Origin of the sequence: uncultured Streptomyces sp. (assembly GCF_947488945.1) — a bacterium.
Lineage (GTDB): Bacteria > Actinomycetota > Actinomycetes > Streptomycetales > Streptomycetaceae > Streptomyces.
In genome coordinates this window covers 57,672-382,259 of record NZ_CANLBS010000007.1, presented here as the reverse complement: position 1 = coordinate 382,259, position 324,588 = coordinate 57,672, and the positions used below count along the sequence as shown (strand labels likewise).

General features: G+C 71.6%; 287 protein-coding genes, 5 tRNA genes, 5 pseudogenes and 2 riboswitches (1 of these 299 cut by a window edge). Of the genes and pseudogenes, 191 read left to right on the top strand and 106 right to left on the bottom strand.

Annotated elements, in window-relative coordinates:
* On the top strand, positions 1 to 3,993 hold a 3,993-nt coding region (locus Q0994_RS14550; protein ID WP_299534118.1), incomplete at its 5' end, for a thioester reductase domain-containing protein.
* Positions 3,994 to 4,347: 354 nt separating this feature from the next.
* On the opposite strand, the gene Q0994_RS14545 is transcribed toward Q0994_RS14550, so the two are convergent.
* Positions 4,348 to 4,785, bottom strand: a complete 438-nt coding sequence (locus Q0994_RS14545; RefSeq protein ID WP_299534115.1) for a helix-turn-helix domain-containing protein — start codon at positions 4,783 to 4,785, stop codon at positions 4,348 to 4,350.
* Positions 4,786 to 4,964: 179 nt separating this feature from the next.
* On the opposite strand from Q0994_RS14545, the gene Q0994_RS14540 reads away from it, so the two are divergent.
* The 4 genes from Q0994_RS14540 (at position 4,965) to Q0994_RS14525 (ending at position 9,471) form a co-directional block, all read left to right on the top strand.
* Complete coding sequence (locus tag Q0994_RS14540; RefSeq protein WP_299534113.1) at positions 4,965 to 6,386, top strand: MFS transporter; 1,422 nt, start codon at positions 4,965 to 4,967, stop codon at positions 6,384 to 6,386.
* A 272-nt stretch (positions 6,387 to 6,658) separates the two neighbouring features.
* On the top strand, positions 6,659 to 7,837 hold the full coding sequence (locus tag Q0994_RS14535) for an acyl-CoA dehydrogenase family protein (protein ID WP_299534111.1): 1,179 nt from the start codon (positions 6,659 to 6,661) through the stop codon (positions 7,835 to 7,837).
* A gap of 155 nt (positions 7,838 to 7,992) precedes the next feature.
* Entirely contained in the window at positions 7,993 to 8,835 is an 843-nt protein-coding gene (locus tag Q0994_RS14530; RefSeq protein ID WP_299534109.1) for an NAD(P)H-binding protein, read from the top strand.
* 144 nt (positions 8,836 to 8,979) lie between these two features.
* Complete coding sequence (locus tag Q0994_RS14525) at positions 8,980 to 9,471, top strand: pyridoxamine 5'-phosphate oxidase family protein (RefSeq protein ID WP_299534107.1); 492 nt, start codon at positions 8,980 to 8,982, stop codon at positions 9,469 to 9,471.
* A gap of 126 nt (positions 9,472 to 9,597) precedes the next feature.
* Here the strand turns inward: Q0994_RS14525 and Q0994_RS14520 are convergent, their stop codons facing one another.
* The gene (locus Q0994_RS14520) at positions 9,598 to 12,960 is read right to left on the bottom strand and encodes a BTAD domain-containing putative transcriptional regulator (RefSeq protein WP_299534106.1); all 3,363 of its coding nucleotides are present in this window, start codon (positions 12,958 to 12,960) and stop codon (positions 9,598 to 9,600) included.
* 571 nt (positions 12,961 to 13,531) lie between these two features.
* On the opposite strand from Q0994_RS14520, the gene Q0994_RS14515 reads away from it, so the two are divergent.
* Positions 13,532 to 13,963, top strand: a complete 432-nt coding sequence (locus Q0994_RS14515) for a hypothetical protein (RefSeq protein ID WP_299534104.1) — start codon at positions 13,532 to 13,534, stop codon at positions 13,961 to 13,963.
* Positions 13,964 to 13,981: 18 nt separating this feature from the next.
* Here Q0994_RS14515 and Q0994_RS14510 read toward each other — a convergent pair whose 3' ends face one another.
* Together Q0994_RS14510 and Q0994_RS14505 are read right to left on the bottom strand one after the other, a co-directional pair.
* Entirely contained in the window at positions 13,982 to 15,418 is a 1,437-nt protein-coding gene (locus tag Q0994_RS14510; RefSeq protein WP_299534102.1) for a tyrosine-type recombinase/integrase, read from the bottom strand.
* Positions 15,419 to 15,538: 120 nt separating this feature from the next.
* Complete coding sequence (locus tag Q0994_RS14505) at positions 15,539 to 15,805, bottom strand: AlpA family transcriptional regulator (protein ID WP_299534100.1); 267 nt, start codon at positions 15,803 to 15,805, stop codon at positions 15,539 to 15,541.
* Positions 15,806 to 16,078: 273 nt separating this feature from the next.
* On the opposite strand from Q0994_RS14505, the gene Q0994_RS14500 reads away from it, so the two are divergent.
* The 4 genes from Q0994_RS14500 (at position 16,079) to cutA (ending at position 18,299) form a co-directional block, all read left to right on the top strand.
* Positions 16,079 to 16,759 (top strand): hypothetical protein, encoded by a 681-nt coding sequence (locus Q0994_RS14500; protein WP_299534098.1) that lies wholly within the window; start codon positions 16,079 to 16,081, stop codon positions 16,757 to 16,759.
* 263 nt (positions 16,760 to 17,022) lie between these two features.
* Positions 17,023 to 17,514 (top strand): GIY-YIG nuclease family protein, encoded by a 492-nt coding sequence (locus Q0994_RS14495; RefSeq protein WP_299534096.1) that lies wholly within the window; start codon positions 17,023 to 17,025, stop codon positions 17,512 to 17,514.
* 21 nt (positions 17,515 to 17,535) lie between these two features.
* Complete coding sequence (locus Q0994_RS14490) at positions 17,536 to 17,709, top strand: hypothetical protein (RefSeq protein ID WP_363325552.1); 174 nt, start codon at positions 17,536 to 17,538, stop codon at positions 17,707 to 17,709.
* Between the two features lie 263 nt (positions 17,710 to 17,972).
* Complete coding sequence (gene cutA, locus Q0994_RS14485; protein ID WP_129826109.1) at positions 17,973 to 18,299, top strand: divalent-cation tolerance protein CutA; 327 nt, start codon at positions 17,973 to 17,975, stop codon at positions 18,297 to 18,299.
* A 51-nt stretch (positions 18,300 to 18,350) separates the two neighbouring features.
* On the opposite strand, the gene Q0994_RS14480 is transcribed toward cutA, so the two are convergent.
* Positions 18,351 to 19,598 carry a helix-turn-helix domain-containing protein gene (locus Q0994_RS14480; protein ID WP_299534087.1) on the bottom strand — a complete coding sequence of 416 codons (1,248 nt, stop codon included), beginning with the start codon at positions 19,596 to 19,598 and terminating at the stop codon, positions 18,351 to 18,353.
* A gap of 131 nt (positions 19,599 to 19,729) precedes the next feature.
* On the opposite strand from Q0994_RS14480, the gene Q0994_RS14475 reads away from it, so the two are divergent.
* The 17 genes from Q0994_RS14475 (at position 19,730) to Q0994_RS14395 (ending at position 34,920) form a co-directional block, all read left to right on the top strand.
* A complete protein-coding gene (locus tag Q0994_RS14475; RefSeq protein ID WP_363325551.1) occupies positions 19,730 to 20,248 on the top strand; it encodes an ATP-binding protein in 519 nt (172 codons plus the stop codon).
* Positions 20,206 to 20,814, top strand: a complete 609-nt coding sequence (locus Q0994_RS14470; RefSeq protein WP_299534084.1) for a hypothetical protein — start codon at positions 20,206 to 20,208, stop codon at positions 20,812 to 20,814. Before Q0994_RS14475 ends, Q0994_RS14470 begins: the two co-directional genes overlap by 43 nt.
* A gap of 130 nt (positions 20,815 to 20,944) precedes the next feature.
* The gene (locus Q0994_RS14465; protein ID WP_299534080.1) at positions 20,945 to 21,199 is read left to right on the top strand and encodes a hypothetical protein; all 255 of its coding nucleotides are present in this window, start codon (positions 20,945 to 20,947) and stop codon (positions 21,197 to 21,199) included.
* A gap of 84 nt (positions 21,200 to 21,283) precedes the next feature.
* Complete coding sequence (locus Q0994_RS14460) at positions 21,284 to 21,973, top strand: HAD family hydrolase (protein WP_299534078.1); 690 nt, start codon at positions 21,284 to 21,286, stop codon at positions 21,971 to 21,973.
* Entirely contained in the window at positions 21,970 to 23,817 is a 1,848-nt protein-coding gene (locus tag Q0994_RS14455) for a hypothetical protein (protein ID WP_299534075.1), read from the top strand. Before Q0994_RS14460 ends, Q0994_RS14455 begins: the two co-directional genes overlap by 4 nt.
* Positions 23,814 to 24,764 carry a thymidylate synthase gene (locus Q0994_RS14450; RefSeq protein WP_299534073.1) on the top strand — a complete coding sequence of 317 codons (951 nt, stop codon included), beginning with the start codon at positions 23,814 to 23,816 and terminating at the stop codon, positions 24,762 to 24,764. Before Q0994_RS14455 ends, Q0994_RS14450 begins: the two co-directional genes overlap by 4 nt.
* Positions 24,765 to 24,772: 8 nt before the next feature.
* Positions 24,773 to 26,491 carry a carbamoyltransferase C-terminal domain-containing protein gene (locus Q0994_RS14445; RefSeq protein ID WP_299534071.1) on the top strand — a complete coding sequence of 573 codons (1,719 nt, stop codon included), beginning with the start codon at positions 24,773 to 24,775 and terminating at the stop codon, positions 26,489 to 26,491.
* Positions 26,488 to 27,540: a hypothetical protein gene (locus tag Q0994_RS14440; protein ID WP_299534069.1), complete on the top strand. Its 1,053-nt coding sequence runs from the start codon at positions 26,488 to 26,490 to the stop codon at positions 27,538 to 27,540. The genes Q0994_RS14445 and Q0994_RS14440 overlap by 4 nt, the downstream gene beginning before the upstream one ends.
* Positions 27,541 to 27,636: 96 nt before the next feature.
* Positions 27,637 to 28,146, top strand: a complete 510-nt coding sequence (locus Q0994_RS14435) for a topology modulation protein (RefSeq protein WP_299534067.1) — start codon at positions 27,637 to 27,639, stop codon at positions 28,144 to 28,146.
* A 31-nt stretch (positions 28,147 to 28,177) separates the two neighbouring features.
* A complete protein-coding gene (locus Q0994_RS14430) occupies positions 28,178 to 29,029 on the top strand; it encodes a class I SAM-dependent methyltransferase (RefSeq protein WP_299534066.1) in 852 nt (283 codons plus the stop codon).
* Positions 29,026 to 29,787: a phosphotransferase gene (locus tag Q0994_RS14425; protein WP_299534065.1), complete on the top strand. Its 762-nt coding sequence runs from the start codon at positions 29,026 to 29,028 to the stop codon at positions 29,785 to 29,787. The genes Q0994_RS14430 and Q0994_RS14425 overlap by 4 nt, the downstream gene beginning before the upstream one ends.
* Positions 29,784 to 30,440, top strand: coding sequence for a histidine phosphatase family protein (locus tag Q0994_RS14420; protein ID WP_299534064.1), 657 nt, complete (start codon positions 29,784 to 29,786; stop codon positions 30,438 to 30,440). The genes Q0994_RS14425 and Q0994_RS14420 overlap by 4 nt, the downstream gene beginning before the upstream one ends.
* Positions 30,437 to 31,273 (top strand): aminoglycoside phosphotransferase, encoded by an 837-nt coding sequence (locus Q0994_RS14415; RefSeq protein WP_299534063.1) that lies wholly within the window; start codon positions 30,437 to 30,439, stop codon positions 31,271 to 31,273. The genes Q0994_RS14420 and Q0994_RS14415 overlap by 4 nt, the downstream gene beginning before the upstream one ends.
* Positions 31,274 to 31,308: 35 nt before the next feature.
* Positions 31,309 to 32,307, top strand: coding sequence for an NAD(P)-dependent oxidoreductase (locus Q0994_RS14410; RefSeq protein WP_299534062.1), 999 nt, complete (start codon positions 31,309 to 31,311; stop codon positions 32,305 to 32,307).
* 31 nt (positions 32,308 to 32,338) lie between these two features.
* Positions 32,339 to 33,460, top strand: coding sequence for an adenosylhomocysteinase (locus Q0994_RS14405; RefSeq protein WP_299534060.1), 1,122 nt, complete (start codon positions 32,339 to 32,341; stop codon positions 33,458 to 33,460).
* Positions 33,461 to 33,466: 6 nt separating this feature from the next.
* Positions 33,467 to 34,018 (top strand): NUDIX hydrolase, encoded by a 552-nt coding sequence (locus tag Q0994_RS14400; RefSeq protein WP_299534059.1) that lies wholly within the window; start codon positions 33,467 to 33,469, stop codon positions 34,016 to 34,018.
* On the top strand, positions 33,955 to 34,920 hold the full coding sequence (locus Q0994_RS14395) for a 3-deoxy-manno-octulosonate cytidylyltransferase (protein WP_299534058.1): 966 nt from the start codon (positions 33,955 to 33,957) through the stop codon (positions 34,918 to 34,920). The genes Q0994_RS14400 and Q0994_RS14395 overlap by 64 nt, the downstream gene beginning before the upstream one ends.
* A gap of 66 nt (positions 34,921 to 34,986) precedes the next feature.
* Here Q0994_RS14395 and Q0994_RS14390 read toward each other — a convergent pair whose 3' ends face one another.
* Genes Q0994_RS14390 through Q0994_RS14380 form a run of 3 tightly spaced genes read right to left on the bottom strand, consistent with a single transcriptional unit; the run spans position 34,987 to position 37,890 of the window.
* Positions 34,987 to 36,165 carry a cytochrome P450 gene (locus Q0994_RS14390; RefSeq protein ID WP_299534056.1) on the bottom strand — a complete coding sequence of 393 codons (1,179 nt, stop codon included), beginning with the start codon at positions 36,163 to 36,165 and terminating at the stop codon, positions 34,987 to 34,989.
* 4 nt (positions 36,166 to 36,169) lie between these two features.
* Positions 36,170 to 37,351 carry an MAB_1171c family putative transporter gene (locus Q0994_RS14385; protein ID WP_299534055.1) on the bottom strand — a complete coding sequence of 394 codons (1,182 nt, stop codon included), beginning with the start codon at positions 37,349 to 37,351 and terminating at the stop codon, positions 36,170 to 36,172.
* Positions 37,348 to 37,890, bottom strand: coding sequence for a regulator component (locus Q0994_RS14380; RefSeq protein WP_299534054.1), 543 nt, complete (start codon positions 37,888 to 37,890; stop codon positions 37,348 to 37,350). The genes Q0994_RS14385 and Q0994_RS14380 overlap by 4 nt, the downstream gene beginning before the upstream one ends.
* 345 nt (positions 37,891 to 38,235) lie before the next feature.
* Here Q0994_RS14380 and Q0994_RS14375 point away from each other — a divergent pair, with 345 nt between their 5' ends.
* Positions 38,236 to 39,078, top strand: coding sequence for a helix-turn-helix domain-containing protein (locus Q0994_RS14375; RefSeq protein ID WP_299534053.1), 843 nt, complete (start codon positions 38,236 to 38,238; stop codon positions 39,076 to 39,078).
* 42 nt (positions 39,079 to 39,120) lie between these two features.
* On the opposite strand, the gene Q0994_RS14370 is transcribed toward Q0994_RS14375, so the two are convergent.
* The gene (locus Q0994_RS14370; protein WP_299534052.1) at positions 39,121 to 39,567 is read right to left on the bottom strand and encodes a Secondary metabolite protein; all 447 of its coding nucleotides are present in this window, start codon (positions 39,565 to 39,567) and stop codon (positions 39,121 to 39,123) included.
* A gap of 440 nt (positions 39,568 to 40,007) precedes the next feature.
* Between Q0994_RS14370 and Q0994_RS14365 the strand changes: the two genes are divergently transcribed.
* The 9 genes from Q0994_RS14365 (at position 40,008) to Q0994_RS14325 (ending at position 47,071) form a co-directional block, all read left to right on the top strand.
* On the top strand, positions 40,008 to 40,334 hold the full coding sequence (locus Q0994_RS14365; protein ID WP_299534051.1) for a transcriptional regulator: 327 nt from the start codon (positions 40,008 to 40,010) through the stop codon (positions 40,332 to 40,334).
* 1 nt (position 40,335) lies between these two features.
* Complete coding sequence (locus tag Q0994_RS14360) at positions 40,336 to 41,355, top strand: hypothetical protein (protein WP_299534050.1); 1,020 nt, start codon at positions 40,336 to 40,338, stop codon at positions 41,353 to 41,355.
* Complete coding sequence (locus tag Q0994_RS14355; protein WP_299534049.1) at positions 41,355 to 42,059, top strand: ATP-binding protein; 705 nt, start codon at positions 41,355 to 41,357, stop codon at positions 42,057 to 42,059. The genes Q0994_RS14360 and Q0994_RS14355 overlap by 1 nt, the downstream gene beginning before the upstream one ends.
* Before the next feature lie 118 nt (positions 42,060 to 42,177).
* Positions 42,178 to 42,744, top strand: coding sequence for a WhiB family transcriptional regulator (locus Q0994_RS14350; RefSeq protein WP_109180474.1), 567 nt, complete (start codon positions 42,178 to 42,180; stop codon positions 42,742 to 42,744).
* Complete coding sequence (locus Q0994_RS14345; RefSeq protein WP_299534048.1) at positions 42,741 to 43,808, top strand: DUF2637 domain-containing protein; 1,068 nt, start codon at positions 42,741 to 42,743, stop codon at positions 43,806 to 43,808. The genes Q0994_RS14350 and Q0994_RS14345 overlap by 4 nt, the downstream gene beginning before the upstream one ends.
* Positions 43,809 to 43,910: 102 nt before the next feature.
* The gene (locus tag Q0994_RS14340; RefSeq protein WP_003972986.1) at positions 43,911 to 44,135 is read left to right on the top strand and encodes a hypothetical protein; all 225 of its coding nucleotides are present in this window, start codon (positions 43,911 to 43,913) and stop codon (positions 44,133 to 44,135) included.
* A complete protein-coding gene (locus Q0994_RS14335) occupies positions 44,132 to 44,797 on the top strand; it encodes a MobC family plasmid mobilization relaxosome protein (protein WP_299534042.1) in 666 nt (221 codons plus the stop codon). Before Q0994_RS14340 ends, Q0994_RS14335 begins: the two co-directional genes overlap by 4 nt.
* A complete protein-coding gene (locus tag Q0994_RS14330; protein ID WP_299534041.1) occupies positions 44,797 to 46,557 on the top strand; it encodes a relaxase/mobilization nuclease domain-containing protein in 1,761 nt (586 codons plus the stop codon). The genes Q0994_RS14335 and Q0994_RS14330 overlap by 1 nt, the downstream gene beginning before the upstream one ends.
* A 109-nt stretch (positions 46,558 to 46,666) precedes the next feature.
* Positions 46,667 to 47,071, top strand: a complete 405-nt coding sequence (locus Q0994_RS14325; protein WP_299534040.1) for a hypothetical protein — start codon at positions 46,667 to 46,669, stop codon at positions 47,069 to 47,071.
* A 113-nt stretch (positions 47,072 to 47,184) separates the two neighbouring features.
* Here the strand turns inward: Q0994_RS14325 and Q0994_RS14320 are convergent, their stop codons facing one another.
* Positions 47,185 to 47,694 carry a hypothetical protein gene (locus Q0994_RS14320; RefSeq protein WP_299534039.1) on the bottom strand — a complete coding sequence of 170 codons (510 nt, stop codon included), beginning with the start codon at positions 47,692 to 47,694 and terminating at the stop codon, positions 47,185 to 47,187.
* Positions 47,695 to 47,785: 91 nt separating this feature from the next.
* Positions 47,786 to 48,049 carry a hypothetical protein gene (locus Q0994_RS14315; protein WP_190874921.1) on the bottom strand — a complete coding sequence of 88 codons (264 nt, stop codon included), beginning with the start codon at positions 48,047 to 48,049 and terminating at the stop codon, positions 47,786 to 47,788.
* A gap of 137 nt (positions 48,050 to 48,186) precedes the next feature.
* Here Q0994_RS14315 and Q0994_RS14310 point away from each other — a divergent pair.
* Positions 48,187 to 48,433, top strand: a pseudogene (locus tag Q0994_RS14310) (YnfA family protein); the annotation flags it as partial.
* Between the two features lie 123 nt (positions 48,434 to 48,556).
* Here the strand turns inward: Q0994_RS14310 and Q0994_RS14305 are convergent.
* The 3 genes from Q0994_RS14305 to Q0994_RS14295 all read right to left on the bottom strand — a co-directional run bounded on the left by Q0994_RS14305 (position 48,557) and on the right by Q0994_RS14295 (position 49,625).
* Positions 48,557 to 48,886 carry an esterase gene (locus Q0994_RS14305; protein ID WP_299534183.1) on the bottom strand — a complete coding sequence of 110 codons (330 nt, stop codon included), beginning with the start codon at positions 48,884 to 48,886 and terminating at the stop codon, positions 48,557 to 48,559.
* Between the two features lie 88 nt (positions 48,887 to 48,974).
* Positions 48,975 to 49,187, bottom strand: coding sequence for a hypothetical protein (locus Q0994_RS14300; protein WP_299534037.1), 213 nt, complete (start codon positions 49,185 to 49,187; stop codon positions 48,975 to 48,977).
* Positions 49,188 to 49,277: 90 nt separating this feature from the next.
* Positions 49,278 to 49,625, bottom strand: coding sequence for a DUF317 domain-containing protein (locus Q0994_RS14295; protein ID WP_299534035.1), 348 nt, complete (start codon positions 49,623 to 49,625; stop codon positions 49,278 to 49,280).
* A 219-nt stretch (positions 49,626 to 49,844) separates the two neighbouring features.
* Between Q0994_RS14295 and Q0994_RS14290 the strand changes: the two genes are divergently transcribed.
* Positions 49,845 to 50,108, top strand: coding sequence for a hypothetical protein (locus Q0994_RS14290; RefSeq protein ID WP_299534032.1), 264 nt, complete (start codon positions 49,845 to 49,847; stop codon positions 50,106 to 50,108).
* A gap of 4 nt (positions 50,109 to 50,112) precedes the next feature.
* On the opposite strand, the gene Q0994_RS14285 is transcribed toward Q0994_RS14290, so the two are convergent.
* The 26 genes and pseudogenes from Q0994_RS14285 to Q0994_RS14155 form a co-directional block, all read right to left on the bottom strand.
* A complete protein-coding gene (locus Q0994_RS14285) occupies positions 50,113 to 50,598 on the bottom strand; it encodes a hypothetical protein (protein ID WP_299534030.1) in 486 nt (161 codons plus the stop codon).
* Positions 50,599 to 50,655: 57 nt separating this feature from the next.
* Positions 50,656 to 51,606, bottom strand: a complete 951-nt coding sequence (locus Q0994_RS14280; protein ID WP_299534027.1) for a DUF317 domain-containing protein — start codon at positions 51,604 to 51,606, stop codon at positions 50,656 to 50,658.
* Positions 51,607 to 51,721: 115 nt separating this feature from the next.
* Positions 51,722 to 52,534: a helix-turn-helix domain-containing protein gene (locus tag Q0994_RS14275; protein ID WP_299534025.1), complete on the bottom strand. Its 813-nt coding sequence runs from the start codon at positions 52,532 to 52,534 to the stop codon at positions 51,722 to 51,724.
* A 24-nt stretch (positions 52,535 to 52,558) separates the two neighbouring features.
* Positions 52,559 to 53,311: a large ATP-binding protein gene (locus tag Q0994_RS14270; RefSeq protein ID WP_299534022.1), complete on the bottom strand. Its 753-nt coding sequence runs from the start codon at positions 53,309 to 53,311 to the stop codon at positions 52,559 to 52,561.
* 71 nt (positions 53,312 to 53,382) lie between these two features.
* Positions 53,383 to 54,048, bottom strand: coding sequence for a hypothetical protein (locus Q0994_RS14265; RefSeq protein ID WP_030804568.1), 666 nt, complete (start codon positions 54,046 to 54,048; stop codon positions 53,383 to 53,385).
* The gene (locus tag Q0994_RS14260; protein WP_299534017.1) at positions 54,045 to 54,521 is read right to left on the bottom strand and encodes a hypothetical protein; all 477 of its coding nucleotides are present in this window, start codon (positions 54,519 to 54,521) and stop codon (positions 54,045 to 54,047) included. The genes Q0994_RS14265 and Q0994_RS14260 overlap by 4 nt, the downstream gene beginning before the upstream one ends.
* On the bottom strand, positions 54,518 to 55,297 hold the full coding sequence (locus Q0994_RS14255; RefSeq protein ID WP_299534014.1) for a glycosyl hydrolase: 780 nt from the start codon (positions 55,295 to 55,297) through the stop codon (positions 54,518 to 54,520). The genes Q0994_RS14260 and Q0994_RS14255 overlap by 4 nt, the downstream gene beginning before the upstream one ends.
* Entirely contained in the window at positions 55,294 to 55,893 is a 600-nt protein-coding gene (locus Q0994_RS14250) for a DUF4913 domain-containing protein (RefSeq protein ID WP_299534012.1), read from the bottom strand. Before Q0994_RS14250 ends, Q0994_RS14255 begins: the two co-directional genes overlap by 4 nt.
* Before the next feature lie 93 nt (positions 55,894 to 55,986).
* A pseudogene (locus tag Q0994_RS14245) lies at positions 55,987 to 56,892 on the bottom strand (DNA cytosine methyltransferase); the annotation flags it as partial.
* A gap of 72 nt (positions 56,893 to 56,964) precedes the next feature.
* On the bottom strand, positions 56,965 to 57,225 hold the full coding sequence (locus Q0994_RS14240) for a DNA cytosine methyltransferase (protein ID WP_299534010.1): 261 nt from the start codon (positions 57,223 to 57,225) through the stop codon (positions 56,965 to 56,967).
* A 41-nt stretch (positions 57,226 to 57,266) separates the two neighbouring features.
* Positions 57,267 to 58,439, bottom strand: coding sequence for a DnaB-like helicase N-terminal domain-containing protein (locus Q0994_RS14235; RefSeq protein WP_299534008.1), 1,173 nt, complete (start codon positions 58,437 to 58,439; stop codon positions 57,267 to 57,269).
* The gene (locus Q0994_RS14230) at positions 58,436 to 58,666 is read right to left on the bottom strand and encodes a hypothetical protein (protein ID WP_030624221.1); all 231 of its coding nucleotides are present in this window, start codon (positions 58,664 to 58,666) and stop codon (positions 58,436 to 58,438) included. The genes Q0994_RS14235 and Q0994_RS14230 overlap by 4 nt, the downstream gene beginning before the upstream one ends.
* Positions 58,663 to 60,451 (bottom strand): annotated as a pseudogene (locus Q0994_RS14225) (TraM recognition domain-containing protein). The gene Q0994_RS14230 and the pseudogene Q0994_RS14225 overlap by 4 nt, the downstream one beginning before the upstream one ends.
* A gap of 93 nt (positions 60,452 to 60,544) precedes the next feature.
* Positions 60,545 to 61,210, bottom strand: coding sequence for a hypothetical protein (locus tag Q0994_RS14215; protein ID WP_299533993.1), 666 nt, complete (start codon positions 61,208 to 61,210; stop codon positions 60,545 to 60,547).
* 91 nt (positions 61,211 to 61,301) lie between these two features.
* On the bottom strand, positions 61,302 to 62,027 hold the full coding sequence (locus Q0994_RS14210; protein WP_299533990.1) for a hypothetical protein: 726 nt from the start codon (positions 62,025 to 62,027) through the stop codon (positions 61,302 to 61,304).
* 159 nt (positions 62,028 to 62,186) lie between these two features.
* Complete coding sequence (locus Q0994_RS14205; protein ID WP_299533988.1) at positions 62,187 to 62,684, bottom strand: hypothetical protein; 498 nt, start codon at positions 62,682 to 62,684, stop codon at positions 62,187 to 62,189.
* A 25-nt stretch (positions 62,685 to 62,709) separates the two neighbouring features.
* Positions 62,710 to 63,471, bottom strand: a complete 762-nt coding sequence (locus tag Q0994_RS14200) for a hypothetical protein (protein WP_299533985.1) — start codon at positions 63,469 to 63,471, stop codon at positions 62,710 to 62,712.
* 97 nt (positions 63,472 to 63,568) lie between these two features.
* Positions 63,569 to 64,132: a hypothetical protein gene (locus tag Q0994_RS14195; RefSeq protein WP_299533982.1), complete on the bottom strand. Its 564-nt coding sequence runs from the start codon at positions 64,130 to 64,132 to the stop codon at positions 63,569 to 63,571.
* A 129-nt stretch (positions 64,133 to 64,261) separates the two neighbouring features.
* Positions 64,262 to 64,957 carry a hypothetical protein gene (locus tag Q0994_RS14190; protein WP_299533980.1) on the bottom strand — a complete coding sequence of 232 codons (696 nt, stop codon included), beginning with the start codon at positions 64,955 to 64,957 and terminating at the stop codon, positions 64,262 to 64,264.
* A gap of 32 nt (positions 64,958 to 64,989) precedes the next feature.
* Positions 64,990 to 66,495 carry an ATP-binding protein gene (locus Q0994_RS14185; RefSeq protein ID WP_299533978.1) on the bottom strand — a complete coding sequence of 502 codons (1,506 nt, stop codon included), beginning with the start codon at positions 66,493 to 66,495 and terminating at the stop codon, positions 64,990 to 64,992.
* Positions 66,496 to 66,521: 26 nt separating this feature from the next.
* Positions 66,522 to 66,974 carry a DUF6238 family protein gene (locus Q0994_RS14180; RefSeq protein WP_299533975.1) on the bottom strand — a complete coding sequence of 151 codons (453 nt, stop codon included), beginning with the start codon at positions 66,972 to 66,974 and terminating at the stop codon, positions 66,522 to 66,524.
* 25 nt (positions 66,975 to 66,999) lie between these two features.
* On the bottom strand, positions 67,000 to 68,466 hold the full coding sequence (locus Q0994_RS14175; protein WP_299533973.1) for an SCO6880 family protein: 1,467 nt from the start codon (positions 68,464 to 68,466) through the stop codon (positions 67,000 to 67,002).
* A 131-nt stretch (positions 68,467 to 68,597) separates the two neighbouring features.
* Positions 68,598 to 70,007, bottom strand: a complete 1,410-nt coding sequence (locus tag Q0994_RS14170; protein WP_299533971.1) for an ATP-binding protein — start codon at positions 70,005 to 70,007, stop codon at positions 68,598 to 68,600.
* A gap of 28 nt (positions 70,008 to 70,035) precedes the next feature.
* Positions 70,036 to 70,716 carry a hypothetical protein gene (locus tag Q0994_RS14165; protein WP_299533967.1) on the bottom strand — a complete coding sequence of 227 codons (681 nt, stop codon included), beginning with the start codon at positions 70,714 to 70,716 and terminating at the stop codon, positions 70,036 to 70,038.
* On the bottom strand, positions 70,716 to 71,024 hold the full coding sequence (locus Q0994_RS14160) for a DUF6112 family protein (protein WP_023421641.1): 309 nt from the start codon (positions 71,022 to 71,024) through the stop codon (positions 70,716 to 70,718). Before Q0994_RS14160 ends, Q0994_RS14165 begins: the two co-directional genes overlap by 1 nt.
* Before the next feature lie 86 nt (positions 71,025 to 71,110).
* The gene (locus Q0994_RS14155; RefSeq protein WP_299533951.1) at positions 71,111 to 72,256 is read right to left on the bottom strand and encodes a C40 family peptidase; all 1,146 of its coding nucleotides are present in this window, start codon (positions 72,254 to 72,256) and stop codon (positions 71,111 to 71,113) included.
* Between the two features lie 576 nt (positions 72,257 to 72,832).
* On the opposite strand from Q0994_RS14155, the gene Q0994_RS14150 reads away from it, so the two are divergent.
* Positions 72,833 to 73,579, top strand: coding sequence for a site-specific DNA-methyltransferase (locus Q0994_RS14150; RefSeq protein ID WP_047471334.1), 747 nt, complete (start codon positions 72,833 to 72,835; stop codon positions 73,577 to 73,579).
* A gap of 100 nt (positions 73,580 to 73,679) precedes the next feature.
* On the opposite strand, the gene Q0994_RS14145 is transcribed toward Q0994_RS14150, so the two are convergent.
* Entirely contained in the window at positions 73,680 to 74,615 is a 936-nt protein-coding gene (locus Q0994_RS14145) for a DUF5655 domain-containing protein (RefSeq protein ID WP_299533940.1), read from the bottom strand.
* Positions 74,616 to 75,023: 408 nt separating this feature from the next.
* On the opposite strand from Q0994_RS14145, the gene dcm reads away from it, so the two are divergent.
* Complete coding sequence (gene dcm / locus Q0994_RS14140; protein ID WP_299533938.1) at positions 75,024 to 77,009, top strand: DNA (cytosine-5-)-methyltransferase; 1,986 nt, start codon at positions 75,024 to 75,026, stop codon at positions 77,007 to 77,009.
* On the opposite strand, the gene Q0994_RS14135 is transcribed toward dcm, so the two are convergent.
* Entirely contained in the window at positions 76,924 to 77,418 is a 495-nt protein-coding gene (locus tag Q0994_RS14135; protein WP_299533935.1) for a very short patch repair endonuclease, read from the bottom strand. The two genes, dcm and Q0994_RS14135, sit on opposite strands and share 86 nt — an antisense overlap.
* 56 nt (positions 77,419 to 77,474) lie before the next feature.
* Between Q0994_RS14135 and Q0994_RS14130 the strand changes: the two genes are divergently transcribed.
* The gene (locus Q0994_RS14130; RefSeq protein ID WP_299533932.1) at positions 77,475 to 77,663 is read left to right on the top strand and encodes a hypothetical protein; all 189 of its coding nucleotides are present in this window, start codon (positions 77,475 to 77,477) and stop codon (positions 77,661 to 77,663) included.
* 19 nt (positions 77,664 to 77,682) lie between these two features.
* On the opposite strand, the gene Q0994_RS14125 is transcribed toward Q0994_RS14130, so the two are convergent.
* The 7 genes from Q0994_RS14125 to Q0994_RS14095 all read right to left on the bottom strand — a co-directional run bounded on the left by Q0994_RS14125 (position 77,683) and on the right by Q0994_RS14095 (position 92,164).
* Positions 77,683 to 79,692, bottom strand: a complete 2,010-nt coding sequence (locus Q0994_RS14125) for an AIPR family protein (RefSeq protein ID WP_299533929.1) — start codon at positions 79,690 to 79,692, stop codon at positions 77,683 to 77,685.
* The gene (locus tag Q0994_RS14120) at positions 79,685 to 80,695 is read right to left on the bottom strand and encodes a PD-(D/E)XK motif protein (RefSeq protein ID WP_150517390.1); all 1,011 of its coding nucleotides are present in this window, start codon (positions 80,693 to 80,695) and stop codon (positions 79,685 to 79,687) included. Before Q0994_RS14120 ends, Q0994_RS14125 begins: the two co-directional genes overlap by 8 nt.
* The gene (locus Q0994_RS14115) at positions 80,692 to 83,472 is read right to left on the bottom strand and encodes a Z1 domain-containing protein (RefSeq protein WP_299533919.1); all 2,781 of its coding nucleotides are present in this window, start codon (positions 83,470 to 83,472) and stop codon (positions 80,692 to 80,694) included. Before Q0994_RS14115 ends, Q0994_RS14120 begins: the two co-directional genes overlap by 4 nt.
* Before the next feature lie 63 nt (positions 83,473 to 83,535).
* A complete protein-coding gene (locus Q0994_RS14110; protein WP_299533916.1) occupies positions 83,536 to 85,011 on the bottom strand; it encodes an ATP-binding protein in 1,476 nt (491 codons plus the stop codon).
* Between the two features lie 181 nt (positions 85,012 to 85,192).
* Positions 85,193 to 86,737, bottom strand: coding sequence for a hypothetical protein (locus Q0994_RS14105; protein ID WP_299533914.1), 1,545 nt, complete (start codon positions 86,735 to 86,737; stop codon positions 85,193 to 85,195).
* 76 nt (positions 86,738 to 86,813) lie between these two features.
* Complete coding sequence (locus Q0994_RS14100; protein WP_299533912.1) at positions 86,814 to 88,712, bottom strand: hypothetical protein; 1,899 nt, start codon at positions 88,710 to 88,712, stop codon at positions 86,814 to 86,816.
* Positions 88,712 to 92,164, bottom strand: coding sequence for a helicase-related protein (locus Q0994_RS14095; protein WP_299533910.1), 3,453 nt, complete (start codon positions 92,162 to 92,164; stop codon positions 88,712 to 88,714). Before Q0994_RS14095 ends, Q0994_RS14100 begins: the two co-directional genes overlap by 1 nt.
* Before the next feature lie 483 nt (positions 92,165 to 92,647).
* Between Q0994_RS14095 and Q0994_RS14090 the strand changes: the two genes are divergently transcribed.
* Positions 92,648 to 94,789, top strand: coding sequence for an ATP-binding protein (locus Q0994_RS14090; RefSeq protein WP_299533907.1), 2,142 nt, complete (start codon positions 92,648 to 92,650; stop codon positions 94,787 to 94,789).
* Positions 94,786 to 96,138: a response regulator gene (locus Q0994_RS14085; RefSeq protein WP_299533905.1), complete on the top strand. Its 1,353-nt coding sequence runs from the start codon at positions 94,786 to 94,788 to the stop codon at positions 96,136 to 96,138. Before Q0994_RS14090 ends, Q0994_RS14085 begins: the two co-directional genes overlap by 4 nt.
* A 494-nt stretch (positions 96,139 to 96,632) precedes the next feature.
* On the opposite strand, the gene Q0994_RS14080 is transcribed toward Q0994_RS14085, so the two are convergent.
* The 4 genes from Q0994_RS14080 to gcvT form a co-directional block, all read right to left on the bottom strand.
* Positions 96,633 to 98,018, bottom strand: a complete 1,386-nt coding sequence (locus tag Q0994_RS14080) for an L-serine ammonia-lyase (RefSeq protein ID WP_299533903.1) — start codon at positions 98,016 to 98,018, stop codon at positions 96,633 to 96,635.
* A gap of 324 nt (positions 98,019 to 98,342) precedes the next feature.
* Entirely contained in the window at positions 98,343 to 99,602 is a 1,260-nt protein-coding gene (glyA, locus tag Q0994_RS14075; RefSeq protein WP_299533901.1) for a serine hydroxymethyltransferase, read from the bottom strand.
* Between the two features lie 18 nt (positions 99,603 to 99,620).
* Entirely contained in the window at positions 99,621 to 99,998 is a 378-nt protein-coding gene (gene gcvH, locus Q0994_RS14070; RefSeq protein ID WP_299533898.1) for a glycine cleavage system protein GcvH, read from the bottom strand.
* Between the two features lie 100 nt (positions 99,999 to 100,098).
* Positions 100,099 to 101,220 (bottom strand): glycine cleavage system aminomethyltransferase GcvT, encoded by a 1,122-nt coding sequence (gene gcvT, locus Q0994_RS14065; RefSeq protein ID WP_299533896.1) that lies wholly within the window; start codon positions 101,218 to 101,220, stop codon positions 100,099 to 100,101.
* Positions 101,221 to 101,378: 158 nt separating this feature from the next.
* Positions 101,379 to 101,477, bottom strand: a riboswitch (glycine riboswitch).
* A 205-nt stretch (positions 101,478 to 101,682) separates the two neighbouring features.
* Here gcvT and Q0994_RS14060 point away from each other — a divergent pair.
* From Q0994_RS14060 to Q0994_RS14010, 11 genes are all read left to right on the top strand, one after another.
* Positions 101,683 to 102,546: an AAA family ATPase gene (locus Q0994_RS14060; RefSeq protein ID WP_299533893.1), complete on the top strand. Its 864-nt coding sequence runs from the start codon at positions 101,683 to 101,685 to the stop codon at positions 102,544 to 102,546.
* A 247-nt stretch (positions 102,547 to 102,793) separates the two neighbouring features.
* Entirely contained in the window at positions 102,794 to 103,504 is a 711-nt protein-coding gene (locus Q0994_RS14055; RefSeq protein ID WP_299534181.1) for an enhanced serine sensitivity protein SseB, read from the top strand.
* A 174-nt stretch (positions 103,505 to 103,678) separates the two neighbouring features.
* A complete protein-coding gene (locus Q0994_RS14050) occupies positions 103,679 to 104,464 on the top strand; it encodes an enhanced serine sensitivity protein SseB C-terminal domain-containing protein (protein ID WP_299533891.1) in 786 nt (261 codons plus the stop codon).
* Between the two features lie 522 nt (positions 104,465 to 104,986).
* Complete coding sequence (locus Q0994_RS14045) at positions 104,987 to 105,988, top strand: ABC transporter permease (protein WP_299533889.1); 1,002 nt, start codon at positions 104,987 to 104,989, stop codon at positions 105,986 to 105,988.
* A 57-nt stretch (positions 105,989 to 106,045) separates the two neighbouring features.
* Entirely contained in the window at positions 106,046 to 107,833 is a 1,788-nt protein-coding gene (locus tag Q0994_RS14040) for an ABC transporter substrate-binding protein (RefSeq protein ID WP_299534178.1), read from the top strand.
* A gap of 120 nt (positions 107,834 to 107,953) precedes the next feature.
* The gene (locus tag Q0994_RS14035) at positions 107,954 to 108,952 is read left to right on the top strand and encodes an ABC transporter permease (protein WP_299533887.1); all 999 of its coding nucleotides are present in this window, start codon (positions 107,954 to 107,956) and stop codon (positions 108,950 to 108,952) included.
* Positions 108,949 to 110,052, top strand: a complete 1,104-nt coding sequence (locus Q0994_RS14030) for an ABC transporter ATP-binding protein (protein ID WP_299533885.1) — start codon at positions 108,949 to 108,951, stop codon at positions 110,050 to 110,052. The genes Q0994_RS14035 and Q0994_RS14030 overlap by 4 nt, the downstream gene beginning before the upstream one ends.
* A 71-nt stretch (positions 110,053 to 110,123) precedes the next feature.
* Positions 110,124 to 111,362: an ABC transporter ATP-binding protein gene (locus Q0994_RS14025; RefSeq protein ID WP_299534176.1), complete on the top strand. Its 1,239-nt coding sequence runs from the start codon at positions 110,124 to 110,126 to the stop codon at positions 111,360 to 111,362.
* Between the two features lie 18 nt (positions 111,363 to 111,380).
* Positions 111,381 to 112,052 carry a trimeric intracellular cation channel family protein gene (locus tag Q0994_RS14020; protein WP_299533883.1) on the top strand — a complete coding sequence of 224 codons (672 nt, stop codon included), beginning with the start codon at positions 111,381 to 111,383 and terminating at the stop codon, positions 112,050 to 112,052.
* A 74-nt stretch (positions 112,053 to 112,126) separates the two neighbouring features.
* Positions 112,127 to 112,993, top strand: coding sequence for a thioesterase family protein (locus Q0994_RS14015; protein ID WP_299533881.1), 867 nt, complete (start codon positions 112,127 to 112,129; stop codon positions 112,991 to 112,993).
* Between the two features lie 146 nt (positions 112,994 to 113,139).
* Entirely contained in the window at positions 113,140 to 114,681 is a 1,542-nt protein-coding gene (locus Q0994_RS14010) for an MFS transporter (protein WP_299533879.1), read from the top strand.
* 61 nt (positions 114,682 to 114,742) lie between these two features.
* Here the strand turns inward: Q0994_RS14010 and Q0994_RS14005 are convergent, their stop codons facing one another.
* The gene (locus Q0994_RS14005; RefSeq protein ID WP_299533877.1) at positions 114,743 to 115,372 is read right to left on the bottom strand and encodes a TetR family transcriptional regulator; all 630 of its coding nucleotides are present in this window, start codon (positions 115,370 to 115,372) and stop codon (positions 114,743 to 114,745) included.
* Positions 115,373 to 115,501: 129 nt separating this feature from the next.
* Here Q0994_RS14005 and Q0994_RS14000 point away from each other — a divergent pair, with 129 nt between their 5' ends.
* From Q0994_RS14000 to Q0994_RS13990, 3 genes are all read left to right on the top strand, one after another.
* On the top strand, positions 115,502 to 115,657 hold the full coding sequence (locus Q0994_RS14000; protein ID WP_299533876.1) for a hypothetical protein: 156 nt from the start codon (positions 115,502 to 115,504) through the stop codon (positions 115,655 to 115,657).
* A 139-nt stretch (positions 115,658 to 115,796) separates the two neighbouring features.
* Positions 115,797 to 116,192 (top strand): hypothetical protein, encoded by a 396-nt coding sequence (locus Q0994_RS13995; RefSeq protein ID WP_299533874.1) that lies wholly within the window; start codon positions 115,797 to 115,799, stop codon positions 116,190 to 116,192.
* Between the two features lie 97 nt (positions 116,193 to 116,289).
* A complete protein-coding gene (locus Q0994_RS13990; protein WP_299533871.1) occupies positions 116,290 to 117,459 on the top strand; it encodes a cysteine desulfurase family protein in 1,170 nt (389 codons plus the stop codon).
* A gap of 31 nt (positions 117,460 to 117,490) precedes the next feature.
* Here the strand turns inward: Q0994_RS13990 and Q0994_RS13985 are convergent, their stop codons facing one another.
* Complete coding sequence (locus Q0994_RS13985; protein WP_299533868.1) at positions 117,491 to 118,171, bottom strand: N-acetylmuramoyl-L-alanine amidase; 681 nt, start codon at positions 118,169 to 118,171, stop codon at positions 117,491 to 117,493.
* A gap of 61 nt (positions 118,172 to 118,232) precedes the next feature.
* Here Q0994_RS13985 and mnmA point away from each other — a divergent pair, with 61 nt between their 5' ends.
* Positions 118,233 to 119,360: a tRNA 2-thiouridine(34) synthase MnmA gene (gene mnmA / locus Q0994_RS13980; protein WP_299533865.1), complete on the top strand. Its 1,128-nt coding sequence runs from the start codon at positions 118,233 to 118,235 to the stop codon at positions 119,358 to 119,360.
* A gap of 84 nt (positions 119,361 to 119,444) precedes the next feature.
* Here the strand turns inward: mnmA and Q0994_RS13975 are convergent, their stop codons facing one another.
* A complete protein-coding gene (locus Q0994_RS13975) occupies positions 119,445 to 120,248 on the bottom strand; it encodes an alpha/beta fold hydrolase (RefSeq protein ID WP_299533863.1) in 804 nt (267 codons plus the stop codon).
* Between the two features lie 95 nt (positions 120,249 to 120,343).
* On the bottom strand, positions 120,344 to 120,679 hold the full coding sequence (locus tag Q0994_RS13970) for a DUF427 domain-containing protein (protein ID WP_299533861.1): 336 nt from the start codon (positions 120,677 to 120,679) through the stop codon (positions 120,344 to 120,346).
* A gap of 132 nt (positions 120,680 to 120,811) precedes the next feature.
* On the opposite strand from Q0994_RS13970, the gene Q0994_RS13965 reads away from it, so the two are divergent.
* The 11 genes from Q0994_RS13965 (at position 120,812) to Q0994_RS13915 (ending at position 135,609) form a co-directional block, all read left to right on the top strand.
* Complete coding sequence (locus tag Q0994_RS13965) at positions 120,812 to 121,351, top strand: TIGR00730 family Rossman fold protein (RefSeq protein ID WP_299533859.1); 540 nt, start codon at positions 120,812 to 120,814, stop codon at positions 121,349 to 121,351.
* 85 nt (positions 121,352 to 121,436) lie between these two features.
* The gene (locus tag Q0994_RS13960) at positions 121,437 to 122,126 is read left to right on the top strand and encodes an SDR family oxidoreductase (protein ID WP_299533857.1); all 690 of its coding nucleotides are present in this window, start codon (positions 121,437 to 121,439) and stop codon (positions 122,124 to 122,126) included.
* 95 nt (positions 122,127 to 122,221) lie between these two features.
* Entirely contained in the window at positions 122,222 to 123,247 is a 1,026-nt protein-coding gene (locus Q0994_RS13955) for a methionine synthase (protein ID WP_299533854.1), read from the top strand.
* A gap of 63 nt (positions 123,248 to 123,310) precedes the next feature.
* On the top strand, positions 123,311 to 125,599 hold the full coding sequence (ligA, locus tag Q0994_RS13950; protein ID WP_299533852.1) for an NAD-dependent DNA ligase LigA: 2,289 nt from the start codon (positions 123,311 to 123,313) through the stop codon (positions 125,597 to 125,599).
* A 411-nt stretch (positions 125,600 to 126,010) separates the two neighbouring features.
* Complete coding sequence (locus Q0994_RS13945; RefSeq protein ID WP_299533850.1) at positions 126,011 to 128,152, top strand: bifunctional diguanylate cyclase/phosphodiesterase; 2,142 nt, start codon at positions 126,011 to 126,013, stop codon at positions 128,150 to 128,152.
* Between the two features lie 160 nt (positions 128,153 to 128,312).
* Positions 128,313 to 128,609: an Asp-tRNA(Asn)/Glu-tRNA(Gln) amidotransferase subunit GatC gene (gene gatC, locus Q0994_RS13940; RefSeq protein WP_015036350.1), complete on the top strand. Its 297-nt coding sequence runs from the start codon at positions 128,313 to 128,315 to the stop codon at positions 128,607 to 128,609.
* A 5-nt stretch (positions 128,610 to 128,614) separates the two neighbouring features.
* Positions 128,615 to 130,117, top strand: coding sequence for an Asp-tRNA(Asn)/Glu-tRNA(Gln) amidotransferase subunit GatA (gene gatA, locus Q0994_RS13935; RefSeq protein ID WP_299533817.1), 1,503 nt, complete (start codon positions 128,615 to 128,617; stop codon positions 130,115 to 130,117).
* A gap of 5 nt (positions 130,118 to 130,122) precedes the next feature.
* Positions 130,123 to 130,356: a hypothetical protein gene (locus Q0994_RS13930; protein WP_299534173.1), complete on the top strand. Its 234-nt coding sequence runs from the start codon at positions 130,123 to 130,125 to the stop codon at positions 130,354 to 130,356.
* Positions 130,357 to 130,372: 16 nt separating this feature from the next.
* Positions 130,373 to 131,881, top strand: a complete 1,509-nt coding sequence (gatB, locus tag Q0994_RS13925) for an Asp-tRNA(Asn)/Glu-tRNA(Gln) amidotransferase subunit GatB (protein ID WP_299533815.1) — start codon at positions 130,373 to 130,375, stop codon at positions 131,879 to 131,881.
* A gap of 242 nt (positions 131,882 to 132,123) precedes the next feature.
* Positions 132,124 to 133,362, top strand: a complete 1,239-nt coding sequence (locus Q0994_RS13920) for an SLC13 family permease (RefSeq protein ID WP_363325553.1) — start codon at positions 132,124 to 132,126, stop codon at positions 133,360 to 133,362.
* A gap of 144 nt (positions 133,363 to 133,506) precedes the next feature.
* Positions 133,507 to 135,609, top strand: coding sequence for a phosphocholine-specific phospholipase C (locus tag Q0994_RS13915; RefSeq protein WP_299533813.1), 2,103 nt, complete (start codon positions 133,507 to 133,509; stop codon positions 135,607 to 135,609).
* Positions 135,610 to 135,626: 17 nt separating this feature from the next.
* Here the strand turns inward: Q0994_RS13915 and Q0994_RS13910 are convergent, their stop codons facing one another.
* Positions 135,627 to 136,559, bottom strand: a complete 933-nt coding sequence (locus Q0994_RS13910) for an alpha/beta fold hydrolase (protein ID WP_299533810.1) — start codon at positions 136,557 to 136,559, stop codon at positions 135,627 to 135,629.
* Between the two features lie 287 nt (positions 136,560 to 136,846).
* Here Q0994_RS13910 and Q0994_RS13905 point away from each other — a divergent pair, with 287 nt between their 5' ends.
* Complete coding sequence (locus tag Q0994_RS13905) at positions 136,847 to 137,458, top strand: hypothetical protein (RefSeq protein ID WP_299533808.1); 612 nt, start codon at positions 136,847 to 136,849, stop codon at positions 137,456 to 137,458.
* 46 nt (positions 137,459 to 137,504) lie between these two features.
* Here the strand turns inward: Q0994_RS13905 and Q0994_RS13900 are convergent, their stop codons facing one another.
* The gene (locus Q0994_RS13900; RefSeq protein WP_299533805.1) at positions 137,505 to 138,707 is read right to left on the bottom strand and encodes a sorbosone dehydrogenase family protein; all 1,203 of its coding nucleotides are present in this window, start codon (positions 138,705 to 138,707) and stop codon (positions 137,505 to 137,507) included.
* 126 nt (positions 138,708 to 138,833) lie between these two features.
* A complete protein-coding gene (locus Q0994_RS13895; RefSeq protein ID WP_299534169.1) occupies positions 138,834 to 139,790 on the bottom strand; it encodes an aldo/keto reductase in 957 nt (318 codons plus the stop codon).
* A 164-nt stretch (positions 139,791 to 139,954) separates the two neighbouring features.
* On the opposite strand from Q0994_RS13895, the gene Q0994_RS13890 reads away from it, so the two are divergent.
* The 9 genes from Q0994_RS13890 to Q0994_RS13850 all read left to right on the top strand — a co-directional run bounded on the left by Q0994_RS13890 (position 139,955) and on the right by Q0994_RS13850 (position 154,130).
* Positions 139,955 to 140,905 carry a 2-hydroxyacid dehydrogenase gene (locus Q0994_RS13890; RefSeq protein WP_299533803.1) on the top strand — a complete coding sequence of 317 codons (951 nt, stop codon included), beginning with the start codon at positions 139,955 to 139,957 and terminating at the stop codon, positions 140,903 to 140,905.
* A 343-nt stretch (positions 140,906 to 141,248) separates the two neighbouring features.
* Complete coding sequence (locus Q0994_RS13885; protein WP_299533801.1) at positions 141,249 to 144,101, top strand: bifunctional diguanylate cyclase/phosphodiesterase; 2,853 nt, start codon at positions 141,249 to 141,251, stop codon at positions 144,099 to 144,101.
* Positions 144,102 to 144,306: 205 nt separating this feature from the next.
* Positions 144,307 to 146,163, top strand: a complete 1,857-nt coding sequence (locus Q0994_RS13880) for an acetolactate synthase large subunit (protein WP_299533799.1) — start codon at positions 144,307 to 144,309, stop codon at positions 146,161 to 146,163.
* A 22-nt stretch (positions 146,164 to 146,185) separates the two neighbouring features.
* Complete coding sequence (gene ilvN, locus Q0994_RS13875; RefSeq protein ID WP_299533797.1) at positions 146,186 to 146,713, top strand: acetolactate synthase small subunit; 528 nt, start codon at positions 146,186 to 146,188, stop codon at positions 146,711 to 146,713.
* A gap of 136 nt (positions 146,714 to 146,849) precedes the next feature.
* The gene (gene ilvC / locus Q0994_RS13870) at positions 146,850 to 147,851 is read left to right on the top strand and encodes a ketol-acid reductoisomerase (protein ID WP_299533795.1); all 1,002 of its coding nucleotides are present in this window, start codon (positions 146,850 to 146,852) and stop codon (positions 147,849 to 147,851) included.
* 378 nt (positions 147,852 to 148,229) lie between these two features.
* On the top strand, positions 148,230 to 149,822 hold the full coding sequence (serA, locus tag Q0994_RS13865; RefSeq protein ID WP_299533793.1) for a phosphoglycerate dehydrogenase: 1,593 nt from the start codon (positions 148,230 to 148,232) through the stop codon (positions 149,820 to 149,822).
* 264 nt (positions 149,823 to 150,086) lie between these two features.
* Positions 150,087 to 152,651: a Tox-REase-5 domain-containing protein gene (locus Q0994_RS13860; protein WP_299533791.1), complete on the top strand. Its 2,565-nt coding sequence runs from the start codon at positions 150,087 to 150,089 to the stop codon at positions 152,649 to 152,651.
* Between the two features lie 233 nt (positions 152,652 to 152,884).
* Complete coding sequence (locus Q0994_RS13855; protein WP_299533789.1) at positions 152,885 to 153,592, top strand: hypothetical protein; 708 nt, start codon at positions 152,885 to 152,887, stop codon at positions 153,590 to 153,592.
* Between the two features lie 16 nt (positions 153,593 to 153,608).
* Positions 153,609 to 154,130, top strand: a complete 522-nt coding sequence (locus Q0994_RS13850; protein WP_299533787.1) for a hypothetical protein — start codon at positions 153,609 to 153,611, stop codon at positions 154,128 to 154,130.
* A 49-nt stretch (positions 154,131 to 154,179) separates the two neighbouring features.
* Here the strand turns inward: Q0994_RS13850 and Q0994_RS13845 are convergent, their stop codons facing one another.
* Positions 154,180 to 154,383, bottom strand: a complete 204-nt coding sequence (locus Q0994_RS13845) for a hypothetical protein (protein WP_299533785.1) — start codon at positions 154,381 to 154,383, stop codon at positions 154,180 to 154,182.
* 17 nt (positions 154,384 to 154,400) lie between these two features.
* On the bottom strand, positions 154,401 to 155,375 hold the full coding sequence (locus tag Q0994_RS13840; protein WP_299533783.1) for a chlorophyllase: 975 nt from the start codon (positions 155,373 to 155,375) through the stop codon (positions 154,401 to 154,403).
* 185 nt (positions 155,376 to 155,560) lie between these two features.
* On the opposite strand from Q0994_RS13840, the gene Q0994_RS13835 reads away from it, so the two are divergent.
* A complete protein-coding gene (locus tag Q0994_RS13835; RefSeq protein ID WP_299533780.1) occupies positions 155,561 to 156,148 on the top strand; it encodes a TetR/AcrR family transcriptional regulator in 588 nt (195 codons plus the stop codon).
* 165 nt (positions 156,149 to 156,313) lie between these two features.
* Here the strand turns inward: Q0994_RS13835 and Q0994_RS13830 are convergent, their stop codons facing one another.
* The gene (locus tag Q0994_RS13830) at positions 156,314 to 156,964 is read right to left on the bottom strand and encodes an HAD family hydrolase (protein ID WP_299533777.1); all 651 of its coding nucleotides are present in this window, start codon (positions 156,962 to 156,964) and stop codon (positions 156,314 to 156,316) included.
* 184 nt (positions 156,965 to 157,148) lie between these two features.
* On the opposite strand from Q0994_RS13830, the gene Q0994_RS13825 reads away from it, so the two are divergent.
* Complete coding sequence (locus tag Q0994_RS13825; RefSeq protein ID WP_299533774.1) at positions 157,149 to 158,204, top strand: NAD(P)/FAD-dependent oxidoreductase; 1,056 nt, start codon at positions 157,149 to 157,151, stop codon at positions 158,202 to 158,204.
* Between the two features lie 30 nt (positions 158,205 to 158,234).
* Here Q0994_RS13825 and Q0994_RS13820 read toward each other — a convergent pair whose 3' ends face one another.
* Positions 158,235 to 159,386, bottom strand: coding sequence for a CdaR family transcriptional regulator (locus Q0994_RS13820; RefSeq protein ID WP_299533771.1), 1,152 nt, complete (start codon positions 159,384 to 159,386; stop codon positions 158,235 to 158,237).
* 184 nt (positions 159,387 to 159,570) lie between these two features.
* Between Q0994_RS13820 and Q0994_RS13815 the strand changes: the two genes are divergently transcribed.
* Both Q0994_RS13815 and pruA read left to right on the top strand, forming a co-directional pair.
* Positions 159,571 to 160,497 (top strand): proline dehydrogenase family protein, encoded by a 927-nt coding sequence (locus Q0994_RS13815; protein ID WP_299533768.1) that lies wholly within the window; start codon positions 159,571 to 159,573, stop codon positions 160,495 to 160,497.
* A gap of 50 nt (positions 160,498 to 160,547) precedes the next feature.
* Positions 160,548 to 162,179, top strand: coding sequence for an L-glutamate gamma-semialdehyde dehydrogenase (pruA, locus tag Q0994_RS13810; RefSeq protein ID WP_299533766.1), 1,632 nt, complete (start codon positions 160,548 to 160,550; stop codon positions 162,177 to 162,179).
* Between the two features lie 117 nt (positions 162,180 to 162,296).
* On the opposite strand, the gene Q0994_RS13805 is transcribed toward pruA, so the two are convergent.
* The 5 genes from Q0994_RS13805 to Q0994_RS13785 form a co-directional block, all read right to left on the bottom strand.
* Entirely contained in the window at positions 162,297 to 162,797 is a 501-nt protein-coding gene (locus Q0994_RS13805) for a DUF4396 domain-containing protein (protein ID WP_299533764.1), read from the bottom strand.
* Positions 162,798 to 162,895: 98 nt separating this feature from the next.
* Positions 162,896 to 163,282, bottom strand: a complete 387-nt coding sequence (locus tag Q0994_RS13800; RefSeq protein WP_299533762.1) for a VOC family protein — start codon at positions 163,280 to 163,282, stop codon at positions 162,896 to 162,898.
* Between the two features lie 239 nt (positions 163,283 to 163,521).
* Positions 163,522 to 164,736, bottom strand: coding sequence for a lysophospholipid acyltransferase family protein (locus Q0994_RS13795; protein ID WP_299533760.1), 1,215 nt, complete (start codon positions 164,734 to 164,736; stop codon positions 163,522 to 163,524).
* Positions 164,733 to 165,599 (bottom strand): phosphatidate cytidylyltransferase, encoded by an 867-nt coding sequence (locus Q0994_RS13790; protein ID WP_299533758.1) that lies wholly within the window; start codon positions 165,597 to 165,599, stop codon positions 164,733 to 164,735. The genes Q0994_RS13795 and Q0994_RS13790 overlap by 4 nt, the downstream gene beginning before the upstream one ends.
* Entirely contained in the window at positions 165,596 to 166,168 is a 573-nt protein-coding gene (locus tag Q0994_RS13785; RefSeq protein ID WP_299533756.1) for a CDP-alcohol phosphatidyltransferase family protein, read from the bottom strand. The genes Q0994_RS13790 and Q0994_RS13785 overlap by 4 nt, the downstream gene beginning before the upstream one ends.
* Before the next feature lie 220 nt (positions 166,169 to 166,388).
* Between Q0994_RS13785 and Q0994_RS13780 the strand changes: the two genes are divergently transcribed.
* Positions 166,389 to 166,937 (top strand): GNAT family N-acetyltransferase, encoded by a 549-nt coding sequence (locus Q0994_RS13780; protein ID WP_299533754.1) that lies wholly within the window; start codon positions 166,389 to 166,391, stop codon positions 166,935 to 166,937.
* A 51-nt stretch (positions 166,938 to 166,988) separates the two neighbouring features.
* Here the strand turns inward: Q0994_RS13780 and Q0994_RS13775 are convergent, their stop codons facing one another.
* Entirely contained in the window at positions 166,989 to 167,528 is a 540-nt protein-coding gene (locus tag Q0994_RS13775; RefSeq protein WP_299534167.1) for an MSMEG_1061 family FMN-dependent PPOX-type flavoprotein, read from the bottom strand.
* Positions 167,529 to 168,081: 553 nt separating this feature from the next.
* On the opposite strand from Q0994_RS13775, the gene Q0994_RS13770 reads away from it, so the two are divergent.
* The 5 genes from Q0994_RS13770 to Q0994_RS13750 all read left to right on the top strand — a co-directional run bounded on the left by Q0994_RS13770 (position 168,082) and on the right by Q0994_RS13750 (position 172,905).
* On the top strand, positions 168,082 to 169,071 hold the full coding sequence (locus tag Q0994_RS13770) for an iron ABC transporter permease (RefSeq protein WP_299534165.1): 990 nt from the start codon (positions 168,082 to 168,084) through the stop codon (positions 169,069 to 169,071).
* A gap of 128 nt (positions 169,072 to 169,199) precedes the next feature.
* On the top strand, positions 169,200 to 170,177 hold the full coding sequence (locus Q0994_RS13765; RefSeq protein ID WP_299534163.1) for an iron chelate uptake ABC transporter family permease subunit: 978 nt from the start codon (positions 169,200 to 169,202) through the stop codon (positions 170,175 to 170,177).
* Positions 170,178 to 170,337: 160 nt separating this feature from the next.
* A complete protein-coding gene (locus tag Q0994_RS13760; protein WP_299533752.1) occupies positions 170,338 to 171,144 on the top strand; it encodes an ABC transporter ATP-binding protein in 807 nt (268 codons plus the stop codon).
* 89 nt (positions 171,145 to 171,233) lie between these two features.
* Positions 171,234 to 172,277, top strand: a complete 1,044-nt coding sequence (locus Q0994_RS13755; RefSeq protein ID WP_299534161.1) for an iron-siderophore ABC transporter substrate-binding protein — start codon at positions 171,234 to 171,236, stop codon at positions 172,275 to 172,277.
* Positions 172,278 to 172,773: 496 nt separating this feature from the next.
* Positions 172,774 to 172,905, top strand: a complete 132-nt coding sequence (locus Q0994_RS13750; protein ID WP_299533750.1) for a hypothetical protein — start codon at positions 172,774 to 172,776, stop codon at positions 172,903 to 172,905.
* 65 nt (positions 172,906 to 172,970) lie between these two features.
* Here Q0994_RS13750 and Q0994_RS13745 read toward each other — a convergent pair whose 3' ends face one another.
* Positions 172,971 to 174,542 carry a metallophosphoesterase family protein gene (locus Q0994_RS13745; protein WP_299533748.1) on the bottom strand — a complete coding sequence of 524 codons (1,572 nt, stop codon included), beginning with the start codon at positions 174,540 to 174,542 and terminating at the stop codon, positions 172,971 to 172,973.
* A 129-nt stretch (positions 174,543 to 174,671) separates the two neighbouring features.
* On the opposite strand from Q0994_RS13745, the gene Q0994_RS13740 reads away from it, so the two are divergent.
* From Q0994_RS13740 to Q0994_RS13675, 14 genes are all read left to right on the top strand, one after another.
* Positions 174,672 to 175,712 carry a 3-isopropylmalate dehydrogenase gene (locus Q0994_RS13740; protein WP_299533746.1) on the top strand — a complete coding sequence of 347 codons (1,041 nt, stop codon included), beginning with the start codon at positions 174,672 to 174,674 and terminating at the stop codon, positions 175,710 to 175,712.
* 250 nt (positions 175,713 to 175,962) lie between these two features.
* Positions 175,963 to 177,054 carry a branched-chain amino acid aminotransferase gene (locus Q0994_RS13735; RefSeq protein ID WP_299533744.1) on the top strand — a complete coding sequence of 364 codons (1,092 nt, stop codon included), beginning with the start codon at positions 175,963 to 175,965 and terminating at the stop codon, positions 177,052 to 177,054.
* 147 nt (positions 177,055 to 177,201) lie between these two features.
* Entirely contained in the window at positions 177,202 to 177,618 is a 417-nt protein-coding gene (locus Q0994_RS13730; protein WP_299533742.1) for a helix-turn-helix transcriptional regulator, read from the top strand.
* A 269-nt stretch (positions 177,619 to 177,887) separates the two neighbouring features.
* Entirely contained in the window at positions 177,888 to 178,571 is a 684-nt protein-coding gene (gene ureA / locus Q0994_RS13725) for an urease subunit gamma (RefSeq protein WP_299533740.1), read from the top strand.
* Positions 178,571 to 180,253: an urease subunit alpha gene (locus Q0994_RS13720; protein ID WP_299534159.1), complete on the top strand. Its 1,683-nt coding sequence runs from the start codon at positions 178,571 to 178,573 to the stop codon at positions 180,251 to 180,253. Before ureA ends, Q0994_RS13720 begins: the two co-directional genes overlap by 1 nt.
* Before the next feature lie 7 nt (positions 180,254 to 180,260).
* Entirely contained in the window at positions 180,261 to 181,322 is a 1,062-nt protein-coding gene (locus Q0994_RS13715; RefSeq protein ID WP_299533738.1) for an agmatine/peptidylarginine deiminase, read from the top strand.
* Positions 181,323 to 181,614: 292 nt separating this feature from the next.
* Entirely contained in the window at positions 181,615 to 181,815 is a 201-nt protein-coding gene (locus tag Q0994_RS13710; protein ID WP_299533736.1) for a CsbD family protein, read from the top strand.
* Between the two features lie 215 nt (positions 181,816 to 182,030).
* Positions 182,031 to 182,660, top strand: a complete 630-nt coding sequence (locus Q0994_RS13705) for a TetR/AcrR family transcriptional regulator (RefSeq protein ID WP_299533734.1) — start codon at positions 182,031 to 182,033, stop codon at positions 182,658 to 182,660.
* 125 nt (positions 182,661 to 182,785) lie between these two features.
* Entirely contained in the window at positions 182,786 to 184,120 is a 1,335-nt protein-coding gene (locus tag Q0994_RS13700; protein ID WP_299533732.1) for an MFS transporter, read from the top strand.
* 275 nt (positions 184,121 to 184,395) lie between these two features.
* Positions 184,396 to 186,003, top strand: coding sequence for a citramalate synthase (cimA, locus tag Q0994_RS13695; protein WP_299533730.1), 1,608 nt, complete (start codon positions 184,396 to 184,398; stop codon positions 186,001 to 186,003).
* A 371-nt stretch (positions 186,004 to 186,374) separates the two neighbouring features.
* On the top strand, positions 186,375 to 189,452 hold the full coding sequence (locus tag Q0994_RS13690) for a glycoside hydrolase family 3 N-terminal domain-containing protein (protein ID WP_299533727.1): 3,078 nt from the start codon (positions 186,375 to 186,377) through the stop codon (positions 189,450 to 189,452).
* A gap of 90 nt (positions 189,453 to 189,542) precedes the next feature.
* Positions 189,543 to 190,934, top strand: coding sequence for a hypothetical protein (locus tag Q0994_RS13685; protein WP_299533725.1), 1,392 nt, complete (start codon positions 189,543 to 189,545; stop codon positions 190,932 to 190,934).
* A gap of 132 nt (positions 190,935 to 191,066) precedes the next feature.
* Positions 191,067 to 192,005 carry a polyphosphate kinase 2 gene (gene ppk2, locus Q0994_RS13680; RefSeq protein ID WP_299533722.1) on the top strand — a complete coding sequence of 313 codons (939 nt, stop codon included), beginning with the start codon at positions 191,067 to 191,069 and terminating at the stop codon, positions 192,003 to 192,005.
* Between the two features lie 445 nt (positions 192,006 to 192,450).
* Complete coding sequence (locus tag Q0994_RS13675; RefSeq protein ID WP_299533719.1) at positions 192,451 to 192,756, top strand: hypothetical protein; 306 nt, start codon at positions 192,451 to 192,453, stop codon at positions 192,754 to 192,756.
* 234 nt (positions 192,757 to 192,990) lie between these two features.
* Here the strand turns inward: Q0994_RS13675 and Q0994_RS13670 are convergent, their stop codons facing one another.
* The 3 genes from Q0994_RS13670 to Q0994_RS13660 are packed head-to-tail and all read right to left on the bottom strand — an operon-like array spanning position 192,991 to position 194,337.
* A complete protein-coding gene (locus Q0994_RS13670) occupies positions 192,991 to 193,245 on the bottom strand; it encodes a DUF397 domain-containing protein (protein WP_299533717.1) in 255 nt (84 codons plus the stop codon).
* Positions 193,246 to 193,267: 22 nt separating this feature from the next.
* Positions 193,268 to 193,519: a DUF397 domain-containing protein gene (locus tag Q0994_RS13665; RefSeq protein ID WP_299533714.1), complete on the bottom strand. Its 252-nt coding sequence runs from the start codon at positions 193,517 to 193,519 to the stop codon at positions 193,268 to 193,270.
* Positions 193,516 to 194,337, bottom strand: coding sequence for a helix-turn-helix transcriptional regulator (locus Q0994_RS13660; protein WP_299533712.1), 822 nt, complete (start codon positions 194,335 to 194,337; stop codon positions 193,516 to 193,518). The genes Q0994_RS13665 and Q0994_RS13660 overlap by 4 nt, the downstream gene beginning before the upstream one ends.
* Before the next feature lie 112 nt (positions 194,338 to 194,449).
* On the opposite strand from Q0994_RS13660, the gene Q0994_RS13655 reads away from it, so the two are divergent.
* The 3 genes from Q0994_RS13655 to Q0994_RS13645 all read left to right on the top strand — a co-directional run bounded on the left by Q0994_RS13655 (position 194,450) and on the right by Q0994_RS13645 (position 196,817).
* Positions 194,450 to 194,914, top strand: a complete 465-nt coding sequence (locus tag Q0994_RS13655) for an ATP-binding protein (RefSeq protein ID WP_299533710.1) — start codon at positions 194,450 to 194,452, stop codon at positions 194,912 to 194,914.
* Positions 194,915 to 194,928: 14 nt separating this feature from the next.
* Complete coding sequence (locus Q0994_RS13650; RefSeq protein ID WP_299533708.1) at positions 194,929 to 196,020, top strand: NAD(P)/FAD-dependent oxidoreductase; 1,092 nt, start codon at positions 194,929 to 194,931, stop codon at positions 196,018 to 196,020.
* Between the two features lie 143 nt (positions 196,021 to 196,163).
* Positions 196,164 to 196,817 (top strand): cyclopropane-fatty-acyl-phospholipid synthase family protein, encoded by a 654-nt coding sequence (locus Q0994_RS13645; protein ID WP_299534157.1) that lies wholly within the window; start codon positions 196,164 to 196,166, stop codon positions 196,815 to 196,817.
* 394 nt (positions 196,818 to 197,211) lie between these two features.
* On the opposite strand, the gene Q0994_RS13640 is transcribed toward Q0994_RS13645, so the two are convergent.
* Positions 197,212 to 197,823 carry a YceI family protein gene (locus tag Q0994_RS13640; protein ID WP_299533706.1) on the bottom strand — a complete coding sequence of 204 codons (612 nt, stop codon included), beginning with the start codon at positions 197,821 to 197,823 and terminating at the stop codon, positions 197,212 to 197,214.
* A 367-nt stretch (positions 197,824 to 198,190) separates the two neighbouring features.
* Here Q0994_RS13640 and Q0994_RS13635 point away from each other — a divergent pair, with 367 nt between their 5' ends.
* A complete protein-coding gene (locus tag Q0994_RS13635; RefSeq protein ID WP_299533704.1) occupies positions 198,191 to 198,790 on the top strand; it encodes a hypothetical protein in 600 nt (199 codons plus the stop codon).
* Between the two features lie 81 nt (positions 198,791 to 198,871).
* Here Q0994_RS13635 and Q0994_RS13630 read toward each other — a convergent pair whose 3' ends face one another.
* Together Q0994_RS13630 and Q0994_RS13625 are read right to left on the bottom strand one after the other, a co-directional pair.
* Positions 198,872 to 200,656, bottom strand: a complete 1,785-nt coding sequence (locus tag Q0994_RS13630; RefSeq protein WP_299533701.1) for an amidohydrolase — start codon at positions 200,654 to 200,656, stop codon at positions 198,872 to 198,874.
* Between the two features lie 169 nt (positions 200,657 to 200,825).
* Entirely contained in the window at positions 200,826 to 202,052 is a 1,227-nt protein-coding gene (locus Q0994_RS13625; protein WP_299533699.1) for a glycoside hydrolase family 64 protein, read from the bottom strand.
* An 815-nt stretch (positions 202,053 to 202,867) separates the two neighbouring features.
* Between Q0994_RS13625 and Q0994_RS13620 the strand changes: the two genes are divergently transcribed.
* Together Q0994_RS13620 and Q0994_RS13615 are read left to right on the top strand one after the other, a co-directional pair.
* Positions 202,868 to 204,451: an acyl-CoA carboxylase subunit beta gene (locus Q0994_RS13620; RefSeq protein ID WP_299533697.1), complete on the top strand. Its 1,584-nt coding sequence runs from the start codon at positions 202,868 to 202,870 to the stop codon at positions 204,449 to 204,451.
* Between the two features lie 66 nt (positions 204,452 to 204,517).
* Positions 204,518 to 204,724 (top strand): acyl-CoA carboxylase subunit epsilon, encoded by a 207-nt coding sequence (locus Q0994_RS13615; protein WP_299533695.1) that lies wholly within the window; start codon positions 204,518 to 204,520, stop codon positions 204,722 to 204,724.
* Between the two features lie 384 nt (positions 204,725 to 205,108).
* Here Q0994_RS13615 and Q0994_RS13610 read toward each other — a convergent pair whose 3' ends face one another.
* From Q0994_RS13610 to Q0994_RS13575, 8 genes are all read right to left on the bottom strand, one after another.
* Entirely contained in the window at positions 205,109 to 205,690 is a 582-nt protein-coding gene (locus Q0994_RS13610) for an ATP/GTP-binding protein (RefSeq protein ID WP_014048542.1), read from the bottom strand.
* Positions 205,671 to 206,471 (bottom strand): DUF742 domain-containing protein, encoded by an 801-nt coding sequence (locus tag Q0994_RS13605; protein WP_299533678.1) that lies wholly within the window; start codon positions 206,469 to 206,471, stop codon positions 205,671 to 205,673. Before Q0994_RS13605 ends, Q0994_RS13610 begins: the two co-directional genes overlap by 20 nt.
* Positions 206,472 to 206,562: 91 nt before the next feature.
* Positions 206,563 to 206,976, bottom strand: coding sequence for a roadblock/LC7 domain-containing protein (locus tag Q0994_RS13600; protein ID WP_069993489.1), 414 nt, complete (start codon positions 206,974 to 206,976; stop codon positions 206,563 to 206,565).
* A 10-nt stretch (positions 206,977 to 206,986) separates the two neighbouring features.
* The gene (locus Q0994_RS13595) at positions 206,987 to 210,310 is read right to left on the bottom strand and encodes a nitrate- and nitrite sensing domain-containing protein (RefSeq protein WP_299533675.1); all 3,324 of its coding nucleotides are present in this window, start codon (positions 210,308 to 210,310) and stop codon (positions 206,987 to 206,989) included.
* A 354-nt stretch (positions 210,311 to 210,664) separates the two neighbouring features.
* Positions 210,665 to 211,246: an ATP/GTP-binding protein gene (locus Q0994_RS13590; RefSeq protein WP_084991933.1), complete on the bottom strand. Its 582-nt coding sequence runs from the start codon at positions 211,244 to 211,246 to the stop codon at positions 210,665 to 210,667.
* The gene (locus Q0994_RS13585) at positions 211,227 to 211,634 is read right to left on the bottom strand and encodes a DUF742 domain-containing protein (protein ID WP_266709549.1); all 408 of its coding nucleotides are present in this window, start codon (positions 211,632 to 211,634) and stop codon (positions 211,227 to 211,229) included. Before Q0994_RS13585 ends, Q0994_RS13590 begins: the two co-directional genes overlap by 20 nt.
* A 132-nt stretch (positions 211,635 to 211,766) precedes the next feature.
* Positions 211,767 to 212,180: a roadblock/LC7 domain-containing protein gene (locus Q0994_RS13580; RefSeq protein WP_168713747.1), complete on the bottom strand. Its 414-nt coding sequence runs from the start codon at positions 212,178 to 212,180 to the stop codon at positions 211,767 to 211,769.
* 9 nt (positions 212,181 to 212,189) lie between these two features.
* Positions 212,190 to 215,816, bottom strand: coding sequence for a sensor histidine kinase (locus Q0994_RS13575; protein ID WP_299533668.1), 3,627 nt, complete (start codon positions 215,814 to 215,816; stop codon positions 212,190 to 212,192).
* Positions 215,817 to 216,763: 947 nt separating this feature from the next.
* Between Q0994_RS13575 and Q0994_RS13570 the strand changes: the two genes are divergently transcribed.
* From Q0994_RS13570 to Q0994_RS13535, 8 genes and pseudogenes are all read left to right on the top strand, one after another.
* Positions 216,764 to 217,549, top strand: coding sequence for a fumarylacetoacetate hydrolase family protein (locus Q0994_RS13570; protein WP_299533666.1), 786 nt, complete (start codon positions 216,764 to 216,766; stop codon positions 217,547 to 217,549).
* A 52-nt stretch (positions 217,550 to 217,601) separates the two neighbouring features.
* On the top strand, positions 217,602 to 219,053 hold the full coding sequence (gltX, locus tag Q0994_RS13565) for a glutamate--tRNA ligase (protein ID WP_299533664.1): 1,452 nt from the start codon (positions 217,602 to 217,604) through the stop codon (positions 219,051 to 219,053).
* Positions 219,054 to 219,149: 96 nt separating this feature from the next.
* Positions 219,150 to 219,871: pseudogene (locus Q0994_RS13560) on the top strand (HAD family hydrolase).
* A gap of 85 nt (positions 219,872 to 219,956) precedes the next feature.
* Positions 219,957 to 220,028 (top strand) — tRNA-Gln (locus Q0994_RS13555).
* An 18-nt stretch (positions 220,029 to 220,046) separates the two neighbouring features.
* A tRNA-Glu gene (locus tag Q0994_RS13550) sits at positions 220,047 to 220,119 on the top strand.
* Between the two features lie 85 nt (positions 220,120 to 220,204).
* Positions 220,205 to 220,277, top strand: a tRNA-Glu gene (locus Q0994_RS13545).
* A 12-nt stretch (positions 220,278 to 220,289) separates the two neighbouring features.
* A tRNA-Gln gene (locus Q0994_RS13540) sits at positions 220,290 to 220,361 on the top strand.
* A 19-nt stretch (positions 220,362 to 220,380) separates the two neighbouring features.
* Positions 220,381 to 220,453 (top strand) — tRNA-Glu (locus Q0994_RS13535).
* A gap of 272 nt (positions 220,454 to 220,725) precedes the next feature.
* Here the strand turns inward: Q0994_RS13535 and ndgR are convergent.
* Entirely contained in the window at positions 220,726 to 221,439 is a 714-nt protein-coding gene (gene ndgR, locus Q0994_RS13530) for an IclR family transcriptional regulator NdgR (RefSeq protein ID WP_299533661.1), read from the bottom strand.
* Between the two features lie 173 nt (positions 221,440 to 221,612).
* On the opposite strand from ndgR, the gene leuC reads away from it, so the two are divergent.
* The 4 genes from leuC (at position 221,613) to Q0994_RS13510 (ending at position 224,759) form a co-directional block, all read left to right on the top strand.
* Entirely contained in the window at positions 221,613 to 223,040 is a 1,428-nt protein-coding gene (leuC, locus tag Q0994_RS13525) for a 3-isopropylmalate dehydratase large subunit (RefSeq protein ID WP_299533659.1), read from the top strand.
* Between the two features lie 2 nt (positions 223,041 to 223,042).
* Positions 223,043 to 223,636 carry a 3-isopropylmalate dehydratase small subunit gene (gene leuD, locus Q0994_RS13520; protein ID WP_299533656.1) on the top strand — a complete coding sequence of 198 codons (594 nt, stop codon included), beginning with the start codon at positions 223,043 to 223,045 and terminating at the stop codon, positions 223,634 to 223,636.
* 104 nt (positions 223,637 to 223,740) lie between these two features.
* Positions 223,741 to 223,968, top strand: coding sequence for a hypothetical protein (locus Q0994_RS13515; protein ID WP_299533654.1), 228 nt, complete (start codon positions 223,741 to 223,743; stop codon positions 223,966 to 223,968).
* Between the two features lie 143 nt (positions 223,969 to 224,111).
* Entirely contained in the window at positions 224,112 to 224,759 is a 648-nt protein-coding gene (locus Q0994_RS13510) for an HU family DNA-binding protein (RefSeq protein WP_299533651.1), read from the top strand.
* Positions 224,760 to 224,860: 101 nt separating this feature from the next.
* Here the strand turns inward: Q0994_RS13510 and Q0994_RS13505 are convergent, their stop codons facing one another.
* Both Q0994_RS13505 and cofC read right to left on the bottom strand, forming a co-directional pair.
* Complete coding sequence (locus Q0994_RS13505; RefSeq protein ID WP_299533649.1) at positions 224,861 to 225,064, bottom strand: hypothetical protein; 204 nt, start codon at positions 225,062 to 225,064, stop codon at positions 224,861 to 224,863.
* Positions 225,065 to 225,074: 10 nt separating this feature from the next.
* The gene (gene cofC, locus Q0994_RS13500) at positions 225,075 to 225,770 is read right to left on the bottom strand and encodes a 2-phospho-L-lactate guanylyltransferase (RefSeq protein ID WP_299533647.1); all 696 of its coding nucleotides are present in this window, start codon (positions 225,768 to 225,770) and stop codon (positions 225,075 to 225,077) included.
* A gap of 157 nt (positions 225,771 to 225,927) precedes the next feature.
* Between cofC and Q0994_RS13495 the strand changes: the two genes are divergently transcribed.
* Genes Q0994_RS13495 through Q0994_RS13485 form a run of 3 tightly spaced genes read left to right on the top strand, consistent with a single transcriptional unit; the run spans position 225,928 to position 228,897 of the window.
* Complete coding sequence (locus Q0994_RS13495) at positions 225,928 to 226,680, top strand: 1-acyl-sn-glycerol-3-phosphate acyltransferase (RefSeq protein ID WP_299533645.1); 753 nt, start codon at positions 225,928 to 225,930, stop codon at positions 226,678 to 226,680.
* Entirely contained in the window at positions 226,677 to 227,687 is a 1,011-nt protein-coding gene (locus tag Q0994_RS13490; RefSeq protein ID WP_299533643.1) for an NAD(P)H-dependent glycerol-3-phosphate dehydrogenase, read from the top strand. Before Q0994_RS13495 ends, Q0994_RS13490 begins: the two co-directional genes overlap by 4 nt.
* A gap of 34 nt (positions 227,688 to 227,721) precedes the next feature.
* On the top strand, positions 227,722 to 228,897 hold the full coding sequence (locus tag Q0994_RS13485; protein WP_299533640.1) for a D-alanine--D-alanine ligase family protein: 1,176 nt from the start codon (positions 227,722 to 227,724) through the stop codon (positions 228,895 to 228,897).
* A gap of 46 nt (positions 228,898 to 228,943) precedes the next feature.
* Here the strand turns inward: Q0994_RS13485 and Q0994_RS13480 are convergent, their stop codons facing one another.
* On the bottom strand, positions 228,944 to 229,432 hold the full coding sequence (locus Q0994_RS13480) for a DUF3515 domain-containing protein (RefSeq protein ID WP_299533637.1): 489 nt from the start codon (positions 229,430 to 229,432) through the stop codon (positions 228,944 to 228,946).
* A gap of 20 nt (positions 229,433 to 229,452) precedes the next feature.
* A complete protein-coding gene (locus Q0994_RS13475; protein WP_299533635.1) occupies positions 229,453 to 229,686 on the bottom strand; it encodes an Lrp/AsnC family transcriptional regulator in 234 nt (77 codons plus the stop codon).
* A gap of 266 nt (positions 229,687 to 229,952) precedes the next feature.
* Here Q0994_RS13475 and Q0994_RS13470 point away from each other — a divergent pair, with 266 nt between their 5' ends.
* Both Q0994_RS13470 and thiD read left to right on the top strand, forming a co-directional pair.
* A complete protein-coding gene (locus Q0994_RS13470) occupies positions 229,953 to 230,918 on the top strand; it encodes a thiamine-phosphate kinase (protein ID WP_299533633.1) in 966 nt (321 codons plus the stop codon).
* A gap of 69 nt (positions 230,919 to 230,987) precedes the next feature.
* Positions 230,988 to 231,794 carry a bifunctional hydroxymethylpyrimidine kinase/phosphomethylpyrimidine kinase gene (gene thiD / locus Q0994_RS13465; RefSeq protein WP_299533631.1) on the top strand — a complete coding sequence of 269 codons (807 nt, stop codon included), beginning with the start codon at positions 230,988 to 230,990 and terminating at the stop codon, positions 231,792 to 231,794.
* Positions 231,795 to 231,892: 98 nt separating this feature from the next.
* Here the strand turns inward: thiD and rpmB are convergent, their stop codons facing one another.
* Complete coding sequence (gene rpmB, locus Q0994_RS13460; protein ID WP_030928661.1) at positions 231,893 to 232,078, bottom strand: 50S ribosomal protein L28; 186 nt, start codon at positions 232,076 to 232,078, stop codon at positions 231,893 to 231,895.
* Between the two features lie 250 nt (positions 232,079 to 232,328).
* Here rpmB and Q0994_RS13455 point away from each other — a divergent pair, with 250 nt between their 5' ends.
* The 10 genes from Q0994_RS13455 to Q0994_RS13410 all read left to right on the top strand — a co-directional run bounded on the left by Q0994_RS13455 (position 232,329) and on the right by Q0994_RS13410 (position 242,150).
* On the top strand, positions 232,329 to 233,972 hold the full coding sequence (locus tag Q0994_RS13455; protein WP_299533625.1) for a DAK2 domain-containing protein: 1,644 nt from the start codon (positions 232,329 to 232,331) through the stop codon (positions 233,970 to 233,972).
* A 59-nt stretch (positions 233,973 to 234,031) separates the two neighbouring features.
* The gene (recG, locus tag Q0994_RS13450) at positions 234,032 to 236,254 is read left to right on the top strand and encodes an ATP-dependent DNA helicase RecG (protein ID WP_299533622.1); all 2,223 of its coding nucleotides are present in this window, start codon (positions 234,032 to 234,034) and stop codon (positions 236,252 to 236,254) included.
* 120 nt (positions 236,255 to 236,374) lie between these two features.
* Entirely contained in the window at positions 236,375 to 236,959 is a 585-nt protein-coding gene (rsmD, locus tag Q0994_RS13445) for a 16S rRNA (guanine(966)-N(2))-methyltransferase RsmD (RefSeq protein WP_299533620.1), read from the top strand.
* Between the two features lie 26 nt (positions 236,960 to 236,985).
* Positions 236,986 to 237,465, top strand: coding sequence for a pantetheine-phosphate adenylyltransferase (gene coaD / locus Q0994_RS13440; RefSeq protein ID WP_299534149.1), 480 nt, complete (start codon positions 236,986 to 236,988; stop codon positions 237,463 to 237,465).
* 97 nt (positions 237,466 to 237,562) lie between these two features.
* The gene (locus tag Q0994_RS13435; protein WP_299533618.1) at positions 237,563 to 238,627 is read left to right on the top strand and encodes a cell division initiation protein; all 1,065 of its coding nucleotides are present in this window, start codon (positions 237,563 to 237,565) and stop codon (positions 238,625 to 238,627) included.
* 220 nt (positions 238,628 to 238,847) lie between these two features.
* A complete protein-coding gene (locus Q0994_RS13430) occupies positions 238,848 to 239,462 on the top strand; it encodes a DUF177 domain-containing protein (protein ID WP_299534146.1) in 615 nt (204 codons plus the stop codon).
* Positions 239,463 to 239,464: 2 nt separating this feature from the next.
* A complete protein-coding gene (gene rpmF, locus Q0994_RS13425) occupies positions 239,465 to 239,638 on the top strand; it encodes a 50S ribosomal protein L32 (protein WP_003965982.1) in 174 nt (57 codons plus the stop codon).
* Between the two features lie 19 nt (positions 239,639 to 239,657).
* On the top strand, positions 239,658 to 240,482 hold the full coding sequence (gene rnc, locus Q0994_RS13420) for a ribonuclease III (RefSeq protein ID WP_299533555.1): 825 nt from the start codon (positions 239,658 to 239,660) through the stop codon (positions 240,480 to 240,482).
* A gap of 78 nt (positions 240,483 to 240,560) precedes the next feature.
* Positions 240,561 to 241,415: a bifunctional DNA-formamidopyrimidine glycosylase/DNA-(apurinic or apyrimidinic site) lyase gene (gene mutM / locus Q0994_RS13415; RefSeq protein WP_299533552.1), complete on the top strand. Its 855-nt coding sequence runs from the start codon at positions 240,561 to 240,563 to the stop codon at positions 241,413 to 241,415.
* 240 nt (positions 241,416 to 241,655) lie between these two features.
* Positions 241,656 to 242,150, top strand: coding sequence for an NAD(P)H-dependent oxidoreductase (locus Q0994_RS13410; protein WP_299533550.1), 495 nt, complete (start codon positions 241,656 to 241,658; stop codon positions 242,148 to 242,150).
* A 121-nt stretch (positions 242,151 to 242,271) separates the two neighbouring features.
* Here Q0994_RS13410 and Q0994_RS13405 read toward each other — a convergent pair whose 3' ends face one another.
* Positions 242,272 to 243,207 carry a CAP domain-containing protein gene (locus Q0994_RS13405; RefSeq protein WP_299533547.1) on the bottom strand — a complete coding sequence of 312 codons (936 nt, stop codon included), beginning with the start codon at positions 243,205 to 243,207 and terminating at the stop codon, positions 242,272 to 242,274.
* 153 nt (positions 243,208 to 243,360) lie between these two features.
* On the opposite strand from Q0994_RS13405, the gene Q0994_RS13400 reads away from it, so the two are divergent.
* The 5 genes from Q0994_RS13400 (at position 243,361) to ftsY (ending at position 251,568) form a co-directional block, all read left to right on the top strand.
* On the top strand, positions 243,361 to 243,642 hold the full coding sequence (locus tag Q0994_RS13400) for an acylphosphatase (protein ID WP_299533545.1): 282 nt from the start codon (positions 243,361 to 243,363) through the stop codon (positions 243,640 to 243,642).
* Positions 243,643 to 244,079: 437 nt separating this feature from the next.
* Positions 244,080 to 244,292: a hypothetical protein gene (locus Q0994_RS13395; protein ID WP_299533543.1), complete on the top strand. Its 213-nt coding sequence runs from the start codon at positions 244,080 to 244,082 to the stop codon at positions 244,290 to 244,292.
* 402 nt (positions 244,293 to 244,694) lie between these two features.
* Positions 244,695 to 248,435, top strand: a complete 3,741-nt coding sequence (locus tag Q0994_RS13390) for an AAA family ATPase (protein ID WP_299533541.1) — start codon at positions 244,695 to 244,697, stop codon at positions 248,433 to 248,435.
* Between the two features lie 230 nt (positions 248,436 to 248,665).
* The gene (locus Q0994_RS13385) at positions 248,666 to 250,084 is read left to right on the top strand and encodes a sugar porter family MFS transporter (RefSeq protein ID WP_299533539.1); all 1,419 of its coding nucleotides are present in this window, start codon (positions 248,666 to 248,668) and stop codon (positions 250,082 to 250,084) included.
* 281 nt (positions 250,085 to 250,365) lie between these two features.
* The gene (ftsY, locus tag Q0994_RS13380) at positions 250,366 to 251,568 is read left to right on the top strand and encodes a signal recognition particle-docking protein FtsY (protein ID WP_299533537.1); all 1,203 of its coding nucleotides are present in this window, start codon (positions 250,366 to 250,368) and stop codon (positions 251,566 to 251,568) included.
* Positions 251,569 to 251,659: 91 nt separating this feature from the next.
* On the opposite strand, the gene Q0994_RS13375 is transcribed toward ftsY, so the two are convergent.
* Entirely contained in the window at positions 251,660 to 252,307 is a 648-nt protein-coding gene (locus Q0994_RS13375; protein ID WP_299533535.1) for a bifunctional DNA primase/polymerase, read from the bottom strand.
* Between the two features lie 444 nt (positions 252,308 to 252,751).
* Here Q0994_RS13375 and Q0994_RS13370 point away from each other — a divergent pair, with 444 nt between their 5' ends.
* From Q0994_RS13370 to ftsH, 6 genes are all read left to right on the top strand, one after another.
* Positions 252,752 to 254,224 carry a hypothetical protein gene (locus Q0994_RS13370; RefSeq protein ID WP_299533533.1) on the top strand — a complete coding sequence of 491 codons (1,473 nt, stop codon included), beginning with the start codon at positions 252,752 to 252,754 and terminating at the stop codon, positions 254,222 to 254,224.
* A 367-nt stretch (positions 254,225 to 254,591) separates the two neighbouring features.
* Positions 254,592 to 255,941: an ammonium transporter gene (locus tag Q0994_RS13365; protein WP_299533531.1), complete on the top strand. Its 1,350-nt coding sequence runs from the start codon at positions 254,592 to 254,594 to the stop codon at positions 255,939 to 255,941.
* Positions 255,938 to 256,276 carry a P-II family nitrogen regulator gene (locus Q0994_RS13360; RefSeq protein ID WP_299533529.1) on the top strand — a complete coding sequence of 113 codons (339 nt, stop codon included), beginning with the start codon at positions 255,938 to 255,940 and terminating at the stop codon, positions 256,274 to 256,276. The genes Q0994_RS13365 and Q0994_RS13360 overlap by 4 nt, the downstream gene beginning before the upstream one ends.
* A gap of 30 nt (positions 256,277 to 256,306) precedes the next feature.
* Positions 256,307 to 258,760, top strand: coding sequence for a [protein-PII] uridylyltransferase (locus Q0994_RS13355; protein ID WP_299533527.1), 2,454 nt, complete (start codon positions 256,307 to 256,309; stop codon positions 258,758 to 258,760).
* A 182-nt stretch (positions 258,761 to 258,942) separates the two neighbouring features.
* Positions 258,943 to 260,502 (top strand): signal recognition particle protein, encoded by a 1,560-nt coding sequence (ffh, locus tag Q0994_RS13350; protein ID WP_299533524.1) that lies wholly within the window; start codon positions 258,943 to 258,945, stop codon positions 260,500 to 260,502.
* A 198-nt stretch (positions 260,503 to 260,700) separates the two neighbouring features.
* On the top strand, positions 260,701 to 262,644 hold the full coding sequence (ftsH, locus tag Q0994_RS13345; RefSeq protein WP_299533521.1) for an ATP-dependent zinc metalloprotease FtsH: 1,944 nt from the start codon (positions 260,701 to 260,703) through the stop codon (positions 262,642 to 262,644).
* A gap of 122 nt (positions 262,645 to 262,766) precedes the next feature.
* Here the strand turns inward: ftsH and Q0994_RS13340 are convergent, their stop codons facing one another.
* Entirely contained in the window at positions 262,767 to 263,609 is an 843-nt protein-coding gene (locus Q0994_RS13340) for a class I SAM-dependent methyltransferase (protein WP_299533519.1), read from the bottom strand.
* Between the two features lie 547 nt (positions 263,610 to 264,156).
* On the opposite strand from Q0994_RS13340, the gene Q0994_RS13335 reads away from it, so the two are divergent.
* From Q0994_RS13335 to Q0994_RS13255, 17 genes are all read left to right on the top strand, one after another.
* Positions 264,157 to 264,750, top strand: coding sequence for a hypothetical protein (locus tag Q0994_RS13335; protein WP_299533516.1), 594 nt, complete (start codon positions 264,157 to 264,159; stop codon positions 264,748 to 264,750).
* Positions 264,751 to 264,907: 157 nt separating this feature from the next.
* Positions 264,908 to 265,348 carry a 30S ribosomal protein S16 gene (gene rpsP / locus Q0994_RS13330; protein WP_299533514.1) on the top strand — a complete coding sequence of 147 codons (441 nt, stop codon included), beginning with the start codon at positions 264,908 to 264,910 and terminating at the stop codon, positions 265,346 to 265,348.
* Between the two features lie 2 nt (positions 265,349 to 265,350).
* Entirely contained in the window at positions 265,351 to 265,590 is a 240-nt protein-coding gene (locus tag Q0994_RS13325; RefSeq protein WP_299533511.1) for an RNA-binding protein, read from the top strand.
* Between the two features lie 118 nt (positions 265,591 to 265,708).
* Positions 265,709 to 266,329, top strand: coding sequence for a ribosome maturation factor RimM (rimM, locus tag Q0994_RS13320; protein ID WP_299533508.1), 621 nt, complete (start codon positions 265,709 to 265,711; stop codon positions 266,327 to 266,329).
* Positions 266,329 to 267,150, top strand: coding sequence for a tRNA (guanosine(37)-N1)-methyltransferase TrmD (gene trmD, locus Q0994_RS13315; protein ID WP_299534144.1), 822 nt, complete (start codon positions 266,329 to 266,331; stop codon positions 267,148 to 267,150). The genes rimM and trmD overlap by 1 nt, the downstream gene beginning before the upstream one ends.
* 128 nt (positions 267,151 to 267,278) lie before the next feature.
* The gene (gene rplS / locus Q0994_RS13310) at positions 267,279 to 267,629 is read left to right on the top strand and encodes a 50S ribosomal protein L19 (protein WP_299533506.1); all 351 of its coding nucleotides are present in this window, start codon (positions 267,279 to 267,281) and stop codon (positions 267,627 to 267,629) included.
* Positions 267,630 to 267,674: 45 nt separating this feature from the next.
* Entirely contained in the window at positions 267,675 to 268,505 is an 831-nt protein-coding gene (lepB, locus tag Q0994_RS13305; RefSeq protein ID WP_299533503.1) for a signal peptidase I, read from the top strand.
* 100 nt (positions 268,506 to 268,605) lie between these two features.
* Complete coding sequence (gene lepB / locus Q0994_RS13300; RefSeq protein WP_299534142.1) at positions 268,606 to 269,547, top strand: signal peptidase I; 942 nt, start codon at positions 268,606 to 268,608, stop codon at positions 269,545 to 269,547.
* On the top strand, positions 269,456 to 270,406 hold the full coding sequence (lepB, locus tag Q0994_RS13295; protein ID WP_299534139.1) for a signal peptidase I: 951 nt from the start codon (positions 269,456 to 269,458) through the stop codon (positions 270,404 to 270,406). The genes lepB (Q0994_RS13300) and lepB (Q0994_RS13295) overlap by 92 nt, the downstream gene beginning before the upstream one ends.
* Before the next feature lie 48 nt (positions 270,407 to 270,454).
* On the top strand, positions 270,455 to 271,222 hold the full coding sequence (lepB, locus tag Q0994_RS13290; RefSeq protein WP_299533501.1) for a signal peptidase I: 768 nt from the start codon (positions 270,455 to 270,457) through the stop codon (positions 271,220 to 271,222).
* Positions 271,223 to 271,260: 38 nt separating this feature from the next.
* Complete coding sequence (locus tag Q0994_RS13285; protein WP_299533499.1) at positions 271,261 to 271,764, top strand: NUDIX hydrolase; 504 nt, start codon at positions 271,261 to 271,263, stop codon at positions 271,762 to 271,764.
* A gap of 63 nt (positions 271,765 to 271,827) precedes the next feature.
* Entirely contained in the window at positions 271,828 to 272,136 is a 309-nt protein-coding gene (locus Q0994_RS13280; RefSeq protein ID WP_003965949.1) for a DUF2469 domain-containing protein, read from the top strand.
* Positions 272,137 to 272,344: 208 nt separating this feature from the next.
* Entirely contained in the window at positions 272,345 to 272,704 is a 360-nt protein-coding gene (locus tag Q0994_RS13275; RefSeq protein ID WP_299533313.1) for a YraN family protein, read from the top strand.
* Positions 272,704 to 274,326, top strand: a complete 1,623-nt coding sequence (locus Q0994_RS13270; RefSeq protein WP_299533310.1) for a YifB family Mg chelatase-like AAA ATPase — start codon at positions 272,704 to 272,706, stop codon at positions 274,324 to 274,326. Before Q0994_RS13275 ends, Q0994_RS13270 begins: the two co-directional genes overlap by 1 nt.
* Positions 274,327 to 274,544: 218 nt before the next feature.
* A complete protein-coding gene (dprA, locus tag Q0994_RS13265) occupies positions 274,545 to 275,828 on the top strand; it encodes a DNA-processing protein DprA (RefSeq protein ID WP_299534137.1) in 1,284 nt (427 codons plus the stop codon).
* A gap of 254 nt (positions 275,829 to 276,082) precedes the next feature.
* Complete coding sequence (gene whiG, locus Q0994_RS13260; protein WP_299533308.1) at positions 276,083 to 276,919, top strand: RNA polymerase sigma factor WhiG; 837 nt, start codon at positions 276,083 to 276,085, stop codon at positions 276,917 to 276,919.
* Between the two features lie 339 nt (positions 276,920 to 277,258).
* Complete coding sequence (locus Q0994_RS13255) at positions 277,259 to 277,816, top strand: TetR/AcrR family transcriptional regulator (protein WP_299534135.1); 558 nt, start codon at positions 277,259 to 277,261, stop codon at positions 277,814 to 277,816.
* Positions 277,817 to 278,079: 263 nt separating this feature from the next.
* Here Q0994_RS13255 and Q0994_RS13250 read toward each other — a convergent pair.
* Positions 278,080 to 278,550: pseudogene (locus Q0994_RS13250) on the bottom strand (M23 family metallopeptidase); the annotation flags it as partial.
* Between the two features lie 704 nt (positions 278,551 to 279,254).
* Between Q0994_RS13250 and rpsB the strand changes: the two are divergent.
* The 9 genes from rpsB to Q0994_RS13205 all read left to right on the top strand — a co-directional run bounded on the left by rpsB (position 279,255) and on the right by Q0994_RS13205 (position 289,225).
* On the top strand, positions 279,255 to 280,199 hold the full coding sequence (gene rpsB, locus Q0994_RS13245; protein ID WP_299533306.1) for a 30S ribosomal protein S2: 945 nt from the start codon (positions 279,255 to 279,257) through the stop codon (positions 280,197 to 280,199).
* A 108-nt stretch (positions 280,200 to 280,307) separates the two neighbouring features.
* Positions 280,308 to 281,144, top strand: coding sequence for a translation elongation factor Ts (gene tsf / locus Q0994_RS13240; protein ID WP_299533304.1), 837 nt, complete (start codon positions 280,308 to 280,310; stop codon positions 281,142 to 281,144).
* 163 nt (positions 281,145 to 281,307) lie between these two features.
* Positions 281,308 to 282,081, top strand: a complete 774-nt coding sequence (gene pyrH / locus Q0994_RS13235; RefSeq protein ID WP_299533302.1) for a UMP kinase — start codon at positions 281,308 to 281,310, stop codon at positions 282,079 to 282,081.
* A gap of 121 nt (positions 282,082 to 282,202) precedes the next feature.
* A complete protein-coding gene (frr, locus tag Q0994_RS13230) occupies positions 282,203 to 282,760 on the top strand; it encodes a ribosome recycling factor (protein WP_014153794.1) in 558 nt (185 codons plus the stop codon).
* Positions 282,760 to 283,851 carry a phosphatidate cytidylyltransferase gene (locus Q0994_RS13225; RefSeq protein WP_299533299.1) on the top strand — a complete coding sequence of 364 codons (1,092 nt, stop codon included), beginning with the start codon at positions 282,760 to 282,762 and terminating at the stop codon, positions 283,849 to 283,851. Before frr ends, Q0994_RS13225 begins: the two co-directional genes overlap by 1 nt.
* A gap of 94 nt (positions 283,852 to 283,945) precedes the next feature.
* A complete protein-coding gene (gene rlmN, locus Q0994_RS13220) occupies positions 283,946 to 285,052 on the top strand; it encodes a 23S rRNA (adenine(2503)-C(2))-methyltransferase RlmN (RefSeq protein ID WP_299533296.1) in 1,107 nt (368 codons plus the stop codon).
* Between the two features lie 118 nt (positions 285,053 to 285,170).
* Positions 285,171 to 285,287: riboswitch (TPP riboswitch) on the top strand.
* An 82-nt stretch (positions 285,288 to 285,369) separates the two neighbouring features.
* Positions 285,370 to 286,455, top strand: a complete 1,086-nt coding sequence (locus Q0994_RS13215) for a thiamine ABC transporter substrate binding subunit (RefSeq protein WP_299533294.1) — start codon at positions 285,370 to 285,372, stop codon at positions 286,453 to 286,455.
* Positions 286,456 to 286,583: 128 nt separating this feature from the next.
* On the top strand, positions 286,584 to 288,197 hold the full coding sequence (locus Q0994_RS13210; protein WP_299533292.1) for an iron ABC transporter permease: 1,614 nt from the start codon (positions 286,584 to 286,586) through the stop codon (positions 288,195 to 288,197).
* Between the two features lie 2 nt (positions 288,198 to 288,199).
* Positions 288,200 to 289,225, top strand: a complete 1,026-nt coding sequence (locus Q0994_RS13205) for an ABC transporter ATP-binding protein (RefSeq protein ID WP_299533289.1) — start codon at positions 288,200 to 288,202, stop codon at positions 289,223 to 289,225.
* A gap of 223 nt (positions 289,226 to 289,448) precedes the next feature.
* Here the strand turns inward: Q0994_RS13205 and Q0994_RS13200 are convergent, their stop codons facing one another.
* The 4 genes from Q0994_RS13200 to Q0994_RS13185 all read right to left on the bottom strand — a co-directional run bounded on the left by Q0994_RS13200 (position 289,449) and on the right by Q0994_RS13185 (position 293,441).
* A complete protein-coding gene (locus Q0994_RS13200; RefSeq protein WP_299533287.1) occupies positions 289,449 to 290,630 on the bottom strand; it encodes a hypothetical protein in 1,182 nt (393 codons plus the stop codon).
* Positions 290,612 to 291,349, bottom strand: coding sequence for an ABC transporter ATP-binding protein (locus Q0994_RS13195; protein ID WP_299533285.1), 738 nt, complete (start codon positions 291,347 to 291,349; stop codon positions 290,612 to 290,614). The genes Q0994_RS13200 and Q0994_RS13195 overlap by 19 nt, the downstream gene beginning before the upstream one ends.
* A gap of 221 nt (positions 291,350 to 291,570) precedes the next feature.
* A complete protein-coding gene (locus Q0994_RS13190) occupies positions 291,571 to 292,950 on the bottom strand; it encodes an aspartate aminotransferase family protein (RefSeq protein ID WP_299533283.1) in 1,380 nt (459 codons plus the stop codon).
* Entirely contained in the window at positions 292,935 to 293,441 is a 507-nt protein-coding gene (locus Q0994_RS13185; protein ID WP_299534129.1) for an Lrp/AsnC family transcriptional regulator, read from the bottom strand. Before Q0994_RS13185 ends, Q0994_RS13190 begins: the two co-directional genes overlap by 16 nt.
* 162 nt (positions 293,442 to 293,603) lie before the next feature.
* Here Q0994_RS13185 and Q0994_RS13180 point away from each other — a divergent pair, with 162 nt between their 5' ends.
* Both Q0994_RS13180 and Q0994_RS13175 read left to right on the top strand, forming a co-directional pair.
* A complete protein-coding gene (locus tag Q0994_RS13180; protein WP_299533281.1) occupies positions 293,604 to 295,043 on the top strand; it encodes a gamma-aminobutyraldehyde dehydrogenase in 1,440 nt (479 codons plus the stop codon).
* A 124-nt stretch (positions 295,044 to 295,167) separates the two neighbouring features.
* Positions 295,168 to 295,713 (top strand): hypothetical protein, encoded by a 546-nt coding sequence (locus tag Q0994_RS13175; RefSeq protein ID WP_299533279.1) that lies wholly within the window; start codon positions 295,168 to 295,170, stop codon positions 295,711 to 295,713.
* 83 nt (positions 295,714 to 295,796) lie between these two features.
* On the opposite strand, the gene Q0994_RS13170 is transcribed toward Q0994_RS13175, so the two are convergent.
* The 3 genes from Q0994_RS13170 to Q0994_RS13160 form a co-directional block, all read right to left on the bottom strand.
* A complete protein-coding gene (locus Q0994_RS13170; protein WP_299533277.1) occupies positions 295,797 to 296,612 on the bottom strand; it encodes an SAM-dependent methyltransferase in 816 nt (271 codons plus the stop codon).
* Positions 296,613 to 296,741: 129 nt separating this feature from the next.
* A complete protein-coding gene (locus Q0994_RS13165) occupies positions 296,742 to 297,434 on the bottom strand; it encodes a glycerophosphodiester phosphodiesterase (RefSeq protein WP_299533275.1) in 693 nt (230 codons plus the stop codon).
* Between the two features lie 22 nt (positions 297,435 to 297,456).
* Positions 297,457 to 298,491: an adenosine deaminase gene (locus Q0994_RS13160; protein WP_299533272.1), complete on the bottom strand. Its 1,035-nt coding sequence runs from the start codon at positions 298,489 to 298,491 to the stop codon at positions 297,457 to 297,459.
* Positions 298,492 to 298,716: 225 nt separating this feature from the next.
* On the opposite strand from Q0994_RS13160, the gene Q0994_RS13155 reads away from it, so the two are divergent.
* Positions 298,717 to 299,427: a DUF4190 domain-containing protein gene (locus tag Q0994_RS13155; RefSeq protein ID WP_299533269.1), complete on the top strand. Its 711-nt coding sequence runs from the start codon at positions 298,717 to 298,719 to the stop codon at positions 299,425 to 299,427.
* 113 nt (positions 299,428 to 299,540) lie between these two features.
* Here Q0994_RS13155 and Q0994_RS13150 read toward each other — a convergent pair whose 3' ends face one another.
* Complete coding sequence (locus Q0994_RS13150) at positions 299,541 to 300,098, bottom strand: NADAR family protein (RefSeq protein WP_299533266.1); 558 nt, start codon at positions 300,096 to 300,098, stop codon at positions 299,541 to 299,543.
* 228 nt (positions 300,099 to 300,326) lie between these two features.
* On the opposite strand from Q0994_RS13150, the gene Q0994_RS13145 reads away from it, so the two are divergent.
* From Q0994_RS13145 to Q0994_RS13110, 8 genes are all read left to right on the top strand, one after another.
* Positions 300,327 to 301,844 (top strand): gamma-aminobutyraldehyde dehydrogenase, encoded by a 1,518-nt coding sequence (locus tag Q0994_RS13145; RefSeq protein WP_299533264.1) that lies wholly within the window; start codon positions 300,327 to 300,329, stop codon positions 301,842 to 301,844.
* A gap of 47 nt (positions 301,845 to 301,891) precedes the next feature.
* Positions 301,892 to 303,142 (top strand): PotD/PotF family extracellular solute-binding protein, encoded by a 1,251-nt coding sequence (locus tag Q0994_RS13140; protein WP_299533262.1) that lies wholly within the window; start codon positions 301,892 to 301,894, stop codon positions 303,140 to 303,142.
* A gap of 73 nt (positions 303,143 to 303,215) precedes the next feature.
* Positions 303,216 to 304,412, top strand: coding sequence for an ABC transporter ATP-binding protein (locus Q0994_RS13135; RefSeq protein WP_299533260.1), 1,197 nt, complete (start codon positions 303,216 to 303,218; stop codon positions 304,410 to 304,412).
* On the top strand, positions 304,409 to 305,353 hold the full coding sequence (locus tag Q0994_RS13130; protein WP_299533259.1) for an ABC transporter permease: 945 nt from the start codon (positions 304,409 to 304,411) through the stop codon (positions 305,351 to 305,353). The genes Q0994_RS13135 and Q0994_RS13130 overlap by 4 nt, the downstream gene beginning before the upstream one ends.
* The gene (locus Q0994_RS13125) at positions 305,353 to 306,156 is read left to right on the top strand and encodes an ABC transporter permease (RefSeq protein ID WP_299533256.1); all 804 of its coding nucleotides are present in this window, start codon (positions 305,353 to 305,355) and stop codon (positions 306,154 to 306,156) included. The genes Q0994_RS13130 and Q0994_RS13125 overlap by 1 nt, the downstream gene beginning before the upstream one ends.
* Before the next feature lie 23 nt (positions 306,157 to 306,179).
* Complete coding sequence (locus Q0994_RS13120) at positions 306,180 to 307,595, top strand: FAD-binding oxidoreductase (RefSeq protein ID WP_299533253.1); 1,416 nt, start codon at positions 306,180 to 306,182, stop codon at positions 307,593 to 307,595.
* Between the two features lie 149 nt (positions 307,596 to 307,744).
* On the top strand, positions 307,745 to 308,236 hold the full coding sequence (locus Q0994_RS13115) for a hypothetical protein (RefSeq protein ID WP_299534126.1): 492 nt from the start codon (positions 307,745 to 307,747) through the stop codon (positions 308,234 to 308,236).
* Between the two features lie 149 nt (positions 308,237 to 308,385).
* Complete coding sequence (locus Q0994_RS13110; RefSeq protein ID WP_299533251.1) at positions 308,386 to 310,215, top strand: chitinase; 1,830 nt, start codon at positions 308,386 to 308,388, stop codon at positions 310,213 to 310,215.
* Here Q0994_RS13110 and Q0994_RS13105 read toward each other — a convergent pair.
* Together Q0994_RS13105 and gabT are read right to left on the bottom strand one after the other, a co-directional pair.
* Positions 310,166 to 310,993 (bottom strand): phosphatase PAP2 family protein, encoded by an 828-nt coding sequence (locus Q0994_RS13105; RefSeq protein ID WP_299533248.1) that lies wholly within the window; start codon positions 310,991 to 310,993, stop codon positions 310,166 to 310,168. The two genes, Q0994_RS13110 and Q0994_RS13105, sit on opposite strands and share 50 nt — an antisense overlap.
* A gap of 148 nt (positions 310,994 to 311,141) precedes the next feature.
* Positions 311,142 to 312,482 carry a 4-aminobutyrate--2-oxoglutarate transaminase gene (gabT, locus tag Q0994_RS13100; protein WP_299533245.1) on the bottom strand — a complete coding sequence of 447 codons (1,341 nt, stop codon included), beginning with the start codon at positions 312,480 to 312,482 and terminating at the stop codon, positions 311,142 to 311,144.
* 256 nt (positions 312,483 to 312,738) lie between these two features.
* Between gabT and Q0994_RS13095 the strand changes: the two genes are divergently transcribed.
* Positions 312,739 to 315,141, top strand: coding sequence for an ATP/GTP-binding protein (locus Q0994_RS13095; RefSeq protein WP_299533242.1), 2,403 nt, complete (start codon positions 312,739 to 312,741; stop codon positions 315,139 to 315,141).
* Positions 315,142 to 315,155: 14 nt separating this feature from the next.
* Here the strand turns inward: Q0994_RS13095 and Q0994_RS13090 are convergent, their stop codons facing one another.
* Complete coding sequence (locus tag Q0994_RS13090; RefSeq protein ID WP_299533239.1) at positions 315,156 to 316,019, bottom strand: DUF1963 domain-containing protein; 864 nt, start codon at positions 316,017 to 316,019, stop codon at positions 315,156 to 315,158.
* 342 nt (positions 316,020 to 316,361) lie between these two features.
* Here Q0994_RS13090 and Q0994_RS13085 point away from each other — a divergent pair, with 342 nt between their 5' ends.
* The 5 genes from Q0994_RS13085 to dxr all read left to right on the top strand — a co-directional run.
* Complete coding sequence (locus Q0994_RS13085; RefSeq protein WP_299533236.1) at positions 316,362 to 317,936, top strand: PucR family transcriptional regulator; 1,575 nt, start codon at positions 316,362 to 316,364, stop codon at positions 317,934 to 317,936.
* Positions 317,937 to 318,205: 269 nt separating this feature from the next.
* Entirely contained in the window at positions 318,206 to 319,651 is a 1,446-nt protein-coding gene (locus tag Q0994_RS13080) for an aldehyde dehydrogenase family protein (protein ID WP_299533233.1), read from the top strand.
* Between the two features lie 367 nt (positions 319,652 to 320,018).
* Complete coding sequence (locus Q0994_RS13075) at positions 320,019 to 322,082, top strand: acyl-CoA dehydrogenase family protein (protein ID WP_299533230.1); 2,064 nt, start codon at positions 320,019 to 320,021, stop codon at positions 322,080 to 322,082.
* Positions 322,083 to 322,474: 392 nt separating this feature from the next.
* Positions 322,475 to 323,938: a glycosyltransferase gene (locus tag Q0994_RS13070; protein WP_299533228.1), complete on the top strand. Its 1,464-nt coding sequence runs from the start codon at positions 322,475 to 322,477 to the stop codon at positions 323,936 to 323,938.
* Between the two features lie 156 nt (positions 323,939 to 324,094).
* Positions 324,095 to 324,588, top strand: the start of a protein-coding gene (gene dxr / locus Q0994_RS13065; protein ID WP_299533226.1) for a 1-deoxy-D-xylulose-5-phosphate reductoisomerase. The gene runs 760 nt beyond the window's last position; only the first 494 of its 1,254 coding nucleotides appear in the window; its start codon is at positions 324,095 to 324,097; the stop codon falls past the right edge of the window.

The following is a 324,588-nucleotide window of genomic DNA, read 5'->3' as shown; positions in this document are numbered from 1 at the left end:
CGTGAGGCCGTCCGGTACGGCGACGCGGTGGTCTCGATGCACGAGCAGGGCGTCCGCACCTTCCTCGAAATCGGGCCCGACAGTCCCCTGACCGCTCTGAACCGGGGCGTCCTCGAGGACCGCGCCGGAACCCGTGCCCTCGCCCTCCAGCGACGCGGCCGCCCCGAACCGCACTCCCTGGTCCAGGGCCTCGCCGAACTGCACCTGGCCGGCGGGTCCGTGGACTGGGAGGCGTTCTACTCCCCGTCCGGCGCCCGGCTCCTGCCGCTGCCGACCTATGCCTTCCAGCACCGGCGCTACTGGGTGGAGGCATCCACCGCCCCTGCCGACGCCGCGGGCCTCGGCCTCGACCCCGCCGGGCACCCGCTGTTGGGCGCCGCTCTGGAGCTCGACGACAGTGGCGAGACGCTTTTCACCGGCAGCCTCTCGGAGCGCGCCCACCCCTGGCTCGCGGTCCGCACGGCGGCCGGGGAACCTCTCGTGCCCGCCGCCGTGCTCGCGGAACTGGCGATCCGTGCCGGTGACCGGACCGGCTGCACCGTCGTCGAGGACCTCGTCCTCGACGAGCCCCTCGTCCTGCCCGCCGGGGACGGCGCACTCCGCCTGCTGATCCGGGTGGGCGCCGCGGACCAGGACGGCCGACGCGCGCTGACCGTGTCCACCCGACCCGACGACGCCGGCGCCTCCTGGATCCGCCACGCGCACGGCACCCTCGGGCAGGACCCGCTCGTCGCGCCCCCGGCGGTCCTCGGCACGGAGCCGTGGCCGCCGGTCGGAGCCACCGTGCCCGTACCGGAGGACCGGGGGCCGGACGGCGTCCGGCAGCGGGACGGCGAGCTCTTCACCGAGGTGCGGCTGCCGGACGAACTCGCCGGACAGGCGGACGCGTTCGGGGTCCATCCGCTGCTCCTCGAAGCCGCTCTGAGGCCCGTCCTGGGCGGCGGGCTGGGCGAGGCGGTGCGCTGGCGGGGAATACGCCTGTACGCGACCGGGGCACGGACGCTGCGCGTCCGCCTCACCCCGCTCCCCGACGGAGCGCCCGGCTACGCCCTGCACCTTTCGGACCCGTCCGGTACACCGGTCGCCGAAGTCGCCGCCGTCACTCCGGGATCCCACGCACCGGCTGCCGTCGCCGCCGCCCGGACCCGTGACCACGACGCGTTGTTCCATGTCGCCTGGACTCCGCGCAGGCTCCCGGCCGCGACGCTGCGCTGGGCGGAACTCGCCGACGACGGGGACCTGTCCGACGTGCCGGCCCTCTCCGCCGCCCTCGCCGGCGGCACGGCGATCGAAGCGGTCCGCGTCCGCCTCGCCGCGCCGCCGGGCACCACGCCTCCGGACGCCGTGCACACCACCGTCGGGCGGGCCCTGGAACTGGCCCGGCGGTGGCTGGCCGAGGACGCCCTGCACGAGGTACCGCTGGTCGTGCTCACCACGGGCGCCGTCGCGGCCGCCGACGGCGAGGACGTCCGGGACCCCGCCGCTGCCGCCGCCTGGGGGCTGCTGCGCTCGGCCCAGTCGGAGGCCCCGGGCCGGATCGTCCTGGCCGACGTCGCGGACCCGGACGCGCCGGGTCTGGACGCCGTGCTGTCCGCGCTGGTCGCGTCGGGCGAACCGCAGGCTGCCGTGCGGGACGCGGAGCGGCCCGGCCCTCCCGCGGTGCTCGTCCCCCGTCTGACCCGGGCGGCCCGCCCGGCCGCCGCCGGGGCCCCGGTCTGGGACCCCGCCGGCACCGTCCTCATCACCGGCGGCACCGGTTCCCTCGGTGGCCTCTTCGCCCGGCACCTGGTCGTCGAGCACGGGGTACGCCACCTGCTGCTGGTCAGCCGGCGCGGTACCGACGCCCCGGGGGCGAACGCCCTGCGGGGCGAACTGACCGCCCTCGGCGCCACGGTGACCGTCGCCGCCTGCGACGTGTCCGACCGCGACGCGCTCTCCCGGGTGCTGGACACGATCCCCTCGCAGCACCCGCTGCGCGGAGTCGTCCACACCGCGGGGGTGCTGGACGACGGGGTGCTGGCCGCCCAGACCCCCGGACGGCTCGCCGGCGTCCTCGGGCCCAAGGCGGACGCCGCCTGGCACCTGCACGACCTGACCCGTGACCTCCCGCTGACGGCCTTCGTGCTGTTCTCCTCGGTTGCCGCGGTGGTCGGAGGGCCCGGCCAGTCCACGTACGCCGCGGCCAACGGCTTCCTCGACGCGCTGGCCGTGCACCGCGCGGCACGGGGCCTGCCCGCCACGTCGATCTCATGGGGCCTGTGGGCCCAGGCGTCCGAACTGACCGGCGACCTCACCGAGACCGACCTGCGGCGCATCGCCCGCAGCGGCTTCCGCCCGGTCGGGACCGCGCAGGGCGTCACCCTGTTCGATCTCGCTCTGCGGCTCGGACGTCCCGACGTGGTCGCCACCGGGCTGGACGTGGCCGCGCTCGGTGAGCAGCCGCGCGTCCCGGCCGTCCTCGGCTCGCTGGTCCGCGTTCCCCGCCGCGGCAGCGCCCACGGCCCGGCCGGTTCCGGGCCCGCGCTGACCGAACGGCTGGCCGCCCTGGACGACGGGACGGCACGCCTGGCCGCCCTGCTGGACGTGCTGCTCGACGTGACCGCCCAGGTGCTGGGCCGTACCGACCCCGAAGGCATCGCACCGGACCGCTCCTTCCCGCAGCTCGGCTTCGACTCGCTCACCTCCGTCGAACTGCGCAACCGCGTCGCGGCGCTCACCGGACTGACCCTGCCCGCCACGGTCGTCTTCGACCACCCGGCTCCGCAGGACCTGGCCGCCCATCTGCTGACGCGGCTCGTGCCGGACCCGGCGGCCGTCGCCGACGAGGTCGACCACACGGCGGACATCCACCTGCCCGACGACATCCGCCCGGCCCCGGAGGTGGTCCGCACCGTCGACGACCCGCGGGAGATCCTGCTCACCGGCGCCAGCGGCTTCCTCGGCGCGTTCCTGCTGCGCGACCTCATGCGCACGACCCGGGCCCGCATCCACTGCCTGGTCCGCGGCACCGGGGAACAGGAGACGTACGACCGCCTGCGGGAAAGCCTGGAGTGGTACCGCGTGTGGGACGCCGTCGACCAGGACCGGCTGGACGTCGTGGTGGGCGACCTCGCCGAGGAGCGGCTCGGACTGACCGAGGAACGGTTCGACGCGCTCGCCCGCACGGTCGACGTGGTCTACCACGCGGGCGCCTCGGTCCACTGGCTCAAACCGTACGAGGCGCTGCGCGACGCCAACGTGTACGGGACCCGTGAGGTGCTGCGGCTCGCCGCCCGGCACCGCACGGTCCCCGTCCACCACGTCTCCACGGTCGGTGTGTTCGAAGGCCCGGTCACCCCGGGGACCCCGTTGCGGGTCACCGATCCGACCGGCCCGTACGAGGCGTTGCCGAGCGGCTACCTGCGCAGCAAGTGGGTCGCCGAACAGGTCATCGGCCTCGCCCGGGAGCGGGGCCTGCCGGTCACGGTGCACCGGGTCGACGTGATCTCCGGCGACCGGGACAACGGGGCCTGCCAGACCCGTGACTTCGTCTGGCTCAGCTTGAAGGGCCTTCTGCAGGCAGGGCTCGTCCCCTCCGGTGCCGAAGGGCGGTTCCACCTGCTGCCGGTCGACTACGTGAGCGCCGCGATCCTGGCGGTCTCCACCCGGCCGGAGGGCGCCGGAGGCACCTACCACCTGTTCAACCGCAGTTCGCTCGGGCTCGCCGACTGCGTCCGGTACCTGCGCCGGCTCGGCTACCGGCTCGAGGAGGCGGAGCCGCAGGAGTGGCGCGCGGCAGTGCGGGCCGACCGGGACAACGCACTGCTGCCCCTGCTGCACGCCTTCGAGATGATGACCTCCGACACCGACGCCTTCTACCCGGCCCTCGACACGGGTGAGACGGAGGAGGCGTTGGCAGGGACGGGCATCGTCTGCCCGCCCCTCACCGAAGAGCTGTTCGGCCGGTACGTCGCGTTCTTCGTCCAGCAGGGCCACTTCCCCCCGGCCGGCTGAGCGGTGCGTGCGGACGGGCCGCCGGCCGCCTCGTGAGGAAGAGGCGGCCGGCGGCCGGCGGGCACGGCCCCCGCCCGGAGAATTCCGCTGCCGCGGGCCGGGACCGGGCGACGGAAATCGAGCATCCGAACGGAAAGCGGGCGGCCTGACGCGTCATGGGTCATCGCGCGGTCACCGGCAGGTCATTCAACCCGTTCCGCAATGCCGCTCTTCCTGGTAATCAGCGAGTAATCGGCGGGTAATCGGCCAAGAACACATGCTGGTCACCCGGGGCGTGAAAAAGGTCCGGCGTGCCGAATGCGCGTTGCATTCCGGCACGCCGGACCTCGGGGGGAGGGGTGGTCCGGCGGCGGTTCAGGATGCCCGGGCCGGCGCCGACGCCCGCTGGTCGTACTCGCTGCGGGCATCCGCGATCTCGCTCTGGTGCGCCTCCGTCCACGTCACCAGAGTGCGGATGGTGTTGTGCAGGGTCGCTCCCAGCGGCGTCAACTCGTAGTCCACGCGCGGCGGAACCACCGGGTGAACAGTGCGTTTGATCAGGCCGTCCCGCTCGAGCTGGCGCAGCGTCACGGTCAGCATGCGCTGGCTGATGCCCTCGATCCGCCGGCGCAGCTCACTGAAGCGCAGGGTGCGGCGCTCCAGGTGCGCTATCACCAGCAGCGACCACTTGTCGGCCACCCGGTCGAGGATCTGGCGCACCTCGCATCCCTGCCGGGCGTCCCACTGCATCACCTCGTAATCGTCATCGGTATCCGTGCAGTGACTCGGTGACTTCAAAGTGCCTTCTTCCATAGTCAATCAGACTGCCCGATGATGTCGGTGGTTACAAGTGGGAACCGCCCCCCGGCGCTTACTCGCGTTCCGAGTCGGTTTCCCGACCGGTCGGTCAGATTCGGTCCCCCTTTCCTCTCCAGCAAGGAGTAATTCCCGTGTCCGCACTGCAATCCTCTCCGGACAGCGGCACTGATCGCATGACGGGACGCGCTTGGGGCGTGCTGTTCGTGCTGTGTGGCGCGATCTTCCTCGAGGGCGTCGACGTCGCCATGCTCAACGTGGCGCTGCCGTCGATCCGGGCCGACCTCGGCCTGTCCACCGGCACGCTCCAGTGGGTGATGAGTGCCTACGTCCTGGGGTACGGCGGCTTCATGCTGCTCGGCGGCCGTGCCGCCGACCTCTTCGGGCGCCGGCAGATGTTCCTGTTCTGGCTGACGGTGTTCCTGCTCTTCTCCGGCCTCGGCGGGTTCGCCACCGAGGGCTGGATGCTGCTCCTGGCCCGGTTCGTCACCGGTGTGGCGGCTGCCTTCATGACCCCGGCCGGCCTGTCGATCATCACCACCAGTTTCGAGGAGGGCCCGAAGCGCAACAAGGCCCTGCTGGTCTACTCCGGCACCGCGGCCGGCGGCTTCTCCGTCGGCCTGGTGGTCGGCGGCCTGCTGGCTTCGGTCGACTGGCGCTGGGTCTTCTTCGCCCCCGTCATCCTCTCCTTCATCATCCTGGTCACCGGCGCGGCCCTCATCCCCAAGTCCCCCAAGCCCGACCGTGCAGGACAGCGCATGGACGTGGGCGGGGCGATCACCGTGACGGCGGGCATCCTGCTGCTGGTCTTCTCGGTGGAGCGCGCCAGCCACGAGTCGGTCGGCGTGACCGCACTGACCATCGCCGCGAGCCTGGCGCTGTTCCTGGTGTTCGTACTGATCGAGCGCAAGACGGCCTCCCCGCTGGTCCGGCTCGGCCTCTTCCGCTCCGGCAGCCTGGTCCGGGCCAACCTCGCGGGGCTGCTCTTCGCGGCCGGGTTCTTCGGGTTCCAGTTCATCATCGTGCTGTACCTGCAGGAGCTGCGCGGCTGGTCCACCCTGGAGACGAGCTTCGCCATGATCGTGATCGGCATCGACGCGATCCTGTCGCCGACGCTCACCCCGAAGCTGGTGGAGAAGTTCGGCAACGGCCGGGTCATCTTCGGCGGTCTGCTGCTCGCCGTGCTCTCGTACGCCCTGATGCTGCCCATCGGGCTGGACTGGACGTACCTGATGATGTTCCCGAGCCTGATCATCCTGGGGCTCTCCTTCTCGCTCGCCTACGGCCCGCTGACCATCGCCGCCACCGAGGACATCGAGGAGGAGGAGCAGGGCGTCGCCGGCGGTCTGCTGTACACGTCCTTCCAGTTCGGCGCCGCGCTCGGTCTGGCCTCCGCCACCGCCGCGATCACCGCGGCGACGGACGGCACCGGTCCTCAGGCGATGCTCGACGGGCACCGCGCGGCGCTGCTGGTCCCGCTGGTCGCCGCTGCCGTCGCCGTCGTGATCAGCCTGTTCGGGCTGCGCGGCAAGAGCGGCGCGGCCGAGCCGGCCGCCGAGGACGGCCCGGTCCTGGAGCCCGTGGAGACCACGCGCTGACCCCCGCCCGCTGTGCGGGCCCCTCACGTTCGCCCCAGGCCGTTCCCCGCGCCTGGGGCGAACTCGTTTTCCCTTTCCCTTCCGGTGCTTACCGGCCGCTGACCGTACGCACACTGCGCCCGCAGCGTTGAGACCTCGCGGTTACCGGCCCAAGAGTCCTCCTCGTCAGACTGAATTCCGTTCACGCCTACCGCGTGAATCCGTTTCCGACACCGGCCCCGAAGCGGCGGCGGTGGAAGACACGGAAAGTGGACAGGAACCGAGGAGGCAGAATGACCACGACCGAGGGTGGGACCGCTACGGTGTTCGACGAAGTGGCCGGTCTGGCGGGTCAATTCAGGGAATCCGGGGCATCCGCGGAGGAGCGTCGCTGGATTCCGGAAGAGAACATCGATCTCCTCGAAAAGGCCGGTGTATTCCGCCTCAACGTCCCGGCCCGTTTCGGGGGCATCGAGGCCCCGGTCGCCGACCAGGTGCGCATCCTCAGCGAGATCTCCCGCGCCGACACCGCCACCGGCTGGGTGGCGATGATCTACGTGTCCAGCTCCTGGGTCCCGAGCCTGTTCCCGGACGAGGCGCAGAAAGAGGTCTACGCCGACGGCTCGGCACGCGTGTCGACGGGCTTCACCCCGACCGGCACGCTCACCGCGGAGGACGGCGGATACTCCCTCAGCGGAAGTTGGAAGTGGATCTCCGGTGCCCGCGGCGCCGGCTGGGGCCTGCTCGCAGCGCTGCTGACCGGGCCCGACGGCACTCCCGTGCCGCACGCCGCCCTGGTGCCGTTCTCCGAGCTGACGATCGCCGACGACTGGCACACCTCCGCCGCGGCGGGCACGGGCAGCTCCACGGTGAGCGCCGACGGGGTCAAGGTCCCGGCCCACCGGGTGATCAGCCTGCTCGACGTGCTCGCGGGCACCACCGGGGACCGTTCCAACACCGGTGCCACCGGCCGCAACTACGCCTTCATCCCGTTCTTCATGGCGCAGGGCAGCGCCGCTTACCTGGGCATCGCGCGGGGCGCGTACGAGCTGTTCCTGGAGCGGCTGCCCGGTCGCGGCATCACCTACACGTCGTGGACCGACCAGAGCCAGTCCCCGCTGACCCAGATCCAGGTCGCCACCGCTGCCAACCGCATCGCCGCGGCCGAGGCGCTGCAGGAGACCTGGCTGCGGGACCTCCAGCGCCACGCCGACGCCGGCACCCTGCCGTCCGTCGCGGAGCGCGCCGAGGCGCGCGGCAAGGCCGCGTTCGCGATCCAGCTGGCCAAGGAAGCGGTCGAAGGCCTCTTCGAGGCCGCCGGTGCGTCCGTGATCATGCGGGACGTGCCGCTGCAGCGCTTCCACCGGGACATACAGGGGCTCGCCCTGCACGCGCTGTTCGCCTTCAACACCAACCAGGAGGTGCACGGCCGTTCCCTCCTCGGCCTGGCGCCGGACACGCCGTTCCTCTGAGCCGACGCGCCCGGTCGCACCGGGCTGCATCCCGCGGGGCTGCCGGGCCGTCGCCGGCCGGCAGCCCCGCGCCCGAGGCCCCCGCGGCACGAAGCACTCCGTCCGCGGGCACGGCCGGACATCAGCACGTCCCATCCAGCACGGGAGAGCGAGCCATGACACAGACAGACATCCTGGTCCTGGGCAGCACCGGAAAGACCGGACGCCGGGTCGTCGAGAACCTGCGGGCGCGAGGTGCGTCGGTGCGCGCCGCCGGCCGGTCCGCGAAGGTCCGGTTCGACTGGGACGACGAGGCCACCTGGGAACCCGCCCTCACCGGCGCGGGCGCCGCTTATCTCGTCGACCGACAGGACCAGCCCGGCCCGTGGGACGCCGAAGCCGCGATCGGCGCACTGGCCAAGCTCGCCGTGGAGTGCGGCGTACGCCGGCTCGTCCTGCTCCAGGCCCGTACCACCGGCCTCGTGGGCGGCAAGGACCTCGGCGCGGGGGAGCGCGGGGTGCGCGACTCCGGTGCCGAGTGGACCGTGCTGCGGCCCAACTGGTTCTTCCAGAACTTCGACGAGGGGGTGCTGCTGGACTCCGTACGCGCGGGTGAGATCCGGCTGCCCAGCGGCGACGGCCGGGAACCGTTCGTGGACACGGGCGACGTCGCCGAGGTGGCCGCGGCGGCGCTCGTGGAGGACGGGCACGACGGGCAGGTCTACGACCTCAGCGGGCCCCGCGCCCTCACCCTGACCGAGGCCGCCGGCGAGATCTCCAGGGCCGTCGGGCGCGAGATCTCCTACGTCCCCGTCTCCCACGACGACTACGTCGGCGAACTGCTCTCCTACGACGTGCCCGCCGACTACGCGGCCTTCGTGGCGGACCTCGCCGGACAGATCCGCCAGAACCTGAACTCCACGCCCACCGACACCGTGGAACGCGTTCTGGGCCGCGCGCCGCGGGATTTCACGGATTTCGCGCGGGAAGCGGCGGCACGCGGCTCGTGGGCCGCTTGAGATCCGGCGACGCGGGTTCTCCCGGAGTGAGTCGGTGACTTCAAAGTGCCTTCTTCTCCCGGAGCGGAGTATGCGGCACGCTGAGTTCTGAATGGGGGCACTCGCCCGCATTCCGCTTTTCGACGACTTTTCGAGGTGCCGCACATGGGTGCTGTGAAGGTTAATTCGTTCTCGGAGATCGAGAGCGCCTTCGTGCAATACATCCAGGACATCGTGTACTGCACGATGATCACGGTCGACAAGAAGGGAAGGCCCCGGGCGCGCATTCTCCTGCCCATCTGGGAGACGGTGGACGGCAAGCCGGTCGGCTGGCTGGCCGCCTACAAGACCCCGGTCAAGGTGGCCCACCTGGCGAACAATCCCCACACCACGTACTCGTACTGGAATCCCCGGCAGAACGCGGTCTTCGCCGACAGCGTCTCCCACTGGGTCGACGACCTGGAGACCAAGACGTACGCCTGGGACCTGTACGCCAAGGGCAGCCCGCAGGGCGTCGGCTACAACCCCGGCAACTTCTGGAGCATGGGCCCGGCCGACCCGAAGTACGGCCTGATCCGGATCGATCCCTGGCGTGTCCAGGTCCTGCGCGGCTCGGACCTGAGCAGCCGCATCTGGACGGAGGAGTCCCACCGCTGACCGTCTTCACGGCGACGGGACACGTCATCCACCGCACCCCCCACCTCCCACCCCCCACCTCCCACCCCGCACCGGCCGCGACCGGGCGGGGTGTGTGCCGTCGGGGCGTCCGCCCGGGGGAGGTGGTCAGGCCGAGAGCTCCCGGCCCGGACCGGCCTCCTCGTCCTCGCCGCAGCGGCTGGTGGACGAGACCGGACTCAGCGCCATGGGCGGCCGGGTTCCCCGGCGCTGCCGGCCCCGTGCCGGCACCGGCACGGGACGGACGACCGTGGACCCGGCGGTGGGAGTTCCTTGCGCTCCACGGGCCCCGGCGGTCCCGTGCTCCCCGGCCGTCCGCAGTTCCTCCGCCGCCACGCCGCGGTGGTCCAGGAGCAGGCCCGCCGCGAACTCGACCGCGTAGGCGTCCACCCCCGACGTCGCACGCAGCCGGGCGGAGATGCGGTCCACATCGGCGCGCTCGGCGGGCGGCAGAGGCGCCCCGGAGCGCTTCCGGGTCGCCTCCGCGACGCCGAGCAGGCGTGCCGCCCTGGCGGGTCGGCCGGCCAGACGATGGCCTCCGGCCAGCCCCTCCAGGGAGAGGGCGACCGCCCGCGGGTCCTCGGACGCGAGCGCGGAAGCCAGCCCGTCCAGATGCAGGGCCAGGCACGTCTCGGCGTCCCCGCGCAACTCCGCGCAGAAGCCCAGCTCGGCGAGGATCAGGGCGAGGCCGTTGCTCGCCCCCCGGCTGCGGTTCCACTCCAGCCACGGCAGCAGATGGGCCTCGGCGGACTCGAGGTTGCCCTGGCGCCGGGCGCCGAGGGCGAGTCCGAGTTCGGCCATCTGCTCCGCCGGCTGGTTGCCCTGCTCGGCGGCCAGCCTCAGCGACCGCAGATGGAGCTCCTCGGCCTGGGCGTACTGCCCGGACAGCAGGGCGATCCGGCCCAGCCCGGACAACTGGCGCGACACCTCCGACCACATCTCCAACGACTCGGCGATGCGCAGGCCCTCGCGGTGCAGCTGCGCCGCCTTGTCGTAGGCCGCGGTGATCTCCGCGTGCACGGCCAGTTCCTGCGCCGCCTTCAGCTGACCCCAGGCGTCGCCCAGCTCGGTGAACTGCGCCCGTGCCTCCAACGCGTCGTCGTGCAGCGCGTCCAGGTCGCCCGTGGCCATCGCCAGCGCGGCCCGGCTGCTGAGAGCCGCGGCCACTCCCCATGCGTCGCGCAGCGCACGGAAGTCGTTCAGGGCCGCGTTGACCCGGCGCTCGGCCGCGGCCAGCGCTCCCACTTCCCACAGGGCGTGCCCGACGAACCAGGTGGCGCGTGCGAGGCCCGCGGAGGGCAGCTCCCCCCGCGCCTGGTCCCGGCGTGGAGCCGGGCACTGCTGCTCCGGCTCGATCTCGCCCAGCAGCAGCCCGATCCCCTCGCACCAGGCCGCAGCCTCGACGGCGTGCGCCGACTGGGCGGGCGCGGCGGCCAGGGCCGTGGACAACGCGTGCCGTGCCTCGGCGAGCCGGCCCATCAGGAGCCAGAACCAGACGAGCGCGTTGACCAGCCGCAGCGCCAGGGTCGCCTCTCCGCTCGCCTGCCCCTCCACGACGCGCCGGAAGTTGGCGGACTCCGCCGAGAGCCGTTGCAGCCAGCGGTGCTGCTCGGGGCCGTGCAGCCGGGGCTGCGCGCGCTCGGCCAGCTCGGTGTAGTGGAAGGCGTGCCGCAGCGCCACCTCCTCGGCCTCACCGGACTCCTGGAGCCGGGTCTCCACGTAGGCGCACACCGATTCCAGCATCCGGTAGCGGGGGGCGGCCGGGCTGCCGGAACGCGTCACCAGCGACCGCTCCACCAGCCGGGAAAGGATGTCCATGACCTGGTCCGTGGCCACGTCGCCGCCGCCGCACACCTCCTCCGCGGCGGCCAGCGTGCACCCGCCGGAGTGCACGGACAGCCGGCGCAGCACGGTCTGCTCCTGCGGGGTGAGGAGGCTCCAGCTCCATTCGATGGTGGCCTGCAGGGTCTGCTGGCGGCGCGGAGCCCCGCGGTAGCCGGAGTTCAGGACCCGGAACCGGTCGTCCAGCCGGTCGAGCAGCTCGTGCACGCCCAGGGCCCGCACCCGGGTCGCCGCGAGCTCCAGCGCCAGCGGGATGCCGTCCAGGCGACGGCAGATGGCCGCGACCGCGGGGGCCGCCTCGGCGTCGAGCGCGAACGACGGGTCGGCGGACCGGGCCCGCTCGACGAAGAGGCGTACGGCGCTGGACTTCTCCAGCTCGGCGGGGTCCGCCGACTCCGGCAGCCGCAGCGGACGCAGGGGCAGCACCGTCTCACCAGGCACCCGCAACGGCTCCCTGCTGGTGGCCAGCACCTTCACGCCCGGCGCCCGCTCCAGCAACCGCTGCACCAACTCCGCCACGTCGTCCAGCACGTGCTCGCAGTTGTCGAGAACGAGGAGCATCCGGCGGCCGGCCGCGTAGTCCGCCAGCTGGCGCCGCGCCCGCGCCTCGTCCGTGCTCGGCGCGTCGCTGGGGTCGGCCGATTCCTGGATGCCGAGCGTCGCCAGCACGTGCGGGGCGAGGTGCCAGCGCCCGGCGGCCTGTTCGGGCGCGACCAGACCTCCGCACTCCACCAGCCACACACCGTCCGGGAAGGCGCCGGACAGGCTGTCCGCCGTGGCGAGGGCCAGCCGGGTCTTGCCGACCCCTCCGGGGCCGGTGATCGTCACCAGTCGGCCGACCGTCACCAACCGCACCCCCTGGGCCAGCGCTTCGTCCCGCCCGAGGAGCGCGTTGGGCGCGTCCGGAAGATTGCGCGACCGTCCCGGGGCCGGCTCCGCCACCACCGGCGGGTCGGGTTCGCGCAGCGGGGGGTCCCGCCGCAGGATGGCTTGTTGTAGTGCGTCGATGGCCTGGCTCGGTTCGAGGCCGAGCTCCTCGCCCAGGTGGCGGCGCAGATCCGTGTAGCTCTCCAGCGCCTCCGACGACCGCCCGGCCTGGTAGAGCGCCCGCATGTGCGCCATCCGCAGCCGCTCCCGTAGTGGATGCGCCGTGGTCAGCGCCGTCAACTCACCGATCAACAAGCTGTGTTCGCCGAGTTCGAGCCGCGCCTCGAAGTGCTCCTCGACCGTCGTCAGCCGCTCCTCCTCCAACCGGGCGATCACCGCCCGCACGAAGGGCTCGTCGGAGAAGTCGGTGAAGGCGGGCCCCCGCCACAGCGCCAGCGCGTCCGCCAGAGCCTTCGCCCTCGCCCGTGGCTCGGCCAACGTGCGGGCGTGCGCCGCCAGGACCCGGAAGCGCTGTGCGTCGAGGGCTTCCTTCTCGGCCCGGAGCGTGTAGCCCGGAGGCCGGTGCATCACCAGGTCGCGGGACCCCTCCTCGGCGTCTTCGAGGGCGCGCCGCAACTGGGAGACCTTGGCCTGAAGCGACGCCATGGGATTGGCGGGCGGCGCGCCGCCCCACAGTGCCTCGATGAGGCGGGTGGTGGGGACCGTCTGCCCGTGGTGGGCCAGCAGGCTTGCGAGCAGCATGCGGACCTTGACTTCGGGGACCCGAACCAGGCGTCCCGTCACGGTCCGTACCTCAAGTGGGCCGAGCACCCCGAATCGCATGTCAGCCAGCCTAGTCATAGGAAATGCCTACCGGCCGACAAGAGTCGCGCACGTCACTCCGTGGCGGTGTGAACGCGGTCCGCGACCGTATGGAAATCGGCCACCTGCCGTGAGGGCCTCCGCATATGCCCGGATCCTCGAATTACCGGGGCATGGGCCGACGGGGGAGCGGCACGCATACGGTCCGTTCGGGAGCGGCCGAACACCTGTGGCACTGGGGTGAGTTCGGCCGTACGGAGATGCCCGGCCGGCCCGCGTACCACCGCCGAACGCGACCGAACGCGACTGAGGAGACAGGATGAAGAGGACCGCCGCACCGAGGACGACACGGTCAACGGCACCGCGGACGTCCCGTGAGCCCGCGCCGGAACCGGTACGGAACGCGGCGTCGCAGCCGACCGGGACCGGCGTGCACCGGGCGGCGGACCGCCCTCCGCGGGCCGCCCCCCAGACCGCCCCTCCCACGGCGTTCGAGGGTGCCGCGGAACTCGTGGGCCGCACCTTCGCCGCGGCGCTCCAGGAAGGACTCGGCCGCGTGTCACCGCCGTGGGCGACCACCTCCTCCGGCGGGACGCTCCGCCGCGGGCTGCCCCAGGCCCCGAGTGCCGTGCTGCTGCGCGACCACCGCGAGGAGATCCTCACCCGCCTGGCGGCAGCGCTGCCGACCGCGATGCGCGCGGCCGGGCACGTGGACGGGGACCACGTGATCCCGGCTCTGCTCGCCTGGAGCCGTGCCCGCATGCTCGCGGCCACGGCGGCCGGCCTGTCGCGACCCGACCCCAGAGACGTCGTGCCGCTTCCCTTCCCCCTTCTGAAACTGACGGTCGCCACCCTGCTGCTGGAGTCCGCCGCGGGCGTCCTCCCCGACCTCCCGGCCCGCGACCTCGCTCTGCGAGCCCTGGGGCACGCGGTGCGGGAGTAGTCTCCCCGAGAGCTGTCCTCAGCACTCGATGATGTTCACCGCGAGCCCGCCCCGGGCGGTCTCCTTGTACTTGACGGACATGTCGGCGCCCTGTCGTACTATGCCTTTGACCTGCATGTTCGGGGGTAGATGAGCTGCCCTGCATGCCAGCAGGGACTTCTCAGGGACTTTCGGCCGGGAGGGGTCCCGCAGCCAGGCGTCCATCGCGGCGATCCCTCGCTGCCCCGCACCGGGCATGAAGTGAGCGTAGTGGTCGAGGGTGACCTTCGGTGTCGAGTGCCCGAGCCACTTGGACAGGCTGACGACCGACTCGCCGGCCTCCAGCTGCACGCTCGCGTAGGTGTGGCGGAGGACGTGGAACATGTCCTCGCGTGGGGCGGCGTAGAGCAGGACCCGGCGAACCCGGTTGCCGTCGTGCCGTACCTTCTCGCCCACGGGCTTGATCAGCCCGGCGGCGGCGAGCGCACGCTTCCAGCTGCGGTCGTTCCAGGTGCGGTAGTAGATGCGATTGCCGTGCGACGAGGTGAGGATCAGTTCGACCGTGATCGGCTTCCGCTGGCGCTCCTCGAGCGCGGTGGTCGGGGCCTCCGGGTTCCGCCAGGGCAACGTGCAGGAAGTCGACGGGAACCGGCGGAAGTGAGCTCGGGCCCGGAGGGCGAGGTTGGCCGGCAGGGGGACCTCGCGGGTCTTGCGCCCCTTGGGGAGCGAGAAGTAGGGGCGGCCTTTGATGTCCCACCTGAGCTGGCGGCGGATGTGGACGACTCCAGCCGCGAAGTCGAAGTCCTCTTCGGCGAGACCGAACGCTTCGCCTTGGCGCAGCCCGAGGCCGATGCCGAGATCGACCGCGATCTGGTAGCGGTCCTGCAACTCCGCGCGGACGGCGTCGACGACCTCACGTGACCACGCCTTGGCCTTGCTGTCGATTGCTCGTGGGGGCTTGACGCTGTTCTTCGCCTTCATCGGGTTGCGCAGCAGACGCTGGTCGTCGACGGCGCTGCCGAGGATCGAGGACAGGTGTCCCCAGATCACCTCTGCCGTCGACTCTTCGACCCTCGTGAGCAGTGCTGCCTTGAAGGTCCGTAGAGCGGACGCGTCGATCTCACGCAGGGCGTAGTCGCCCACCAACGGGATGATGTGGTTCCAGATGCGGCTGCGCATCGGGTCCGCCGTCGAGGGTTCGTCGGAGCGGCCCGCCCACCAGTACTCGGCGATGTAGTCGGCGACAAGTATCTCGCCCTTGCGGGGATCGACGAACTCACCACGGCTGGAGTCCGTCTTGGCGCTGGCGAGCCACTGCTTCGCGTCCTCGCTGGTGTGGAACGACCGGTCCTGGATGCCGGGAATCCCCTTCACTCGGTAGCGCTTCCCGGTGCCGTAGATCGCGGTCCGCTCCCGCTTCCCGGTCAGCTTGTCGGGGCGCTTCTTCAGCCATCGGTCTTCTATGTAACCCGCCATGACGGGGCCCTCCAGTGGTGCGTGATCATGAGCTGGTCGGTGTTAACGCGATCTGCGGCACGATCCAATCCCCGTGCGGAGAACTTCTTCTCGGGGAGGCCGGACACGTAAGCCACCGCGCTACTGCATGGCCTGCGAGCGCCGTTGCGGCTTCCGGCTCAGCGGGTCGAGGGCGCGGTTGGAGCGGGAGTCCGCTCGCTCCTGATCGCGGACCCACTCGTCGAGCGCCGTGATCCGGTACATCACGCGCCGTCCCATGCGGAAGCTGGGAGGCCCCTGTCGGCGGTGTCGCCAGACGTACAACGTGTTGGGTGAGATACCGAGGTACTCGGCAGCACTGGGGAGGGTCAAGAAAGCGGTCTGGGATGCTCCGCGCGGTTCCGGCATGGGTCGACTCCTGTCGTGTGGGGCGATGACAGGACGAGATTCCAGGGAAAGGCCGAGTTGGACGAACCGGGTTCTTGCGATAAAGAGGGCGTTGCTGAAATGGATCTTGTGATGCCGAAGCAGCTAACGGTGGTTGTCCGCTGCGCTAAGGCCGAGGCATGGGTCTGCAAACGAGAGCGGGACTGGCCACCCGTCGGGCAGCCCGGTTCATGAAGCGCGAGGTTAGCGGTCAAACTGTGGGTTGGCGCATAACTGACCTGGAACGGAGACGCCGTGACGGACCTCCCCACAGACGGCCAGCCCATCGAAGCCGTACCGACGGAGTACAGCGGCACCACTTTCCGTTCTCGGCTCGAAGCCGACTGGGCCTGCACCCTCGACACCCACAGCATCCTCTGGCAGTACGAGCCTGAGCGAATCACCCTGCCGTCAGGGGCGCATTACCTGCCGGACTTCTGGCTGCCCGAGATCGGGACATGGCTTGAGGTCAAGGGACCATCCACGCCCCGTAAGGAAAAGGCCGTCGAGCTGGGCAAGGCGCGCGCCTGCCACTGCGACGGCCCCTGCGCCTGTGCGTGGCCCGGTGGCGAGATGGTTCTTCTTGGCTGGGTCGCGGAACGCACCCATGGCGACATCAACGTGGCTCGCAGCCGTTCGGGCTATGCCAGTTGGGCCGCCGCTTACGGGCCCAGCGCGTACTTCGTGTTGTGCCCCTGGTGCGGGCTCAGACAGTGGATCACTCTGCGCCGTCCGTGGAAGTGTCGTGCCTGTTGCCGCAGTCTGGAAAGCGAGGAGCTCTACCAGCCCCACGACCGTGTGCTGCCCTTCGGGAGCGGCTCGGTGTGGTCGCCTGCGGACACGGCGGCCATCCGCAGGGAGATCGCCGCACAGATAGCCGAGGCAGAGGCCGCCGACTTGGAGGACTCTCGCTCGGAGGCCCCGTACGAAGAGTGAGGGCGCGGGCGCGTAATGCTCGCCCACTCGCGAGTGAAGGTCCACCCTCGGCCGGGCACCGAATGGGCGCCGTGCGGTCGCCACAAGGCGGCGGTACTTCGACGGCTCTCCAGGGGCGGTCGGCCGAGGGCGCTGAACCCCACAGGTCTGGGAACAGATCCGCGCGCCCGGCGTTTTCACAACATGGCGGCCCGAACACTGCGGGCCGCCTCCGCCGAAGGAGGCTTATCATCCGCGTCTACCGCCGACATCCCTACGCCGTCTTGGTCGACGCCGTCACCCTTCTCAACCAGGACCTGAGCCCCACCGCCCGCCTTACATATGCCGTCCTCACCGCAGACCAACAGGTCGACGAGGGCAGCGACACCTTCGACCTGGACCACATTGCCCGCGTTGTGGGCCTAGCCGACTCGGACGCGCTGCTACCAGTCCTTGCTGAACTCACCGCGGTCGGTGTAGTCGACAAGCGTGAGCACCACGGCCTGGGTCTTGTCCTCTCCGTGAACCTCGAGGCGATACCTCCAGCCGACCAGCAACCGTGCGTGCCCTGCGACGACTGCGGCCAGTGCTCGTGCGGTGGCCTGAGAGGGGTTTGCCAGCCCTGCTCAGAGGTCCGGGCATCACGTGTCCCCGAGGCGGAGAGCGCCAATGAGATGGACTCCCGGTGGGTCTATGCCGTGTCCACCGAAGCCGACCCGAAGTCCATAAAGATCGGTGTTGCCGGGAACATCCAGAAGCGCCTTAAGCAGCTTTAGATTGGGTCGGCGTCTCCCATAGTGCTGCGCTGGCAGTCGCCGGGCGGATTTTCGTTGGAGAGCCACCTCCACGAGAAGTTCACCCGGCTGCGGATCGTAGGGGAGTGGTTCAACTTCCAGCGCACCGCAGACCCAGTGAAGGCCATCAACAAGGCGGCGCAGACCTTCCTTCAGCAGTACGACGCCACCTATTGAGGCTGAGCTCGTGGGATCGTGGCCGGTCAGGCGGTTCTGATGTCCAGACCGGTCTCGGAGGCTGCGCCCCGGCAACGCATCACCTGGGTCGCTGTCGACCAGCTGCGCCTTCACAGTGACGTCGAAGAAGCGCTCCTTTCGCGGGATCACAGGTGCTTCAGAAGCAATCAGTGCGTTTGCGCGGTCTCCCGCCGGCTAGCACTCGCTGGCCTACGTCGAACACATGGATAGGGTCGCGGTACCCGAGCTGGAGAGGTAGCCGCATGGACCACGAGATCGTGATCGCGCAGACGACCAGTGACGACGAGGAGCAGGCGAAGACCCTCGCCAGAGGCGCTGTTGAGAGCAAGCTGGCGGCGGGCGTTCACATCGATGCGCCCATCACCGCCTTCTACTGGTGGCAGGGGAAGGTCGAAACGGCTCAGGAGTGGCGGATCTCCTACATGACGTCGTCGGATCGCCTCCCCGCGCTGGAGGCATGGCTGCACGAGAAGCACCCGTACGACGTCCCCCAGTGGGTCACGCTGCCCGTGACTGGAGGGTCGGAGGCGTACTTGTCCTGGGTCGTCGACGAGACGCGCCCGCAGTAGAGGTCACCACTGCGGCGCCTCGCTCTCACCGAGCCTGTGCGTTTGGACGCTTCATAGCGTCGCTAACGTCAGCAGGTGGCTGGCCAGATCATGCTCGGTGTCGGGGAGGCCGGCAGCGATGGCCTGCGCCCGCTGACGGCCCATGGTGTTGGGCTTTGACTCCGCCGCTGCTGCGAACTGGTGCGCGACGTAGGCCCCGCGGTCTACGTCGCCGCCGCGCAGAAGTGCCGACGCCAGGTCACCCAGGACGACCACTCCGGACTCGGGTAGTTCACCGCCAAGGCGCTCGACTGCGGAGTCGGCGGTGGCCGACAGCTCCTGACGCTTGAGTTCGCCGTAAACCGAGAGGGTCAAGGAGTCAATCCGGTAAGGCGTCACGAAGCGGACCCACGCCTGCTCGCTCGTATGGTCGGCGAAGTCATAGGCGAACTTGGCCTGGTCGAGGGCACGAAGGGCGCCAGCGTCATCGCCTGACTGAGCGGCCTCCTCCGCGTACCGGCCCAGGGCCCACGCTGCGGCGGTTGCATTGCCACGTCCGCGTACGTCTTGAGCTGCCTGCGAAAGCATCTCCAGGGCCTTCGCGGGGCTGGGGGCACCGTAGCTCGCGTAGCCCAGAGCGAGAGCGCGCAGCGGGGGGTGTCCAGCCTTCTTCGCGCACTCCGAGGTCACCCCGTAATAGGAAGTGGCCTTGTCGTGCTCGCCGAGGTCCCAGGCGACCCACCCAGCAAGAGCGGCAGTCTCCCCGGCCGCGATGGTCAGGGCTCGCTCGTGGGCTCCGGCGCGGGGAAGGGCTGCGGTGATCGCGTCCAAGTGCGCCTCGACACGGGACTGCAGGCTGAGCGCGCTCTCGTTCAGCTCGTCCACGTGCAACCGGGCCGCATGATCAATAAGCACCCCCGCGGACTCAGGGTCGATCTTGGAACCCTTGCTGAGTGCGTAGGCCAGCCGGCCCCACGGCTCGGCAGCCGCAGCCGCACCGACGACTGCGCCTCCCAGCAGCGTTCGGCGTTTCATGTCGTCCAGGTCCTCCGCCTCGGCCTTGTTCTTCTCTCGCCGCCTGGCGCGGGCGGCTTTCGCTTCGCGCAGCAGCGGCTCCAGCGGGACGCCACAGGCCAAAGCGATGTTCCCCAGGGTGTGGTCCGTCGGAACGTTCGCACCGTTCTCGTACCGGTTCACCTCTCGGCGGGTCACCGTTGCCCGGCCGGAAGCGGCGTTGATCGCACCAGCCTGCTCGTCCTGCGTCCGATTCGCGTTACGCCGCAGGTGACGGAGTAGCTCGGCAAACGGATCCACTGCCATGAGTCTGACTCCTATCCGTGGGAGAAAGCCAATACTCCCCTCAACTCCCCCCTGATTTTCCCCCCTTGACAAAGATTTCCCCCCTCCGGTTTCCCCTGTCCCGGATCGCGCAGCCACGGTGCGATGTGCTCATGACCACGCACCGGACAGCAACGCCGCCCCGGCCTCGGGGCGACGACGGTGGCGCCCACGTCGTCGGCGCCGCGACCGCTCGGTGTCCGCTGGCCTCTCACGTCTTCGAGATGGCCATGGAGCCGATGGATGCGCACGTCGCTCAAGCACGACGAACCACGGCCATCGTCCTGAAGCAGTGGTCGTTGCCGGAGACGCCGGCAGAGGACGCCCGGCTCGTCGTCTCGGAGTTGGTATCCAACGCGATCATCCACGGTTCCGGGGATGTCCGACTGCGACTGCGACGCGACGACCACGAGCTTCGAATCCGGGTCACCGACGACAGCACCGCACCGGCGAGGCGACGACGTGCAAGTGCCGCCGGCCTTGGTGGCCGAGGGCTGCACCTCGTCGCCTGCCTGTCGCTTCGGTGGGGCGTCGCGGACGGCGGCCGAACTACGTACGCGGTCATCCCCACACTCACGGAGGCACCCCCATGCCGCCGCACGACGCGGTCAAGCGCGGACCCGACGTGTTGAGCCTCGTTGCCCTCGACCGGGGGCGTGGGAAGCACACGGACGGTGGGTCGTCGACTGCTGGCAATGACCACCCGAGAGGGCCCCGCACCTCTCCCCGGGTGAAGCGCCAGTCCCGAGCTAGCCAACTCCGAGGCATCCGACAGCACTTCTACCGACAGGTCGTTGACACACAGGACGATCAGCCGCTCCGCGTGCTGGCGTACAGCTTGGTACCGAGTCCGAGGGCCCGACCTGACGAGGACTGGGGGACGCTGCAGGCTGAGGCCGACCAGCTCGGTTACGCGATCGCCGCCCGGCTCCACGATGTGGCGGTCCCGGTGACCACGACGTACTTCCCGGCATCCAGCGCGAGCCAGGGCGTCTACACGCCGCCTTGGGATCGACCTGGTTGGCGGGAAGCCGAGCGGCAGCTCCGAGCGGGCTTGGCCGACGGCGTGCTCGTCCTCGACCGGCACAACATCAGCTCCGATGACGACGAGTACCACGCCGTGATCAAACACCTGGGCGAGTACTGCCGGGCGTTTCTCCACCTCGTGATCTCCGAGGAGCCCGTCGCGCCGACTTGAAGGCGTCCACTGCGCTGGATGGACAGGAAGGGCTGGGGCTGGCGGCAGATCAGCGCCCAGATCGCCCTGATCGCCACCGTCAGCGTCGTGCTCGCCTTCACCTTCAAATACACCTGACCGAGGGCTGACCATGACTTTCGAGGGACACATCGATCGTGCACCGCGCCTCCTGCCGCACCGCGAGCAGGGCGAAGCGCTCCTCGCCATCAGGGAGGCCGCCCCGTCGGCACCCAGCGAAGAGGGCATCGACCTCTTCGCCGTGCCCGCCGGTGAGGTTCAGGGGCGTGGCTTCAACCTCTCGCGCTTTCACCGGCTCTCGCGCCTGCCGGCCGCGCCGAACAGATCGGTCTCGCCTTCGGCTGACGGGCCGCCGGACGCGGCCTGACTGGCCCCGGCCCAGTACCCCGAGTTGGAACTCGAACCGGCCTCGGCCCTCTGAGGCGCGACGACCCCTAACGAAAGGATGATCATGACCATTCCCGCTCACGAATCGCCACCGGCTCCGGCCGCGCCGAACGAGAGCTCGCGCGCTCTTCTCCTCGACCTCGACGGGGTCCTGCTCGACACGCGTCCGGTGATGCGGAAGGCGTGGCAGAGAGTCCAGGAGATCCATGGCGTCGCGCTCCCCTTCCGTGACTACGAGCGCCACCTGGGCAGGGAGTTCGGCGACATCATGCAGCGGCTGGGTGTGACCGATGCCGAGGCGGTCCGCCGGACGTACGAGGCGGAGTCCGTGGCCACCGCGCACCTCGCGGAGGAGTTCGCCGGAATCGACGAGACGCTCCACGCCTTCGTGGCCGCCGACTGGCGGCTGGGCGTCGTGACGTCCAAGCACGTCGATCGGGCGGCCCCGCTCCTCGCGCGCCTCGGGTGTCCCTTCGCGACCGTCCGCACGCCCGCCGGAGCGGGCCGGACGAAGCCGGCCCCGGACCCGCTCCTCCTGGCGCTGGTCGACCTGGGAGTCGACCCTGCCTCCGCCGTCTACGTGGGTGACATGGCGGTCGACCAGGAGTCGGCCGCACGCGCCGGCGTCCCCTATGTACACGCTGGATGGGGCTACGGGCAGCCGACGGCTCCCGACCCCGAGACGGCCTCGTCCCCCAGGGAACTGCTGAGCCTCCTCCCCGCCAAGCAGCTCGTCGAGGGGAGCACGGTGTGAGCCCCCGCACGACTGGTGGCCTCGGCCTGGTCCGCTCCTCCAACGCCGGGAAGCCGACGTGGACTCTCGTCGGAACCGGCGCCCTGGCGCACGCGCGGACCGTTCACATCCACACCACGGACCTGGAAGCTGCGACCGTCGACAAGCAGTTACTGCGCTCCGGCGTCGAAGACGTCATGGAGGCCCTCGACCGTTACGGCGCCACGCTGGCTGCCACCCCGGGCGGAGCCGGCTGGCTCCACGTCCAGCACGTCCCCGTGCGACGCTTCGTCGCCGAGATCGTGCGCAAGCTCCTGGCCCTGAACTCCTGGGCACCGTTCGCCTCCGCCCCAGGGCCCCTGACCCTGGCACCGTACGAAGGACTCGTGGGACTGCGTCCGAGCAGCTCGCGTGAGTACCTGGCCTACACCGTGACGTGGTCCGGCGTCGCGTACGTGCTCGGTGCTGCGGCACCGCACAACCCGACCCGCTCCGCCCAGCTCCGCAACCGCGCCCGGACGACTACGGCGAACACGGAGCCGAGTCCGCTCCCCTCGGATCTCGGACGGCAGGACGTTCTGGCGCTGTCGTGGACCTCCCGCCACGGGGCCACGCTGACCCCGGTTCTCGCCGACCTGGCGCGCGGCGGGCAGAGGAGTCTCCTGCTCGATCTCGCCACTGATGCCGCCGAGCGGTGCAGCGCGGGATTGGTCACGGGTATCGAGCTGCGCACGGCCCCGAGCGACCTCTTCACCCTCTCCGGCACCGCCGAGGGCTTCCACCGTCCCGACGACGAGCACGTCATCCAGGTGGAAGGCCACGGTGTCCAACTTGCCCGGCTCATAAGGCTTTTGTCGGTGCTCTTGGAGACCAGCGGGGGCTGCACCCAGCCGTCGTGGCGGACGGTCGTGCGGGCGGAAAGCTGGCTCGACGACATCCTGTCGACCACCCGGCCGCACACCGTTCTGCTGAGCAACGACACCAGCCCCCTGGGCGTGCTGGCCGCGCACGCCGCCGAGCGGCACGAGGCGAACTCGGTGAACGTCCAGCACGGGGCGTGGACGGCGGAATCGGTCGCCTGGCCGGCCCTGCACAGCCGCGACATCATCGTCATGGGCGAGAGGGACCTCGCCCTGGGCCGAGAGTGGGCGCGCCACCCCCAGGCCGAGGTGCACGTCCTCGGGCAGCCCCGCTTCGACGTCCTCGTCAGCCTGAGCCGCCAGGCACAGCGCCGATACCTGGAGAAGCTGCTTGCTCCAGGGGGCCGCCGCGCGCCCGCCCGGATCGCGGTGTGGGCCTGCCAGCCCTTCAACCCCGATCACCTCAACTCCTACACGGACCTCCTCCTGGACGGGCTCGCTGAGGCGGACGGTGACTGGGGGCTCGTCATCGCTCCACACCCGGCGCAGGGGGCCGACGCCTTCACCGCTCTGGTGAAGCGGGACGCCGGGCCGCCCATCGCGGTGGCCGATCCCCGAGTCGGAGCCCGAGGCTGCCTTGCCGGCGCTGACGTCCTGGCGAGCGCGTACTCGACGTGCGGGATCGAAGCCGCGCTGCTCGGCATCCCGGTCCTCGAAATCGGCCCGTCGGGCGAACGCACCCTGGACCTGGCCGGTCACGGACTGGCGACCCGATGCGAGGCCACCGAGGACATCGCCGAAGCGCTCTCCGGCGTGCGCGGGGGCCCCGCGCCGATCCCGCGGGCGGCCCTGGACGCGGTCTGCCGGTGGCGCGGCGACAGCGCCGCTCGGATCGCCCGGCTCATCACCGACCGCGCCACCTCCGGCCCGAGGGCCGACGACTCCACCCACCACCACCCGGGCGCCGCTGCGTCGCCCCAGGACGAAGGAGCATCCGTCCGATGACATCTCTCACGGCCGACAGCATCGCCGAGCTGTTCTCCGGCGCCGTCACGCTGGCCAAATCCGGCGAGAAGATCAGCCCCCGGGGCATGGCCACCCACGAAGTCCGCGACGTGCACCTGCTGCTCACTCAGCCGCGTGCCCGCCTGCTCTACGCCCCGCCCGCCCGCATTGTGAATCCGGCCTTCGCCGTCGCCGAGACGGTCTGGCACCTGTCCGGATCCGACGCACCGTGGATCTTCGACTACAACAACCGGCTGCGGCAGTTCGCCGACGAAGGCGTCCTCCTGGGGGCGTACGGCCCCAGGATGCGGAACTGGGCCGGCAAGGTCGACCAGCTCGCCCGCGTCGTCGAGATCCTCCAAGCCGACCCCGACTCCCGGCGAGCCCTGATCCAGCTCTACGACCCGGCCCAGGACGCCGCCGGGCACAAGGACGTGCCCTGCACCCTCGGATTCCGGTTCCACCTGCGCGCCGGCCGCCTGCACATGGCGACCACGATGCGCGGCCAGGACGTATGGATCGGTATGCCGTACGACGTGTTCTTCTACACCGTGCTGCACGAGCTGGTCGCCGGATGGCTCGACGCGGAACTCGGCGAGTTCCACCTGCACATCGGCTCGCTGCACATCTACGACGAACACATCGAGCAGGCCGACACGCTCACCTCGCTCCCGGCGAGTGAGGTCATGCCCGACCTGCGAACACCCTGGAACGGCTTCGACGGCCTGCTCGACCAGGTCGAGGCCCGTGACGTGACCGGCCACCCCGGCTGGGACGCGATGGCCGAGACCCTGCGCAGCTACCGGCTGTGGAAGGACGGCAAGCGCGAGCAGGCGTGGCGGGCGGCCGACACGGTCGACGGGCCCCTCGGGCAGGCCCTCACTGCCTGGTACGGAGAGCTGGAGCGACGCTCGACCAATCGCGCCGCGACGGCCGGGGCACGGTGACCGCCGCCATGAAGCGCACCCCCTCCGTCGTCTTCGGCCTGTGCTCGTACACCCACGACTCGGCGGCCGCCCTTCTCGTGGACGGTGAACTCGTCGGCTTCGTCGAGGAGGAACGCCTCTCCGCGCAGAAGCACACCAAGCTCTACCCGGCCCGCGCCGTGGGGTGGCTCCTCGACCAGGCCAAGCTGAGTGCCAGCGACGTGGACGCCGTCGCCTACAACTTCCAGCCCCTCCGCTACCTCGCCGAGTCGCCCGCTGCCCTGCGCATGGCGCTGTCGCCGATGACCCGCGACCGCAGCCTGGCCCGCGCTCACGGGTTTGCCAAGGTCGCCCTGCGGACTCGGCGGCGGCTGCGCGTCCTTGGCAGCCAGTTCCCCTCGGCCCGCGTCACACCGGTCCTGCACCACCGAGCCCACCAGCTCACGGCCTTCGCCGCCTCCGGCTGGGAGGAAGCCGCCGTACTCGTGGTCGACAGCCTCGGCGAGCGGCAGACCACCACCATCGCCCACGGCCACGGCATCCAGCGCCCCCGCCTCCAGCCCTTGGAAGCGATCTACGACCCGGCCTCCCTCGGGTACGTGTACGGCGCCGTCACCGAGCACCTGGGCTGGAGGCGTGGCGACGAGGAAGGGACCGTCATGGCGCTGGCCGCCCTTGGCGACCCCGCACGCTTCCGGCACCTGTTCACCACGGCCGTCCGCACGACGGCCACGGGCTTCCGCATCCACCCCGGCTACTTCCCGACGCGCACCCTCACCTCGGGATACCCGAGGACATCCCGGCGGTTCGTCGCCGAGACCTGCCCCGAGCGGCACCCGAACGAGCCGCCCACCGACGTCCACCGAGACCTGGCGGCTGCCCTCCAAGAGCGGACCGAGCAGGTGATGGTTCACCTCGCCCGCCGAGCCCGTGTGCTCACCGGCTCCCGACGCCTGTGCGTGGGCGGCGGCGTCGCCACGAACTGCGTCAGCATCGGGAAGATCATCGAGGCTGACATCTTCGACGAGGTGTTCGTCCCGCCGGCACCCGGAGACGCCGGAACCGCCATCGGAGCCGCCCTCGCCGTACACGTCGATGGGCGCAGCCCTCGCCCGGTCGCCGGCATCGCCCGCCGCTGTTACCTCGGCCCCTCCTACGAGGACCAGCCCCTCGACCTGACCCCTTGGCCCGGCCTCCGCCAGAAGACCCTCGGCATCGAGACCGCCGAGTTCCTCGCCGACCAGCTCGCCGACGGCATGATCGCCGGACTCTTCCAGGGAGGGGTCGAAGCCGGACCGCGCGCCCTGGGCAACCGCTCGATCCTCGCCTCCCCGCTGGAGCCCGGCGTCGTCGAGCGGCTCAACGCCACCGTGAAGTTCCGCGAGCCGTTCCGGCCCTTCGCCCCCATGGTCCCGGCCGAGCGCGCCGCCGAATTCTTCACCCTCGGCCAGCCGGCCCCGTACATGTCCATGGCCTCCGGAGTGACAGACCTGACGCGCGACCGAGTGCCGGCCATCGTGCACGCCAACGGCACCTCCCGCCTGCAGACCGTCACCCGGTCGCAGAACCCGTTCATGCACGCGGTGCTGACCGCCTTCGGCCGCCGGACCGGCATTCCCGTGCTGATCAACACCTCCCTCAACGTCAAGGGCAAGCCGATCTGCGGGACACCCGAGATGGCCCTGGACTGCCTGGCCAACTCCGGCCTCGACGCCCTGCTCCTCGAAGGGCGGTGGATCACCAAATGAAGATCGGATACAGCTTCTGGGGCTTCCTCGGCAACGGCGTCACCGACACCCCCGACGGAGGCCGCAGCCACCGCCGCCCCTTCATCGACGCCCTCCTTGCCCGCGGTCACGAGATCGTCTTCCTCCAGCCCGACCGCGACCGCCTCGAAGCCGGTGACGACCTCGGCGGCGCGTACGCCTTCGACGACGGCCTGCCCAGCATCGACGCCCTGTTCCTGGAGTGGCGCTGGGCGATCCCCGGCCGCAACACCACCGTGTGCGGCAGCGAGGGGCACACCTGCGACCTCCACCGGCAGGCCCAGCTCATCAACCACTACACGGCCCGGCACCGGACGCCCACCGTGATCTGGGACAAGGACCGCACCCTGCGCGCCGAGAGCGTGTGGCGCCGCACGGCCCACACCCGCGTCTGCGAGGCCGCGCTCGCCCCGACCCTCGGCGCGCACTCGCTGCTCTTCCCCGTCGCAGAGGACCTCCTCGCCCAGGCCGATCCCCTCACCCTCGCGGCGCGGCCTCGCGATCTCGCGCTCGGCTACGTGGGCAACCAGTACGACCGCGACGAGCCCTTCGACCGCTTCTTCGCCCCGGCAGCCGCCCGCGTCGAGCACCTGGTCGCGGGCAAGTGGACGAAGACCGGCCGCTGGCCGCACGTCCGCTTCGCGGGCCGGATCCCGTTCGAGGGCGCCGCCGCCGTCTACGGGCGGTCCCTGGCCACGGTGCTCATGCTGCCCGAGCGGTACGCCGCCGTCGGGCAGATGACCCAGCGCATCTTCGAGGCCGTACTCGCCGGCTGCCTGCCGCTGGCCCCGGCAGACATCCGCTTCGCCGACCGGTTCGTCCCGAAGGAGCTGGTCGTGCGCTCCGGCAGCGACGTTCTCGAACGCCTCTCCTACCTGCGCGAGATCGCCGGCACCGAGCAGCACGCCGCCCTGATCGCCGCGTGTGTAGATCGCCTGCGCCTGTTCGGCCTGTGCAGGCAGGTGAACACGCTGGAGTCCGTTCTGCGCGGCCTCCTCCAGACCGCCGCGGCCGAGCGGGGAGCTGCCTGATGCAGACCGCTCGATCGACCATGGCGCACGGATCCTCCGGGCGCGTCCCGGAGGATGGATCCGCCGGACACCCGAACCTCTCTACGCTGGAGCACCATGAAGAAGGTCGCCATCGTCGGCTGCGGAGGCAGCGGCAAATCCCACGTGGCCCGCGAACTGGGCAGGATCCTCGATGCCCCGGTGACGCACCTGGACGCCGCGTTCTACGACGACGAGTGGAACGCGCTGCCCATGGACAAGTTCACCGACGTCCAGCGCGAGCTGGTCGCGCAGCCGCGGTGGGTGATCGACGGCAACTACAACTCGACGCTGCAGGTACGGCTCGAAGCCTGCGACACCGTGGTCCTGATGGACGTGTCGACCGTGGCGGCGCTGTACGGGATCTTCTCCCGGCAGATCCGGCACGGCGCGGGGCACAAGGGCAACGGGGTGCACAACCGCATCCACTGGGGCGTGATCAAGTACGTCGCCACGTACCGGCGCAAGATGCGGCCCCGCGTGATGGCGAAGATCGAGGAGTTCGGTTCCGGCGCCGATGTGGTGCTGCTGGCCAACCGGCGTCAGACGCGCCGCTGGCTGCGGAAGGTCGTCGCCGAGCACTCCTGACCGGCCCGCGCCCCCGGTCAGGGGGTGCGGCATGAACGAGCCCAACCCGTTCCTGGACCCCGTCCGGCAGCCGGAGCTGTACGGACACGCCTCGCGGCTGGCCGGGCGGACCAGCGCCCTGATGCGCGCCAAGACCGCCGGACACCCGGTGCCCGAGACCATCGTCAGCCTGGTGCAGACCCATCACGCCCGGCCGGACCGGCTCGGCGCGGTGCTCGACATCGGATGCGGTCGCGGCACGAGCAGCCTCATCCTCGACGAGCAGCTCCAGCCCGAGCGCGTCGTGGGCCTGGACGCCGCCCCCGCGCTGCTCGCACAGGCGCGCGAGCGCGCCAAGAACCTGCCCGACAGCACGGTGGAGTTCGTCGAAGGCGACTTCCACGACCTCCCTCTGCCCGACAGGTCGAGCGATGTCGTCGTCGCCGCGTTCTGCCTCTACCACTCGCCGCGCCCCCAGGACGTCGTCGGACAGATCGCCAGGGTCCTCGCCCCAGGTGGTGTGGCCGTGCTCGTCACCAAGGGCCTCGACAGCTACCGGGAGATGGACCAGCTGGTCGCCTGCGCCGGTCTCGATCCGCGTGCCGCCCAGCACGAGAGCCTGTACACCGCAGCCCACAGCGACAGCTTGGCCGACATTGCCGCCTCCTCGCTCGACGTGATCGCCGTCCTGGACGAGGAGCACGTCTTCACCTTCGACGGCCACGACCACTCGGCGCAGTACCTGGCCACCAACCCCAAGTACGACCTGGCGCCCGGCTTGTACGGCAACCCCGGTGCCTTGGCGGCGGCCCTGCACGAGTTCCTTCCCGACCAGCCGCTGACCACCCGGTCCCGGATCACCTTCGTCGTCGCCCAGCCGAAGGATGAAGGAGAGCCGGCATGAGCCCCGCCCCGTTCACCAAGCACTACGCGGAACCCGAGCGCGCGGCGGGGGCGGTGCGCCACTACTGGTGGCTCACCGCGCACGCCAAGCCGCTGCGGCAGCCGGCTCTCCACACTGCCGGGCCGCAGTCCCTGACGTTCGAACGGATCGAGGGCCGCCCCGTGCGCCCCGAGGACCTTCCGCGCGTGGCGGAACTGCTGGGCCATGCCCACGGTGCCGCCTGGGCCAGCGAGCTGCACTCCGCGTCGCTGGACACCCCGCACCACTTCAAGGACGGCACGCAGTTCGACGACTACCTCGGTCCCCGGAGGGTCGCTCTGCGGCGACGCCATGAGCAGGGCTACCTGCCGAGCAAGACGGCACTGCGCGCGATGCTCGGCCTGCTGGAAGCGACCGCCGAGGGACCTTGCGCCTTCTACAAGGACAGCAACCCGCGGAACTTCATCATCACCAGCACGCAGGACATCGTCGCCGTCGACACCGACGACCTGTCCCTCGCCCCGATGGGCTACGACCTCGCAAAGCTCGTCGCGACGCTCCACCTAACCTACGGGCCGCTCACGGACCAAGCCGTCACCACCGCCCTGCTCGCCTACAACGCGGCAACCCGACGCCACGACGCCCGGCTGGGCACGACGGACCGGGGCCAGCTCGACAGCTTCCTCGGCCTGCACGCCGTGCTCACCGCCCCATACGTCGGCCGCAACGGCTACCACTACAGCCTGCCCCTCCGTTTCACCCACCGAGGAGCCTCATGATCATCACCGAACTCGTCTTCGTCCGGCACGGCCAAGCCCAGTGCAACGCCGACGGCCTCGTCGGGGGCCCGCGCACCTGCACCGGCCTGACCAACCTCGGGTACGCCCAAGCCGAACAGGCCGCACGCCGCCTGGCTACCGAGCACCTGAAGAAGCCCTTCGACGTCATCTACACCGGCCCGCGGATCCGCCTCGTCCAGACCGGCGAGATCATCGCCCAGACGCTCCAGATTCCCGTGCACCACGACGACCGACTCGATGGCCCGGCCCACGGCGACGCCGACGGCCGGCCATGGGACGCGGTGAAGACGGCCGCCGACGGCGGGCCGCACGCCCACCCCGACACGCCCTGGGCCAACGGCTCCGACACCTGGAATGGGTTCCTGGAGCGCTCCGGCAGGAACCTGAGCCAGCTCATCGAGGAGAACCACGGCAAGCGCGTCGTCTTCGCCGCCCACGGGGAGACGGTGATCACCGCCCACACTCTGCTGCTCGGCATCCCGATCGGCTCGCCGGCCGGATTCACCCACAACCACGCCTCCATCACCCGCTGGCAGCACCACCGCAATCGCCTGGGTCAGACCCGCTGGATGCTCGACCGGCACAACGACACCGAGCACCTCAGTCTCCTCACGCCGGAGCCGACCCCGTGATCGCGACCTCGCGCGACCCCCGGATACAACTGGCGCGCCTCCTCCTCGGCGCAGTCGACATCGCAGCGGACCCCGCGCTCCCGCCCCGCGTTGTACGCCTGGTAGCCGGCGACGGGCGTCAGTTCATCGCGAAGCAGCACGCGGAGCGAGACCGCTACGTCGGAGAACTCCGCGCCTATGGGGCGTGGGCCACCCATCTGACCGGCCAGGCACCGGAGTTGGTCGGCCGGAATGACGCCACCCGCACCCTGCTGCTCACCGCACTCGCAGGCGACCGGGCAGACACCTTCGCTCCGGGCTCGCCCGAGGAGGAGCTTGCCCACCACGAGGCCGGGAACGTGCTGGGCAAGCTGCACCGGGCCACGGCCATGCCCCAGGGCGGTGCCGTCGGCGCCTCGCTCGCCGAGCGGTTCCAGGGGTGGATCGACCGGGCCGTCCACGCCGACCTGCTCGACGCGGCCGAGGAGAACCTGCTGAAGCACCACTCGGTGATCCTGGGCGCCAGCCACATGGACAGCGCGATCTGCCACCTCGACTACCAGCCGCGCAACTGGCTGCTCGGTGACACATTCGGCGTCTACGACTTCGAGCACATGCGACGCGACGCCCGGGTCCGCGACTTCGCCCGGCTCGAATTCCGACGCTGGCAGGCCGCACCCCACCTCCGCACCGCCTTCTTCGACGGCTACGGGCGCCCGCCGAACGACACCGAACGACGCCTCCTGGAGTCTTTCGGCGCCATCGAGGCGGCCACAGCCCTGGTCAAGGGCCACCAAGAGAACGACGCCGCCCTCAGCGCGCACGGCAGAACCGTCCTGTCCCGGCTCACCTGACCTACCCCTTCGACGACACCTCTCTGGAGATCCCCGTGCCACAGCACGAGCAGACCCCGACCAACGCTGTCCTCCGACGAACCGTGGTGACCGGCTCCGCCGGATTCATCGGCTCCCATCTCGCCCACGCCCTCGTCCAAGCCGGCACCACCGTGATCGGCGTGGACCGCCGAGACCCGTCCACCGACCCGACGGCCGCCGCCAACCTCGCCGCGCTACGAGGACGCCCGGGATACCACCACGTCACGGCCGACCTCCTCCACTGCGCCATCGATCCCCTTCTGATCGACGCTGACGCGGTCTTCCACCTCGCCGGCATCCCCGGCGTGCGGCCCTCCTGGGGACCGCAGTTCGGCGACTACCTCGCGTCCAACGTGCTGGCCACCCACCGCGTCCTCGAAGCCTCCACCCGGATCGGCGTCCCCCGACTGGTCGTCGCCTCCTCTTCCAGCGTCTACGGTCCGACCGACGGCGACGCTAGCCTCGAGACCGACCGCCCCAATCCCGCCTCCCCGTACGCCGTGACCAAACTGGCCGAGGAGCAGCTCTGCCTCGCCTACGCCGAGCGCCCCGGCGGCCCCAGCGTCGTCGCCCTGCGGTACTTCACCGTTTACGGCCCCCGGCAGCGCGCCGACATGTTCACCCACCGCGCCCTGTACGCCGCCCTGACCGGACAGCCCCTGCGCCTGTACGGAGACGGCCACCAGCGCCGCGACTTCACCTACATCGACGACGTGGTCGCCGCCACGATTGCCGCCGGCGTCGTCCCGAACGCTCACGGCCCCATCAATGTCGGCGGCGGCTCGAACGCATCGCTGCTGGACGTGGTCAACATCGCCAACAGCCTCACCGGCCGCGAGATCCAGCTCCACCAGGACCACGTGCGCAACGGGGACGTTCTCGTCACGCGTGCCGACCCCAGCCGTGCGGGAGAGGTCCTCGGCTGGCAGCCGCGCGTCGACCTCCACAGCGGACTGCGCGCGCACATGCAGGCTCTGGCCGCCCCGGTGCCGGACTACAGCCGGGCCGCGTAGCCCTACGCCTCGGAACCCGAGAGGAGTGCCCATGGAAACCCCCGAGCGAGCACGGCTGGATGCCTTCTTCCGGAGGATCACCGTGCAGTTCCCCGCCGAGCAAGCGATCACGACGCTGGTCATCACCCACCTGCTCCCGGAACGACCGGCGTTCTTGCACGCCATGACCGCGGTGTCCACGATCGGCGCCGTCCTCCCCAAGCCCCGGTCGATCCACCAGCCGACCCTCGACACCGTCCGCCGCACCCTGCCCGTCCACGACCTGAGCCGGGAGCGGTTCACCGACGAGACCCAGGCCCTGCACTACCTGGAGGACACGGCCGGCGGCCAGGACGTCGTCTTGGCCGACGTCGGCGGGTACTTCGCGGCCAGCCTCGACACCCTCGTGAACAAGTTCTCCGGCCGCATCCTCGGCGTCGTCGAGGACACCGAGAACGGACACCAGCGGTACGCCGCTCTCGGCTCGCTGCCGTGCCCGGTCGTGTCCGTGGCCCGCTCACCGCTCAAGGACTGCGAGGACCACCTCGTCGGCCGGTCCATCGTGTTCTCCACCGACGCCCTCGTCCGCGCCCGCGGGGACATCCTCACGAGCCGCAGCGCCTGTGTCATCGGCTTCGGCAAGATCGGCCGCTCGATTGCGCAGACCCTGCGCGCCCAGGACCTGCGCGTCACCGTGTACGACAACGACGCGGTCAAGCGGGTACAGGCGCACGCCCTCGGCTTCCGCACCAGCTCGTCTACCACCGAGGCCGTCCACGACGCGGAACTCGTCCTTTGCGCCACTGGCAATCTCGCCCTCCGGCACGAGGATTTCGCCGCCCTGCGCAACGGCGCGTACCTCGGATCGGTGACCTCTTCCGAGGACGAACTCGAACTCAGCAGCCTTGATGACCTCTACGAACGCCAGCCCGTGGGACCGCAGTTGACTCGATACGAGGTCACTGGCCACTACTTCTACGTCCTCGCCGACGGGGGCGCCGTCAACTTCGTGCACGGCGCCGCCGTCGGCACCTACATCCACCTCGTCCAGGCCGAGATACTCGCCGCCACCGCCGCACTCAGCCACGCGCGACTCCAGCCCGGACTGCACGAGATGCCGGCGGCCGACCGCGACACCATCGCCAGAACCTGGCTCCGCCACTTCGAAAGGTGATCTCGTTTGCCACCCTCCACCGAACACATTCGCGCCGTCACCGAGGCGTACCTCGCCCGCCACCCGGACGAGCGCACCTCCCTGACGATGCTGTTCGCCGCGCTCGCCGGCGCGGACGATCCCACCAGCCGCAAGACCTTCCCCGCTCACGTGACCTGCAGCGCCATCCTCATCAACGATGAACGGCACGTGCTCCACATCTTGCACAAGGCATCAAGGGAACTGCTGGCGCCCGGCGGGCACAACGAACCGTCCGACCAGCACCTGCGCGACGCCGCCCTGCGCGAACTGCACGAGGAGGCCGGCATCCCGCCCAGCGCCGTCGTCCCCCTCGCCGACCACGAGGACATCCCCCTCGACATCGACGTGCACGCGATCGACGCGAACCCGTCGAAGCACGAGCCGGCCCACCACCACGTGGACTTCCGCTGGGCCTTCCACCTCGGGGCCGATCATGCGGTGACGCTGCAGGAGGAGGAGGTCGACGGCTACCAATGGCGGCCGTTCGCGACCACCGCCTCACCCACCATCCGCGCCAAGCTCGCCCAGCTCACCTGAAGCCCCCCGAACCCGACCACCAGGAGGACGCCGTGGCCGCCACCACAGCCCGACCGACCACCGCCGAACGGCGTCGGCACATCGCCGTCATACCCTGCCGCTGGGGTGCCTCCCGCTTCCCCGGCAAACCACTGGCCCTCCTCGGCGGCATGCCGCTGCTCTGGCACGTCCACCAGCGCTGCCTGGAGGCCAAACGCCTCGACGGAGCCATCGTCGCGACGGACGACGAACGCATCGAAGCAGCGTGCCGCGAACTCGGCATCGACAGCATCCGTACCGGGGAGCACCTCACCGGCACCGACCGCGTCGCAGAGGTCGCCGAACGCCTGCCAGCCGACGGATACATCAACGTCCAGGGCGACGAGCCGTTCATCTCGCCGACCGCCATCAACGACATCTCCGAGGCCCTGGAATTCACTCCGCCCGGCACCTGCGCCGTGAACGCCTACACTGAGCTGGTCGACGTCGGCGCCGTCCTGGACCACAACGTCGTCAAGGTCGTCGTCACGGCCCGCAGCGAGGCCCTCATGTTCTCGCGCCAGCCCATCCCATACCCCAGGGGCGACCGGCCGAAGTACCTGCGCCAACTGGGCCTCTACGGCTTCACAGGCGAGGCTCTCCAGCACTTCTGTCGGCTCCAGCAAGGACCCCTGGAGCGTGCCGAAGGAGTAGAGATGCTGCGTTTCGTCGAACACGGCCACGCCGTACAGATGGTCTCTGTCCTGGACGACGGTGTAGCGGTAGACACCCCTGAGGATCTGACGCGAGCCGAGCGCTTCCTCGATCAGCTCGACGGAGCGGTTCATAGGCGTGGGACCGTACGGCCTTCTGCACGGTGGGACGGAATCACCTCATCCGCGACTCGTGTCCGATCTTCGGAAAGCCCCCGCTCTCACTCCTAGCGAACAGCAGCTCCGGGGCCTGACTACTCGCCCCCAGAGCGGCTCACTCGCTAAGCGACCCTCGGGCTAATTAAGGACGGGAAGCGAGGTCAGACAGCGTACAAGACGGGCGTGCCGCCACTGAAGCTGGTCGGGCGGTACGGCGAGCCGGAGGCCCGGGAACCGTGTCAGTACCGCGCGCAGCGCGATTTCGGCCTCGGCCTTGGCCAGGGGAGCGCCGACGCAGCGGTGGATACCGTGCCCGAAGGCGAGGTGGCCGGCAGCGTCCCGGTTCGCATCGAGCAGGTCCGGTGACGGGAACCGTTCCGGGTCGCGGTTGGCGGCTCCGAGGGCGACCAGCACCGGTGCGCCTGCCGGGATGCCGGTGTCGCCGAGCGTGATGGCCTCCGTGGTGTACCGGAAGGTGGCCGTGCTGACGGGGGAGTCGAATCGAAGTAGTTCGTCCAGCACCGCAGGGATGTCGTTTGGGTTCTGGCGGAGGCGGTCGAGTTCGGCCGGGTGCTGGAGCAGGGAGAGGGTCGCGTTGCCGAGGAAGTTGGTGGTGGTCTCGTGACCGGCCACGAGTAGGAGCACCGCGAGGGAGACCAGTTCCTCCTCACTGAGCCGGTCGTGGCCGTCGCGGGCCGAGATGAGGCGGTCGAGGAGCGAGTTGCCGGGGTGTCGGCGCTTGGCGGCGATGAGGTCTGTCATGTAGTCGGCCAGGGAGTGCGAGGCCGCGTCGATGACCTCTGGCTGTCCGGCCGCGAACAGTTCGCCGGACCAGCGCTGGATGTCGGGCCGGTCTTCGTCCGGTACTCCGAGGAGTTCGCAGATCACGATGACGGGTAGCGGGACGGCCAAGCCTGTCACGAAGTCGAAGGGCTCACCGACAGGCCACTGGTCCAGCAGGTCGTCGGTGACCCTGGCGATGAACGGGCGCAGTTCCGCGACCGCCCCGGTCGTGAACGCCTTGGTGACCAGCTTGCGCAGCCGGGTGTGCTCGGGCGGGTCGCTCGACAGCATGTTGTGCGCCACCGCGGGGTGGAGGCGCCGCTTTGATTCCTTGTCCGCAAAGAACGCGGAGGTGTCCTTCGAGAGCCGGGCGTCGGCGAGCGCTTCCCTGGCTTCGGCGTATCCGGTGACCAGGTAGCTGAGGCGCCCGCCGGACCCGCTGGGTACGGCCTGTACTGGGCATGCCGAGCGCATGGCCGCGTAAGTGGGGTAGGGGTCTTGGAGAAAGCGGGGGTCCTGAGTCGGGTCGGTCATGTCTTCAGGTTCCAATCGTTCGTGGCCGGCCGTCGACGCCGACACGCCCGACGTGGGCGTAGGCGTCGGCCACCAGGAGAAGCCACTGTGTGTCGGCCCGAAGATCCTCGCGGGCGGCGGCGTCTACCGACGGAGGTGCGACTTCGTCCGCGTACCGGCCAGCCTTCGAGTCTGCCAGTGCAGCTCGAACCACAGCCGCCTCCACAGCGGCGGCGCCCTGCTCGGTAGCGGTGTGGAAGTTCGACGCCGCGCTCTCCTGCACCCTGCGCGACCGGTACGGCCGGAGGGCGAGGATGCCGTCGCTGATCTCGATGACGCGCCGCTGCAGTCGGAAGTCGGAGTCGTCGGAGATGCCCTCGATGTCCTCGGCCGGCGACAGGACGATCTGCGGCATCGCGGTTGACAGGTCCTGCCAGAGGGGGCGGAGCGTCTCGAAGGACCGGGTTTCCCAGCGACGTCGGCGGGCTTGGTTGATCGGGTAGAGGACAGCAGGCCACGTAAGGCCGAGGCAGATCAGTAGGACGGCGATTGCCGGGGAGGTGACGCTGAAGGCGCACGTCGAGGTCACGAGCGATGAGCACTGCGCGTGCGTTTCGTCGCCCAGTCCCAGACCGAGGCCTACGATGCGCGTCAGCTTGTAGACGACGTAGACGAGAGCGAACACGCAGCCTGCCGCCGCCACCCGCAACCCGCCCCGGATGCTGTCGCGCCGAGTTGCTTTCGACTGGCGTACGGCCTGCCTCAGGAAGTCGACCACGGAGAACCCGAGGAAGGAGGTATAGGGGAGTAGGTAGAGCGCGTAGACCTGCGGAGAACGAGCTGTCAGCTGCTCGTAGGCGAACAGCACGGTCATGGTGACGACCGACGCGGTGAGCAGAGCGAGACGGACCCGGATGCGTTGCCGCGCCTCGTAGGGTTCGAGGTTGAGCTGGAAGGAAACGGCCAGGACCGCTGTGGCGGCACCCAGAGAAGCGCAGTTACTCAGCAGTCGGCCGACGTGCGGCACGATCGACTCCGCGACGTTCCTGAGCAGCGGCGCATAGGAGGCGAAGGCCATGGCGAAGGAGCCGAGAAGCGCGCCCATGGCCGACGTACCGGTCGGCCGGGGCGTTCCGCGTCCGAGCACCCAGTAGCCGGCTATGGACGCGAGCAGCAACGCCATCCCGAGGAAGACAGCATTCGTCATGCGCGGAGGCGACCTCTCCTGACGGGCTGGGCGAAGAGAGCTTCCCAGCTATCCGGGCCCCTCTCGGGGCGGTGTGGAGGGGCCTCGCGTTCGCGGTAGATGCGTTGGCGGACGACCGTCGCCATCATCTCCGCCTCGCGCTCATCAGCAGTCGAGTAACTCGTCCGCCCGGACATACGCATCACCAGCGTCGGGTTGACCCCCAGGGAGCGGGCCGTGTCCGCGTTGACCTCCAGGCTTCCCGGATGGTCGCAGTACACGTGGCACAGCTCGTGCGTGAGGATGTGCCGCTGGTGGTGGACGGACGTGCCCTCCTCGTAGAAGAGGAGATCGGCGTCCGGGGTCTCGATTCTCATTCCGCACGGCGCTTCGACCGCGCCGAGCGTGCTCAGCGGCTGCAGGACGATGGGCTTCCCGCGAAGCTCGGCTATGGCCTCGCTCAACTGGCGGGTGGTGAATCGGTGCGGCAGACGTAGGAGGTCGATCTGCTCTTCGCACGATGCGCGCAGTCGACGCGTGTCGACTTCTGGCAAGGACACGGTGCTCCCCTTCGGCCTCGGCGGTGCGTCAACTTGTGGGTGGACGGAAGCCCCGAGGATGCCAAGAGAAGGCAGGAACTCACTCTTCCTGGAAGTGGCAGTTCCGATTACGCATGGTGATTGACGGAGGGGGGGTGAGCCTTCCCGGTCGCACCTCCTCACCGTTGGCCGGAAACGCAGGGGGCCGGTGATTCGGGTGTGAGGCGGTTCGCACTCTGAGTAGTTGATTACTTGATTATCCGTTATGTCTGACTACGCTGAATGACTGAACCATGATCGACTGGATGGGAGGTTGGACGCCCTATGGTGCATGTCACCCGGTGAGCGCATCCTAGGCTCGCCCTTATGGACGTGCGGGGCGGGCGGGTCGCGGGTGGCGAAGGTGGCGGCGAGTCGCTGCCTGAGCTGCTGCGATCGTGGCGGCGGCGGGTGAATCCCGATGAGATCCCCGGGTTGGCCTCTCCGGGCCGTAGGGCGAAGGGTCTGACGCAGCGTGACGTGGCTCGGCTGACCGGGGTGAGTGAACGCTGGTACGGGGCGCTGGAGCGGGGCATGGAAGCCAAGTACTCCGCTGACTTTCTCGATCGACTCTCGTCGGTGCTGGGGCTGAGTCGCGCTGAGCGCGATGCCCTGTACCTGATGGCGGTGGGCCATCCGCCGGTGGTCGCCGCGGTTCCGGAGGCCGGTGCGGCGGCGGAGATGGACGAGCTGCTGCAGCGGTTTCTGGACGGCCAGGCCCCCGATCCCGCCTTCGTGACGGACCTCGCCTGGAACGTGATCGGCTACAACGAGCCGCTGCTGGAGTGGTTTCCGTGGGCGGCTCACCAGGCGAATCAGATGCGGTGGGCGTTTCTAAGTCCGGAGGCCCGCGAGCAGCTCGTGAACTGGGAGCAGGACTGGGCTCGCTCCTACCTCGGCCAGATTCGCTACGAGCGCGCCCGCCATCCGGACCACGAAGCGCTGCAACAGCTGGAGCGCGACATCCTCACGAGTTCCCCGGCCGCACGGCGGATGTGGGACCGCCGCGAGGTGGTCGAACACGCCGACGGAGACCTGCGTAGGCTTCGACTTCCCCACCATCGGGGCCGAGAAGTCGGCGTACGGATCCTGGCCCTGCGGCCCATGCGCAGCGACCGTCTCCGGGTGATCGTGCTGATGGAAGCAGACTCTGAACCTGCCGAGAGGTGAGCGAAGGGAGCGGTGCGCGCTGCTCGGTGTGCGGCCAAGTCCTTACTTGTCGTCGAGCAGTCCCGACGCTTCCGCCTCGTCGGGCATTCCTTCCAGTCGTCGGGCCTGGTCGATCACGGTGTTCACCATGTTCAGGCTCGAAGCGCTGAGACCGTTCGCGCGCAGGGCGACCCGGCGCACCCCCTGGTCGCGCATGGCGGCGACCAACTGGATCTCGGCACGCTGGCGCTCCGCCTCCTCCTCGTCGAAGAAATAGCCCGGGTTCACGCCGAAGAAACCGGCCAGCGCACGGATGGTCTGCATCTTCGGGTTCGAGTTGGTGCCGGTTCGGAGCTGCTGGATGGCGCTCGCGGAGATGGTGACGCCAGAGGTGTCACGGATGCCCTGTGAGACCTCCGCGTAGGTGTACGGGCCGCGGCCCTTCGGGTGCACCTCTCGGAACAGGTAGTCGAGCAACTCCGAGAAGGTGCGCTCGCGCGATTCGGTCATCTCCAGATCTCCGTCATGGCGGCCATCATATCCACCTCAGTGGTGATCAGGGTCGGCCAGGTCCAGCGTCTCGCCATTGCAGTTGACGAGATGGCGTAACTGCAATGTACGTTGTCCATCGAAAGCATCCATTGCAGTGTTCCGCTGCTGGTGGGGGCAGGTCTATGGAAGCTGGACTTGGGCCGAGGGGCGCCATATGGTCTTGGTGCCTACAGGCGGAGATCACTGGCTGACGGAAGAGGCGGGAAGGGAAGGAGACGAGCACGCGCGGGTCATGACGACCGCAGGGTGCACAGGGGTGGATGAGACCGGCGCCCGGGAGCTACCAACTCCCGAGCACCGGGCCGACACCCCGAGGGGTACCGATCCACATCTCGCGGGCGGCGGGGCTTTTGCACGAGAACCGCCGCACCGCGTTCCTACGAACAACGGAGTATCACATGCTCGCCACGCCGAGCGTCAACCCGGCCTGCCCGGATACCCGACGACAGCACCGTCTCGCTGCTCAGCTCGCAGAGATGATCCCGGGCGCGGCCACGATCCGAGTCAGCCTCACCGACCCGAGCCGGGCGTGGCCCCACCCGCGTGCCGCTTTCCGGGACGAGGGCGGGAAGGCCCTGGAGGTGAGCCGGACGACGGCGACGGTCGCCGCCCGCTGGATCCTGCGGGTCTGGCCGGAGGCGGACTGGACCCGGCCGCACACCTTCGACATCCAGCGCGCCGCCCTCACTTGCAGCGACCTGATCGCCGCCGGTCGGAGCCGCTGACATGGCCCGGATACGCACCATCAAGCCGGAGGCGTTCTTCTCCGAGTCGCTCGCCGAAGTGAGCGTCGAGGCCGAGCGGACCTTCTTCGGCCTCCTCACGCAGGCCGACGACCACGGACGGCACCGCGACAACGCCGCGATCATCGCTGGGCTCCTGTGGCCCCTGCGCGCCGAGCACACCTCGGTCCACGTCGAGGACGATCTCCACCAGCTCGCGAGCGCCGGCCTGATCTGCCGGTACACCGGCTGCGACGGCCGCCGCTACCTCCACATCGTGACCTGGTCCGAGCACCAGAAGATCGACAAACCGAGCCAGTCTCGCCTGCCATCGTGCCCGCAGCACCAGGCTGCCGGCCGGTGCGGCCCCTGCAAGGGCAACTGCACCAAGCAGACCGAGGGCTCGCCCACCACTCCCGGAGGACTCGCCGAGACCTCGCCGAACGCTCCCCGACCCCTCGATCTGCCCGCCCAGGCAACCTCGACGTCTCCCGGGCACGCCATCGTGTCCCCGGCCGACCGGCAGGCAGCCACCGACCACCTGGTCGACGTCCCTGGCCGCTCCGGATCGGAAACACCAGGTCAGGAGGCATTCCCTGAGGATTCCTCGAACCCTCCCCGAAGCCTGCCCGAAGGCTCGGCGCCTGGATCTAGGATCTTGGATCCTGGATCTCTTGTCCCTACGGGGCGCACAGCGCCCGCAGCCGGCATCTCCGCCAAGGACCTCGTCGGGGAGTACGTCGCCGGGTGCGACCAGCGTCCCCCGAGCGACGTGATCGGGCACCTCGGCCGGATCATCAAGAAGCTCTTGGACGAGGGCATCGCACCGGCGCACATCCGAGCCGGGCTGGCGAACTTCACGGCCAACCCCAAGCACCCGAGCGTGCTGACCAGCATGGTCAACGAGGCGATGAACGCTCGCCCCGGCGGTTTGGCGCGGCCGGGAATCCGGCCTAACGTGCCCGCCCACCAGGCGTGGACCAACCCGGCCAACGCTTCTGCTGCCTACGCCGAGGAGCTGTGATGCACACCCGTCACCGCGAACCCCAGCTCCTCGGCAACGAAGCCACGCTGGAGCGCATGGTCCGGATCCTGGCCGCCCGCAACATCGACCCGGCAGACGCCGCGCTGCCGGACGACGCCGAGCCCTTCTCACCGCTGGACGCTCTGCTCGCCGGGATGCCCCCGCGCTATCAAGCGGCTGTCGCCGACCACCCCACGGTCCTGGAGTGGGTCCGGAAGGTCACCGACGCGGCCGTCGCCCCCAGCCGAGGAGCCCGACGACAGGTCACCACCGGCCCTAGCTTGCTGATGGCCGGGGTCGTCGGCGCGGGCAAGACGCACCAGGCGTACGGCGCGGTCCGAGCGCTGGTGCAGAGCGGGGTCGGCGCGCGCTGGCGGGCGACCACCGCCGCCGACCTCTACGCCGATCTCCGCCCCCGGCCCGGGGTCGACAGCGAGCGGGAGCTGGCGGCCGTCAGCCGGTGCCCGCTGCTGATCATCGACGACCTCGGCGCGGCCAAGGCGAGCGAGTGGGTCGAGGAGATCACGTACCGGCTGATCAACCGGCGGTACAACTACGAACTCCCCACGCTGGTCACGACCAACCTGGCGATCAAGGACCTGCGTTCCTACCTCGGGGACCGAGTCGCCAGCAGGCTCGCGCAGATGACCACCCGAGTCGAGTTCGAGGCCGTCGACCGCAGACGCCACAGCGCCGCCGCCTGACCCTCCACAGGCCACCCCGCCAGACCGCGCCCTCGCACCGCCGTCCCCCCGGGCACCTACCGCCAGCGCACCTCTCCGCCGACGCCTCTGCGCGCGGAGAGCGATCGGAGCACCCCGCATGACCAGCACGATGAACGGCCCCGCCCAGCACCGTCAGCTCGGCGACCAGACCTGGCAGGCCGACGCCGTCTGCCAGAGCACCGAGTACAACCCGGTGGACCCCGAAGTCTTCTTCCCCGAACCCGACGAGACCGCCAAGATCGCCACGGCCAAGGCCCTGTGCGGCCAGTGCCCGGTCCGGCGCACCTGCCTGGACGCCGCTCTCGAAGGGGGTGACACCGACGGGATCCGTGGCGGCCTGACGGAAGAGGAGCGCGGGCCGCTGCACGACAAGCTCGCCAGCCGCCTCGACTACAGCCGCGTCAATGCCACCATCGCCGGACGCGACGTGCACCTCACCCATACGGAGCGCCGCGCGGTCGAGTACGCGGCCTACCGCCATGGGGTGAGCGAGCAGCGCCTGGCCTGGCTTCTGAAGGTCACCGAGGAGCACGCCAAGAAGCGGTACCGCGAGATCCGCCGGGCCGAGCGCAACCGAACCCTGAACCAGCCCACCACGAACACCACACCCCCCGAGACCAGCGGCGAGCGCCTGATCCGCGACGACTTCGGGACGGCGGCATGAACATCGCAAGCGCGTCGAAGACGGCGCACATATCCGGGTGGGACCGCGCGGCTGTCGTGGCGCTCGGGGGCGCGGGGTGCGCGCTGTCGTACGACGCCCTGCAGCAGATGGCCGTGGCCATCCACATCCGAGGCTTCCTTACCTACCTGTTCCCCCTGGTGATCGACGGGTTCATCGCCTACGGCATCCGAGCCCTCCTGGTCCTGCGCAACGCACCACTGCGCGCCCGGCTCTACGTCTGGACGCTCTTCGGCACGGCCACCGCCGCCAGCATCTGGGCCAACGCACTCCACGCGGTGCGCATCAACCAGGACACGGTCGCCGGCACCGGCCTCCAACTCGGTGACGCGGTGGTCGCGGTGCTCTCCACCATCGCCCCGCTCGCACTGGCCGGAGCGGTCCACCTCTACATCCTCATTGCCCGGGGCCCGGTCGAGGACTCTGGCCGGCAGAACCTCGGTCAGCCCGGTCACCTCGATGAGACCGACCGCAGCGACGCCATCGAGGTCACCCGGACCGACCGAGCCGGTCAGCAGCGGTCAGCGGCCGGTCAGGTCAAGTCCGGTCAGTCGGTCACCGCTCTGACCGACCGGCTGCCGCTGTCCCCGACCGACGAGGACACCGCCGCCCGGTCAGTGACCGGAGACTCGACCCCGGCGACCAGCGGCCAGTCGGTCACCGACCACCACAACCGCAGCCACGGTGCCCCTGACCTGCCGGGACAGGCGGACAAGGGCCGGAGGGTCACTGACAGCCCCAGCAGTACGGCCCCGGTCGGTGATGACCAGGACAGCCCGGCGGCGGTCAGTGCCCCGCCGGTCACCTCACCGCCGGTCACTGACCGGGCCGCTCGGTCGACTGGTGACCGGCGTCCTGACCCGGACACCGAGGAGCTGCTGGCGATCGCCCGGTCGGCGGTCAGGGCCGAGGACAAACTGACCCGCAAGGTGGTCGCCCAGGCGATCCGAGGTCAGCAGATCCCGCTGTCCAGCGACACCCTGACCGCGCTGATGGCTCAGCTGCGCGAGCAGCACCGCCAGCCGGTCACTTCCTCCCGGCCCTGACCGAACCTCCACGGAGTGGGTGACCGAACCGGTCACCCCGGCCGGTCACCCACTCCGCATGTCACCGACACACCCCGCCACAGCAGAAGCGGAGAGCACCCGATGCGCACTCACCCGGCCACGCCCGCCGAAGTCGACTCCTGGCTGACCGTCCTGCACCAGCACGGACACCTCCACCGCGCCCAGTCCGGCCCCGACACCACCTGGATCGTGCAACGCGAGCAGCATGACCGGCCCTGGACCCTGCACCACCCCGTCCTGGCCATGGACTGGATCGAGGAACTCGTCCGCGAAATCCAGCAGCAGGACCCGGAGACGAGCCGGTGAACACCAACGACCCGGTGGCCACCTCCGCTGGACAGCAGCGTGACCCCACCACGGCTCCTGGCGGAGCAAGCTATCGCGTACGACGGTCCTACGGCCCGACGTACGCACTTGCCCCCGCCCAGGAGGGCGGGGGAAGCCCGGCTGGTCCCCGAGCGAGGGCGCACGGGGACCAGCCGGGCAACCGGCACCAGGCGGCGCCGGTCACCGGGGGAGAAGCCGACCGCGACGACCACCGCGAGCAGCCACGCCCGAGCACGGCCGCCTACCCCGACCGCAAACCGCGCCGCCGCACCCGCAACCCCATCGAGCGCACCCGCAAGACGACCACCCGCCTCTCCGACACCGAGAAGACCGAGATCGCCGAGGCCGCCACCAAGCGCGGCGTCACCGTCGCCCGCTTCCTCGCCGTCTCCGGCCTGAGCGCCGCCCGCGGATGCGCCGCCGTGCACAGCAACGACCAGCTCGACACCGCCATCGACGAACTCGCCGCTCTGCGCACCGCGCTGGCCCGCATCGGCAACAACATCAACCAGATCGCCTTCGTCCTCAACAGCGGTGGCCAGCCGCGCGCCGGTGAACTCGAACACGCGCTGGGCGCACTGACCGGACTTCTCGCCCGCGTCGATGACGCGGCGAACGACCTGGTGACCCGGCGGCTGTGATGGTTCCCGACATCGGACGCGGCTCCCGCACCCACGGCCTCCTCGTCTACCTGTACGGCCCCGGACGGCGCGAGGAGCACACCGACGCACACCTCGTCGGCTCCTGGGACGGCTTCGCCCCCGACCCCGGCCTCGACCCCGACCCGAAGGTCACCCTCGCCCGGCTCACCGCCTCCCTGGACCTGCGGGTCAAGCAGGCCGGCGACCGCGCACCCGCCAAGCACGTCTGGCACTGCTCGGTCCGCACCGCCCCCGGGGACCGGCGGCTGGACGACGAGGAGTGGAACGCCGTCGCCCAGCGCATCGCCCACGCCACCGGCATCGCCCCGGCTGGAGACCCCGACGGCTGCCGGTGGATCGCCGTCCGCCACGCGGAAGACCACATCCACATCGTCGCCACCCTCGTACGCGGCGACCTGCGCAACCCGCGCCTGAACTATGACTTCAACAAGGCCCAGGCCGAATGCCGCCGCATCGAGAAGGAGATGGGCCTGCGGCGCCTGAACGCGGGCGACGGAACCGCAGCGAAGAATCCCAGCAGCGCCGAGAAGTTCAAGGCCGAGCGCACCGGCCGCCCGGAGACCTCGCGCGAGACGCTCCGCGAGGCCGTTCGTCGAGCCGTGGCGGGAGCGGATTCGGAAGAGGAGTTCTTCACGCGGCTCCGAGAAGCGGGGGTACGGGTGAAGCTGCGACACGCACCGTCCGGTGACGCGCTCGGCTACAACGTGGCCCTGCCCGGCGACCGCAACCGCGACGGAGACCCGGTCTGGTACCCCGGCTCCAAACTGGCCCCCGACCTCTCCCTTCCGAAGATCCGCCTACGCCTCACCGACGGCGCCGCCGAGCCGAGCGCGCCCGCGGTCGGCGCTGAACGGACGAACTGGTCACCGCCCGCCCGTCAACGACGCAACGCCACCGTCATCGCAGAGCGCTCAGCCACGCTCCTGGAACGCGACGAGGACGGCGAGGCCGCCCCCCAGCTCGTCGGCGTCGGAGAACTCCTCGACGCAGTGGCCCAGACCTCACCGGCCACCACCCGCACCGAGCTGGCCGCCGCAGCTCGCGCCTTCGAACGGGCAACCCGCAGTCATGTCCGCGCCGAACGCACCGACACCCGAGCCCTCCGCTCAGCCGCCCGAGGCATTGTCCAGGCCGGCGGGGCGCTCGGCCGAGGCGAGGACGGCGGCACCACCGCCATGCTCGTCTCCACCCTCGTCCTCGTCACCCTCGCCGCCGCCCGCTGGCACTCCGCCCGCGGACACGCCCAGCAGGCCCAGGCCTCCCGACAAGCCGCCGCGCACCTACGCACCGCCTACCGCCAGGCCGCCGCCACCCCGATGCGCATGTTGCACGACCAAGGCCGCGCCCTTCCTGACGCCCAGCGACTCATGCACGAGGCCACCCTTCGCGCCGTCCTGCCCGAGAAGGTCGTACGGGCAGGAGGCACGGAAGCGAGGACCGACGCCTTGGTCGCCACCCTCGCCCAGGCCGAGCGGGCAGGCCATGACTCCGAAGCCCTCCTGCGCCAGGCCATCGACATGCGCGAACTCGACAGCGCCGACGACGTGAACGACGTCCTGGTCTGGCGCCTGCGACGCATCGCCCAGCTCCCGGCACACCCGGGTGACGGTGCCCGTCTTCCGCAGGCCGCCACCCGCCAGGCCACCACGCCGAGCAGCCGCACCATTGAACGAAACGCGACGGCTGCCGTACCGCTCGGGACTGCTCAAGACCCCAACCGCCGCTCGCCACGTCGCTGACCACGTCGAACCGGACGTAGACCACCACCGTACGAGCGGACGCCGCGAAATGTATGGACAGCCGGTTCCACCGGCTGTTACGGATGAAGACACGACCGACAACCGGGAGATGACGCTCGTGCTCAGAACCACCGCCCGCACCACGGAGCCGGCACCCGTCCTGCCCGTCGTCCCCACTGGCACCGACCCCCTGCTGCAGCTCCAGGCCGGGATGCGTTCGGCCGACGGCCCCGGGGCAATTCGCTGCGTCGGCCACTCACGCGAACTCGCTCTCGGCGGCGTCCCCGTGATGTGCTCCACCTGCCGTGCCCGACGCGACTGGCTGCTCATCAACCACGGGCGCAACGTCTGGGTCCGGTGCCGGTGCGGCAACCAGTGGCTCGAGCCCGAGATCAGTCGCGCCGACTTCGATGCCCTGGTCGGCGGCCCGCACGGGACGACCTACCCGAGTGTCGAGGCGGGCTTGACCGCGCTCGGGTTCGACGGCGTATTCGCCGGCATCTACCTGGAGTAGGCGAGCACCAGACGGAACGCCGAGGGCGTCACCGGTGATGGGGGCTCTTTGCAATCGGGCCTAGCCGCCTTTGCGAGTGTGGCGCCCTGACTTCAGCGGTCCACAGACCTTGACTATTGCTCCGACCGCCCACATAGCGCACAGGACACGGCAGTCTCCACGCAGGTCTTCCCGGCGCGGAAGTCACTGCCAACGAACATCTCCGGAGAGCCCGGCACGCAGTCATAGAACGTGCTCATGAACGCGTGCGCCTGCTGCTCGGCGCTCTTGGCCGTGGCCTTGTCGGGCAGAGCGTCGGAGAAATGGGCCTGGATCAGCGTGTGTTGCCAGCGATTGGCATCCCCGATGTGCCGGGTGAGGCGTTCCCACGGAGCGCTGCTGTACCCGATCTTGATGCGGGGTGTGTGTCCTGCGATCTCCAGGACGTAGAGCCGATGTTCACGGTACCTGTGCTCGCGAAGGAAGTCCTTGGCGGTGGCGCGGGCGCGGTCCTGGATGCGCAGGGCGAGAACGGGTAGCGGCCCGCTACCGACCTCCTGCATGAGCCGTCGGGCCAGGCTGCGGGGCCTCTTGATGATGACGCTCCGCTGCGACGGTGGGGGAGGAGGGATCGGTGCCAGCATGCAGGGATTTTCGCCCAACAACCTTGCGCGGTGGGCGGGTTTGCTGGAACTGCATGCAAATGAACCCACTCGTCACCTGTAGACGCCCGCCTTAGTCGTCGTTCGGCAGGTACCACCCGTGCTCGCGATGCCTTGGCTCTGGTGGGTTCGGGTTCTCGCGGGCATAGGCCTCGTTTGCACGGCGAGTCATCTCTGCGTCGTAGCGGTGCAGCTCGTCGTACAGTCTATCCGCTTCGTTGATATCGCCAGCGGATACGTAACGCTCTCGCAGGGCCTCGCGCTCGTCTGCGAGTTCCGCATCGGACAGCGGGCGGAGGCTACCGAGGCCACGCGCGATGGAGTTGAAGATGCCCATGCGTTGATGTTGTCACGCTGGGGCTACCGCTGCGCTGTTGTCCGCCAACACCGCCTCGAAGGTGCGCGAAAACGCCCGGCTAGCCAGCTGCTGAGATCACCCCGTTGCAAGGTCCCATCCGCAGCGCTTGACTGTTTCTCCGCGAGCACGAGGGCTGGATCTGGATCGGCGATGGCGTAACCGCGCTGGGCTCGTATGGGGTGGTGGCCACTTTCCAGTCCGACGACAACTTTGGGCGCATCCTCGCCGTGTACGGCGGGATCTGTGTGGCCGGGTCGATCGCCTGGGTGGCATGGTCGCCGAGGGCTACCGGCCTGACGCGGGGACGTGATCGGCGCCCAGGTGTGCCTCGCGGGGATGGCCGTGATCATGTACGCGACGCGTAGCCTCTGGTGGTCGGCCACGGTGTTCTCCCTTCGGCAGGTCGAGCGGATGCAACGAACGGGTGGACGCACGACGAGGCCGCCCTACCCTGAGCGGCGTGGGGCGGCCTTCGGCGGTCCTCGGTCAGACTCCGGAGAGCCGGTTGGAGAGGTCGAGGGCGTCGGTCGCGAAAGAGAGGGCGGCACACAGGCCGGTCACCTCGTACAGGGTCGGACGGACCAGGCGCGGCCAGTCGTCCGGGGCGGCGGGCCAGGAACCGAGGAGCACCTCGGCCGTGGTCAGCCCCAGGTACGCCGTGACGTCCCAGCCGCTGCGCGAGGCGGGATCCCAGCGCAGCCGGATCCGCCCGAGGGGAAGTTGAGAGGGCTCGGTAGCGAGCCAGGTGATGCCGAGGGGGCCGTCGGCGCGGGCGGAGATGCGCTGGAGAAGCGCGCTGTGCACGCCGTGCGGCATTGGGCGCACGGCGACATCGTGCAGCGCGAGACGAGGCGCGGGGCGCGAGAGGGACGAGATGGAAGCCTCCGTGGTGGTAGGGAAGCGATCAAGCCCAGGTGAGGGCATCGCGCGCCCCCACCGGGAGGTAGTCCTCCTGACCGTCGTCGGCGATGTACGCCTTGCCGTCGCGGACGACGACTTCGGCTCCGACGAAGTGGGCGAAGGGGAAGTCGGGGTTGATGGCGAGACGGACAGGCAGGTTGGGGTCGAGTTCCTGGAGCTGGCGGAGCAGTTGGCCGACGGTCAGATATCGAGGCAAGGGAAACTCCGAGAGCAGTGGGGGCGGGACCGGAACCAGCGCGGTGCACGGGGGGCGGGCCGTAGTCGGCCCGCCCCCGTAGTCCGGCGGTCAGCGCGAGGAGTGGGTGACGAGGGCGGCGAGGAATCCGGCGACGGTCTCGGACGGGGTGTGGACGCCGAACTCCTGGACCCATACCTCGCCGTCGGCGGGCAGCACCTGGACGCGCCAGACGATCTCGCGCGCCCAGGCGGAGGGGTCTTCGGGAAGCCAGCCGACGTAGACGCCGCCTTCCGGGCTGGTCACGTGAATGTTGGCCTCCGGGGTCTCGGCGATCGTCCAGCCGAGAGCGTCCAAGAGGTCGAGCACCGGAGCGGCGCAGTGGTCGGAGGAGAGCCAGTGGCGGTCTTCCACGGCGGGGCGGACGACGCCGGGCAGGAGGGTGGCAGAGGCGTTCACAGTTGGACGATCCCTTCGTTGACCTGCGGTTTTCCCTATACCCGTACGTTGGCATGCGGCATGCCGAAGTGCGTAGTCGTTTCCCCGGGGGATGCCGTCTGCCGTGGGCGAACTGGAGACCACCAGCGAGCGGTCGGCGGGACGGGAATGGATCTGCGACCGCGGTTGTCGTACCTGGGTTGCGGTGAGGGACCGCACGTCGGTGAAGGGGAGCAGGGGATGGCCGAGGCGAGCAGACACTGGGACGGTGCCGGACTGGAACGCAAGATCCGCGCCGCCGGAGGGCCCTGGACCGTGGGCGACATCGCGATGGTCGCTGACGGCCAGTGGGGAGTCGGCACACAGCCCGACCGGTGGCCGGACGAGGAGACGGTGGAGCGCCGGGTCGCCGAAGGCCGGCGCGTGGAGCTGACGGTGGAGGAGCTGGCTCGCGCGGTGGGCCCCCGGGCCGAAGAGGGACACCGCGACGAGAATCGGAGCTAAGCCTTCAACGTCGGGGCCCCGTTGTGGGCGCTGACGGCCCTACGACAGCCGCCGGAGAGGACGGTTCGGGCGCGGCCCCCGGGACGTGCCGCGTCTTCCCGGAGCGGGCGACAGCGGCCTGAGCCAGCCGAACCGCCGGTGCCTCAACCTCGGGTGCGGCGGCCTCCCGAGCCTCCACCACGCGCCGGATCGCCTGGAGGTACGCACGGCTCTCCGCGTGGGCGACGCGGAGCTTGACCGCCGTTTCGGTGATCCGGTCGAGTTCGTAGAAGTCCGGTACGTACCCATGCCGGGACAGGGCGTGCAGACGGTCTTGGTGGACGGTTACCGCCTTGTCCGTCATGGCCAGAGCCGTTCGGGTCTGGATGGCGCAGCTCAGGAGAGGGTCCTCGTTGGGGCAGCGATCCGCTAGGCCCTCAAGAACTTTGAGCGGCTGACCCCAAGCGTTCTCGATCATGGACGTGGCCTGGTCGAGCGTGGTGGTGGGCATGGTGGAACTCCTGTTGGGCAGGGACGGTCGAGGGTGGAGTGCGGCCTGGGGCGGGAGTCAGCGTCCGCGCCGGGGCGCCGGCGAGCTGGTCGGCAGCCGGGCAGAGGTCGCGGGGGCGGGGTGACCCGTCCGTTTCTGCGCCGCACCCGTGGAGCGGCTCTGCGCGGCCATCACCCGTAGGTCGGCTGCTGTGCGTGGTGCCCGCGCGGCACGGTGTACGGCCTGGGTGACCGCGGTGCGGCGTACGTCCAGCGGAGTCGGAGCGCGCGAAACCTGAGCCTCGGCGATCGGCGTGGCCGAAGCGACAGGGGTCATCGTGACCAGGTGCTGCATACGCCGGTCGACTTGGTGGCGTTCACGGACCACCGGGGTCGACTTCGCCATCACAGCGGCGGTTGCGGCGATCAAGTGGGACGGGGTGCGGGCCGTGAACGTCGCTTCGGCACGAGTGCCCCAGCCCGGCGGGCCAGCCCACAGCTCGACGGTCGTGCGGTCGGAGCCGTAGCCCCGCCGATCGATAAGGATGCCCACTTGGTCGTCAGGAGCGATGATCTCGACGGTGCCGAGTTCAGTACCTCCGTCAAGGGCCCAGCCGGCATCGGTCAGCGGCCGGACGGTGTCCCTCCAGGGGACGGTTGGCCCTGTCAAGAAGCGGCCGGGGGTGTCGGAGGCGATGGCTTCGTCGTAGTCCTGGAGCAGTGCGGCGGTGAGGCCGGCGACCATCTCGGCCGGGGTGACGTGGTTGAACGTCGCCGTCCAGCGAGGCGCCGCGAAGGCGTCCTCGGATGCGCTGATCTTCCACAGTTCGAAGTCGTCGCCGAACCAGCCGATCCGAATCCGTTGGTCGGGAGAGGTCACGAGGAGCTGGCAGGGGCCCTCATCGAGGTACTGATGGGGCCAGTGGGCGACGGGCGCGAAGCCAGCCTCGCCGGTCCCGTTGGAACCAGCCAGATACATGGGGCGGACCAGTACCTCTTGGTACCGGGTCGGGTCATCAGGGGCGTACATGGCCGAGTCTCCGGAAGCGAAGGAGGAGAACGGATCCGCGCACGCAGCGGCGGGAGCCGCCGGAGCGCACGCGGATGCCGTAGTGGCGGCGAGTGGCCTCTAGTACTCACCCCCGTCACCGGCCCCGGCCCGGTGCCGACTGAGCTGTCACGGCCGCCGGCACCCGCGGTTCCGGTTGAGGCGCGTGGCTGAACATGACGTTCGACGCGGCGGCGCTCCGTCGTAGAGCCGCTGCGGTCCGGGCGCTGTCGGCTCCCGCCCCCAGCGGAATGCCGACGTGGGTGCGCGTGGCTGCCGCTGTCGGACGCGGTGCCGCTGTTCCATCTCGCAGCGCGAAGGGCTGACTCCAGTGCTCGACACTCGCGTAGACGGCCCCCAACGCCTGGCCGGCATCGGTGAGCACGTACGGGTCTCCGTGCCGGGAGCCCGTCCGCGTGACCAGGCCATCGGCCTGGAGCCGGACAAGTCGCTGCCGTGCGAGGCCGTAGTCCAGACCGGCCGACTCGGCGATGTGAATCACGGCAGTTGAGTGCCGAAGATGCAGGCGGCGCAGCGCGTCCTCGACACGCTCGGCTTCGGCCATCGGTACTTGTGACAGGTGGGTGCGGGACCAGTCCGAGACCGTGCGGAGGACGGGGGCCAGAGACGTGCCGAGCGCGCTGAGCCGGTACGGCGCACCCTGCCGGTCGTCATCCCGGATCACCAGTCCGTCAGCGTGCATCGTGGCCAGCCGTTTGCCGACGAACTGCTCACTGACGAAGGGGAGCTGCGCAGCAACGTCGCGGACGCGCACGGGGCCCTTCACCTGGGCCAGGGTCATCGCGGCCCAGGTGGTCCACTTGGGCCCGATCCGGGCGAGAGCCTCATCGACGCGCTGGGCGTCGATGGAAGCGATGGAGAAGGTGGGAGGCAGGCCGGGCGTAGCCATGGTGGGGTCCTTATCGGGATGAGGTCAGCGTGAGCGGGGGGTTGCGAGGGAGGTCCTGGCGACGGGCACGGCGGCCGGGCCGGAGAGCGCGCCTGACGTGGTCCGCGTGGTGGTGCGGCCGAGGGCGGCGGACACCCGGGAGGCCGTCGCACGACCATCACGCAGGGCGGCTTCCCCCTGCGCAGTGAGCGAGAGGAGCTGGCCGGGCCGGTACACGTTCTCGGTGATGTCCTGATGCAGTAGCCCGTCGGCGACCAGCCGCTGCACGGTCTGTGGGAAGACAGCCGGGTCCTGCCACTGGGCCTTCTCCCGCGAGATGTACGGGTCCTCGCCGATCGCGTTGCGGCGAAAGCGAACACCTCCGGCCGCAACCGCTTCGAGGGCTACCAGCCCGCGCTCCCCGGCGACGGCCCAGTCGTCGTCCCGGTGGGGCCTCGTCTTCTGGCCCGGCCCGTGGCTCTTGTTGCTCGCGTGTTGAGCAGGCTCGGGCGAGGAAAGAAGCTGGCGGTAGGCGGACAGGGACTCGACGAGCTGGCTGTATGCCCGGTCCTGCTGGGCCAGGCCGTCTCCGAGATCCGGGAGAGCTGTCCGCAGCAGCGCGTACGAGACCTGGGCTTGGCCGACTTCACCGCGACCAGTGCCTTCGAGTAGGCGCTGAGCGCGCTGGACCGCGTTGAGTACGCTCTCGTGTCGTTCGTCCAGCGCCGCTGCGGCTTCGATGACGCGTGCAGCGGCCTGGTGCAGCGGCCCCTCCGGACCATGTGCGAGGGCGTGCACGCTGACATCCCCGACACCGAGCACTTCGACGACGAGATAAGGCCCAGGGTGTGTGTCTGCGTCGTACGGGTTCACTCCGTCGTCTCCATCCGGGCGAGCAGGGAGCGGACCAGAGCGGGCAGGCTCCCGGGATCGTTGTCGAGCCGAGGGCGGTCGCTCACTTCGCTGAGGAGATCGGCGTCATCGAGCAGGCCAGTGGAGATCTCCAAGCAGGCGTCGGTGATCCGGGCGGCGGCGAGCAGCGACTGGGAGAGAACCTCGACGTAGTCGTCCGGCGCGAGGCCGGCGGCCTCGGCTGCGTTGCGGACCGCCTCCAACTCAAGCGCGTTGAAGGCGAAGTCGAACTCGTCGTCCCGCTCAGTACCACCGGGCGCGGCGACGATCGGGGCGCGTGGCTCCGTGGGGATGCCCACGCGGGTACAGATCTCGTCGACCGAGGAGGTCAGCTCGGCGAACGACTCGGTGAGCCACCCCAGCGCAGAGGCGTAGGAGGCCAGAGCGAACAGGCCCGCCGAACCAGCAGGGCGGGGCTCGCTGGCCACGAAGCCCTCGAACCGGTCGTTCAGCTCGGTGATCACGCGGGGCCCAGCGGCCAGCGGACCCAAGACGGGATGCAGGTAGGAGCGGGCGGCGGCCGTCGGGTACTCGGCGGCAGGGATGCCGCCGACGTTCTGAGCGGCCTCGGTGAGGAGATCCGCCAGCTCTGAACGGGTGAGCGCAGTACGGTCGTTGGTCATCGCTGGGCGACCTTTCGAGAAGCAGTGGCCGAGGGCGGCGCTGGTGACGGGGCAGCCGCGCGGCCCGTTGCCGGCCGTTCGGTGGTGAGCGTCGAGCGAGACCGGGCGGCCTGCACGCGGGCCTCCGTGGCGGAGTCCGGGCCGATCCCTTGCTGGGGCTCGGTCCGTAGGTGGGCCGCGCGGTAGACCGCGTAGTCCTTCCGGCTGCCAGCCGCCACGAGGTAGATCTCGCGCTTGTGGGTCGAGGTCGGTGGCGCTTGGCGGAACTGGATGACCAGCCGGTAAGAGACCTCCGGGTCGACGTACACCTTGTGGAAGCCGGCGAGGTGGCCCTTCAACGGCAAGCAGTCGTCGCTTCCGTGCACCAGGTTCTGCAGCTCCAGCAAGGCCAAATCGCGTATCTCAGAGGGGAGTTCCCGCAGGTCGGCGATGGCGTCAGGGTGCGCGGCGAAGGCGAAGCGGGCGCGGCTCACAGCAGCCTCCCCTGGACCGCGCGCTGGACCGGTACCGCCGCTGACGCGCGGGGCGCGTCGAGCCCGGTCTGCGGTGTCGGAGAGGTGCCGGCGGACCGGGAAAGGGCGATGCGGGCGATGCGGGCCCGGACGACAGCACCGTTGTGGTCGCTGTACTCCGGAGGCTCGGGCAGCGGTTCGCTGCGCTCGTCCAGCCAGGTCTGGGCGACGCCGACGTCGGGGAAGGCGCCTTCGCGCATCGTGTACGTGCCGGCACCGTGGTTCCACTCCTCGTAGAAGAGGCGAACCGGTGCCTGGGTGGCCTGGGAGTCGTTGACGAGTGTCCACGCCTCGCTGGGGTTGTCGTCAGAGGTGTAGGTGTCGAGGACCTCGTAGCGGGTGCCCGACTTCTGGATCTGCTGTTCCACCTGGAGGGTGAGGTCGTCGGCGGGCTTGGTGTAGTCGCCACCGTGCAGTGCGATCCGTTCGAGCGGGCAGCCGCGTTCTGCCAGCCAGTTCTGTGCGAAGGACGCCGTGGCGTGGTGACTCGTCTCGAACGTGAACGTGGACTGCCGCAGATCCCGAGCGACGGCGATCGCAACGAGCTGTGGCTCGCCGGGTATCCCCCAGGTGACCGATCGGTCGTGGGCGAGGACGAAGCTGTGCGAACCGTTGGGCGTGGTGTGGTGCTGGGACAGCACCGTCAGGTCGCCAGTCCAGAGGGCCTCCATCGCTTCCTCGGAGTCGTCGTCGACCGGCGAGAGATCGTCGAGGCCGAAGTCGAGAATGTCGTTCACGCCGCCACCCCCGCCTGCTCGGGCGCCGGGGTGGCCAGCACCCGGTGATTGGGGCGAGTTGCGCTGGTCGTGCAGGCCGCGAACGGTCCGTCGGGCGCACGCAGGTGCGCCAGGGTCTGGTCCAAGTGGTCGCGGTGCCAGGTCGAGGGGCCGGACAGACCAGCCTCCGTGTCAGTGAACTGCTGCCAGGCGAGCCAGAGTGCGTGGAGCCGGGCGACGGCCTCGGGGTGTTCGTGCCAGTGCGCGCACCAGGGACGGCTCGTGCTGATCTCCCGGCCGTACACCGGGAGGAAGAGGTAGTTCACCCAGTCGCTGAGGGCAGCGAGTTCGACGGCGTACTCCTTGCCGCCCAGGGCGAGGATGAACACCGAGGCGGGGCCGTCGGGCTTCTTCCCGTCAGCCGCCTCGGCTTCCGGAGCGCCGTCCGGCGGCTGGATGGCGCCGGGGTCGGGCTCGGAGCCGAGGCGGTCGAGGATGACGCCGTGCTGCCTGACCTCGGCCATGGTCTTGGCGAGGGTGCTGGCAAGGTCGTCGAGATCCCCGTCGGGGATGCGGAACGGCTCGGGGCCGGGGGTGGTCGGGCTGGTGTCGGACATCGGGGCGTGCTCCATCTGTGAGACGGCGACATGCCCGAGAGGATCCGGAGAATCCGCAGTTTGGCGCGGCCGGAAAGGTCCGGTAGTAGGGGGCTATCCGCCCGCGCAGCGAGGACAGCGAGGGAAGGGCGGTGCCATCAACTGCATTGCCCGAGTCGCTTGTTGAGGGACGACGCCGTTGCCGAGCGCGGTGAGCTGCGCCGGTCGTCCGAGTCCCGGCGTGGCGGTGACCCAGCCGTCGTCGAGGCCCTGCATCCATTCCACGAAGTCGGCACGGAGCCGACCGGCCGCATCGGTGGGCTCGGGGACGGGACGGGTGAGCCTCTCCCATCGGGTGATCGCTGCTGCGTACGGCCCCCATCGCCGGTCCGCTCCGCGGACTCCGTCGACTCCTCCGTCCAGAGCGGCAGGACCACCGCCGACAAGGGAGGACGCCACCCCTTCCCCGGGCGGCGGCCCGGAGTCCCCGTGTCGCTGGCCCTCGGCGTGGGCAGCAGCGACGCCGCCGCACTGGGCAGGGTCATGTCCCCGTTGCCGTGCCGCTGGTTCGGCGAGCCCTTGATCCCGTCCGACGCCTTCGGGGTCGGCAGCAGCAGCCACTCGACCTCGTCGGCCAGGTTCGGACCGTGCCCCCCGCTCTTCCTCTTCGACGGGTGCTGCGAGCCGCCGTTCTTCCCGATGTTGCTGGTCGGCGTCTTCAGCAGGGTCTCCGGTGGGCCAGGCGGCGAGGAAGGTCCGCTCGCGGCGGTGTGGGGCCCCGACGTCGGAGGCACGAAGCACGAGCCACTTCGCGTCGTACCCGAGGTCGGCCAGGGATCCGAGTACGGCACCGAGTGCCCGCAGAGCAGGCTGACCTGCGGTGTCTCCCAGACACCACGGGCAGGGTTCCACGTCGCCAGGGGAACCGGCGGGGGAGGTGAGGAGGCCGCGCACATTCTCGATCACAACCAGGCAGGGTCGGAGGGCTGCGACCGCACGGGCGACGTGCAGCCAGAGCCCGGAGCGGGTCTGGGCGTTGAGTCCGGCCCGGCGGCCGGCGACCGAGACGTCTTTGACAGGGGAAGCCGGCCGTCAGGACGCACACCCGGGGGACGGTGGCCAGTCGACGGCGGTGATATCGCCCAGGTTCGGGACGCCGGGCCAGTGGCGGGCCAGGATGCGTGAGGCGTTCGGGTCTACCTCGGCGTGCCAGGCGAGCGTGCCGCCGAGCGCGGACTGCACGCCCAGGTCGAGGCCGCCGTACCCCGAGCAGAGAGACCCGATCAACGGGGTGGCGAGGCTCGGGGCCGTGACGCGTAGGTCCGGCGCGGCTGCGGAGATGGGGTAGATCAAGGCGAGTTCCAGGGGCAGAAGAGGCTGGTGGGGAGGGGGCCTCACGGGTGGCCGCGCGAGGGTGGTCGGGCTGCTGACAGCGTGGGGAGACTGCTGGCCGGGGCTGGGGGTGACGCGCCTGGGCGGGGTGTGCTGCGGGCGCGGGCGGCCTTCACTCGGTCGGGCGGCGGCTCGGCCGCCGACGGAGCGGATGCCGTGGTCTTCGGAGCCGGACTGCTGTTCGCGGTGGCCCAGCGGGCACGTACCTCGTCGAGCGGACCGAGTTCGTGCAGAGCGTGGTTGATCAGCCGGCCGGGCCCCAGGACCTCGTCCTGGGCCAGGGTCCGGATGGCTCGCGCGGAGGCGGCGGCGGTGCGCGTGACGGAGGAGCGCATCACCCGCTGTCCGAACCAGTCAGCGCTGCCGGGGACCATGCCTTCGCAGACGGCGGTCAGCTGCTCGCTCGACACAGTGCCGTCGGCCAGCAGACCGCGTCGCTGAGCCTCCCAGAGCAGGGTGATCCGGTCGATGGGTTCGCCCCGGTGGTGCAGCGCGCCCAGGCACCGGTAGAGCTGCCCGTGGGTCGGGTCGGCGAAGTCTCCCGGCCGCAGCCAGGCCACCACCTCGCCCATGGCCCCCGGCTGTTCGGCGAGGACCGCCAGGAGGAACCGCTCGTCCTCGGCGGCCTGGCCGCTCTGCGCCGGAGGCGGGATGTGCGTGGCGGCAGAGGGCCCGGCGGTGGGTGGGACCGGTCGAGGGTCGGTTCCCCAGCGTCGCGCAAGGTCGGTGAGTACGCCGGTCAGGACGTCCGCCGTGCGCAACGCTCCCTCGACCTCGCCCTGGACGGCGTCGGCCCGAGCCGCCTGGTGGAGACGGATCGCGTGCTGGGCGACGGTGCGGTGAATCGCCCCCTCCAGCACCATGCGGCCGTACACCGGGGCGTGCTCGGTTCGGGGACACGCCTGGATCAGGGTGTGGGCGTACGCCGCGGTCAGCCCGCGCACGTGCTGTCCGGCCTCCTCGACCGCGTCGGTCACCCACGACAGCGGCAACGGACCAGCGGCCGAGAGCGCAGGATGCCCGTCGTTGCGCAGCTTGCGGAGCGCGGCGAACAGCGCCTGGTGGACGGGCCGATAGAAGTGGTCCGCAGCGAGCCACTCCAGGTGCGTGAGCTGCTCGGGGTCGAGGAGTGCGGCACCGAGTACTGCCTGCTCGGCACTCATCAGCGGGTTCACCACCGGCCTCCGGGATCAGCGCAGGACGCCTTGTCCTGCCGGATGCGGAGGTTGGCGACTGCCTGGTCGGCAGCGGCCATCGACAGCGCGAAGTCGTCCAAGACGGCAGTGAAGGCGGGATCGGAGGCGGGGACCGAGCCTGCCTCGCCGTCAAGCCACCACCGGCCACCGCGCAGGACGACCGGAGCGTGGGCCAACCGCCCCTGCTGTGGTGTGGGCGCGCTCATGCCGACAGTCCAAGATCGTCCTGGCCGATGCTCTTCGCGAGGGCACGCTCGGTGATGGCCTTCGTGGCGCGAGCGGAAGCCGGGCCGACCACCTTGGCGGAGGGCTCCTTGTACCAGGGCTTGAGGTTGAGCATGGCGACCCGGATGCCGGTGGCCAGCAGCAGAACCTTGCCCTTGGGCAGGGCGCGGATGGCGTCCGGCGGAAGGATCCGTTCCGTGCGCATGCTCACCGAGGTGGACTTCCCGCCCTCGCTGGTCGACACCGAGGTGGTCTGGACGTCGTGATCGCCGACCTGACGGCTGAGCCGGTCGGCGAAGTCCGCGTCGTCGATGCCAGATCCGATGATCTTGATGGTGGCGGCGGAGTACAGGGCATCCATACCGGCCTCGCCCCAGCACCGCTGGCCCTGACGGTAGGACTGCAGGATCGTCATCGGGATGACGCCTCGGCTGCCCAGGTGGCTGTAGAGATCAGGGAGGTCCGAGATGCGGCAGACGTTCGCTGCCTCGTCGAGGACGCACAGGGCGGGCGGGTCGAGTCGCCCGCCGGAGCGCTCGGCCACGATCACGGCCGCGCGCATCACGGCGTCGGCCGCTGCAGCGATGATCGCGGACGCGCTGCCGCCGCCGTCCTTGCTCAGCAGGTACAAGGTGTCGCGGGACGTGGCGAAGGCGAACGGCTGGAACTCGGGAAGGTCGTCGTTGGGAGTGACCCAGGCGGCGACGTCCGGGTCGAGCAGGCAGCTCGCGTACTGCCTCGCGGTCTCATAGATGCCGTCGCGCGTTTCGGTCGCGCCGGAGACGGTGCCCTGGAGCTGGGCGGCGACCGCATGGTGGCCGGCGTCGGTGAGCAGGTCCACCGGGGTGCGGTCGGCCGGCATCGCGAGCCAGGCCAGGACGTCGGTGATCGGCCGCCGGTGGGACGCGGCGGCGAGGAAGAGGGCACCGAGGGTGTTACTCGCGGCGGTGGACCAGAAGTCGGAGCCGCTCGACTCGTCCACGCTCGCGGTCACGAAGTGCCCCGCCAACCTCTTAGCCCCGGCGAGATCGCGGGCGTCAGCGAGGATGTCCCACCACATCTCGCGCGGGTGATGGGCGATCTGCTGCGGATCGAGGGTCCAGATCGTGCCGACCTCGGCACGGGCGTCCACCGTGGTGGTGAAGGCATCGTTCGCGGCTTTGTTGCTGGTGAGCAGGACCGGGCCCGGTGCCGAGAGGATCGCGGGGATCGCCAGCCCGGACGTCTTGCCGGAACGCGGGGCCATGATCGCGACGATCACGTCCTCCCAGGACGCGCGGACCTCCGCACGACCGGGATCGAGGGTGCCGAGCAGGATGCCGCGGTCAGCGGGCAGGACCTCTTTTACTCTCCCGGCCGCCCAGGCTCGGGCGCAGGCTCTTCGCCTTGGCGACGATCTCCTTGTCCAGCAGCGGCGCCAGGTCCGCCTTGCGGGCGAGGCCGGACTTGGACCCGGCACGCCAGCGCATCCACAGCACGGCAGCGGTGACGACCAGGGCAACGGTGAACAAGCCGGGGACGACGCGGGCGCCGACCATCAGCATGCTGGTGCTCAAGGTCGGCCACAGCACCTCCGGGTGCAGCAGTGCGTCCGTGACGCGGAAGGGGGCCCATGTCCCGCTCCCGACGAAGGTATTGGTGAGATTTCCGGTCAGCCAGGCCAGGGAGCCGAAGGCCATGGCGGCGCCGAGGATGCCGAACAGGAGGTAGAGGAGCGCGTCCGACCCGGTGGTGGTCGAGGGCGCGCTGGTGCGCGGGGAAGGCACGGCGGTTCCTTGGGTGTGCGAGCGGGCAGGGGCGGGGCGCGCTCGGCTCGTGCAGATTATGGGGGTACTCCTGGACGTCTGAGGCGGAACGTTTCAGCGGGGTCGGCCGGCAGAACGAGGCGCGGGCGGAGGTGCTGCGGTGGCCGGCGGACTGCCAGTCGACGGCGATGTTCCGGCGCGCGGCGAGGAGGCGCGGGCCGCCCGCTGCCGGTCTGAATCGACGTTCCGGGCAGCGGACGGCACAGGAGCAGCCTCGGCACCGAGGACGTCGTCGAGCAACTCCCGGCTGCGCAGGACGTTGACCATCTGGTGGTGCCGGGGGTCTGTGCGCTCTGCGGGACAGGCCGCTAGACCGTCCTCGGCGACTTCCAACTGCTCACGGACGTCCTGGAGCATCCCGTACGCGGCTGCCAGTCGTGTCCACGTCTCGAACGTCGGATTGTGCTGCGGGTCGTCGAAGTCGAGACGGGCGCGAGTCCAGTCGGCGGCAGAGGCGACGAGTTCGGTCAGCTCGGGCAGAGCCCCGACCAGTGCGCCGTTGACCTCCTCGATGATGCCCGCCACCTCATCGGGCGAGGCGTCCTCGTGGAGGCGAGAAATCATCCCGCGAACCGAGTACGGATCGGCGGAAGCGCTGGGCAGGTGCCTGACCTGCAGCGGCTTGTCGGAGCCCGGTGCCACGCTGCGGTGGGCGAGCCGGATGTTGTGCTGCATGGCCGCACCGACGGCCTCGCCGATGCTGGAGTAGTACTCGGGCACGTTTGCCTCTTCGGGTGAGTGGTCCTTGACGGGTGAGTCGAGCGGGGGAGCGCGACGTACTGGAGGCCGACGGCGGAGAGGGCGGCCGGGGTCACCGTCGGGGGGTTGAGGCGCGCGGTGGGTGACCCGTCGCAGAGCAAGGCGCCGGCGGGGAACTGGACGCCGAGGAGACCTTGGCCTGGTTCGCCGCAGGAGAAGTGGCGAGAGCGGCACCACGGTGATCACGGACGGTCCGTGCTGGGGAGTAGCTCGTCGAAGCGGCGCCGACGCGGCGTAGCTCGGCCTCGGAGTCGACGAGTTCGGACTGGGCCGAGCTGACGAACTCCGAGGCGAAGCCGAACCGGTCGGCGAGCGCATACGCGTCGTCGTCCAGGTCGTTGACCTGTTCTCCCGCTGCTTCCAGCGCCTCCCGGACACGCTCCAGCGCACCGTGCTCGGGGTGAAGGAGGTGGTCGACTGCCCGCTGAAGGCTGGCTCCGTCTTCGGCCGCACGGATCTGGTCCGTGATGCTGAGGAGTTCAGCTCCGGCGGCGTAGGGCCCCAGCGCATGCACCGGAGGGCTCATCCGGGCCGTGTCGAGGGACGGCGGAAGGGTGACGTCATAGCGAGCGGCTCGAAGCATCTCGGCCGCATGGCTGGCGATGGCGACCTGGTCGGCGAGCGGAGTGGTGGTGGGCAGGCGATGGCGTCGGCCGTGCCAGTCGTCGATCTGCTTGAAACCGGCGTGACGGAGGAGCTGCGCGGAGAGGTCATCAGTAGCGCCCTTGGCAACGACGCTGCCGCTGAACTCGGACGTGATGGTGATCGAGGTAGGCACGGAAGTCTCCGGGGCAGAGGGAGCGAAGGACCCGTTGGAGGTGGGCCAGTGGGCAGAGCGTCCGGCAAATCCGGGGTTTGGTCCGGCCGAGAATCGCTGGTAGAGGCCGCACAGTGGCGGTCAGCCGGGTGCCCCGCCGCAGCAGGGCACCCCGGTCGGTCAGAAGAAGGGATTCTCTGTCGGCCGGTCGGCCTCGGTGGCGGCTCGGAGCAGTTCGGTGAGGTCTTCGGGCTCGGACGACCTCTGGTCTATCCACCACCCGGCACGGGTCACCGTACGAGCGTTCTCCTCGATCTCCGCCCACTCCGCTTCGCTGGTTGTGCCTTCGGTGACCAGTGCGGTGTAGGCATTGGCCAGGATCTGGTGACGACAGCGCACGCCCCAGGGAACGGCCCGCTCGGTTCCCTCCAGGGGAGGCATCCGGTACTGCTCGGACCAGGCTTCGGACGCCGTCTGCTCCTCGGCGCGCTTCGCCTTGAGCCAGGCAGCCTTGTCCTGCTCGTCGCCCTCGTTCGAGGCGCGCCAGCAGTCCGTGCACTCCTGCCTGGCGAGCCACTCGGCGAAGCCGGCGCGTCGGTCAGCCGGTCGGTCGGACAAGTCGCGGTCGGCATGGTGACCGCAGGTGTGGTCGATAGGCCAGATCGTCTTCACGGCCATGGAAGGGCCTCCTTGAGGAGTTGGATCAACGGTCGCGGGAGTACGCGACGCGGGGGTCAACCGGCCGGACCGCCGGTGTGGAGACGGCGGCGGGGACCGGCGCCCTGCCCGGGATTCCGGCACGGGCCGGGCTGGCGGCGAGTGCGGCGGCGCTCAACGGAGACGCGCGGGCGGGACCACGACCGCGCTCACGGCCGGTGGTCGGCGTGGCAGCAGGGCGGGGCCGAGCCGTCACCTCCTGAGCGAGGCGGGGCTGCACTGCGACCTGGAGCCCCGAACGGTGCAGGGCCACCGTGGCGGCGGCGACTTTCCCCAGCGCCTCGACGCGATCGGTGGTCGCGGGGAGCGTGTAGATGTCCAGGCTCGAGTTGTGCCGCCAGCCGTCCTCCACCAGCGCCAGCCCGCTGAGGCCGGAGACACGGTCGTCGAAGGCTGCGACGATGCCGAGCTGCGGGTGATCGGCGAAGGCGACGTCTGGTTCACCGAGCGGACCGCGGTCGCGTACCTGTGCCGTTTCGGGCGCCAGCGCAGGGTCAAGGGCGACGTCCACATCGACCTGGTAGCCGGCCTTGCGCAGCAGCTCGATGGCCCGGCTCGTACGGCCGTGTCCGTCACGGTTCTGGTCGGCTAGCGCGTACAACGTCGGCTGGTCGGGGACGGGATGGAAGTCGAATCCCCTGAGCATCCAGGTGCTGGCCGCGAGGTTCTTCGGGTTCGCGGCGACGATGCCGTGGACGGGGTGGTGGCCGAAGGCCAGGTCGGGCAGCACGTCGTAGTGGCTGGGCATGGCAGATCCATCCGAGGCGGGTGCGGTTACAGGTGCGGGCGACGGGCGGATCAGTTCTGAGGGTGCGGTGCACGGAGGACTCCTGGATCGCGGTCGGTCAGAGCCGGGGAGCGGATGAGGAACTGGCCGGCGGCGGCGCGGCCCGCGCTGAAGACTCCGGCGGCGGACCGGTCGGGAGCACGCGCTGGCCGACCGACGGCGAAGAGGCGAGAGCGACCCTCGCCCGGGATGGAGCGGAATCGGGCGGGAGCACGGTGGCGGCGCGCGCCTCGCCGGAACGTTCCTGCTCCTGGCGTGGTGGCACGCCAAGCTGGTCCAGGCGGGCGTCGACAGCGGAGAGGAGATCCGGCACGCTGCCGCCGTGACGCGCATGCGGACCGTCCGGCTCGGAGTCGTAGATCACCTCGTAGACGGCGGGCTCGGCGGACCGGTGCCGGGTGACCATCCAGCTTTCCGGGGTCTCGGGGTGCTCGGAGGGTGGCTCCTGCGGGGGCGAGATGATCAGCGAACTGCCGTCGGGAAGCTCGGCGTGGACGATGTAGTCGCTGAGGCCGTACTCGACGGTGCCCTCCAGGCCGCGCTGCCCGAGCGCGGAACAGAGGGCAGCCTGAATGCGACGCGGATCGGACACGGCGGTCGGGGGCGAGGTTTCGAGGTGCATGGAGTTCTCCGTTGCGAACGTCCCGCCGCACGGCGGGAGCCGACGGGGCGTGGAGCTTGAAGGAGCGCGGTGGACCACGAGGATCTGGTGATCGGGCAGTTTGGCGCTGCCGTGACTGCGTGCTAGGGATCACCGCGAGCGACCGGGAGCCGGCGGTTGCGATGCCGGCGGGAGCTGGGGCGAAGCAGGTGATCCGGCAGGGGCGTTGTGCGTCGAGCGGGTCAGGGCGACGCGAGCCCGCTCGGTCTGCGCCGGCCGTTCGGTGTCCGCTCGGTGAGCGAGGTATTCGCCGACGCGCACCAACGCCGGTCCCTTGGAGCCGAGTTCGTGTGAGTAGTGCCAGCCTTCGGTGTTGCGGTGCTCCTCGGCACGCTCCTTGTAGAGGTGGAGCACGCTCGGCTGCGAACCGTCCATAAGCGCCATGACGTCGGCCCATTCGTGCCGCAGTTCCTCCGCCCGGAGCAGGATGGTGTCGATCCCGCGTATCCGACGGAGGTCGTCACTGATCGGCCCCTCGACGTAGTCGGGGCCGTCGGCGGCGGCGCGGACCCCGGCCAGCACCTCGGGTCCGTGGTCGAGGAACACTTCGGCGTGCTTCCACGCTTCGGCGTCCCGCTTGACCTTCCCGTCCCCGTAGACCTTGTCGTCCAGCGGCCAGCCGTCCGCGTCGCAGAGGGAGTCCGAAACCGCGTCCCAGGCGTCGCACGCCTCGTTGATCCCGGCGGCGGCCGAGGCCAGTGCCGGGAGGTGCCGTCGCCACGCCAAAGGATCGGTGGCCTGCGACGGCTGGTTGTCACCGGAGGAAGGAGTGGAAGAAGCAGACATGATCGATTCCCGTTGCTGTGCTGGTCGTTGGGCTAGGCGGCCATGCGGGCGTCTGTGTCGAACAGCTCCCGCTCGGCCGGGTGGAGGATGTGCTGGGTGATGAACGAGCGGCCTGCGACCTTCCACAGACCTCGGCCCTTGGTCAGGGCGGACACCGCCTGGGTCTCGACGCCGGTCAGGCCGAGCAGAGAGGCAGCGGCGGCGAGCTGGTCGGGCTCCTGGCGGTAGATGATGCGCGTGCTGCAGTCCGCGAGGAGCCCCTCGGCCAGGACTCGGCCGCGTGAACCGGCGTCGCCCGCCGAGAGCAAGTCGCTGAGCCGGTGGATCACCATGAGGTTCGCGATGCCCAGCCCTCGGGAGAGCTTCCACTGGCTCTGCATCCGCTCCAGCAGCCCGACGTGCCGCATCAGCCGCCACGCCTCGTCGTAGATCACCCAGCGTCGACCGCCATCGGGATCACTGAGGGCTGACTCCATCCACGCGCTCGCGCACGTCATCGCGAGCACCAGTGCCGTGTCGTCACCGGAGCCGCCGAGACGGGAGAGATCGATGGACAGCATCGGTGTGGTCGGGTCGAACGACACGGTGCTCGGCGCGTCGAACATGCCGCTCAAGTCGCCGTGCACGAGACGTCGCAGGGCGTGGGCGAGGTCCTGGGCGGCTGAACCGAGGTGCCCCGCCTGGTGGCCGAGGGCGTGGTCGAGGCGTTCGGGGGAGCCGAGTACGTGCGCGATCTCGCCGAGCAGCGGCACCGTGCCCCGGGCGACGGCGTCGGCGACGACCAGATCCAGGGCCAGGTCGAGGGCGGTGTGCTCCATCGGCAGCAGGTCGCGCTTCAGCACGGTGCGGGCGAGGCTGGCCAGCAGCAGCAGACGGCGCTTGCGAACCTCCGTGAACCAGTCCTCCTCGCTCACGGAGGCGGGACGGGCCGGAGCGTCCAGCGGGTTCAACCGGCCGGGGAGCCCCGGGCCCAGGGCGATGCTGTAGCCGCCGAGGGCCTGCGAAACGCCGGTCCACTCCCCCTTGGGATCGCAGGGGATGTAGATCCGGTAGCCGTGGGCGATCGACCGGGTGGCGATCGACTTCGCCAGCGCCGACTTGCCCATGCCGATGATCCCGGCCAGGACCGCGTTGGGGTTGGTGAAGCCCTCCACCCTGCCGCTGTTGTAGAGCGAGAACGGGTCGAAGCAGAAGGCCGCCTCCGCGTGCACATCGCGGCCGATGAACACCCCTTCGGCGCCCAGGCCGCCCTCGGCCACGAACGGGTACGCGCCGCTGGCTGTGGCGGTGGTCATCCGATGGGCGGGCAGGGCGAGCTTGCCGCCGCGGGCGGAGGCCGGACCGGGGCGACCGGCGGGCGGGTAGGTGGGCCGCAGATCCGGGTCGAGGGTCTGCTCGGCGCGGTGCTTGGGCGGGTTTCCGGCGAGGCGTGCCTGGCGGCGGGCTTCGGTGAAACCGGCTCGGGCGGCTCGCTGTTCGGCGCGTGTCGTCTTACGGGGCACGAACAGAGGGGAGGCGCTGGCGCGGGTACGGGGCATGAGCGTTTCTCCAGATGAGGGGTGGGTCAGCGGCGGACGAGGCCGGTGAACGGTGCGTGCAGGTCGGCCGGGGTGGTGCGCCGCCGCACGAGATGAGCGGTGCGCTGGTGGCGCTGGCAGATGGTCAGTCCCGGTGCTCCCTCCGGAAGGCCGGCCTGGCACGCCTCCGGTGCGGGGATCTCGCCGGAGTCCGGCCGGGGCGCCGCGTGGTAGGCGGCGTGGAGGTGTTCGGCGGCCTGCCAGATGCGGGTGCGGGCGGTACGGAGCTGGTCGCCCTCGACCGTGACGAGCTGCCCGGTGCGACCGGTGTGGGCGTCGAGCAGCCCGTACAGCGAGACGAGGTGGGCGTGCAGGGCGTCCAGCTCGGCCCGGGTGGTGACCAGCGGGCCGCCCGGGATGTTGAGCGCCTGGTGGAAGTCGAGCGCGGCGGTGGCGAAGGGCACGAAGTCCTGCGCGGTCGGGCTGGCGGTGCGGGACATGAGGGTGCTCTTTCGAAGGGAAGGGTCAGGCAGCGAGCGCGAGCGGCAGGGCGGCGGCGGTGAACGCCTCGGCCTGCTGCCAGGTCAGCGGCCTCAGATCGAGTTGGGCGCCGACAGCGGCGGTCTCCACGACGGCGCAGGCGGTGCGCAGCTCGTCCTCGGTGTCGGCCGAGACGGTCAGCAGACCGGTCAGGGCGACGTCGGCGTGCCCGGCGATGAGCTGGCGTTCGCGGGACTTGATGTCCTGGTACTCGATCGAGTCCGCCTCGGAGTCGACCTGGCCGCGCCGGGCCCGTTCGGCGGCGTCGGCGATCACGCTGGACTTCTTGCGCTGCACGTCGCGCAGGGCGGCGTCGAGGTTCTTCGGCTCGTAGGAGAGCGACAGCGTGCGACGGACGCCGCCGGTGAACAGGAGCTGGTGCAGGAAGCCGGCGCTGGTCTCGGTGCGCGGCCAGTTCTCCACCCAGTAGGTGGCGTGCACGGCGGAGTCGGTGGCGATGTGGTCCGCCTTCTCGACGACCACGACGGGGCCGGCGGCGGCGGGCTCGGCCTCGGGGTGACCGGCCGTGGACCAGCGGTCGAGTGTCGCCAGCGCCTTCGGGTCGTAGGAGGTACGCACCACGGCGGCGATCTCGCGGGCGGTGAGCCAGCCCGTCGGGGTGAGACCGGCGGTCCGCGCCGCCTGGTCGAACGTGGAGGTGAGCTGGGCGAGGACGCTGAAGGCACCGGTGAGACCGCCGCCAGCCTGGTTGATCAGCCGACGGGCCGCCTTGGTGTCCAGGGACACCGCGACGTACGCTTCGTGCGGGGCGGCTGCGGGACCGGCGCTCTGGATCAGCTCGTTGTAGATCGCGCCGGCCATCGGGGTGTCGGGGCGGCCGTGCTCTTCCCAGTAGCGGCGCAGCGCGTCGCCGGAGTCGGGGATGGTGCGCTCGATCACCTGGATGCGGGCGATCTGCCCGGTACGGGCGAGAGCTGCCAGCGCGCGTCCCCAGCCGCCGACGTTGGCCTGCTGGGTGCCGGGGTCGAGCAGGGCGTAGGCGCGGGAGGAGACCTTGACCACCGCGGTCAGCGTCCCGGTGTGCGGGTTGTGGACGGCGCCGTACTTGCTGTCGGGAGCAGTGGTCACGCGCAGGCTGGCAGCGGTGCCGGGAAGGTGGAGCAGTCCCTCGCGGGTCGGCCGACGAGAGGGCCGGGTGAGCCAGACGAGCTGGCCTCGCATCCGGCGCAGCGCGTACCGGACGACGATCGGGGCCCAGTCCGCCAGAGCACGGCCTCGGTGGCGGACGAAGACGAGCAGAGCGATCACGGCCCACAGCGGGATGAGCTGGAGGGCGCCGACCACACCGCGGGCGAGGATCACGGCGAGAAGGAGAAGGCCGGTGAGCCCGGCGACGACCAACTGCGGGACGGACAGGCCGAGCAGGACGCCGCGCCTGCTGCGGTGCGGGAACTTCACGGTGGGCGTGGAGGACTGGTGCTTGCCGGACATGGTGGTTCCAGACGGTGAGAGCGGGCGGAGGACGGGGCGCGCGGCGCTCTTCTGGACGTCATGGCGAAACCTTCCTGCTGGTGGGAGGCGGGGGCGGGCCGTGGAGTGCGGCCCGCCCCCGGGGATGTGGGTCAGGAACCCGACGGCGGCTGGGTGGGATACACCCAGTTCGTCGGCGTCGCGGAGCCGGTGGCCGACGGACCGGACCCGGACGCCGGAGTGCCCGAGGCCGAAGGTCCGGGGTCGGCCGGCGGCATGGAGGTCATGTCGCTGCCCGGAGCCGATGCGGCTGCGAGGTGACCGGAGCCGCCCGCAACGCCTTGGGCAGCCGATTCGGACCCTTCCGGTTCGTCCTCACCAGGACGTGTGATCAGCGGCGGGATCCCGGGGCGCTGGATCAGAGCCCGGCCCTTGTCGCCGCTCGCGTCCGGGTCTTCGCCGTACCGGAAGCGGGTCTGCTGCTTGGGCGGCCCGGCGTCGATGCCCTCCTTGCTGAGGTTGCCGCCGGAGGGGTTGATGCCGGAGGCGACGCCATCGGTGCCCGCGCCGGGGACCTGGTTCGGACCCTGCGGAGCGGGGGCGCCGGTACCGGCCCGCAGCGCGAGGCTGCCTGCGGTCTTCGCGGCTCCTGCAGCGACCGCCATGCCGGCGACACCGGTGCGGTGCATGTCGTCGTGGCCGCCGCCGTCGCTGGCCCAGTGGACGAACTTGTACGTCGCGTAGGGGCAGAGCAACACCAGGACCATCACGACGATGCCGGCCATCGCGTCGGACAGGGCCGCCATTCCGTCGCTGGCGTCGGTCTTGCCCATGGCGGAGACACCGATCAGGAAGACGACGGTCATCAGGAGCTTGGAGACGATGAGGGTGCCGGTGGCCTCGATCCAGCCGCGCCGCCACCGCTTCGCGACCTCCCAGCCGCCGCCGGCCCCCGCGAACACCGCGAGCGCGACCATGATCAGGACACCGACCTTGCGGGCCACCATCACGCCCCAGTAGAGGAAGGCACCGATCGCGCACCCGAAGGCGACCAACGCGGGCACACCCCAGCCGAGGCCGTACATGGCCCCCATCTGATCGACCTTGATCACACGGCGGATCGCGTCGTCGATCGAGGTATTGGCGGCTTTGAAGAGGCCGTCGGACAGCGCGTCGACCACGGTGATGGCGACGGTGGTGAAGGCGATGGCGGAGAAGCTGAACAGGACTCCGGTCATGGTGCCGAACGCCGCCTTGGCGAGTGCGCGTTCGTCTCGGCGCCAGGCCGCGGTCATGAGCTGGATGCAGAAGATGCCGACGGTCAGAGCGAGGCCGATGGGCAGCAGCAGCTCGTAGTTGTCGCGGAACCATCCGGCGTTGAGGTCGATGGCTGTCGTCTTGTTGACGGCCTTGGCGGCCAGGTCGGCCGCGCTGGACGCCAGCTCGCCCGCCGACTTCGCAATCCACGCGCCGAGGCCGTCGGTGACGGTGCCGGCGGGGTTGGTGGCGAAGTCGACAGCGCCGCACACCTTGTCCATCAGCGGGAAGTCGCAGACTCCCATGGGTCGTACCTCCGTTCTGGGGCGAGGGTCAGGGCGCGACGGACGGCATGACGCCGACCAGGGCGCAGGGGTGGTTGGGCCGGCACTGGACCGCGAGGGTGGTGGACCGGCTCTCCGCGCCGCCGGCGGCCGAGCCCTTCCAGCGAATCGACTGCTTGCCGGAGACCGTGACGGCGTAGACGTACGCCTGGGTGATCGCCCCGGGGTCGTCCTGGAGGGCCTGGGTGAAGGCGTGGGGGAAGTGCCCCTCGTTGATCTTGGTGGTGGCGACCTGCTTGTTGGCGGCCATCTCCCTCCACAGCGTGGCTGAGGGGACCACCTGGTCGACGGAGGCCGGATCGGCGTACTTCGCCTCCGTGGTCAGCCAGCCGCGCAGCGCCTTGCGCAGCTCGGGCTGCGAGTACGCGCGGGTGTCGTACGACCACAGCGCTGCTGCGGCGGCCTTCCCGTACGTGATCGGGTCGTGGGTTTTCGGCGGAACGGGGAGAGCGCGGGGCCGGGTGTGTGGCCCGGAGGGTGCCGCGGATGACGAGGACGCCGTGGGCGAACTCGGCGGTGGCGCCGCAGTGTCGGAGGGGCTTCGGCCCTCGCGGGTGAGGTATGCGGCCAGGCCGGCGAGGGTGACGAGCACCGCCAGGACGGCAGTGCCGAGCAACGCCCGGCGGCGCACGCGAGATGCGCCGCCGGGGTGGGTGGAGTGCTGAGCCATCAGTGGACCTGCGTCCCGAGCGTCGAGAAGAACGCCACTACACCGTTGGCCGCACCGAGAAGAAGGGCCGCGCCCGCGCTGACCAGCACGCCCTTCTTCCCGTTCGCCTCGGCCTGGTGACCGCCCGAGTGGTGACCCCAGGCCCACACGCCCGCGCTGACGGCGAGGGCTCCGACCACGGCAATGAGCCCGAAGAGGTTGATCGAGCCCATCACCTGCTTGAGAACGTTGAGGCCAGGGAGCCCGCCCTCGTTCGGCTTGATCCCGGGGTCGTAGGCGAGCTGTATGACCTGGTCAGCGAGATACATGGGAACTCCAGTTTGAATAAGCGCACGCCAAAGCCCGGCGGGGCGAACCAGCGGTGCGAGGGGGAGGTGAGGGGGAGGAGCGCCGGTCAGACGACTCGGCGGGCCGCGAGAATCCGCGATTTCCAGGACGCGACGGTGGTGATCCGTACGACGTCACCGGTGTGCGGGGCGTGGACGATCAGGCCCTGGCCGATCGCCATCCCGACGTGTTCCGGTACGGCGGCCGTCCCCTCGGTGAAGAGGAGGTCGCCCGGCTTGAGGGCATCGACCGAGACGCCCTTGCCGTCCTTGACCTGCGTGTACGTGGTCCGCGTCAGGGTGACCCCGGCGGCCTTGTACGCGCCCTGCATCAGGGAGGAGCAGTCGCAGCGGCCCATCGGGGACTTGCCGTGGGAGTCGGTGCACGTGCCGCCCCACTGATACGGCGTGCCGAGCTGGCCGAGCGCCCACCGGATCGCCGTCTGCACCTTCGGCGGCGCGGAGGCGGGGATCTTGTACTCGTCCGGCACTGCGCCCGCCGGGATGGTGCCGAAGTCCGTCCCGTCACTGTCCGCCGAACAACCTCCCGCGGAATCGGGAGAGGGGCTGCCGGTGTCGGCAGAGCCGGACGGCGACGGGCTCGGCGATGCACCGCCAGCCTCCTGCAGCAAGGGCGCGATGGCCTTCTGCAGCGCGGTGGCCAGCGGCTCCCACTTGGCGTACGCCTCGGGGAAGCCCGACTTCTGCACCGCCTGGGCGGCCTGGGTGACAGAGAGGGACTGCCACCCGGAGACCTTCTTGAGCCCCTCGTAGAACTTCGTCGAGGCGTGCACCGGGTCAAGGATCTGGCTGGCCGTACCCCAGCCCATCGACGGCCGCTGCTGGAAGAGCCCCAGCGAATCGCGGTCGCCGTAGGTCAGGTTTCGCAGGCCGCTCTCCTGCAGAGCGGTCGCCAGGGCGACGACCTGCCCTCGGGCGGGGATGTTCATCGCGACGCCCGTGGCCTGGATCGTCTTGGCGTTGGGCACCTGGTCGGCAGGCGCGTCCAGGCCCGGCACGGAGACCGAGCCCTTGTCGCCGCCGTCCAGGATGGCCTTCACCTGCTTGGCGACGGCGGAGGTGTCCACACCCTGTGCACCGTCGGTCGAGCACGAGGCCGAGGCGGTCCCTGCACCGATGCCGAGGATCGGCAGTGCCAGCAGGAGTGGTCCGGTGGCGCACAGACCGACGAGGGCTCCCGTCGTCTTCTTCACGGCCGCCGCCGTTCAGCACGACGGCGGTGCGAACCAGATGACAGAGGTGGGTCGGGGCGCGGGTGTGTCAGGGCATGCTGCATCGCAGCGGCTCCTCGGTGTTCGTAGGAGGCGCGGTGCCGACTTCTCGTGCAAAGCCGTCGGCACCGCGCCGATGTGCATCCGCCTCTCGGCGGGCCCGGGTCAGAGGAGTTGGTAGCTCCCGGACGCCGGTTTCAGGTCATGCGCGGCAGCCAGCCGCGCTCGTAATCTCAGGCGATGCACGTGGGACTCCTCATGGCGCTCGCGGGGAGATGGGCAACATGCCTCCGACGCTGCTCGATTGGACGAGACAGCACGAATAAGCACAGCTCAACGAGGGTGGTGCAAGGCTCCTTCCCGGTGGCACGGCGAGACAGTAGACCGGGATTCCGGCCGCGCCAAACGACTGCCATCCGGGGGCTCGAAGCAGGGAGTCACCTCGTTAGGTGCGGCCGGAATTCGCCGTTAACCTCCGCTGCAACCTCGCACCGGATGCACGCCGTTGAGCGCTGCCCGGAGCAGGTCCAGACTCCGCCGCGCCCGAAGAGAGGCCCCATGAGCTACACGCTGCACCGAGGCGATGCTTTGACCGTCCTGAAGTCCCTCCCGGACGAGAGCGTCCAGGCGGTGATCACCGACCCCCCGTACAACTCCGGAGGCCGCACCAGCTCCGATCGAACCGGCCGCACCGCTCGCGCCAAGTACGTCACGAGCAACTCGGCGCACGACCTCGCCAACTTCCCGGGAGAGAACCGCGACCAGCGCTCCTACCGCTCCTGGCTCACCGAACTGCTCACCGAGGCGTACCGGGCCTCGACCGAGCACGCGGTCGCGATGGTCTTCACCGACTGGCGACAGGAGCCGACCACCTCCGACGCCCTCCAGATGGCGGGATGGACCTGGAGCGGCACGATTCCGTGGATCAAGCCGTCCAGCCGGCCCCGCAAGGGCGGGCCGAAGCAGGACTCGGAGTTCATCATCTGGGGCGTCAAGGGCTCCCTCGACAACACCCGCGATCTCTACCTGCCGGGCCACTACATCGCCTCCCAGCCCCGCAAGGGCCGGGTTCACATCACCCAGAAGCCGGTCGAGGTCATGCAGCAGCTCGTCCAGGTGTGTCCCGAGGGCGGCACCGTCCTCGACCCGTTCACCGGCAGCGGCTCCACCGGGGTCGCGGCCCTGCGCGAGGGACGCCGCTTCGTGGGCGTCGAGCTGTCCGCGCACTACGCCGACGTCGCCGAGGAGCGGCTCCGAGCGGAACTGACGAAGGACGACTTCGAGCTGGCCGGACCGGAGGCATGAGCGTGAGAGCGAAAAGAGGCCAGGGCCGGCCGGCCCACAGACGCCAAAGGGGCGGCCGGAGCATCGACTAACCGATGCACCAGCCGCCCCTCCTGTTACGTCAGGCTGCCTCGAACGCCCGCCGGATCAGCGGCGCCGCCTTCTCCAAGTCGGCTGCCGAGACGACACGCACCTCTAGGTCACCGGTCCCGAGGTGCCCGATACCGCGCATGTCCCGGGTGAAGCCCTCCTCCAGCCCGACCGCGTCCGGGTCGAGTCTGAGGTACACCAGGATCGCCTCGTGCTTCGGACGGAAGATCACCGACGCCACGTTCACCAACCGCCGGTAGGCGATGTAGTGCCGCAGCGACGCCACCTCCACCTCGCCCCACGCTGTGAGCGCCTCGTCCAACTCCGCATACAGGTCCCGCAGGCACTCCGGCACCGTTCCTCCACCCGCAGGCGGAGAGACCGCCGAAGCCGTCGGCACGCTGTCCGCCACGGGTGCCCGCTCCCGGCCCCGGCGAGACGAGGCAGCGCTCGGGAAGCCGGTCGCGGAGTCCACGAGCAGCAGCCCCAGCAGGCCACCGTCGAAGATCCGGTAGCGCACCAGGTCGATCCGCTCGGGCAACCTCTGCACCGCCACCCGGTCGTGGTGCGAGAAGCCCGCCGCGATGCAGATCATCCGCGGACGACGCCAGTCGACGGACTCGGCGGCCCCCGCCCCCAGCACCTTCCGCACGAGCGCCTCGAACTCGTGGTGCGCCGACTCCAGCCAGGACAGGTAGGAGACAGCCTGGGACATCACCCCGCTGTCCGAGCCCTTCTTGAACTCGATCACTACCGGGCTGCCGTTCTCATCGAGTCCCAGGGTGTCGATCCGCCCCCGGTGCCAAGGCCCGGTCGGATACTCCGAGGCCAGGAAACGGACGCCCAGCATTTGCTCCAGGCCGGCCTCGACCCGCCGCTGCAGCTCCACCTCCAGCGCCACCGTTGAACTGGACAGCTCGACATCCCGACCGTCCGCGTCCCGTCGGAACATCATCAGCTCGGCCACCCCGGCGCCCCCTCCCGTGTTCGCTATAGGGGTGCAAGTAAGGGGACGCTGCGGGTATTCCGCGTCGGGCAGCGGGAAGGGCAGGCAGCTCGACCATGGGATTGGCCGAGTGCAGGACGCCGACATCGCCTCGGGGCGAGAGCCGAGCCCGCGGGAGAGGCGATGACATGAATCTCGACTGGCGAGAGCTCTGATGGTCTTGTCGGTGTTTGTCCGTATGGTTGACCCTCTCCGGTGTTACTGGGGGGTTGCTTTCCCATACAGGGATGGGCGCCGCGTAATATTCTCGGGGCGCTTGTGGCGTCCTCATCGATCCAGTCATCCGAGGTGGACGTCGGATTCTTGATCTTGCCAGAGGTTGTGTGATCTCCTGGTGCTCGTTCTTCTCGTCCGATGGAGGTTGGCGCAGTGCGCAGGCAGCACTATGGGGTGCCTCTGGAGCGGAGCGACTGTCTGGAGCTCAGGCGCCACAGGAACAGTTGCAAGCCCGAGAACTTCGGCAAGTGGCTCGGTGGCTTCGGTGCTGACAAGCGTCTGGCCGTCGACCTCTTCTCTGGAGCGGGTGGACTGAGTCTCGGGCTGGAGCGAGCCGGGTGGACGGTCGCAGCTGCGGTCGACTTCAACGAGCGGGCGCTCCAGACGCACGCTGCGAACTTCCCGGGCATGAGTCTCCACATGGATCTGGGTAATCCTGACGAGCGTGACAAGCTCGTCGAGATGCTGGCGCCCGCCAAGATCGACTTGGTGGCCGGAGGCCCGCCATGCCAGCCGTTCAGCAGGGCTGGCCGGAGCAAGATCCGCAGTCTCGTGGAGCATCACGGCCGCGATCCCCATGATCGCCGCAAGGAGCTGTGGAGCGCCTACCTCGACGTCGTGAAACGCCTCCGGCCACGTGCGGTCCTCATGGAGAACGTGCCGGACATGGGTCTCGGCGACGACTTCTTCGTGGTGCGCACCATCGAGGAGCAGCTGGAGGACCTCGGATACGCGACGCAGGTCCGTCTCGTCGATGCGTGGAAGTACGGCGTTCCGCAACACAGGAAGCGGCTGATCCTGCTCGCGAGGAACGACGTGGAGTGCTTCTCGTGGCGGCAGGAGCTGGAGCACGATCAGCGGACCACGCTGCGTGACGCTATCGGTGACCTGCCGGTGCTGCCTGTCGTGCCCACCGAGCGTGTCGGGGAGCGCGAACTCCCGTACGAGGAACCGTCCGAGCTTTCCAAGTTCGCTCAGGACATGCGTAAGTGGGCGCGCAAGGACCGGGTGTGGGACCACATGACCCGACGGGTCCGGGCGGACGACGCCGAGATCTTCTCCAGCATGGACTCCACCACCCTGTACTCGCAGATCTCGCCGGAACTGCAGCGTTACAAGGCCGACCACTTTACGGACAAGTACAAGAAGCTCGACTGGTCGGATCTCAGCAGGTCGATCACCGCCCACATCGCCAAGGACGGCTACTGGTACATCCACCCCGACCAGGAGCAGCCACGCACCCTCACCGTGCGGGAGTCGGCACGGGTGCAGACCTTCCCGGACAAGTTCCGCTTCGCGGGCACGCGCAGTGACGCCTTCCGTCAGATCGGTAACGCGGTGCCGCCTCTCCTGGGTGAGGCGGCGGCCGAGGCGCTGCTGCCGGTAGGCGACGGGCAGTCGGCTGAGGGTGGACTCCGACCCCACTGGCGGACGGTGCGAGAGGACCTGACCGCTTGGGCCCGCGGACAACGTGACGCGGAGAACTGGTACCAGCTGCCGGGCAGGCACATGTCAGGCTTGCAAGCCGCCGTGGTGGCCATACTGTCCGGGACCAGGATGCAGCCCGCTCAGTTGTCGGCGATGGTCGAGGTCGTACGAGGGCTGACGTCACTGAACACGGCCTCACTGGAGGCGCTCACTACGGCTGCGCCGACCGAGGCTGCCAAGGCCCGGGTCGCCCGGCTCTCGGTGATGGTCGGCGAGTCCAGCGCCTGGGAGGACGAGAAGAAGGTCCGCGAGTCCCTAATGCTGAAGCCGGCGGAGGCGACGGTCTACCGGCTGCTGATCGCGGAGGACCTTCTGTGGGTCGGGCAGGGTGCACTCCGCGTCGCCGCTCGTCTCCACGGCAGCGCTTCGGACCGTACGAACAGGCTCAGCGACGGTCGAGTGGACCTGGTGAAGCTCGTCGGGGCAGGCGAGGACGCGCCCCTGCGCATGGCAGCGCTCCGCCTCATCGGGACCAGTATCTGCAGGGCCAAGGAGCCTGTCTGTGATGCCTGTCCTCTCAGCCAGTACTGCGCTGACAAGGAAAGTCTCTCGGGCGATCACCTGTTCACGGAGGTGCCGAACGAGACAAACGATCGGGAGACGGTGCCCGCCCAGTCGCGTCAGGCTGGTCGCACCGTCGGGCGACGCTGAGCGCAGCGCCCTCGGCATCCGTCCGGATCTCGCACTCCCAGACACGGACGACGGTCCACCCGGCAGCTGCGGCCGCAGCGGTGTTCCGACGGTCCCGTTCCTTGTTGGTCTTGATCTTCGCGGTCCACAGGGAGGCGTTCGGACCGCGGAACGTCTTCGGGCCGTGGACGGGGCACCCGTGCCAGTAGCACCCGTCGACGAACACCGCGACGCCGTGCCTGGGCAGGACGAAGTCCGCCGTGCAGCGGGCGGCCACCTTGCGCTGTAGCCGGAACCTGAGGCCGAGCCGGTGCACGGCCCGCCGCAGAGCGACTTCGGGTTTCGTGTCCCGGGAGCGCCGACCGCGCAGGTGGCCGCTCTGCTCGGTGCGGACCCATCCCTTGAGGGCAGCTTCCTCATCTGGTGCCATGGTTTGTCCCCAGGCCGACGTCGCTCCTATAAGGGCGAGAGTGCCACACTCGTCCCATGCTTCGTGAACCAGCAGAACTCCGTGTCGACGACCGCGGCCGGGTCGAGCTTCCCCTCGGCCTGCTCGCAGAGCCCGGCATCGCCCCTGGGTCGGGTCTTCTGGCCTTCAGCGACGGAGACGGACGGATCGTGCTCCGTCGCGCCGAGGACGCCATGAGGGATCTCCTCGAACGCGGGAAGCTCTGAGGCCGACGAGCTGCCAGGTTCAGGCTTCCGAGACGAACCCGAGGGACAGAGCCCTGTTGCGTGCGTGTAGCGCCTGAACCGCTTGCGGCTCCGGGATCCCCTGACCGAGTTCGAGTCGTCTGCCGACGTACTGTGCCAGCTGCCGCTGGGCGGGCACGAGATTGCGTGTCTCCTTCGCCCACCGCTCGACGGCGTACCACTCGTCCGCCGGGATCGACGCCACCTCGTCGCAGGCGCCCTGGCTACCTCCTGAGCCCCCTGAGAGAGTCTTCTCGTCCAACGGATGCTCGAGGAGCTCCGCCTTCAGGTCGGCGGGCACGGACCATGGCACGCGGGAGACCGCGTCCCAGCACACGACCTTTTTCGCCCACTCGCCCACGTGGTTTCCCTCACGCGGCCTGGTCACCACGCGCATCACCCTGGGGCAGAGGTCGTCGATCGCCGCCTTGACCGCGGGGGAGACCTGCTGCTCCCGCCAGATCCTGTCCAGGTCGATGCGCTGGTTCGTCGCGAGCGACAGACGGGCCACGGTGTACGCCGTGATCATGCTCTTGTAGCTCCCGGCCTCGTGGCTCGCCGCGATGCGGTCGACCGCTTTGAAGAGGACGGCCATGGCGATCACACGTTGGCAGTACTGGACGTCGACATGCGGGGTCGCCTCGTCGATGCGGTCCATGAACGCGACGAAGTTCTTCTGTGCGCCACGGCTGACCTGGAACGGAAGGTGGTTCCAGGAGTTGCAGTACTTCGCCAGGTCCGCCTTCGTGAACTTCCGGTTGGTCGGATTGAGGTTCCTGAAGGCGCGCTGCCTCGCCGGAGTCCGGGCCTTGGCCAACTCGTCGGTGTACTGGCCGCGCGCCCGCTCGTAGAACCAGTGGACCTCTTGGCCGCTGCCGTCCGTGGCCGGCGCCCACAGGGAGCGGGTGATCCGCTGCACGGCCACGTGATACTCGTGGTTCGAGCTGAAGTCGACCATCGTCACCCGGTTCTGGGTGTTGGAGTACTCGGAGATCATCGGGACGATCTCCGACAGACGCTCGGGGGAAACTTCCGTCAGCTTCATCTGAACGGACACGTGTGACAGGTCCGCCTTGTCACGGCTTCTCGCGTAGTGCAGGGAGGCTGTCGTCTGACCGCCGTTCACGACCTGCAGTCCGTGCACGCGGCGGACACCGGTCGGTCTGCCTTCGGCGTCGTGAACGAAGTCGACCTGCGAAGCGGTGGCCGTGATGCCGTTGTTGTACGCCAGGAACCTTCCGGGGGAGTTCAGAAGTGTCTCCCGGATGCCGCGGTTGACGGTCCCACGGGCCTGTAGGAAGGAGCGGACGTTCAGTTCGAGGAGCCTGGTCCCGTGTTCCCCGTACAGCTCGGCGAGCCTCTGGCCGGGAATCACGGTCATGGTCACCGAGTGGTCGGGTTCGCTGCTGGGTGCTGCGACGCATGGCAGCGGCGGGACGAACTCGACGACGATGGGTTCGCTGATGCTGCCGGAGGTCTCGTGACGGTGCAGGCGCGCGAGGTCCCACACCTCGTGGGTCACCGGGAGGCCGTCGAAGTCGGTGGGTGGCACCGCGGTGCCGGTGCTGACACGGTTGCTCAGCAGGAAGAGCCGAACTCGCTGTACCTCGGTGAGGGACTTCTCCACCGCCGCGCACATGTCGTAGACGTCGAAGGACTCGTCGATGTGCTGGCGCAGTCCGTCCCGGCAGCGACGGACGAACGTGAGGAGCCGTCTGAAGTAGGACTCGACCAAGCCCTTCGTGAGCTTGGAAGCCAACGGCTCCATGTCGAAGTCCGTGACGAACAGGTCGAGACACTCACCCGTGTCCCCGATGCCGTAGCCGTGGACCAGGTGACCGTGCGAGCCGTGGAAGGCGCTGAACGTGTTGGAGGCGATTCCGCCCTTCTCCAGGTCCTCGAACACGCGTCGCGTGAAGACTTCGGGAGTGGTCGTCCCCTCGGCCTCGGCCGTGGCCTGGACGTCGACGACGACGTCGTGGGCGTACTGGTACAGGTCGAGTTCAGGCATGGGTCCCCCCGATGAGTGCGGTCACCTCGTCGGCCGTGGCACGGTACCGATCCAAGGCCGAGATGCTCAGGCTGTACGTGCAGTCGCCCACTCCCTCGGGCAGGTCGGCTTCGACGAGCCTCGGAAAGGCGTCCCGTACGTGCCAGGAACGCAGGTCTCGGAGGGTGTACCGAGGCTCTTCGTACAGGTCCCGGTGGCTCGGGAGATAGCCGGCCCTCACGAGCCGGCCGTCGAAGTCGGCGCGTACGGCCGTGCTCGTCAGCTGCTCACGTACGCGGTCCACCAGGCGGTTCAGACTCTCGCCGGAGCCACCACGACGTTCGTCGAGCATGACCAAGGACAACAGGAGCGAGGGCGTCCCCGTGCCGTCCAGCTGGCGTTCGCTCGCGATACGGATGTTGCGGGGGCGCTTGGCCGTGCTGGCCTTCGTCTCGATGGCCACGGCGGACAGGTGGAAGTCCTGGTTGGCCCCGCTCGGTCCGGCCCAGGAGCCGACGGCTTCGGACGCCCCGACGACTGGCAGGACGCGGTCGCGCAGCAACAGGAGCTCGCCGACGAGCCCGCGACGGGCCTCGGGACCGAGACCGTCCTTGCCCACGGAGCGAAGAAGGTCCTGCCAACGCTCGAACCGCTCCACAGCCGCGGTCAGGGCTGCCGCGGCTCCTGGAGCTCCCCTGACGGTGTCGGCGACGTCGGTGACGAGGGGGTTGAACACCTCGCGGTGCTCGTCCGCGGTGAGGACCACCTGCAGCTCATACTCGAGCCGCGACACGGCACTCAGGTTCATCTCCAGGCCCGCCGCGCTGGGCAGGCGGGTCACGGAGCGCACGATGTGGTCCGCGGAGCGTGCGTCTGTCCTGAGTACGAGCATCCGTCGGTGCGCCGGGTGGGAGACGGACAGGAAGACGTCCAACGGGGCGTCGGGGTACAGGCGGATGCTGGATCGCCCCTGGGCGGTCTGAGGCGCCTCGAGGTCGCGCCACTCGGCCTCCGTGATGGTCACTCCCCGTCCCCCTCGTCGTCCAGGGCGTCGAGGCCCTCCTGCTGCCAGATGCTGTTGACGACGTACTCGGTGTCGGACTGGTGCTTCGAGAGCGGAAAGCTCACCTTGAAGCCAACGAGCGGCGACTGAGGGAAGGCGTTCTCGGACGCCGGCCGTTCGACGAGGTAGACGAGCAGCAAGGCCTGGTCGGGTCGTCGCTGCCATCGGAGATGATCACCTGAAGGGGTCTGGGGCACCTTCTCACGCTTCTTGATGGCCGCCGCCTTCTGTGTCGCCTGGAGGGCGTCCAGAACCTGGTCCTTCTCGAGGTCGAGGTGCTCGTCGGGAGGGCTGAGCAGACGACGGATCGTGTGCCGGCCGTCCCTCTCGGTGTCGTTCAGCGCCGTGCGCTCCACGGGTCCCACCTCGTGACCGGCGACGTTCTGGTAGTTCGTGGACGCCCTCTTCCCGACGAGCACCACCGTCCACTCCGGAAGCTCTCCGACGGCCGTGCACTGTTCGATGTACTTCGCGATGAAGCGGGGGCGGACTCTCTGCGCCATGCGGTCCGTCTCGTAACGGCTGAGAAAGTCGACGACGGTGTCGGAGGTCACCTGTGACCATGTCACGTTGGCACCCGTCGTCTCCTGCCGCCCTGTGGAGTGGGCTTCGAGTCTCCGGACGAACTCCTCGAGGACCTTGAGGTTGTGCTCTGGGACCCCGTCGGAGAGCTTGAAGATCACCGTCTCCGGCCCCTCCCCGGAGTAGCTGAGCATGACCTTCGTGCCCTGGCGCATCTTGTTGGCGGCCGTGACGGCGAGCCCGAGTGACGAGGCACGGACCTTCAGTCCGAAGTTCCTCGGGCTGAGGTCCAGCGCCGCCATCTCCTCGACCTCGCGACGCAGTTCGTCGGTCGCAGCGGTCACCTCGATGTACTTCGCCTGCAGGTCGGGCGTGGTGTACAGACGGCAGAGATCCTCGTGCCCCGGTCGGTAACCGAACCAGCGTCCCATCTGGAGCAGGGTGTCGTACGTGGTGGAGGTACGCAGGTAGTAGCTGACGGTCAGCCCTTCCAGAGTGAGGCCCCGGGAGAGCTTCTGGCCCCCGATCGCGATGACCGAGAGACCGGTCCGGCGGTGCTCGTAGTAGTCCAGGGCGTCGCGAGAGGCGCCGTTCACTGTCTTTACCACGATCTTCCGCAGCGCGGGCATCAGCTGGTTCGACACGTCGTCCCAGGTGACGCGCCGGGCCTCGTCCGCAGGGAAGTGGTCTGTCGTGGGTGCGAAGTCGCCCTCCCACAGGGCCCGGAGCCCGGCCGTGCGTTGTGCTGCCTGCCCGTATCGGTCACGGAGAGAGTCCACGAGGAGGCGCAGGTAGTCGTCCACCTGGTCGCGGACGATCCCCTGGACCGCCGTGAAGCGGGTGACGTGCACAAGCATGGAGTTGTGCACCTTCGTCTGTCCCCGTACCCGCCGGGCGGCGCTGGCGACGACGAACGAGTCGATCGCGTCGCGGAGGGACTGCGGAAGGTCGTCGGAGGGGACGAACGAGGACTTGTGCTTGCTCGGGATCCAGCTCTCCGAGTCGGCTACGGGTCGCACGAGGGGCAGAGGAGGAACGTCCTCCTCGTCGTCGTTGTCGGTCCGGAGCCCGAACACGCGTTCCGGACCAAGATAGTTGGTCGGCGAGGGCAACGTGCGGATGAAGCTGTCGGGGAAGAGGTCTGCTCCGAGTTCGACGTGGTTGACGTCGGGGTCGATGTAGATGTTGGCGAAGGGAGTGGCGGTGTACCCGACGTACGCCGACTTCTCGAAGCTCTTCATGAGCTCGCGGATCGCGCCGTTCGTCTTGGTCGGGTCCGCGTCGGGGTCGCGCTCGGTGTTGATGGAGGCGTTGTCCGCCTCGTCGTCGATGACGAACAGGGGAATATCGCGTACGACCTTGTTCCCCGTCTCGTCCTCGGTGCCTTGGACCTCGGTCACCCACGTTCGCAGGTACTCCAGAATCCTCCAGTGCTTCTTGACGACGAGGACCACCGGGAAGCGGCCGAGCGGGAAGTTGACGGCGTTGGCGGCCTGGCGGCCGAAGTCACCCTTCTCCGAGCTGTTGGTGGGGGACGCGATGTCGAGCTTCTTGACCCCCGGCATCCGTCCGGCACCCATGAGGCGGGACTTCCCGTTCTGGTTGGACCGCTGCTGGTGCTGGGTGTCGAACCCGAGCAGCCCCTCGTCGACACGGAGCTGGGTCTGGCTCCGGAGGTCGTTGTGAATGCCGGCGAGGATCACTACGAACTGGTATCCCGCGTCCACCGCCTTCGCGGCCAGACCGATGTACTGGCCGGTCTTTCCTGACTGCACCTGACCGATGACCAGACCCGTCCGACGCCAGGAGCCGACTCGGCGAGGGTCCTCGAGCTGACTCAGGACCTCGTCTGTGCTCTGGTCCAGCCGACGAACGACCAGCGGGGGGAGGCTGCGTACGTCCTCCAGGTAGCGCCGGTAGCGCTCCCAGAAGTCCCATGCCCGGTCGTTCTTCGCCTCCGGCAGCCACGGTTCGTGTCCGCTGTCGCTGTCCAGGCCGGAAGAGCCTTCCTGGAACACGGCTGTCAGGACCTCGATCTCCTTGGCCAGTTGGTCACGGTCGAGAACCTCGCCTTGGCCGGCGAGCATCCCGAAGATGACGGTCACCGCGTTCTGCACTTCCTCCGGCGACGGCTGACGGTCCTGCGACAGCAGTGCCAGCACCAGACGACGGGCCTTGGCAAGGGACTCCGACGAGTTGTCGGGGGTGGAACTCACGGCAGACCTCCGGCTGAGCGGGAACGGCATGGGGCAGATTACGCGCGGACACTGACAACGGCCTCACCCGTTCCAGAAGCCCTGCATCTGGTCGAAGGGGGGCATGGTCCGCAGGCGTTCGCGGGCGGCAGCAGGGGAACGGCCGTCCGAGACCAACGCCTCGTAGATCCGCTGTGCGACCTCCATGGCCCCTGCGTCGGCGGGACCGGGGCCGCCGAAGGGCTCGGGGTCGTCGCTGGTGTCCGTCTCGTGCATCACACGGAGGGCGGTGACCGGCACGGTCTCCTCGAGCAGGCGGATCAGGGCACGAACGTCGTCCGGGCTCGCACCGCCGGCACGCAGCGCCGCCTTCACGAGGGGATGACCACGGTTGACCCGGCAGGTGACCCGGTCCTCGGACCGACGCACGTTCCACGCGTACAGCAGCGGGTCCCCGTGCGTGCGCGCCGCGATCTGCCCGCGGTACCGCAGCACGTCGGCGGCTCGTCTCCTTGCCTGTAGGGCGATGCGTCGTAGGTGGGAACGAAGGGCGACGGGTGGCACGACGCTGGACTTCCGCACGTCGACCATCCACTCGACGTCGGTCTCGGCTGGGATGTCCACGGCGATCCGGGCCAGGTTGTACTTCTCCTCGCGGCGTAGCCCGCGTTGTCCGAGCCAGTCACCCGCCAGGATCAGACGGTCCCGGCGGTAGACGTAGAACCCCTGCTGGTCCAGCCATCCACGCGGGCCTCCGGCCTTCTCGTACTCGTCCGGGGTGAGCCTCTGAGCGCTCGGGAGGACGAACGCCTCCACCCGTACGGAACCCGATCCCAGCGGCAGGCGCTCGACGGGAAGCGGTTGTACGGACGGGTGGCGGGCAAGGAAAGGGTCCCAGGCCACGACGGGGGTACCGGACACCCGGAGGTTGAGGCGGCGGCCTCCGGTGAGGAACCGCGCGAAGACCATTCCCAGATGGGACTCGGTGCGGGCGGACTCCGCGTAGAACTGCTTCTGGGTCCGTTCGTCCTCTACCGTCACCGCGCCGACGTGGTAACCGTTCAGGCGCCGCCACAGCACGACCGTCCCGTGGTCCGCCGTCCCCCGGATCCGCTCCAGCAGCTCGCTCGTCGCCTCGTCCGCGCCGCGGAGCAGCCGCCACTGACCGGAGGTCTCGACGACGTCGAGGTCCCAGGTGCGCACGTGCCATTCGCCGGACCTCGCGGTGGCGACGCTGAGTTGCCGGGCCTGGGAGAAGGACGCGGACTTGAGACCCACGCCGAAACGCCCGAGATCGGTGGCACTGCGTGTTGCCGCGGGGCCGCGCGCGGCGACTGTCATGGCGGTCACGAGGTCCTCGGCCGTCATCCCGGCACCGTCGTCTGCGACGGCGATCCACGAGTCCTTTCCGGCCCAGGTGAACTCGACGTCGACCGTTGACGCCCCGGCGGAGATGCTGTTGTCCACGAGGTCCGCGATGGCGGCAGGAAGCGAGTACCCGAGCGAACTGAGAGAGGCGACCAGGCCCGCCGGCTCCGGAGCCGCGATGTCGTACGTCACGCCGATGTTCCAGCCTACTTCCGAGTTCTGGTGATGGAGTAATTATCCACCTGCATCGCCACCTGCAGGGGATGTATCGCCGTCCCGAGAGGACGCACAAGCACCGTGCTCCCGGTGGTTCGGCTGGTTGACCGGACGAGTTCACATGACGCGTCAGAGAGCCGATGTTCAGGTTGATTCGCTACCCGAAGCGGGGGCGCCAAGAGCTCGTGCGTATCCCGAGCGCGTCGACGTGTACTCGGTGTCGGCCCACGGAGATCGACCGTTTCCGCACGTCGAAGTGCACCCCTCTGGCTGGAAGATCCGGGCTCCTCAGGGCGGCCACCAGGGAACCGAGGTCGGGCGGCGTCCCCAGCGCCTGCACGTAACGGAGAGAGGTGGCGTGCATGTCCGGAACGGGAAGAGGGCGCGTGGTGAGCTGCTGCGGCGTGCCGACGCACCAGGTCCAGCTGATCGAGTCGAACGAGGGCCAGCTTCGCGGCAGACGAGCACTCGCGGCACCCGATCGGAGCTCGCCTCTGAGACGGTCCAACTGCCCTGCTGCAGAGGTGATCCAGCTCTCGACCTTCATGCCCTCGTGCAGGGACAGGGCTTCGATCGGCCATTTGATCTCGAGGCAGAGGCCGAGCCGACGGACCGGGTCCACGACGACCACGTCCAGATCGCCGGCAGACCCGCCGTCGGTCCTGGCAGCCGGGACGCGCTCGGCTACTAGGGCGCCCGGGGTGGCGCGCAGCCACTCCGCCCAGGCCGTTGCACGTGCACCCTGCTCCCTTCCGATGCGGCCGAACCCACCAGGCGCATGAGTGGCCGAGCGAAGCATGATCGCGTCCACGGTCCTCGGCGTCAGGAGGGGTGGACAGATGATCACGACGTCGTCGTGGCTAATCAGAGGGGAGGTCCTACAGGACCTGCCGGGTCGGTAGGTGAGTCTCTCCACCACCAGAGCCTGGTGCGCCTCGGACACGTTCGGGCACATCTCCGCGATGACGGCGAGCAGCTGGGAGGTCGGCATGTGCGCGAGCGTCGCCTCCAGACGGGAGAGCCTGTGCGCGGTGTGCTCGCTCAGAGAGGCGATTCCCATGATCACCGCCAGGATGCTGGTCATGTCACCGGCGGTCATCCCCTCTCCGAGTTGGAAGGAGTCGGGAACCTGGCCCTCGGGTACCGACTGCCGGTACACCTCTATCGTCGCAGCGGCCCGCTGGACAGCTGCCTTGAGGACCTCCGGCGGTGGACCGCTACGAGAGTCGACACCTCGGGACGAGATCCACTTCCGCTCCACGTCGGAGAGCAGGGGTACGCCCCTGGGACGCGCGTCCTGCTCGAGGATCATGTCGGCCACTTCGGCGGAGGCGTCCCAGCGGTGACGCACGCGGAAGTCACCTCTCGTCATGCGTACGACGTAGGCACCGCTCCGGATGCTGGCCTCCAAGGGGTCGAACCGCTGGGCTGCCACCGCAGCGAGGACGATCTCGTCGGCGTCCCCGTCCGAGCACGCACCAGTGCCGACGGGTTGGTCGTGATGCCACGCGACGAGTTGCGCGAGAACGCTTTCCCACGGAACGTCCGTCGTGACTCTTGAGCTGATCTCCATCGCGCGGACTCTGGTCGCGGTCCGGAGGAGGTCGTAGATCCGCTCCGGTCCGGCGTCCCATCCGCGCAGCGTTAGGGCCCGGTCCCGGGCCTCGGCAAGGATGCCCAGCAGGTCCTGTTCTGGTCTCACGCAGAGCTCCACTCGTGCACTTCGGTGGTCGGGAGCCCTGCGTGTCGACAGGGCGGGTCGGGGACGGCCGTCGGGCTCAGAGACTCGGGTCCCAGTACCCGACTCTCGAACCGTCCGGGGAACCGAAGAGATGCCAGCGGGAGAGGTTACGGTTCCAGGACTGACAGGCTGTCTCGGGCAGCTGCAGGCAGCCGTGGTCGGCACCCTCGTTCGTGATCATGCAGTTGGGGTCGTACAGGCAGGAGTCGTTGTCGACGGCGCGACTCACGACCGCGTCGAGGTTCTGCTCCAGGACGGTCCTCATCGCACCCAGGCTGAAATCGCTGCCCCCGTTGGGGTAGACGGCGAAGGCCAGGTCGTACGGGAACAGGTACTCGGACAGGCTCGTCTCGCTGTACCCGCTGTCGACCGCCAGCGCCCGCAGGATCTGGTGCGACAAGGAGTGCAGCAGACCGAACAGCTCGTGGACCGGGAGGTCGGGGTGTCCCGGAGCAGGTCGTACCTCGTGGGAGAGAGCCTGGCCGTTACTCGGACCGAGCTGATGAACGAGCCACTGGGCGACGCCCCCGGCGTCATCAAGAGTGCGTTGGCTTACGAGATCATTGCGGACCATCCACCGGCTCACCCGGTCCCGGTCCACCGGGAAGAGCAGCGCTTCCGCCTGGGTGGGGTGCGCGTAGAGAAGGGTCTTCTCGGGAGCACTCCGTGAAACGCGACCCCGGTAGGGCACCAGGTCCGCCTCCTCGGGGCTGAAGCCGGTCCGGCTGTAGCCGATCGCGAGGTACGTGATCGGGAGATCGCTTACCAGGCAGGTGTCACGGCTGAGACCGGCAGCTGCCAGGACGCCGGGGTAGCGTTCGTAGAGGGCACGCCGTTCCGGGTTGCGCGCTTCCCGCTGCAGTCGGGGGACCCCGAGGCGTTTCAGGTTGAGAACGCGACGGTAGGTGTGCAGCTCGGCTGCGAGCCCGCGGGCGTCGTCACTTCCCGTGTCGAGCCCGAGGGCCTTACCCACCCGGTCCCGCAGATGGTCCACTTCGACCGGCATGAAGCGTGCCCGCAGGGCACGCGCCTGGTCGTGCAGACCGGCATCCTCCATCACCCGGATGCTTTCGACGACTTCGTCGGGGACGTCCACCGTGTGCCCGTCCGTGAGCCGGCGGAACTCGTCCTCGGTGATCTCTCCGAGCCACCAGCCGAGCACGGCCGCGGTGTAGAGAGGGTTGCTCTGCCGGGTCGCCTCCTCCGTCGTCGTCACGTTGACGAGGGTCAGGCCATGGCCTACGTGCGCCGTCCCCGCGGAGTGAAGGAGGGGGTTCATGAACTTGTCCGGGTAGCTGCACGAGGAGTTGCTGCAACTCCACTGCACGCCCAGCGGGAAGCCACAGGTCATGCACTCCCACCGGAAGTCCCGGAATCGGCTGGCGCGGTCGTCGAGCCTGAACCGGGTGTGCCCCCTGGGACACTTGCTCGGGGGGTACATGGGTGACGTCTCCCCGCACTTGTGCGCGAAGACGAACTGGAGCTGCCGATTGCCGACGACGCCGCCGCAGGCCGGGCAGGCTGGCGGCCAGTCGTCGGTTCCGGGCCGTGGGTCGCTGGCCGTCCAGACGTGCCCGCATCCTGCTCTGGAGCAGCGCACCACCCGGGGCCAGATACGGCAGAAGACCTTGCCCGGGACAACGACCTCGTAGTGGCGATCGGCGAGTCTGTCCTGGTCCCCGGGGAACTCGGGGGCCCGGTCGGATCCGGCGACGAACGCGCGTCCGGCGGCCCGCCATCTGCGAACAAATCGCATCGCCTCCTGAATGAGGTGGTCGCGATCCAGCGAGGGGCCGTCGAACTCCTCGTCACGCCCGAGCTGGATCACCTGCGCGGTGTAGCCGCCGCGGTGGTCGAAGGTCTGGCCGGGCCGGAACCGGAAGAGGACCTGGCCGCGGTCGCGCGACATCTCGTCGTTCCTGGGGTTGAACGCCATCACGACCTCCGGCTGTCGGACACGACGTGGAACGGGATGCCCTCGGAGACGTCGCGGAGACTCGTCATGGGGCGGCACTCGAGTCCCAGGTAGTCGCCCGTCGCGCGGTACCCCCGGTTGTTCCCGCCAGCGAGGGCGGCAGAGGCGCCTGCAGAGCGGAGGCTGGCGATCGCGTCCTTCACCATCTGCTCTAGGTCGCCCCGGAGTTCTTGTCCTTCCGGCCGATGGGACTGGAAGACCGCATGGAGCGCCTCGAGCAGCTCGGTGAGCTGGACGCCCTCCAAGCCGCCACGGGAGGGATCGCGGAGAGCGGCCTGCATCTTGGAGAGGTCGTGCAGATGCCCCGGGGCGTTGCCCGCCTGCCACCAGTCGCGGTTGGCGATCTGGAGCAGGTGACCCATGAGAATTCCGGGAAGGGTCCTGCGCACCGCGAACCGGCTCCAGCGATTGATCGCCACCGGTTCGACCATGCGGTCCAGGTACTCGTGGAACTTGCCGTGGTACCGGTAGTGCGAGCGGTCCCGCTCTCGTACCGGGTTGAAGAGCATGAACACGAGTCCGTGGTGTGCGCGGCCTACTCGCGAGGACGCCTGGATGTACTCCGCCATCGACCTGGGCATGCCGTTGAACAGCATGAAGTTCAGTCGGTCCACGTCCACCCCATGGCTCACCATGCTCGTGGCCACGACCATGCCTGTCTCGCCGTTGGTGCTGCTCAGGTCGTCCAGGACGCCACGCACCTCGTCCAGGCGCGTCTCGCTCTTCAGCTCGGCCACTCGGAGGTCCGGATAACCCTCCCTGCGGAGCGCTTCGTTGACCTGCGTGTCCAGCGAGCGGCGGATACGGCCGAAGTCGACGAGCGTGGTGGCGTACGTGAGGCTCGTGCGGTACAGGTCGACGACCGCACGAAGCTCCTCCTCCGGCCATGCCTCGAAGGCCGGCGGCAGCTTACGGCGCTGCTCGAGTTTCCACAGGGCTCGGTGTGCGGAGGTCAGGATCCTGACCAGCGTCATCTCCGCAGTTCCCCGGGTCGGCATGACCCCGACGAAACGACGGAGGGGGAGCCCTCGGTCCAGACGCCAGTAGAAGCTCTCGTCGAGGTTCGGTCCCGGGAGAGGCACGACGACGGACCTGAGGCCGAAGAGATGCTCGCTCTGGCGGTCCTCGCCCCGGATGGTGGCGGTCGTCGCCACCACCTTCATGCGGACTGCTCGTCCGTCGGCCCGGTGCCTCGACGTCAGGGTGCGCTGCACTTCTGCCAGGAGCCCCTCGTAGTGCCCCGAGAAGGCCCCGAGCTCCTCGTTGACCATGTGCAGTTCGTCGATGATTTCCAGGGAGGGGGAGGGGTCGTAGAGAGGTGCCTTCAGTGGCCCGGGAGCCGTCTTCGGATGACCGGGCGCGTGGCGCTCATGGCACTTCCCGCCCCGACCGAACCCGTGCGGCGTGCACCAGCAGTCGACGTCCCCCAGGAGCGCGCCGAACTTGTCCGACAGCCCGACGTTAGCCAGCTTGTCCAAGGTGCCGACCACGACCGTGGGCAGGTAGCGGTAGATCTCGGTGTCCACCACGACGATGGGCAGGACCTTCCCGCACCGCTCGTTGCCGCAGACGTGCTTGAGCCTGAGCTCCTGGGGATCGGGGGGCGGGATGTGTACCGACCGTTCACCGCAGTAGGGGCAGTCGTGTACGAGTCGGTACGCATGCCGCTCTGCCTCGCTCGACCGAAGGCGGTCGAGCGTGCGATCGGACGTGAGCGAGTTGGGGGTGTTGCCTCCGCCGGCGTAGAAACCGATGAAGAAGGGCCACCCGGGATTGCCGCCGACCTCCTTGATGCGGTCGGCGTTGCGGCCTCGGACGATGTCAGCGGCAGCAATGACGTCGAGTTGCCGCTGTGTCTGCTGGAGGGTGAGGAGCCGGAGTGGGAAGCGACACCAGGCCGAGACCCCGACCTCCTTTCCTCTGGTGCGGTCGTAGAACATGCACACGAGGACCAAGCCGAGATAGGCTTCCGTCTTGCCGCCCCCGGTCGGGTACCAGACGACGGTCGCCGCTTCGGTGGGATCCACGTCTTGGTCGTCACCCCAGAGTCCCGGCGTGAAGAGCTCTTGGGGGTGCTCCCGCCAGGCCAGAGCGCCGAGCTGGCTCACGATGGCCACGAGCTGGAAGAGACGCCACCCCCGGTTCGGCCGCTTTCTCCGCGTGTTGAGCTCCGTCATGGACTCGTTCGCGAGCTGGAACGCGGTCAGCAGACGGTCATCCCGCCGCAGCCACGCGATGCCGTCGCGGAAGCGGGCGACCTCCAACGCGGCGGCCTGGCGGTCGGACTCCTTTCGGCGAGCCAGCTCCGGCCTGTCCTGGAGGTCCTCCGTGCTCCACGCGGGGGCGTCGAGATACGCCTCCATCTCGTCGGCGAGCTCCTCCAGAACCGGCAGCGGGTCCGCAGCGAGCGCCGAGTAGCCCCAGCGTTCGTCAGCACGGGCCACCGCGCGATGGGTGTCGTGCTGCGGCACGGGCACGCTGCGGACGGAGACGAGCCGGCCGTCGTGCCACCGCGGCTCGACACCGCAGTTGTTCGCGTACGCCCCCAGGTCCCCCGAGTAGCGGTAGGCGTCGGCACCGAGATCCATCACGATGGGCAGGAGACGGTCACCGTCGATCTCCAGCCCCGCGCGGAACAGGGCGTTGTCCCTCGCCTCGTCGCGGCGGCTGCGGCCCGCGTTCCTGCCCTTTCCCTGGACGGTCACGACCGGGTCCGCGGCGAGGTTCTGCAGGGTCGCGGTCACCCGGAGCCGTCCCGGGGCCACCGGCCTCGACGTGATGAGGACGTGTGCGGCGGGGGCCGGCACCACAGGATCCCCGGCCACCTCTCGGGCCAGCCACTGCTCGAATGACTTGTCGTCCTCCATCGCTGCGGGAGGCACCAGACGCTCCCGCCGGTCATTGCCCACGCGACGGTCGATACGCGGATCACGGAGCGCCAGCTCGACGGCCCCCGCGAAGGCGTGCCGGAACTCACCCTCCAGAGTCCGACGGAGTCCGGCCTGACCGAGGACGATCTCCACCGGGCCGACCGCCACGTCAAGTCGCCTGAACAACGGCGCCAGCCGGTACGGCTCCTCGCGGTCGCCGGCCCACTCCAGCTGCTCTGCTCGGGTCGGCAGGGCCGAGTAGTAGAAGGACGCCTTCGCCCTGACCATGACGGAGCTGGCGTTCTCGGCCTCGAACTCGAACCCGAGGCTGTCCGGAGTCATCCGACCGTACCTGGGGGCAGCGCCACCCGGCTCGACGGCGTGGGGGCCGAGGCTCTCCATGAAGTAGCGCGCGCTGGGAGGTTCGCCGAGGCAGACGTCGCCCTGTGCCTCGCCTGTCGCGTCGGTGACCACCGCGCTCACGAGGTGCTCGACGAGGGCCGTTTGCTGGGCGACGCTCGGCTTGAACGGGGGCGTGGTCACAGCGTCTCCTCTCCGGCGTAGGTCGCCGACAGGGAGGAGGCGCTGCAGGAGGGCCTGAGCATCAGACAGGCGCCGTCGCTCACGAACGAGCGACGGGGGAGCCGAAGCGGCTCCGAGGTACGTGCCGGCGGCGACGAGCATGCACAACCGGCCCGCAGGACAGGGGTGTCCACGGGGATCTCCAGGGTCCGCGAGTCAGAAGCCGCCATGGCACGACGCCATGGCCGGACATCTTCTGCTTCTCCGAACCCCAGCAGCATCCGGTGCTACCTGCTGAAGTTACAAGCACAAGACCGGAATTGACAGAATCTGTCTTGATCCAACGCCTCTGCACCGCGGCCGCCCCTCAGATGTACCGACTCCCCCTGCGTGTCGGTACATGCCGTAGGAACATCGAGCGCACCAACAGTTAAAAGGGGGCATCGGAGCCGCGGCGGACGTGGGGATGCCCGGTGATCTACCATCTGCTCCCAGGAGGTCACCATGCCAACGCTCCGTCCTCGTGCGAGGCTGCTTCACACCATCGGTACGGAACTCATCAGTAGCGAGACTGTGGCAGTTGTAGAGCTGGTCAAGAACGCTTACGACGCTGATGCGAGCTGCGTTGTCCTGTGTTTCACCGGCGAGCTTCGAGAAGGCCATGGAGGGCTGGCGGTATTGGATGACGGATCCGGAATGACTGCCGAAACCGTCACGGACATCTGGTTGGAGATCGCAACTCCGCATCGGATGCGTGGGAGAACCACTCCGCGTGGTCGCCGCGTCTTGGGGGAGAAGGGCGTTGGGCGGTTCGCAGCTGCTCGACTGGCTGACTCCATGACTTTGATCAGTCGGCATTGGGGCGAGTCGAGCGAGGTCGAAGTCGGAGTTGACTGGCGTCAGTTCAGGGATCCAGACGTTTATCTGGACCAAGTTGAGCTCGATGTGACCGAACGAGCGGCAGTGGACTTCCACGACGGCGGGCGTGCGGCCGCGCTTTGGGAACAAGTCGATCTGCCGAGCCGCTCAGGTGGCACGCTGCTGCTGTTGGAAGGCCTGACGCGTAGCTGGGAAGAGTCAGATCTTCTTGCTCTCCGTCGTGATCTCTCCCGCCTCATCGCGCCCCCGGGTGCGGATGGTAACCGGGACTTCGAGATCGTGCTCGATCTGCCTCGAGAGTTCGAAGCGTTGGCCGGACCGATCGAACCTCCGACCGAACTGATGAACCCCCCGTATCGGCTGTCCGGATCCGTGTCGGCCGACGGGACGGCGGACCTTGAGATCACGATCCCCGGCAGGGCTCCGTACCTGCACCAAGTGGCGCTTGACCGCAACGCGCAGCACCGAGGTACTGACGGGATGCTTACTAGCGGCCCCTTCTCCATCGACCTCCGGGTTTATGACCGGGACCGAGATGCAATCTCACAGTTGACTGCCGACGGTGGACTCAATCTGTCAACTAAGCAGTTCCGTGATCTGCTCGATCAGCGGGCTGGAGTGAGCGTTTACCGCGATGGGTTCCGGGTTCTGCCATTCGGGGAACGTGGTGACGATTGGCTCACGCTCGATGCCCGACGCGTAAACAACCCCCGGATGCGTCTGAGTAACTCACAGATAATCGGAACTGTCAGTATCTCGGCAGATGAAAACCCCGATCTACGCGACCAGACAAACCGTGAGGGGCTGCTCCAGGGCCCCGCCTATGACGGCTTGCGGGATGCGGTCACGGAGATCATCGCGGAACTCGAAAGCGCTCGGCTCAAGCAGCGGAAACGGACTCGCGAGACTGAGGAGCCCCGGGGGCGCGGCCTATTTGACGAAATTGATATCACCGATGTCGCAGAAGCCGTTCGCAAATCGCACCCCAACGACCGCGCGCTGGCAGCTGTAGTCGCCAACGCAGAGCGCAGGATCAACGCGGGCGTGGAGCACGTTCGCGAGGTGCTTGCCCGCTATCAGAGGCTCGCTACGCTCGGCAGACTCGTTGACGAGGTTGTGCATGATGGACAGTCATCTGTCGGGCGGATTCGCCGGGTTACCCGGGATGCGGGGCGGTTGCTGGCCGACGCTGACGCTTGCGAGCTTCGTGACGAGGCCGTCGGCCTCGTTAGTACGGCCGATAAACAAGCGGATTACTTGGCCCAGCTGTTCAAGCGCATTGCGCCCTTTGGAGGGCGTCGCCGGGGTCGGCCCAAGAAAGTCAGCATGCTGGAGACAGTCAATTCGGCCGTCGACGTTCTTGCAAGCCGTGCCGCAAAGGTCGGTGCTGATGTCACAGTAACTGGTGTCGATGAGATCGTCACCCTTGATCCCGCCGAGCTGCAAGAAGTCGTTATTAACTTGCTCGACAACTCTCTCTATTGGATTCAGCAGGTCCCGAGGGGTTCGCGGTATGTGGAGCTTAAAGTGGAGAGACTGGAAGACGGGGCCTTGGCATTGGTGATCGATGACAGTGGACCCGGGGTGCCGGCCGAGATTCGTGACCTCATCTTCGAGCCCTATTATTCCAGCAAACCGAATGGTGGAGGCCTCGGGCTGGCAATCGTGGGTGAGCGTGTCGCTGACGCCTACGGTGGGGTGCTTGATCTTGTGGACAGTCGGCTTGGCGGAGCAGCTTTCCAGGTGACCTTTAGGAGACGAGTGTGAGTGCAATCGCAGATGGTGTAGCCGGGGAGGGCGTAACCGAAGTTGATTACGCCGTGGACGGCGGGAACGACGATGACGTGGAGCCGGACATTCCGGATCTGACTATCGCGTTCCCTGAGCCCAGTCCTGAGTGGACTGTTGTCATCGTGGAGGATAACGAGGACTTCCGAAAGGATGTAGAGGATCAGCTTCGTCGGTCGGATGTTGCATATGGCCGCGCACCGCGAGTGATCCCGGTCGCTGAATTCTCCCAAGCGGAGGAGGTGTTGAGTGCGCAGACTGTCGATGTCGTAATTCTGGATGTGCGTGACGACGAGGGAAGGGACGACGCTGGCGAGCTGATTCTGGACAACTTGAAGTCCACGCGGTTTGTGCCAGTCGTCTTTTACACCGCATACACGGAGCGGGTCGAGCCGCTGGCCCAGCCGCCCGTCGTCCAGGTCGTGGGCAAAGAGGAGCACACCGACGTTTTGATCAATGCTGTGAAGGCGGCGTTCGACAGCGGATTGCCTATTGCCGTCAGGGGCCTTGCAGACCATGTTCGCGAGGTGACCCGAGAGTATCTCTGGGATATCTCAAAGCAGTGGGCCTCGCTGGGAAACTACGATGCTGAGGAGAAGATCACATTCCTAACCGCTCGTCTGACGCGGTCACTGGAATTGACCCTGTCTCTCGATGGAGAGGATCGCCTGCGCGGCCCTGTGGGGCGTGCGCTGGAATTGCCTAGTAATTGGCATCCGTCTCGGATTTACGTGATCCCCCCCATTGGGGATAATTTTGACACGGGTGACCTTCTGTTGCATGCGGATACGCAGCGTTATTGGGTGCAGCTCACGCCTGGATGTGACCTTGCCAATGGAAAGGCGGACAGGCATCTTTTGGTGGCCGCATCTCCTCTTCTTGAGGTTGACCCGTTTCGCGCCTGGAGCGTGATTGAGCCGGAATGGAGGAGTATCGAAAAGGATATACCTCCGCGGGGCGGATGGAATCCGGAAGAGAAGGGGCGTCGTATGAAGCTGAAAAAGAATTCCAGTGACTTGCGCGCAGAAAGCAGGCGAATTATTCTCGGGCGTCACGATCGGTACTTCCACCTGCCGCAGTTCTTCACAGTTCCGGACCTTTTGATTGATCTCCAGCATGTCAAGACTCCGACAGAGTCCGAGATGGGTGAATATGCAAGGATCAGTGGACTTGCCTCGCCGTGGCCGCAAGTTCTGGTCAATAGGTATAACCGTCAAACCGGGCGGATGGGGTTCGATGACCCTGATGCCGACGCGGTCCTTGAGAGAATTTCGCGCGACATGATCAAGCGTCGAGGCGAGGTGAGCAAGGGAAGAGTTTCCGAATAGCTTCGGTGAAACGCTCGGATGAGCCGTAATTTGGCCGCCCAGTCCTTCCGGGCCTTGCTACGATCGTGCGGCAGAGGCTTGGCCGCCTAAAGCACCCTGCCCCCGGATCACCGCCAATCCGATCGTGAGAGCGCCAGCATTCTGGAGCTGCCGGTCTCGCGGAAAGGGGCATGAGGAAGCGTTCGGCTGGCGCCAGCCGTCGAGAAATCGCATGGCGGAGGTTGATCGTCCTGCCTGGTGATGGTGGAACTGGCGCAGCCGGATGAAGAGGTGACGGCCAGTGGTAGACCCTACCTCAGGACCTACGCAAGCGGTTCCGTCGTGTCCGATCAGCCGGAGGGCCGGCGGGATCGTCACAGAGTGGGGACATCCCAGGGACTTTTCAGGGACTTTCATGTCTGTCCCAGGGAGATTCCAGGGACTTTTCGCCGGGTAAGCAGGGAAGGCCCTGACAGCGCTGAAAGATGCGAACGCGCTGGTCAGGGCCCATCTGCCTAGCACTCGATGATGTTCACCGCGAGCCCGCCCCGGGCCGTCTCCTTGTACTTGACGGACATGTCGGCGCCCGTCTCCTTCATGGTCTTGATGACCTTGTCGAGGGAGACCATGTGGGAGCCGTCGCCGCGCAGGGCCATCTTGGCGGCGGTGACGGCCTTCACGGCGGCCATGCCGTTGCGTTCGATGCAGGGGATCTGGACCAGGCCGCCGACCGGGTCGCAGGTGAGGCCGAGGTTGTGCTCCATGCCGATCTCGGCGGCGTTCTCGACCTGCTCGGGCGTACCGCCGAGGACCTCGGCGAGGGCGCCTGCGGCCATGGAGCAGGCGGAGCCGACCTCGCCCTGGCAGCCGACCTCGGCGCCCGAGATGGACGCGTTCTCCTTGAAGAGCATGCCGATCGCGCCCGCCGCCAGCAGGAACCGGACCACGCTGTCGTCCTTCTCGGCCGGGGTGGCGCCCCCCGCGGCGAAGTTCATGTAGTAGTGCAGGACCGCCGGGATGATGCCCGCCGCGCCGTTGGTGGGGGCGGTGACGACCCGGCCGCCGGCCGCGTTCTCCTCGTTGACCGCCATCGCGTAGAGGGTGATCCACTCCATCGCGAGCACCTGCGGGTCGCCCTCCGCCCGCAGTTGGCGGGCCGACTTGGCGGCCCGGCGGCGTACCTTCAGGCCGCCCGGCAGGATGCCCTCGCGGGACATGCCGCGCTGCACGCACGCCTGCATGACGTGCCAGATCTCCAGCAGACCGGCCCGGATCTCCTCCTCCGTGCGCCACTCCTTCTCGTTCTCCAGCATCAGGGAAGAGATGGAGAGACCGGTCTCGCGGGTCAGCCGCAGGAGTTCGTCGCCGGTGCGGAACGGATGGGCGAGGACGGTGTCGTCCGGGATGATCCGCTCCTCCTCGTTCACCGCGTCCTCGTCCACCACGAAGCCGCCGCCGACGGAGTAGTACGTCTTCTCCAGCAGGACCGCGCCCCCGTCGTCGTACGCCCCGACCGTCATGCCGTTGGCGTGGTACGGGAGCGCCTTGCGGCGGTGCAGGACCAAGTGCTCGTCGGCGTCGAAGGCGATCTCGTGCGCGCCGAGGAGGTTGAGCCGTCCCGAGGTGCGGACGGCCTCGACCCGGGCGTCGGCCGACTCCACGTCCACCGTGCGGGGCGACTCCCCTTCGAGGCCGAGGAGGACCGCCTTCGGGGTGCCGTGGCCGTGGCCGGTCGCGCCCAGCGAGCCGAACAGCTCGGCGCGCACCGAGGCGGTGTGGGCCAGCAGCCCCTGGTTCTTCAGGCGGCGGGCGAACATCCGCGCGGCGCGCATGGGCCCCACCGTGTGGGAGCTGGACGGGCCGATGCCGACCGAGAAGAGGTCGAAGACGGAGAGGGCCACGGGAGACTCCTAGGGGTTGGCGGACGGCGCTGTCCGTCGGCGTTGCGGGTGGCCGTCGTCCGGGGGTGGTGGACGCGCGGCCCGGGTGCGGGGGCCCGGTGGGGCCGGTGCGGGGCGGGGCGTGAAGTACGGGCGGAGCGGGCGCTTCGGGCCGAGCGGGAGGAGCGGGCCGAACAGGTGGTACGGGCCGCGGCGGGCGGCCGGGGCGGCGCGGGCCGAGGGGATCGGCGGTGCGGGGAAGCAGCGCGGGCGGGACCCTTTCGGACCCCGCCCGCTGCGCCGGACGCGGGGGCCGGCCCCGCAGGACCGACGCGTCCGCGGTGGCTACTTCACGTTCGGGTACAGCGGGAACTTGCCGGCCAAGGCGGAGACCCGGGCCTTCAGCGCCTCGGCGTCGTACTCCGGCTTGAGGGCGGCGGCGATGATCTCCGCGACCTCGGTGAAGTCCTCGGCCTGGAAGCCGCGGGTGGCCAGGGCCGGGGTGCCGATGCGCAGACCGGAGGTGGTCATCGGCGGGCGCGGGTCGTTGGGGATGGCGTTCCGGTTGACCGTGATGCCCAGCTCGTGCAGCCGGTCCTCGGCCTGGCGGCCGTCCAGCTCCGAGTTGCGCAGGTCCACCAGGACCAGGTGCACGTCCGTGCCGCCCGACAGGACGGAGACGCCGACCTCGGTGACGTCCGGCTGCACCAGACGCTCGGCGAGGATGCGGGCGCCGTCCAGGGTGCGCTGCTGGCGCTCCTTGAACTCCTCGGACGCCGCGACCTTGAAGGAGACCGCCTTGGCCGCGATCACGTGCTCCAGCGGACCGCCCTGCTGGCCCGGGAAGACCGCCGAGTTGATCTTCTTGGCGAGTTCCTGGGTGGACAGGATCACGCCGCCGCGCGGACCGCCGAGGGTCTTGTGCGTGGTGGTGGTCACGACGTGGGCGTGCGGCACCGGGTTCGGGTGCAGACCCGCGGCGACCAGGCCCGCGAAGTGCGCCATGTCGACCATCAGGTACGCGCCGACCTCGTCCGCGATGCGGCGGAAGGCGGCGAAGTCGAGCTGGCGCGGGTAGGCGGACCAGCCGGCGACGATCAGCTTCGGCTGGGACTCCTTGGCGAGCCGCTCGACCTCGTCCATGTCCACGACGCCGGTCTCGTCGACGTGGTACGGGACCACGTTGTAGAGCTTGCCGGAGAAATTGATCTTCATGCCGTGGGTCAGGTGACCGCCGTGGGCCAGGTTCAGGCCCATGATCGTGTCGCCCGGCTGGAGCAGCGCGAACATCGCGGCGGCGTTGGCCTGCGCGCCCGAGTGCGGCTGCACGTTCGCGGCCTCGGCGCCGAACAGCGCCTTGACGCGGTCGATCGCGATCTGCTCGACCACGTCGACGTGCTCGCAGCCGCCGTAGTAGCGGCGACCCGGGTAGCCCTCGGCGTACTTGTTGGTGAGGACGGAGCCTTGGGCCTCCATGACGGCGACCGGAGCGAAGTTCTCCGACGCGATCATTTCGAGGGTGGACTGCTGGCGGTGGAGCTCGGCGTCGACGGCGGCGGCGACGTCCGGGTCCAGCTCGTGGAGGGAGGAGTTCAGAAGCGACATCGGGGGGTCCCTAAGGTCTCAGTTGCCGGAGAACGCGGTGTACGCGTCGGCGGAGAGCAGGCCCTGCGGCTCCTCCGCGACACGCACCTTGAACAGCCAGCCGCCCTCGAAAGGAGCGGAGTTCACCAGCGAGGGGTCGTCCACGACGTCCTGGTTGGCCGCGGTGACCTCACCGGTGACCGGCGAATACAGGTCGCTGACCGACTTGGTCGACTCCAGCTCGCCGCAGGTCTCGCCCGCGGTCACGGTGGCACCGACCTCCGGGAGCTGGGCGTAGACGACGTCACCGAGCGCGTTGGCCGCGTACTCCGTGATGCCGACCGTGGCCACGCCGTCCTCGACGGCCGACAGCCACTCGTGCTCCTCGCTGTACCGCAGCTGCTGGGGGTTGCTCATGGTCTGAATTCTCCTGTACGCGGGGGAGTGCTGGTGAACGGGGGTCTTACGGGGTGAGACGCGAATGCGTCACGTTCATCCGTGCGGGATGTCCCGGATGTCACTTCTGACGCTTGTAGAAGGGCAGGGCCACGACCTCGTACGGTTCGTGGCTGCCCCGGATGTCCACGCCGACGCCGGCCGTGCCGGGCGCGGCGAAGGCCGCGTCCACGTAGGCTATGGCGATCGGCTTGCCGAGGGTGGGCGAAGGGGCGCCGGAGGTGACCTCGCCGATCACCTTGCCGTCGGCGACGACGGAGAACCCGGCGCGCGGCACCCGGCGGCCCTCGGCGACCAGGCCGACCAGCTTGCGCGGCGGGGCGGTCTCGGCGCGCTCGGCGGCGGCGGCCAGCGCCTCCCGGCCGACGAAGTCACCGTCCTTCTCGAACTTCACCACCCGGCCGAGCCCGGCGTCGAACGGGGTCAGCTCCCGGGTCAGCTCGTGGCCGTACAGCGGCATGCCGGCCTCCAGGCGCAGCGTGTCGCGGCAGGAGAGCCCGCAGGGGATCAGCCCGTGCGGCGCGCCGGCCTCGGTCAGCGCCTGCCACAGCCGCTCGGCGTGCTCGGGGGCGACGAACAGTTCGAAGCCGTCCTCGCCGGTGTACCCGGTGCGCGCGATCAGCGCCGGGACGCCGGCGACGGTGCCCGGCAGGCCCGCGTAGTACTTCAGGCCGTCCAGATCGGCGTCGGTGACCGCCGCGAGGACGGCGGGGGACTCCGGGCCCTGGACGGCGATCAGGGCGTACGCGTCGCGGTCGTCGCGTACCTCCACGCCGTCCCCGAAGCCGGCGGCCCGCTCGGTGAGGGTGTCCAGCACGGTCTGCGCGTTGCCCGCGTTGGCGACGACCAGGTACCCGGTCTCTTCGAGGCGGTAGACGATCAGGTCGTCGAGGATGCCGCCGTCCTCGCGGACGATCATCGTGTACCGGGCCCGGCCGACGCCGACCGTGGCGATGTTGCCGACCAGCGCGTGGTTCAGGAAGTCGACGGCCCGCGGGCCCGAGACGGTGATCTCGCCCATGTGCGAGAGATCGAACAGCCCGGCGCGGGTGCGCACCGCCTGGTGCTCCTCGCGCTCACTGGCGTACCGCAGCGGCATGTCCCAGCCCGCGAAGTCGGTCATGGTGGCGCCCAGCGATCGATGCAGCGCATCGAGGGCGGTCGTGCGGGGGACAGTACTCATGAAGGGTGACTCCCAGGGCGCAGGGCATGACGACGAGGACGATCCCTCCCCATCTGTCATCGAACCTGAGAGGTTCGCCGAAGACTCCCCGCACGGAGACGGGGCCGGCTTGCACCTTGGGTGGAGCCGGACGGAACCGGCCCGCTTTTCAGATCTGCCTCATCCACGCGGTACGGGGCCTGAGAGATTCAAGGGAGGATCTTGCTCCTTCGGCGCCCGGCACACACGGGGGGCCGGAACTCTCCCGCGTGGATTCAAACGGCCTGTATGCAGTTGGCGCGGCCATCATCGCACGCATGGCGGCCGGGTGCGGCGGCAGGTGGGTTCCGGCACGGGGGAGGGGCGCGAAGGGGGAGGGTGGGCCGCGGTCGCGACACGCGGCCGTCCGCCGGACCGGTTGCTCCGCATTACCATTTCTTTACACTTCATGAGAGGTGTCGGGTGACCGAAAGGGGACGGGCGATGGCGTCGCAACATGACGCGTCGGGCGCGGGGACCGTGTACGGGGTGCTGCCCGCACGGCCGGGCGCACCGGCCCGGGAGCGGCCGGGCCGGTGCGGGCCGCGCGTCCGCGACCTGCGCGGACGCGGCGGCCGGACGCCCGGTGCGCTGCGCTTCGGCGCGGCCGACCTGGTGGTGGTCTCCGGGCTGCCGGGCAGCGGGAAGTCGACGCTGATCCGGGGCGCGGTGACCGACCGGGCGATCGACTCGCAGGACACCCGGGACCGGTGGGCGGCCATGACGCCGGGCTTACTGCCCTACGCCGTCTACCGGCCGCTCGTCCGGGCGGCGCACTATCTGGGGCTGCGGCGCGCCGTGCGTTCCGGCGCCCCGGTGGTGGTGCACGACTGCGGGACCCAGACCTGGGTGCGGCGGTGGCTGGCCCGCGCCGCGGTGCGCCGGGGCGGCGCGCTGCACCTGGTGCTGCTGGACGTGACGCCCGAGGTGGCGCGCGCCGGGCAGCGCGAACGCGGCCGCGGAGTCTCCGGGTACGCCTTCGCCCGGCACCGGCGCGCGGTGGCCCGGCTGCTCGCCGGGATCGCCGGCGGCGGGCTGCCGGACGGGTGCGCCTCGGTGGTGCTGCTGGACCGCGACGCCGCGGGTGCGCTGGAGGCGATCGTGTTCGGGGAGGCGGCCGCGACCGGCGGGACGCCCGGGGTCGTGGCGCCCCGCGCCGACGTGCCCGCCCCGGCCCCCGTCCCCGCCCCGGCGCCCGTCCCCGCCCCGGCGCCCGTCCCCGCCCCGGCCGTGCCGGCCCCGGCGTCGGCGGCGGAGGGGACGGCCGTCTCCCCGCAGACGGGTATGCCCGGCCCGGCCGCCGGTTAGGGTTTCCGCGCAGAAGACGGTCGAGAAGAGGACGCAGGCAGTGGACATTCCGGCACCGGCCCAGAGCCACGAGCAGACCGGTCGGCCCCAGGAGTGGGCCGGGCAGGGGTACGAGCAGGCCGGGCAGGGGTACGAGCAGGCCGGTCACCCCCACGAGCCGGTCAGTCACCCGCACGAGCAGGCCGGCCACCCCCACGAACAGGCCGGTCACGCGCAGTCCGGGTGGCCGGCGAACGAGCTCGAAGAGGTGCTCGGCCTCTCCGTCGGGCTGCCCGAGGCGGGCGGCCGGATCGTCGAGGTGCTCGGGCGCAGCCACGTCTGGGTGCCGCTGCCCCGGGGCGGCGGCAACGACAGCACCGACCTCGACCTGCCGACGATGGAGATCGACGGCGGCGTCTACGTCCCCGTCTTCAGCTCCGAGGCCCAGTTCCTCGCGTGCGTCGGCGGCCACTACCCCTTCGCGGTGGCGCCCGCCCAGGAGTTCGCCCGCGGCCTGCATCCGCACCTCGGCATCGCGGTGAACCCCGGTGGCGCGGTCGGCGTGCCGCTGCCGCCGCCCGCCGTCGCGGAGCTGTGCCGGGCGGGACGCGGCCCGCTCGACGGGCCGGCCGGCGGGGGACGGGTCCGGTTGTTCGAGCCGGACTGGAAGGAGGACCCCGTCGACTTCCTCGCCGTCGTCGGCGAGGAGTTCGCCGGGACCGGGATCGTCGCCACCGCCCGCCGGATACTGGCCTCCATCGAGGGCGGCGACCCGGTGCTCTTCGTGGGCGTCCAGTTCGCCACCTGGGAAGGGGCCGGTCAGAGCGTTCCCATGGACGCCCTCGGCCGCGCCCTCGGCCGGGTCCAGGTGCCCTGGCCGGTCAACCTGGTCCTGCTCGACGTCGCCCAGGACCCGGTCGGCGACTGGATGCTGGAGAAGGTCAGGCCCTTCTGGGTCCGCGAGGGGCACGTGCGGTGACACCCGCGCCGGGGGCCCGGCGGGACGGCCGCGGACGTGCCGGCGTCCGCATGCCGGGTCGTGGCGTCAAGTCGCTGTCAGTGCGGGCGCATAAGCTGGTTTGATGGCGAAGCCGCTCCCGTGTGCCCGGAGCGGCCACCGCGAGACAGTGGATCGACGAGGGGCGGGACCAGGGTGAGTGCGTCAGGCGCCGCGGCGGCCGGGCAGGTCGAGCAGATGCTGCGCCAGGTCGAACCCGGCCGTTTCGACGCGTACGAGTCCCTGCTGCGGGCCGTCGCCGGGGGCCAGGTCTGGATGCTGCTCTGGAACGGCACGGCCGGATCGCCCGACGCCCAGTACGGCAACATGGACGTCGAGGGGCTCGGATACGCCCCCTGCGTCACCTCCGCCCGCGAGCTGGCAGCCAGTGGCTGGAACCGCGCCCACGAGGTCGTCACCGGCCGGGACATCGCCCGCGCCCTCTTCCCCGACCACTGGGGGATCTGGCTCAACCCGCACGCCCCCGGCGGCGGCGTCGGCATCCCCTGGCTGGACCTGCGCCGGATCGCCACCGGCCTGGACCGGCTGCCCGCCGGCCCGCTCACCCTCTCCGAACCGGCCATCGAGATCCCGCAGTTCTACGCGCTGCTCACGCAGAACGCCCACCGGACCCCGGCGATCCGGTCACTGCGCCGCGTCTGGGTGCAGCCCTCGCTCGGGGTGCCGTACCTCGCCATCGGCCTCGACCTCTACGACACCAACCGGGCCGCCGTCGAGTCGGTCCGCGCGATGATGGCGCAGACCGTCGTCGCCGTGCCGGACGGCCTGCCGGTATCCACCGTCGCCATGTCCGACGAGTACGACCCGGTGGCGATGTGGCTGCGCGCCCACACCCGCCCGTTCTACGACCGTGAGGCGCACGCCCCGGCCGGCCCCTCGCCCGCCGGCGCCCCCGGCTACGGCTACCCCCAGGCGTACTGAGCGGGACCGGCGTACTGAGCGGGACCGGCGTACGCGGCCGGGCCTGCGAACTGAACCGGGCCTGCGAACTGAACCGGGCCTGCGAACTGAACCCCACCGGCGTACTCCGCCGGGCCGGGGCGCCGGGTGCGGCCCGATCGAAACGCCCGGTCAAGAGCCGCCGCGGGGCCTTCGGGCGCAAAGCACCCGACCGCGCCCATTGATAGGCCCATGACCGCGATGGGGTGGATGTCCTGTGTGGGACGTCCTGTCACCTCGACGTCGCATTGATGTCGATGCGTGATCAATTCATGGTCAACTACCCTGCGTCCGGCGGTCGTTCATGCGCGTCCGGATAACGGAACGACCGCGTCGCATCACGGTTGGGCATCCATTCCCCGTCAGGTCTGGCAACGGATCATGGCGCGCATGAAGACTCCCGGTCCAAGGGATGTTCCGTCCCTTGACACGAACACTCTGATCGGGCCGCCACCGCGGCAAGTGTGCGCCGGCCACCGCCGGTTGAGAGGGGTCCCTGCCACGATGACGGCACCACTGCACGAGCCGACGGCGGACGTGGCCCCCGCGGCGGGCACCGAGGCCGGTGTCGCTCCCGAAAAGGCCGTGCAAGGCCGTTCGTTGGGCCGGATCGCCTGGGAGCGGCTGAAGCGGGACCGGCTCGCGCTCGGCGGCGGCGTCGTCGTGCTGCTGCTGGTGATCGTGGCCCTGCTGGCCCCGGTCATCACGCACCTGGTCGGGCAGTCGCCGTACGAGCACCACGAGGAACTGATCGATCCGCTGTTCTCCACGCCGACCGGTTCGTTCGGGGCGATGAGCGGCGAGCACTGGTTCGGCGTGGAGCCGGTCAACGGGCGCGACATCTTCGCCCGCATCGTCTACGGAGCCCGGGTCTCGCTGCTGGTCGGCTTCCTCTCCGCCGTCGTCGCCATCGTGCTCGGCACCGTGCTCGGTGTGCTGGCGGGCTTCTTCGGCGGCTGGCTCGACGCGCTGGTGAGCCGTGTGATGGACATGCTGCTGTCCTTCCCGCAGCTCCTGTTCATCATCGCGCTGGTCTCGGTGATGCCGAACAAGCTGCTCGGGCTGGAGGGCTCGGGCGTCCGGCTGTTCGTGATGATCCTGGTCATCGGCTTCTTCGGCTGGCCCTATGTCGGCCGCGTGGTGCGCGGCCAGACCCTCTCGCTCCGCGAGCGGGAGTACGTGGACGCGGCGCGCAGCCTCGGCGCCGGGCGGATCTACATCCTGTTCAAGGAGTTGCTGCCCAACCTGGTGGCGCCGATCATCGTCTACGCGACGATGATGATCCCGACCAACATCCTGACCGAGGCGGCCCTGAGCTTCCTGGGCGTCGGCGTGAAGCCGCCCTCCGCCTCCTGGGGGCAGATGCTGTCGTCCGCGCTGAGTTACTACGAGTCCGACCCGATGTACATGATCATCCCGGGTGTGGCGATCTTCATCACCGTCCTCTCCTTCAACCTCTTCGGCGACGGCGTGCGTGACGCGCTCGACCCGAAGGGTTCCCGCTGACTGCCGTACCACGGAGCCCGTGCGCCGCACGGGCCGATCTACACACGGAGGATCCGAATCGTGTCTACTCGACGGAACGCCCGGCGCAAGCAGGCCGTGGCCGCTGCTGCCGTGGTGGCGGCGCTGCTCTCCACGGCGGCCTGCGGCGGTGGCGGCGGCGACGGCAAGGACGGCGGCTCCGCCTCCGCGGCCGGTTTCGACGCGGCGAACAACAAGGTCGCCAACGCCTCGGCGAAGAAGGGCGGCACGCTGAAGTTCGCCGGCGCCCAGGACGCCGACTCGTGGGACACCACGCGCGCCTACTACGGCTTCGTGTGGAACTTCATGCGCTACTACAGCCGTCAGCTCGTCACCAGCAAGACCGAGCCCGGTGCGGGCGGCACCGAACTGACGCCGGACCTCGCCACCGAGCGCGCCAAGATCTCGGACGACGGCAAGACCTACACGTACACCCTGCGCGACGGGGTGACGTGGGAGGACGGCAAGCCGATCACCTCGCAGGACGTCAAGTACGGCATCGAGCGGCAGTGGGCGCAGGACGTGCTCGCCGGTGGTCCGGTCTACCTCCGCGACATCCTCGACCCGAAGGGCGAGTACAAGGGTCCCTACAAGGACACCTCGCCGGACAAGCTGGGCCTGAAGGCGATCGAGACGCCGGACGCGAAGACGATCGTCTTCCACCTGCCGACCGCCAACAGCGACTTCGAGGAGATCCTCGCGCTGACCTCGTCCTCGCCGGTCCGGCAGGACAAGGACACCAAGTCGAAGTACGGTCTGAAGCCGTTCTCCTCGGGCCCGTACAAGTTCGAGTCGTACACGCCCAACAAGTCGGTCGTGCTGGTCCGCAACGAGAACTGGAAGCAGGCGTCCGACCCGGTCCGCAAGGCGCTGCCGGACAAGATCACGCTGACCCTGTTCTCCAACGCGGACGACATGGACAACAAGCTCCTCAGCGGTGAGTACGACCTCGACGCCAACCAGACGGGTCTCTCCCCGCAGGGCCGCGCCAAGGCCCTCAAGGAGTACAAGGACAACCTCGACAACCCGGTCTCCGGCTACATCCGTTACGCCACCTTCCCGCAGAACGTGGCGCCGTTCGACAACATCCACTGCCGCAAGGCCGTGCTCTACGGGGCCGACCACAAGTCGCTCCAGACCGCGCGCGGCGGCCCGGTGGCCGGCGGCGACATCGGCACCAACATGCTGCCCCCGTCGGTGCCCGGCTCCGAGGGCCAGAAGTACGACCCGTACGAGTTCACCGCCAACGACGGTGCGGCGAACGCCGCCAAGGCCAAGGAAGAGCTCGCCGCCTGCGGCAAGCCGAACGGCTTCGCCACCACCATCGCGGTCCGCAACAACAAGCCCGTCGAGGTGGCCACCGCCGAGTCGCTCCAGGCCTCGCTCGCCAAGATCGGCATCAAGGTCGAGATCGACCAGTACGACGGTGCGCAGTACTCCGGCATCATCGGCAACCCGACCGTGGTGAAGGACAAGGGCTACGGGATCATCATCATGGGCTGGGGCCCCGACTTCCCCTCGGTCCAGGGCTACGGCCAGCCCCTCTGGGACAGCTCGTACATCCTGGAGAGCGGCAACAACAACTTCGCCATGATCAACGACAAGGCGATCGACGCGAACTTCGACAAGTACTCCGTCGAGCTCGACGCCGAGAAGAAGAAGACGATCGCCACCGAGATCAACCACCAGGTGATGGAGGGCGCGTACTACCTGCCCTTCGTCTTCGAGAAGTTCATCAACTTCCGCTCCTCGCGCCTGACGAACGTCTACACCACCGATGCCTACAGCGGCATGTACGACTTCACCAGCCTCGGCGTCACGAAGTAACCCCCACCACCGGCACACCCGCCGTACTGCGCGAAAGGCAGGTGAAGGCCGGAGCGGTGTGACCGCGGGCCACCGGGACACACGTCCCGGTGGCCCGCGGGACCCGCCGGGCCGAGAGCAGTGCTCACATACCTCATCAGGCGGCTGCTGGCCGCCGCAGTGATGCTGATCGTCATCATCGTGGTGGTCTTCAGCATCTTCTTCCTCATCCCCAAGTGGACGGGCGTCGACCCGGCCACGATGTACGTGGGCAAGACGTCGGACGCCGCGGCCGTCGAAGGCATTCGGCAGAAGCTCCATCTGGCCGAGCCGATCTACATCCAGGTCTGGGAGTTCTTCAAGGGCATCTTCGTCGGGCGCACCTACTCGGGCGGCGGCGACGTCACCGAGTGTGCCGCGCCCTGCTTCGGCTACTCCTTCCGCAACGAGCAGGCCATCTGGCCGGTCATCACCGACCGGCTGCCGGTGACCCTGTCGCTCGCCGTCGGCGCCGCGGTGCTGTGGCTGCTCGCCGGCGTCTCGGCGGGCGTGCTCTCGGCGCTCAAGCGCGGTTCCTTCTGGGACCGTTCGGCCATGGTGATCGCCCTCTCGGGCGTCTCGCTGCCGATCTTCTTCACCGCCATGCTCTCGCTCGGCATCTTCGACTACGGCCTGGGCTGGATCGACTCCGGCTTCGTGCCGCTGGAGGAGAGCGTCGGCGGCTGGTTCCAGGGCCTGCTGCTGCCCTGGGTCACCCTCGCCTTCCTCTACGCCGCGATGTACGCCCGCATCACCCGGGCCACCATGCTCGAAGTGATGGGCGAGGACTACATCCGCACCGCCCGCGCCAAGGGGCTCAGCGAGCCCGTGGTCATCGGCAAGCACGCCATGCGCTCCACCATGACCCCGATCCTCACCATGCTCGGCATGGACCTCGGCGCCCTTGTCGGCGGCGCGATCCTCACCGAGACCGCCTTCAGCCTGCCCGGCCTCGGCCAGGCCGTCCTGAAGGCGATCAACGAGCGGGACCTTCCGGTGATCCTCGGCGTCACGCTGATCACCTCCCTCGCGGTGATCGTCGCCAACCTCCTGGTCGACGTCCTCTACGCCGTGATCGACCCCCGAGTGAGGCTGTCATGACCGAGCTGAGCAAGAACGGGACGGCAGTGGACGGCACGACCGCCGCCCCCGCCCCGCCCGCCACCAAGGCGTTCCTCGACGTGCGCGACCTCAAGGTGCACTTCCCGACCGACGACGGTCTGGTCAAGTCCGTCGACGGGCTGAGCTTCACGCTGGAGAAGGGCAAGACCCTCGGCATCGTCGGCGAGTCCGGCTCCGGCAAGTCCGTGACCTCGCTCGGCATCATGGGCCTGCACACCGCCGGCCAGTACGGCAAGCGCAAGGCCCAGCTGTCCGGCGAGATCTGGCTGAACGGCACCGAGCTGCTCTCCAGCGACCCGGACAAGGTGCGCAAGCTGCGCGGCCGCGACATGGCCATGATCTTCCAGGACCCGCTGTCGTCCCTGCACCCGTACTACACGATCGGCAAGCAGATCGTGGAGGCGTACCGGGTCCACCACGACGTGGACCGGAAGAAGGCCCGCGCCCGCGCGATCGAGATGCTCGACCGCGTCGGCATCCCGCAGCCCGACAAGCGGATCGACAGCTACCCGCACGAGTTCTCCGGCGGCATGCGGCAGCGCGCGATGATCGCGATGTCCCTGGTCAACAACCCGGAACTGCTCATCGCGGACGAGCCGACCACCGCCCTGGACGTCACCGTGCAGGCGCAGATCCTCGACCTGATCCGGGACCTCCAGAAGGAGTTCGGCTCCGCGGTCATCGTGATCACCCACGACCTCGGAGTCGTCGCGGAACTCGCCGACGACATCCTCGTCATGTACGGCGGACGCTGTGTGGAGCGCGGACCCGCCGAGAAGGTGTTCTACGAGCCCCGCCACCCCTACACCTGGGGGCTGCTCGGCTCCATGCCGCGCCTCGACCGCGAGCAGACCGAACGGCTCGTCCCGGTCAAGGGTTCCCCGCCGTCGCTGATCAACATCCCGTCCGGCTGCGCCTTCAACCCCCGCTGCCCGTACGCGGATCTGCCCAAGGACAACCTCACCCGGACCGTGCGGCCGGACCTCCTGGAGGTCGGCAGCCGGCACTGGGCGGCCTGCCACCTCTCACCGGAACAGCGTGAGCGGATCTGGACCGAAGAGATTGCGCCCAAGCTGTGAGCGCGGACAAGAGCGAGGACGAAGCGGTGACCAGCCAGGACGAGGGCGGCCGGGCCACGGCGACGGCCGCCGTGCCCGCCCCGCGCGGCGGAAAGGGCGGCACCCCCGAGGTGCTGCTCCGGGTGAAGGGGCTCCAGAAGCACTTCCCCATCAAGAAGGGCCTGCTCCAGCGCACCGCCGGAGCGGTGCGCGCGGTGGACGGCATCGACTTCGAGGTGCGCGCCGGGGAGACCCTCGGCGTCGTCGGAGAGTCGGGCTGCGGCAAGTCGACGATGGGCCGGCTGATCACCCGGCTGCTCGAACCCACCGCGGGGACGGTCGAGTTCGAGGGGACCGACATCACGCACCTCGGCGTGGGCGGCATGCGGCCGTTCCGCCGGGACATGCAGATGATCTTCCAGGACCCGTACTCCTCGCTGAACCCGCGCCACACCATCGGCACCATCGTCGGCGCGCCCTTCCGGCTCCAGAAGGTCGAGCCCGAGGGCGGGGTCCGCAAGGAGGTCCAGCGCCTGCTGGAGGTGGTCGGGCTCAACCCCGAGCACTACAACCGCTACCCGCACGAGTTCTCCGGCGGCCAGCGCCAGCGCATCGGCATCGCCCGCGCCCTCGCGCTCAACCCCAAGCTGGTCGTGGCCGACGAGCCGGTCTCCGCGCTGGACGTGTCCATCCAGGCGCAGGTGGTCAACCTGCTGGACGACCTCCAGGACGAGCTGGGTCTCACCTATGTGATCATCGCGCACGACCTGTCGGTGGTCCGGCACGTGTCCGACCGGATCGCGGTGATGTATCTCGGCAAGATCGTGGAGCTGGCCGACCGGGACTCGCTGTACCGGGCGCCGATGCACCCGTACACCAAGGCGCTGCTCTCCGCGGTGCCGATCCCGGACCCGCGCCGCAGGGGCGCCAAGAGCGAGCGGATCCTGCTGAAGGGCGACGTCCCCTCGCCGATCTCGCCGCCGACCGGCTGCCGTTTCCACACCCGCTGCTGGAAGGCCACGGACGTCTGCGCCACGCAGGAGCCGCCGCTGGTCGCCCTGCGCACCGGGCACCAGGTGGCCTGCCACCACCCGGAGAACGCGCAGGACCAGGTGGAGGGCGAGTCCCTGCTGGCGATCGCGCGGGACGCGGTGGACGTGGTGGAGCTGACCGCGAAGTCGGTGGAGAACGCGGCCCCCGAGGCGGCGGAGCCCGTCGCCGCAGCGGCCGCCGAGCCGGCCGTCCGGCCCGTCGACGAGCCCCCGGCCGCGGGGCCCTCCGGGGACGCGACGGACGGCGCGGCGGACGCGGGGGAGGGGCCCAAGGGGTAGGACCGGCACAATTGGCCGGTGCTCACCGAACTGTTCACACCCTCCGTCCAGCATGCGCTCGACCTCGTCGGGATCTTCGTCTTCGCGATCTCCGGCGCTCTGCTCGCCGTGCGCAAGAACTTCGACGTCTTCGGCATCGCCGTGCTCGCCGAGGTGACCGCGCTGGGCGGAGGGATCTTCCGTGACGTGATCATCGGCGCGGTGCCGCCCGCCGCGTTCACCGATCTCGGCTACTTCCTCACCCCGCTCATCGCCGCCTGCCTGGTCTTCTTCCTCCACCCGCACGTGGAGCGCATCCAGGTCGGCGTCAACGTCTTCGACGCCGCCGGGCTCGGCCTCTTCTGCGTGGCCGGCACGGTCAAGGCGTACGACTACGGCCTCGGGCTCACCGCCTCGGCCGCGCTGGGCCTCGCCACGGCCGTCGGCGGCGGGGTGCTGCGCGACGTGCTGGCCAACGAGGTGCCCTCGCTGCTGCGCTGGGACCGGGACCTCTACGCGGTGCCGGCCATCGTCGGCGCGGCGATGGTCGTGCTCTGCATCCAGTTCGACACCCTCAACGCGTACACCAGCGGTACGGCCGTGCTCACCGCCTTCCTGCTGCGCCTGCTCGCGATGCGCTTCCACTGGCGCGCACCGCGCGCGTACAACCGCAGCTCGGCGCGGGCCGAGCGGGACGCGCCGGCGGCCTGACGGCCTCGGGGACGGACAGCGTCACCGCGGCAAAAGCTACCGCTCAGTAACGCTGTCGGTGTACGGTGCACGACATGGCAGAGGCAGCAGCGCACGCGGTGCGCACCGGGCGGGCGACCATCGGCGACAGCGAGTTCGACCGCGACACCGCGGTCACCCGCCGCTCGGAGGGCGTCTACGACACCGAACTCTCGGCGGGCTGGACGATCTTCTCGGCCGTCAACGGCGGCTACCTGCTGGCCATGCTCGGCCGCACCCTCGGCGACGCGCTCCCGCACCCCGACCCCTTCTCGGTCTCCGCGCACTACCTCTCCGCGTCCGTCCCCGGCCCCGCCGTGATCCGCACCCAGACCGTGCGCGGCGGCCGTACCCTCTCCACCGGCCAGGCCTCGCTCTTCCAGTTCCGGGAAGACGGCACCGAGGTCGAGCGCATCCGCGTCCTCGCCACCTACGGCGACCTCGACGCCCTCGCGGACGAGGTCCGCACCTCGGCCGTGGCCCCCGCCATGCCCCCGATCGAGCAGTGCCTCGGCACCGCGGACGGGAACGCGCCGATCCCGGCCGGGTCCGCGATCACCGAGCGGCTCGACATCAAGCTCGACCCGGCGACGGTCGGCTGGGCCCTCGGACAGCCGTCCGGCAAGGGCGAGATGCGCGGCTGGTTCCAGCTCTCCGACGGGCGCGACCCCGACCCGTTCTCGCTGCTGCTCGCGGTGGACGCGCTGCCGCCCACCGCGTTCGAGATCGGCCTCAAGGGGTGGACGCCCACCATCGAGCTCACCACCCACATCCGCTGCCGCCCCGCACCCGGCCCCCTGCTGGTCTCCCTGGTCACCCGCAATCTCGCGGGCGGCTACATGGAGGAGGACGGCGAGGTCTGGGACAGCGCGGGCCGGCTGGTCGCCCAGTCCCGCCAGCTCGCCCGCACCCCGCGCGGCTGACGGGCCCTCCGACGCCCGGCCCCGTTGGGGCAACCGGGCGCCCCGGCGGTCGGCGCAGCGCCCGGTTTACGGAAAAGACCTCTCGGGTACCCGGTCTCCGCCCGAGCGGCGGGACCGGATCGCCGCACTTCAGGAGGGGGCTGCCGATGAGCAGTGACCACGCAGCGACGACCGGGACGATCACCACGAAGGTGCCCGCGAGACTCGACCGCCTCCCCTGGTCCCGATGGCACTGGATGATCGTCATCGGGCTCGGCACGGTCTGGATCCTGGACGGACTCGAAGTCACCGTCGTCGGCAACATCGCCAGCCGGCTCTCCGAGGACGGCAGCGGGCTGCCCATCACCGACGCCCAGGTCACGGGTATGGCCGCCGCCCTGTACGTGGCGGGAGGCTGCTGCGGCGCCCTCTTCTTCGGGTGGCTCACCGACCGGTACGGCCGCAAGAAGCTCTTCCTCGTCACCCTGGCGGTCTATCTCGCGGCGACGGCCCTGACCGCCGTCTCCTTCTCCGTCTGGTGGTTCTTCCTCTTCCGCTTCCTGACCGGCTTCGGCATCGGAGGCGAGTACGCGGCCATCAACTCCGCGATCGACGAGCTGATCCCGAGCAAGTACCGCGGCCGGGTCGACCTGATCATCAACGGCAGCTACTGGCTGGGAGCGATGGGCGGCGCGCTGCTGTCCGTCGTCGCCCTCAACACCGACCTCTTCCCCAAGGACCTCGGCTGGCGGCTCACCTTCGCCCTCGGCGTGGTCCTCGGACTGGTGATCCTGCTGGTCCGGCGGCACGTGCCGGAGAGCCCGCGGTGGATGTTCATCCACGGCCGGGCCGAGGGGGCGGAGGAACTCGTCGACGACGTCGAGCGGCAGGTGGAGGAGGAGAAGGGCGTCCGGCTGCCGCCTGCCGGGACCGAGATCACCATCGAACAGCGGCGCAGCGTCGGCTTCCTGGAGATCGGCCGCACCGTCTTCCGGAAGTACCCGAAGCGCGCCACCCTCGGCTTCGCCCTCTTCATCGGGCAGGCGTTCCTCTACAACGCCATCACGTTCGGCTTCGGCTCCATCCTGGTCAAGTTCTTCGACGTGCCCAGCGGGAACACGGGGTACTTCTTCGCCGTCATCGCCTTCGGCAACTTCCTCGGCCCGCTGCTGCTCGGCAAGCTGTTCGACACCTGGGGCCGCCGCCCGATGATCGCGGGGACGTACATCCTCTCCGGCGTCCTGCTCTTCGTGACCGCCTGGCTGTTCGGGGCCGGGCTGCTGACCGCCACGACCATGACCGCGTGCTGGTGCGTGGTGCTTTTCTTCGCCTCCGCGGGCGCGAGTTCGGCCTATCTGACGGTCAGTGAGGTCTTCCCGATGGAGACCCGGGCGATGTCCATCGCCTTCTTCTACGCCATCGGCACGGCGGCCGGCGGCATCTCCGGCCCGCTGATCTTCGCGGACCTGACGGAGAGCGGTGTGGTCGGTGACGCGGTGATCGCCTTCTGCGTGGGCGCGTCGCTGATGGTGCTCGCCGGGCTGGTCGCGGTCTTCTTCGCGGTGCCGGCCGAGCAGCGCTCGCTGGAGGACATTGCCACCCCGCTGTCCGCGCGCACGGCGGCCCCGGGGAGTGCCGGAGACGGTACGGGCGGGAACGCCGCGGGCGGAGCCGGTGCGGGCGGCGGCGGGATCGGGTCCACGGGCTGACCGCTCACCGGCCGGGGACGGCGGCGCAAGGCCGCGCGCACACGGTCGGCGGACGGCCGGGCTACCGCGCCGGCCCGTCCAGCCAGTGCTGCCGTCCCAGGGTGACCAGCCGGAGCCGGCGGCGGGCCACCCGCACCACCTCGGCCTCCCCGGCCGGCCCCGCCTCCAGCAGGGCGGACGCGGTCAGCACCATGTGATCGACGTAGAGCCCGCCCAGCATCAGCAGGTCCTGCCGGCTCCACCCCGCCCCCGCCGGCTCCGCGCCGAGCACGGCGGCCACCTCCTCGGCGAACAGGGCGAGCTGGTCCGCGATGGCGGCGCGCACCGGCGCGACCCCGCCGTGCTGCTCCCGTGCGATGAAACGGAAGTGGCCGGGCTGCGCGGCCACATGGGCCGCTATCACCGACACGCTGCGCTCCAGCCGCTCCTCGCTGTCGCCGGTCGCCGCCAGGATCGCCGCGATCAGCCCGTGCAGGCTGCCCAGCGTCTCCTCCACCAACGCCACGCCCAGCGCCGCCGTGTCGTCGAAATGGCGGTAGAACGCGGTCGGCGCCACACCCACCGCCCGGGTCACCTCCCGCAGGCCGAGGCTGCCCAGGCTCCGGTGCTCCAGCAGCGCGAGGGCGGCGTCGAGGAGCGCCTGACGCGTCTTCAGCTTCTGGGCCTGGCGGACCCCCACGGTGTGACTCATGCCATTCAGTAAACAACCGTTCTCCGAGTCGGGGAAGCGGCAGGAGGTTTAGACTCCCAAGTCAGTGAACAGTCGTACTCTGAAAGTCCTTCGGGTCCGACCGCCCGCGACTCACCGGAAGGGGTCACCATGCTCGTCCTCGTAGCCGCCCTGCTGCTCTTCGGGATCGTGCTCGGCACGGTCGCGCATCTCCCCGTCCCGCTGTCGCTGATCGCCGCCGCGGTGATCGGCTGCTGGCTGCTCGTCTTCGCGGTCCGCGAGCGCCGGTCGCACCGACCGCACTGACCGCTCGCACCGATCTGCCGGACCGGCCGGCGCTCGCACCGACGCCGGCCTCCCCGGCGAGCCGATCGGCCGACCGCCCGCGCGGTACCGCCGCGCCGTACGTGCACGAGATCCCGATCCGTCCCAAGGAGCTCGCACCATGACACTCACCGACCTGGTCCGTCACCCCGCGCGCACCGATGACCGCGCCACCGGCCCGGTGGCCGGGTCCGCCCCCGACGCCCCCGCGGGGAAGGCAGGGGACGCCCGCCGCCCGGCCGGGGAGGGGCGCGCGCCCCGCCGCCGGTACGCCCGGTACGTCCGGGACGCCGACGCGCTCGCCGTCACCTCGTTCGTGCTCGGCCTGCTGGGGCTGCTGGTGCTGAACGTGGTGCTGGGGCCGACCGCCATCGTGATGGCCCTGATCGCCCTCGCCCGCTCCACCGCGCGGCGCGGCCGCGCCCTGCTCGGACTCGCGCTCGGCGTCGCCGACCTCGTGGTGCTCGGCCTGCTGGTCACCGGCGACGGCACCGTCGTCAGCGGCCTGGGCGGCTGACCGGCCGGGCCGCAGCGGCCGGCCGGCCGGCATCCGCGGCCCCGGCCCGTACCGCAGCGGCATGGGCGTCTCCGGGGGCTCGTAGAATCGACCCATCATGGCTTACCTCGACCACGCCGCGACCACGCCGATGCTTCCGGAGGCGATTGCGGCGATGACCGCGCAGCTCGCCGTCACCGGGAACGCGTCCTCCTTGCACGCAGCCGGGCGCCGGGCCCGCCGAACCGTCGAGGAGTCGCGGGAGACCCTCGCCGAGTCCCTCGGCGCCCGCCCCAGCGAGGTGGTCTTCACCTCCGGCGGCACCGAGGCCGACAACCTCGCCGTGAAGGGCCTCTACTGGGCCCGCCGCGACGCCGACCCCCGGCGCACCCGGGTGCTCGCCGGTCCCGTCGAGCACCACGCGGTGCTGGACGCCGTCGACTGGCTGGCCGAGCACGAGGGCGCGAACGTCGAGTACCTCCCCGTCGACCGGTACGGCAGGGTGCACCCGCAGGCACTGCGCGAGGCGATCGCCACCGACCCCGACGACGTCGCGATGATCACCGTGATGTGGGCCAACAACGAGATCGGCACCATCATGCCGGTCCGTGAACTGGCCGAGGTGGCGGCCGAGTACGGCATCCCGATGCACGCCGACGCGGTCCAGGCGTACGGACAGCTCGACGTGGACTTCGCCGCCTCCGGACTCGCCGCGATGACCGTCAGCGGGCACAAGATCGGCGGACCGTTCGGGATCGGCGCCCTGCTGCTGGGGCGGGCCCACACCCCGGTGCCGGTGCTGCACGGCGGCGGCCAGGAGCGGCACGTGCGCTCCGGCACCCTCGACGTGCCCGCCGTCGCGTCCTTCGCGGTCGCCGGGAAGCTGGCGGCCGAGGGGCACGCCGCGTTCGCCCGGCGGATCGGCGGCCTGCGGGACGAACTGGTCGACGCGGTCCGCGCGGCCGTCCCCGACGCCCTGCTGGGCGGCGACCCGGCCCCCGGCGGACGCCTGCCGGCCAACGCGCACTTCAGCTTCCCCGGCTGCGAGGGCGACTCGCTGCTGCTGCTCCTGGACGCCCAGGGCATCGAGTGCTCCACCGGTTCCGCCTGCACGGCCGGCATCGCCCAGCCCAGCCACGTGCTGCTGGCCACCGGCTCCGACCCCGACCTGGCCCGCGGCACCCTGCGCTTCTCGCTCGGCCACACCTCCACCCCGCAGGACGTCGCCGACGTCGCCGGGGCCATCGGCCCGGCCGTCGAGCGCGCCCGCGGCGCGGGCCTGAGCTGACCCGCGCCTCCGGCCCGGCCCGGCGGACCGCTCAGGCCGCCCGCGCCGCACGCACCAGCGTGAGGTAGCGGTCCCAGTCCCAGTGCGGGCCGGGATCGGTGTGGTCCGTGCCGGGCACCTCCACGTGCCCGATCAGGTGCTCGCGGTCGACGGGTATGCCGTACCGCGCGCAGACCGTCGCCGCCAGCCGCGCCGACGAGGCGTACATCGCGTCCGTGAGGTCCTGCGGCCGGTCCACGAACCCCTCGTGCTCGATGCCGACGCTGCGCTCGTTGTAGGAGCGGTTGCCCGCGTGGTACGCCACGTCCAGCTCGCGGATCATCTGCACGACCCGGCCGTCCTGGCCCACGATGTAGTGCGCGGCGGCCTGGTGCGCCGGGTCCTGGAAGACCCGCACCGCGCTGTTCAGACTGCCCTGGGTGACATGGACGATCACCCGGTCCACCGCGTAGTCGTCCGGGCGGTCGGCCCACCGCCAGTTCGCCTCGGACGCCGCGATCCACCGGGCGCCCGCGTAGTCGAGCACTCCGGGCGTGCGGGGCTTGTGCACCCCGGGCAGCTGGTACCAGGCGCTGCGCAGCTCGTCGCGGCCCAGCACCGCGAGCCCCGCGCCCGCCGCCACCGCGCCGCCGCCGATCAGCAGTGCGCGCCGGCTGACCCCGTGCGGCCCCGGGCCGCCACCCGGCGTCGCGCCGGTCCCCGTCGTTCCCATGACAGGGACAACGCATATCCGAGAGAGATCGGTTCCCCGCGCCCCGTACTCTGGAGGAGCTATGACTGAGACTCCCCAGCGCCCCCTGCGTGTCCTCGCCGCGATGTCCGGCGGGGTCGACTCCGCCGTCGCCGCCGCGCGTGCCGTCGAGGCGGGCCACGACGTGACCGGTGTGCACCTCGCCCTCTCCGCGAACCCGCAGTCGTTCCGGACCGGAGCGCGCGGCTGCTGCACGATCGAGGACTCCCGCGACGCCCGCCGCGCCGCGGACGTCATCGGTATCCCCTTCTACGTCTGGGACCTCGCGGAACGTTTCCGTGAGGACGTCGTGGACGACTTCGTCGCGGAGTACGAGGCCGGCCGCACCCCCAACCCGTGCCTGCGCTGCAACGAGAAGATCAAGTTCGCCGCGCTGCTCGACAAGGCGCTGGCGCTGGGCTTCGACGCGGTCTGCACCGGCCACTACGCCACCGTCGTGGTGAAGGAGGACGGCAGCCGGGAGCTGCACCGCGCCTCGGACATGGCCAAGGACCAGAGCTACGTCCTCGGGGTGCTGGACGAGAGGCAGCTCGCCCACGCGATGTTCCCGCTCGGCGACACCCTGACCACCAAGGAGGAGATCCGGGCCGAGGCCGAGCGCCGGGACCTGGCCGTGGCCAAGAAGCCCGACAGCCACGACATCTGCTTCATCGCCGACGGCGACACCCGGGGCTTCCTCGCCGACCGGCTCGGCGGCCCGGCCGAGGGCGCCATCCTCGACGAGGCGGGCACGAAGGTGGGCACCCACGAGGGCGCCTTCGGCTTCACGATCGGCCAGCGCAAGGGCCTGCGGATCGGCCACCCGGCCGCCGACGGCAAGCCGCGCTACGTCCTGGACATCTCCCCGGTGGACAACACCGTCACCGTCGGCCCCGCCGAGGCCCTCGACGTCACCGCCCTCACCGCGATCCGCCCCCGCTGGTGCGGCACCGCACCGGCCGCCCCCGGCACGTACACCGCGCAGCTGCGCGCCCACGGCGGGGAGACCGAGGTGACCGCCGCACTGGTCGACGGCGTCCTGCACGTCACCTTCACCGAACCGGTCCGCGGCGTCGCCCCCGGCCAGGCGGTCGTCCTCTACGACGGCACCCGCGTGGTCGGTTCCGCCACCATCGCCACCACGGTCCGCCGCGAGCACACCCCGGCCTGACCACCCCCGCCCCACGACCGAGCGGCCCGTCCCCCCGAAGAAGCGCGGGGGCGGGCCGCTCGGTCGTGTGGCGGCGGCCCGGCCCTACGCCGCCCGTCCCGCCCACGCCTCGCGGGCGAAGAACTCGGTCAGGACCGGGGCGATGACGTGCGGGGCGAGTTCGCGGGTCTGGCCGGTCAGGGTCCGGTGGCGGGCGCGGGGGATCGCGGCGGCCAGGGCGAGGGTGGCGGAGCGGGTCACCGCGGGGCTGAGGCCGCCGCAGACCACCAGGGTGCGGCCGGTGGTCCCGCCGAAGCGCGCGGCCGGCACCGCGCCGTCACCGAGCAGCGCGTCGTCGTACGCCAGGGTGTGGGCGAGGGACTCCAGGCCGCGCCAGAGCGGGGCCCGCCGCATCCGCGCGACCGTCTCCGGGGGCACGCCGGTCCTGGTCAGGAAGAGCTCCACCGCCCCGCCGCGGTCGCCCGCCCCCAGCCGGGCGTGCAGCCCCGCCGTGCAGCGCGCCTTGTACCGCAGGCCCTGCTCGCCCGGGGTGTAGGGCGGCTCGAACACGGACAGCCGGTCCATCCGGACGCCCGCCGCGCGCGCCTCCAGGGCCAGCGCCCCGCCGGAGGACATGCCGAACACGGAGGCCGGCCCGCCCGCCGCGTGCAGCACCGCCGCGAGATCCTCCGTCTCGCGCCGCACCGAGTACCGGCCGACGCCGTCGCCGCTGGCCCCGCGGCCCCGGCGGTCGTAGGTCAGGACGGTGAAGTGCGGTGCCAGCAGCCGCGCCAGCGGCTCCTCGGTGGCGGAGGTGCTGAGGGCCCCGCCGACCAGCACCGCCGGCGGGCCCTCACCCTGCCGGCGGTAGGCGATCGACGTGCCGTCCAGCGAGAGAATCGTGTCCATGCGGGTATGGACCGGCGGCCGGGCGGAAACTCATCGGCCTCCGCGAAGAATCCCGGACGGATGTCGATGCGGCCGGCGGGGAGGGGTGCTGACGGTCAGTCCGGGACGACCTCGGTGTCGTAGAAGCAGAAGTGGTCCTTGATCGACGCCACGTCGGTCTTCGGTTCCGGGTAGGCCCACACCAGGTCGTCGGCGCCCGGCACCGACCAGTAGGAGGCGTCGCCTTTGAACGGACAGTGGGTCCGGGTGTCCGACGCCGTCAGCGCCTCGGTGCGGACGTCCTCGGGCGGCAGGTAGTAGCGCGGCGGGCAGCCCGTCTCGCGCAGCACGAGCGGGCGCCGGCTGTCCGCCAGCACCTGCCCGTCGCGTACGACGCGGACGTGCTCGGCGCCCTGCTCGACGGTGATGCGGTGTCCTGTGATTCCAGTCATACGGGGTGCAGCGGGCCGGAGGCCGTTTTTCTTCCCGTGGGCCGCCGTTCCGGGGCGCTCCCGCGGGGCCGTACGGACCGCGCGCGCCGGTCCCGGAGCCGTCGGCCGGCGAGGGATCCTAGGGTGGAGACCATGAACATCTGCGTCTTCCTCTCCGCCGCCGACCTCGCCGACCGCTACACCGTCCCCGCCCGGGAGTTCGGCGAACTGCTCGGGCGCGGCGGCCACACCCTCGTGTGGGGCGGCTCGGAGAGCGGGCTGATGAAGGTGGTCGCCGACTCCGTGCAGGAGGCGGGCGGCAGGCTCGTCGGGGTGTCGGTGGACTTCCTCGCCGCGAAGGCGCGTACGAACGCGGACGAGATGGTGATCGCCCGCGACCTCGCCGAGCGCAAGGCGCTGCTGCTGGAGAAGTCGGACGCGATCGTGATCATGGTCGGCGGCACCGGGACGCTCGACGAGGCCACCGAGATCCTGGAGCTGAAGAAGCACGCCAAGCACACCAAACCGGTCGTCCTGCTCAACACCGCGGGGTTCTACGACGGTCTGCACACCCAGTTCCGCCGCATGGAGGACGAGGGCTTCCTGCCGGTGCCGCTGACGGAACTGGTGTTCTTCGCCGAGGACGCGGTGGGCGCGCTCGCGTACCTGGAGGAGTCCGCGGGCCTCGTCTGAGCCCAGGGGCGCGGCCGGACGGGGCGGACCGGCGGGACGGGGCGCGGCCGGCGGGACGGGGCGCGACCGGTGGGATCATGGGCGCATGGCTACTCACCTCATCACCGGCGCCGGGTCCGGCATCGGAGCGTCCGTCGCCCGCCGCCTGCTGGAGCGCGGCGACGACCTCCTGCTGCTGGCCCGCGACGCGGGCCGCGCCAAGGAGCTGGCCGCCCTCCACCCCGGCGCCCGCACCCTCGTCGGCGACCTCGGCAACCCCGACCGGCTGTCCTGGGCCTTCGGCCAGCAGACGATGCCCGACCGGCTCGACTCGCTGCTGCACGTCGCCGGGGTGGTGGAACTCGGCCCGATCGGCGAACTCACGCCCAAGGCCTGGCACTTCCAGCTCAACACCAACCTGGTCGCCCCCGCCGAGCTGACCCGGCTGCTGCTGCCGCAGCTCCGCGCCGCCCGGGGCCACGTCCTGTTCGTGAACTCCGGAGCCGGACTGGCCGCCCACGCCGAGTGGGGCGCGTACGCGGCCAGCAAGCACGGCCTCAAGGCGCTCGCGGACTCGCTCCGCCACGAGGAGCGCGCCCACGGCGTCCGCGTCACCTCCGTCTACCCCGGCCGCACCGCCAGCCCCATGCAGGAGAAGGTCCACCGGCAGGAGGGCAAGGAGTACGACGCCGCCCGGTGGATCGACCCCGAGTCGGTGGCGACCACTCTCCTGATGGCGCTCGACCTGCCGCGCGACGCCGAGGTCAACGACCTCACGGTCCGCCCGGGGCGCTGACACTCCGCCCGCCGCCCGTCCCTGCGTCCCCGGCCCATCGGCGCCCCCGGGCACCGATGGGCCGGAGTGCCGCGCGGGGTGCGTAGGCTTCCCGCGTGAGCGAGAAGAGCAGGTTCAGCGGGACGGCGGCCACCGGAATCGGGTCGATGCCGGGTGGAGACGCGCGGGAGGCGGCCAAGACCGTCAGCGGGTCCTTCGCGGACGGACAGGGCATGCCCCACCTGGCGGAACTCCCGGCCCGGGGTCCCGGCGCGGACATGATCGGGCGGACCGTCGGGCTGCTCGTCGAGATGTACGGACACGTCGAGCCCAGCGGCTGGCGGCTCGGTGACCGGCCCGGCCGCGACACCCGCAGGGCCCGCTCCTGGCTGGGCGAGGACCTCGATGCTCTGGAGGAGTTCACCCAGGGCTACACGGGCCCGCTGAAGGTGCAGGCGGTCGGCCCCTGGACCCTCGCCGCCGCCCTCGAACTCCCGCGCGGCGAGGCGGTCCTCGGCGACCCCGGCGCCTGCCGCGACCTGGCCGGATCACTCGCCGAGGGGCTGCGCGGCCACCTCGCGGAGGTCCGCCGCCGGGTGCCGGGCGCCGACGTGGTGCTCCAGCTCGACGAGCCCTCGCTGACCGCCGTCCTGCTCGGCCGGATCAGGACCGCCAGCGGCTACCGCACCTACCGGGCCGTGGACCGCCAGATCGTCGAGGACGCCCTGCGCGACCTGCTCGCCGCCAACGGCGAAGGACCGACCGTCGTGCACTCCTGCGCCCCCGAGGTGCCGTTCGCCCTGTTGCGGCGCGCCGGGGCGGGCGCGATCTCCTTCGACTTTTCGCTGCTCACCGAGCGTGAGGAGGAGGCGATCGGGGAGGCCGTCGAAGCCGGCACCGGCCTCTTCCTCGGCGTGGTGCCCGGCACCGACGCGGCCTCGGGCGCATTGTCGGACCCGGGCGGTAGCGTCATGGGTGTCAGGACGCTGTGGAGCAGGCTGGGGCTGGATCCGGGGACTCTCGCCGAGTCCGTCGTCATCACCCCGTCGTGCGGCCTCGCGGGCGCCTCGCCCGCGTACGCCCGTGCGGCACTGGCCCACTGCGCCCGGGCCGCGAGGTCGCTCGCGGACAACCCTGAGTGACGGGGTGGCCGCCGCGGCGGCGTGGCGCGACGGGGACGACGGGACCGACGGGAGGACGGGACGATGGCCGGGGAAGAGTTGATTCCACAGGAGACGACGGTGCCGGCGGAGGCGCGCGAGCGGCACGCGCTGCTCGCCGAGCAGATCGAGGACCACCGCTTCCGGTATTACGTCCACGACCAGCCGGTCGTCAGTGACGCCGAGTTCGACCGGCTGCTGCGCACCCTCCAGGAACTGGAGGACGAGCACCCCTCGTTGCGCACCCCGGACTCGCCGACCCAGAAGGTCGCCGGTCCGTACATCACGGAGTTCAGCTCCGTGGCGCACCGCGAACGGATGCTCTCCCTGGACAACGCCTTCGACGACGAGGAGCTGGCCGCCTGGGCCGAGCGGATCGCCCGGGACGTCGGCTCGCCGGGGTACCACTTCCTGTGCGAACTCAAGATCGACGGACTCGCCGTCAACCTGACGTACGAGCACGGCCGGCTGACCCGGGCCGCGACCCGCGGCGACGGCCGCACCGGCGAGGACATCACGCCCAACGTCCGGACCATCGCCGAGATCCCGCACCGGCTGAAGGGCGACCGGATCCCGGCGCTGGTGGAGATCCGCGGCGAGGTCTTCTTCCCGATGGAGGACTTCGAAGGGCTGAACGCCCGGCTGGTGGAGGCCGGTGACAAGCCCTTCGCCAATCCGCGCAACGCGGCGGCCGGTTCACTGCGCCAGAAGGACCCCAAGGTCACCGCGACGCGCCCGCTGCACATGGTGGTGCACGGCATCGGCGCCCGCGAGGGGTTCGAGATCGACCGCCTCTCGCACGCCTACGACCTGCTGCGGGAATGGGGCCTGCCCACCGCGCGGCACAACAAGGTCGTGGACTCCCTCGACGGCGTGCGCGAGTTCATCCGGTACTTCGGCGAGCACCGGCACTCCGTGGAGCACGAGATCGACGGGGCCGTGGTCAAGCTCGACGAGATCCCGCTCCAGGGCCGGCTCGGCTCCACCGCGCGCGCCCCGCGCTGGGCCATCGCCTGGAAGTACGCCCCGGAGGAGGTCAACACCAAGCTGGTCAACATCCGGGTCGGCGTCGGCCGCACCGGCCGGGTCACCCCGTACGCCCAGGTCGAGCCGGTGACGGTGGCGGGCTCCGAGGTCGAGTTCGCGACCCTGCACAACCAGGACGTGGTGAAGGCGAAGGGCGTCCTCATCGGGGACACCGTGGTCATCCGCAAGGCCGGCGACGTGATCCCGGAGATCCTGGGGCCGGTCGTGGACCTCCGCGACGGCACCGAGACACCGTTCGTGATGCCCGAGCGGTGCCCCGAGTGCGGGACGGAGCTGAAGCCCGCCAAGGAGGGCGACATCGACCTGCGCTGTCCCAACGCGCGGTCCTGCCCGGCGCAGTTGCGGGAGCGGATCTCCTACCTGGCCGGCCGCAAGTGCCTCGACATCGACCACTTCGGTTACGTCGCCGCCGCCGCGCTCACCCAGCCGCTGGAGCCCGCCGACCCTCCGCTGCTGGACGAGGGGGACCTGTTCGGGCTGACGGCGGAGCAACTGCTGCCCATCCGCGCCTACGTCCTCGACCAGGACAGCGGGCTGCCCAAGCGCGACCCGAAGACCGGCGAGGAGAAGATCGTCACGGTCTTCGCCAACCAGCAGGGCGAGTTGAAGAAGAACGCCGCCGCGATGCTCCAGGGCATCGAGGCCGCCAAGCAGGCGCCGCTGGCCCGCCTGCTGACCGGACTCTCCATCCGGCACGTGGGGCCGGTGGCCGCCCAGGAACTGGCCCGCCAGTTCCGCTCCGTCGACCGGATCGACGCGGCCACCGAGGAGGAGCTGGCGGCGGCCGACGGGGTCGGTTCGATCATCGCCGCCTCCGTGAAGCAGTGGTTCGCGGTCGACTGGCACCGGGAGATCCTGCGCAAGTGGCGGGAGGCCGGGGTCCGGATGGAGGACGAGGGGGCCGGCGAGGAAGAGGGGGAACGCCCGCTCGACGGACTCGTCGTGGTCGTCACCGGCACCCTCGTCCGGCACACCAGGGACGGGGCGAAGGAGGCCCTGCAGAGCCGGGGCGCGAAGGTGACCGGATCGGTGTCGAAGAAGACCGCCTTCGTGGTGGTCGGCGACAACCCCGGATCGAAGTACGACAAGGCCATGCAGCTGAAGGTGCCGGTGCTGGACGAGGACGGCTTCGCGGTCCTGCTCGACGCGGGCCCGGACGCGGCGCGCGCCGTGGCGCAGACCGCCGAGGAGCCGGCCGAGGGGACCACCACCGAGGAGACCGCCACCGAGGAGCCGACCGAGGAGCCGGCCGAGGAGCCGGCCGAGAAGACCGCCGCCGAGGGGTGAGCGGCGGGGGAACGGCGGGGGGAGCGGGCGGGAGCCGGGAATCGGCGCCGGGCGGAGCAGGGCGGGGCGGGGCAGGTCGGCGGGACACGCGGAGGGCCGGAGGATCCGAGACCCCATCGAGACCCGGCCCGGGAATGGCGCGTTCCGCCGTGGGGAAGAACCCGTCGAACAGGAGGTCGGACCGCCCGTCCGGCCGATCGGAAGCACCCGTCCGGCGCACGGCCGAACCTGACGGGCAGTCGGTCCGCATTCGGGCAAGACCTGCGGAGCGCTGCCCCTGGAGGCCGTTGGCGGCCTAGGGTGGTGGGGTGCGCCTGCCGTGCACGGCTGCGTGGTGGGAGTTGGGTCGCGGTGGCATGGGAGCGGGGGCCGCCGTGTGACATCGGCACCGCAGGCTGTGAGAGGGACGGAATGAAACCGACCGAGAGCACCGCCCCGGTGTCGCGGCTGCAGGGTTTCGTCGGCCGCACGTCGCCCGTGGCCGCGCTCGTGGTGCTGTTCGCCGTCGGGCAACTCGTGGTGGGCTTCTGCACCGCTCTGGCCGGCGGCCGCGCCCTCTTCCCCGACGGCACCTCCGGCTGGTCCCTCGCCCTGCTCACCGGCATCGTCGTCGGCCACCTGGTCGCGCTCGGCCGCGACCGCTGGTGGGGTGGCACCGGCTCCGGGGCCGCCCTCACCCTCGCCGTGCTCCTGCTGCACGGCTGGGTGCCCGCCGGACTGGTCAGCATGATCGTCGTGGTGCTGGTCGGCGTCGCCCGCCGGCACCGCTGGTGGCAGGGGGTGCTGCACGGCGCCGTGGACATCCTCGGCCTCGGCGCGGCGGCCCTGGTGCTGGCCGGGTTCGGCGTGGTGCCGACCGTCGAGACCCCCTGGCAGCCGCTGCACTGGGGCGTCGGCGCGCTGCCGCCCGTCCTGCTCTCGGGCGCCACCTACCTCCTCGTCACCCGTGTGCTGCTCTGGTACGCCCGCGCCCCCCAGGGCGGCGGGCTGCCGACCATCGCCCGCACCGCGCTGCTGCGCCAGGGCCTGGTGGCGGTCGCCCTGCTCGGCATCGCCCCGCTGATCTGCGTGGTGGCCATGGCCATGCCGATACTGCTGCCGCTGTTCGCCATCCCGCTCATCGCCCTGGACTCCACCCTGTGGATCGCCCGCGCCCGCGCCGAGGAGCAGCTCCGGGACCCGTTGACCGGGCTGCCCAACCGGCAGTGGCTGCTGGAGCGCACCTGGGCCACCCTGGAGGAGGCGGAGCCGCTCGGGGCGCGTACCGCCCTGGTCCTGATCGACCTCGACCGCTTCCGGGCCGTCAACGACACGCTCGGACACCTGGCGGGCGACCGGCTGCTGCTCCAGATAGCGGACCGGCTCAGACTCGCCCTGCCCCGGGGAGCGGAGGCGGCGCGGCTCGGCGGCGACGAGTTCGCCGTCCTGCTGCCCCACACCGACTCCATCACCAGCGCCAAGCGGGTGGCCCGGCAGCTCGTCGCCGAGCTGTCCTCGCCGCTCGACCTGGACGGCCTGACCCTGGTGCTGGAGGCCAGCGCCGGCGTCGCGGTCCACCCCGAGCACGCGGTGGACGCCGAAGGGCTGCTGCGCCGCGCGGACGTGGCGATGTACCAGGCGAAGCGGGACCGCAGCGGCGTCGAGGTGTACGAGTCGAAGCGCGACAGCAACACCCCGGACCGGCTCGGCCTGCTCGGCGACCTGCGCCGGGCCCTGGACGCCGGCGAGGTCGAGCTGCACTACCAGCCGAAGGTCCGCTTCGACGGCCAGGTGGCCGGCCTGGAGGCCCTGGTGCGCTGGGTGCACCCGGAGCGCGGCCGGGTCCCCCCGGACGAGTTCATCGCCATCGCCGAGTCCTCGGGCCTGATGCCGCACCTCACCGAGTACGTCCTGGAGACCGCGCTGGCGCAGGTCGCCCGGTGGCGGGCGCAGGGCCTGTTCGTGCCCGTCGCGGTGAACGTCTCGCCGCGGGACGTGCACACCCCCGGCTTCGCGGGCGGCGTCGCCGCCCGGCTGGCCCGGCACGGTGTGCCGCCCGGCTCGCTCCAGCTGGAGATAACGGAGCACGTGCTGCTGGAGGACCCGCAGCGCGCCGCCGACACCCTGGCCGGGCTGACCGGGCACGGCGTGAAGATGTCCCTGGACGACTTCGGCACCGGCTACTCCTCCCTGGTCCACCTGCGCCGGCTGCCGGTGAGCGAGCTGAAGATCGACCGCTCGTTCGTGGCCCGGCTGGCGGTCGACCACGAGGACGCCGAGATCGTGCGCTGCACCATCGACCTGGCGCACTCGCTCGGGCTGCTGGTCGTCGCCGAGGGCGTGGAGGACGACGAGACCTGGGAGCGGCTGCGCGACCTGCGCTGCGACGCGGTCCAGGGCTGGCTGGTCGCCGCCGCGATGCCGCCGCAGGAGACCACCGCCTGGCTGCTGGCGCGCGGCGAGCACGGCTGGCGGCGGCCCGCCGAACTCGAGGCCGCCGCGGCGGCGGGGGCGGCCGAGCTGGAGCAGCGGCCCTCCGGCCGCACGGTCAACTCGGGTCCGCCGACGGGCTGAATCCGCCCCGGCCGCCGGCCGGCCGCCCAGGGGGCCGCGCGCAGCCCCCGCGGCCCCGCGCGCGGTCCGGGAGGGGCGAAAGGCCGGGTGGCGGTGGCGGTGGCGGCGGACCCCATAGGATTGGGGCCAAAACCACACACCAACCCCTGAGGATCGCTGCATGCCTGGCATCACGCGCGAGGAGGTCGCCCACCTCGCCCGGCTGGCGCGTCTGGAGCTGAAGGGCGAAGAGCTCGATCACTTCGCCGGTCAGCTCGACGACATCATCGGCGCGGTCGCCCGCGTCTCCGAGGTCGCCGACCAAGACGTCCCGCCGACCTCCCACCCGCTGCCGCTGACCAACGTCATGCGCGCGGACGAGGTCCGTCCGTCGCTCACCCCCGAGCAGGCGCTCTCCGGCGCCCCTGCCCAGGAGCAGCAGCGTTTCAAGGTGCCGCAGATCCTGGGGGAGGACTAACAGCCATGACGGACCACAGCACCATCATCAGGCTCACCGCCGCCGAGACGGCCGCGAAGATCGCCTCCGGCGAGCTCACCGCCGTCCAGGTCACCGAGGCCCACCTGGCCCGGATCGACGCCGTCGACGAGAAGGTCCACGCCTTCCTGCACGTCGACCGCGAGGGCGCTCTCGCCCAGGCCCGCGCCGTCGACGCCAAGCGGGAGGCCGGCGAGAAGCTCGGCCCGCTGGCCGGCGTACCGCTGGCGCTGAAGGACATCTTCACCACCAAGGACATGCCGACCACCGTCGGTTCGAAGATGCTCGAGGGCTGGGTGCCGCCGTACGACGCGACGCTCACCCGCAGGCTGCGCGACGCCGACGTCGTCATCCTCGGCAAGACCAACATGGACGAGTTCGCCATGGGGTCCTCCACCGAGAACAGCGCCTACGGCCCGACCGGCAACCCGTGGGACCTCACCCGCATCCCCGGCGGCTCCGGCGGCGGCTCCTCGGCCGCGCTCGCCTCGTACCAGGCGCCGCTCGCCATCGGCACGGACACCGGCGGCTCCATCCGCCAGCCCGCCGCCGTCACCGGCACCGTCGGCGTCAAGCCGACCTACGGCGGCGTCTCCCGCTACGGCATGGTGGCCTTCTCGTCCTCCCTCGACCAGGGCGGCCCCTGTGCCCGCACGGTCCTGGACGCGGCGCTGCTGCACGAGGCCATCGCCGGTCACGACGTGATGGACTCCACCTCGATCGACGCCCCGGTCCCGCCGGTCGTCGAGGCGGCACGCAACGGCTCCGTCGAGGGCATGCGGGTCGGTGTCGTGAAGCAGTTCTCCGGCGAGGGCTACCAGGCCGGCGTCGTCCAGCGCTTCAACGAGTCGGTCGAGCTGCTGAAGTCGCTCGGCGCCACGATCGTCGAGCTGGACTGCCCGTCCTTCGACCTCGCCCTTTCGGCGTACTACCTGATCGCGCCGTCCGAGTGCTCCTCCAACCTGGCCCGCTTCGACGCCATGCGCTACGGCCTGCGGGTCGGCGACGACGGCACGAAGTCAGCCGAGGACGTCACCGCGCTCACCCGCGAGGCCGGCTTCGGCGACGAGGTCAAGCGCCGCATCATCCTCGGCACGTACGCCCTGAGCTCCGGCTACTACGACGCGTACTACGGCTCGGCCCAGAAGGTCCGCACCCTGATCACGCAGGACTTCGAGAAGGCGTTCGAGCAGGTGGACGTCATCGTCTCGCCGACCACGCCGACCACCGCCTTCCCGATCGGCGAGCGCGCCGACGACCCGATGGCGATGTACCTCGCGGACCTGTGCACCATCCCGACCAACCTCGCGGGCAACTCCGCCATGTCGCTCCCCTGCGGCCTGGCCCCGGAGGACGGCCTGCCGGTCGGGCTGCAGATCATCGCCCCCGCCATGAAGGACGACCGGCTCTACAAGGTCGGTGCCGCCGTCGAGGCCGCGTTCGTGGAACAGTGGGGGCACCCGCTGCTCGAGGAGGCTCCGTCGCTGTGAGTGCCATGGCCAAGAAGGCTCAGAACTTCAAGAAGTCCAAGACCGGGCTGTACGTGTCGCTGGGCAGCACCGCCTTCGGTGCCCTCAGCGTCGCCAAGCAGGCGAAGCTCGCGCGCAACGACAACGACGTGCTCCGGCTCGTCGACGCCGCCGTGTCCGCCGCCGCCATCGTCACCGGCCTCGCGATCCTGTACCGCGAACTGAAGCGTCTCGGCGACGACGACGTCCTGCTGGGCTGAGAGGGAAAGTTTCACCGTGACTGTCATTGACCTGGTGTCGTACGAGGACGCTCTCGCGGCGTACGACCCCGTCATGGGCCTCGAAGTCCATGTCGAGCTCGGCACCAAGACGAAGATGTTCTGCGGCTGCTCCACGGAGCTGAAGCAGGACGCCAACTCGCAGACCTGCCCGGTCTGCCTGGGGCTGCCGGGCGCGCTGCCGGTGGTCAACGAGATCGGCGTCGAGTCCGCCATCAAGATCGGTCTCGCGCTGAACTGCGAGATCGCCGAGTGGTGCCGCTTCGCCCGGAAGAACTACTTCTATCCGGACATGCCGAAGAACTTCCAGACCTCCCAGTACGACGAGCCGATCGCCTTCAACGGCTACCTGGACGTCCAGCTGGAGGACGGCGAGGTCTTCCGCGTGCAGATCGAGCGCGCCCACATGGAGGAGGACACCGGCAAGTCGACGCACGTCGGCGGTGCCACCGGCCGCATCCACGGCGCGTCCCACTCGCTGCTGGACTACAACCGGGCCGGCATCCCGCTCATCGAGATCGTCACCAAGCCGATCGAGGGAGCGGGCGCCCGCGCCCCGGAGGTCGCCAAGGCGTACGTCGCCGAGCTGCGCGAGCTGATCAAGGCGCTCGGCGTCTCCGAGGCCCGGATGGAGATGGGCCAGATGCGCTGCGACGTCAACCTGTCGCTGCGCCCCAACGGCACCGAGCCGCTCGGCACGCGTTCGGAGACGAAGAACGTCAACTCCCTGCGGTCCGTCGAGCGGGCCGCCCGCTTCGAGATCCAGCGGCACGCCGCGGTGCTCTCCTCCGGCGGAACGATCGTGCAGGAGACCCGGCACTTCCACGAGGAAGACGGCTCCACCACGTCCGGCCGGATCAAGGACAACGCCGAGGACTACCGCTACTTCCCGGAGCCGGACCTCGTCCCGGTCGCCCCGTCCCGCGCGTGGGTCGAGGAGCTCCGTGAGGGGCTGCCCGAGCTGCCCCGGGTGCGCCGCAACCGGCTCCGCGAGGAGTGGGGCGTCTCCGAGTTCGACATGCAGTCGATCCTCAACGCGGGCGCGGTCGACCTGATCGTCGCCACCACCGAGGCGGGCGCCCCGTCCGACCAGGCCCGCAAGTGGTGGATGGGCGAGCTGGCCCGCAACGCCAACGAAACGGGCCGCGGCCTCGACGAACTGCCCATCACTCCGGCGCAGGTCGCCCGGGTGACGGAGCTCGTCGCGTCCGGCGACCTCAACGACAAGCTGGCCCGCCAGGTCATCGAGGGCGTCCTCGCGGGCGAGGGCGACCCGGACACCGTCGTGGAGAAGCGCGGCCTGAAGGTCGTCTCGGACGAGGGCGCGCTGTCCACGGCCGTGGACGAGGCCATCGCCGCCAACGCGGCCGTCGCGGACAAGATCCGCGGCGGCAAGGTGGCGGCGGCCGGCGCGCTCGTCGGCGCGGTCATGAAGGCCACCCGCGGACAGGCGGACGCGGCCCGGGTGCGCGAGCTGATCCTGGAGAAGCTCGGCGTCGAGGGCTGATCCGGCCCGCGCCCGGCCGGCCGTGCGCACGACTTCGCACGCGCGGCGTCGCATGCCGGGCGCACGCACGGCCGGTCCGGCCGTACACGGACGAGGGGCGGCACTCCCACCGGGGGTGCCGCCCCTTCGTCGGCCCGTCGCCCGGCCGCGTCCCCCTTCCCGTCCCCCTTCCGTCTCCTCTCCGGCCGTCCCCGAGGCGGCCCGCCGCTCCGGAGCCCCCGCTGAACACCGTCCTGCCCGCGATCCTCTCCGTGGCGCTGCTCCTCGCGGTCCTGGCCTTCGCCGTGGTACGCCCCCGCGGTCTGCCCGAGGCGGTGCTCGCGGTGCCCGCCGCGGCCCTCGTCGTCCTCGTCGGGGCGGTGCCGCCGACCGAGGCGTGGGAACAGATCCGCAGCCTGCTGCCGGTGGTCGGCTTCCTCGCCGCCATCCTCGCGCTGGCCCAGCTCTGCGCCGACGACGGCCTGTTCGCCGCCGCCGGCGACCTGGTGGGCCGGCTCTGCGGCGGGCGGACCCAGCCGCTGCTCGGCGGGGTCTTCGTCGTCGCCGCACTGATCACCGCGGTCCTCTCGCTGGACGCCACGGTGGTGCTGCTGACCCCGGTGGTCTTCGCCACCGCCGCCCGCGTCGGCGCGCGCCCCCGCCCGTACCTCTACGCCTGCGCGCACCTGGCCAACTCCGCGTCGCTGCTGCTGCCCGTCTCCAACCTGACCAACCTGCTGGCGTTCACCGCCAGCGGCCTGTCGTTCACCCGGTTCGCCGCGCTGATGACGCTGCCCTGGCTGGCCGCGATCCTGGTGGAGTACGTCGTCTTCCGCCGCGTCTTCGCCGACGACCTCGCGGCCGGGGCGCGCGCCCCGGAGGAGACCGACGAGCGGCCGGCGGTCCCGGTCTTCACCCTGGTGGTGCTGGCGCTGACCCTGGCCGGATTCGTCGTCACCTCGTTCGCCGGCGCCGAACCCCTCTGGGCGGCGCTCGCCGGAGCGGCGGTCCTCGCCGTACGCGCGCTGCGGCGTCGGGAGACCACCCCGGCGGGCCTGGTGCGCTCGGCCAACCTGCCGTTCTGCCTCTTCGTGCTGGCGCTGGGCGTGGTGGTGCAGGCGGTGGTGGACCACGGGCTGGGCACCGGCATCGGCGAGGTGCTGCCCGACGGTTCCTCGCTGCCGGCGCTGCTCGCCGTCGCCGGAGTGGCGGCGCTGCTCGCCAACCTCATCAACAACCTGCCGGCGATCCTGGCCCTGCTCCCGGTCGTCGCGGCGGCAGGCCCCGGACCTCTGCTCGCCGCGCTGATCGGCGTGAACCTCGGCCCCAACCTCACCTACGTCGGCTCCCTGGCGACCCTCCTGTGGCGCCGCATCCTGCACGCCCACGACGTCACCCCCGACCTCGGCCACTTCACCCGCCTCGGCATCCTCACCGTGCCCGCCACCCTCGCCGTCTCCACGGTGGCGCTCTGGGGGTCGCTGCACCTGATCGGGGTGTGACCCGGGGCCGCCGTCGGCGCGGGCGCGCCGCGCGGGACGCGCCCCCGCGCGTCCGACGTTCACCGGCGGGCCGCGCCGCGGTCTTTCCTCGGCCATCCGTACTGCGTAGCTTCCCCGGCGTACGCACGGAACCGGGAGGCTCACTTGACCACGAACATGTCACGCCGGCGGCTCTTCGCACTCGGGGGCGGGGCGCTCGGCGCCGCGGCCGCCGGGTCGTTCCTCCCACCGTCGCTGCACGCCGCGATGGCCGCGACGCCGGTGCGGCCCGGGGGCGGGCTGCACGACATCCGGCACGTGGTCGTCCTGATGCAGGAGAACCGTTCGTTCGACCACTACTTCGGTGCCCTGCGCGGGGTGCGCGGGTTCGGCGACCGCAACGCCGTCGAACTCCCCTCCGGCCGGAGCGTGTTCGAGCAGCCCGGACCCGCCGGCACCACCGTGCTGCCGTTCGGGGTGCGTGGGGCGGCCGAGGCGCAGGCGAAGCAGCTTCAGTACATCGGCGCCCTCGACCACTCCTGGAACGGCGGGGCGACCGCCTGGGCCGACGGCTGGATGAACGGCTGGGTCACCGCGAAGACCGCCGCGACGATGGCCCACTACGACCGCCAGGACCTGCCGCTGCACTACGAGCTGGCGGACACCTTCACCGTCTGCGACGCCTACCACTCCTCCGTGCACACCTCCACCAGCCCCAACCGCAACCACCTGTGGAGCGGGAAGACCGGGTTCGAGACGGACGGCGACCGGGCCGTCGGCAACGACGCGTACGACGAGGCGAGCCACCCGGGCTACGGCTGGGGGACGTACGCGGAGCGGCTGGAGAAGGCCGGCCGGAGCTGGCGCACGTACACCGAGTGGGAGAACTTCACCGACAACCAGATCGAGTTCTTCACCACCTTCAAGGAGATCGCCCGCAAGGCGCTGGTGCGGACCGGCGGCCACACCTACATGGAGTCGTTCTACGCGGCGGTCCGCGACACCGCCGACGCGGCGGAGCGGGAGCGGCTGCTCGGCCTGCTGGAGCAGGGCGTCACGACGCTCACCACCGCCGAGCGCAGCCTGTTCGAGCGGGGGCTGCGCCGGGTGGAGACCGGAGGGCTCGCCGCGGAGTTCGCGAAGGACGTGGCTGCGGGCACCCTGCCGGAGGTGTCCTACCTGGTGCCGTCGGCGGTGGACTCGGAACATCCGAGCGTCTCCTCGCCCGTGCACAGCGCCACGATCGTCTACCAGGTGCTCGACGCCCTCGGCCGCCACCCGGACGTCTGGCGGCACACCGCGGTCCTCATCAACTACGACGAGAACGACGGGTTCTTCGACCACGTGCCGCCGCCCGTCGCACCGCCGGAGGTGACCGAGGAGCGCTGGCAGGGCCGGCCCACCGGGCTCGGGATCCGGGTGCCGATGCTGGTGGTGTCGCCCTGGACCGTCGGCGGGCACGTCTGCTCCGAGGTCTTCGACCACACCTCCGTGGTGCGCTTCCTGGAGCGCTGGACCGGCGTCCGCGAGCCGAACATCGGCGCCTGGCGGCGGCAGGTGGCCGGCGACCTCACCTCGGCGTTCGACTTCGGCCGGGGCCACGGGCAGCCGGCCCTCGAAGCGCCGGGCGCGATCCCGCCGTTCACCGGCCGCTGGCAGCCGAAGCCCCCGGCGGTGCAGCGGATGCCCGAGCAGGAGCCCGGCGTCCGCCCGGCCCGGCCGCTGCCGTACCAGCCCGACGCGCAGGCCCGCACGACCGCCGCAGGGCTGCGGGTGGAGCTGTCCAACACCGGTGCGTCCTCGGCGCACTTCGCCCTGTACCCGTACGCCTCCGAGTTCTCCGCCCCGCTCCACCGCGACGTGCGGCGCAGCTCCGCGTGGACGGTGCCGGTGCCCGACGACCGCTACCGGCTCACCCTCACCGGCCCGAACGGGTTCCGGCGGGAGTTCGAGGGCCCGGCGGGCGGTGGGGCCGAGGTCACCTCGCGCATCGACGCCCACGAGCGCGACCTGCACCTGACCCTGCGCAACGGAGGCCGCCGCACCCTGACCTTCACCGTCCGCCCGCTGCACTACGTGGACGAGGCCGACCTGCGGGACTGGACGCGGACGGTCACCGTCAAGCCGGGCCGCAGCCGCAGCGTGGTGCACTCGGCGGCGGACGCGCACGGCTGGTACGACCTGGAGGTGCGGGCCGAGGGCGAGGACGGCTTCCGGCGGCGGCTGATGGGGCACATCGAGAACGGGCGGCCCAGCGTCTCGGGGTGAACCGGGCGGGGCAGCGGTCAGTGCCGCGCGGCGACCATGTCCTCGATCTCCCGCACGACCAGCGCGGGCCGGTCCTTCGGGACGTCGTGGGAGCTGCCCCGTGCGGTGACCAGCGTCCGGTCCGGCCCGTCCTGGACGAACGCTGCCGCGGCCTCCCGCCAGCGCCGCACGTCCTCGGGGGACCCGTCGAACGGGGTCTTCTCCGAGACGATGACGGTGGCGGGCACCGAGTCCGGCCAGGCCGCCGCGTGGAACGCCTTGCTCGTCTCGACGAAGCTCTCCGCGGTGGCCAGGAGCTGGCGGTCGGCCGGGGTGTCCGGGGCCTTCCGCGCCGCTTCCACGTCGGGCTCGCTGAACGCGACGAGGCGGGCGATCTGCGCGTTTGTGAAGAGCGGGGGCAGGTTGGCGTCGACCAGGACGGCGCCGGAGAGCGTCTTCGGGTGCTGCTCGGCGAAGTAGGTGGCGATCTGGCCGGCCTGGGAATGGGACACCAGGGTCACCTTCCCGGTGACGCCGAGCTGCCGGAGGCCGGCCGCGAGGTCGCCGACGGCGTCCTGGACCTTCCACGGTCCGGGCACCGGGTCGCTGTCGCCGAGTCCGGCCCGGTCGTAGGTGATGACGGTGGCGCCGGTGGCCGCGCCGATCCTCGGCACGAGCGCGTTCCAGTAGGAGGAGTCCTCGCCGCCGCCCGCGTCCAGCACGACGGTGGCGGAGCTCGTGCCCGGTGCGACGTGGAAGGCGAGCCGGTGGCCGCCGTTGTCGACCATGTGCAGTCCGGCGGCGGCCGGCGTGCCGTTGGCCGGGGCGGCGGACGCCGAGGCGGTCCGGGTGGTGGCGGGGCCGCCGTCGTCGGTGCCGCAGGCGGTGGCGGCCCCCGCGACGAGGGCCAGCAGGGCCAGAGCCGACAGGGGCCGCGTCGTGGGGCGTCGGCCGGGCGTGGTGCGGGGCATGTCTGATCCTTCGTGCTGCGGGTGCCGGTGGGGCTGTTCCTCCATCGTTCGGCGTTCCGGGCCCGGCCGGAACCGGCCTGGCAGGTGGATGCGCGGTGGTCCTGGCGCACGGTGCGGGGTGGGGCTGCCACCCCGCACCGGGGGGCCGAACGGCCTGGTGCGGGCCCGCGCCGGAGCCGGTGACGGGGGCGCCGCCGCCCGGCCGCGACCTCCGGGGGCACGGCCGTGACCAGGGAAGGAGGACCCCGTTAAGAACCCTCTCATCCGGGACGCCTAGCGTGCGTCACATGGAAACCACAGGCGCCAAGACCCCCACGACCCCCGCCGCCGAGGACGAGCAGGAGAAGAAGCAGACCTCTTCCACCGGCGTCACGACGCTCGACAAGGACGCCAGGACCGAAGGGTCCGCCGACGCGGCCGGCCCGCACGACACCGAGGACGAGGCGTTCTCCGACGAGGACGCCTCCCTCGACGACGAGCCCGACGCTTTCGAGGAGGCCGCCCGCAACGTCGGGTCGGGCGCCGGAGCGGTCATCGCCGCCGGTGTCGCGGTCGTCTCGCTGGTGGGCGGCTGGACCGGCAAGGTCGCCGCCGAGCGGGAGACGCTCATCGGCCAGATCAAGACCTCCGGCGGCGGCTCGGCCGCCCAGCAGGTCTCCGAGATCTACGGCGACGCCTGGCACACCACCGCGCTCGTCAACGGCGTCTTCGCCGTCATCGCGCTGCTGGTCGGCGTGTTCGTCCTCGTCCGCCCGGCCTTCGGCGCGCCCTCGGACCGCCCGCAGCCGACCTGGATCCGTTCCGTCGCGCTCGGCGGCGTGGTGCTGGCGGCGTTCAGCATCCTCATCTCGGTGGCCATGTACTTCGACCTGATCGTCGGACTGCCGGCCGCCGGCTGACCCGACCGGGGTGCGGCGCGCAGGCCGCGCCGCACCCCGGAGCCGGTCAGTCCACCTCGACCAGCAGGATCCGGTCGTCGCCCGACTCCGGTGTGCCGCGGCCGTCCGTGTTGCTCGTCACCAGCCACAGCCGGTCGCCGCCGGCCGCCACCACCGTCCGCAGCCGCCCGTAACGCCCCTCCAGGAACGCCTGCGGTTCGGCCGACGGCTCCTCGGCCGTGCCCGACAGCGGAACGCGCCAGAGCCGTTCGCCCCGCAGGCCCGCCACCCAGACCGAGCCGGCCGCGTACGCGATGCCGCTCGGCGACGCCTTCGACGTCGGCCACTGGGCGACCGGTTCGGTGAACCCCGGGCGCCCCTTCTCGCCCTCGGTCTCGGGCCAGCCGTAGTTCTTGCCCGGCTCGATCAGATTCAGCTCGTCCCAGGTGTCCTGGCCGAACTCCGAGGCCCACAACCGCTTCTGCCCGTCCCAGGCGAGGCCCTGCACATTGCGGTGGCCCGAGGAGTACACCACCGAGTCCGCCTCCGGATTGCCGTGCACCGGCTCCCCGTCCGGGGTCATCCGCAGGATCTTCCCCGCCAACGAGTCCGGATCCTGCGCCACCTGGTCGTCCCCGGTCTCCCCGGTGCCCGCGTACAGCATCCGGTCCGGCCCGAAGGCGATCCGGCCGCCGTTGTGGACGAAACCCTTCGGGAGGGAACGCAGGACGGTGTCCGGGGCGCCCAACTGCTGCCCGGCGGGCCGCTTCGGGTCGTACGTCATGCGGGCGATCCGGTTGTCGGACTCCGTCGTGAAGTACGCGTACACCTGGCGGTCCGCGCCGAACGTCGCCGGGACCGCGAGGCCCAGCAGACCGCCCTCACCGGCGGGGGAGACGCCCGGCACCGAGCCCAGCAGCGTCTTCTTCCCGGTCTTCGCGTCGATCCGGGTCACCGTCGCCTCGTCGCGGGAGCCCACCAGCAGGTCGCCGCCCGGCAGCGCCGCCAGCCCCCAGGGCGAGTCGAGGCCCTCGGCGAGCGTGGAGCGCACCGTCACCGACCCCTCGGCGGGCGGCGCGGTGTAACCGGGCGAGGCCGACGCGGACGCGCTCGGCGGGGCGGACGGCGCCGACTCCCGGCCGGCCGCGCCCCCCGCCTGCCCGCCGGACGAACAGCCGGCCGTCAGCAGCAGCGAGGCCGCGGCGAGGGCGGCCACCGCCCCCCGGCGCACCACGGGGACACGTACAGATCCGAACACCGCACCGCGCACAGAACCGGTCCTTTCGACGGCCGAGCGACGCGGGGTCGCCCGGCCTCGGTCGTCTGTTCTCGTCGTAGGCCGCACCGCGTCCCGTGGACCGGGTACCCGGTGTCCGGAGATTGTCCCGCGCCCGCCTCAGTCCCACGACCCGCGGGCCGCGGGCAGCGCCGCGATCTCCGCGAGGTCCGCCCCGTCCAGCACCAGCCGGGCGGCGGCCGCGTTCTCGACCGCCCACGCCTCCCGCTTGGCGCCCGGCACGGGCACCACGTGCGGGCCCTGCCGCAGCACCCAGGCCAGTGCCACCTGCGCCGGTGTCGCGCCGTGACGCCGTGCGACCCGGCGCAGCCCGGCCACCACCGGCTGGTTGGCGGCCATCATCTCCGCCGTGAACCGCGGATGCCGGGCCCGCAGATCGTCCGGTTCGAACCCCTGCCCCGGCGTCAGGGTCCCGGTCAGATAGCCGCTGCCCAGCGGCATCGCGGCCAGCAGCCCCACCCCGCGCGCGGTGCACCACGGCAGCAGCGACTCCACCGCCTCCGGCGACCACACCGACAGTTCCGCCTCGACCGCGCTGACCGGGAAGACCTGCTGCACCCGCTCCAGCTGCCGGATCGTTCCGTCGTGCAGCCCCCCGCCGCCCCGCCGCGCGACCCGGGCGCCCGTCGCGCACAGCCCGAGCGCGCGCACCTTGCCCGCCGTCACCAGCTCCGCCATCGCGCCCCAGGTCTCCTCCACCGGCACTTCGGGGTCGGCCCGGTGCAGTTGGTAGAGGTCGATCACCTCGGTCTGGAGCCTGCGCAGGGACGCGTCGCACGCCCTGCGCACGTAGCCGGGGCGGCCATTGGCGACGATGTGCTGGTCGCCCACCAGCAACCCGCCCTTGGTGGAGAGGAAAGCCTGCGACCTGCGCCCCTTGAGCGCCCGCCCGACCAGCAGTTCATTGGTGAACGGGCCGTACATGTCCGCGGTGTCGAGCAGGGTCGTGCCGGCGTCCAGTGCCGCGTGCACCGTGTTCACCGAGCGGTCCCCGCGCTGCTGCGAGGAGCTGTAGCCCCAACTCATCGGCATGCAGCCCAGCCCGACCGCTCCCACCGCGAGAGCCGCCCCGCCGAGCGTCCTGAACTCCACCTGCCCGTACCCTCCCTCGGTCCCGCCCCCGGGGCCGGGCCCCCGCGTCCGGAACCGCGACCGGGACCAAACTAACCTCTGCCGCACCCCCCTTCGCCTCCCGGAGGCGTTCGCATAGCCTCCTGACCATGACTTCCACGACACCCCCCGACGTGTGGCTGCCCTTCCCCGCCGACAGCGTGCCCGGCCTCCCGGACGGAATCCGCCCCCTGTTCTGGGACGGCGGCGAGCAGTTCCCCGCCGATCCGGCGGACTGCGCCTTCTACGTCGTCCCGTACATGAAGGGCCCGGAGATCTCCGTGCGCCCGCTGGCCGGGATGCGGTCCGTGCGGGTCGTGCAGACGCTGTCCGCCGGGATCGACCACGTCGAGCCGGCGCTCGGGCTGCTGCCCGACGGGGTGCGGCTGTGCAACGCCAAGGGGGTGCACGAGGCGTCCACCGCCGAGCTCACCCTGGCCCTGATCCTCGCCTCGCTGCGCGACATCCCCGGCTTCGTGCGCGGGCAGGAAGCCGAGGAGTGGCGGTCGGGCTTCTATCCCGCGCTGGCCGACAAGTCCGTGCTGATCGTCGGGTACGGCTCCATCGGCTCCGCCGTCGAGGACCGGCTCACGGCGTTCGAGTGCGCGCGGATCGCACGCGTCGCGCGCTCCCCGCGCACCACCGCGCGCGGCCCCGTACAGACCCTCGACGACCTTCCGGAACTGCTGCCGCAGGCCGACGTGGTCATCCTCTGCACCCCGCTGAACCGTTCCACGCGGGGGCTCGTGGACGCGAAGTTCCTCGCCGCCATGCACGACGGGGCCCTGCTGGTGAACGTCGCCCGGGGGCAGGTGGTGGACACCGGGGCGCTCCTCGCCGAACTGGAGTCCGGCCGGCTGCGGGCGGCGCTCGACGTCACCGACCCCGAACCGCTGCCCCGGGGCCATCCGCTCTGGCATGCTCCCCACGTCCTCGTCACCCCGCACGTGGGCGGCAGCACCTCCGCGTTCGAGCCGCGCGCCAAGCGGCTGATCGCCGGTCAGCTCACCCGGTTCGTCGCCGGCGAGCCGGTCGAGAACGTGGTGCGCACCACCGGCTGACACCCGCCCCCGGCTCCCCGGTGGGGCGGTTCCGGGGGGCCCGCGCGGGACAACGCCCCAGGTCGTCACGGAGCGTAGAGAGGGTATGGCCCTGCGTGACCGTTCTGGTGTATCGTCCAGAGGCGGGGGCTGCGCCGTGGAAGGGGCGGCGGCGGGGGTGGTAGCGGGACGCGAGGGGGCAATGGGCGATGTGCGGCCAAAGGCGAGACGATCCGACGCGGCGGGACCGGCGACAGCGATCATGGACACCACCCCTGCACAAGAACCACGTACCGGCGATCGTGATCCTGAGTGCGCTGAGAGCGCTGGGCGTGCTCTGCCTCCCCGCCCCGGAGACGATCCGGTGAGCGCCTTCGGCGCCCTGCTCGCCACCCGCCGCCCGATGACCAGGGCTTCGTCCGCCCGGCTCCGGCTGCTGCCCCAGATCCTGCTCGCCCTCGTCTGCGGGGGATACGCCGTCGGCGCGGGGCTCGGCTGGGGCTCGCCCCGGCTCGCCCTGATCATGGGGGACTTCGGGCTCAGCGCGGCCGGCCTGGCCGCCGCCGTCTCCTGTTTCCTCTACGCCCACCGCGGCGGACGCCCCTCCCGTCCCGCCTGGCTGCTGTTCTCGCTGTCGTCGCTGATGGCCGCGGGCGGCAACGCCGTCTGGGGCTGGTACGAAGTCGTGCGCGGCACCGAGGTGCCGAGCCCCTCGCCCGCCGACGCCTTCTACCTCTGCTTCGCGCCGCCCGCCATCATCGGCCTGCTGGTCCTCGCCAAACGCCCGGCCAACCGGGCCGGCTGGGTCTGCCTGGTGCTGGACGCCTGGCTGATCGGCGGCTCGCTCCTCACGCTCTCCTGGAGCCTGGCCCTCGCGCACACCGCCGACCTGGTGCACGCCGACGGCGAGAGCGTCGCCCGTGCCGCACTGTCGCTGGCCTACCCGCTGCTGGACATCGTGCTCGTCTCGATGGTGCTGGCGCTCCACTTCCGCCGGGCCAACGCCAACCGGTCGGCGGTCAACACCGCCATCGCCGGCCTCGCCCTCACCGTGCTCAGCGACGCCCTGTTCACCTCGCCGCTGCTGCGCTCCAGCTACCACTCCGGTCAACTCCTCGACGCCGGCTGGTTCGCCGGCTCGGTGCTGCTCGCCTACGCCCCCTGGGGCGCCGCCCGCGCCGGCCGGCCCGCCGAGCGGTCCGCGCGGCCAAAGCGGCCCGCCGAGCCGGTTCGCCCGGTCAGCCGCCCCATCGCCGGATCGCTCGCCGCCCTCACCCCGTACCTCGCGGCGGCCGTCTGCACCCTGGGCATCCTGTACAACGTCCTCGACGGCCGCCGGGTCGACGGGGTGGTGATCGGCATCGGCTGCGCCGTCGTCCTCGCGCTCGTGGTGCGCCAGGGCATCATGCTGCTCGACAACATCACCCTCACCCAGGAACTGGCGCAGAAGGAGAACCACTTCCGCTCCCTGGTGCAGGGCTCCAGCGACGTCATCATGATCGCCGCTCCGGACGGCACCCTCCGCTACGTCAGCCCGGCCGCGGCCGGCGTCTACGGCACGGACGCCGCCGCGCTGGAGGGCCGCACGCTCTCCTCGATCATCCATCCCGACGACCGCGGCGCCGTGGTGCACGCGGTCCGCCGCTTCCTCGCCGCCCCGCCCCACGAAGTGCCCTCCACCCGCATCGAGTGCCGGTTCCTCTCCGGCGACGGCGACTGGCTCAACGTCGAGTCCACCGTCAACCGCCACCACGGCGGACTGCTGCTCAACAGCCGGGACGTGACCGAGCGGGTCCGCCTCCAGGCCCAGTTGCAGCACAACGCCGAGCACGACCCGCTCACCGACCTGCCCAACCGCGCCCTGTTCACCACCCGGGTGCGCCAGGCCCTCGGCAGCCGGCGGGCCGGCGACCCGGACACCGCGGTGCTCTTCATCGACCTCGACGGCTTCAAGGCGGTCAACGACTCCATCGGCCACCAGGCCGGCGACGAACTCCTCATCCAGGCCGCCCAGCGGCTGGAGGAGTCCGTCCGGGCCGGCGACACCGCGGCCCGCCTCGGCGGCGACGAGTTCGCCGCCCTGATCGTCGGCGACGGCACGCGGGACCAGTCCGCCCGCGAGTACCAGGTCCACGAGATCGCCGAACGGCTCCGGCTCACGCTCTCCCAGCCGTACCGCATCGGGGTCAACGAGGTCCGGGTCGCCGCGTCGATCGGCGTCGCCTTCGCCGAGCCCGGCATCACCCCCAACGACCTGATGCGCAACGCCGACCTCGCGATGTACCGCGCCAAGGCGGCCGGCAAGGACCGGGTCGAGCTCTACGCCCCCCAGATGCAGGCCGACGTCGTCCGGCGCTCCGAGCTGAACGCCCGGCTGCGCAGCGCCCTGCGCGAGGGGGAGTTCGCCCTGCTCCACCAGCCCGTCGTGCACCTGGCCACCGGCACGGTCGACATGGTCGCCGCCCAGGCCCGCTGGCGGTCCGCCCAGGGCATCCTCTACACGCCCGCGGAGTTCCTGCGCACCGAGGACGGCGACCGCACCGCCGAGCTCGGCCGCTGGCTGCTGGAGGAGGCCGTCCAACAGGCCGCCGACCGCGCCCGTGCCGGGCACACCGCCCCCGTCACCGTGCGGCTGCCCGCCGGACGGCTGCTGGAGGAGACCCCGCCGCTGCGCTCGGTGGAGGCGCTGCTCACCCGGTACGGCCTGCCCTCCGGCGCCCTGATGATCGAGGTCTGTGACAGTGACCCGCGGATCTCCTTCGAGGAGCTGGAGCGCCGCCTGGTGGCGCTGCGCCGACTCGGCGTGCGGATCGCCCTGGACGGCTTCGGACGCGGGTACGCCGCCATAAACGCGCTCCGCCGGCTGCCCATCGACGTGCTCAAACTCGACCGGGGCCTGGTCGAGGGCGTCGTCGAGTCGGCCCGGCTGCACAAGATCACCAGCGGGCTGCTGCGGATCGCCCACGACCTCGGGATGCAGTCCGTGGCCGACGGCGTCGACCTGCCCGAACAGGTCCTCGCGCTCCGCGCCATGGGCTGCACCCACGGTCAGGGGATGGCCTTCTCCGGGGCGCTGGACGAGTACCGCCTGCGCCACGCCCTCACCCGCGGCAGCTATCCGGTGCCGGGCCACGCGCCGGTGCAGCGGGCGGCCACCAGCGAGTCCGTCCCCTCGTACAACGGATCACATAATGAGACGCCCGTCCCACCCACTTGACAGTCCGGCCGTGTCGGAGAGAGGGTCAATGCCATGCGCACCCGAATTCTCGTACTTGGAAAGCGCGTCGGCTGATACGGAGTCGCTCCACGCACTCCGTACAACGCACCGGCGCGCTCCCCTCGCTTGCCTCACGGCACGAGGGGTTTTTTGTTGCACCGACGCTCCCCAAAACCCCGCAAAACCCTTCAGCTTCGAGAAGAGAATGCCGATGACCGAGCAGGCCACCGGGGCCCACCACCCCCAGCCGCGGGCCCGTAGCGGCGGACAGGCGTCCGCCACCGTTGAGCACGTCACGGGTGCGCAGTCCCTCATCCGTTCTCTCGAAGAAGTCGGCGCCGACACCGTATTCGGGCTCCCCGGCGGCTGCATCCTCCCGGCCTACGACCCGCTGATGGACTCCACCCGGGTCCGGCACGTCCTCGTCCGCCACGAGCAGGGCGCGGGCCACGCCGCCACCGGCTACGCCCAGGCCACCGGCAAGGTCGGTGTCTGCATGGTCACCTCGGGCCCCGGCGCGACCAACCTGGTCACCCCGATCGCCGACGCGGCCATGGACTCGGTTCCCATGGTCGCCATCACCGGCCAGGTGGCCTCCGCGGCCATCGGTACGGACGCCTTCCAGGAAGCCGACATCTGCGGCATCACGATGCCGATCACCAAGCACAACTTCCTGGTGACCCGCGCCGAGGACATCGCGCACACGATCGCCGAGGCGTTCCACATCGCCGCCACCGGCCGTCCGGGACCGGTCCTCGTCGACATCGCCAAGGACGCGCTGACGTCGAAGACCACCTTCAGCTGGCCGCCCGCGATGGACCTGCCCGGCTACCGCCCGGTCACCAAGCCGCACGCCAAGCAGATCCGCGAGGCCGCCAAGCTCATCGTGGAGGCCAAGCGCCCGGTGCTGTACGTCGGCGGCGGCGTGATGAAGTCCGGCGCCACCGCCGAGCTGAAGGTTCTCGCGGAACTGACCGGAGCGCCCGTCACCACCACCCTGATGGCGCTCGGCTCCTTCCCCGACAGCCACCCGCAGCACGTCGGGATGCCGGGCATGCACGGTTCGGTCACCGCCGTCACCGCCCTGCAGAAGGCCGACCTGATCGTCGCCCTCGGAGCCCGCTTCGACGACCGCGTCACCGGCAAGCTGGACAGCTTCGCCCCGTACGCCAAGATCGTCCACGCGGACATCGACCCGGCCGAGATCGGCAAGAACCGTGCCGCCGACGTGCCGATCGTCGGCGACGCCCGCGAGGTCATCGCCGACCTGGTCCAGGCGGTCCAGGCCGAGCACACCGAGGGCCGCACCGGCGACTACACCGCCTGGTGGAAGGACCTCGACCGCTGGCGGGAGACCTACCCGCTGGGCTACGACTTCCCCGAGGACGGCAGCCTCTCCCCGCAGCAGGTCATCCAGCGCCTGGGCGAACTGGCCCCCGAGGGAACGATCTTCACCGCGGGCGTCGGCCAGCACCAGATGTGGGCCTCGCACTTCATCGAGTACGAGCGACCCCGCACCTGGCTCAACAGCGGTGGCGCCGGGACGATGGGGTACGCAGTCCCCGCCGCCATGGGCGCCAAGGCCGGCATGCCGGACCGGACGGTCTGGGCGGTCGACGGCGACGGCTGCTTCCAGATGACCAACCAGGAACTCACCACCTGCGCGCTCAACAGCATCCCGATCAAGGTCGCCATCATCAACAACGGCGCGCTCGGGATGGTCCGCCAGTGGCAGACCCTGTTCTACAACCAGCGCTACTCCAACACCGTGCTGCACGCGGGCCCGGACGCGGACGGCAACGCCGCCAGGGGCACCCGGGTGCCGGACTTCGTCAAGCTGTCCGAGGCCATGGGCTGCTACGCGATCCGCTGCGAGGACCCGGCCGACCTGGACAAGGTCATCGAAGAGGCCAACGCCGTCAACGACCGCCCCGTCGTCATCGACTTCATCGTCCACGAGGACGCCATGGTGTGGCCGATGGTCGCCGCCGGCACCTCCAACGACGAGGTCATGGCCGCGCGCGGCGTCCGCCCCGACTTCGGCGACAACGAAGACGACTGAGAGACAGAGAGAGAACGCCTCCATGTCCAGCAAGCACACGCTCTCCGTCCTGGTCGAGAACAAGCCCGGTGTCCTCGCCCGGATCACCGCCCTGTTCTCCCGCCGCGGCTTCAACATCGACTCGCTCGCGGTCGGGACCACCGAACACCCCGACATCTCACGCATCACCATCGTCGTGAACGTCGAGGACCTGCCTCTGGAGCAGGTGACCAAACAGCTCAACAAGCTGGTCAACGTCCTGAAGATCGTCGAACTCGAGCCCACCGCCGCGATCCAGCGGGAGCTCGTCCTGGTCAAGGTCCGCGCCGACAACGAGACGCGCTCCCAGATCGTCGAGATCGTCCAGCTCTTCCGCGCCAAGACCGTCGACGTGTCCCCGGACGCCGTCACCATCGAGGCGACCGGCGGCGCGGAGAAGCTGGACGCCATGCTCAAGATGCTGGAGCAGTACGGCATCAAGGAGCTGGTCCAGTCCGGCACCATCGCCATAGGGCGTGGCGGGCGCTCCATCACCGACCGCTCGCTGCGCGCGCTGGACCGGACCGCCTGACCCCGGCGCCCGGTCCGCGGCCCCGGCCGCGGCCGGCCGCCCCCGTCCCGCCGCCCGCATGGCGAGACCCGAGAACGAACCCCACATCCCCCGCCGTACGGTGGGACGCAACACCTGCACCCAAGGAGAAAAACCAGTGGCCGAGCTGTTCTACGACGACGATGCCGACCTGTCCATCATCCAGGGCCGCAAGGTCGCGGTCATCGGTTACGGCAGCCAGGGCCACGCCCACGCGCTGTCGCTGCGCGACTCGGGCGTCGACGTCCGCGTCGGCCTGCACGAGGGCTCGAAGTCCAAGGCCAAGGCCGAGGAGCAGGGCCTGCGCGTGGTGACCCCGTCGGAGGCCGCCGCCGAGGCCGACGTCATCATGATCCTCGTCCCGGACCCGATCCAGGCCCAGGTCTACGAGGAGTCCATCAAGGACAACCTCAAGGACGGCGACGCGCTGTTCTTCGGCCACGGCCTGAACATCCGCTTCGACTTCATCAAGCCGCCGGCCAACGTCGACGTCTGCATGGTCGCCCCGAAGGGCCCCGGCCACCTGGTCCGCCGTCAGTACGAGGAGGGCCGCGGCGTTCCGTGCATCGTGGCCGTCGAGCAGGACCCGACGGGCAAGGGCCTGGAGCTCGCCCTCTCGTACGCGAAGGGCATCGGCGGCACCCGCGCCGGCGTCATCAAGACGACCTTCACCGAGGAGACCGAGACCGACCTCTTCGGCGAGCAGGCCGTCCTCTGCGGTGGCACCGCCGCCCTGGTCAAGGCCGGTTTCGAGACCCTGACCGAGGCCGGCTACCAGCCGGAGATCGCGTACTTCGAGTGCCTGCACGAGCTGAAGCTCATCGTGGACCTCATGTACGAGGGCGGCCTGGAGAAGATGCGCTGGTCCATCTCGGAGACCGCCGAGTGGGGCGACTACGTCACCGGCCCGCGCATCATCACGGACCAGACCAAGGCCGAGATGAAGAAGGTCCTCGCCGAGATCCAGGACGGCACCTTCGCAAAGAACTGGATGGCCGAGTACCACAACGGTCTGCCCAAGTACAACGAGTACAAGAAGGCCGACAGCGACCACCTGCTGGAGACCACCGGCCGCGAGCTCCGCAAGCTCATGAGCTGGGTCAACGACGACGAGGCGTGAGCCTCCCGCCGCCGGGCGGGCCCTCGGGCCCGCCCGGCGGCACGTCCGCGCCCGCCCGGCGTCCACCGCGGCACTCCGGCCCCGTGTCACTGCGGGACCCCGGAGCCCGTGTCGGTACGGACCCGGCGGGCACACGAAGGGAAACGCCGCGGGGAGGGAACACCCGCGGAAGGGCCGGCTCCGTACGCCTGTACAAGTCGTCCACCCTCGTGCGGGTGATCCTTCCATCGGGGCGCAGAGAGCGCCCCGTCGCATGACTACACTGCTCAACACATACACGCGTCAGGGCCCACAGTGTCGTGCGTCTTCCACGCGGCTAGCCCCTCCACGCCTGCGGCCGTCGGGACGGCCGTCCGCAATGGACTTGTGAGGACTCACGTGAGCTCGAAACCTGTCGTACTCATCGCTGAAGAGCTGTCGCCCGCCACGGTGGACGCACTGGGACCGGACTTCGAGATCCGGCACTGCAACGGCGCCGACCGCGCCGAGCTGCTCCCCGCGATCGCCGACGTCGACGCCATCCTGGTGCGCTCCGCCACCAAGGTCGACGCCGAGGCCATCGCCGCCGCGAAGAAGCTCCGGGTCGTCGCCCGCGCCGGCGTCGGCCTGGACAACGTGGACGTCTCCGCCGCCACCAAGGCCGGCGTGATGGTCGTCAACGCCCCGACCTCCAACATCGTCACCGCCGCCGAGCTGGCCTGCGGTCTGCTGGTCGCCACCGCGCGCAACATCCCGCAGGCCAACACCGCCCTGAAGAACGGCGAGTGGAAGCGCTCGAAGTACACCGGCGTCGAACTCAGCGAGAAGACCCTCGGCGTCGTCGGCCTCGGCCGCATCGGCGTGCTGGTCGCGCAGCGCATGTCGGCCTTCGGCATGAAGATCGTCGCCTACGACCCCTACGTGCAGCCGGCCCGTGCCGCGCAGATGGGCGTCAAGCTCCTCAGCCTGGACGAGCTGCTGGAGGTCGCCGACTTCATCACGGTGCACCTGCCGAAGACCCCGGAGACCCTCGGTCTCATCGGTGACGAGGCGCTGCACAAGGTCAAGCCCTCGGTGCGGATCGTCAACGCCGCGCGCGGCGGCATCGTCGACGAGGAGGCGCTCGCCTCCGCCCTCAAGGAGGGCCGCGTCGCCGGCGCCGGCCTCGACGTGTACACCAAGGAGCCCTGCACGGACTCCCCGCTGTTCCAGTTCGACCAGGTCGTCTGCACCCCGCACCTCGGCGCGTCCACGGACGAGGCCCAGGAGAAGGCCGGCATCGCGGTCGCCAAGTCGGTGCGCCTGGCGCTCGCCGGCGAGCTGGTCCCGGACGCGGTCAACGTCCAGGGCGGCGTCATCGCCGAGGACGTCCGTCCCGGTCTGCCGCTCGCCGAGAAGCTCGGCCGCATCTTCACCGCCCTCGCGGGCGAGGTCGCGGCCCGCCTCGACGTCGAGGTGTACGGCGAGATCACCCAGCACGACGTGAAGGTGCTCGAACTCTCCGCGCTCAAGGGCGTGTTCGAGGACGTCGTGGACGAGACGGTCAGCTACGTCAACGCCCCGCTGTTCGCGCAGGAGCGCGGTGTCGAGGTCCGCCTCACCACCAGCTCCGAGTCGACCGAGCACCGCAACGTGGTGACCGTGCGCGGCACCCTGTCCAACGGCAAGGAGGTCTCGGTCTCCGGCACGCTCGCCGGCCCGAAGCACCTCCTGAAGATCGTCGCCGTCGGTGACCACGACGTGGACCTGGCCCTCGCCGACCACATGGTCGTCATGCGCTACCAGGACCGTCCCGGCGTCGTCGGCACCGTCGGCCGGATCCTCGGCGAGGCCGGTCTCAACATCGCGGGCATGCAGGTCTCGCGTGCGGACGCGGGCGGCGAGGCGCTGGTCGTCCTCACCGTCGACGACACCGTCCCGCAGGCGGTGCTCACCGAGATGGCCGACGAGATCGGCGCGGCCGAGGCCCGTTCGGTGAACCTCACCGACTGATCCGGCCCCTTTCCGGTCCCCACGGAGCGCCCGGGAGTCCGACGCACGCCGCACGCGGCCGCGCCGACCCCGGGCGCTCCGTCGTTCCCGGGGCACTCGTTCTCCCGCCGAGCCCTCCCAGCGGGCCCTTCCGCGCCGCCCCGAAGGCGCGTCCGCGCGCGGATGGGTCCGGGGTTGGGCCCTGGGACCCACGACCGGAGCGCCCGTCCGGCCCTACGGTGACGAGGTCATGTCGCCTACGGGCAGCGGGGGTCGGGCTCACTCATGTCTGTCGTCGGAGGCATACCCATGGCCCCGGACGCCGCTCCGGCGCCCGGTGGCAGAGTGCCGTTGCCGCGCCCCCTGGCGCTGGCCAGGGTGCTGCTGATCGTCCTGTTCGCCGCCACGGTGATGGGTGCGATCGGCCTGTTCGGATCCGCGCTCGCCGTGGACGCGGTCGGCGCCGAACTGCTCGGCATCGCGCTCTACGGAGCCGCCCCCGGCGTGGCCGGCTGGCTGCTGATGCGCCGGGTGCGGGGCGGTGGCACCCGGGTGTGGTGGGGGCTGCTCGCCCTTCAGGTCTGGCTGCTGCTCGGCGGCCTCGCCAACCTGGCCGACGGCTCCGGGCACGGCGCCACCCAGCTGATCGTGCCCGCGCTGCTGCTCGTCCTGCTCACCCGTCCGCAGAGCCGGGAGTGGTTCCGCCTCCCGCGCGAACGGCGGGCCGAGCAGCCGGAGTTCTCCCTCCCGCACATGATCACCTGGCGCCGCGACCGGGGGCAGACGGCGCTGGAGTACCTCGGGCTGGTGCTGATCGTGGTCGCCCTGGTCGGCGCCCTGACGGCCACCGGAATCGGAGGTCAGCTCACCTCGGGGCTCCGGTCCGCCATCTGCTCCCTCACCGGCGCGGCCTGCTCGGGGCCGGGCGGCGGCGACGTCCAGGCCGGGGACGGCACGGATGCGGGCGCCTCCGCCGGCGCCACCGGCGGCGCGACCACCGGGGCCGACGGCGGCGCGGACGGCGGCTCCGGCACGGCGGGCACGCAGGGCACCGGCGGAACGGGCTCCACCGGTACCACCGACGGCTCGGCCTCCACCGGCTCCACCACCACGGGCTCCACGACCACGGGCGGCTCCGCCACCGGCGGCTCCACGACCACCGGCGGCTCCACCACCACGGGCTCCACGACCACCGGCGGCTCCACCGGCTCGACGGGCGGCGACGCGTCCGGCTCCACCACCGGCGGCGGTCCGGCGGGGTCCACGGGCGGCACTGCGGGTTCGACGGGCGGCACGACCGGATCGACCGAGGGTTCCAGCGGCGGCCCCGAGGGTTCCACCGCCGGTACCTTCCCCGAGACCAGCGAGGAACCGGAGGCCGCCTACGACGAACCCGTCCTGGCCCCCGACGACGAGGCCGGCGACGGGACGGGCGAGGACAAGGCCGAAGAGGAAGAGGACTGCTCCGGCTGGGGCTTCTTCGGCTGCGCCTGGGACCGTACGACCCAGGTCGTCAAGGGCGTCGCGGTGGACGGTATCTGGGGCGACCTCACCGGCATCGTCGAGCTGTTCAAGCCCGAGACCTGGTCCGGCATCGCCGACTACGGCAAGCAGCTCGGCGACGAGTGGATGCAGGACTCCAAGGACGCCGCCGACAAGTGGGGCGACGGCGACTACCTGGGCGCCCTCGGCGACTGGGGCAAGGCCTCGCTCAACACCGTCGTCAGCGTCGGCGACGACGTGTTCGTGGGCGACGAGGTCCGCGAACGCTGGAACAACGGCGAGAAGACGCGGGCCGTCACCGACGTGATCTGGAACGTCGGCTCCCTCTTCATCCCCGGCTACGACGTCGCCAAGGTCGTCGGCAAGGTCGGGAAGCTCGGCAAACTGGGGAAGATCGCCGAAGAGGTCGCCGAGGCGGCCGGTGACGCGGGGGCCGCCGCCCGGCGGGCCCGCAAGGCCGCCGAGGCGGGCGACCTGGACGGTGTGCGCCGGGCCGCCAAGGAGGCCGACGACGCCGCCGACGCGGCCGAGGACGCGGCCCGCCGCAGCGGCTGCGCGATCGCCGGCGCGCCCGGCCGCGTACGGTACGGCGGCGGAGGCGGGGGCGGCGTCCCCGGGGCCGGTACCGGCGTCATCGCGGCCGGTCCCCGGGACCGGGTGGTCCTCGCGGAGGGCTGCGACCCGGAGGCCAAGGCGAAGGCGGCCGAGGCGCGCGCGCAGGAACGCGCCGCCCACCTCGACCAGAAGCGGCTGGAGGAGCCCGAGCGCGCCCGCAAGGCCGCCGAGGACCTCAAGCAGTACCCGGAGCCGCAGCGCAACGACACCTCCGACCCGCGCAACTACAACCCGGCGGACTGGGCCGACGATCTCAACACCCCGGACTTCGGCGACGCCGACCTGGGCGACGGCTACTGGGCGAGCCGCGACCGCAACCCGCCGCCCAACTGGAAGAACGAGTCGTGGCTCCGCTACCAGGAGCAGATCACCGGCACGGTCCGCGGCCGGGAGTACGTCGTGCCGCACCCCAGGGAGGGCAAGTCCGCGGTCGAGTACGACGGCTGGGACTCCAGCAGGCAGACGTACCTGGAGGCCAAGAACGGCTACACCAGCTACCTCTCGCAGCCCGGCAGGGCCGCGCTCACCCCGTCCGGCAAGGAGAAGTTCGTGACGGAGGCGCGGGCCCAGGTGGAGGCGGCCGGCGGGAAGCCCGTCGAGTGGCACTTCTCCGACCCCGACGTGGCCGCCGCCGCCCGCGCCGCGTTCCGCGAGGAGGGACTGCCCATCAGGGTCGTGCACACCTCGCAGAAGCCCATCGAGAGCACCAGGAAGCCGGGCGCGTTCGACTAGCGGCGCCGGGTCCCACGGGGTGGCGGCACCGTCGTCCGGAGTCCGGCCGTGCACGATCCCGCGCTCCCGGCCGCCCCGGGCCGGGTGTGCAGCCTCCATGAGTGCGCGGCGATCAGGTCCGGGTCGAACGTGGTGCCGGGCACGACCGGCCCGTCCGCGGTGACCGGGGCCACGGGTGAGGCGCTAGCCTGCTGGCGCGAGCGGAGACTTACGGAGAACCACGGAGGAAGCGGATGCGACGTCTGGTGCGGGGCTTCTGGGGCCCGCGGGTGGAGAGCGTCGAGGAGTTGGCGCAGCGGTGGGCGGCGACGCTGGAAGCCGTCGCCGGACTGCTGCCGCAGGCCGGGGCGGGGGAGAGCGCCCCGTGGAGCTGGCAGTGGGTGCGGGCGTCCGGGCCCGCCGCTCCGGTCACCGGGGACCCGGCCGGGCTGGCGGAGGCACTGGCCGCGGCCCGCACGGCCGACGACTGGTCCGACGCCGTCGGCACCGGCCTGCGGCTGATGCGCACCGGCGCGCCCGGCTGGACGGTCGAGATCTCCGGAACGGCGGGCGGCGCACCGCAGTTCCTGCTCCAGTCACTGGTGATCGGCGTCGACGCGCCCGAGGAGGCGAAGGTGCCCGAGGCGGACCTGCTGGCCGCCCTCGCCCGGATCTGGCAGCCCGACTTCGGGGACGTCAGCGACAACGCCCTGCTCGACGCACTGGAGGACGACGCCGGCCACCTGGTGGGCGATCCGGCGGTGGGGCGGTTCGGCCACCTCTCGCCGGGCCGCGCGGCGCTGCTGCCGGACGGTGTCCCGCCCGAGCGCGAACTCCCGGACGGGGGCGTGCTGGTGGCGTTCGGCGACGACCCCGCCGCGGTGGTGGCCGGATATATGGCGCTCCGGGACTCCGGTGCCCTGGCCCCGCTGCCCCGGCCGCTGGACCGGGCCGCGCTGTGAGTGCGCGGGCCGGACTGTGAGTTCCCGGGCCGGCGAGCCCTTCGACCCGGTGCGCGCCGCCGACGAGGTGGCCGCACTGGCGGCGGGGCCGCTGCCGGCGTCCGGCCCGGCCGTCGCCGGGGGCGACCCGGCGACGGGGGAGTGGACCGGTACCGGCGGCGAGGGGTTCCGTTTCGTGCCGCTCTGGGAGGGCGACGCCCTCACCGGGGCGTACGGCGGGGCGTGGACCGACGCCGTGGACGCGGCGGGCCGGTGCCTCGACGCCCTGGTCGCCGAACTGGACGCCCGTTGGGGTCCGCACGCCCGTGTCCCGCTGCACACCGCGCTGTTCGCCCGTACGGCGGGCCGTCCCCTGCCGCCGCTGCTGGACGCGCTGCTGGCCCAGGACTGCGACGGCGACCTCTCCGTCTGGGGTCCGCTGCCCGGCACCGGCCGGCGGGCGGCCGTCTCCCTCGCCCAGCACGACGGCGACGCCCCGCCGCTGCTGGTCGCGGTCGCCGTCGACGGCGCGGTCGAAGCGGTGCCGGAGGAGGGCTGACGCGGCCGGGCGGGGGCGGCCCGGCGCACGGGGTGGCGGGCCGTCGAGGTCAGGCTGCCAGCAGCCGCTCGCTCAACTCCCGCAGCCGCCGGGCGCCACCGTCGTCTTCGCCGCCACCAGCCCGCCGCTCGTCCGGGTGGACGAGTCCCACGGCGCGCACGTTCTTCCCGGTCAGGTCGGTGCCGGCGAGGACGTCGTGGGCCGTCGGGGCGGCGGTGAAGCCGGACCGGAGCAGGTGCTGACGAGGCGTCATGTGCGCTGTCTCCCGATCTACTTGGAGGTGGTCCGGCCGACCGCGTCGGGTCCGGTCGTCAGCGCGTCCCGTGCCGCCCGCCAGGCGGTGTCGCCGGGGTGGAAGCCGCTGCGCAGCCAGGCCGCGCCCAGCCGGGCGATCGCGGCGACGCGTGCGGGGTTCTCGTCGGTGGTCTCGCTCGCGTCGTACCCCTGGATCCCGCCGAGGAGGTGCTCCGCGCCGAACACGGTGAGCAGGGTCTTGGGCGCGGGGGCGAGGTGGTACGGGTCGGCGTGCCAGTCCGGGCCGGCGTCCGTGAAGTGGCGGGGGTCGTCCTGGTCGCCGGCGACGACCAGCGCGGGCGCGGTCATGGTCGAGAAGTCGATGGTGCGGAAGTAGGGCGCGGCGTCGGCCATCGGCCCGTTCAGGGTGTCGCCGCCCCGGCCGGGAGCGGCCAGCAGTATGCCGCGCCCGATCCGCGGATCGCGCAGGTCGGCCCGTTCCCCGGTGTCGGGGTCGGTGATCCGGGCGCCCAGCAGGAGGGCGGCGGTGAAGCCGCCGAGCGAATGCCCGGCGACGGCGACGGCGTCGCGGTCCAGCCGCCCGGCGAGGTGCGGCACCTCGCGTTCGAGGACGTCGAGCCCGTCGAGGACGCGGCTCATGTCCTCGGCGCGCGAGCGCCAGAAGAAGGGTGCGGCGGGGTGGCCGGCGAGCCGCCGGCTCAGGGTCGCGGAGCTCAGGTGGGTGGGGCGCAGCACCACGAACCCCATCTCCGCCCAGCGGTCGGCCAGCGGGGCGTATCCGTCGAGCGAGGAGAGGTGGTTGGCGCGCCCGTGTCCGTGGGACAGCAGGATCACCGGCAGGTCGGTGCCGGTCGCGGGTGCGGAGACGCGCAGGTGCAGGTCCACGGGACGGCCGGGGACGGGGAGCACCACCGGACCGTAGGTGAGGACCGGGGTGGGGGCGGCGGTGGGGCCGGCGGTGCGGTCGGCCGGGGAGGTCGTTTCGATCATGACGCGTTCTTCCCTTCGGGGGGTCCGCGGCACACGGGTGCGCGGCGGGCGCGGAGCAGGGCGTTGCGGCCGCTCTCGCGCGGCGAGGCAAAACGGAACCTTGCTCCATTTACGATACGGAGCAGCGTTCCGTTTCGCAACCGGGTATCGTTCCAGGGGTTCGGGGACGGTGGAAGGAGTGCGCGATGGCGGCTGGGGCCGGAAGCGGAGAGGCGCCGACGCGCGGCCTGCGCGCCGATGTGGTGCGCAATCAGCGCAAGCTGCTGACCGCCGCCGCCGAGGTGTTCGTGACGTCCGGCGTCGACGCTCCGATCCGGGAGATCGCGGCGAAGGCCGGGGTCGGCATGGGCACCCTCTACCGCCACTTCCCGACCCGCACGGACCTGGTCACCGCCGTCTACCGTCACCAGGTCGAGGCGCTCGCCGAGGCCGGTCCGGCGCTGCTGGCCGAGGAGAGCGACCCGTCGGCGGCGCTGCGCCGCTGGATCGACCTGTTCGTCGACTTCCTCGTCACCAAGCACGGGCTCGCCGACGCCCTGCAGTCGGACAGCGGCAGGTTCGCCGCACTGCACACGTACTTCATCGACCGTCTGGAGCCCGTGGCCGGTCACCTGCTCGGCGCGGCGGCCGAGGCGGGCGAAATCCGGCCGGACATCGACGCGTACGAGCTGATGCGGGGCATCGGCAACCTCTGCTTCGGCCACGACAGCGACCCCCGCTACGACCCCCGGCGCCTGATCGACCTGCTGCTGCGGGGGCTGCGACCGTCCTGACCGGCGGGGGGCGCCCCGGCCGGCGGCCAGCGCCCCGGGGGGCCGGGGTCCAGGCCCCCGGTTCAGGGGACTCCTGGGTCCCGGCTCAACGGTTCAAGGAGGGCGCGGGCCCCACGGTTCAAGGAGGGTCCGGCGGCGCTCAACGTCCCTTCGCGCCCTGCCGCGTCAGCCCGCCGTGTCCAGCGCCAGGTCGACGGCCTCCACGACGTCGCGTGTCACATGGTCCGGCCGGTAGCCGGTCTCGGTCCACGGACGGCCGCCGGACACCCAGACGCCCACGGCTCCGACGGCCGCCGCCCCCGCGATGTCCGCCCGCGCCGAGTCGCCGATCATCCAGGCGCCCTTCAGCGGGACCCCGGCCGTCTCCGCCGCCGCCTGGAAGATCCGCGGGTCCGGCTTCCGCAGGCCGATCCCTTCGGAGACCACCCAGCCGCGGACGAGCGCGGCAAGGCCGGTGCGCCGGATCTTCTTCTCCTGCTGCGCCACCCGCCCGTTGGTGACGACGACGACCGCCCACCGCGCCGCCTCGGCCCGGCCGAGCGCCTGCCGTACCGGGTCCTCCAGCACCACCCGGTCGGCCGCCCCCGTGTCGAGCAGCCGTCGGACCGCGTCCGGCGGGACCCCGTCGCCGTACCGGCGCGTCATCGCCAGGGCGACGTCCTCCCGCGGCGCGTGACCGCTCGCGTCCACGCCCGTCAGCCACGCCACCTCGCCGGCGGGCAGGGCGTGTGCGGTGACGAACTCCGTGACCGCGTCGCGGAAGGCGGCATCGCGGTCGACCAGGGTGTTGTCCAGGTCGATCATCAACAGGCGCATGGGCGGGAGTAGATCACGTCCGGCGCGGGCCGGGCGGCCCCTTTTCCGCGGGTCCCCCGGACGGGGGAGGGATTCACGGCCGGTCCTGCGGGTACACCGCTGCGGGCGGCATCCGCCGTCCGCCGCCGTGCCGCGACGGGCACGGGTGCGGGGATCGCGGGACGGACGAGCCGGGGAGCGTGCCATGGACGGAACGGCGAACGGGACGGCGGTGGTCGTCGGGGCCGGCGTCGGGGGGCTGGCGACGGCGGCCGGACTGCGCCGGGCCGGCTGGTCGGTGACGGTCCTGGAGCGCCGGACCGCACTGGAGCGGTACGGAACCGCCTTCGGTATCCACCCCACCGCACAGGCGGCGCTGGACCGGCTCGGGGCGGGCGAGGAGTTCCGCGCCAAGGCCGTCCCCTACCGGGGCGCGCACATCCGCACGCCGGAGGGCAAGGTGCTGGCGAGCCTCCCGCTGGAGCGGATCGAGCGCAAGGCCGGGCGCCCCGAACTCCTGGTGTCCCGGCCCTATTTGGTCGACGCGCTGGTGGCCGTGGCGGCCGGGCCCGGAGAGTCGCCGATCCGGTTCGGGGAGAACGTCTTCGACATCGAGGCCCTGGCCTCCGGGCACGACCTGCTGGTCGGCGCCGACGGCATCAACAGCGTGGTGCGGACCGCCTGTTTCGGCGAGCGGTCCCGGCCGCGCCACGCCGGCAGCGTCGCCTGGATCGGCACCGCCGACTTCGAGAGCGAGGTGTACGGCGAGACCTGGGGCAGCGGCCGGTTCTTCGGCATCACTCCGGTCGAGCCGGGCCGCACCAACTGGTACGCCACCGTCCCCGCGGCCACCAGCGCCGAGGAACTGCGCGACCGCTTCGAGGGCTGGCACGACCCGATCCCGCGCATCCTCGGCGGGACCGACCCGTCCGCCTGGATCCGCTACGAGATGCGCCACCTCCACCCCGACCTGCCGGCCTTCGTGCACGCCGGGAACATCGCGCTGGTCGGCGACGCCGCCCACGCGATGACGCCCAACCTCGGCCAGGGCGCCTGCACCGCGATCCTCGACGCCGAGGCCCTGGTCCGCTCCGTCGTCCGGCACGGCCGGACCGCGCTGCCCGACGCCCTGCGCGCCTACGACTCCGAGCGCCGCCGCAGCGCCCAGCGGGTCGCCCTCGCCTCCCGGAAGCTGCACCGTTTCATGAGCACCACCCGCACCGGCCCGCGAGACGCGCTGCTGCGCCTGCTGCCGGGGTGAGGCCGGGGCCGGCCCGCTGCGCCGCCGTCCTCACAGCCGTGCCGCCTTCAGCGCCATGTGCAGCAGCAGCCGGTCCTCGCCGTCGTTGAGGTCGAGACCGGTGAGCTGCTGGACCCGGGCCAGCCGGTAGTAGAGGGTCTGCCGGTGGATGCCCAGCTCCGCCGCGGTCCGGCCCGCCTGGCCAGCCCGGTCCAGGAACGCCTCCGCCGTCCGGGCCAGCGCGGTGTGCGGCGGGGCCAGCAGCGGAGCCACCGCCGGGTCGGGGGCGGCCGTCGCCGCCGCGCCGAGCCCGGTGAGCAGCCGGTAGGGGCCGACCGCCGACCAGTCGGCGATCGGCCCGAGCCGAGGCTCGGCAGCGGCGGCGCGCGCCGCGCCCGCCGCCTCGTGCCAGGCGGCCGGCATCCCGACCAGCCCCCGGCGGGGTTCGGACACCCCGGCGGTCGCGGCCGGACCCGCCACCGCGAGCAGCCGGTCGGCGGCGGTGACCGCGGGGATCGTCACGTCGGGGGAGCGCAGCCGGACCAGCGCGGCCAGCGAGACCGCGCTCGTGCCACCGGGCGGGCCGACCGGGGCGAGGGCGGCCGCGGCCGGAACCGTACGCGGCGAGGGCAGGTCGTCGGCCGCCCACGGGGTCACGCACACCACCGCGTGCGGCCGGTCCGCGTCCGGGCCGAGTGCCTCGCGCAGTGCGGCCAGCGCCGTCTCGCGCTGCCGTCCGGACCCGGCCGTCAGCACCGCGCCGAACTCGCGCGACAGGTCCGCGCCCGCCTGCGACTCCTCGTGGAGCAGCGCCCCGATCCGGTCCGCCACCTCCATCGCCGCGGCGAGTTGTCCGTCCGTCGGCCCCGGCGAGCCGTCCAGCAGCCACACGTACCCCAGCACCACCCCGCGGTGGCGGACCGGGAGGCAGATCCGGCCGAGGAAGACGCCGGCCTCCGGGCCCGCCGGGATGCGCACCGGGCCCGTCGCGCGGGCGATGCCGAACCCCTCGAACCACGCCCGCACGGCCGGCGTGGAGCGGCGGGTCAGGATGGAGCGGCTGCGCACCGGGTCCATGGGCGCGTCGTCGTCGCCGTCGTGCGCGCCGAAGGCGACCAGCCCGAAGTCGCGGTTCTCCAGCGTGGCGGGGGCGCCCAGCAGCCCGGAGATCTCGTCGACCAGTTCCTGGTAGTCGCCCTTCATCCGTCCATTCTCGCACCGTTCAGACACATGTATGAGAGCGCGGCCACGGATGCGTGACACCTGTCGATGGCACACGATCGGAGCGGTCCATAGATTTCAGAGTGGTCATCCGTGCCATGACGGGAGCGATCCGCTCGCCCCGTACGTGGCCCCCGCAACACTCGTTCTTCCGTGGAGGTGCCCCGTGCTGGGTCCCGTGATTCTCGCCGCGTCCCGCAGCGACCGGATGCGCCGGTTCATCTCGGCCGCCCCCGGCACGAAGCAGGTCGTCGACCGCTTCATCGCCGGTGAGACCGTCGACCAGGTCGTCCCGATCATCGAGGACGCGGCCGGCAAGGGCCTGGAGGTCACCCTCGACGTCGTCGGTGAGGACATCACCACGCCCGGGCAGGCGACCGCCGCGCGGGACGCCTACCTGGAGCTGGTCGGCCGCCTGGAGACCCTCGGTCTCGGCACCCGCGCCGAGATGTCCGTGAAGCTGTCCATGTTCGGACAGGCGCTGGAGGGCGGCCACGAGCTGGCGCTCGCCAACGTCCGCCCGGTCGTGGAGGCCGCCGCCGCGATCGGCACCACGGTCACCCTCGACGCCGAGGACCACACCACCCTCGACTCGATGTTCGCCATCCACGAGGAGCTGCGGAAGGACTTCCCGCAGACCGGCTGCGTCATCCAGGCCTACCTCTTCCGCACCGAGGAGGACGCCCGCCGCCTGGCCGCCGCCGGCAGCCGCGTCCGCATCGTGAAGGGCGCCTACAAGGAGCCCGCCTCCGTCGCCATCCAGGACAAGGCCGGGATCGACAAGGCGTACGTCCGCATCCTGAAGATCCTGATGAACGGCGACGGCTACCCGATGATCGGGTCGCACGACCCCCGTCTCATCGCCATCGCCCAGGAGCTCGGCCGCAAGGCCGGGCGCAAACTGGACGAGTACGAGTTCCAGATGCTGTACGGCATCCGCAGCGACGAGCACGTCCGGCTCGCTGCCGAAGGCCACCGCATGCGCGTCTACACGGCGTACGGCACCGACTGGTACGGCTACTTCATGCGCCGCCTCGCGGAGAAGCCGGCCAACCTGCTGTTCTTCACCCGCTCCATCCTCACCAAGGGCTGATCGCGCCCCGGCCGACCCCCACCCCGTCGAACCAAGGAGACAAGGCACTCATGGACGCTGTGACCCAGGTCCCCGCGCCGGTCAACGAGCCGGTCCACTCCTACGCCCCCGGCACCCCGGAGCGCGCCCGTCTGGAGGAGAAGCTCAAGGAGCTCAGCGAGAACCCGATCGACCTGCCGATGACCATCGGCGGCGAGAAGCGGATGGGCGGCGGCGCCCGTGTCGACGTCGTGCAGCCGCACAACCACAAGGCCGTCATCGGCACCTTCGCCGCCGCCACCGAGCAGGACGCCCGGGACGCGGTCGACGCCGCCCTCGCCGCCGCCCCCGCCTGGCGCGCGATGTCCTTCGACGACCGCGCCGCGATCATCCTGCGCGCCGCCGAACTGCTCTCCGGCCCGTGGCGCGAGACGATGGCCGCCTCCACGATGCTCGGCCAGGGCAAGACCGCCCAGCAGGCCGAGATCGACACCCCCTGCGAGCTCGTCGACTTCTGGCGCTTCAACGTGCACTACGCGCGCCAGATCCTGGCCGAGCAGCCCCCGGCCAACTCCACCGGCGTGTGGAACCGCATGGACCACCGCCCGCTGGAGGGCTTCGTCTACGCGATCACGCCGTTCAACTTCACCGCCATCGCGGGCAACCTGCCGACCGCCCCGGCGCTCATGGGCAACGTCGTCGTGTGGAAGCCGTCCCCGACGCAGACCCACGCCGCCGTGCTGCTGATGCAGCTCCTGGAGGAGGCGGGCCTGCCCAAGGGCGTCATCAACCTGGTGACCGGCGACGGCATCGCCGTCTCCGAGGTCGCGCTGAACCACCGCGACCTGGCCGGCATCCACTTCACCGGCTCGACCCCCACCTTCCAGCACCTGTGGAAGACGGTCGGCAACAACATCGCCCACTACCGCACCTACCCGCGGCTCGTCGGCGAGACCGGCGGCAAGGACTTCGTCGTCGCCCACCCGTCGGCCGACCAGGCCGTCCTGAAGACCGCGCTGACCCGCGGCTCCTTCGAGTACCAGGGCCAGAAGTGCTCGGCGTCCTCGCGCGCCTACGTCCCGGCCTCCATCTGGAACTCCGGCTTCAAGGAGAAGTTCGCGGCCGAGGTCGACGCCATCACCATGGGCGACGTCACCGACCTGTCGCACTTCATGGGCGCCGTCATCGACGACCGCTCGTTCGCCAAGAACAAGGCCGCCATCGACCGCGCCGCGGCCGACCCGACGTGCACCATCGTCGCGGGCGGCACCTACGACGACTCGGTGGGCTACTTCGTCCGCCCGACCGTCATCGAGTGCACCGACCCGGAGAACGAGGTCTTCACGACCGAGTACTTCGGCCCGATCCTGGCCGTCCACGTGTACGAGGACGACGAGTACGACGCGATGCTGGAGCAGATGGAGTCGGTCTCCGACTACGCCCTGACCGGTTCCGTCATCGCCAACGACCGCGCCGCGGCCGCGTACACGATGGACAAGCTCCGCTACGCCGCGGGCAACTTCTACATCAACGACAAGTCGACCGGCGCCGTCGTCGGCCAGCAGCCCTTCGGCGGCGGCCGTGCCTCCGGCACCAACGACAAGGCCGGCGCCCCGCAGAACCTGCAGCGCTGGACCCTGACCCGCGCCATCAAGGAGACGCTGGTCCCGCCGACCGACTACACCTACCCCCACCAGGGCTGACCGCCCCGCGGGGCGCCCCACCCGGGCCGCCCCGCCCCCGAAACCCCGCCCCCGCCCGGCTCCCCCCAGCCGGCCGGGGGCGGTTTCGTCGCGCCGGGCGGTCCGGCCCGGTGCGGGTCAGTGGTGGGCGTGGGCGACGGCGTGGCCCTTGCCCCGGCCGATCATCCACTTGTTCACCGGGGTGGTGAGCAGGAAGGCCACCGCGAGGCCGCCGAGGAGCGTGGACCAGAACAGTCCGTCGGACAGGTGCGCGTCCATCGCGCCGGGCACGAGCGCGATGATGCCGTTGTCGACGAGCTCCATGACGGCGATGGAGACGGTGTCGGCGGCCAGTGCCACCTTGACGGCGGCCCGGAGGCTTAGCCCCGAGCGGCGGACGGCGAAGAGCGTGAACGCGTAGCCGAACAGGAAGGCCAGCACGATCGCCAGGGCCATCGTGGGCACGTTGCCCCACTTCAGCGCGGTGCCGACCGTCATGCCGAGGATCTCGCCCACCGCGCAGCCGGTCAGGCAGTGCAGCGTGGCGCGGGCCGCCGTGGACCAGGAGGCTCCGCCGGCGGGCGGGCCGTGGTGCGCGGCGTCGTGAGTGGTGCCGGTGTGGTGTGCGTGGTGGTTCATGACCGTCGTCCCCGTCTCCTCCGGTACGGCCCGTGCCGGGCCCGTGCCAAAGGGAATGCAGATACCCCCCTGGGGTATTTCCGCGTCTGCCTCCCGGCCTAGTCCGACTGCACGATCTGGATCAGGTTGCCGCAGGTGTCGTCCAGGACGGCGGTGGTCACCGGCCCCATGCGGACAGGCTCCTGGGTGAACCGGACCCCGAGGCCGCGCAGCCGGTCGCACTCCGCCCGCACGTCGTCCACGGCGAACGAGGTGGCCGGAATCCCGTCCGCGACCAGCGCCGTCTTGTACGGCTTGACGGCGGGGTGGCCGTCGGGCTCCAGCAGCAGTTCGGTCCCGTCGGGGTCCTCCGGCGAGACCACGGTCAGCCAGCGGTCCGCGCCGATGGGGACCTCGTGCTTCTTGGTGAAGCCGAGCACGTCCGTGTAGAAGCGCAGGGCCTTGTCCTGGTCGTCGACGAAGACGCTGGACAGATGGATCCTCATGGGGTGCTCCGGTGCGTCGGGCCTGGTCGTGGGTGCCCACACCCTAGGCAGGCGTCAGCCGCGCCTCAACCGGAACGCGCCGAACCGGAACGCGCGGACCCGGGGCACGGACCCGGGGACGCGCGGACGTGGGGACGGAGCCGATGCCGTACGCGCCGATCCCGTACGCGCCGGTCCCGTACGCGCCGACCCGGGGCGCGCTCGCCGTCCCGCCAGGCGTCAGCCGCCCCGGCATCCGCTCACCCCCACCCGCGCACGATCAGCGTCAGCCCCACCGCGAAGCCGCCGCCGAGCAGGACGAGGTAGCGGCCGTAGTGGCGGCGGTGGCGGCGCATGATCAGGCCGAGGGCGGCGAAACCCAGCCCCACCGTGAGCGTCCGCGCCCCGCGCGCCTTCGCGGACTGGACCAGCCACCGGACGGCGGGGACGCCGGCCCGGCCGGCCCCGGCCGCGTACACCTTGAACGGGACGCCGTTCCACGGCTGGTGGCGCACCGCGGCCGCGCCCTCCGCCGCCAGCGAGCGGCGCACCTCCGCGTGCATCCGGTCGGTGGTGAGCGGGGCGGGCACCTGCACGCCCGCGGCGGCCAGTTGCAGGGCGAGCAGGCCGCCCGCGAGGCTGCCCGCCAGGGCCGCCCCCGACATCCGTACCGCCGCCCGTGGCGCCGCCACGCAGACGGCGCCCAGGAGCAGTTCCGGCATCAGCGGCCAGCTCAGCGCCTCGGCCAGTGCCCAGCAGAAGGCGAGCGGCATCCCCCGGCGGGACACCGCGACCGCCGCCACCCGCCGCCGCGTCGCCGAGTCCGCGAGCGGCTCGGCCGCCGTACGCGCCTGGAGCGCCATCACCGCGTCCCGCGCCTGCCGAGGGGTCGTGCCGGCCGGCAGGGGCGCGCCGACGCTGACCCGGACCAGGGCGGAGCGCAGCCGCCCGTGCTTGGGCAGCAGCCGGTCGGTGCCCGCGATCGCGACCGGTACGACCGGGACGCCCGCCCGCTCCGCCAGCACCAGTGCGCCCCCGTGGAAGGCGCCGGGCGCACCGTCCGGACTCCGGGTGCCCTCCGGGAACAGCACGACCGCCCGCCCGGCCCGCAGCGCGTCGGCCGCGGCGAGCAGATCGGTCATGCCGCCGCCGTCCCGTCGCACCGGGAAGCCCGCCGCCAGCCGGCGGCAGATCCGGCGCCGCCAGGGCGAGGCGAACCAGTAGTCGGCGGCCGCGCCGATCGCGGGGGCGTGCCGGGAGTCGAGCGCGGCGAGCAGGGCGGCGGTGTCCGCGTGCGAGGAGTGGTTGGCGACGACGACGCACCCGCCCCCGGGCAGCCGGCCCCGCCGCTCGACGCCGCCGGTCAGGGTGAGCACGCCCCGCCACAGCGTTCGGCGCAGCGCCGCGGACCAGCGGCGGCCGGACGGGAAGGCGGGCCGCGCGGGTGCGGGGGAGGAAGGGGCCGTCGGGGTCATGCCGTCACCGTCACCGTCGTCAGGAGGAGCGCCACCAGCAGGGAATCGATCCGGTCGAGCAGGCCGCCGAAGCCGGGCAGCCAGCTCCCCGCATCCTTCACCCCGGACTCGCGCTTGACCATCGACTCGATCAGGTCGCCGAGGACGCAGCCGCCGGCCGCCGCCGCCCAGAGCCCCGCCTCGAACCGGCCGACCGCGAGCAGGGCCAGGGCCGTGGCGGCGACCGCGCCGAGGGCGCCGGCCCAGGTCTTGTGGGGGGAGAGCGCCGACAGCGGCCGGGCGGACGGACCCCGACGCCCCAGTCCCTTGCCCGCGCACCAGGCCCCGACGTCGCCGAGCGCCACCGCCAGGCCGACCGAGACGGCCGCCCCGTCCAGGGTGACGAGTCCGGTCAGCGCGACCGGGATCCAGAGCAGCCCGAAGACCGTCCGCGCGGCCCGCGTGAAGCCACCGGCCGCGTCGCCGCCGAGCACCGCCGGCAGCGCCGCCGCGATCAGCGAGGCCGCCGCGATCCGCGGGTCCAGCGCGCCGGGCGCCGCCGCGGCGAGCACCGGCAGCGCGACCGCCGCGACCGTCAGCACCGCCCGGTCGCCCGGCCGCAGGCCGGCCATCCGCGCGAACTCCCGTACCGCCACCAGGCCCAGTCCGGCGGCCAGCACCACCGGTCCGGCCGCCCCCAGCAGGTACGCGCCGAGGAAGAGCGGGGCCGCGGCGGCCCAAGTCCGCCAGCGCGCCCGCAGCTCCGTCCGCGCCCGCACCCGGGCCGGCAGCACCGCCACCGCGACCCCGCCCGCCGCCAGCGCCACGCCGACCAGCGGCAGCGCCGCCCGGACCGCCTCCGCACCCTCCACCGGCCCGCTCATGGAGCCGCCCTCCACAGCCGGACCAGCCGCAGTGCCGCGGTGGCCGCGCTGCCGGCGGCGACCGCCCACAGCGCCGGGACCGCCCAGCCCGTCGCGGCCGCCACGACCACCAGCAGGCACCGCTCGGTCTTGCCGACCGGGCCGCCGTTCAGCCGGGGTGCGCCCGCCGCCGCGCCCGCGAGCGACACCCAGGAGGGCAGCGTCGCGGCGAGGGCGGCCAGCAGCACCAGCCAGAGCGGGGCCAGGGCCAGGAATCCGGCCAGGGCGAGCAGATCGGCGGCCCGGTCACCGAGCTCGTTGAGGATCGCGCCGCGCCGGGTGGTGCGGCCGGTCTCCCGGGCGAGCGCCCCGTCGAGGTTGGCGAAGGCCAGCCGGCCGGCCAGCAGCACCGCCACCGGCAGGGCGGCGATCCCGGCGGGCAGCCAGGCCAGCGACGCGCCCGCGGCGGCCCCGCAGACCACACCGGCGGCCGTCAGGGCGTCCGGGGACACCGTGCGCCGCACCAGCGCGGCGCGGACGCCGGACAGGCGGTCCGCGTACCAGGGCTTGAGAGCGTAGAGGCCGTTCATACGGTCAACTCTCGTGCGACAGACGGCCTTTCGACACGGTCGAGCTACTCATCCGGCGCTGAGTACGCCGCCGGGGCGGTACCGGGCGATCCGTTCGCCGAACAGGCCGGTGGGGCGGCGCCGTTCGGCCGGGACACGCCGGGGGAGCGGGCGGGGTGGGAGCCGCGAGCCGGGACGGACGTTGCGCGCCGGAGCGTCGGCGTGCTGCAAGAGTGGTGCCATGGACGGGACTTCGCTGCGCACCGCGCACACCTACGAGTTGTCCCCGCAGGCGCGCACGGCGCTCCGGGCGCTGCTGGACACCGCCTTCGACGGGGAGTTCGACGACGAGGACTGGGACCACGGTCTCGGCGGCATCCACGCCTGGGCCGCCGACGCCTCGGGGCCGCTCGCCCATGGCAGCGTCGTCCAGCGCCGGGTCGCCCACCACGGCGTCTGGTACCGGGTGGGGTACGTCGAGGCGGTCGCCGTCCGCGCCGACCGCCGGCGCGAGGGGCTCGGCGGGCGGGTGATGGCGGCGCTGGAGCGGGTGATCGAACAGGCCTACGACTTCGGGGCCCTCGGCGCGACCGACGACGGGGCCGCGCTCTACCGGGCGCGGGGCTGGAGGCTGTGGGAGGGGCCCGCCTGGGCGTGCGGGCCGGGCGGCACCGGGCCGCTGTCCGACGACGAGCAGGGCTGCACCTACCTCTGGCCGACCGCCGCCCGCCCGCTTCCACAGCCCCCGGAGCCGCTGGTCTTCGACTGGCGCGGCGGGGACGTGCTCTGACGCGGGCCCCCGGCCCGCTTCCCGCGCCCCTCCCGCGCCCGCTTCCCGCGCTCAGTCCCGCGCCCGCCGGGCCTTCGGCGCCTTGGGCTCCACGCTCCAGCTCTCCGGCTGCCAGAGCCGCGAACGCGTCAGCGAGGCAGGGCAGTGCAGGAAGATCTCGTCGATCTCGACCACCAGCGCGAGCTTCGGGCGCTTCCCGGCCTCGGTCGCGAGGTCGGCGAAGAACGGGGCGTCCCGCAGCACCCTCGCCCGGCCGTTCACCCGGAGCACGGTCATGGCGCCGGGGATGAGGAAGAGCAGTCCGACGTGCGGGTTGCGCAGCACGTTGCGGAAGCTGTCCGAGCGGCGGTTGCCCGGCATGTCCGGCAGGACCAGGGTGCGTTCGTCGAGGACGTGGGCGAAACCGGGTGCGCCGCCGCGCGGCGAGGTGTCGCAGTTGCCCAGGTCGTCCGAGGTGGCGACCGCGCAGAACGGCGACTGCCGGATCAGGGCGACGTCGTCCTCGGTCAGGGTGGGATGCACCTTGTCGATGACGATCGGATGCGGTGTGCCGAGCAGTTCGGCGAACTCGTCGGCCGACCCGATCTCCACCCAGCCCTCGCGGGAGGCGGCGGCAGCGGCGGGAGCGGTGGCAGCCGTAGGAGCAGTGACGGCGCTGGGAGTGAGGGGGGTGGTCGGAGCGTCGACGGCGGCGGGAGCGCTGTGGGGCACGGTGTCTTCCTGGCGGGTTACCTGGTGGCACGTGCAACTGGACCCGGCAGGGGTCCACTCCACACGCGTGGGCGCGCACGGGCCGGTGGCGGAGCCGTGCGCCGCCACCCCGTCCGACGTCGCCGTCCACCGGCGGAGCGAAAGCTTCCGGCAGGGGCTGGTCGGAGGTGTGTACCCGCACACATCGGCTGTGCCCGTACATTCTTCCGATGTTAGGCTCACCTTACTTCACGTGTCTCCGGCGCCCCCGGCGGGCACCCCCTGCACGACCCCTGAGCACGTCCGCCCCGGCGATGTGCCGTGAGGAGCGAACGATGCCGGCAATCCCCCCGGCCGCCGAGCGAGGCGGCCGGTGACTTCTGTGCCCTCGGCCGTCCTCCCCCCGGCCCCGCGCGGGAAAGCCGCCGCCGTGCGCCCGCGGCGGTCCCGCCCGATGCTGGCCGGCGGCCTCGTGCTGGCGCTCGTCCTGCTGGTCGCGGCGACGCTGCTCAGCCTCGCCGTCGGATCGGGTCACGTGCCGCTCGGGGACGTCTGGCAGGGGCTGTTCGACCCCGACCGCACCGAGCGCACCCACCTGATCGTGCAGGAGGTGCGGGTGCCGCGTACGGTGGCCGGCCTGCTCGCCGGGGTCGCACTCGGGCTGGCCGGCGCGCTGATGCAGGGCGTCGCCCGCAACCCGCTGGCCGACCCCGGTCTGCTCGGCGTCAACGCGGGGGCCGGGGCCGCCGTGGTGCTCGCCATGAGCGTCTTCGGCCTGACCGCCCCCGGTGAGTACATCTGGTTCGGCTTCGGCGGCGCGCTGCTCGCCGCCGTCGCCGTCTACGCCATCGGCTCGCTCGGCCGCGAGGGCGCCACCCCCGTGAAGCTTGCGCTGTCCGGAGCGGCGGCCAGTGCCCTGCTCGGCTCGCTCACCACCGCCCTGCTCCTCACCGACAGCGAGACCTTCGACCGGTTCCGGTACTGGCGGGTCGGGTCGCTCGCGGGCCGGGACCCGGACGTGATCTGGCACGCGCTGCCGTTCATCGTCGCCGGGGCCGCTGTCGCCCTGCTGCTCGGGCCGCAGATGAACGCGCTCGCGCTCGGCGACGACGTGGCGCGCGGCCTCGGCCAGCGGGTGGGACTGGCACGGGCCGGGGCCGCCGCCGCCGTGGTGCTGCTGTGCGGCGCGGCCACCGCCCTCGCCGGGCCGATCGTCTTCGTGGGCCTGGTCGTCCCGCACACCGCCCGCATGATCACCGGGCCCGACTACCGCTGGATCCTCCCCTACAGTGCGGTGCTCGCCCCGCTGCTGCTGCTCGCCTCCGACATCGTGGGGCGGGTGGTGGCCCGGCCCGGCGAGGTGCAGGTGGGCATCGTCACCGCCGCCGTCGGCTGCGTGCCGTTCGTGCTGCTCGTCCGGCGCGGGAAGCTGGCGGAACTGTGACCACATCCCTCTGGAAGACCGTCGGCCCCGCCCGCGCGGGCGTACCGCGCGCCGGGGCGGCCGAGTCCGCGCGGACGCACGCCGTGCGCGAGGTGGTGCGCGCCCGCCGGGCGGGTCGCGCCCGCTACCTGCTGGTCTGTTCCCTCCTGGCCGCCGGCTCCGTCGCCGCGTTCTGCGTCTCGCTCGTGTACGGGGACATGCACGTGCCGCTCTCCGACGTCCTGTCGACCCTGGTCGGCCGGGGCGACACGGCGACCTGGTTCATCGTCGGCGAGCTGCGGCTGCCGCGTGCCCTGATCGCGGCCCTGGTCGGCCTCGCCTTCGGGACGTCCGGCGCGCTCTTCCAGAGCCTGCTGCGCAACCCGCTCGCCAGCCCCGACATCATCGGCATCAGCGCCGGCGCCTCCGCGGCGGCGGTGCTCGGCTCCACCCTCTTCGCCGCGAGCGGTCTGCTGCTGTCGGGCTGGGCGCTGGGCGGCGCTCTGGTCGCCGGGGCGCTGATCTACGGACTCGCCCGGCGGCGAGGGGTGACCGGGGCCCGGCTGGTGCTGGTCGGCGTCGGCGTGTCGGCCGGGCTGACCAGCCTGGTCTCGTACCTGATGACCCGCTCGCAGAACACCGAGGCGCAGGCCGCCCTGCTCTGGATGGCCGGCAGCCTCAACGGCCGCTCCTGGACCCATCTGTGGCCGCTGCTGTGGACGATGGTCGTGCTGGTGCCGCTGGTCGCCGTCGCCTCCCGGCAGCTCACCGTGCTCCAGCTCGGCCAGGACACCGCGGCCGGTCTCGGCGCGCGGGTGGAGCAGGGCCGGGTGCGGCTGCTGCTGCTCGCCGTGGCGCTCGCGGGCTGCGCGACCGCCGCGGTCGGCCCGGTCGGGTTCGTCGCCTTCGTCGCCGGCCCCGTCGCCCAGCGCCTCGCGCCCGGCCGGGGCGCCTCCCTGGCGGCCTCGGGGCTCACCGGCGCGCTGCTGGTGCTGGTCGCCGACTTCGCCGCTCAGCACGCCCTCGGCTCCACCCAGTTCCCGGTGGGCGTGGTGACCAGCGTGATCGGCGCCCCCTACCTGCTGTGGCTGCTGACCCGCACCAACCGGGCGGGGCAGGGCGGATGACCCGCCACACCCGCCACCCGGCGGCACCCCGTCACCACCGGCCGTGTACGCCCTCCGCGGTACCCCGCCACCGGCCGCGCACGCGCCCGGCCGCAGTCCGCCACCACCGGCCGCGCACGCGGCCCGACGACCGTCCGCGAACGCGGGAGAGGAGCGCCGCATGAGCGTGGAGCACAGCCTCGGGGCGCGCGACCTGCGCCTCGGCTACGGAGGCCGGGAGATCGTCTCCGGCCTCGACGTGGACGTCCCGCCCGGTCGGATCACCATGATCGTGGGCCCCAACGCCTGCGGGAAGTCGACCCTGCTGCGGTCCATGGCACGGCTGCTCACCCCCACGGGCGGAACAATTCTGCTGGACGGCCGGGACATCCGCTCCATGCCCACCAGGGAGGTGGCGGGCATCCTCGGCATCCTGCCGCAGACCCCCGTGGCCCCCGAGGGCATCACGGTCGCCGACCTGGTCGGCCGGGGGCGCTACCCGCGTCAGGGCTGGCTGCGCAAGTGGACCGCCGCCGACGACGAGGCGGTGGCCGAGGCACTGCTCGCCACCGACGTGCTGGAGCTGGCGGCCCGCCCGGTCGACGAACTCTCCGGCGGTCAGCGGCAGCGCGTCTGGATCGCGATGGCACTGGCCCAGCACACCGACGTGCTGCTGCTGGACGAGCCGACGACCTATCTCGACATCAGCCACCAGCTCGACGTGCTGGACCTGCTGACCGACCTCAACCGGGAGCGCGGCACGACGCTGGTCGCCGTGCTGCACGACCTCAACCTCGCGTGCCGGTACGCCGACCACCTGGTGGCGATGAAGGCCGGCGCGATCGTCGCGGAGGGCCGGCCGGCCGAGGTGGTGACCGAGGAACTCGTCACCGAGGTCTTCGGGATGCGGTGTTCGGTGGTGCCCGACCCCGCGTCCGGCACCCCGATGATCGTCCCGATGGGCCGTCACCACGTGGCAGAAATCTGAACGGGCAGGCATCCCGGCGCGCGGCAGAAGAGACTTTCGACCCATCTCGGCACTCTTACGCACAACTACCTGAAGGTATGAAAATCGTGATACTCCGTCACTCGTTCGCGGGCCGTTCCGGCTCCGCCCGTCGCACCCGCCGTTCGCTCGGGCTGCTCTCGCTGCCGCTGGCCGCCGTCCTCGTCGGCGTCACCGGCTGCGGCTCCGACGACGACGGCGGTGACGCCGGCGCGAGCGCGGCGTCGACCGCCTCCTCGGGCGCCTTCCCGGTCTCGGTCGACACCAAGTTCGGCGCGATCGAGGTCGACGAGAAGCCCCAGCGGGTCGTCGCCCTCGGCTGGGGCGACGCGGAGACGGCGCTCGCGCTCGGCGTGCAGCCGGTGGGTCAGAGCGACTGGCTCGCCTTCGGCGGCGACGGGGTCGGCCCGTGGGCGAAGGACCGCTACGACAAGAGCCCGCAGTCCATCGGCACCATGGAGCCGGAGTACGAGAAGATCGCGGCGCTCAAGCCCGACCTGATCCTGGACACCAAGTCCAGCGGCGACCGGACCCGCTACGACACCCTCAGCAAGATCGCGCCCACCATCGGTGTCCCGAAGGGCGGCGACCAGTACATGATCTCGTGGGAGAAGCAGACCGCGATGATCGCCCAGGCCCTGGGCAAGAAGGCCGAGGGCGCGAAGCTCGTCGACGGCATCGAGGACCAGTTCGCCGCGGCGCGCGAGGCGCACCCGGAGTTCAAGGGGAAGACCGTCACCCTCGCCTCCAAGACCGCCAACGACTGGGGCGCGTACGTCGGCGGCACCGGCCGGGTCAACTTCGTGGAGCGTCTCGGCTTCACGAACAACCCGGTCATCGAGAAGCAGGCGGACGGCGGCTTCTCGGTCACCGTCTCCGAGGAGAACCTCGACCAGTTCGACGCCGACCTGCTGGTGACGGCCCCGATCGGCGTCACGGCCGACTCGGTGAAGTCCAACGCGCTGTTCAAGAAGATCCCGGCGGTCGCCGGGGGCCACGCGGTGGTCTTCGACGACAAGGGTCTCTCGCAGGCGTTCGCGACCGACTCGGTGCTCTCGGTGTCGTACGCCATCGACCACGTGGTCCCGGTCTTCGCGGAGCACGTCAAGAAGTAGCCGCGCTCCACGCGCACCTCGCACGGGCCCCCGGGAACGCCTTCCGGGGGCCCGTCCGCGTTCCCGACCCCGGGGCCGGGCGCAGAGCCGGTGACCGCGCCGGACGCGAGCGCCGACTGGGCGGCCGGTGGCCGTGCGGAGGGAGGTGTCCGCAGTCCTGAGCCCCCTCCGGCCGGGGAAGAACCCCTTCCGTACCGTCACCGGCCACCGAGCAGGCGGTGACCGGTCGTCTCAGATAGTAGGAAGTCCGAGTAACTGTGGAGACACCTGGGCTCCGCTGTCCTAACTTTGTAGGAGCCGAACGATGCGCCGAACCGGCGACACGAGGCCGCGAGCCGTCACGCCCCGAAGCAGGCAACCCCTGCGGCGCCGGCTCCCCGCCCCTTCCGGCATCCCCCACCCGGGCCCCGGTCCACGAGAGCGCGCAGGAGACATCCCGCGCGCCGACGGCCGGGCCGCCCTTCCGGAGCTCACGCGATCAAGGAGTCGATCCCCCATGGCCGAGACGACTGTCCGCCGCCGCGTCCGTCACACCCCCCGCCCCACCGATGCCGAGCGCGCGAACGCCGCCGCCGCTCTCCAGCGCGCCCTCGACCGCCGGGACAACGGCGGTTCCACCGGTCACTGAGCCCGCACGGGCCGCCGCCCGGCGGCGGCCCCGGTCGCCGGACCGGGGCGTGCCGCCGGTCCGCCTCAGCCCCGGGCGATCTCGAAGTGGTCGACGCGCTCTCCCGACTCGGCGAGCGCGGTGACCTTCATCCGGGGGTTGCGCCCGCTCTCCACCTCCACCGCGAGGAACGAGAAGCCGGTGTAGCGCACCCGCGACCACTCCACGGTCTCCACGGCCCTCGTGCCGCCCTTGGCCACGTGATAGGTGGTCACGCTCTCCCGGTCGGCCACCGCGCCCTCGTAGCTGTCCGGCGCCGGGAAGTCGTACAGCGCCTTGCCCGCGCCGCCCGCCGTGACGTAGACGATGCCGTCGCGCGTCGGGTCGGTGCGCTCGCCGATCGGCACCCGGCGCTTCACCGCGTTGCGCCAGATGGCGTCGGTGCGCTCGTAGACGTGGTTGTGACCGTTGATCACCATATCCACCCGGTGCTTCTCGAAGAGCGGCACCCAGGCGTCGCGGACCCCGCCGTCCGAGGCGTGCGCGTTGGTGGTGGAGAACGCGCAGTGGTGGAAGAAGACGACGAGGAAGTCGATCCCGTCGCGCGCCCGCAGTTCGCCGAGCCGCCGGTCCAGCCACGCGGTCTGCCGGCCGCCGCTGATCCCGAAGTTGGCCGGGATCTCGTACGACACGTCGTTGGCGTCCAGCGCGATCACCCCGACGTTGCCGTACGTGAACGAGTAGGCGCCGGGCAGTCCCACTGGGTCGGGGCCGTTGTCCGGCAGGGTCCAGCGGGCGTTCTGGCCGCCGTAGCCGTCGGGGGAGTACCAGGCCTCCATGTCGTGGTTGCCGGTGGTCACCATCCACGGCACCGTCTTCGCCACCGACTCCGTCTGCGCCAGGAACTGGTCCCAGGTCCGGGCGTCGTAGGCGTCGGTGGACTGGCCCGAGCCCGACGGGTCGGCGTAGCAGATGTCGCCGGCGTGCAGGTGGAAGGCCGGATTCTGGCCGAGGATCAGCTGGTCGTTGCCGAGGGCGTGGTAGCTGACGCCCTGGTCGCCGAAGGCGGTGAAGGTGAACGTGCCGGCCCGCGCGGGCGCGGTGGTGAAGGTGCCGAGCGTGCCGAGGTTGCGGGCGTCCGCCGGGTCGAAGCCGTCGTGCCCGACGCCGTAGTAGTAGGTGGTGCCGGGGTGCAGCCGGTCCAGCGCGGCGTGCAGGTAGAACTGCTCGGCCGCGGCGATCTTGCCGCCGTTCAGCACCGGGGTGGTGAGGTGGCGCACCTCGGCGTCGATCTTGCGGCTCAGCGCCCAGGGCTGCGAGCCGATCCGGATGTACGGCCGCCGCACGGCGAACGGCACCTGCCAGGAGACCCGCATCTGGGTGGTCGGCTCGGCGCCGAAGGCGAGGTGGCGGCCGAACGGGGCGGCCAGTGAGCCGTCCACCCGCGTGCCGGCGCGGCTCAGCAGGGTGGCCGGGGCGGGGGCGGCCTGGGCGGGTGCCGCCGCGAGCCCGGCGGAGAGGCCGGCGACGGCGGCGGTGGCCGCACCGGCGCGCAGAGCGCCGCGGCGGGTCAGGCGGGTGCGCAGGTAGTCGTGCTGCTCGGCCATGCTCATGCGGTCGGCGAGCTTCTCGGGGATTCCGAAGCGGGGGATGTCCATGTCCAGAACATCCACCGGCAGCCCTACGGATCACCCACCGATAGGTGAACGGTACACGTACAGCGGGTCATGTGTCCGTATGGCGGACAAGGGATGTCATGGGATGGGACGCGGGGCTAGGGTGCGGACATGTCTCGCAGCATCGATCTCGCAGTGATCCCCGGTGACGGTATCGGCCGGGAAGTGGTGGCCCAGGGCCTGAAGGTCCTCAACGCCGTGCTTCCGCAGGACGTGAAGCTGGAGACCGAGGAGTACGACCTTGGCGCCCAGCGCTGGCACCGTACCGGTGAAACCCTCCCGGACGCGGAGCTGGAGGCCCTCAAGGGCCACGACGCCATCCTCCTCGGCGCCATCGGCGACCCGTCCGTGCCCTCCGGCGTCCTGGAGCGGGGGCTGCTGCTGAAGCTGCGCTTCGCCTTCGACCACTTCATCAACCTGCGGCCGTCGAAGCTCTTCCCGAACACGGCGACCCCGCTGGCCGGGCGTCCGGACATCGACTTCGTCGTCGTCCGCGAGGGCACCGAGGGCCCGTACACCGGCAACGGCGGCTCGCTGCGCACCGGCACCCCGGCCGAGATCGCCACCGAGGTGAGCGTCAACACCGCGTACGGCGTCGAGCGGGTCGTCCGGGACGCCTTCGAGCGCGCCGCCGCCCGCCCGCGCAAGAAGCTGACGCTGGTCCACAAGAACAACGTCCTGGTCTACGCCGGCCACCTGTGGAAGAACACCTTCGACAAGGTCGCCGCCGAGTACCCGCAGGTCACCACCGACTACCTGCACGTCGACGCCGCGACGATCTTCTTCGTCACCCAGCCCGAGCGCTTCGACGTCATCGTCACCGACAACCTCTTCGGTGACATCCTGACCGACCTCGCCGCCGCCGTCACCGGCGGGATCGGCCTGGCCGCGTCCGGCAACATCAACCCCACCGGCGCCTTCCCGTCGATGTTCGAGCCGGTCCACGGCTCGGCCCCCGACATCGCCGGCCAGGGCAAGGCCGACCCCACGGCCACGATCCTCTCCGTCGCCCTCCTGCTGCGTCACCTCGGCCACGAGTCCGAGGCCGCCCGCATCGAGGACGCCGTCTCCGCCGACCTCGCGGAGCGCGACGGAACGGCCCGCACCACCGAGCAGATCGGCGACGCGCTCGCGGTACGCGTAGCGGGCTGATCCGACGACTCCACTTCGAAGCCGCCGGGTCGCACACGCACCCGGCGGCTTCTCCTGTGCGGCTCCGGGTGCCACCATCGAATCCAGGACCGCGCGCACGCCATTTCGTACACGGCTCCCCACGGGCGATAATCGAACGTGGGACCCCTTTCGCGGTAATGCTCGGACGTCCTCGTACCACCGGTGAAGACCGGGGGTACCGGGCGTGAGCGTGGTCCCTCACACACGAGAACGGTGAAGGACAGCATTCATGACGACGCCCACGATCGAGCTCAAGCCCTCCTCCAGCCCGCTGTCCGACGCGGAGCGCGAGACGATGTTGGCCAACCCCGGGTTCGGCCGTCACTTCACCGATCACATGGTGACCATCCGCTGGACCGAGGGCCGCGGCTGGCACGACGGCCAGCTCGTCCCCTACGCCCCGCTGTCGCTCGACCCCGCGACCATGGTCCTGCACTACGCGCAGGAGATCTTCGAGGGGCTGAAGGCGTACCGCCAGCCCGACGGCTCGGTCGCCACCTTCCGCCCCGAGGCCAACGCCCTGCGCTTCCAGCGCTCCGCCCACCGCATCGGCATGCCCGAGCTGCCCGTCGAGACCTTCATCGAGGCGTGCGACCTGCTGGTCCAGCAGGACAAGTCCTGGGTCCCGGCGCACGGCGGCGAGGAATCCCTCTACCTGCGCCCCTTCATGATCGCGACCGAGGTCGGGCTGGGCGTCAAGCCCGCCAACGAGTACCTCTTCCTGGTCATCGCCTCCCCGGCCGGCGCCTACTTCCCCGGTGGCGTGAAGCCCGTCTCCATCTGGCTCTCCGAGGACCGCGTCCGCGCCGTCCCCGGCGGCGTGGGCGACGCCAAGACCGGCGGCAACTACGCCGCGTCGCTGCTGGCCCAGGCCGAGGCGAGCGCCAAGGGCTGTGACCAGGTCGCCTACCTCGACGCCGTCGAGCACAAGTGGGTCGAGGAACTCGGCGGCATGAACCTGTACTTCGTCTACGAGGACCGGATCGTCACCCCGGCCCTCACCGGTTCGCTGCTGGCCGGCGTCACCCGCGACTCGCTGCTCACCGTCGCCCGTGACCTCGGATACGCCTCCGAGGAAGGGCGCGTCTCCATCGACCAGTGGCGCGAGGACACCGCGAGCGGCGCGCTCAAGGAGGTCTTCGCCTGCGGCACCGCAGCCGTCATCACCCCCGTCGGCACGGTGAAGTCCGCGGGCGGCGAGTGGCTCCAGGGCGACGGCACGCCCGGCGAGGTCACCCTCAAGCTGCGCGAGCGGCTGCTGAACATCCAGCGCGGTACCGCCGAGGACACCCACGGCTGGATGCACCCACTGGGCGGCTGACCCCCGCAGGGTCCCGCCGCGACCGGACCCGCACCCGCCCGAGGCCGCCCCCGACCGGGGCGGCCTCCGGCGTCTTCGCCGCGCGCCGGCCGGCCGGTCCCGGCGGACCCGGGGACGGGCCCGCCGTCCCCGTGGCAGGCTGGGTCCATGAACCTGGAGGACCTGGTACGGCTGCGGCGCGCCCGGGACACGATGGACCGCGACCACGCGCAGCCGCTGAACGTCCCGGCCCTCGCGCAGGCCGCGCTGATGTCGCCGGGCCACTTCTCCCGCAGCTTCCGCGCCGCCTTCGGGGAGACCCCGTACAGCTATCTCATGACGCGCCGCATCGAGCGCGCCAAGGCGCTGCTGCGGCGGGGGGACATGAGCGTCACGGACGTCTGTTTCGCGGTCGGCTGCACCTCGCTCGGCACGTTCAGCACCCGCTTCACCGAGTTGGTCGGGGAGAGCCCCAGCGCCTACCGGGCCCGCGAGCACGAGGACGGCGCGGCGGTCCCGGCGTGCCTCGCCAAGATCCACACCCGGCCGCTCCGGTCGAAGGGCACGGACGCGGCGGGCTCGTAGCGGCCGGGCCGCAAGCCGCTGCGGCTTGCGGCCCGGCCGTTCCGGCCGCTCCGGCGGGCCGCCGAGACCGGCCCGGCAGCCTCGACCGCCCAGGCCGCCGAGGCCGGCCCGATCGTCCAGGCCGCCCCGCGCGGCACGCCCCCGCAGCCCCGCACGGGTTCGTGGTCCGGCCCCGCCCCGCTTCCCTCCGCCCCGCCGCCCACCCGCGTTTCCGCCGTCCGCCCGGCCCCGGTTAGAGTGGCGCTCTAACCATGGAGGTGTGCGCGACCGTGCGACTGACCCCGACCGAACGCGACCGGCTGCTGCTCTTCGGCGCCGCCGAGCTCGCGCGGGCGCGACGGGCCCGCGGGCTCCGGCTCAACGTCCCCGAGGCCACCGCGCTGATCGCCGACACCGTGTGCGAGGCGGCCCGCGACGGGCGCCGGCTGGCCGAGGCCATCGAGGCGGCCCGCACGGTCCTCGGTCCCGAGGACGTGCTGCCGGGGGTGGCCGACATCGTCACCGAGGTGCACGTGGAGGCCGTCTTCGACGACGGCTCCCGGCTCGCCGTCGTCTCCCACCCGCTGGCGGGCGGCCTCGGCGACGACGCGCCCGGCGCCCTGCTGCCCGCGCCCGCCGACCCGGACCCCGCACCCTCCGTACGGATCACCGTGCGCAACACCGCGACCGTCCCGGTGAGCGTGACCTCGCACTTCCACTTCTTCGAGGCCAACCCCCGGCTCGACTTCGACCGGAGCGCCGCCTACGGGATGCGGCTGCTGGTGCCCGCCGGGGCCTCGGTCCGCTTCGGCCCCGGCGAACACGTCGAGGTCGGCCTGGTGCCCGTCGGCGGCGACCGGATCGCCATCGGCTTCGCCGGGCTGGTCGACGGGCCGCTGGACGCGCCCGGAGCGAAGGAAGAGGCGCTGCGCCGCGCGGCCGCCTGCGGATACCTCGGGGCGGAGGAGAAATGATGGACCCCCACGCGTACGCGTCCGTGCACGGCCCGCGGGCCGGCGACCGCATCCGGCTCGGCGACTCCGGGCTGACCGTCCGGGTCGAGTCCGACTCCCAGAAGCCGGGGGAGGAGTTCCTGGCCGGCTTCGGCAAGACCGCCCGCGACGGGCTGCACCTCAAGGCCGCCGCCGTCCGCGACACCTGCGACGTGGTGATCAGCAACGTCCTGGTCATCGACGCGGTGCTCGGCATCCGCAAGGTCTCCGTCGGCATCCGGGAGGGCCGCGTCCACGCGATCGGCCGGGCCGGGAACCCGGACACCCTCGACGGGGTGGACGTCGTCGTCGGCACCGGCACCACCATCGTCTCCGGCGAGGGCATGATCGCCACCGCCGGCGCCGTCGACCCGCACGTCCACCTGCTGTCGCCGCGGATCATGGAGGCGTCCCTCGCCTCCGGCGTCACCACGATCATCGGCCAGGAGTTCGGCCCGGTCTGGGGTGTCGGCGTCAACTCGCCCTGGGCGCTGCGCCACGCCTTCAACGCCTTCGACGCCTGGCCGGTCAACATCGGCTTCCTGGCCCGCGGCTCGTCCTCCCACCCGGCGCCTCTGGTGGAGGCGCTGGCCGAGGGCGGGGCCTGCGGGTTCAAGGTCCACGAGGACATGGGCGCCCACACCCGGGCGCTGGACACCGCGCTGCGGGTCGCCGAGGACCACGACGTCCAGGTCGCCCTGCACAGCGACGGCCTCAACGAGTGCCTCTCGGTCGAGGACACCCTGCGGGTCCTGGAGGGCCGCACGATCCACGCCTTCCACATCGAGGGCTGCGGCGGCGGGCACGTCCCCAACGTGCTGAAGATGGCGGGCGTCCCGAACGTCATCGGGTCCTCCACCAACCCCACGCTGCCCTTCGGCCGGGACGCGGTCGCCGAGCACTACGGCATGATCGTCTCCGTCCACGACCTCAAGACCGACCTGCCGGGCGACGCCGCGATGGCCCGCGACCGCATCCGGGCCGGGACGATGGGCGCCGAGGACGTGCTCCACGACCTGGGGGCCATCGGCATCACCTCGTCCGACGCCCAGGGCATGGGCCGCGCAGGCGAGACGGTCCGGCGCACCTTCGCGATGGCCGCGAAGATGAAGGCCGAGCTGGGCCCGATGGAGGGCGACGGACCGGCCGACGACAACGCCCGCGTGCTCCGCTACATGGCGAAGCTCACCATCAACCCGGCCATCGCGCACGGCATCTCCCACGAGGTCGGCTCCATCGAGCCCGGCAAGCTCGCCGACATCGTGCTCTGGCGGCCGGAGTTCTTCGGTGCCAAGCCGCAGCTCGTGCTGAAGTCGGGCTTCCCCGCGTACGGCGTCACCGGCGACCCCAACGCCGCCACCGACACCTGCGAACCGCTGGTGCTCGGAACGCAGTTCGGCGCGCACGGGGCCGCCCCCGCCGACCTGTCGGTGGCGTTCGTCGCCGAGGCCGCCACCCAGCTCGGCGCCGACGCCCTGCCCACCCGCCGCCGCCGCGTCGCGGTGCGCGGCACCCGCGGCATCGGCCCCGCCGACCTGCTGCGCAACTCCCGTACGGGACAGGTGGACGTGGACGGCGACAGCGGCCTGGTCACCCTGGACGGCGAACCGCTGCGCTCCGAACCGGCCGAGTCCGTCTCCCTCAACCGCCTCTACTTCCTCTAGGACCGCGATGACCGCCGAACAGACCCCGCAGCCCGCTCCGGCCACCGGATCCGCGCCCGCGTTCCGGATGCCGCCCGAGTGGGCCCCGCACGCGCGCACCTGGATGGCGTGGCCCGGCCCGAACCCCACCTTCGCCACGGACGCCGCACTGGACGCCGCCCGCCGCGCCTGGGCGGACGTCGCCCACGCGGTCCGCCGTCACGAACCCGTCACCATGGTGGTCGGCCCCGGCCAGCAGGACCACGCCGCGGCGCTGCTCGGGCCCGACGTCGACCTCGTGGTGCGCCCGCTGGACGACGCCTGGATGCGCGACATCGGGCCCACCTTCGTCAGCGACGGCGAGCGACTGGCCGCCGTGGACTGGACGTTCAACGGCTGGGGCGCCCAGGGCTGGGCGCGCTGGGAGCACGACCAGCACGTCGCCCGCGCAGTCGCCGAGGCCGCCGGGGTGCCCGCCCTCTCCTCCCCGCTCGTCAACGAGGGCGGCGGCCTGCACGTCGACGGCGAGGGCACCGTCCTGCTCACCGAGACCGTCCAGCTCGGCGAGGAACGCAACCCGGACTGGACCCGCGAACAGGTCGAGGCGGAGGTGCACGCCCGGCTCGGCACCAGCAAGGCGATCTGGCTGCCGCGCGGGCTGACCGCCGACTACGGCGAGTTCGGCACGCTGGGGCACGTGGACATCGTCGCCGCGTTCGTCCGGCCCGGCACCGTCGTCGCCCACGTCCAGCCCGACCCCGCCCACCCCGACCACGAGGTCACCCGCGAGACCGTGCGGCTGCTGCGCGCGGCCACCGACGCGGCCGGCCGGCCGCTGGAGGTCGTGGAGATCCCCGCCCCGACGGTGACCCGGGTCGACGGCGAGTGGGCCGAGTACTCCTACATCAACCACTACCTCTGCAACGGCGGCGTCGTGCTGTGCGCCTTCGACGACCCGCGCGACGAGGAGGCCGCCGCCCTCTTCCGCGGCCTCTTCCCGGACCGCGAGGTGACCCTGGTGGACGCCCGCACCATCTTCGCGGCGGGCGGCGGCATCCACTGCATCACCCAGCAGCAGCCGGCGGTCTGAGCGCGGCAAGGGTACGGCCGACGGCCTCATGGACGCGGTGAAGGCGGCGGCCGTGGACGCGCGGTGTTCGCGCGTCGAGTGGACGGCCGACACCACCGGGGGTCCCCTGCCGCCTTCCCGGCGGAAGCGCGAGTCGCCCCCACGTTCCGACCCGCGCCGCCCGCCCCAGGGCCCCGCACCGCCCGTCCGCCCACCGCGCGCCCCCGCGGTGCGTGTCCTAGCGTGGAGAGGGCAGGGGGCCTGGTACGAGTCGGTCGTGGACGCGGCCGGCCGAGGAACCCGAGGAGTCGCCGTGACGGACGGAAGTGGCAAGGACAAGGTCAAGGGCAAGGCCAAGGAAGCCATGGGCAAGATGATGGGCGACCGGAGCAAGGTGGCCGAGGGCAAGGCCGAGCAGGCGAAGGGCAAGGCCAAGGACGCCATGGACGACGCCCGCACGCAGATGCCCGGCAAGTCCGGGCCCAAGGACCCGCTGATCACCGACGACGAGTAGCCGCAGCAGGCACCGGCCCCCGCTCCGGCGGGGGCCCTGTCGTGCCCGGCCCCGTACCGTCGCGGAGAATGGCCCGGCGGCCCGTGGAGCGGGGGCCGGGCCGGTGGTCCGCCGTCGCGCGGCGGCCCCGGACCGTGGACGGCCCGCCACGGCCCCGCACGACGACGAGCGCCCCGGTCGCACCGGCGGGCGGACGACGGAGAAGGACCCGACGCATGACCCCGGCATCCCGGCGCCGCAACGCCGCCCCGCCCCGCGAGGACGTACTCGCCGCCGCCATGGCGACGATCGCCGACCACGGGCTCGACGGCCTGACCATGGCCGGACTCGGCCGCGAGGTCGGCATGAGCAGCGGCCACCTCCTCTACTACTTCCGCACCAAGGACGAACTGCTGCTGCAGACCCTGGAGTGGAGCGAGGGGCGGCTCGGCGAGCGCCGCTCGGCCCTGCTCTCCGGACCCGGCACGGTGCGCGAGCGGCTCGACGCCTTCCTCGGCCTGTACCTCCCCGACGGCCACGGCGACCCGCACTGGACGCTCTGGCTGGAGGTCTACAACCGCTCCCGCGACGCCGGCGTCGATGCCCGCGCCCGGCAGGCCGCCGTCGAGGCCGCCTGGCACCGTGATCTGGTGGCGCTGCTGACGGAGGGCGCCGCGCACGGGGAACTGCGGCCCGTGGCCGTGGAGGCGTACGCGACCCGGCTGCGGGCCCTGCTCGACGGCTTCAGCGTGCAGGTCGCCGCCGGCATCCCCGGCGCCGGACGGGACCGGGCGCTCGCCCTGGTGCGCGAGTTCCTCGAAGAGACCCTGGCCGCAGCGCCGGAAGGATCCGTTCCGCGCGGCTGACCGGCCGCCGGCGAGCGACCCGCCGACGTCCGGGGAGGTCGTGAACGCAACGCACGCAAGTAGGCCCGATCGTTGTGCGCCCCACCCTTGTCGCTCTCCGTGTCCGTGCGGCACGGTGGCGGACCATGGGACGAGAGCAGTGGAAGAAGATCTGGGTCGGCTCGGCCGGGAACATGGTCGAGTGGTTCGACTGGTTCGTGTACGCCACCTTCGCGGTGTACTTCGCGGACTCGTTCTTCCCCGAGGGCAACGAGACCGCCAACCTCATGAACACCATGGGCATCTTCGCCGTGGGTTTCTTCATGCGGCCGGTCGGCGGCTGGCTGCTGGGGCGGATCGGTGACCGCCGGGGCCGCAAGGCCGCGCTGACCCTGACCGTCACCCTGATGTCCGCCTCCGCGGTCCTCATCGCCGTCGCGCCGACCTACGCCGTGGCGGGGTACGGCGGCGTCGCCGTGCTGATGGTGGCCCGGCTGCTGCAGGGCCTGTCGGTCGGCGGCGAGTACGCCGCCAGCGCCACCTACCTCACCGAGGCGTCCGCGCCGGACCGCCGCGGCTTCGCCTCCAGCTTCCAGTACGTCTCCATGACCGCCGGCCAACTCGTCGGCCTCGGTCTCCTGATCGTCCTCCAGCGGACCATGTCCGAACAGGCGCTGCACGACTGGGGCTGGCGCATCCCGTTCGTGATCGGCGCGCTCGGCGCGGCGGTCGTGTTCTACCTGCGCCGCACCATGCTGGAGACCGAGGTGTACGCCGAGTCCGGCGCGGCCGAGGACGAGGACCGGGGCACTCTCAAGGCGCTCTGGGCGCACCGCCGGGAGGCGTTCCTGGTGGTCGCCCTCACCATGGGCGGCACCGTGGCCTACTACACGTACACCACGTACCTGACGAAGTTCCTCGCCAGGAGCGCCGGGATGGAGAAGTCCACCGCGTCCCTGGTCAGCTTCTGCGCCCTGTTCGTCTTCATGTGCCTCCAGCCGCTCGCCGGGATGCTCTCCGACCGGGTCGGCCGCCGGCCGCTGCTGATCGGGTTCGCCGTCGGGTCCACCTTCCTGACCGTGCCGATCATGACGATGCTGAAGCACGCGGGCACCTTCTGGCCGGCCCTCGGCCTCTCGCTGCTGGCTCTCGTCGTGGTCACCGGCTACACCTCCATCAACGCGTGCGTGAAGGCCGAGCTCTTCCCCACCGGCATCCGCGCCCTCGGCGTCGCCCTCCCGTACGCCGTCGCCAACGCGCTCTTCGGCGGCACCGCCGAGTACGTGGCGCTCTGGTTCAAGAACGCGGGCCTGGAGGCGGGCTACTTCTGGTACGTGGCCGGCTGCGCCGCCGTGTCCCTGGTCGTCTACCTGACCATGCGCGAGACCCGCGACATCGACCTGGCCCGCACCGGCACCGCCGTCCCGGCGCCCGGCGGGGCGCGCCCGGCCGAGGGGGCGGGCGTGCCGACCGCATCCTGAGACGGGGGGAGTCACGGGCGCGGTGCTGTGCCAGACTGCGTCCGTGTCCTCGTTCGTCATGATTATTGGCAGCAGGCGCGCCGGTCCGCAGTGAGCGTCCGTACCACCACGTACGACGCCCACCGTGCCCCAGACCCGCGCGCAGACCTCTCGCACCCGCGAGGGGTTTTTTCGTTTTCCGGCCCTCACCTCGGCCGGCGCGACGCGTGCGGGACGATGGGGGCAAGTGGAGCCCGATCGTCCGGATCCACTCATCCGACAGGAGTCAGACCAGCATGACCACCAAGGCCGAGCCCACCGACGACGGTTTCCATGTCTTCGACACCACGCTGCGCGACGGTGCACAGCGTGAAGGCATCAACCTGACGGTCGCCGACAAGCTCACCATCGCCCGGCACCTGGACGACTTCGGCGTGGGCTACATCGAGGGCGGGTGGCCCGGAGCCAACCCCCGCGACACCGAGTTCTTCTCCCGCGCCCAGCAGGAGATCACCTTCCGCAACGCCCAGCTGGTGGCCTTCGGCGCCACCCGCAAGGCCGGCGGCAAGGCCGCCGACGACCCCCAGGTGCAGGCCCTCCTCGACTCCGGCGCGCCCGTGATCACGCTGGTCGCCAAGTCCCACGACCGCCACGTGGAACTCGCCCTGCGCACCACGCTGGAGGAGAACCTGGAGATGGTCCGCGACACCGTCTCCCACCTCCGCGCCCAGGGCCGCCGGGTCTTCGTGGACTGCGAGCACTTCTTCGACGGCTACCGCGCCAACGCCGCATACGCCAAGGCCGTCGTCCGGGCCGCCCACGAGGCGGGCGCCGAGGTCGTCATCCTCTGCGACACCAACGGCGGGATGCTGCCCGCCCAGGTGCAGGCCGTCGTCCACACCGTCCTCGCCGACACCGGCGCCCGGCTCGGCATCCACGCCCAGGACGACACCGGCTGCGCGGTCGCCAACACCCTCGCCGCCGTCGACGCCGGCGCCACCCACGTGCAGTGCACCGCCAACGGCTACGGCGAGCGGGTCGGCAACGCCAACCTCTTCCCGGTCGTCGCCGCCCTGGAACTGAAGTACGGCAAGCGGGTACTGCCCGACGGCGCCCTCGCCGAGATGACCCGGATCTCCCACGCGATCGCCGAGGTCGTCAACCTCACGCCCTCCACCCACCAGCCGTACGTGGGCGTGTCCGCATTCGCCCACAAGGCCGGGCTGCACGCCTCCGCGATCAAGGTCGACCCCGACCTCTACCAGCACATCGACCCCGAACGCGTCGGCAACACCATGCGGATGCTGGTCTCCGACATGGCGGGCCGCGCCTCCATCGAGCTCAAGGGCAAGGAACTCGGCGTCGACCTCGGCGACGACCGCGAACTCGTCGGCCGGGTCGTCGCCCGCGTCAAGGAGCGCGAACTCAAGGGCTACACCTACGAGGCCGCCGACGCCTCCTTCGAACTGCTGCTGCGCGCCGAGGTCGAGGGCGGCCCCCGCAGCTACTTCCAGGTGGAGTCGTGGCGCGCCATCGTCGAGGACCGCCCCGACGGCAGCCACGCCAACGAGGCCACCGTGAAGCTCTGGGCGAAGGGCGAGCGCAAGGTCGCCACCGCCGAGGGCAACGGCCCGGTCAACGCCCTGGACCGGGCGCTGCGGGTGGCCCTGGAGCAGATCTACCCGCAGCTCGCCAAGCTGGAACTGGTCGACTACAAGGTCCGCATCCTCGAAGGCCGCACCGGCACCGACTCCACCACCCGGGTACTCATCACCACCGCCGACGGCGACGGCGACTGGTCCACGGTCGGCGTCGCGGAGAACGTGATCGCCGCCTCCTGGCAGGCGCTGGAGGACGCGTACACCTTCGGGCTGCTGCGCGCGGGGGTCCAGCCGGCCCAGTGAGCCGCCGCGCCGGGGAAGCCCGTGCGCACCCCGCCCCGAGCCGTCGGACGACCTGTCGTCCGGCGGCTCCCGCGCGTCCGGGCCCACCGCCGTGCGGCCCACCGCCGTGCGGGAGCCGACCGAACGAGGCGGCCCGCGGGACGAGTTGCGTACAGGAGTTGAAGCCGGGAGCGCTCGGCGCGATGTCGAGAGCGCTCTCATTCCGGCACCTCGGAGGTACGGACCAATGTCGGTGTGAAGTATTGACGACGTTGTCCACGCGCGGTTGACTCCACGCGCGGCGGGCCCCGGTCCCTCCGCGCACCGCCCCGCCCGATCCTCCGCGTCCACCGCCCCGCCCCCGGTTCCCACACCCCGCAGGGAGAGCCGCAATGCCACGCACGCGCCATCGAAGAGGGGCCGCACGGGCCGCCCTCGCCGCCGCGGCGGTCCTCGCCGGACTGCTCTCGGCCGTCGCCCCGGCCTCCGCCGACGACCCCGCCCCCGTGCTCGTCGACCGGTTCGAGGGCGAGGTGCCCTTCGGCAGCCCGCCCGCCGACTCGCTGTTCACCTGGGGCGGCGACGGCGACGACCACCCGCAGCTCACCCTCGCCGCCCGCGAGGACGCGCCCGAGGGCGACAAGGTCCTCCAGGGCACCTACGACATCAGTTCCTGGGGCGGTCTGAGCCACGAGTTCGCGGTCGACCAGCCGCCCCACGACTGGACGGCCCACCGCGGCATCCGCTTCTGGTGGTACGGCCAGAACACCGCGCCGCTGCCGCCCGGTTCGGGCCGGCGGATCGCCTTCGAGATCAAGGACGGCGGTGCCAACGGCGGCGCGTCCGAGCTGTGGACCACCTCGTTCACCGACGACTGGGAGGGCTGGCACCTGGTCGAGATCCCGTTCGCCGACTTCGTCTACCGCGCCGACTACCAGCCCGTCGGCGGCATCGACCAGATCCTCGGCCTCGACAAGATGTGGGGCTACGCGCTGACCCTCCCGCCCGGCGCGCCCGGCTCCTTCGCCATGGACGCCGTCGAGCTGTACGGCAAGGCGGACCCGGCGCTCACCGCGAGCGTCGTGACCGACGCCGCGGTCCACCCGGTGAAGGACGGCTCCACCGCCACGGTGAAGCTCTCGCTCGCCACCACCGGCTCCACCCCCCTCGGGGAACCCGTCACCGTCGCGTACACCACCGGGGGCGGGACCGCGGCCCCCGGGGCCGACTACACCCCGGTCACCGGGACGTACACCTTCCCGGCCGGCACCCCCGCCGGCGCCTCGCACACCGTGACGGTGCGCACCAGGAAGGCGCCCCGGCCGTCCGAGGCCAAGACGATCCCGCTCGCGCTGACCGTCACCGGCGCCAAGGCCCCCGCGGAGAACCCGCAGGTGGTCATCGACGCCCACGGACTGCCCTACCAGAACGCGAAACTGCCGGTCGCCCGGCGCGTCGCCGACCTGCTGGCGCGGATGTCGCCCGCCGAGAAGGCCGGCCAGATGACCCAGGCCGAGCGCAACGCCCTGCGCACCCCCGGCGACATCGCCTCCTACGACCTCGGCTCGCTGCTCTCCGGCGGCGGCTCCGTCCCCACCCCCAACACCCCGGCGGCGTGGGCGAAGATGGTGGACTCCTACCAACTGCGCGCGCAGGCCACCCGGTTCCAGATCCCGCTGATCTACGGCGTGGACGCGGTGCACGGCCACAACAACGTCATCGGCTCGACGATCATGCCGCACAACATCGGCATCGGCGCCGGCCGTGACCCGAAACTCGCGCAGAAGACCGGCGCGGTCACCGCGAGCGAGGTCCGGGCGACCGGCATCCCCTGGGACTTCGCCCCCTGCGTCTGTGTGACCCGCGACGAGCGCTGGGGCCGCTCCTACGAGGCGTACGGCGAGGACCCGGCCCTGGTGGAAGCCATGGAGACGGTCATCACCGGCATGCAGGGCGACCCCTCCGGCAAGGACCTGGACCGCACCGACAAGGTGCTCGCCAGCGCCAAGCACTACGTCGGCGACGGCGGCACGGAGTTCGGCTCCTCCACCACCGGCTCGTACACCATCGACCAGGGCGTCACCAAGGTCACCCGCCAGGAACTGGAGGCGGTGCACCTCGCGCCGTTCGAGGAGGCGGTCAAGCGCGGCGTCGGCACGGTCATGCCGTCGTACTCCTCGCTCGACGTCCTCGGCGACGGCCTGGGCCCGGTGAAGATGCACGCCAACGCCGAGATGATCAACGGCGTCCTCAAGGACCGGATGGGCTTCGAGGGCTTCGTCATCAGCGACTGGCAGGCCATCGACCAGATCCCCGGCGACTACCCGAGCGACGTGCGGACCTCGGTCAACGCCGGACTCGACATGATCATGGTCCCGACCGCCTACCAGGACTTCACCCGCACCCTCCAGGACGAGGTCGCCGCGGGCCGGATCACCCGCGCCAGGATCGACGACGCCGTCTCCCGCATCCTGACCCAGAAGTTCAGGCTCGGACTGTTCGAGAAGCCGTACGCCGACCCCGCGCACCTGGACGAGGTCGGGTCGGCGGAACACCGCGCGGTCGCCCGTGAGGCCGCCGCCAAGTCCCAGGTACTGCTGAAGAACGACGGGGCGGTGCTCCCGCTCAAGGCGTCGCAGAAGGTCTACGTCGCCGGTTCCAACGCCGACGACCTCGGCAACCAGGCCGGCGGCTGGACCATCAGCTGGCAGGGCTCCTCCGGGGCGATCACCACCGGCACCACGATCCTGGAAGGGATGCGCGGGGCCGCGGCCGACCCGGCGTCCGTCGCCTACTCCAAGGACGCCTCCGCACCCACCGACGGCTACGACGTCGGCGTGGTGGTCGTGGGCGAGACCCCGTACGCCGAGGGCATCGGAGACGTCGGCAACGGCCACGACCTGGAGCTGTCCGCCGCCGACAAGGCGGCCGTGGACAAGGTCTGCGCCGCGATGCGGTGCGCCGTGCTCGTCGTGTCCGGCCGCCCGCAGCTCGTCGGCGACCGGCTGGACTCCCTCGACGCCCTGGTGGCGTCCTGGCTGCCCGGCACCGAGGGCGACGGCGTCGCCGACGTGCTCTACGGCAGGCGCCCCTTCACCGGGCAGTCTCCGGTGACCTGGCCGAAGTCGGCCGAGCAGCTCCCGATCAACGTCGGGGACGCCTCGTACGACCCGCAGTTCCCCTACGGCTGGGGCCTCACCACGCTGACGAAGCCGCCGGCCGGCGGCGAGGGGGCGCTGACCGCCCTCGCGGTCGCGGCGGCCGTCGCGGAGAAGGCGCACCTGGGGAAGACCCCGGCGGGCAAGGCGATCGTGGACCGGGCGCGGCAACTGGTCCAGCAGCGGGCCGACGGGAAGCTCACCCCCGCCGTCTCCAAGCCGTTCGCCGAGGCCGACCACCTGCTGCTCACCGGTGACCTGACCGGGGCGGTCGCCAAGCTCCGAACGGCGTACCGGGCCGTCCAGGGATAGGCCGTAGCCCCACCCGGACGGGTGGATTATCCCCACCGGGTGACCCGGACGAGCGACGCATGGTTCGCTCGTCCGGGTTACCTTCGGAGTATGCGAAAGAGGACGTTCGCGTATGTCTGGGCCGTACTGCTGCTGATGTTCGCCGCGGCGGTGGCCGGGACGTCCTCGGCCGTCTCCGCCGCCCCCACCTCCGTCGCCGACGCCGCCCGCGCCCTGCGCGAGGACCCCGTGTACGTCGACCCCGGCGCCCGCGACCAGCTCTCCGTCTCCCAGGAACGCGCCCTGGAGGACCGGATCACCGATGCCGACAAGCCCGTCTTCGTCGCGGTGCTCCCCGAGACCTCCGCCTACCCAGCCGAGGGACTCCTCGCCACGCTGCGCAGCGAGACCGGCATCACCGGCGTGTACGCGGTGCGCCTCGGGGACGGCTTCAACGCCGGCGCCGACCCCCGGGTGATGTCCACCCGCGCCGTGCAGAACCTCGCCGCCGCCGTGAAGGCCCCGGCCGCCGACACTTCCACGCCCGCCCAGCTCGACGCCTTCGTGGACAGCGCCCTGACGCAGGCCCGCGGCACCGCTCCCGCCTCCTGGTCCGGCGACGGCTCCGGCGGCGCGGGCGCGGCGGGCGGCGTACCCGGCACCGGTCTGATCGTGCTGGCGGGCATCGCCGTGGCCGGCGGCGCGGGCGCGCTGATGATCAACCGCCGCAACCGGCGCCGGAAGGACGAGGAAGAACGCGCCGCCCTCGACAAGCTCCGGATCGTCGTCGACGAGGACATCACCGCCTACGGCGAGACCCTCGACCGGCTCGACTTCCACCCCTCCGAACCGGGCGCCGACGACGCCATGCGCGACGACTACGAGCGGGCCCTCGACTCCTACGAGACAGCGAAGAAACGCATGGGCCAGGCCGTCCGCCCCGCCGACGTGCGGGGGGTGACCCAAGCGCTGGAGGACGGCCGCTACAGCCTGGTCGTCCTGGAGGCCCGGCGGCAGGGCAAGGCGCTCCCCGACCGCAGGCCGCCCTGCTTCTTCGACCCGCGCCACGGCCCGTCGGTCGCCGAGGTCCGCTGGTCCCCGTCGGGCGGCACGGCCCGCGAGGTACCGGTCTGCGCCGCCGACCAGGTCCGGCTGCGCGACGGCGAGGACCCGATGAGCCGGACCGTCGACGTGGGCGGCGGCCGCCGGCGCCCCTACTGGGAGGCCGGGCCCGCGTACGGCCCGTGGGCGGGCGGCTACTTCGGCGGCGGCCTGCTCCCCGGCCTGCTGGTCGGCACCATGCTCGGCTCCATGCTCGCCACCCCGGCGTACGCGGCGGACTACGGCGGCGGCGACTTCGGGGCGGGCGGTGACTCCTCGGGCGGCGACGTCTCCGGTTCCGACTTCGACTCCTCGGGCTTCGGCGGCTTCGGCGACGGCGGCGGATTCGGGGACGGCGGCGGCTTCGGCGGAGGCGGCGGCTTCGACGGCGGAGGCTTCTAGGCCGCGTACGGCGTCGAGCCGGGCATACGGGGCAGACGGGATGACGGAACGGACGGCCGGGGACGACGGAACGGCCGGGACCGTGCGACGCGCACACGAACGAGAGGGTCTGGGCCGGTGGACCGTGATCGGGTGGGCAGGGAACTGCTCCAGGGACTGACCGTGGACGAGAGCCGGCCGGAGCAGCCGATCCTGCTCGACGCCGCGGGCTCACCGATAGACACCTGGCGGGAGAACTACCCGTACGACGTCAAGGTGCGCCGCAGGGAGTACGAGCGGACCAAGCGTGTCCTGCAGATCGAACTGCTCAAACTCCAGCGCTGGACCAAGGCGACGGGCGCCCGGGTGGTCGTGGTCTGCGAGGGGCGCGACGCGGCCGGCAAGGGCGGCACCATCCAGCGCTTCACCGAGCGCCTCAACCCGCGCGGCGCCCACATCGTCGCCCTGGACAAGCCCACCGACCGAGAAAAGGGGCAGTGGTACTTCCAGCGGTACGTCGCCCACCTGCCGGCCGCGGGCGAACTCGTCTTCTTCGACCGCTCCTGGTACAACCGCGCCGGGGTCGAGCGGGTCATGGGCTTCTGCACCCAGCCGGAGTACGAACTCTTCCTCCAGCAGTGCCCGTTGTTCGAGCGGATGCTGGTGGACGACGGAATCATCCTGGTGAAATTCTGGTTCTCCGTCTCCCGCGCCGAACAGCGCACCCGCTTCGCGATCCGGCAGGTCGACCCCGTCCGGCAGTGGAAGCTGTCGCCCACGGACATCGACTCCCTCGACCGCTGGGACGACTACACGGCCGCCAAGGTCGACATGTTCCGCGCCACCGACACCGCACACGCCCCCTGGACCGTGGTCAAGAGCAACGACAAGCGCCGCGCCCGCCTGGAGGCGATGCGCAGCCTGCTGGCCCGCGTGGACTACGACGCCAAGGACACCGAAGCCGTCGGCAAACCGGACCCCCTCATCGTGGGCGCCGCCGCCACCCTCCTGGAGCCCGGCGAAGAAGGCGCCGCCGCCCTCTCCCCGACCCCGCTCACCGGCCAGGCGGAGGGACCGGGGGAGCACCCGTAGAGGACGCGTCCCCGGCGTGGGCGGGCGTGGGCGTGGGGCCCTCGGAGCAAACGGTGGGGTGTCCCGACCGGCCCGTCCCGCTCACCCTGCTCGGGCCGTGTCCGGAGGGGCGATTACCTTTGATCTGCTACGCGGGGGGCTCTGCGTCCTACGCTGGGTCGAAGCGCCGCGCTGCGCCCGGCACTTCCTGGGAGGGCACTCCCTGGGAGGCACCGTGCCCGCACCTCTCGACAACGCCTCCCATCCGCCGACGTGGCCACCGCGGACTCCACCGCCGCCGAAGCGTCCGGTCAGCCCGCCGCCCCCGGATGACGTCGATGCCGGATCAGCGACGGGGCACGTCGTGCCGGTGGCCCGCCGGAGTATGTCGATGCGGAATCGGCGCGGAAGCAACCGGCTTCTGGAACCGGCGACTTGGGCACCGAAAGAGGCCCGTGGCGTCCTGGTGGAGCAGCTCGCGGCGTGGGGCCACCGGCTGGGTGAAGCGTCGCGGGAGGCGGTGGAGGCGGTCGCAACGCTCCTGGTCGAGTCCGCGCTCGGTGACGGCGGCACCCGGATTTCTCTTCACCTGTCGGACCAGGACGGGGCGGCCTGCATCGTTGTCCTGTCGCACACGGTCGGCCTGACCGGTAGTCACGAGAGTGGTGGGGGCGACGTGCTGCACCGGGTCACCGGCTACAGGCATGTCACTGGGTGCGGGTCCGATACCGGTCCGGAGGGCCGCCGGATCTGGGCGGTGCTCGACCTCTAGCTGAGCGCCTCCCTCCTTCTCCCTCCTCAGCCCTCGAAGAGCGCAGCAGCGTCGTGGGCGAGCGCCGTTCGGCGCGGCAGGTGCAGCGGGGCATTGCGGTTGTCCGGCGGGTGCTGGCCGCAGACTCCACCTGTCACGAAGCAATGATTACCTGGGCGCCCTCTGCTATGCCGTGGTCCGTATGTGGTGGCCCCGATGGAAGTGCCAGGGCTTGCTCACCGGGGCGGATCGCATTCAGACGATGGTGCTGCCGACGAAGGCGTTCCAGGCGTGTGGGGGCACGGTGAGGACGGGGCCGTCGGTGACCTTGGAGTCGCGGATGTGGACGGCGGCGGGGTGCGCGGCGACCTCGACGCAGTCGCCGCCCTCGCTGCCACTGTGGCTGGACTTGTGCCATTCGTAGGCGACTTCGAGGCAGGCTCCGCCCTCGCTGCCGCTGTAGCTGGACTTGAACCACGTGGGGGTTGTGTCGCGTGCGGTGCGGTCCATGACTCTCCCGGTGCTGGTCCGGTCAGGTGGTGCTGCCGACGAAGGCGTTCCAGGCGTGTGGGGGCACGGTGAGGACGGGGCCATCGGTGACCTTGGAGTCGCGGATGTGGACGGCGGCGGGGTGCGCGGCGACCTCGACGCAGTCGCCGCCCTGGTCGCTGCTGTAGCTGGACTTGCTCCAGTCGTAGGCGACTTCGAGGCAGGCCCCGCCTTGGTCACTGCTGTAGGTCGACTTGAACCAAGTGAGGGCTGTGCCGCGTGCCGCGCGAGTCATGACTCTCCAAGCAGGTCGTCCAGTAGGCGTGCGCTGCTCTCGACCGAGAGCGCCTGCGAGCGCAGCATCCCATATTTCTGTTGGAGCACACTGACGTCGTCGGGATCGTCGTGCAGCACGCTGGTGAGCTGCCCTTCGACGTAGGCGAGATGATCGTGGTCCGGAGTCTCCAGCAGCACCATCGGACCCGCCAGTCCCGCGTGTTTGGGCAGTCTCATGGGCATGATCTGGAGTCCGAGGTAGGGGAGTTCCATGCACCGCCGCAAGTGCCGGAGCTGCTCCAGGCGCATGGCGGCCTGGCCGATAGCGCTCCGTAGGACGGACTCCTCCAACACGAAATGCAGCATCGGCCGCGGTCTGCGGTCGAGGAGCTTCTGCCGGTCGAGGCGGGCGGTGACCCATTCCTCCCGCTGTTCCTCTTCCAGGGGCGGATAGAGGCAGGAGAAGAGGAACCTGGCGTATCCCTCCGTCTGGAGCAGCCCCGGCACCACCTGGTTCTGGTACGACAGCAGCGTCACCGCCTCCTGCTCGTGTTCCACGAAGTCCTGCACGAACGCCGGGAAGCGCTCCTTGTGCGGGACCTTGGCCACCGCGACCGCCAATACCCCCTTCGTGTCCAGGACTTCGTCCAACAGGCCGGCGACGTCCGCCTGGAGCGCCCGGCGGCCCTGTTCGATCGAGGCGATGGTGTCCTCGCCCACGAGGCAGCGGTCCGCCAGGGCCGTCTGCGTCAGACCCGCCGCCTTGCGGAAGGTGGCGACCTGCGCGCCGATCACGTGCCAGGACGTGACGCGCTTGTTCTTCTTCACCGAGTGCATGGCTGCTCTCTCCCCGTGCGTACGCCTCGTCGGGCCCATCAGAGCCCGTACAACCGTGCTGTACGACCTGACACGGTGGGTAAAACTAGTGACTGTTCGTGACAGTCGTCGCATGAATGAGACGACACAACTCCGCCGCACGCACGAGGCGTTCTTCCGCCGGGAACGCCGGTCCATCCCGCTCGTACGCATGTTCGTCCGCGCGGCCCTGCCCGACTGGGCGTGCCCCGCACTCATGGACGAAGGGCTGCGCCACGACGTGCTGCTCTGCGTGAGCGAGCTCGCCACGAACGCGCTCGTCCACGGCGTGCCGCCGGGGCGCGGGTTCCGCATTCACCTCATCCGGGCGGGCGACGTGCTCCGGATCGAGGTGCACGACAGCGGTGACGGCCGGGTGGAGCGCGTGGCGGACGCAGGGCCCGACGCGGAGGGTGGGCGCGGGCTGCGCGTGGTCGCGGAGCTGGCGGACGCCTGGGGAGTGGGCGAGCGGAACCCCGGCAAGAGCGTCTGGTGCGAGTTTGCCGTTCCGGCAATCAAGTTTGTCGAATCCGCTCCGCAGGCGCACTCTCTGCGGTGAAGGAGGTGGTCCGCATGACGAGCGGAAACGACACGAACCCGCGGTACGACGTGGTGGTGGTGGGCGGCGGTGCCGCCGGGCTGAGCGGGGCGCTGGCCCTGTCCCGGGCGCGGCGGTCCGTGCTGGTGATCGACGGGGGGCGGCCGCGCAACGCGCCCGCGTCCCGCGTGCACAACTACCTGGGGCGCGAAGGGACTCCGCCCGAGAAGCTGCTGGCCGCCGGGCGGGCCGAGGCCGCCGCGTACGGGGCCGAGATCGTGCCGGGCGAGGCGGTGTCGGCCGAGCGCCTGCCGGACGGTTTCCGCGTCGTGCGGGCCGACGGGACGGCCGTCGAGGCGCGCCGCCTGCTGGTCACCACCGGCCTGGTGGACACGCTGCCGCCGGTGGAAGGGCTGGCCGAGCGCTGGGGCCGCGAGGTGCTGCACTGCCCGTACTGCCACGGCTGGGAGGTGAGGACCCGGGCGATCGGCATCCTGGCCTCCGGACCGATGGTCGTGCACCAGGCGCTGCTGTGGCGGCAGTGGAGCGACGACGTGACGCTCTTCCTGCACACCGCGCCCGAGCCGTCCGACGAGGAGTACGAGCAACTCGCCGCGCGCGGTGTCGCCGTGGTGGACGGCGAGGCGACCGGGCTGGAGGTGCGCGACGACCGCCTGACCGGGGTGCGGCTGGCCGGCGGGACCGTGGTCCCGCGCGAGGCACTGGTGGTCCAGACGCGGATGGACGCGCGCTCCGGGGTGCTGGAGAGCCTGGGCGTCGTGCCCGTGGCGATGGAGATGGGCGGCCAGGTCATCGGGACGTACGTCGAGGCCGACCCCATGGGCGCCACCGGGGTGCCCGGAGTCTGGGTGGCCGGTAACGTCGCCAACCTCATGGAACAGGTCGTCGGCGCCGCAGCCGCCGGGCTGAAGGCGGCCTCGGCCGTCAACATGGACCTCGTCGCCGAGGAGACCCGGCGCGCGGTCGAGGCACGGCGTGCCCCCTTCTCGGCCGAGGCCGAGCGCCAGGTCTGCGCGCGCGTCCTCAAGGACCGCCGCCACGGACTGGAGACCGTCCGGCCGGAGACCACCGGACCGGAGACCACCCGGCAAGCGGCTTCCCGATGAGCGACGGGACCGAGTCCGTGACCGCCCCGCCGACCACCCCGACGACCCCGACGACGACCACCACCCCGATGACCACGACGACCACCACCCCGGCCGGCACCACCGCCGACCGGACCGCCACCACCCGTACCGGGGGAGCACCCATGACCGACGAGACCGCAGAGCCCCAGCAGACCGCCCCGACCGGCGCGGAGCTGTGGGACGAGAAGTACCGCGCCAGCCACCGGGTCTGGAGCGGCAACCCCAACACCGTCCTGGTCCGCGAAGTGGACGGGCTGACGCCCGGTCGCGCCCTGGACCTCGGGTGCGGCGAGGGCGCCGACGCGGTCTGGCTGGCCCGGGAGGGCTGGCGGGTCACCGCCACCGACATCTCCCGCGTGGCGCTGGAGCGCGCCGCCGGGCACGCGGCGGAGGCCGGGGTGGCAGACCGGGTCGACTGGCAGTGGCACGACCTCGGCGAGACGTTCCCCGCGGGGGAGTACGACTTGGTGTCGGCGTCCTTCCTGCACTCGATGGGCGACCTGCCCCGCGAGGAGATCCTGCGCCGCGCCGCCGGGGCGGTGGCGCCCGGCGGGGTGCTGCTGGTCGTCGGCCACTCCGGCTTTCCCACCTGGGAGAAGAACCCGGACCCCAGCGTCCACCTTCCCGGCCCGGACGAGGTGCTGGCGTCCCTGGAGCTGGCTCCGGGAGCGTGGCAGGTGCTGCTGTGCGCGGAGCACGAGCGCGTCCAGAACGACCCCGACGGCAACCCCACCACGCGCACCGACAACGCCGTGAAGGTCCGCCGCACCGGCTGAACCCGCCCGACGCGGGAGGCTGAACCCGCCCGACGCGGGAGGCGACGGGCGTCACCCGGAGCCGCCCGGCCCGTTACGGAAACGTACTTCCCGGAAGTGCGTTTCCGTAACGACCCCGAGGTGGCCGGCCCATGATCACTCCCGCCCTTCCTCCTTCCTGCTGGACTCCCTCGCGCGAGCTGCGGGCGGCGGCTCGGGCCGGTGACGTCGTCCTCATCGACCTGCACCGGCTGTACGGGGGTGAGTGACGGGACCGCCGCCCGTACTCGGAGCCTCGTCCCGAGGCCCCACCGTTCGCGCTCCGCCCCCGGAACGCCTGAGCGCCCGCCCCCGTCCCCCGTGGGGGGAGGAGAGGGCGGGCGCGCTCGGGGTCCCCCGGGGAGGGGGAGGAGGGTCAGGCTGCGGCCTTGATGGCGGAGATGTCGAAGCTCAGCTTGACCTTGTCGCTGACCATGACGCCGCCGGTCTCCAGCGCCGCGTTCCAGGTCAGGCCCCAGTCGGAGCGCAGGATGTCGGCGCTGCCCTCGAACCCGACGCGCTCGTTGCCGTAGACGTCGGTGGCGGAGCCGTTGAACTCCAGGTCGATGGAGAGCGGGCGGGTGACGTCCTTGATGGTGAGGTCGCCGGTGATGCGGTACCGGTCGCCGCCGAGCTGCTCGGCGGTGGTGGAGCGGAAGGTCATCAGCGGGAACTTCTCCGCGTCGAAGAAGTCGCCGCTCACCAGGTGGCCGTCGCGGTCGGCGATGCCGGTGTCCACGCTGGCGATCTTGACGTCGATGGAGGCCGAGGAGTTGGCCGGGTCGGTGCCGTCCAGTTCGAGGGTGCCCTCGTGTTCGCCGAAGGTGCCGCGCACGTTGGTGACCATGGCGTGGCGCACCGTGAAGGCGATGCTGCTGTGGGCGGGGTCGAGGGTGTACGTACCGGACAGCGCGGCAAGGGCCGGGTCCACGGCGGGGGTCTCGACGACGGCCGTCGCGGTGGCGGGCTTGCGGTTGAACAGAGCCATGGCTCCTCCTCGGGGGACGTGGTGGTGCGGGAGCGGAAGGGGTTGTTTAACCTTCAACGAGATTGACTGTAGCGCCATCTGGTTCAAGTTTCAACATCTGGGTCGGACGGATTCCGGGAAGCGCCCTCGTGGCCCTCCGTGGGGCCCGGTCGAGGGGTGCGGACCCCCGCCCGCGCCCTCCCCGGTCCGTTCTCCACCGCATCGCCACGCACGCGGTCTGGCGGACGCGCGTAGAACTCGGGCAGTATCGCCGTGCCGCACCCGCACGGCGGCGGAACGACGGGGTTCGCGGCTTCGGACAGACCCACGAGGTGTGCTCGGCGCGGACCCCACCCCCACAGTTGTCATGAGCAGGAGGAAAACCCCCATGTCGTACCCCCTCATGCCGCACGCGCCCGCCCCGCACCCCCTCGCCGCCCCCGGGCCGCACGCCCCCGCGTCGCGCCGGCCGCGGCCCTGGTTCCGCTCCGCGCTCACCGCCCTCGCCCTGGTGCTCGGTGCGCTCTTCGCCCCCGGCGTCGGCGCGCTCGGCAGCGGCGCCACCGAGGCGCACGCCGTCACCAAGCTCACCCACGCCCAGGCCACCGCCCGCTTCTCCTCGTCCGGCATCACCTGGTCGTCCTCCGGCGGCTGCTCGAACCGGAACGTCTCCACCTGTACGTCCTTCGACCAGCTCAACCTGCCGACCGCCCAGGGCGCCCAGACGCTCAAGAGCGCCACCGGCTGCGCGCTCAACATCACCGGCGGCACCGAGACCGGCCACGCGAGCGGCACCTACTCGCACTGGAACGGCTACAAGCTCGACTTCGCCAAGAGCACCTGCCTGACCAACTACGTCCACAACACCTTCAGTTACATCGGGGTGCGCGGCGACGGCGCGCCCCAGTACCAGTCCGGCTCCGGCAACGTCTACGCGGACGAGGGCAACCACTGGGACGTCACCTACTACAACTGCGGCGGCTGCTGACCCGCAGCAGCACGCGTGCCCCCGTCCCGGCCGGACTTCCGGCGGGACGGGGGCACGCGGGTGTCGTGCCGCAGGGTCAGGTCAGGTCTGCGCCGGCAGGGCAGGGCCCAGCGAGGAGAACTTCTCCTTGCTGACGATCCGGCGCGGCGGCCAGGTGATGTTCTCCGGCGGCCAGCTCTGGCCGGTCTTCTTCAGGAACCAGGCCGGCGGCTCGTACATCGGCGGCTCGTACCCCTCGGGCAGCGCGGTCTTCCACTCCACCTTCGCGCGCCGGGTCTCGAACTCCTCCTTGATGCCGCGCAGCAGCTCCGGCCGGACCAGCAGGTCGACGGCGGTCGCGGCCAGATAGCGGGCGGCCGCCTGGATCGACGCGTGCGCGGGGGCCGAACCCGCGCAGGAGGCGGTGGACCAGGTGTGCATCTTGCCGCCCACCGGTGCCAGCGCCGCGCCCATGGACACGGTGGGGACCTGCCAGCTGATGTCGGCCACGTCGGTCGAGCCGCCCCCGAGGAAGACCGGGTTGGGCGGGGTCAGCTCGGCTATCTCCGCGTGCAGGCCGAGTTCCGGCAGCCCCAGGGACTTCTGCAGCCCCTTGGCGAGCTTCTGGGCGTCGTCGGAGAACTTCGGCGGACCGATCGCGACCATGTTGTCGTACATCAGCTCGGCGAACGCCTTGGAGGGGAGCTGGTTCCAGCAGGCCGAGGTGATCTTGTGCTGGACCGTGGTGCGGCTGGCGGTGGCCGCCGCCTCCGACACAGCGATGACCTTGTCGAGCAGGGAGGTCACCCGCTCGACGCTGCCCTCGCGGACGTAGTAGGAGATCTCGGCGATCTCCGGGGTCACGTTGGGGATGTCGCCGCCGTTGTTGATCACCCAGTGCAGCCGGGCGGAGGGGCCCATGCTCTCCTCGCGGAGGAACTCCGACATGGTCGCCATCATCACGGCCGCGTCCAAGGCGCTCTTGTTGCCCAGTGGGGTGCCGCCGTGGCCGGCCACACCGAGGAAGGTGAAGGTGACGGCGGTCATCGCGTTGGAGGTGCCCCAGCCGGTGGCGTTGCCGGTGGACGGATGCCAGTCCAGGAAGGCGTCGAGCCCGTCGTAGACGCCCTGGCTGACGGCGTAGGTCTTGCCGATCAGCTGCTCCTCGGCGGTGGAGCCGAAGAACTTCACGGTCACGTCCAGCTTGTGGCGCCGCGCCGCCTCGGCGACGGCCGCCGCCGCCGCTGCCGCCGCGGTGCCCAGCGCACAGTGCCCGCAGCCGTGGCCGGGGCCGTAGCCGGGCGCGAACGGGTCGTGCACGTACTCCTTCGGGTCGTGCTCGCCGACCCCCTTGTTCTGCGAGAGGCCCGGCAGGGCGTCGTACTCCCCGCTGAAGCCGAGCGTGGGACCGCCCTTGCCGCGGGTGAACGTGGCGGTGAAGGCGGTCGGGAAGCCCGCCGTGCCGAACTCGACCTCGAAACCGGCCCGGCGCAGGAAGTCGGCCTGGGCGAGCGAGGAGTTCCACTCCCGCAGGCTCAGCTCGGCGTGCTCCCAGATCTCGTCGTTCAGCCCGTTGATCCGGCCGGAGTTGCGTCCGATCCAGTCGAGCGCGGTCCGCTTGGCGGCCGAGTCCCGCGCCAGACCCTTCGGCGGGGCGTACGCGGCTCCCTCGGCCAGCAGCCCGGCGGCGTCGTCCGACGCGGCGGCCATCGCCGGGTCGGCGCTCGCGGCCACGGCGGCGGTGGTGATCCCGGCGGCCCCGAGGAGCTGCATGATCCGCCGGCGGCTCAGTCCGTCCGCAGCCGCCGCGTGTGCCTCGTGGTGGTGGTCACTGGGGTCGTGCAAGTCGCACACGGGCGCCTCCCGATCGATGTCATGTACAGGCATGAATGTCCGGCACTCTCCATTCCGGATGTTGCGAAGTCAAGAGAGCGCGATGTCGGGGGAGTTACGCGTTCCGGTCCCGGCCCCGCCCCGTCGCGGCCGGCGCACCGGGACAGGAGAACGGCGGCCACCCCGCGCAGGGGTGGCCGCCGGTGGGGGGTGGAGGTGGGGGTCAGGAGCCGACGGACACCGTGAAGCGGCGCGGATTGCCGTCGTTCGCGGCGCCCGACACGTCCGGCTGCCCGTCCGGACGCACGTCGTCGTACGGGAAGGCGTAGCCGATCGGACTGTGCGCGTGGACCAGCCGGGACCAGTGGTTGGTCACTGCCTCGCGGTAGTAGTCCGACGCGGTCGCCCCGTTCGGCTGGTCCGGATGGCTGAGCATGAGGGACCGGTTGAAGCCCGCCGCGATCCGCGCCAGCAGCGCCTTCTTGTCGTCCGGGTCGGCCGGGTTGTTGGCGAACGGGCCGTGGTTGCAGGTGAAGACGTCCTTCGAGACCGGCTTGGCGAAGGTGTGCCCGCCGGTGAAGGTGAGGGTGTCCCCGACCACCCGGCCGGTGAGCGCGCCGCGCCCGCCCTGAAGGTCGATCCGCAGGTCGGTGGAGCGGTACTTCTCCCACACCGCGTCGATCTGCGCCGTGAACAGGTCCCGGAACGGCATCTGCTCGGGGCGGTCGAAGAACGGCGCCATCAGGTTCTGCGGCGAGATCACCCGCAGCACGCCGCCGTCCGCCCCACGGGTCACCAGCCGGTCCCACGGTTGCCCGTCGACGGCCGCCTGGGCCGCCAGCCCGTCCGCGATCCGCTGCACCGCCCCGTCCGGCATCGGGGCCACGGTGTGCGTGGCGTCCCCCTCCAGGGTGATCCCGATGGGCAGTGCGGTGACCAGGTCGACGTAGCTGATGTTGGCGTACAACTGCTGAGGATTGAAGGTGAACTCGCAGAACGACCAGGTGCGGCCGTAGTTCGGGTCGGTGGGGGTGGCGAAGGCGGGCTCCACCAGCGCGGGACCCGGATTGAGGGAGAAGTCGAGCGTGTCGTCCCGAACGAAGTAGACCCGGGCCCCGTACATCTGCGGGAGCGTCAGCACGACGGGCGCGCCACCGGAGCCGTTGAGCGGGATCGCGCAGTCCACCGGCAGCGGGGTCTGCGGGGCGGCGGGGGAGTCGGGGCGGTAGAGCCCGCCGTCCGGCCGCAGCAGTACCCAGCGGTCCGTGCCCTGCTCGTGCCCGGTGACGTAGGCGCGGACGGTGCCGGGCAACGACCGGTTCACCAGAGCCAGTTCGCAGGTGGCCGGGGCGGCCGAGGCGCGCGGGGAGAGGCTGCTGCCCCAGACGGGATACGTGAGCGCGGCGGCGGACGCGGCGGTGCCGGACAGGAACGTTCTGCGTGAGATCACGAGGGAACTCCCGAAGGTGTGTGTGGGGGTCCGCGGACGGAACGCGCTGGGGGCGTCCGCGGTGCGCACCACTCTCGCCACGCCGCAGGAGAGCGTCAAGACTTATGACTGAGAGCGCTCTCAAAAACGCGGAATTCTTCACTCCGTGGCCTTGGCGGGGGAGCGGGCCCCTGCTCGCCGGGGCGCGCGCCGGGCGCCGGCGGTCCGGTCGGAGGGCCCGCGGAGCGGCCGTGGACAAGAAGTGAAGGGAAGAAGGGGGACGGCGGTGGCACGTACGGTGGTGCGCGGCGGGCGGGGGAGAGGTGGTTCCCCGATGGGTGGCCGGGGGCCGGGGGCCGATGGCGATGCCGGTGGCGCCCGCCGACGCCGGGCGTTCCGCCGGGGCCTCGGCGGTCCGGGATGTTCGACAGCGACGTCCCCCACGCCTACGGTGGCGCGGGAACGAGGACGTGCCGGCTGATCATGGCCGTCCACCCCGGGCCGTGTTCCGCGGTCGCGGCCCGCCCGACCGCGACCGCCCGACCGCGACCGAGTAACCGCGACCGAGCGTCCGAACCGGCCCGCCCCACCCGAACGGCCCAGCGGTGCCCGCCCGTCCGGCCCTCCGGCGGGCGTGTCCGTCCGTCCGGTCCCGCGGCCGACGGCCCACGGCGCCGACCCACCCTGTTTATGGGATTCCCACAATCCGCTGCCGTCGCGCGTAGGCGGAAGGGCTGCATGGGGACAGCCTTCTGTCGGGCTCCACCAGTAATCCGGGCGGGAGACTGTGCGGAGTCGACGGCGGTTCCGTGCGGTGGGATCCGTAGGGTCGACACATGACCGTTGTGGACGAAATCCCGGGTGAGCCGAGCGACACGCGTGGCCGGGTGGCCGAACTGCTGGCACTGCGCGAGCGGGCGCGGCGCGGGCCGAGCGACCGGGCGACCGAGGCGCAGCACGCCAAGGGCAAGCTGACGGCCCGCGAGCGCATCGAGCTGCTGCTCGACCCCGGGACGTTCAAGGAGGTCGAACAGCTCCGGCGCCACCGTGCCACGGGCTTCGGCCTGGAGGCCAAGAAGCCGTACACCGACGGTGTCATCACCGGTTGGGGCACGGTCGACGGGCGCACGGTCTTCGTCTACGCGCACGACTTCCGGATCTTCGGCGGCGCGCTGGGCGAGGCCCACGCCACGAAGATCCACAAGATCATGGACATGGCCATCTCGGCCGGCGCGCCGCTGGTGTCGCTGAACGACGGCGCGGGCGCCCGCATCCAGGAGGGCGTGTCCGCGCTCGCCGGCTACGGCGGCATCTTCCAGCGCAACACCCGGGCCTCGGGCGTGATCCCGCAGATCAGCGTGATGCTCGGCCCGTGCGCCGGCGGCGCCGCCTACAGCCCGGCGCTGACGGACTTCGTCTTCATGGTCCGTGAGACCTCGCAGATGTTCATCACCGGACCGGACGTCGTGAAGGCGGTCACCGGCGAGGAGATCACCCAGAACGGCCTCGGCGGCGCGGACGTGCACGCCGAGACCTCGGGCGTCGCGCACTTCGCGTACGACGACGAGGAGACCTGCATCGCCGAGGTCCGCTACCTGATCGGGATGCTGCCCTCGAACAACCGTGAGAACCCGCCGACGGTGGAGAGCGACGACCCCGCCGACCGGCGCGGCGACGTCCTGCTGGACCTGGTCCCGGCCGACGGCAACCGCCCGTACGACATGCACAAGGTCATCGAGGAACTCGTCGACGACGGCGACTACCTGGAGATCCACGAGCGCTGGGCCCGCAACATCATCTGCGCGCTCGCCCGGCTCGACGGCCAGGTCGTCGGCATCGTGGCCAACCAGCCGCAGGCGCTGGCCGGGGTGCTGGACATCGAAGCGTCCGAAAAGGCCGCGCGTTTCGTCCAGATGTGTGACGCGTTCAACATTCCCATCGTCACTCTCCTGGACGTCCCCGGCTTCCTGCCCGGCGTCGACCAGGAGCACGGTGGGATCATCCGCCACGGCGCGAAGCTGCTCTACGCCTACTGCAACGCCACCGTGCCGAGGATCTCGCTGATCCTGCGCAAGGCGTACGGCGGTGCCTACATCGTGATGGACAGCCAGTCCATCGGGGCCGACCTCACCTACGCGTGGCCCACCAACGAGATCGCGGTGATGGGCGCGGAAGGCGCCGCCAACGTCATCTTCCGCCGCCAGATCGCCGAGGCCGAGGACCCGGAGGCCATGCGGGCCCGCATGGTCAAGGAGTACAAGGCCGAGCTGATGCATCCCTACTACGCCGCGGAGCGCGGCCTCGTCGACGACGTCATCGACCCGGCCGAGACCCGCGAGGTGCTGATCGCCTCGCTCGCCATGCTCCGCAACAAGCACGCGGACCTGCCCTCCCGCAAGCACGGCAACCCCCCGCAGTAGCCGGCCCCGCGGTCACCGCCGCACCGGAGCCGACACCCCCTGCCGAGAAGACGGAGACACCCACCCATGAGCGTCAATCCCGCAGATTCCGTGCTGCGCGTCGAGAAGGGCCACGCCGGCCCCGAGGAACTCGCGGCCATCACCGCGGTCCTGCTCGCACGCGCCGCCTCCCGCCCGGCGGAGATCCCGGCCCACCGCGGCCGCGTGACGGCCGGCTGGCGCCGGCTGGAGCGCACTCCCGGCTTCCGCGCCCCGCACAGCTGGCAGGGCTGACGCCCCGAGCGTCCCCGCACGCCCCCTACGGGCCCGTACCGGCTCACAAGCGCCGGTACGGGCCCGTACGCGTGCGCCGGAGCGGATAAGACCCTCTAGGGGGCCGTACGAGTCCTACGGGCGCGTACGGCCCCCTACGAGGCCGTACGCGCCCGTACGGGGCCCTACGGCACCCTTACGGGTCCTGTGCGGCTCTTACCGGCCCTACGCCCCTTGCGGACCGTTCCGGACCCTTACGGCCGCGAGGGGCGTAAGGCCGGGCCGCGAAGGTCCGTAATGAACCCCGCCCGCCCCGCCCGCCCCGGCCGACCGGGTCGGCGACGCGCAGAGGCCCCGCACTCCCGAGGGGTGCGGGGCCTCTGCGGCGGCGTCCGAGCCGTCGTCTCAGCGCAGCCGGGCCATGAGGGCGTGTTCCACGAGGGTGATGAGGGCGCTCTTGGCGTCGGCGCGGTGGCGGGCGTCGGTGGTGAGGATGGGGGTGTCGGGGCCGATCTGGAGTGCTTCGCGTACTTCGTCGGGGGTGTAGGGCTGGTGTCCGTCGAAGCCGTTGAGGGCGATGACGAAGGGCAGGCCGCTGTTCTCGAAGTAGTCGACGGCGGGGAAGCAGTCGGCGAGGCGGCGGGTGTCGACGAGGACGACGGCGCCGATGGCGCCGCGTACGAGGTCGTCCCACATGAACCAGAAGCGGTCCTGTCCGGGGGTGCCGAACAGGTACAGGATCAGGTCCTGGTCCAGGGTGATGCGGCCGAAGTCCATGGCCACCGTGGTGGTGGTCTTGTCCCCGGTGTGGGTCAGGTCGTCGATGCCCGCGGAGGCGGACGTCATCACGGCTTCGGTGCGCAGCGGGTTGATCTCCGAAACGGCACCGACAAACGTGGTCTTACCCACGCCGAAGCCCCCTGCCACCACGATCTTCGCCGAGGTGGTGGAGCGGGCCGCTCCGCCGCTAGAGCTTGCGAAGTCCACTGAGCACCCTTTCGAGCAGTGTCACATCTGGTTGGCCGCCGGCGGCCTCGTCGCCGCCGGGCTGGTGGATAGCGACGAGCCCGGCCTCGGCCAGATCGGCCACGAGGATCCGGGCTACGCCGAGAGGAATCGAGAGAAGGGCCGAAATCTCGGCGACCGACTTGATCTCGAAGCAGAGCCGGCAGATCCGCTGGTGCTCGGGCAACTGCCCTTGCAGCCGCGACGGATCGGCCGTGGTGCTGACCAGCGCCTCGATGGCGAGCTGGTAACGCGGCCGGGTCCGGCCACCGGTCATGGCGTACGGACGGACCAACGGGTTGTGCGCCGCGGGGGCGTTGCGCTCGGGAGCGCGCCGCTGCTGGACCGGCTGGATGCGGGGCTGGGCGGGGGAGTCGTACCGCTGCGGCTGCTGGGGGTGCTGCGGCTGCTGCGGGGACCAGTCGGACTCCGGCTGCCGGACCGGCCAGTCGTCGGACCCGTGCGACTGCTGCTGCTGCGGCTGCTGTTGCGCGGCCCACAGGCGCGCGTCGTGGGCGCCCTGCTGGTCCGCCCACCGCGGGTCCTGGGCGTGCGGCTGCCCCTGCCACCGGTCCCCGGCGGAGTACGGCTGCTGCTCGGGCCACTCCTGGCCCTGCGGCCGCTGCGGCTCCTCGTACGGCTGGTAAGGCTGCGGCTCACCCTGTCCGGTGGGCGCGGAGGGGTAGTCGAAGCGGTCGTGCCCGTGCTCGCCGGGGACCCGTCGACCCTCGTCGTACGGGTGTCCGCCTGTGGGTGCTGCCACGTCTCCTCCTCCGACTGCCTGTCGCCGATCCCAGTGGGGCCGCGCCACCGCACCTTATGGGGCGGTGGCGAGAAACGCACTGTCCGTCTCCTCAGTTGAGAAGACTTCCCTGAAGTTCGGCCCGCAGATCGGGGGTGAGAACGCCGCCCGCGCGATCGACAAGAAGCGCCATTTCGTACCCAACCAGACCGATATCGGCCTCAGGGTGGGCCAGTACGGCAAGTGACGAGCCGTCCGAGATGGACATGATGAAGAGGAATCCGCGCTCCATCTCCACAACCGTCTGGTTGACGGCACCGCCCTCGAAGATCCGGGAGGCGCCCGCGGTCAGCGACGTCAGTCCGGAAGCGACCGCCGCGAGCTGGTCCGCGCGGTCCCGGGGGAACCCCTCGGACATCGCCAGCAGGAGTCCGTCGGCGGAGACCACCACCGTGTGCGACACACCAGGGGTGTTGTCGACGAAGTTGGTGATCAACCAGTTGAGATTCTGCGCCGCCTGGCTCATCGGGCTCACACTAACGCTCCTGGTGGTAGTTACTGTTGTCCGCTCCCGCGCTGCGCCCCTGCTGGATACCGCGCCGCAGGTTGCTCAACCTGCCGCGGATGTCCTCGGGAGCACGCGAGATCTGTGGGCCGCCCTGCTGGGTCTGCTCCGCCGTGCCCTCGACCAGATTGGCCTTGGGCACCCGCCGGGGAAGCCCCGAAGGAGTGATCCCGCCGGCCTTCGGCTCGCGGAGCTTCTCGGCCCGCTCCCAGCGCTCGTCGTTCGTCGAACGCCAGTCTTCCTGGCCGTCGTTCTCCTGCGGCCCGGCCGTGGGCTGCGGCTGCTGTTCCTGCTGCGACTCGTGCTCGCCGACGCCCGCGGGCCGGTCGGCTCCGCGACCCGGCTGCCGTTGCTGCGGTCCGCCTCGCTTCGGCAGGCCCGCGTCCGTCAGCTCGTGGCCGGGGTTCGGGGTGGGACCCGAACGGTCGAAGCCTACGCGTTCCCCGGGCTCTCCGGGAGCGCCGGGGGCAGATTCCGTTTCGTCCGGCGCCGGAGCGGGGTAGCCGCCCTGGAATCCGGACTCGTCGGCCCACTCACCCTGCCCCTGCAGGTCGGTCCCGGTGGCGAACTGGTCTGCGTACGCCCCCTGTTGTGCACCCTGGTCCTGGTAGGCGCCCTCCACATGTCCCAGCGGCGCGTCCTGCGGGAGGCCGGCGGCGGGCGCTCCGGTACCGAACGGGTCGAACCCGCCGGCCGGGCCGGCCTGCTGCCCGAACTGGCCCTGCCCGTAGGCGTCCTGGGCGTGGCCGTTCTGGCCGTAGCCGTTCTGCGCGAAGGTCTCCTGGCCGAACTGCTCCTGCGGGTAACCCTCCTGCGCGTAGCCGTTCTGCGGGTACCCGTTCTGGGCGTAACCCTCCTGCGGGTAGCCGCTCGCGGGGAGCTCCTGCCGCGGGTACGGCTCCGGGGCGAACTCCTGGCCCCCCTGGGCGGCGGGCGCGCCCCCGGGGAAGGAGGCCTGCTCCCCGCCGGACCCGGCGGCGTCCAGGGCCGCGCGGCGCTCCTCGCGCATCAGCGAGCGGTTGACCGGGTCGAGCTGCGGGGCGTCCGCGGCCGGCGCCTCGTAGCGCGAGTCGTCGAAGCCGAGCTCGGCCGCCGTGCGCATCCGCTCCTGCTTCGGGGCGGCGGCGAAGGCCTTCTGCTCCGGGATGATCGAGGAGACGGTGAAGTCGTCCGGCTCCGGGGCCAAGCCGCCGCCACCGTGGGTGATCGCGTCGGGGAGCATGACCAGCGAGGTGGTGCCGGCCTGCTCGCCCGAAGGACGGAGCTGGACCCGCACGCCGTGCCGGTCGGCCAGCCGGCCGACCACGAACAGCCCCATCCGCTGGGAGACCGCGGCGTCCACGGTCGGCGGGTTGGCGAGCTTGTGGTTGATGTCGGCGAAGTCCTCGGCGGTGAGGCCGATGCCCTTGTCGTGGATCTCGACCATGACACGACCGTCCGGCAGCCGGGTCGCGTTGACCCGGACCTTGGTCTGCGGCGAGGAGAAGACCGTGGCGTTCTCCAGCAGCTCGGCCAGCAGGTGCACGAGGTCGGTGACGGCCTGGCCGTGGATCTCGGTGTCGGGGACTCCGGACAGCTCGATGCGCTCGTACGACTCCACCTCGGAGGAGGCGGCGCGCAGGACGTCCACCAGCGGCACCGGCTGGTTCCAGCGGCGGCCGGGCTCCTCGCCGGCGAGGACCAGGAGGTTCTCGCCGTTGCGCCGCATACGGGTCGCCAGGTGGTCCAGCTTGAACAGGCTCTCCAGCTGGTCCGGGTCGGCCTCGTTGTTCTCCAGGTCGGTGATGAGGGTCAGCTGGCCCTCGATGAGCGACTGGTTGCGGCGCGACAGGTTGGTGAAGATCGCGTTGACGTTGCCGCGGAGCATGGCCTGCTCGGCGGCGAGCCGGACGGCCTCCTGGTGCACCTGGTCGAAGGCGCGGGCGACCTCGCCGATCTCGTCGTGCGAGTCGATCGGGATCGGGTCGACGCGGGTGTCCACCCGGCCGGGGTCGGTCCGGGAGAGCTGGTCGACCAGGGACGGCAGCCGCTGCTCGGCGATCTGGAAGGCGGCGGTGCGCAGCCGGCGCATCGCGCGGCTCATCTGGCGGGCCATGAGGCCGGCCACCACGAACGCGACCAGCAGGGCGACGAGCACGATCGCGCCGTTGACGATGGCGTCGGACTTGGCGTCCGACGAGATCTGCGCGGCCTCGTTCACCGCCTTGTCGACCATCTCGTCCGCCACCGTGGCGTAGCCCTCGAACTTGGCGGTCGAGGCGGCCGTCCAGGTCTCCGGGGTGATGCCCTTGGCCTTGAGCTGCTTGGGCGACAGGCCCTTGCCGATCTCCGCGGCCATGCCGTCGAAGACGGAGCCCCCGGCGCTCGGCGGCGCCACGAAGGGCTTGCCCGCCGCGTCGGCCTGCTCCTTGGCGGCCTTGAGCTGGGCAGCCCCCTCGGTGGCCTTCTCGGCCATGACCTCCTTGAGGCGGTCCACGTCCCCCTGGGTGCCGCCGGAGTTGAACTCGCCGAGGGCGATCTGCTCCAGGTAGTTGTACGAGCCGAAGGCCTTGACCTGGGCGTCGAACTTGGTCGGCGTGCCGCTGGGGCGTACCAGGAGGTGCATGCCGATGGAGCGCTGAAGCGATTCTGCAGCCTGGGCCAGCTGGATCGCGTACACGGTGCGGCCGTAGCTGGTGACGTTGCCCGTGCCGAGGCCGAGCTCGTTGGCGAGCTCCATCAAGGAGTGCTGGACCTGCGTGTAGCCCTCTTCGGTCTTCACCGGGTCCAGCGCCTCGGCGTAGGCGGCCTTGCGCAGGTCCTCCAGCTTCGGCTCCTCGGTGCGGAACAGCTTCAGCCGCCGCTCCAGGCCCTGCTTCTGCGGCATGTCCGTGACGGCCGCGTCGAAGGCGTCGGCCGCCGTGTCCGTCGCGGCACGGGTCTTGGTGACGAGCTCGGCTTCGCGGTCGTTGGAGAGCAGCGGCTGGGCCGTGAGGTCGCGTTCGTTGAGCAGCGCGGCGCCGTACACCGAGGCGGCGCGCACGATCAGCGCCGTCTTCTCGGCGTCCTGCGCCTCGTTCCAGGTGTCGATCGAGCCCTTCACCTGGAAGCCGCCCATGACCAGGCCGACCAGGGCGGGGATGAGGAGGATCGCGTTCAGCCGGGTCGGCACGCGCCAGTTGCGCGGGGACAGCCGGCTGGCACTGCCGGCCGCGGGCTCGGGACCGGACTTCTCCGGGGGCTGCGCCGCGGTGCGCGGCGGCGGCGTGAAGTTGCCCCGCTCGGGCAGCGCTGAGCCCTCGTTGCTACGCCTCACTCGACCAACAACCTCTCGGCGTCGGCACCTACGTCGTGCCGGTTCATTCGTTCAGGGCCGTACTACTCGGGAGTACTTCGAATTCCAGCACGCGCACCGGCCGCGTTCCAAACACCCGGCGGCGGCCGGTCCGCGTGGCGGAAGCCTCAGATAAAACGGTCATAAAGAACGAGCCCCGTCAAATGACGGGGCTCATGTGAGCGCAGTGACACCGCACGAGTGCGTCGGGTGTCGAGCGGCGCTCAATTCTCTGTCGAAACGTTATGAACACGGGGGCGGAAGGTGTCAAAGGACACAGACCCGCCCCCGTGCCGGTCCGGCAACTCGCTTCGGCGAAAGCGGACTTATGCCGTGCTACTTCAGCCGGGCCATGAGGGCGTGTTCCACGAGGGTGATGAGGGCGCTCTTGGCGTCGGCGCGGTGGCGGGCGTCGGTGGTGAGGATGGGGGTGTCGGGGCCGATCTGGAGTGCTTCGCGTACTTCGTCGGGGGTGTAGGGCTGGTGTCCGTCGAAGCCGTTGAGGGCGATGACGAAGGGCAGGCCGCTGTTCTCGAAGTAGTCGACGGCGGGGAAGCAGTCGGCGAGGCGGCGGGTGTCGACGAGGACGACGGCGCCGATGGCGCCGCGTACGAGGTCGTCCCACATGAACCAGAAGCGGTCCTGTCCGGGGGTGCCGAACAGGTACAGGATCAGGTCCTGGTCCAGGGTGATGCGGCCGAAGTCCATGGCCACCGTGGTGGTGGTCTTGTCCCCGGTGTGGGTCAGGTCGTCGATGCCCGCGGAGGCGGACGTCATCACGGCTTCGGTGCGCAGCGGGTTGATCTCCGAAACGGCACCGACAAACGTGGTCTTACCCACGCCGAAGCCCCCTGCCACCACGATCTTCGCCGAGGTGGTGGAGCGGGCCGCTCCGCCGCTAGAGCTTGCGAAGTCCACTGAGCACCCTTTCGAGCAGTGTCACGTCCGGCGTGCCGCCGGCCTCTCCGTTGCCGGGCTGGTGGATGGCCACCATGCCGGCTTCCGCCAGGTCCGCCACGAGGATCCGCGCCACGCCGAGCGGCATGGACAGCAGTGCCGAGACCTCCGCCACCGACTTGACCTCGCGGCAGAGGTGGCAGATCCGCTGGTGCTCGGGGAGCAGCGTCCCCAGGTGAGCCGGATCGGCCGTGGTGCTGACCAGTGCCTCGATGGCGAGCTGGTAGCGGGGCCGGGTCCGGCCGCCGGTCATGGCGTACGGACGGACCAACGGCTGGTCGCCTTCACCGTCGTACGACGCGTGGTGCAGAGCGCCGTACGGATCGGGTGAGGCGGGTGGCGGGGTCATGAATCCTCCGGGCTGGACAGCAGGGCGTCTACGTACCGTCTGCAGCGGCCGGTGGGGGGCTGATCGGCCTGACGGGTGTGAATCATGGGCAGTACCTGAGGAGATCCTGGTCGAAATCCGCTCCGAGGCCGCCTAGTGCAGCAGACTTCCCTGGAGTTCGGCACGCAGGTCGGGCGTGAGGACGGAACCCGCACGGTCGACGAGCAGCGCCATCTCGTAGCCGACCAGACCGATGTCGGCGTCCGGGTGGGCGAGTACGGCCAGTGAGGAACCGTCGGAGACGGACATGAGGAAGAGGAACCCCCGCTCCATCTCCACGACCGTCTGGCTGACCGCGCCGCCCTCGAAGATGCGGGAGGCGCCCGCGGTCAGCGAGGTCAGCCCGGAGGCGACCGCCGCGAGCTGGTCGGCGCGGTCGCGCGGGAAACCTTCGGACATCGCCAGCAGCAGTCCGTCGGCCGACACCACCACCGTGTGCGACACCCCGGGGGTGTTGTCCACGAAGTTGGTGATCAGCCAGTTCAGATTCTGCGCGGCCTGACTCATGGGGCTCAACTAGCGCTCCTGCTGGTGAGGGGGGCCGAGTGGGAAGCTGCCGGTCGACCGGCCGTTGGCCTGCCGTCCCTGCTGGATGCCCCGGCGGAGATTGGTCAGACGACCGCGCACGTCGTCGGGCGCGCGCGAAACCTGGGGTCCGGACTGGTGATTCTGCTGCTGAGCGGTGCCAGGAACCAAATTGGCGCGCGGAACCCGCCGCGGCAGACCGGATGTGGTGATTCCGCCGGCGGCCGGCTTCTTCGCCCGCTCGGCCTGGCGCACCAGGTCGTCGTTGGGCGACGGGCGCCACTGCGGCAACGACCCGGTGTCGCCCGGGGAACGCACCGGGGCGGGCGGACCGGAGAGGTCGCCGGCCGGGGCCGCGGGCGGCTCCTGGCCACCGGACTGCGGCCCGTGGAACCAGTTGGTCTCCAGCGTGTCGTAGAGCGGCGTACGGCCGTCGCCCGGACCCGAAGCCGGCGGCAGGGCCTCCGGACGCTCCGGACGGCGGGGCATGCCGCCCGCCTGCCCGGCGGGCGGACGGGGCACCCCGAAGTCGTCGTCCCGGTCGCGGCGGGCGGGGCCCGGCAGCCCTGCGCCGGCCGGCAGCGGGGCGCCGAAGTCGGGACGGGCGAACTGCGTGGTGCTCGCCGGGTCCGCCGGGCCGGGACCGGGCGGGGCGGAGAAGTCCGGACGGGCGAACTCGGCCGTGGCCGCGGGACCCTGCCGGTCGTCCGCCGCCGGGTGGGACGGGGGGTCGAAGGGGGAGCGGGAGCCGGGAAGCTGGAACTGGCCGGTGGCGTCCGCCTCTTCGTGACCGCGCGGCGTGTCCAGGGGCGTACGCCGGGGCGCACCCTGCTCCTGCGCACCCCAGCTCGTGGTCTGCGGGCGCTGCTGCGGGGGGTTCCCGCCGGGCAGCTCCGCGCGCGGGCCGCCGGGCGGCGGCAACTGGCGGCCGGGGCCGCCGGACTGCTGGAAGCCGCCCTGGCCGGCGGGCGCGCCCTGGGCCGGACCGAAGGAGCTCTGCGTGCCGGAGGCGGGCCGCACGGGCGCGGGGCCCTGGCGTCCCTGACCGTAGGCGTCGGGGCCGTAGGAGCCGGGACCGAACGAGTCGGGACCGTTCTGGCCCGGACCGTTCTGGCCCGGACCGTTCTGGCCCGGACCCTGCGGGCCGCCGAACGGCTGCTGCTGGGCGCCGGGGCCGTACGGGTCCTGCCGGTCGTTCTGGCCGCCCTGCGGTCCGGTGGCGCCGGGACCGGCCTGGGACGGCTCGTGGCCGAACAGGTTGGGCTCACCGCGGCCGGGAGCGTCCTGCGCGTTGCGCACGGGCGGACGGCCGCCGCCGAAGGCCTGGGAGAGGCCGCCGGCCTGGCGCTGCGGCTCCAGGCCCGGGAAGCCCTGGGCGCCGGTCTCCTCGCGGAACTGGGGGCCGCGGTTCTGGCCGCCGTCGGCCTGCGGACCACCGGCCTGCGGACCACCGGGGCGGCGCGGGCCGGCGTCCCGGGAGGGCAGGGCCGCACGCGGGCCGGAACCCGCGCCGACCTGGCCGCGCGGAGCGGTGGCGCCGAGCCCCTTGGCCGGGGGAGCCTGCGGGCCGCCGAGACCGGGGCGCGGGGCGTTGCCGCCGCCGGGAGCGCCGGCGCCGGCCAGCAGGCCGCCGGGCGCCTGGGCGCCGTTCGGCCGGGCGCCGGGCTGCTTGGAAGCCGGCTGCTTGCCACCGTTGGCGACGTCCACCGGCAGCATGACGAGTGCCGTGGTGCCGCCGGAGTCGGACGGGCGGAGCTGGATGCGGATGCCGTGGCGCAGCGAGAGCCGGCCGACCACGAACAGGCCCATCCGGCGGGACACCGAGACGTCCACGGTGGGCGGCGAGGCGAGCCGCTCGTTGATCGCGGCGAGGTCCTCCGGCGAGAGGCCGATGCCGGTGTCGTGGATCTCCACCAGCACCCGGCCGTCCGGCAGCGCGTGCCCGGTGACCCGGACCTTGGTCTGCGGCGAGGAGAACGACGTGGCGTTCTCCAGCAGCTCGGCCAGCAGGTGCACGAGGTCGTTGACGACGCGTCCGGCCACTTCGGTGGCGGGCACCGCGGCCAGTTCGATGCGCTCGTACTGCTCCACCTCGGAGGCGGCGGCACGAAGCACGTCGACCAGCGGGACGGGGCGCGTCCAGCGGCGGCCCGGCTCCTCGCCGGCGAGGACGAGGAGGTTCTCGCCGTTGCGGCGCATACGGGTCGCGAGGTGGTCGAGCTTGAAGAGCGAGGAGAGCTGGTCCGGGTCGGCCTCGCGGGACTCCAGTTCGGAGATGAGCGAGAGCTGGCGCTGGATGAGGCCCTGGCTGCGGCGCGAGAGGTTGGTGAACATCGCGTTGACGTTGCCCCGCAGCAGCGCCTGCTCGGCGGCGAGGCGGACCGCCTCGCGGTGCACGTCGTCGAAGGCCGCGGCCACCTGGCCGATCTCGTCGCGCGAGTGCACGCCGACCGACTCCACGGAGGTGTCGACGTCCTGCGGGTCGGTCTCGGAGAGCTGCTTGACGAGCTCGGGCAGCCGGTCCTGGGCGACCCGGGTGGCGGTGTCCTGGAGACGGCGCAGCGAGCGGATCATCGACCGCGCCACCACGAACGCGCCCACCAGGGAGACGCCGAGGACGAGGAGGATCACGGCGCCGTTGAGGATCGCCTCGCGCTGGGACGCCTCGCGCAGCTCGCGGGCCTTGCCCTCCATGTCGCTGAGGAGGGTGGCCTCGATGGTCTCCATCGCCTGGATCTTGGTGGAGCTCTGGTCGTACCAGTCGAGGTAGGACCGCGCCTTGCGCTCGTCCAGGCCCGTGGTGGTGTCCAGGACCTGCTTCGCGTACATGTCCGCGGCGTTGATCTCGGGGTTGCCGTTGGTCAGCGGGTCCGTCAGGTCGGCGGCGCTGTTGCCGGTGGCGGCGTAGATCGTGTTGAACGAGTTGAGCGCCAGGCTCTCCTTGCGGAGCGCGTTGCGGCCGAACTGCTTGTCGTTCGGGTCCAGGTGCGTTTTCTGGCTGTTGCCGCCGGGCAGCGCCGCGGCGATGATCGCCCGCTGGACGGAGGCGTACTCCTTGGCCGACGAGAACGCGGCCAGCGCCCGGGTCCGCTTGATCATCTCGGGGCTGCTGGTCGCCTGCGCCATGTCCTGCGACAGGCCCAGCAGCGAGGTGATGAGCTGGCTGTACTGGTCGACCGTGGCGAGGGACGGGTCGCCCTTGGCGTAGGCGTTCTTGCGGATGTCCCGGATCTGCCCGAGCTGGGTCGAGATCATGGATATGGAGGCGTGGATGCCTTCCAGCGCCTCGTCGCCCTCGGCGTCCCCCATCTCCAGGGTGGCGTCCAGGAAGGCGTCCTTGGCCCGGTCGGTCTTCTTCCGGGGCTCGGTGACCTTGTAGTTGGTCGCGGTGACGCCGTTGGAGAGCGGACCGGCCGACTGGTCGCGCTCGTTCTGCAGCGCCTGGGCCAGCTCGGTGGCCTGCTTGGTCATCTGCGTCAGCAGCTGCATGTGCTCCAGCTGCTCCATGTCGCCCATGGACTCGTTGATGCGGAGTCCGCCGAGCGTGGTGGCGGCGACGACGGGAAGCGCCAGGAGCGAGACCAGGCGCGTGCTGATGCGCCAGTTGCGCAGGGCCATGCGGGAGCCGGCGCTGACCTGGCCGCGGGGCCTGGCGGGATTCGCCGGGGTGGTGCCGCCGGCCGCCGGGGCGCCCGTGCGCTGTGCGTTGTCGTCACCGTCGCCGGCTGTCGCCGACCCGGGGTTCTGGGCGTGCTGGGGCGAGGAACCGCGGTCGGCTCCGCCGCGCGGCTCGTGTTCCGCCGGAGCTTCCCCGCGGCCCTGGTGAGCCTGGGGCGACCCCGTGCCATCCCTCTTGAAACGTCCCTGCACTAGCGTCGCAACCTCTGGACCAGGCGTCCCTCCGCGCGATGGCGGCCGGGACGGTGTCGGCGTCGTGGGGCACCGGAAGCGCCCCAAGGTGGTCGTTGAGCGACCGGCGTACTCATCCCCCTCCCGCCGCTCGCTCGGCGCCGCGTTGCGCCCCTGCGCCGGTCTGAACCCGCGGCGGTGCGTGGAATTCCAGCACAGTGCAGGACCGCCAACAAGGGCCCTGAGCATCGCCTTCACGGGGATGACACGGCGTGACGGGAGCGTGACGTGGGGTGGGAGGCGTTCACCCGCAAAGCTGATCATTACGGACACGGCCCCATCGGAGGCCCAAGGTCCCAGTCGCCATGATCAGGAGCGGAATGGATCATTCAGTGACGCAATGTCCGTTTCTCGATGGATGATCATCATCCCGATATGTTCCTTTTGTAGGCGAACTCGTGAGCAAACTCACACGATGATCGCTGTCTCATTCGAGCGCTTGCCGGGTGTCCGATGTTTGGAGGGGTCTGCCGAGGGGGCAGGAACAGTCGCCCCGGCCCTCGTGCGCGGGGTCCCCGCAGCCCTCTCCGGCGCCCGCGAGCCCCTCGCCGGCCCCCCGGCGCGGCGGCCCGCGCGCGGAGCGGCGGCACCGGTGCCCGCGTTAGCCTGGAGCGTCAGTCTTCAGCCAGCCAGCAAGTGAGGGGCGACAGCATCCCGTGCGCATCGCCAGGTTCTCCATCGACGGCAATGTCGCCTTCGGCGCCGTCGAGGGAGAGGGCACCGTCGAATCCGGTGGCCTCGTCCTCGACATCATCAAGGGCATTCCGTACGCCGACTTCGAGCTCTCCGGCACCAAGGTCCCGCTGAACAAGGTCCGGCTGCTGCCCCCCGTGCTCCCCAACAAAGTCGTGGCCATCGGCCGCAACTACGCCGAGCACGCCGCCGAACTCGGCAACGAGGTCGGGGACGTCCCGGTGGCCTTCTTCAAGCCCACCACCTCGGTGATCGGCTCCGGGGACGCCATCGAGTACCCCTCCTTCTCCGACGAACTGCACCACGAGGCCGAACTGGCCGTGGTCATCGGCCGCATGTGCCGCGAGGTGCCCCGCGAGCGCGTCCGCGACGTCGTCTTCGGCTACACCTGCGCCAACGACGTCACCGCCCGCGACGCCCAGCGGCGCGAGAAGCAGTGGGCCCGCGCCAAGGGCTTCGACACCTCCTGCCCGCTCGGCCCCTGGGTGGAGACCGACCTGGACCCCGGCGACCTGACGATCCAGGCCACCGTCAACGGCGAACAGCGACAGCTCGGCCGCACCAGCGACATGGTCCGCTCGGTGGAGGACCTCGTCGTCCACATCACGGAGGCGATGACGCTGCTCCCGGGCGACGTGATCCTCACCGGCACCCCCGCGGGGGTCGGCCCCCTGCACGTCGGCGACGAGGTCGCCGTCACCATCGAAGGCATCGGCACTCTCACCAACAAGGTGATCAAGCGTGGTTAACGGCACCTCCCCCAAGCCCCCGGCTCCGCTCGGGCACGGGGTACCCCCCCGCGTGCGGTTCTGTCCCTCCCCGACCGGCAACCCCCACGTCGGGCTGGTGCGGACCGCCCTGTTCAACTGGGCCTTCGCCCGGCACCACGGGGGCACCCTGGTCTTCCGCATCGAGGACACCGACGCGGCCCGCGACTCCGAGGAGTCGTACCAGCAGCTCCTGGACTCGATGCGCTGGCTCGGCTTCGACTGGGACGAGGGCCCCGAGATCGGCGGCCCGCACGCCCCGTACCGCCAGTCGCAGCGGATGGACCTTTACCGCGACGTCGCGGCCAAGCTGCAGGACGCCGGCCACGCCTACTCCTGCTACTGCACCACGGAGGAGCTCGACGCCCGCCGCGACGCCGCCCGCGCCGCCGGCAAGCCGTCCGGCTACGACGGCCACTGCCGCGACCTCACCGCCGAGCAGAAGGCGGCGTACGAGGCCGAGGGCCGCGCCCCGATCGTCCGCTTCCGGATGCCCGACGAGGCGATCACCTTCACCGACCTGGTCCGCGGCGAGATCACGGTCCAGCCGGAGAACGTCCCCGACTACGGCATCGTCCGCGCCAACGGGGCCCCGCTCTACACGCTGGTCAACCCGGTGGACGACGCCCTGATGGAGATCACCCACGTCCTGCGCGGCGAGGACCTGCTCTCCTCCACCCCTCGCCAGATCGCCCTCTACCGGGCGCTGATCGAGCTGGGCGTGGCCAAGGACGTCCCCGCCTTCGGCCACCTGCCGTACGTCATGGGCGAGGGCAACAAGAAGCTCTCCAAGCGCGACCCGCAGGCCTCGCTCAACCTCTACCGCGAGCGCGGCTTCCTGCCCGAGGGCCTGCTCAACTACCTCTCGCTGCTGGGCTGGTCGATCGCCGAGGACCGCGACATCTTCAGCAGGGACGAGCTGGTCGCGGCGTTCGACATCGCCGACGTCAACGCCAACCCGGCCCGCTTCGACCTGAAGAAGGCCGAGCACGTCAACGCCGAGCACATCCGGATGCTCGACGTGAAGGACTTCACCGAGCGCTGCGCGCCCTGGCTGCGGGCCCCCTTCGCGAACTGGGCGCCGGAGCGGTTCGACGCGGAGAAGTTCGCCGAGATCGCCCCGCACGCCCAGACGCGGGTCACCGTCCTGTCCGACATCACCGCCAACGTCGACTTCCTCTTCCTGGAGGAGCCGGTCGAGGACGAGGCGTCCTGGGCCAAGGCGATGAAGGAGGGCTCCGACGCCCTGCTGACCACCGCCCGCGCCAATCTGGCCGCCGCCGGGTGGAACGCCGAAGAGCTCAAGGCCGCCGTCCTCGCCGCCGGCGAGACGCACGGCCTGAAGCTCGGCAAGGCGCAGGCCCCGGTCCGCGTCGCGGTCACCGGCCGCACGGTCGGGCTGCCGCTCTTCGAGTCCATGGAGATCCTGGGCCGCGAGAAGACCCTCGCCCGGATCGACGCGGCACTGGCCAGGCTCACCGCCTGATCCGGACGCCGCACGACGCCCGGAGGCCGGGCTCCCCGACGGGGGAGCCCGGCCTCCGGGCGTTCGCCCGTCCACGCGCACGGGTAGGGCACCGGTATGGGGATCAGAGCGGTGCTGTGGGACGTGGACGACACGATCTTCGACTACCGGGGGGCCGACACCCGGGCCATGAGCCGGCTGCTGGAGCTGGAAGGGCTGCCGCCCGGGTACGCGACGCCCGACGAGGCGCTGGAGGGATGGCACACGACCACCATGCGGCACTGGGCGCGGTTCGCCGCCGGGGAGACGGACTTCGACGGCCAGCGCAGGGACCGGGTGCGGGACTTCCTCGGCGAGCCGGCGCTGACCGACGAGGGGGCCGACGACTGGTTCGCCCGGCACGCCGCCCACTACGAGGCCGCCTGGGAGCTCTTCCCGGACGTGCTGCCGGTGCTGGAACTGCTGGCCTCCGACTACCGCCACGGGGTGCTCTCCAACTCCAGCACCGCCCACCAGCACCGCAAACTGACCGCCCTCGGGGTGCGGGAGCGTTTCGAGGTGATGGTGTGCGCCGTCGAACTCGGGATCTCCAAGCCGGAACCGGGCGCCTTCCTGGCCGCCTGCGAACTGCTGGCCCTGGAGCCGCACGAGGTGGCGTACGTCGGCGACGAGCCGGACATCGACGCCGCGGGCGCCGTCGCGGCCGGGCTCACCGGCATCTGGCTGGACCGCCGGGGGCGGGGCGGACGAGCCGATCTGGTCCGCATCACCGGCCTGGACCAGCTCCCCGACGTGCTGGCCGGGATACCCGTTTTGGAGCGCCGGACACCTTCGGGTAATGTTCTTTCTGCGCCGCCCGAGCGGGCCGAAAGATCCGGTCGGGAAGCGTAGACAGAAAAACAACCCTCAGGGGTTGCTTTTCATTGGGCTATGGTGTAATTGGCAACACTACGGTTTCTGGTACCGTCATTCTAGGTTCGAGTCCTGGTAGCCCAGCGCAGTATCGAGCAACAAGCCCCCGTTGTGTAGCGGCCTAGCACGCTGCCCTCTCACGGCAGTAGCGCCGGTTCGAATCCGGTCGGGGGTACAGATCCATCCCGCGGGTGCATCAGGGTCGCACCCACGTTCCCGCGGTGAAAACATCCGGCTGACGCCGGACGAGGATCGCTAGGGCCCCCGTTGTGTAGCGGCCTAGCACGCTGCCCTCTCACGGCAGTAGCGCCGGTTCGAATCCGGTCGGGGGTACTTGCATCACCATGGGCTATGGTGTAATTGGCAACACTACGGTTTCTGGTACCGTCATTCTAGGTTCGAGTCCTGGTAGCCCAGCGCAAGTCCCCAAGAACAAGCCCCCGTTGTGTAGCGGCCTAGCACGCTGCCCTCTCACGGCAGTAGCGCCGGTTCGAATCCGGTCGGGGGTACACAGAGGAGAAGGTCCTTCACCCATGGTGGAGGACCTTTTTCGTGTGCCCGTGTGCCCGTGTGCCCGTGGGGCTCTGTGTCCGTGGGGCGCTCTTCCGTGGGTCATCTCCCGGACGTCCGGGGCGGGTTCGGGCCGGACCGCGGGCAACCGGTGTGCAGCGGAAGGGCGGTGCGGGCGCGGGGCCACCACGACGCTGGGGCGGCCGTCCGTCGCGCACGGGGTCGGAACGGGAAACGGAGAAACGGAGCACGGAAAGGCCGGGGCGGGCGGTCAGCCGCGGCGCAGGGCCTCGCTGAGGCGGGCCGCGGAGTCGATGACCGCCTGGGCGTGCATCCGGCCGGGGTGCCGGGTCAGCCGCTCGATCGGACCGGAGACCGACACCGCGGCGACCACGCGGTTCGAGGGGCCGCGCACCGGCGCGGAGACCGAGGCCACGCCCGGCTCGCGCTCTCCGATCGACTGGGCCCAGCCCCGGCGCCGTACGCCGGAGAGCGCCGTCGCGGTGAACCGGGCCCCCTGCAGGCCGCGGTGGAGCCGCTCCGGCTCCTCCCAGGCCATCAGGATCTGGGCGGAGGAGCCGGCCTTCATCGTGAGCGTGGAGCCCACCGGCACGGTGTCCCGCAGTCCGGACAGCCGTTCCGCGGCGGCCACGCAGATGCGCATGTCGCCCTGGCGGCGATAGAGCTGCGCGCTCTCCCCGGTGATGTCGCGGAGGTGGGTGAGCACCGGGCCCGCGGTCGCCAGCAGGCGGTCCTCGCCCGCCGCAGCCGCCAGTTCGGCCAGGCGCGGGCCGAGGATGAACCGGCCCTGCATGTCGCGTGCCACCATGCGGTGATGTTCGAGTGCCACGGCGAGGCGGTGGGCCGTGGGTCGTGCGAGTCCGGTCGCCGCCACCAGACCGGCCAGGGTGGCCGGGCCGGACTCCAGAGCGGCCAATACCACGGCCGCCTTGTCGAGAACGCCGACGCCGCTAGAGTTGTCCATACGACGATATTCGCGTCTCACTCTGTGAAACGCAAGTTCAATTTCCGCTGGAAGTTGCGAACCTGTACGGACGGCCGTACGGCGGCCCGTAGCCACCGCCCCGCAGGGGGACCGGACGGCGGCGCACCGAATCTCTAGTTGGGCCGGCGAGGACGCCGGCCGGAGGGAAAGCGATGGGTAGGACACTCGCGGAGAAGGTCTGGGACGACCACGTCGTCCGGCGCGCGGAGGGCGAGCCCGACCTTCTCTTCATCGATCTGCACCTGCTGCACGAGGTGACCAGCCCGCAGGCCTTCGACGGTCTGCGGCAGGCCGGACGCCCGGTGCGGCGCCTCGACCTCACCATCGCCACCGAGGACCACAACACCCCGACCCTCGACATCGACAAGCCGATCGCCGACCCGGTCTCCCGCGCCCAGCTGGAGACCCTGCGCAAGAACTGCGCGGAGTTCGGCGTGCGGCTGCACCCGCTGGGCGACGTCGAGCAGGGCGTCGTGCACGTGGTCGGCCCGCAGCTCGGGCTCACCCAGCCGGGCACCACCGTGGTCTGCGGCGACTCCCACACCTCCACCCACGGAGCCTTCGGCGCGCTGGCGTTCGGCATCGGCACCAGCCAGGTGGAGCACGTGCTGGCCACCCAGACGCTGCCGATGGCCCGCCCGAAGACCATGGCCATCACGATCGAGGGCGAACTGCCTGAGGACGTCACGGCCAAGGACGTCATCCTGGCGATCATCACCCGGATCGGCACCGGCGGCGGCCAGGGCTACATCATCGAATACCGCGGCTCCGCCATCGAGAAGCTCTCGATGGAGGCCCGGATGACCATCTGCAACATGTCGATCGAGGCCGGCGCCCGCGCGGGCATGATCGCGCCCGACGCGACCACCTTCGAGTACCTCCGGGGCCGTGACCACGCCCCGCAGGGCGAGGACTGGGACGCCGCCGTCGCGTACTGGAAGACGCTGCGCACCGACGACGACGCCGTCTTCGACGCGGAGGTCGTCATCGACGCCGCGGAGCTGGCCCCGTTCGTCACCTGGGGCACCAACCCCGGCCAGGGCGCGCCGCTCTCCGCCAACGTCCCCGACCCCGCCTCGTACGAGGACGCCTCGGAGCGGTTCGCCGCCGAAAAGGCCCTGGAGTACATGGGGTTGACCGCCGGGCAGCCGCTGCGCGACATCGGTGTCGACACCGTCTTCGTGGGCTCCTGCACCAACGGCCGGATCGAGGACCTGCGCAACGCCGCAGCGATCCTGGACGGACGCAAAGTCGCCGACGGCGTACGGATGCTGGTCGTGCCGGGCTCCGTCCGGGTCGCGCTGCAGGCGGTCGAGGAGGGTCTGGACAAGGTGTTCACCGCGGCGGGCGCCGAATGGCGGCACGCGGGCTGCTCGATGTGCCTGGGCATGAACCCCGATCAGCTCGCCCCCGGCGAGCGCTCCGCCTCCACCTCGAACCGCAACTTCGAGGGACGGCAGGGCAAGGGCGGACGCACCCACCTCGTCTCCCCGCAGGTCGCCGCCGCCACCGCGGTGCTCGGCCACCTGGCCTCGCCCGCCGACCTGTCCGACACCCGTACGCCCGCCGGAGTCCGATAACCATGGAAGCATTCACGATCCACACCGGCCGGGCCGTCCCGCTGCGCCGCAGCAACGTCGACACCGACCAGATCATCCCGGCCCACTGGCTGAAGAAGGTCACCCGCGACGGCTTCGAGGACGGCCTCTTCGAAGCCTGGCGCAAGGACGACTCCTTCATCCTCAACCGCCCCGAGCGGCAGGGCGCGAGCGTCCTGGTGGCGGGCCCCGACTTCGGCACCGGCTCCTCCCGCGAGCACGCCGTCTGGGCCCTGCAGAACTTCGGCTTCAAGACCGTCATCTCCTCCCGGTTCGCCGACATCTTCCGCGGCAACTCGCTGAAGAACGGTCTGCTGACCGTCGTTCTGGACCAGTCCGTCGTCGACACCCTGTGGGAGCTGACGGAGGCCGACCCGACCGCCGAGGTCACGGTCGACCTGGAGGCGCGGGAGGTTCGGGCGGGGGACGTCACCGCCGCCTTCGAGCTCGACGAGAACGCCCGCTGGCGGCTGCTGAACGGCCTCGACGACATCAGCCTCACCCTTCAGAACGAAGCGGACATCGCGGCGTACGAGACGGCAAGGCCGGCCCACAAGCCGCGTACAATTCACGTCTGAGCAGCGCTTTTCCAGTACTGCGCCCCCTGCCCGCCGGCAGGGGGCGCAGTCGCTTGTTGAGACCCCGTACGGCGACAACTCGCCCCAGATGGCACAATCGGTGCATGGAACGCGACAGCCAACTCAAGCTCTATGGCCAAGTCGCCGACCAATTGAAGGAAGCGCACACAAGAGTGCGTGCACTGCAAGTCCCGGAGGGCGTACGGATGGCGCTGTCCCGGCAGCTGTTGGTCATCACGGCCGCGGCGAAGCACGATCTCTCGGGCGCCGCACGGCGTCTGGACCGGTTGAAGAAGGACCTCGACGAGGGCCGATTCCCCGAAGGTGACTGACTCCGCGGAACTCCGCGGCGGTCGACTTCGTTGCGGCACTAGGGTGATTAGCCCGTTTCGTGTTTGATTTGCGGTATATATCTGCCTAACGTGCGAAAAAGCCTGAACGATTTCGTTCGGGCAATGTCTCCGAAGGGGAAGACGTGAACAAGGCGCAGCTCGTAGAAGCGATTGCCGACAAGGTCGGCGGCCGCCAGCAGGCCGCAGACGCGGTCGACGCGGTACTGGACGCGATCGTCCGCGCGGTCGTGGCGGGAGACCGCGTGTCGGTCACCGGCTTCGGCTCGTTCGAGAAGGTCGACCGCCCGGCCCGTTACGCCCGCAACCCGCAGACGGGTGAGCGCGTGCGGGTCAAGAAGACCTCGGTGCCCCGCTTCCGCGCGGGTCAGGGCTTCAAGGACCTGGTGAGCGGCTCCAAGAAGCTCCCCAAGAACGACGTGGCCGTCAAGAAGGCCCCCAAGGGCAGCCTCTCGGGCGGAGCTTCCACCCGTACGACGGCCAAGGCCGCCGCCAAGAAGGCCACCGCCAAGAAGGCCACCGCCGCGAAGAAGGCGACGCCGGCGAAGAAGACCACGGCCGCCGCCGCGAAGAAGGCGACGCCGGCGAAGAAGACCACGGCCGCCGCAGCCAAGAAGGCGACGCCGGCGAAGAAGACCACGGCCACCGCCGCCAAGAAGGCCGTCGCCACCAAGACCGCGCCCGCCAAGAAGACCACGGCGAAGAAGGCGCCCGCGAAGAAGACCACGGCGCGCACGACGACCGCCAAGAAGGCCGCCGCTCGCAAGAAGTAGGACCGGGCACGCGCTCGCTCCCGCACACGCGCCGGGCCGGGCTCCCCTCGGGGGAGCCCGGCCCGCGGCGTGTCCGGCACCCCCGGAGGCCCGCGGGGGCGTCAGAAGGTCTGGAGCGTCACCAGGGAGATCCGCAGTCCGGCGCCCCGTCCCTCGCCCTCGATCCGCACCCGCTGGCCCGGCCGCAGCATCAGCAGCCCGCCCGCGTCGAAGGCCGGTGCGCCGAACTCCACCGGGGTGCCGTCGTCCAGCAGCACACTTCCGCTGCGGGTCTCGGAGTCGTACGTGTACGCGGTCGCCTGCATGGACGGCAGCCTAGCGGTCGCCCGCCGGCGCGGCGCCGGCGTCCAGGGCCGCCGCGGCGTCCAGAGCGGCCGTGTGCGGCCCCACCCCCAGCTCCAGTGCGACCCGCAGGTCCTCGCCGGTGTCGACGTCCCGGCGGACGGAATCCAGCCCGGCCAGAGTGACTTCCCTCGCGCCGGAGGCGAGATGACGCAACCGGGAAGGACCTCCGAAAACCGGACGCAATTCCGAACCCCGGCGGGCCGACAGAAATGTCGTGCCGATTCCCGCGGCATCGGTGAGAAATGTACGGGGAAATCCGGAAGAGAATTCGAGCACCCGGTCCAATTCGCCGGGCCGCAGCGCCGGGAGATCCGCGTTCAGTGCGGCGACCGGGCAGCCCGCCCGCCGGGCCCGCGCCGCCCGGGCGCCGTGGGCGAGCGCCGGGTTGAGCCCCGCGGCCGGGGCGTCCGGCACCACCCGGGCGCCGAGCTCCGCGAGGGCCGCCGCCGCGACCGGATCGTCCGTGACGACCACCACATCGTGGACGGCGCGGCAGGCGAGCGCCGCGGCCACCGTGTCCTGCGCGAACGCCAGCGCGAGCCGGGGCCGCCACGGGCCGCCCGTCGCCCGCTCCAGCCTGCTCTTGGCGTGCGCCAAGGGCTTCAGCGGAACGATCAGGGACCAGCCGTCGGTCGGGTCGGTGTTCGTGGCGATCTCCCCCTCCATGAGCGTCGGCGGCCATTCTCGCGCGCCGGTAGGAGAACCTGCGGGACCGGCCCGTGGGGCGAGGCGTACGGTGTTCTCTGCAGAGCAGGGGCCTGGGGCGTGACTTGACCGTCGGTAGCCAGGCAGTCAGGTCCACGAACTAGGGAAAGGTGTCCGGGTGTCCGGCCGCAGAATCGGCTTCTGGTACCGCCTGGCAGCGGCCATCGCCAAACCGCCGCTGGTGGTTCTCTTCAAGCGCGACTGGCGTGGAATGGAACACATTCCGGCCGAAGGCGGATTCATCACGGCCGTCAACCACAACTCGTACCTGGACCCGCTGTCCTACGGGCACTTCCAGTACAACACCGGCCGGGTGCCGAGGTACCTGGCCAAGGCCGGCCTCTTCCGCACCCCGTTCGTCGGCATGATCCTGCGGGGGACCGGCCAGATCCCGGTCTACCGGGAGACCACCGACGCACTGGACGCCTTCCGGGCGGCCGTCGCCGCGATCGAGCGGGGCGAATGCGTGGCCTTCTACCCGGAGGGCACCCTGACCCGCGACCCCGAGATGTGGCCGATGGCCGGCAAGACCGGCGCCGCCCGGCTGGCGCTGCTCACCCGCGCCCCGGTCATCCCGGTCGCCCAGTGGGGCGCCAACCTCGTGATGCCGCCGTACGCCAAGGAGAAGAAGCTCCGGCTCTTCCCCCGCAAGACCTTCCAGGTGCAGGCCGGGCCGCCGGTCGACCTGGACCGGTTCTACGGCCGGGAGCCCACCCCGGAGGTGCTGCGCGAGGTCACGGCGGCCATCATGGCCGCCGTCACCGCGCAGCTGGAGATCGTGCGCGGCGAGAAGGCCCCCGCCACGCCCTACGATCACCGCAAGGCCCGCGCGGAGCAGCGGCGCAGGGCGAAGGGAAAGGGAACCACGTGACGCACCCCGGCAAGGCAGCCGTCTTCGGAACCGGCTCGTGGGGTACCGCCTTCGGCATGGTCCTCGCCGACGCGGGCTGCGAGGTCACCCTCTGGGGACGCCGGCCCGAGGTCGCCGAGGCGATCAACACCACCCGCACCAACCCCGACTACCTGCCCGGGATCGAACTCCCCGCCTCCGTGCGGGCCACCACCGACGCCGCCGAGGCGCTGCGCGGCGCCGACTTCGCGGTCCTGGTGGTGCCCTCCCAGACCCTGCGGGAGAACCTCGCCGCGTGGGCCCCGCACCTGGAGCCGCAGACCGTCCTCGTCTCGCTGATGAAGGGCGTCGAACTCGGCACCGCGAAGCTGATGAGCGAGGTCATCGCGGACGTCACCAAGGTCTCCCCGGACCGGGTGGCGGTCATCACCGGCCCCAACCTCGCCAAAGAGATCGCCGAACGCCGCCCGGCCGCCGCCGTCGTGGCGTGCGAGGACGAGAGCGTCGCCCAGCGGCTCCAGGCGGCCTGCCACACCCCGTACTTCCGGCCGTACACCGTCACCGACGTGGTGGGGTGCGAGCTCGGCGGCGCGGTCAAGAACGTCATCGGGCTGGCCGTCGGCATCGCGGACGGCATGGGCCTCGGCGACAACACCAAGGGCTCGCTCATCACCCGCGGCCTCGCCGAGACCACCCGTCTGGGCCTGGCGATGGGCGCCGATCCGCTGACCTTCTCCGGACTGGCCGGACTCGGCGACCTGGTGGCCACCTGCTCCTCGCCGCTGTCGCGCAACCACACCTTCGGCACCAACCTCGGCCGGGGCATGACGCTCGAACAGACCGTCGCCGCCACCAAGCAGACCGCCGAGGGCGTCAAGTCCTGCGAGTCCGTGCTCGACCTGGCCCGCAGGCACGGCGTCGACATGCCGATCACGGAAACGGTCGTGGAGATCGTCCACGAGGGCAAGTCGCCGGTCCTCGCGGTGAAGGAGCTCATGTCGCGCAGCCCCAAGCCCGAGCGACGCTGACGCCGCCCCTACCAGCAGGTACGCTCATCGCGATATGAGCAGCGAGAACCTTCCCCAGAGCCCTGAGCGCCCCGAGAGCCCTGTGCGGCGGAGCGGCAAGCCGCGCGTGGCCGTCGTGTTCGGCGGACGCAGCTCCGAACACGGCATCTCGGTCGTCACCGCCGGCGCCGTGCTGAGCGCCATCGACCGGACGAAGTACGACGTCCTGCCGATCGGCATCACCACGGACGGGCGGTGGGCGCTGACCGCCGACGAGCCCGCCCGGATGGCCATCACCGACCGGCGGGTGCCCGACGTGGACCAGCTCGCCGAGTCCACCGAGGGCGGTGTGGTGCTCTCCGTCGACCCCGGCAGCCGCGAGGTCGTCTACGCCGAACCCGGCTCCGTGCCCAAGGCGCTGGGCGAGGTCGACGTCGTCTTCCCCGTGCTGCACGGCCCCTACGGCGAGGACGGCACCCTCCAGGGGCTGCTCGAACTGTCTGGCGTGCCCTATGTCGGCGCCGGCGTTCTCGCCTCGGCGGTCGGGCAGGACAAGGAGTACATGAAGCGGGTGTTCGTCTCCTTCGGGCTGCCCGTCGGTCCCTACGAGGTGATCCGCCCCCGCGAGTGGGACAAGGACCCCGCGGCCGCCCGCAAGCGCATCGTGGACTTCGCCGGGGAGCACGGCTGGCCGCTCTTCGTGAAGCCCGCCCGCGGCGGTTCCTCGGTGGGCATCACCAAGGTCGACGGCCTCGCGGGCCTGGACGAGGCGATCGAGGAGGCCCGGCGCCACGACCCCAAGTTCCTGGTCGAGTCGCTGCTGCGCGGCCGCGAGATCGAGTGCGGGGTGCTGGAGTTCGAGGACGGCCCGCGCGCGAGCGTGCCCGCCGAGATCCCCCCGGTCACCGCGCACGACTTCTACGACTTCGAGGCGAAGTACATCGACTCCGCCGCGGGCATGGTCCCCGCGCCGCTCACCCCCGAGCAGACCGCCGAGGTCCAGAGGCTCGCCGTGGACGCCTTCGAGGCGGCCTCCTGCGAGGGACTGGTGCGCGCCGACTTCTTCCTCACCGAGGACGGCACGTTCGTCATCAACGAGATCAACACCATGCCGGGCTTCACGCCGATCTCCATGTACCCGCGCATGTGGCAGGAGAGCGGGGTCGGCTACCAGGAGCTGGTGGACCGGCTCATCCAGGCGGCGCTGGACCGCCCCACGGGACTGCGTTGACCGGTCCGGTCGCACGCCTTGGCCCCACGCGCGCGACGCCGCCCGCTCACAGGCTCTCGGGGACCGTCCGGCGGACGGCTCCGGCGAACTCCGCGAGCGGGCTGGCGTCGTGCGCGAACCTCTCGTCCATCGTCACCTCGACGTACGCCTTGCGGTACGTCGAGGTGAACCGGGGCCCGTCGTCGGCCCGCTGCTCCAGCAGCCAGTTGACGCCGTCCGCGTCGATCGCCTTGGACTGGGCGTCCTCCATCTTCGCGGGCCGCGGGACACCGCAGCGCAGTACGATCGCCCCGTCCCCCCAGCCGGCGGTCAGCGGCGACCGCGGCGAGGGGTCGGAGCGTTCCAGGCCGGCCACGGTGCCGGGCAGCGCCCGGTCCAGCGCCTCGCAGTACGCGGCCGCCTCCCCCGAGGGGGAGGGAGCCGTCACGGCGGGCTGCGCACCCCCGGCGGTGCAGCCCGCCGCGGCCAGGACGAGCACGACGGCGGACGGACCGAACAACAGCGGGCGCGGGGACCGGCGGCGGGAAAACGTCACCGGGCCAGCGTAGACGGGGGTCAGAGGTGGACGACGGGGCAGGTCAGGGTTCGTGTGATGCCGTCCACCTGCTGGACTTTGGCGACCACCATGCGACCGAGCTCGTCGACCGAATCGGCCTGCGCGCGCACGATCACGTCATAGGGTCCGGTGACGTCTTCTGCCTGGATCACTCCCGGGATCTTCGAGACGGTCTCGGCGACGGTCGACGCCTTGCCCACCTCGGTCTGGATGAGGATGTACGCCTGTACCACGGAACCTCCAGGGCGGCCACGAGGATCATGTGGGGGAAAGGGACGCCACGTTATCGCGTCGCCGACGGGCGCGGGGAGACCCCGGGACCGGGTGCCGGCCCCGGCGTGGCGTACGGACGGCAGAAGTTGACGTGTCTTACGACGGTACCGACAGCGGTGACGGCCCGCGACCGCGAGCCGGGTCCGCCGCACGGGGAACGCCCGGCCCGCGACGGCCACGACAGCCCGGGCGGACGCCCGGCGCGACACATGAGAGGTGAGACTCGGTGAAGGGAACCGTGGGCGAGTTGGGGGAGTTCGGGCTCATCAAGGAGCTCACCTCCCGGCTCACCACCACTCCGGCGGTGCGGCTGGGCCCCGGCGACGACGCCGCCGTGGTGGCCGCGCCGGACCGCAGGGTCGTGGTGAGTACGGACGTCCTGCTGGAAGGGCGGCACTTCCGCCGCGACTGGTCGACGGCGTACGACGTCGGCCGCAAGGCGGCGGCGCAGAACCTCGCGGACATCGCCGCGATGGGCGCGGTGCCCACCGCGCTGCTGCTCGGGCTCGTGGTGCCCGCCGCCCTGCCGGTCACCTGGGCCGCCGAACTGATGGACGGCCTGCGCGACGAGTGCCAGGTGGCGGGGGCGGCCGTCGTCGGCGGCGACGTCGTCGGCGGCGACACCATCACCATCGCCATCACCGCCCTCGGCGACCTGCGCAACCACGACCCCGTCACCCGCGGCGGGGCCCGCCCCGGCGACGTCGTCGCCGTCACCGGCTGGCTCGGCTGGTCCGCCGCCGGATTCGCCGTGCTCTCCCGCGGGTTCCGCTCGCCGCGCGCCTTCGTCGAGGCCCACCGGCGGCCCGAACCCCCGTACCACGCGGGCCCCGCGGCGGCCGGGCTCGGCGCCACCGCGATGACGGACGTCAGTGACGGACTCGTCGCCGACCTCGGGCACATCGCCGAGGCCAGCAAGGTCCGCATCGACCTGCGGTCCGGACTGATCGACATCCCCTCGCAGATGTCGGACATCGGCCAGGCCGTCGGCGTCGACCCGCTCCAGTGGGTGCTGACCGGGGGCGAGGACCACGCGATCGTCGCGACCTTCCCGCCGGAGGTCAAACTCCCCGCGCGCTGGCGGGTCATCGGCGAGGTCGTGCACCCCTCGGCGCTGCCCCAGGTCACCGTGGACGGGGCGCCCTGGACGAGCACGGGCGGCTGGGACCACTTCGGTTCCATCGAGGACTGAACCGGCCGGGGGCGACCAGCAGGTGGGACCGGATCGGCGTCGCGGAAGATCCCCAGTAGATTGCGGGCCATGCCGATAACCACCTCCGCCCTGCCCCGTGTGCTCACCGTCGCCGGCTCCGACTCCGGCGGCGGCGCGGGGATCCAGGCCGACCTGAAGACGATGCTCGCCCTCGGATGCCACGGCATGAGCGTGCTGACCGCCGTGACCGCGCAGAACTCCCTGGGGGTGCAGGGCGCCTGGGACCTGCCCGCCGAAGCGGTCACCGCCCAGTACCGCAGCGTCGTCGACGACATCGGGGTCCAGGCCGTGAAGACCGGCATGCTCTCGTCCGCCGTCCTCGTCGAGACCGTGGCCGGACTGCTCGCCGGCACCCGGGCCCCGGTGGTCGTGGACCCGGTCGGGGTCTCCAAGCACGGCGATTCCCTGCTGGCCTCCGAGGCGCTCGACGCCGTACGCACGAAGCTGCTGCCCGTCGCCACCGTCGCGACCCCGAACCTCGACGAAGTGGCGCAGCTCACCGGGATCGCGGTCACGGACGAACGCGGGATGCGCCGGGCCGCCGGCGCGCTGCTGGAGTTCGGTCCGCGCTGGGTCGTCGTCAAGGGCGGCCATCTGCCCGGTGAGGCGGTGGACCTGCTCACCGACGGCTCCGAGGAGCACTGGCTGCACGCTCCCCGGCACGACAACCGGCACACCCACGGCACCGGCTGCACCCTCGCCTCCGCCATCGCCTGCGGACTGGCCCGGGGCCAGAACGTCCCCACCGCCGTCCGCAACGCCAAGACCTACGTCACCGGAGCCATCGAGGGCGGCTTCCCGCTCGGTGCCGGGATCGGCCCGGTCGACCACGGCTGGCGCACCCGCGGCGCCTGACCGGGACGGCCACGGCCCGCACGGGCACAGCAAAAAGCCGGTCCACCGAGGTGGACCGGCTTTTTGGGCAACCGGAAGGCTGCGCTACGACGTGTACGTCAGCGCGCGACCTTGCCGGCCTTGATGCACGAGGTGCAGACGTTGAGCCGCTTCGGCGTCCGACCGACCACTGCACGCACGCGCTGGATGTTGGGATTCCAGCGACGGGACGTACGGCGGTGCGAGTGCGAAATGTTGTTGCCGAAGCCCGGCCCCTTGCCGCAGACGTCGCAGTTGGCAGCCACGGGTCACTCCAAAGACTTCAGATGCACTTACAGTGAATTCCGGCACGCCGGAATCAGCGAACTGAAGTGGCGGTACCGGAGGAATAGCCCGATTCGCATCGGGCAACCGAAACACCATACAACGGCTGCGTCGGTACAACGAAACTACCACGGTCCGGCCCGCGCTCCTCCCGCCCCCCGTCACCTCCGGGGGCGTGCGGATACGCTGCCGTGCAGCCGCCACGGCCGCGCTCAAGGAGGACTGAAGACGGTGCCGCACCCCACCGACACCCTGGACGCCGTCGCGGTACGCACCTGGTGCGCACTGGCCCTGGAGGGCCTCGGCCGGGAGCGTGAGGAGATCGACGCGATCAACGTCTATCCCGTCGCGGACGGCGACACCGGCACCAACCTGTACCTGACCGCCGAGTCCGCGGCGGCGGCCGTCGAAGCGGTGTTCGCCGCCCACGCGACCGGGACCACCGCCCCCGCCACCGCCGACGCCGTACGCGCCATGGCGCACGGGGCGCTCATCGGAGCCCGCGGCAACTCCGGCACCATCCTGGCCCAACTGCTGCGCGCCATGGCCTCGGTCCTGGCCGCCGGCGGCGACGGCGACCACCTCGCCCGCGCCCTCTCCCGCGCCGCCGCCTCCGCCCGCCGGGCCGTCGCCCACCCCGTCGAGGGCACCGTCCTCACCGTCGCCACCGCCGCCGCCGAGGCCGCCGAAGTCGCCGGGGCGGCGTCGGGCGACCTCGCCGCCGTGGCCGCGGCGGCCCACGAGGGTGCCGTCGCCGCCCTGGAGACGACCCCGGACCGCCTCCCCGTGCTGCAACGGGCCGGCGTCGTGGACGCCGGAGGACGAGGACTCGTCGTCGTCCTCGGGGCGCTCCTGGAGACCGTCACCGGGCGGGCGCCCGTCCGCGCCACCCGGCCCGTCCCCGGCCCGCCCGACCGGGCCCCCGGCGGCCCCGCCCCGGCCGACGACTGCGCGGGGGAGCCCGGGGAGGGGCCCGCGTTCGAGGTGATCTACCTCCTGGAGGCCGCGGACGAGGCCGTGGAGCGGCTGCGCACCCGGCTGGACGGCCTCGGCGACTCCCTGGTCGTCGTCGGCGGCGACGGCCTGTGGAACGTCCACGTGCACGTCGACGACGCCGGCGCCGCCGTGGAGGCCGGGGTCGAGGCGGGCCGGCCGCACCGCATCCGCATCACCCACTTCGCCGCCGCCCGCGGCCAGGCCCGCCCCGAGCCCGCCCGCCGGGCCGTCGTGGCCGTCGTCCCCGGCGACGGACTCTGCGACCTGTGCGCGCGGGCCGGCGCCACCACCGTCCTCGCCCGGCCCGGGGAGCCGCCCGCCAGCGGCGAGCTGGTCGACGCCGTCCGCCGCGCGCACGCCCGCGAAGTGGTGCTGCTGCCCAACGACGCCGGTCTGCGCCACACCGCGGCCGCCGCCGCCGAACAGGCCAGGGCCGAGGGCATCCGGGTCGCCGTGATCCCCACCCGGGCCGCCGTCCAGGGCATCGCCGCCCTCGCCGTCCACGAGCCCGAGCGGTCCTTCGACGAGGACGTGGTCGCGATGACCGCCGCCGCGGGCGCCACCCGGTACGCCGAGGTCGCCGTCGCCGAGCACCGGTCCTGGACCACCGCCGGTATCTGCCAGGCCGGCGACGTCCTCGGCCTGATCGACGGGGACGTCGCGCTCATCGGCCCCGACGTCCCCGGCGCGGCCCGCACGGTGCTCGACCGGATGCTCGCGGCCGGCGGCGAACTCGTCACCCTGGTCCTCGGCGAAGGCGTGCCCGACTCCTTCGGGGACGAGCTGGAGACCCATGTGCGCGCGGGCCACCTGGCCGTCGACACCGTGGTCTACCGGGGCGGCCACCAGAGCGCCCCGCTGCTCATCGGCGTCGAGTAGCGGGTCCCGGCGGTCCCACGGCCGTGCCCGGCGCACGGTTGTCGGTGCCGTGGTGTGCAATGGAACGCGTGTCTGCGCTCGATGAACCCCTCAAGAAGCTGCTCGGCGGAGCCACCGCGAAGGTGATGGCCGACCACCTCGGTCTGCACACGGTCGGGGACCTGCTGCACCACTACCCGCGGCGGTACGAGGAGCGCGGCCGGCTGACGTCGCTCACCGACCTCCCCGTCGACGAGCACGTCACGGTCGTCGCGCAGGTCGCCGACGCCCGGATCATGGCCTTCAACGGCGGGCGCGGCAAACGCCTGGAAGTCACTCTCACCGACGGCTCCGGCAAGCTCCAGCTCGTCTTCTTCGGCCACGGGGTCCACAAGCCGCACAAGGAACTGCTCCCCGGACGCCGGGCGATGTTCGCGGGCAAGGTCTCGGTCTTCAACCGCAAGACGCAGCTCGCCCATCCCACCTACCAGCTCCTGGACGCGCCGCCGGAGGGCTCCGCCGGCGATCCGGAGGCGGACGTGGCCGAGGCGGTCGACGCCTTCGCCGGGCGGCTGCTGCCGATCTACCCGGCCTGCAAGCAGCTCGACTCCTGGCGCATCGCCAAGGCCGTCGACGTGGTGCTGCCCAGCGCCGACCGGGCCGTCGACCCGCTGCCGGCCGCGCTGCGCGAGGGACGCGGGTTCGTGCCGCTGCCCGAGGCACTGCACAAGGTGCACCGCCCGCAGACCAAGGCCGACGTCGCCGACGCCCGCGCCCGGCTGAAGTGGGACGAGGCCTTCGTCCTGCAGGTCGCCCTCGCCCGCCGCCGGTACGCCGACACCCAGCTCCCCGCCGTCGCCCGCCGGGCCGTCACCGGCGGACTGCTCGACGCCTTCGACGCGACGCTCCCCTTCACCCTCACCGAGGGCCAGCTCAAGGTCACCGCGGAGATCTTCGGCGACCTCGCCACCGAACACCCCATGCACCGGCTGCTCCAGGGCGAGGTCGGCTCCGGAAAGACCATGGTGGCCCTGCGCGCCATGCTCACCGTCGTCGACGCGGGCGGCCAGGCCGCGATGCTCGCGCCCACCGAGGTGCTCGCCCAGCAGCACCACCGCTCCATCACCGAGATGATGGGCGAACTGGCCGAGGGCGGCATGCTCGGAGGCTCCGACCGCGGTACCAAAGTCGTGCTGCTCACCGGCTCCATGGGCACCGCCGCCCGTCGGCAGGCCCTGCTCGACCTGGTCACCGGCGAGGCCGGCATCGTCATCGGCACCCACGCCCTGATCGAGGACAAGGTCCAGTTCCACGACCTCGGCCTGGTCGTCGTCGACGAGCAGCACCGCTTCGGCGTCGAGCAGCGCGACGCCCTGCGGTCCAAGGGCAAGCAGCCGCCGCACCTGCTGGTGATGACCGCGACCCCGATCCCGCGCACGGTCGCCATGACCGTCTTCGGCGACCTGGAGACCTCCGTCCTGGACCAGCTCCCGGCCGGGCGCTCGCCGATCGCCAGCCACGTGGTGCCCGCCGCCGACAAACCCCACTTCCTCGCCCGCGCCTGGGAGCGGATCAGGGAGGAGGTGGAGGGCGGTCACCAGGCATACGTCGTCTGCCCCCGGATCGGGGACGACGACGAGAAGGCCCAGCAGAAGAAGGAGAAGAAGGACGGGCCGGAGGCCGACAAGCGCCCGCCGCTCGCCGTGCTGGACGTCGCGGCCCAGCTCTCCGCGGGCCCGCTGGCGGGTCTGCGCGTCGAGGTGCTGCACGGCAGGATGGCGCCCGACGACAAGGACGACGTGATGCGCCGGTTCGCCGCCGGCCGGGTCGACGTCCTCGTCGCCACCACCGTCATCGAGGTCGGCGTCAACGTGCCCAACGCCACCGCGATGGTGATCATGGACGCCGACCGGTTCGGCGTCTCCCAGCTCCACCAGCTCCGCGGCCGGGTGGGCCGGGGATCGGCCCCCGGCGTCTGCCTGCTGGTCACCGAGGCGCACGGGGCGAGCCCCGCCCGCGCCCGGCTCGGCGCGGTCGCCGCCACCCTCGACGGCTTCGAGCTCTCCCGGATCGACCTCGAACAGCGCCGGGAGGGCGACGTCCTCGGCCAGGCCCAGTCCGGAGTCCGGTCCTCCCTGCGGATGCTCACCGTCGTCGACGACGAGGAGATCATCGCCGCCGCCCGCGCCGAGGCCGTCTCCGTGGTCGCCGCCGACCCCGGGCTGGAGCGCCACCCCGAGCTGCGCGTCGCGCTGGACGCACTGCTCGACAAGGACCGCGAGGAGTACCTGGACAAGGGCTGACCGGCCGGGCGGCGGCCGACGCCCGGAGCCGCCCGGGCCGTCCCCCGCCGTACGCCATATCGTGGAGGCACGGCACCGGCACACCCGCGCGTGCCGACCGCGACCCGAGGACCGACACCCATGACCCGCGTGATCGCCGGATCGGCCGGCGGACGCCGCCTGGCCGTACCGCCCGGCAACGGCACCCGTCCCACCTCCGACCGCGCCCGCGAGGGGATGTTCTCCACCTGGGAGGCGCTGCTGGGGACCCTCGACGGCATCCGGATCGCCGACCTCTACGCCGGCTCGGGCGCCGTAGGCCTCGAAGCGCTCTCCCGCGGCGCCTCGCACGCGCTGCTCGTCGAGACCGACCCCCCGGCCGTCCGCACCGTCCGTGACAACGTCCGCACCCTCGGTCTGCCGGGCGCCGAGGTGCGGGCGGGCAAGGCGGAGCAGATCGCCGCGGCTCCGGCCCCCGCCGCCCCGTACGACGTGGTCTTCCTGGACCCGCCGTACGCCGTCACGGACGACGATCTCCGGGAGATCCTCCTCACACTCCGTGCGCAGGGCTGGCTCGCGGACGACGTACTCGTCACCGTGGAACGCAGCACCAGGGGCGGGGAATTCGGCTGGCCCGAAGGGTTCGAGCCGTTGCGGTCCCGCCGCTACGGCGAAGCGACGCTTTGGTACGGTCGCGCCGCCCTTACGTGCGAAGACGCACGATGACCGCACCCGGGAGCGAGGGAATCACGTTGCGCCGCGCCGTCTGTCCGGGGTCGTTCGACCCCATCACCAACGGACATCTCGACATCATTGGCCGAGCCTCGAAGCTGTACGACGTCGTACACGTCGCGGTGATGATCAACCAGTCCAAGAAGGGGCTGTTCACCGTCGACGAGCGGATCGAACTGATCCGTTCCGTCACGGCCGACTTCGGCAACGTCGAGGTCGAGTCCTTCCACGGGCTGCTGGTCGACTTCTGCAAGCAGCGGGAGATCCCGGCGATCGTGAAGGGCCTGCGGGCCGTCAGCGACTTCGACTACGAACTCCAGATGGCGCAGATGAACAACGGCCTCTCGGGCGTGGAGACGCTGTTCGTCCCCACCAACCCGACCTACAGCTTCCTGTCGTCGTCGCTGGTCAAGGAAGTGGCGACCTGGGGCGGCGACGTCGCGCACCTGCTGCCGCCGACGGTCCACCGGGCCCTGCTGGAGCGGCTGGGCGAGAAGTGAGGCGCTGACCTCCCGTCACCAGGTGTCGGACGGGGACCGACTGGCCTTAAGGTCGTCCCGTCCGGCTCCAACAGCAGCAGAGAGTGGCGAGCACACGGTGGACGTGCAGAAGAAGCTCGACGAGATCGTCGGAACGGTCGGCAACGCCCGTTCCATGCCCATGTCGGCGTCGTGCGTGATCAACCGCGCCGAACTGCTCGCCCTCCTCGAAGAGGTCCGCGAAGCGCTCCCGGACTCCCTCGCCCACGCGCAGGAACTCATCGGCGGCCGGGAGCAGATGGCCGAGCAGGCCCGCCAGGAGGCCGAGCGGATCATCGAGTCCGCCCGCGCCGAGCGCGCGCAGCTGATCGCGGACACCGAGATCGTCCGCCACGCCCAGGGCGAGGCGGACCGCATCCTGTCCGAGGCCCGCCGGGAGGCCGACGAGGTCAGGGCCGAGGCCGACGAGTACGTCGACAGCAAGCTGGCCAACTTCGAGGTCGTGCTCACCAAGACCATCGGCTCCGTCGACCGGGGCCGCGAGAAGCTCCTCGGGCGGGGCCAGGGCCTGGACGAGCAGGGCTACGAGGACCCCGAGGCGCCCGAGCGGTCCGCCGACCCGGAGACCCTGCGGCAGCGGGCAGACGACTACGTGGACACCAAGCTCGGCGCCTTCGAGGCGGTGCTCGCCAAGACCCTGGAGGCGGTCGGCCGCGGCCGGCAGAAGCTGCACGGCCGGGTGGCCACCGACGACCTCGGCGCGCACATGGCCGCCCAGGACGCGGCCGGCGGCCAGGGGCACACCAGCGACGCGGACTACCTGGCCGGTCTCGCCGAGATCGCCGAGCCCGGCCCGCGCGCCGTCCCCGCCCGGCAGCCGTCCTACCCGGACCAGCCCGCGCCGGAGCCCCAGTACGCCCAGACGTACGGCTACCAGGAGCCCCAGCAGGTCCCGCAGGACGTCTACGGCTACCCGCAGCAGCCCGACCCGTACGCGGCCGCCTACCCGCAGCAGGGGTACGACCCGACCACCTACCAGCCGCAGCCGCAGCAGGACTACACCTGGCCGCAGCAGGACCACGCGCAGCAGCCGCAGGCCGAGAGCGCGCTGGACGAGACCAGCCTCTTCGACACCAGCATGATCGATCTGGAGCAGCTCCGCCGCTACGAACAGGGCCGCTGACCCCACCCGCGCGCGTGTCCCGGACCTCCCGGTCCGGGGCTCCCCGCCCGGATTGGGTGCTGAGCGGTACGTCAAGTATCCTGGCTCTTCGGTCGCGCCTATGTCCGCGATCCCGGCTGCCCGTTTCGTCTCCGGACCGGGCAGGCCCTCCCCCCAGCGTCACCGTGATTCGAAAGCAGGAAAAGCCCTGAACGGCCACCTCGACCTCCGTAACCCTCTCGTGTTCGACACACATGAGCTGGGTCGGCGTCCTGGTGCCCTGAAGCGGCTGACCCGCACGGTCGAGGCCCCCGGTTCGCCGGTCATGGGCATCGACGGGGTCATCGGTGTGCCGGAGGGCGCCCCGGTGGTGCTGGACATCCGCCTCGAGTCGGTCATGGAAGGGGTGCTTGTCACAGGCACCGCCCGTGCGACCGCCGAGGGGGAGTGCGTAAGGTGTCTGGAGCCGCTGACCATCGAGGTCGAGGCGGACTTCCAGGAGATGTTCTCGTACCCTGACGCCGATGACCGGGGCCGCGGCAAGACCGCGGACACGGCCGACGACGCCGAGGACGACGAGGACGTGTTCTTCCTCGAGGACGGCTTGCTCGACCTTGAGTCGGTGCTGCGTGACGCGGTGGTGCTCGCACTGCCGCTGCAGCCGGTGTGCCGGGAGGACTGCGCCGGCCTGTGTTCCGAATGCGGAATCAGGCTGGACGATAATCCCGGTCACCACCACGATGCCCTCGACATGCGTTGGGCGGCATTGCAAGGACTCGCCGACACCGTTCAGGACGGCGAGAAGGACAACATGGGCGGCGCCGAAGCAGGCGTCGACGAGAAGCAGGAGAAGTAGCCGTGGCTGTTCCGAAGCGGAAGATGTCGCGCAGCAACACGCGCCACCGCCGGTCGCAGTGGAAGGCTGCGGTCCCCACCCTGGTTTCGTGCGAGCGTTGCCAGGAGCCGAAGCTCCAGCACATTGCGTGCCCGAGCTGCGGCACGTACAACAAGCGCCAGGTCCTCGAGGTCTGAGCGGCTGGTGAGAGGCCCGATGTCTGAGTTGTCGCACGCCAAGAAGCAGGCGGACAACGTCAACACAGCCTCGTCCCACACGCTTCTGGAAGGGCGGCTCGGGTACCACCTCGAGTCCGCCCTTCTGGTGCGTGCGCTGACCCATCGCTCGTTCGCGTACGAGAACGGCGGCCTGCCCACCAACGAACGGCTCGAATTCCTCGGGGATTCGGTGCTCGGCCTGGTGGTCACGGACACGCTGTACCGCATCCACCCCGACCTGCCCGAAGGCCAACTGGCCAAACTGCGGGCCGCGGTGGTCAATTCTCGTGCGCTGGCGGAAGTGGGCCGCGGCCTCGAACTCGGCTCCTTCATCCGGCTCGGCCGCGGTGAAGAGGGCACGGGAGGCCGGGACAAGGCGTCCATCCTCGCCGACACGCTCGAAGCGGTGATCGGCGCGGTCTATCTCGACCAGGGCCTCGGCGCGGCCTCGGAGCTGGTGCACCGGCTCTTCGACCCGCTGATCGACAGGTCCTCCAACCTCGGCGCCGGCCTGGACTGGAAGACCAGCCTCCAGGAGCTCACCGCGAGCGAGGGGCTCGGAGTCCCCGAGTACCTCGTCACGGAGACCGGCCCGGACCACGAGAAGACCTTCACAGCTGCCGCTCGCGTCGGTGGTGTCTCGTACGGCACCGGCACCGGCCGTAGCAAGAAGGAAGCGGAACAGCAGGCGGCCGAGTCCGCCTGGCGCGAGATCAGCGCCGCCGCAGAAGTCCGGCAGGCCGCGGAGAAGTCCGCCGCCGAAGCGGGGGAGCCCCTGGCCCCCGCCGACCCGCCGGTCGCCGCGGACGACACGTCCGTCTGACCGGCCCCGCAACCCCCCGGCGCTCCGTGCGCCGGGGGGTTGCGTGGTTCACCGCCCCTTTTCCCGTCAGGAGATGCCGTGCCCGAGCTGCCCGAGGTGGAAGTCGTACGCCGCGGACTGGAGCGCTGGATCTCCGGGCGCACCGTCGAGGACGTCGAGGTGCTGCACCCGCGCGCGGTCCGGCGGCACCTGGCCGGCGGCGCGGACTTCGCCGCCCGGCTGACCGGGGCGCGGTTCGGCACGGCGATGCGGCGCGGCAAGTACCTCTGGGTGCCGCTGGAGGAGGCGTCCTCCTCGATGCTCGGCCACCTCGGCATGAGCGGACAGCTCCTGGTCCGGCCCGACGGGGCCCCGGACGAGAAGCACCTGCGGGTCAGGATGCGCTTCGGGGACGCGCTCGGCACCGAGCTGCGCTTCGTCGACCAGCGCACCTTCGGCGGCCTCTCGCTGCACGCCGACACCCCCGACGGACTCCCCGACGTCATCGCGCACATCGCCCGCGATCCCCTCGACCCGGCGTTCGACGACGCGGCGTTCCACACCGCGCTGCGGCTGCGCCGCACGACGGTCAAGCGCGCCCTGCTGGACCAGTCGCTGATCAGCGGGGTCGGCAACATCTACGCCGACGAGGCGCTCTGGCGCACGCGGCTGCACTACGACCGCCCGACCGCCACCCTCACCCGGCCCCGTTCCACCGAACTCCTCGGCCACGTCCGGGACGTGATGAACGAGGCCCTGGCCCAGGGCGGGACCAGCTTCGACAGCCTGTACGTCAACGTGAACGGCGAGTCGGGCTACTTCGACCGTTCCCTGGACGCCTACGGCCGCGAGGGCGAGCCCTGCCACCGCTGCGGCACCCCGATGGCCCGTCGCCCGTGGATGAACCGCTCCAGCTACTTCTGCCCGCGCTGCCAGCGTCCGCCACGGGTGTGATCCGGCCGGGAGGCTCGCGCCGGAATCCCGGCGGACGTCTCCCGGAGCGACGCGGAACGGGCCATGATGAGCGACGACACCGGGCCTGCGCCGCAGAGCCGCACGCCCGCCGAGTGGAGCGGCGATTCCGGGGGACGACATGACACGCGCAGGGGTGTACCTGGCCCATCCGCGTCCGGGCAGTTTCAACCACGCTCTCCACCACGCCGTGTGGGCCGGTTGCGCGAACGGGGCTGCGAGGTGATCGCGCACGACCTGTGCGCCGAGGGCTTCGTACCCGGCCTGTCCGCGCGGGAGACGGACACGGTCGGCTCCGCCCCCGGCGCACACGACCCGCAAGTGGCGATGCACCGGCGGGAAGTGGCCACTCTCGACGTCCTCGTCTTCGTCCACCCCAACTGGTGGGGCATGCCGCCCGCCGTCCTCACCGGCTGGGTGCAGCGGGTACTGGCCCCCGGCGTCGCCTACAAGCTGGGCAGCGCCGAGGGAGAGCCCGAAGGACTGCTCAGGGCCGGCCGGGCACTCGTCCTCAATACGTCCGACACGCCTGCCGACCGCGAGGCGGCGGAGTTCGGGGATCCGTTGCAGAGCATCTGGGCGGCCTGCGTCCTGCCCTACATCGGTGTCACGGACGTCCGACGGCACGTCTTCCGGACGGTGACGGACGCGTCCGAAGAGACGCGGGCCGCCTGGCTGGAACAGGCACGCGGACACGCCGCCGCCCTTCTGGACTGACGGCACCGCGGCGTACCCGGGTCCGGGACGGCGTCAGGCCGGGCGACGGCACGCCGGCCACGACCACCGGCCCGGGACCCGCGAGGGTCTCCGCTCCCGCCGGGGTTCCGCGACCGGAGTGTCAGAAGCCGAAGTCCTGCGTCCACCAGGGACCGCCGTCGCCGATGTAAACGCCGACGCCGAGGGTCTTGTAGTCGCAGTTGAGGATGTTCGCCCGGTGGCCGGAGCTGTTCATCCAGCTCTCCATCACGGCCTCGGCGTCGGCCTGGCCGCGCGCTATGTTCTCGGCGGCGAGGTTCGACACCCCGGCGGACGCGGCACGGTCCCAGGGGGTCTTGCCGTCCGGGTCGGTGTGGGCGAAGAAGCCGCGCTCGGCCATGTCCTGGCTGAAGTCCTGCGCGAGCGCGGTGAGCGAGGAGCTGAGCGTCAGCGGGCTGCAGCCCACCGTGGCGCGCTCCTTGTTGACCAGGGCCAGCACGTCGGCCTGGACGGAGGTGCCGGACGAGCCGCGGTCGTCGGTGGCCGGGGCGGCCGTGGTGGGCGCCGGTGCGGGGGCCGAGGTCCGGGGAGCCGCCGTCCTGGGGGCGGCCTTCGGAGCCGTCTTCGGGGCCGTCTTCGGGGCCGGGGCGCCGGTCGACGGCGTCGCCGTCGAGGGGCTCGCCCCGGCTTCCGGGGTGGCAGTGGCGGGGGTGGAGGCGGACGGAGTGGCGCGCTTGGGCGCCGCCGGGCGCTCGCTGCCGCGGCTGGTGGGGGAGGAGGAGGCGCGGCCGGTGGGGTCGGCACCCGCGTCGCCCTGCGTCAGCAGGTCGGGAGCGCCGCCGGAGGCGACCTGCTCCCCGCCGGTGGTGTCGCCGGCGGTGTAGGTGTCCCCGCCGCCCGGCAGGATGCCCGAGGCCATGGCGACCGCGCCCACGGCGACGGCCGCGGAGACGCCGAGGAGTCCCGCGCGCACGGGCAGCGGCACACGCTTCTTCCCGTGTCCCGCGCCCCGACGGGCCGTCCCCGCCGTGCGCTCTTCGGCGGCGGCGCCCGTGCCGGATCGTCGGTGGCGTCCCATGCCTCAGCCTTTCTCGCGCCCCGGACGCCTCAGCGGCGTCACCATTCCTTCACTGCTCACCCGTATGAGTGAGGTCGTTGCGACCGGACTGTACGCGATGGAAGAACGGGGGCCGGGGTGCTCTTGCGGTACGCGCCCGGTTAGCGTTCAGGCATGAGCGAAGAGGCACGGCTGGTGGTGTGGGTACGCGGCCGAGTACAGCAAGTAGGCTTCCGCTGGTTCACCAGGGCAAACGCTCTGGAGATCGGCGGGCTGACCGGCTTCGCGCTCAATCTGGACGACGGCCGGGTCCAGGTCGTGGCGGAAGGGGCGCGTGAGAATTGCCACCGCCTGCTGGACTGGCTGAGGTCTGCCGACACGCCCGGACGCGTGGACGGAGTCACTGAGATCTGGGACACGCCACGGGGCGGGTACGACGGATTCGCCATCCGCTGAGTGCGCCCCCGCCCGGCGCTGCCGCCGCTTTCCCCGGCCGGCCCCGCGCCGGAGACGCGCGGACCGTGGTCACGGACCTCGCACCCGGAGTGACCTGCGCGGGAGTGTGTGCACCACCGATGGTTGCCAACCGGGGTCCGGGCGTGCGAGGCTGCGGGATCGACGAAGATCTCCGCACCCTCCGGGGTCCCGAGGAGAGTCGCGCCGCATGATCGTCCTGCCGCGCGCCCCCGGGACCACCGGCGCGACGGGGTGTGATCGTGTTGACCGTCAAACTTTTTGGTGAGACTCTGAAATCCCCGCGCACCCTAGTTGTTCGACAGGGCTGCTTCCGCAGAACCGCAGTGATGGACAGACCACTGCCGAGCACCGCGGGTGCGATTCCCATACGACCCACACCGCTTCGGTCGGTCACTCAGTGTGGAGGACCATTCATCATGGCAAAGGCGCTTCTCGGTTACGTCGGCGGTTCCGATCCGCGACTCCTCGCCGAGATGCGACGGCTCCAGCAGCGCGTCCAGGACCTGGAATCCGAGCTCTCCCGCATCCAGGGCGAGAACGACGCGCTCAACGCCGCCGCTCAGCACCAGGAGTCGCTGCTCGACAGCATCGACATCGACGTACCCCGGGCCGAGCCCGCGCTGACCTGATCCGGCGCCCTCCGGGGCCCCACCAGGCCGTGCACGCTCAGTAGTCCGGTTCCACCGGATCGTCTTCGCCGTGGATCGGCGCCGTCGGAACACCGAGGTGGCTCGGACTTCCGGATGCGGTCGCGATCCCTCTCGCGGCGGGACGATCCGTTCGCTCCACCGCTCAGCACACCCACCGCACAGAACACCCGTCGCGCCACGCCTCACCCCGCAGAACCGGGTGCGGCGCGGTCGTACGCCTACTGCGTACGGAATGGGCAAGGGACGCTTCGGCGTCCCTTCTTTTCTTTTCCCCCCGGGAATCGGCCCGGCCCGCCCGTCGCGTCCGGGCGTTCCTTTAACGTCAGATGTGCCCTGCCCCTTCAGCGGCGAAACCGAGAGTGAAAGGTAGAGTCCGGCGGCGTGCATCTCAAGGCCCTGACCCTGCGCGGCTTCAAATCGTTCGCCTCCGCCACCACGCTGCGGTTCGAACCGGGGATCACCTGCGTCGTCGGGCCCAACGGTTCCGGGAAGTCCAACGTGGTGGACGCGCTCTCGTGGGTCATGGGGGAGCAGGGTGCCAAGTCCCTGCGCGGCGGCAAGATGGAGGACGTCATCTTCGCCGGCACCACCGGCCGCCCGCCGCTGGGCCGTGCCGAGGTGTCGCTGACCATCGACAACTCCGACGGCGCACTGCCCATCGAGTACGCCGAAGTGACCATCACGCGGATCATGTTCCGCAACGGCGGCAGCGAATACCAGATCAACGGCGACACCTGTCGGCTGCTCGACATCCAGGAACTCCTGTCCGACTCCGGCATCGGCCGCGAGATGCATGTGATCGTCGGCCAGGGACAGCTCGACTCGGTGCTGCACGCCGACCCGATGGGGCGCCGGGCCTTCATCGAGGAGGCGGCCGGCGTCCTCAAGCACCGCAAGCGCAAAGAGAAGGCGCTGCGCAAACTCGACGCGATGGGCGCCAATCTGGCCCGCGTCCAGGACCTCACCGACGAACTGCGCCGCCAGCTCAAGCCGCTCGGCCGCCAGGCCGCCGTCGCCCGCCGCGCCGCCGTCATCCAGGCCGATCTGCGCGACGCCCGGCTCCGCCTCCTCGCCGACGACCTGGTGACCCTGCGCGACGCGCTGCGCGACGAGATCGCCGACGAGGCGGAGCTCAAGCGGCGCAAGGAGACCGCGGAGAACCAGCTGAAGGCCGCCCTCGCCCGCGAGTCCGAACTGGAGGGGGAGGTGCGCCGCCTGGCACCGCGTCTCCAGCGGGCCCAGCAGACCTGGTACGAGCTGTCGCAGCTCGCCGAGCGGGTCCGCGGCACGATCTCGCTCGCCGACGCCCGGGTGAAGAGTGCGACCGCCGGGCCCGAGGAGGAACGGCGGGGGCGCGACCCGGAGGAGCTGGAGCGCGAGGCCGCACGGGTCCGGGAGCAGGAGGCGGAGCTGACCGCCGCCATGGAGGCCGCCGCCCGCGCGCTGGAGGACACCGTCGACCACCGCTCCGAACTGGAGCGCTCGCTGGCCGCCGAGGAGCGCCGGCTCAAGGACGTCGCCCGCGCCATCGCGGACCACCGGGAAGGGCTGGCACGGCTCACCGGGCAGGTCGACGCGGCGCGCGGACGCGCCGCCTCCGCCCGCGCGGAGATCGAACGGCTCGCCTCCTCGCGCGACGAGGCGAGGGAGCGCGCGGTCGCCGCCCAGGAGGAGTACGAGGAGCTGAAGGCCGAGGTCGACGGCCTCGACGCGGGAGACGCCGAACTCGGCGCCCGCCACGAGGAGGCCAAGCGCCGGCTGGCCGCCGCCGAGACCGCGCACCGGGCGGCCAGGGAGGCGGCCACCGGGGCGGACCGGCGCCGGGCGGAGGTCTCGGCCCGGCACGACGCGCTGGCCCTCGGCCTGCGCCGCAAGGACGGGACGGGCGCGCTGCTCGCCGCCGGCGAGAGCCTCGCCGGTCTGCTCGGTCCGGCCGCCGAACTGCTCACGGTGGCACCGGGGTACGAGGTGGCGGTGGCCGCCGCGCTCGGCACGGCCGCGGACGCGGTGGCGGTCACCGGACCGGCGGCCGCCGCCGCCGCGATCCGGCTGCTGCGCGAACGCGACGCCGGGCGGGCGGCGTTGCTGCTCGCCGGCTCGCCCGAGGACACCGAGGACACCGGGGGCACCGGCGGTACCGGTCAGGTGCCCGCGCAGGGGGGACGGCCGGAGACGGTCACGGTGGCGCTGCCGGGGCCTTCGGCCCCGATCCCCGAGGCCCGGCCGACCCCCGCCACGGAGGCCGTGGCCGCCCCGGCCGGACCCGCCCCGTCGGCCGTACCCGCGCCCGCCCCCCACCTCCCGCCGCCCGGTGAGGTGCCGTGGCCGGCGGTGGCCGGGCTGGTCCGCGGGCCGGCCGGGCTGCTGGCCGCGGTGCGGGTCCTTACCGGTGCCATGGTGGTGGTCCCCACCCTGGCGGAGGCCGAGGAGGCGGTCGCGGCCCACCCGGAGCTGACCGCGGTGACCGCCGAAGGCGACGTGCTCTCCGCCCACTTCGCGCACGGCGGTTCGGCCGGCGCCCCCAGTCTTCTCGAAGTGCAGGCGTCCGTGGACGAGGCGGCGGCCGAGCTGGCGGAGCTGGCGGTGCGCTGTACGGACCTGGTGTCGGCCCGGCAGGAGGCGGAGGCCGCGCGCACCTCCGCCGCGGCGGAGGTCGAGGAACTGGGCGAACGGCGTCGCGCCGCCGACCGGGAGAAATCGCAGGTGGCCCAGCAGCTCGGCCGGCTCGCCGGTCAGGCCAGGGCCGCCGCCGGAGAGGCGGAGCGGAGCACGGCGGCCGCCGCCCGCGCCCAGGAAGCGCTGGAGCGGGCCACCGAACAGGCCGAGGAACTGGCCGAACGGCTGCTCGTGGCCGAGGAGACCCCGGTCGAGGAGGAGCCCGACACCTCGGTGCGCGACCGCCTCGCCGCCGACGGCGCCAACGCCCGGCAGACCGAGATGGAGGCCCGCCTCCAGCTCCGTACGCACGAGGAACGCGTCAAGTCGCTCGCCGGGCGCGCGGACTCGCTGGACCGCGCCGCGCGGGCGGAACGCGAGGCGCGGGCCCGCGCCGAACAGCGGCGGGCCCGGCTGCGCCGGGAGGCGGCGGTGGCCTCGGCGGTCGCCGCGGGCGCCCGTCAACTGCTCGCGCACGTCGAGGTGTCCCTCGTACGGGCGCAGGACGAGCGCGCCACGGCGGAGAGCGCCAGGGCCGAGCGGGAGGCCGGTCTCGCCGCCGCGCGCGAGGAGGGCCGCACCCTCAAGGGGGAGCTGGACAAGCTGACGGACTCGGTCCACCGGGGCGAGGTGCTCGGGGCGGAGAAGCGGCTGCGGATGGAGCAGCTGGAGACGAAGGCACTGGAGGAACTGGGGGTGGAACCGGCCGTCCTGATCGCGGAGTACGGTCCCGACCAGCTCGTGCCGCCCTCGCCCGCCGCCGAGGGGGAGGTGCTGCCGGACGACCCGGACCACCCGCGCAACCGGCCGGTCTCCTTCTTCCGCGCCGAGCAGGAGAAGCGCCTCAAGTCGGCCGAACGGGCGTACCAGCAACTCGGAAAGGTGAATCCGCTCGCCCTGGAGGAGTTCTCCGCGCTGGAGGAGCGCCACCAGTTCCTCTCGGAGCAGCTCGACGACCTGAAGAAGACCCGGGCCGACCTCCTCCAAGTGATCAAGGAGGTGGACGAGCGGGTCGAGCAGGTCTTCACGGAGGCCTACCGGGACACCGCCCTCCAGTTCGAAGGCGTCTTCTCGCGGCTCTTCCCGGGCGGAGAGGGGCGGCTCATCCTCACCGATCCGGACAACATGCTGACCACCGGTGTGGACGTGGAGGCCCGCCCACCGGGCAAGAAGGTCAAGCGGCTGTCGCTGCTCTCCGGGGGCGAGCGCTCGCTGACCGCCGTCGCCCTGCTGGTCTCCATCTTCAAGGCGCGTCCGAGCCCCTTCTACGTGATGGACGAGGTCGAGGCGGCCCTCGACGACACCAACCTCCAGCGGCTGATCCGCATCATGGAAGAACTCCAGGAGAGCTCCCAGCTCATCGTCATCACGCACCAGAAGCGGACGATGGAGGTGGCCGACGCGCTTTACGGCGTATCGATGCAGGGCGACGGGGTTTCCAAGGTCATCAGCCAGCGCCTGCGCTGAGCGGACCGACGCCGGTCGTGGTGAATCTTCACAATCCTTCCATGAATTGCGCACGCCATTCGCTCGCGCGGGGGTAGGCGTCGGGCTGCCGGGAAACCGGAATTCGACAATTGAACGCGCGACCGTCCGTGACGCGGATGCCACGTCGAGTGGTGGCGGGTCTCTTCCTGTGCGCCACTTAAGAGGCCCATTCCGAAATCCGACATCGCGGCGAGGCACCAGGAGTTCATGTGAGCAGCACAGCCCAAGGGCCCGAGTCCGGAGCCCGCGCGGCCCATCCGGACCACCTCGGTCACGTCATCTTCATCACGGCGGCCGCGGCCATGGGCGGCTTCCTGTTCGGCTACGACAGTTCCGTGATCAACGGGGCCGTCGAAGCGATCCGCAGCCGGTACGACATCGGTTCCGGCACGCTCGCCCAGGTCATCGCCATCGCCCTGATCGGCTGCGCCATCGGTGCCGCCACCGCGGGCCGCATCGCCGACCGCATCGGCCGCATCCGCTGCATGCAGATCTCCGCGGTCCTCTTCACCATCAGCGCCGTCGGCTCGGCGCTGCCCTTCGCCCTGTGGGACCTCGCGATCTGGCGCGTCGTCGGCGGCTTCGCCATCGGCATGGCCTCGGTGATCGGCCCGGCCTACATCGCCGAGGTCTCGCCGCCCGCCTACCGGGGCCGGCTCGGCTCCTTCCAGCAGGCCGCGATCGTCATCGGCATCGCCATCTCGCAGCTCGTCAACTACGGCATCCTGCAGCTCGCCGACGGGGACCAGCGCGGCAAGATCGGCGGCCTGGAGGCATGGCAGTGGATGCTCGGCGTCATGGTGGTCCCCGCGATCCTCTACGGGCTGCTGTCGTTCGCCATCCCGGAGTCCCCCCGGTTCCTGATCTCCGTCGGCAAGCACGACCGGGCCCGGAAGATCCTGGAGGAGGTCGAGGGCACGAACGTCGACCTCGACGCCCGGGTGAACGAGATCGAGACGGCCATGCGCCGTGAGCACAAGTCCAGCTTCAAGGATTTGCTCGGCAGCAAGATGGGCTTCCTGCCGATCGTCTGGGTCGGTATCGGCCTGTCGGTCTTCCAGCAGCTCGTCGGCATCAACGTGGCGTTCTACTACTCCGCGACGCTGTGGCAGTCCGTCGGCATCGACCCGACCGACTCGTTCTTCTACTCGTTCACCACCTCGATCATCAACATCATCGGTACGGTCATCGCGATGGTGCTGGTCGACCGGGTCGGCCGGCGGCCGCTCGCGCTGGTCGGGTCGACCGGTATGGCCATCGCGCTCGCGTTCGAGGCATGGGCGTTCTCCGCCGACCTGGTCGACGGCAAGCTGCCGACCCTGCAAGGCGTCGTGGCGCTGGTCGCCGCCCACGTCTTCGTCCTCTTCTTCGCCCTGTCGTGGGGCGTGGTGGTCTGGGTCTTCCTCGGCGAGATGTTCCCCAACCGCATCCGTGCCGCCGCCCTCGGTGTGGCGGCCTCCGCGCAGTGGATCGCCAACTGGGCCATCACCGCCAGCTTCCCGAGCCTCGCCGACTGGAACCTCTCGGGCACGTACATCATCTACACCTGCTTCGCGGTGCTCTCGATCCCCTTCGTGCTCAAGTTCGTGAAGGAGACCAAGGGCAAGGCGCTGGAGGAGATGGGCTGACCTCCCGACCGAGCCCCGGGACCGCCCCGGCCGTCCGGCCGGGGCGGTCCCGCGTTCCGCGGGCCCGTCCGCGGCCGGACGGCCGGTCGCGCCTCCCGGTGACGGGCCCGGCCACAGTCGCGGCCGCGTTCCCGGCCGCGTTCCCGGCTGCGTATGCGTCCGCGTTCCTGGCCGCGCGGAGGCATCGATTACCTCCAAAGGGTGCATAACGCCGTGCGGATCTTTCGCGGGCCGTCCGGGCCCGCACCGTCGCCGCCGCCGTGGCCGATACTGGACGGGTTATGGAAATCGTCATCCTTGCTGTAGTCATCGCCCTGGTCGCGGTCGGCCTGATCAGCGGGCTCGTGGTCAGCAGCCGCAAGAAGAAGCAGCTGCCCCCGGCGCCGCCGAGCTCGCCGACCATCACTCCGCCCGCCGAACCCCGTGTCGGCGAGGAGGCCGAGACGCCGCGCGACGAAGCGCGGCGCACCATCGAGGAGGTCGGTCTCCCCGGCACCGAGGCCCCCGCCGGACAGACCCCGGTCACCGCCGAACCCGAGGCGCCCGCCCTGGAGGTGCCCGAACCCACCGCCGGCCGGCTGGTCCGGCTCCGGGCCCGCCTCGCCCGCTCGCAGAGCACCCTCGGCAAGGGGCTGCTCACGCTCCTGTCACGGGACAACCTCGACGAGGACACCTGGGAGGAGATCGAGGACACCCTGCTCACCGCGGACGTCGGTGTCGCGCCCACCCAGGAACTGGTCGAGCGGCTCCGGGAACGGGTCCGGGTCCTCGGCACCCGCACCCCCGACGAACTGCGCACCCTGCTGCGCGAAGAGCTGATCGCGCTGCTCGGCCCCGACTTCGACCGTGAGGTCAAGACGGAGGGGACCGAGGACACCCCCGGCGTCGTCATGGTCGTCGGCGTCAACGGCACCGGCAAGACCACCACCACCGGCAAGCTCGCCCGGGTCCTGGTCGCGGACGGCCGCAGCGTCGTGCTCGGGGCGGCCGACACCTTCCGCGCCGCCGCCGCCGACCAGCTCCAGACCTGGGGCGAGCGCGTCGGCGCCCGTACGGTCCGCGGGCCCGAGGGCGGCGACCCGGCGTCGATCGCCTTCGACGCCGTGAAGGAGGGCATCGCCGAGGGCGCCGACGTGGTGCTCATCGACACCGCGGGCCGGTTGCACACCAAGACCGGGCTGATGGACGAGCTCGGCAAGGTCAAGCGCGTGGTGGAGAAGCACGGGCCGCTGGACGAGGTGCTCCTCGTCCTCGACGCCACCACCGGTCAGAACGGTCTGGTGCAGGCCCGCGTCTTCGCCGAGGTCGTCGCGATCACCGGCATCGTCCTCACCAAGCTGGACGGCACCGCCAAGGGCGGCATCGTGATCGCCGTCCAGCGCGAGCTGGGCGTTCCGGTCAAGCTCATCGGTCTCGGCGAGGGACCGGACGACCTGGCTCCGTTCGAGCCGGAGGCGTTCGTCGACGCCCTCATCGGCGACTGACCCGCACCGCGTGCGCCACGGGCGGCGGCACCCCGACCGGGGAGCCGCCGCCCGCTCGCGTGTCCGGGTCCGCCGCCGCGCCCTTACCCGATCAGGAGCGGTGGCAGACGTACGCCAGAGTGCCCAGCAGCAGCCGCGCCTGCGGGGGAGCGGCCGCGGTGTCCAGCGACGGCGGACGCAGCCACCGGACCGGGCCGAGGCCGCCGAGGTCGGAGGGCGGGGCGGTGATGTGGGCGCCCGGACCGAGGGCGCGCAGGTCGAGGCGGGCGTCGTCCCAGCCCATCCGGTAGAGCAGGTCCGGCAACTGGGCCGCGGCGCCCGGCGCGACGAAGAACTGGGCGCGCCTGGTCGGCGTCACGGCGACCGGCCCGAGCGGCAGCCCCATGCGCTCCAGCCGGACCAGGGCGCGTCGGCCCACCGCCTCGGCGACGTCCAGGATGTCGAAGGTGCGGCCCACCGGCAGCAGCATCGCGGCTCCCGGCACCTCCGCCCAGGCGCAGGCCGCCGCGTCGAGCGTGGAGCCCGCCGGGACCTCCGCGTCCAGGTCCAGCGGATGGGCGCCCGGGGAGGCGCACCGCCGGTCGCCGCAGGAGCAGGTGCCCGCTCTGGCCCGCGCCCCGGGCGTCACCGCCCAGCCCCACAGCCCGGTGTACTCGGCCACGGCCGTGCCCTCGGCCGTGCGGCCGCGCCGCCGTGCCCCGGATCGCATCTCGCGGATGCCGCCGATCGTGAAGCCCATGCCCCCTCCAACGGGTCCGACTCATCGGTGGTTACGACCCGGAGCCGCTCGAACGGCCGTCTCCGCCGCCGGAACCGCCGGTGTGGGGCACCGGCCGGACGGCGCACGGGAGTGCGCGGGGGGAGCGCGGACGAAAAAACGCTCCCCTTGTCGCTCCGGTGCGCCTGCTGTTTACCGGCGTCCGTCAAGTCAAGCGCGCCGAGCGGGGATGGCGTTCATTCGAAGGGGTGGCGAATGGTGGCGTTTCCGCAATCCCGTCGTGGGAGACGTGATCGTAGGATTACCGTCGGTACGCGAACTCTGAGAGCATGACGCCCGCGGGTATGCCCCGGGCAACCAGATATCTTCTGGCGGTGCGCGATCTCCGTACGGACGGCGACGGAACAAGGCATTCTGGTGCGGCGGTTCGCGCGACGGGTTTTCGGCGGGATGGGGGGCGTTCCAGTGAGTGGCAGCGGCGCGGGCGAGACGAATGCCGGAAAGCGCCCCAACGGGCAATTGGGATCTTGGTTCCTGCGGAGCGGCTGGTCGAAGGGCGAGCTGGCGCGGCAGGTCAACCGGCGGGCCCGGCAGATGGGTGCCCACCACATCAGCACCGACACCTCACGGGTGCGCCGCTGGCTGGACGGCGAGCAGCCCCGCGAGCCGATCCCGCGCATTCTCGCCGAGCTGTTCTCGGAACGCTTCGGCAGCGTGGTCGCCGTCGAGGACCTGGGCCTGCGCACCGCCCACCAGTCGCCGTCCGTCGCCGGCGTGGACCTGCCGTGGGCCGGCCCCCAGACCGTGGCGCTGCTCAGCGAGTTCTCCCGCGGCGACCTGATGCTGGCCCGGCGCGGCTTCCTCGGCAGCTCGCTGGGTCTGGCCGCCGGCCCCGCCCTCATCGAACCGATGCAGCGCTGGCTGGTGCCGACCGCCGCCGGCAGCCCGGAGCCGGTCCCGCCCGCCGCCGCCCGCCGCCCCTCGCGCCTGTCCCTGCCCGAGCTGGATCTGCTGGAGTCCACCACCGCGATGTTCCGGCAGTGGGACGCGCAGTGCGGCGGCGGCCTGCGCCGCAAGGCCGTCGTGGGCCAACTCCACGAGGTAACCGACCTGTTGCAGGAACCCCAGCCGGCCGCCACCGCCCGCAGGCTCTTCCGCTGCGCCGCCGAACTGGCCGAGCTGGCAGGCTGGATGAGCTACGACGTCGGTCTCCAGCCCACCGCCCAGAAGTACTTCGTGCTCGCCCTGCACGCCGCGAAGGAAGCCGGCGACAAGCCGCTCGGCGCGTACATCCTCTCCAGCATGAGCCGCCAGATGATCCACCTCGGCCGGCCCGACGACGCCCTGGAACTCATCCACCTCGCCCAGTACGGCGCCCGCGAGTCCGCCACCTCCCGGACCCAGGCGATGCTGTATGCGATGGAGGCGCGCGCCTGGGCCAACATCGGGCAGCCCGGCAAGTGCAAGCGGGCCGTCCGGATGGCCGAGGACACCTTCCTCGACGCCGGCCTGGACGGCGAGCCCGACCCGGACTGGATCAGCTTCTTCTCCGAGGCCGAACTCAACGGCGAGAACGCCCACTCCTACCGTGACCTGGCCTACGTCGCCGGCCGCAGCCCCACCTACGCCTCCCTCGCGGCCCCGGTCATGGCACGGGCCGTGGAACTCTTCGCCGAGGACGACGACCACCAGCGCTCCTACGCGCTCAACCTCATCGGCATGGCCACCGTGCACCTGCTCCAGCGCGAGCCGGAGCAGTCCACGGCCCTGGCCACCCGAGCGCTGCAGGTCGCCAAGAAGGTCCGCTCGGAGCGCGTCAACACCCGGCTCCGCAAGACCGTCGACGCCGCGGCCAGGGACTTCGGCGACGTCGCGGACGTCGCCCGACTCACCGACGAACTCGGCGCACAACTGCCGGAGACCGCCGAAGCGGTCTGACCCGGCTCCCGCACCACCGGCCGCGGCCACCACCCGTACCGACCGATCCGGCTCCCCCTTCGCCAGGTCAGCGGGGGGCGGTCGTGGCCGGTTGTCGTCGCGCGGCGCGCCTGCGGGCGGTGGACACATGGCACCGCCACCGTATGCGGCATGGGCTGCATGGTAGGCGGGACAACGGCAGCGCCACCCCCGGTTCATTCGGACGTAACACGCCGATGGGCTTCGTCACTGGAGCGAAACATCGTGCGGCATCCGTGGAAACGGCGCTCCGCCAATCTCGTGGCGCATAACGGCCCGCACCTTTTCCCCAGTGGTCCCGCAGCTTTCCCCCGCACGCCGCGGCCGCACCGACGACGAGGAGACGCCGATGCCCCCAGGCATCACGACGCTTGCCGCAGACGCACCGACGCTGTCTGCCGCCAATACCGGCTTCATGCTCATCTGCTCGGCCCTGGTGATGCTCATGACGCCGGCCCTGGCCTTCTTCTACGGAGGCATGGTCCGGGTCAAGAGCACCCTGAACATGCTGATGATGAGCTTCATCAGCCTCGGGATCGTCACGATCCTGTGGGTGCTCTACGGCTTCAGCCTCGCCTTCGGCGCCGACATCGGCTCCGTCGTCGGCTGGAGCTCGGACTACGTCGGCCTCAGCGGCATCGGCGTCACCGAACTCTGGGACGGCTACACCATCCCGGTGTACGTCTTCGCCGTCTTCCAGCTCATGTTCGCGATCCTCACCCCGGCCCTGATCAGCGGCGCCCTCGCCGACCGCGTCAAGTTCACCGCCTGGGCCCTGTTCATCACCCTCTGGGTCACCGTCGTGTACTTCCCCGTCGCCCACTGGGTCTGGGGCACCGGCGGCTGGCTGTTCGACATGGGCGTCATCGACTTCGCCGGCGGCACCGCGGTCCACATCAACGCCGGCGCCGCGGCGCTCGGCGTGATCCTCGTCATCGGCAAGCGGGTCGGCTTCAAGAAGGACCCGATGCGGCCGCACAGCCTGCCGCTCGTCATGCTCGGCGCCGGCCTCCTGTGGTTCGGCTGGTTCGGGTTCAACGCCGGCTCCTGGCTGGGCAACGACGACGGCGTCGGTGCCGTCATGTTCGTCAACACGCAGGTCGCCACGGCCGCCGCGATGCTCGCCTGGCTCGGTTACGAGAAGCTGCGCCACGGCTCCTTCACCACGCTGGGCGCCGCCTCCGGCGCGGTCGCCGGCCTCGTCGCCATCACCCCGGCCGGCGGTGCGGTCAGCCCGCTCGGCGCCATCGCCGTCGGCGTCATCGCCGGTGTCCTGTGCGCCATGGCGGTCGGCCTCAAGTACAAGTTCGGCTACGACGACTCCCTCGACGTCGTCGGCGTCCACCTGGTCGGCGGCATCGTCGGCTCCCTGCTCATCGGCTTCTTCGCCACCGGCGGGGTGCAGTCGGACGCCGCGGGCCTCTTCTACGGCGGCGGACTGGAGCAGTTGGGCAAGCAGGCCACCGGTGTCGTCGCGGTTCTCGCGTACTCTCTGATCGTCTCCGCGATCCTCGCCTTCCTGGTCGACAAGACCATCGGGATGCGGGTGTCCGAGGACGACGAGGTCTCCGGCATCGACCAGGTCGAGCACGCCGAGACCGCGTACGACTACAGCGGCGCCGGCGGCGGCACCGCCCCCCGCACCGCGACCCCGCCCCACGAGACCACTACCGCGAGCGCCAAGAAGGTGGACGCATGAAGCTCATCACCGCGGTCGTGAAGCCGCACCGCCTGGACGAGATCAAGGAGGCCCTGCAGGCCTTCGGAGTCCAGGGGCTCACGGTCACCGAGGCGAGCGGCTACGGCCGCCAGCGCGGCCACACCGAGGTCTACCGCGGCGCCGAGTACACCGTGGACCTCGTACCGAAGATCCGCATCGAGGTCCTGGTCGAGGACGAGGACTCCGAACAGCTCATCGACGTCGTCGTGAAGGCCGCCCGCACCGGCAAGATCGGTGACGGCAAGGTCTGGAGCGTGCCGGTCGACACCGCCGTCCGCGTCCGCACCGGGGAACGCGGCCCGGACGCACTCTGACCGACGGTCCGTAGAACGGAAGGCAGCTGGGTGACGAGTACCGAAGTGACCATCGAAGCAGAAGACTCGGGACCCAGCGGCTACGCGGCGGCCCGGCTGCGCCTCCTCCAGCAGGAGGCGCAGTCCGGGCCGCCGCGCCGTGCGGCCCTGGCCCGGCTCACCGACGACTGGCTGAACGGCCTGTTCACCGTCGCCGCCGAACACGCCGGAGTCCGCGGCGCCGCACTCGTCGCGGTCGGCGGCTACGGCCGCGGCGAGCTCTCCCCCCGCAGCGACCTCGACCTCCTGCTGCTGCACGACGGCCGGGCCGACGCCGCGGCCGTCGCCGCCCTCGCGGACCGCATCTGGTACCCGATCTGGGACCTCGGCCTCGCCCTGGACCACTCCGTCCGCACCCCCGCCGAGGCCCGCCGGACCGCCGGCGAGGACCTCAAGGTCAACCTCGGCCTGCTGGACGCCCGCCCGGTCGCCGGCGACCTCGGCCTGGTCGCCGGACTGCGCACCGCGGTCCTCGCGGACTGGCGCAACCAGGCCCCCAAGCGCCTGCCCGCCCTGCACGAGCTCTGCCGCGAACGCGCCGAGCGCATGGGCGAGTTGCAGTTCCTCCTCGAACCCGACCTCAAGGAGGCCCGCGGCGGCCTCCGCGACGCCACCGCCCTGCGCGCCGTCGCCGCGTCCTGGGTCGCCGACGCCCCCCGCGAAGGGCTCTCCGAAGCCCGCCGCGTACTGCTCGACACCCGCGACGCCCTGCACCTCACCACCGGCCGGGCCACCGACCGGCTCGCCCTCCAGGAACAGGACCAGGTCGCCGACGCCCTCGGCCTGCTCGACGCCGACGTCCTGCTGCGCCAGGTGTACGAGGCCGCCCGCACCGTCTCCTACGCCACCGACGTCACCTGGCGCGAGGTCAACCGGGTGCTGCGCGCCCGCTCCGTCCGCCCGCGGCTGCGCGCCATGCTGGGCGGCGGCAAGCCCGCCCCCGAGCGCACCCCGCTGGCCGACGGCGTGGTCGAGTCGGACGGCGAGGTCGTGCTCGCCCGCACCGCCCGCCCGGAACGCGACCCGGTGCTCACCCTCCGCGCCGCCGCTGCCGCCGCCGAGTCCGGACTGCCGCTCTCCCGGCACCTGGTGCGCCACCTCGCCACCGCGGCGGGACCGCTCTCCGTCCCCTGGCCCGCCGAGGCGCGCGAGGAACTCGTCACCCTCCTCGGCGCGGGCGAGGCCACCGTCGGCGTCTGGGAGGCGCTCGAATCCGAGGGCATCGTCACCCGGCTGCTCCCCGACTGGGAGCGGGTCCACTGCCGCCCCCAGCGCAACGCCGTCCACACCTGGACCGTCGACCGGCACCTCGTCGAGACCGCCGTCCGCGCCTCCTCGCTCACCCGCCGCGTCGGCCGCCCCGACCTGCTGCTCGTCGCCGCGCTGCTGCACGACATCGGCAAGGGCTGGCCCGGCGACCACTCGGTGGCCGGCGAGGTCATCGCCCGCGACATGGCCACCCGCATCGGCTTCGAGAAGAGCGACGTCGCCGTCATCGCCACCCTCGTACGGCAGCACCTGCTGCTCATCGACACCGCGACCCGGCGCGACCTGGACGATCCGGACACCGTGAAGTCCGTCGCCGACGCCGTCGGCAGCACCTCCACCCTGGAGCTGCTGCACGCGCTGACCGAGGCGGACGCCCTCGCCACCGGCCCCGCCGCGTGGAGCTCCTGGCGGGCCTCCCTCGTCTCCGACCTGGTCGCCCGCGTCGCGGCCCTGCTCGCCGGCGAGGCGCCCGCCGAACCGGAACCCGCGGTGCCGGACGCCGAACAGGAACGGCTCGCCGTCGAGTCCCTGCGCACCGGAGAACCCGTCCTCGCCCTGCACACCCAGCCCGAACCGCACGAACCGACCGGCGAACCCGAACCCGTGGGCGTCGAACTGCTCATCGCGCTGCCCGACCGGCCCGGCGTGCTGCCGGCCGTCGCCGGGGTGCTCGCGCTGCACCGGCTCACGGTCCGCGCCGCCGACCTGCGCGCCGTCGAGCTCCCCACCGAGCTGGGCGAGTCCACCGACCTGCTGCTGCTCCGCTGGCGGGTGGCGGCCGAGTACGGCTCGCTGCCGCAGGCGACCCGGCTCCGCGCCGACCTCGTACGCGCCCTGGACGGCGCGCTCGACATCCGGGCCCGGCTCGCCGAACGCGAGTCGGCCTACCCCCGCCGCCGCGGCATCAAGGCGCCGCCGCCCCGGGTGACCGTGGCGGCCGCCGCCTCCCGGCTCGCCACCGTCATCGAGGTCCGCGCCCAGGACGCCCCCGGCCTGCTGCACCGCATCGGCCGGGCGCTGGAGGAGAGCGAGGTGCGTGTCCGCAGCGCCCACGTCTCGACGCTGGGCGCCAACGCGGTGGACACCCTCTACGTCACCGACGCGCACGGCGAGGCGCTGCCCGCCGCGGCGGCGGCCGCGCTCGCGAAGTCTCTGGAGGCCGCCCTCCAGGGGTGAGCCGTGCGGGACGGCGCGCTCCCGCAGGCGCCGTTCCGCATCTTCTCCGGTCCGCCCGCCCCGGCGGCCGGGGCGGTCCGCGCCGGCGGAATTCCCCCGACCAGCGGCCACCGTTTCCTCCGAGGCGGATACCCTGGGGTACTGAATCCGTTTACCCCCGACCCTGAGGACCGACGAGCGCCGTGTTCGATACTCTCTCCGACCGCCTTGCCGCGACTTTCAAGAGCCTCAGGGGCAAGGGCCGCTTGTCCGAGGCGGACATCGACGCCACGGCCCGCGAGATCCGTATCGCCCTGCTGGAAGCGGACGTCGCGCTGCCGGTCGTCCGGGCCTTCATCGCCAACGTCAAGGAGCGGGCGCGCGGCGCCGAGGTCTCCCAGGCGCTGAACCCGGCCCAGCAGGTCGTCAAGATCGTCAACGAGGAGCTCGTCTCCATCCTCGGCGGCGAGACCCGGCGGCTGCGGTTCGCCAAGAACCCGCCCACCGTGATCATGCTCGCCGGCCTCCAGGGCGCCGGTAAGACGACCCTCGCCGGAAAGCTCGGCCTCTGGCTCAAGGGCCAGGGCCACTCCCCGCTGCTCGTCGCCTGCGACCTCCAGCGCCCCAACGCCGTCAACCAGCTCAGCGTCGTCGCCGAGCGCGCCGGGGTCGCCGTCTACGCCCCCGAGCCGGGCAACGGCGTCGGCGACCCGGTCCGGGTCGCCGAGGACTCGATCGAGTTCGCCAAGGCCAAGGGTTACGACATCGTGGTCGTGGACACCGCCGGCCGCCTCGGCATCGACCAGGAGCTGATGCGGCAGGCCGCGGACATCCGCGACGCCGTCAGCCCGGACGAGATCCTCTTCGTCGTCGACGCGATGATCGGCCAGGACGCGGTCAACACCGCCGAGGCGTTCCGCGACGGCGTCGGCTTCGACGGCGTGGTGCTCTCCAAGCTCGACGGCGACGCCCGCGGTGGCGCGGCCCTGTCGATCGCCCACGTCACGGGCAAGCAGATCATGTTCGCGTCGAACGGCGAGAAGCTCGAGGACTTCGACGCCTTCCACCCGGACCGCATGGCCTCCCGCATCCTCGACATGGGTGACCTGCTCACCCTGATCGAGCAGGCGGAGAAGACGTTCAGCCAGGAAGAGGCCGCTCAAATGGCCTCCAAGCTGGCGTCGAGCAAGGGCAAGGACTTCACGCTCGACGACTTCCTGGCGCAGATGGAGCAGGTCCGCAAGATGGGCTCCATCTCCAAGCTGCTCGGCATGCTGCCCGGCATGGGGCAGATCAAGGAACAGATCAACAACATCGACGAACGCGACGTGGACCGCACCGCCGCGATCATCAAGTCGATGACCCCCAAGGAGCGCGCCGAGCCGACGATCATCAACGGCTCCCGCCGCGCCCGCATCGCCAAGGGCTCCGGCGTGGAGGTCTCCGCCGTGAAGAACCTGGTGGAGCGCTTCTTCGAGGCCCGCAAGATGATGTCGAAGATGGCCCAGGGCGGCGGCATGCCGGGCATGCCCGGGATGCCGGGCATGGGTGGCGGTCCGGGCCGGCAGAAGAAGCAGGTCAAGCAGGCCAAGGGCAAGCGCAAGAGCGGCAACCCGATGAAGCGCAAGGCCGAGGAGCAGGCCGCGGCGGAGCGCCGCGAGCAGGCGGCGGCCCAGGGCGGCGCCTTCGGACTGCCCGGCCAGGACGGCGGCAGCGGCAAGGACTTCGCCCTGCCGGACGAGTTCAAGAAGTTCATGGGCTGACCAGGTCCGCACCAGCGGAACCGGCCCCGGGGGCGCGCACCGAACGGTGTGCGCCCCCGAGGCGCGTCCGGGGACCGTACGCCCTGCGAGGGAGGGCACGGTCGCCCGCGGGTGTGACCCGTGCGGCGGCCTCTCCGGAGCCCTGGTCCGGTATCTCCCCTAATGTCGGCGTCAACGGCTGTCGGCAGAGGAGCACGCGTGACCAACCCCGTACCTCCGCGCGACCGGACGGACCAGCCCTGGCGTTCCGAGGGAGCGCCGCCCCCGCCGCCGTCGTCGCAGGGCGGCGGCCGGAAGATGCCGGGCGGCTGGGGCCGCCTGCTGCTCACCGCGCTGCTGGTCTACCTCGTCGCCAACCTGGTGCTCTCGCTCTTCAACGGCGACGACGAACCGACCGTCGCGTACACCGAGTTCGGCAAGCAGGTGTCGGCGGGCAACGTCTCCAAGATCTACTCCAAGGGCGACGCCATCCAGGGCCAGCTCAAGAAGGAGGCGAAGGTCCCCGACGGCGACGAGAAGTACACCAAGTTCACCACCCAGCGCCCGTCCTTCGCCGACGACGACCTCTGGGCCGAACTGATCAAGGACGACGTCACCGTCACCGCCGAACCCGTCGTCCAGCAGCGCAGCTTCCTCGTCAACCTGCTCATCTCGCTCGCGCCGATGCTGCTGCTGGTCCTGCTCTGGGTGTTCGTCGCCCGCCGGATGTCCCGCGGCGGTCCGGGCGGCGCCATGGGCGGCTTCGGCCGCAAACCCCCGCCCAAGCCGGTCGAACTGGAGGGCGCCAAGCGCACCACCTTCGCCGACGTGGCCGGCATCGACGAGGTGGAGGGCGAACTCGACGACGTCGTCGACTTCCTGAAGAACCCCGGCGAGTACCGGAAGATGGGCGCCCGGATGCCCGGTGGCGTCCTGCTCGCCGGCCCGCCCGGCACCGGGAAGACGCTGCTGGCGCGCGCGGTGGCCGGAGAGGCCGGGGTGCCGTTCTTCTCCGCCTCCGCCTCCGAGTTCATCGAGATGATCGTCGGGGTCGGGGCCGGCCGGGTGCGCGAACTGTTCGCCGAGGCCCGCAAGGTGGCCCCCGCCATCGTCTTCATCGACGAGATCGACACCATCGGCCGGGCCCGCGGCGGCGGCTCGGGCATGGGCGGCCACGACGAGCGCGAGCAGACGCTCAACCAGATCCTCACCGAGATGGACGGCTTCTCCGGCTCCGAAGGCGTCGTCGTCCTCGCCGCGACCAACCGTCCCGACGTCCTCGACCCCGCCCTCACCCGGCCCGGCCGGTTCGACCGGATCGTGCACGTCAGCCCGCCCGACAAGGGCGGCCGCGAGGCGATCCTGAAGATCCACACCCGCCCGGTGCCGCTCGCCGACGACGTCGACCTCGCCGCCATCGCCCGTGCCACCCCCGGCATGACCGGCGCGGACCTCGCCAACCTGGCCAACGAGGGCGCCCTGCTGGCCGTGAAGCGCAAGCGGGACAAGGTCGGCCAGGCCGAGCTGTCCGACGCCCTGGAGAAGGTGCAGCTCGGCGCCGAACGCCCGCTGGTCATGCCGGACGAGGAGCGCCGCAGGACCGCCTACCACGAGAGCGGCCACGCCCTGCTGGGCATGGTGCAGCCGGGCGCCGACCCGGTCCGCAAGGTCACCATCGTGCCGCGCGGCCGGGCGCTCGGCGTCACCCTCTCGACGCCGGACGCCGACAAGTACGCCTACACCGAGGAGTACCTGCGCGGCCGCATCATCGGCGCGCTCGGCGGGATGGCCGCCGAGCAGATCGTCTACGGGGTGGTCACCACCGGCGCGGAGAGCGACCTGGAACAGGTCACGAACCTCGCCCGCGGCATGGTCGGCCGGTGGGGGATGAGCGACAAGGTGGGCCGGCTGACCGCGATCCCGGCCGACGCCCAGCAGGCGTACGGGCTGTCCGCCGCCCCGGCCACGCTCGACACCGTGGACGCGGAGATGCGGCGCATCGTCGACGAGTGCTACGCCGACGCCTGCCGGCTGCTGCGCGAGCACCGGGAGAAGCTCGATTCGCTGGCCGCCGCCCTGCTCGCCGACGAGACGCTGGACGAGGCGGAGGCGTACCGGGCCGCGGGGGTCCACCGGCTGGAGAAACCGCACATCCTGCCCTGACGGGCCGTTCGGCGCGGGCACGCGGCGGCGGGCGTACGGCGGTGGGGTGCGGGAGCCGGTTCCCCGCACCCCCGCCTGTGCCTGTGCCGTGCCGGACCACGCGGCCGGTGCCGTGTGCCGCGTCAGACCACGCAGACCAGGTAGCGGAAGACGTTCGGCATCCAGACCGTGCCGTCCGGCCGCAGATACGGGTGGAGCGCCTCGGCGACCTCCTTCTCCACCTGGAAGGCGTCCGTCGCCCGCACCGCCCGGTCGAACAGGCCCGTCGACATCAGGCCCCGCACCGCGCTGTCCAGGTCGGCGTAACCGAACGGGCAGGACACCCGACCCGATCCGTCCGGCCGCAGACCGCTGCGTGCGGCGACGTCCTCCAGGTCGTCCCGGCGGGCGGACCGCCCGGCGTCCGTCCGGCCGCCGCCCAGCCGTTCCGCGACCGCCAGCACCCCCGCGGTCGCGCACCGCTCCGGCGGGCCCCAGCCGGCCAGGACGACGGTGGCGCCGCGGGAGGCCAGCACGACGGCCGACTCCAGCGCCGGACCGAGCCCGTCGGAGTCGCCCGGCGTGCACCCGATCGGGTCGAAGGCGGTCAGCAGGGTGTACGGCGAGCCGTCCGCCGGAGCGGCCGCCCCGACAGGGCCGTGCACGAGCCGGGCCGGCGCTCCGCCCCGGTCCTCGTCGGGCGTCAGCCGCGCGTGCGCCAAGGCGAGCCGGTCCCGGTCGGTGTCGACACCGGTGACCCGGGCGCCGCGCGCGGCGGCGATCAGCATCGCGAGCCCCGATCCGCAGTGCAGCGAGAGCATCCTGGTCCCCGCGCCGACTTCGAGCCGGTCGTACACCGCCTCGTACAGCGGCGACAGCATCCGCTCCTGGATCTCCGCCCAGTCGCGGGCACGGGTCCCGGGGTCCACCGGGGCGGCGTCGGTACGCCGGTGGCCGCGGTGGTTCCGGACGAGCGTTGGTGTCATGGAAGAGCCCCAATCGCCAAGAGGTCGGTCGTGCCCGGGTGGGCGTCCCCGTGTGCGAGGATCCGCACCCCCGTATGCCAGAGAACTGCGCTTCCGCCGATCCGTCCAGAGGGCGCAGGGAGCTGGTTGCGCGCTCCCGCCATGCGCCCCCCGAGGGGCGGACCGTTCCGGCGCCGCCGCGTCTCGCCATCGGGAGGGCGGCAGCCGTACGATGCGCGCCCCGGGGGCGGGCTTGTGCTCCAGTCTCACCCGACACGTCCCCGGCAGCACGTCGAGCGCTCCGGGCCCGGCCCGGACCGGGTCGGGAGGGGTGCGGACCGGGCAGCGGAGGTCTGCGGCGCACGGGTCCGGGTGGTCCGTCGGGGCCCGGCTGCGGCGTCCTGCGCAGGGGAGCTACGTACTGCCTTGGTGGGAGCTGTGAGTCTTCTCCGCAGATCGGCGCACCCGCCCTCGTCCGGACGCCTCACGGTCGACTGACTGGTAGGTGCAAATTATTTGGGATGCCCCGGAATCGGAACACCGGGGCACCCACGCTCGTTGACACGACGTGAGCACGACACCACCTGTACTTGCCGCAGAGCTGGCGCAGGCGTGGGCCGACATTCAGCGGTACCACCCCGAGCTGCCCGATCTCGCCGCGCCCGAGTCCCTGATCGGAGAGTCCTCGTCCGCCTGTGGCGCCGAACTCTCCTTCGAACGACTGCTCCACGAGGCAGTCCACGGCATCGCCGCCGCCCGAGGTGTCCGCGACACCTCCCGCGCCGGCCGGTACCACAACCGACGCTTCCTCGCCATCGCGGAGGAACTGGGTCTGGACCACGCCGAGGAGCCGCATCCCAGCAGCGGCTTCTCGTTGGTGACCCTCGACGCCGAGGCGAGGCGCCGGTACCGCGCCACCGCCGAGCGCCTTCAGCGCGCGCTGAGGGCGCACTCCGTCGCCACCGCCGCCGACACCAAGCGGTCCTTCCGGGGCCCGGCCGCCCGGCACGGGTCCTCCGGCGGCGGCGTGCGGGTCAAGGCGGTCTGCGACTGCGGGCGCAACGTCCGCGTCGTCCCGTCGGTGCTGGCCCAGGCCCCGATCGTGTGCGGCGGCTGCATGAAGCCCTTCCGCATTCCCGACGCCGTGGCCGCGGTGGGGTGACCCCGCACGGGTGTGGCACAATGGACAGCCGTACTCGACAGTCGCACAGGACCCCTCTCTCCTCCGGCTGACGCGTCCATCGGGCACCCGAGTACCGCAACCCCACGCGGCAATTTCGTCGTGCCCAACCACGTCAAGACCAGGAGACACCACTTCCGTGGCAGTCAAGATCAAGCTGAAGCGTCTGGGCAAGATCCGTTCGCCTCACTACCGCATCGTCGTCGCCGACTCCCGCACCCGCCGTGACGGCCGGGCCATCGAGGAGATCGGCCTGTACCACCCGGTACAGAACCCGTCCCGCATCGAGGTCAACGCGGAGCGCGCGCAGTACTGGCTGTCCGTCGGCGCCCAGCCGACCGAGCCGGTCCTCGCGATCCTGAAGCTCACCGGTGACTGGCAGGCGCACAAGGGCCTGCCGGCCCCCGCGCCGCTGCTGCAGCCGGAGCCCAAGGCTGACAAGCGCGCCCTCTTCGAGGCTCTGACCTCGGACGGCGACGAGGCCAAGGGTGAGGCCATCACCCCCAAGGCCAAGAAGGCCGACAAGAAGGCTGACGAGGCGGCGGACGCTGCCGAGTCCACCGAGTCGACCGAGGCCTGAGCATGCTCGAGGAGGCTCTTGAGCACCTCGTGAAAGGCATTGTCGACAACCCCGACGACGTACAGGTCGCCTCGCGCGACCTGCGTCGGGGGCGCGTGCTGGAGGTCCGGGTCCACCCCGACGACCTCGGCAAGGTGATCGGCCGCAACGGCCGTACCGCCCGCGCTCTGCGGACCGTCGTGGGCGCCCTCGGGGGCCGCGGAATCCGGGTCGACCTCGTCGACGTGGATCAGGTTCGCTGAAGAGTTGTACACCGGCCAGGGCCGGGGAGGGCTTCCGGGCCCTCCCCGGCCTTTGTCGTCGGTCCGCAGGACCGCCGGTCCGCAAGGCCGTTCCCTCACCACCCATCGGAGTAGCAGCGTGCAGTTGGTAGTTGCCCGGATCGGCCGTGCCCACGGCATCAAGGGCGAGGTCACCGTCGAGGTCCGTACGGACGAGCCGGAACTGCGGCTCGGCCCCGGCGCGGTCCTGGCCACCGAACCGGCCGGTGTCGGACCGCTGACCATCGAGACGGGCCGGGTGCACAGCGGCAGGCTGCTGCTGCGCTTCGCCGGCGTCGCGGACCGCACGGCGGCCGAGGCGCTGCGCAACACGCTGCTGATCGCCGAGGTGGACCCCACCGAACTCCCCGAGGACCCGGAGGAGTTCTACGACCACCAGCTCATCGACCTCGACGTCGTGCTGGCCGACGGCACCGAGATCGGCCGCATCACCGAGATCACGCACCTGCCCTCGCAGGACCTGTTCATCGTGGAGCGCCCGGACGGCAGCGAGGTGATGATCCCGTTCGTCGAGGAGATCGTCACCTCGATCGACCTGGAGGAGCAGCGCGCCGTGATCGACCCGCCGCGCGGCCTCATCGACGCCGACGAGGCCGTCGTCGCCTCGTCCCGCGACGAGGAGGACGGCGCGGAGGACTCCGCCGCGGAGGACTCCGGCTCGGGCGCGACCGGCTCCGGCACCGCGGAGGGCAGGGCGTGATGCGGCTCGACGTCGTCACGATCTTCCCCGAGTACCTGGAGCCGCTGAATGTCTCCCTGGTCGGCAAGGCCCGGGTCCGCGGGGTGCTGGACGTACAGGTCCACGACCTGCGGGAGTGGACGTACGACCGGCACAACACGGTGGACGACACCCCGTACGGCGGTGGCCCCGGCATGGTCATGAAGACCGAGCCCTGGGGTGAGGCGCTGGACGAGGTGCTGGCCGGGGGTTACGAGGCCGGGGCCCACGCGCCGGCGTTGGTGGTTCCCACCCCGAGCGGCCGGCCGTTCACCCAAGAGCTGGCCGTGGAGCTCTCCGCGCGCCCCTGGCTGATCTTCGCCCCGGCCCGCTACGAGGGCATCGACCGCCGGGTCGTCGACGAGTACGCGACCCGGATGCCGGTCGTCGAGGTCTCCATCGGCGACTACGTGCTGGCCGGCGGGGAGGCCGCCGTCCTCGTCATCACCGAGGCGGTCGCCCGGCTGCTGCCGGGCGTGCTCGGCAACACGGAGTCCCACCAGGACGACTCCTTCGCCCCCGGCGCGATGGCCAACCTGCTGGAGGGGCCCGTCTACACCAAGCCCCCCGAGTGGCGCGGCCGGTCCATCCCGGACGTCCTGCTCAGCGGCCACCACGGCAGGATCGCCCGGTGGCGCCGCGACCAGGCCTTCGCGCGCACCGCCCTGAACCGGCCCGACCTGATCGAGCGGTGCGAGGCGAGCGCCTTCGACAAGAAGGACCGGGAGATGCTCTCGATCCTCGGCTGGTCGCCGGAGCCCGGCGGACGATTTTGGCGCAGGCCTTCTTCCGTGGAAGAATGAGCAGCTGCCGCCGTGCCACGTGCGCCCCTGCCACAGGGGGAATGACGTCCGTCCGGCCCGGCCGGCCCTCCTGATCTCTCACGAACTCCCGTCGATGACCTGTGGCATCGGCGAAGAAAGCAGAAACCATGGCTTCCCTGCTCGATGGCGTCAACGCCGCCAGCCTCCGCTCGGACGTCCCGGCGTTCCGTCCCGGTGACACCGTCAACGTCCACGTGCGCGTGATCGAGGGCAACCGCTCCCGTATCCAGCAGTTCAAGGGCATCGTCATCCGTCGCCAGGGCGCGGGCGTCAGCGAGACCTTCACGGTCCGCAAGGTCTCCTTCAGCGTCGGCGTCGAGCGCACCTTCCCGGTGCACAGCCCGATCTTCGAGAAGATCGAGGTCGTCACCCGCGGTGACGTGCGCCGCGCCAAGCTGTACTTCCTCCGTGAGCTCCGCGGCAAGGCCGCGAAGATCAAGGAGAAGCGTTACAACTGAGCTGACACGCGCGTCCACGGCGCGGCCGGATAAGCTTCGGCCGCGATGGACACCGAGACACAGCACGCGGAACGCGATCCTTCCTCCGGACCCCCAGCAGGGCCGGAGGAGGGGTCGCGTTCTTCGCGTCCGGGCGGGACCGCGACGGAGGACCGGGGCGCGGAGGGGAGCGGCGCGGAGCCGGCGGCCGGGGAGGACGACGCCGCGGGATACCCGTACGCGCGGCGCCTTCTGCTGCTCGGCGTCGCCTGCGTGACGGCCGTGCTGCTGGTCAGCGCCTTCGTGATGCAGCCCTTCCTGATCCCCAGCGGCTCGATGGAGACCACGCTGAAGGTGGGGGACCGGGTGCTGGTCAACAAGCTGGCGTACCGTTTCGGCTCCGCCGGTCCGGCGCGCGGCGACATCGTCGTCTTCGACGGCGCCGGATCGTTCGTCCGGACCGGGGCGCCGAACCCGCTCGCCGGCGCACTGCGTTCCGCCGCGGCCACCCTGGGGCTCACCGAGCCCTCCGACACGGTGTTCGTGAAGCGCGTCGTCGGCACCGGCGGCGACCACGTGGTCTGCTGCGACGCCCGGGGCCGCATCGAGGTGAACGGCCGCGCGGTGGACGAGACGTACCTGCACGACGGCGACGCGGCCTCCGAGGTCCCGTTCGACATCGTGGTCCCCGACGGGACGCTGTGGATGATGGGCGACCACCGCAGCGCCTCCAGCGACTCCCGTGACCACCTCGGGCAGCCCGGCGGCGGCATGGTCCCGGTGGAGAAGGTCCTCGGACGCGTCGACGCGCTCGCCTGGCCCTTCGGGCGGCTGGGCGGGGTGCCGGACACCGGCGCCTTCGACGGCGTCCCCGGCCCGGACGGCGCCCGTGGGTAGCCGGGGCCGCGCCCGCGCCGCCACGGCGCCGGCCGGAACCCCCGCCGAGGGGGAGCGGCCCCGCACCACCCGGGCCGAGCGCCGCAGACTCGCCCGCAAGGTGCGGCGCAGGCGGCGCGGCTCGGCCCTGCGCGAGATACCGGTGCTGGTCCTGATGGCGCTGCTCATCGCGCTCGTCCTCAAGACCTTCCTGGTCCAGGCGTTCGTGATCCCCTCCGGCTCGATGGAGCAGACCATCCGGATCGGCGACCGGGTGCTGGTGGACAAGCTGACCCCGTGGTTCGGCACCGGACCGCAGCGCGGCGACGTCGTGGTCTTCAAGGACCCGGGCGGCTGGCTGCAGCAGGAGACGACCGAGCGGTCCGACCCGCCGGCCGGGCTGAAACAGATCCAGGAACTGCTGACCTTCATCGGACTGCTGCCCAGCGCGGACGAACAGGACCTGATCAAGCGGGTGGTCGCGGTGGGCGGCGACACGGTGGCGGCGGACGGCGAGGGCGGCCCGCTGACCGTCAACGGCGTCGCGGTCGACGAGCCCTACCTCCATCCCGGCGACGAGCCGTCGACGGTCCAATTCGAGGTAAAGGTTCCGGCCGGCCGGATCTTCGTGATGGGGGACCACCGCTCCAACTCCGCCGATTCCCGCTTCCACCTGGACGACGCCGGACGGGGCACCGTGCCGCTGGACGACGTCGTGGGACGCGCCCCCGTGATCGGCTGGCCCTTCGGTCACTGGGCCACCCTGGAACACCGCGACGCCTTCGACGGCGTGCCGGACGCCGCCTCCGGCACGTCGGCGCAGGCCGCCGACTCGCATAGTGTGTCCACCCAGGATCCATACGGAATGGTCCGGCTCCCGACCCCTGCGGAACTCCCGCTCGTTATGGGAGTGGTGGGCCTGCGCTCGGTGCGCGGGCAGTGGCACGGATTGAGGAGTGGATGTGGGGGATTTGGCGGTCGGCGCACGATCCGGACACGACGAACCCGAGGACGGCAGGCCCGGTTTCGTCCCGGGCGGGACGCCGGGACCGACGGGACGTGATGCCGATGCTGCGGGTGGCGGACACGGTCCGGGCGGGAGCGACGGTGCCGGGACCGGTGGGGGCGGCTCGGGCCCCGACGGGGAGGCCGACGCCCCGAAGAAGCCGCGTTCCTTCTGGAAGGAACTGCCGCTCCTCATCGGCGTCGCGCTGATCCTCGCCCTGTTGATCAAGACGTTCCTGGTGCAGGCGTTCTCGATCCCCTCGGACTCCATGCAGAACACCCTCCAGCGCGGCGACCGGGTGCTGGTGGACAAGCTGACCCCGTGGTTCGGCTCCGAGCCCGAGCGCGGCGAGGTCGTCGTCTTCCACGACCCGGGCGGCTGGCTGGAGGGCGCCGCGACGCCCGAACCGAACGCCGTGCAGAAGTTCCTCAGCTTCATCGGACTCATGCCGTCCGCCGAGGAGAAGGACCTGATCAAGCGGGTCGTCGCGGTCGGCGGTGACACGGTGCAGTGCAAGCAGGGCGGCCCGGTCACGGTCAACGGCAAGGCGCTGGACGACAAGTCCTTCATCTTCGCCGGCAACAGCGCCTGCGACGACAAGCCCTTCGGACCGATCCACGTCCCCGAGGGCCGGATCTGGGTGATGGGCGACCACCGCCAGAACTCGCTGGACTCCCGCTACCACCAGGAGCTGCCCGGCCAGGGCACCGTCTCCGTGGACGAGGTCGTGGGACGCGCGTTCGTCGTCGTCTGGCCGGTCAACCGCTGGGCGACCCTGCCGGTCCCCAGCACCTTCGACCAGTCCGGCATCAACGCCGCCATGGGCGCCGCACCGGCCGCCCTCGGCCTCGCCGGGGCGCTGCCGCTGGTCTTCCTGCGGCGCAGGAGGCTGACCCGCGGGCGTACCGACGGGTAGGGTTCCGCTCGGATCAGCGATTGTCGATCTCCGATGGGGGACGCTGGGATGAGTGGATCAGGACGTGACGGAGACGGCCGCGGCCGGCTCGGCAGCCTGCTGTCGGGCCTGGCCGTGGCCGTCGGCTGTGTGCTCTTCCTCGGCGGCTTCGGCTGGGCGGCCGTGGTCTACAAGCCGTACACGGTGCCGACCGACTCGATGTCGCCCACCGTGGAGGCGGGCGACCGGGTGCTGGCCCAGCGGATATCGGACGACGAGGTGCGGCGCGGAGACGTCGTGGTCTTCACCGACCCGGCCTGGGGCAACATGCCGATGGTGAAGCGGGTCGTGGGGATCGGCGGCGACGAGGTCGCCTGCTGCGACGCGGACGGCCGCCTCACGGTGAACGGCGAGCCGATCGACGAGCCGTACGTGCACGCCATCGACATGGGCGCCACGAGCGGGCCGCAGCGGCGCGCCTCGCCGCAGGACTTCACCGCGAAGGTGCCCGAGGGTGAGCTCTTCCTGCTCGGTGACGAGCGCGCGACCTCGCTCGACTCCCGCGTCCACCTCGAGGACGCGGGCGGCGGTTCGGTGCCCGGGAGCGCGGTGCAGGCCAGGGTCGACGCGGTCGCCTGGCCCTTCGACGGCATGATCGGGCGCCCGCAGGCGTTCGCCGCGCTGCCCGGCGGCGTCTCGTCGGCCGGCCCGCTGTACGCGCAGCTCGGGGCGATCGTGGCGGGCGTGGTGCTGATCCTCGCGGGTTCCGCGTACGGACCGCTCGCCGCCCGGACCGGGAAGCGCCGAGGTTCGAAGGCAGCGGCCGGGGTCCGGTGACGGTGTCCGGTGAAGGCCCGCCCGGCGGCGGGCCGGCGGTGAGCGGTGATCCGGGTCCCGCGGTGGTCCGGCGGGTGGCCCGTGTGGTGCTGCTCGACCCCGAGGACCGGGTGCTGCTGCTCCAGGGCTTCGAGCCCGCCGATCCCGGCGCCCGCTGGTGGTTCACCCCCGGTGGCGGCCTGGAGGGCGAGGAGACCCATGAGCAGGCCGCGCGCCGGGAACTGGCCGAGGAGACCGGCCTCCGCGACGTCGTGCTCGGCCCGCTGCTCTGGCGCCGCCGGTGCGCCTTCCCCTTCGACGGGAGGCGCTGGGAGCAGGACGAGTGGTACTACCTCGGCCGCACGCGGCGGACCGACACCGACCAGCGGGGCCTCACCGAGCTGGAGCGACGCTCCGTGGCCGGTCTGAGGTGGTGGACCTCCGCCGAACTTCTCGCCACGCGTGAGACGGTGTACCCGACCAGACTCGCCGAGCTGCTGCGCACGCTCCTCGACGAGGGTCCCCCAGCTGCGCCGCGGGATCTGGACCCCGAAATCGAGTAAGCGTCCGGGGCCGGGACAAGCTGACGCACAATAGGGGGACGCACGGCTGAAGGGGAACATGCCATGAGTGCCGAGGACCTCGAAAAGTACGAGACCGAGATGGAGCTGAAGCTCTACCGGGAGTACCGCGACGTCGTCGGTCTGTTCAAATATGTGATCGAGACCGAACGGCGCTTCTACCTCACCAACGACTACGAGATGCAGGTGCACTCCGTCCAGGGTGAGGTTTTCTTCGAGGTATCGATGGCGGATGCCTGGGTCTGGGACATGTACCGGCCGGCCAGGTTCGTCAAGCAGGTGAGGGTGTTGACGTTCAAGGACGTGAACATCGAGGAGCTCAACAAGAGCGACCTCGAACTGCCGGGCGGCTGATCCGGGGGACCGGCCGTCCTGGCGTACGGGGCAACCGGAAGGCCCGGCGACCGGCGGTACAGGCTGCCCGGCGCCCCGCCCACGAGAACGCCGGAGGAGACCCGGCCACCCGAACGGGTGGCCGGGTTTTCCACATCCGCGACGTTGTCCACCAAGATCCACACGTTCGGCGGCCCTCGTCCAGAGTCGCTCCCGGAGGTGGTGCGCAATGGACGCACGGGGAGTGCTCGGGCGGTACGGCGAGGATCTCGCGGCGAGGCTGCTGACCGACGCCGGCATGGCGGTGCTGGAACGCAACTGGCGCTGTCGCGCCGGTGAGATCGACATCGTGGCCAGGGACGGCGACGCGGTGGTCGTCTGCGAGGTGAAGACCCGCAGGTCGGGCGCGTACGAGCATCCGATGGCTGCGGTCACGCCCGCGAAGGCCGACCGGCTGCGACGGCTGGCCGAGCTGTGGCTGCACGCCCACGGCGGGCCGCCGCCGGGCGGGGCCCGCATCGACCTGATCGGCGTGATCGTGCCCCGCCGGGGCGCACCGGTCGCGGAGCACGTCCGAGGGGTGGCCTGATGGGGTTCGCGCGGGCGTGCTCGGTGGCCCTGGTGGGCGTCGAGGGGGTGGTGGTGGAGGTCCAGGCGGATCTGGAACCGGGGGTGGCGGCGTTCACCCTGGTCGGTCTGCCGGACAAGAGCCTGGTGGAGAGCCGGGACCGGGTGCGGGCCGCGGTGGTGAACTCCGGGGCGGAGTGGCCGCAGAAGAAGCTGACGGTGGGGTTGTCGCCGGCGTCGGTGCCGAAGAGCGGTTCGGGGTTCGATCTCGCGGTCGCCTGTGCGGTCCTCGGCGCGGCCGAGCGCATCGACCCGGCGGCCATCGCCGACGTGGTCATGATCGGAGAACTCGGCCTCGACGGCAGGGTCCGCCCGGTGCGGGGGGTGCTGCCCGCGGTGCTGGCGGCCGCCGAGGCGGGGTACCGCCACGTCGTGGTCCCCGAGCGGACCGCGGGGGAGGCGGCCCTGGTGCCGGGGGTCTCGGTGCTGGGGGTGCGGAGCCTGCGCCAACTGATCGCCGTGCTCGCGGAGGAGCCGGTCCCCGACGAGCCGGCCGAGGGACACGGGCGGCCCGACCACGCCGGTTCGGGGCTCATGGTGCCCGGCGCCGGTTTCGGCACGGGGCACACCGCGCCGGGCGAAGGCCGGGACGGGCACCGGCCCGACCTCGCCGACGTCGCCGGCCAGCACCGTCCGCGCAAGGCCCTGGAGGTCGCGGCGGCGGGCGGCCACCACCTGCTGCTCTCCGGGCCGCCCGGCGCGGGCAAGACGATGCTGGCCGAGCGGCTGCCCTCGATCCTGCCTCCGCTCGGGCGGCAGGAATCCCTCGAAGTGACGGCGGTGCACTCCGTGGCGGGCATACTCCCGCCGGGTGAACCCCTGGTCTCCCGGCCGCCGTACTGCGCACCCCACCACTCGGCCACCATGCAGTCGCTCATCGGCGGCGGGAACGGTCTGCCCCGACCCGGCGCGGTCTCCCTCGCCCACCGCGGAGTGATCTTTCTGGACGAGGCGCCGGAGTTCTCGGTGCGGGCCCTGGACGCGCTCCGGCAGCCGCTGGAGTCGGGGCACGTGGTGGTGGCACGGGCTGCCGGAGTGGTGCGGCTGCCGGCCAAGTTCCTGCTGGTCATGGCGGCGAACCCGTGCCCCTGCGGCCGCCACACGGTCAACGGCACGGGATGCGACTGCGCGCCGTCCGCCATCCGCCGCTACCAGGCGCGGCTGTCCGGCCCGCTGCTGGACCGGGTGGACCTGAGGGTGGAGGCCGAGGCCGTCACCCGGGCCGAGCTGCTGGGCCCGGGCGGGCGCGGGGAGACCTCGGCGGAGGTGGCCGCACGGGTCCGCAAGGCCCGCGAACGCGCCGCCGAACGGCTGACCGGCACCCCCTGGACCACCAACAGCGAAGTCCCCGGCCATGAACTGCGCACCCGGCTGCGGGCGGCGCCGGGCGCGCTGCGGGCCGCCGAGCGCGACATGGAGCGCGGCCTGCTCACGGCGCGCGGCCTCGACCGGGTGCTCAGGGTGGCGTGGACCGTCGCGGACCTGCGTGGTGCCGACCGGCCGGACGAGACGGACGTCGGCGTGGCGCTGGAACTCCGGACGGGCATCCAGCGGGGCGTGCCGATGCGGGCGGGGGCGTCATGAGCGGGAACAGGACCGGCGGCACGCCGGGGGAGCGGGACGAACCGGTCCGGAGGAAGGGAGCCGCCGGGGCGGGCGGGGACGGAGACAGCGACTCGGGCGCGGTGCCGCCGGCGGACGGAGCGCCGCCGGCGGGAGGGGGCCTCGGCGCGGGAGGCCCGGACGGCCCGGGAGGCGCGGGAGGGGCGGCGGGCCCGGACCGGGCGGCGGGCCCGGGCGGGATGGCGCGGGCGCCGGAGGCGTGCGCCGGGCGCGCGGGCGAGGGGCCGCCCTCGTACGAGGAACGGCTGGCCAGGGCCGCGCTGACCCGGATCATGGAGCCGGGCGACGAGCGGGCGGGGCGGTGGTTGCGGGCGCACGGGCCGGTGGGCCTGCTCGAACTGCTGCGGCAGGGCTCCACCGCAGCCGGACCGGGAGCCACCGGAGAGATCACCGGGGGGACCTCCCGGCCGTCCCGTTCCCCCCGGCCGGGAGGGACGACGGGCGCGGGTGCCCTGCCGGGGATGACGGCCGCGCGGCTCAGCGGGTACCGGATGAGGGCGGTCGCCGCCGAACCGGAACGTGACCTGGACGCCGTCGGGGCGGCCGGCGGACGGTTCGTCTGCCCCGGCGACCGGGAGTGGCCCAGCCAGTTGGACGACCTGGGGGACGCCCGGCCGGTCGGCCTCTGGGTGCGGGGCCTGCCCGACCTGCGGCTGTGGGCGCTTCGCTCGGTCGCCCTGGTGGGCGCGCGGGCCTGCTCCCCCTATGGCGCGCACATGGCCGCCACCCTCGGCGCGGGGCTCGCGGAACGCGGCTGGGTCGTGGTGTCGGGAGCCGCCTTCGGGGTGGACGGGGCCGCCCACCGGGGCGCGCTCGGGGCGGGCGGCGCCACGGTCGCGGTGCTGGCCTGCGGCGTCGACGCCGTCTACCCGCGCGGCCACGCCGAGTTGATCCGCAGGATGGCGGAACAGGGCATCCTGGTCGCGGAGTTGGCCCCCGGCTCACATCCCACCCGCAGCCGGTTCATCCTCCGCAACCGGGTCATCGCGGCACTGACCCGCGGCACGGTGGTGATCGAGGCCCAGTACCGCAGCGGCTCCCTGGTCACCGCCCGGTGCGCCCAGCGGCTGGGGCGGTTCACCATGGGGGTGCCGGGACCCGCGACCAGCGGGCTCTCCGCCGGTGTCCACGAACTCCTGCGGGGAGAGGGGGTGCTGGTCACCGACGCGGCGGAGATCGTCGAACTCGTCGGCGGCATGGGTGAACTCGCCCCCGAGCGGCGCGGCCCGACGGTTCCGCACGATCTGCTGGACCGGGGGGCCGCCGCGGTCCTCGAAGCCCTGCCCCGGCAGGGTCCGGTGGAGGTCCGGGACGTCGCCCGGGAGGCCGGGACCTCCGTCGAAGAGGCCCTCGGCCGACTGTACGAACTGCACTCACTGGGGTTCGTCGAACGGGAGGGCGATGCCTGGCGGCCGATTCCCGTGCGCAGGCGCAACGACGACGCGCGGCGAGGCGGTACTTGACCTGGAGCATTCGGGTGAAAAGGTAAGGGCGGTGAGCCCAGGAGACCCCTCGGAGACAGGTCCGGGCCCGACGCGCGAGGCGGCGGACCCGGCGGACCGCCCTGTCCCGGCGGGCGAGCGGGAGCGGTGTACGCGTACGCCGCCGAACCTCTTTCGGGAGCGCACCGCGATACCGCAGTCACGCTACGCTCACGAGGAATCCGCCCCAGGCACCCGTCCGCAGCACGTCACGGCAGAACGGCTCAAGGCTCCACATGCCCCAGCACACCTCCGGGTCTGACCGCGCGGCCGCACCACCCGCCGCGCGTGGCGCTGTGCGGCCCCCAGCCCCTTCCTCCCTCGACGAGTTGTGGCGTTCGTACAAGACGACGGGCGACGAGAAGCTGCGGGAGCAGCTGATCCTGCACTACTCGCCGCTCGTCAAGTACGTCGCCGGCCGGGTCAGTGTGGGGCTGCCGTCCAACGTCGAGCAGGCGGACTTCGTCTCCTCCGGCGTCTTCGGTCTGATCGACGCCATCGAGAAGTTCGACGTCGAGCGGGCCATCAAGTTCGAGACATACGCGATCACCCGCATCCGGGGCGCGATGATCGACGAACTGCGCGCCCTGGACTGGATTCCGCGCTCCGTGCGCCAGAAGGCGCGCAACGTCGAGCGGGCGTACGCCACGCTCGAAGCGCAGCTGAGACGCACCCCCTCGGAGAGCGAGGTGGCCGCCGAGATGGGCATCGCCCTGGAGGAACTGCACACTGTTTTCAGCCAGTTGTCGCTGGCCAACGTCGTGGCGCTGGAAGAGCTCCTGCACGTGGGCGGCGAGGGCGGTGACCGGCTCAGCCTGATGGACACGCTGGAGGACACCGCGGCCGACGATCCGGTCGAGGTGGCGGAGGGGCGCGAGCTCAGACGGCTGCTCGCGCGCGCCATCAACACCCTCCCCGACCGGGAGAAGACCGTGGTCACGCTCTACTACTACGAGGGCCTGACGCTCGCCGAGATCGGCAACGTACTCGGCGTCACCGAGAGCCGGGTCAGCCAGATCCACACCAAGTCGGTCCTCCAGCTCCGGGCGAAGCTCGCGGACGCCGGGCGCTGAGGCCGGCCGCCGGGCATGGGGACCGTACGCCGGGCATGGGGACCGTACGCCGGCGTCGTGACCGCCGGTGAGACGGGACATCGACCGGTGAGACCCGCCGTCGGACCGTCGGACCGTCGGGGAGCCGCCGGGCCGCCAGCCGTGCGCAGAGCCGGCCGGATCCGGGCGCCGGAGGCCGTTTCGCCGCGGGCGCCGTCCCCCAGCACGCGCGGGCGCCGTCCCCCGCGTTTCCCGGGAAGGCCCGATCCCGCCGGGCGCGACGGTCGGAGGGCCGCTACCGCTTCCCCCCGACCCGGTCCTGCGTAAAGTGGAGCCGTGCCCAGGATTCGAGCGGCCTCGGTGGCCGAGCACCGGACCATGCAGCGCGACGCCCTCCTGGACGCCGCGCGCTCCTTGCTGTCCGAGGGCGGTACGGAGGCATTGACCTTCCCCGCGCTCGCGGAACGCACGGGCCTCGCCCGGTCCTCCGTGTACGAGTACTTCCGGTCCCGCGCGGCGGTCGTCGAGGAGCTGTGCGCCGTCGACTTCCCCGTGTGGGCTGCCGAGATCGAGAACTCCATGGAGCGCGCCGGTACGCCCGAGAAAAAGATCGAGGCGTATGTGCGCCGACAGCTCGACCTCGTCGGAGACCGGCGGCACCGCGCGGTGGTGGCGATCTCCGCGAGCGAACTCGACGCCGGTGCCCGCGAGAAGATCCGGGCCGCGCACGGGGGGCTGGTCGCCCTGATCGTCGAGGCGCTGGCCGACCTCGGACACACGCAGCCGCGGCTGGCCGCGATGCTGCTGCAGGGCTCGGTGGACGCGGCGGTCCGGCGGATCGAGTTCGGCGTGGTGGAGGAACCGGGCGAGATCGCCGACGTCGTCGTCTCGATGATCCTCAACGGCGTACGCGGCTGAGCCCCGGCGCGCGGAGGTCCGCGCGGGCTCCCGTCCTGTCCCTCCCGGTCCTGACCTGTCCCTCCCGGTCCTGACCTGTCCCTCCTGGTCCTGACCCGTCCCTCCCGGTCCTGACCCATCTCCTCTCTTCGCCCCGCCGCGGCCCGCCCCTGCCCGTTCCGACGCGTTCCCGCGCCCCCGCGTGGTCCGGTGCGCCGCCTTCGCCGTGCCACCTCCGCCGCCCCGTCTCCGCCGCCCCGCCTTCGCCATGCCGCCCCGCGCGATCAGAACGTCCGCCCGTCCGCCTCTGCCGGTGCGCCGGTGAGTGGGAGCAGGCGGGACGGCGGCCGGTGCAGCAGGTCGGGCGTTAGCAGGGAGAGCGGGTCGAGGTAGACGTCGCCGCGGCGCAGTCCCCAGTGCAGGCAGCTTCCGGCGCAATGGGACGGGCCCGCCTCCAGCACCCCCACCGGATCGCCCGCCGCCACCTGGTCGCCGACGGCGACCGTGGCCGTCACCGGCTCGTACGTGGTGCGCGTCGGCGGCTCACCCACCCCCGCGACCTCGATCACCAGCACCCCGCGCCCCGCCACCCGGCCCGCGTACGCCACGGTCCCGTCGGCCGCCGCCAGCACCGCGTCCCCCGGGTCCGCCGCGAGGTCCACGCCCCGGTGTCCGGGGGCGTAGGGACCGGTCGGCGGCTCCCATCCCCGCGCGACCGCGGGACGTCCGGCCAGCGGCCAGGACCGCCCTTCCGCTGACGCGGACTTCGGGGCAGCGGGCTCCAGCGGCTCCCCGGCATCCGTGGCCCGGCTCCCCGGACCGTTCACCGTGCCACCCACCGGAGCGTCACCACCCGGCACCCCGGCCACCGCCGGCGGAGCCGCCCCGGCCACCGCCTGCGGAGCCGCCCCGGCCACAGCGACAGCGACCGTCACGGCCAGTGGCAGCGCCAGCACCGACGCGAGCCGCCCCCGCACCCTCGACGAGACCGGCCCCCGCAGGCACCGGCCAGGGCGCCGCCCGAGGCGCCCACCGGGGGGCCGACCCCGGCAGCGATGCAGCCGCCGGTCCGGGAGGCGGGCCGGGGGCGGGACCGGGAGGCCGTCCGGTAGGCACTCCGGAAGCCGGTCCGGCAGGCGGGTCGGGCGGTGCGGGCGGGGCAGGAGCAGCGGAGAGCGCATGCCGGAACGATCCCCGAAGACCCGCTTCCGCGGGGATCATGGGCCGCCCCTGTGGACTACTCGCCGGTTGTGGACATCGCCGTCACCCTGCACTCCCGCGGTCCCGTACACTTCTTGTGGCGACCCGGGTGACCGGGTCGACTTCGCACGCCCCTCCACCTCCCTCTCAGCGGACGGTGGCCGCGCCTCTCGGTCCTTCGTGGCACGGCGCGTACGGGGCGTCAGGCGCGAGCGCAAACCTGCGATCGCGATAACCGAGTAACTCGAGGAGTACGGCCATGGCCGTCGTCACGATGCGGGAGCTGCTGGAAAGCGGCGTCCACTTCGGTCACCAGACCCGTCGCTGGAACCCGAAGATGAAGCGCTTCATCTTCACGGAGCGCAACGGCATCTACATCATCGACCTGCTCCAGTCGCTGTCGTACATCGACCGCGCCTACGAGTTCGTCAAGGAGACCGTCGCCCACGGCGGCTCCATCATGTTCGTCGGTACGAAGAAGCAGGCCCAGGAGGCCATCGCCGAGCAGGCGACGCGCGTCGGCATGCCCTACGTCAACCAGCGTTGGCTCGGCGGCATGCTCACCAACTTCTCCACCGTCTACAAGCGCCTTCAGCGTCTGAAGGAGCTGGAGCTCATCGACTTCGAGGACGTGGCCGCCTCCGGCCTCACCAAGAAGGAGCTCCTGGTCCTCTCGCGCGAGAAGGCCAAGCTGGAGAAGACCCTCGGTGGCATCCGCGAGATGCAGAAGGTGCCCAGCGCCGTCTGGATCGTGGACACCAAGAAGGAGCACATCGCCGTCGGCGAGGCGCGCAAGCTCCACATCCCGGTCGTCGCGATCCTCGACACCAACTGCGACCCCGACGAGGTCGACTACAAGATCCCGGGCAACGACGACGCCATCCGCTCCGTCACCCTGCTCACCCGCGTGATCGCCGACGCCGTCGCAGAGGGCCTCATCGCCCGTTCCGGTGCCGCCACGGGCGACTCGAAGCCGGGCGACAAGGCCGCCGGCGAGCCGCTCGCCGAGTGGGAGCGCGACCTGCTCGAGGGTGACAAGAAGGACGACGCCGAGGTGCAGTCCTCCGCCGAGACCGAGAAGGTCGCCGACGCGGAGCCGGCCGAGGCCGCCGCCGAGACCGCCGAGGCCCCCGTGGCCGAGACCGCCGAGGCCCCCGCGGCCGAGGCTCCGGCCGCCGAGGCTCCCGCCGAGGACACCAAGTAGGGCTCACGCCTCCGGCATGACAGATCGACGGCGGGGGACGGTGCCACGAGCACCTCTCCCGCCGTTCATCCGTAGATCGTTCAGACTTCGAGAGAGACATACAGACTCATGGCGAACTACACCGCCGCCGACGTCAAGAAGCTCCGTGAGCTCACCGGCGCAGGCATGATGGACTGCAAGAAGGCGCTCGACGAGGCCGACGGCAACGTCGACGGCGCGGTCGAAGCCCTCCGTATCAAGGGCCAGAAGGGCGTCGCCAAGCGCGAAGGCCGTTCGGCCGAGAACGGCGCGGTCGTCTCCATCGTCTCCGACGACAAGACCTCCGGCGTCCTCGTCGAGCTGAAGTGCGAGACCGACTTCGTCGCCAAGGGCGAGAAGTTCCAGGCCGTCGCCAACCAGCTCGCCGCGCACGTCGCCGCGACCTCCCCGGCCGACCTCGCCGCGCTGCTCGCCTCCGAGATCGAGCCGGGCAAGACCGTCCAGGCGTTCGTGGACGAGGCCAACGCCAACCTCGGCGAGAAGATCGTCCTGGACCGCTTCGCGCAGTTCACCGGCGCCTTCGTCTCGGTGTACATGCACCGCACGATGCCCGACCTGCCCCCGCAGATCGGTGTCATGGTCGAGCTGGACAAGGCCGACGCCGACCTGGCCAAGGGTCTCGCGCAGCACATCGCCGCGTTCGCGCCGAAGTACCTGTCCCGCGAGGACGTCCCGGCCGAGGTCGTCGAGGCCGAGCGCCGCGTCGCCGAGGAGACCACCCGCGCCGAGGGCAAGCCCGAGGCCGCCCTCCCGAAGATCGTCGAGGGTCGCGTCAACGGCTTCTTCAAGGAGGCCACCCTCCTCGGCCAGCCCTACGCCCTGGACAACAAGAAGTCCGTCCAGAAGGTCCTGGACGAGGCCGGTGTCACCCTGAAGCGCTTCACGCGCATCAAGGTCGGCATCTGAGTCCGTCCGCGAAAACACGGCGGACCCCGATAGGGTCTGATGCAGTCGTGCCGGCCGCACCCCCGGCCGGGCGACCGCGGATCTGACGAGGAGGCCATTGCCGCTGAGGGACACCAGACCCACCGGCAATGGCCTTCTTCGTATGTGCACGAGGAGAATTTCCATGGACAAGGGCGCGGACGCCAACACGGCTGACCACAAGCGCGACGACAAGGTGTCCGGGCGCTTCATGCTGAAGCTGTCCGGCGAGGCTTTCGCCGGCGGCGGCGGGCTCGGGGTCGACCCCGACGTCGTGCACGCCATCGCGCGCGAGATCGCGGCCGTGGTGCGCGACGGCGCGGAGATCGCCGTCGTCATCGGCGGCGGCAACTTCTTCCGCGGCGCCGAGCTCCAGCAGCGCGGCATGGACCGGGCCCGGTCCGACTACATGGGCATGCTCGGCACCGTCATGAACTGCCTGGCCCTCCAGGACTTCCTGGAGAAGGAGGGCATCGACTCGCGCGTCCAGACCGCCATCACCATGGGGCAGGTCGCGGAGCCGTACATCCCGCTGCGCGCCGTGCGGCACCTGGAGAAGGGCCGTGTGGTCATCTTCGGCGCCGGTATGGGCATGCCGTACTTCTCCACCGACACCACCGCCGCCCAGCGGGCCCTGGAGATCGACGCCGAGGCGCTGCTCATGGGCAAGAACGGGGTGGACGGGGTCTACGACTCCGACCCGAAGACCAACCCGGCCGCGGTGAAGTTCGACGCGCTGGAGTACGGCGAGGTGATCGGCCGCAACCTCCGCGTCGCGGACGCCACCGCGATCACGCTCTGCCGGGACAACCGGCTTCCGATCCTCGTCTTCGAGCTGACGGCCGAGGGCAATATCGCCCGTGCCGTCAAGGGTGAGAAGATCGGCACGCTCGTGAGCGACCAGAGCACCCGGGCCTGACGGCCCCAAGGATGGACAACGGCCTGCCGGTCGGACACCGTGCAGGTGAGGACGCGACGCAGGACCCGCAGGGCCGGGCGTGGACGATGCCGGGCCCGACCAAGACACGCAGGAGCACGTGGTGATCGAAGAAATCCTCCTCGAAGCCGAGGAGAAGATGGAGAAGGCCGTTGTCGTCGCGAAAGAGGACTTCGCCGCGATCCGCACCGGCCGCGCTCACCCGGCGATGTTCAACAAGATCGTCGCCGACTACTACGGCGCGCTGACCCCGATCAACCAGCTCGCCTCGTTCTCGGTGCCCGAGCCGCGGATGGCCGTCGTGACGCCGTTCGACAAGACCGCGCTGCGCAACATCGAGCAGGCGATCCGTGACTCCGACCTCGGGGTCAACCCGAGCAACGACGGCAACATCATCCGGGTGACCTTCCCCGAGCTCACCCAGGACCGTCGCAAGGAGTTCATCAAGGTCGCCAAGACCAAGGCCGAGGACTCCAAGATCTCGATCCGCTCCATCCGCCGCAAGGCGAAGGAGTCCCTCGACAAGCTCGTCAAGGACAAGGAGTCCGGCGAGGACGAGGTGCGCCGCGCGGAGAAGGAGCTCGACGACACCACCGCGAAGTACGTGGCGCAGGTGGACGAGCTGCTGAAGCACAAGGAAGCCGAGCTGCTCGAAGTCTGATGAACGACTCTTCCTGGGGTGCCCCGCGGGGGGCCGGATACTGGGGTACGCCCGAGATGGGGGCCGCTCCGGCGGGTCCTGCGTACGATATGCACGGCGCCCAGCAGACTCGGCCCATGCCCATCGTGCCGGACGCTCCCGACGCAGGTAGAGACGACGCGGACGACCGGGACGGGGAGGCCACGCACGTCAGCGGCCCCCTGTTCCGGGACGAAGTACCGCAGGAGCCCATGACCGCCCCCGTCCCGACGCCTCCTCCGTCCGCGCCGCCCAAGAAGCGCGCGGGCCGGGATCTGCGCGCGGCCATAGGGGTCGGCGTCGGGCTCGGCGTCGTGGTCTTCGCGTCACTCTTCGTGGTGAAGGCCGTCTTCGTCGGCGTGGTCGCGCTCGCCGTCGTCGTGGGCCTGTGGGAGCTCACCTCCCGGTTGGAGGAGCGCAAGGGGATCAAGGCACCCCTCGTGCCGCTCGCCGTCGGCGGGGCGGCCATGGTCGTCGCCGGCTACGCGCGGGGCCCCGAGGGCGCCTGGGTCGCCATGGCGCTGACGGCGCTGGCCGTCCTGGTTCGGCGCATGACCCAACCTCCGGAGGGGTACCTCAGGGACGTCACGGCGGGGGTCTTCGCCGCGTTCTACGTGCCGTTCCTCGCCACCTTCGTCGCTCTCATGCTGGCGGCGGACGACGGGGCCTGGAGGGTCCTGACCTTCCTGATACTGACGGTGGTCAGCGACACCGGCGCCTACGCCGTCGGCTGGCGGTTCGGCACCCACAAACTCGCCCCCCGCATCAGTCCGGGCAAGACCCGCGAGGGCCTGTTCGGCGCCATCGGCTTCGCCATGGCGGCCGGCGCCCTGTGCATGGAGTTCCTGATCGACGGCGGGTCCTGGTGGCAGGGACTGCTGCTGGGCCTGGCGGTGGCCGCCAGCGCCACCCTGGGCGACCTGGGCGAGTCGATGATCAAGCGGGACCTCGGCATCAAGGACATGGGCACGCTGCTGCCGGGCCACGGCGGCATCATGGACCGCCTGGACTCGCTGCTGCCGACCGCCCCGATCGTCTGGCTGCTGCTGGTCCTGTTCGTCGGATCGGGCTGACCGCACCCCGCCGACTGGCTGTTTCACTGCGCGAAGGCCCGCCGTCCACAGGACGGCGGGCCTTCGCCGTCACGTCTGCGACACTGGATGAACCATGCCTAAGCCCGGAGAACTCACTTTCGTCGCGCCCCGCGGAGCCAAGAAGCCCCCGCGGCACCTCGCCGACCTCACGCCCGCCGAGCGCAAGGAAGCGGTCGCCGAGACCGGCGAGAAGCCGTTCCGCGCCCAGCAACTCTCGCAGCACTACTTCTCGCGCTACGCGCACGACCCGGCGGAGTGGACCAACATCCCCGCCGCGTCGCGGGAGAAGCTCGCCGCGGCGATGTTCCCGGACCTGATGTCCGTGGTGCGGCATATCAGCTGCGACGACGACACCACCCGTAAGACGCTGTGGAAGCTGCACGACGGGACGCTCGTCGAGTCCGTCCTGATGCGTTACCCGGACCGCGTCACGATGTGCATCTCCTCGCAGGCCGGGTGCGGCATGAACTGCCCGTTCTGCGCGACCGGCCAGGCCGGCCTGGACCGCAACCTCTCCACCGCCGAGATCGTCCACCAGATCGTGGACGGCATGCGGGCGCTGCGCGACGGTGAGGTGCCCGGCGGACCGGCCCGCCTGTCGAACATCGTCTTCATGGGCATGGGCGAGCCGCTGGCCAACTACAAGCGGGTCGTCGGTGCCATCCGCCGCCTCACCGACCCGGAGCCGGACGGCCTCGGGATCTCGCAGCGCGGCATCACCGTCTCCACCGTCGGCCTGGTCCCGGCCATGCTGCGGTTCGCCGACGAGGGCTTCAAGTGCCGTCTCGCCGTCTCGCTGCACGCTCCGGACGACGAGTTGCGCGACACCCTGGTGCCGGTCAACACCCGCTGGAAGGTCCGCGAGGTCCTGGACGCCGCATGGGAGTACGCGGAGAAGTCGGGCCGCCGGATCTCCATCGAGTACGCCCTGATCCGCGACATCAACGACCAGGCGTGGCGCGGCGACCTGCTCGGCAGGCTGCTGAAGGGCAAGCGGGTCCACGTCAACCTGATCCCGCTGAACCCGACCCCCGGATCCAAGTGGACGGCGTCCCGTCCCGAGGACGAGCGGGCGTTCGTGGAGGCCATCGCCGCCCACGGTGTCCCGGTCACCGTCCGGGACACCCGCGGCCAGGAGATCGACGGCGCCTGCGGCCAGCTCGCGGCCTCCGAGCGCTGAGAGGGCGCGGCCCCGGCCGGCCCGGAGCCACGGGCTTCCGCGGCCTCCCGGCCGTCCGAGGCACCGGGGGAGTCCCCCGGCGCCACGCTCCGTGTAGCCTTGGGCCGCATTCAACTTCATATTCCGACAGGGGAGCGCCACAGCGCTGAGAGTGCGGCACCGTCACACGGATGGCCGCAGACCCTCTGAACCTCGCCCGGGTCATTCCGGGTAGGAAGTTCGGACAGTACTCAAGCTGTTGCGCCCTGCCCGCTTCCGGTTCGCCGGAGGCGGGCAGGGCCGCGTCTCTTCCTGGTCACCCCCAGGAGGAAATCCACATGCACACCACCACGAAGTACGCGGCGACCGCGGTCGCCGCCGCGTTCGGCGTCACGGTGCTGGCCGGCTGCGGCGGTTCCGACGACTCCGGCGCGTTGGCGAAGAGCTCCACTACCGTGACCCTGGTCAGCCACGACTCCTTCAACGTCTCCAAGGGCGTGCTGAAGGAGTTCACTAAGCGGACCGGCTACACCGTCAAGGTCCTCAAGAGCGGCGACGCAGGCGCCGCCCTCAACCAGGAGATCCTCACCAAGGGCTCCCCGCGCGGCGACGTCTTCTTCGGCGTCGACAACACGCTGCTCTCCCGCGCCCTCGACGAGGGCCTGTTCACGCCGTACGAGGCGAAGGGGCTCGACGCGGTCTCCGCCGACACCGTGCTGGACGACCGGCACCGGGTCACGCCGGTCGACACCGGCGACATCTGTGTGAACTACGACAAGAAGTACTTCGCCGACAAGAAGCTGGCGCCCCCCTCCTCCTTCGCGGACCTGCTGAAGCCCGCCTACAAGGACCTGCTGGTCACCGAGAACGCCGCGACCTCCTCGCCCGGCCTCGGTTTCCTGCTCGGCACGGTCTCCGCCTCCGGCGAGGACGGCTACCAGGACTACTGGAAGAAGCTCAAGGCCAACGGCGTCAAGGTGGTGGACGGCTGGGAGCAGGCGTACAACGAGGAGTTCTCCGGTTCCGCGGGCGGCAAGAAGACCGGCGGGGACCGGCCGCTGGTGGTCAGCTACGCCTCCAGCCCGCCCGTCGAGGTGCTGTACGCCGATCCGCAGCCCACCGAGGCCCCCACCGGCGTCGCCACCGGCACCTGCTTCCGGCAGATCGAGTTCGCCGGGCTGCTGGACGGGGCGAAGAACGAGGCCGGCGGCAAGGCGCTGCTCGACTTCCTGATCAGCGCGGAGTTCCAGCAGGACATGCCGCTGAACATGTTCGTCAACCCGGTGGTCGAGGACACGAAGCTGCCGGAGCTCTTCACAAAGTTCGGCGCGACCGTCGACGCCCCGGCCACCGTCGCCCCCGCGAAGATCGCCGAGAAGCGCGAGCAGTGGGTCCGGGCATGGTCCTCCATCGCGGTGAAGTGATCCCCTCCGCACCGGCCCGGTCCGCGGACCCGGTCCTCCCCGGCCCGCCGGGGAAGGGCCGGGGGGACGGGCCTGCCCGGTCCGCGTCCGGCGGCGGGGTGCGCGGGACGGCGGTGCGGCTCGGGCTGATGGCCGTGCCCGTCGCGTTCTTCGCGGTGTTCTTCGCCTACCCGGTCGCCGCCATCGTCGGCCGCGGGCTGCGCACCGGCGGCGGCTGGCAGTTCGGCCGGGTCGGCGAGGTACTGGGCCGGGCCGACCTGCGGGACGTGCTCTGGTTCACCACCTGGCAGGCGCTGGCGTCCACCGCGCTGACCCTGCTGATCGCACTGCCCGGCGCCTACGTCTTCGCGCGCTTCGACTTCCCGGGCAAGCAACTGCTGCGGGCGGTCGTCACCGTGCCGTTCGTGCTGCCCACCGTGGTCGTGGGCACGGCCTTCCTCGCGCTGCTCGGCCGGGGCGGCCTCCTCGACGAGCTGTGGGGCGTCCGGCTGGACACCACGGTCTGGGCGATCCTGCTGGCGCACGTCTTCTTCAACTACGCCGTCGTGGTGCGGACCGTCGGCGGCCTCTGGTCGCAGCTCGACCCGCGGCAGGAGGAGGCCGCCCGCGTCCTGGGCGCCGGCCGGTTCGCCGCCTGGCGCCGGGTGACGCTGCCCGCGCTGGCGCCGGCCGTGGCCGCCGCCGCGCTGATGGTCTTCCTCTTCACCTTCACCTCCTTCGGCGTGGTCCAGATCCTCGGCGGCCCGGCGTACTCCACGCTGGAGGTGGAGATCTACCGGCAGACCGCCCAGTTGCTCGACCTGCCCACCGCCGCCGTGCTGACGCTGGTGCAGTTCGCGGCCGTCGGCGCGGTCCTGGCCCTGCACGGCTGGACCGTACGCCGCCGGGAGACGGCACTGCGGCTGGTCGATCCGGCGCAGACCTCCCGCAGGCCGCGCGGCGCGGGGCAGTGGGCGCTGCTCGCGCTGGTGCTGCTGACCGCGCTGCTGCTGATCCTGCTGCCGCTCGGCGTGCTGGTGGAGCGGTCGTTCGACCTGCCCGAGGGGTACGGATTCGGGTACTACCGGGCCCTCGCGTCGGCGGAGGCGAGCGGGTCCACCTTCCTGGTGGCGCCGCTGTCGGCGATCTGGAACTCACTCCAGTACGCACTGGCGGCCACCGCCGTCGCCCTGGTCGTCGGCGGGCTCGCCGCCGCCGCGCTCACCCGCCGGGCGGGGCGGCTCGTCCGCGGCTTCGACGCGCTGCTGATGCTGCCGCTCGGGGTGTCCGCGGTGACCGTCGGCTTCGGCTTCCTGATTACCCTGGACGAGCCGCCGTTCGATCTGCGGACCTCCTGGATCCTGGTACCGCTGGCCCAGGCGCTGGTGGGCGTTCCCTTCGTGGTGCGGACGATGCTGCCGGTGCTGCGGGCGGTCGACGGGCGGCTGCGCGAGGCGGCGGCCGTGCTCGGGGCCTCGCCGCTGCGGGCCTGGCGGGAGGTGGACCTACCGTTGGTCCGCCGGGCGCTGTTGGTCGCGGCGGGCTTCGCGTTCGCCGTGTCGCTCGGCGAGTTCGGTGCGACCGTCTTCGTCGCGCGCCCCGACAACCCGACCCTCCCGGTGGCGGTGGCCCGGCTGCTGGGCCGCTCCGGGGAGCTCAACTACGGGCAGGCGATGGCGCTCAGCACGATCCTGATGCTGGTCTGCGCGGTCTCGCTGCTGCTGCTCGAACGTATCCGCACCGACCGATCCGGGGAGTTCTGACCATGCTGAGACTGGAAGCGGCGACGGTCCGGTTCGGCGGGCGGGCGGCACTGGACGCCGTGGACCTGGAGGTCGCCGACCACGAAATCGTCTGCGTGCTCGGCCCCAGCGGCAGCGGCAAGTCCACCCTGTTGCGGGCGGTCGCCGGCCTTCAGCCGCTGGACGGCGGGAAGGTGCTGCTGGACGGTGTGGACCAGCGGAACGTGCCGGTGCACCGGCGGGGCCTCGGTCTGATGTTCCAGGACCACCAGCTCTTCCCGCACCGCGACGTGGCGGAGAACGTCGGCTTCGGGCTGCGGATGCGGGGCGCCCGGAGCGCCGAGCGGGACGGCCGGGTCGCCGAACTCCTCGACCTGGTCGGGCTGCCGGGCGCGGGCCGCCGGGCGGTGGCGGCGCTCTCCGGCGGCGAGCAGCAGCGGGTGGCGCTGGCCCGCGCGCTGGCCCCGCACCCCCGTCTGCTGATGCTGGACGAACCGCTCGGTCAGCTCGACCGCAGCCTGCGCGAACGGCTGGTGGTCGAGCTGCGCACGCTCTTCGCGCGCCTGGGCACCACGGTCCTGGCCGTCACCCACGACCAGGGCGAGGCGTTCGCGCTCGCCGACCGGGTGGTGGTGATGCGCGACGGCCGGATCGCCCAGACCGGCACGCCGCTGGAGGTCTGGCAGCGCCCGGCCTCGGCCTTCGTCGCGCGTTTCCTCGGCTTCGACAACGTGGTCGGGGCGACGGTGACCGGCGCCGCCGCCACCACCCCTTGGGGCGAGGTCCCGGTGGCCGGCAAGCCCCCGCAGGGCCGCTGCGACCTGCTGGTACGCCCCGCCGGGGTACGGCTCGGCGCCCCCGGCGACGGCCTGCGCTGCGTGGTCGGTGTACGCACCTTCCGGGGCAACCGCGTCACCGTGCTGCTCACACCGGACCGGGGACCGGTGGTCGAGGCGGAGTGCGCCCTGCGCGACACCCCCGACGAGGGCGCCGTCGTCGGGGTCACCTTCGACGCCGCGGAGACGGTGGTGCTCGCGGCGCGGGGGTGAGGGCGGGCGGTACCGCGCGGCCCCGTCGCGAAGCTGCCCGCCCGACGCTGCCGCGACAGCCCTGTGCCCGGCGTGCGAGCCGGAGGGACCTTTACGGCAGACGGCCGGGGACGGCCGGCACGCCTTCTTCGACGCCCCTGTCCGCCCTGTACGAAGGCCCCGCCCGGGACCGGTGGGTAAGGGGAGCGGTCCGGGGCGGGGCCTTCGTACGGGGGAGGGGCGTTCAGGCCGACAGGGGCAGTGCGGCGAGTTCCGCGATGATCCAGGTCGGCGGGGCGAAGACCAGCAGCAGGACGCCGGCCCGGAGTGCGGTCGCGGAGCGCAGCGCCGAGGCGGGCGCTCCCATCCGCAGCAGGGTCTCGGCGGTGCGGGCACGGTCCTGCCTGGCCTCCAGGGCCGAGGTGAGCAGGGTCGCGGTGGTGCAGCCTAGGACGAGGAGCGCGCCGAGCGCGGTCAGCGGCCCGTACGGGCGGGGGCCCGAGTCGTGCAGGGCCGCGGCGGCGATGCCGGCGGAGACCACCGCGCAGACGACGCCGAGGGGCCTGCCGATGCGGCGGGCCTCGTCCATCAGCACCCGCCCGGCCAGCAGCCGGACCGCGCCGGGGCGGACCGCCTGGAGCAGCCGGCCGGCGAGGTGGGAGAGCCCCGGCCCCGCCAGCGCCAGCCCGATCGCGGTGAGCGTCCAGCCCGCCAGGACCCCGGCGGGGGTGGAGTCGAGGCGGCCGGGCAGCGGGAAGGGGTTCCCGCTCGCGCCGCGGCCGGCGTACGCCTCGACGGCCAGTCCGGCAGCGGTCAGCGCCACCCCCCAGGGCAGGCCGCCGGGCGCCGGGGCGGGGGGGGTGAGGTCTTCGGCGGGGAACCCGTCGGGGTCCGGGGAGGCGGCGGCGCGGGACTCCCGGCGGGAGCGCAGCGCGAGGGCGCTGCCGGCCGACGCGGTCAGCGGCACGAGCGCCAGCAGGGTGAGGGCGGCGGCCAGCGGCAGCGGGGCGTCCGCGCCCAGCAGGCCGGCCGCCTCGCCGTCGAACGGGAGCCCGGTCAGGTCGCCGCGCAGGTGCAGGAAGAAGAGCAGCGCGACGGCCGAGCCGAGGGTGGTGGCGACGGCGGTCGAGACGGCGGCCAGCACGGAGAGCCGGAAGGGGCCGAGGCCGACCGCGGACAGGCCGTGGCGCGGCCGGGTGCTCGGATCGGTGCGGGCGACCGCGATCGCGAACTGCACGGTCGCGGCCAGCGGTACGAGGCACCACAGCAGCCGGAGCACCGAGTCGGAGGACCGCCCCGGGTGCCCGGAGGCGTAGCCGAGGGTGCACAGCAGCAGAAAGCCGACGCCGGCGGACGCGGCGGCGACGAGCAGCCGCCGGGTGAGTACCAGCGGATGGGTGCCGCGGGCTAGACGGAGAGCGAGCACGCCGAGCGGCCCTCCGTGTCGGGCACGGCGGGCAGGGCGCCGGTGCTGACGCGGCGGCCGTCGAGCAGGGCGACCGTGCGGTCGGCCAGCGCCGCGACCTCGGCGTCGTGGGTGCCGAGCACCACCGTGATCTCGTGCGAGCGGGCCGCGGTGGTCAGTGTGCGCAGCAGCTGGGCGCGTTCGGCCCGGTGCAGGGTGGCGGTCGGTTCGTCGGCGAAGATCACCGCGGGCGATCCCGCCAGGGCGCGGGCGACCGAGATCCGCTGGCGCTCGGCCTGCAGCAGGGCGTGCGGGCGCTTCCTGGCGGCGTCCGCGATGTCGAGCCGCTCCAGCCACTCGGTGGCGGCCTTCTTCGCCGCCCGGTGCGAGGCGCCGCGCAGCAGCAGCGGCAGGGCGGCGTTCTCCCAGGCGGTCAGCTCCGGCACGAGCTGCGGCTCGGCGCCGATCCAGCCGAACCGGTCGCGGCGCAGCCGCTCGCGCAGCCGCGGGCCCATGGTGTGCACGGGCACGCTGTTGAACCACACCTCGCCCTGCTGGGGCACCAGTCGGCCGGACAGGCAGTGCAGCAGGGTGGTCTTCCCGCTGCCCCGGGGGCCGGTCACGGCGAGGATCTCGCCGGTGCGGACGCCCAGCGACACCCCGCCGAGGCCGGGTGACCCGTTGTGGGAGTGGTGCAGGGATCGCGCCCAGATCACGTCGTTGTCCGGCGGGGCCACCATGGCGTACACCTCGGTTCAAGTCAGTTTCCCGTTCCCCCGTACGGGGGAACGAAGACGCGGCCGATCGGTCACTCGGCACCGTAGGTAGTCGGACCGGGGTGTGCGCACAGCACGCGGCCCGGATGCGCCGCTTCTCACTCGTACGGGCGAATCCGGGCCGTGTGGACCGTATGAAATGACCGCCGGCCGGGTGGTGGGCCCGGCCGGCGGTCAGGGGTGGATCAGAGCTTCGTCCACGCCTCGGTGAGCACCTCGCGCAGGATGCCCTCGATCTCGTCGAAGGTCGACTGGTCGGAGATCAGCGGCGGGGCGAGCTGGACGACCGGGTCGCCACGGTCGTCGGCGCGGCAGTAGAGACCGTTGTCGTACAGCGCCTTGGAGAGGAAGCCGTAGAGGACGCGCTCGGTCTCCTCGTCGGTGAACGTCTCCTTGGTCGCCTTGTCCTTCACCAGCTCGATGCCGTAGAAGAAGCCGTTGCCGCGGACGTCGCCGACGATCGGCAGGTCGTGCAGCTTCTGCAGCGTGGTGTAGAAGGCGTTCTCGTTGTCGAGGACGTGCTTGTTCAGGCCCTCGCGCTCGAAGATGTCGAGGTTGGCGATGCCGACCGCGGCGGAGACCGGGTGGCCGCCGAAGGTGTAGCCGTGCAGGAAGGTGTTGCCGCCCTGGTAGAACGGCTCCGCAATCTTGTCGGAGACGATGCAGGCGCCGATCGGGGAGTAGCCCGAGGTCATGCCCTTGGCGCAGGTGATCATGTCCGGCACGTAGCCGAACTTGTCGCAGGCGAACATCGTGCCGAGGCGGCCGAAGGCGCAGATGACCTCGTCGGAAACGAGCAGCACGTCGTACTTGTCGCAGATCTCGCGGACGCGCTGGAAGTAGCCGGGCGGCGGCGGGAAGCAGCCGCCGGCGTTCTGCACCGGCTCCAGGAAGACGGCGGCGACGGTGTCCGGGCCCTCGAACAGGATCTCCTGCTCGATCTGGTCGGCGGCCCAGCGGCCGAAGGCCTCCGGGTCGTCGCCGAACAGCGGGGCGCGGTAGATGTTGGTGTTCGGCACCTTGTGCGCGCCGGGGACCAGCGGCTCGAAGGGGGCCTTCAGGGCCGGCAGGCCGGTGATCGACAGGGCGCCCTGCGGGGTGCCGTGGTAGGCGACGGCGCGCGAGATGACCTTGTACTTGGTCGGCTTGCCCTGCAGCTTGAAGTACTGCTTGGCCAGCTTCCAGGCGGTCTCCACGGCCTCACCGCCGCCGGTGGTGAAGAAGACCTTGTTCAGGTCGCCCGGTGCGTAGTCGGCGAGGCGCTCGGCCAGCTCGACGGCCTTCGGGTGGGCGTAGGACCACACCGGGAAGAAGGCGAGCTCCTGCGCCTGCTTGTACGCCGTCTCGGCGAGCTCGTGACGGCCGTGACCGGCGTTGACCACGAACAGGCCGGAGAGACCGTCGAGATAGCGCTTGCCGTCGGCGTCGTAGATGTAAGTGCCCTCACCCCGCACGATGGTGGGTACGGGCGCGGTCTCGTAGTCCGACATGCGGGTGAAGTGCATCCACAGGTGGTCGTACGCGGTACGGCTGAGGTCCTTGCTCACGGCTATCGGGTTCCCCACATATAGGTCTGCTTCTTGAGCTTGAGGTAGACGAAGCTCTCGGTGGAGCGCACACCGGGGATGGCCCGGATGCGTTTGTTGATCGTCTCCAGCAGGTGGTCGTCGTCCTCGCAGACGATCTCCACCATCAGGTCGAACGAGCCCGCGGTCATCACCACGTACTCGCACTCGGCCATCGACGACAGGGCTTCGGAGACGGGATCGAGGTCCCCGTCCACGTTGATGCCCACCATCGCCTGTCGCCGGAACCCCACGGTGAGCGGGTCGGTGACGGCGACGATCTGCATGACGCCCTGGTCGAGCAGCTTCTGGACGCGCTGCCGCACGGCCGCTTCGGACAGGCCGACGGCCTTGCCTATAGCGGCGTAGGGGCGGCGCCCGTCCTCCTGGAGCTGCTCGATGATCGCGAGGGAGACGGCATCGACCGAGGGGGACGATCCGTTCCCGTTCCGGGAGTCTGCGCTGCGACTGGCCACGGGTCCACCATGCACCGGGACTCGCTCGTCATGCAAGTCCGGAGCGATGTTATTCGTTGTTTACGGGTGCGGTTTTAACCGAATCCGAAGTTCTGGGCGGCTGGGTATGTCGAAAGCGTCACCGAAACGACTAGGGTGGAGGTCTCACCCATCGGACAGCCGACAGGAGGGGTGGTTGTGACCACCGAGGTGCGCCGTCTGCGCAACTACATCGACGGAGAGTTCCGGGACGCCGCGGACGGGCGGACCGTCGACGTGGTCAACCCGGTGACGGAAGAGGTCTACGCGACCTCCCCGCTCTCCGGCCAGGCCGACGTCGACGCGGCCATGGAAGCCGCCGCCGCGGCCTTTCCGGCCTGGCGCGACGCCACGCCGGCGGAGCGCCAGAAGGCCCTGCTCAAGATCGCGGACGCCTTCGAGGCGCGCGCGGAGGAGCTGATCGCGGTCGAGTCCGAGAACACCGGCAAGCCGCTGGAGCTCGTACGGACCGAAGAAGTGCCGCCCATGGTGGACCAGATCCGGTTCTTCGCGGGCGCCGCCCGTCTGCTCGAAGGCCGTGCGGCCGGCGAGTACATGGAGGGCCTGACCTCGATTGTCCGCCGGGAGCCGGTCGGCGTCTGCGCGCAGGTGGCGCCGTGGAACTACCCGATGATGATGGCGGTGTGGAAGTTCGCCCCCGCCCTCGCCGCCGGCAACACGGTCGTCCTGAAGCCGTCGGACACCACCCCGGCGTCCACGGTCCTGATCGCCGAGATCCTCGGCGAGATCCTGCCCAAGGGCGTCTTCAACGTCATCTGCGGCGACCGTGACACCGGCCGCGCGATGGTGGAGCACCCGACCCCGGCGATGGCCTCCATCACCGGCTCGGTGCGGGCGGGCATGCAGGTGGCGGAGTCCGCCGCCAAGGACGTCAAGCGCGTCCACCTGGAGCTCGGCGGCAAGGCCCCGGTCGTCGTCTTCGACGACGTGGACATCGCCAAGGCCGTCGAGGACATCTCGGTGGCCGGGTTCTTCAACGCCGGCCAGGACTGCACCGCCGCGACGCGCGTGCTGGTCCACGAGTCCATCCACGACGAGTTCGTCGCCGCGCTGGCCCAGGCCGCCAAGGACACCAGGACCGGCGCCCCGGACGACGAGGACGTGCTCTACGGCCCGCTGAACAACGCCAACCAGCTCGCCCAGGTCACCGGCTTCATCGACCGGCTGCCCGGTCACGCGACGATCGAGGCGGGCGGCCACCGGGTCGGCGACAAGGGGTACTTCTACGCCCCGACCATCGTCTCCGGCCTCCGCCAGGACGACGAGATCATCCAGAACGAGGTCTTCGGGCCCGTCATCACCGTCCAGTCCTTCACCGACGAGGCGCAGGCGCTGACCTGGGCCAACGACGTCGAGTACGCGCTCGCGTCGTCGGTGTGGACCAAGGACCACGCCCGCGCGATGCGGATGTCCAAGAACCTCGACTTCGGCTGCGTGTGGATCAACACCCACATCCCGCTGGTCGCCGAGATGCCGCACGGCGGCTTCAAGAAGTCCGGCTACGGCAAGGACCTCTCCGCCTACGGCTTCGAGGACTACACCCGCATCAAGCACGTCATGACGTCCATCGAGGGCTGACCGCCCCGGAACGCCCCCCGCACGGCCCCGGACCCCCGGTCCGGGGCCGTGCGCGCGTCCGGGCCGGGGAGCGTCGGCCGGAAGGCGTTTTGAACATGTTCATAAAGCGGCGTACGCTCCGCCCATGAGCGAGCGAGCCCTCTTGCGGCGCATACGCGTGTGGTTGGTCCTCTTCATCGTCTGTCTGGCCCTCAGCGGCCTGACGGCCTTCCCGCTGGTCCATGAACTCCGCTGGGCGGACGGCCTGTTGAACGCGCCGTCCTCACCCGTCCCCGAGCACCTGCCCGGCCTCGCCGAATGGATCGCCCGGGTCCGCGACGGGCTCGACGAAGCCGACGCGCGCCACCCCTTCGTCCTCTACGGGACCGACTGGCTGGCCTTCGCCCACCTGGTGATCGCGGTCGCCTTCTACGGCCCCTACCGCGACCCGGTCCGCAACGTCTGGGTCGTCGAGTTCGGCATGATCGCCTGTGCGGGCATCGTCCCGCTGGCGCTGATCTGCGGCCCGCTGCGGGACATCCCGTTCTGGTGGACCGTCATCGACATGTCCTTCGGCGTCTTCGGCGTGATCCCGCTGCTCGTCGTCCGACGGCTGATCAAACGCCTGGAGGCGGCAGGGTCGCCGGCCGCCGCCGCGGGGCTCGCGCGTTCCGTGCCGCGCGCCTCCTGAACGCACCCGACGCACGCACCCCGTGGACGCGGGAGGGGCCCGGCGACCGCCGGGCCCCTCCCGTCACCGCACGCCCGCCGCGGCTACGGCTTACGTGCCACCGCGCCGAACTGGGCCACCTCCGGGCCGGGTTCACCGCCTGTGCCGGTCTCGGCCCGCCAGCGGGCGCAGGAGACGATGCCGGGCTCCAGCAGGTCCAGGCCGGAGAGGAACGAGGCGACGTCGGAACGGCCGCGCGCGGTGATCGGAGGAGTGGCGTTCTCGTTCCAGAACCGCATCGCCGCGTCGTTGCCCTCGCCGCCCAGCTCCGTGGTCGGGTGGGTGAGTACGAGGTAGCTCCCGGACGGTACCGCGTCCATGAGCGACTTCACGATGCTCCGCGCCTCGTCCGTGTCCAGCACGAAGTTGAGGATGCCCAGCATCATGACCGCGACCGGCCGTTGCAGGTCCAGCGTCGCGGCGGCGCCGCGCAGGATCCGCTCCGGCTGCCGGGCGTCCGCGTCGATGTACTCGGTCGCCCCCTCCGGCGAGCTGGTCAGCAGCGCACGCGCGTGGGCCAGCACGATCGGGTCGTTGTCCACGTAGACGACGCGCGCGGGCGGCAGGGTGTGCTGCGCGATCTCGTGGGTGTTGTTGACCGTCGGCAGACCGGTGCCGATGTCGAGGAACTGGTCGACGCCCTTGTCGCCCGCGAGGTGGCGCACCACGCGGCCGAGGAACGCCCGGTCGGCGCGGGCCACTTCGCCGATGCTCGGGTACATGTCCGTCACCTGGTCGCCGACCGCCCGGTCGACCGGGTAGTTGTCCTTGCCGCCGAGCCAGTAGTTCCACACCCGCGCGTTGTGGGCGACGTCCGAGCGGACACGGGCGGGTACGTCACGGGGGCTGGGCTCGGTCATGATGCTGCTCCTTCGGCGCCTGCCGGGATCAAGATCGATACGGCACTCCCTATCATGCCGCACGTCCCAAAGGTGTTTTCCGCCGGGGGAGTTGGGGAAGGCGCCGCCCCGGCCGGGCGGGGCGGCGCCTCACGCTCCGGCGCCCCGGACCAGCCGATGCAGCACGTCCACCCGGTTGGTGGTGATCGAGTCGACGCCCGCCCCGATCAGCCGGCGCATGGTCCGCCCGGTGTCCGCCGTCCACGCGGAGACCAGCAGCCCCTCCCGGTGCACCTGGTCGGTGAGTTCACGGCTCACCAGACCGAACCGGTAGTTGAGCCAGCGGGGGCCGATCGCCGCGACCAGCGCGGCCGGCGGCGGGGAGAGCGACGTCCAGGTCAGTGCGATCTCCGCCGACGGGTCGGCTCCGCGCACCAGCAGCATCTCCGACGGGCCGGCGCAGTAGTACACCCGCGGGCCCGCCCCGCACTCGCGCACCACCCCGACGACCTCGCGCACCGCCGCCTCCCTGGCACCGGGCAGGTCCAGCATCACCCGGTGCGCCCCGACCGCGAGCAGCGTCTCGCGCAGGGTCGGCACCCCGCCCCCGGTCAGCTCCTTCAGCCGCGCGTGGTCCAGCCCGTCGAGCCGCAGGTCGTGGCCCCAGAGCCGCTTCAGGGTGGCGTCGTGCAGCAGGACGGGGACCCCGTCACGGGTCACCCGCACGTCGACCTCGACCGCGTCCGCCCCCCGTTCGAGGGCGGACCGGACCGAGGGAAGGGTGTTCTCGCGGAACATGTACGGATCGCCGCGATGTCCCACGGCGGTGACGTTGGTGGCCATGGGCTCATTGTGACCAACGGGGTCAGGGACGCGGCGTCTCCAGCCACCGGTCGGTGTACGTGTCGATCTCGTCGGCCAGCTTCCGCTTGCCCGCCTCGTCGAGGAACGACGCCTCCACGGCGTTCTTCGCCAGGGCGGCGATCCCGCGCTCGTCGAGCCCGAGCAGCCGGGCCGCCACCGCGTACTCGCTGTTGAGGTCGGTGCCGAACATCGGCGGGTCGTCGCTGTTGATGGTGACCAGCACGCCCGCGTCGACCATCTGCCGCAGCGGGTGCGCGTCGATGTGCGGCACCGCGCGGGTGGCGACGTTCGACGTCGGGCACACCTCCAGCGCGATGCGGTGCTCGGCCAGGTGCGCCAGCAGCCGCGGGTCCTGGACGGAACTGGTCCCGTGGCCGATGCGCTCGGCGCGCAGATCGGTCAGCGCGTCCCAGACGGTCTGCGGACCGGTGGTCTCCCCGGCGTGCGGGACCGAGTGGAGACCGGCGGCCAGGGCGCGGTCGAAGTACGGCTTGAACTGGGGGCGTTCGACGCCGATCTCCGGGCCGCCCAGCCCGAAGGAGACCAGCCCTTCCGGCCGCAGGTCCAGCGCGAGGCGGGTCGTCTCCTCGGCCGCTTCCAGCCCGGCCTCGCCCGGAATGTCGAAGCACCAGCGCAGCGCCACGCCCAGCTCCGCCCCGGCCGCCAGGCGGGCGTCCTCGATGGCCTCCATGAAGGCGACCTCGGGGATGCCCCGGCGGGTCGAGCTGTACGGGGTGACGGTCAGCTCGGCGTACCGGATGTTCTGCCGCGCCATGTCCCGGGCGATCTCGAAGGTCAGCAGCCGGACGTCCTCCGGGGTGCGGACCAGGTCCACCACCGACAGGTACACGTCGATGAAGTGGCCGAAGTCCGTGAAGGTGAAGTAGTCGGCGAGCGCCTCGGGGTCGGTGGGGACCTTCGAGTCGGGGTGGCGGGCGGCCAGTTCGGCGACGATGCGGGGCGAGGCCGATCCGACGTGGTGCACGTGGAGTTCGGCCTTGGGCAGCCCCGCGACGAAGGGGTGCGGATCGTTCATCGGGGCCTCCGTGGGCGCTCGGGTCGCGGCCCGGCTGCGACCGGACGCACCGGTCATCGTAGGCGGGCGTCCGGACGCCGGGCGGGACGCCTCCGGCAGCCGGGCGGGACGACCGCCGCACGCCGGGGGGCGGCCGCGCCCGCGGGGCCGTGTACCGGCCCGGAAACGGCCCGGCAAGATCCACGGCCGAGGCCCTAGCATGACGGGACACGATGGGGGAGGCCCATGTCAGAGAACACAGAGCCCGGGGGCGGGGCGGCACCGCGCGACCCCTGGGCGCCGCCGGACAGCAGGGTGGACCTCGGTAAGCGGACCGGTGAGCCGAGTCCGCCGGCCGTGCACGACCAGCGGACGGTCACCTCGATGCCGGGCGCCGCACCGGCGGCCCCGCCGGGCGCGGGCCACGGTCCGCCGCCCGGCACCGGCCCGATACCCGGGGCCTTCGGGCCGCCCGGACCGGCCGACGTACCGCCGCCACCCGCGGCGCCGTACGGAGCGGCGCCCCTCGCGGGTCCGCCCGCCGGGCAGTACGGCTACCCGCCCCCGCAGCCCTACCCGGGCGGCTACCCCGGTTACGACCCCTTCGGCGGGCACGGCTGGGCGCCGGCGCCCTCCAACGGCATGGGGACCGCCGCCCTGGTGCTCGGCATCGTCGCGGTGGTGGGCATCTGCTTCGGAGGCATCGGCGCGCTCGTCGGCATCCCGGCCCTCGTCTTCGGCGTCCTCGGCCGGGGCCGTGCCAAGCGGGGCGAGGCCAACAACGGCGGCATGGCGCTCGCCGGGATCATCCTGGGCTCGATCGGCGTGGTCGCCGGGGCCGCGTTCCTCGGGTTCATCGTCTGGGCGGGCATGCAGGACGGCGCCGGGGACGACGAGCCGAGCGGTTCGTACGACGACCCCTTCGCCACCTCGCTGGTGGTGGACACCTCCCGCTGACGGACGGACGGACGGACGGCCGCCGCGGGCCGGGTCGCGGGGGCCGGTGCTCAGGACCCGCGCGACCCGGCCCGCGCGCCGCGCCGGTCAGCCCGGCGCAGGGAACGCGCCGGTCAGCCCGTGCCCTGCGCCCGCAGCCGGTCCCGCGCCTCCATGAGCGCGAAGCCCAGCAGGTTGAGACCGCGCCACCGCGCCGGGTCCCCGGCGCGTGGATCGTCCACGGCCAGTCCGATGCCCCAGATCCGGTCCAGCGGGCTCGCTTCCACCAGCACCCGGTCGCCGGTGTTCAGCAGGTACTCCCGCAGCCGCGGGTCGGCGCCGAACTTGTGGACGCCGCCGGCCACCACCAGGGCGAACCGCTCGCGCTCCCAGACCTCCTCGTCGAAGTCCCGGACCAGCCGCCCCGCCTTCTTCGCCGCGGCCGGACCGGCCGCCGACAGCGCCGCCCGCTCCGCCTCCGCGTCACCGAACAGCCGGGCCTTCCCGGCCATCATCCAGTGCTCGGCCGAGGCGTAGGCGACCCCGTCGACGGTGAACGGCGAGGGCCACCACTGGCTGAGGCAGCCTGGCCCCACGCCGCCGTCCCGCTGCGGCCGGTGACCCCAGAACCACAGGTACTTCACACGCTCCCCGCGCGCGACCCGCGCCACGAGTTCCTCCCGATGTCCCATGCCGGCCGAGTCTGGCACCCGCCGCTGACAACGGCTCGGGGATTTCCCCCGCCCGGTGGCTGCGTCGGGGAGACAGGCGTACCGGCTCCCGACGCAATTCGTTGCGTAACCAAATGGCAACAACGGAATCCCTTGTTGGGGGCGGTGCTCTCTGTCAGGATCGGCAACCAACTCACGGAGAAGCTGCGCCATCCCCGTCCAGCGGGGACGGCTGCGGAGGAGAACGTCATGCGCAACGACTTCCGGCCGGCCGAACGCTTCGCGAAGGGTGGGCAGTTCATCGACGGAAGCCCGCGCCCCGGCACGTCCGGCCGTTTCCACGACGTGGTCGACCCCGCCACCGGCCGCACCGTCCACCGCTACGAACTGGCCTCGGCGGCGGACGTGGACGACGCGGTGGCCGCCGCCCGCGCCGCGTTCCCCGGCTGGTCGGGGGCGACCCCCGCCGCCCGGTCCGAAGCGATGCACCGTTTCGCCGCCGTGCTCGCCGGGCAGGCCGAGGACCTCGCCCTCGCGGAATCCCTCCAGTGCGGCAAGCCCCTCAAGCTGACCACCGAGTTCGACGTGCCCGGCACCCTCGACAACGTGAGCTTCTTCGCCGGCGCCGCCCGCCACCTGGAGGGCAAGGCCGCCGCGGAGTACGACGGCGACCACACCTCCTACGTGCGCCGCGAGGCGCTCGGCGTCATCGGCTCCGTCGCCCCCTGGAACTACCCGCTCCAGATGGCCGCGTGGAAGATCCTCCCCGCGATCGCCGCGGGCAACACCATCGTCCTCAAGCCCGCCGAGAACACCCCGCTGACCTCGCTGATGTTCGCCGAGGCCGCCGCGGAGGCGGGCATCCCCGCCGGGGTCGTCAACATCGTCAACGGCACCGGGGCCGAGGCGGGCGAGCACCTCGTCGGCCACCCCGACGTGGTGATGACCTCGTTCACCGGCTCCACCCCCGTGGGCCGGCGGGTCGCCGAGGTGGCCGCGGCCACCGGCAAGCGGCTCCACCTCGAACTCGGCGGCAAGGCCCCCTTCGTGGTCTTCGACGACGCCGACCTCGAAGCCGCCGCGCACGGGGCGGTCGCCGCCTCCCTGATCAACACCGGCCAGGACTGCACCGCAGCCACCCGCGCCTACGTCCAGCGACCGCTGTACGACGCGTTCGTCCGCGAGGTCGCCGCGCTGATGGAGACCGTGCGGCTCGGCGACCCGCTCGACCCGGCCACCGACCTCGGCCCGCTCATCAGCCGCGCCCAGCGCGACCGGGTGGCCGGCTTCGTGGACCGGGCCCGGGCCGCCGGGGCCACCGTCGTCACCGGCGGGGCGGCCCCCGGCGGCCCGCTCGCCGACGGCGCCTACTACCTCCCGACGCTGATCGCCGACGCCGCCCAGGACAGCGAGATCGTCCAGGCCGAGATCTTCGGACCGGTCCTCACGGTGCTGCCGTTCGACACCGACGACGAGGCGTTCGCACTCGCCGGCGACACCCCCTACGGCCTCGCCGCCTCCGCCTGGACCCGGGACGTCTACCGGGCCGGCCGCGCCACCCGCGAACTCGCCGCGGGCTGCGTGTGGATCAACGACCACATTCCGATCATCAGCGAGATGCCGCACGGCGGATACCGGGCCAGCGGCTACGGCAAGGACATGTCGGCGTACTCCTTCGAGGAGTACACGCAGGTCAAGCACGTGATGTACGACAACACCGCGGTCGCCAGGAAGGACTGGCACCGCACCGTCTTCGGGGACCGATAGCAGCGGACCGCTCCGGCGGACCTCACCACCCGAAAGGGCTCACACGCATGGACAGTCACGAGCCGGAGCGCCTCAGCCCGGTCCAGATCGCCGCGATGCGGCGCAGCCTGACGAACGGCAGGGGCTCGCTCACCCGCCGCTCGCTGCTGCGCGCCTCGGGCATGGGGGCGGTCGCCCTCGGCGGGCTCGGCGCGCTCAGCGCCTGCGGCATCCCGCCCGCCAAGAGCTCGGCCGACGGCGCCGCGGTCTTCGACGACCGGTCGGCGAAGGAGAAGGTGGTCAACTTCTCCAACTGGACCGAGTACATGGACGTCAGCGAGGACGAGAAGCACCGTCCCACACTGGAGGCGTTCACCGAACGCACCGGCATCCGGGTGAAGTACACCGAGGACATCAACGACAACGTCGAGTTCTTCGGCAAGATCAAGCCGCAGCTCGCCGCCGGCCAGAACACCGGCCGCGACCTCATATGCGTCACCGACTGGCTGGCCGCCCGCATCATCCGGCTCGGCTGGGCGCAGAAGCTCGACCCGGCCAACCTCCCGCACGCCTTCGCCAACCTCTCGGCGCAGTTCCGCACCCCCGACTGGGACCCGGGCCGCTCGTACTCGTACGCCTGGACCGGCATCCCCACCGTCATCGCCTACAACGTCAAGGCGACCGGCGGGCGGAAGATCGACTCGGTCACGCAGCTGCTCGACGACCCGAAGCTCAAGGGGAAGGTCTCCTTCCTCTCGGAGATGCGGGACTCCATCGGGATGACCATGCTCGACATGGGCAAGGACCCCGGGGACTTCACCGACGCGGACTTCGACGCGACGGTCGGCCGCATCCAGAAGGCCGTCGACAAGAAGCAGATCCGCCGCTTCACCGGCAACGACTACACCGCCGACCTCAGTAAGGGCGACATCGCGGCCTGCATCGCCTGGGCCGGCGACATCATCCAGCTCCAGGCCGACAACCCGGACATCCGGTTCTCGATCCCGTCCGCCGGCTACATCACCTCCAGCGACAACCTGCTGGTCCCCGCGAAGGCCACGCACAAGGCCAACGCCGAGAAGCTCATCGACTACTACTACGAGCCCCCGGTGGCGGCCCAGCTCGCCGCGTACATCAACTACGTGTGCCCGGTGGACGGCGTGCGCGAGGAACTCGCCAAGATCGACCCGGCGATGGCGGCCAACACCCTGATCCTGCCGGACAAGGAGATGGCGTCGAGGTCCCACGCCTTCCGCTCGCTGTCGTCCGAAGAAGAGACGGCTTACGAGGAGAAGTTCGCCAAGCTCATCGGCGCCTGAGCCCGCCGGCCGCCCGGCGCGGCTCCCGGCACCCTTCCCGATCCTCCTCCAGAACACACTGGGACTGCGACCCATGACTCAGCAGCAGACCGCGGGCGGCGACGTCCGCCTCTCCGGGATCAGCAAGACGTACGGTTCCTTCACCGCCGTGCACCCCCTCGACCTCACCGTGCCGCAAGGCTCCTTCTTCGCCCTGCTCGGCGCGTCGGGCTGCGGCAAGACCACCACCCTGCGGATGATCGCCGGTCTGGAGGACGCGACCTCCGGCACCGTCTCGCTCGGCGACCGCGACATCACCCGGCTGCCCCCGCACAAGCGGCCGGTGAACACCGTCTTCCAGAGCTACGCCCTCTTCCCGCACCTGGACATCACCGAGAACGTGGCCTTCGGCCTGCGCCGACGCGGCATCAAGTCGGTGAAGAAGCAGGTCGACGACATGCTGGAACTGGTGCAGCTCGGCGACTTCGCGCGCCGCAAGCCGCACCAGCTCTCCGGCGGCCAGCAGCAGCGCGTCGCCGTCGCCCGCGCGCTCATCAACCACCCGCAGGTACTGCTGCTGGACGAGCCGCTCGGGGCCCTGGACCTCAAGCTCCGCCGTCAGATGCAGCTCGAACTCAAGCGGATCCAGACCGAGGTCGGCATCACCTTCGTGCACGTCACCCACGACCAGGAGGAGGCCATGACGATGGCCGACACCGTCGCGGTGATGAACGGCGGCCGGGTCGAGCAGCTCGGCGCCCCCGCGGACCTCTACGAGAACCCGGCGTCCACCTTCGTCGCCAACTTCCTCGGCACCTCCAACCTCATCGAGGGCGAGATCGTCTCCGCCGGCGCCGACCTCGTGGTCGCCGCGGTCGGCGGGAGACTCGGGCTTCCCGGCGCCCGCTGCGCCGCGCCCGCCACCACCGGCGGGAAGCTGCTCGTCGGCGTCCGCCCGGAGAAGATGTCCCTCGCGCACGCCGACGACGCCGGAAGGATCGCGGACGGCCGCAACCGGATCGCCGGACGGATAGCCGACTCCAGCTTCATCGGCGTCTCCACCCAGTACGTCGTGACCACCCCGACCGGGGCGAGCCTCCAGGTCTACGAGCAGAACATCGAGCGCGACACCCGGCTGGTCCCCGGCGCCGAGGTCGTCCTGCACTGGAACCCCGCCCACACCTTCGGCCTCGACGCCGCCCAGTCGGTGCTGGCCGGCACCGCGGACGAGGGCGAGCCGGCCGCCGCGCACGCCGGGCCCTCCACCGCGAAGGCCGAGGCCGGGGCGTGAGCGTCACCGACGCGCCGCCGGCGCCCGCCCCGCAGCCCGCCGCGCCGGCGGGCGACCCGAAGCCGTACCGGGCGCCGGCCCGCAAGCGCCTGGTGCCCTACTGGCTGCTGCTCCCCGGCATCCTGTGGCTGCTGGTCTTCTTCGCCCTGCCCCTGGTCTACCAGGCGTCCACCTCCGTCCAGACCGGTTCGCTGGAGAAGGGTTTCGAGGTCACCTGGCACTTCGCGACCTACTGGGACGCCCTGGGCGACTACTACCCCCAGTTCGTCCGCTCCCTCCTCTACGCGGGCTCCGCCACGGTCCTGTGCCTGGTGCTCGGCTACCCGCTGGCCTACCTCATCGCCTTCAAGGCGGGCCGCTGGCGCAACCTCGTCCTGGTGCTGGTCATCGCGCCGTTCTTCACCAGCTTCCTCATCCGCACCCTCGCCTGGAAGACGATCCTCGCGGACGGCGGGGCGGTCGTGGACGTGCTGGACACCCTGCACGTCCTCGACGTCACGAGCTGGCTCGGCTGGACCGAGTCGGACCGGGTGCTCGCCACCCCGATGGCCGTCGTCTGCGGCCTGACGTACAACTTCCTGCCGTTCATGATCCTGCCGCTCTACACCTCGCTGGAGCGCATCGACGGACGGCTGCACGAGGCGGCCGGCGACCTCTACGCCACCCCCGCCACGACGTTCCGGAAGGTGACGTTCCCGCTGTCGATGCCCGGCGTCGTCTCCGGCACCCTGCTGACGTTCATCCCCGCCAGCGGCGACTACGTCAACGCCGAACTCCTCGGCTCCACCGACACCAAGATGGTCGGCAGCGTCATCCAGAGCCAGTTCCTGCGGGTACTGGACTACCCGACGGCCGCCGCGCTCTCCTTCATCCTGATGGCGGTCGTCCTCGTGATGGTCACCGTCTACATCCGCCGCTCCGGGACGGAGGACCTGGTCTGATGCCAGTTCTGCGCTGGATCCGCCGCCACTTCGTCGTCATCGCCGGGCTGCTGACGCTCGCGTACATGATCGTGCCGAACGTCGTCGTGATGGTCTTCTCCTTCAACGACCCCAACGGCCGCTTCAACTACGCCTGGCAGCGGTTCTCCCTCGACGCCTGGAAGGACCCCTGCGGAGTCGCCGACCTGTGCGGCTCGCTCTCGCTCTCCCTCCAGCTCGCCGCCTGGGCCACCGTCGGCGCCACCGTGCTCGGCACGATGATCGCCTTCGCCCTGGTCCGCTACCGCTTCCGGGCCCGCTCGACCGTCAACTCGCTGATCTTCCTGCCGATGGCCATGCCCGAGGTCGTCATGGCCGCCTCGCTGCTCACCCTCTTCCTCAACATGGGCGTGCGGCTCGGCTTCTGGACCATCCTCATCGCGCACATCATGTTCTGCCTCAGCTTCGTCGTGACGGCGGTCAAGGCGCGCGTGATGTCGATGGACCCCCGGCTCGAAGAGGCCGCCCGCGACCTCTACGCCGGACCGGTCCAGACCTTCCTGCGGGTGACCCTGCCGATCGCCGCCCCCGGCATCGCGGCGGGCGCGCTGCTCGCCTTCGCCCTCTCGTTCGACGACTTCATCATCACCAACTTCAACGCCGGCTCCACCGTGACGTTCCCGATGTTCGTCTGGGGATCGGCGCAGCGCGGCACGCCCGTGCAGATCAACGTCATCGGCACCGCCATGTTCGTCATCGCGGTCCTGGTGGTCCTGCTCGGCCAGGTCGTCTCCCACCGACGGAAGAACGCGGCCCGGCCCTGACTCGCTCGAAGGAGTGGAAAAACATGGCCCCAGCAGCCATGCGTACCGCCGCACGTTCCCTCGCCGGCGCCAAGCCGGTCTCCTACTGGCTCGACGACCCCGGCCGGCCCGCGGCACTGCCCGCCCTGGCCGGTGACGAGCACGCCGACCTGCTGGTGGTCGGCGGGGGATACAGCGGGCTGTGGACCGCTCTGCTCGCCAAGGAACGCGACCCCGGCCGGGAGGTCGTGCTGATCGAGGGGCACGAGGTGGGCTGGGCCGCCTCGGGCCGCAACGGCGGGTTCTGCGCCGCCTCCCTCACCCACGGCCTGCCCAACGGCCTGGACCGCTGGCCGGACGAGATCGCGAAGCTGGAGGAACTGGGCGCGCGGAACCTCGACGCCATCGAGGACGCCGTCGCCCGGTACCGCATCGACTGCGACTTCGAACGCTCCGGCGAGATCGACGTCGCCACCGAGCCCCACCAGCTCGACGAACTGCGCGCCTGGCACCGGGAGGCCCACGACCGGGGATTCACCGGCCTGGAACTGCTCGACCGCGACCAGGTGCGCGCCGAGGTCGACTCCCCCACCTTCCTCGGCGGCCTGCTCGACCGGCGTGGCGTCGCCATGCTCCACCCGGCCAGGCTGGCCTGGGGCCTGAAGCGCGCCTGCCGCGAGCTGGGCGTGCGGATCTACGAGAACACCCGCGCGACCGCGTTGGCGCCCTCGGGGGCCGGCATGGCGGTCCGCACCCCCTACGGCAGGGTCTTCGCCCGCCGCGTCGCCCTCGGCACCAACGTCTTCCCCTCCCTGGTGCGGCGGGTCCGCCCGTACACCGTGCCGGTCTACGACTACGCGCTGATGACCGAACCGCTCGACGCCGAGCGCCTGGCCGCCGTCGGCTGGAAGAACCGGCAGGGGCTCGGCAGCAGCGCCAACCAGTTCCACTACTTCCGGATCACGCCGGACCACCGCGTCCTGTGGGGCGGCTACGACGCGATCTACCCGTACGGCGGCCGGCTCGATGCAGGACTCGACCAGCGGCCGGAGACGTTTCTGACCCTCGCGGAGCAGTTCTTCACCTGCTTCCCGCAGCTCGACGGGGTGCGGTTCAGCCACGCGTGGGGCGGCGCGATCGACACCTGCTCGCGCTTCTCCGCCTTCTTCGGCACGGCCCACCGGGGCCGCGTCGCCTACGCCGCCGGCTACACCGGACTGGGCGTCGGGGCCACCCGGTTCGGCGGCGAGGTGATGCTCGACCTGCTGGCGGGGGAGCGGACCGAGCGGACCGGCCTGGAGATGGTCCGTTCCAAGCCGGTGCCCTTCCCGCCGGAGCCGTTCGCCTGGGCGGGCATCACCCTCACCAAGCGGTCGCTGGCCCGCGCCGACCGCCACGGCGGACGGCGCGACGCGTGGCTGCGGACCATGGACCGGCTGGGGCTGGGCTTCGACAGCTGACCGGGGCCGCGGCGCCGCTGTGATCCACTTCACCCGGCTGATGCGCGGAACCCGCGTCATGATCCGGCCCCACCGCTCTCTCATCCGTGCACGCACCGGCGCGGAAAGGCCGCCGGTGCCATCGGACGAGGGAGGAACCCATGACGGGCATGTCGGGCTCGGGGGAGAACAGGGCGGCCGTCGACTGGCTCGCCTCGGCGGCGCCGGATCCGGACGTCTGCCGGTGGGAATGGGAGCGCAGCCCCCACGGGGTGGCGCTGCTGCCCGCCGGCAGGCGCTGGGACGTGCTCATCCTGCCGGGGGAGCTCGGCTACCCCACGCTGGACGTGCTCACCCGGCTCATCGACCGGCCCGGCCCGGTCCTCGCCGACTTCGGCGACGCCCGGATGGGCTTCTTCGTGCCGCCGGGCACGGTCGGCCGCTGGATCGGCACGGGGGTGCGCGGGGCGGGCCGCGGCACCTGGATCGTCGTCCCCCACCCGGCCCGCCCGGCGGGCGGCGTGCGCTGGCTCGTTCCGCCCGACGGGTCCGGAACGCTCACCGACGCCACCGTCCTGGAGCTCGCCATGCACGAGGCGGCGGGCGCGGCGGCCCGCCGGGAGAGCGGACGGGAGGAACCCGGCGGGCGCGGCGACGGGTGACCCGGCCGCCGCGGACCGCGCGGCGAGGGTCCGCCCCCGGGATTTCCGCAGTGCGCCGGCGCCCGCGAACGCCAGTGGTCTTGACAACTTGATTGGTCTGGACCAAATTGTGCGCGCCACGTCCAACCACCCCCCGTACGGAGGCTGTTGTGGAACGCACCGGACCCCCCGCCCGCTTCACCCGTCTGCTGTCCCTCCTGTCCGCGGCCCTCCTCGGGGCCGGCGCCCTCGTCGCGGTGGCGCCCGCGGCCGGGGCGGCCGACGCCGAACTGGCCGCCAACGGAGGGTTCGAGGCCGGTCTGACCGGCTGGAACTGTCCCGCCGGAGCCACCGCCGTCACCACCCCCGTGCACACCGGGACCTCCGCCCTGAAGGCGACACCCACCGCCGGCGACCACGCCCGCTGCGCCCAGACGGTGACCGTCAGACCGAACTCCGCCTACACCCTCAGCGCCTGGGTGCGCGGCTCCTACGTCTACCTCGGGGCGAGCGGCACCGGCACCACCGACGTCTCCACCTGGACCGCCTCCGCCGGGGACTGGCAGAAGCTGACCACCGCCTTCACCACCGGCGCCTCCACCACCTCGGTGACCGTCTACACCCACGGCTGGTACGGCATGCCCGCCTACTACGCCGACGACCTGTCGCTCGTCGGCCCCGGCGGCGCCCCCGTCACCGTGCCCGCCGCCCCCGCCGCGCCCACCGCGGGCACGGCCACCGCCACCTCGGTCCCGCTGTCCTGGCCCGCCGTCCCCGGCGCCACCGGCTACACCGTCTACCGGGGCGGAGCCAAGGCCCTGTCGGTCACCGGGACCTCCGCGACCGTCACCGGCCTCGCCGCCTCGACCGCGTACAGCTTCCAGGTATCGGCGACCAACTCCGCCGGGGAGTCGCCGCGTTCCGCCGCCACCACGGTCACCACCCCGGCCGGCGGCGGGGGAGGCGGCGGTGGCGGCGCCGGGCTGCCCGCCCACGCGCTGGTCGGCTATCTCCACTCCAGCTTCGCCAACGGCTCCGGCTACACCCGCATGGCGGACGTGCCCGACTCCTGGGACGTCATCAACCTCGCCTTCGGCGAGCCGACCTCCGTCACCTCCGGCGACATCCGCTTCTCGCTCTGCCCGGTCGCCGAGTGCCCGAACGTCGAGAGCGAGGCGCAGTTCAAGGCGGCCATCGCCGCCAAGCAGGCCGCGGGCAAGAAGGTGCTGATCTCCATCGGCGGCCAGAACGGCCAGGTGCAGCTCGCCACCACCGCCGCCCGCGACGCCTTCGTCACCTCGGTGTCGAAGATCATCGACACCTACGGCCTCGACGGCCTCGACATCGACTTCGAGGGCCACTCGCTCTCGCTGAACACCGGCGACACCGACTTCCGCTCGCCGACGACCCCCGTCATCGTCAACCTGATCTCCGCCGTGAAGTCGCTGAAGGCGAAGTACGGGCCGGACTTCGTCCTGACCATGGCCCCCGAGACCTTCTTCGTCCAGCTCGGGTACCAGTACTACGGCTCCGGCCCCTGGGGCGGCCAGGACCCGCGCGCCGGGGCGTACCTCCCGGTCATCCACGCCCTGCGCGACGACCTGACCCTGCTGCACGTCCAGGACTACAACTCGGGCTCGATCATGGGTCTGGACAACCAGTACCACTCGATGGGCGGCGCCGACTTCCACATCGCCATGACGGACATGCTGCTCACCGGCTTCCCGGTCGCGGGCGACGCCACGAAGGTCTTCCCCGCGCTCCGTCCCGAGCAGGTGGCGATCGGACTGCCCGCCTCCACCCAGGCCGGCAACGGCCACACCAGCCCCGCCGAGGTCACCAAGGCGCTGAACTGCCTGACGAAGAAGACCGACTGCGGGACCTACCAGACCCACGGCACCTGGCCCGCGCTGCGCGGGCTGATGACCTGGTCGATCAACTGGGACCGCTTCAACGGCTACGCGTTCGCGCAGAACTTCGACGCGTACTTCGGGAGCTGACGGTCAGCAGGTACAGCGGGCAGAGCAGCAGCCCGCACAGCCACAGGCTGCCCAGCACGTCCAGCGGCCAGTGGTAGCCGTGCAGCACCAGACCGGAGCCGGTCGCCGCCGTCAGCACCGCGGCGGCGGCCGGCAGCGGCCACCGCCTGCGCGCGTACGGCATCAGCAGCAGCGCCGCAGCCCCGTAGGCCACCGCCGCCGTCGCGGTGTGCCCGGACGGGTAGTAGCCGGTGTACGGGACCAGCGGCCCCTGGCGGTCCACGCCGAACTTCAGGGGCATGACCAGCAGCGGGACCGCGATCATCGTGAGCGCCGCGCACAGCACGGTGCGGCGGGCGCCGCGCCACAGCGCGTACATCAGCGCGCAGGCCAGTACCGGGAGGGCGACCTGCATCCCGCCGAGGTCGGAGCAGAACTGGCTGAGCCAGGAGGGGCCGCGGCCGAACATCCGGTGGCCGACGCGCTCGTCGAGGCGCAGCAGCGGACCGGAGACCGCCACCTGCCAGGTGGTCAGCGCGAAGAGGACGGCCAGCACCGGCACGCCGAGAAGGAGGAGGGGGGCCGGCCGTCCGGGAACAGGGGGGGTTGTTCCGGGACGGCCGGCGGGATCGGTGCGCCGCGCGCCCCGGGGGGTGTGGGGCGGGCGGCCGTCCGATCGGTGAGGAGACCCGGAACCAGAGGCTCCGGCAACGTGCGCCAAGGCACCACCGGGCAGGCGCCGGGGAAGCTCCGGCCCGATGTCGCCCGCAGTCTCCTGCGGGCGGGGCGTTTCTCTCATCTGCGGAAACCGTACGACAACCCGCGGCCCCCGGACAGGGGGAACCTCATCCCGCCATCGGCCCCGCACACGTTCTTCACACGCCCTCACCCGCTCGCCTGGTATCCCCGTGGAGAAGGCTTCCACGGGGACCGGTCGTTCGCACATCTCAGACGGTGGCGAAAGCCTGCTCGATCACGTCGAGGGCCTCGTTGAGCAGGTCCTCGCCGATGACCAGCGGCGGCAGGAAGCGCAGCACGTTGCCGTAGGTGCCGCAGGTCAGCACGAGTACGCCCTCCGCGTGGCACGCCTTGGCGAGCGCGGCGGCGGCCTGCGGGTCCGGCTCCGTCGTGCCGGACCGCACCAGCTCGATCGCGATCATCGCGCCGCGGCCGCGGATGTCGCCGATGATGTCGCCGTTGGGCAGCTTGGCCTGCATCTCGGCCAGCCGGCCCTTCATGACCGACTCGATGCGCTTGGCCTTGCCGTTGAGGTCCAGCTCGCGCATCGTCTCGATCGCGCCGAGCGCGCCGGCGCAGGCGACCGGGTTGCCGCCGTAGGTGCCGCCGAGGCCGCCTGCGTGCGCGGCGTCCATGATCTCGGCGCGGCCCGTGACGGCGGACAGCGGCAGACCGCCCGCGATGCCCTTGGCGGTCGTGATCAGGTCCGGGACGATGCCCTCGTCCTCGCACGCGAACCACTGGCCGGTACGGCAGAAGCCGGACTGGATCTCGTCCGCCACGAAGACGATGCCGTGGTCCTTCGCGAACTGCGCGACGGCCGGCAGGAAGCCCTTGGCCGGCTCGATGAAGCCGCCCTCGCCGAGCACCGGCTCGATGACGATCGCGGCGACGTTCTCCGCGCCGATCTGCTTGTTGATCAGGTCGATCGCCTGGGCGGACGCCTCGGCGCCGGCGTTCTCGGCGCCCGTCGGCCAGCGGTAGCCGTACGCCACCGGCACGCGGTACACCTCGGGGGCGAACGGGCCGAAGCCCTGCTTGTACGGCATGTTCTTCGCCGTCATGCCCATGGTCAGGTTGGTGCGGCCGTGGTAGCCGTGGTCGAAGACGACCACCGCGGTGCGCTTGGTATAGGCGCGGGCGATCTTCACCGCGTTCTCGACGGCCTCGGCGCCGGAGTTGAACAGCGCGGACTTCTTGGCGTGGTCGCCCGGCGTCAGCTCGGCGAGCTGCTCGCAGACCTCGACGTACCCCTCGTACGGGGTGACCATGAAACAGGTGTGGGTGAAGTCGGCGAGCTGCGCGGAGGCGCGGCGCACGACGGCCTCGGCGGAGGCGCCGACCGACGTCACGGCGATGCCGGAACCGAGGTCGATCAGCCGGTTGCCGTCCACGTCCTCGATGATCCCGCCGCCCGCGCGGGCGGTGAACACGGGCAGCGTGGAGCCCACGCCCGCGGCGACGGCCGCGAGGCGGCGGGCCTGCAGCTCCACCGACTTCGGGCCGGGGATGGCGGTGACGACGCGGCGCTCCTGCGGGATTGCGGTCATGAGGGGCTCCTGGGGGATGTTTCGGACGCTTCCTACGCAGGCTAGGGGCGACGCCGCGGCGGGGTCATGCTCCGATCGGGAGTGGTGGGGGCGTGTCCTTGTCCGCGGCGGACAGGTGGCCGGAGGCCGGCCGGGACGGTCCGGCACGCCCGCCTTTGCGGCCGCGTTGCTGAACTCCCCGTACGGGGACACTAGATTGGTCCGGGCAGGGCAGGGCGGCAGTGGACGGACCGGCAGGTCGAGGGGGCAGGGGTTCATGGACGACGACGCGCAGGGTGCGAGGGGCACGCGCGGTGCGCGGTGGGAGGGCGGCCTCCCGGACGGCCGCCGGCACCCGGCGCCCCCGCCCGGCCTGCCCCACGTGCCGCCCCCGGCCGGCCCGCCGGCCCCGCCGCCGATGCCCGCCGCGCCGCCGCGGGCGGCCGCCACGACCGTCCAGTGGCTGAACGCGCCCCGGCCCGCCGTGGCGCCCGGCGTGTGGCGGTACGGCCACCGGCCCAAAGCCGCCGAGCAGCCGCGGCGCCCCTCCCTGCTGGCCCCCGCCATCGCGCTGGCCCTCTGGCTGGTGGTCTGGGTGCTGCTCGTGGACATGCGGGTCCCCTACGTGCGCTACCCCCTGGTGATGTTCACGCCCGGCGAGTGGTGGACCTTCGACCGGCTGCGCCCCGGCGTCCCGAGCCTCGCCTGGTCGATCCAGACCCTCTACAACCAGGCCCTGGTCCTGCTGGCCGGACTCTGGGCGGCCCGGGTGGGCAACTGGGCCGGGGTCTACCACTTCTACGCCAAGGGTGACCCGGCCCGCGCCCGTCTGCTGGTCTCCGTGTCCGGCGCGGTGATCGCCCTCTGGCTGGTGCTGACCGACCGGGTCCCGCTCGACGTGGTCATCGCGCTGTTCCCGCAGAGCTGGTTGCAGGGCGGCGGCAACCGCTACGTGGCCGGCCTCTTCGGCAACCTGCTCAGCCTGCTGATCGCCGCCGCGGTGGTGTGGCCCTTCGCCCGGCTGGGACGGTGGCCCGACGCGGTCCGCCGCCGGCGCCGCGGCGGGTCCCCGCGCGAGGACCGGCCCCGCCCGGAACCCGAACAGCCCGGCACCGCCGCCGCGTACTGGCCCGAACTGCGGGCGGCCGGCCTCACCGACGCCGCCGAGGCGCTCACCGCCGCCGTGCACGGGGGCCGGCTGAACGACGTGGACTGCGTGCGGGTGCGCCACGCCTGGGACACCGCCCGGAACGCCCCCGACCGGCTCGCCTCCTTCACCGAGACGGTGCTGCGTCGTGGGAGCGACGCCTTCCTCCACCCCTCCGGCAGCCGCGACCTGCCGCTGCGCACCGTCGCGCACGACCCGCTCACCGGCCAGGTCCGGATCGGCGACTGCGCCGACGACCCGCGCAACCCGCGCCCGCTGCGCGGCGCGGGCGCCGCCCTGGAGCCCGCCCTGCTGGGCACCTCCCTCCTGGTGGTCGGCCCGCCCGGCTCCGGCAAGACCACCCGGGTGATCCGCCCGGTCGTCGAGTCCCTCTCGCTCGCGGCGCTCACCGGCCGCGCCGCGGTGGTCGCGGTCGGTGGAAGCGGCGGCCGGCTCGGGCCGGACGAGGCGTACGACGTCGTCGTCAAGATCGGCGATCCAGCCTCCGCGCACGACCTCGACCTGTACGGCGGCACCACCGACCCCGACGAGGCCGCAGCCGTCCTCGCCCAGGGGCTGGTCGGCGACACCCCGTCCGTCGACAGCCGCCGCGCCGCCACCGTGCTCGGCCAGCTCCTCGGCCCGTTCCGGGCCGCCCACGGCCGGTTCCCCGGCGTGCCCGAACTCCGCGAACTCCTGGAAGGGTCCGCCGCCGCGCTCACCGCGCTGCGCCAGGCGCTGGAGGCGGCCGGCCAGGGCCCGATGCTCCGCGAACTCGACGTCCGGGTGCGTCAGGCGGGCAGCGCCGGCGACCCGGCGGCGGCCCTCGCCGACCGGATCGCGGTGCTGGACCGGCCCGCCTTCGCCGGCTTCTTCGCCACCGGCCACGACGCCCGGCCGTTCTCGCTGCGGGCCCTGGAGAAGTACCCGCTGCGGGTCCGCGTCGACCTGCCCGAGCGCGGGCACGCCGACGCCTCCCGGATGCTGGCCCGGCTCGTGCTGGCCCAGTTCACCGCGGTCGCCGAGGCCCGCGCCGACCGCGCGCGGTTCCTCTGCCTCGTCCTGGACGACGCCACCCAGGCCGTCTCCGCCGAGGCCGTCCGGGGCATCAGGCTGCTGCGGTCCGCCCACGCGGGGGTCGTCCTCGCCCTGCGGACCCTGGACGACGTGCCGGAGGAGCTGCACACCGCGCTGCTGGGCGCGGTCGGCTGCAAGGCGGCCCTCTCCGGCGTCACCACCTGGGACGGCAAGCGGTTCGCCGAGGCCTGGGGCAAGGAGTGGGTGGAGGTCCGCGAGGTCGCCGAGCACGGCGTCTTCGCCGACCAGCCGCTCACCCGCGCCCTGCACGGGCTGCGCAAGATGGCCACCGGCAAGGCGGTCACCACCGAGGCGGTCACCGTCCGGCAGGTCGAGCGGGAGCGCTGGTCGGCTTCCGCGCTGGCCTACGAACTCCCGCCGGGCCACGCGGTGGTCTCGGTCACCACCGCGGCGGGCGAGCACGCCCCGCCGATGCTGGTGGCACTGCGCGGCTGACGGCGCCCCGGCGGTCAGGGGTTCCAGAAGACGGTGGTGAACACGCGCTCGAAGCGGTGCGCGGCCAGATCCTCGCGCTGGATCACCCAATGGACGGTGGAGCCCTCCCGGTTCCGCACGTGCCTGCCGGCGTACCAGTCGGCGAGGAGCACCCAGTCCGCGGCGTCGGCCGAGACCGGCCCGTCCCAGTGACCCGCCTCCACGGCCTCCGCGGCCGTCGACGCGGCGATGTCGACGGGGTCGAACTCGACGGCTTCCTCGTCCGCGTACCCCCCGATCTGCAGGGGCCCCGACGGGGCGATGCGGTCCTGCGTGTCCTCCCAGACCTCCACGAGGTCCGAGCAGCGCGGGTGCTCGGGGAGGTACAAGGCTTCCCGCTCACCGGGGGGAACGACGAACTGGTGGTACGGGAGCGACACGTCGGCTTTCGCCCGCAGCGGGCCCTGCGGATAGTCCGCGAACACCTTGTCGTCGTCGGCGGCGTGCGCGGTGTTCCAGGCGTGCGGGTCCCGCGGCGTGACCGCGGTACCCGCGGCGACGTGGACGACGCCGCCCGCGGGCCCTACGCCGTCGGGCTCGAGCGCGGCGAAGAACAGCAGGTGGCCGTCGGGGGGCAGGGGCAGGTCCGTCGCACCGGCCGGCAGCGCGGCGAGGTCGACGGAGGCGACATGGGGATGCACGGGGTCCGGGGCGTCGGCCGGAAGCAGGAGGGGGCCGCCGAACCGGCCCACGACCGGCCCGCCCTCCTCGTCGGCCGGCGTCAGCGTCAGACAGGGGCGGGCCGTGGCCAGCCACCGCTCCACATCCTCGGCAGGTACGCCCCGCGCTTCGGCCTCCGCGCGGAAGAGGCCGAAGCGGTCCCACGTATCAGATGTCATGGGCGCACCGTAGCGGTACGGCCGGCGAAGCGCGGGTCCGGGTCATGTCCCGTGCGGCGGCGGGCCGTTGGGCCCCTCCCCGAAAGGGGGCAGGTCGCCGGAGAGGCGGTGCCCGAGGGTCTTGCGGCACGTGTCCGGCCTCGACCGCCCTCGGCGGACCGCGGGCCGCCGAGGGCGGTCGAGAAGCGGGGCGGACGAGCCGCCCGCGGTCCACGTGGCCGCGCTCCGGCGCACCCGTGCCCGCGCGAGCCCTCCGACGTCCCCGGCACTTCGCCGCCCTGGCAGAATCGGAGGTGACCGTTCGGACGGGACGGCGCAATCGATGTGAAGGTTTTCCGGTCCATGCCCCCCACGCTCGCCTCACTGGTCCAGCACTCGGCGCTCAAGCTCACGGTGCGCGCCGGAGCCGACCGGCTGGACACCCCCGTGCGCTGGGCCCACGCCAGCGAACTCGCCGACCCCGTTCCGTACATGGACGGCGGTGAACTCCTCCTGGTGACCGCCACCAACCTGCCCGCCGACGACCCCGAGGCCATGCGGCGCTACGTCCGGCGGCTCACCGACGCCGGGGTGGCCGGGCTCGGCTTCGCCGTCGGCGTCGCCTACGACGACATCCCCGAGGCGCTGACCGCCGCCGCCGAGGAGGCCGGGATGCCGCTGCTGGAGGTGCCGCGCCCGACCCCCTTCATCGCCATCACCAAGGCCGTCTCCGCCGCCATCGCCGCCGACCAGTACCGGGCCGTCACCGCGGGCTTCGAGGCGCAGCGGGACCTGACCAAGGCCGCCGTGGCCGGGGACGGCCCGGCCGTGCTGCTGGCCCGGCTCGCCGCGCAGGTCGACGGCTGGGCCGCGCTCTACGACACCTCGGGCGCGGTCGTCGCCGCAGCCCCGGACTGGGCCGCCCGCCGCGCCGCCCGGATCACCCCGGACGTCGAGCGGCTGCGCGACCGCCCCGCCCCGGCCAGCGTCGTCGTCGGGGACGCCGACGACCGGGTGGAGCTCCAGTCGCTGGGCGCCGGCCGCCGCGCCCGTGGCGCCCTCGCGGTGGGCACCGGCTCGGCCCTCGGAACCGCCGAACGCTACGCGGTGCACTCCGCGGTGGCCCTGCTCACCCTCACCACCGCCCGCTCCCGGTCGCTCCAGGGCGCGGAGCAGCGCCTGGGCGCCGCGGTGCTGCGGATGCTGCTGTCCGGCCAGCCCGACCACGCGCGGGCCGTCGCCGGGGACCTGTACGGCGGCCTGCTCGACGCGCCGTTCCGGCTGCTGATCGCGGAGGCGGCGGCGCCGTCCGGCACCGACCCCTTCGCCGAGACGCTGGAGGCCGCCGCCGCCCGCTGCGGAGAGCCCCTGCTGACCGTCCCGGAGGGGGACCGGCTCGTGGTGCTCGCCGCCGACGGCGGGGCGGTCGCCGCCGCCTGCCACGCGTACGCCGCCGCGCAGGACGTCCGGCCGGCCCGCGACCCCGGCGGCGAGGACGGCCAGACCGTGGTCGGCCTGTCCGCCCCGGCCGGTCCGGTCACCGTCTCCCTCGCGTACAAGCAGGCCGAACAGGCGCTCACGGTGGCCCGCCGGCGGGGCAGGGCACTGGTCGAGCACGAGGAGGTGGCGGCCGGGTCGGTGCTGCCGCTGCTGGCCGACGACGCGGTCCGCGCCTTCGCCGACGGGCTGCTGCGCGCCCTGCGCGAGCACGACAAGAAGGGGCGGGGCGACCTCGTCGAGTCGCTGCGCGCCTGGCTCTCCCGGCACGGCCAGTGGGACGCCGCCGCGGCCGACCTCGGCGTGCACCGGCACACCCTGCGCTACCGGATGCGCCGGGTCGAGGAGATCCTCGGTCGCTCGCTGGACGATCCGGACGTCCGGATGGAGCTCTGGCTGGCCCTCAAGGCCACGTCCGCCAGCCCGCCGACCACGCCGTGACGGTGGCCCCGGCGCGACAACGGCGGTCCGGGGCGACCGGTCGGCCGTAACGGACGTCCGGAGGGCGCGCCCGGACCGGGGGCACGCGGACGGGGACACGCAGACCGGGACGCGCGGGGCGGGGGCCGCAGGGGCGCACGCACGCGGGCGCGCCCCCGACGAACCGGCGTGTTCGCCCGCTCCGGCGCTCCATCCCGGACAAACCACCTGGCCGTCCGGCCGCCCTACGGTGGGCACACGACACCCACGACCCGAAGGGCCGGACCTCCATGACCTCCACCCACGCCTTCTGGCTGGCCGGCCGCCGCGCCACCGGCGAGGACAGCTTCGACGTCACCAACTCCTGGGACGGCCGGCTCGTCGGCACCGTCAGTGTGCCGACCGACGCCCAGATCGAGGAGGCCGTCGCCGCCGCGCACGCCGTGCGCGAGGAGTTCGCCGCCACTCCGGCGCACGTCCGCGCCGCCGCCCTCGACCACGTGGTGAAGCGCCTGGTCGAGCGCACCGAGGAGATCGCCCAGCTGATCTCGGCGGAGAACGGCAAGCCGATCAAGTGGGCGCGCGGCGAGGTCGGCCGGGCCGTCTCCGTCTTCCGCTTCGCGGCCGAGGAGGCCCGCCGCTTCAACGGCGGCGACGCCCAGCGGCTGGACACCGACGCCGGCGGCACCGGCCGTCTCGGCCTGACCCGCCGCTTCCCGCACGGCACCGTGCTCGGCATCGCGCCCTTCAACTTCCCGCTCAACCTGAGCGCGCACAAGGTCGCCCCGGCCATCGCCGTCGGCGCCCCGATCATCCTGAAGCCCGCCCCGGCGACGCCCATCTCCTCGCTGGTCCTCGGCGAGTTGCTGGCCGAGACCGACCTGCCGGCCGGCTCCTGGTCCGTGCTGACCGTGCCCAACGACCGGATGCCCGCCCTCGTCCAGGACGAGCGGCTGCCCGTGATCTCCTTCACCGGTTCCGGCCCGGTCGGCTACTCCATCCTGGAGTCCGTGCCGCGCAAGCACTGCACGCTGGAGCTCGGCGGCAACGGCGCGGCCGTCGTCCTCGGCGACTGGTCTTCCGACCAGGACCTGGACTGGGCCGCCTCCCGCATCGCGACCTTCTCCAACTACCAGGGCGGCCAGTCCTGCATCTCGGTGCAGCGCGTCATCGCGGACGCCTCGGTCTACGACCGGCTCGTCCCGAGGATCGTCGCCGCCACCGAGGCCCTCGTCACCGGTGACCCGTCGGACGCCGCCACCGACGTCGGCCCGCTGGTCAGCGAGGCCGCCGCCGAGCGCGTCGAGTCCTGGGTGGACGAGGCGGTCGCGGCCGGCGCCGAGCTGCTCACCGGCGGCAAGCGCGACGGGGCCACCTACGCCCCGACCGTCCTCGCGGGCCTGCCCGCCGACGCCACCCTCGCCACCGAGGAGGTCTTCGGCCCGGTCATGTACGTCCAGAAGGTGAACGGCGAGGCCGAGGCGTTCGAGGCCGTCAACTCCTCCCAGTACGGCCTCCAGGCGGGTGTCTTCACCCACGACCTGCAGGCCGCCTTCCGCGCCCACCGCGCCCTGGAGGTCGGCGGCGTGATCATCGGCGACGTGCCGTCCTACCGCGCCGACCAGATGCCGTACGGCGGCGCCAAGCAGTCCGGGGTCGGCCGCGAGGGCGTCCGCTACGCGATGGACGACTACACCTACGAGCGCGTCCTGGTCCTCACCGGCCTGGCCCTCTAGCCCAGCCGGCCGCCGCACCCGGCGGCCCTCCGGCCCCCCGCCCGCCCTCCGCGAGGACAGCGACGGTCCGGGCGGGGACGGAAGGCGGGCAGCAGCCCACTGTGCGGGGGCTGCTGCCCGCCTTCCGTGCGTCCGGGGCACCCCCGGACGGCCGAACACCGTCGTGCTCCCGGCGCCGGGCCGCAGGGGCGGGGGAGCGGCGGACACCGCCCCGAGGCCCTGCCCGTCGCGGGGTGCGCGCGGGGTGGTGGCCCCTGTCCGGATCCGGTAGATACGGACGAGTGGTACCGATCGGGTACCCGCCCCGCGGCGACCGGTCGGCAGTCCGTCAGGCCGCCCCCGACCCGCCCAGCGGCGAGGTGAACCGATGTCCGCACCGCACGTACCGCAGGACGTTCCCCAGGACCGGGACCGCGACCGGAACCAGGACGGGAGCCAGGACCGGAGCCAGGACCGGAGCCAGGACCAGGACCGGGACCACGCCCAGGACCGCGACGTTCCCCCGGCCGCCCGCCCCGAGGTCACCGAGCGCGAGGCGCGCCGGGTCGCCGAGGCGGCGCGCGAGCAGGACTGGCACAAGCCCAGCTTCGCCAAGGAGCTCTTCCTCGGCCGCTTCCGGCTCGACCTCATCCATCCGCACCCGGTGTCGCCGCCCGAGGACGTCCGGCGGGGCGAGGCGTTCCTGGTCCGGCTGCGCGAGTTCTGCGAGCGGCGGATCGACGGCGCGCTCATCGAGCGCGAGGCCCGCATCCCCGACGAGGTCGTGGACGGCCTCAAGGAACTCGGCGCGCTCGGCATGAAGATCGACCGGAAGTACGGCGGCCTCGGTCTCTCGCAGGTGTACTACAACAAGGCGCTCGCCCTGGCCGGCTCGGCCAGTCCGGCCGTCGGCGCGCTGCTCTCCGCCCACCAGTCGATCGGCGTGCCGCAGCCGCTGAAGATGTTCGGCACCCAGGAGCAGAAGGACCGTTTCCTGCCCCGGCTGGCCCGTACCGACATCTCGGCGTTCCTGCTCACCGAGCCCGACGTCGGCTCCGACCCGGCCCGGCTCGCCACCTCGGCCGTGCCCGACGGCGACGAGTACGTCCTGGACGGCGTGAAGCTCTGGACCACCAACGGCGTCGTGGCCGACCTCCTCGTCGTGATGGCGCGCGTCCCCGCCGACGAGGGCCGGCGCGGCGGGATCACCGCCTTCGTGGTCGAGGCGGACTCGCCGGGCATCACCGTGGAACACCGCAACGCCTTCATGGGGCTGCGCGGCATCGAGAACGGCGTCACCCGCTTCCACGGCGTGCGCGTCCCCGCCTCGCACCGCATCGGCCCCGAGGGCGCCGGCCTCAAGATCGCGCTGACCACCCTCAACACCGGCCGGCTGTCGCTGCCCGCGATGTGCGTGGGCGTCGGCAAGTGGTCGCTGAAGATCGCCCGCGAGTGGTCGGCCGCCCGCGAGCAGTGGGGCCGCCCGGTCGCCCGGCACGAGGCCGTCGGCGCCAGGATCTCGTTCATCGCCGCGACCACCTTCGCGCTGGAGGCCGTGGTCGACCTCTCCTCGCGGATGGCCGACGAGGACCGCAACGACATCCGGATCGAGGCGGCGCTCGCCAAGCTCTACGGCTCCGAGATGGGCTGGCGGATCGCCGACGACCTGGTGCAGATCCGCGGCGGCCGGGGGTTCGAGACCGCCGACTCGCTGGCCGCCCGCGGCGAACGGGCCGTCCCGGCCGAGCAGATGCTCCGGGACATGCGGATCAACCGGATCTTCGAGGGCTCCACCGAGATCATGCACCTGCTGATCGCCCGGGAGGCCGTCGACGCCCACCTGAAGGTCGCCGGCGACCTCATCGACCCGGACAAGCCGCTCTCCGCGAAGGCGAAGGCCGGTGCGGACGCCGCCGGGTTCTACGCCCGCTGGCTGCCGCGGCTGGTGACCGGTGCCGGGCAGCTCCCGCACTCCTACGCCGAGTTCCGTCCGTCCGGGCACCGGGACCTGGCCGTCCACCTGCGGTACGTCGAGCGCACCTCGCGCCGGCTCGCCCGCGCCACCTTCTACGCCATGTCCCGCTGGCAGGGCCGGATGGAGACCAAGCAGGGCTTCCTCGGGCGGATCGTCGACATCGGCGCCGAACTGTTCGCGATGAGCGCCGCCTGCGTCCGCGCCGAGCACCTGCGCGAGGCCGACGACCACGGCCGCGAGGCGTACCAGCTCGCCGACGTCTTCTGCCGGCAGGCCAGGGTCCGGGTCGAGGAGCTGTTCACCCGGCTCCGCGCCAACACCGACGACCTGGACCGCCGGGTGGTGGAGGGCGTGCTCTCCGGTACGTACACCTGGCTGGAGGAGGGCGTCCTCGACCCGAGCGGCGACGGCCCCTGGATCGCCGACGCCACCCCGGGCCCGGCCACCGCGCCCGACCAGCACCGCTCGCTGCGCTGACCGGCGGGGACCGGCCTCCCCCGTGGCCGCTCGCCCGGCGGGCGCCGGTGCCCGCGGACCGGCGCGGCGGTGCGTGCCGGGAAGAGCCTCCGGACGCGTGATCCCCCACGCGTCCGGCGGCTCCTCCCGCGCGGAACGCGCACCCCTGCGGGACCTTCATCCGGTCACGCTCGTCGGATGATCTGCAACATGGGCGGAATTGATCGTTCCACGGTCCGGGGAATCACCTGGTGAACTGCGCTCGAACTCCAGGTTCTTCCCCGCGTAATTTCCTCCGATCCGGATCACGAAACGGTATTCGCCGCCGGTGCGCCGTAACCATTTCCGAGGATTTCGCTTCTGGAGATGTACGGCCCGGAGGGGCCGGGTACGGCGAGGGGGGAAAGTCGAACGTGAACGACATCGCGGTCAGTGTGGTCATCCCGGTCTACAACGCCGCCGAGTTCCTGGACGAGTGCCTGGAGTCGGTGGTCCGGCAGAGTCTCGGCTTCGACCGCATCGAGGTGGTGGCGGTCGACGACGGCTCCACCGACGCGGGCGGCGAGGTGCTCGACCGGTGGGCGCGGAACCACCCGAACGTCCGGGTGGTGCACCAGCGCAACAGCGGGGCGCCCGGCGGTCCGCGCAACCGGGGGATCGATCTGGCCCGCGGCGAATTCCTCTTCTTCGCCGACCCGGACGACTACCTGGGCCCGGACGGACTGCGACGGATGGTCGAGGCGGCGCAGCGCAACGACTCCGACGTGGTGCTCGGCCGTATCCGGGGGGTGGGGCGCGGCGCGCCGACCGAACCCTTCGCCGCCAACGTCGAGAAGGGCGACGTCTGGTCCACCAAGGGAATGTGGAGCCTGACGCCGCAGAAACTCTTCCGCCGCTCGCTGGTACTGGAACACGGGCTGCGGTTCGCCGAAGGGGTGCGCCTGGCGGAGGAACAGCCCTTCATCGTGCCCGCCTATCTGAAGGCACGGGCGATCTCCGTGGTGGCGGACTACGACTGCTACTACCTGGTCGACCGCGAGGGTTTCGCGCACCTGACCAAGCAGCAGCCGCCCGCCGAGTCCTTCTACTCCGCGGTGCGCGCCGCGCTCGCGTCGGTCGTCGAGCACACCGAACCCGGCGAGCGGCGCAACGAACTCTTCCTGCGGTTCGCCCGGGTGGAACTGCTGGCGAAGTTCGGCCCGGGATTCCACCGCCGGGTGCCGGAGCGGCAGGAGCCGTACGCCCGCATCGCCGGCGAGCTGCTGAACGAGTTCATCCCCCCGGAGGCGCTGAAGAGTTTTCCGCCGCTGCTGCGGCTGCGCGACCGGCTGCTGCGGGAGGGCGGCCGGACGGACGAACTGCTGTCGCTCTCCCGGCACGATTCCCTCACCTGGGCGGAGCTGGAACCCGGCCCGGACGCGGTGCGCGTGATCGACGGCGGCCGCAGGGCCGAGGTGCTGGTGCGCAGCCCGTACTACGCGGACGGCGGCCTCGCGGGCGTCCGGCACAGCGCCGTCCTGCGGCACCCCGACGGCTACCAGGTCCAGATCCCGGCCGGTCCGGCGACCGCCACCGGCCGGCCGCTGACCGGACGGGTCGTGCTCGACCTCGGGACGCTGCACCACCACGTGCACCGGCCCGGACGCTGGGAGCCGGTGCTGCGGGTCTCCCCGGCGGACGGTGCGCGCACCCATGACCTGGAGCTGCGGTTCGCCCTGCCCTCCACGCCCCGCGCGCGGTCCCGCAGGCTCCAGGTGCACCGTGCCCGGCCGATGGTGGTGCGGTGGGGGCACCGGGGCGGTGGCGCCCCCGCGCTGGTCGCCTCCGACTGGCGCGCGCTGGCCCGCGGGGTGCGACGGAGGCTGCGCAGGCGCTGACGGGCGGTCCGTGAGCGGCCGGGAAGCGGCCGGAGAGCCGCGGGGGCTCCCGCGGCCTCCCGGCCGTCCCCGGTCGCGCCCCGGCCCGGAGCCCGGCCGCGACCTACCGGGCCGCCCTGTGCCCGCGCACGGAGCGCGAGCGGCAACAATGGGGCCATGACCGACAGTCCTGCCCCTCTCGCCGACCCGCATCTCGTCTTCGACGCCGCGGAAGGCCGCCGGGATCTCGTGATCCTCGGCTCCACCGGGTCCATCGGCACCCAGGCCATCGACCTCGTGCTGCGCAACCCCGACCGCTTCCGGGTCACCGCGCTCTCCGCCGCCGGCGGCCGGGTCGCCCTGCTCGCCGCGCAGGCGCGCACGCTCGGCGTCCGCACGGTCGCGGTCGCCGCCGAGGACGCGGTGCCCGCCCTGCGCGAGGCGCTCGCCGGGGAGTACGGGGCAGGAGCGCCGCTGCCCGAGATCCTGGCCGGTCCCGACGCCGCCGCCGAACTCGCCGCGAGCCACTGCCACACGGTGCTCAACGGCATCACCGGCTCCATCGGGCTCGCCCCGACCCTGGCCGCGCTGCGGGCGGGCCGCACCCTCGCCCTCGCCAACAAGGAGTCGCTGATCGTCGGCGGCCCGCTGGTGAAGGCGCTGGCGGCGCC

What these genes read in the sequence shown, in the direction of transcription:
- Q0994_RS13140 (WP_299533262.1), top strand. Translation starts at nt 301,892, where the DNA reads ATGGACAGTCACGAGCCGGAGCGCCTCAGCCCGGTCCAGATCGCCGCG.
- Q0994_RS14425 (WP_299534065.1), top strand. Translation starts at nt 29,026, where the DNA reads ATGAGCCCCGCCCCGTTCACCAAGCACTACGCGGAACCCGAGCGCGCG.
- Q0994_RS13735 (WP_299533744.1), top strand. Translation starts at nt 175,963, where the DNA reads ATGACGACGCCCACGATCGAGCTCAAGCCCTCCTCCAGCCCGCTGTCC.
- Q0994_RS13905 (WP_299533808.1), top strand. Translation starts at nt 136,847, where the DNA reads ATGGAAACCACAGGCGCCAAGACCCCCACGACCCCCGCCGCCGAGGAC.
- Q0994_RS14390 (WP_299534056.1), bottom strand. Translation starts at nt 36,165, where the DNA reads ATGACCGACCCGACTCAGGACCCCCGCTTTCTCCAAGACCCCTACCCC.
- gcvT (WP_299533896.1), bottom strand. Translation starts at nt 101,220, where the DNA reads ATGAGTACTGTCCCCCGCACGACCGCCCTCGATGCGCTGCATCGATCG.
- Q0994_RS14480 (WP_299534087.1), bottom strand. Translation starts at nt 19,598, where the DNA reads ATGGCAGTGGATCCGTTTGCCGAGCTACTCCGTCACCTGCGGCGTAAC.
- Q0994_RS14230 (WP_030624221.1), bottom strand. Translation starts at nt 58,666, where the DNA reads ATGAGCGCGCCCACACCACAGCAGGGGCGGTTGGCCCACGCTCCGGTC.
- Q0994_RS13205 (WP_299533289.1), top strand. Translation starts at nt 288,200, where the DNA reads ATGCTGAGACTGGAAGCGGCGACGGTCCGGTTCGGCGGGCGGGCGGCA.
- ftsY (WP_299533537.1), top strand. Translation starts at nt 250,366, where the DNA reads ATGGAAATCGTCATCCTTGCTGTAGTCATCGCCCTGGTCGCGGTCGGC.
- Q0994_RS14375 (WP_299534053.1), top strand. Translation starts at nt 38,236, where the DNA reads ATGGACGTGCGGGGCGGGCGGGTCGCGGGTGGCGAAGGTGGCGGCGAG.
- Q0994_RS13145 (WP_299533264.1), top strand. Translation starts at nt 300,327, where the DNA reads ATGCGCAACGACTTCCGGCCGGCCGAACGCTTCGCGAAGGGTGGGCAG.
- pruA (WP_299533766.1), top strand. Translation starts at nt 160,548, where the DNA reads ATGGACGCTGTGACCCAGGTCCCCGCGCCGGTCAACGAGCCGGTCCAC.
- Q0994_RS14160 (WP_023421641.1), bottom strand. Translation starts at nt 71,024, where the DNA reads ATGTATCTCGCTGACCAGGTCATACAGCTCGCCTACGACCCCGGGATC.
- Q0994_RS13405 (WP_299533547.1), bottom strand. Translation starts at nt 243,207, where the DNA reads ATGGGACGCCACCGACGATCCGGCACGGGCGCCGCCGCCGAAGAGCGC.
- Q0994_RS13515 (WP_299533654.1), top strand. Translation starts at nt 223,741, where the DNA reads ATGGAACGCGACAGCCAACTCAAGCTCTATGGCCAAGTCGCCGACCAA.
- Q0994_RS14530 (WP_299534109.1), top strand. Translation starts at nt 7,993, where the DNA reads ATGACACAGACAGACATCCTGGTCCTGGGCAGCACCGGAAAGACCGGA.
- Q0994_RS13660 (WP_299533712.1), bottom strand. Translation starts at nt 194,337, where the DNA reads ATGCACTCGGTGAAGAAGAACAAGCGCGTCACGTCCTGGCACGTGATC.
- Q0994_RS13700 (WP_299533732.1), top strand. Translation starts at nt 182,786, where the DNA reads ATGGGACGAGAGCAGTGGAAGAAGATCTGGGTCGGCTCGGCCGGGAAC.
- Q0994_RS14475 (WP_363325551.1), top strand. Translation starts at nt 19,730, where the DNA reads ATGACCACGCACCGGACAGCAACGCCGCCCCGGCCTCGGGGCGACGAC.
- Q0994_RS14325 (WP_299534040.1), top strand. Translation starts at nt 46,667, where the DNA reads ATGACGCTCGTGCTCAGAACCACCGCCCGCACCACGGAGCCGGCACCC.
- rpsB (WP_299533306.1), top strand. Translation starts at nt 279,255, where the DNA reads ATGGCCGTCGTCACGATGCGGGAGCTGCTGGAAAGCGGCGTCCACTTC.
- Q0994_RS14185 (WP_299533978.1), bottom strand. Translation starts at nt 66,495, where the DNA reads ATGCCCCGTACCCGCGCCAGCGCCTCCCCTCTGTTCGTGCCCCGTAAG.
- Q0994_RS14465 (WP_299534080.1), top strand. Translation starts at nt 20,945, where the DNA reads ATGACTTTCGAGGGACACATCGATCGTGCACCGCGCCTCCTGCCGCAC.
- Q0994_RS14150 (WP_047471334.1), top strand. Translation starts at nt 72,833, where the DNA reads ATGAGCTACACGCTGCACCGAGGCGATGCTTTGACCGTCCTGAAGTCC.
- Q0994_RS14180 (WP_299533975.1), bottom strand. Translation starts at nt 66,974, where the DNA reads ATGTCCCGCACCGCCAGCCCGACCGCGCAGGACTTCGTGCCCTTCGCC.
- Q0994_RS14435 (WP_299534067.1), top strand. Translation starts at nt 27,637, where the DNA reads ATGAAGAAGGTCGCCATCGTCGGCTGCGGAGGCAGCGGCAAATCCCAC.
- Q0994_RS13985 (WP_299533868.1), bottom strand. Translation starts at nt 118,171, where the DNA reads ATGGGAACGACGGGGACCGGCGCGACGCCGGGTGGCGGCCCGGGGCCG.
- ligA (WP_299533852.1), top strand. Translation starts at nt 123,311, where the DNA reads ATGGCCGGGGAAGAGTTGATTCCACAGGAGACGACGGTGCCGGCGGAG.
- mnmA (WP_299533865.1), top strand. Translation starts at nt 118,233, where the DNA reads ATGACTGAGACTCCCCAGCGCCCCCTGCGTGTCCTCGCCGCGATGTCC.
- Q0994_RS14175 (WP_299533973.1), bottom strand. Translation starts at nt 68,466, where the DNA reads ATGTCCGGCAAGCACCAGTCCTCCACGCCCACCGTGAAGTTCCCGCAC.
- lepB (WP_299533501.1), top strand. Translation starts at nt 270,455, where the DNA reads ATGAGTGGATCAGGACGTGACGGAGACGGCCGCGGCCGGCTCGGCAGC.
- Q0994_RS13705 (WP_299533734.1), top strand. Translation starts at nt 182,031, where the DNA reads ATGACCCCGGCATCCCGGCGCCGCAACGCCGCCCCGCCCCGCGAGGAC.
- ilvN (WP_299533797.1), top strand. Translation starts at nt 146,186, where the DNA reads ATGTCCAGCAAGCACACGCTCTCCGTCCTGGTCGAGAACAAGCCCGGT.
- Q0994_RS13075 (WP_299533230.1), top strand. Translation starts at nt 320,019, where the DNA reads ATGTCCGCACCGCACGTACCGCAGGACGTTCCCCAGGACCGGGACCGC.
- Q0994_RS13960 (WP_299533857.1), top strand. Translation starts at nt 121,437, where the DNA reads ATGGCTACTCACCTCATCACCGGCGCCGGGTCCGGCATCGGAGCGTCC.
- Q0994_RS14005 (WP_299533877.1), bottom strand. Translation starts at nt 115,372, where the DNA reads ATGAGTCACACCGTGGGGGTCCGCCAGGCCCAGAAGCTGAAGACGCGT.
- cofC (WP_299533647.1), bottom strand. Translation starts at nt 225,770, where the DNA reads ATGGAGGGGGAGATCGCCACGAACACCGACCCGACCGACGGCTGGTCC.
- Q0994_RS14340 (WP_003972986.1), top strand. Translation starts at nt 43,911, where the DNA reads ATGCGCACTCACCCGGCCACGCCCGCCGAAGTCGACTCCTGGCTGACC.
- Q0994_RS13785 (WP_299533756.1), bottom strand. Translation starts at nt 166,168, where the DNA reads ATGAACGGCCTCTACGCTCTCAAGCCCTGGTACGCGGACCGCCTGTCC.
- Q0994_RS13215 (WP_299533294.1), top strand. Translation starts at nt 285,370, where the DNA reads ATGCACACCACCACGAAGTACGCGGCGACCGCGGTCGCCGCCGCGTTC.
- Q0994_RS13845 (WP_299533785.1), bottom strand. Translation starts at nt 154,383, where the DNA reads ATGACGCCTCGTCAGCACCTGCTCCGGTCCGGCTTCACCGCCGCCCCG.
- Q0994_RS14510 (WP_299534102.1), bottom strand. Translation starts at nt 15,418, where the DNA reads ATGGCGGGTTACATAGAAGACCGATGGCTGAAGAAGCGCCCCGACAAG.
- Q0994_RS13640 (WP_299533706.1), bottom strand. Translation starts at nt 197,823, where the DNA reads ATGGCTCTGTTCAACCGCAAGCCCGCCACCGCGACGGCCGTCGTCGAG.
- Q0994_RS13665 (WP_299533714.1), bottom strand. Translation starts at nt 193,519, where the DNA reads ATGACTCGCGCGGCACGCGGCACAGCCCTCACTTGGTTCAAGTCGACC.
- Q0994_RS13830 (WP_299533777.1), bottom strand. Translation starts at nt 156,964, where the DNA reads ATGCGCCTGTTGATGATCGACCTGGACAACACCCTGGTCGACCGCGAT.
- Q0994_RS13375 (WP_299533535.1), bottom strand. Translation starts at nt 252,307, where the DNA reads ATGGGCTTCACGATCGGCGGCATCCGCGAGATGCGATCCGGGGCACGG.
- Q0994_RS14525 (WP_299534107.1), top strand. Translation starts at nt 8,980, where the DNA reads ATGGGTGCTGTGAAGGTTAATTCGTTCTCGGAGATCGAGAGCGCCTTC.
- Q0994_RS13730 (WP_299533742.1), top strand. Translation starts at nt 177,202, where the DNA reads ATGAACCTGGAGGACCTGGTACGGCTGCGGCGCGCCCGGGACACGATG.
- Q0994_RS13210 (WP_299533292.1), top strand. Translation starts at nt 286,584, where the DNA reads ATGGCCGTGCCCGTCGCGTTCTTCGCGGTGTTCTTCGCCTACCCGGTC.
- Q0994_RS13395 (WP_299533543.1), top strand. Translation starts at nt 244,080, where the DNA reads ATGGCAAAGGCGCTTCTCGGTTACGTCGGCGGTTCCGATCCGCGACTC.
- Q0994_RS14470 (WP_299534084.1), top strand. Translation starts at nt 20,206, where the DNA reads ATGCCGCCGCACGACGCGGTCAAGCGCGGACCCGACGTGTTGAGCCTC.
- Q0994_RS13760 (WP_299533752.1), top strand. Translation starts at nt 170,338, where the DNA reads ATGAGCGTGGAGCACAGCCTCGGGGCGCGCGACCTGCGCCTCGGCTAC.
- Q0994_RS13825 (WP_299533774.1), top strand. Translation starts at nt 157,149, where the DNA reads ATGGACGGAACGGCGAACGGGACGGCGGTGGTCGTCGGGGCCGGCGTC.
- leuC (WP_299533659.1), top strand. Translation starts at nt 221,613, where the DNA reads ATGGGTAGGACACTCGCGGAGAAGGTCTGGGACGACCACGTCGTCCGG.
- Q0994_RS13280 (WP_003965949.1), top strand. Translation starts at nt 271,828, where the DNA reads ATGAGTGCCGAGGACCTCGAAAAGTACGAGACCGAGATGGAGCTGAAG.
- Q0994_RS14250 (WP_299534012.1), bottom strand. Translation starts at nt 55,893, where the DNA reads ATGTCCGACACCAGCCCGACCACCCCCGGCCCCGAGCCGTTCCGCATC.
- Q0994_RS13635 (WP_299533704.1), top strand. Translation starts at nt 198,191, where the DNA reads ATGTCGTACCCCCTCATGCCGCACGCGCCCGCCCCGCACCCCCTCGCC.
- Q0994_RS14190 (WP_299533980.1), bottom strand. Translation starts at nt 64,957, where the DNA reads ATGTCTGCTTCTTCCACTCCTTCCTCCGGTGACAACCAGCCGTCGCAG.
- Q0994_RS13720 (WP_299534159.1), top strand. Translation starts at nt 178,571, where the DNA reads ATGGACCCCCACGCGTACGCGTCCGTGCACGGCCCGCGGGCCGGCGAC.
- lepB (WP_299533503.1), top strand. Translation starts at nt 267,675, where the DNA reads ATGGACACCGAGACACAGCACGCGGAACGCGATCCTTCCTCCGGACCC.
- Q0994_RS13715 (WP_299533738.1), top strand. Translation starts at nt 180,261, where the DNA reads ATGACCGCCGAACAGACCCCGCAGCCCGCTCCGGCCACCGGATCCGCG.
- Q0994_RS13820 (WP_299533771.1), bottom strand. Translation starts at nt 159,386, where the DNA reads ATGAAGGGCGACTACCAGGAACTGGTCGACGAGATCTCCGGGCTGCTG.
- Q0994_RS13740 (WP_299533746.1), top strand. Translation starts at nt 174,672, where the DNA reads ATGTCTCGCAGCATCGATCTCGCAGTGATCCCCGGTGACGGTATCGGC.
- Q0994_RS13600 (WP_069993489.1), bottom strand. Translation starts at nt 206,976, where the DNA reads ATGAGCCAGGCGGCGCAGAATCTCAACTGGTTGATCACCAACTTCGTC.
- ndgR (WP_299533661.1), bottom strand. Translation starts at nt 221,439, where the DNA reads ATGGACAACTCTAGCGGCGTCGGCGTTCTCGACAAGGCGGCCGTGGTA.
- Q0994_RS13325 (WP_299533511.1), top strand. Translation starts at nt 265,351, where the DNA reads ATGCTCGAGGAGGCTCTTGAGCACCTCGTGAAAGGCATTGTCGACAAC.
- Q0994_RS13655 (WP_299533710.1), top strand. Translation starts at nt 194,450, where the DNA reads ATGAATGAGACGACACAACTCCGCCGCACGCACGAGGCGTTCTTCCGC.
- Q0994_RS13805 (WP_299533764.1), bottom strand. Translation starts at nt 162,797, where the DNA reads ATGAACCACCACGCACACCACACCGGCACCACTCACGACGCCGCGCAC.
- Q0994_RS13125 (WP_299533256.1), top strand. Translation starts at nt 305,353, where the DNA reads ATGCCAGTTCTGCGCTGGATCCGCCGCCACTTCGTCGTCATCGCCGGG.
- Q0994_RS14285 (WP_299534030.1), bottom strand. Translation starts at nt 50,598, where the DNA reads ATGCCCACCACCACGCTCGACCAGGCCACGTCCATGATCGAGAACGCT.
- Q0994_RS13745 (WP_299533748.1), bottom strand. Translation starts at nt 174,542, where the DNA reads ATGGACATCCCCCGCTTCGGAATCCCCGAGAAGCTCGCCGACCGCATG.
- Q0994_RS14290 (WP_299534032.1), top strand. Translation starts at nt 49,845, where the DNA reads ATGGCCGAGGCGAGCAGACACTGGGACGGTGCCGGACTGGAACGCAAG.
- Q0994_RS13650 (WP_299533708.1), top strand. Translation starts at nt 194,929, where the DNA reads ATGACGAGCGGAAACGACACGAACCCGCGGTACGACGTGGTGGTGGTG.
- Q0994_RS14060 (WP_299533893.1), top strand. Translation starts at nt 101,683, where the DNA reads ATGGCGTCGCAACATGACGCGTCGGGCGCGGGGACCGTGTACGGGGTG.
- rnc (WP_299533555.1), top strand. Translation starts at nt 239,658, where the DNA reads ATGTCTGAGTTGTCGCACGCCAAGAAGCAGGCGGACAACGTCAACACA.
- Q0994_RS14535 (WP_299534111.1), top strand. Translation starts at nt 6,659, where the DNA reads ATGACCACGACCGAGGGTGGGACCGCTACGGTGTTCGACGAAGTGGCC.
- Q0994_RS13105 (WP_299533248.1), bottom strand. Translation starts at nt 310,993, where the DNA reads ATGAGAGAAACGCCCCGCCCGCAGGAGACTGCGGGCGACATCGGGCCG.
- Q0994_RS14360 (WP_299534050.1), top strand. Translation starts at nt 40,336, where the DNA reads ATGGCCCGGATACGCACCATCAAGCCGGAGGCGTTCTTCTCCGAGTCG.
- Q0994_RS13840 (WP_299533783.1), bottom strand. Translation starts at nt 155,375, where the DNA reads ATGATCGAAACGACCTCCCCGGCCGACCGCACCGCCGGCCCCACCGCC.
- Q0994_RS13365 (WP_299533531.1), top strand. Translation starts at nt 254,592, where the DNA reads ATGCCCCCAGGCATCACGACGCTTGCCGCAGACGCACCGACGCTGTCT.
- Q0994_RS13225 (WP_299533299.1), top strand. Translation starts at nt 282,760, where the DNA reads ATGAACGACTCTTCCTGGGGTGCCCCGCGGGGGGCCGGATACTGGGGT.
- recG (WP_299533622.1), top strand. Translation starts at nt 234,032, where the DNA reads ATGGAACGCGTGTCTGCGCTCGATGAACCCCTCAAGAAGCTGCTCGGC.
- Q0994_RS14045 (WP_299533889.1), top strand. Translation starts at nt 104,987, where the DNA reads ATGACGGCACCACTGCACGAGCCGACGGCGGACGTGGCCCCCGCGGCG.
- Q0994_RS13620 (WP_299533697.1), top strand. Translation starts at nt 202,868, where the DNA reads ATGACCGTTGTGGACGAAATCCCGGGTGAGCCGAGCGACACGCGTGGC.
- Q0994_RS13085 (WP_299533236.1), top strand. Translation starts at nt 316,362, where the DNA reads ATGCCCCCCACGCTCGCCTCACTGGTCCAGCACTCGGCGCTCAAGCTC.
- Q0994_RS14010 (WP_299533879.1), top strand. Translation starts at nt 113,140, where the DNA reads ATGAGCAGTGACCACGCAGCGACGACCGGGACGATCACCACGAAGGTG.
- Q0994_RS14165 (WP_299533967.1), bottom strand. Translation starts at nt 70,716, where the DNA reads ATGGCTCAGCACTCCACCCACCCCGGCGGCGCATCTCGCGTGCGCCGC.
- cimA (WP_299533730.1), top strand. Translation starts at nt 184,396, where the DNA reads ATGACCACCAAGGCCGAGCCCACCGACGACGGTTTCCATGTCTTCGAC.
- Q0994_RS13945 (WP_299533850.1), top strand. Translation starts at nt 126,011, where the DNA reads ATGAAACCGACCGAGAGCACCGCCCCGGTGTCGCGGCTGCAGGGTTTC.
- Q0994_RS13615 (WP_299533695.1), top strand. Translation starts at nt 204,518, where the DNA reads ATGAGCGTCAATCCCGCAGATTCCGTGCTGCGCGTCGAGAAGGGCCAC.
- Q0994_RS13585 (WP_266709549.1), bottom strand. Translation starts at nt 211,634, where the DNA reads ATGACCCCGCCACCCGCCTCACCCGATCCGTACGGCGCTCTGCACCAC.
- rlmN (WP_299533296.1), top strand. Translation starts at nt 283,946, where the DNA reads ATGCCTAAGCCCGGAGAACTCACTTTCGTCGCGCCCCGCGGAGCCAAG.
- Q0994_RS13175 (WP_299533279.1), top strand. Translation starts at nt 295,168, where the DNA reads ATGAGCGAGCGAGCCCTCTTGCGGCGCATACGCGTGTGGTTGGTCCTC.
- Q0994_RS14170 (WP_299533971.1), bottom strand. Translation starts at nt 70,007, where the DNA reads ATGGGAGTCTGCGACTTCCCGCTGATGGACAAGGTGTGCGGCGCTGTC.
- rsmD (WP_299533620.1), top strand. Translation starts at nt 236,375, where the DNA reads ATGACCCGCGTGATCGCCGGATCGGCCGGCGGACGCCGCCTGGCCGTA.
- Q0994_RS13910 (WP_299533810.1), bottom strand. Translation starts at nt 136,559, where the DNA reads ATGCCCCGCACCACGCCCGGCCGACGCCCCACGACGCGGCCCCTGTCG.
- Q0994_RS14315 (WP_190874921.1), bottom strand. Translation starts at nt 48,049, where the DNA reads ATGGGCATCTTCAACTCCATCGCGCGTGGCCTCGGTAGCCTCCGCCCG.
- Q0994_RS13575 (WP_299533668.1), bottom strand. Translation starts at nt 215,816, where the DNA reads ATGGCCCTGCGCAACTGGCGCATCAGCACGCGCCTGGTCTCGCTCCTG.
- Q0994_RS13275 (WP_299533313.1), top strand. Translation starts at nt 272,345, where the DNA reads ATGGACGCACGGGGAGTGCTCGGGCGGTACGGCGAGGATCTCGCGGCG.
- Q0994_RS14195 (WP_299533982.1), bottom strand. Translation starts at nt 64,132, where the DNA reads ATGCACCTCGAAACCTCGCCCCCGACCGCCGTGTCCGATCCGCGTCGC.
- Q0994_RS14365 (WP_299534051.1), top strand. Translation starts at nt 40,008, where the DNA reads ATGCTCGCCACGCCGAGCGTCAACCCGGCCTGCCCGGATACCCGACGA.
- Q0994_RS13580 (WP_168713747.1), bottom strand. Translation starts at nt 212,180, where the DNA reads ATGAGTCAGGCCGCGCAGAATCTGAACTGGCTGATCACCAACTTCGTG.
- Q0994_RS13970 (WP_299533861.1), bottom strand. Translation starts at nt 120,679, where the DNA reads ATGACTGGAATCACAGGACACCGCATCACCGTCGAGCAGGGCGCCGAG.
- Q0994_RS14395 (WP_299534058.1), top strand. Translation starts at nt 33,955, where the DNA reads ATGGCGGCCGTTCGCGACCACCGCCTCACCCACCATCCGCGCCAAGCT.
- Q0994_RS13645 (WP_299534157.1), top strand. Translation starts at nt 196,164, where the DNA reads ATGACCGACGAGACCGCAGAGCCCCAGCAGACCGCCCCGACCGGCGCG.
- Q0994_RS13135 (WP_299533260.1), top strand. Translation starts at nt 303,216, where the DNA reads ATGACTCAGCAGCAGACCGCGGGCGGCGACGTCCGCCTCTCCGGGATC.
- Q0994_RS13965 (WP_299533859.1), top strand. Translation starts at nt 120,812, where the DNA reads ATGAACATCTGCGTCTTCCTCTCCGCCGCCGACCTCGCCGACCGCTAC.
- gatA (WP_299533817.1), top strand. Translation starts at nt 128,615, where the DNA reads ATGACGGACCACAGCACCATCATCAGGCTCACCGCCGCCGAGACGGCC.
- dprA (WP_299534137.1), top strand. Translation starts at nt 274,545, where the DNA reads ATGGCGCGGGCGCCGGAGGCGTGCGCCGGGCGCGCGGGCGAGGGGCCG.
- Q0994_RS14545 (WP_299534115.1), bottom strand. Translation starts at nt 4,785, where the DNA reads ATGGAAGAAGGCACTTTGAAGTCACCGAGTCACTGCACGGATACCGAT.
- Q0994_RS14200 (WP_299533985.1), bottom strand. Translation starts at nt 63,471, where the DNA reads ATGCCCAGCCACTACGACGTGCTGCCCGACCTGGCCTTCGGCCACCAC.
- Q0994_RS13670 (WP_299533717.1), bottom strand. Translation starts at nt 193,245, where the DNA reads ATGGACCGCACCGCACGCGACACAACCCCCACGTGGTTCAAGTCCAGC.
- Q0994_RS14330 (WP_299534041.1), top strand. Translation starts at nt 44,797, where the DNA reads ATGGTTCCCGACATCGGACGCGGCTCCCGCACCCACGGCCTCCTCGTC.
- Q0994_RS14130 (WP_299533932.1), top strand. Translation starts at nt 77,475, where the DNA reads ATGCTTCGTGAACCAGCAGAACTCCGTGTCGACGACCGCGGCCGGGTC.
- Q0994_RS14460 (WP_299534078.1), top strand. Translation starts at nt 21,284, where the DNA reads ATGACCATTCCCGCTCACGAATCGCCACCGGCTCCGGCCGCGCCGAAC.
- tsf (WP_299533304.1), top strand. Translation starts at nt 280,308, where the DNA reads ATGGCGAACTACACCGCCGCCGACGTCAAGAAGCTCCGTGAGCTCACC.
- pyrH (WP_299533302.1), top strand. Translation starts at nt 281,308, where the DNA reads ATGGACAAGGGCGCGGACGCCAACACGGCTGACCACAAGCGCGACGAC.
- Q0994_RS13880 (WP_299533799.1), top strand. Translation starts at nt 144,307, where the DNA reads ATGCCGATGACCGAGCAGGCCACCGGGGCCCACCACCCCCAGCCGCGG.
- Q0994_RS14370 (WP_299534052.1), bottom strand. Translation starts at nt 39,567, where the DNA reads ATGACCGAATCGCGCGAGCGCACCTTCTCGGAGTTGCTCGACTACCTG.
- Q0994_RS14440 (WP_299534069.1), top strand. Translation starts at nt 26,488, where the DNA reads ATGAAGATCGGATACAGCTTCTGGGGCTTCCTCGGCAACGGCGTCACC.
- Q0994_RS13855 (WP_299533789.1), top strand. Translation starts at nt 152,885, where the DNA reads ATGCGACGTCTGGTGCGGGGCTTCTGGGGCCCGCGGGTGGAGAGCGTC.
- Q0994_RS14135 (WP_299533935.1), bottom strand. Translation starts at nt 77,418, where the DNA reads ATGGCACCAGATGAGGAAGCTGCCCTCAAGGGATGGGTCCGCACCGAG.
- Q0994_RS14505 (WP_299534100.1), bottom strand. Translation starts at nt 15,805, where the DNA reads ATGCCGGAACCGCGCGGAGCATCCCAGACCGCTTTCTTGACCCTCCCC.
- Q0994_RS13990 (WP_299533871.1), top strand. Translation starts at nt 116,290, where the DNA reads ATGGCTTACCTCGACCACGCCGCGACCACGCCGATGCTTCCGGAGGCG.
- Q0994_RS13690 (WP_299533727.1), top strand. Translation starts at nt 186,375, where the DNA reads ATGCCACGCACGCGCCATCGAAGAGGGGCCGCACGGGCCGCCCTCGCC.
- cutA (WP_129826109.1), top strand. Translation starts at nt 17,973, where the DNA reads ATGGACCACGAGATCGTGATCGCGCAGACGACCAGTGACGACGAGGAG.
- Q0994_RS14275 (WP_299534025.1), bottom strand. Translation starts at nt 52,534, where the DNA reads ATGGCTACGCCCGGCCTGCCTCCCACCTTCTCCATCGCTTCCATCGAC.
- thiD (WP_299533631.1), top strand. Translation starts at nt 230,988, where the DNA reads ATGCCGATAACCACCTCCGCCCTGCCCCGTGTGCTCACCGTCGCCGGC.
- Q0994_RS13995 (WP_299533874.1), top strand. Translation starts at nt 115,797, where the DNA reads ATGACACTCACCGACCTGGTCCGTCACCCCGCGCGCACCGATGACCGC.
- Q0994_RS13750 (WP_299533750.1), top strand. Translation starts at nt 172,774, where the DNA reads ATGGCCGAGACGACTGTCCGCCGCCGCGTCCGTCACACCCCCCGCCCC.
- leuD (WP_299533656.1), top strand. Translation starts at nt 223,043, where the DNA reads ATGGAAGCATTCACGATCCACACCGGCCGGGCCGTCCCGCTGCGCCGC.
- whiG (WP_299533308.1), top strand. Translation starts at nt 276,083, where the DNA reads ATGCCCCAGCACACCTCCGGGTCTGACCGCGCGGCCGCACCACCCGCC.
- Q0994_RS14100 (WP_299533912.1), bottom strand. Translation starts at nt 88,712, where the DNA reads ATGGCGTTCAACCCCAGGAACGACGAGATGTCGCGCGACCGCGGCCAG.
- Q0994_RS13860 (WP_299533791.1), top strand. Translation starts at nt 150,087, where the DNA reads ATGTCTGTCGTCGGAGGCATACCCATGGCCCCGGACGCCGCTCCGGCG.
- Q0994_RS14445 (WP_299534071.1), top strand. Translation starts at nt 24,773, where the DNA reads ATGAAGCGCACCCCCTCCGTCGTCTTCGGCCTGTGCTCGTACACCCAC.
- Q0994_RS14350 (WP_109180474.1), top strand. Translation starts at nt 42,178, where the DNA reads ATGACCAGCACGATGAACGGCCCCGCCCAGCACCGTCAGCTCGGCGAC.
- Q0994_RS14265 (WP_030804568.1), bottom strand. Translation starts at nt 54,048, where the DNA reads ATGACCAACGACCGTACTGCGCTCACCCGTTCAGAGCTGGCGGATCTC.
- Q0994_RS13770 (WP_299534165.1), top strand. Translation starts at nt 168,082, where the DNA reads ATGCTGGCCGGCGGCCTCGTGCTGGCGCTCGTCCTGCTGGTCGCGGCG.
- Q0994_RS13790 (WP_299533758.1), bottom strand. Translation starts at nt 165,599, where the DNA reads ATGAGCGGGCCGGTGGAGGGTGCGGAGGCGGTCCGGGCGGCGCTGCCG.
- Q0994_RS13780 (WP_299533754.1), top strand. Translation starts at nt 166,389, where the DNA reads ATGGACGGGACTTCGCTGCGCACCGCGCACACCTACGAGTTGTCCCCG.
- rplS (WP_299533506.1), top strand. Translation starts at nt 267,279, where the DNA reads ATGGCTTCCCTGCTCGATGGCGTCAACGCCGCCAGCCTCCGCTCGGAC.
- Q0994_RS14450 (WP_299534073.1), top strand. Translation starts at nt 23,814, where the DNA reads ATGACATCTCTCACGGCCGACAGCATCGCCGAGCTGTTCTCCGGCGCC.
- Q0994_RS14405 (WP_299534060.1), top strand. Translation starts at nt 32,339, where the DNA reads ATGGAAACCCCCGAGCGAGCACGGCTGGATGCCTTCTTCCGGAGGATC.
- trmD (WP_299534144.1), top strand. Translation starts at nt 266,329, where the DNA reads ATGCGGCTCGACGTCGTCACGATCTTCCCCGAGTACCTGGAGCCGCTG.
- Q0994_RS14385 (WP_299534055.1), bottom strand. Translation starts at nt 37,351, where the DNA reads ATGACGAATGCTGTCTTCCTCGGGATGGCGTTGCTGCTCGCGTCCATA.
- Q0994_RS14090 (WP_299533907.1), top strand. Translation starts at nt 92,648, where the DNA reads ATGCCAACGCTCCGTCCTCGTGCGAGGCTGCTTCACACCATCGGTACG.
- Q0994_RS13630 (WP_299533701.1), bottom strand. Translation starts at nt 200,656, where the DNA reads ATGCCTGTACATGACATCGATCGGGAGGCGCCCGTGTGCGACTTGCAC.
- Q0994_RS13835 (WP_299533780.1), top strand. Translation starts at nt 155,561, where the DNA reads ATGGCGGCTGGGGCCGGAAGCGGAGAGGCGCCGACGCGCGGCCTGCGC.
- Q0994_RS13975 (WP_299533863.1), bottom strand. Translation starts at nt 120,248, where the DNA reads ATGGACACGATTCTCTCGCTGGACGGCACGTCGATCGCCTACCGCCGG.
- Q0994_RS14420 (WP_299534064.1), top strand. Translation starts at nt 29,784, where the DNA reads ATGATCATCACCGAACTCGTCTTCGTCCGGCACGGCCAAGCCCAGTGC.
- Q0994_RS13165 (WP_299533275.1), bottom strand. Translation starts at nt 297,434, where the DNA reads ATGGCCACCAACGTCACCGCCGTGGGACATCGCGGCGATCCGTACATG.
- Q0994_RS13485 (WP_299533640.1), top strand. Translation starts at nt 227,722, where the DNA reads ATGAGCAGCGAGAACCTTCCCCAGAGCCCTGAGCGCCCCGAGAGCCCT.
- Q0994_RS13930 (WP_299534173.1), top strand. Translation starts at nt 130,123, where the DNA reads ATGGCCAAGAAGGCTCAGAACTTCAAGAAGTCCAAGACCGGGCTGTAC.
- gcvH (WP_299533898.1), bottom strand. Translation starts at nt 99,998, where the DNA reads ATGAGCAACCCCCAGCAGCTGCGGTACAGCGAGGAGCACGAGTGGCTG.
- Q0994_RS13890 (WP_299533803.1), top strand. Translation starts at nt 139,955, where the DNA reads ATGACTTCCACGACACCCCCCGACGTGTGGCTGCCCTTCCCCGCCGAC.
- Q0994_RS13115 (WP_299534126.1), top strand. Translation starts at nt 307,745, where the DNA reads ATGTCGGGCTCGGGGGAGAACAGGGCGGCCGTCGACTGGCTCGCCTCG.
- Q0994_RS14305 (WP_299534183.1), bottom strand. Translation starts at nt 48,886, where the DNA reads ATGCCGCACGGCGTGCACAGCGCGCTTCTCCAGCGCATCTCCGCCCGC.
- Q0994_RS14000 (WP_299533876.1), top strand. Translation starts at nt 115,502, where the DNA reads ATGCTCGTCCTCGTAGCCGCCCTGCTGCTCTTCGGGATCGTGCTCGGC.
- Q0994_RS13080 (WP_299533233.1), top strand. Translation starts at nt 318,206, where the DNA reads ATGACCTCCACCCACGCCTTCTGGCTGGCCGGCCGCCGCGCCACCGGC.
- Q0994_RS13095 (WP_299533242.1), top strand. Translation starts at nt 312,739, where the DNA reads ATGGACGACGACGCGCAGGGTGCGAGGGGCACGCGCGGTGCGCGGTGG.
- Q0994_RS14205 (WP_299533988.1), bottom strand. Translation starts at nt 62,684, where the DNA reads ATGGCCGTGAAGACGATCTGGCCTATCGACCACACCTGCGGTCACCAT.
- Q0994_RS14540 (WP_299534113.1), top strand. Translation starts at nt 4,965, where the DNA reads ATGACGGGACGCGCTTGGGGCGTGCTGTTCGTGCTGTGTGGCGCGATC.
- Q0994_RS13505 (WP_299533649.1), bottom strand. Translation starts at nt 225,064, where the DNA reads ATGCAGGCGACCGCGTACACGTACGACTCCGAGACCCGCAGCGGAAGT.
- Q0994_RS13155 (WP_299533269.1), top strand. Translation starts at nt 298,717, where the DNA reads ATGTCAGAGAACACAGAGCCCGGGGGCGGGGCGGCACCGCGCGACCCC.
- Q0994_RS13120 (WP_299533253.1), top strand. Translation starts at nt 306,180, where the DNA reads ATGGCCCCAGCAGCCATGCGTACCGCCGCACGTTCCCTCGCCGGCGCC.
- Q0994_RS14355 (WP_299534049.1), top strand. Translation starts at nt 41,355, where the DNA reads ATGCACACCCGTCACCGCGAACCCCAGCTCCTCGGCAACGAAGCCACG.
- Q0994_RS13795 (WP_299533760.1), bottom strand. Translation starts at nt 164,736, where the DNA reads ATGACCCCGACGGCCCCTTCCTCCCCCGCACCCGCGCGGCCCGCCTTC.
- Q0994_RS14320 (WP_299534039.1), bottom strand. Translation starts at nt 47,694, where the DNA reads ATGCTGGCACCGATCCCTCCTCCCCCACCGTCGCAGCGGAGCGTCATC.
- Q0994_RS14125 (WP_299533929.1), bottom strand. Translation starts at nt 79,692, where the DNA reads ATGCCTGAACTCGACCTGTACCAGTACGCCCACGACGTCGTCGTCGAC.
- glyA (WP_299533901.1), bottom strand. Translation starts at nt 99,602, where the DNA reads ATGTCGCTTCTGAACTCCTCCCTCCACGAGCTGGACCCGGACGTCGCC.
- Q0994_RS14520 (WP_299534106.1), bottom strand. Translation starts at nt 12,960, where the DNA reads ATGCTGCTCGCAAGCCTGCTGGCCCACCACGGGCAGACGGTCCCCACC.
- Q0994_RS14015 (WP_299533881.1), top strand. Translation starts at nt 112,127, where the DNA reads ATGGCAGAGGCAGCAGCGCACGCGGTGCGCACCGGGCGGGCGACCATC.
- gatC (WP_015036350.1), top strand. Translation starts at nt 128,313, where the DNA reads ATGCCTGGCATCACGCGCGAGGAGGTCGCCCACCTCGCCCGGCTGGCG.
- gabT (WP_299533245.1), bottom strand. Translation starts at nt 312,482, where the DNA reads ATGACCGCAATCCCGCAGGAGCGCCGCGTCGTCACCGCCATCCCCGGC.
- Q0994_RS14280 (WP_299534027.1), bottom strand. Translation starts at nt 51,606, where the DNA reads ATGTACGCCCCTGATGACCCGACCCGGTACCAAGAGGTACTGGTCCGC.
- Q0994_RS13090 (WP_299533239.1), bottom strand. Translation starts at nt 316,019, where the DNA reads ATGACATCTGATACGTGGGACCGCTTCGGCCTCTTCCGCGCGGAGGCC.
- Q0994_RS13400 (WP_299533545.1), top strand. Translation starts at nt 243,361, where the DNA reads ATGAGCGAAGAGGCACGGCTGGTGGTGTGGGTACGCGGCCGAGTACAG.
- Q0994_RS13160 (WP_299533272.1), bottom strand. Translation starts at nt 298,491, where the DNA reads ATGAACGATCCGCACCCCTTCGTCGCGGGGCTGCCCAAGGCCGAACTC.
- Q0994_RS13340 (WP_299533519.1), bottom strand. Translation starts at nt 263,609, where the DNA reads ATGACACCAACGCTCGTCCGGAACCACCGCGGCCACCGGCGTACCGAC.
- Q0994_RS13195 (WP_299533285.1), bottom strand. Translation starts at nt 291,349, where the DNA reads ATGGTGGCCCCGCCGGACAACGACGTGATCTGGGCGCGATCCCTGCAC.
- Q0994_RS13150 (WP_299533266.1), bottom strand. Translation starts at nt 300,098, where the DNA reads ATGGGACATCGGGAGGAACTCGTGGCGCGGGTCGCGCGCGGGGAGCGT.
- Q0994_RS13800 (WP_299533762.1), bottom strand. Translation starts at nt 163,282, where the DNA reads ATGAGGATCCATCTGTCCAGCGTCTTCGTCGACGACCAGGACAAGGCC.
- Q0994_RS13360 (WP_299533529.1), top strand. Translation starts at nt 255,938, where the DNA reads ATGAAGCTCATCACCGCGGTCGTGAAGCCGCACCGCCTGGACGAGATC.
- Q0994_RS14345 (WP_299534048.1), top strand. Translation starts at nt 42,741, where the DNA reads ATGAACATCGCAAGCGCGTCGAAGACGGCGCACATATCCGGGTGGGAC.
- Q0994_RS13685 (WP_299533725.1), top strand. Translation starts at nt 189,543, where the DNA reads ATGCGAAAGAGGACGTTCGCGTATGTCTGGGCCGTACTGCTGCTGATG.
- Q0994_RS14430 (WP_299534066.1), top strand. Translation starts at nt 28,178, where the DNA reads ATGAACGAGCCCAACCCGTTCCTGGACCCCGTCCGGCAGCCGGAGCTG.
- Q0994_RS13270 (WP_299533310.1), top strand. Translation starts at nt 272,704, where the DNA reads ATGGGGTTCGCGCGGGCGTGCTCGGTGGCCCTGGTGGGCGTCGAGGGG.
- Q0994_RS13170 (WP_299533277.1), bottom strand. Translation starts at nt 296,612, where the DNA reads ATGACCGAGCCCAGCCCCCGTGACGTACCCGCCCGTGTCCGCTCGGAC.
- Q0994_RS14030 (WP_299533885.1), top strand. Translation starts at nt 108,949, where the DNA reads ATGACCGAGCTGAGCAAGAACGGGACGGCAGTGGACGGCACGACCGCC.